The sequence below is a fragment of the Burkholderia cepacia complex sp. TUM26381 genome (genome assembly GCF_057439935.1).
On record NZ_CM172006.1, the window covers coordinates 1,637,349 to 2,093,973 of the forward strand.

Consider the following 456,625-nt stretch of genomic DNA (forward strand, 5'->3'; position numbering starts at 1 on the left):
GCCTGAAGCCGATCGTCGTCGTCAACAAGATCGACCGCCCGGGCGCGCGTATCGACTGGGTGATCAACCAGACGTTCGACCTGTTCGACAAGCTCGGTGCGACCGAAGAGCAGCTCGACTTCCCGATCGTCTACGCGTCGGGCCTGAACGGCTATGCGTCGCTCGACCCGGCTGCGCGCGATGGCGACATGCGCCCGCTGTTCGAGGCGATCCTCGAGCACGTGCCGGTTCGCCCGGCCGATCCGGAAGCGCCGCTGCAGCTCCAGATCACGTCGCTCGACTATTCGACGTACGTCGGCCGGATCGGCGTCGGCCGTATCACGCGCGGCCGCATCAAGCCGGGCCAGCCGGTCGTGATGCGCTTCGGCCCGGAAGGCGACGTGCTGAACCGCAAGATCAACCAGGTGCTGTCGTTCAAGGGCCTCGAGCGCGTGCAGGTCGAGTCGGCCGAAGCGGGCGACATCGTGCTGATCAACGGTATTGAAGACGTCGGCATCGGCGCGACGATCTGCGCGATCGACACGCCGGAAGCGCTGCCGATGATCACCGTCGACGAACCGACGCTGACGATGAACTTCCTCGTCAACTCGTCGCCGCTCGCGGGCCGCGAAGGCAAGTTCGTGACGAGCCGCCAGATCCGCGACCGCCTGATGAAGGAGCTGAACCACAACGTCGCGCTGCGCGTGAAGGATACGGGCGACGAAACGGTGTTCGAAGTGTCGGGTCGCGGCGAGCTGCACCTGACGATTCTCGTCGAGAACATGCGTCGCGAAGGCTACGAGCTGGCCGTGTCGCGTCCGCGCGTCGTGATGCAGGAAATCGACGGCGTGCGTCACGAGCCGTTCGAGCTGCTGACCGTCGACCTCGAAGACGAACACCAGGGCGGCGTGATGGAAGAGCTGGGTCGCCGCAAGGGCGAAATGCTCGACATGGCGTCGGACGGCCGTGGTCGTACGCGTCTGGAATATAAGATCTCGGCACGTGGCCTGATCGGCTTCCAGAGCGAATTCCTGACGCTCACGCGCGGCACGGGCCTGATGAGCCACATCTTCGATTCGTACGCACCGGTCAAGGACGGTTCGGTCTTCGAGCGCCGCAACGGCGTGCTGATCTCGCAGGACGACGGCGCAGCGGTGGCCTACGCCCTGTGGAAGCTGCAGGATCGCGGCCGCATGTTCGTGAAGCCGGGCGATGCGCTGTACGAGGGCATGATCATCGGCATCCACAGCCGCGACAACGACCTCGTCGTGAACCCGATCAAGGGCAAGCAGCTGACCAACGTGCGTGCTTCGGGTACCGACGAAGCCGTGCGTCTCGTGCCGCCGGTCCAGATGTCGCTGGAATACGCGGTCGAATTCATCGACGACGACGAGCTCGTCGAAGTGACGCCGCAGTCGATCCGCCTGCGCAAGCGCTTCCTGAAGGAGCACGAGCGTCGCCGCGCGAGCCGCGAAGGCGCGGTCGACTAAGCATTTCGACCGTTCGCTGCATCACGGAAAAGGCTGCCTTCGGGCAGCCTTTTTTGCACCTGCGCGATGTGCAACCGGATGACCTGCAAAACACTGTTCCCGCAGGTCGTGGCAATCCGGCAAAACCCCGTCGCGCGGTGCTTTCAGGCACATTTCGCCGTGAACTCCGGTATCGGTTCTGTGATATGCTGCGCGCACGCAAGTTTTAGGTCCTTCCAAGCAAGACTTGATTCGCAATCCGCTAAACGGTCAGGCCGTGTCGCGGAAGGTTGAGTAACCCGCTATTTCTCGAGAAGCTCGAAGAAAGGTGAGCGTAAAATGTCAGATGTAATGAAGCAGTTTCAGCTGAACTCCTATCTGTTCGGCGGCAATGCTTCGTACGTTGAAGAACTGTACGATGCATACCTCAACAATCCGGCGTCGGTGCCGGAGAATTGGCGAGAGTATTTCGACGCGCTGCAGAATGTGCCTGCAACGGACGGCTCGAGTGCCAATGACGTCGCTCATTTCCCGATCGTCGAATCGTTCGCCGAGCGTGCGAAGGCCAATGCCTTCATCCCGCGTGAAAGCACGAGCAACCTCGCGACCGCGCGCAAGCAGGTCCATGTTCAGTCGCTCATCAGCGCCTATCGCTTCCTCGGCTCGCAATGGGCCAATCTCGACCCCCTGAAGCGTCGCGAACGTCCCGCCATTCCCGAACTCGAACCCGCGTTCTACGACTTCTCCGAAGGCGACCTCGACCAGACGTACAGCGCAAGCAACCTGTACTTCGGTTTCGACCAGGCTTCGCTGCGTGACATCGTCAAGGGTCTGCGCGACACGTATTGCGGCACGATCGGCGCCGAGTACATGTACATCAGCGATCCGGAGCAGAAGCGCTGGTGGCAGGAGCGCCTGGAGTCGACCCGTGCGACGCCGGCATTCTCGTCCGACAAGAAGAAGCACATCCTGAATCGCCTGACGGCGTCGGAAGGTCTCGAACGCTACCTGCACACCAAGTACGTCGGCCAGAAGCGCTTCTCGCTCGAAGGCGGCGAAAGCTTCATCGCGGCGATGGACGAAGTCGTCCAGCACGCGGGCAAGAGCGGCGTGCAGGAAATCATCATCGGCATGGCCCACCGCGGCCGTCTGAACGTGCTGGTCAACACGCTGGGCAAGATGCCGGCCGACCTGTTCGCCGAATTCGAAGGCAAGCACGTCGACGACCTGCCGGCCGGTGACGTGAAGTACCACAAGGGCTTCTCGTCGGACGTGTCGACGGAAGGCGGCCCGGTCCACCTGTCGCTCGCGTTCAACCCGTCGCACCTCGAAATCGTGAACCCGGTGGTCGAAGGTTCGGCGAAGGCGCGGATGGACCGTCGCGGCGACGAAGACGGCCTGCAGGTGCTGCCGGTGCAGATCCACGGCGACGCGGCCTTCGCTGGCCAGGGCGTCGTGATGGAAACGCTGAACCTCGCGCAGACGCGCGGTTACGGCACGCACGGCACGCTGCACATCGTCATCAACAACCAGATCGGCTTCACGACGTCGGACCCGCGCGATGCGCGCTCGACGCTGTACTGTACCGACGTGGTCAAGATGATCGAAGCGCCGGTGCTGCACGTGAACGGTGACGATCCGGAAGCTGTCGTGCTCGCGATCCAGATCGCGATCGACTACCGGATGCAGTTCCACAAGGATGTCGTGATCGACATCGTCTGCTTCCGCAAGCTGGGTCACAACGAGCAGGACACGCCGGCTGTCACGCAGCCGCTGATGTACAAGAAGATCGCACAGCACCCGGGCACCCGTGCGCTGTACGCCGAGAAGCTCGTGCAGCAGGGCGTGATCACCGCGGAAGACGCCGACAACTACGTGAAGGCGTACCGCAAGGCAATGGACGACGGTCACCACACGGTCGACCCGGTCCTGTCGAACTACAAGAGCAAGTACGCAGTCGACTGGGTTCCGTTCCTGAACCGCAAGTGGACGGATGCAGCCGATACGGCCGTGCCGCTCGCCGAACTGAAGCGCCTCGGCGAACGCATCACGACGGTCCCGGAAAACTTCAAGGTTCACCCGCTCGTCGAGCGCGTGATCAACGACCGCCGCAACATGGCGCGCGGCGACCAGCCGCTCGACTGGGGCATGGGCGAACACCTCGCATTCGCGTCGCTCGTCGCATCGGGCTACTCGGTGCGCCTGACGGGCCAGGACTCGGGCCGCGGCACGTTCACGCACCGTCACGCGGTGCTGCACGACCAGAACCGCGAGCGCTGGAACGACGGTACGTACGTGCCGCTGCAGAACATCGCTGAAGGCCAGGCGAAGTTCACGGTGATCGACTCGGTGCTGTCGGAAGAGGCGGTGCTGGGCTTCGAATACGGTTACTCGACCGCCGAGCCGAACACGCTCGTGCTGTGGGAAGCGCAGTTCGGCGACTTCGTCAACGGCGCGCAGGTCGTGATCGACCAGTTCATCTCGTCGGGCGAAGTGAAGTGGGGCCGCGTGTCGGGTCTCACGATGCTGCTGCCGCACGGCTATGAAGGGCAAGGTCCGGAACACTCGTCGACGCGTATCGAGCGTTTCCTGCAGCTGTGTGCAGATCACAACATGCAGGTCGTTCAGCCGACGACGCCGGCGCAGATTTTCCACCTGCTGCGCCGCCAGATGATCCGCCTGTTCCGCAAGCCGCTGATCGTCGCAACGCCGAAGTCGTTGCTGCGTCACAAGGAAGCGGTGTCGGACCTGTCGGAACTGGCGAAGGGTTCGTTCCAGCCGGTGCTGGGCGAAACCGACGGCGGCATCGACGCGAAGAAGGTCAAGCGCGTGCTGGCGTGCTCGGGCCGCGTGTATTACGACCTCGTCGCGCATCGCCGCGAAGCGAAGGCGAACGACGTCGCGATCATTCGTATCGAGCAGCTGTATCCGTTCGCGCACAAGCAGTTCGAAGCCGAAATGAAGAAGTACGAGAACGCGACTGAAGTGGTCTGGGTGCAGGACGAGCCGCAGAACCAGGGCCCCTGGTTCTACGTCGAGCACCATCTGAAGGAAGGCATGAAGGAAGGGCAGAAGCTGGCATACAGCGGCCGTCCGGCTTCGGCCTCGCCGGCGGTTGGCTACTACGCGAAGCACTACGAGCAGCAGAAGGCCCTGATCGAAGGTGCTTTCGGCCGCCTGAAGAGCGGATCGATCGCGAAATAACCGACGGAAGCGAAACGGGAAGGCGCGCGGCGCTTTCCCGTCTCTTTTGGCCTGCCGGGCGCGTGGCGCGCCGCACCGGCCGAAGGAATCGCACGAACCTCGTCATTACCCAGATTAAGCATCCAGGAAAATCACATGGCTATCGTAGAAGTCAAAGTCCCCCAGCTTTCGGAGTCGGTTTCGGAAGCGACCATGCTGCAGTGGAAGAAGAAGCCGGGCGAAGCAGTCGCGCAGGACGAAATCCTGATCGAACTCGAGACCGACAAGGTCGTGCTCGAAGTGCCGGCACCGGCAGCGGGCGTGCTCGCGCAAGTGCTGCAGAACGACGGTGACACCGTGGTTGCCGATCAGCTGATCGCGACGATCGACACCGAAGCGAAGGCAGGTGCTGCCGAAGCAGCGGCTGGCGCCGCCGAAGTCAAGCCGGCCGCAGCGCCTGCTGCCGCCGCACCGGCCGCACAGCCGGCCGCCGCAACGGCATCGTCGGCAACCGCATCGCCGGCTGCCTCGAAGCTGCTGGCCGAGAAGGGCCTGTCGGCGGGCGACGTCGCAGGTTCGGGCCGCGACGGCCGCGTCACGAAGGGCGACGCACTGTCCGCCGGCAGCGCACCGAAGGCCGCTCCGGCCGCCGCACCGGCCAAGGCCGCTGCCGCGAAGCCGTCGCTGCCGGAAGTGAAGGTGCCCGCGTCGGCAACGACCTGGCTGAACGACCGTCCGGAACAGCGCGTGCCGATGTCGCGTCTGCGTGCGCGTATCGCCGAGCGTCTGCTCGAATCGCAGCAGACCAACGCGATCCTGACGACGTTCAACGAAGTCAACATGCAGCCGGTCATGGACCTGCGCTCGAAGTACAAGGACAAGTTCGAGAAGGAACACGGCGTGAAGCTCGGCTTCATGTCGTTCTTCGTGAAGGCGGCCGTGCACGCGCTGAAGAAGTTCCCGCTCGTGAACGCGTCGATCGACGGTAACGACATCGTCTACCACGGCTACTTCGACATCGGTATCGCTGTCGGCTCGCCGCGTGGCCTCGTCGTGCCGATCCTGCGCAACGCGGATCAGCTGAGCCTCGCCGAGATCGAAAAGAAGATCGCCGAATTCGGCCAGAAGGCGAAGGACGGGAAGCTGTCGATCGAGGAAATGACGGGCGGTACGTTCTCGATCTCGAACGGCGGCGTGTTCGGCTCGATGCTGTCGACCCCGATCATCAACCCGCCGCAGTCGGCCATCCTCGGCGTGCACGCGACGAAGGAGCGCCCGGTTGTCGAGAACGGCCAGATCGTGATCCGCCCGATCAACTACCTCGCGCTGTCGTACGACCACCGCATCATCGACGGCCGCGAAGCCGTGCTGTCGCTCGTCGCGATGAAGGATGCGCTGGAAGATCCGGCACGTCTGCTGCTCGACCTGTAAGCCGAGTCTCACTGCATTGACCCGTTCCGCAGGTTCGCGCACGCGCGCGAACCTGCGGACGTACAAGTAGAAAGGATTGTCATGTCCAAGGAATTTGACGTCGTCGTGATCGGTGCCGGCCCCGGCGGCTACATCGCCGCGATCCGCGCCGCGCAGCTCGGCAAGACCGTTGCCTGTATCGAGAAGTGGAAGAACCCGGCCGGCGCGCTGAAGCTCGGCGGCACGTGCCTGAACGTCGGCTGCATTCCGTCGAAGGCGCTGCTCGCATCGTCGGAAGAGTTCGAGAACACGTCGCATCACCTGGCCGACCACGGCATCACGGTCGACGGCGTGAAGATCGACGTCGCGAAGATGCTCGGCCGCAAGGATGCGATCGTCGAGAAGATGACGAGCGGGATCGAGTTCCTGTTCAAGAAGAACAAGATCACCTGGCTGAAGGGCCATGGCAAGTTCACCGGCAAGACCGATGCCGGCGTGCAGATCGAAGTGAGCGGCGAAGGTGAAACCGAAGTCGTCACCGCGAAGAACGTGATCATCGCGACGGGTTCGAAGGCGCGTCACCTGCCGGGCGTCCCGGTCGACAACAAGATCGTGTCGGACAACGAAGGTGCGCTGACGTTCGACTCGGTGCCGAAGAAGCTCGCCGTGATCGGCGCAGGCGTGATCGGCCTCGAGCTCGGCTCGGTGTGGCGCCGTCTCGGTGCCGAAGTGACGGTGCTCGAGGCGCTGCCGGCATTCCTCGGCGCAGCGGACGAAGCGCTCGCGAAGGAAGCGGCCAAGCTGTTCAAGAAGCAGGGCCTCGACATCAATCTCGGCGTGAAGATCGGCGAAGTGAAGGCGACCGCGAACGGTGTGTCGATCGCCTACACGGACAAGGACGGCAACGCGCAGACGCTCGACGCCGACCGCCTGATCGTGTCGGTCGGCCGCGTGCCGAACACCGACAACCTCGGTCTCGAGGCAATCGGCCTGAAGGCGAACGAGCGCGGCTTCATCGACGTCGACGACCACTGCCGTACGGCGGTGCCGAACGTGTACGCGATCGGCGACGTGGTGCGTGGCCCGATGCTCGCGCACAAGGCGGAAGACGAAGGCGTGCTGGTCGCGGAAGTGATCGACGGCCAGAAGCCGCACATCGACTACAACTGCATTCCGTGGGTGATCTACACGTACCCGGAAATCGCATGGGTCGGCAAGACGGAGCAGCAGCTGAAGGCGGAAGGCCGCGAGATCAAGACGGGCAAGTTCCCGTTCTCGATCAACGGCCGCGCGCTCGGCATGAACGCACCGGACGGCTTCGTGAAGATGATCGCCGATGCGAAGACCGACGAACTGCTCGGCGTGCACGTGATCGCCGCGAACGCGTCGGACCTGATCGCGGAAGCCGTGGTGGCGATGGAATTCAAGGCGGCGTCGGAAGACATCGCCCGCATCTGCCATCCGCACCCGTCGATGTCGGAAGTGATGCGCGAAGCGGCGCTCGCCGTCGACAAGCGCTCGCTGAACAGCTGAGCACGGACTAGCGCCTGCCGGCCATCGGCCGGCGCAGCCGTCTCATGACGAAGGCGGGCGGGGTTTCCCGCTCGCCTTCGTTCTTTCTGGTTTGCCCGATGAACGTCACCGAATACTACGCGCGCGAACTGACCACGCGCGGCTATCAATCCGATCCCGCTCAGCGTGCGGCCGTCGATCGCCTGCAGCGCTGTTTCGACGAATGGGTCGAATACAAGGCGCGCCGCTCGAACGCGTTCAAGAAGCTCATCAATCATCCGGATCTCCCGCGCGGCGTGTACATGTGGGGCGGGGTCGGCCGCGGCAAGAGCTTCCTGATGGACAGCTTCTACGCGGTGGTGCCCGTGCAGCGCAAGACGCGCCTGCATTTCCACGAGTTCATGCGTGAAGTGCACCGCGAACTCGAGGAACTGAAAGGGCAGGCCGATCCGCTCGACGAACTCGCGCGGCGCATCGCGAAGCGCTACCGCCTGATCTGCTTCGACGAATTCCACGTGTCGGACATTGCGGACGCGATGATCCTGTACCGTCTGCTCGACCGCCTGTTCAACAACGGCGTGCAGTTCGTGATGACGTCCAACTACGATCCCGACGACCTGTACCCGGACGGCCTGCATCGCGACCGCATGCTGCCGGCGATCGCGCTGATCAAGGACCGGCTCGACGTGCTGAACGTCGACGCGGGCGTCGATTATCGCCAGCGCACGCTCGCGCAGGTGAAGATGTATCACACGCCGCTCGGCGCGGATGCGGATCGCGAACTGCGTCACGCGTTCGGCAAGCTCGCCGCGGTGCCGGACGAAAGCCCGATCCTGCATATCGAGAAGCGCGAGCTGAAGGCGCTGCGCAAGGCGGACGGCGTGGTCTGGTTCGACTTCGCAACGCTGTGCGGCGGCCCGCGTTCGCAGAACGACTATCTCGAACTGGCGAGCCGTTTCCACGCGATCGTGTTGTCCGAGGTGCCGCAGATGTCGCCGCGGATGGCGTCCGAGGCGCGCCGCTTCACGTGGCTCATCGACGTGCTGTACGACCACAAGGTCAAGCTGCTGATGTCCGCGGCGGTGCCGGCGGAGCAGTTGTACATCGAGGGTCCGATGGCCAACGAATTCGCGCGCACGGTGTCGCGCATCGTCGAGATGCAGTCGAAGGAATATATCGAAACGCCGCGTCGCATCGTCGATACGTCGCTGACCTGATTGCGCTTTCTGGCAATTGACGGGATTCAAACGTCAATTCCGGTCAAATTCACGCAATCTCGGGGTATTTTCGGATTTGTCTTATATTCATCGTTGAGGTGAGCCGATATCGTTGTGTCATGGTTACTAAGGCTGGAGATGTCCATGACACCGTATCGCGATCTGACCGACCACGAGTGGCGCTGCGTTGCGCCGCTTCTGCCCGAAATGCAGCCGCGCACCGAGTTGCGCGGCCGTCCGTTAGCCAATACGCGGGGCGTGCTGAACGGCGTGCTCTGGGTGATCTACAGCGGCGCAACATGGTCGGCCATACCGCGCCGTTACCCGTCGTATCAGACATGCCATCGCCGCTTCAAGGTCTGGCACGAGACGGGCACGCTGATGAATGTGATGCGTGCGCTTTATGGCGATGCCGGCATGAATCTGTGCAACGAATTGTCCGCGCGGATGCGCAAGCACGCGCAATCGAAGGCGGCAGAGGCGCGTAGCAACGCGGCACCCGCGTATCGGTCCACCGGCGACTATCCGCCCGATTCGCTGAAGCATGCTGCGTGATGCTGATCGGTTTCCGTTGCGTCCGCACCCAAAGAAAATCGGCCTGACGACTTCGTCGCAGGCCGATTTTTTCATTGAGCCGCGCGAGTCGGCGCGTGCTGCGTTATTGCTGGCGAACCCAGGTCTGCGAGCGGCCGAGCAGCGATACGCCGATATAACCGCGCACCACGAGCTTCTGGCCGCCGTCTTCAAGCGTCATCTTGCACTTGTAGACCTTGCCGTTTTCCGGGTCGAGAATGTTGCCGCCGTCCCAGTGGTCGCCTTCCTTCTTCATCGCCTTGATGATCGTCATGCCCTTGATGAGCTGATCCTTGCGCTCGTCCGTGCAGGCGGTGCAGCGGCGATCGGGCGTATCGTTCGCGCCGAGGCCCTTGACGACCTTGCCCGTCAGCGCGCCGTCGCCGTCTTCCGCGATCTGCACGAGTGCCTTCGGCTGGTGGGTGTTGTCGTCGATCGTCTGCCACATGCCGATGGGATTGTCGGCTTGTGCGAACGTGGGGGCTGCGCACGCGAGCAGGGCGCCGGCGATGGCGATTGCACGCAACGGGCGGGTCAGTTGAATCATTGTCATCCTCCTTGTTTTGCATGTCGTGTTCGATTCGCCCGCACGACCGTCTGCATGGGGCGGGCATGTTGCGAGCTTCGCCAGAATACGTGAAACCGCGCGCCACGTTTGATAGAGGGGACTCTAATCGAAACAGCCCGCGTGGCGCGGGCTGTCGGGTGACCGATCAGTTGAGCTGATACGAGAATGCGGCGTTGATGCGTGGGCTGCGCGATGCGCTTTCGACCGGCGCATCGCCGATCGGCTTCGCGACGTTCAGGTCGAGACTGTAGAAGCGGCTGTCGGAAAACCGCACACCGATGCCGACCGACGACATGCGGTTCGGTGACGGCGTACCCGAGTGCAGGTATACGCGCGCCATGTCGTACGCGACGTACGGCGTGATCGATTTCAGATACGTCCAGCCCGGCGTGAAGCCGCGGTTGACCTCCAGCGACATCCCCCAGCCAGAGTCACCCGACGCTTCGCCAGGCTGATAGCCGAGCGCGTAGCGCGTCGAGCCGAACGAGATCTGTTCGGACGTCGGCAGCGAGTCGGGGCTGTATTGGCCGGTCAGCGAAACCGACGTGCCGATCCGGAACGGCCATTCGTTGGTTTGCGTGACAGTCGCGCCGGTGCGGACGAAGGTCAGCGAAGTCGGATCGGCATACGTGACCCCCACGCCGTTAACCAGGCCGGTCTGTGATTTCGAGGCACCGAGGATGTCGAACGCCTTGGCCACGTTGACGCTCAGTTTTCGCACCTGCTTCGGTTCGACACTGGTGTAGTCGAGTTGCAGTTGCAGCACGCGGACTTGAGACCGGTTGTCGAGCGTATTGCCGTTGATCTGGCTTTGATAGCGGTCTTCGTTATGCGCTGCGTAGCCCGATACCGTGCCGAGCAAGCTGCGTTGGTTGTTCAGCAGTATTGGGTAGGATGCCGAAAGACCGAGCTTCTCGTTCTTCACGGTACGCTCGACAGATGACGGCAACCCCGGGTTGTTGGTCGGCTTGCCGCGATACGTACTTGCATCGAGGCGCGTGATCAGGCCGTTGCTGCCGACGGGCACCGCGCCGCTGAACGCGAAGTAGGTCTGCTTGTCGCGTCCCGGCGGCGCGAGCGCGGAGATGCTCAACTGCTCGCCGAACGACGTGAGGCCGTTTTCGGTCGCGGTGATGAGGCCCTGGACGCCCGGGTGGTTGAAGTCGATCCCGGTGCTGACGTTGAACGGCTTGCGGTCGACCGCAAGATCGAGCGTCGTGGCGCCGTCGGTGGTTTGCGGCGGCGGGACATTCGCCTTCACCGTGAGGCCGGGCAGCAGGCCGAACGTGTTCACGTAGCGCTCGAACGTCGCGCGGCGCAGCGGGCGGTCGGCCGTGATATGCGCGGCAATCGCACGAATCTTCGATTCCATCGCGCCGGGCTTGCCGGTGACCTTCACATCCGACACGTAGCCTTCGACAACCGTGATGCGCACGACGCCGTTCTCGAACGTCTGCGCGGGAACGAACGCGAACGACAGCGCGAAGCCGCGCTCCTGGTACAGCTTCGTCACGTCGTTGGCGGTTTCGATCAGTTCGCCGATCGTGATGTCCTTGCCGACGAGGGGCGTGAAGCGGCGCGTGATTTCCTCGAACGGAATCGACTTCACGCCTTCGACCTGGAACGTCTTCGGCGTCAGGTGACGCGACAGCAGCTCCTGCAACTGCGGCGCTTGCGGTGCGACCTGTACGGTGACGTTCGGGCCTGTCTTCGGTGCGTTGATCTGGGGAAGGGAGTCGAGCGGGTTACCGCCGACGCGCGTTTGTGCCTGTGCCGTGCCTGCCGCCGCGATGACGAGCAGCATCATCCATCTGTCGAGTCTGGATTTCATTGTTCTTCCTCGTAGGCCTTGCTTTTGTGTCTTCTTTGTAATGCCGGCGCGCGACACCCAGGTGTCGCGCGCCGCGTGCCGCCATGCCGGTTGTGTGTGTACGGCCGCGCCATCCGCTCCGGCTGCGATAGTGCGACCGTCCTCCTTACTTGCCAACGCTACCCAGCGTACCCAGCAACCCCGTTACCGGTGCCAGCAGGCCCGTCGAACCGCCGCCCGACGATGCGGTACCCGTGACGCTGCCGACCAGCGACGTGACCGGCGCGAGCGGGCTCGAGCCCCCGGATGCACCGCCCACTGCTCCGGTGACAGTATTCAGCAATCCGGTGACCGGCGCGAGAGGGTTTGCACTGCCTGCGCCACCCGTTGCGCCACCCAGCGTGCCCGTGACCGTCGACACGAGATTCGTGACGGGGGCGAGCGGGCCGCCGTTGCCGCCTGCCGCGCCGCTCAGTGCGCCCGTGACCGTCGAGACGAGGCCCGTGACGGGTGCGAGCGGGCCGCTGCCCGAGCCGCCCGTTGCACCGCCGAGGGCGCCCGTGAGCGAGCCGAGCGGCGTGGAACCGAGACCCGACAGCAGGCCGCCGAGCGGGTTCGTCGAGCCGGAACCCGACGACGTGCCGTTCTGGACGGTCGCCGTCGAGCCGCCGACGAGGCTCGTGATCAGGCCGGGGATCGGCGCGGCACCGTTCGGGCCGTTCGGGTTGACGAGGCCACCCGCGTTGGTCACGGTGTTGCCGACCGCGGTCACGAGCTGACCGACGTCGCCGACGAGCGGCTGGCTCGACGTGCCGCCGACCTGCTTGCCGGCCGAGCTGATCGCGCCACCGATCTGGCCGAGCAGGCCCGAGACGGGTTGGCCGAGGCCGGTCGTCGTGCCGACCTGCTGGGTGACCTGGCCGGCGGTGATCACGAGCGGCGTGATCGCCGAGCTGATCGGTTGCGTGACCTGCTGCACGGCACCGGACGACAGCGTCGAACCGATCGTCGTACCGGCGGCCGTCAGGCCGTTGGCAACCGTATCGAGCACGGTGCCGACCGGGGTCGTGACCGGTGCGAGCGGTGCGAGCGGGCCCGTACCCAGCGCCTTGACCGTCGAGCTCAGGCCGGACACCGTGTTGCTCGTCGCGCCGACCACGTTGCCGAGACCGGCAACCGTCGTGCCGACCGGATCCTTCGTCGAGCCGATCTGTCCCAGCCCGTTGCTGACGGCATCGGCCGCCGCGCCGACGATCGTGCCGGTGCTGGAGAGCGTGCTGCCGACGCCCTTCGTCACGCCGTCGCCGAGGCCGGGCAGGCTGATGTTGCCGACCGTGCTGCCGAGGTCGGTGGCCGTCTGGCCGACCGTGCTGACGACACCCTTGGTGCCGGTCGGCGAGCCGCTGGTGCCGCTCGTGCTGGGCGTACCGCTCGTGCTCGGATTGTTGTTGTTGCTGCTGGCCGGCGGCGAGCTCACGCCGCCACCGCCGCAGGCGGCCAGCAGGCAGGCTGCGGCGAAGGCGGTGAGGGGCACGCGCCACTGGCGCAGGGCGACCGTCGTGATCGAACGTTGCTGGGACATGATGGACTCCTCGCTGTCTTGTCGATGAATGGATACCGGATTACTTGCCGTGCGTGCCGCCGAGCAGGCCGCCGATCAGCGACGTGACAGGCGCGAGCGGATTCGACGACGAGCCCGCGTTCGTGACGGCGCCCGTGCCGCCGCTCAGTGCGGGTGCGCCGACCGCGCTCGTGACCGTGGATACCGCGTTCGTCACCGGGGCGAGCGGGCTGCCGCCGCCTGCGCCACCGAGTGCGCCCGTGACTGCGCCGAGGAGGCCCGTGACCGGTGCGAGCGGACCGCCGCTCGTGCCGCCCGTTGCGCCGCCGAGTGCGCCGGTGACCGTCGAGACGAGGCCCGTGACCGGAGCGAGCGGGCCGCCGCTGCCGCCTGCCGCGCCGCCGAGTGCACCGGTGACCGTCGAGACGAGGCCCGTGACCGGGGCGAGCGGGCTGCCGCTGCCGCCTGCTGCGCCGCCGAGTGCGCCGGTGACCGTCGAGACGAGTCCCGTGACAGGGGCGAGCGGGCCGCCGCTGCCGCCTGCTGCACCGCCGAGTGCGCCGGTAACCGTCGAGACGAGGCCCGTGACCGGGGCAAGCGGGCCGCCGCTGCCGCCTGCCGCGCCGCCGAGTGCGCCGGTCACGGTCGAGACGAGGCCGGTGACCGGTGCGAGCGGGCCGCTGCCGCCACCCGTTGCGCCGCCGAGTGCGCCCGTGACCGTGGAGACGAGGCCCGTGAGCGGGGCGAGCGGGTTGGTCACGCCGCCGGTGCCACCGGTGAGCAGGCCGCCGACGGCCTTCACGGTGTTGCCCGTCGACGAGACGGTGTTGCCGAGGCCCGTGGTGACCGGGTTGCCGCCCGTCGATGCGAGCAGCGCGCCGGCCTGGTTCAGACCGTTGCCGATCGTGCCGAGCAGCGTGTTGACCGGCGCGCCGAGGCCGGTCGCCGAGCCGATCGTCTGGGTCGTCTGGCCGACCATCGTCGTGATCGGCGTGATGGCCGAGCTGACGGTTTGCGTGACTTGCTGGATCGGGCCGGTCGACAGTGCGTTGGTGAGCGTGTTGCCGCCGTTCGCGACGGCGCCGCCGAGCGTCGACACGAGGCCGCCGACGGCACCCGTGACCGGGGCGAGCGGCGACAGCGGGCCGCTGCCGAGGCTCGTGACCAGGTTGCCCGTTTGCGTAACTGCGCCGCCCAGCTGATTGACCACGCCGCCCGTGCTGGCGAGCGTGGTGCCGAGCGGATCCTTCGTTGCGCCAAGCTGGCCGAGACCGTTGCCGAGACCGTTGCCCAGCGCGGTGACGGCGCCGCCCACGTTCTGCACGATGCCGCCGGCGGCTTGCGTGGTGGCCGGGTTGACGCCCGGCAGGCTCTGGCTGCCGATGACGGAGCCGAGACCCGAGACGGTGCTGCCGACACCCGTGACGATATTGCTGCTGTTTGCGAGGACATTTCCCACTGGGTTCGACGACACACCCGAGGTGCCGGACGTACCGCTCGTGCCCGAGGTACCGCTGGTGCCGGAGGTACCGCTCGTGCCTGAGGTGCCGCTGGTGCCGGAGGTACCGCTCGTACCCGACGTGCCGCTGGTGCCCGACGTGCCGCTCGTCCCCGAGGTACCGCTCGTGCCGGACGAGTTGCCGCCCGACGTGGAGATCGAATCGCCGCCGCCCGAGCTCGAGCCGCCGCCGAGACCTTGGCTGATGGAGCCGGAACCGCCGCACGCGGAGAGGGAAAGCATGGCTGCAACGGTGGCCGCGATCAGAGTCGTCCGGAACACGCCATGAGGGATAACCTTAATGTCCATTTTGTCCTCGCATTAAAGATGTGTTGTGAACTGCGTTGTGTTGAGTGGTGCGAGGACTACTCTGCAACAGTCGTGCCATTCCGATGCCCGACGGTTCGACAACAGGTTTTAAACGAGGCAATTCCTTGTCGGAAAAGGAAGTTATGGAAATTGAAAGATTGTTGAATCTGTTTAAGTGCAGACGAATGAGAACGGTTTCGGCCGTTTCGTAACGTAACGTCACAACATTGGCGTTACGCGTGCGGCGTAACGTGGGGCCCATGCAGGCTTGGTGGACGAGGCAATTGTTTTACTGGTGGATTAGGCGTGCACATCTAACCTATCGTAAATCCTATGTGTAAGTCGTACCGAAACGCCGTACAAATACGTTGTGCTCCTGAAGATTTTTTTTCCGACAGAGTCGCTAAAGAGGTTGGAACTTAAATAGGATCGGATATAGAATCCGGAGCAGATGTAAGGAAATGTACGGTTCGGTACACAACGTTCGAGGAGGGTCACTATCGCGAATGTTAACTTGCATCAAATTGTGAGCCATGCCCTTCGGGGCGACCTATAAAGAAAGCGCACCCGACTGTCGTTACAGCAGATGTAGCGAACGGCTCGGGGCAAGGGCCGGATATGCGGGGACGTATACGTATAAAAGGCCAAAAAACGTAAATACAGGCACGAGGAATAAAATGAAAGCAATCATCAAGCGTTTCCTTAAAGAAGAAAACGGGGTTACCGCAGTCGAGTACGGACTCATCGCCGGGCTGGTCGCCGTTGCCCTCGTCACTGCCGTTGGCACGTTGACGGGCGGTATCTCGGGGGCGTTTACCTACATCGCGAACCAGCTGCCGAAGGCATAACGAACGGGCTTTTGCTCACTCCCTGTTGTTAGGGGCGCGGATTGCTTCGGCAATCCGCGCGGTAAGTTTTGCCGCTCGGGGCGTAAATGATCCTGCTAACTGGCGTCGGGGTTTTCCTCGCGTGGGCGGTGCTTGTCGCGCTCGAGGACATCCGTCATAGGCGTATACCGAATTCACTGGTGATCGGTGGATTCGTATCTGCATTTCTGCTCTCCGGACATAATCCATTCGGCGTTTCCGTGAATCAGGCGCTCATTGGCGTACTGATCGGCTTTGTCAGCCTTTTTCCGTTTTTCGTGCTGCGCGTCATGGGCGCCGCAGATGTCAAGGTATTCGCGGTATTGGGCGCGTGGTGCGGCCCGCATGCGCTGCTGTGGCTCTGGATCGTGGCGAGCCTGCTTGCATTCGCGCATGCCGGTACGCTGGTCTTCGCTACCCGTACGCCGGTATCCGCGTTGTGGCAGCGGCATGCTCCGACGATGGAGATCGCCGGTTTCCGGGCATCGCCGTATGCCGCGTTTCTCGTGATTCCGGCAGCACTGTGGTGCCTGTACCGGATCGCCACCGGGGGGATGCAATGACGGCCGTTCGTCCCGTGTCGGGCTGGCGGCGTCGCGAGCGTGGCGCGACGGCCATCGAATTTGCACTGATGCTGCCGGTGTTCTTCCTGATCCTGTACGCGATCGTCACGTACGGGATGATCTTCGCCGCGCAGCAAAACCTGACGCTGGCGGCAACGGAGGGCGCGCGCCGCGCTGAACTATCAGCAGGTCGGAGCGGCCGCATCGGTGCAGGCGGCACAGCAGGCCGCGCTTGCGGCGCGGGCCCAGGCCGCCTGCACGGCCGCAACGAACCTGACCACGTGGCTGAAAGGATCGACGTGCACGCCGACGCAGCAAGGCAGCTGTTCGTACGACGCGACGATGCTGTGCGTGCAGATCACGCTGACCTACCCATATTCGCAGAACCCGCTGATCCCGTCGTTCCCGCTGCTCGGTGCGCTGTTGCCGGTGCCGTCGACACTCACCGGAACCGCGATGGTGCAGATCAGCCCGGTCAACATCATATAAACGGCAGCGATCGCGTCGTGCCGGGTGGAGGGCGCCCGGCCGGCAAGGTTGCGCGGAGAATTCAATCGTGAGTAGCGGGGAAACATAACAACACCATGGCCAACAACCTGACCAAGATCATTGCCGGCTTGCTGATCGCGATCGCGGTCCTGCTCGGCGTCTATGCATGGATGCTCGGCCGCAAGCCGGCCGACGTCGCGCCGGTTGGGGCGACGGTCGCGACGCAAAGCGTGCCGGTCGTCGTGGCGACACGGCCGTTGCAGGCCGGCCAGCCGATCCCGGCCGATGCGCTGAAGGTGCAGCAGTCGGCCGCCGCGCCGCAAGGGGCGTTTGCCGATCCGCTGCAACTGGTCGGCCGCATTCCGGCAGCCGACATTCCCGCGCAGGCGGCCGTCGTCGCCAGCGCATTGTCGTCCGGGCTTGCCGAGCAGATCGCCCCGGGAGAGCGCGCCGTCGCGATCAAGGTCGACGAGACCAACGCGGTCGGCAACCGCGTACGGCCCGGCAACTATGTCGACGTGTTCCTGAACCTGAAGCGCGACGGGACCGGCGTGGCGATCGGCGGAACGTCGACGGCCGAGATCGCGAATACGCAGGCACGGCTGCTGATGTCGAAGGTTCGCGTGCTGTCGTTCGGCGATGCCACGACCGAGCGGGACAGCTCGAACGGCTCGGTGGTCGGGATGCGGACCGCGGTGCTGGCCGTGCCGACCGCGCAGGTTGACGCGCTGACGCTCGCCGAGCAGAGCGGCCGGCTCGTGCTCGCGCTGCGTAACCCGCGCGACGACGATATCGCGGCGCAGACCGTCGCGGTTCGTGCCGGCGACGACAAGACCCCGTCGGCGCTTGCAGCCGCCGGCGTGATGCTGGGCGATCTGTCGAAGAGCGCGACGAGCCCGGCACCGCGTGCGGCGCCGCGGGTGGTCACGCGGCATCCGGGCGGCGGCGGCATCGAAGTGATTCGGGGTGGGCGGGCCGAAACGGTCGCCTATTGAGCGGGACGAAGACGACAACCAGAGAAGGGGGGCGGACCGATGCCTCCAAAACAATGAAAAAGAAACTGATTGGATTGGCTATTGCATTGAGCGCGCTGGCGATGCCGCCGCTGTCGGACGCGGCCGACACGAGCGGGACGATCAGCCTGGCGATCGGCGCACAACGGCAGCTTGCGACGGGGCGTACGCTGCAACGGGTTGCGGTCGGCGATCCGTCGGTCGCCGACGTGCTCGTCGTGAAGGGCGGGCGCGGCGGCGTGCTGCTGATCGCGAAGAACGCCGGCGCGACGAACGTGATGATCTGGGAGCGCGGCCGCGACGAACCGACCGTCTACAACGTGAACGTCACGAGCGGCGCGGCGCGGGCGCTGCTCGACAGCGGATCGCCGAGCGTGAATACGTACGGGGGCACGACGGTGATCGGCGGCGCGTCCGGGACGCTCGAAGGGCACCAGCGGGCGGTTCATGCGGCGAAGTCGGTCGGCGGCAAGGACGCGACGACCGTCGATGCGTCGACGATCTCCGGCAAGAACGTCGTGCAGGTCGACGTGCGCGTCGTCGAATTCAGCCGTTCGGTGCTGAAGCAGGCGGGCCTCAACTTCTTCAAGCAGAGCAACGGCTTCTCGTTCGGCGCATTCGCGCCGACGGGGCTGACATCGATTACCGGTACGCCGGGCGGTTCGCTCACCTACAACACGAGCGTGCCGATTTCGTCGGCGTTCAACCTCGTCGTCAATTCGGTGTCGCACGGGTTGTTCGCAGACCTGTCGATTCTCGAGGCGAACAATCTGGCCCGCGTGCTCGCGCAGCCCACGCTTGTCGCGTTGTCCGGCCAGAGCGCGAACTTCCTCGCGGGCGGGGAAATTCCGGTGCCGGTGCCGCAATCGCTCGGCACGATCTCGATCGAGTGGAAACCCTACGGCGTCGGGCTCACGGTCACGCCGACCGTGCTGAGCCCGCGGCGGATCGCGCTGAAGGTCGCGCCCGAGTCGAGCCAGCTCGACTTCGTGCATTCGATCACGATCAACAGCGTCCAGGTGCCTGCGCTGACGACGCGGCGCGCGGACACGACGGTCGAGCTCGGCGACGGCGAAAGCTTCGTGATCGGCGGCCTGATCGACCGTGAAACCACGTCCAACGTCAACAAGGTGCCGTTCCTGGGCGATCTGCCCATCATCGGCGCGTTCTTCAAGAATCTGAGCTACCAGCAAAACGACAAGGAACTCGTGATCATCGTGACGCCGCATCTCGTCGCACCGATCGCGCAGGGCGCGCCGCTGCCGGCAACGCCGGGCGAGCTGTCCGAGCAACGCGACGGTCCGGTGTGGCGTTCGTACCTGGGCGGCATGGCATCGCCGGATGCAGGACCGGGGTTCTCGAAATGAGCGCGCCGAATCGTTACGGGACAGCGCAGGCCGTCGCGCACAACGCGATGCCTTGCTTCATTGGGAGTATCCAAGATGAATGCGAGAACCTATTCTTTGGCTGAGCCCGCCGTCACCGACCACTTCGTATGCGCATCCTCGCTTGCGGAGCACGTGCATTGGCTGTCGCAGTCGCTGCTTTCCGCCGGCGCGGTCGAGGGTGCGCCGCTCGACGGCGCGGCGCTGTCGCAGCGTATCGGCGTGTTGAACCCGGCACTGGTATTCATCGATTTTTCGAGTGACTGCACGGCCGCGAGCACGGTGGTCGCGGCGGTGCGCGTGTCGCATCCGGGCGTGCCGGTGGTCGCGCTGGGCTCGCTCGCGCAACCGGAAGGCGCGCTTGCCGCGCTGCGCGCGGGGGTGCGCGATTTCGTCGATTTTTCCGCCCCGGCCGACGAGGCGCTGCGGATCACGCGCGTGTTGCTCGACAACGTCGACGAGCCGGTGAACCGTCACGGCAAGGTCACCGCGTTGCTCGGCGCGCGCGCCGGGATGGGCGTGAGCACGCTCGCCGCGAACCTGTCGGTGCTGATGCAGCGGCGGCCCGCCGATCCCGCGCACACGGCGGCGCTCCTCGATCTCGGGTTGCCGGCCGGCGACGGCGCGTTGTTCCTGAATACGCGCTGCGAATTCCATTTCGTCGAAGCCGTGCGCAACCTGCGCCGGATCGACCGCACGTTCGTGACGACCGCGCTCGCGCGCCATTCGAGCGGCGTCGCACTGACGACGCTGCCGCCGAACCTCGCCGAGCTGCGCGAGGTGGCGACGGCGTCGTGCGCGGCGTTGCTGAACCGGCTGCGCGCGTTCTTCGATCACCAGATCGTCGACCTCGGCGGCTTCCCGAATCGCGAATTCATCGCGCAGGTCGTGAACCTGGCGGACGAAGCGTGGCTCGTGTGCGACCAGGGGGTGGCATCGATCATATCGGCGGTCGAGATGCTGGACGGGCTGCGCGAGGCAGGCGCCGCGACCGAACGGATCCGGCTCGTGGTCAACCAGTTCGACGCCGAGCTCGGGCTGTTGCCCGCGCAGATCGCCGAACGGCTGGAACTGTCGCTGGTCGCGACGCTGCCGTCGCGGCGCGTGTCGATCGGGCATGCGGCGAACCAGGGCAAGCTGATTGCCGAGGTCGCGGAACGCGATCCGTACGTCCGCGCGCTCGGGCCGCTGGTCGAGCGCCTCGCGGGCGCGCCGGCGCCGGGAGCGGCGCAGCGTGCGGCCGGCGGCCTCTCGGCGCTCAGGCGAATCATTCAATCCTCTACGAAGCGGTCGTAAGCGATGGCACACGACATTCAATTTGCCGACGGCGCAGCGCCGTTCTCGCAAACGCAACAGTTCCACGACATCAAGAATGCCGCACACGAGCATCTGCTCACGCGGATCGAGGAGCTGGGTGCCGAATTCGGCCGCTGGTCGCGGCAGGCGATCAACCAGTTCGTCGATCTCGAGATCGACAGCTTCGTGCGGCTGCGGCGGATCCCGCTCAACGAGAGCGAGGTGCGTGCGGTTGCCGAGGCGCTGACGAAGGAGTTGGCCGGCTTCGGGCCGATCGAGGACCTGCTGGCGGACCCGCACGTCGAGGACATCCTGATCAACGGCTACAACGACATCTACGTGTCGCGGCACGGGATCCTGTCGAAGCTGCCGATCCGCTTTACCGACAACGCGCACCTGCTGCGGATCGTGCGACGGATTCTCGCGCCGGTCGGCCGGCGGCTCGACGAATCGAATCCGATGGTCGACGCACGGCTGCCCGACGGCGGGCGTGTCAACGTCGTGATCGAGCCGCTGTCGATCGACGGCCCCGTCGTGTCGATCCGGAAGTTCCGCAAGGATCCGCTGAAGCCCGAGGACCTGCTGGGCAACGGTACCTACAACGAGGAAATCGGCCGGCTGCTCGAGGCCGCGGTCGAGGCGCGCTGCAACGTACTCGTGTCGGGCGGCACCAGCTCGGGCAAGACGTCGCTGCTGAACGCGCTCGCGTTCCACATCCCGATGGCCGAACGCGTCGTGACGATCGAGGATACGGCCGAACTGTCGCTGAATCACCCGCACGTCGTGCGGCTCGAGAGCCGTCCCGGCGGGTTTGACGGCAGCGGCGTCGTGTCGATTCGCGACCTGCTGCGCAACACGTTGCGGATGCGGCCGGACCGGATCATCGTCGGCGAAGTGCGCGGCGGCGAAGTGCTCGAAATGCTGCAGGCGATGAATACCGGTCACGACGGATCGATGGGCACCGTGCACGCGAGTTCGCCGCGCGAGTGCCTGTACCGGCTCGAGATGCTGGCCGGCTTCGCCGGTTTTCAGGGTACCGAAGCAAGTCTGCGCCGGCAGATCGCCAATGCGATCGATTTCATCGTCCAGATCGGCCGGCTGTCCAACGGTCGCCGGCGGATCCTGTCGATCACCGAAGTCACCGGCATGTCGGACAACATCGTGTCGACGCAGGAACTGTATCGCTACGAGGCGCGCGTCACGCCGGAGGGCGACGAGATCGATCACTGGGAATCGCTCGGCATTCATCCGCATTCGCCGAAGCTCGCACGTTTCCGCAACACGCTGGTGTCGAGCGGCGGCGGGTTCGGCGGCAACTTCGGGCGAGGCGGGGGCTTCAATGTCTAGCGCCACCTTGCTCGCGCTGATGTTCGCGCTGATCTGCGCGGCGGCCGGGCTGCTGCTGTGGCGCGGAAGCCAGGTGCGGGAAGGGCGCGCGCATACGCAACGGTTCTTCGACAGCCAGGTGGGACAGGGTGCGCGCACCGCCGCCCCGGCGGGCGACACGCGTACCGTGCGTGCCACGGCGGCCGGTGCGGCGAATGCGCAGGAACCGGCACAAGGGTTTGCGCGCTGGCGTGCGTCGGTGTTCGAAGCGTGGAGCGTGTTGTCCGACCGCGCGGGCCTCGACGAAGTGCGCGCGGGCCTCGTGCTGGCGGTCGCGATCGTTGCGCTGCTCGCGCTGTGGGCCGGCGTGGCCGGCGGGGTGCTCGCCGCGGTTGCTGCGATCGTTGCGGGCGGGGTGCTCGTCGTGCTGTGGATCACGTCGCGCATCGGCCGGCGCCGCCTGAAGATCGTCCGGCAGTTGCCGTCGTTTCTCGACGGGATCGTGCGGCTCGTGACCCTCGGGAACAGCGTGCCCGCGGCGTTCCAGTCGGCGCTGCAGACGGCCGAGATGCCGCTGCGCCGCTGCCTCGACGACGTGTCGCAGATGCTGCGCTCCGGCGTCGAGATCGATCGCGCGATGCTGCACATCGCGCACACGTACCGGATCCGCGAATTCGAACTGGTCGGTGCGGTGCTGCGTCTGTCGGTCCGCTACGGCGGGCGGGCGGACGTGATGCTCGACCGGATGTCGACGTTCATGCGCGATCTCGAGCAGGCGGAGCGCGAATTGTCCGCGATGTCGGCCGAGACCCGGCTGTCAGCCTGGGTGCTGGCGCTGTTGCCGATCGCGGTCGGCAGCTTCGTCATCGCCACGAGCCCGCGCTATTTCACGGTGATGTGGAACGACGATGCCGGGCGTCAGCTGATCTATCTGGCGTTCGCGCTGCAGGCGATGGGCGGTTTCTGGCTGTACCGGCTCGCGCGGCTGAGGTGAATCGATGGATGCAAACCGTTTAGGCGCACTGGCGCTGGTGCTCGGATCGGTCGGCGTGCTGCTGCTGGCCGCGCTCGCGATCGTGCGCGTCGTGCTCGTGCAGCGTGCCGAGCGCGCGCTGGTGAACGCGCTCGAACGTCGGACCGCGGCCATCGAAGCGGCCGCCGCGCGCGCCGGCGCCGCAGAGCCGGTGCGCGAGGCGCCGCCGCCAGTGTCGCGCCCCCGTTTCGCGGGGTTGCGCGCACGCTTCGAAGACGCCGGGATGCGGTGGCTCGAGACCGGCTTCAGCCGCTACCTGATCGCCGACGAGGATCGCCAGTTGCTCGAACAGTGCGGCTTCGTCGACGTTCGTGCGCGCGCGCTGTTCGTCAGTGCGCGCATCGTCTGCGCGATCCTGCTGCCGGCGCTCACCTTGCTGATACTGGTCGGCCGCGGACACGGGACGCGCTGGCCGCTCTGGCTCACCGTCTCGCTCGTGACCGGCTACATGCTGCCGAAAATCTACGTGCGCCGTCGCGCCACCGCGCGCCGGCAGAGCATCGCGGCCGAGTTGCCGCTGCTGGTCGACATGTTGCGGCTGCTGCAGGGCGTCGGCCTGTCGCTCGACCAGAGCATCCAGGTCGTCACGCACGATTTTCAGACCATGCTGCCGGTGCTGTCGTGGGAGCTCGGCGTCGCGCAGCGGCAGTTCGCGGCTGGACGCACGCGCGAGCAATCGCTGCAACGCCTGACGAACAGTTTCGACAACGAGGATCTGCGGGCGATCGTGCGATTGCTGATTCAGGTGGACAAGCATGGCGGCGCGGTACAGGAGCCGCTGAAGCAGTTCGGCGACCGTCTGCGCGAAGGGCGTCGTGCGACGCTGCGCGAGCAGATCGGCCGCCTGACGGTGAAGATGACCGGCGTGATGATCATTACGCTGTTGCCGGCATTGCTGATCGTGACCGCGGGGCCCGGCATCATGACCGTGCTGTCCGCGCTCGCTGCGATTCAGCGCTGATGCGGCATGAAGGGAAGGAGCGACACAAGATGAATCGATTGAGTTGGATCGGCACGATCGCAGGCGCGACGGCGTTCGCGTTGCTTGCCAGCGGGTGCTCGCTGTTCAAGGAGTCCGGATACGGAATCGGTGCGCAGGCCGAACGCGGTGCGCTGATGCAGGCCGCCGCCGACAAGAATGCGAAGCCGGATACGCCGGGCATGTATCTGGGCCTGATCGATCGCATGCAGGCGCAGGGGCTGTATTTCGCGTCGCTCGCGCACATCGATCAGTACGAGAAGCAATATGGCGCCTCGCCGGACACGATCCTGCTGCGCGCCGACGCATTGCGCGCGACCGGCCAGTACGACGCGGGCGTGGCCGCCTATACGAAGCTGCTGACGACGCCGCTTGCCGCGCGCGGCTATCGCGGGCTGGGTCTGACCGCCGGCGCCCGCGGCGATTTTGCGCTTGCCGCGCAGCAACTCGAACAGGCGACGGCGCTTGCGCCGACCGATGCGGCAACGCTGTCCGATCTCGCGTATTCGCGGATGCGCGAAGGCGACCTGGCGGGCGCACGCGTGCCGCTGCTGAAGGCGGCCGAACTCGAGCAGAAGAACCCGAAAATCCTCAGCAACTTCGTGCTGTACCTGCTCGCGACCGGTCACGCGAAGGACGCGCGGCGGCTGATGGATCAGCAGAAGCTTTCGCCTGCGGTACGCAGCCAGATTCACGACGACGAGACGAAGGTCGCGGCCGCGGTGCGCGCGCAGCAGCGCGCGATTGCCCGTGCGCCGGCCACGACGTCCGCGCCGGCGGTGGCGAGCAGCGACAACTTCGATCTCGCCGTGCCGCTGCTGCAGCGTTTCGCGCGATAACGACGATATTCACGGAGGCCATCATGTTTCACCTTTCCTCAATCCGCGTGCGGGCCGTGTGCGTCGCGTTCGCATGCGCGCTGGGTGCGGGCATCGCGCACGCGCAAAGCGACACGCCGGCGTCCGAGATCGGTCATGCGACGAACGCGCTGCTCGACCTGCAGCGTTCGAATCGTGCGGCCGCCACGCCTCAGCCGATCGACGGCGCGGCCGGCACGTATGCCTATCAGCGCTACATCGACACGTTCAAGACGCCGATTCCGCAGTGGTTCGGCACGATGTCGACGGCGGGCGGCGGCGGCAGTGGCGGCAGTGGCGGCGGCAGCGGCGGATCGTCCGGTGGCGACCTCGCGCGCTGACGGAGCAAAACGGTGAATACCCGGCACAGTGGCGGCGCAATCCGCCGCGCGTCACGACAGCGCGGCGCGTTCTCGGTGATGGCGATCATCGCGACGCTGATCGCCATCACGACGCTTGGCGCGATCGGCGTCGGTAACCTCTTTTACCAGCGCCGGGACGTGCAGCGGATTGCCGACATGGCCGCGCTCGCGGCCGTGCAGCGGATGGACGATGCCTGTTCGCAACCGACCGCCACGGCGACCAGCAACGCGCAGTCGAACGGGCTCAATGCGTCGAACGGCGACACGATCAGCATCGAATGCGGCCGCTGGGACACGTCGGTCAATCCGAAACCCAGCTACTACGCGACTGCGACTCCGGGGACCACGCAGTTGAACGCGGCGAAGGTGATCGTCACGCGTCAGGTGCCGTTCTTCTTCGTCGGACCGCCGCAGACGGTGTCGGCGGTATCGACCGCGCGTTCGACGAACATCGATACGTTCTCGGTCGGGGCGACCCTCGCGGCGCTCGGCGGCGTCGGTTGCGCGGGCGGATCCGCGCCCGTGTCCGGCAATCCGGGGCTCGTCAACGGACTGATCGGCGGGTTGCTCGGCGCCAACCTGAACCTGAACATCGGGTCGTATCAATCGCTGGCCTGCACGAACGTGACGGTCGGCGATCTCGTCGTGGCGGCGGGCGTCGGCACGGTCGATCAACTGCTCGCGCTGAAGCTCACGTTGCCGCAACTGGTCCAGTTGATGGTGAACGCCGCCACGCAGACGGCCGTCGCGAACGCCAACCTGCAGGCGAGCCTCGCCACGCTGCAGGCGATCCTGAGCGCCAACATTCCGGGGACGACGATCGGCCTCGGCGGCGCCGGCGGCTTGCTGAACGTCGCGCTCGCAGATACGCAGGCGGCGCTCAACGCGCAGGTGGATCTGCTCGACCTGCTGCTCGTCGGCGCGGAGATCGCGGCAACGGGCAAGCCGGCGGTCACGGTCAATGTGCCGTCGCTGAATCTCGGCGGGCTGACGGGGACGCAGTTGCAGGTGCAGATCATCAGCCCGCCGTCGATCGGCATCGGCGAGGGCGGGATCGATCCGTCGACGGGAACGTGGCGCACGAAGGCGTCGACCGCGGCGGTGGGCGTGTATCTCAATGTCGATCTCGGCACGGCGCAGCTGCCGCTGCTTGGCGCTTTGCTGACTTTGCTGAGCGTGAATGTCGACGTCAATCTGCCGATTTATCTGCAGGCAGGTACCGGCACTGCGACGTTGAACTCGACCCAATGCGCCTCCACGCAGGCGGCAAGCACGGTCGTCATTACCGCACAACCGGGCGTGGCCAATCTGTGCATCGGCAAGCCTCCGCTCAATGCGTCCGGCCAGATCAGCCTGTCGTCGAGTTACAGCTGTACATCGCCGGCTCAGATCATCAACGCCAATGTTCTCGGGATTGCCCAGTTGACGGCTTCCATGTCCAACATCTCGGTTCAGGTGCAAGGCGCGTCCCAATCGCATACGTTCAATGGCGTACCGGGAATCGATGCGAATTACTGGACCGTGAACTCGAATGCGCTCGGCTCGGCGCTCAGTTCGGCATTGACGCAACTCGCGGCCGCAAATATCACCGTCAACGTCGGCCTGTTCGGCGCCAGCATCCTGACGGTTCCGGGGAACTTCGTCTCCACGTTGCTCAGCTTTTTGAGCGGTCTGCTCGGGCCGCTCCTGTCGAGCCTTGACGCAGTCCTCGTTCCGCTGCTGAATCTCCTCGGCGTCCAGGTTGGCGCGGCGACGGTCCATCAGATCTCGCTCAATTGCGGGGTCGCCCAAACGGTTTACTGAAGAAGCAGATCAGATGAGAAATACGCCCGCAATCGAAGAGCTCGACCTGTATGTCTGGGAAGGCAAGGCGGACATCGTCGACCGCGTCGCCCGGTGCATGGCGAGCTTCGACGTCGAAGTGATCCGCGCCGACAACGCGGTGGTCTCGCCCGAGCGCGCCGCGATGCGGCGGTCGCTGGCGATCATCAGCGTGACGATGATCGAAGGCGGCGCAGCATTCCTGCGCGACTGGCAGGCCAACATCGGCATGCCGGTCGTCTGGGTCGGCGCGGCGCGCGATCACGACGCGTCGCAGTATCCGCCCGAGTATTCGCACGTCCTGCCGCTCGACTTCACGTGTGCCGAACTGCGCGGCATGATCGGCAAGCTCGTCACGCAACTGCGCGCGCACGCGGCCGAAACGTTGCAGCCGTCCGAACTCGTCGCGCATTCGGAATCGATGCAGGCGCTGTTGCACGAAGTCGATACGTTCGCCGACTGCGACACCAACGTGCTGCTGCATGGAGAAACCGGCGTCGGCAAGGAGCGCATCGCGCAACTGCTGCACGAAAAGCACTCGCGCTACCGGCACGGCGAATTCGTGCCGGTGAACTGCGGCGCGATTCCCGACGGCCTGTTCGAATCGCTGTTCTTCGGGCATGCGAAAGGATCGTTCACCGGCGCGGTTGTTGCGCATAAAGGCTATTTCGAGCAGGCTGGCGGCGGCACGCTGTTCCTCGACGAAGTCGGCGATCTGCCGCTGTATCAGCAGGTCAAGCTGCTGCGCGTGCTCGAGGATGGCGCGGTGTTGCGGGTCGGTGCGACGGCGCCGGTCAAGGTCGATTTCCGCCTGGTCGCGGCGAGCAACAAGAAGTTGCCGCAGCTCGTGAAGGAAGGGCTGTTTCGCGCCGATCTCTACTACCGGCTCGCGGTGATCGAGCTGAGCATTCCGTCGCTGGAAGAGCGCGGCGCGGTCGACAAGATCGCGTTGTTCAAGTCGTTCGTCGCCGAGGTGGTCGGCGAAGAGCGGCTCGCCGAGTTGTCCGATCTGCCGTACTGGTTGACGGATTCGGTCGCGGACAGCTATTTCCCCGGCAACGTGCGCGAACTGCGCAACCTCGCGGAGCGCGTCGGCGTGACGGTGCGGCAGACGGGCGGGTGGGATGCCGCGCGGCTGCAGCGGCTGATCGCACACGCACGCAACTCGGCCCAGCCGGTGCCGGCCGAAAGTGCGGCCGAGGTCTTCGTCGATCGCAGCAAGTGGGACATGAACGAGCGCAGCCGCGTCATCGCGGCGCTCGACGCAAACGGTTGGCGGCGTCAGGACACGGCGCAGCAGCTCGGCATCAGCCGCAAGGTACTGTGGGAAAAAATGCGCAAATATCAGATCTTCGACGAAGAGCCCGAGACACGCGAAAGCGAGTAATTAATGAGATAAAATCGCGCTGAATTACAACGACTCGGGCGGGAATAAAACTTCATGAGCCATATGACGGGGTTGGGGCGGGTGGGCGTGTTGCTCGCCATGGTGGGAGGCATGCAGGGCGCGTTCGCACAGGGGCTGGCAGGCAGCGATCCGTCGGCAGTGCAGCAGGCGTCTGCGCCGGTGGCTGCGATTCCGGTGATCGATTCGCAGGTCCAGGCGTCGGTGCAGCCGCAGGCGGGCGAGACGACGGGGCAAAGCACGGTCGACGACCTGCAGCGCCAGATCCAGGCGCACTCGCTGACGGAAATGCGAACGAGCTACAACGGCAGCTATGGCGCAAGCCTGCTGTTCAACGTAAAGGACGGCGCGTACTTCGTTGCGCTGTTCCAGCAGAAGGCGTTCTGGCGCGTGATCAAGACGTACGACGAAACGCGCGCGGAAGCGATCTATCGCGATTTCTCGCGCCAGGCCGAGCGGCTGGCGGTCAACGAGCTGCGCGCGGCAAAGCTGGAATCGCAGAAGGCGCAGACGGACAAGCAGATCGAGGTCACGCAGGACCGTGCGCGGCGTCTGCAGGCCGACATCTCGATCGCTCGCCAGCAGCAGGCGGCCGTTTCGGACCGCCAGAAGAGCGTACGCAGCGAGACGGTTGCGCTGCAGGCGCAGCAGGCCGAACTGCAGTCGCAACTGCGCGCCTTGCAGCAGCAGGTGCGCTCGCTGCAGCGCGAGGCCAACGCGGGCCTGCCGGCGACGGCGCGCTGAGTGTCGGCGGCGGTGCGGCGACATGCCGCGCCGGCCGTACAAGTAAAAAGGGCAAGCCGTTTGGCTTGCCCTTTGGTTTTACTGGCCGTCCGGCACGATTCGCCGGCGGCGCGTCACGATCACCGGCCCGTTGCCGCCGCGGGAATCCGGCGACGACGTGTTGCCGGATGCATCGCCGGTGTCGCGCGGCGCGCCGTAGCTTTCGCGCGGCTCACGGGGTTCGCGCGGTGCGCCGTAGCCTTCGCGCGGCTCGCGCGAGCCGTAACCCTCGCGCGGTTCACGCGAACCATAGCCTTCACGCGGTTCGCGGGAGCCGTAGCCGCCGTCGCCGCGCGATTCGCGCGAGCCGCCGTGCGAGCCGTACGGGCTGTGACCGCCGCCTTCACGGCCGCCGGGGCGACCGCCGGTGCGCGGCCCGCGGGGGCCGCTGCCGCCCGGGCGCGAGCCGCCGGTGTCGAGCTGGATCGTGGAAATCGCACGCTTGTAGATGCCTTGCAGACCCACGGGGGTGCGCAGCATCACCAGATACTGGTCGAACGACTCGATACACCCCGTCAGACGAATGCCGTTGACGAGATAGATTTCAACGCGCTTACGTTCCTTGCGCGCCGAATTGATGAAGTCGTTTTGCGGATGGGATTCTGCGGGATTGGCCATTGAGGTGCGGCAGGAGCCTGCGTCAGAGAATATGTTGTGCGTGTGTGTGGCGTGTTCGTCCACAAGGCGTTTGGCGGGATTCTACCCTGTTCGATAGGCAAGCGCGCAGTCGTGATTGTGTCGAACCGTAACCCACTATAGACGTTCCGGCGCATTTTCGCGATTCGGCCGAACGGCCAAAGCCGTTTCGTTACGTTGCGTTACGACTCTCGCAGCGCGGTATCACCTCGGCACGGGCGCCATCCTTATATTGCTTGCGTGAGCCGGGCGGGCCGGCTTGTCAGGGATCCGCAGCATGAACAAGAGACAAGTGGCAGGGGTGATCGGGAGCATGGCATGGCTTGTTTCCGGCAGTGCAATGGCGCATGTCGACCTGTCGGTCGGCATCGGCGTACCGGTCGCACCGGTCTATGTCGAGCCGGCACCGGTCTATGTGGCGCCGCAGCCGGCCGTCGTCGCCTATCCGGGCTACGGATACGGCTACTACGGCGATGACGACGACGATCGTTACCGGAAGTGGCGCAAGCACTACTACAAGCATTGGCGCAAGCACCACGGCGACGACGATGACGATTGAACCCGAGGCCCGCACCGGCGGCGCGAATCAGAACGCGTAGTCGGGGTTTTTCGGGTCGAATGCGGTGTCGTCGAGGGTCGCCGGCGCGATTTTCTCGATGACGATCCGCTCGAAGATCTTGCCGTCGTTGTCATAGGACTCGACGGTCCGGAAATACGGGGCGTGCAGGTCGAGCCCGAGGATTTCCTTTTTCGCATAGAACTGCGGCCGGCCGGTCGGCGTTTCGTAGGTGAGCGTGACAACACGTACGCCGCTGATCGTTCGGACTTCCACATTGGTTGGCCGCTGCACGCCGGCTTCCAGGTATTTCTTCCCTTCGGTCAGGTACAGGTTCGTGATGAACTCGGTGCCGAGATCCTTCACCTGGTGATTCGACTGGGCGCGCGCCAGTGCGCCGTCGATCGCCGTCCACAGCGGAATCTTGCCGAGCAGGCCGCCGAGATGGCCGTACATCTCGTCCTTGCGCTGGGTCGTGTCGTAGATGGTCTCCTGTCCGGCATGGGCGCCGCCCGGCAGCCATTTCGCATACACGCGCAGCGGCTCGCGGGTCGTCTTCACGAGCATGCGGTCGGGCGTGTCGGACCATTTTCCGCTGATGCGCTCCTGGCGCACCATCGTGAACTGGTACGACGGATAGCCGTTGGGACCGTTACGGATGTAGAGCGGCACGGCGAGCGGATCGAGCGCCTTGAAGAGCGCCGTCAGCGTCGCGTCGTCGAGCTGCGCGAGCGTGCCGTGCTGGGCTGCCGTGCGCAACCAGCGCGCCTGTTGCACGAGCGGCTCGTGCGTGACCTTCGCGAGGTCCGCCGGCAGCGCGACTTCCTGTGCCGCGCTCGCGGCGCCGGCCGTTTCCTGAGCATGCAGGCCCGCGTGTGCGAGCGACAGCACGCAAGCGGCTGCCGTGGCGGCATGCCGCGTACGGCGCTTCATTCCTTCGTTCATCGACAGCATCTCCCGGAGCGATGGATCGTTCAGCCTTGCTTCGCGGCCTTGATCCTGGCGAGTTCCTCGTCGCGCAGCGCGCGGCGCAGGATCTTGCCGACGTTGGTCTGCGGCAGCGCGTCGCGGAACTCGACGAATTTCGGCATCTTGTAGCCGGTCAGGTTCTTGCGGCAGTGCGCGAGCACGTCGTCGACCGTCAGCGACGGGTCGCGGCGCACGACGAACACCTTGATCCGTTCGCCCTGTACCTCGTCGGGAATGCCGATTGCCGCGGCTTCGCTGATGCCGGGATGCATCACGAGCACTTCCTCGATCTCGTTCGGATACACGTTGAAGCCCGACACGAGGATCATGTCCTTCTTGCGGTCGATAAGGCGGATGAAGCCGCGCTCGTCCATCACGCCGATGTCGCCGGTGCCGAGCCAGCCGTCGGCGTCGATCACCTTGGCCGTCTCGTCGGGGCGCTGCCAGTAGCCGCGCATCACCTGCGGGCCATGCACGCACAGCTCCCCCGGCTCGCCGATGGCGGCCCAGGTGCCGTCCTCGCGGCGAAAGCGCACGACGGTGGACGGCGCGGGCAGGCCGATCGACCCGCTGAATGCGGCCATGTCGTTCAGGTCCACGGGATTCATCGTGACGATCGGCGAGCATTCGGTGAGGCCGTAGCCTTCGACGACCGGCCGCCCCGTCACCTGCTGGAAACGCTCCGCGACCGCGCGCTGCATCGCCATCCCGCCCGCCATCGCGAGCTTGAGCTTCGAGAAATCGCGCTTGCGGAATTCCTCGTTGTCGAGGAACGCGTTGTACAGCGTGTTGATGCCCGTGATCCCCGTGAACGTTTCGTTGCGGATGATCTTCATCACCATCTTCATGTCGCGCGGGTTCGCGATCAGGATGTTGCGCCCGCCGAGTCCCATGAAGATGAACGCGTTCACCGTCAGCGAATAGATGTGATAAAGCGGCAACGGCGTGAGCACGGTTTCGACGTCGCCCGACACCTGGTCGGCGATCCAGGCCTTTGCCTGCAGCAGGTTCGCGATCAGGTTGCCGTGCGTGAGCATCGCGCCTTTCGCGACGCCGGTCGTGCCGCCCGTGTACTGCAGGAACGCGAGGTCGTCGCGCGTCGTCTGCACGCGCTGCGGCTTGCCGCGTGCGCCGAGCGCGAGGGCGGAGCGCAGCCGGATGGCCTGCGGCAGGTGATAGGCGGGCACGAGCTTCTTCACGTACTTCAGGACGAAATTGATCAGGCGTCCTTTCGCATTGAAGCCGTCGGCGAGCAGGTCGCCGAGCGCGGTGACGACAATGTTCTTCACCTGCGTTTCCGGCAGCGCATCCTGCAGCGTGCGCGCGAAGTTCTCGAACACGACGATCGTCTGCGCGCCGCTGTCCTTCAGCTGGTGCGCGAGTTCGCGCACGGTGTAGAGCGGGTTCACGTTGACGACGATCGCGCCGGCCTTCAGCGTGCCGAACAGCGCGACCGGATACTGGAACGTGTTCGGCAGCATGATCGCGACGCGGTCGCCCGGCTTCACGCCGAGGCTTTGCAGGTACGACGCGAACGCGTCGACCTTCCGGGCGAGCGTGCGATAGGTCATCGACGCGCCGGCGCTCACGTACGCGACGCGGTCGGCGAAGCGGGTCGTGCATTCGTCGAAGAACTGCACGAGCGACGCGTATTGCGCGACGTCGATTTCGTGCGGGACGCCGGGCGGGTACGACGCGTACCAGATGCCGTCGGTGTTCGGCGGAACCTGGGCCGCGGTGGTTGCTGCGGAAGATGACATGACGTGTCTCCGGTCTTGGCTCTCGGCGAGGGCAGGCGGGCGCTTCGGCGCCTGCCCATGCCCCGTGCTTCGCGGCCGGTCGGTGCGGGCGCCTCGACGCCCTGCATGACCGCGCGTATCAATCAAATCGTGAACAGGAAGCCGCGCGTGGCTTCGCGCGCTCAGTTCGTGGAATGCAGCGTCGCCGTATCGGCGGTCGTCGCGCCCGACTGCGGCAACCCGAACGCTTCGCTCGCACCCGCGTCGTCGAGTACCGCCGCGAAGATCGACAGTTGCGCGCTGTCGGGCATCGGCGCCTTCAGCGCGGCGACGATCAGCGACGACAGCCGCGCGATCATCTGCACGTCGTTCATCGTGCGTCCTTGCGAGAACTCGTCGATCAGGCTTTCCGTTTCGGCGCCCGCGAGCGCGCCGGACAGTGCGCCGATCGCGAAGTGCAGCCGCCAGCCGAGCTCGGTGCGCGGCAGATGCGGCAACGCGCGCTGGAACGCGTCGAAGAAGCGGCCCGCGACGCTCGCGTAGTGCGCGGTCAGGAAGTTGCGCACGAACGGCGACGGATCGGTGTACGCGCGGCCGATCAGCCGGAGAAACCCGGGCCCGCCGCGCTCGGGATTGCGCGACGCCTTCAGCGCGGGAATGAACATCGCGCCGAGCACGTGCTCGCAGGTGATGTGCGTGCCGAGCTGCGCATCGAAGCGGTCGAGGATGCCGAGGCGTTCCTGGTTGAGCTGGTCGAGCCGGCGCGACAGCATCGCGTGGATCAGCGCTTCCTTGCTGCCGAAGTGGTAGTTGACCGCCGCGAGGTTGACCGCCGCGCGCGACGTGATCTGCCGCATCGACATCGCTTCGAAGCCGTGCTCGATGAAGAGATCCTCGGCCGCATCGAGGATGCGCGCCTTCGTCCCGCCGGTCTGCCGAGTGCCGGATGACCGTGCCCCGGACGGCCGTCCCGCGGATGGCCGCCCCTCCTGACTTACTGCCATGTTCCGCCTCCCATGCCGGTTTCCCGGCCGCGAACAGGTGATTTGATTATCTGATTCAAACAGTCGTTTTTATTAAGATAAAAAATCGCGGGCGGAGCGGGCAAGCGGGGAATCTGGACAAATTCCTCTAGTTCGATGTGCGAATGCGGAAAGTGCGGTGCGCGACCCCGGCGGGACGGGGCGCGCGCGATGATGCGGTGCCGCAAGGTGCGGGTTCAGCCGACCGTGCTACGCGTATTGACCGATTGCGTCATGTCGATACCGCGCCGTTCGCGGCTGAACAGGATCAGCACGGCGATCGCAACGGCGACGATGCCGGCCACGAGCGCGAGCGCGAAGCCGTAGTTGTTGCCGTTCGAAACGGCGAGCGACGCCTGCATCGTCGCGTTGCCGGACGCGAGCAGGTTGCCGAGCTGATAGACGACGCCGGGGAAGGTGGCCCGGATTTCGTCGGGCGAGATCTCGTTCAGGTGAACCGGAATCACGCCCCACGCGCCCTGTACCGAGATCTGCATCAGGAACGCGCCTGCTGCGAGCGCAACCGGGCCGCTCGAGAACGCCCACAGCGGCAGCACGGGCAATGCGATCAACGCGGCGATGAAGACCGCGCGGCGCCGGCCGATCCGCTCCGAGATCGCACCGAACGACAGGCCGCCGACGATCGCGCCGATGTTGAGCACGATCGTGATCCACGACACGGTATGCGGATCGAAGTGATGCTGTTCGCGCAGGAAGGTCGGATAGAGATCCTGCGTACCGTGCGAGAAGAAGTTGAACGCGGTCATCAGCACGATCGCGTAGATCGTGAGCTTCCAGTTCTGCTTCAGCGTGGCGCCGAGGCTCGGGCGCGGGCGCTTCTCCATCTGCTTCCACGCCGGCGATTCGGGCACGTGCGCCCGGACGTACAGCACGAGCAGCGCGGGCAGCACGCCGACCATGAACATGCCGCGCCAGCCGATGGTTTGGTAGAACAGGCCGAACACGACGGACGCGAGCAGGTAGCCGCTCGGGTAGCCGGCCTGCAGCAGTCCCGACACGAAGCCGCGCGCATGGGTCGGCACGGTCTCCATCGTCAGCGCGGAGCCGACGCCCCATTCGCCGCCCATCGCGATGCCGAACAGCGCGCGCAGTACGAGCAGCGCGGTGAGGCTCGGCGCGAAACCCGACGCAAGTTCGAGCAGCGAGTAGCACGCGATATTGACCATCAGTGTCGGGCGGCGCCCGAAGCGGTCGGCAAGCCGGCCGAAGATCAGCGCGCCGAGCGGGCGCATCGCGAGCGTCAGTGTGAGTGCGAACGCGACCGCGGGGATCGTCGACGCGAATTCCGCGGCGATATCCTTCAGCACGAAAACCATCAGGAAAAAATCGAACGCATCGAGCGTCCAGCCCAGGTAGGCGGCGATCGTGACGTTGCGTTGTTCGCGGGTCCAGCTCATGTCCGAGGTCTCCACGTTGGCTTGTGCGCGCACGATGTGCATGCGGATTGTGCATGCGGATGCCGGCCCGGCCGGCGCGCGGCGCGGGGGCATGGATCGAGTGTAGGCGTCCGCGCTGCGCGATGCGGGGCGCGATACCCCCGAATCGGGAATAATCCCTACGAAATGAACTGTTTCGGAAACGGAAACGGGGCCGCGCGAGACCCGCGACAGGTGTCTGTATCATTCCGGAAGGCTTTTTGTATCAATTCTGTAATGCGTTCGATGCGCATCGTCACCGAATCAGGAGTCCGGATGAATGAACGTTCCGCCGCCGAATTGCCCGTGCTCGAAACAGCCAGGCTGTGGCTGCGTCCGCGCGTGCTGGCCGATCTCGATGCGTGCCTCGCGATGGATCGCGATCCAGAGGTCACGCGGCACATCGCGGGCCCGTGGCACGACCCCGTCGAGCATCGCCGCTTCGTCATGCACCGGATCACGCGCGACTATCCGCCGGGCCTCGGCTACTGGTCGATCTTCGAGAAGACGGCGCCCGATGCATTCGTCGGCTGGATCCTGCTGATTCCCGACTATGTGGACGGGGCGCACGACGTCGAGATCGGCTGGCGGCTCGTGCGCGCGACCTGGGGGCGCGGCATCGCGAGCGAGGCCGCGCAGGCCGTCGTGCGGCACGCGTTCGACACCGTGCGCCTGCCGCGCGTGATCGCCGACATCGCGGAAGCCAACAGCGGCTCGCTGAACGTTGCGCACAAGCTCGGGATGCGCCGCGTGAGCGTCGTGAACGACGGCATTCCTTACATTCGCCATCGTCTCGAACGCAACGATCTGCGCACGTAGCGCCGCGTCGTGCGCGCGGCGGGTGTCAGAGATCGTCAACCGCACGCGTATCGAGGTCATGACGTATTAACGGCTCGCGCGATCAGGAGTATCGTTGCCGGAATTTCGCAACATGGGGTACGACCATGGCACTCGGCAACGACGTTCATCTCATTCCCGTCCGGCTCGACGCGTTGCGTCCGACGCAGATGACGGTCGGCTATCGCGAAGTCAAGGCGAAGCGCAAGCACTGGAAGGCGCTCGACAAGCGTGCGCGCAAGGCCGCGATCGAATCGCACTGGTTCCCGGCGATCCTCGGCCCGGACGGGATGCACTACATCACCGATCATCACCACCTCGGCCTCGCGCTGATCGAGGAGGGCGAGTCGCGCGTGAACGCGATGCTGCTGAAGGATCTGTCGTGGCTCGACGACACGATCTTCTGGCGGATGATGGAACACAACCAGTGGGTGCATCCGTTCGGCGCGGACGGCTCGCGGCGCGACTATGCGCACTTGCCGAAGGCGCTGACCGGGCTCGAGGACGATCCGTACCGCAGCCTCGCCGGCGAGCTGCGCACGGCGGGCGGCTATGCGAAGGACGCAACGCCGTTCAGCGAATTCCTGTGGGCCGATTACCTGCGCCAGCACGTGTCGCTCGACCAGATCCGCAAGAATTTCGCGAAGGCGCTCGACGTCGCGCTGCATCGCGCACACGAGCAGGATGCGCGCTATCTGCCCGGCTGGTCGGGCGTCATCGCCGTCAAACCCTGACCGGCGCACGGCGCCGACCGCTCATGACGACTGCCCCGATCCGCCCCGACGCCGGCCCGCAGCATGCGGACCATTTCGCCGCGCTCGATGCGGCTTCGCCGCCGCCCAGGCGGCGCATCGGCCTCGATGCGCTGGCCGGCCTGTCGATCGCCGGGCTGCTGATTCCCGAAGCGGTCGCGTATGCGGGGCTCGCCAACCTGCCGCCGCAGGCCGGCCTGATCGCGCTGCTGTCGGGGCTCGTCGTCTATGCGCTGACGGGCAGCAGCCGCTTCGCGATCGTGTCGTCGACGTCGTCGTCGGCTGCGGTGCTCGCGGCAACCGTGCTCGCCGAATCGGGGATGGCGCTGGCCGCGCAGCTCGCGCTCGCGGCGGCGCTCGTTGCGATGACGGGCGTGCTGTTCATCCTCGCGGGCGCCGCGCGGCTCGGCGGCATGTCGGATTTCGTCGCACGGCCGGTGCTGCGCGGCTTCACGTTCGGTCTCGCGCTGACGATCGTCATCAAGCAGTTGCCGAAGATCCTCGCGATTTCCGTGCAGCACAGCGATGCGCCGCGCGTCGCGCTCGACCTGATCACCGGCGCGCCGCATGCGAACCTCGCGAGCGTCGTGCTCGGTGCGCTCGCGCTGGCGTTGCTGTTCGCGCTCGGGCGCCGCTCGCGCGTGCCCGCGACGCTCGTCGTGATCGTGCTGTCGATCGCGGCCGGCTATGCGATCGACTGGCAGCGATACGGGATCGCGATCGTCGGCCATATCGACTTCCGGCACCTCGAATTCGGCCTGCCGCGTCTCGACCGCAACGCGTGGATGCAGACGGTCGAACTCGCGTTCGCGCTGATGCTGATCCTGTACGCGGAGTCGTACGGTTCGATCCGCAACTTTGCGCTCAAGCATGGCGATACCGTGTCGCCGAACCGCGACCTCGTGGCGCTCGGCTGCGCGAACCTCGTGTCGGGGCTGCTGCACGGGATGCCGGTGGGCGCCGGCTATTCGGCGACGTCGGCGAACGAGGCGGCCGGCGCGCAGTCGCGCTTTGCCGGCCTGTGGGCGGCCGGCGTGGTCGCGCTGATCGTCTGGCTGCTGCTGCCGCAACTCGCGCGCACGCCGGAGCCCGTGCTTGCCGCCATCGTGATCTTCGCGGTCAGCCACTCGCTGCATCCGTCCGTGTTCCGGCCGTACTGGGCGTGGCATCGCGACCGGCTCGTCGTAATCGCGGCGCTGCTCGCGGTACTCGTGCTCGGCGTGCTGCACGGCTTGCTCGCGGCCATCGGCGTGAGCCTGCTGCTGACGCTGCGCAAGCTGTCCGAACCGAACGTCAGCGTGCTCGGCCGGCTGCGCGACAGCCACGACTTCGTCGACGTCGCGAGCCATGCCGACGCGAAGCCGGTGCCGGGCGTGCTGATCGTGCGGCCCGAGGCGCAACTGTTCTTCGCGAATGCGGACCGGATGCTGAATCGCGTGCGTGCGCTGATGAAGGCCGCGCCGGACACGCATACCGTGATGCTGAGTCTCGAGGAAACGCCGGATGTCGACGGTACGACGATCGAATCGTTGCGTACCTTTGCGGCCGAATGCGCGGCGCGCGGATTGCGGCTCGCGATCGTCCGGCTCAAGGTGCATGCGCTGCATGCGCTGCGCCGCGCGGCGGACGATACGCTGCACGACGACGCGATGTCGGAACTGAGCGTCGACGAGAGCCTGCAACTGCTGACGGCAGGCATGCCGTCGGACGGCAGCGGCGGAACGACCGCCGCCTGACACTGTGGCGCGACGGCGCCGTCTATTGCGAAAGCGCGGCGGCGCTGGCCGTGCGATCGATCATGCCGGCCACTTCCCCGGCCGTCGGCGCATAGGCGCCTGCATGCGCGCAGGCCACCGACGCGCAGGCGGCCGCGTAGCGCAGATGTTCGACGGCCGTCGCATCGGGGCGCGTAAGCTGGCTCGCGAGCCAGCCGCCGACGCTCGCGTCGCCGCAACCGACCGTGTCGGCGACTTCGGTCGGGAATGCGGGCTGGAACAGCACGGTGTCGCGATGCAGGAGTTGCATGCCCGATGCGCCGCGCGTGACGAGCATCGTCGCGTCGGGCGCCCATTCGCGCAGTTGCGCGAGCGCGGCCGCCTCGTCGAGTTCGGGAAACAGCCCGCGCAGATCTTCGTCGGATACCTTGATCCAGTCGGCGAGCGCGGCCAGCCGGCGCAGCGTGTCGCGATACGACGGCGCAGCCATCGGCGCCCGGAAGTTCGGGTCGAACGAAATCCGCTTGCCGGCCGCACGCGCGGCCTGTGCGAGCTCGATCAGGCGTGACGCGAGCGGCTCGCGCACGACGCCGAGCGAGCCGACGTGCACGATCTCTGCCGCGTCGAAGGATCCGGCGGGCAGGTCGGCCGGATCGAATGCGAGATCGGCGCTGTTCTCGCCGATGAAGAAATAGTGGGGCGGCTGCTTCGACACGACCATCGCGAGCAGCGGCGCGCGGTCGACCTGCCGGATGAAGCGCATGTCGAGCCCGGCGTCGGCGCTCTTGCGCATCAGCTCGTCGCCGAAGGTGTCGCGGCTGACCGTGCCGGCGAAGGCCGTCGGCACGGCGAGCCGCGCGCCGACGCGTGCGACGTTCCAGCATGAGCCGCCAGCGACGCTGTGCCAGTGCTGTGCGTCGTCGCGGATGAAATCGGTCAGCGCTTCGCCGAATACGATCAGGCGGGGGAACGTCGTCGTCATGTCGAAACCTTGTGCCGTGGCGTTGCGCACGGCCGTACGGCGGTTGATCCAAGAAAGCGGGCAGTGCGGGCCGTCGCGCATGGCGCGCGGCCCCGCACCGCCCGGGTTCGGCGGGCAGCGGGGCGGCGCGATCAGCGCGGCGTGCTCCAGCCCTTGTAGGTCTTCACGTTGTCGCGCGTGATGAGCGTCGGCTCGATCAGGATCATCGGATTGGCCGGCTTCTGGCCGTTCATGATCCCGTAGCCGACGTTCACGGCCTGCTGCGCCATCGCCCACGGATCCTGGCTCGACGACGCCTGCACGAGCGTGTTGGACTTGAGCGCGACTTCGATGTCGGGTGCGCCGTCGACCGACGTGATCACGATGCCCGGACGGTTCAGTTGCTTCGCGGCGAGGTCGCTGCCGATCGCCTGCGGGTCGTTGATCGTGAACACCGCGTCGAGCTTCGGAAAGCGCGTCAGGTAGCCTTGCATCGCGTTCATCCCGCCTTCGCGCGAGCCCTTGCCGTCCTGATCGCTCGACAGCAGCTTGATGCCGGCGTTTTTCGCGAGCACGGTCTTGCAGCCGTTGACGCGATCGATCACGGCCGATACCTGCGGGCCGTTCTCGATGATCACGTTGCCCTTGCCGTTGAGCTTCTTCGCGATGTAGTCGCACGCGAGTTCGCCGGCCTTCACGTTGTTGGTCTGTACGGTCGCATTCGCGCCGGCCGCGGCGACGTCGATCGCGACGACCGTGATGCCGGCCGCCTGCGCCTTCTTCACCGCCGGTTCGATCGCCTTCGGATCGGTTGCGTTGAGCAGGATCATGTCGACGTGTGCGGAGATGAAGTTGTCGATCTGCGTGAACTGCTTGTTCAGGTCGTAGTCGGCCGAGACGGCCGTGACCTTCGCATTCGGATTGAGCTGCTTCGCGCGTGCTTCGGCGCCCTTGACGATCGTGACGAAGTACGGGTTGCCGAGCGACCCGACCGTGACGCCGATCGATTTGAGCGGCTTGTCGGCCGCATGGGCGGCGGCAGCGCCGAAGGCGAGCGCGCAGGCGACGGCGGTCAGGGCGGCGGTGTGCTTGAACATGTCGTGGTGTCTCCGTGAGGTTTGTTGGCGAACGGGCGCAGGCGGTCCGGCCTGCGCCGCAAGGTGGAATCGACGGGAAGGGGTCAGGTGCGTGCGGAATCGCGCTGGCGATAGCGATCGAGCGCAACGGCGCCGATGATCACGAGCCCCTTGATGATGTACTGCCAGATGTCGGACACGCCGAGCAGCACGAGGCCGTTCGTCAGGACGGCGATGATCAGCGCGCCGATCAGCGTGCCGACGATCGAGCCGACGCCGCCGACGAAGCTCGTGCCGCCGAGGATCACCGCGGCGATCACGTCGAGTTCGTAGGACTGGCCGAGCTGCAGGCCGTTGGCCGCATAGAGCCGCGCGGCCGACATCACCGCGCCGAGGCCGGCCAGCAGCCCCGACGCCGCATAGACGAACATCTGGATCGCCCGCACGTTGATGCCCGACAGGCGTGCGGCTTCCGGATTGCCGCCGACCGAATAGATCCGCATCCCGAGCACCGTGCGGCGCAGGATGAACCACGAGATCGCGATCACCGCGCATGCGATCACGACGAGCCACGGCACGCCGAGGATCGAGCCGTTGCCGATGAACGCGAACGGCAGTTGCGGATTGAACACGGTCGTGTCGTTGCCGATCAGGCGCGCGACGCCGCGCACGGCCGTCATCGCGCCGAGCGTGACGATGAACGGCGGCAGGCGCAGGAACGAGATCAGCCCGCCGTTGATTGCGCCGAACACGAGGCCGACGACGAGTGCGAACGGCACGCCGAGCCAGCCCCAGCCGGGAATCGTCGACGCGAGCAGCGCGGCGACGGCCGCAGCGGCGAGCACCGAGCCGACCGACAGGTCGATGCCGCCCGTCAGGATCACGAAGGTCATGCCGGCCGCGAGCACGATGTTGATCGATGCCTGCTGCGTGACGATCGACAGGTTCTGCAGCGTGAAGAAGCCGTCGGTCAGGAAGCCGAAGCCGACGCACAGGATCAGCAGCACCGGCAGCATGCCGGCCGTGCGGATCAGCGATTGCATGCGGGCGCGATGATCGGCGCCGCGCATCAGGGGCGTACGGTTGGCCACCGGATGGGCCGTCGCGGAAGCGAGGTTCCGCTGCTTGGTCGGGTTGATCATTTCGGTAACCTGAATGTAAGAGTGAAATGAAGGGGCGGGCTCAGTGCGCGTCCGCGAGTTCGGCCTGCGAGCCGGTGGCGAGCGCGATGATCGCTTCCTGCGTGATGGGCGTGTGCGTGTGGCCGCCGAGTTCGCCTGCGATCTCGCCTTCGCGCATCACGAGCACGCGATCCGCGACGCCGATGATTTCCGGAAGCTCGCTCGAGATCACGATCACACCCACGCCGGCACGGGCCAGTTCGTTGATGATCCGGTAGATCTCGGATTTCGCGCCGATGTCGACGCCGCGCGTCGGTTCGTCGAGGATCAGCACGCGCGGCTTCGTCTCGAGCAGCCGCGACAGCAGCACTTTCTGCTGGTTGCCGCCGGACAGCGCGCCGACGTTGACGTTCGCGTGGGGGACGCGGATCGACAACGACGCGATCGCGTCGCGCGCACGTTCGGCGCCGCGTGCGAGGTCGAGTGCGCCGAGCCGGGCGTCACGGTTGCATACCGAGATGTTGATGTTGTCGCGCACGCTCATGTCGAGGAACAGGCCCTGGCGCTTGCGGTCCTCGGTCAGGTAGACGAGCCCCGCGTCGATCGCGTCGCGCGGCGAGTGTGCGCCGAACGTGCGGTCGCCCAGCTTCACGTCGCCGCGCACGCGCGGTTCGGCGCCGAAGATCAGCCGCGCGAGTTCCGTGCGGCCCGCGCCGACGAGCCCCGCGACGCCGAGTACTTCGCCGGCGTGCAGGTCGAGGCTGCAGCCGCGCACGCGTGCGCCGTCGGCGATGTCGCGGACCGACAGCAGCAGGTGGCCGGGGTCGTACTGCGCGTGCTCCTTCTTGTAGAAGCCGGAAATGTCGCGGCCGACCATCATCGCGACGAGCCGATCGGCCGACAGCGAGGCGCGTTCGAGCGTACCGACGTACGCGCCGTCGCGCAGTACCGACACGCGGTCGGACAGTTCGTAGATCTCCGCCATCCGGTGACTGATGTAGATGATCGCGAGGCCTTCCTCGCGCAACTGGCGGATCAGGTTGAACAGGTGTTCCGTTTCGCGCGACGACAGCGGAGTGGTCGGTTCGTCCATCACGAGGATGCGGGCGCGGGTGTGCACGGCGCGCGCGATTTCGACGAGCTGCTGTTCGGCGATCGACAGCGTATCGACGAGCGTGTCGGGCCCGAACGGCGCACCCAGGCGCGCGAGCACGTCCTGGCAGCCGCGCGCCATCGCCGCGCGGTCGATCGTGCCCCAGCGCCGGTTGCCGCGCCGCAGTTCGCGGCCGATGTAGATGTTTTCCGCGACGGTCAGGTTCGGCGACAGGCACAGCTCCTGGTAGATCACCGCGACGCCGGCATCGCGCGCGGCGAGCGGGCTGTCGATGTCGATGCGTTCGCCGTCGATCAGGATCTCGCCGCCGGAATCGGCGCGATACGCGCCCGACAGGATCTTCATCAACGTCGATTTGCCCGCGCCGTTCTCGCCCATCAGCGAATGGATCTCGCCGGGATAGACGGTCAGGCTGACGTTGTCGAGCGCGCGTACGGCCGGGAACGTCTTGCTGATCCCGCGCATCTCGAGCAAAGGACGGGGCGACTCAGATCGCGACATGGTTGACCTCCTGCGAGTCGGTGCGGGCGCCCTTGAGGATGCCGGCCCGCGGGGAGAAGTTGAAGAACATCGGCAGCGTGGCCGCGCCGATCGCGCCGGCGTCGGCACCGAACGTACCGCGTACGAGCGTCGGCGTACCGCGCGCTTCGGGCGCGGTGGCGACCAGCGCCGAGCGCAGGCGCGTCGTGACCGCGTCGAGCAGGCCCGCATCGGTGTCGGCGTCGAGCACGACCACCGGCGCATCGACCACGCACAGCACCGCGCGCAACGCGGGCGCAAGCGCGTCGACGCAATCGTCGATCCATTCGTCGACGGCCGGCAGGCCGCGGGCGATGCATGCTTCGAGATCGGCGCGGTTGTCGACCGTCTCGCCGTGATGGCGCAGATGGCGCACGAGTGCATGCAGCGACGCGCGCGCGAGCAGGATGTCCCACGGGCCGCGCGGCGGCGGCGCGGAGGCGAGCCGGCTCGGCGGTACCGGAATCACGGCGATGTCGCCCGCATTGCCGGTCACGCCGCGCAGGCAGTCGCCATCGATCGCGATGCCGCCGCCGATCGCCGGCCCGATGAACAGGTAGACGAAATCGTCGCACTGCCGGCCGTATCCGTAGAACAGTTCGGCGATCGCGGCCGCGTTGCCGTCGTTTTCGCCGAAGACGGGCAGCGACAGCGTGCGGCCGAGGTCGGCCGCGAAATCGACGTCTTCCCATGTACGGAACGTGTCGGGCGCGAGGCCCAGCTCGCGCATCCACGCGCCGAGGTTGTAGGGCTGCGCGACGCCGATGCCGGTCAGGCGCGCGCGTTCATGGTCGGGGAGCAGGGCCTGCATCGCGCCGATGTCGTGACGCACGATTTCGAGCACGTCGGCGGGGGGCGGCAGCAGCGTGTCGTGCGAGCGGCGGCCGAGCACGTCGCCTGCAAAGTTGACGAGCGCGGTCTCGATGCGCATCCGGTCGAGATGGACGCCGATGCCGAACGCGCCGCGCGGGTCGAGGCGGATCAATGAGGCGGGCTGGCCGCGCTGGCCTTCGGTGCGGCCAGCGAATTCGATCAGCTTCGCGTCGGCGAGCGATTCGATGATGCTGCCGACCGCCGTGCCCGTCATGTTCGCGAGACGGGCGAGGTCGGCCTTCGACGCGCTGCCCACGCGGCGCAGCGTCTTCAGCAGCAGGCGCTCGTTGTAACGGCGCACGTTGGCCGAATTGCTTCCCTGGCCGAAGTGCGGGCTTCTCATGGCGTCTCCTTCCATGTCGCACCGCTTGGCGGCGCATTAAATAAATCACGTTGATTTATTTAACCGCGTGAGCGCCGGCATGTCAGCCTAGGGAAATCCCGGTTTTGTCTTGTGACGGGGAGGGTACGTGCCGGCATGGGGAACCGGGGATCGATCGCGAGTGCCTGGAAATCGGGAAATGTGGCATTCGTCTGATGAGCCGGGATGGACCAGCACGCCACGATTTCCCGCGGGATTGCACGTATCGCCGTAACCCGCACGAGGCGAAGCCCGGCGGTGCCGGATCGTACGGTTCGGAATCGCTCTTGAACATCCGGTATGGTGCGATCGGGATCGCGCCGTGTCTTCTTCCGCGAGAAACCCATGCAACGCACGACACGACCTTCAGTGTCGTTGCCTGATCGCTTGCCGGCAGCGAGCCGCTGCTGCTTTACGCGACGACGGTCGTCGTCACCGGTGGCGAATCGGCGCACGGCCGATCGTCCGGGCGCGCGCGTGGCATCGAGCGAACGCGACCTGTCGTTGCGTTTGCCGATGGAATTGGGTGGTGCGCGCGGCGGCACGAACCCGGAGCAGGTGTTTGCCGCCGGGTTTGCGGCATGTTTTCACGGTGCGCTGACGCTGGTCGCGATGAAGCGCAGGATTCGCTTGCCGACGGATCTGGCGATCTCGGCGAGCGCAACGTTTCAGCGCGATCCGTCGGATGGCCTGTTCGAGATCGAACTGGATGTCGAGGTCGGCATGCCGGGCGTCGATCTTGATGACGCGCGTGCGCTGGTCGCGGAAACCGAAGCGGTATGTCCGTACGCGAAGATGGCGAGAGGCGGCATCCGGCACGCGGTGCGCGTGATCGGGGTGAGGTGCGATTCTGGCGCCGGAAATGAAAAAAGGCCGGCTAAAAGCCGGCCTTTTTTCTCAATCGAGTGGTGCCCAGGAGAGGACTCGAACCTCCACGATGTTGCCACCGCTAGGACCTGAACCTAGTGCGTCTACCAATTCCGCCACCTGGGCACGTTTTGCAGTGAGCTGCTTGCTGCAAAGAAGCGAAATTATAGCGCGTCTATCGAGGCTGTCAACACTATTTGAGGTCGCGAACGAAAATAATTGGTCGGGCGTGTTCGGGCGGGGCGGGCAGTGCGTGCAAGCGCGTGGCGGCGAACGTAAGTCATCGATGTCGGTGCGCGCATGCACATCGATTCCGGTGCCGGAAATGAAAAAAGGCCGGCTAGAAGCCGACCTTTTTTCTCAATCGAGTGGTGCCCAGGAGAGGACTCGAACCTCCACGATGTTGCCACCGCTAGGACCTGAACCTAGTGCGTCTACCAATTCCGCCACCTGGGCACGTTTCGCTTGCTGCAGTGCGAAGACCGCTATTCTAGCGTGTCGGCGGAGTCTGTCAACACAATTTCATCCGAATCGATAAAAATATGGCGCCCGTGCGTGGCGGGCCTTCATGCGCGGACCGGCTCCGCACGTTTCGCCGTGAAATTCCAGCGCTGCGCCTGGCCGGTATCGACGCGGGCGGGCAGCAGTCCGGCCGCGAGGAACGTGTCGGCGATCTTCTGCTGTTCGCCGAAGTTTTGCGCGGCCACGGCGCGGACGAGGTAGCTGCGTCGCGCGTTCGCGCGTGCGATTGTCGCAGCGTCGAGCCCCCAGATCGGCGCGAGCGTTTCCGCGGCCTCCTGCGGATGGTCGCGCAGCCACGTGCCGGCCTGCGACAACTGGTCGAACAGGATCTGGACGACGTCGGGCCGCGCAGCAGCGAAACTGCTCGATGCAAGGTAGTAGCGCTGGTACGACGCGAGTCCGTCGCCGTCGGTCAGAATCCGAACGTCGGGATTCCTGTCGACCGATGCGACATAAGGATCCCAGGTGATCCATGCGTCCACGCTGCCGCGCTCGAATGCGGCGCGGCCGTCTGCGGGTGTCAGGTAGTGGATCGCGGCATCGGCGGGCGCGAGTTTCGCGCGTGCGAGTGCGGCAAGCAGCAGGTAATGGCTGCCGGCCGCCTTCGTGACCGCGATGCGCTTGCCCTTGAGGTCGGCGAGAGTGCGCAGCGTGCTGTCCTGCTTGACGACGATCGCCTGCGCCTTCGGCGAAGGTGCTTCCTGCGCGACGTACACGAAGCGCGCATGTGCGGCTTGCGCAAAGACGGGAACCGTATCGGCCACGTCGGCGCTGAAGTCGACGGCGCCGACGTTGAGTGCTTCGGTCAGCGGCAATCCGCTCGCGAATTCATGCCATGACACACGCAGGCCGAGCGGTGTCAGCGCCTGTTCGAGCGTGCCGCGTGTCTTCAGCAGCGTGATGAGCGTCGACGACTTCTGATAGCCGATGCGCAGGGCGGCAGGCGCATTTTCGGCGTGCACCCGGACGCCTGCGGCGGTGAGGCCTGCGGCCAGCATCGCGCGCGCGAACGCGCGGCGGTTCATCGACGTCATGAAGCGTGCTCCTCGTTGGATACGTTGCAAGCAAGGCGGCTAACGTAACAACGGGAAGGGCGATTGATAACCGATTAATTCTGCTATCGATCGGAACGGCGGACATAAGGCCGATGACGGCCGCATCGCGATGCGGGCGCGGAAATGAAAAAAGGCCGGCTAGAAGCCGACCTTTTCAAAATACAGATGGTGCCCAGGAGAGGACTCGAACCTCCACGATGTTGCCACCGCTAGGACCTGAACCTAGTGCGTCTACCAATTCCGCCACCTGGGCACGTTTTGCAGTGAGCTGCTTGCTGCAAAGAAGCGAAATTATAGCGCCCCAATTATTCGTGTCAACACTTTTTTGCGATGCATCGTAAACCGGCTGCCATCGCGCCTGCCGGCGGCATTCCCGTCATTTGGCGACACAGGCGGGTGATAGAATGGGCCGCCGCCGTCAATATAGAACTGTCTGACGGACACCTCTATGTTGATGCCGTGCACCATCAATCAACGCAACGAGAACAACCATCGACAAACCCTTGAGCAAATATCCGTACCCCATTCCGAGCCGTGAAGAAATTCTCGGCGTGCTGCGTACGAGCGACGCGCCGCTGGCCGCCAACGACATCGCCGAAGCACTGTCGATCAAGCGTCAGGAGCGCGAGGGGTTCTTCCGGCGTGTCGCCGCGATGGAACGCGACGGCCAGATCCGCCTCGACAAGCGCGGCCATTACCAGTTGACTCATCCGTCGAACTTCGTCGCCGGGCGCGTGCAGGGGCATCGCGACGGCTACGGGTTCGTGATCCGCGACGACGGTCAGGACGACCTGTTTTTGCCGAACGGCGAAATGCAGAAGGTGATGCACAACGATCGCGTGCTCGCGCGGATCGTCGGCTACGATCGCCGCGGTCGTCCGGAAGGGCATGTCGTCGAAGTCACCGAGCGCGCGAACAAGCGCGTGATCGGCCGTCTGCTCAACGAGAACGGCGCGCTGATCGTCGCGCCGGAAGACAAGCGCATCGGCCACGACATCCTGATCACGCAGAACGTGAAGAAGGCGAAGGTCGGTCAAGTCGTCGTCGTCGAGCTGACCGATTTCCCGAGCCGTCATTCGCAGCCGCTCGGCCGTGTCGTCGAAGTGCTCGGCGACATCGACGATCCGGGCATGGAAATCGAGATCGCGGTGCGCAAGTACGGCGTGCCGCACGAATTCAGCCAGCCGGCGCTCGACGAAGCCGCTGCGCTGCCCGACAAGGTGCGGCCGACCGACCTGCGTTTCCGCGTCGACCTGCGCGACGTGCCGCTCGTGACGATCGACGGCGAGGACGCCCGCGACTTCGACGACGCCGTTTACTGCGAGCCGGTCAAGGTCGGCCGCGGCGACGGCTTCCGGCTGATCGTCGCGATCGCCGATGTGTCGCACTACGTACAGCCGGGCACCGGGCTCGATGCCGATGCGCTCGAGCGCAGCACGTCGGTGTATTTCCCGCGCCGCGTGATCCCGATGCTGCCGGAAAAACTGTCGAACGGCCTGTGCTCGCTGAATCCGCACGTCGACCGCTGCGTGCTCGCGTGCGACATGGTGATCACCGCGCGCGGCGAGATCAAGGCGTACCAGTTCTATCCGGCCGTGATCCATTCGGCGGCGCGCCTGACGTACACCGAAGTCGCCGCCGTGCTGTCGAACACGAAGGGGCCGGAGGCCGCGCGTCGCGCCGATCTGCTGCCGCACCTGCAGGACCTGTACGGCGTCTACAAGTCGCTGTTCGCTGCACGCCAGAAGCGCGGTGCGATCGATTTCGACACGACCGAGACCTACATCGTCTGCAACTCGCAGGGCAAGATCGAACAGATCGTGCCGCGCCAGCGCAACGATGCGCACAAGCTGATCGAGGAATGCATGCTGGCCGCGAACGTCTGCGCGGCCGATTTCCTGAAGCGCAACAAGCATCCGGGCCTGTACCGCGTGCACGCGGGGCCGACGCCGGAGAAGCTCGAGAACCTGCGCGCCTTCCTGCGCGGCATGGGCCTGTCGCTCGGCGGCGGCGACAAGCCGCATGCGAGCGACTACGCGGCGCTGATGGCGCAGATCCGCGACCGGCCCGATGCGCAGATGCTACAGCCGATGCTGCTGCGTTCGATGCAGCAGGCCGTCTACAGCCCGGACAATATCGGCCACTTCGGTCTCGCCTACGAGGCGTACGCGCACTTCACGAGCCCGATCCGCCGCTATCCCGACCTGCTCACGCACCGTGCGATCTACGCGATCCTGTCCGGCAAGAAGTACGTGCCGAAGGCGCCGGAAGGCTTCGAGTTGAACACGGCGCTGTCGCCGCGCGCGCGCGCAATGCAGCAGGCCGACGACGAATCGCGCGGCCGCTCGCGTTCGAACACGGCGATCTGGGAAGAGCTCGGCCTGCACTGCTCGGCGAACGAGCGTCGTGCGGACGAAGCGTCGCGTGACGTCGAAGCGTGGCTCAAGTGCTACTTCATGCGCGACAAGCTCGGCGAGGAGTACGGCGGGATGGTGAACGGCGTGACGTCGTTCGGCATCTTCGTGCAGCTCGACACGCTGTTCATCGAAGGGCTCGTGCATGTGACGGAACTCGGCTCGGACTACTTCCAGTACGACGAGATCAAGAACGAGCTGCGCGGCGAACGAACGGGGATCCGCTATCGCCTGTCGGATCGCGTGCGCGTGCAGGTGAGCCGCGTCGATCTCGATGCGCGCAAGATCGATTTCCGTCTCGTGCGCGATACGCCGGTGAAGGCGCCGCGTCCGTCGCCTGCGCCGGCTGCCGCCGGCGCCGAGCGTAACGGCAGCGGTAACGGCAACGGTCCGCGCGTGCGCGCGCTGCCGCAGGCGGAGGAGTCCGCTCCGCGTCGCAAGAAGGCCGCGAGCGCGCCGAGCGTCGCGGTGAAGGACGCGCGCGCCGCGCGTTCCGCCGCGAAGAAGAAGGGCGGCGGCGGCGGCGGCGGTGGCGGTGCGCCGGCGAAGCCGACTGCGAAGAAGACGCACGCCCGCAAGAAGTATTGAGCGTTCGGGGCGGCGCACGCGCATGCCCTGCAGTATCGAGAGACGCCGCGTCACCGGTCATCGGCCGGCCACGCGGCGCTTTCCTTTTCCATGGATCGCGGCTGCGCACGTCGTGCGGCCGCACGTTTGATCGAAGGTTGTTCCAGTCATGTCACGTCTGAAGGTTCTTTACGGTTTTCATGCGGTGACCGCACGTTTGCGGCACGATGCATCGACGGTTGCGGAGGTGCTGTACGACCAGACGCGCCGCGACCGCCGCATGCAGGACTTCCTGCACACCGCGAAGGAAGCGGGCGTGCGGCTGATCGCGGCCGACGAAACGCGCCTGTGGGGCCTGGCGCACACCGAGCGCCATCAGGGCGTCGTCGCACGCGTCGAGGACGTGCCGCTCGCGCAGAACCTGTCGGAACTGCTCGACGGCATCCAGGGTCCCGCGCTGCTGCTCGTGCTCGACGGCGTCACCGATCCCCACAACCTCGGCGCATGCCTGCGTGTCGCCGATTCGGCCGGCGCGCATGCAGTGATCGCGCCGCGCGACCGTGCGGTCGGCCTGAACGCGACCGCGGCCAAGGTCGCGAGCGGCGCAGCCGATACGGTGCCGTACATCACGGTGACGAACCTCGCCCGCGCGCTGCGCGAGCTGAAGGAAGCCGGTGTGTGGGTCATCGGCACGTCGGACGAGGCGTCGGCGACGCTCTACGAAACGAAGCTCGACGGCCCCGTCGCGCTCGTGATGGGTGCGGAAGGCGAAGGCATGCGCCGGCTGACGCGCGATACCTGCGACGAAGTGATGAGCATCCCGATGGCCGGCAGCGTGGAGAGCCTGAACGTGTCGGTCGCCAGCGGCGTGTGCCTGTACGAAGCCGTGCGCCAGCGGCGCGTGAAGGGCTGACGCAACCTGTCCCGCGCGACACGCGCGGGCCTCGATGATCCGAACGACGCGTGCGGCGATGCGATGCCGCACGCGGCTCCCCGGAGCCCGCGACCGATGACCTTGTTCCGAATTGGCGCGTCGTGCGCCGTGCTGTGCCTGCTGGCGGCCTGTACGTCGCCGTCGCTCGTCGAACGCGGCACCTACTACGCTGACACCGGCCTGCACGCGCGCGGTGCCGATTCGCGGATCCGCTTTCTCGTGATGCATTACACCGAAAGCGACGAGGCGAAATCGCTGCGCACGCTGACGGGCGATTCGGTCAGCGTGCATTACGTCATCCCGCCGCAGCCGCGCACCGAGCGCGGCATGCCCGTTGTCTACCAGCTCGTTCCGGAAGCGCAACGCGCATGGCACGCGGGCGTCAGCGCGTGGCAGGGCGCGACCGAGCTGAACGCGGTGTCGATCGGCATCGAGAACGTGAACCGCGGCCCGCTCGATCCGCAGAATCGCACGTGGCAGCCCTACCCACCCGGGCAGGTCGACGCATTGACCCGCCTGTCGAAGGACATCGTCGCGCGCTACCGGATTCCGCCGACGCGAGTGGTCGGGCACAGCGACATCGCGCCGCAACGCAAGATCGATCCGGGGCCGCTGTTTCCGTGGCATGCGCTCGCGCAGGCCGGTGTCGGTGCGTGGCCGGACGATGCGACCGTGGCTGCGCGGCTCGGTGGTCGCGATCCGCACGCGCCCGTCGACGTGCGGGAGCTACAGCTCAAGCTCGCGCGCTACGGCTACGACGTGCCGACCGACGGCGTGCTCGACGCACGCACACGCCACGTGTTCGCGGCGTTCCAGATGCATTTCCGGCCGTCCGACTATGCGGGCAATCCGGACGCGGAAAGCGACGCGATTGCGCAGGCGCTGCTCGACAAGTACTTTCCCGGCACGCAACCGATGGACAGCGCACCGGCGGCCGGCGCGCCCTGAGCGCGCGGCACGTCGCACGCCGAAAAACGCGGGCCGTCCGCCGACTCCGGTAAACTGGCGGTTTCCCGCAATCCCGCAGCATCATCACTCCATGACTCAAGACGAACTCAAACGCCTCGTCGGCCAGGCCGCCGCCGATTACGTGATCCAGAACGTGCCGGAAGGCGCCGTGATCGGTGTCGGCACCGGCTCGACCGCCAACTGCTTCATCGACGCGCTCGCCGTCGTCAAGACGCGCTATCGCGGCGCCGTGTCGAGCTCGGTGGCCACCACCGAACGTCTGAAATCGCACGGCATCAAGGTGTTCGACCTGAACGAGGTCGACTCGCTGCAGGTGTACGTCGACGGCGCCGACGAGATCGACGCGAGCGGCGCGATGATCAAGGGCGGCGGTGGCGCGCTGACGCGCGAGAAGATCGTCGCGTCGGTGGCCGACACGTTCGTCTGCATCGCCGATGCCAGCAAGCGCGTGCCGGTGCTCGGCGCGTTCCCGCTGCCGATCGAAGTCGTGCCGATGGCGCGCACGGCGATCGGCCGGCGCGTGACCGCGCTCGGCGGCGTGCCCGTGCTGCGCGTGACCCAGGACGGCGCACCGTACATCACCGACAACGGCAACGAGATCCTCGACGTGAAGGGGCTGCAGATCGCCGATCCGCGCGGCTTCGAAGCGCAGGTGAACGCATGGCCGGGCGTCGTGACGGTCGGCCTGTTCGCCGAACGTGGTGCGAATCTGTGCTTGCTCGGCACGGAAAACGGCGTTGAAACGATCGTCTATCCGGCTGGCTGAATCTGAATGAGAAGCAGTCCGTAATGGCGCGAAATCGCTTGTAATGGACTGAATGTTTAAATCTTGTGGAAATCGGGGCCCGGCAGGCGCAGCGCGCTTCCCGGGCCTTTTTTTTAGCCGTATAAATCACCCCGTCAAAAAGAGGGATAACCCTGTCAGGTGTTTACCAGATAGCGAAATATCGTCGAACTCATCAACTTATAGATCATAAGAACAGTAGTAACCAGGGCCGGCGGAACTGCGGAGCAGGTGTTCGCAAATCGACGCACGGGGAGGTGTCATGGAGCAGGGCAAAGACCGGTCACTGGTCGCCAAAGTGATGGATGGGCTTGTCTCGGGTATCGTCGAAGACAAGTACGGCGGCATCTTGCCGCCACAGGACGTGCTGTCGAAAGAGTTCGATGTGAGTCGTACGGTGATGCGGGAAGCATTGTCGATGTTGCTTGCGCGCGACATGCTCGACGTGCGTCCGAAGGTCGGCACGCGTGTGCGGCCGATGCGTGACTGGCGCATGATCGACGAAGATGTCGTGAGCTGGCGATTTCGGGCAAAACCCGACCCGCAGTTCATGCGCGACGTCATCGAATTCCGGATGCTGATCGAACCGCGTGCAACCGCGCAGGCGGCGGTGCGTGCGACGGCGACCGACATCGCGGGCATTCGCGAAGCGTTCGATGCGTTCAAGGTGCTGCAGCCGGGCGACCCCGGCTACGACACCGCGGACGAGTTGCTGCATACCCGGATCGTCCAGGCGAGCGGCAACCAGTTCTTCCAGCAGATGGCGGCGATCGTGCGCGGTGCAGTGCGCCTCGTGAATCCGCGCGTCGTGCAGAAGGAAGGCGCGCACGACATCGCGGTGAAGGCGCATGCGCGTGTCGTCGACGCGATCGAGCGGCGCGACCCGCGTGAAGCCGAAGCGGCATCGCTCGCGCTGATCGATTTCAGCGCCGACGAGATTTCGCGCGATTTCTCGGTCGACGTGCCGATGCGAGCCTGACGCGGCACGTGTCGCTCATCCGTGTGCCGCCAGGCCGTTTATCATGACGGCCGGCCGGCAGCGTGCCGGCCATCGCCATACGACCGACACGGAAGATCAGGATGAACGACAACGACCATCGCCCGGTGCGCTTCGGCATCGTCGGCGCAGGCAGCATTGCGCGCCGCTTCGCGCAAAGCCTCGCGCACGTGCCGGGCGCCACGCTCGCCGGTGCATGGGCCCGCCGCGCCGACGCCGCGGCCGCCTTTTGCGGGACTTGCGGCGGCACGCCTGCCGCGAGCCTCGAAGCGCTCCTCGCGAGCGATATCGATGCGGTATACATCGCGACGCTCCATGACAGTCACGCGCAGTACACGCTGGCCGCACTGGCCGCCGGCAAGGCCGTGCTGTGCGAAAAGCCGGCGACGCTGAACGCGGCGCAACTCGACACCGTGCTGCAGGCGGCGCGCGATGCCGGGCTGCTCTTCATGGAAGCGATGAAGCCGCCGTTCTTCCCGCTGTACCGTCAGTTGCGTGCGCATCTGCATGACGATCCGATCGGCGAGATCCGGCTCGTACGGGCGGGGTGCGCGTCGTCGTCGGTACCGGAGGATCATGCCGTCTATCGTCTCGATCGCGCGGGCGGCGCGCTGCTCGACATCGGGATCTACGAGACGTTTCTTGCCGTCGACTGGCTCGGCGCGGCGCTCGACGTGCAGACGCTCGGCCGCGTCGGTACGACGGGTGTCGACCTGTTCGCGAGCCTGAACAGCGTGCATGCGAACGGCGGGATCGCGCAGCTCTTTTGCGGGCTCGACGTGATGGGGCGCGGCGACGCGCTGATCGCCGCGGCCGGCGGCCACGTGACGATTCACGAGAAGTGGTGGAACCCCGCGCGTGCGACGATCCGCTACGCGGACGGACGCACCGTCGAACTCGACGCACCGGTCGACGGCGGCGGGCTGAACTACGAAACCGCGCATTTCTGCGACCTGCTGCGCGCGGGCAAGACCGAAAGCCCGATCATGACGCACGACCATTCGCGCCAGATGATCGCGATGACCGACGCGGCGCGAGCCGTGCTCGGCGTGCGCTATTCGGGCGAGTAAGCGGGAAGGAGGAAGCCGGGCGCGCGAGCGCGGCCCGGCGGCACCACGCGGTTCAGTGACGCGACGGCAGCGACAGGCGCTTTTCGTACCAGCGCTGCACCCACTCGAGGATCTGGCACAGGATCCAGTACACGGCCGCGGCGGCGAGATAGAGCGGCAGCGGCTGATAGGTCGCCGCGATCACTTCCTGCGCGCTGCGCAGCAGTTCGGTCACGGTGATCACGGACACGAGCGACGTGTCCTTGATCAGGCTGATCAGGCTGTTCGACAGGCTCGGCACGGCGATGCGCAGCGCCTGCGGGCCGATCACGTAACGCAGCGTCTGCCCCCACGACAGCCCGAGGCTGTAGGCGGCGAGCCATTGGCCGCGCGCGATCCCGTTGATCGCGCCGCGCATGCTTTCCGACATGTAAGCCGCGACGTTCGCGGACAGCGCGATGACGCCGGCCGGCGTCGGGTCGAGCGAGATGCCGAGGCTCGGCAGCCCGTAATAGATGACGAAGATCTGCACGAGCAGCGGCGTGCCGCGCATCAGGCTCACGTATGCGCGCGCGAGCCACGCAAGCGCGTTGACCCAGATGCGCTCGAAGCCGTCGAGGGCTTCGCTCTGCCGGATGCCCATCATCGCGAGCACGACGGCGCCAAGCAGGCCGAACACCATCGACAGCACGGCAAACTTGACGGTCAGCACGGCACCCTGAGCGAGTACCGGCAGCGATTGAACGAGCAGGGACGTTGTCGACATGGAATACGAATCGAATGCGTGCGCGAAAGCGCAATCATAAACCGGACCAATAAAACAAAGGGCGGCATCGTTGAGGATGCCGCCCTTTCCGGCCCGCCGTCAGGCGGGAAATGCAGGCGTGCTTACTTGATCGGTTTCGTCACGTCGATGCCGAACCACTTGTCCGAGATCTTCGTGAACGTGCCGTCGGCTTCGAGTTGCGCCATCGCGTCGTCGATCGCCTTCTGGAACTTCGGGTTGCCCTTCTTGAACGGGATGCCCGACGGGTTTGCCGAGCCGACGTTCGCGCCCGGGCGCAGCGGCAGTTGAGAGTTCTTCGTCAGGTACGCGAGCATCAGGCGGTCGTTGAGCGCTGCGTCGAGGCGGCCGGCCGCGAGATCGCGCAGGTACTCGGGCGCACCCGGGTACGTCTTCACGTCGATGCCGGGCACCGACTTCGCCATGTCCATGTAGTTCGTGCCGAGCGCGACGCCGAGCTTCTTGCCCTTCAGGTCGTCCAGCGACTTGAACTCACGCGTGTCGTCCTTGCGCTGGATCAGCTGCGCGGACGAGTACGTGTATGCCGGCGAGAAGTCGAGCGTCTCCTTGCGCTTGTCGGTGATGCCGACCTGGTTGGCGATCACGTCGAACTTGCCGGCCTGCAGGCCCGCGATGATGCCGCTCCATTCGGTCGTCACGAATTCCGCCTTCACGCCGAGCTTTGCCGCGACAGCCTTCGCGATGTCGACGTCGAAGCCGACGAGTTCGCCTTGCGGGTTCTTCGAGTTGAACGGGGGGAACGTGCCTTCGAGGCCGATGCGCAGCGTGCCGCGCTGTTTGACCTGGTCGAGGAGGTCGGCCGCATGCGCGGTCGCGGCGGCGAACGACGTGCCGATCAGGCCGGCGACCAGCAGCTTCTTCAGCAGCGAAAATTTCATCGTGTGTGTCCTTGCCCTGTCCGGGTCAATGATTCTGGTAGTAAGGTCGATGATAGCAAAAACGCTATCGACCATTAAATACAGTTTGTTTATGTCTATATTACGCGGTGCGTTCGCGGGCGATCGCCTTCACGCATTCCGACACGAGCGCCGGGCCGCGGTAGATGAAGCCGGTGTAAAGCTGGACGAGCGCCGCGCCGGCCGCGAGCTTCGCGCGGGCGTCTTCGCCCGAGAAAATCCCGCCGACGCCGATGATCGGCACGTCGTTGCCGACTTCGGCGTGCAGCTTGCGGATCACTTCATTCGACGCGTCGAACACGGGGCGGCCCGACAGGCCGCCGGCTTCGTCCGCATGCGGCAGGCCCTGGACGGCCGCGCGCGACAGCGTCGTGTTGGTGGCGATGACCGCTTCGATCTTGTGGCGCAGCAGCGTGTCGCCGATTTCCTTGACCTGTTCGTCGTCGAGATCGGGCGCGATCTTCAGCGCGAGCGGCACGAGCTTGCCGTGCAGGTCGGCGAGGCGCTGCTGCTTGTCCTTCAGCGCGGCGAGCAGGGCGTCGAGTTCGCCGGCGCCCTGCAACTGGCGCAGGTTCTTCGTGTTCGGCGACGAAATGTTGATCGTCACGTAGCTCGCGAACGGGTACACGCGCTCGAGGCAGTACAGGTAGTCCTCGGCGGCGCGCTCGATCGGCGTGTCGGCGTTCTTGCCGATGTTCAGGCCGAGGATGCCGCGATAGCGGGCCGCCTGGACGTTCTTCACGAACTGGTCGACGCCGTGGTTGTTGAAGCCCATCCGGTTGATCAGCGCTTCGGCCTGCGGCAGGCGGAACATCCGCGGGCGCGGGTTGCCGGGCTGTGCGCGCGGCGTGACCGTGCCGACCTCGATGAAGCCGAAACCGAGCGCCGCCAGGCCGTCGATGGCCGCGCCGTCCTTGTCGAGGCCGGCCGCGAGGCCGACCGGGTTGCGGAACGTGAGCCCCATCACGGTGCGCGGCGCGTCCGGCACGCGGGCCGACAGCGCGCAGGCGAGGCCCGTGCGGCCGGCCGCGCCGAGCGCGCGCAGCGTAAGGTGGTGAGCGTCTTCCGCATCCATTTTGAACAGGGATGCGCGGGCCAGCGGATAGAGGGAACTGAACACGGGAATTGGGCGGACGGCCGGAATGAATGACAACCCGCTATTTTACCGGGAGTTGGGCGGCAGGGGCGTGCTTCGCTTCGTAGCCGCCGCGGCGTGCATCAACCCGAGCCGGAATGCCCGCCGGGCAGCGGCGCGCGGGCCAGCGCCGCGTCGACCGGCGGCAGGTCGATGCGGTCCGGATCGAGCGTCTTCCAGCGGCCGTCGATCAGCCCCTCGAGCGGATGGAAGTTCGCCTTGTAGGCCATCTTCGGGCTCTCGCGGATCCAGTAGCCGAGGTACACGTACGGCAGGCCGAGGCTTCTCGCCTGTTCGATCTGCCACAGGATGTTGTAGGTGCCGTAACTCGTGTGCTGGTCGTCGGGCTCGAAGAACGTGTAGACCGACGACAGCCCGTCGCCGAGGATGTCGATCATGCTGACCATGCGCAGCTTGCCGGGCTCGCCGCCCGGCGCGTCGAGGTCGCGGAATTCGACGAGACGCGAGTTGATCCGGCTCTGCAGCAGGAACTGCTCGTACTGGTCGCGGCTGTCGCGATCCATGCCGCCGCCCGCGTGGCGCGCGGACTGGTAGCGCATGTAGAGCGCATAGTGCTCTTCGTCGTAGTGCAGCGGCGAAACCGTCGCAATCAGCGCGCGGTGCCGTTTCCACATCCTGCGCTGGGTGCGTGACGGCACGAACTCGCCGACGGGCACGCGCACCGGCACGCATGCGCGGCAGCCGTCGCAGTACGGACGGTACGTGAAGACCCCCGAGCGGCGGAAGCCGGCCTTCACGAGTTCGGTGTAGATGTCGGAATTGATCAGGTGGCTCGGCGTCGCGACTTGCGAGCGCGCGATGCGGCCGTCCAGATAGCTGCACGGATAGGGCGCCGTTGCATAGAATTGCAGCGCCGAAAGCGGTGAAAGCGGCAGCTCAGTCGGGTGAGTCATGGGCAGCTCTCGATGCAGGGAAGGAGTGCCGCGCTAGCGCTCGGTCCCGGAGGGCGCCGCCGTTTCGGCGGGGCCCGTCAGCGCGGTGAGCACGCGCTTGTCGAACTGCCACGGAATCGGCGGTTCGGCTACCGCGCTGCGCACGTGAGCGACAAAGGCCTTGCGTGCGATCTCGCGGCCGCCGAGCGACGCTAGATGCGACGTATTCTGCTGGCAGTCTATCATCTCCAGCCCCTGCCCGCGAAGGTGCGCGATGAGCGTGGCCAGCGCGATTTTCGAGGCGTCGGTCGCGTCCGCATACATCGACTCGCCGAAAAACATCCGCCCGAACGACACGCCGTACAGGCCGCCGACGCGACGCCCGTCATGCCACGTCTCGATGCTGTGCGCGTTGCCGGAGCGGTAGAGCGACGTATAGGCGTCGATGATCTCGGCGGTGATCCATGTGCCGCGCTGCCCGCGCCGCGGCGCCTGCGCACAGGCGCGCATCACGCCGGCAAAGTCGTAATCGACGCGTACTTCCCATTCGGGCTGGCGCAGCACGCGCTTCAGCGTCTTGCGCAGCGAAGGCGACACCTTGAATTCGGCCGGCACGAGGATCATGCGCGGGTCGGGGCTCCACCACAGCACCGGCTGGCCGTCCGAGTACCACGGGAAAATGCCGCGCAGGTATGCGTCGATGAGGCGCGACGGCAGCAGGTCGGCGCTCGCGGCGAGCAGCCCGGGCGCGCCGGTCGCGGGACCGAGCGCGCGTTCGATGGACGGAAACGGATCGTCCGGGCCGAGCCAGGGGACCATGGGGCGGGGGCTCAGCCGTTGCGCAGCGAGCGGAAGATATCGCCGGTGTGCACGCCGTAGTCGCCCGCGGCGCGATCGGCGAAGAAGAATCGCAGGGTCTGGCTGACGGTCGGGAACGCAATCTCGTCCCACGGGATGTCGGCTTCGTCGAACAGCTTCACCTCGAGGCTTTCCTCGCCGGCTTCGAACGCCGGATCGGTGAGCCGTGCGAGGTAGAACAGGTGGACCTGGTGCACGTGCGGCACGTTGAGCAGCGTGAACAGGTTCTGCACTTCGACGCGCGCGCCGGCTTCCTCGAGCGTTTCGCGTGCGGCGGCTTCCGCCGTCGTCTCGCCCATTTCCATGAAACCTGCCGGCAGGGTCCAGAACCCGTAGCGCGGTTCGATCGCGCGGCGGCACAGCAGGATCTGGTCGCCCCAGACCGGGACCGTGCCGACCACGTTGCGCGGATTCTGATAGTGGATCGTGCCGCAGTGATCGCAGACGAAGCGCTCGCGGTTGTCGCCCGGAGGAATGCGCGCGATGACTTCGTGACCGCAGACGGAGCAGAATTTCATGTCGAGTGGAAGGGACGAGGTGATGCGAGTGTATCACCGGGGCGCGGCATTCTTGAACGCCAGCGCATGCAGGCGGCACGACGTGCGAAGCGGAGGTGCGCATGCGCGAAGAGGGCGCGGCGCTCGGGCGCGGAAAAACAAAAAGCCCGGCGCTGGGCCGGGCTTTTTGCGTAATTCTGGACGGTTGGTTGCGGGGGTAGGATTTGAACCTACGACCTTCGGGTTATGAGCCCGACGAGCTGCCAGACTGCTCCACCCCGCGTCCGTCGAAGAAATGAATTATATGGGTTATCCCGAATGCGTGCAAGCGCTTTCTGACAATTTCTTGTCGCTGCTTGTGGGGCCGGTACGGCGGGTACGTGCGCTAGAATCAAGCGGTTTGTTTCGTCTCCTATTCAGCGGGGCCATGCGCGATCGCGTCGGCCCCGTTGCGACTCTCATCACTGCATCGACGGATTCATGGACATCGCTCACGATCTGCAATCGATCGGCGCGCAGGAACAGGCGCTCGTGTTTCCCCATTTCGACCCGGCCCGCGCGTGGGCGCTCGGCAACCGGATGCATGCGCTCGCGACGTCGCGCGGCCATGCGGTCGCGATCGACATCGTCACGTTCGGCCAGCCGCTGTTCTACGCGGCGCTCGCTGGAGCCACGCCCGACAATGCCGACTGGGTGCGCCGCAAGCGCAACGTCGTCGCGCATTTCCGCCGCAGCTCGTATGCGATCGGCCTGCGTATGCAGCAGGCCGGCACTACGCTCGCCGACAAGCACGGGTTGCCGATCGCCGAATATGCGCCGCATGGCGGCTCGTTTCCGCTGACCGTCGCCGGCGCCGGCGTGATCGGCTCGATCACCGCGTCGGGGCTGCCGCAGCGCGCGGATCACGAATTCGTCGTCGAGGCGTTGTGTGCGGAACTCGGCCACGACTATGCCGTACTGTCTCTCGCCAGGAGCTGAGCGATGCAACTGCCCGGTTACGCATGGCTCGCGATCGCGATCGTCGCGGAAGTGGTCGGCACGTCCGCGCTGCGCGCGGCGGACGGCTTCACGCGCTTCTGGCCGTCGACGCTCGTCGTCGCCGGTTACGGCATCGCGTTCTACTGCCTGTCGCTCACGTTGCGCACGATGCCCGTCGGCATCATCTATGCAGTCTGGTCAGGCGCCGGCATCGTGCTGATCACGCTCGTCGCGATGCTGCTCTATCGTCAGGTGCCGGACCTGCCGGCGGTGATCGGCCTGGGGCTGATCATCTCGGGCGTCGTGGTGCTGAACCTGTTCTCGAAGATGCAGGCGCACTGAGCGTGCGACTGCCGTTTGCCGGATGACTCTCATGACCGATTCCACTTCCGCTGCCGTCTCCGCCGAATTCGCCCAGCCCGATGTGCGTGCTTATGTCGCGAACCGCATCGGCTTTCTCGAACTGAACCGGCCGAAGGCGCTGAACGCGCTGTCGGTCGGCATGATCCGGCTGATGCAGCAGGCGCTCGATGCGTGGCGCGACGATCCCGATGTCGTCGCGGTCGTCGTGCACAGCCCGCACCCGCGCGCGTTCTGCGCGGGCGGCGACGTGCGCTTCTTCCACGATGCATGGCAGCGCGGCGACCGCGACGCGGTCGACACGTTCTTCATCGAGGAATACACGCTGAACCATGCGATCTTTACCTTTCCGAAGCCGTATATCGCGCTGATGCACGGCGTCGTGATGGGGGGCGGCATGGGCATTTCTCAGGCGGCCCGGCATACGGGCGGCCTGCGCGTCGTGACCGACTCGACGAAGATGGCGATGCCCGAAACGCGCATTGGCCTGTTCCCGGACGTCGGGATGAGCTGGTTTCTCGCGCGCACGCCCGGTGCGCTTGGCCGCTATCTCGCGGTGACCGGTGCGGCGCTCGGCGCGGCCGACGCACTGTACGCGCAACTCGCCGACGTCTATCTCCCCGATGCCGCGCTGCCGGCGTTGCTCGACACGCTGCGCAGCGCGCCGATCGACAGCGGCGCGCAGGCCGTCGCCTGCGTCGCCGATGCAGCGGCCGCGCACAAGGTCGTGCCGACGCCCGACACGTCGGCGCTGGCCGATGCGCGCGCCGGGATCGACCGGCATTTTGCGCAGCCCGACCTCAACGCGATCCTCGCGTCGCTCGACGCGGAGCAGGATTGCGCGGCCGTCGACGGGTGGGTCGAGAAGGCGACGCACGCGATGCGTGAGCAACTGTCGCCGTTGTCGATGGCCGTGTCGCTCGAAGTCGTCGAACGCGCGCGCGGCGCGACGATGGCCGATTGCCTGCGACGCGATCTCGATCTCACGCGCTCGACGTTCGCGCGCGGCGACGTGATCGAAGGCGTGCGCGCGCTGATCGTCGACAAGGATCACCAGCCCGTGTGGCGCTTCAAGTCGGCGGCCGACGTTCAGCGCGCAGACGTGGCGGCGATGTTCGACAGCCCGTGGACGCCCGATACGCATCCGCTGCGGAAGCTGAAGGACTGACGTCGGCCGGGCTGACCGGCACGCGAGACGGAAACGAAAAGGCCGCCTGCAGATGCAGGCGGCCTTTTTTTGCGGAGGTCGACCGGTCCGCGGCCGAAGGGCTTGGTGCCCGTGCGAGCGTTATTCGTCGCCCGCGTCGTCGGACATGAACGCACGCATGAACACGAGCGCGCCGAAGCCCCATACCGCATTCGCGGCGAAGCCGGCCGCGAGCACGGGCATCATGTTGCCCGACGGCCAGATGCCGCGCAGCGGATCGATCGCGAACACGCGGGCGGCCGTCAGCACGATGCCGCCGAACACGAGTGCGCCGATCCACGAGGCCTCGCGCTCAGGCGAAACGCGCAGCAGCCACGCCATCGGGATGGCACAGCACGCGCTGATCAGCGCATTCGCGACAAATTCAGGAATGCCGAGCGGCGCGAACGGCTGCGTCGAGAAGCCGGTTGCGGCGATCAGATCGGCCGTGTGAAGGAGGGCGAGCGTCGCCTCGCGGAAGAACAGGGCGGCCAGGAAGCCGGACAGGAATGGCAGGATGACTTTCTGCATCGATGAGTGCACCGCAGGCGCGCACGGCCGGGGCCGTACACGCGGAGTTATTCGGATAGGTGCGTCATTATAGGGCCCGGCCGCGGCGATATTCGCTCCAGCGTCGTGCTAATCAGGAAAGCGGAAAACCTAAGCTCAAAAAAATCGTTCCAAAGCCCTGCACCGATCCCTAGACTGATTTCCCAGAAACAGCCGTGCAATCGCGTCCTCGCCCGCTGCACGGCCTGACCGGCGAGCCATCCCGATTCGAACGCACACCATGCATGCGCCGCGCATCCGCGACGCGAGCAGGGCGATGTTTTTTCAAAATTTCGGCAGTGACAGTCAAGCAGGAGCAGCAGATGAACGTGTTCTGGTTTATTCCCACGCATGGCGACAGCCGCTATCTCGGCACGGCCGAAGGCGCGCGCGCCGCGGATTACGACTACTTCAAGCAGGTCGCGGTAGCGGCCGACACGCTTGGCTACGACGGCGTGCTGCTGCCGACCGGCCGCTCCTGCGAGGATGCGTGGGTCGTCGCGTCGAGCCTTATCCCGGCGACGCAACGCCTGAAATTCCTGGTCGCCGTGCGCCCCGGCATCGCGTCGCCGGGCCTCGCGGCGCGGATGGCCGCGACGTTCGACCGCCTGTCGGGCGGCCGCCTGCTGATCAACGTCGTGACGGGGGGCGATGCGGCCGAGCTCGAAGGCGACGGCCTGTTTGCCGATCACGACACCCGCTACGAGATCACCGACGATTTTCTGAACATCTGGCGCGGGCTGCTGGCCGCATCGCACGACAACGGCGGCTTCGACTACATCGGCAAGCACCTGCAGTCGAAAGGCGGCAAGGCGCTTTATCCGCCCGTGCAGCGTCCGCATCCGCCGCTGTGGTTCGGCGGTTCGTCGCCGGCCGCCCACGCGATTGCCGCCGATCACATCGATACCTATCTGACCTGGGGCGAGCCGCCCGAGGCCGTCGCGAAGAAGATCGCCGACATCCGGGCCCGCGCCGAAGCGCGCGGTCGCAAGATCAAGTTCGGCATCCGCCTGCACGTGATCGTGCGCGAGACCGAGGACGAAGCATGGCGTGACGCCGAACGCCTGATCAGCCGTCTCGACGACGACACGATCGCGCGGGCACAGCAGGCGTTCGCGAACATGGATTCGGAAGGCCAGCGCCGGATGGCGGCGCTGCACGGCGGCAAGCGCGGCGGTCGCGATGCGCTCGAGGTGTATCCGAACCTGTGGGCCGGCGTCGGCCTCGTGCGCGGCGGTGCCGGCACGGCGCTCGTCGGCAATCCCGAGCAGGTCGCGGAACGCATGCGCGAATATGCGGATCTGGGCATCGAGACGTTTATCCTGTCCGGCTATCCGCACCTCGAGGAGTCGTATCGCTTCGCCGAGCTCGTGTTCCCGCTGATCAAGGGCAAGGGCGCAGAGAAGGCGACCGGCCCGCTGTCGGGGCCGTTCGGCGAGATCGTCGGCAACAGCTATCTGCCGAAGGCGAGCCAGAGCTGAGCGTGAGGAGGCCTGCGATGACAACGAAAACGTCGACGACGGGCGCCGTCGTGGCGGCCCGCGCGTGGCGCGGCGTCGCGCCGTGGCTCGTGCCGCTCGCGCTGCTGGTGGTATGGGAGGTCGGTGCGCGCACCGGCTGGCTGTCGACGCGCGTGCTGCCCGAGCCGGTTGCGGTCGTGCGCGCTGCCTGGTCGCTCGTGACGTCGGGCGAAATGTGGGCGAACGTGAAGGTCAGCACGTGGCGCGCGTTGTTCGGTTTCGCGCTCGGCGGCGGCGTCGGCCTCGCACTGGGGCTCGCGACCGGCCTGTCGAAAGCGGCCGAAGTGGCGCTCGATTCGACGATCCAGATGATCCGCAACATCCCGGCGCTCGCGATGATTCCGCTCGTGATCCTGTGGTTCGGCATCGACGAGAAGGCGAAGCTGTTCCTCGTTGCGCTCGGCGTGTTCTTCCCGGTCTACATCAATACGTATCACGGGATCCGCTCGGTCGACTCGAACCTGATCGAGATGGCGAAGAGCTACGGCGTGCGCGGTTTCGCGTTGTACCGCGACGTGATCCTGCCCGGCGCGTTGCCGTCGATCCTCGTTGGCGTGCGCTTCGCGCTCGGGCTGATGTGGGTGATGCTGATCGTCGCGGAAACGATCTCCGCGCAGTCGGGCATCGGCTACATGACGATGAACGCGCGTGAATTCCTGCAAACCGACGTGGTGGTGGTCGGCATCCTGCTGTACGCGGTGCTCGGCAAGCTGGCCGATGTGCTGGCGAAATGGCTCGAGCGCGTGACGCTGCGCTGGCACCCCGCGTATCAATCTGGAGCAAAGGCATGAATGCGACGACTTCGGCGGCCGCCTACGGCCCGCTCGCCGGCGCAGACCTCGAGGTCGAGCTGGCGCAGGCGCGCGTCACGGACGGCGACGCGCGTGACGCGGCGATCCTCGAACGTGACGGCGGCGCATCGGTCGTGCCGCTTGCGCGGCGGCGCGCGGGCAGCCCGGCGCCCGACGACGCGGTGACGCTGTCGGGCGTCAGCAAGCGGTTCGGCGCCCGCACGGTGCTTGACGACGTCGAGCTCGGCATCGCACGCGGCAGCTTTGTCGCGATCGTCGGCCGCAGCGGCTGCGGGAAATCGACGCTGTTGTGTCTCGTCGCGGGACTCGAGCAGCCGAGCAGCGGCGCGCTCGTGACGCGCGGCGAGGGCGGCGGCGTGCTCGATACGCGGATCATGTACCAGGATGCGCGCCTGCTGCCGTGGAAAACGGTGCTGCAGAACGTGATGCTGGGCCTCGGGCGCGGTGCACGCGACCAGGCGCGTGCGGTGCTCGATGAAGTCGGCCTGCTGGAGCGCGCGAACGACTGGCCCGCGCAACTGTCGGGCGGCCAGCGGCAGCGCGTCGCGCTGGCCCGGGCGCTCGTGCACAGGCCGCAACTGCTGTTGCTCGACGAGCCGCTCGGCGCGCTCGACGCGCTGACCCGCATCGAGATGCATGCGCTGATCGAGCGGTTGTGGCGCGAGCACCGGTTCACAGCGCTGCTCGTCACGCACGACGTGCAGGAGGCCGTCGCGCTCGGCGACCGCATCCTGCTGATCGAGCAGGGGCGTGTGGCTCTCGACCAGCCGGTGCCGCTCGACCGGCCGCGTGCCCGCGCGTCGGCCGCATTTGCGGCGCTGGAGGATCGCGTGCTGAAGCGCGTGCTCGCCGGCGGCCCTGGCGCGGCCGATCAGTACTCGGAGCATGAAGCAGACAACGTTCGACCGGTCGGGCAGATCCGCTGGGCCGTTTAATTCCGGGCGGCTCCGGCCGCCCGTTCTGAGACTTTTTTCTTCGGAGCGATCATCCCGATGAGCATCACTGCAATCAACGTACGTAATCAGTTCAAGGGCAAGGTGAAGGAGATCATTCGCGGCTCCGTGGTGTCCGAGGTCGACGTCGAGACGCCGTTCGGCATCGTCACGTCGGTAATCACGACCCGTTCGGTCGACGAACTCGAACTGAAGGTCGGCGCGGAAGTCGTCGCGCTCGTGAAGTCGACGGAAGTTTCGATCGCGCGTCTCTGAGCGCGCATGTCCTGCGCCGGTGCGGTGTCGGCGGGCGGTGTGCCCGTTGACGCCGCACCGGCATTTCATCGGCGCGTTTGCCTCGGTATTCGACCTCCGGACGAAGTGCTAGGATGGAGCGACACCGACGCCGGAGGCCAACGCATGACCCCCATCCTTTCCCCCGAAGCCATCGAGGCGCTGAAGTGGATCGACCAGTTCGGCGAAAGCCGGCCGGTTCCCGCCGCGTTCGACGACGTCGTCTATGCGTTGCTGAACGAGGGGCTGATCTATCAGGCGACGGCCGACCGGGTCGACCTGACGGCCGATGGCAAATCCTTTTTGTCCAACGAATACGATTGAGCGCACGGCGCCGGCTGCACGGGCGGCCTGGCGCCGCGTCGCCACGGAGCGTGCGATGGAACCGAGAGGCAGCGACCTCGGCGATTTCAGCGAGCCGTACCGCGGTTTCGAGATCGAGGTGAAGACCGAGCAGGTCTGGGATGGCGAGCATGCGCACTACCGCGTGCTGCAGGGCGATGCCGTGCGGATCGACTGGCGGCTCGTCAAGGTCGACGGGATGTTGCTGACCGAGCGGCGCGTGCTCGAGCGCGTGTTCGACGAGGCGCGCCGGGCGGTCGATGCGGAGCTGGGCGACGCGTAGCGCGCTCGCCGGGCAGGCACGGCCCGTATTGCGGTAAAATATCCGGTTGTTTCCGTGCCGCCTGGCCTGTTGCCCGATTTCCATGTCCGTTCCGTCCTCGCTTCCTCCCCGCCGCGTCTCCGTCGCGCCCATGCTCGACTGGACCGACCGTCATTGCCGGTCGTTCCACCGTACGCTGACGCGCAACACGTGGCTGTATACGGAGATGATCACGACGGGCGCGCTGCTGTTCGGCGATGCCCAGCGGCATCTCGCGTTCACGCCGAGCGAATCGCCGATCGCGCTGCAACTGGGCGGCAGCGAGCGTGACGATCTCGCGCGCGCCGCGAAACTCGGCGAGCAGTGGGGCTACGACGAAATCAACCTGAATTGCGGATGCCCGTCCGAGCGCGTGCAGCGCGGCGCGTTCGGCGCGTGCCTGATGAACGAACCGCAACTCGTCGCCGACGGCGTGAAGGCGATGCGCGACGCGGTGTCGGTGCCGGTGACGGTCAAGCACCGGATCGGCGTCGACGCGGTCGAGGATTACGCGTTCGTGCGAGATTTCGTCGGCACGGTGGCCGAAGCCGGTTGCGAAACGTTCGTCGTGCATGCGCGCAACGCGATCCTGAAGGGGCTGTCGCCGAAGGAGAATCGCGAGATTCCGCCGCTCAAGTACGACTATGCGTATCGGTTGAAGCGCGATTTTCCGTCTCTGGAGATCGTGATCAACGGTGGCATCACGACGCTCGACGAAGTCGCGCAGCATCTCGAGCACGTCGATGGCGTGATGCTGGGCCGCGAGGCGTATCACAACCCGTTTGTGCTGGCCGAAGTCGATACGCGCTTCTACGGATCGACCGCCGCGGTGCCGACGCGCGAAGAGGCCGAAGCGCAACTGATCGAATACTGCGCGGCGGAACTGAAGCGCGGGACTTACCTCGGTGCGATCGTGCGTCACGCGCTCGGGCTGTATCGCGGCATGCCGGGCGCGCGTGGCTGGCGTCGCGTGCTGTCCGACAACAAGAAGCTCGCACGCGGCGATCTGGCCGTGTTCGACGAGGCGCGCGCGCATCTGATCGAAGCCGAAGAAATTTTTGAAAAAAAGGCTTTGCAAGATTCAAAAGACTTCGTATAATCTTGTTCTTCGCTGCTGAAACAAAACAGCGAAGAGAAGCAAGCAGTATCAGTGGTGGCTGTAGCTCAGTTGGTAGAGTCCAGGATTGTGATTCCTGTCGTCGTGGGTTCGAGTCCCATCAGCCACCCCAACAAATTCAAGCAAAAAGCCCGGTTCATCGAACCGGGCTTTTTGCTTTCTGGCGCTCGGACGCAGGCACGGCGTAGTGGTTTTTCGTCAGGGCGTCTTTGACGAAGTTGTATGTGCGCATTCAACTCATCGAGCGCAGCGTAGTTTCGGCGTTGATCTTCAAAAGAGCGGCTTCGTAAAGCCGCTTGTCCGACAGCAACATCGGGCGAATGTGCGGGGACACCATATGCACGAAAGAATCGAATGCCATTTCGACGAATTCGATGGTTGCGAAATCATCGTCGAGTCCGTGCAGCCGGCACCCGGCAGCACGTGGATGGCGAACGTTCGGGTTCGCAAAGACGGAGTCGAATCGCCCAGACGATATGACTTCGACACCGAGTACGAGACCTCGGAAGAGGCGAAGCGGGCAGGCTTCGAAATTGGGCGCGCGATCGTGCGCGACATCAATCGATAGCCCCACTTCCTTGAACTCTGCAATGTGGATGGCGCGGAGGCAAAAGAAGGCCCGAGCCCGATTCGCGCCGCGTTTCCTTTTCGTTGCGCCAGCAACGTTCACACCCATTCGCCTGCGGCACTTCTTCTCCTGCCTAAGGTTTGCCCGCGCCGTGCCGTTATCTTCCCTGGACAGCCCTCGTGCCTCGAATGCTGATCCGTTTTCTTGCCTGCTCGCGTTTCGCGCGAGCAGGCTTTTTTCGTTTAGCGCGGCCCGTTGTTGCGTGATTGGCGGAATCGAGCAGGGACTTGGCACGAACCGACAAAGCGCAACATGCTTACGTTGGTGTAATGTATTGCCTTCCTCGTGCCCTCATGCTTTGCAGGGCCGTTCGATCCCGATGACCGGAGAAGGTGTCGGGATTTTTTTTGCCTGTGCCTCCTGCGCGTCGATGTCCCGGCAGCGAGCCACTGCGAAAGGTATGCCGCAAAGCACGGTATATTGTGCGACGAGACATACCGAGCACCAGCACCAGCAGAAGGAGTTGCCACCGATGCCGGACACCCGGACCACACTGCGCACCGCGACGCCTCGCGACGCGAGCCACATCGCTCGCCTGCACACGCTGAGCTGGCAAACCGCCTACAGCCATATCCTGCCGGCTGCCTATCTGTCCGACGAGGTGCCGACGGAACACGCGGTCCGGTGGCGCAAGTATCTCGATCGCAATGAGGACGAGTGGGGCCTCGTGCTGATCGCCGAATCGAATGGCGAACCCGTTGGCTTCGTCAGCGCGGAGCGTCCCGTCGATCCGGCGCTCGGTGTGCTGCTCGACTGCCTGCACGTCCATCCTTCGCATCATGGCAGCGGCACGGGCAAGCGCATGATCGAAGCCGTGCGCGCGTGGGCACGGTCGATCGGCGTGGACAAGGTCCACCTGCAAGTGCTTGACGGCAATGTCCGTGCGATCGGCTTCTACGAACACAACGGCTGGCAACTGGTCACCGTCGAAACGAGCCGCATCGGCCAGACGGAAGTCACCGACCGGATTTACGCGATACAGGCTTGAAGGGCTGCCGGCATCGGCGCGAGCGGCGGCGGCGAATGCACCCGCGCCCAGCCGCCATGCAGGGCGAAAGCCGAGCGCATTTGGCCGTTACTCGCCGCAATACCGCATCAGCAAATCGGCCTCGGTTTCGTGGATTTCGACGGGCAAGGTCGTCGCGCCGGCATAGGCGAGATAGCGCGCGCGATGCTGGCCGTTACGGAACGACGCAACGCCGATTTTCGACAGGCCGGGGATGCCGAGCAGCGTGCGCGCTCTCGTCTCGCGAAACGTGATGAATGGCATGTCCGGAATCCGATCCTGGTCCGGATCGAGGAATTCGCGAATGCCCGCGGCTTTTCCAGGGGCCCAGTATTGAACCGATGGCAGCACATAGTCCGTGGTATCGCGGTCGGCGCACGCCAGCAGCTTCTTCAGGTCGATCGTCACGACCCGGTGTCGCGAGTCGTCGGACGAGAATACCCGCTTGAGGTGCGTATAGGCATAGGGGGTATGGCCGGGAAGCTGGATGATCCAGACATCTACGCCGCTCTGTTGTGCGTGGGCGAGTGTCATTATTTCCTCTGGTGGCGCAAGCGGTCTCGGTGGTCCGAGTTTAGCAGTGCGATTAACGCTGCGGAGCAGGTCGATACCGGAAATAGGAAAGCGGAGCGACCTGCAGCGGAACCGGAAGCGCGGAACGGACGGATGCGGCCATGCGGTTGCAATCCATATCGACAGGCCACGCGGATATCGTGATACTGCCAGCGGGAATGACGCGTTGCGTGACATTCATGCAAGATTCACACTGTGCCGCGAAGTGCGGCAAGCGCCGGGCTTCATTAGAACCGAGAGGGCAGATTGAGCGGGGAAAGCGATGTCATCGAAATTTGAGATCGAATATCTCGATTACTGTTTCACCGCGGCGCTCGAAATCAGGGCGTCCGGCCGTACCGCCGTTGTCGACTGGCAGCTCGCATCCGATGCGCGAAGCAAGACGCTCGCGTGGCTCGTGTTCGACCGCTTTCTCGAACGAAATGATTTCGCCGACGAAGAGGATGCGCGTGCCAATATCGTCGACTGGCTGGAGCGGCTTGCCGATCCGAGGTCTGGTGCATCGGCCGAAATCGGGAAGGCGAGTGCGGTTGCTTCGGGGGCGCTGGCAACGGACTCGTCGACTGCCGATATCGTCGGCGAGACCGTCATTGAAATCGTTAGCGATCTCGACTGGATCGATATGGTTGCCGACTGGTTTTCCAGTGGTTTGTCTTAATGAAAAAGCGGGTTTTCATGACGAAAGTCATTGTATTCGCGAAATTCGGCACGAATGAATGAAGCTGGAATTGCATCGCTCAAAAAATAGAATAATCCTGCTTTGACAGTGCCGGTGACTTATCCGACACTGCGCGCGGGGCTGAAAAATCCACTCGAATTAAAACAACGCGTACTGCCGGAAATGAAATGAAAAGAAGGGCGCTGCCGACAGGCTGCACTGCGATGCCGGTCGTCGTCAGCGAAAGCGGCAAGACATGCGTCGCGCCCGAGCCATGACGTTCCCTGGCGGCACGCGAGCGGGCCGGTTGCCGTCACCTTGTCACCAAAGGGTGAGTTGCCGCACAGACCGTCGCGCGACCCGCGATCACAATCCGAACGGTTGACCGTTCTTCCCCGGCCCGGTCAACCGTTTCCCCGCTCGCTCGCGCAGGAGCGGGGGCTTTTTGCCCGCCCGACGCCGGAAGGCTGCGTCGGGGGAACCGGGCAGGCGTTCGGCAGGCTGCACAACGGTATTGATTGCGCGCCCGGGCATCCGATCGCCTGACCCGCACGAATCGCTTTCCTCGTGCCTGAGCGAACCCTCAGGCCCGTCGCCGGTTTCGGCCGGCGATGCCTTGATCCCGGCGGCGCGTAGCAACGCTGCCGGGATGTTTTTTGCGCCGCATGCATGGGATCGTGCCGTGCGCAGCGGTCATGCCGATTCGTTCAACCAGTCTGTTCGACGCTGGTTTCCCATCCGTCGTAGTCCCCTCCGAGCGCGCGCACTTCGCGATTGATCGCGAGCGTATGGCGCGTGATGTCTGCCAGCGTCGTCGCGCCTTCGTGCGAAAACCGCACGGCCGACTTGCCGTCTTCGGTCGGCGCGACCGATTCGACCGGATAGCCTTTCGCTTCGGCCCAGTCCGCGAACTGGTGCGCGTCGCTCGGGTCCGGGAAGTACGCCCAGTGCATTACGCGCCGGCTCACGTCGCCGGCATCGCCTTGCTGGCGCAGCGCATCCAGCACGCGCATGTCGCGCATGATCTGCCAGTCGTCGTCGGTCGGGTAAAGGGTCTGCCAGTAGGTTGCCTTGTCCGGATCGTCCTGATGGGCGTACTGAAGCGCATAGGTCGTCTGGTCGGCCAGCGCGTCGACGATCTCCGCCGCGGCCTCTTCGTCGAACGGCACGTAGAAAAGAAAATCCCGGTTGCCGTCGACGGTGATGCGGCCGACCTGCACGCCGCCTTTCGCGGTGATCGCGGCATCGAGCAGATCCTCGATCTTCGCGAGATCGGCGAATTCGTCGCCGGTCGGCAGGCCTTCGGGCGACGGATGCGCGAAGGGCACGCGGACGCTGAGCAGCGACGTGCGCGGATCGCCTTCGGCGATTTCCGCAAAGCCGTGATTGAAGCTGATGAAGGCCTGATGGTCGCCCATTCTGGCAGGGAAGGTTCCCCAGGCGTCGCTCATGTGTTTCTCCCGTACACGATTGTCTGTTGACGGTTGCAAAGCGTCCCAATGTATCATCGAAAATCGCGTTGGCCGGAGCAGCGCGCATGATCGCGGGCCGTGCGGGTAAGGTCTGCGCGTTCCGGGCTGTCCGCGATTCGCCGCCGGTGTGCGGCGGACCGCGAAAAATTCAAGGGAGATGCCGATGTCGACGTTTGCAGTGAATGGTGTCCGAATCGATCCGCTCAGCGCGCGTGTGACGCACGTGCGCTGGGCGGCCGTGAATCCGGCCGATCGCTCGTGGGCGGTGGCGCCGAGCGAAGCGCCGGTGGCAGACGTGGCGCGCGCACTCGCGTCCGGCAACGATGTTCGCGCGATCTTCTCGGCATCGGACGCCACCGCGATCGGGCCCAGACTGAAACGCGTGCTGTATCGCGATGCGTCGGAAGGCATCGAGCTCGACATCGATGCAACGAGCGAGTCGCGCACGTTGCGCGATTTGCCGCAGATCTGACGGCGAGCCGGTACCCGACGCACATCGCGCCAACGCGCACGCAACCGTGCTCCGATCCGTCATCGGCCCATCAGCATTCGCGCTGTGTCTGGCGCTACCGCCTGCCAGGCCGCGTCCGAGCGGGCGCCCGTTCAACCGTCGCCCGAAACCGCGTCGGCGACCGTTCCTGCGTCGTCGCCGGCCGCGACGATTCGCGGCATCGGCCTGGCCCCTTCTCTGGCAGGGCAGAGTCACTGGGCCGTCGGTCAATGCACGAGCAACGGCACCGTCAAGGTATGTAATTGACCGGCGTCGGCGGAGCGGAGCCTGATCCGTGCAAGCGAGCGCGGTACTCTGCTATGGCGCCGCGTCGATGGGCCGGTTGCCGTCAGTTCGGAAGGCAGGACGACGAGACTGACAGAACGGGCCGATGAGGCCCGCACTGCGCGCCGCGCACCGCGGCACTCAAGAAAACAAAAAAAATCCAGGGTGCCATGTCGATTTCCGTCGGGGTCGTCCGTCGTAGCATCGGAGGCGTGCGCATCGCGCGTCCGTCCCGATTTTCGATACGACAACCGACTGAAGGAGCGACACCATGTCCACGTCCGTCAAGCCGATCCCGGAAGGGATGCGCACGCTGACACCGCATCTGATCTGTGCGGGCGCGGCCGCAGCCATCGATTTCTACAAGCGCGCATTCAATGCGAGCGAACTGTTTCGCCTCGCGATGCCCGACGGCAGGCTCGCCCACGCGTGCCTCGCGATTGGCGATTCGACACTGATGCTGGTGGATGAAATGCCCGAGCACGGCGCGCTCGGGCCGAAGGCGCTGAAGGGCACGTCGGTCTGCCTGCACCTGTACGTGCCGGACACCGATGCGGCGATCGCGAAGGCGGTCGCGGCCGGCGCGACGGTCACGATGCCGGCCGCCGACATGTTCTGGGGCGATCGGTACGGACAGGTCGAGGATCCGTTCGGGCATCGCTGGTCGCTCGCGACGCACCAGCGCGACCTGACACCCGAACAGATCGCGGTGGCAATGGCCAGCGCGCCGCCGTGCGGGAGCTGAACTGACGCGGTCACACAGTCGCGTAGCCGCGGTCGAGCGACTGCGCGGCGGCCCGGGCCGCCGCGCGCGCCCGGACCGATCACGGTCATGCGCCGGCTGTCTTGCCGCGCTGCTTGTCTTCGTACATCAGGCGATCGGCCGATGCCAGCAGTTCGGCGACGGTGTGATGGCGTGCAGGATCGTAGGCAACGTGCCCGACGCTGAACCGGATCGCATAGCCGCGTGCGTCGGCAGCGTTGCGCAACGCGAGCGCCTGCGTCACGCGTTCGACCGGCTCGGCGACGTCGGCCGGATCGGCGGCGCTCAACAGCACGACGAACTCGTCGCCGCCGAGCCGTGCGATGACGTCGCTGTCGCGCAGCGCGCCCGTCAGCGTGTCGGCGAACGCCTTGAGCGCGCGGTCGCCTTCGGCATGGCCGAAGCGGTCGTTGATCGCCTTGAAATCGTTCAGGTCGAAGAACAGCAACACGGCGTGACGACCGAGGCGATCGCACAGGCTCAGCACGTGGCGGGCGAGGATCTCGAAGCCGCGCCGGTTCGTCAGTTGCGTGAGTTCGTCGGTGGTCGCGAAATGCAGCGCGGCGATTTCGCGCTCGGTCATGTGGGCGAGATCGCCGAGCAGCGCGAGCTCTTCGGGTTCGAGCGAGCGCGGCCGCGTGTCGATCAGGCACAGCGTGCCGATGGGCGCGCCGTTCGGCGCGGCGAGCGGCCGGCCGGCGTAGAAGCGGATGCCGGGCGTGCCGGTGACGAGCGGGTTATCGTGGAAGCGGTTGTCGTTCAGTGCGTCCTGAATCACCATCGTGTCGCCCGAGAGCAGGGCGTGAGCGCAGAACGACACGTCGCGCGACGTCTGCGCGGCGTCGAGACCTGCATGGCTCTTGAACCACTGGCGATTCTCGTCGACGAGGCTGACGAGGGCGATCGGTACGTCGAACAGCCTGCGTGCGAGACGCGTCAGGCGGTCGAAACGCTCTTCGGGCGGCGTGTCGAGGATCGACAGCGAATGAAGCGTATCGAGCCGGGCCGCCTCGTTGGCCGGTTTCGGTGCGATTTGCATGGGCCTGGCCTTGTCCCGGCTGCATCGCCGGTCACGGGATCGTATGTCGGACAAGTATCGCGCATTTGTCGATGCCTCGCCACGTCGCGCGTCTCGCCGCGGTGTGGATCGGCTCCGTCGGGATCGGTGAAGATGCGGTGAGAAGCGGTGGTCATCGGTCCACGTTTCGTTCCGATGCGGAATCGGATGCGCGATACCTCAAGGTGGTCGTCGCCGTGCCGTAAATAGGGCGAGTCCAATCGTTCATCGCATCCCATCGCACCATGGTTCGAATTCTGTACGCGGGCTATCTCGCGTTTGCGCTGTATCTCATTTACCCGATGGTCCAGAGCGCGCTGGCATTCAGCACCGATTGCGTGAGCAACGTGCTGCCGGGAGGCGCTCACGGCCTGTCTGCGAACTCGGCAAGCGGCGCGGACGGGCACGCGAACCGCTGCGCGCCGTCGGCACATGCCGGCGCCGCGACCGGGCGGGCGCCTGACATCCATTGAATGCAGCGACGTCGTGCGCGACGGGCAATCCGCGGTGCGGTGCGCTGGCCATTCGGCCGAATTGAACGCCGCGCCACGCTCGCCGATCATTTGCGACAGGGCGGATCGAATGCGGCCGGTCGGGCGCCGGTTGAGCGCGCGTGTCGTGCGTCAGTAGCTGGAGCGGTACGGCGTGCCCTGGTCGAAGCGGCTTTGCCAGTGCGTGAGATAGCGCGACGCGAGTTGCGGATTGTTCCAGACCACGACGACGTTCTCGGAGTTGCGGCTCGCGGCCGACGCGCTGTAGTTGAACGAACCCGTTTCGACGTGTTCGGCGTCGATCACGAGGTACTTGTCATGATGGATCGCATACGCGTCGATCGTGCGCGTCGGGATCCCCGCATTGACGAGCAGGTTCAGCGCCTGCTTGCTGCTCTTCGCGCGATTGCCCTTGTCGTCGACCACCACCGCGACATTGACGCCGCGTCGTTTGGCGTCAAGCAGCGCGCGCGTGACGGGTGGCGACGTGAACGAATAGGCGGCGACGCGGATCGAGCTGCGCGCAGCCCCGATCGCTTTCAGCACGAGCGCCTCGGCACCGCCGTCGGGCGAGAACGCCGATTCGACGACCTGGGTTGCGGGGGCTTCGTGAGTGGGGGCCGGCAGCCATCGCGACACGAGGTCGATCGCCTGCTGGAGCAGCGATTCACTTTGCGTCTTGCCGAAGGCGGCGAAGGGTGTGGCGAGCAGGGAAGCGGCGAGACAGGCAGCGGCGAGGCGATTGCGCGACAACATCGTGGACAGCGAACAATTTCGAGACAGCGGGCCGTGAGTGTAACGCACACGCAGTGGCCCGGTCACGCGCGGATGCGAAGCGATTGCTCGCGCGAGGATTGGCCGCAGTGGCGGGGGTGACGCAAAGTTGCGTTGTGCGGTCCGCGGGTGCGATCGGGGCGATCAACGGAGCATGTAGGCGAAGGTGAAGGCGGTGCGATTGCGTTTGCCGTTGCAGGGCATCGGCGTGCGATCAGTACGCGCGCAGTCGGGCGGACTCGACTCGAAACGGTCCGCAGTCGAAGCGCGCGCAACAGGCGATTCGGAGGCGTCGGCCGATCATCCGCATGTTGCACATCAATCCGTGACTGCGGGTGCCCCGGTTTCGCCGGTGGCGACCCACCCGGGGCCCGGCTCGGGTTGCACGTCGCGGGCGTCGAGCGGTTCGCCGCAGGCCGAGCATACGGTGACGGCGTGCATCAGCTGGCCGCAAGTCCGATGGCGCAATTGCACCGGCGGCCCCTGGCCGTCGTCCTTCCAGCGGTCGCCCCACGCCATCAGCGCGAGCAGGGCCGGGTAGAGGTCGAGGCCTTTTTCCGTCAGCCGGTATTCGAAGCGAGGCGGGCGGTCCTGATAGGCACGCTTGACCAGCACGCCTTCTTCGACGAGCCGTGCGAGCCGTTCGGCCAGCACGTGACGCGTCAGGCCGAGCTGGGTCTGGAACGCATCGAAGCGGCGGCAGCCGAGGAATGCGTTGCGGAGGATCAGCATGGTCCAGCGGTCGCCGAGCACGGCGAGCGTGCGCGCGACCGAACAGTTCAGCGTGCCGATGTCATCCCATTTCATCGTCGAGTCTCTTGCCTGTTGCGGCGGTCTTGCGGCGGTTCAGCGAAATAGCGGGTTCGATTATAGAACCCGCCTTCGGTCGCAACCGGCCAATCCGCGTTGACAACCACCGGTATCGTTGACAATAATGAGTTCCAATTTAGAACTTACTCGCGCGGCGACGCGCTTTCAACCCGGAGACAACCCGATGAATCCGCTTTCCCTGTCTGGCCTCGATCTGCTGCGCGCCGCCGTGTCGGGCGATGCGCCGCTGGCGTCGATTTCCGAGACGATTCCGATGCGTCCGCTCGACGTCGAGCTCGGTTATGTGAAGTTTTCGGCGCGGGCGGACGGCAGGCACTTGAATCCGCTGGGTGGCGTGCACGGCGGGTTCGCTGCGACGGTGCTCGATTCAGTCACGGGGTGCGCGGTGCATTCGATGCTCGACGCAGGCATCGGCTACGGCACCGTCGATCTGCACGTGAAGATGCTGCGGCCCGTGCCGCGCGACGTCGACCTGGTCGCGGAAGGGCGCGTGATTCACCTGTCGCGTTCGCTGGGCGTCGCGGAGGGCACGTTGAAGACGCCGGACGACAAGATCGTCGCGCACGCATCGGCGACCTGCTTCATCCAGCGGCCGCAGTAACGGCGGCAACGTCGCCGCGTGGGCTGGAGCGTGGCCGTCCGGGGCGGGGCCGAAGGCCGCCTGTAAGCGTTCGCGGCGCCTGTCTGAAGCGACCGCTTCAATGTGATAGCGTCTCTGCTTTCCACCGACGCGACAGGAACAGCATGGAATACCGCACACTCGGCGATTCGGGCATCGAGGTCAGTCTGATCGGTCTCGGTACGATGACGTGGGGCGAGCAGAATTCGGAGCGCGACGCGCACGAGCAGATCGACTACGCGATTGCGCAGGGCGTGACGCTGATCGATGCCGCGGAGATGTATCCGGTGCCGCCGAAGCCCGACACGCAGGGGCGAACCGAGCAATACATCGGGACCTGGCTCGCGCAGCATCGTGCACAGCGCGACCGCATCGTGCTCGCGACGAAGATCGCCGGGCCGGCGCGGCAGCCGCACAATCCGCGTCATATTCGCGGCGAAGGCAACCAGTTCGACCGCAAGAACCTGACCGAAGCGCTCGACGGCAGCCTCAAGCGCCTGCAGACCGACTACGTCGACCTCTACCAGCTGCATTGGCCCGATCGCAGCACGACCACGTTCGGCCGTCCCGCCTATCCGTGGGTCGACGACGCGTACACGGTGCCGATCGAGGAAACGCTCGGCGTGCTCGCGGAATTCGTGAAGGCCGGCAAGGTACGCGCGATCGGCGTGTCGAACGAAACGCCGTGGGGCGTCGCGCAGTTCCTGCGCGCGGCCGAGACGCTCGGGCTGCCGCGCATCGCGAGCATCCAGAATCCGTACAGCCTGCTGAACCGTACGTTCGAGAATGGATTGTCGGAGTTCACGCATCGTGACGGCGTCGGCCTGCTCGCGTATTCGCCGCTCGCGTTCGGCTGGCTGTCCGGCAAGTACGAGAGCGGTGCGCGTCCGGCCGGTGCGCGCATCACGCTGTTCGAGCGTTTCCAGCGCTACAGCAAGCCGCAGGCCGTGGACGCGACGTCGCGTTACGTCGCACTCGCGCAGCGTCACGGGCTGTCGCCTGCGCAACTCGCGCTCGCGTTCGTCAACAGCCGGCCGTTCGTGCGCAGCAACCTGATCGGCGCAACGTCGCTCGAGCAGTTGAAGGAAAACATCGGCAGCATCGACGTGAAGCTGTCCGACGAGATCCTCGCGGAGATCGACGTGCTGCACGAACGTCAGCCGAACCCGGCGCCGTAAGCGGCGCACGGCCCGCGCGGCAGCGATGCCGCGACGGGCCGCACCGGCGGCGCATCGCTGCGCCGTCGCTTCAGGTGTTATCGCATCTTGAGCCGCGTGCGCGCGACCAGCAGCGCGACGAGGCTCAGCACCGCACACCCCATCAGATAGAGCGCCGGCGACAGCCGGTTGCCGGTCGTGCTGATCAGCCAGGTGATGACGAACGGCGCAAAGCCGCCGAACAGCGTGACGCCCGTGTTGTAGCTGACCGCGAGCCCCGTTGCGCGCGTCTGCGACGGGAACAGCTCGGCCATCAGCGCCGGCAGCGCACCGCAGTACATCGCCTTCAGCACGCCGATCCAGACCAGTGCGGCGAGCATCGTCGCGAACGACGCGTGGCGTGTCAGCCACGCGAACGTCGGCCACACGGTGACGAGCATCAGCAGTGCCGCGACCGCCATCATGCGGATGCGTCCGGTGCTGTCGGACAGGTGGCCGACGATCGGCGTGACGAGCGTCAGCACGAAGCCGGTCGCAAGCGTCGCGGCGAAGCCCGTCGACGCAGGCAGTCCGAGCTGCTTGATCGCGTAAGTCGGCATGTACAGGATCATGTAGTTGATCGCGGTCGAGATCACGAGCGCGCCGATCGACAGCAGCACCCGCACCTTCTGTTCCGCGAACAGCTCGCGCACCGGTGCTTCGGAGCGCGCCTGCGTCTTGAACTCGACGCCTTCGTCGACGTAGCGGCGGATATACAGCCCGACCGGACCGATCGCGAGACCGAACAGGAACGGCACGCGCCAGCCCCAGCTTTCGAGTTGCGCGGGTGTCAGCGTGGCCGTCAGCAGCGCGCCGAAGCCCGATGCGAGCAGCGTCGCGAGGCCCTGGCTCGCGAACTGCCAGCTCGACATGAAGCCGCGTCGCTGCGGTGCGTGTTCGACGAGGAACGCAGTCGAGCTCGCGAATTCGCCGCCGGCGGAAAAGCCCTGCATCAGCCGCGACAGCATGATCCCGAGCGGCGCGAGAATGCCGATCGATGCGTAGGTTGGCATCAGCGCGATCAGCAGCGTGCCGACCATCATCATCGCGATCGACAGCAGCAGCGATGCCTTGCGGCCCGCGCGGTCCGCGTACGCGCCGAGCACGAAGCCGCCGATCGGCCGGATCAGGTAGGACAGCCCGAACGTGCCGAGCGTCAGCATCAGCGACGTCGCTTCGCTCGTCGCGGGGAAGAACAGCTTGGCGATCGTCACCGCGAAGAAGCCGTAGACGATCAGGTCGAACCATTCGAGCGCATTGCCGATCGACGCCGCGAAGATGAGGCGCCGGATCTTCGCGGCGCTGGGACGCGCGGCGTCCTGCGAGGTCAGGGTGGTCGTGTTCATCGTATGTGCAGGTCCCGTAAAAGGGGCGAAGCGCGTTACAGGGCGGCGCCGGCCGCGGCGGGTGCCGCGCGGCGAACGGGCGGCGCGTCGTCGCCGAGATCCCAGAAGAGGCCGGCCATCATCTGCAGCCCCTCGCTGACGACGCTCGCGAGCAGGTGCTCGTCGGGCGCGTGCTGCGAGCACGCCGGGTACGAGTGCGGCACCCACAGCGTCGGCAACCCGAGCGTGTCGGCGAACACCTCGTTCGGCAGCGTGCCGCCGAGATTCGGCAGGATCGCGGGCTTCTTGCCGGTGGTGCGCGCCAACGACGCAACGGCCCAGCGGACCCACGGATCGTCCGGCGGCACGCGCGTTGCCGGGGCGCCGCGTTCGACGTCGATCTCGATGTCGGAGAAACCGTGCGCATCGAGGTGCGCGCGCAGGTGTGCGGGCAGCGCTTCCCAGTCGGTGCCGACAACGAAGCGCAACTGGCAGTGCGCATACGCGACGGGCGGGATCGCATTGACGGGGTGCTCGGGATTGCCGGCCTTGAACGCGAGGATTTCGAACGTGTTCCAGCCGAACACGCGCTCGGCCGCGGACAGGCCGGGCTCTCCCCAATCGGCGTCGAGCGCCGGATCGCCGGGACCGCCGCCGACGACAAGATCGGCGAGCGCGTCGCGCACGGCGGCCGGGATCGGCGGCGGGCGCAGCCCCTCGACGCGAATGGCGCCGCGCGCATCGACGAGGCTCGCAAGCGCATGCGCGAGCACGATCGCCGGATTGCGCAGCAGTCCGCCCCAGTTGCCGGAGTGATGCGCGCCGTCGCGGGCGCGCAGGCTCAGCTTGAAATTGACCGACCCGCGCGAGCCGAGGAACACGGTCGGGCGTGCGGCGGCGATGCGTGGGCCGTCGGACGCGATCAGCACGTCGGCCGCGAGCGCGTCGCGTTCCTGGCGGCACAACGCGTCCAGGCCCGGCGACCCGGTTTCCTCGCCCATCTCGATCAGCAGCTTCGCGTTGAAGCCGAGCCGGCCGGCGCGCGCGCCGAGCACGCTGGCGAGCGCGGCCAGGTTGATCGTGTGCTGGCCCTTGTTGTCGGCGCTGCCGCGGCCGTACCAGCGGTCGCCGTCGGCCGTCAGCGTCCACGGCGACAGCGGTGCGCGCCACTGCGCATCGTAGCCGCGCACGACGTCGCCGTGGCCGTAGATCAGCACGGTCGGCAGTGCGTCGTCTTCATGGCGCGACGCGAGCAGGAACGGGCCGCCGCCGTCGACGGGGTTGTCGACGATTCGCGACGTGAAGCCGAGGCGGGCCGCCTCGGGCGCGATCTCGTCGGTCAGATAGGCGCGCAGCGCGGCTTCGTTGCCGCTGTCCTGGCTTTCGGTGCGCAGGCCGACGCGGCGGCTCAGGGTCGTGAAGAACGCACCGGATTCGAACTGGTTCAGCGCGTGCTGGATGGCGGCGGTACGGCTCAAGTCGTGTCTCCTCTGACGGGGGGCGCTCCGCGCGCGGATCGCGCACGCAACGTGAAGTGCGATCGATTCTAGAAAGCCGTTTTTTTTGTCACAATGATCGAATTTCGAACCTTTCTTTGCCGAAAAGGCAAAGCAGAGCGGCCAGATGTGGCCCGGGGACAGAACGATGGCGGCTTTCCTGCATGGTCTGGCGTTGCGGTATTTCGTCGAAGTGGCGCGCACCGGCTCGATCAGCGACGCGTCCGCGCGGCTGCACGTGGCCGTGTCGGCGATCAGCCGGCAGATCGCGAAGCTGGAAAGCGAACTCGGTGCGCCGCTGTTCGAGCGCCGGCCGCGCGGCATGGCGCTGTCGGAGGCCGGCGAGCGGCTGCTGGCGTTCGCGCAGCGCAGCCTGCTGGAAGCCGAGCACGTGATGAAGGACATCGGCGGGCTCGACGCGCTGCACGGCAGCCTGCTGAAAATCGCCTGCTCCGAAGGGTTCGCGATCGATTTTCTGCCCGGGGCGCTCGCGCGCTTCAAGGCGCGCCATCCGGGCGTCGATTTCACCGTGTGGGTGGTGTCGCCGGCGGAAGCGACGCGGCGCGTGCGCGACGGCGATGCGGACATCGCGTTGACCTTCAGTCTCGCGCCGGAGAAGGGGGTGCGCGTCGAGCACACCGAGCGTGCGCCGGTCTTCGCGCTGGTGCGGCACGATCATCCGCTCGCGGCGTGCGACGCGGTTTCGCTCGCCGATGTCGCACGGCACGCGCATGTGCTGCCCGAGGCCGGCACGACGGTGCGCCAGCTGATCGACATTGCATGCGCACTCGACGGGCTGCTGCTCGAGCCCGAACTGACGAGCAACAACACCGCGGCGATGTACGGCTACGCACGGCGCACGGGCGCGGTGATGTTCACGGGGCTGCTGTCGGTGCGCGACCGTTTCGATGCGGACGGCTTCGTCGTCGTGCCCGTGACGAACCCGCAACTGCGCGAGCGCAGCATCCAGGTGCAGACGATGGCGGGGCGCGATCTGCCCGCGTCGGTACGCGCGTTCCGCGATCACCTGATCGACGCGATGCAGGTCGCATCGGTGCCGCCGACTGCCGTGCGCGGCCCGAGACGCCCGCCCGTGAGATAATCGTCAATCCGCCTTCCGTGTCCATGCGGCTCATCGAGCCGCATCGCCCCTGTTCGACGCCAAATTGAAGAACCTGATTGTCACCCTCGATCGCGCCGGCGAGTTCGACGAGATCATCGACGTGCGCACGCCGCTCGAGTTCGCCGAGGACCATATTCCCGGCGCGCTGAACGCGCCCGTGCTCAGCAACGAAGAGCGCGTGCTCGTCGGCACGATGTACCGCCAGGTGTCGCCGTACGAGGCGACGCGCGTCGGCGCGGCGATCGTCGCGCGCAACATCGCCCGCCACCTCGACACGACGTTCGCCGACCGGCCACGCAACTGGCGGCCGCTGATCTACTGCTGGCGCGGCGGCAAACGCTCGGGCTCGATGACGACCTGGTTCAACCTGATCGGCTGGAAGGCGCGCCAGCTCGACGGCGGCTACAAGGCGTACCGCCAGTCGGTGTGCGCGACGCTCGATTCGCTGCCGACGCGCTTTCGCTACGTCGCGCTGGTCGGCCATACGGGCTGCGGCAAGACGCGCCTGCTGAACGCGCTGCACGACGTGGGTGCGCAGACGCTCGATCTCGAGGCGCTCGCATGCCATCGCGGCTCGCTGCTCGGTGCGCTGCCGGGCAAGCCGCAGCCGGCGCAGAAGGGGTTCGATTCCGGGCTCGTCGAAACGCTTGGACGTTTCGACCCTGAATGGCCGGTGTTCGTCGAATCGGAAAGCCGCAGGATCGGGCTCGTGCAGTTGCCGATCGCGCTGATCGAAGCGTTTCACGCGGGGCCGTGGGTGCATGTCGACGCGGCGCACGACGAGCGGATCGCGTTTCTTCTCGATGATTACGCGCACCTGTTCGACGAACCGGACGCGTTCAAGGCGCAGCTCCATCGGCTGATCGGCCTGCATAGCCGCGAACAGGTGACACACTGGAAGGCGCTGATCGATGCGAACGCGCGCGCCGAACTGTTCTCCGAGCTGATCGACAAGCATTACGATCCCGCCTACGCGCGGACCTATCGCACGGCCTATAACAAGCCGAACCGGGCGCTGACGTTCACGTTCCGGCCCAACGCGGCCGACGTGCGCGACCAGGCGCGCGCACTGCTGGCCGAACTCGCGCAAACCGGATTGCCCGCATCGGCCGCGCTTGCCGCAGGCGCGAAATCCGCAACCGACACAGACCAATCGACGACCACACGATGACGACCACACGCACCCAACCCAGTCCGGCCCTCGGCTGGATGACCTTCCTGTTGATCGCGGTCGCGGGACTGTTCTATGTGAAATGGTTTCCGTACTACAACAAGGCGTTCGTCGCCGCCGAGCACCATTCGATCGGCCAGTCGATCCTGATGGGCACGTCGGCGACCGCCCCCGAGCCGTCGCTGAAGGCTGCGCTCGATTACGCATGGGCGTACGGCAAGGCGATCTGGCAGGCGATGGTGCTCGGCCTGCTGCTCGGCTCGGCCGTGCAGGCGCTGTTGCCCGCACACTGGGTCGCGCGTGCGCTCGGCCGTACCGGGTTCGGCAGCGTCGCCGCGGGCGGCCTGCTGTCGCTGCCCGGAATGATGTGCACGTGCTGCGCGGCGCCGGTCGTCGCGGGCCTGCGTGCGCGCCATGCGTCGCCGGGCGGTGCGGTCGCGTTTTGGCTCGGCAACACGGTGCTGAATCCGGCCGCGCTGGTGTTCATGGGCTTCGTGCTCGGCTGGCACTGGAGTGCGTTGCGCCTCGTGCTCGGCATCGCGATGGTGTTCGGGATCGGCTATCTGCTGAACCGCATTGCGCGTCCTGAAGACCGCCGCATCGACGACGCGCAGCTCGCCGCGCTGGCGGCCGAGCAGGCCGCGGCCGGCAATCCGTTCGTCCGCTGGGTGAAGCTGCTCGCGCGCATGGCCGTGCGGCTCGTGCCCGAATACATCGTGCTGGTGCTGCTGCTCGGCGCGGCGCGTGCATGGCTGTTCCCGCATATCGGTCCGGACATCGGCAATCATCTCGGCTGGATCGTCGCATTCGCGGTCGCGGGCATGCTGTTCGTGATTCCGACGGCCGGCGAGGTGCCGATCATCCAGGCGATGCTGTCGCTCGGCATGGGCGTTGGCCCGGCCGCCGCGCTGCTGATGACGCTGCCGCCGATCAGCGTGCCGTCGCTCGCGATGCTCGCGCGTTCGTTCAAGCCTTACATGCTGGCGATCGTTGCGACGCTCGTCGTCGTGTTCGGGATCGTGAGCGGCCTGCTCGCGATCGCGTTCGGGTTCTGACGCGCGCCGGCCCGGTTCGATAGCCGTATCCATATTCATCCGGCGCCGCCGCTTTACGCGTGCGGCGCCCTTTACAAGTAGCAAACAGGAAAACGCATGACCCAACCGAAGATTCATCCTCGACTCGAAAAGGCGCTGACGCGCGGCGATCTCGCGATCCGCCAGGCCAATTCCGCGCGGGCGACTGCCGTGCTGAACGCACTCGGCACGATGATCATCGAGGCCTCCGCAACGATCGGTGTCGATGCCAGCATCGAAATCCCGCAGGGCGACCGCATTTACGATCCCGTCAACGGCCTGTGGCCGCAGAAGATGCTGGTGTCGTTCGACGGCCCGGTGGACGAGGCCGAAAAGGAAGAGCTGCGCTCGGTCTATCTGGTGGCCGACGATCCGGGTACGCAGTTCCGCGTCGAATGGCATCGCGCGGACGGCAAGCTCGGTCGCCAGGAAGGCGGCCCGCTCGCGACCGTCGCGTTCCTGACCGACGTCGAGATCCCGTGGAGCGACGACGACGAGTAACGTCGTCGCAGGAGCCGGCGCCCGGTGCGCCGGCCGTCAGCGCATCATCCGCCGCCGGAACAGCCACGCGGACAGCAGGAATCCGCCGACCGCGTAGCCGGCGAGCACCGCGACGTGCAGCGCGATGTCGGTCGCCGGCCGGCCGAGCATCGCGGGCCGGATCAGCTCGACCGCGTTCGCGAGCGGCAGCGCTTGCGCCGCGTGCTGCGCGACCGGCGGCAGCTGCGTGATCGGGAAGAACACGCCCGACAACAGCAGCATCGGCGTCAGCACGAGCGTCTGATAAAACATGAAGAAATCGTAGGACGGCGCAAGCGCCGTGACGATCATCGCGATGCTGGCGAACGCGAGGCCCGCGAGCGCGATCACGGGCAGCGCCACGAGCATCGACGGAAACTGCGCATAGCCGAGCGCACCCGCGACCAGCATGATCGCGACCCCCGACAGCATCGCCTTGCTGGCACCCCAGACGATCTCGCCGAGCACGATGTCGCCGAGCGCGAGCGGCGTATGCATGATCGCTTCCCATGTGCGCTGCACGTGCATCCGCGAGAAACCCGAATACATCGACTCGAAGCTCGCGGACATCATCACGCTCGACCCGACCGTGCCGGCCGCGAGGAACGCGATATACGACACGCCGTCGACATGGCCGAGCATCAGCCCGAGCCCGAAGCCCAGCCCGAACAGATAGATCATCGGATCGGCAAGATTGCCGAACATCGACGCAAGCGCGAGCTTGCGCCAGACGAGATAGTTGCGCCGCCAGACGGCGATCCAGTTGATTGCGTTCGCGGGCATCGCGATCGCGAAGCGTGACGCGCGCGGCGGCGCGGACGGTGTGGCGGCGGAATAGTTGCGCACGTCCATGATCGATCAGTCCTGCATTTCGCGGCCCGTGAGCCGCAGGAACACATCCTCCAGATTGGCCGGGCGATGCAGATAGCGCAACCCAGTACGACCCTTGAGTCGCGCGCTGAGCGGTTCGGGGTCCGTCACATAGCAGAACAGCGTCTCGCCGCTGATCTCGGTGTGCTTCGCGAATGCCGACAACTCGTCGCGCAGCGTGGCCGGATCGGGCCCGTAGATCTCGATCACGTCGCAGCCGATCTCCGATTCGATCAGCGCGTGCGGCGCACCTTCGGCGATCTTGCGGCCTTCCTCGATCACGCACAGGCGATCGCACAGGCGTTCGGCTTCTTCCATGAAGTGCGTGGTGATCAGGATCGTCTTGCCGCGCGCGAGCAGCGAACGCAGCCGCTCCCACATCAGATGCCGCGCCTGCGGATCGAGGCCCGTCGTCGGCTCGTCCAGCACCAGCACGTCGGGATCGTTGACGAGCGCGCGGGCGAGCGTGAGGCGGCGTTTCATGCCGCCCGACAACTCGCCGACCTTCGCATCGGCCTTGTTTTCGAGCTTCGCGAATTCGAGCAGCGGCTGCACGAGTGCGCGTGCGGCCTGCGCCGACATCCCGAAGTAGCGGCTGAACACGAGCAGGTTCTCGCGCACGGTGAAGTCGGGATCGAGATTGTCGAACTGCGGGACGACGCCGACGCGCTGGCGTGCATGCCGCGCGCGCGATGGAACCGGTTCGCCGCATAGGGAGATGGTGCCGGCATCGGGGTGCGTGAGGCCGAGCAGCATTTTCAGGGTGGTGGTCTTGCCGGCGCCGTTCGGTCCGAGCAGGCCGTAGCATTCGCCGGCCTGGACGTTGAAGGACAGACCGTTGACGACGAGCTTGTCGCCATAGCGCTTTTCGACGTTGCGGAAATCGATCGGTGCGACGGACATGGGCATGTTGTCGTTGTGAGCGGGCGCGTTCCGCTGCCCGCCGGCTGGCCGGTTGGCGAACGGATCGGACGAATGCGTGTCACATGGGCATGACCGAAGCGAACGCCGCCGGCGCGATATGACCCGCTGGAGTACGGACGAGCCATTCTAGTGCATCGGCTGCGTCTCTTCAGGGCATGCCTGCACGGTGCGATGTATGCGCGCACCGATCGTGCACTGCATCATCGCGCACGCGCTGCGCGGGGCGAATCAGCGTTTTCCATCCCTTGCGTCCTGAATTGCGGCGCACCATGATGAATGCGTAGGCTCGTTGTCGCGATAGGGAGGTTTCATGGCTAGCTACAACAAGATTTTGCTGTGTTACGACGGCACGCTCGAAGGGCGCAAGGCACTGCGCTGCGGCGCTAATCTCGCAATGGACCTGAAGGCCGAAACGCACTTGCTGTCGGTCGTCGACATGCGTTCGAGCATTGCGCAAAGTGCAGGTTTGCTGACCGACGTCGCATGCGGCCGCTTCGAGGAAACCGCGCGCGAAATCCTCGAGGAAGGGGTGAACTGGCTGCGCGAGCGTGGCGTGCAGGCCGAAGGCCATTTCGCGTTCGGTTATCCGATCGACGAAATCGCGAATCTTGCGTCGGAACTGAAGGTCGACCTCGTCGTTGTCGGCCACCGGTGCCGCAGCGGACTGTCGCGATGGTGGATGGGCTCGGGCAATACGCAACTGCTCGACCGCGTGAACTGCAGCATTCTGGTGGCGTGCTCGTCGGCGGAAGAGCAGAAAGCCGAAATCGCGCGCGAGCGTGAAGCGGCCACGGCGAACGGCAAATGATCTAAAGACGCGATGGTTGCCTGGTCGGCAATGCGTGCCGGTCAGGCGCCGCACCGCTTCAGCGGTGCGGGCGTCGAGCGCGGCCTGTTATGCGTGCAGGTCGATCGCGGACAATTTCCACGAAAACAGCCCGAAGCGGTGGAATACCGCCGCATAGCGCGTGCCGTCGGCGCTGCGCTGATACGTCACGACGAATTCTTCGATATTCCGGTAGCCCGCGCTGGTTTGCTGCGGATGCGTCGCCTCGCTCGGGCTCGCCGGCGTGGCAGGCGCGGGCGCCGCTGACGACGCGGTCGCAGCGGATGCGTTACTGCTCGCAGCGGCGGCACTTGCCGGCGCCGGATTGGCCGGCGTGGCGGCTGGTGCGCCGCCCGGCGTATTGCCTTGCGGCAGATTCGACAAATCAGGCGGGCGCTCGCCCGGATTGCCGCGCGGCGGCAATCCGCTCATCAGCGCGGCCACGCCCTCCGGGGTCGCGTACGCATCGACCAGCGGGCCGATCAACGCGGACCCGATCAGCGCGCCGATCACCGCAAACGGGTTGTTCTTCTTCACAGCGTCGATCCGGCGCATCAACTCTTCCGTGACCTGCTGTTTGAGGCTGATGCGTAGCGACGGAAAATCGACATACTCGCTAATCGCCTGCGCATCTCGCGCATCGATCGCCGATTTCAGGCGACCGAGCGCGACGTACGGCGACGCGTACGCATAGCCGATCGCCGCAATGACGACGACGATCAGCGCGACGATCAGCAGGGGCTTGAGTCGCCATGCGCGGCTCGGCGATCCAGTCACGTTGCCTCCGGTGCGGGGATGTTCCGCAATCAGAGACCGCCCGGCGTAGCCGATCGTTCCTCCGCGATGCAGCGATCGATCATCCGGCACACGGCATCGATCGTGCCGACCATGATCAGGCGCGACCGGCCGTGATAGACGCGCACCGGTGCGCGACGCGCGGGTTCCGCGTGATTCAGGCCGGCGTTCAGCGATACCCGGGCGAACGCGGGGAGCGCTGACGGCAGCAGGGACGCCTGCCGTTCGACTGCGACTTCTTCTTGCACGGGCGCGGCCGCGGACAGCGGTGCGCAGGGCGTGCGGCCGCGCAGATGACGCAGGCGGCCGAATTGACGGAAAGGCAGCAGACGGGCAAGGCGTTCCATGATGTTCTCCTCAGCGAGACGGAATGTCAGAGTTCGCCCGAGCGGATCAGCCCGACGGCGATGCCTTCCAGCGCGAATTCGGCGCTGCCGGCCTTGACGAAGATGTTTTCGTAATCCGGGTTCTCCGCGATCAGCTCGAGACCGCCCGGCCGGCGCATCAGGCGCTTGACCGTGACGTCGTCGCCGAGACGCGCGACGATGATCTGGCCATCCTTCGCTTCCGTGCGCTTCTGCACGGCGAGGAGATCGCCATCGAGGATGCCGGCGTCGCGCATCGACAGGCCGCGCACCTTCAGCAGGTAGTCGGGCTTGCTCGTGAACAACGCGGGATCGCATGCGTAGTGCTGCGAGATGTGCTCCTGCGCGAGGATCGGGCTACCGGCTGCGACGCGGCCGACGAGCGGCAGCGACAACTGCATCAGGCCGGCGTGCGGCAACGTGAACTGGTGCGGGGCATCTTCGATGCCGAGCAGGCGGATGCCGCGCGACGCGCCGGCCGCCAGCTCGATCACGCCTTTGCGCGCCAGCGCGCGCAGGTGCTCCTCGGCCGCATTTGGCGAGCTGAAACCCAGTTCGGCCGCGATCTCGGCGCGGGTGGGCGGGAATCCGGAGCGCTCGATCGCGCGACGGATCAAGTCGAACACTTGCTGCTGACGGGCGGTGAGTTTGGTCATGGCTCAACTGTATGGATAGACAGTGAGCTGTATTTTTATACAGTACTTCGCGAATTTCAAGTGTTACGTGAGGTTCGACGCGATCACGCCGGTTCCGGCGTGATTTCGCGACGTCCGGACGGCGGTTTATCTGCCGCAACCGTCCATCCCGTCTGCGTTAGCACTTTTGAGTATTAAAAAATGAAGAACGATTATTTTTAATCATGTAACCCGTTCGTTAGACTGGCCCGACATCGCAACACCGACAACACTGGAGAACCAAGGATGGCGAAGCGCAATACGGGGCTGGTGGGCGGAGTGGGCCGCCTGATCGCAACACTCGCGCTGGGCGCGGCGGCGGCGCTGGGCGTCGCGACGCATGCCCAGGCCGATACGACGTTCCTGAACGTGTCGTACGACCCGACGCGCGAGCTGTATCAGGACTTCAACCAGGCGTTTGGCAAGGAGTGGAAGGCGAAGACGGGCGAGACCGTGAACTTCAAGCAGTCGCACGGCGGGTCGGGCGCGCAGGCGCGTTCGGTGCTCGACGGCCTGCAGGCAGACGTCGTCACGCTGGCGCTCGCGTATGACATCGACGCGCTCGCGAACAAGGGGCTCGTCAACAAGGACTGGCAGAAGCGCCTGCCCGACAACGCGTCGCCGTACACGTCGACGATCGTGTTCCTGGTGCGCAAGGGCAACCCGAAAGGGATCAAGGACTGGGACGACCTGACCAAGCCGGGCATCTCGATCGTCACGCCGAACCCGAAGACGTCGGGCGGCGCGCGCTGGAACTACCTGGCCGCATGGGCGTACGCGGTGCACAAGCCGGGCGGCAACGAGCAGACGGCCAAGGAATTCGTCACGAAGCTCTACAAGAACGCAGGCGTGCTCGATTCGGGCGCGCGAGGCGCGACGACGAGCTTCGTGCAGCGCGGGATCGGCGACGTGCTGATCGCATGGGAGAACGAGGCATTCCTGTCGGTGAAGGAATTCGGTACCGACAAGTTCGAGATCGTCGTGCCGTCGGTGAGCATCCTGGCCGAGCCGCCCGTCGCGGTGGTCGACAAGGTGGTCGACAAGAAGGGCACGCGCAAGCTGGCCGACGCGTACCTGAACTTCCTGTACAGCCCGCAGGGCCAGGAAATCGCGGCGCGCAACTACTACCGGCCGCGTTCGAAGAACGTGCCGGCGGAACTGACGAAGCAGTTCCCGAAGCTGAAGCTGTACACGGTCGACGACACGTTCGGCGGCTGGACGAGTGCGCAGAAGACGCATTTCGCGGACGGCGGCGTGTTCGACTCGATCTACAAGCCGCAGTAACGCCATAACGACAGCGGCGCGCCACGACAGCGCGCCGCATCCCCGATTGGCCGCCGGCGCGATTCACTGCGCCGGCGTTTGCGTCGGACCCATGAGCAGCATCGACCCAGCAAGAGCATCCGATGACGACGTACACCTTTCGCAAGCCGAGCGCGCTGCCCGGTTTCGGCGTGACGCTCGGCATCACGGTGGCCTATTTGAGCCTCGTGGTGCTGATCCCGCTCGCCGCCACGTTCCTGAAGACCGCGACGCTGTCGTGGGACCAGTTCGTCACCGCCGTCACGTCGCCGCGCGTGCTCGCGTCGTACCGGCTGACGTTCACGTCCGCACTTGGCGGCGCGCTGATCAACGCCGTGTTCGGCTTCCTCGTCGCGTGGGTGCTCGTGCGCTACACGTTCCCGTTCAAGCGCCTCGTCGATGCGATCGTCGACCTGCCGTTCGCGCTGCCGACGTCGGTCGCCGGCATTTCGCTCGCGGCCGTCTACGCGACCAATGGCTGGGTCGGCCAGTATCTCGCGCCGCTCGGCATCAAGATCGCGTTCACGCCGGCCGGCGTGCTGGTCGCGCTGACCTTCATCGGGCTGCCGTTCGTCGTGCGTACCGTGCAGCCGGTGCTCGAGGATTTCGAGCGCGAGCAGGAAGAAGCGGCCGCGTGCCTCGGCGCGTCGCGCTGGCTGACGTTCCGCCGCGTCGTGCTGCCGGCCGTGCTGCCGGCGCTCCTCACCGGTTTCGCGCTCGCGTTCGCGCGTGCGCTCGGCGAATATGGCTCGGTGATCTTCATTGCCGGCAACGTGCCGATGAAATCCGAGATCACGTCGCTGCTGATCATCACGAAGCTCGAGCAGTACGACTACGCGGGCGCGACCGCGCTGGCGGTCGTGATGCTGGTCGTGTCGTTCCTGATGCTGCTGCTGATCAATACGCTGCAGTGGTATCTGCAGCGCCGCACGAGCAAGGGCGCCAGCGGCCCCGCGCCCGCCACCGTCACCGCCGTCGCGGCAGGAGGCCAGCAATGAGCCAGGAGGCCACCGTCGTGCTGAAAACCCCGTCGCCGGCCGCGCGGGCCGCGAAACGGCTCGACCCCGTCAGCGAGTCGCGCGTCGTGCGCTGGCTGCTCACCGGCATCGCGCTGGCGTTCCTCGCGTTCTTCCTCGTCGTGCCGCTCGCCGCGGTGTTCGTCGAGGCGCTGCGCAAGGGCGTCGGCTTCTATCTCGAATCGCTGGCCGATCCCGATGCGTGGTCGGCGATCAAGCTGACGCTGACCGTCGCCGTGATCGCGGTGCCGCTGAATCTCGTGTTCGGCGTGTGCGCGTCGTGGGCGATCGCGAAGTTCGAATTCCGCGGCAAGGCGCTGCTGACGACGCTGATCGACCTGCCGTTCTCGGTGTCGCCGGTGATCTCGGGCCTCGTGTACGTGCTGCTGTTCGGCGCGCAGGGCTGGCTCGGGCCGTGGCTGCAGGATCACGACGTGCAGATCATCTTTGCGGTGCCGGGCATCGTGCTCGCGACGATCTTCGTCACGTTCCCGTTCGTCGCGCGCGAACTGATTCCGCTGATGCAGGCGCAAGGCACCGACGAGGAAGAAGCCGCGCGCGTGCTCGGCGCGTCGGGCTGGCAGATCTTCCGCCGCGTGACGCTGCCGAACGTGAAGTGGGGCCTGCTGTACGGCGTGATCCTGTGCAATGCGCGCGCGATGGGTGAATTCGGCGCGGTGTCGGTCGTGTCGGGCCATATCCGCGGCCAGACCGACACGATGCCGCTGCACGTCGAGATCCTGTACAACGAATACAACTTCGCGGCCGCATTCGCGGTGGCGTCGGTGCTGGCGCTGCTCGCGCTCGTCACGCTCGCGCTGAAGCTGATCGCCGAGCGTCACCTCGCCGCCGAACTGGCCGGCGCGCGTGACGCCGTTCCCGCACATGCCGGCCCCGTCGCCGCCGTTTCGTCGAAATCGTAAAGAGGCAACCAGAATGGGTATCACCGTCCGTAACCTTCAGAAGCGCTTCGGCGATTTCACCGCGCTCGACAACGTGTCGCTCGATTTTCCGCCGGGAGAGCTGGTCGCGCTGCTCGGGCCGTCCGGCTGCGGCAAGACCACGCTGCTGCGCGTGATCGCGGGCCTCGAGCACGCGGACGCCGGCCAGGTCGTGTTGCAAGGGCTCGACGTCGCGTCGGTCGGCGCGCGCGACCGCCAGGTCGGCTTCGTGTTCCAGCACTACGCGCTGTTCCGTCACATGACCGTATTCGAGAACGTCGCGTTCGGGCTGCGCGTGAAGCCGCGCCGCGAGCGGCCGTCGGAAGCCGTGATTCGCGACAAGGTGCACGAATTGCTGAAGCTCGTGCAGCTCGACTGGCTCGCGCAGCGCTATCCGTCCGAGCTGTCGGGCGGCCAGCGCCAGCGCATCGCGCTGGCCCGCGCGCTCGCGGTCGAGCCGAAGGTGCTGCTGCTCGACGAGCCGTTCGGCGCGCTCGACGCAAAGGTGCGCAAGGAGCTGCGCGGCTGGTTGCGCCGGCTGCACGACGACCTGCACATCTCGACGATCTTCGTCACGCACGACCAGGAGGAGGCGCTGGAAGTCGCGGATCGCATCGTCGTGCTGAACCGCGGCCACGTCGAGCAGGTCGGCAGCCCGCAGGACGTCTACGATCATCCGCAGAGCGCGTTCGTGTACGAGTTTCTCGGCGCGGCCAACCGGCTGCCGGGCACGGTGGCCGGGCGTGGCTTCGTTGCCGAGGGCGCGGCTGCGCCGATCGCGGTCGACGCCGATTTCGCGGGCCCCGCGAATGCCTATGTGCGGCCGCACGATCTGCAGCTGTGGCCGGCGGGCGAAGGGCATCGCGACGGCATCGCGGTGGACGTGCGCCGCGTGATCCCGCTCGGCGGGTCGGTGCGCGTGGAGCTCGAGGCGCGCGCGGGCGGTGCGCTCGAGGCGGAGCTCGATCGCGACGCATGGCGTGCGCTGTCGCTGCAGGTCGGTGACGGTGCGACGGCCGTGCCGCGCGCGGTGCGTGTGTTTCCCGCGCATTGACGAGAAAATGCAGGGCAGGGGGCGGAACAGGCTCCAGATCGACAATCAAACAACGACAGCCTAAGAGGCATACCCATGAATTTTCAGCAATTGCGGTTCGTGCGCGAAGCGGTGCGCCAGAACATGAACCTGACGGAAGTCGCGAACGTGCTGTACACGTCGCAGTCGGGCGTGTCGAAGCAGATCAAGGATCTCGAGGATGAACTGGGCGTCGACATCTTCATCCGGCGCGGCAAGCGGCTGACGGGGCTCACGGAGCCCGGCAAGGCCGTGCACCAGTTGATCGAGCGGATGCTGCTCGACGCGGAGAACCTGCGCCGCGTCGCGCGCCAGTTCGCCGACCAGGACAGTGGCCACCTCGTCGTCGCGACGACGCACACGCAGGCGCGCTATGCGCTGCCGAAGGTGATCCGGCAGTTCACCGACGTGTTCCCGAAGGTGCATCTGGCGCTGCGCCAGGGCAGCCCGCAGCAGATCGCGCAGATGATCCTGAATGGCGAGGCCGATCTCGGCATCTCGACCGAGGCGCTCGACCGCTATCCGGACATCGTTACGTTCCCGTGCTATTCGTGGCATCACACGGTCGTCGTGCCGAAGGGCCATCCGCTCGTCGGCCGCGAGAGCCTGACGCTCGAGGAAATCGCCGAGTATCCGATCATCACGTACGACCAGGACTTCACGGGGCGCTCGCACATCGACCAGGCGTTCACGCAGGCGGGCGCCGTGCCGGACGTCGTGCTGACCGCGATCGACGCGGACGTGATCAAGACCTACGTCGAGCTCGGAATGGGGATCGGCGTCGTTGCGGCGATGGCCTACGATCCGCAGCGCGACACCGGGCTCGTCGCGCTCGATACACAGCACCTGTTCGAGGCGAGCACGACGCGCGTCGGGCTGCGCAAGGGCGCATTCCTGCGTGCGTATGCGTACCGGCTGATCGAGATGTTCGCGCCGCACCTGAACGAAGCGGAAATCGCGGGGCTGTTGCGCGAAGCCGTTTGACGGCAGTGCGCATCGGGCGCCGTCCGGGCCGTTACCCCGGATGGCGCGATGCGCGCGCACGAAGCCATGCGCCGGGCGGCGGCCGCGCAATGGCCGCCGTCACGGTTGCCTGATTCAGCGAGCCATGGGGTGCGGCCGCCGCTCCTGGCCCGGTTCTTCCCCGCGTGGGGCGATCGACACACGTTCTCGTGCCAACAGAAAAACAAGACGGCACATGCTGACGTTTCGATCCGGTGTCGGCCATCCCCGCCGGGCCATTTCTCGGAAGATATGATTCAATGCGCGCATTGTCCGATGGCGGCCATTCGCGCCGCACGACGAAGAGGCGAACAATGAATCTGAAATGGTTTCTCTTTTCCTTCAAAGGCCGGACCGGGCGCCTGCCGTGGTGGATCTACTCGCTGGTTTCGGGGTTGATCGGCGCGTTCTTCGATGCGGGTTCGCGCGGTTCGTCGAACGACGACCTGCCGCTGCTGGTGCTGCTCGTCGCGGTTGCGATCGCCGTCGTCGCGATGTGGTCGTGGATTGCGGTCACCGTGAAGCGGCTGCACGACATCGACAAGTCGGGATGGTGGATGCTGCTGATCTGCGTGCCGGTCGTCGGTGCGATCGCGTTGTTCGTGATGAACGGGTTCATCGCCGGTACGTCGCATGCGAACCGCTTCGGCGAGCCGCCGACGGTCGATGAAGACGAACCCGCGCCGCAGAATCCGGCCTGATGCGCGGCGCCCATGCGAGTGTCGTATTTGCGCGTCGTGCAGCACGATCGCGCGCTCCGAATAAACCCTTAAATATTGATCAGACAGGTTGCGCGCCGAAGCGAATCGGTACAGCATAGCCCTCACTCTGCCGGCGTCACGCCGGCGGCGGCGCGTCAACGACAGCACGCGCCAGGCAGTCGGCCGTCTGCCTTGCTTCCATTCCGTGGTACCGACAGCAGCATCGATGGCCATTGCCCGGGTAGTGTGGCGCAAACGTTTGCTCACATTAAAACAACAGTCAAACAACAGTCCGGCCTACGGGCCAGTCGCCAGGAGATGTGTATGAATGTCCGCTTTCGCCGTCGCTTCCTGACCGCCGCGCTTGCCGCCGTCGCGGTCGCTGCTGCACCGGTCGTCCACGCGCAATCTGCGGCCAAGCCGAAGGTCGCGCTCGTGATGAAGTCGCTCGCCAACGAGTTCTTCCTGACCATGGAAACGGGCGCGAAGGAATACCAGAAGCACAACGCGAATCAGTTCGACCTGATCACCAACGGCATCAAGGACGAGACCGATACCGCGAACCAGATCCGCATCGTCGAGCAGATGATCGTGTCGAAGGTCGACGCGATCGTGCTCGCGCCGGCCGATTCGAAGGCGCTCGTGCCGGTCGTGAAGAAGGCCGTCGACGCGGGCATCATCGTCGTGAACATCGACAACCGGCTCGATCCCGACGTGCTGAAGTCGAAGAACCTGAACGTGCCGTTCGTCGGCCCCGACAACCGCAAGGGCGCGCGCAAGATCGGCGACTACCTCGCGAAGCGGCTGAAGGCGGGCGACCAGGTCGGCATCGTCGAAGGCGTGTCGACGACGACCAATGCGCAGCAGCGCACGGCGGGCTTCCAGGACGCGATGAAGGCGGGCGGGATGAAGGTCGTGTCGGTGCAGTCGGGCGAATGGGAAATCGACAAGGGCAATGCGGTCGCTGCCGCGATGCTCAACGAATACCCGAACCTGAAGGCGCTGCTGTGCGGCAACGACAACATGGCGATCGGCGCCGTGTCGGCCGTACGTGCGGCTGGCAAGCAGGGCAAGGTGCTCGTGGTCGGCTATGACAACATCAACGCGATCAAGCCGATGCTGAAGGATGGCCGCGTGATCGCGACTGCCGACCAGTACGCGGCGAAGCAGGCCGTGTTCGGCATCGACACGGCGCTCAAGGCGATCGCCGAGCATCGCAAGCAGGCCGACATGTCCGGCGTGGTCGAGACGCCGGTGGATCTCGTGACGAAGTAACGCCGCGCCGATCCGGTCGCCACCCTCAAGAATCCGTCGTGGCGGCCGTTATCCGGAGTGAGCGCGATCACGGCCACTGCATGCACATGCACTTGTGAGCGTCACACCCGCGCGCCGCGTGCGCGCGGCCGCAACCAGGATCGCGATGGAACCGACCTTCCAACCCTCCCGTTCAGCCCACCCCGTGCTGTCCGTATCCGGCATCGGCAAGACCTATGCCGAACCCGTGCTCGCCGACGTCACGCTGACGCTCGAGGCGGGCCAGGCGCTCGCGCTGACGGGCGAGAACGGCGCCGGCAAGAGCACGCTGTCGAAGATCATCGGCGGGCTCGTCGATCCGACGACCGGCACGATGCAGCTCGGCGGCCAGGCGTATGCGCCGACGAGCCGCACGCAGGCCGAGGCGTTCGGCGTGCGCATGGTGATGCAGGAACTGAACCTGCTGCCGACGTTGACGGTTGCCGAAAACCTGTTCCTGAATCGCCTGCCGCGGCGTTTCGGGATCATCGACCGCGCGCGGTTGCGCGAGGACGCGCGCGCCGCGATGGCGCAGGTCGGGCTCGACGCGGTCGATCCCGATACGCCGGTCGGCGCGCTCGGCATCGGCCACCAGCAGATGGTCGAGATCGCGCGCAACCTGATCGGCGACTGCCGCGTGCTGATTCTCGACGAACCGACCGCGATGCTGACTGCGCGCGAAGTCGAGCTGCTGTTCGAGCAGATCGATCATCTGAAGAAACGCGGTGTCGCGATCGTCTACATCTCGCACCGGCTCGAGGAACTCGCGCGGGTCGCCGAGCGCGTCGCAGTGCTGCGCGACGGCCGGCTCGTGCACGCGGGCGAGATGGCGGCGACGACGTCCGACGGGCTCGTCACGCTGATGGTCGGGCGCGAGATCGGCGAGCACATCGATCTCGGCGAGCGCCATTTCGGCGCGCCGCGGCTCGTCGTGTCGGGCCTCACGCGCGGGACGGCCGTGCGCGACGTGTCGCTCGAGGTGCGTGCGGGCGAGATCTTCGGCATCTCGGGGCTGATCGGGGCGGGGCGAACCGAACTGCTGCGCCTGATCTACGGCGCCGATACGCCGGATGCCGGGATGATCGCGGTCGGCCAGCCGCTGAAGCCGGCGCAGATCGCGTCGCCCGTCGATGCCGTGAAGCTGGGCATCGCGCTGATCACCGAGGATCGCAAGGGTGAAGGGCTGCTGCTGTCGCAGTCGATCACCGCGAACGTGTCGCTCGGCCAGCTCGATCGGCTGGCGCGTGGTGGCGTCGTCGATTCCGCACGCGAAACGGCGCTCGCCGAGCAGCAGATCGACGCGCTGCGGATCCGCACGCACGGCGCGGCGCAGGCGGTCGGCGAACTGTCGGGCGGCAACCAGCAGAAGGTCGTGATCGGCCGCTGGCTCGCGCGCGACATGGGCGTGCTGCTGTTCGACGAACCGACGCGCGGGATCGACGTCGGCGCCAAATTCGAGATCTACACTTTGATGGGCGCGCTCGCACGTGAAGGCCGCGCACTCGTGGTCGTGTCGAGCGACCTGCGCGAGCTGATGCTGATCTGCGACCGGATCGGCGTGATGTCGGCCGGCCGCATGACCGCCGTGTTCGAGCGCGGCAACTGGACCCAGGATGGGCTGCTGGCCGCGGCGTTCGCCGGCTTCGGCCGCGAGACGCCGGCGGACGGCGCGCCGCATCCGGCCGCGGGGCAGGCGCCAGGCGCCGCTCCGGGCAATTCGACGACAGGACGACAGCAATGACCCAGCCTCCCGTATCCCCGACCGGCGCCGGCGCCCAGCAGGACGTGACGGGGCGCCGCGCGCGCACGCTGTCCGGCACGCGGCTCGGCCTGTCGAACTATCTCGGGCTCGCCGGCGCACTCGCCGCGATGATCGCGCTGTTTTCCGTGCTGAGCTCGCATTTCCTGACTTACGACACGTTCAGCACGATCGCAAACCAGATTCCCGATCTCGTCGTGATGTCGGTCGGGATGACCTTCGTGCTGATCATCGCCGGGATCGACCTGTCGGTCGGCTCGGTGCTCGCGCTCGCCGCGTCGATGGTCAGCGTCGCCGCGCTGAAATGGCAGTGGGGGCCGCTGCCCGCCGCGCTGATCGGGATCGCGGTCGCAACCGCGACCGGCGCGCTGACCGGCGCGGTCACGGTCGGCTGGCGGATTCCGTCGTTCATCGTGTCGCTCGGCGTGCTGGAGGCCGCGCGCGGCCTCGCGTACCAGCTGACGAATTCGCGCACGGCCTACATCGGCGACGCGTTCGATTTCCTGTCGAACCCGATCGCGCTCGGCATCTCGCCGGCGTTCCTGATCGCGGTCGCGGTGATGATCGCGGCCCAGTTCGTGCTGACGCGCACCGTGTTCGGGCGCTATCTGGTCGGGATCGGCACGAACGAGGAAGCCGTCCGACTTGCAGGGGTTAACCCGCGGCCGTATAAAATTCTCGTATTCGCATTGATGGGCGCGCTCGCGGGGCTTGCGTCGCTGTTCCAGATTTCACGGCTCGAGGCGGCCGACCCGAACGCGGGCTCGGGCCTCGAACTGCAGGTCATCGCCGCCGTCGTGATTGGCGGCACGAGCCTGATGGGCGGGCGCGGCTCGGTGATCAGCACGTTCTTCGGCGTGTTGATCATCTCCGTGCTGGCCGCGGGGCTGGCGCAAATCGGTGCGAACGAGCCGACGAAACGGATCATCACCGGCGCGGTGATCGTGGTGGCGGTCGTGCTCGATACGTATCGTAGCCGGCGCTCGCGCGCGCGGTAGAAAGACAGACAGAACAGACCAGAGAGAAACGGGAAATGGCGACGATCAAGGATGTGGCGGCCATGGCGGGCGTGTCGTTTACGACCGTCTCGCACGTGGTGAACAATTCGCGGCCGGTGTCAGCGGATGTGCGTGCGAAGGTCGAAGGCGCAATCCGCGAGCTGAATTACGTGCCGTCGGCCGTCGCGCGCTCGCTGAAGGCGCGTGCGACGGCGACCATCGGCCTCGTCGTGCCGAACAGCACGAATCCGTACTTCGCCGAGCTTGCGCGCGGCATCGAGGATCAGTGCGCGGCCAACGGCTATTGCGTGTTCTTCTGCAACTCGGACGACGATCCCGTGAAGCAGCGCAATTACCTGCGCGTGCTGCAGGAAAAGCGCATCGACGGGCTGATCGTCGCGTCGGCCGGCGAGGACGCGGTGCTCGCGCAGACGCTCGCGGATATCCACGCGCCGCTCGTCGTCGTCGACCGCAACATCGAGGGGCTCGCGGCCGACCTCGTGCAGATCGACCACGAGCGCGGCGCTTACCTGGCGACGCGTCACCTGCTCGAACTCGGGCACGCGAAGATCGGCTGCATCACGGGGCCGACCGACACGGCCGTCAGCGCGATGCGCGTGCACGGCTTCATCCGCGCGATGGCCGAGCGCGGGGTCGACATCGTGCCGGGCGCGATCGCGGAAAGCGACTTCTCGTGCCTCGGCGGCTATCACGCGGCGTCGCGGCTGTTCGAATCGGTGCGGCCGAGCGCGATCTTCGCGGGCAACGACCTGATGGGCGTCGGCGCGCTGCGCGCAGCGGCCGAGCGCGGGCTGCGCGTGCCGGACGACTGCTCGATCATCGGTTTCGACGACATCGAGTTTTCCCGCTACACGTATCCGGCGCTGTCGACGGTCGGGCAATCGGTACGCGCGCTCGGCGAAATGGCCGCGCAGACGCTGATCGAACGGATCGGCGGCGGCTCGACGGCCGTGCCGAGCCGCCGTCGCGTCGTCTCGCCGCGCCTCGTGTTGCGCGAATCGACGGCGATCTACCGCGAGCCCGCCGCATCGGGCGGTCGCGCATGACGGCGGGCGCAGCGGGCGCCGGCCGCGTGACAGTGGTCGGCAGTCTCAACATGGATCTCGTGGTGCGGGCGCCGCGGCTGCCGCTGCCGGGCGAAACGCTCGCCGGGCACGCGTTCGCGCAGGCGGCGGGCGGAAAGGGCGGCAACCAGGCCGTCGCCGCCGCGCGGCTCGGTGCGCAGGTCGCGATGATCGGCTGCGTTGGCGCGGATGCGCACGGTGCAGCGCTGCGCGCGGGCCTCGAGGCCGAAGGGATCGACTGCACGGGGCTCGCGACGAGCGCATCGGCGTCGACCGGCGTCGCGCTGATCGTCGTCGACGATGTGAGCCAGAACGCGATCGTGATCGTCGCGGGCGGCAACGGCGAAGTCACGACCGGCACGGTCGCGGGCCACGAGGCCGCGCTGGCGTCGGCCGACGTGCTGATCTGCCAGCTCGAGACGCCGCCGGATGCGGTGTTCGCCGCATTGTCGGCCGGGCGCCGGCTCGGCCGCACCGTGGTGCTCAATCCGGCCCCGGCCGTCGCACCGCTGCCGGACGGCTGGCTGCCGCTCGTCGATTACCTGATCCCGAACGAGGTCGAGGCGGCCGCGCTGACCGCGCTGCCGGTGCGCGACCCGGCCGAGGCCGAAGCCGCTGCACGCGTGCTCCAGGCCGGCGGCGCGCGCAACGTGCTCGTCACGCTCGGCGCGCGCGGCGTGCTCGCGCTGACAGCCGACGGCACCGCGCGGCACTATCCGGCGCCGGCCGTGCAGGCCGTCGATACGACGGCGGCCGGCGATACCTTCATCGGCGGCTTTTCCGCGCGGATTGCCGCCGGCGCGGACGTCGATACGGCCATCCGCTTCGCGCAACGTGCGGCCGCGCTATCGGTCACGCGCGCGGGCGCACAGCCGTCGATTCCGACGCTCGCCGAACTGGCCGGCTAGGCCCGGATCACCGGCTTCCGGCCGCATCTCGCGGCCGGCCCTCCGCCGAAGACGGCCGGCCGACCTTTCGGCAATGTGCCGGCGCATTGCCGGACTATTCTCCCGTCTCTCGAACTGGCCCGAATTCGCATCGATTGTTCAGGTATTTGTAATATACAGACGAATAATTCGAAAAAATGCGCTGAAATCCATCAAGTTGTGCGTTGCACGGTCGTAAATGAGTCAGGTGAAGCAATGCTTCGAGCCAACGGGCCGGGCCCGTTCATGACGACGCAACACAGGATGGATGATGGTGTTCAGGAACCTGACGATTCGTGCGCGCATCGGTTTGACGATGGCGTTTCTGGCGGTGCTGCTGGGCGTAACCGGCGTGCTCGGGGTGTATGGGATGACGCGTTCGAACGACTCGACGCGCGAGATTTTCACGAACCAGATGCCGAGCGCGGTCGACGTGGCAGTCGCGGAAATGTTCGCTGCGCGCGAACGCCTCGCGCTCGACCGTGCGGCGCTGCTGTCCGGTACGCCTGACTCGGCGGCCGCCGTGGAGCGCAGCCGCGGGATGCGCACGCAGTCCGACGCATGGTGGCAGAAGTACCTCGCGTTGCCCCGCGGCCCGGAAGAAGACCGGCTCGCGCAGGACGTCGCCGCGAAGCGTCAGGCGCTGCAACGCGCCTGTGACGCATTCTCGAGCCTCCTCGCGGCGGACCAGCGCGATCGCATCGGCGACGGCGCCAAGCAGCTTCAGGCGCTCTACAACGACCTCGCGGTGTCCAGCGAAGCGTTGCGCAATTTCCAGTTCACCGATGCGCAGGCGAGCTTCGACCAGGCGGAATCGGTATTCGACACGCTGCGCGTGCTGTCGATCGTCGCGCTGCTGGCCGGTATCGGCGCCGCGCTGCTGTCGTGGCTGACGCTGAGCCGCGCGATCGGCCGCCCGATTGCCGACGCGCTGTCGCACTTCGACGCGATCGCCGCCGGCGACCTGCGCCGTCCGATCGTCGTGGACCGGCGCGACGAGATGGGCCAGCTCCTCGAAGGCCTCGCGAAGATGCAGCGCGGGCTGGTCGACACGGTGCGCACCGTGCGCGGCGGCAGCGAGTCGATCGCGACCGCGGCCCGCCAGATCGCGGCCGGCAACATCGATTTGTCGTCGCGCACCGAGGAACAGGCCGCGGCGCTGCAGGAAACCGCGTCGAGCATGGAGCAGCTGACCGGCACCGTGAAACAGAACGCGGACAATGCACGCCAGGCAAGTTCGCTGGCCGCGAATGCGTCGGAGATTGCAAACAAGGGCAATACGGTGGTCGGCCAGGTGGTCGGCACGATGGGCGAGATCAACGACAGCTCGGCGAAGATCGCGGACATCATTGCGATCATCGAGGGAATCGCGTTCCAGACCAACATTCTTGCGCTGAATGCAGCCGTCGAAGCCGCGCGTGCGGGCGAGGAGGGGCGCGGCTTCGCGGTCGTGGCCGGCGAGGTGCGCAGCCTTGCGCAGCGTTCGTCGAGCGCGGCGAAGGAAATCAAGGCGCTGATCGACGCGTCGGTGGAGCGTATCCGGACGGGCTCGACGCTGGTCGACGAAGCGGGGCGCACGATGAGCGACGTGATCGGTGCTGTGCAGCGCGTGACCGACATCATGGGCGAGATCGCGGCGGCGTCCGAGGAACAGAGCGGCGGGATCGACCAGGTGGCACGCGCGGTCGCGCAGATGGATGAAGTCACCCAGCAGAATGCGGCGCTCGTCGAGGAAGCGGCGGCGGCCGCGCAGTCGCTCGACGAACAGGCCGGGCGCCTGCGTGAAACGGCGGCGGTATTCCAGCTCGATGACGAGGCAGCACGCGCTGTCGCTCCGGTGGCGGCGCGTCACGCGTCGCGCGCGCCTTCCGCGGCGGTTGCCGCGCCCGTACCGGCCGCTGCGCGCGACGAGCGCGATGCGCCGCCGAAGCGCGCAGCCGCAGCGATGCCGGCACGCAAGCCCGCCGCGGCCGCTGCGGCGCCGGCTGCCGCTACCGCCGGCGGCGACGACTGGGAGACTTTCTGATTCGCGCGCGCCGCGTATCTATCCCCATTTGGTGACGAACGACGCCCGCGACCTGCGGGCGTTGTCGTTTCTGCGACAGACGAAATGTGACGGTGCGAACGATCCGATTGCACATCGTCACGTGCGTCGCGCGTCGCGCATCGACGGACGGGCGCACGCGCGTTGCATCACGTTCCCGCGTTCGTCGTACGGGTATCTCCGTAAGGGCGCTGCGAAAAAAATTTGTAACGGTGCGCGCGGCGTGTCATCGCACGCGGCTGCTCGAACGTATAGGGATGAGGGGAGGCAGTGACGACGTCGGAAGTGTCCAACGCACAAGACGTTCCGTTGTTCGACGAGACGCGGCGGATGCAGTTTCTGCGGCTCGGGAGATCAATTGTAAAACGACGAAATGCGTTGTCCAAGCGGTGTTGTCGAGAATAACGAACTTCATACGAAGAGTTCGTGAAAAAAAAACAGAAAGGGTTTAGGATGAATTCGAACGCGCTTGCTTCTGCGCAGTCGTACGAAGGCAGGCACGTCTTCAGACTCAGGCGAGGGAGGTAGCATGGATATTTACAGCAGCTTCGCGAACCGCTTCGAAAAAACGCGAGAGGAAGAGCTCTCGCTGGAGGAGTATCTCGCGCTCTGCAAGAACGATCCATCCGCGTACGCGACGGCTGGTGAACGCATGCTGGCAGCAATCGGGGAACCTGAACACATCGATACCCGCAACGATCCGCGCCTGTCGCGCATCTTTGCGAACAAGGTCATCAAGGTCTATCCGGCATTCCGTGAGTTCTACGGAATGGAGGAAGTGATCGAGCAGGTGGTCGCGTACTTCCGCCACGCTGCGCAAGGGCTCGAAGAGAAGAAGCAGATCCTCTATCTGCTGGGCCCGGTGGGCGGCGGCAAGTCGTCGATCGCCGAGCGTCTGAAGCAACTGATGGAGCGCGTGCCGTTCTATTCGCTGAAGGGCTCGCCCGTCAACGAATCGCCGCTCGGGCTGTTCGACTACGACGAGGATGGCCCGATCCTCGAGGAACAGTACGGCATCCCGCGCCGCTACCTGAAAAGCATCCTGAGTCCGTGGGCCGTCAAGCGCCTGCACGAATACAACGGCGACATCCGCCAGTTCCGCGTGGTGCGTCGTTACCCGTCGATCCTGCGGCAGGTCGGCATCGCGAAGACCGAGCCGGGTGACGAGAACAACCAGGACATCTCGTCGCTGGTCGGCAAGGTCGATATCCGCAAGCTCGAACAGTACGCGCAGGACGACGCCGACGCATACAGCTACTCGGGCGGCCTGTGTCTCGCGAACCAGGGCCTGCTCGAATTCGTCGAAATGTTCAAGGCGCCGATCAAGGTGCTGCACCCGCTGCTCACTGCGACGCAGGAAGGCAACTTCAAGGGTACTGAAGGTTTCGGCGCGATCCCGTTCGACGGCGTGATCCTCGCGCACTCGAACGAGTCGGAGTGGAAGGCCTTCCGCAACAACCGCAACAACGAAGCACTGCTCGACCGGATCTTCGTCGTGAAGGTGCCGTACTGCCTGCGCGTGTCGGAAGAGACCAAGATCTACGAGAAGCTGATCCGCAACTCGTCGCTGGCCGAGGCCGTGTGCGCGCCGGGCACGCTGAAGATGATGTCGCAGTTCTCGGTGCTGTCGCGCCTGCACGAGCCGGAGAATTCGAGCCTGTTCTCGAAGATGCAGGTGTACGACGGCGAAAACCTGAAGGACACCGATCCGAAGGCGAAGTCGTATCAGGAGTATCGCGACTACGCGGGCGTGGACGAAGGGATGACGGGCGTGTCGACACGCTTCGCGTTCAAGATCCTGTCGCGCGTGTTCAACTTCGATTCGAGCGAGGTCGCGGCCAACCCCGTGCACCTGATGTACGTGCTCGAACAGCAGATCGAACGCGAGCAGTTCCCGCCGGAAACCGAGCAGAAGTACCTGTCCTTCGTGAAGGACGTGCTCGCGTCGCGCTACGCGGAGTTCATCGGCAAGGAGATCCAGACGGCTTACCTCGAATCGTATTCGGAATATGGCCAGAACATCTTCGACCGCTACGTCACGTATGCGGACTTCTGGATCCAGGACCAGGAATTCCGCGATCACGATACGGGCGAGAGCTTCGACCGCGCCGCGCTGAACGCGGAGCTGGAGAAGATCGAGAAGCCGGCGGGCATCAGCAATCCGAAGGATTACCGCAACGAGATCGTGAACTTCGTGTTGCGGGCACGGGCGGCGAACGCCGGCAAGAACCCCGTGTGGACGAGCTACGAGAAGTTGCGCGTCGTGATCGAGAAGAAGATGTTCTCGAACACCGAGGAACTGTTGCCGGTGATTTCGTTCAACGCCAAGGGTTCGGCGGAGGAGCAGCGCAAGCATGAGGACTTTGTGAACCGGATGGTCGCGAAGGGCTATACGCCGAAGCAGGTGAGGCTGCTTTGCGACTGGTACCTGCGCGTGCGCAAGTCGTCATGACGCGCGCGGTACCGCGCCCGTACGGCGAGTCCGTACGGGCGCTTTCAGAGACGCCGCCCGCATGACGGGAGACGGCATGTGCGGCGAGCGTCCCGGCGTATCGACTTTCGAGCGGGAGACCGGGAGTGCTTCATCAAATCATCGACCGCAGGCTGGCCGGCAAGAACAAGAGCATCGCCAATCGCGAACGCTTTCTGCGTCGCGTCAAGAACTACATTCGTCGTGCCGTGTCCGACGCGGTACGCGACCGTAGCATCAAGGATATCCAAAGCACGCAGAGCATCACGATCCCGCGCAAGGACATCGCGGAGCCGAATTTTCGGCACGCGCCTGGCGGGCGTCGTGAGTACGTGCACCCCGGCAACGAGGACTACGTGCGCGGCGACAAGATTCCGCGCCCGCAGGGCGGCTCGGGTGGCGGGGGCAGTCAGGCGAGCAACGAGGGCGAAGGGCAGGACGACTTCGTGTTCGAGTTGTCGCGCGACGAGTTCATGCAGTACTTCTTCGACGATCTCGAACTGCCGCGCCTCGTGAAGACGCACCTGCTGACGGTGCCGAGCTGGAAGAACGTGCGCGCGGGCTGGTCGGCGGAAGGCACGCCGAACAACATCGACGTCGTGCGTTCGCTGCGCAGCGCGCTCGGCCGGCGCATCGCGCTCGGCTCGCCGCTCGTCAACGAATTGCGCGAGCTCGAGGCGCAGCTCGAAGCGATGAAGAACGACCCCGAGGATCGCCGCGCGGAAATCGCGGTGCTCGAGGCCGAGATCCATCACCTGAAAGGGCGCATCTGGCGGATTCCGTTCATCGATCCGTTCGACCTGCGCTACATCAACCGCGTGAAGCAGCCGCAGCCGTCGAGCCAGGCCGTGATGTTCTGCCTGATGGACGTGTCGGGCTCGATGGACGAGCAGCGCAAGGATCTCGCGAAGCGCTTCTTCATCCTGCTGTACCTGTTCCTCAAGCGCAACTACGAGCGTATCGAGGTCGTGTTCATCCGTCACCACACGCGCGCCGAGGAAGTCGACGAGGACACCTTCTTCCATTCGACCGAAAGCGGCGGCACGGTCGTGTCGAGCGCGCTCGAACTGATGCGCAAGGTGATGAACGAGCGCTACTCGCCGACCGAGTGGAACATCTACGGCGCGCAGGCGTCCGACGGCGACAACTGGACCGACGATTCGCCCAAGTGTCGCAAAATCCTGGAAGAGGATATCCTCACGAAGACGCGTTACTTCGCGTATATCCAGGTCGCGCCGGAAGAGCAGAACCTGTGGCTGGAATACGCACAGCTGGCGTTGTCGCAGCAGCATCTCGCGATGAAAAAAGTGGAATCGGCTGCCGACATTTACCCGGTGTTTCGCGAATTGTTCGAAAAGCAGGTGGAAACGTCATGACGACCCGCCATCTGCACAACGAGTCGCGCGGCTACGCGCCGCGCCCTTCCGGCGACGACACGGCCAGTCCTGCCGCAGCGCAGCAACGCGCGCAGGCCGAACCGCCGCCGCCGGCCGCCGACTTGCCCGGTTCCGGGCAGAAGGAAGCGCGTATGAACGTTGCCGAACGCAAGCCGCTGCCGTGCCCGTCCGACTGGACGTTCGAGCTGCTCGAGGAATACGACACGCACATCTCGCAGGTTGCCGAACAGTACGAGCTCGACATCTATCCGATCCAGCTCGAACTGATCAGCGCCGAGCAGATGATGGACGCGTATGCGTCGGTCGGGATGCCCGTCAACTATCGTCACTGGTCGTTCGGCAAGCACTTCCTCGCGACCGAGAAAAGCTACCGCCGCGGCCAGATGGGCCTCGCGTACGAAATCGTCATCAATTCGAATCCGTGCATCGCGTACCTGATGGAAGAGAACACGATGACGATGCAGGCGCTCGTCATCGCGCACGCGGCGTACGGGCACAACTCGTTCTTCAAGGGCAACTACCTGTTCCGGCTGTGGACCGACGCGCACGCGATCATCGACTATCTCGTGTACGCGAAGAACTACGTCGCGGAATGCGAGGAGCGCTACGGCCTCGATCGCGTCGAGGAGTTGCTCGATTCGTGCCACGCGCTGATGAATTACGGCGTCGACCGTTACAAGCGCCCGCAAAAGCCGTCGCTGTCGAAGGAGTCGGCGTTGCGGCGCGAGCGCGAGGCGTACCTGCAGTCGCAGGTGAACGAACTGTGGCGCACGCTGCCGGGCAAGAAGCCCGAGCTGATGGAAGAGCAGGAAGACCGCTATCCGCCCGAGCCGCAGGAGAACCTGCTGTATTTCGCGGAGAAGAATGCGCCGCTGCTCGAGCCGTGGGAGCGGGAAGTGATCCGCATCGTGCGCAAGATCGGCCAGTATTTCTATCCGCAGCGGCAGACGCAGGTGATGAACGAAGGCTGGGCGACGTTCTGGCACTACACGCTGCTGAACACGCTGTACAACCAGGGGAAGCTGGAAGACGGCTTCATGATGGAGTTCCTGCATTCGCACAGCAACGTGGTCTACCAGCCGCCCGTCACGAAGCCGTACTACAGCGGGATCAACCCGTATGCGCTCGGTTTCTCGATGATGAGCGACATTCGAAGGATCTGCGAGGCGCCGACGGAGGAAGACTACAAGTGGTTTCCGGAGATCGCGGGCACCCCGTGGCTGCCGGCGATGCACTACGCGATGCGCAACTTCAAGGACGAGAGCTTCATCGCACAGTACCTGTCGCCGAACCTGATCCGCGAGATGCGGCTCTTCTCGGTGCTCGACGACGACATGCGCGATTCGCTCGAAGTCTCGGCGATCCACGACGATTCCGGCTACCAGTACGTGCGGCAGGCGCTGTCGCGGCAGTACGACATCCATCACCGCGAGCCGAACATCCAGGTGTGGGCCGTCAACACGCGCGGCGACCGCAGCCTCACGCTGCGCCACTTCATGACCGACAACCGCCACCTGTCGAACGACAGCGACGAAGTGCTCAAGCACATGGCGCGGCTCTGGCAGTTCGACGTGTACCTGGAAAGCGTCGACGAGGCCGGTACCGTGCGCAAGCGCTACGAGTGCCGCTACGTGCCGCCGGAGATCCGCGTTTGACCGGTGTCTTCGAAAATGCTTGCATCGGACGCCAGCCTGAAGGCTGGCGTTTTCATATGACGAACGCGTGGCAGGAGAAAAATTTTCTACATCCGGACGAACCCGGAGTGCTTGTTACTTTACATTTCGCTAAAATCCCGTAGCGCCGTGCGCCGGAACCGGTGCCACGTGCGACCGCATGCGGCGGCCCCAGCCGTCTCGCCCAGAAAGTACTAAAAGGAACAGACCAACCCATGGACGTCCAGACCGACCAAGCTGCGCTGTCCGCGCATGACACCCGGCGGCGCGTGTTCGCCATCGTCGGCGCCTCATCGGGCAACCTCGTCGAGTGGTTCGACTTCTATATTTACTCGTTCTGCGCGCTGTACTTCGCGCCGGCGTTCTTCCCGAGCGGCAACACGACGACGCAGTTGCTGAACACGGCAGGCGTGTTCGCGGCCGGCTTCCTGATGCGCCCGATCGGCGGCTGGCTGTTCGGCCGCATCGCCGACCGTCACGGCCGTCGCGCGGCGATGATGATCTCGGTGCTGATGATGTGCGGCGGATCGCTCGTGATCGCGGTGCTGCCGACCTACGCGCAGATCGGCGCGCTCGCGCCGGCGCTGCTGCTGGTCGCGCGCCTGTTCCAGGGCCTGTCGGTGGGCGGCGAATACGGCACGAGCGCGACCTACATGAGTGAAGTCGCGCTGAAGGGCCGTCGCGGCTTCTTCGCGTCGTTCCAGTACGTGACGCTGATCGGCGGCCAGCTGTGCGCGCTGCTGGTGCTCGTGATCCTGCAGCAAACGCTGTCGGCCGGCGAACTGAAGGCGTGGGGCTGGCGCATTCCGTTCGTGGTCGGCGCGGCGGCCGCGCTGATCTCGCTGTACCTGCGGAAATCGCTCGACGAGACGTCGACCAGTGCATCGCGCGACAAGAAGGACGCCGGTACGATCCGCGGCGTGTGGCAGCACAAGGGGGCGTTCTTCACGGTGGTCGGCTTCACGGCCGGCGGCTCGCTGATCTTCTACACGTTCACGACGTACATGCAGAAGTACCTCGTGAACACGGCCGGCATGCATGCGAAGACGGCCAGCAACGTGATGACCGTCGCGCTGCTCGTCTACATGCTGATGCAGCCGGTGTTCGGCGCGCTGTCCGACCGGATCGGCCGCCGCACGTCGATGATCCTGTTCGGCTCGTTCGCGGTGATCGGCACGGTGCCGCTGATGCACGCGCTGAAGGACGTGACGAGCCCGGTGGCCGCGTTCGTGCTGATCACGGTTGCGCTGGCGATCGTCAGCTTCTACACGTCGATCAGCGGCCTCATCAAGGCCGAGATGTTCCCGCCCGAAGTGCGCGCGATGGGCGTCGGCCTGTCGTACGCGGTGGCGAACGCAATCTTCGGCGGCTCGGCCGAATACGTCGCGCTGTGGTTCAAGTCGATCGGCAGCGAGGAAACCTTCTACTGGTACGTGACCGTGCTGTGCGCGATCTCGCTGATCGTGTCGTGGCGGATGCGCGACCCGAGCAAGGAAGGGTACCTGCGTCACGAGCCGTGATCGGCTGCGCATCGTGCGCATGGGCAACATGACGAACGTCCCGCCAACCGGCGGGACGTTTTTTTTGTGCGCGCGATTACGCGGACGGCGGCGTTGCGTGGTCGGGTGCCGGGCTGGCAGCGCTCGACAGGATGCCTTGCTCGACCAGCCAGTCGAACATCTGCTCGACGATCGGCGAGCGCGACGGGCCTTCCATCCGTGACAGCCACCATGTGGTGCCGGGCAGGCGCGGGTAGTCGGCGAGCACGGTCAGCGCATGCTGGTCGAGGCCGGCCTGCGCGACGAGGCGCGGCAGGCACGCAATGCCGCGGCCGCGCTGCACGGCGTCCAGTACGAGCCGCTGATCGTCGTAGATCGCCTGCATCCGGAAGCCCGACAGCTGCTCGCGAAAGACGGTCGCCATACGCTCGTCGGTCAGGCTCGCTTCGAGGCAGACGAGCCCCGCATGCCGGGCGTGTTCGGCGCGCGGCACGCGGGCGAGCGTCTCGGCCAGCGGCGTCGCGCATACCGTCACCCATTCGTCGCGCATGAACGGGATATCGACCAGGCCGGGCTGCAGCATCGGCCGCGTGCCGATCGTCATGTCGACGTCGATCTCGTCGACATAGCGCGCGGTTTCGTCGGTCGACAGCAGCGGGCACAGGTCCGGCAGCACCTGCTGCAACTGCTCGAGGCGCGGCTGCAGCCAGCCGTGCAGCAACGGCGCGGGGCACACCAGGACGACGAGACCCGGGTTCAGGTAGGTCGCGATGCGGTCGAGCCCGCCGCGCAACGTGTCCATCGCGCGCTGCACGCTGCGCTGCAGGACCTCACCGGCGATGGTCAGCTCGACGCCGCGGCCGCGCCGGCGGAACAACGGCTGCCCGAGTTGCGCTTCGAGCTGCTGGATCTGATGGCTGATCGCCGACTGCGACAGGTGCAGCTCGTCGGCCGCGCGCGAGAAATTGCCCAGCCGGGCTGCGGCTTCGAAGCCGGTCAACAATTTAAGGGATGGAACGCGTTGCATCGAGGTATGAGGTGAATTGATTGATTTGGCCAAAAAATATCAATATTCATCAAGTTTAACCTGGCGGACAATCGCTCATCAATCACAACGGAGTCGGATCGATGGGTCGCTTTGATGCTCGCCAGCGCGGTTACCGGATGCCCGCCGAATGGGAAGCCATGCATGCCACGTGGCTCGGATGGCCGGTTCTCGAAGACCGCGAGGATCTGTGGGGAACGCATTACGCGCAGGTCTGCCGCGAGTTCGCGCTGGTCGCGCGGACGATCGCGCGCTACCAGCGCTGCGTGGTCGCGGTGCACCACAGCCAGGCCGACGCCGCCCGTGAACTGCTGGGCGCGAGCGTCGAGGTGCTGCCGGTCGCAGCCGAGGACAACTGGCTGCGCGACTGCGGGCCGATCTTCCTCGTCAGCGAGCAGCACGGGCTCGGCGCGGCCGTGTTCCGCTTCAACTGCTGGGGCGAGAAGTACCAGCCGTACGACGGCTGCCAGCAGGCCGGGCAGGACATCGCGCGCGCGGCCGGAGCCGAGATCTTCAATTCGCACATGGTGCTGGAGGGCGGCTCGTTCTACGTCGACGGGCAGGGCACGCTGGTCACGACCGAAAGCTGCCTGCTGCATCCCAACCGCAATCCGCACCTGAGCCGTGCGGAGATCGAGGCAGAGCTGCGCCGCATGCTGGGCGTCGAGAAGATCGTGTGGCTGCCGGGCAACCCCGACGAAGTGGAAACGAACGGGCACGTGGACGGCATCGCGTCGTTCATCGCGCCGGGCCGGATGCTGTGCCAGACCGCGCTGCCGGAGCAGGGCGACTATTTCCGCGTGATGCGCGAGAACCGCCGCGCGCTGGAACTCGCGACCGATGCGGCGGGGCGCCGTTTCGAGCTGCTCGACCTGCCGTCGCCGATCGTCAGCGAACGCTTCGGCTCCGAGCGTTACTGCGATTGCTATGCGAACTACATTCTGGTGAATGGCGCGGTGATCGTGACCGCGTTCGGCGTCGAGCAGGACGACGCCGCCCGTGACGCTTTCAGTCGCGCGTTCCCGGGGCGCAAGGTGGAGATGCTGCCGATCCCGACGCTGTCGATCGGCGGCGGCAGCATCCACTGTTCGACGCAGCAGCAACCTTCCGTCGCACGCTGAGCGACGTTTCATCAGCGGTTTCCGGTCTCACCGAGGAGCAACGCAATGCCGTCCAAACACATTACCGTCGCCGCCGTGCAGATGGCGTCGGGCAGCTGGAATCTCGAAGACAACATGGCCACCGCGGAGCGCCTGATCCGGGCGGCCGCGGCCCAGGGCGCGAATCTCGTGCTGTGCCCGGAACTGTTCGCGATGCCGTACTTCTGCCTCGACCAGAACGTGCGCCATCTCGAACTCGCGCAGCCATTCGAAGGCAATGCGCAGATCGCCCGGTTCGCGGCGCTGGCCGGCGAGCTCGGCATCGTGCTGCCGATCGGCTTCTTCGAGCGCGCGGGCAATGCCGCGTACAACTCGATCGCCGTGGCGGACGCGGACGGGCGCGTGCTCGGCGTCTACCGCAAGACGCATATTCCGGACGGGCCGGGCTATACGGAGAAGTTCTATTTCACACCGGGCGACACCGGCTTCAAGGTGTGGGACACGCGTTTCGGGCGGATCGGCATCGGCATCTGCTGGGACCAGTGGTATCCGGAGACGGCGCGCAGTCTCGCGCTGATGGGCGCCGAGATCCTGTGCTTTCCGACCATCATCGGTTCGGAGCCGTTCAGCAGCGAGTTCGATTCGGCCGGCCACTGGCAGCGCACGATGCAGGGCCACGCGGCGGCCAACATGGTGCCGGTCGTGGCGGCCAACCGGATCGGCCGCGAAACGGGTTTCGGCAACGGCAATCCGCACCAGCAGGGGCTCACGGGCGTGTTCTACGGGTCGAGCTTCATCGCGGATCACACCGGCGAGAAGCTGGCCGAGGCGAGCCGTACCGATGAAGCGGTGCTGGTGCAGACGTTCGACCTCGACGCGATCCGCGCCGACCGGCAGTCGTGGGGCTTTTTCCGCGATCGCCGCCCGGAGATGTATCGCACGTTGCTGACCAGCGACGGCGTGTCGTCCTGTTATCGATAAGGGATTCGCAATGAAACGGAAAGGATGGCTGCGCGTCGCGGCGCCGGGCCTCGCGCTGTGCGTGCTGGCCGGTGCGGCCCGCGCCGACGAAGAGAAGGTGCTGAACCTGTACAACTGGAGCAACTACTTTGCGCCGGATACGATTTCCGCGTTCGAGAAGGAAACCGGCATCAAGGTGCGCTACGACGCGTACGACAGCGACGAGACGCTGCAGTCGAAGCTGCTGACCGGCAACAGCGGCTACGACCTCGTGTGGCCGACCAACGACTTCATGGCCAAGCAGATCCAGGCCGGCGTGTACCGCAAGCTCGACAAGGGCCGGCTGCCGAACCTGAAGTATCTCGATCCGTCGCTGCTGAAGCAGATGGCGCAATCCGATCCCGGCAACCAGTACGGCGTGCCGTACATGTGGGGCACCGTGGGCGTCGGCTACGACCGCGCGAAGGTGCGCGCGATCCTCGGCAAGGACATGCCGGCCGACAGCCTCGACCTGCTGTTCAACCCGGCGATCGCGGCGCGCGTCGCCGCGAAATGCGGGCTCGGCCTGCAGGACTCGGCGAGCACGGTGCTGCCGCTCGCGCTGCGCTACATCGGCCGCGATCCGATGCGTCCGTCCGCGCAGGATTACGCGGCCGCGCAGGCGATGCTGATGAAGGTCCGGCCGTTCATCCGCCAGTTCGTCGGCTCGTCCGATGCCAACGAGCTGATCGAGGGCGAGCTGTGCGTGACGGTCGGCTTCTCCGGCGCGATCAACCTGGCCGCGCAGAAGGCCAGGGCGCGCGATCCGAAGCGCGACATCGTGTACGACATCCCGCGCATCGGCAGCCTGATGTGGTTCGACGCGATGGTGATTCCGGCATCGTCGAAGCATCCGGACAACGCGCATGCGTTCATCAACTACATCCTGCGTCCGGACGTGATCGCGAAGATCTCGAACTCGACGCGCTACGCAAATGCGAACCAGGGCGCGCTGAAGCTGATGGACCCTGCGCTGGTGCGCGATCCGGGCATCTATCCGGACGACGCGACTCGGCGCACACTGTTCACGCCGATCGCCGAGTCGCCGGCCGCGATGCGCCTGGAAGGCCGGACCTGGCTCGGCTTCAAGACCGCGCGGCCGTGACGGCCCGCCCTGCAACACTCGAAGTAACCGGCAAGCAAAGGAGGAATGCCATGACCACACGACGTCAACTGTTGAAACGCGGCCTGTCCGTATCGGGTGCGGCGCTGGCCGCCAGCGCGATGGGCGGGTTGTTCGGCCGCGCCGCGCACGCGCAGCAGGGCGCCGCCTGGCACATGCCGGACGAAGGCGCGCCGCACACGGCGACCTGGATGGCGTTCGGCCCGAGCGAGGATATCTGGGGCGCACGGCTGTTGCCCGTGGTGCGGGAGAATCTCGCCGCGGTCGCGAAGGCGATCGCCGCGCACGAACCGCTCAAGATGCTGGTGCGGGAGCAGGACTATGCGATCGCCTCGCGGCTGTGCGGTTCGTCGGTCGAGCTCGTCCAGCATCCGGTCGACGATCTGTGGATGCGCGATACGGGGCCCGTGTTCGTGAAGAGCGCGTCGGGCCAGCTCGGCGGCGTGAGCTTCAATTTCAACGGCTGGGGCAACAAGCAGGAACACGACCAGGACGCGGAAGTCGCACCGTTCGTGGCCGAACGCGCCGGCGCGCGGCTGATCGACACCAAGCTCGTGCTGGAAGGCGGCGGCATCGAAGTGGACGGCGAGGGCACGGCGATCATCACGCGCAGCTGCGTGCTCAATTCGAACCGCAATCCGGGCGTCAGCCAGGCCCAGTGCGAGGCGGAACTGAGCCGTCTGCTCGGGCTGAAGAAGATCATCTGGCTGCCCGGCATCGCGGGCAAGGACATCACCGACGGGCATACCGATTTCTACGCGCGTTTCACGAGCCCGGGCGTCGTGGTGGCCGGGCTCGATACGGATCCGTCGTCGTACGATCACGCGGTGACGCGGCAGCATCTGGAAATCCTGCGGAAATCCACCGATGCGAAGGGGCGAGCGCTGAAGGTCGTCGTGCTGCCGGGGCCGAAGACCGTCCGGCACACCTACGAGAACGCGGAATTCGCGGCCGGCTACATCAACTTCTACGTGTGCAATCGCGCGGTGATCGCGCCGCAATTCGGCGACAGCCGCGCCGACCGCAATACGCGCGACACGCTCGTCGACCTGTTTCCCGGCCGCGAAGTCATCCAGCTGAACATCGACGGCATCGCCGCGGGCGGCGGCGGCATCCACTGCACGACGCAACAGCAGCCGGCCTGAGCACGGCCCCGGGCCGGTCCACGCGACCGGTCCGCATGCGGCTTCAATTTTCCAGTCTTTCCGGACTACTGAAAACAATGCGGAATCCGTCCCACGGGACGGAAGCCGGCGCGCACGCCTGCGCGCCGTCCGCGCAATGGAGTTGAAATACATGACGAAGAAAGGAAACAACGCGAGCACGAACCCGCACGCGTCGCCCATGCCGGATGCCGGCCGACGCGGATTCATCCGCTGTTCGGCTGCGTGGCTCGGCATGCCGCTGCTGGGCAGCCTGGCCGCGTGCGGTGGCGGCGACGGCGGCAGCGGCGGCGTATCCGGCCCGGGGGGCACGCCGGGCCTGACGCCATCGGCACGGCAGGCCGCATACCGGCTGCCGGCCGAAGATGCGCCGCACGCGTTGACCTACATGACCTTCGCGTCCGGCGTGGACGGCATCTGGGCGCCCGTCACGTCACAGAGCACGGACGCCGGCATCGACCGCGTGCGGGCCGACCTGATGGACGTCGCGAAGGCGATCGGCGCAACCGAACCGGTCAACATGCTGGTGCTGCCGGTCGATCTGGACGCGGCCCGCGCGCTGCTCGCGACTGCAAGCGCCGCGAATCCCGACCTGCATGCGCGCTATGCGGCGCGCGCCGCAGGCACGGGCGGGATCACCCTCGTGCCGCTCGCCGACGGCTTCAACGATTTCTGGGTGCGCGACACGGGTTGCGTGTTCGTCAGGGATACGACGAACGGCAATGCGCTGAACGCGATCGGCTTCAATTTCAACGGCTGGGGCAACGCGAACACCGACGGCGCCGGCCAGAGTGCGGGGACGATTCCGCCGGCGCTCCTGGCCGCGAGCAACCGGTCGAAAGCGGGCAAGTTCTTCCAGGCGTTCAGCCAGGACAGCCGGGTGGCGGGCTGGATGGCGCAAACCAAAGGCGCAAACCTGATCCGCAGCACGTTGACGCTCGAAGGCGGCGCGATCGAATTCGATGGCGACGGGACGGCGATCCTCACCGAATCGTCCGTGCTGCACGTGAACCGCAATCCGCAACTGTTCGACATCCCGAACGGCGCGATCGCCAACGCAACGCTGCGGCCGACGGCCCGCGATACCGTGCTGGCCGAACTGCAGCGCACGCTCGGGGTGCGGAAGATCATCTGGTTGCCGGGTACGGCGACGTTTCCGCGCGGCAGCGGCGTCGGTGGCGCGGGCGGCGCGTCGACACCGGCCGGCGAAAGCGACATCACGAACGGCCACGTCGATTTCTACGCACGCTTTCTCGCCCCCGGCGTGGTCGCGTGCTGCTACGACGCGTCGAATTCGACCGGCGAACGCGCATTGACGGACGCCAACCGGCAACGCCTGGCCGGCCAGACCGATGCAAACGGCCGGCCGCTGAAGCTCGTCGAGCTCGTGCCGCCGGTCAGCTACGGCACGTCGGCGGGCACGACGCTGAACGAGCGGCAGATGTCGCATTTCGCGGCCGGCTACATCAACTTCTATACGTGCAACGGCGCGATCGTCGTGCCGAAGTTCAACGACGCGGCGGCCGACGCGGCCGCGGTCGCCGCGATCCGGCCGTACGCGGGGAATCGTGCGATCGTGCAGGTCGACATTCTCGGCATCGCGTCGGGCGGCGGCGGCATTCACTGTTCGACCCGCGAGGTGCCGGCGTGAGCGTGTCCCGTCATATCGATATGGAAATCGATTCGTTGTCCGTTTCAGGCGATTTCCTTAATCTGGGCCTGTAGTTCGTGTGACACCTCCTTGACTGGGATTCGCGCCCGCTGCGTGCAGCGGGCGTCTTTTTTTGTGCGCTGCATCTCACGCCGGCCCCGGCAGGGTTGGTGGCGCGCGTCGGCTCGCCTATGCTGGTTGCTGCGTGTCCGCGCGACGGTCCGGATCGGCCGGGCCGGTGACGGTTCGATGACATGCCACGTCAAGGAGATACACGATGAGCAAACCCGCGATCGTGCTCGTGCACGGCTTCTGGGGCGGCGCCGCGCACTGGGCAAAAGTAATCGTCGAACTCGCACGAAAAGGCCATACATCGCTGCACGCGGTCGAGGTACCGCTGACGTCGCTCGCCGACGATGCCGAACGCACGCGCAAGATGGTCGCTCAACTGACCGGCCCCGTGCTGCTGGTCGGCCATTCTTACGGCGGCGCGGTGATCAGCGAGGCCGGCAACCTGCCGAATGTCGCGGGCCTCGTGTTCATCGCCGCGTTCGCGCCTGACGCGGGCGAAAGCCCCGGCGGGATCACGCAGGAACACCTGCCGGTGGCGGCGCCGAATCTCGCGCCCGACAGCGACGGCTATCTGTGGCTCAAGCCCGACAAGTTCCACGAGAGCTTCTGCCAGGATCTATCGTCAGACGAAGCGCTCGTGATGGCCGTCACGCAGAAGGCACCGCTGGCGAGCACGTTCGCGGACACCATCGGCACGCCCGCATGGCGCTCGAAACCGTCGTGGTACCAGATCTCCAGCGAGGACCGGATGATCGCGCCGGAGAACCAGCAACGGATGTCGGCGCGGATGGACGCGCGCAAGATCATCACGCTCGACGCGAGCCATGCGTCGCTTGCATCGAAACCGGTGGCGGTCGCCGCGCTGATCGACGAGGCCGCGACGGCGCTTGGCGGGTAAAGGTCAGGAAGCGGGGCATGGCGGGAAGGGCACGGCGCGATGCCGCGCCCGTGCCCGCCGCGGCTCATCACGAAACCCGCAGAGCAAAGCACCATTTGTTGGTTCGGATTCGCTGCACGCGCTGATACGTTAGCGGCTTCGCGACGACACACTCCGTCGCGATGTTCTTCGAACCGGGCCGCCGCGCGATCCGCGGCGGCCTTCATAACAAATCAGGTCGTGCTCATGAAATTCCACACTCTCGCTACGTGGCTCGTCGGGGCTGCGCTCATTACCGCCGGCACCGTCGCGCATGCGGACCGGCTCGACGACATCAAGAAGGCCGGCGTGCTGCGCGTCGCGACGTTCGACAGCAACCCGCCGTTCGGCTATGTCGATGCGAAGAACAACCACGTCGTCGGCCTCGACGTCGATTATGCGAAGGCGCTCGCCGACAAGCTCGGCGTGAAGCTGCAACTGCAGCCGACCAATCCCGCGAACCGCATCCCGTTCCTGACGTCCGGCAAGGTCGATCTCGTGCTCGCGAACTTCACGATCACCGACGAGCGTGCGAAGCAGGTCGACTTCAGCATTCCGTACTTCTCGTCGGGCCAGCAGTTCCTCGCGAAGAAGGGCGTGCTGAAATCGGCCGAGCAGCTGAACGGCCTGCGCGTCGGCGCGGACAAGGGCACAACGAACGAGATCACGCTGCGCGAGAAATTCCCGAAGGCGACGATCGTCGCGTATGACGACACGCCGTTCGCGTTCGCCGCGCTGCGCGCCGGCAACGTGCAGGCGATCACGCAGGACGGCCCGAAGCTGATCGGCCTGCTGGCGAACGTGCCCGACAAGCAGAACTACGAGATCCCGGCATTCACGATCTCGAACGACTACATGGGGGTCGGCGTGCCGAAGGGCGAGACGCGCCTGCTCGGCTTCGTCAACGACACGCTGAAGGGGCTCGAGGCGAACGGCCGCGCCACGCAGATCTACGACGCCTGGTTCGGGCCGACGACCAAGACGCCGCTCACGCGCATCTTCCGGATCGGCGACAAGACCTGATCTTCGCTGCACGCGCGCCGCGACGGGCCGGCACACCGGCTGCGCGGCGCTTTCCGTTTTCTTCCGATCGCGTGCTTCTCACGCGCACCCCAGCATGCTCGGGTTGGCTCCCAAATATCTGTCCTGGCTCTGGCAGGGCTTCCTGCTGACGCTCGGCCTCGCGGCCGCGTCGGCCGTTGCCGCAACGGCCGGCGGGCTGTTGCTCGCGGTCATGCGCCACGCCCGCGGCACCGTCCCGCGCGCGACCGCCGCCGCGTACGTCGTCGCATTTCGCAACACGCCGTTGCTCGTGCAACTGCTGTTCTGGTATTTCGGCGTCGCGTCGTTGCTGCCCGACACGTGGATCGCGTGGCTCAATGCGCGCCATGCCGTGAGCGCGGGCCCGTTCACGCTCGCGTGGCCGTCGTTCGAATTCGTCGCGGGCTGGGTCGGCTTGAGTGCCTATACGGCCGCGTTCGTCGCCGAGGAATGCGAAGCCGGCCTGCGCGGCGTGCGTCGGGCACAACATGACGCGGCAGCCGCACTCGGCCTCACGCCGATGCAGTCGCTGCGTTACGTCGTGCTGCCGCAGGCCGTGCGTATCGCGTTGCCGCCGCTGTTCGGTCAATACATGAATCTCGTGAAGAACTCGTCGCTCGCGATGGCGATCGGCGTGGCCGAGCTGTCGTATGCATCGCGGCAGGTCGAGACGGAGACGTTCAAGACATTCGCCGCGTTCGGCGTCGCGACCTTGCTGTACATCGCGGCGGTGGCCGCGATCGAGGCCGGTGCGTACGCCGCCACGCAATGGCGTGACCGGCTCGGAGCGGGGCGCTGACGATGGATCTTTCGCTGCTCTTCTCCAATCTGCCGTACCTGCTCGTCGGCGCGTTCCCGGAAGGCCCGCTCGGCGGCGCCGCGCTGTCGCTGGTGCTGGCGATCGCGTCAGCCATCGCGTCGGCCGTGCTCGGCGTGGCGCTTGGCGTTGCGATGGCGCTCGCGCGCGGGCCGGTGCGCGTGCTGCTGCTCGCGTTCATCGGCTTCTTCCGTGCGATTCCGGTGCTGATGCTGATCTTCTGGACGTATTTCCTGATGCCGGTGCTGCTGCACATGGATGTGCCGGGACTCGCAACGGTCGTGTGTGCACTTGCGCTGATCGGCGGTGCGTATCTCGCGCATGCGGTGCATGCGGGCATCGTCGCGGCAGGCGACGGTCAATGGCAGGCGGGGCTGTCGCTCGGGCTCACGCGCTGGCAGACGGTGCGCTACGTGCTGTTGCCGCAGGCGATCCGGATCATGACGCCGTCGTTCGTCAACCAGTGGGTCGCGCTCGTGAAGGACACGTCGCTCGCGTATATCGTCGGCGTGCCGGAACTGTCGTTCGTCGCGACGCAGGTGAACAACCGGCTGATGGTGTATCCGGCGCCGATCTTCCTGTTCGTCGCCGTGATCTATCTGGTGCTGTGCACGTCACTCGACGGCGCCGCGCGCTGGCTGCTGTCGCGCCGCCCGCGCGCGGAGCGCGCCGCGCAGGCGGCCGCCGAGTACACCGAACCCGCGCGGTAACGGCGCACCGTGGCCGCGGCGGGCGACGCGGGCATCACGACGCCGAGTAGTGCGTGTTGAAGACTGCGCGCAGCGTCGATTTGTCGGTGGCGAAGTCGCCCCACAGCGGTCCGTCGTTCTGCGCGAACGCAAACGGCGCCGTACTGATCGACGCGAGGCGGAAGCGCCATTGCGCGGCTTCCTGGCGGAACGCGGTGAGTTGCATGTCGGACAGCGCCGTCTGCGCGCTGGCGAGCGTGACGAGCGGATCGACCGGATCGTTCGCGACGCGCACCTCGAAATGCAGGTGCGGGCCCGTCGCGGCGCCCGTCATCCCGACCGAGCCGATCCGCTGGCCCTGCTTCACGGTTTCGCCGGTCTTGAGGCCGCGAGCGAACGCGGACAGGTGCGCGTAGTAGGTCGAATATCCGTCCGCGTGATCGACGATCACGTAGCGGCCGTAGCCGCCCGGATCGGTGCCGACGAACGACACGACGCCGTCGGCCGCCGCATCGACGGGCGTGCCGCTCGGCGCGGCGAGATCGACGCCCGTGTGGAACGCCATCGCCTGCGACAACGGATGGATGCGCTCGCCGAAGAACGAGCTGATGCGCGTCCACTTGACCGGCATCGTGAACGCGGCGGCTTCGAGCGGCGAGCCGTCGAGCGCGTAGTACGCGCCGTGCTCGGCGCCCGGCGCGCGGAACCAGATCGCGCCGAAGGTGCGGCCGGCAACGCGCAGTTCGAGCGCGGTGAGGCGCGGCGTGCCGCCGTTCGTGTCGAACGCGACGCGGTAATAGTCGCCGCGTTGCGCACTCGCGCGCATGGCGACCTTGCCGGTCACCAGATCGCCGAGCTGGATGCGTACTTCAGGCGGCACGTCGAGACGGTTCAGCGTATCGGACAGCGTGAGTTCGATGTCGCCCGCACGCATCCCTTGCTGGTTCTCGGGCGCCGCGAACTGGAACAGGCTCGCATAGCCGAGCATGTCGTTGCGGTGCGCGCTGAGCGGCGCGAACAGGCCCGGTTGCAGGCTGCGGTCGTTGCGCTCGACGTGTTCGTTGCGCTCGCCGATCGTGCGCGCGAGTTCGCTCGTCACGAAATGCTGCGCGGTGGGAAACGGCGTGTCGGACAGCACGCGCTGCGGCAGCGCGGCCGTGCCCGAGTCGACAGCGCCTGGCAGTTGCGATACGGCCGGCAGGGCGGCGGCGAGGCCGAACGCGGCGAGGGCGCCGAGCACGGCGGCCGGCACGAGCGCGCGCACGACGCGCTGCGCGCGGCCGGGCGCGAAAGCAGGGGTAGCGGCAGAGTTGACCAAGGTGTCCACATCCAGGAAAGCGGTTCAAAGGGGTGTGGGCAGGGGCCGCCGGCGGCTCATCCGTCGAACGGCGACGGGGCGGGTGGCGGGCGTGCAACAAAACAGGCCCCGCCAGGGGCCTGTGTCGTTTCCGTTCGACCCAACACACGGGGCGGGCCCGCTTCGAACGGCGGCGTGCATACCGGGTCGAACCCGGTTATCACGAAGACGCTAAAGAAAGATGACAGCGTCAGTCTACCGATGTTCCGCGAAACGTTAAAAATTTTAAAAGGGGTCGGCTCACTCGTTTCGCAGTGCGGTAAATCGGGTTAAATCAGCATTTGTTACGACGTTTTTCGTCAGTCTGGCAATTTTTGCGCGCGAACACGCAGCGCGGTGGAGGTGCGGACGGTATCGAAGCCGGCGTCGAGCATCGCTTCGGCGTCGTTCCACAGGTTGCCGCGCAGCCGGTTGGTCCAGATCATCGACGCGAACACGCCTTCGAGCAGCGACACGAGATAGACGGCGGCCAGGTGCACGTCGAGATTGGCGGCGATCTCGCCGGCCGCGATCGCGCGGCGCAAGAGCGCCTTCGTGATCCGCAGCATCTGCAGTTCGAGCAGCATGCGGCGCCGCTGCAGCGCGCCGTTCTCCTCGCTCTGCTCGCACTTCGTATAGAGAATCACGAGCACGCGCTGCATCGGGCCCGGCTCGCCGCATTCCTGCAGATAATGCGATGCGGCGCGTCGCAGCGTGGCGAGCGGCGGCAACCCGTCGCCCGCGTCGAAACCCTCCGACGTGCGCGCGAACGCGCGGTCGCAGATCGCAAGACACACCTCCATCTTGTTGCGGTAGTGGCCGTAGACGGCGCCCCGCGACATTCCGGCCGCCTCGGCGAGGTCCGCCATCGCGGTTTGCGCGACGCCTTTTTCGAGCAACACGAGCTCGGCGGCGTCGAGGATCCGGTGCTTGATGGCGAGTGATTCTTCCCGGGTCTTGCGGGCCATGTCGTGAATTTCCTTACAGTTCGCTGTCGTTTTATGGAGACAGTGTCGCGGTCAGATTGAAACCGCATGTATTTAATCAGTCGTGACTGATTATAATCGGCCACCCTGAGCCGCCGCATTTTATCGGCGGCGAACGATCCGAGGTCTATATGAATAACAATCGCTCCCTGTCGCGCCACGGTCTGGCGCCGTTCGCGTTGGCGGCCGTGCTGGCCCTGGCCGGATGTGGAAAGGGCGACAAGGACGCCGCGCCGGAGACCGCGAAGCAGGCCACCGTCGTGACGGTGCACCCGACAGCCGTGCCGATGACCGTCGAGCTGCCGGGCCGGCTCGATGCGTACCGGCAGGCGGAGGTGCGCGCGCGGGTCGCGGGCATCGTCACCGCGCGGACTTACGAGGAAGGCCAGGAAGTGAAGCAGGGCGCGGTGCTGTTCCGCATCGATCCCGCGCCGCTGAAGGCCGCACGCGATGCCGCGCAGGGCGCGCTCGCGAAGGCGCAGGCCGCCGCGCTCGCGGCGAGCGACAAGCGCCGCCGTTACGACGATCTCGTGCGCGATCGCGCGGTGAGCGAACGCGACCACACCGAGGCCGTCGCGGCCGACACGCAGGCGAAGGCCGAAGTCTCGTCCGCGAAGGCCGAGCTCGCGCGTGCGCAGCTGCAACTCGACTACGCGACCGTTACCGCGCCGATCGCGGGCCGCGCACGGCGCGCGCTCGTGACCGAAGGCGCACTCGTCGGCCAGGACCAGGCGACGCCGCTCACGACCGTCGAACAGCTCGATCCGATTTACGTGAACTTCTCGCAGCCGGCCGCCGATGTCGATGCGCTGCGCCGCGCAGTGAAGAGCGGACGTGCGACGGGCATCGCGCAGCACGACGTCGCGGTGACGCTGCTGCGCGCCGACGGCACCGCGTATCCGCTGAAGGGCAAGCTGCTGTTCAGCGATCTCGCGGTCGATCCGACCACCGACACCGTCGCGATGCGCGCGCTGTTCCCGAATCCGGAGCGCGAGTTGCTGCCGGGCGCGTACGTGCGGATCGCGCTCGACACGGCGGTCGACCAGCGGGCGATCCTCGTGCCGCGCGACGCGCTGCTGCGCACGACCGACCGCACGTCGGTGCGCGTGGTCGGCACGAACGGCAAGGTCAAGGACGTCGAGGTCACGGCCGACCAGATGAGCGGCCATGACTGGCGCATCACGCGCGGCCTCGCGGGCGGCGAGCGCGTGATCGTCGACAACGCCGCACAGTTCGCGCCCGATTCGGCCGTCAAGCCCGTCGAGAAGGCGTCGCCGTCGCAGGCGGCGCCGGCAGCAGCCGCTTCGCAGGCGGCCGCCCGTCAAACCTGACCGGTTAAACCAACATGGCACGTTTCTTTATCGATCGCCCCGTCTTCGCGTGGGTGATCGCCATCTTCATCATGCTGGGCGGCATGTTCGCGATCCGCGCGCTGCCCGTGGCGCAGTACCCGGACATCGCACCGCCTGTCGTCAGCATCTATGCGACGTACCCGGGCGCGTCCGCGCAGGTCGTCGAGGAATCGGTGACCGCGCTGATCGAGCGCGAGATGAACGGCGCGCCGGGGCTGATGTACACGTCCGCGACGAGCAGCGCCGGGATGGCGTCGCTGTACCTGACGTTCAAGCAGGGCGTCAACGCCGATCTCGCGGCCGTCGAAGTGCAGAACCGGCTGAAGACGGTCGATGCGCGCCTGCCCGAGCCGGTGCGCCGCGACGGCATCCAGGTCGAGAAGGCCGCCGACAACATTCAGCTGGTCGTGTCGCTGACGTCCGAGGACGGCCGGATGACCGCCGTGCAGCTCGGCGAGTATGCGTCGGCGAACGTCGTGCAGGCGCTGCGCCGCGTCGAGGGGGTCGGCAAGGTGCAGTTCTGGGGCGCCGAGTATGCGATGCGGATCTGGCCCGACCCGGTGAAGATGGCCGGGCACGGCCTCACCGCATCGGACATCGCATCGGCCGTGCGTGCGCACAACGCGCGCGTGACGATCGGCGATATCGGCCGCAGCGCGGTGCCGGACAGCGCGCCGATTGCGGCGACCGTGTTCGCCGATGCGCCGCTGAAGACGCCGGCCGATTTCGGCGCGATCGCGCTGCGCGCGCAGGCCGACGGCTCCGCGCTGTTCCTGCGTGACGTCGCACGGATCGAATTCGGCGGCAACGACTACAACTATCCGTCGTACGTGAACGGCAAGGTCGCGACCGGCATGGGCATCAAGCTCGCACCGGGCTCGAACGCGGTGTCCACCGAGAAGCGCGTGCGCGCGACGATGGACGAGCTGTCCGCGTACTTCCCGCCGGGCGTGAAATACCAGATCCCGTACGAGACGTCGTCGTTCGTGCGCGTATCGATGAACAAGGTCGTCACGACGCTGATCGAGGCCGGCGTGCTGGTGTTCCTCGTGATGTTCCTGTTCATGCAGAACCTGCGCGCGACGCTGATTCCGACGCTCGTCGTGCCGGTCGCGCTCGCGGGCACCTTCGGCGTGATGTATGCGGCGGGCTTCTCGATCAACGTGCTGACGATGTTCGGGATGGTGCTCGCGATCGGCATCCTCGTCGACGATGCGATCGTCGTCGTCGAGAACGTCGAGCGGCTGATGGTCGAAGAGGGGCTGGGGCCCTACGACGCGACCGTCAAGGCGATGAAGCAGATCAGCGGCGCGATCATCGGGATCACCGTGGTGCTGACGTCGGTGTTCGTGCCGATGGCGTTCTTCGGCGGGGCCGTGGGCAACATCTACCGGCAGTTCGCGCTGTCGCTCGCGGTGTCGATCGGCTTCTCGGCGTTCCTCGCGCTGTCGCTGACGCCCGCGCTGTGCGCGACGCTGCTCAAGCCCGTGAACGGCGACCATCACGAGAAGCGCGGCTTCTTCGGCTGGTTCAACCGCTTCGTTGCACGTGCGACGCAGCGCTATGCGACGCGCGTCGGCGCGATGCTGAAGAAGCCGGTGCGCTGGCTGGTCGTGTACGGCGCGCTGACCGCGGCCGCGGCATTGATGCTCACGCAGCTGCCGACCGCGTTCCTGCCGGACGAGGACCAGGGCAACTTCATGGTGATGGTGATCCGCCCGCAAGGCACGCCGCTCGCGGAAACGATGCAGAGCGTGCGCGAGGTCGAGTCGTATATCCGCAAGGACGAACCGGCCGCGTATACGTTCGCGCTCGGCGGCTTCAACCTGTATGGCGAAGGGCCGAACGGCGGGATGATCTTCGTCACGCTGAAGAACTGGAAGGAGCGCAAGGCCGAGCGCGATCACGTGCAGTCGATCGTCGCGCGCATCAACGAGCGCTTCGCGGGCACGCCGAACACGACGGTGTTCGCGATGAACTCGCCGGCGCTGCCCGATCTCGGCTCGTCGAGCGGCTTCGACTTCCGGCTGCAGAACCGCGGCGGGCTCGACTACGCGACGTTCAGCGCCGCGCGGGAGCAACTGCTCGCGGCAGGCGGCAAGGACCGCGCGCTCACCGACCTGATGTTCGCAGGCACGCAGGACGCGCCGCAGCTGAAGCTCGACATCGATCGCGCGAAGGCGTCCGCGCTCGGCGTATCGATGGACGAGATCAACACGACGCTCGCGGTGATGTTCGGCTCCGACTATATCGGCGACTTCATGCACGGCACGCAGGTGCGGCGCGTGATGGTGCAGGCCGACGGGCTGCACCGGCTCGATCCGGACGACGTGAAGAAGCTGCGCGTGCGCAACGCGCGCGGCGAGATGGTGCCGCTCGCGGCGTTCACGACACTGCACTGGACGCTCGGGCCGCCGCAGCTCACGCGCTACAACGGCTATCCGTCGTTCACGATCAACGGCTCGGCGGCGGCAGGCCACAGCAGCGGCGAGGCGATGACCGCGATGGAGCGGATCGCCGCGAAGCTGCCGGCCGGCATCGGCTTCGCGTGGTCGGGGCAATCGTTCGAGGAGCGGCTGTCGGGCGCGCAGGCGCCGATGCTGTTCGCGCTGTCGGTGCTCGTCGTGTTCCTCGCGCTCGCGGCGCTCTACGAGAGCTGGTCGATTCCGTTCGCGGTGATGCTGGTCGTCCCGCTCGGCGTGATCGGCGCGGTGCTCGGCGTCACGCTGCGGATGATGCCGAACGACATTTATTTCAAGGTGGGGCTGATCGCGACGATCGGGCTGTCCGCGAAGAACGCGATCCTGATCGTCGAAGTCGCGAAGGATCTCGTTGCGCAGCGCATGTCGCTCGTCGACGCGGCGCTCGAGGCCGCGCGCCTGCGGCTGCGGCCGATCGTGATGACGTCGCTCGCGTTCGGTGTCGGCGTGCTGCCGCTCGCGTTTGCGTCGGGTGCGGCGTCGGGCGCGCAGATGGCGATCGGCACCGGCGTGCTCGGCGGCGTGATCACGGCGACCGTACTCGCGGTGTTCCTCGTCCCGCTGTTTTTCGTGATCGTCGGCCGCCTGTTCGACGTCGGCCCGCGCCGGCGTGGCGGGGCGCAGCCGGCGACGATGGAGGGTTCGCAATGATGTTCGCGCTGAATGCACGCGCCGCGCTGCGGGTTCAGCTCGCGCTGGCCGCCGCGCTCGCGCTCGCCGGATGCTCGCTCGCGCCGCGTTACGAGCGGCCGGCGGCGCCGGTGCCGGCGACTTATGCGCCGGTTGAAGGCAGCACGGCGCCAGCCGCCGAACCGGTTGCCGCGCAGCTCGACGACTGGCATGCGTATTTCACCGATCCGGCGCTGCAGGCGTGGATCGACGCAGCGCTCGCGAACAACCGCGACCTGCGGATCGCAGCCGGCCGCCTCGAGGAGGCACGTGCGCTGTATGGCGTGCAGCGCGCGGACCTGATGCCGTCGGTCGACGCGAATCTCGGCTATGAACGCGTGCGGCAGTACGATCCCGTCGTGCGCGAAAGCGCGATCAGCGGACTGTATCGCGCGGGCGTCGGCATCAGTGCATACGAGCTCGATTTGTTCGGCCGCGTGCGTAACCTGTCCGATGCCGCGCTGGCCGAATATTTCGCGACGGCCGATGCGCAGCGCGCGGTTCGCATCGGCGTGATCTCGGAAGTGGCGGGCGCCTACGTATCGGAGCGTTCGCTGCACGAGCAGCTTGCGCTGGCGCAGCGTACGCTCGACGCGCGCGAGCGCATGGCCGCGCTCACGCAGCGCCGCTACGCGGCCGGCACGAGCGACGCGATCGAGCTGCGTTCGGCCGAGATGCTGGTGGCGTCCGCGCGCGCATCGCAGGCCGCGCTGCAGCGCGAGCATGCGCAGGCGGTACGGGCGCTGCAGCTGCTGGCGGGCGACTTCGCGCGCAACGTGCCCGACGACGCAACCGCGCTCGACGCGCTGTCGATCGCACCGGTGGCGCCGGGCGCGCCGAGCGAATTGCTCGAACGGCGGCCGGACATCCGGCAGGCCGAAGCGCGGCTCAAGGCCGCGAACGCGCAGATCGGCGCCGCGCGCGCGGCGTTCTTTCCGCGTATCGCGCTGACGACCGATTACGGTTCGGTGAGCGACGCGTTCTCGAGCCTGTTCGCGGCCGGCACGAGCGTGTGGACGTTCGCGCCGCGCATCACGCTGCCCATTTTCGCGGGCGGACGCAATCGCGCGAACCTCGATGTCGCGAACGCGCGCAAGCACATCGCGGTGGCCGAGTACGAAAAGACCGTGCAGACGGCGTTCCGCGAAGTGGCCGACGCATTCGCCGCGCGCGACTGGATCGATCGCCAGCTTGCCGCGCAGCAGGACGTGTATGCGGCGGACGGCGCGCGGCTGAAGCTCGCGGAGCGCCGTTATGCCGGCGGCGTCGCGACCTATCTCGAACTGCTCGATGCGCAGCGCAGTACGTACGAGTCGGGGCAGGAGCTGATCCGGCTCAAGCAGCTCAGGCTCGCGAACGCGATCGCGTTGTACCGTGCGCTCGGCGGCGGCTGGTCGCCGGCATCGGCGGAGGCCGCAGCTTCCGCGTGATGCGCGCCGCGTTGCCTGGCGCCGCAGTGCATCGGGTGACGTAACGGCGGCCGCACGATTCGACGTGCGGCCGCCGGTTCACCAGTCGTGCTGCCCGCCGTATCGCCGATCATGTTCGGCGCTTCCTTTCGCTGTCCAGCGAACCATCCAGACGTTTTTTTTCTCGCGGCGGTGCGCGCTAAGCGGCATCCCGCATCCCTCGACCGGCGACCGGCGACCGGTCGTGTTGCTCTCCGGCGCAAACGTGTGCGCACATCTTCGTGGTTTCCTCTCGGCCATTCAGGCTCGCAAATTTCGTATCGGCGACTGCGCACGCGTGAGATTCACGATCGGGAATTGAAGATCGGATTAATCAATGAATTGGAATTAATGAGGGCGGCAAAGTGTCGCGGTAAAACGTTTGTATTCGTTTCGCAATCGTTTGCGTGGCAAATCGAGATTGGCGAAACGCCTCATTTAATTTCCTGTCAGTTGAAAATGATTTGATATGGGCGTTGTCGCCGGGCAACGATGGCGGCGTTGGACAATATTTTGTCTTTTGCGTAACGGATCTTTGCCGGGCCAGTGCTGGCAAGGCAGGGCGAGGTGTCGATGGTTATCGGCAAGAAATTCCATTAATCTTCAATTGGTTCCGGAAAATAAAAAAGGACTGCGGACAAAATATCCGCGATTGAAAATCATGAAGAAAGAATGCGGTTTTAGAGGGGTAAATCGAACATTGTCAGAAGCGTTTGACAATGATTTACAGAAATCTTTCACGATTATCTCGATAATGCCGCCTCGTGTCGGACGGGAGCCAGCACACGCTGCCGTTTGTGTCCGCCACGTCGTCCACTCCATTTGCAGTCCTTAACGGGAAACGTCATGAAAAAAACCATCCTGACCGCTGTCGCACTCGCGGCCCTGTCCACCTCGGCCTTCGCAGCGGGCACCGGCACGATCAACTTCACGGGCGAGATCGTCGCGGGCGCATGCGGCATCGATTCGGGCTCGGTCAACCAGACCGTGAACCTCGGCAAGGTGCCGACCAACGTGTTCAAGCAGGCTGGCGACAAGTCCACGCCGACCAACTTCGACATCAAGCTGACCGACTGCGACACGAGCATCGCGAAGAACGCGTACTTCACGTTCACGGGCACGTCGAGCGCAGGCCAGCCGAAGCTGCTCGCCACGATCGGTTCGGCAACCAACGTCGGCATCCGCCTGCAGGCAGCGTCGGGCGAATACCTCGACAACGGCGCCGAGCAGAAGGCACCGACCGTGCTGCAAAACGGCACGAACATCGCACGCTTCGCAGCCATGTACGAAGCGACGGCAGCCGGCGTGACGCCGGGTACCGCCGACAGCGTCGCGAACTTCACGGTCCGCTACCAGTAAGCGCCCGTACCGGAGGAGGGATGCGTGCTGCCCTTCCTCCTTCTTCCGTCCTCCCGTTTTCCCTTCTCCTCGGACTTCCGGTAGCGCCGCGTGCGAATCAGACATTCCTTCCTTTGCGTCTCCGTGCTGGTCGTCGGCAGCCAGAGCCATGCGACGGAATTCAATTCGTCGTTCCTGAACATCGACGGCACGAACAATGTCGATCTGTCGCAGTTCTCGGAGGCGGACTTCACGCTGCCGGGCGAGTACATGCTCGACGTGCAGGTCAACGACCTGTTCTACGGGCTGCAATCGATCGAGTTCATCGCGATCGATGCGTCGGGCGCGGGCAAGCCGTGCCTGCGGCCGGAACTCGTCGCGCAGTTCGGGCTGAAGCCGGCGCTTGCGAAGGACCTGCCGCGCTTCCAGGGCGGACGTTGCGTCGACCTCGGCGCGATCGAGGGCGCAACCGTGCGTTACCTGAAAAGCGACGGACGGCTCAAGATCACGATTCCGCAGGCCGCGCTCGAGTTCACCGATTCGACCTACCTGCCGCCGGAGCGCTGGTCCGAAGGGATTCCGGGGGCGATGCTCGACTATCGCGTGATCGCGAACACGAACCGCAACTTCGGCGCGGGCGGTAGCCAGACGAATTCGATCCAGGCCTACGGGACGGTCGGTGCGAACTGGGATGCGTGGCGCTTTCGCGGCGACTACCAGGCGCAATCGAACGTGGGCAACACGGCGTACGCGGATCGCACGTTCCGCTTCAGCCGGCTGTATGCATTTCGCGCGTTGCCGTCGATCCAGTCGACGGTAACGTTCGGCGACGACTACCTGACCTCCGACATTTTCGACACGTTCGCGCTGACGGGCGCGTCGATCCGCAGCGACGACCGCATGCTGCCGCCTTCGTTGCGCGGCTATGCGCCGCTGATCGCGGGCGTCGCGCGCACCAACGCAACCGTGACCGTGTCGCAGGCGGGCCGCGTGCTGTACGTGACACGCGTGTCGCCGGGCGCCTTCGCTTTGCAGAACATCAACACGAGCGTGCAGGGCACGCTCGACGTCGCGGTCGAGGAAGAGGACGGCAGCGTGCAGCGCTTCCAGGTGACGACGGCCGCCGTGCCGTTCCTCGCGCGCACCGGGCAATTGCGCTACAAGGCCGCGGTCGGCAAGCCGCGCCTGTTCGGCGGCGCCGGCATCACGCCGTTCTTCGGTTTCGGTGAAATCGCATACGGCCTGCCGTTCGACATCACCGCGTACGGCGGCTTCATCGCCGCGTCGGGCTATACGTCGGTCGCGCTCGGCGTCGGCCGCGATTTCGGTGCATTGGGCGCGGTGTCGGCCGACGTCACGCATGCGCGTGCACGGCTGTGGTGGAACGGCGCGACGCGCAACGGCAACTCGTATCGGATCAACTATTCGAAGCACTTCGACGGACTCGACGCCGACGTGCGCTTCTTCGGCTATCGCTTTTCCGAACGCGACTACACGAACTTCGCGCAATTCTCGGGCGACCCGACCGCGTACGGGCTCGCCAACAGCAAGCAGCGCTATTCGGCGACGATGTCGAAGCGCTTCGGCGACACGTCGACCTATTTTTCGTACGACCAGACGACCTACTGGGCGCGTTCGTCCGAGCAGCGCGTCGGCCTCACGCTGACGCGAGCATTCTCGATCGGCACGCTGCGCAACGTGAACGTCAGCGTGTCGGCATTCCGCACGCAGAGCGCCGGCGCGAGCGGCAACCAGTTCTCGGTTACCGCGACGTTGCCGATCGGCGGCCGCCACACCGTCACGTCGAACCTGACGACGGGCAGCGGCAGCACGAGCGTGAACGCGGGCTACATCTACGACGATCCGGCCGGCCGCACCTACCAGGTCAACGCGGGCGAAACCGACGGCCGCGCGTCGGCGAACGCGAGCTTCCGCCAGCGCACGACGGCGTACCAGCTCACCGCGCAGGCGTCGACCCTCGCGAACGCCTACGCGGCCGCCTCGCTCGAAGTCGACGGCTCGTTCGTCGCGACGCAGTACGGCGTGTCCGCGCATGCGAACGGCAATGCGGGCGATACGCGCCTGCTGGTGTCGACCGACGGCGTGCCCGACGTGCCGCTGTCCGGCTCGCTCACGCACACCGATTCGCGCGGCTATGCGGTGCTCGACGGCATCTCGCCGTACAACGTGTACGACGCGACCGTCAACGTCGAGAAGCTGCCGCTCGAAGTGCAGGTCACGAACCCGATCCAGCGCATGGTGCTGACCGACGGCGCGATCGGCTTCGTGAAGTTTTCCGCCGCGCGCGGCAGCAACCTGTACCTGACGCTGACCGACGCGGCCGGCAAGCCGCTGCCGTTCGGTGCATCGGTGCAGGACGCGGCGAACGGCAAGGAACTCGGCATCGTCGGCGAGGGCGGCGCGGCGTTCCTGACCCAGGTTCAGCCGAAGTCGACGCTGGCGGTGCGGGCGGGCGAACGTACGCTCTGCACGGTCGACACACTGCCGAACCGGCTCCAACTCGAAGGCACGCCGATTCCGGTGACGTGCCAGACGCCCGGCGAGTCGCATGCAGCGGCCGCGCGGGCCGAACGATGATTTCACGGATCCAGCGATGAAAAACACTTTCTCCGTTTCTTTTCGGCGACGCGCGTGGTGCGTGCTCGCAACCGCCGGCGCGCTGCTCGCGGGCGCCGCGCACGCGGCGATCGTGCCCGATCGCACGCGCGTGATTTTCAACGAAGGCGAACAGGCCGCGATCGTCACGATCACGAACAAGAGCACGACGTATCCGTATCTCGTGCAGTCGTGGCTCGAGGACGCGAAAGGCAACAAGATCACGTCGCCGCTGATGGTCGTGCCGCCGCTGCAGCGCGTCGAGGCGAACGAGCGCAACGTGCTGCGGATCGCGAAGCTGCCGGGCACCGAGCTGCCGGCCGATCGCGAATCGGTGTTCTACCTGAACATCCGCGAAGTGCCGCCGAAAACCGATACGCCGAACACGCTGCAGATCGCACTGCACACGCAGATGAAGCTGTTCTACCGGCCGAAGGCCGTGCAGCCCACGCGCGACGAGGACTGGACGTTGCCGATGACGCTGCGGGTGGATGCGGCCGCGCACAAGCTGGTGTTCGACAATCCGACGCCGTACCACGTGACGGTGGTCGACGTGAGCGCGGGCGCGCAGAAGACGCCGGTGCCGATCGAGCCGGTGATGGTGAGCCCGATGAGCACGGCCGACGTGCCGTTCAAGGCCGCGACGCCGGCGACGCTGTTCGTCACGCATATCGACGATTACGGCGGCCAGGTGGCGGTCGAGTATGCGTGCGAGGCCGGTGCTTGCAAGAGCGTGAAGAAATGAGCGGCGGTATGCGCCACCAGGGATCGCCGGCCGCTTGGCTGCGCTGGATCGTGCTTGTGTTGCTGGTCGCGGCAGTGCAGCCGGCATGGGCACTGCGCTGTCTGACCAACAGCGGCGCGACTTCGTTGACCGAGCCGATCGGCGGCGTTGCGTCGTATCCGACCGACGCGCCCGACGGCTATGTGATCTGGGTGTCGCCGGTGCGAACGACGTCGGGGTATTGCTACAAGGATCTGGGTGACGACAGCAGCCTGAAAGTCGTCGACAACATCTATTTCTACGCGAATCCGAATCGCACGAATCCTGCCGCCTGGGGGCTCGAGATCGGCATCCGTTACAAGGGTATCGATTATTTCGACAAGACCAGCAACCGAGGCGGCGGGGTGTTCACCGGGTATTCCGTGCCACCGTGCAGCAAGTACGACTTCGATCGAGGGCGTTGCGAGCAGACGCGAATCAGCATCGACTACCAGGTCGTGGTGCGCAAGCGGGGCAACTGGGTCCAGCCGCCGAGCGACATCTACACGGTATTTCAGTTCGACGGCGAGTTCGGGCTGAACGCATACAACCCGAGCTTCCAGTACCGCCTGAGCGGCCTGCGTAATCTCAAGCCGACGCCGTGCTTCGTCGACGTGCTTGTGACGCCCGAGCCGGGCATCGTCAATTTCGGACAGGTGCAGGCGGTGGGCAACGGCTTCATGCCCGCGGTACCGCGCAAGCGGTTTTCGCTGTCGCTGACGAAGAAATGCAACGTCGCGGTACGTGTTGACGGGTACTTCGAAACCAGCTTCCCGGTGCAGAACGGCTTGCTGGTGCCCGCGAAGGACAGCAATTTCGGGATCGGCATCGAGGACAGCCAGGGCAAGGCGATTCCGTTCAACGAACAGTTCAACCTCGCGCAATTCCCGTCCAACGTCATGAACCAGAGCGTATTGATGGACGCGGTGCTGAAGTCGTTCGGACCGCCGAAGATCGGGCGGTTCGACGCGACGGCGACGATCCGGTTGTTCATCTATTGATATCGACGGCGACACCGTCGTCGGCTCGCGCAACGGATGTACGGCTTGCGTCGTAACCCGACGATGGTGGATGACCATTCGGGTTTCAGTCCAGGGAGGAGACGCACATGCAAACGCGGTATCGGGTGGTGGCAACATCGATCGCGATCGCGCTGATGCTCGCCGGCGGCCACGCGCAAGCACAAGTGCCCGGTGCAATATCGCTGACCCGGCTCGGCGATCTCGGCGGGATGCGGGATCGTACGAACCAGGTCAGCGGCGTCAGTGCGGACGGCAAGACCTTCGTCGGTTCTTGCTCCAGTTACACGAATCCGGCCGAACCGGGGCGTGCATTCTCATGGTCGGCGCAGACTGGCTGGCAACGGCTGGCTTCACCGTCCGATGAACGCTCGTCAAGAGCCAATGCCGTGTCGTCTGACGGGCGCGTTGTCGTAGGGTCGCTCGCCCAGCCCGGTCCGTATGGCAACGATGCGGTATCGGCTGTCCGTTGGCCCGGGGACGGCAGCGTGCAACCCATTGCACCGTCAACGGCAACGCGGTATTTCAGCGACGCCAGCGTGATGAATCGCGACGGCTCGCGCATCGCGGGTAGCTACACGACGACCGACGGGCACAATGCGCTGTTTCTGTGGGACAGTCGCAGCGGTTTCAACCGTATCACCACCGATGAGGACTTCGCTGCGAGCGCGGTTCACATGAATCAACCCGGCGACGCAGTGGCAGGAAGCGTCGGGAATGTGGGCGGTGTCTATGGCTCGCGCGCTTTCGTCTGGACGGTGCGCTCGGGCGTTCGGCTGCTGCCGGCCATTTCCTCGGCTCCTGCGCTCATGGACCGGGCTATCAGTGTAAGCGACGACGGTCAAACTGTCGTGGGGAATGCCGGGACCGGGCGATCGTTGCCGTCGCCGTGGGGCGAGAGGGAGGGCACCGTCGCGGTCCGCTGGCTGAATGGCGGGAACACGATCGAACAACTCGGCATGCTCGACGGCGACAACTACAGCTATGCCGAACACGCCAATGCGGACGGCAGCGTCGTGGTGGGCCAGTCGGGGAACACCGAACGCGACACTGTCAGGACGTTCATCTGGACGCAGGGCGTCGGCATGCGAAGTCTGCCGGCGCTGCTGGACGCCGCGGGCGTATCGCGCGGCGGGCTGCGGCTGGATACGACGCTGGCGATCAGCCCGGACGGCAGCCTGATCACCGGGCAGGAGTATCTGGACGACAACTATCGTCCGTTGTTCTGGCAGATACGCATCGCGCTGTCCTCGCTGCGGCCGGCGCCACGCCAGTAGCGTCGACGCGGGCCGCGGAAAAGGCGTCGGGGAACCGGCGCCTCGTTTCGCTGTTCGCCGGAAAGAAGCAGGAAAGTCATGGCGGGCGGAATCGCAACCGACCTCCGATCACATTCAGGATGGCGAACTTCTACCTGTTGCCGGCCCGGTATGGCACGGTCCGGGTGCGGAGATACGGGACGATCGGCTTGCGTCGATACCGTGCAAGGCAGGGGCGTCGGCAACGGCTTCGCGAAGCGGCCGTGCGTTGTGCCGATGACAGCCGTCCGCCTCGCTGCATCGTTCGAACCGATACACGACGGCCGGCGGAAAATTCATCCACGCGACACCGACCCGCACGGCGCGAATGCGCAGGGCTTCCAGATAGCGTGCCGGAATCGGGCAGCGCGGCACATAGGTGAATTGATAGAACGCGCCACCGGCGGCCAGGTGGCGCGCGAATGCGCAGTGCACGATCGCGACGGCCTGCTCGACCGGCATCGCGACGAGCGGCAACCCGCTCACGATTGCATCTGCGCGTTCCCCGCCGAAGAAGTCACCCGTCATCCCGAGCTGGGCCGCATCCATCTGCATGATCCGCAACGCGGGGAACTGATGCCGCAGCGCGTTGGCAAACGCGGGATCGGCTTCCACCAGCACGAGCCGGTCGCTCGCGACGCCGCGCGCGAGCAGCGCACGTGTGAACACGCCGGTGCCGGCGCCGAGCTCGATCACGGACGCGCGTTCGCGCGGGACATGCGCGGTGATCAGCGCGGCGAGCGCCGGGCCGGACGGCGCAAGTGCGCCGACCCGGCGCGGATTGCGCAACCACGTACGCAGAAACAGCATCCATTCGGGGATACGCATCGACAGGCTCCTGGCGGGATCGATCGGGGGCAATGACAGGCGCGGTTAGCCGGCCGCTTGCGCGGCGAGATAGCCGGCGGTGATGAACAACGTGTTCCAGAGCGCGATGCCGGCCGCCGCCCCCGACGCGAAGCGCGCGAAGCTCGTTTGCAGCAATCCGGCGAGCGCCGGCGCGACGAGCCGGACGAACGGCACCAGTTGCGACCAGAGTGCGAGCCGCGTGGGCCGCGCGCGGATGCCTTCGATCAGCGCGTCCATTCTGGCGGGCTGCAGCCTGCCCAGCGGCGCGACGCGGCGCAGCAGGGCCAGCACGCTGTCTTCAGGCCACAGATTGCCGAGCGCGTAATGAAGGAGGCAGCCGGCGAAACTGCCGAGCGCCGTGACGACGATCGCTTCCGGCAGTGTCCATGCGCCTTGCGCACCGGCGACACCGATCATCGCGAGCAGCACGTGGGAGGGCAGCACGGGGATCAACCGTTCGATCAGCGACAGGCCGGCGAGGCAGGCGATGCTGTTGGCGCCGGCCAGGCTGAGCGCGAGGCCGAACGGGACGAGCGCGGCGACTTGGTTCATCGCGCCGCTCCCGCGCGGCGCGCGCGCAACGCACGCAATGCGGGCGGCCTTTCATGCCAGAATGCCCGGCACCGGGACGGCGCGAAGCGGGCGCGCCGTGCCGTCTTGCATCGCAGCAACGGAATCGAAGGACAGAACACGGTCATGGCGGGCCTCTCGGGAAAGCGCCAACTGCATTGCACCGGCAATGCGGCGATCGACACGCATCGTGGCCCCCCGGCTTTAAGAAGTTTTTAATCGCGGTCCGTCAGGCTGGCGACCTCGCCATTCGAGGAGCGAAACCGATGCAGATCCTGCTGGTGGAAGACGACGCGATGCTGGCCGACGCCGTGCGGGCCGGCCTGGCCCAGAACGGCTGGCGCGCGGACTGGGTGGCCGACGTGCCGGCGGCTCGGCTCGCGCTCGTCGGTCGCGACTACGACGCGGTGCTGCTCGACCTGCAGTTGCCGGGCGCATCCGGTTTCACGCTGCTCGCCGCGATGCGCGCGAACTACGACGCGACGCCGGTATTGATCGTGACCGCCCGCGATCAGCTGAGCGACCGTATCCGCGGGCTCGACGCCGGCGCCGACGACTATCTCGTGAAGCCGTTCCAGCTGGACGAGCTCTATGCGCGGCTGCGCGCGCTGACGCGCCGCAGCCAGGGCCGCGTGTCGGAGCGGCTGGTCTACCGCGATATCCACGTCGATCCGTCACGCAAGGAAGTCACGCGCGCCGGCGAACCCGTCGCGCTCAGCATTCACGAGTACCGGACGCTGGTCGCGCTGATGGAACGGCAAGGACGCGTCGTCACGCGGACGCAGCTTGAAGCGCGCGTGTATGGCAACGACGGCGCCATCGAAAGCAACACGATCGCGGTGTACATCCATCAGCTTCGGCGCAAGCTCGGCGACGAACTGATCGTGACGGTGCACGGTTTCGGCTATCGCGTCGGGGAGGGCACGGCATGAGGTCGCTGCGTATGCGCTTGCTCGCCACCGTGATGGCGACGGTGGTCGTGTTCTGGGCGAGCTGGGGCGCGGTCCTCGGCGTCGGCCTGTGGCGCGAGCAGCGCGGCTGGCGCGACGGCTTGCTCGAGGGCGCCGCGCAACTGCTGCTGCTGTCGCTGCCCGATGCAATCGACCGCCTGCCCGAAGCCCGCGCCCAGGCGGTGTTGCCGAAAGGCGCGTACGGCAAATACGACGTCGCGTTCCAGATCTGGATCGACGGCCGCAACGTCATGCACAGCGCGGATGCGCCGGGGCCGGCGCTCAAGGCCGACATGCGGGACGGATACGGGGTGAGCAGCGGGCGCGGCGTTGCGCACGACGAGACCTGGCGGGTCTATTCGCTGTCGGATCCGGCGGGCCGGATCCGCGTGCAGACGGGCGGGCCGGCCACGACCTGGCAGGAGAAGGCGAACAATGCGCTGCAACTCGGCCTGTTCAATACGGCGGTGCTGCTCGGCATGCTGGGCGTGGCGATCTGGTGGGGGATCCGCTGGTCGTTCGGGCCGGTGCGCGACGTTCAGCGGGCGATCCAGCACAAGGCCGCATTCGATTTCTCGCCGTTGCCGCTGATGACGCTGCCACGCGAGCTCCGGCCGCTCGTCGAGTCGTTCAATCGCCTGCTCGCGCGGCTGAGCCAGGCCGTCGATACCGAGCGCCGTTTCATCGGCGATGCGGCGCACGAGTTGCGCATTCCGCTGGCGGCGTTGTCGGCGCAGGCGGAAGTCGCGTTGCGGGCGGACAGCCCCGCGGACAAGGACGCCGCGCTGCGCCGTCTGGCAACGGGCGTCGAACGCAGCGCGCGGCTGTCAGGACAATTGCTCGAGCTGGCGCGGCTCGATGCAGGATCGCGCGCCGAGCAGCACGGGCCGGTGGACCTGTCGCGGCTCGTTGCGCTGATCGCGAGCGACTTCGACGCGGCCGCGCATGCGCGCCGGCAGACGGTGCGGGTGGCGGTCGAGCCGGTGTGCGTGTGGGGCGATCTGGATGAAATCGCGATCGCGGTGCGCAACCTGATCGACAACGCGCTGCGTTACGGCCATGAAGGCGGGCGGGTCGAGATCGCGTGCGACGGCCTGGCCGGCACGGACGGGGCGCGCGTCAGGTTGCGTATCGCGGACGACGGGCCGGGCGTGCCGGTCGACGAGCATGCGCGGATCTTCGAACGCTTTTACCGGGTCCCGGGTACGGCGCAGCCGGGTAGCGGCATCGGCCTGTCGCTGGTCGCGCGCATTGCCGAGTCTCACGGCGGGGCGGTCGACGTGGCGGCCGGTATCGATGGGCGTGGACTGGCGGTGATCCTGTCGTTTCCGATCTGGCTGGCGCCCGAGCGCTGGCAGCGTTAGCGCGAGCGCCTGCGCTGCCCGAGTCGCAAGAACAAAAAAAGCGCCGGCGAGCCGGCGCTTTTTCACCTCTACCGCGCAACGCTCAGCGCACCCAGCGGCACACCTTGTGATGGTGATGCTCGAAGTGGCACACGCGGTGCGGATGCGCTTCGGCAATCGCCGGCACGAGTACGGCGGCGGCAACGGCGGCGGCGGTCAGGGTTTTCAGTAGCGTCTTCATGTTGAGGTCCTGTCGTTGAATGGCGGATTGCGGGAGCGACGGCATTACCACTGCGGCCGCTGATCGTCGTGCCGGTCGTCCCGGCGCTCGTCACGCGGGCCGGGATGCTGGGCTTCCCAGTCACGGCGTTCCCAGTAGCGATTCCCGTCCCAGTAACGATCGCCATGCCAGCCGATCGTGACTTCGGCAGGGCCAGGGTAGGCCACGCACCCGCCGAGCATCACGCTCGACAGCACGCCAACCATGACTGCGGATAACACGATGGATTTCATGTTGTTCTCCCTTGGAAACAGCAAGTCGATCGTACGAGCCCCCAAAATTTCACGTGGTAAGAAGTTGCTACCGCCCGTGACAGGTGCAGGCGTTTCGTCAGATGCGTGAAAGCATGCGTGGACGCGGCACAAGCGGTGCGCAACGGCCGGTACGCGACGCATCCGCCCCGACAACGATTTCGTCAATTGTTCAGACAAATCCTGACAACTGAAAGGGTCATCCGGTAATCGGATTGAGAATGATTTGCGTTTACGTTAAATTGCGCTATCTCGGAATTTGACGGAGCAGATCGATGGCCATGGCGGAAGTGCTTGACCGACCGGCGGCGGCAGCGGCAAACCCGTTCCTCGGCAGTTATCCGGACCTGCCGCCGCGTGCGCGCCGGGCCGCGGAGCCCCGTGCGCAGGGTGCGCTGCTCGACGTGCTGATCTCTCATCGCTCGATGCTCGTCAATGTCGCGCGCGGCTTCGTCGGCTGCGCGAGCCGTGCGGAGGACGTCGTGCACGACGTGTTCGTGAAGCTCGTCGAATTCCCGAACCAGGATGCGGTGCGCCAGCCGGTCGCATACGTGACGCGGATGGTGCGCAATGCGTCGATCGACGCATGCCGCCGGCAAAGCCTCGAGAACGTCTATCACACGGAAGAGGACGACGGTTTCGACGTGCCGTCGCCCGAGCCGACGCCGGAAGCCGCGCTGATGACGCGCGATACGCTGCGGCGCGTGTGGGCCGCGCTCGACGACCTGCCGGCCCGCAGTCGCGCGGCCTTCGAGATGGTGCGGCTGCGCGAGGAAACGCTGCAGACCGCGGCGCGCGCGCTGAACGTGTCGCAGACACTCGTGCATTTCATGGTGCGCGACGCGGAGCGCCATTGCGCGGAATGCCTCGACGCATGCCAGCGCGGCGTCGCGTGCCCGGTGTTCCTGGGCGGCCGCGCGCGGCGGCGGTAAAAAAACGCGCCGGCCAACCGTCTATCAGACAGGAGCGGCCGAAACCGCCGCTTCGCCTCCTTCAACCGTCTCAGCGATTTCCGATCATGACGCAAGCCCCGACGCCTTCCGCCGACACCGACGATCTCGTCTACACGGTCGTCATCAACGACGAAGAACAGTATTCGATCTGGCCGACGTTCCGGCCCGTGCCGGCCGGCTGGCGCGAGGTCGGCGTGAGCGGCCCGAAGGCCGACTGTCTCGCCCATATCGAGGCCGTCTGGACCGACATGCGCCCCGCGAGCCTGCGCCGCGCGATGGACGGCGAGCGCGCGTCGCGCGCATCGTGACCTGCTGCGCCGCGATCCGGCGCGCCACCTGAAGAGGACGTTGCATGACCCTGCTTTCGTTGCCGACGCTCGACGATCTGCGTATCGAGCCGGGGCTGCCCACCGTCGTGTCGCCGCGCGGCAGCGACGGGATGTCGATCGACGACGTCGCGCCGCTGGCGCGCGAGATCGCGGCCGACACGCTCGAACGGGCGGGCGGCGTACTGTTCACGGGCTTTCACGTGCCGTCGATCGACGCGTTTCAGCAGTTCGCGGCATCGTTCGGCGATCCGTTGATCGGCTATGAATATGCGTCGACGCCGCGCAGCCAGGTCGAAGGCGCCGTCTACACGTCGACCGAATACCCGCCGCACCGCGCGATTCCGCTGCACAACGAGCAGTCGTACACGCGCGAATGGCCGCTGCGGATCTGGTTCCACTGCGCGCTCGCCGCGCCGAAGGGCGGGGCGACGCCGATCGCGGACAGCCGCGCGGTGTATCGCGCGCTCGATCCGGCGCTCGTCGCGCGCTTCGAAAAACGCGAGCTGCTGTACGTGCGCAATTTCGGGCAGGGGCTCGATCTGCCGTGGCAGCAGTCGTTCGGCACCGACGAGCCGGCCGAGGTCGAACGGATGTGTGCGGCGCGCGGCATCGAATGCACGTGGCGCACCGACGATGACGGCGAATTGCTGCTGCGCACGCGCGAACGCTGCCAGGCCGTTGCACGCCATCCGCGCACCGGCGATCGCGTGTGGTTCAACCAGGCAAACCTGTTTCACCTGTCGGCGCTCGACGACGACATGCAGGAAGCACTCGTCGACGCGGTCGGTCTCGAGAACGTGCCGCGCAACGTGTACTACGGCGACGGCGAACCGCTCGAGGCCGGCGCGCTCGCGGAGATCCGCGGCGTGCTCGACCAGCAGCGCATCGTGTTCCCGTGGCGCACGGGCGACGTGCTGATGCTCGACAACATGCTGACCGCGCATGCGCGCGACCCGTTCGAGGGGCCGCGCAAGGTCGTCGTCGCGATGGCGCAGAGTTATACGGTCCCGCGCGACCGAACGGAGGCTTGATGACGCGTAGTACCGCCGCGCTTGCCGCGCGCGGGCTGTCGGTAGGATATCGCGACCATGTCGTGATCGACGGGCTGGACCTGTCGATCGCGGCCGGCCGCGTAACCGCGCTGTGCGGACCGAACGGCTGCGGCAAGAGCACGCTGCTGCGCACGCTCGCGGGCCTGCAGCCCGCGCGTGCCGGCCATGTCGACGTGAACGGCCAGCCGCTCGCATCGTTTCGCCGTCGCGCGCTCGCACGCGAGCTGACGATGCTCGCGCAGTTCAACCAGATTCCGTCGGGCCTGACCGTGCGCGAACTCGTCGCCTACGGGCGCTATGCGTACGGCGGCTTCCTGCGCGGCCTGTCGCGGGCCGACCATGCGGCGATCGACGAGGCGCTCGACACGAGCGGCCTCGCCGGCGACGCGGAGCGCGACGTCGGCGCGCTGTCGGGCGGCGAACGCCAGCGCGCGTGGATCGCGATGGCGCTCGCGCAGCAGGCGCCGATCGTGTTGCTCGACGAACCGACGACCTATCTCGACATCCATCACCAGCTCGACATCCTCGACGCACTGCGCACGCTGAATCGCACGCGCGGGCTGACGATCGTGTGGGTGCTGCACGACCTGAACCAGGCGGCCGCGTACAGCGACGAGATCGTGTTGATGCGTGCGGGCCGTCTCGTCGCGCAGGGCACGCCCGACGCGATGCTCGATCCGGCGCGGCTGCGTGCGGCGTTCGGCGTCGAGATGCTGAAGCTCGCGCATCCGCAGACGGGCGCACCGATGTGCGTGCCGGCCTACGGTCCGGCAACCGACGGCGCGCCGCAGGCGGCCGGCGTCTTCGACCGGGATCTCGCCGTATGACGACGTTCGCGATGCGCAAGCGCCTCGCGGCGACCGGGAAGGGGGCAGCCACCGGACGGGCCGGCGCGATCGCGTTCGGCCTCGTCGCGTTGATCGCGATCTTCGCGGCGCTGCGCGTCGCGCCCGACCTGCGCGTGTGGTGGGACGCGGTGCCCGGCAGCGATGCCGCGTCGCTCGCACACGTGTTCCTGTTCGACCTCAACCTGCCGCGTGTCGCAGCGGCGCTCGTCGCAGGCGGCTGCCTCGGCATGGCGGGCGCGCTGTTCCAGTCGCTCACGCGCAATCCGCTCGCGTCGCCCGACCTGCTCGGCGTGACGGGCGGCGCGCAGCTCGGCCTGCTCGCGGCGATGCTCGTGCCGGCATTGGCGGGCGTCGCGACGGTGCCGCTGCTGTTCGTCTGCGGGCTCGCTGCCGCCGCATGCGCGATCGTTGCGGCGGGCGGTTGGCGCGCGACGCCGTTGCGGCTCGTGCTCGCGGGCAGCGTGTGCATGCTGCTGTTCGCCGCGCTGTCGACGCTCGTGCTCGCGTTCTTCGAGCAGAACATCGCGGGGGCCGCGCTGTGGACCAACGGCAGCCTGTACCAGCCTGGCGCGACGGGCCTCGCGCTCGCCGCGCGCTGGCTCGTCGTGCCGCTGATCGCGCTGCCGTTCGTGATCCGGCCGCTGAATCCGCTCACCCTCGGCGATGACGCAGCGGCCGCGGCCGGCGTGCGCGTCGATGCGACGCGGCTGGCCGCGACGATCGTCGCGGTTGCGTTCACCAGTGTGGCCGTCAGCATCGCGGGCCCGCTGTCGTATGTCGGCCTCGTCGCGCCGAACCTGCTGCGCCAGGTGCGCGGCGCGCGCGCGGCTCGGCTCGGCGTGCTGGTGCCGTTGTCGGCGCTCACCGGCGGCGCGCTCGTGCTCGTCACCGACAGCGCGGTGCTCGCGTCGGGTCTCGACGCGACGCTGTCGACCGGCGTCGCGATCGCACTGGTCGGTACGCCGCTGATGCTCGCGATGATCCGGCGCGGCGCTGCCTGGTCGGGCGTGCTCCATGCGGATGCCGAACGTGCGGCGGGCGGCGGGTCGACGCGGCTCGTCGGCTGGCTCGAACGGCTCGGCTGGCCGTTGCGCACGGCGCTGTTCGTCGCTGTCGGCGCGCTCGTGGTGTGGGGCGGCGTGTCGGCCGGCCCCGAATGGCTGTCGCCCGTGCGCTGGTCCGCCGCGCTGTCCGGTCACGATGCGCTCGCGCGGATGCTGATCGACCTGCGCATGCCGCGTCTGCTGTGCGCGTTGCTCGCCGGCGCATTGCTTGCCGTCAGCGGCGTCGCGATGCAAAGCGTCGTGCGCAATCCGCTCGCGGGTCCCGAAGTGCTCGGCGTCACGCAGGGCGCAGGGCTCGTCACGCTGTTCGCATTGTCGACGTGGCCGCTGATGGGGCACGTGACGCTCGCGGCCGCCGCGTTGATCGGCGGTGGCCTGTCGCTCGCGATCACGCTCGCGCTGAATCACCGGCATCGCTACGCGCCGCTCGCGGTCGCGCTGACCGGTATCGTGATCGGCGCGCTGTGGACGACACTCGCACAATGGCTGATCACGCAGGAAAGCGTGCAGCCCGCGCGCTTCGTCGTGTGGCTCGTCGGCGGCACCTATGGCCGCAGCTGGGGCGAAGTGTCGATGCTGCTGCCGTGGTGTGTACTCGCTGTGCCCGTGTTCGCATGGCTCGCGAAGCCGCTCGACATGCTCGCGCTCGGCGACGACCAGGCGGCCGCGCTCGGCCTGCCGGTGGCCGCGCTGCGGCCGCTCGCGTTGACGATCGCGACGCTCGCCGCGTGTGCGGCCGTCGCGGCGGTGGGGCCGGTCGGCTTCATCGGACTGATGGCGCCGCACGTCGCGACGATGCTCGGCGCACGCCGGCATCGCACGCGGCTGTGGCTCGCGGCTGCGTGCGGCGCGCTGATCCTCGGTGTCGCGGATCTCGCGGCGCGCACGGTCGTCGCACCGCGCGAAGTGCCGGCCGGCGTGCTGACCGCGCTGATCGGCGCGCCTTACCTGCTCGGGCTGCTGATTCTCGAGGGGCGCCGCGCCCGGCGCGCAGGGCGATGACGCCGGCGCTCGACGATACGCGCGCCACGCGCTTTTCGGCGTTCGCGCCGGAACCGTTCGCCGAACATCTCGACGTTGTCTGGCTCGGCATGCCCGAAGACGTACGTGCGCCGGGCCGCATCGTCATACCCGTCAGCGCATTGCCAGCCCATCGCGACGCAGTGCTCGACGCGATGGTCGGCCACTACGGCGGCGATCCCGCGCAGCATGCACGCGCGCTGATGTCGCAATGGAGCAAATACTATTTCGGCCGCGCGGTGCCGGCCGGCGTCGTCGCCGCGCTGACGCTCGGCCGGCCGCTCGACATGAACCCGGAGCGCACGTTCGTCGCGCTCGACGACGGGATGCCGGCCGCGCTGTATTTCGCGGCGGACGCGCTCGGCGCGCCGTGCGACGATCCCGTGCCCCGCTATGCGGGACTCGTCGCGCATCTCGGCGCGGTGATCGACCTGCTGGCGGCAATGGGCCGCGTCACGCCGCGCGTGCTGTGGAGCAATGCGGGCAACCTGCTCGACTATCTGCTCGACACGTATCGTTCGCTGCCGTGCGCGGCCGATCCCGTCCGCGATGCGGACTGGCTGTTCGGGTCGACCTGTATCCAGGGCGAATCGAATCCGCTGCGCCAGCCCGTGCGCGATGCCGTGCCGCGCTCGGCGCTGCTGCCGACGCCGTTTCGCGCGCGCCGCGTGTGCTGCCTGCGCTATGAAATTCCTGGAGAAACGCAACTGTGTGGAAGCTGCCCCCTGCTACTGACGATGGACGACGCGGCGCTGGCCGAGCAGGACGCGATCCGGTGACGCACGCCGGCCGCCGGCATGCGCTCGGCGTACTCGCGGCGGCACTCGGCGCCGCGTGTTGCGGCACGTTCCCGGCATCGGTCGCCGCTGCGTCCGTTGCCAACGATGCACGCGGCGCGCAGGGCGCCGTGTCGCTGGCCGGCAACCCCGTCGTGTCGCAGGCGAGCGCGACGATGCCCGTGCGGCCGCAGCGCGTGGTCGCGCTCGACTTCATGTTCGCGGAAAGCGTGATCGCGCTCGACATCGTGCCGGCCGGGATGGCGGACACGGCGTTCTATCCGGGCTGGCTCGGTTACCAGAGCGAGCGGCTCGCGAACGTGACCGACATCGGCTCGCGGCAGGAGCCGGGGCTCGAGGCGATCGCGGCGGTCAAGCCCGATCTGATCATCGGCGTCGGCTTCCGCCATGCGCCGATCTTCGACGCGCTCGACCGGATCGCGCCGACGATCCTGTTCCAGTTCAGCCCGAACGTGTCCGACGGCGGCGTGCCCGTCACGCAGCTCGACTGGATGCGGCAGATCTTCCGGACCATTGGCGCAGTGACGGGGCGCGACGCCCGCGCACAGGCGGTCGACGCGCAGCTCGACGCCGGGATCGCGCGCAATGCGGCGCGGCTCGCCGCCGCGGGGCGCAAGGGTGAGCGGATCGCGCTGCTGCAGGATCTCGGCTTGCCCGATCGTTACTGGGCCTATACGGGCAACAGTACGTCGGCGGGCCTCGCGCGTGCGCTCGGGCTCGATCCGTGGCCGAAGAAACCGACGCGGGAAGGCACGCTGTACGTGACGTCGGCCGATCTGCTCCGGCAGCGCGACCTGGCCGTGATGTTCGTGACGGCATCGGGGATGGACGTGCCGCTGTCCGCGAAACTCGATTCGCCGGTGTGGCGCTTCGTGCCCGCGATGAAGGAACGGCGGATCGCGCTGATCGAACGCAATATCTGGGGGTTCGGCGGACCGATGTCGGCGCTGAAACTGGCCGACGTGATGACCGACACGATGCTGAAGCTGCCGGCCGTACGCAAGACGTGACGTGCAGGGCGTCGTGACCGGCGCGCCGCGCATCGGCAATAATCCCTTCCGAAATGCAAATCGCCGACGCGCTGCCATCGCAGCGCGTCGGCGATTTTTTGTCGACCGTCTCTCAAGCGCTCAGCGCATCGACGTCATCCTGCGCACGCAGGCGCGCCGGTTGCGTGTCACTGACGATGCGCCCGTTGTCGAGCTTCAACAGCCGGTCGGCGAGATCGAAGTAGCGATCGTCGTGCGTGATCACGATCACGGCCTTGCCGCGCGCGCGCAGCTCGGGCAGCAGTTGTTCGTAGAACACGGCCTTGAACGAAGGGTCCTGGTCGGCGGCCCATTCGTCGAACAGATAGAAGGGGCGATCCTCCAGGTACGCGACGACGAGCGCGAGCCGCTTGCGTTGCCCGGTCGACAGCGCGCGCGTCGAGAACGCGCCGTCGACCACTTTCACCTTGTGGTCGAGCGCGAGTTTCGCGACGAGCGCGTTCGCCCGTGCATCGGCCTGCGCGCGCGACGGATCGTCGGGATCGACGATGCCGAGCAGCGCATCGAACAGGTGGAAATCGTTGAATACCGCGCTGAAACGTTGCCGGTACGCGGCCCGTTCGCGCCAGCCGATCGTGTGGCTGTCCACCTCGATCGTGCCTTCCTCCGGCTCGTAGAGCCCCGTCAGCACCTTCGCGAGCGTCGTCTTGCCGCTGCCGTTGCCGCCGACGATGAACACGAGCTCGCCTGGTTTGATCGTCAGGTCGATCGGCCCGATGCTGAACATCCGTTCGTCGCGTTCGTGGAAGTACGCGTGCGTGACGCCGCGCAGCGTGACGGCGCCGGCCGGCGGCACGTCGGGGGCGTCGGCCGCGGGCGGCACCGTGCGCAGTGCGCCGAACTCGGCCATCACGCCTTCGATCCGCGTGAGCGAGACGCGTGCCGCATTCACGGTCGGCAGGTTGTTCAGCAAGCCGTCGAGCGGCACGAGCATGAACAGGAACACGACGACGTAGCCGGCCGCGGTGGCCGGGTCGGCATGCACGCCGAGTTGCGGCCAGAACGACGCAACGCCGAGGAACACGTAGAACAGGAAGATGATCCAGCCGACCCCGACCGCATACGCGCTGAACGCGCGGCGGCGGTGGTCGCGCACTTCGCCGATCGCGGCGCCGAGCTGGCCGTCGACGAACTGGCGGGCGCGCGCATCGTGCAGCTTCAGCTCCTTCGCGCCGGAGAACAGCGAGCCGAGATAGCCGAACAGGCGGTCCTGCGCGTGGCCGGCCGCTTCGAGCGACGCAATCGCGCGGCGGTCGCCGGTGTGATAGCCGAGCGAGCCGGCGATGATCGCGGCCAGCGCCAGCAGGCACACGGGCCACGACAGCCACGCAAGGTAGCCGAGGCAGCCGAACACGATCGAGCCGTGCATGACCAGGTTCGGCAGCGCGAAGAACAGCATCGACACGTTGGTCGCGTCGTCGGTCAGAACCGACTGCACGGGCGCCGCGCCGATCCGCTCGATGTCGCGCAATTCGGCGGCGCCAACGCGTCGCGCAAGGTGCACGCGCAACCGCGCCATCGTGTCCTGCGACAGGCGGGCGAACAGCGTGCCCGACACGATCCGCGTGATGAGCGCGATCACCGCGCACAGCGCGAAGCGCCACGCGAGCGACGCATCGGCCGCGCCCGGTTGAGAGAGCGCGCGGTTCAGCGTCGCGACGAGCAGCACGCTCGCGATACCGTTCAGTACGCACGCGGTGAGGGCCAGCGTGAACGACACGCGGCTTTCGCGCAACAGCGCAAGGATCAGGCGCGCGGCGGGGCGGCCGGGGGAGGCGTCGAGGGACGGCGGGGAGGAAGGCTCGTGGGCGGCTGTCATCGGCAACGTCGGTAAAGGGAAGGCAGGCAAAAACGCGGAAACGGCAAATCTGACGCGAAAGCGGCGGGCGAGGCGGCGCCCCGTTCCGGCTTTCCTCCCTGATAGACGAACGGGCCGCGCAAATATTTAGCAACGCCGTCAAAAAAAGCGGCCGCAAGCACTTTGAGCGCAAAACGGTAAAAAATCGGCCGCGTCGTTCGTCACACCAGTGAAGCCGCCCCAAGCGGCCCCGAGACTTGGCCGAAGCGGCCGGACCGAAGGACTTCACGCACATGACGAGTTTCCCGACTGCGCTGCATCACCGAATCCGCGAACTGGCGCGCATCGCGCCCGACGCACCCGCCATCGCGGTCCCTTTCCAGCATGACCTGCGCCTGTCGCGCGGCGCGCTCGACGCACGGGCGTCGCACCTGGCCCGGCAACTGCGCGCGGCCGGCGTCGGCGCGGAAGTGCGGGTCGGCGTGTGTGTCGAGCGTTCGTGCGAACTGTTCGTCGCACTGCTGGCCGTGTTGAAGGCAGGCGGCGTGTTCGTGCCGCTCGATCCGCGCCATCCGGCCGCGCGCCTCGACTGGATCGTGCAGGACGCGCAACTGCGGCACGGCATCGTCGACGCGGCCGGCCGTGCAGCGCTCGGCACGCCGTTCGAACAGGCGTTTGATCCGGCCGCGGAAGCAACCGGCGAGCCGGGTCTCGTCGCCGACGACGAAGAAGTGCCGGTTCACCCGCGTTCGGCCGCCTACATGATCTATACATCGGGCTCGACCGGCACGCCGAAGGCGGTGGTCGTCGAGCACGGGCCGCTCGCCGCGCATTGCGACGCGCTTGCGGCCGCGCTGCCGATCGAGGCCGGCGACCGTCTGCTGCATTTCGCGTCGGTCAACTTCGACGCCGCGCACGAATGCTGGCTCGCACCGCTCGCGATCGGCGCAAGCATCGTCGTGGCGCCGCCGCAACCGTTCGCGCCGGACGCCGCGCATGCGCTGCTGGTGCGCGAGTCGGTCAACGTCGCCGCGTTCCCGCCTGCCTACCTGCGCGAATTCGCAGCCGTCGCCGCGCGCGAAGGCGTGCCGCCGGCGCTGCGCGTGCTCGCGTTCGGCGGTGAAGCGCTGCCGCAGCAGGCATTCGAATTCGTGCGCGGCACGTTCCCGTCGGTACGGCTGATCAACGGTTACGGGCCGACCGAGGCCGTGATCTCGCCGATGCTGTGGCCGGTCGAGCCGGGCGAGACGCCCGTGCTGGCCGCCGACGATGCGTATGCGTCGCTGCCGATCGGCCGCGTGATCGGCCCGCGCGTCGCGCGTATCGACGGCGCCCGGCACGACGGCGTGGGCGAGCTGCTGCTCGGCGGCGTCTGTGTTGCACGCGGTTATCACGGCCGCCCGGCCTTGACGGCCGAACGCTTCATTCCCGATGCGGACGGTGAGCCGGGCGCGCGCGTCTACTGCACCGGCGATCTCGCACGACTGCGCGACGACGGCGCATTCGACTATCTCGGCCGCCTCGACGATCAGGTCCAGGTGCGCGGCGTGCGCGTGGAACCGGCGGAAATCGCCGCGTGCCTGCGCTCGCATCCCGCCGTGGCCGACGCGGCCGTGGTCGCCGAAACTGGCAGCGGGCCGACGCGGCTGATCGCGTGCGTCGTGCTGCGCGCGGCGGCTGACGACGAGGCGTTGAAAGCGCACGTGGCCGCGCAATTGCCGGCCGCGTGGCAGCCGCACCGGTTCGTGCGTGGCGACGCGCTGCCGTATACGTTGAACGGCAAAATCGACCGTGCAGCACTGCGCGAGCGGATTGCCGCGGCGCGCGACACGACGCAAGGTACCGGCGATGCGCCGCGCTCGCCGACCGAACAGCAGATCGCCGGCCTCTGGCAGACGCTGCTGGGCCTCGATGTCGTGCCGTCGCGCGACGACCGCTTCTTCGCGCTGGGTGCCGACTCGCTCGCCGCGATGCAACTGCAGGCCGCGATCCGTGCGGCCGTGCGCGTGAATCTGCGACTCGACACGCTGTTTGCCGATCCGGCACTCGCCGAACTGGCTGAGCAGGTCGATCGTGCGGAGCGCGAGACCGGCGAACCGCTGGCCGCCATCGGCGCGCGCCGCACGCCGGCCGACGCCGCTGCATCGGGCGCACCGCACGTCGATCGCGCGGCCTCGCTCGCACAACAACGCTTCTGGGTACTCGCGCAAACGCGTGATGCGAGTGCCGCGTATCACATCGCCGCGCACTGGACGATCGATGGCGCGCTCGACCGCGACGCGCTGCAGCGCGCGCTCGATCACGTGATCGGGCGTCATGAGGCATGGCGCACGACGCTCGTCGACAACGACGACGGCGTCGTGATGCAGCGGATTCATGCGCACCTGCCGGTGTCGATCGCCGATGTCGACCTGCGCGACCAGCCGCCGGCCGCGCGCGATGCGCAAGCCGCGCGTCTCGCCGAGCGCGACGCGGCCGAACCGTTCGACCTCGCACGCGGCCCGCTGCTGCGCGCGACGCTCGTCGCGTTCGCCGGCGATCGCCACCGCCTGCTGCTGACCGCGCATCACGCGATCACCGACGGCTGGAGCTCGCGCTGCGCGTTCGACGAACTGTCGGGGGCGTACCGCGCATATGCCGAAGGGCACAAACCGTCGCTGCCCGAACTGCCGATCCAGTACGCCGACTATGCGGACTGGCAGCGCGACATGCTGGCCGGCGGCGAGGGCGAGCGCCAGCTCGACTACTGGCGTGGCGCATTGCGCGACGTGCCGGGCCCGCTCGCGCTGCCGGTCGACCGTCAGCCGGGCGCCGTGCGCACGCTGCAAGGCGCGCGCGTGTCGGTGCGCCTGCCCGATGCGGTCGCGGCCGACGTGCGGCAACTCGCGCGCGATGCGCAGGCCACCGTCTTCACGGTGCTGCTGGCCGCGCTAGACGCGTGGCTGTCGCGCCTGACCGGCGCAACGGATGTCGTCGTCGCGGTGCCGGTCGCGCATCGCCAGCGCCCCGAAACGCGCGCGCTGCTGGGCCTCTTCCTGAATACCGTCGCGCTGCGCGTGCACGTGGCGCCGACGCAGCCGTTCCGCGCGCTCGTCGATGCGGCGCGCACGGCGGCGCTCGACGCGGTCGCACACCAGGACGTGCCGTTCGAGCGCGTCGTCGATGCGGTGAAGCCGCCGGTCAAGCGTGGCGACGAATGGCTGCGCGTGAAGTTCGCGCAGCAGTTCGACGCACGGCACGACAGCGTGCTGCCGGGTGCCACGGCGGTCGCGACGCCGGGGCCGGATCTCGCCGCGCGCTTCGACTTCGCGCTGGATTTCACCGACGACGCGAACGGCATCGAACTGGTCGCAGCCTATGCGACCGACTGCATCGACGCCGAGACGGCGCGCGCGTGGCTCGACAGCTATGCGACCCTCGTCGGCGCGGCTGCGCACGATCCGCAGCGCACGACGGCCGCGCTGCCGTGCGATGCATCGGCTGCTTCGCGCCAGCCGCGCGACGGTCGTGCGCTGCGCGTCGAGCACGCCGACATCGTTGCCGCGTTCGCGCGGCAGGCGGCCGCCTATCCGCATCGTGTGGCGCTTGCCGACGCATCGGCATCGCTGACGTTCGCCGAACTCGACGACGCATCGAACCGCATCGCCCGCGCACTGACGCAGCGTGGCGTGGCCGCGGAAGCGTCCGTGATCGTCTGCATCGAACGATCGGCGCGTTTCGTCGTCGGCCTGCTCGGCGCGCTGAAGGCCGGCGCGCTCGCCGTGCTGCTCGATCCGGCGCAACCGGCCGCACGGCTTGCCGCGGCGGCAACCGATTGCGGCGCACGCTGGGCGCTCGTCGCGGACACGGACGCGTGGCCGGCCGGCATCGACACGCAGCCGCTCGACGTCGACACGCTCGCGCAGGATGCGACGCTCGCCCATGCGGGCGGTGTGCGCGTCGCGCCGCACCCGGAACAGGGCGCGTACCTGATCTATACGTCGGGCTCGACCGGCACGCCGAAGGGCGTCGTCGTGTCGCACGGCGCACTGGCCGACTACGTGCAGGGGATGCTCGACGAACTCGCGTTCGCCCCCGACGCATCGTTCGCGATGGTGTCGACCGTCGCGGCCGACCTCGGCCATACGACGCTGTTCGGCGCGCTGTGCGCGGGCCGCACGCTGCACCTGTTGCCGGCTGCCTGCGCGTTCGATCCGGACCTGTTCGCCGGCGAAATGCGCCGCCGTGAAGTTGGCGTGCTGAAGATCGTGCCGAGTCACCTGCAGGCGCTGCTCGACGCGTGCGTGCCGGCCGACGTGCTGCCGCGCCATGCGCTGGTGACGGGCGGCGAAACGCTCACGTGGGCGCTCGTCGCGCGCCTGGCCGCGCTCGCGCCGGCTTGCCGCGTGATCAACCACTACGGGCCGACCGAAGCGACGGTCGGCGCGATCGCCTGCGACACGGCATCGATTGCCGCCGATGCACGCGATCCCGCGAGCGGCGTGCCGCTCGGCCAGCCGTTGCCCAATGCGCGCGCGCTCGTGCTCGACGCGTTCGGCGCCTGCGTGCCGGCCGGCGCGACGGGCGAGCTGTATCTGGGCGGGCCGGGTGTCGCGCGCGGCTACCTCGGCCGCCCGGCGCAAACCGCCGAGCGCTTCGTGCCCGATCCGTTCACGCCAGGTGCGCGGCTGTATCGCACGGGCGACCGCGTGCGGTTGCGCGCCGATGGCCGCCTCGCATTCCTTGGCCGCATCGACGACCAGGTGAAGATCCGCGGCTACCGTGTCGAACCCGGCGAGGTGAGTGCGGCGGTGCGCGCGGCCGGCCCGATCGCGCAGGCCGAGACGCTTGCAATCGAACACGACGGCCGCTTGCGGCTCGCGACGTTCGTCGTGATGCGCGATGGCGCGGCGTTCGACGAAGCCGCCGTGCGTACGGCGCTGGCCGCGAAGCTGCCCGATTACATGGTGCCCGCGCAGTTCGTCGCACTCGCGCGCCTGCCGGTGACGGCGAATGGCAAGATCGATCGCGCGGCGTTGCGTGAAGTCGCGGCCGCGCCGGTTGCGGTCGCGTCCGGCGATGCACCGCAAGGCGCGGTCGAAACGGTGCTCGCCGAAGTCTGGCAGGCCGTGCTGAAGGCGCCGCACGTCGGCCGTGGCGACAACTTCTTCGAACTTGGCGGCGATTCGATCCTCGTGTTGCAGGTGATCGCCCGTGCGCGCAAGCGCGGCGTGCGCTTCACGCCGAAGCAACTGTTCGACGGCCCGACGGTCGCGGAACTGGCCCGCATCGCGAAGACGGACGACACGGCCGCTGCCGCTCAGCCTGCGAACGCGGTCGCACCCGCAGCGGCAACGCCGGCTGCCGCGTCGATCCTGACGCCCGCACAGCAACGCTTCTTCGCGCTCGATGTTCCGCACCCGGGCCACTGGAACCAGTCGGTTGCGTTCGACGTGCGCGGTTCGTTCGACGCCGACGCATTCGCGCGCGCATTCGACGCGCTGCTGACGCATCACGACGCATTCCGCCAGCGTTTCGCGCGCCGCGCGGACGGCACGTGGCACGCGAGCGATGCCGCGAACGCGTACGATGCGCTGCCGTTCGTCGAAGTCGCCGCACGCGATGAAGCCGACGCGCTCGCACGCTTCGACGCGCTGCAGCGCCGTCTCGACCTCGGCCGCGGGCCGCTCGCCTGCGCGTGTGCGGCACGGCTGCCGGACGGCTCGACGCAGCTGTATCTCGCGATTCATCATGCGATCGTCGACGGCGTGTCGTGGCGCATCCTGCTCGACGACCTGGACTCGGCCTACCGCGCCGCATGCGAACGCACGCCGGTCCGCCTGTCGCAACCGGGCCTGCGCGCGGACGCCTGGGCCGCGCGGCTCGCGCGCGCCGCGACGGAACCGGCATCGCCGTTCGCGGGCGAAGCCGCGTACTGGGCCGGCATGGCGCAGGGCGACGATCTCGTACCCGATCATCCCGACGCAGCGGCGACGAACGCCGATGCAGCCGTCGTCGTGCAGACGCTCGATGCGGCATTGACCCGCGCCGCGCTGACCGACGCGCATGCCGCCTACCGCACGCAGACGATCGAATTGCTGGGCGCGGCGCTTGCGCTGGCAATCGCCGGCGCTCGTGGCGCCGCATCGTGCCGCGTCGAGCTGGAGGGACATGGCCGCGAAGCACTGTTCGACGACGCAGATGCGAGCCGGACGATCGGCTGGCTGACGAGCCATTACCCGGTGCTGCTGCCGGTCGCCGCGACCGCACGCGACACGCTGTGCGCCGTCAAGGACACGCTGCGCGCGGTGCCGCACAAGGGGCTCGGTTTCGGCGTGCTCGCACACTACGGCGATGCGACGACGCGTGCGGCGCTGGCCGCCGTGCCGCGCCCGCGCGTCACGTTCAACTACCTCGGCCAGTTCGACGCGCCGCGCGATGCAACGCTCGTGCCGCGTTTCGGCGGCACCGGCGTCGAGCGCGATCCGCAAGGCCCGCTCGGCAATGCGCTCGCGATCCACGCGTACCTCGATACGGATCGCGACGGCGCACGTACGCTGAAGGTGCACTGGGTCTACGGCGCGCCGCAATTCGAGCGCGCGACGATCGACGCGTTCGCCGAACGCTTCGCGTCGGCGCTGCGCGAACTCGTCGAAGCGTGCGCGTCGCGCATTGCACATCGCGGTGCCGGTGCGACGCCGGGCGATTTCCCGCTCGCGCAGGCCGCCGGCCTCACGCAGGCCGCGATCGAACGCACGCCGCTCGACTGGCGCGCGATCGACGACGTGTATCCGCTGTCGCCGATGCAGCAGGGCATCCTGTTCCACGCGCTGTTCGCGCCCGGCCACGCAAGCTACGTGAACCAGCTCGTCGCGACCGCGACTGCGCTCGACGCCGACCGTCTCGCCGCCGCGTTCGACGCGTCGGTCGCGCGTCACGACATCCTGCGCACGAGCGTGATGCCGGACGAAGCCGCGCCGCTGCAGTGCGTGCATCGTCATGCCCGGATGCCGGTCGAGCAGCTCGACTGGCGCGAGCGCGGCGCCACGTTCGACACCGATTTCGACGCATGGCTCGCGGCCGACCGCACGCGCGGCTTCGACTGGCGCGAGCCGCCGCTGATGCGGCTGACGCTGATCCGCGTGACGGACGACGCATGGCGCGTCGTGTGGACGCGTCACCACGTGCTGCTCGACGGCTGGAGCACCGCGCGCCTGCTCGCCGACGTGCTGCGCGACTATCGCGATCCGGACGCCGTGTCGCCGTTCGCGACCCGCCCGGCGCTGCGCTATCGCGACTTCATCGCGTGGCTCGGCACGCGCGACCGCGGCGCCAACGAGCGCTTCTGGACCGAGCGCCTCGCGCGCCTGGATGCGCCGACGCTGATTGCCGAGCGCACGGCCGATCGCGCCGATGCCGAGATGGCCACGTGGCGCGCGACGCTCGATGCGGACACGATGGCGCGTGTCGTGCAGACGGCGCGCGCGCTGAAGCTGACCGTCAACACGCTGGTGCAGGGCGCATGGGCGCTCGCGCTGCAGCGGATGACGCACCAGCCGGCCGTTGCATTCGGCGCGACCGTCGCGGGACGTCCCGATGCGCTCGCGGATGTCGACGCGGTGCTCGGTCTTTTCATCAACACGCTGCCGGTCATCACCGCACCGGCGCCGCAGCATCGCGCGGCCGACTGGCTGCAAACGCTGCAGCGCGAGAATGCGGCCGCCGCCGAGCATGCGCACACGCCGCTCGCCGACATCCAGCGCTGGGCGCGCGGAGCGGGCGGCGCACTGTTCGATACGCTGGTCGTGTTCGAGAACTACCCGGTCGACGAGTCGGTGCGCGATGCCGATCCGCGTGCGCTGGCATTGAGCGGTGTACGCAGCATCGAATCGACCGATTTTGCGCTGACGCTCGTGATCGAGAGCGGCACCGAACTGACGATCGACTACGGCTACGACACCGCACGCGTCGATGCGCGTCAGGTCGAGACCTGGCACCGCGCATTTGCGTGCGCGCTCGATGCGCTGGCCCGTACGCCGGACGCGCTGCTCGGCACGCTGTCGATCGCCGACGACGCCACTCGCGACGCACTGGCGCTCGCCCAGAACACCGCGCATGAATGGCCGGCGTCGCAGCGCCAGCCGCTGCACCGGCAATTCGCCGATGCGGCGCAGGCAGCGCCCGATGCGATCGCGCTCGAATACGCGGACGTTCACGGCGGCGTGCATCGCGCGACCTATCGCGAACTCGATGCCGGCACGTCGCGCATTGCAGCCGCTTTGCGCCGGCGCGGCGTGCAGCCCGACACGCCGGTCGCGCTGTGCGTCGAGCGTTCGTTCGACATGGTGATGGCGCTCGTCGGCGTGCTGAAGGCAGGCGCCGCGTACCTGCCGGTCGATCCCGACTATCCGGCCGAGCGTATTGCCTACCTGCTGCGCGACGCGCGGCCGGCCGTCGCGATCACGCAGGCTCACCTGCGCGAGCAGGTCGAGGCCGCGCTGGGCGAAGGCTCCGGCACGCAGCTGCTGACGGTCGCGGACCTGCTTGCCGATGAAGCCGGCGAAGCCGACGGCACGCCCACGGACGCAGCCGCCGCGATCGACGACGCGCAGCTCGCGTACCTGATCTACACGTCCGGTTCGACCGGCAAGCCGAAGGGCGCCGGCAACTCGCACGGCGCGCTCGCGAACCGCATCGCATGGATGCAGCACGCATACCGGCTGACGCGCGACGACGTCGTGCTGCACAAGACGCCGTTCGGCTTCGACGTGTCGGTCTGGGAATTCGTGTGGCCGCTGGCGATCGGCGCAAAGCTCGCGATCGCCGCGCCCGGCGACCATCGCGATCCGGCGCGTCTCGCGGCCGCGATCCACGCGCACGGCGTGACGGTGCTGCATTTCGTGCCGTCGATGCTGGCCGCGTTCGCCGCGCATCTCGACGATTTTTCGGCCGCTGCGCAATGCGACAGCGTGCGTCTGATCGTTGCGAGCGGCGAGGCGCTCGCGCCCGAACTCGTCGCGAAGATGGCGCGGCTGCTGCCGCACGCGACGCTCGTGAACCTGTACGGACCGACCGAAGCCGCGATCGACGTGTCGCACTGGACCTGCGGCCCCGACGACGCGCAGGCGGTCGCGGTGCCGATCGGCCATCCGATCGCGAACCTGCAACTTCACGTGCTCGATGCCGCGTGGCAGCCGGTGCCGGCCGGTGCGACCGGCGAACTGTATCTCGCGGGCGCGGGTCTTGCGCGCGGCTATCTCGGCCGTCCGGCGCTGACCGCCGAGCGCTTCGTGCCCGATCCGTTCGTGCCGGGCGCGCGCATGTACCGCACGGGCGATCTCGCGCGGCGCCGCGCCGACGGCGCGCTCGACTACCTCGGCCGCGTCGACACGCAGGTGAAGCTGCGCGGCCAGCGGATCGAGCCGGGCGAGATCGAGGCGCTGCTGCGTGCGGCGCCCGGCGTGAACGATGCGGTCGTGATCGTGCGCGACGAGCAACTGATCGGCTATGTCGCCCGCGGCGACGCGGGCCCGCTCGACCGTGCGGCGCTGCTCGACGCACTGCGCGCACAACTGCCGGTGTACATGGTGCCGTCGCAGCTGATCGAGCTGGACGCGTTGCCCGTCACGCCGAACGGCAAGTGCGACCGCCATGCGCTTCCGGCACCGGTGCGCGAAACGGCCGAAGCCGTCGAGCTCGCGACCGACACCGAGCGCGCGCTCGCGGAAATCTGGCAGCGCGTGCTGCATGTGGACACGATCGGCCGCGACGGCGATTTCTTCCTGCTCGGCGGCCATTCGCTGCTCGCGACGCAGGCCCACGCGCAGGCGAACCTGCACTGGGGGCTCGCGCTGCCGCTGCGCACGCTGTTCGACACCCGCACGCTGGCGCGCTGCGCGCAAGCGATCGACGCGGCCTGCGCGGCGCGCGGCGAGACCGATGCGGCGAGCGCGATCGACGCGTTGCTCGGCGAACTGGAAACCCAATAAGGACGACGGATGACGAAGGTTCAACCCGACTGGCTTGCGCTCGCGACGCGTTTCGCGCAACTGCCCGACGCGCAGCGCGCGGTCTTCATCGACAAGCTCGGCGCGGCCGGCATCGACTTCCGTGTGCTGCCGATTCCGCCGCGCACGCCGCGCAGCGACCGCGTGCCGGCGTCGTTCGCGCAGACGCGGCTGTGGCTGCATGCACGGCTGATCGACGCACCCGACGCGTATCACATCACCGAGCGCCTGGCGCTGACGGGCGCGCTGGACGTGCATGCGCTGAGGCTCGCGTGCGATGCGCTGATCGCGCGCCACGAAGCGCTGCGCACCACCTTCGACGAAGCGCAGGATGGCGTGGCGCAAACGATCCACGCACCGCTGCGCTGCCCGTGGCGCGAGACCGATCTGGAAGCGTTGCCGGACGCGCAGCGCGCCGCGCGTGCGGAGGCCGTCGCGACGGCCGATGAGGCCGAGCCGTTCGATCTCGGGGCGGCGCCGCTCGTGCGTGCACACCTGGTGCGCTTCGACGCGACGCATCACTGGCTCGCGCTGACCGTGCATCACATCGTATCGGACGGCTGGTCGTCGGGCGTGATGCTGGAAGAGCTCGCGGCGTTCTATCGCGCGTATGCGTCCGACCGGCCGGTGCCGCTCGGGCCGCTGCCGATCCAGTATGCCGACTACGCGCTGTGGCAGCGCCGCTGGCTCGATGCCGGCGAGCGCGACCGCCAGCTCGCGTTCTGGCGCGACCGGCTCGATCCGCAGCGCGGCGTGCTGGCGCTGCCGGGCGCAACGGCCAGGCCGGCGCGCCGCAGTGCGCGCGGCGCGCGCCATGTGTTTTCGCTCGACGCACGCGTCGGCGCGCAGCTGCGCGCATTTGCTGCTGCATCGGGCGCCACGCCGTTCGCCGTGCTGCTGGCCGCGCTCGATGCGTTGCTGGCGCGTGCGACCGGCGATGCGCGGATCTGCGTCGGCGTGCCGGCCGCGAACCGCGAGCGCGCGGAAGTCGCCGGCCTGATCGGCTTCTTCGTCAATACGCTGGCGATCGACGTCGACGTACCCGCACACGGCGATTTCTCGTCGCTGGTCGCCCGCACGCAGCGCGCGCTCGTCGACGCGCAGATGCACCAGGACGTACCGTTCGAACAGGTGATCGACGCGCTCGGCGTGCCGCGCAGCGCGAGCCACCATCCGCTGTTCCAGGTGATGGCCGCGTACGGCGAACGCCGCGCGTTGCCGGCGCTCGGCGCGGCGGCGGCGGCGTTGCTGCCGTCCGGCACGCCGTCCGCGAAGTTCGACCTGACGCTGTCCGTCGAAGCGACGCCGGACGGCACGTTCGCCGCCGCGTTCATTTACGCGCTCGACCTGTTCGACGCGGACGCAATTTCACGGCTGGCCGTACGCTTCGTCACGCTGCTGACCGATGCGCTTGCACGCCCCGACATGCCGGTCGGCGATCTCGACTGGCTGCCCGCGGACGAGCGTGCACAGCTCTTTGCATGGAACGCGCCGGCCGGCGCGACCGGCGCCGAGCCGTTCGTTCCCGTGCATGCCCGCATCGCCGCGCATGCGCAGGCGCGGCCCGATGCACGCGGCGTCGCCGATATCGATCGTGCGTTGACGCGCGGCGAAGTCGATGCACGTGCGGCGCGCCTCGCGCGCCATCTGGTGGCGGCCGGCGTACGGCCCGAGATGCGCGTCGGCGTTGCGCTGCAGCGCTCGGTCGACCTGCTGGTCGCGCTGATCGCGGTGCTGAAGTCGGGCGCCGCGTTCGTGCCGCTCGATCCCGCGCATCCGCGCGAACGGCTCGCGCAGATCGTCGGCGACGCGAACATCGCGCACGTGCTGACCGACGGTGCGAGCGCGGCATCGCTGCCCGAATTGCCGGCGCTGCGCGTGTGGCGTGCCGATGCGGTCGACGCGCTCGACGAAGCCGCGCACGTCGCGCTGCCGGACGTGCTGCCGGGCCACGCGGCCTACGCGATCTACACGTCGGGCTCGACCGGCAAGCCGAAGGGCGTGATCGTCGACCATGCGTCGTTCGCGCTGCATTGCGCAGCGATCGCCGAGCGCTACGGCGCGGGCGAGAACGACGTGTTCCTGCTGTTCCAGTCGGTCAATTTCGACGGCGCACACGAAGGCTGGTTCTCGCAATACATGTCGGGCGCCGCCGTGTCGGTGACGGCCGATGTGCTGTGGCCGCCCGCGCAGACCTGCGCAATGATGGTCCGCGACGGCGTGACGATGACCTACGTGCCGCCCGGCTGCGCCGCCCAGCTTGCCGAATGGGCGCTCGCGCACGGTGCGCCGCCGACGCTGCGTTCGTTGACCGTTGGCGGCGAGGCGACGTCGCGCGAAGCATTTGCGATGCTGCGCCGCGCGTTGCCGAACGTGCGGGTGGTCAACGGCTACGGCCCGACCGAGACGGTCATCACGCCGACGCTGTGGATGTTCCGCCCCGGCGACGATTTGGCGAAGCTCGGCGACGCCGCCTATCTGCCGATCGGCACGCTGGTCGGCGCGCGTACCGCGCACGTGCTCGACGAGCGGCTGCACCCGTTGCCGGTCGGCGTGATCGGCGAGCTGTACCTGGGCGGCGAGGGAATCGGCGTCGCGCGCGGCTATCTCGACCGTCCGGCGCTGACGGCCGAGCGCTTCGTGCCCGATCCGTACGGCGCGCCGGGCGCGCGCCTGTACCGCACCGGCGATCTCGTACGACGCCGTGCGGACGGCGTATTCGACTTCATCGGCCGCGTCGATCACCAGGTGAAGCTGCGCGGGCTGCGCATCGAACTCGGTGAAATCGAGGCGCAGCTGGCCGCGCACGATGCGGTGCGCGAGGCCTGTGCGGTCGTGCACGGGCAGGGCGCGCTCGCGCAGCTCGTCGCGTATGTCGAGTTGACCGCCGATGCGCAGGCAGCGGTGCAGCCGGTCGAAGCGGCGATGCTCGACGCGCACCTGCGCCGCACGCTGCCCGACTACATGGTGCCCGCGCAACTGATCGTGCTCGACGCGCTGCCGCGCAACGCGAACAGCAAGGTCGACCGTGCGCGGCTGCCGGCGCCGGTGCGCGTCGAACGCGCATACGAGGCGCCGCATGACGGCGACGAAGCCGCGCTCGCGGCGATCTGGTGCGACGTGCTGAATCTCGGGCGTGTCGGCCGTGGCGATCACTTCTTCGATCTCGGCGGCCATTCGCTCGCGGCCGTACGCGTCGCGACGCGCGTGGCGGAACGGTTGGGCCGTGACGTGCCGGTGCGCGCGCTGTTCGAAGCGCCCGTGCTCGCACAGTACGCGCTGAAGGTGGCCGATGCGCCGCGCGCCGCGCAGGCCGGCGCCGCAGCGCCGGGTGTCGCGGTGGCCAAGCCCGACGCACACGGCGTGTGGCCGCTGTCGCCCGCGCAGCTCGGCCTGTGGTTCCTGTGGCGCGCGCAGCCGGACAGCGCCGCGTACAACATTCCGGTCGCGCTGCGCGTGCGCGGCCCGCTCGATGTCGATGCGCTGCGCGCCGCGTTCTCGGCGACGGCAGCCGTGCATCCGGCGCTGCGTGCGCGGCTCGTTGCCCGCGACGGCGCGCTGCCGGGCCAGCGGATCGACGCGAACATTGCCGTCGAACTGCCGGTGATCGACCTGTCGGCCCAAGCCGATGCGCTTGCCCGCGCGGCCGCGCTGACCGACGAGGATGCACTCGCGCCGTTCGACCTCGCGGCCGACGCGCCGCTGTGGCGCGCCCGCGTGCTGCGGCTCGGCGCGGACGACCACGTGCTGTCGGTGACGATCCATCACATCGTGTCCGATGGCGAATCGATCGAGCTGTGGCTCGACGCCGTGCGCGCACGCTATGTCGCCCGCATGCAGGGCAGCGCCGTGCCGGCCGACGAATCCGTTCAACTGGCCGTGCCGCTCGTGCTGCCCGCACCGTGCCATCCGGCACGTGTCGCGTACTGGCGCGATGCGCTCGCCGATCTGCCGTCGCGTGTCTTGCCGCAGCGCGACGATGCGCCGTCCGTGCCGCAATGGCGCGCGGCACGTATCGCGTTCGATTTCGACGCATCGCTGATTCGCGCCGCGCGCGACGCCGCATCGGCGTCGCACGCCACGCTGCCGATGCTGCTGCACGCGGCGCTCAACACCGCGCTGTTCCGCGCGACGGGCGCGGCCGACCAGCCGGTCGGCGTGCTCGCATCGACGCGCGAACTCACGGGGGATGCGGCCCGCGATGCGCTCGGCCTCTTCATCAACTCGGTCGTCGTGCGTACGCGGATCGAACCGGCCGCGCGCCGCGCGGACGTGCTCGCGCAAGTACGCGATACGGCGCTCGCCGCGTATGCGCACGCCGACGTGCCGTTCGCCGACGTCGTTGCCGCGTTGCGTACGCCGCGGGCCGCACAGGCCAATCCGCTGTTCCAGGTGATGTTCAACTACCTGCGTCCGACCGGTGCCGCCGCGCGCGACTGGGCCGGCCTGTCGCTGGCCGGATTCGACGACGTGCGTCATCGCGTCGTGTTCACGCTCGAACTGGACGTCGTCGAACATCCGGACGGCCGCGTGAGCGCCGCGTTCTCGTATGCGGACGAATTGCTCGAGCGCGGTTTCGTCGACGCGCTTGTCGATGTCTATCACGACGAAGTCGCGCGTTTCGCCGGCGCGTCCGAAGCGGCGCTCGGCGCGCCCGATGCGCATGCGTCCATGCACACTGCGTCCGGCGCACTCGCAAGCGGCGACGCACGGGCGCACGCCCGACCGTCGCACGCCGCGGCCGCACTCGCGGCGCTGTGGTCGGATACGTTTGCGACGGCCGCCCCCGAGCCGGACGCGGACCTGTTCGACGCCGGCGCGACGTCGTTCGACGTCGTGCGCTTCATCGACGCGGCGGTCCGCGCCGGCCACGCGCTGACGATTGCCGACGTGTTCGCATCGCCGACGCTCGCGGCACTCGGCGCGCGGTGCGATGCGCCAGCGGAAACGGGACAGGAGGCGCGCCATGCTGGCTGAAGTGCGTCCGGACGGATTCACGATGCTCGATATGTACCGCCTCGCGTTCGCGGACGGCCTGTTCGCCGTGCGCGACGGCGCCGAGATCCGCGTCGCGCAGGGCGATGGCATCAGCGCGCAGTTGCTGCGCGCACAACTCGGCGACGATGGCGCACTGCGTCTCGTCGCCTACAACCATCGTGCGGCGCCGGCCGACCAGCGGCGTGCGCTGCTGGCCGCGCTGGCCGCGGCGTTTTCGGACAGCGCGCGCCACGCGGCGATCCGGCTCGACCCGGCCGCGTGGCCCGCGGTCGCGCTCGATGCGCTGCGCGCAAGCGGCGTGCTCGCCGACGGCGGGCGCTGCCTGCGCGACGGCTGGGCGCAACAGGCCGACCTGTGGCTTGTCGGCCCGCATCTGCCGTGCGCGACGCTGCACACGTTCACCGGCGGCCGGCGTCATCCGCGCCGGCCGCCCGCGCCGCGCGGCGACGTCTACGCGCGCGACCTGCCGGCGCTCGGCGTGCGCTTCACGCTGCGCGGCTGGCAGCCGGCCGAGGACGCCGAACGGCTCGCGCGCTGGTTCGACGAACCACGCGTGCGCGACGGCTGGCCGGGTGCGCAGCCCGCGCAATGCGGCACGGCAGGCGCACCGGAAGCCGATCCGCACGTCACGCCGCTCGTCGGCTGCTTCGACGGCGAACCGTTCGCGTATTTCGAGGCCGTCTGGCTGAAGGAAGACGCGCTCGCGCCGCACGTCGCGGCGCGCGACTACGACCGCGGGCTGCGGATGCTGGTCGGCGAATCGCGCTGGCGCGGCCCGCACTGCGTGGCCGGCTGGCTGCCGTCCGTCGTGCATTACCTGTTTCTCGACGACCCGCGTACCGAAGCGGTCGGCTGTGCCGTTCCGGCCGGCCACGCGCGGATTGCCGACCATCTCGCGCGGCATGGCTTCGCGCGGCAGCGCCGTCTGGCGCTGGCCGACGCGCAGCCGCTGTGGATGCGCACGCTGCGCGAGACGTTCTTCTCCGGCCGTCACGTCTGACGGGCCGGATTCACCGACAAGGGAGCTGAGACATGCAGAGAGAAACCGTATTCGACCTGATCGGCGTCGGCTTCGGGCCGTCGAATCTGGCGCTGGCCGTGCGCCTCGCGGAGCGCAGCGGCGCGCGCACGTTCGCCCATTGCTTCGTCGAGCGCCAGCCGGAATTCGGCTGGCATCGCGGGATGCTGCTCGACGATTGCCGGATGCAGATTTCGTTTCTGAAGGATCTCGTCACGATGCGCGATCCGAAAAGCCGCTACACGTTCATCAACTACCTGTTCGAACGTGGCCGGCTGAACGAATTCGTCAACCTGAAGAACTTCTATCCGACCCGTGTCGAATTCCACGATTACCTGAGCTGGGTTGCCGAAGCGTTCGACGAGCGCGTCCATTACAGCGAAACCGTGCTGGCGATCGAGCCCGTGCGCGGCGACGGCGCGAAGATCGATGCGCTGCGCGTGCTGTCGCGCGACGCGGCCGGCCACGAGCGCCAGCGCGTCACGCGCGCGCTGTCGGTCGGCGTCGGCGGCACGCCCGCGATTCCGGACGCGTTCGCCGCGCTCGGCCGCGACCGCGTGATCCATTCGTCGTCGTATCTGACCGACATCGACCGGCTCGTCGCATCGCCCGACGGCGAGCGCCGCCGCGTCGCGGTGATCGGCGCGGGGCAGAGCGCGGCCGAGGTGTTCATCGATCTCGCACGCCGCTTTCCGCACGTCGACGCGAGCCTCGTGATGCGCGCCGGCGCATTGAAGCCGGCCGACGACAGTCCGTTCGTCAACGAAATCTTCAGTCCCGAGTTCACCGACGTCGTCTACGCGCAGCCGCACGACGCGCGCCGCGCGCTGCTCGAGCGCTATCGCGACACCAACTACGCGGTGGTCGACCGGCCATTGATCGAGCAGATCTACGAAATGCTGTACCTGCAGCGCATCGACGGCACGCCGCGTCATGCGCTGCTCGCGAACAGCGCGATCGAGGCCGCCGTGCGCACGGTCGACGGCCGTATCGAACTGACGCTGCGCGACCGGATGAGCGGCGCCACGCGCGTCGAGCGTTTCGATGCGCTCGTGCTCGCGACCGGCTACCGCCGCGACACGCATTCGGCGCTGCTCGAAGGGCTCGCGCCGCACCTGGGCGATGCGCTCACGCGCGGCGACGTCACGCGCGACTACCTGCTCGCGACGCCCGAGCACTTCGCGCCGCGCATCTACCTGCAAGGCTGCTGCGAAGACAGCCACGGATTGTCCGACACGCTGCTGTCGGTACTGGCGCGCCGCGCGGACGAAATCTGCGCGTCGCTCGAAGACGGGATCGCGCCCGCCCATGACGAAGGCGCAACCCGGGCATCGCACGAAAAACGACAGGAAAACGGGGTGAGCGCGGGCCGGATGGCTTTCGCTCTTTGACAAAGGCGCGGTCGGAGACCGCATGAAAAAAGTGGAGCAGAGAAAGATGGAGTGGGCAACAGGCACGCGTTTGCGTGCGATCGCGGCCGCGGCAAGCGTGGCGTTCGGTACGGCGGCGGCAGGGCACGCATACGCCCAGACGGCGCCGGCCGTGAACGCAGGCGCCGCGGCGTCGGCCAGCAGTGCACCGAACGGCGCGGCGGCCAGTGCGTCGACCAGCGCGCAGAGCGGCACGCTGCCGGCGATCACCGTCAACGCGGCCTCGGCAAGCGACGGCACGGTCGGGCTCGTCGCGAAGCGCAGCAGGAGCGGCACCAAGACCGACACGCCGCTCAACGAGATCCCGCAGACGATCAACGTCGTCACCGCGCAGCAGATCGAGATGACCGGCGCCACCGACGTGAACGCGGCGCTGCGCTACGTGCCGGGCTTCTCGTCGTATGGCTCGGACAACCGCTCGGACTGGTACGCGGCGCTGCGCGGCTTCACGCCGACCGCCTACGTGAACGGGCTGCAGGTGCCGAACACGATCAACCTCGCGAGCTGGCGCGTCGATCCGTACATGATCGACAGCATCAGCGTGCTGCGCGGGCCGACCTCGGTGCTGTACGGCGCGGGCGATCCGGGCGCGATCATCGACGTGCAGACCAAGCTCGCCGACGGCGAGCGCGTGCGTGAAGCCGGGGTGCAGATCGGCAACTACGCGCGCAAGCAGTTCATGATCGACGTCGGCGACAAGCTCGACCCGGACGGCAAGTACGCGTACCGGTTCGTCGGTGTCGCACGCGACGGCAATGCGCTGACCGGCCCGAACAACGACCAGCGCGTCGCGCTCGCGCCGTCGTTCCGCTGGCGCCCGAACGCGGATACGTCGCTGACGCTGTCCGCGACGTACCTGCAGGACTGGGGCGACATTTCGTCGAACTTCCTGCCCGCGCAGGGCACGGTGCTGCCGAACCCGAACGGCCAGATCAACAAGGACGTGTACGAGGGCGACGGCAACTTCAACTACTACCGCAAGAAACAGTGGTCGGTCGGCTATCAGTTCGAGCGGAACCTGACACCGGCGTGGACGTTCCGCCAGAACACGCGCCTGATGCACCTGTCGCTCGACAACGGCTCGGTATTCGGCAACGGCTTCGTCGAAGGCAGCACGACCGACGTGTCGCGCTGGGCCGGCGTGTTCCAGATGAACTACAGCCGCTTCGACATCGACAACAACCTCGAAGGCCGCTTCGCGACGGGGCCGCTCCAGCACACGCTGCTGCTCGGGTTCCAGTACAACCGCCAGACCGCGACCGACAGCGAATGGCTCGCTGCCGCGCCGCCGCTGAACATCTACAACCCGGTCTACCTGCCCGTCACGACGGCGGTGTTCACGCCTGACTCGACGTTCCGCACCAATACGTACACGACGATGAACACGTTCGGCCTGTACGCGCAGGACCAGATCAAGTGGAACCGCTGGACGCTGACGCTCGGCGGCCGCGAGGACTGGGTCAACATGCGCCAGGACGATCGTGCGGCGGGCACGTCGACGAAGGCGGACGTCACGGCATTCACCGGCCGCGTCGGCCTCACGTACCAGGGCGACTACGGACTGTCGCCGTACGTCAGCTACGCGACGTCGTTTAACCCGCTGATCGGCGTGAACTTGCTCGGCGGCGGGCTGCCGCAGCCGACGCGCGGCAAGCAGATCGAGGCCGGTCTGCGCTGGCAGCCGCCCGGCAAGAACCTGATGCTGAACGCGGCGATCTACCAGATCAACCAGACCAACGTGCTCACGTCGGCGCTGCCGAGCCAGGACACCACCGGCACGAAGTCGGTGCAGACGGGCGAGGTGCGTTCGCGCGGGATCGAGCTGAGCGCGACCGGCAAGGTCACGCGGAACCTGTCGGTGATCGCGTCGTACGTCTATCAGGACGTGAAGAACGTGCAGGCCAACGACGTATCGCTGAACAACTGGCCGGTCGACATTCCGCGTCCGCGCCAGATGGCGTCGCTGTGGACCGACTGGACGTGGTACACGGGGCCGCTCGCGGGCTTCGGCCTCGGCGGTGGCATTCGCTACCAGAGCGCGTCGGCCGGTGCGGCCGACAACTCGCTGACGGTATCGAGCGTCACGCTGTTCGACGCGGGCGTGCACTACGACACGCGTAACTGGCGCTTCGCCGTGAACGGGACGAACCTGTTCAACCGCCACTACATCAGCGGTTGCCAGTCGTCGAACGTCTGCGTGTTCGGCACCGACCGTACCGTGATCGCGACCGCGAAATACAACTGGTGACGACGCGCGCCGCGGCTCGCCGGCCGGCCTTCGTGGCCGGCGCGGGCCGGCCGCGGCGCCTTCGTCCGCTTTTCCACGACGCCTCCATGCCGAAGAAAAATCTCGTCTACATCCAGTCGCTGCGCAACGGCGCGGCCGATCGCGCCGGCCAGCCGGTCGCCTATCAGGGCAGCACGCGCTACATGAAGGCGCCGCTCGAATTCCTCGTCGAACGCCTGAACGATTCTCCGCTCGGCGAGCGCTATACGCTCCAGGGCGTGATCGTCGACGACGACGACGGGTCGCCGGCCGACCGCGCGAAAGTGGCCGACTACGGCTTCGCGCGCACGCCGGGCCGCCCGTGGATCCTGCCGGAAGGGCTGACGGTGCAGGGCCGGCCGGTCGACGAACTGTTCTGCTCGATTCCGTCGACGTACCGGCGGCTGCCGCGCGACGCGCGCGAGCGCGTGGCCGGCAAGCAGGCGTTCGAGCGGCGCCTGCTCGAGCGTTTGCTCGAACTCGACGCCGACATCGTCGTGCTCGACGGGCTGCTCGTGATTCTCGACGAGCTCGTGCGGCCCGGCGCGCGCTTTCACCGGCGCATCGCGAACATCCACCCGGGCATCACGGCCGACGATTCGCCGTACCAGCGGCGCGGCGCGTGGGCGACGCTCGACGCGCTGCACGGCGCGCGCGGCGAACGGGTCGACTGGGCGAACGGCACGACGTCGTCCGTCGAGCCCGTGACGATGACGGGCGCGTCGTTTCACTACGTCGACAACGGCATCGATTCCGGCGAGGTGATCAGCGACGTGCTCGACACGCCGATCGCGCCGGACGACACGATTCTCGAGCTGCGCTGGAACAACTTCCAGCGCAGCCTGTTTCCGGCGCTCGAGCGCGGGCTGCACGTCCTCGCCGACCGCCATGACGCGGGAGCACTGTGATGGAAGACACGCTGACGAAACCGGCTGGCGTCGCGGACGCCGTCGAAGGGGAAGTGGCCGCCGCGCTGGACGGCGCCGCGCACGGGCAGGCTGCGGCCTTCGTCGAGCATACGCTCGACACATGGCGGCCCGACGCTTCGCCGGACGCGCTGCTCGCGACGTTCGTCGCGCTGTTCAACACCGATACGCGCCATGACGCGGCGACGATCTCGGTGCCGCTCGGCGGCGCCGATGCGGCGGCCGTCGCGTCGTACGTCGCACGCGCGGTGCGCGAAGGCGTGATCGACGGCGCGCAGGTGGCCGGCGACACGCTGCGGCTCACCGTATCGCGCACCACGTTCTGGCAGAACCCGCGGCCGTGGCTGAAGGCCCCCGCGTCGGGCGGGATGCCGCTGCGCCACGTGATCACGAACGGCCACCGGCACCCGGTGCGCCCGCCGTCGCCGGCCGGCGAAATCTATGCGCGCTACATGCCGCAGGTCGGGATGACGTTCAGCCTGCGCACCGTCGACATCGACGCGCACGCAGACCTGTTCAGCGGCTGGATGAACCTCGATCGCGTCGCGCATTTCTGGGACCAGCGCGGCACGCGCGACGAGCATGCGGCGTATCTCGCCGAACGGCTTGCCGATCCGCACATGCACCCGATGATCGGCTATTTCGACGACACGCCGTTCGGCTATTTCGAGTTCTACTGGGCGAAGGAGGACCGCCTCGCGCCGTTCTACGACGCGCACGACTACGATCGCGGGCTGCACCTGCTCATCGGCGACTCGCGTTTCCAGAGCGCGGGCAAGCTGCATGCGTGGTGGAGCGGGGTGCTGCACTACATGTTCGTCGACGAACCGCGTACCCAACGGCTCGTCGGCGAGCCGCGCGTCGATCACGTGCGGCACATCGCGTACATGCACCGGCTCGGGTTCTACACGCTGAAGGAATTCGACTTCCCGCACAAGCGCGCGGCACTCACCGTGATCGAGCGCGACACGTTCTTTGACACTTTCCGGCTGCCGTGACGGCGCGGGTGCGCAGCGTCGGTGCGACGTTGCGCGCGGTCTGGTGCCGCACCGGCATCGGCCGTTCGGGATATGGACCGCGAGGCCTGCGTCGTGAAGAGTCGATCTCACTCTTCATCGACGACAGGCCGGCAACATGACCCGAACCTCCGCGACAGCGTGGGGCGCGACGTCCGATTCGCACCCCGTCAAATTGACATATGCCGACATATGCCTAGAATGGACGCATCGTACTCCGCTGGAGTGGCTCATGCGCACCGTTTCCATTTTCAAGAACGCCCGTAATCAGGCAATCCGCATCCCGAAGGACATGGAGTTCGAGGGGGTGACGGAACTCGAGATCCGCCGCGAGGGCGACACGTTGCTGCTGAGGCCGGTACGGCCAACGTGGCTGTCGTTCGCGAACGAACCGCTGGCCGATGCCGATTTCCTTGCCGAACGCCCGGCCGTCATCGAGTCCGGCCGCTTCGACCTGTCCGACGCCGACGCGCCGACGGAGTCCAACCGGTGACCATGCTCTACATGCTCGATACGAACATCTGTTCGTTCATCATGCGCGAGCGGCCCCCCGTGATGCTGGCGCGGTTGCAGTCGTGCGTGAATGCGCAACACCGGATCGTCGTGTCGGCCATGACCTACGCCGAGATGCGGTTCGGCGCGGTTGGCAAGAAGGCGTCGCCGAAGCACGCGGAACTCGTGACGGCGTTTGTTTCGCGGCTCGATGGCGTGCTGCCGTGGGATACGGCGGCCGTCGATGCCACGGCCGCGATTCGTGCCGATCTCGCCGCGCGCGGCACGCCGATCGGCACGAACGATGCGTCGATCGCGGGGCATGCGATTGCGGCCGGCGCGGTGCTCGTCACCCATAATGGCCGCGCATTCGGCCGTGTCGCGGGGTTGTCGCTCGAGGATTGGGCGGCCTGAGCACGGCGGGGCCAACCTGTAAGCGTGTCGTGCCCGGTTCACTTTTCAGCGTGCGCACCAGGCATCGCACCAGCGGCAACTGCAGGTTGCTACCGTGACGACTTTCCGTCTGCCCGGTTGCCGGCGAACCGACTATCCTTGCCTGCACATTCCCCGCAGAAACAGGAGACGAAACCGTGACGCACAGCGTGATCCCCGCAGGCCTCGCCGACGAAATGATCGAGATCCGGCACCGCATCCATGCCCATCCCGAACTCGGCTTCGAAGAATTCGCAACGAGCGACCTCGTCGCCGAGCAACTGCAGTCGTGGGGCTACACGGTGCATCGCGGGCTCGGCGGAACGGGCGTCGTCGCGCAGTTGAAGGTCGGCACCGGCACGCAGCGCCTCGGCCTGCGCGCCGACATGGATGCGCTGCCGATCCACGAGGCCACGGGCCTGCCGTACGAGAGCAAGATCGCCGGCAAGATGCACGCGTGCGGCCACGACGGCCACACGGCGATGTTGCTCGCGGCCGCGAAGCATCTCGCACGCGAGCGCCGCTTCTCGGGCACGCTGAACCTGATTTTCCAGCCGGCGGAAGAAGGGCTCGGCGGCGCGAAGAAGATGCTCGACGAAGGGCTGTTCGAGCTGTTCCCGTGCGACGCAATCTTCGCGATGCACAACATGCCGGGCTTCCCGACCGGCAAGTTCGGCTTCCTGCCGGGGTCGTTCATGGCGTCGTCGGATACCGTCGTCATCGACGTGCAGGGCCGCGGCGGCCACGGCGCGGTGCCGCACAAGGCGATCGATCCGGTCGTCGTGTGCGCGCAGATCGTGCTGGCGCTGCAGACGATCGTGTCGCGCAACGTGTCGCCGCTCGACATGGCGATCGTCACGGTCGGCGCGATCCACGCGGGCGAGGCGCCGAACGTGATTCCCGATCGCGCGCAGATGCGCCTGTCGGTGCGCGCGCTGAAACCCGACGTGCGCGGCCTGCTGGAGACGCGCATCAAGGAAGTCGTGCATGCGCAAGCTGCCGTGTACGGCGCGACCGCGACGATCGACTACCAGCGCCGCTACCCGGTGCTCGTCAACGATGCGGAAATGACCGAGTTTGCGTGCAGTGTTGCGCGCGAATGGGTGGGCGAAGCGAACCTGATCGACGGGATGGTGCCGCTCACCGGCAGCGAGGATTTCGCGTTCCTGCTCGAGAAGCGGCCGGGCTGCTACCTGATCATCGGCAACGGTGACGGGGAGGGCGGCTGCATGGTGCACAACCCGGGTTACGACTTCAACGACGCGGCGCTGCCTGCCGGCGCGTCGTATTGGGTCAAGCTGGCCGAGGCGTTCCTGGTTTGAAGAAGAAGCGCGGCGGCGTCGCCGCCGCCGTTCGACGTGTGCGTCCGTGAAACGGGGCGCGACAGGACGCGCGTGAATTTGACGCTCCTTGACATCGACGGAACCGGTCGCGTGCTACGCTGCGCGCGACGCCGGATCGGCTCGATGAAAACAGGTGTGGATGACATGCGAAAACAGCTTCTGACCGTGCTGACGGCTTGTGCGGTCGGCGTTCTGGCGGCCGGGTGCGACGACCGGAAAGTGGCCGACGCGGTGAATGCGATCAAGCCCGATCCGATGGCGTTCGGTCATCTGCAGCAGGGCGTCTCGACGACCGAAGACGTGCTCCGCCAGGCAGGCAAGCCCGAGATGGTCAGGCAGGGCGACGACGGCTCGCAGCGGTTCGAGTATCCGCGCGGCCCATACGGCACGAGCACCTACATGCTCGATTTCGGGCCCGACGGCCGGCTCGTGTCGATCACGCAGGCACTGACGGCGGCGAACATCGCGAAGGTCGTGCCCGGGATGTCGAAGGACGACGTGCGGCAACTGCTCGGCAAGCCGACCGAGATCGCGCAATACGCGCTGAGCCATGAAGAGGTGTGGAGCTGGCACTGGGCCGAGGGGGGCGTATCGGGCGACGCGATGTTCAACGCGCATTTCTCGCCCGACGGCACCGTGATCCGCACGTCGCGTTCGGAAGCGCCGGGCCGCGAAAAGCCCTGACATCGCGGCACCTCGCCGGTTTTCGGTCAGAACGCCGTGCCGCCGAACAGCGCCGCCGCCGCCGCCGGATTCGACGGCCAATACATGTGCATGTACGTCGCGACGATTGCGCCGTGGCGATAGACAGCCTCGCCGCTACCCCGCACGCCGTCGGGGCGTGCCGCATGCGCGACCGGATCGAGCGGCGTCGCGAGCCGCGAGTAGTGGAACGTGTGACCACGCATCGGTCCGGTGCGCGTATCGAGCTGCTGCATGCCGAGCGCGGCGAACCGGCGCTGCATCGTCGCCTGCCCCGGCAGCAGGCCGAGCATCGACGTCGTCGCACCGTCCGCATCGGTCAGCGATTCACTGAGATACACCATCCCCCCGCATTCCGCGACGATCGGCCGGCCGGCCGCCGCATGCGCGCGAATCGTCCGTGCCGTTTCGTCATTCGCCGCAAGCGTCGCCGCATGCAGTTCCGGATAGCCGCCCGGCAGGAACAGCGCGTCGCAATCATCCGGCACGGGTTCGTCGGCGAGCGGCGAGAAGAATCGCAACTGCGCACCGAACGCGTCGAGCAGCGCGAGATTCGCCGGATAGATGAACGAGAACGCCGCATCGCGCGCAATCGCGATCCGCTTGCCGGCGAGCGCGCGCGGCAGCGGCGCCGCGGCGTCCGGTTCCGCGAACGCGACGGCCGGCGGCAACTCAGCCAGCGCCGTCTGCGCGAGCACGTCGGCCGCGCGATCGAGCCGTGCCTCGAGATCGTCGATGTCGGCCGGCTGGTGCAGGCCGAGATGCCGCTCCGGCAGCGCGATGCCCGCATCGGCCGGTACGTGCCCGAGCCAGCGGAGGTCGCTGGGCAGCGCCTGTTGCAATAATTCCGCATGCCGTGCCGAGCCGACGCGGTTCGCGAGCACCCCGTGAAACGGCAGCCCCGGCCTGAACCGTGCGAGCCCGAACGCGATCGCCGCGAACGTCTGCGCCATCGCCTTCGCGGAAATCACCGCGACGACCGGCACGCCGAACGCGGCTGCGAGATCGGCACTGCTTGGCGTGCCGTCGAACAGCCCCATCACGCCTTCGATCAGGATCAGGTCCGCGTCGCGCGTGGCATCGGCAAGCAGCGCGCGGCAGCCGGCCTCGCCGACCATCCCGAGGTCGAGCGCATGCACGGGGGCGCCGCTCGCGCGCTCGAGCAGCATCGGATCGAGAAAGTCGGGCCCGGTCTTGAACACGCGCACACGGCGGCCGAGCCGGCGGTGCAGCCGCGCGAGGCCGGCCGTCACCGACGTCTTGCCCTGGCCCGACGCGGGCGCACTGACGAACAGCGCGGGGCAGGCGGGCATGCTCAGAACTCCACGCCGCGCTGCGCCTTCACGCCTTGCTCCTTGTACGGATGCTTGACGAGCCGCATTTCGGTGACGAGGTCGGCCGCGTCGATCAGCGCATCGGGCGCATGCCGCCCGGTCACGACGACGTGGACCGAATCGGGGCGCGCGGCAAGCGCCGCGAGCACTTCGTCGAGCGGCAGGTATTCGTACTTCAGCACGGTGTTCAACTCGTCGAGGATCACCATGCGGTAGTCGCCGCTTTCGATCATCCGGCGCGCCTCGTCCCAGCCCTTGCGCGCGGTCGCGATATCGGCGTCGCGGTTCTGCGTGTTCCACGTATAGCCGTCGCCCATCGTCACGAAATCGCATTCGGCAACCGCGCCGAGGAAGTCGCGCTCGGACGTGTGCAGCGCGCCCTTGATGAACTGCACGACGCCGAGCCGCATGCCATGGCCGAGCACGCGCACGGCCATGCCGAACGCAGCCGTGCTCTTGCCCTTGCCGTTGCCGGTATTGACGATCAGCAGCCCCTTTTCGTGGGTGGCGGCGGCCTGTTTCTTCTCGTGGCCGGCGCGGCGGCGTTCGGTCATCCGCTGATGGGATTCGGCATCGGTCTTCATCGGAAATCGTCCTGTCGAAAGCGAAACAAAGGGTTCAGAGCGGGCCGGCGAGCGCGACCGTCACGCCGTCCCGGATGGACTTGGGGCCCAGCAGGCGGCCACGCGGCGCTGCAAGCTGCGCACAGGGCTCGGCCACGCCCGCAACACCGAAGCGTGCAAGCGCGGCGTCCGACGGACCGCTCGCGGCCAGTTCGGGACGGCTCGCCAGCTGCATCGCGTCGAATGCGACGAGCGGCCAGCCGCGTCGCGCGCACAGCGTGCGCAGCGCACGGGCACGCGCCTTGTCGGCGAGCGTCGCGACGAGCGCCGGTTCGGCGGCCGGGTAACGCGCCAACGCTGCGCGGATCGCGGCATCGAGTTGCGCGGCCGTGACGTCCGCGCGAAAGCCGATGCCGAGCGCGACACGCATCATGCGCGGCCGCCGAGCGCCGCACGCACCGCCGGATCGTCCGCGAGCGCCGCGACGCGGCCGATCACGACGATCGCCGGCGAACCGAGTCCGGTCGCGCCGACGCGTTCGACGAGGCTGTCGAGCGTCGCAAGCACGTGCCGCTGTTCGGGGCGCGTCGCGTTCTCGATCGCCGCGCACGGCGTATCGCCGGGCAGGCCGCCTTCGCGCAGCGCCGCTGCAATCGTGTCGAGCCGGCGGATGCCCATGTAGATCACGATCGTCATGCGCGTGGCCGCGAGCGCGCGCCAGTCGGGCTCGTCGGCGCCAGCGCCATGGCCCGTGACGAAGATCACGCCCTGCGCGTCGCCGCGCTGAGTGACCGGAATGCCGAGTGCGGCCGGCGCGGCGATGCCGGCGGTGATGCCGTTCACGACCTCGACCGGAAAACCCGCCGCGCCAAGCGCGGCCAGTTCCTCGCCGCCGCGGCCGAACACGAACGGATCGCCGCCCTTGAGCCGCGCGACGCTACGGCCCGCGCGCAGATGCGCGAGCATCGCGGCGACGATCGCGTCCTGCGGCGTCGACGCATGGCCGCCGCGCTTGCCGACGTGCTCGATCTGCGCGTCGGCGCGCGCATGGCGCAGCACGTCGGGGTTCACGAGATCGTCGACGAGCAGTACGTCGGCCATGCCGATCGCGCGCGCGGCCCTGAGCGTCAGCAGGTCGGCGTCGCCGGGGCCGGCACCGATGAGCCAGGCGCGGCTCATCGCACGCGGCACGGTACGCACCGTGTCGAAACAGTGGAAAAGAAAAGGCGGGCGGCACATCGGCGGCCGGCGGACAGGCAATGCATGACGGATCGGGCGAAGCCCGCGCGAACGCGGGCGGAATGCGCACCCCATCCGTCCCCCGCGGATCGGGCGTTCGGCGAGCATCGGGCTCGCCCCTTGCGTCGGCCGGTATCCGGGCTGGCCGCTTGCCAGGCCGCAGCCTTCCCGCCCGGTGAAGGGCAGTGGCATCGCGGGCGGCCTGGGCGCGTGCGCGGGGAGCGCGTCGCGCAGGCGGCGTACCGTTGCGGGGACAGCACAGGCCGGGCGGTCATCCGCCTCCTGTTTCCCGTTTAACTGCATGCGCGGAATGCGCATGCGAGCACCGAACGCGGCGCATACGATAGCACACGGTTCGCCCGCGCGAACCGGCCACGGAAGGTCTCCGGCGCGGCGCGAGGGCGGTGCGGAACGCAGTCCCGCGGCCCGTGCCGCCTTGACGCTCCTGCCCCCGCCGCCTACACTCGCACGCGTTTTGGTGCTCGCGCGCGCCTTCCGGCGTGCGCAGTTAAACGGGAAACAGGGAGCCTGCCTGCGTCGCAGTCGAGCCAACCTGTGCTGCCCCCGCAACGGTAAGCGAACGCATCGTGCCCGCCGCGATGCAGCGCCGCTTCGCCGCATGCCGCCCGCATGCGGACGACCGCCACTGGATGCCCTGCGCATCCGGGAAGGCGAAGCGGCGTGTTCGTCAGTCCGGATACCGGCCTAAACATTGGGGTTCAGCGCCGCGGGGAGGCGGCGCATCGTCCACGACCGTAGCGTGCCCGACACCCGAGCGTTTCCCGATTCCCGACGTCCGGCCGCCTGCGCGAGTGCGCATGTTCCGGTGCGATGAAGGGCCGGACCGCGCGGGGCCGCGTAGCGACGGCCGTGTTGGCATTCTTCATGTCGACCGTTCGCCAAGGAGCGTCATGCCCGATTCGTTGTTTCGCCTGTTCAACGACAGTCCGTCCGGGTTGCGCGGCAAGATCGTCGCGATCTATGCGCTGCTGATCGCCTTCAACGCAGGCGCGTGGATCTGGGCATTCGCCGCTTTCCACGTCCAGCCCGTGCTGCTCGGCACCGCGCTGCTCGCGTACGTGTTCGGGCTGCGTCATGCGGTCGACGCCGACCACATCGCGGCCATCGACAACGTCACGCGCAAGCTGATGCAGGAGGGGCGCAGCCCGCTCGGCGCGGGCCTGTTCTTCTCGCTCGGCCATTCGACGGTCGTGATCGTGATGTCGGTCGTGGTGACGCTCACGGCCGCGTCGCTCGCGCGCTTCGAGAGCATGAAAGCGTGGGGCGGCGTGATCAGCACGAGCGTGTCGGCGTTCTTCCTGCTGGTGCTCGCGATCGCGAACCTGCTGATCCTGATTTCCGTCTACCGGACCTTTCGCGCCGCGCGGCGCGGCGAGCCGATCGTCGACGCCGATCTCGACATGCTGCTGAACCAGCGCGGCGTGCTCGCGCGCCTGTTCCGCCCGCTGTTCCGGCTCGTGTCGCGCAGCTGGCACCTGTATCCGGTCGGCTTCCTGTTCGGTTTCGGCTTCGACACGGCGACCGAGATCGCGCTGTTCGGTATCTCGGCGGCGCAGGTGCAGGGCGGGCTGTCGTTCTGGTCCGTGATGGCGCTGCCGATGCTGTTCACCGCCGGCATGACGCTCGTCGACACGACCGACGGCATCCTGATGATGGGCGCGTATCGCTGGGCGTACGTGCGGCCGATCCGCAAGATCTACTACAACATGACGATCACTTTCGTGTCGGTGCTGGTCGCCGCGCTGATCGGCGGCATCGAGGTGCTCGCGCTGCTCGCGGACAAGCTGTCGCTGCAGGGCCCGGTGTGGGACTTCGCGTCGATGGTGGCGTCGCACTTCGGCATGCTCGGCTATGTCGTGATCGGCCTGTTCCTCGCATGCTGGCTCGTGTCGGCCCTGATCTACCGGTTAAAGCGCTACGACGAGATCGACGTGACGATCTCGGCCTGACTCTCCCTTACGACCCTGGATATTCCATGACCCTACGCAAGCTTCCCGTCACGATCGTCACGGGCTTTCTCGGCAGCGGCAAGACGACGCTGATGCGCCACATCCTGCAACACGCCGAAGGCCGCCGCATCGCGGTGATCGTCAACGAATTCGGCGAACTCGGCATCGACGGCGAGATCCTCAAGGGCTGCGGCATCGGCTGCGAGGACGCCGACGGCGCGCCGGGCGAAGCGTCCGGCCAGCTGTACGAACTCGCGAACGGCTGCCTGTGCTGCACCGTGCAGGAAGAGTTCTATCCGGTGATGGAAGCGCTCGTCGAGCGCCGCGCGGACATCGACCACGTGCTGATCGAGACGTCGGGCCTCGCGCTGCCGAAGCCGCTCGTGCAGGCGTTCAACTGGCCGACGATCCGCAACAGCTTCACGGTCGACGCGGTCGTGACCGTCGTCGACGGGCCGGCCGCCGCGAGCGGCCAGTTCGCGGAAAACCCGCAGGCCGTCGACGCGCAGCGCCGCGCCGATCCGAACCTCGACCACGAATCGCCGTTGCACGAACTGTTCGCCGATCAGCTGTCGTCGGCCGATCTGGTGATCGTGAACAAGGCCGATCTCGTCGGCGACGCGGAGTTTGCGCAGATCGAAACCGCGATCCGTGACGAGATCCCGCCGCAGGTGAAGATCGTGCGCGCGACGCGCGGCGAGCTCGACCTCGCGATGCTGCTCGGCCTCGAATCGGCGTCGGAAGAAACGATCCACCTGCGTCACGACCATCACGGCTCGGCTGACGACGGCGATCACGATCACCATCACGACGATTTCGACTCGGTGGTCGTGTCCGGCGACGCCGGCACGCGCGAAGCGACGATCGCCGCGCTGCAGCGCGTCGTCGAAGCGCACACGATCTACCGCGCGAAAGGCTTTGCCGCGCTGCCCGGCGCGCCGATGCGGCTCGTGATCCAGGGGGTCGGGCGCCGTTTCGACAGCTATTTCGACCGTCGCTGGCAGGACGGCGAAACGCGCGCGAGCCGCTTCGTGCTGATCGGCGAGGATCTCGACGCGGCCGCACTGCAACGCGCGTTCGACGCCGCGTGCGCGGCCGAGCTGCAACAGGCGTAACGCACGATGCATCTGCTGCGCACCACGCCGGGCGGCTTCGTCGACGATACGCAGGGTGTCGTCCGGATCGACCAGCAGCCGGCCGACATCGTGATCCTGAGTTCGGCCGACACGACGCTGTCGCTGCTCGCGAGCGTCGTGCCGCACTTGGCCGAAGGTTTCCCGAGCGTGCGGCTCGCGAACGTCACGTTCCTGCGCCAGCCGGCGTCGGTCGATTTCTATGTCGACGACGTGCTGCGCCACGCGAAGACGGTCGTGATCGATCATCTCGGCGGCGAGGCGTACTGGCCGTACGGGATCGAGCAGGCCGTGTCGCTCGCGTCGAAGCGCGGGCAGCAGCTCGCGATGTTCTCGGGCGATCTGCAGGAAGATCCGAACCTCGTCGCGAAGAGTACCGTCACGCCGGATCTGTGCCGGCTGTGGTGGCGCTATCTGCGCGAGGGCGGCGTACACAACGCCGACGCGCTGCTGCGCAGCATTGCATTCCACACGCTCGGGTTCGGCGACGCCCCCGAGCTGCCGCGCCCGCTGCCGGCCGCCGCGCTGTATCACCCGGCGCGCGACCGCGCGAGCGTCGACGACTGGCAGCCGCGCTGGACGCCCGGCGCGCCCGTCGTCGCGATCCTGTTCTATCGCGCGCACTGGCAGGCCGCGAACACGGCCGTGTTCGACGCGCTGGCCGATGCGCTCGTCGAGGAAGGGCTGAATCCGCTGCCGATCGCGGTGACGTCGCTGAAGGATGCGGTGAGCCGCGAGGTCATCACGCAGCTCTGCGACACGCACGGCGTCGCGCTCGTGTTGAACACGACCGCGTTCGCGGCCGGCGCGATCGACAGCCCCGAACACGACGTGCTTGCCGGCGACGCGCCGGTGCTGCAGGTGATCCTGTCCGGCGGCAATCGCGACGCGTGGGTGGCCGACAACCAGGGCCTGCATGCGCGTGACATCGCGATGCACATCGCGCTGCCCGAAGTCGACGGGCGCATCGTCACGCGCGCGGTGAGTTTCAAGGGGCTCGCATACCGTTGCCCGCACACCGAGGTCGACGTCGTGCGCTACCAGCCGGACGCCGAGCGGATCGCGTTCGTCGCGGCGCTCGCGCGCGGCTGGTGCCGGCTGCGCACGCTCGACAACGCCGACAAGCGTGTCGCGCTGATTCTCGCTAACTATCCGCAAAGCGAAGGGCGGATCGGCAACGGCGTCGGGCTCGACACGCCGGCGTCCGCGCTGCGCGTGCTCGCGACGCTGCGCGATGCGGGCTACGCGGTGGCCGACCTGCCGCCCGACGGCGACGCGCTGATCGCGCGGCTCACCGAAGGCGTGACCAACGACGCGGCCGTGCACGCATTGCGCCCGGCATTCCAGAGCTTCCCGCTGGCCGACTACGTCGCGCGGTTCGCGCGGCTCCCGGTGGCCGTGCGCGACGCGCTGAACGAACGCTGGGGACCGCCCGAAGCCGACCCGACGCTGCGGCACGGGCGTTTCACGATCGCCGGCTGGCGCGCGGGCAACGTGTTCGTCGGCATCCAGCCGTCGCGCTCGCGCGGCGAGAACGACTATGCGAGCTACCACGACGCGGATCTCGTACCGCCGCATGCGTATCTCGCGTTCTATTTCTGGCTGCGCGACGCGTATCGCATCGACGCGGTCATCCACCTCGGCAAGCACGGCAACCTCGAGTGGCTGCCGGGCAAGAGCGTCGCGCTGTCCGACGCGTGCTGGCCCGACCTGACGCTCGGGCCGCTGCCGCACCTGTATCCGTTCATCGTCAACGATCCGGGCGAGGGCAGCCAGGCGAAGCGCCGCGCGCAGGCGGTGATCATCGATCACCTGATGCCGCCGCTCACGCGCGCGGAAAACTACGGCCCGCTGCAGGATCTCGAGCGGCAGGTCGACGAATACTACGAAGCGCTGATGGTCGATGCGCGGCGCGCGAAGCTGCTGCGCAAGACGATCCTCGCAACGATCGCCGAGCATCGTCTGCATGACGAACTGAGCGTGTCGCCGCCGCGCGATGCGGGCGACGAGGATGCGCTGCTCACGCGCGTCGACGCGTGGCTGTGCGAACTGAAGGAAGCGCAGATCCGCGACGGGCTGCACGTGTTCGGCCTGTCGCCGGCCGATCGCCAGCGCCGCGATACGCTGCTCGCGCTCGCACGCTTTCCGGTCGGCGACGGCAAGGGCGCGCGCGCGGGGCTGATCGGCGCGCTGGCGCGCGATCTGATGCCCGGCGACGACTTCGATCCGCTCGCGGCCGACTGGGCCGCGCCGTGGGCCGGCCCGCGCCCGGCGATCCTGCAGGCGCTCGACGCGTCGCCGTGGCGCCATGCGGGCGATACGCGCGAGCGGCTCGAACGGCTCGCGCAGCAATGGCTGGACGGGCTGTGCGCAGCCAACGGCGCCGCCCCTGCCACCGACTCGACACCGCCCGGCGAATGGCCGCATACGCTCGCGGTGATCGAGCGCGTCCGCGCGACGCTGCTGCCCGCGCTCGACGCATGCGGCGGCGAGGAAATGCGTCAGCTGCTGCGCGGGCTCGACGGCCGCTTCGTGCCGCCGGGGCCGAGCGGCTCGCCGTCGCGCGGCCGTCCAGACGTGCTGCCGACCGGCCGCAACTTCTACTCGGTCGACACGCGCGCGGTGCCGACACAGGCCGCGTGGTCGCTCGGTCTGAAATCCGCGCAGCAGCTGATCGAGCGCCATCTGCAGGATCACGGCGACTATCCGCGCGCGATCGGCCTGTCGGTATGGGGCACGGCGACGATGCGCACCGGCGGCGACGACATCGCGCAGGCGTTCGCGCTGCTCGGCGTGCGGCCGAAATGGGCGCACGGCAGCCATCGCGTGACCGACTTCGAGATCCTCCCGATCGAGATCTTCGACCGGCCGCGCATCGACGTGACGCTACGCGTATCGGGCTTCTTCCGCGACGCGTTCCCGAACCTGATGCACCTGTTCGATGCGGCCGTGCAGGCTGTCGCCGCGCTCGACGAGCCCGAGGAACTGAACCCGGTTCGTGCGCGCATCGAGCGCGAACGTGCGAAATGGGTCGCGCAGGGCGTGGCGCCCGACGAAGCGCGGCGCCGCGCCGGCTGGCGCGTGTTCGGCGCGCGGCCGGGCAGCTACGGCGCGGGCCTGCAGGACCTGATCGACCAGCGCCGCTGGCAGAGCGACGCCGATCTTGCCGATGCGTATCGCCAGTGGGGCGGCCATGCGTATGCGCAGAACAGCGCGGGCGACGCGGCCGCCGACGTATTCGGCGAGCGGCTCGCGACGATCGACGTCGTCGTGCAGAACCAGGACAGCCGCGAGCACGACATCCTCGATTCGAACGATTACTACCAGTTCCAGGGCGGGATGACGGCGGCCGTGCGGCACTTGTCCGGGCAGCAGCCGAGCATCTACCACGGCGACCATGCGAACCCGGTCGCGCCAAAGATGCGCACGCTGCGCGAGGAAATCGCGCGCGTGATCCGCTCGCGCGTCGTCAACCCGAAATGGCTCGACGGCGTGAAGCGGCACGGCTACAAGGGCGCGGCCGAGATGGCTGCGACCGTCGACTACCTGTACGGCTATGACGCGACCGCGCGCGTGCTGTCGGACCACCAGTACGCGCTCGTCGCCGACGCGTACCTGTTCGACGATGCCACCCGCGCGTTCTTGGAACGACACAACCCGAAGGCGCTGCACGGCATCTGCGAACGTTTCGTGGAAGCGATGCAGCGCGGCCTGTGGCAACAGCCGGGCGACTATCGCGAGCGGATCGAAGCGGTCTGGCTCGCGAGCGAACAACTCCAGGAAGGGGGACGGCGATGACCGATCCGACGACGCACCGCGCGCGCGCGGTTTTTCCGTTTGCGGCGCTCGTCGCGCAGGACGCGCTGCAGCAGGCATTGCTGCTCGCCGCGATCGACCCGTCGCTCGGCGGCGTGCTCGTGAGCGGGCCGCGCGGCACCGCGAAATCGACCGCCGCGCGCGGCCTCGCGGAGCTACTGCCGGAAGGGCAGTTCGTCACGCTGCCGCTGTCGGCGAGCGACGAGCAGGTGACGGGCACGCTCGATCTCGCGCATGCGCTCGCTGAAAACGGCGTGCGCTTCCGGCCGGGCCTGCTCGCGCGTGCGCACCTCGGTGTGCTGTATGTCGACGAAGTGAACCTGCTCGCCGACGGGCTCGTCGATACGCTGCTGGACGTCGCCGCGAGCGGCGTGAACATCGTCGAGCGCGATGGCGTGTCGCACGCGCACGACGCACGCTTCGTGCTGGTCGGCACGATGAATCCCGAGGAGGGCGAGCTGCGTCCGCAGTTGCTCGACCGCTTCGGGTTGATGGTCGAACTGGAGAACTGTTTCGACGCCGCGCAGCGCGAGCGGATCGTGAAGGCGCGACTTGCGTTCGATCTCGATCCGGATGCCTTCCGCACGCGCCATGCCTCCGCGCAGCGCGAACTCGGCGACCGGATTCATGCGGCGCGTGCGCGGCTGGCCGCGCTGAATTTCGACGATGCGGTGCATGCGCGCGTCAGCGCGCTGTGCATCGACGCGGCCGTCGACGGGTTGCGTGCCGATCTGGTGATGCTGCGCGCCGCGCGCGCACTGGCCGCGCTGGAACAGGCCGACGCGGTGACGGTATCGCAGGTGGAACGCGTGGCCGAAGCGGTGTTGCGGCACCGGCGCCATGCGGGTACGCCGCCGTCGCACGGATCGTCGCAGCACGGTGGCGAGCACGACGATCGTTCGCCGCCGGATGCACGCCAGCGGCCCGACAACCGGCCGGGCGAGACACGCGGCGATGCGTCGGCATCGCAGGGCGACTGGGGTTATCTGCCGCCTGAACCGGCCGGGCTGCGCGACGTGAAAAGCGTGGTGCCGCTGCCGCTAAAAAAACGCTGAGCCATCGAGCCGGCGCCGCCGCGAACGCCGTTCGCGGTCCTCGATGGCAGTCAGGCGCAGCCGCACGCGTACCGGGCACGGCACGCGCCGGCACGGCCGTTGCATGGCCGGCGACGCTCGCCGCGAAACGCGACGGCCGGCTGCATCGCGATCAGCTGCGCTTCCGGAAACGCGCGGGCACGCCGCATGCGCTGCATTGCTTCGTGCTCGACTGCTCGGCGTCGATGCTGTCGCACGAGCGGCTCGCGCTCGCGAAGGGGCTGATCGTCGCGTATTTCGATCAGGCCGCGCGCGACCGTGTCGAAACCGCGCTGATCTGCTTCGGCGGCCACGGCGCCGCGCGGCGCTTCGGCCCGGCCGTGCCGCGCTGGTGGAATGCGCGCTGGCTCGAACCGGTCGACGGCGGCGGCGGCACGCCGCTCGCGGACGGCATCGCCGCCGCCGCGCAGCTGCTCGCGCGCGATGCGCGGCGCGAGCCTGGCAAGCAGCGCTGGCTGTGGGTGCTGTCGGACGGGCGCACGCGCGAGACGCCGGCCAGGCCCGCGGCGGCCGATCATGTCGTGTTCGTCGACTTCGACGATGCGGCCGTGCGGATCGGGCAGGGTGCACGGCTCGCCGCCGCATGGGGCGCGCAGTGGATGACGGCCGACGCGCTGCGCACGGATCTCGCCGGCTGATGGCCGGCCGGCGGTGCGATATGATCGCCGCTTCTGCTTCTGCCCACTGGAAAAACCCGCCATGCAAGTACTGGTCGATGCCGACGCGTGTCCCGCCGTCATCAAGGACATGCTGTTTCGCGCCGCGCGTCGTGCCGAAATCTGCGTGACGCTGGTCGCGAACCAGTTTCTGCGTACGCCGCCGTCGCCGTTCATCAAGGCCGTCCAGGTGCCGGCCGGCTTCGACGTGGCCGATGCACGCATCGTCGAGCTGGTCGAGGCCGGTGATCTCGTGATCACCGCCGACATCCCGCTGGCCGCCGCCGTCCTCGACAAGGGCGCACATGCGCTCGACCCGCGCGGCAACTGGTTCAGCCGCGAGAACATCGAGGAACGCCTGTCGACCCGCGCGATGATGGACCAGTTGCGCAGCGCGGGCATCGACACCGGTGGGCCGGCGCCGTTCAGCGCGCGCGACGGCAAGGCGTTTGCATCGCAGCTCGACCGGTTCCTGGCGCGACACGGCAAGCCTTGAGGCCGGGGCGCGACGGCCGCGCGTCGTGATCGTCCCGCGTGTGGGGCGACCCGCACGCGCCACAACGCCACAACGCCGGATCGCCGGACCGCCGGACCGCCGGATCCGCATCGAATCGCGCTCGTCGCCCGGGCCGGGGTGCGTGTTTGCGTCGACGCTGCTATCGTGGCGCAAACGACAATCCAACCCAGGAGCGTACGCGTGACACCGACTCAACTTCTCATCCCGACCTTCACCCACATGCTGCGCGCACAGACCGCGTGGCTCGACAAGGCTGTCGCGCACCGGCAGGCTGCGGGCGACGCGCCCGACGCGCCCGACGCGGCGATGACGCTGAAGCTGGCGCCCGACATGTATCCGCTCGCGGCACAGGTGCGCTTCTCGTGCTTCCAGGCGATGGAGCCCGTCTACCGGCTGCGCGGCGAACCGTTGCCGGCTGCGCTGCTGGCCTTGCGTGAGGCGGGATGGAATGCGGATGCGCAGCCCGGCACGCTCGCCGACGCGCAGGCGATCATCGCGGGCACGCTGGCCTTTCTCGGCGAACTCGCGCCGGATGCGCTCGATGGCGGCACGGCGCTGCCGATCGCACTCGAGCTGCCGAACGGGATCGCGTTCGACATGACCGGCGAGCAGTACGCACGCGACTGGGCGCTGCCGCAGTTCTACTTCCACGCGATCGCCGCGTACGCGATCCTGCGCCATCACGGCGTCGAGCTCGGCAAGGCCGATTACGTGCCGCACATGCTCGCGTACGTGCGGCCGGGCACGATTCCGCAAGGGTAAGCGGGCCGCCAACGGGCGCTCGCGAAGCGACATGACACGGGCACTGTTCATCTGCAGCCGCAACCGGCTGCGCAGCCCGACGGCCGAAGCTGTGTTCGCCGCGTGGGCCGGCATCGAAACCGACTCCGCGGGCCTCGCGCCCGACGCGGACGCGCGCCTGTCCGCCGAGCAGCTCGACTGGGCCGAAATCGTGTTCGTGATGGAGCGGGCGCACAAGGCGAGGCTGTCGACGCTGTTCGGCGCGCATCTGAACGGCAAGAAGATCGTCTGCCTCGACATTCCCGACCGCTACGCGTTCATGCAGCCCGAACTCGTCGCGCTGCTCGAACGCAAGGCCGGCCCGTTCCTGCGCGCGTGACCGGCGCGGGCAGCACCGCCGTCAACGCAGCGGGCCGTTGACGATCGCCGAAAAACAGTCGAGACGCAGCAGTTCGATGATCTTGCGCGTCGGCACGCTCGCATGGAGCGTGTCGAGCCGGTCGACGGTGAACCACTTGCAGCGGGCGATCTCGTTGTTCGCGCGCGGCGTCAGGTATGCCGGCACCTCGGCCACGAACACGTGATGGAGCTTCGTCAGCCCGCCGAACTGCACCGCGTAGTCGAGCACAAGCCCCTCCAGCCGCGTTTCCTCGGCAAGCTCCCGCTGCGCGGCTTCGAGCGGCGTCTCGCCGCGCCGGATCGTGCCACCCGGCAGCGACCAGCGCGACGCCGTGCGGGCGACCAGCAGCACGCTGCTGCGCTGGCGGCACACGATGGTGGCGCGTTCCTTGGTGACGGCGAGGGTATCCGGCCCGATGCTCATGTTCGGCAAAACAGGTGCTGAATCGTGGAGAAAATGCGCGCCGGCTGCGGGTTGTGCGGCACCAGGCCGCGACGGCATACAGGCAGCCGCATCGATGATACCGGCCGTTCGTGACAGTTCCGTGCACAGCGCAGCGCGCCGGACACGGTGTCACGCATGCGTATAGATCCCGCTGCGCACGGGCTTCGCGCGGTGCGAACGGCGCTTGTGAACGGCGTGCCGCTGATGCGGCGATCGCGCCGTCGCGTGCCGGCGCGCAGGCGCGGGCCGGGCAGCGGATGCACCGGCCCGCGGCGCCGCGGCGGGCATTTGCGTCTGTCCTTCGCCGAAATGGAAAGTCTGGGTTTGCGCGTGTCCGACGCCCAGCATCGACGCCAGCACGAAGGCCGCCAGCCACAACCGTTTCATGAATACTCCGCCTTGTTTTTTCAGGATGAACGTCGTCCGCCAGCTTAGCGAAGGGCGGGGCGCCACCGCAACCGGCCCGCGTTCGGTGTCGTCCCCACTTGCGCACCGGGACGTTATCCGCGCGGCAGCCGGGTGCATCCGGGCTTGACAACATAATTCCTGAATGTGAATATAAATTCACACACAAGAAATATTCGTCGAATCCGGACCGACTGCGCGCCAGGGGCGCCAGGCCGCCGGAGCCGGCAGTCCGATCAACCGGAACCAGGAGCGGGACGCATGGCGGAACACGAGCAGCAGGGCGCGCTGGCGGGATTGCGCATCATCGATCTGTCGCGGGTGCTGGGCGGCCCGTACGCGACGCAGATCCTCGCCGACCACGGCGCGGAGGTGATCAAGGTCGAACCGCCGTCCGGCGACGAGACGCGCACCTGGGGGCCGCCGTTCGACGGCGACACGGCGTCGTATTTCCTCGGCGTGAATCGCAACAAGCTCGGCGTCGCGCTCGACCTGACGCAACCGGCCGACCGCGAGCGGCTGCTCGGCCTGCTCGAGCACGCGGACGCCGTCGTCGAGAACTTCAAGATCGGCACGATGGAGCGCTGGGGCCTCGGTTTCGACGCGCTGCATGCGCGCTTTCCACGCCTCGTCTATTGCCGCGTGTCGGGCTTCGGCGCGGACGGCCCGCTCGGCGGGCTGCCCGGCTACGACGCGGCCGTGCAGGCGCTCGCGGGGCTGATGAGCGTCAATGGCGAAGCGGGCGGCGCACCGCTGCGCGTGGGCGTGCCGATCGTCGATCTCGTCACGGGGCTGAACGCGGCGCTCGGCGTGCTGATGGCGCTGCGCGAGCGCGATGCGAGCGGCCACGGCCAGTTCGTCGAGTCGACGCTGTTCGACTGCGCGCTGTCGATCCTGCATCCGCATACGCCGAACTACTTCCATTCGGGCAACGCGCCCGTGCGCACCGGCAACGCACATCCGAACATCACGCCGTACGACAGCTTTCCGACGGCGGGCGTAGACATCTTCCTGGCGGTCGGCAACAACGGGCAGTTCGCGGCGCTGTGCGACGTGCTCGGCACGCGCGGCTGGCTCGACGATCCGCGTTTTGCCGACAACCGTGCGCGCAGCGCGAACCGCGCCGCGCTGCGCACGTTGCTCGAAACAGCGCTGGCGGCCCACGACGGTGCGGCGCTCGCCGAGCAGCTGATGCGTCGCGGCGTGCCGTGCGCGCCGGTGCTCGGGCTCGACGCGGCGCTCGACCATCCGCATGTCGCACATCGGGCGATGAAGGTCGAGCTGGGCCGGCATCGCGGCATCGCGTCGCCGATCAAGCTCGGCCGCACGCCGGCGACGTACCGGCGGCCGCCGCCCGCGCTGAACGAACACGCGGCACAGGTGTTTACCGACGGCGGCGACAACGACGGTCGCCGGAACTGACCGGCAGCGTGGCCGCCGGCACGTGCCGCGCTGCGGCGCACGGCCGGCGGGCCGGAACACCATCATTCGGACATCACGCCGGCTTGCGCGCGAAAGACGCACTACCGGCAGAAGAGGAGACGCATCATGCTCGCATGGATCGGCGCGATCGCCATCGTCGCGCTGTTCGGCCTGATCATCACGAAGCGGCTGTCGCCGCTCGTCGCGCTGATCGTCGTGCCGGTGGCCGCGTCGCTCGCGGCCGGTTTCGGGCTGCAGACCGGCAAGTTCATTGTGCACGGCGTGCAGAACATCGGCCCGATCGCCGGCATGTTTGTTTTTGCGATTCTATTTTTCGGAATCCTCACCGACGCGGGGATGCTCGACCCGATCATCGCAGGCGTACTGCGCGTGATCGGCTGCCATCCGCCGCGTATCGTGATGGGCTCGGCACTGCTCGCGCTGCTGATCCACCTGGACGGCTCGGGCGCGGTCACGTTTCTCGTCACGCTGCCGGCGATGATGCCGCTCTATACCCGGCTCGGGATGGATCGGCGGATTCTCGCGTGCGTCGCGTCGATGGCGGCCGGCGTCAACTTCCTGCCGTGGGTCGGGCCGATGCTGCGCGCGTCTGCGGCGCTGCACATTCCCGGCTCGGCGATCTTCACGCCGATGATTCCGGTACAGATCGTCGGGCTCGTGTTCGTGTTCGGCACTGCGTACGTGCTCGGCGTGCGCGAGGCGAAGCGGCTCGGGCTCGACCGTGCCGGCGCGGCGTCGCTGGCGATCGCGCCGCGCGAGCTGACCGACGCCGAACGCGCGTTGCGCCGGCCGGGCCGTTTCGGGATCAACGTCGCGCTGACGCTCGTCGTGCTCGTCACGCTGGTGTCGGGCATCGTCGATCAGATGGTGATGTTCATGCTCGGCACGGTCGCCGCGCTCGTCATCAACTACCCGGACGTGCAAGCGCAGCGCGAGCGGATCGATGCGCATGCGAAGGCCGCGCTGATGATGGCGAGCGTGCTGCTCGCGGCGGGGGCGTTCACCGGCATCATGTCCGGCACCGGGATGCTGAAGGCGATGGCGGAAGTCGTTGTCGCGCACGTGCCGGTCGAGCATGCGCGCCACATGCCGTTCGTGCTCGGGCTGCTGTCGATGCCGCTCAGCCTGCTGTTCGATCCCGATTCGTTCTACTTCGGCGTGCTGCCGGTGCTCGCGGAGAGCGGCAAGCTGCTCGGCGTGCCGCCGATCCAGATGGCGCAGGCCGCGCTGCTCGGCCAGATGACGACGGGCTTTCCCGTGAGCCCGCTGACGCCCGCGACGTTCCTGATCGTCGGCCTGACCGGCGTCGAGCTTGCCGAGCATCAGAAATTCACGATTCCGTTCCTGTTCGCCGCCACCGTGCTGATGGTGTTCGCCGCGGTGATCGCTGGCGTGTTTCCGTTGTGAGCGCGCCAGACGTGCCGCTTCGTGGCCGTGCCCCGAGGGGGCAGTCCTGCGAGGGGACGTTCCGCGGCGCGGCAACCCTGGCGCCGCCTGGCGCTTTCTTGAGAGCGGCGCGGCCGCTCGGCTTTTTCCTGGAGTGCAATCCATGCAGTTCGACCTGACCGACGACCAGCGCGCGATCGAAAGCGCGATCGAGAAAATCTGCGAGCGCTTCGGCGACGACTACTGGCTCGAGCGCGATCGCGCAGGCGGGTTTCCGGCCGATTTCCACGCGGCGCTCGCCGAAGCCGGCTGGCTCGGCATCGCGATGGATCCGGCCTATGGCGGCGCCGGGCTCGGGATGACCGAGGCCGCGCTGATGATGCGCACGATCAGCGCATCGGGCGCCGGCCTGTCCGGTGCGTCGGCCGTGCACATGAACATCTTCGGGCTGAATCCCGTGCAGGTGTTCGGCAACGAAGCGCAAAAGGCGCGCTTCCTGCCGCCGCTGATCGCCGGGCGCGACAAGGCCTGCTTCGCGGTGACGGAACCCGACGCGGGCCTCGACACCACGCACCTGACCACGCAGGCGCGTCGCGACGGCGACGACTACGTGCTGAGCGGGCGCAAGATCTGGATCTCGACCGCGCAGGTCGCGAACAAGATGCTGATCATCGCGCGCACGACGCCGCTCGACCAGGTCGCGAAGCCGACCGACGGGCTGAGCCTGTTCTATACCGACCTCGACCGTTCGCACGTCGAGGTGCGCGAAATCGAGAAGATGGGCCGCAAGGCGGTCGATTCGAACATGCTGTTCATCGACAACCTGCGCGTGTCGCGCGACGACCTGATCGGCAACGAAGGCGACGGCTTCCGCTATCTGCTGCATGGCCTGAACCCCGAGCGAATCCTGATCGCGGCGGAGGCGATCGGGCTCGGGCAGGCCGCGCTGCGCCGCGCGACGCAATACGCATGCGAGCGTGTCGTGTTCGGCCGGCCGATCGGGCAGAACCAGTCGATCCAGCATCCGCTCGCGCAGGCGTGGATGCAACTCGAGGCTGCGTGGCTGATGGTGATGAAGGCCGCGACGCGCTACGACGCGGGGCAGACGTGCGGCGCGGAGGCGAACGCGGCGAAATACCTCGGTGCGGAAGCCGCGTTCCAGGCGTGCCAGACGGCCGTCGCGACGCTCGGCGGGATGGGTTACGCGAAGGAATACCATGTCGAGCGCTACCTGCGCGAGTGTATGATTCCGAGGCTCGCGCCCGTGAGCCCGCAACTGATCCTGTGCTACATCGCGGAGAAGGTGCTCGGGCTGCCGAAGTCGTATTGACCGTATCGACCCGGCGGCCGGCCCGGCGCGCGGTTTCCCGTTTCCGATTCAAGCGCTCGTCATGGACGTCAAACTCGTTGCCCGCACGCTCGACCTGTTCGAGCTGTTCGCCGCCGAACGGCGGCCGCTGCCGCTCACCGAACTCGCGCGCCTGCTCGATGTGCCGCCGTCGAGCTGCCTCGCGATGGCGCGCACGCTCGTGAGCCGCGGCTATCTGTACGAAGTGCGCAAACGCGGCGGCTACTACCCGACGCGGCGCCTGCAGACGATCGCCGCCGCGATCGATGCGACCGATCCCGTCGTCGACATCGTCCATCCGCACCTCGTCGCGCTGCGCGACGCGAGCCGCGAGACGGCCGTGCTCGGCAAGATCCAGGGCGGGTCGGTCACGTATCTCGACGTCGTCGAGTCGGAGCAGGCGATCCGCTACACGCGCCAGCCGGGCGAGCTGCGTCCGCTGCACGCGAACTCGATCGGCAAGGCGATCTTCGCGGAACTCGCCGACGCTGCGCAGCAAGCGCTCGGCGCGCAGCTGCCGTTCGAACGCTTCACCGACGCGACGGTGGCCGACCTGCCGGCGCTCGTCGCGCAAACCGCGCGGTTTCGCGAACTCGGCTGGGCCGAGAACTTCGGCGAGAGCGCGCCCGAACTGTCGGCGATCGCGGTCGCGCTGACGCTCGACGGCGACTGGTACGGACTGTCGGTCGTCGGGCCGACCGAGCGGATCCGGCAGCATCGCGATACGCATGCGGCGCTGCTCGTCGACGCGAAGGCCAAGCTGCTGGCCGAGCACGCGCGCGGCTGACGGAAGGCAAGGCGCGCCGGCAAACGGCCCTGCAAGCGGGCCAGCAAGCAGGCCGTCCGCCGGCGATCGGGCAGCGATCGCCGCGAACGGCCATGGATCCGCGAGCCTAACGACGGCCGATACGCGGCATCACGACTTCACCCACACACCGCCCGCACTCGGGTTGTCGCCTTGCGTCCACCATTTCGCGCAATACTTCGCGCCCTGGTACATCACACAGGTGCCGCCTGAATACGCGGTCGTCGCCGACCACGTGGCCGTGCCGCCGCCGACCGGTTTCCATACGGCCGCCTGGCCGGGCACGTCGCCCTGTGTCCACCATTGCGCCTGGTACGTCGTGCCCTGGTAGGTGACCGTCGCGCCGGCCGTGTAGACCTGGCCGGCCGCCCAGGGCGCGCCCGGCTGCGGCGTGCCGCCGTCCGAGCCGCCGCCGTAGTTCGGGTCCTGCGTGACGCCCGCGCCCCATTTGCCGTCCAGCTGCTTGAAGATTGCCGCGAACGCATACGGCTGCTGTGCGACGCCCGAGCAGGTCGGCGACGCATACGTGCCGCCGGACGGGCACGCCTGATCGCGGCCGACCGACCAGTTGCCGAAGAAACCGTAGCCGTTGCCGACCGCTGCATTCAGCACGCTTTGCGCATTCGCGAGCGTGAAGGTTTCGCCCTGTACGTCGTTCACGCCGATCATCGGCGTGACGCCGACCATCTGCCAGAGCTGCGCATTGTTCTTCGGCCGGCCAGCCGACTTGAACGCCGTGTCGAGCTGCGAGTACAGCGCCTGCGCGGCGCTGATCGCGGCGGCGCCCATGTCGATGTTCGCGGGGCCGTAATCCATCGCCATCACGTTCACCGCATCGAACGCGGCCTGGTTCGAGATCGCCGCGTTGACGACGTTCAGGCCGTCCTGCGTGAGCCCGGTCGGCATTGCCGGCAGCGTCAGCGTGACGTGCAGCGGCTTGCCCTTCGCCGCATAGTCGGACTGCAGTTGCGCGACGGCCTGGAAGTTGCGCGCAACCGAGGCCGTGTCCTGCTGCGACGCGCCCTCGATGTCGAAGTCGATATGCGTGAGGCCGTACGTGTCGATCACGGTCTGGTACGCAGTCTTCAGCGCGGGAACCGTCGAGCATGCCTGCATCAGCGGCGTGCCGTTCGCGCCGCCGAACGACACGGCGATTTCGCCGCCTTTCGCGCGGTAGCTCGCGATCGACGTCGACAGCGCAGTGAGCAGCCCGCCGCTCGCGCCGTTGCCGATCGGCTGCACGCCACCCCACGACGGCACGCAACCGTTGCCCGCGACCACGAACGCGAGCGTGAATTGCTGGATGCCTTGCCGGACGCCGATCTGGTCGACGAGCGGTGTCGGATAGAGCGTCACGTCGACATAGGGCGCATAGACGCCTGCACCGTGGGATACGCTCGCGGCGGCGAGCAGACAACCCGCGGCAAGTGCTCGCGGAATGAAACGCGGCAACACATTGTTGTTCATTGTGTTCTCCAAGTGGAAGAGGGATACGCTGGCCTGCGTATCGCCGCCGGACGGGCGACCGGGCCTGCCCGGCCGGCGGCGTGCCCATCTTGGAGGATTCGCGCCGAATAGTGAATGGTTAGGTGTTCTTTTTGTTATTTGATTCCCGATACGTAACGATCTTGCCGATTCGACACCGTTGCGCAACACATCGGGCGGGTGATTTTCCCGACCGATTGCATGCCGGTGCGCGAGCGTTGCCGGCGTCGCGTCATGCCGATGCCGGCTGCGCCAGCGAACGCGCGAGTGCGACGAAACGCTCGACGCACGCCGACGAAAACGGCTCGTTCCACGACACGATCTGCTCGACTGCACGCGTGCCGGCGAGCGGCACGTAGACGACGCCCGGGCGCTGCAGCGTCGCCGTGAAGCCGGGCACGATCGCGATCCCGCGTTCGGCGGCGACCAGCGACACGAGCGTCGTGATCTGCGCGGCGGTTGCGCCGATCCGCGGCGCGAATCCGGCCTGCGCGCACAGGTCGTCGAGCGCCGCCGTCAACGCCGAACCGTAACCGGGCGGAAAGGTCACGAAGGTTTCGTCTGCCAGTTCCGCGACGTCGAGGCTCGCACGGTCTGCGTGCGGATTGCCGGCCGGTACGGCCGCGACGAGCGGTTCGCGCGACACGACGAGCGACGCGACTGACACGCCGGGCGCACCGTCCCACGCCCAGCCGAAACCGATGTCCATCGCGCCGTCGGCGATCTGCTGGCGCTGGCTCGCGGTCGCCGCTTCGCGAAACGCGAGTTCGACGTCGGGCATCGTGCGGCTCGCGGCACGAATCACGTCCGGGAACGTGCCGGACATCGGGATCGAGCTCGCGTAGCCGATCACGATGCGTCCGGCGATACCCTGCGCGATCTTGCGCGCGCTCGCCTCGGCTTCGTCGGCCGCGCGGACGACGTTGCGTGCATGTTCAAGGAACAGTTCGCCTTCCGGCGTGAGCCGCACCGCGCGCGTCGAGCGCTCGAACAGCCGGACGCCGAGCTCGCTTTCCAGCGCGGCGATATGGCGGGTCAGCGGCGGTTGCGCGACGCGCAAGCGCAATGCGGCGCGGCCGAAGTGCAGTTCGTCGGCGACGACCACGAAATAGCGAAGGCGGCGCAAGTCGAGCATTGTTGTCGTTCCGGTATCAATCGCGGTGAAAACGGTATTGGCGTGCGCGCGGCACGCTCGTCAGACTGTCGGCATCGATGACAAGGCATTTCCGATGAACGACAGGACCACGCGCATCGCGTTCTTTCTCTGCGGTTTTGCCGCGTTCCTCAATCTCTATGCGACGCAGGGCATCCTGCACGAACTCGCGGCCGCCTTCGGCGTCAGCGCGGAGCGCGCGGGGCAGGGCGTGAGCGCAACCACGACGGCCGTCGCCATTATCGCGCCGTTCGTCGGCGTGCTGGCCGCACGCATCGAGCGGCGCGTCGCGATCTCGCTCGCGGCGGTGGCCGTCGCGCTGCCGGTCGTGTGGTCCGCGCATGCGGCCGGATTCGCGTCGTTCCTCGGCGCGCGCTTTGCGGCCGGGCTGGTCATGCCGTTCGTCTTTGCGCTGTCGATCGCGTATATCGGCGAACGCTTCGATCGCGGCACGTCGGCCGAGATCAGCGCGCTGTTCGTCGCCGGCACGACGCTCGGCGGGTTCGCCGGCCGCTTCGTGACCAACCTGCTGACGTCGATGTGGGGCTGGCGGCATGCGCTCGATGTCGTCGCGGCGCTGTGTCTTGTCACCGGCGTCGCGATTTACGCGAGCCTGCCGGCGTCCGGTGCGATCGCGCGGCGGGCGTCCGGCAATGACACGCGGGCGGGTTCGTCGTGGCGCATCGTCACGCGCGGCCCGCTGCTCGCGTCGTTCGCGATCGGCGCCTGCGTGCTCGCGTCGCAGGTCGCGACGTTCACGTTCGTCGGGCTGCGGCTCGCGCGTGCGCCGTTCGGCTTCGGCACGGTCGAAATCGGCGCGATCTATGCGGTGTTTCTGGTCGCGGTGGTCGTGACGCCGCTGGCAGGCCGCCTCGCGCGGCATCGCGGCCCGCGCGCACCGGCGCTCGCCGCGGCCGCGCTCGCGATCGGCGGAGCGTTGCTGACGTTGTCGGACAGCGTGCCGGTGATCCTGGCCGGTCTCGCGCTCAGCTCGACCGCCGTGTTCGTCGAACAGGCGTCGGCCAATACGTTCATCTCGCAGGCGGCGTCGAGCGCACGTTCGACGGCGATCGGCATTTACCTGTCGTGCTATTACTTCGGCGGCAGTCTCGGCTCGATCCTGCCGGTGCCCGGCTGGCATCGCTGGGGATGGGCCGGCTGCGTCGCGTTCGTGGTCGCGGCGCAGGCCATCGTCGGCGTGCTCGTGTACCGGTTCTGGCGAACCGTCGGCGCGTCCGGCATCGCGCCTGCCGGCACGCGCGACGGCACGCTCACGCGCTAGTCGCGATCAGCGATACCAGCGCGGCGTATAGACCCACTCGCGCGCGTTGCCGATCGCAAAGCGCCGCGTCGTCGACGAGCCGACGATCACCATCGTCCGCATGTCGACCTGGTCGCTGCGCAGCGCGCCGAGCGTCGTTGTCGTCAGCGTCGCGCCTGGCCGGCCGATGTCGCGGCCGAGCACGACGACCGTTTCGGCCGCCCGGTGCGCACGCACGATGTCGAGCGCCCGGTCGAGCTGCCATGGCCGGGCGCGCGAGATCGGGTTGTAGAACGCCATCACGAGATCGGCTTGCGCTGCATGCTGCAGGCGCGTCTCGATCACGCCCCATGGCTTCAGGTTGTCCGACAGCGAAATCGCGCAGAAGTCGTGACCGAGCGGTGCGCCGGCCTGCGCGGCCGTCGCGAGCGACGCGGAGATGCCGGGCTCCACGCGCAGGTCGACCGCGGCCCACTGCGGGTCGCGCGCTTCGTCGAGCGCTTCGAGCACGGCCGCGGCCATCGCGAACACGCCGGGGTCGCCCGACGACACGACTGCGACGCGCCGGCCTTCGGCCGCGAGTTCGAACGCATGGCGCGCGCGCTGCATTTCCTCGCGATTGTCGGTGCCGTGCACGCGCTGGTCGTCGCGGAACGGGCCGGCCATGGTTACGTAGGTCGTGTAGCCGAGGATGTCGGTCGCTTCCGCGAGCGCGGCGCGCGCGGCCGGCGTGAGCCATGCAGCACCGCCCGGGCCGAGACCGAGCACCGTCAGGCGGCCGCGTGCGCGGCCGAGCGTGGCGGGATCGACCGGATGCGACGCGACCGCGCATGCGAGGCCGTTCGATGCCGGACGCAGCGCGTGTGCGACACGCAACGTGCGGCCAAGCAGCGTGGCCGCATCGGCAGGCGCGCTGCTGTCGGCAGCGTCGAAACGCAGCGGCACGTCGAGCGCTTGCGCCGCTTCTTCCAGCGCAGGTTCGCCGATCGCCGATACCGGGGCGACGATGGCCGCGAGTGCCAGCCGCGCGAGACCTTGCGCGGCGAGCAGGGCTTCGATGCGCGCGGCAAGGGCTTCCCCGGCGTTCACGGCATCGATGGCGACACCGATCACCACGCTGCGAGGATGGATCACGAGTTCGTCGCGCGCGCCGTGCCACGCAGCGGGCGTCACGCGAATGGCATGCCCGGCCGCGTCGTCGCGCGGCAGCGCGACTTCGTCGAGCCACGGGGCCGCGCCGTCGACACGCGTCGATGCACCCGCGAGCAGGTCGGATACGAAGCGCTTGCCTTGCGCGAGATCGGCGAGCGCATAGCCTTCGGGCGGATTGAGCACGCAGGCGCCGAAGCGCAATTCGCCGCTGGTCGTGATCGCCGGCGCGACGCCGACGCATGTGGCGATTTCGCGCGCGATCGCATTGACGCCCGTCAGCCCGCCGAGCAGCGGCACGACGGCCGAGCCGTCTTCCGCGACCGCGAGCACGGGCGGCTCGACGCCCTTGTCGGCGAGCGCGGGCGCGAGGCAGCGGATCACGATGCCGGCCGCGCACAGCGCGACGATCGGCAAGCCGCGCGCATAGAGTTCGCGCAGGTGCGCGCCGAGTTCGTCGAACGGCACGTCGGCGTCGACGCGCGACGCGAGGCCGTGCACGCTTGCGCCCGGGTAGCGCGCCTGGATGCGTCGCGCGGTGTCAAGCGCGCCCGCCCCGAGAATCACGATCGCGGGCGCAGTCGTCATCCTTGCCATTTTTCCCCCGGCACGACGAGCAGCGAGAAATACGGCGACGCCATCGGGTCGACCTGGTCGAGCGGCACGATGCGCTGGTTCGCCATCGTCGCGCGCTCGACGTACAGCGCGCGTTTCGCGAGCCCGAGCTCGTCGAGCACGCGCCGCACCTTGTCGAAATTGCGGCCGAGTTTCATCACGACGGCGGCGTCGGCGCGCGCAAGCCGTTCGCGCAGCTCGTGCTCGGGCAGCACGCCGGACAGCACCGACAGGCTCTGGTTGCGATAGACGAGCGGCTGGCCGAGCACGGCCGTGCCGCCGAGCATCGCGCACACGCCCGGGATGACCTCGGTGTCGTAGCGCGGCGCGAGGCGGTCGTGCAGGTACATGTACGAGCCGTAGAAGAACGGATCGCCTTCGCAGATCACCGCGACGTCGCGGCCTGCATCGAGGTGTGCGGCAACGATCTCGGCAGCCGTATCGTAGAAGTCGGCGATCACGGTCTCGTAGCAGAGCGGCGGCGGCAGCGCTTCGGTCGTCACCGGATAGACGAGCGGCAACTGCGTCTGCCCGTCGAGCAGGTGCGCTTCGACGATGCCGTACGCATTGCCTTTCTTGCCCTTCGCGACGAAATACGCGACCACGGGCGCCGCCTGCAGCACGCGCAGCGCCTTGATCGTCATCAGTTCAGGATCGCCAGGGCCGACGCCGACGCCGAACAGTTGTCCACGCGCGGTCGTCATTCGGCCTCCGTCGCGAGCGCGTTGACCGCGGCGGCGGCCATCGCACTGCCGCCGCGCCGGCCGAGCAGCGCGATGTACGGCACGCCGCGGCTGTCGGCGTCGAGCATCGCCTTCGATTCGGCCGCGCCGATGAAGCCGACCGGAAAGCCGAGGATCAGTGCAGGGCGCGGGGCGCCGGCGTCGATCATGTCGAGCAGGTGGAACAGCGCGGTCGGCGCATTGCCGATCACGACGACGCTGCCCGCGAGATGCGGGCGCCACAGTTCGAGCGCGGCGGCCGAACGCGTGTTGCCGAGGTGCCGTGCGAGGTCGGGCACCTCCGGCTCGCCGAGCGTGCAGATCACGCGGTTGCCGGCCGGCAGCCGCGCGCGCGTGATGCCTTCGGCGACCATCCGCGCGTCGCACAGGATCGGCGCGCCGGCCGCGAGCGCCGTGCGGCCCGCCGTACCGGCGCCGGCCGAAAAACGCAGGTCGTACACGACGTCGACCATCCCGCACGCATGGATCACGCGCACCGCGAGTTTCTCGAGGTCGGGCGGAACCTGCGACAGGTCGGCCTCGGCACGGATCGTCGCGAACGACTGCCGGTAGATTTCCTGCCCGTCGCGAATGTAGTCAAGCATCGGTGGTGTCCTGGCTGTGGCGCGCGCCCGCCAAACGGGCTGCGGCCTGGTCAATCGTCAGATGGCGCGCGAGCGGGGCGCCGAGGCCCTCGGCCGCGTCGCGCCGATAAAGGTCGTAATGCGCGGGCGCCACCGCGACGAGCGTATGCGTCGCGGGACGCGGCAGCGCGCAATGGCGTTCGCAACCGGTCAGGTGCACATCGACCGGATGGCCGATGTGCGCGGCGAGCGCGAGCGCGTCGCGTTTCGTATCGGCGCGCGCTTTCGCGCAGCCCGCGCTGCCGGTGCAGGCGACGAACGTCGCAAGCGGGTCGGATGACTGGCAAACGAGGCCGATCGTCGCGAGTGCGTCGCGCGTGGCCGGTGCGCGTTCGTTCGGCACGCCGTGCAGAAACAGGCCTTGCCACGGCGTCATCGACAGCGTGCCGTCGCCGTCGGCTTCGGCCAATGCGGCGAGCTGTTCCAGTTGCGCCGCGTCGAGCCGCCCGAGTACGCATTGCACGCCGACGCTGCAGCGCGCCGCATCGAGCGACGGGTGCGCGCCGAACCGCAGCGCCGGGTGAGCGGGCATGCGCCGCCAGCCGGCGAGCGCGGGATCGGCCGCGAGCGGGAAGGGCAGGTAGTGCTGTGCGCGCTCGAATAACGCACGTTCGCCGGCTGTCGCGAGCACGGCACGCATCCGCGTGACATCGGCCGGCGCGAGATCGAGGAACGCGAGCAGCAGTGCGCGGACCAGCGCGACAGCCTGGTCGGGCGACACGTCGACCGACGCAGGACGGTCGCCATCCGCGACCGGCGGGCAGCCGGACAGCCCGGCCGCGATGCGTACCGCACCGTCTGCGCGGCGCCATGCGGCCAGCCAGATGTCATGCGGATGATCGAGTGCCGCGACCGATTCGCCGCCGTCGAGCTGGATCGAGAACTTCGGCGACAGCTCGCCACGGCGCGGCTCATGCGCGAGCATGTCGAGCAGCGGAAGGGCGAGTGCGTGACTGTCGACGAGCGCGGCGGGATCGTGCCCGGCGAGCGGGCTGAGCAGGATGTTGCGGACGTCGTCGCTTGCAGCAAGTGCGGCTGTGTCGGCGGCCGGGTCCGCGGCCGCATCGACGCGCGGGCCAAGCCCCGCGTCGAGCAAGGTGCGCGTCAGCGCATCGGCAGCGCCGTCGCGAATGCCGCGTAGCTGGAGATTCGCGCGATTGGTCGCGTCGATCGCGCCGGAGCCGTATTGACGCGCGGCGGCGGCGATCGCACGCGCCTGGCGCGCGTCGAGCCGGCCGCCCGGCAGCTTGATCCGGCACAGCCCGCCGTCGGCGGCCGCGACCACGCGCACGAGCCCCGGGCAAGCCGACGGGCGCACGGCGGGCGACGCAGGAATCGAATCGGGGGCGGAACTCAACGGGATACCGGGACAGTGTCGCGCCGCGGCCAACGCATCGGTACACCCCGCCCGACGCCGACTGGCACGCACGCACTTTCAGGCCGGCAGGTCTCCTGGCTGACAGGTCGGCACCGGCTCCCGGCCTTCCCGGTGAAACCAGTGGCATGAGGGGGAGATCGGCTCGCTGTCTACAGTTGCGGGGGCAGCCACAGCGGCGCGCAACGCGCCCTGTGTTCCCTCTTCGGCCCCGAAGGGCACCGGCGAACGAACGGCCGTAGGATACCCGATTTCGGCACCGGCCCGACATCGGCGATTGGCGCCGGGACCGTGTCGCAGCATGGCTGTGGCGGACTGCGAGCGGTCGCGTGGATGGTACGATTGGCGGCTCGGCATTCGACCGGCGACGCGCCGGGATCCGCAATGATGAAACTCGGCAGGACGGAGCTGTTCGGCATGGGGATTGCGCTGGCCTTGCTGGCCATTCCCGCATGGATGCTGCTCGCATTCGTGCTGATTCCATTTGCGCCGTCCGCGGAGTGGCCCAAGAATGTCGGGCTCGCCGGCCTCGTCGTGCCGATCGTGGCAGGTGGAACCTGGCTGTTCCGGCGAGGCGGCGTACGGCCGCTCGTGTGGCTGCTGCTCGGCTGGCTGCTGGTCGCATCGATCGCCGGCATGTATCTGACCTTGCTGAACTATCTCGGCGGCATGCCGCGCGGCTGAAATCGCTGCCGCATCCGCGCCCGGGCAGGCGGTGGCGGCGGCCGTCAACGGAACAACGCGCAGCGGCACGGCGGCTGCGCATCGCAACACATGGCAGGAAATCGAACGATGGGGAAGGGTGCATGACGGCGTGGCTGACGGTAGTGGGCATCGGCGACGACGGTTACGCGGGGCTCGGGCGCAGCGCACGACGCGCGCTGCTCGACGCGATGCGCGTGGTCGGTGCGAAACGGCATCTCGACATGCTGCCGGCACGGCTGCGTGCCGAACGCGAAGCGTGGCCGTCGCCGTTCGATCTCGCGGGCGTGCTCGCGCGGCGCGGCTCGCCCGTATGTGTGCTCGCGAGCGGCGACCCGATGCTGTTCGGCGTCGGCGCGACGCTCGCGCGCCAGCTTTCCCCCGACGAATGGCGCGTGCTGCCCGCGCCGTCGTCGCTGTCGCTCGCGGCCGCGCGCCTGGGCTGGGCGCTGCAGGACGTCGGCGCGGTCTCGCTTGTCGGGCGTCCGCTCGCGACGCTCGCGCAGCACCTGCTGCCGGGGCGGCGCCTGTTCGTACTGAGCGCCGACGGCCGCACGCCGGCCGCCGTCGCGGCCGAGCTCGCCGCACGCGGCTTCGGGCCGACGCGCATCAGCGTGTTCGAACATCTGGGCGGCCCGCTCGAACGGCGTCTCGACGGCCTCGCGCAGGACTGGACCGTCGCCGAAACGGCCGCGCTCAACCTCGTCGCGCTCGACTGCCAGGCCGGCCCCGACGCGCCGCGCCGCGCGCTCACGCCCGGCCTGCCCGACGATGCATACCGCCACGACGGCCAGCTCACCAAGCGCGACCTGCGCGCGATGACGCTCGGCCGCCTCGCGCCCGCGCCCGGCGAGCTGCTGTGGGACGTCGGCGCGGGCAGCGGCTCGATCGGCATCGAATGGATGCGCGCGCATCCATCCTGCCAGGCAATCGCGATCGAGGCGCATGCGGAACGGCAGCGTTTCATCGAACACAACCGTGATGCGCTCGGCGTGCCGGGCCTGCAACTCGTCGCGGGCCGCGCACCCGATGCGCTTGCGGGGCTTGCCACGCCCGACGCGATCTTCATCGGCGGCGGTGCGACGGCGCCCGGCGTGCTCGACGCGTGCTGGTCGTCGCTGAAACCCGGCGGCCGGCTGGTCGCGAACGCGGTCACGCTGCAGGGCGAGATGGCGCTCGCCGCGTGGCGCGACGCGCACGGCGGCACGCTCACGCGCGTGTCGCTCGCGCATGCGGAGCCGCTCGGCCGCTTCGACACGTGGCGTCAGCCGCTGCCGGTCACGCTATATGACGTGCGCAAGCCCGACGCGGACGACAGGGCCGATGCGATCGCCACGGCCGGCGCGTCGAATCCGGCGAACGCAACGGACGCGTGATGCGCGACGAAACCCCCGAACAGCCCGCGCCGCTGCGCTTCGGCTATACGACCGGCAGCTGCGCGACCGCGACGTCGCTCGCCGCCGCGCGGCTGCTGCTCGCGGGCCAGGCGGACGACGCGGTCGAGATCGTGCTGCCGAAGGGGCAACGCGTGATGATGCGGCTCGAGTTCTGCCGCACCACGGCCGACGGCGCCGAAGCCGGCACGATCAAGGATGCCGGCGACGATCCGGACGTCACGCACGGCGCGCTGATCTTCGCGCGCGTCGCGCTCGCGGCGGCGCCCGGCGTGCGCTTTCATGCGGGGCCGGGCGTCGGCACGGTCACCCGCGCGGGGCTGACGCTGCCCGTCGGCGAACCGGCGATCAACCCGGTGCCGCGTCAGATGATGACGACCCACCTGGAAGCGCTCGCGGCAGAACAGGGCTACGCGGGCGGCTTCGACGTGACGATCGGCGTCGAAGGCGGCGAGGCACTGGCACTGAAGACGATGAATCCGCGTTTGGGCATCGTCGGCGGGCTGTCGATCCTCGGCACGACCGGCATCGTGCGGCCGTTCTCGTGTTCCGCCTATATCGCGTCGATTCACCAGGGCATCGATGTCGCACGCGCAAACGGCATCGCGCATATCGCCGCGTGCACGGGCAACGCGAGCGAGGACGCGATGCGTGCGCACTACCACCTGCCCGACATGGCGCTGATCGAGATGGGCGATTTCGCGGGCGCGGTGCTCAAGCACCTGCGGCGCGCGCCGGTCGCGCGCCTGTCGATGTGCGGCGGGTTCGGCAAGCTCAGCAAGCTCGCGGCCGGTCACCTCGACCTGCACAGCCGCCATTCGAGCATCGACCTGCCGCTGCTCGCACAATGGGCGGCCGACGCCGGCGCGAGCGATGCGCTGCAGGCCGCGATGCGCGCCGCGAACACGAGCCAGGAAGCGCTGAAGCTTGCACAGGCCGACGGCGTGCCGCTCGGCGATCTCGTCTGCGCACAGGCGTTGCGCGTCGCACGCGATATCGTGCCGCCGTCGGTCGCCGTCGAGATGTTCGCGATCGACCGTCAGGGGCGCTTCGTCGGGGAGGCGCGATGAGCGCGCGGATCCTGCTGCTCGGCGGCACCGGCGACGCGCTGAAAATCGCGCGCGCGCTCGGCCCGCATCACGTCTATAGCCTGGCCGGTCTCGGCAAGACCCCCGACGACCTGCGCTGCGACGTGCGCGTCGGCGGTTTCGGCGGGGCCGCCGGCTTGGCCGCGTATCTTCGCGACGCCGGCATCGGCCTCGTGATCGATGCAACGCATCCGTATGCCGCGCAGATCAGCGCGAACGCCGCTGCCGCGACCCGCGACGCCGGTGTGCCGCTCTGGGCGTTGCGGCGCGCGCCCTGGATGCCGCAACCGGGTGACGACTGGCGGATGGTCGACGACTGGGCCGGCATCGAAGCTGCGCTCGCACCGTTCAGGCGGCCGCTGTTCACGCTCGGCCGCGAACCGCTCGCGCATCTCGATGCGATCCCGCCGCATCAGTTCTGGCTCGTGCGCTGCCTCGACGCGCATCCCGGCAACGCGCATGCGCAGATCATCGCCGCGCGCGGGCCGTTCACGCCCGACGGCGAACGGGCGCTGTTCGCGCTGGCGGGCATCGACGTCGTCGTCAGCAAGAACAGCGGCGGTGCGGCCACCGAGGCCAAGCTCGACGTCGCGCGCGAGCGCAGGCTGCCGGTCGTGATGCTGCGCCGGCCGCCGCTGCCCGACGCCGACCGCGCATTCGACTCGGCCGCGGCATTGCTCGACGCACTCGATCCGGCCGCGCGCGCATGACGCGGCGCAGCGGATCATCCAACGAATTGACGGAGAATTTTCGATGACGGTGTATTTCATCGGCGCGGGGCCCGGCGACCCGGAGCTGATCACGGTGAAGGGCCAGCGCCTCGTGCGCACGTGCCCGGTGATCCTGTATGCGGGCTCGCTGGTGCCGGCGGCCGTGCTCGACGGTCATTGCGCGGAGCAGGTCGTCAACACGGCCGAACTCGACCTCGACGCAATCGTCGCGCTGCTCGCGGCCGCACATGCGAAAGGGCAGGACGTGGCGCGCGTGCATTCGGGCGACCCATCGCTGTACGGCGCGATCGGCGAGCAGATCCGCCGGCTGAAGGCGCTCGGGATTCCGTATGAAATCGTGCCGGGCGTGACGGCCACGGCCGCCTGCGCGGCGACGCTCGGCGTCGAGCTGACGCTGCCCGGGGTCGCGCAGACGGTGATCCTCACGCGCTTCGCGGGCAAGACGACGATGCCGGAAGGCGAGGCGCTCGGCTCGCTCGCCGCACACCGCGCGACGCTCGCCATCCATCTCGGCGTGCGCCATCTCGCGCGCATCGTCGACGAAGTGCTGCCGCATTACGGCGCGGATTGCCCGGTCGCGGTGATCTATCGCGCGAGCTGGCCCGACGAGGCGCGCGTGACCGGCACGCTGGCGGACATCGTCGCCAGGGTGCAGGGCACGCAGATCGAGCGTACCGCGCTGATCCTGATCGGACGCGTGCTCGATGCCGAAGGGTTCGCGGATTCGACGCTGTACGCGAGCGCCGGCTGATTACGCGCGCGCCGTGACCGGCGCGGCGCGGCGTGCCGGTCACGCAGACGTGTGTCGAGCGCGGCGCCGATCGTGATCGCGCCGCCGACGAAACGGACCGGCGATGCCGTCTCGCCGAGGATCGGGATCGACGCGGCAATGCGGACGACGGGGAACCTGCAACAGGCGATCCGCGGGTGCCGGCGGTGCGACGAAGGTGCGTGAGACTTGCGGCGGCGTCCGTCCGGGCGGGCCTGCCGACGGTTCGTCGCGGAGCGGGAAGCGGGCGGCTGACGGCTAACGCGAGGACAGTCGCCTAGGCGCGCGCAACCTGCCGCGCCAACCGCGGCGCAAACCCGGCCGCCAGCGCGAACAGCACGACACACAGGCACGCCATCGCGATCCACGCAGGCGTCAAATCCGCGAGATGCTGGCGCACGATACCGGCCGCGAACGGGAACGATCCGGCGATCAAATAGCCGACACCCTGCACGAACCCCGTCAACGATGCGGCATCGGCCGGCGTCGCCGCATGGTCGACCGTGACGATCAGCGACAGCGGGAACAGCGCGCCGATTCCCGCGCCGAGCAGCAGCGCGGCCGGCAGCGCGAGCGCTTCGGGCGCGGCCAGCATCACCAGCAACCCGGCCAACAGCGACACGATCGCCGCATGCAGCGCAGGCCGGCGATCGGGCAGGCGGTCGATCGTCGCCGAGATCGTCAACCCCGCGACGACTTCCGCGAGCGTCACGCCGCCGAGCAGGCTGCCGGCCGCCGTCGGCGACCAGCCGAGCCGCATGTAGTACGGCGGCAGCCAGGCGAGCACGAGTGTGTAGGCGCCCGTCGCGATCCCGAAGAACAGCGCGAGCCGCCATGCGCGCGGCGAGCGCGACGGCTGCGCATTCGACGTCGAGGCCGGCGCGGCGGCAAAGCCGTCGCCGCCGCGGCTGGCAAGCGGCCACGCGAGCGCGGCCACCACGGCCGGCAGCGCCCAGCCCGCGAGTGCGGCGAGCCAGCCCCAGCGCGCTGCAGCGAACGGCGCGACGACGCTTGCGAGCACTGCACCGCCCATGATCGACGTCGAATAGACGCCCATCGCGCCACCGATGCGCGTCGCGAAATGCGCCTTCACGAAGCCGGGCAGCAGCGCCTGCACCATCGCGATCCCGACGCCCGCGCAGCAGGCGCTCGCGAGCAGCAGCCACGCGTGCTGCGCGCCGATCCGCGACACGCAGGCCAGCCCGATCAGCGCGACACCCAGCCAGACGCCGCCCGCGATGCCGGTCACGCGCTGCAGGCGCCGTGCGCCCAGTGCGCCGAGCCCCATCAGCAGGATCGGGATCGTCGTCAGCAGGCTGGCCGTGCCGTCGCCGATACCGGTCGCGCGCTGGATCATGTCGAGCAGCGGGCCAACCGCGGCCAGCGCGGGCCGCAGGTTCAGCCCGACGAGCACGATGGCGGCAAGCCGCCATGCGGGGGAAGTGAAGCGATTCATCGGCGAGGCCCTCGATATCGGTGACGGCTGCCAACGAGGCGCCGTGCGTTTTCAGGTAAAGTATCTCGACATCAAGATAAATGCTGATTTATCTCGACGTCAAGATAACTGGTGAGCCGAGGAGGGTTAATGGATCGAGCCGCGCATGCGCTCGCGCAATGGCGCGCCGAGCGTCCGGATCTGGACGCGTCGTCGATGGTGGTGATGGGGCGGCTGCAGGAAGCCGCGCTCGTGATCGCGCGCGACCGTCTCAATCCGCTGTTTGCGCGCTACGGGATGCAGCCGGGCGAATTCGACGTGCTCGCGACGCTGCGGCGCGGCGGGGCGCCGTTCGCGCTGACGCCGACGGCGTTGTACGACGCGCTGATGATGTCGTCGGGCGGGATGACCGCGCGCATCGACCGGCTGCAGAAGGCCGGCTGGGTCGAGCGGCGGCCGAACCCGGCCGACGGGCGCGGCACGCTCGTCGCGCTGACGGACACCGGCCGCGCGCTGATCGACGACGCGGTCGTCGCGCACATCGACAACCAGCGCGCGCTGCTGGCCGCGCTGTCGGACGCGGAACAGGCCCAGTTGTCGCAATTGCTGGGCAAGCTGCTGACGGGGCTGGAAAGTCCTGCGCCGGAAGCGCCGGGCGGCAAGTAGCGCCGCCGCAGGCGTGACGCGGGCGCGTCGCGCGGGCAAAAAAACGCCCGCCGCGCAATGCGGCGGGCTCGCGCAGCGCGCGGGCCGCACACGGCGCGCCCGCGCGGCTGCCCGGTCGCTTAACCGCGTGCCGGAATGTTGAGCCCGCGTGCGACGGCCGGGCGCGCGACGAACGCGTCGAGCGCGCGTGCGACGTGCCGGAATTCGCTGAAGCCGACCAGGTCGCCCGCTTCGTAGAAGCCGACGAGGTTGCGCACCCACGGGAAGATCGCAATGTCGGCGATCGTGTAGGTATCGCCCATCACCCACTGGCGGTTCGCGAGATGCGCGTCGAGCACGGCGAGCAGGCGCTTCGACTCGTCGACGTAGCGGTCGCGCGGACGCTTGTCTTCGAAGTCGCGGCCGGCGAACTTGTGGAAGAAGCCGAGCTGGCCGAACATCGGCCCGATGCCGCCCATCTGGAACATCACCCACTGGATCGTCTCGTAGCGGCCGGCGAGATCCTTCGGGATCAGCTGGCCCGTCTTGTCCGCGAGATAGATCAGGATCGCGCCCGATTCGAACAGCGGCAGCGGCTTGCCGTCGGGGCCGTTCGGGTCGATGATCGCCGGGATCTTGTTGTTCGGGTTCAGCGACAGGAATTCGGGCGACAGCTGGTCGTTCGTGTCGAAGCGCACGAGGTGCGGCTCGTAAGGCAGGCCGGTTTCCTCGAGCATGATCGACACCTTGACGCCGTTCGGCGTCGGCAGCGAGTACAGCTGGAGACGGTCGGGATGCTGGGCCGGCCACTTGTGCGTAATCGGGAAGGCGGACAGATCGGGCATGAAGGTTCGCTCGTCGAAGTGAAGGATCCGCGCGCCGTCCGTGCCACCGCGCTCGCGCACGATCCGCGGCGCGGCGGCGGGCCGGCGCGCGCCAAAGACGCCCACTGTAGCCGATCCCCGGAATCGATGCAGGCGCCGGCCTCGGCCGGCCGCCGCCACCCCGCCCGAAGCCGTCAGAAGTTGTGCCGCAGCCCGATCATCGCGGCCGTCGTGCCGACGCCGGGCGCGACCGGCTGCCCGTACACGAGCATCTGGTCCATCGTGCCGCGGTTGTTCACGCGGCCGACCTGCGCATAGACCATCGTCCGCTTCGACAGGCTGTAGTCGGCCGCGAGCACAACCGCCGTCGAACGGTTCTCCGAGCGGTTGCGATCCTTCAGGTAGTACACGGCGGACGTGACCTGCAACGCGGGCGTGAAGCGGTATCCGACGCCGGCCGACAGCATGTCGAGGTTCACCTTGTCCGCATGCGACGGATTCCTGCCGTTGCCGTACGACGCCGACACCGAAAAGTCGTGGATCGTGTATTTCGCGCCGACGTAAAAAAAGCGATTGTTGTCGACGCCGGTCGGCGCGACGCCCGGCGCCGGATTCGTATCGTGCCCGTTGTAGTAGACGGCCGACGCGTTCAGCCCGTAGTTCGCATACCTGAGCACGACGGACTCGCGCGTGCCGCCCTGGAACTGCCCGGCGACGCCGCCCGGCGCGTATTCGAGTGCGATCGTCGCGCCCGCGAACGCCGGCGACTGATAGACGAGCGCATTGCTGTCGTACAGCGCGCCGATCGCGCCGTTGGTGCTCGTGCCCGGCCAGCCGGCGGCGGTGTTCAGGCCGAGCCATGCGGTCAGCACGCTGCCGAAGAACTGCGCGTTGCGCACGTCGGTGTCGGCCATCGCATAGATCATCGGCACGATCTGGCGGCCGGCCGTAAACGAGCCGAACGGGCCCGACACGCCGAGCGACGCGACCTGGTTGAAGATCGCGACGGCGCCCGGCGTATCGCTCAGCTGCAGCTTGCCGGTCCCGCTGTCGAACGAACCCTGCAGCTTGAAGTTGACCTTGTAGCCGCCGCCGATGTCCTCGCTGCCGCGGATGCCCCAGAAGCTCGAATAGATGCCGCCGTCCTTCATGCGGAACACCTTGCCCGTATTCGGCGCGGTCGGGCTGAACGACGCAGCCGACGTGCTCTGGTACAGCAGGCCCGAGTCGATCACGCCGTAGAGCGTGACGGAGGATTGCGCGTGCGCGAGGGCCGAACAGCCGGCAAGCGCCGCGAGCGCGGCCAGTTTCGTCTTCATGAAGTCTCCGGGTTGTCATGGGCCGGACGGGATCGAGCCCGTCCGGGTAAAGCGGGGCAACATCGAGGCAGGCGGGAGGGCGCGACAAGCGGCGCCGGTGCGAGCCGTGCGGAAAGACTACGCAACGGCGGGCAGCCGCTCCCCCCCACGCACGGGGGGCAGGGTTGCGGAGAATCGAACGGGGAGGGACGGGCGGCTATGCGGCCAGGGGCAAGGGATTCAGGCCGATCTCAGGGCGCGCTTTCGAGCAGCCCGAGCACCAGCGCGCGGCGCACCGCATGCTTGCGCGAGCTCGCGTCGAGCTTGCCGAACAGGTTCTTCAGGTGCCATTTCACGGTTTCCTCGCCGACGGCGAGCGCGACCGCGATCTCCTTGTTCGACAGGTTGCGTGCGAGCAGCTCGAGGATCGCGCGCTCCTTCGGCGTCAGCACGACGCTCGGCACCGCGCGCGGGCTCGCCGCACCGCGCGGGGCCGGCGGCACGATCCGCGGCTGCGGCAGCGCGTGCCGGGCGGGGCCGTCGCCGGCGAGCGCCTCGTCGCCGACGCGGCGCGCCCAGTCGGCGACGGCCGGATGCGCGTCGGCAAGCGTGCGCGTGAGTCCGAACATGTCGGCGAGATTCATCGCCTCGTCGAGCAGCGTGCGGCCGCCATGCCCCGACTGTTCGAGCGCGAACGCGCTGAGCGCCATGATCTCGATGCGCTCGCGCCCCATGCTCATTTCGCGGGCCAGCACGGCCGCTTCGTCGAGCGCCGCGCTCGCATCGTCCCAGCGGCGCGCGGCGAGCGCCGCGCCCGCATGCGCGGTCGCCTGCAGCAGCACGACGGGGCGCCGCCACAACGGCCCGTGCGCCGGAAATTGCGCCGCGGCGATCGCGTCGATCCGCTCGACGAGCGCATGGCAGGTGGCCTCGCGATAGCGCGCCGCGTGAATGCGCACCTGCTCGGCAAGGCTCGCGACCGACAGGCGCGGCAGCCGGCGCGCGACACCCATCGCGTCGAGCGCTTCGAGCAGGTCGATCGCGCGATGCTCGACGCCGCGCAGCAGCGCGATGCGCGCGGCCGTGCGATAGCCGAGCAGCACGGTATCGGGCGTGCCCGCGTGTTCGAGCACGTCGAGCCGGTTCGCGAGCAACGCGGCCGCCTGGTCGACGCGATCGGCCTCGTACGCGATGGCCGCGCACATCGCCGCGAACATGCAGGTCAGCGGATGGCGGCGCCCGAGATCGGCCTCCGCACGCGCCAGCGCCGGCGACAGCACGTCGTCCGCGAGCCGGATCTGGCCTTCGCGCAGGTAGCTCAGGCCCGCGATCAGCTCGCCCCAGCGAGCGACATAGCCGAACCCGGCCGCCGTTTCGCCGCGCGGTGCGGCCTGCTGGAAACGGCGCGCCTGCGCGGGTTCGCCGACGATGATCGCGCGCGCCGACAGCCGGTTCGCGTGCATCTGCGCGAGCCATGTCGCCGCCGGCGGCGTGAAGTCGGCCCACGGCTCGAACAGCTCGACGAAGCGGTCGATTTCGTCGGCGTAATACGCGGCCGCGCTGAGGATCAGCGCGCATTCGTAGCGCATCGCGGCCGGCGTGCCGCCATCCGCGAGGATCCCCGCGATCTGGCGCTGCGCCTCGACATGACGCTCGCCGAGCGCCAGCGCCCATGCGACCGCGATCCGTAGCGTCGGGCGCTTGTCGAGTTCCGCGTCGGGCAGCAGCGCGAGCCAGTCGAGCACATCGTTGATACGGCCCTGCTTGATCGCATCCTCGAGGCAGCGCTGCGCGAGCGCGTACGCGGTCTCGAACTGGCCGGCCGCGTACGCGTGGCGCGCGGCTTCCTCGCTCATCCCGTGCGCATCGAGCCATGCGGCCGCGCGCGCATGCAGCGTGCTGCGCTCGGCGTCGGAACGTGTGGCCAGGCGGTCGCGCAGCGTGTCGCGCACGAGCGGATGCAGCCGGCACCAGTCCGAATCGTCCGATGCAATGAACAGCGGCGTGTCGCGCGCGAGCCGTGCGAGCCGGTCGGGTGCGTTCGCATCGTCGAGCAGCGCCGCGCACAACGACGGATGCAGGCGATCGGCGACGCTCGTGCGTGTCAGGAACGCGGTGTCGTCAGCCGACTGGTTCGCGAGCAGCAGTTCGACGAGCCGGTCGCGCGTGCCGTCCATGCGTGCGGCGAGCGCGTCGACCGCCTGGCGCGGATCGGCCGAGCGCGCCATCGCGGCCATCGCGAGCTGCAGCCCGAGCGGCCAGCCGTCGACACGTTCGAACAGCCGCGCGCACCCGTCGGCGTCCACCCGTTGCGCGAAGCGCGCACCGACCAGCGCGATCGTCTCGTCGAGCGTGAAGCGCAGCCAGTCGGGGCCCGCGAGCGTGCATTGCCCGCCGGCGAGCAGATCGCCGGCCGCGTGATCGAGCCCGCGCCGCGCGGCGACGACGACATGCAGGTTCTGCGGCGCGTTGTGCAGCACGTAGATCAGCGCGTCGAGGCCGGCGCCCGGCAGCCGCTCGGCATCGTCGACGATCAGCAGCGCGTCCATCGACAGTTGCGCGACTTCGGCGAGCCACGCGGTCAGGCCGTCCAGCGCGCGCGCCGCACCGCCCGGGATCAGCCGCCCGAAGCCGGGCCGCGCGCAGCCGGTGCGCACGGCCTGCACGAGCCCCTGCAGCAGCCGCGGTGCGTCGTCGCGCTCGTCGGCCGACAGCCACACGACCGCGCGGCCGAGCGCGAGGGTTTCGCGGCGCCATTGCGCGAGCAGCGACGTCTTGCCGTACCCGGCCGGCGCCTGTACCAGCGTGACCGGCCGGCCGTCGAACGCCGGCGCGGCGAGGCTCAGCCGCGCGCGGGCGAGCAACTGCGCCGGCACGCGCGGCGCGGTCGTCTTCAGGACCAGTTCGGTGGGGGGCGCGTCGGCGCGATCGGGTGGGTGGGCCATCTGGGCAGCAGTCGGAATCCGGCGGGGCCGTGCGGGCCAGCGTCCGGGGTGGGCGTGGGGGGAAGGATCGGCCGAACCGTATTCGCCCGTCAATCCCCCCCGCGACGAGTGGGGCCGCACCGGCGCCGCGTCGATAGCATGGGTTCCGATACATGACGAACGCCGCGAGGAGGGCACCCATGAAGATCGTATCGACCGGCACACGGCGCAGCGCGCCGACCGCCGGATAAGCGGAGCGGCGCGATGTACCGCCATCTGCTCGTGACGGTCGACGGCGTGCCCGGCGGCATCGACGCGATCGGCCATGCACTGGAACTGGCGCGGGCGGTCGGCGCGCGGGTCACGTTCGTCCTGCCCGCCGCCGCGCCGGACTCGTGTTTATCCGGAGCGCGGCTGCCGGAACACGGTGCGAAAGTGGAAGCCGCCGCGCGGGCGCAGGGCCTGTCCCATGCGATCGCGGGGGCCGGCCACCCGGCCAGCGGCGACGCATCGCCCGGCGCGCTTGCCGGCGAGCTCGGTTGCGACCTGATTGGCGTCGCGGCACTGCCGCCGGATGCCGATGCGGCGCAATGCACGCAACGGCAGCATCTGCTCGCGACGAGCGCCGTGCCGGTACTGGTATGCACGTCGCACCGGACGCCCGCCGAGGCGCGCGTGATGGCGCGTTGTCTCGATGCGCATCGCATGGCCGGCGTGCTGCTGCAGGCGCTGATGGGGTCCGGGCCAACGGCGAACGAACTGCAGCGGCAAGCGGTCGACGCACCGGGTGCACTGGCCTCGCTCGCCGCGCTGCAGGACGCGCGTTTCCGCACGGCCACCGAAGCGCGGCTCTTCGCGGCATTGCGCGTCCGCGCGGAGTGCGTCGCGGCCGAACTGGACGAACTCGACCGCCAGCGGCAGCGCGACGCGCAAGCGCTCGGCGCGCTCGCCCGGATCGCCGCAGACGGGCTGCCGTCGGCCGCGTTCGACGCAGCGCTGGCTCGCTATGCGCACGGCGCGTTCGAGCAGATGGGGCGGATGGAAGGCGTGATTTTCCCGGCCGCGCGGCGCTACCTGGGCGACGCGGACTGGAACGAACTGGACGAACCGCCGGCGGACCGCGCAACCGCGACGCCGCCGGGCATGACTGGACCTGACGATGCGCGACGCGCATCGGACTGACAACATACGGAGAACAAAATGGCACATGCAGTGCGATTCCACGAAACCGGCGGCCCCGACGTGCTGCGCTGGGAGGCAGTCGACGTCGGCGATCCGGGCGCCGGCCAGGTGCGCCTGCGGCACGAAGCGGTCGGCCTGAATTTCGCCGACACGTATTTCCGCAGCGGCCTGTATCCGGTGCCGCTGCCCGCCGGCATCGGCGTCGAGGCGGCCGGCGTGGTCGAGGCCGTCGGCCCCGGCGTGACGAACGTCGCCGTCGGCGATCGGGTGACTTACACGGGCTTCCTGAACACGCTTGGCGCGTACAGCACCGAGCGGTTGATCCCGGCCGCGCCGCTCGTCCGGCTGCCGGCCGGCATTTCGTGCGAGACCGCCGCCGCGATGACGATGCGCGGGCTCACGTCGGCCTATCTGCTGCGCCGCATCCACGCGTTCGCGCCGGGCGACACGATCCTGCTGCATGCGGCGGCCGGCGGCGTCGGGCTGATCGTGTCGCAATGGGCGAAGCTGCTCGGGCTCACGGTCATCGGCACCGTGTCGAGCGAGCACAAGGCCGCGATCGCCCGCGCCCACGGCTGCGACCATGCGATCGACTACAGCCGCGAGGACGTCGCGAAGCGCGTGCGCGAACTGACGAACGGCGCAGGCGTCGACGTCGTGTTCGACAGCGTCGGCAAGGACACCTTCGAAGGCTCGCTCGATTCGCTGAAGCGGCGCGGGCTGATGGTGTGCGTCGGCACCGCGTCGGGCCCGATCCCGCCATTCGATCCGCAGCGTCTCGCGATGAAGGGCTCGCTGTACCTGACGCGCCCGGCGCTGGCCGACTACATCGCCGATCCGGCCGAAAAGAACGACCTGGCCGGCGAACTGTTCGCGCACGTCGCGGCCGGCCGTATCAAGATCGGGATCAACCAGCGCTACGCGCTGCAGGACGCCGCGCAGGCACACCGCGATCTCGAATCGCGCAAGACGACCGGTTCGTCGGTGTTCATCGTCTGAGGAGACGCGCATGCGAGTCGAACCCCTGACCTGCGCGCTCGGCGCGGAACTGCTGGATGTGAGCCTCGCCGACGCCGTGCACGACGACGGCCTGTTCGCCGAAATCCGCGCGCAGTTGCTGCGGCATCGCGTGCTGTTCCTGCGTGACCAGGACATCACGCGCGCCGAACACGTTGCGTTCGCACGGCGCTTCGGCGAGCTCGAGGATCATCCGGTCGCCGGCAGCGATCCCGAGCACCCGGGGCTCGTGCGGATCTACAAGTCGCCCGACCAGCCGAACGACCGCTACGAGAATGCGTGGCACAGCGATGCGAGCTGGCGCGTGGCGCCGCCGTTCGGCTGTGTGCTGCGCTGCATCGAGGGTCCGCCGGTTGGCGGCGACACGATGTGGGCGAACATGGTGCTCGCCTACGAGAACCTGCCGGACCACGTGAAGCAGCAGATCGCCGACTTGCGCGCGCGCCACAGCATCGAGGCGAGCTTCGGCGCGGCGATGCCGATCGACAAGCGGCTCGCGTTGACGGCGCAGTATCCGGATGCCGAGCATCCGGTCGTGCGCACGCATCCGGAAACCGGCGAGAAGGTGCTGTACGTGAACGCGTTCGCGACGCATTTCACGAACTTCCACACGCCCGGCCGCGTGCGCTTCGGCCAGGACGCGAACCCCGGCGCCGGCCAGTTGCTGCAATACCTGATCAGCCAGGCCACGATCCCCGAATACCAGGTGCGCTGGCGCTGGAAGAAGAACAGCGTCGCGATCTGGGACAACCGCAGCACGCAGCATTACGCGGTGATGGACTACCCGCCGTGCGTACGCCGGATGGAGCGCGCGGGCATCGTCGGCGACGTGCCGTTCTGAGCGCGCCCGCACCTTAACCGATCCGCAATCCCACATACGACGCGCCGGGCTCGCCGCCCGGCACGGCGGGATACGCACGCCCGTACGCCCGAAATACAACGATTTCCACTGGAGGACGACATGCAATTTCTCGACGATTCGCTGCACCCGGAAAACCAGGACAAGGTGGTCATCACGGTCGCGCCGTACGGCCCCGAATGGATGCCGGCCGATTTTCCGGAAGACATTCCGGTGACGATGGACGAGCACGTGCAGAAGGCCGTCGACTGCTACAACGCAGGCGCGACCGTGCTGCACCTGCATGTGCGCGAACTCGACGGCAAGGGCAGCAAGCGGCTGTCGAAATTCAACGAGCTGCTCGGCCGGCTGCGCGAAGCGGTGCCCGACATGATCCTGCAGGTCGGCGGCTCGATCTCGTTCGCGCCGGAAGGCGACGGCGCCGAAGCGAAATGGCTGTCCGACGACACGCGCCACATGCTCGCCGAGCTGACGCCGAAGCCCGACCAGGTGACGGTCGCGATCAACACCGTGCAGATGAACATCACCGAGCTGATGAACCGCAAGGACATCGCCGGCACGTCGCTGAACGAAGCCGCGCTGTGGGACGCGTACCGCGAGATGACGGTGCCGGCCGGCCCGGGCTGGGTCGACGAGCATCTGCGCCGGCTGCAGGCGGCCGGCATCCAGCCGCATTTCCAGCTGACCGGCATGCATGCGCTCGAAACGCTCGAACGGATCATCCGGCGCGGCGTCTACCGCGGCCCGCTGAACGTCACGTGGGTCGGCATCGGCGGCGGTTTCGACGGCCCCAATCCGTACAACTTCATGGAGTTCGTGCGGCGCTGCCCGGACGGCGCGTGCATCACGCTCGAATCGCTGATGAAGAACGTGCTGCCGATCAACACGGTCGCGATGGCGCTGGGCCTGCATCCGCGCTGCGGGATCGAGGACACGATCATCGACCAGAAGGGCAACCGGATGACGTCGGTGCAGCAGGTCGAGCAGTGCGCGCGGATTGCGCGCGAACTCGGCCGCGACATCGCGACCGGCAAGGAAGCGAAGGCGATCTACCGGATCGGCGTGCAGTACGACGGCGTCGACGAAACGCTCGCGCAGCTCGGCATGGCACCGAACCGCCGGCCGGGCCAGCTGAGCGTGCCGCTGCGCGCGGCCTGACGCGCAGCGCATCCGGGCGGCCCGCAAGCGCCGCCCGCCGATCGATGTGGCGCGGCACCCATCTTCGCGCGGCGCGCGAGGCAAGCTCCGCCGGACGGAGCGGGGCCGCGCAAGCCGCGCCGGCGCATTGCCGCCCCGGTGCCGGAGGAGACACGCATGTTGATTCATCACGTCGAGCCGTCGCTGCAGGACCTGGCGGCCACCGAGCGGCGCGCGCCCGCGTATGCGTGGCTCGTGTTCGGACTGACCGTCGGGCTGCTGCTGTCGGACTACATGTCGCGGCAGGTGCTCAACGCGGTGTTTCCGCTGCTCAAGCACGCGTGGGCGCTGTCGGACACGCAGCTCGGCTCGCTGTCCGGCGTCGTTGCGCTGCTGGTCGGCCTGCTGACGTTTCCGCTGTCGGTGCTCGCCGACCGCTTCGGGCGCGTGCGCAGCATCGTGCTGATGGCCGCGTTGTGGAGCGTCGCGACGCTCGGCTGCGCGCTGTCGACCAACTACGCGGAAATGCTGGTCGCGCGCGGCCTCGTCGGGCTCGGCGAAGCCGCGTACGGCAGCGTCGGCGTCGCGCTGATCCTCAGCATCTTTCCGGCCCGGCTGCGCGCGACGCTGACCGGCGCGTTCATGGCCGGCGGCGCGTTCGGCTCGGTGTTCGGGATGGCGCTCGGCGGGCTGGTCGGCGCGCATCTCGGCTGGCGCTGGTCGTTCGGCGTGATGGCCGCGCTCGGCATCGTGCTGCTCGTCGCGTATCGCTGCGTGGTGACCGAGCGGCGGCTCGCCGCGTGCCGCGTCGAACCGTGCCGGCGCGACGCCGACGCGCCGCGCGGCCTGCGCGGCAGCGTGCGCGCGCTGATGGCGGGGCTGTTCGCGTCGCGCTCGGTGATCTGCGCGTATCTCGGCAGCGGGCTGCACCTGTTCGTGCCCGGCGCGCTGTTCGCGTGGCTGCCGAGCTACCTGAACCGCTACTACGCGATGGCGCCCGACCGTGCGGCCGTGCTCGCGGCCGGCTTCGTGCTGATCGCGGGCGTCGGGATGGTCGGCTGCGGCGTCGTTACCGACCGCGTCGGGCGTGCCGACGGCTCGCGCAAATGGCTGACCGCGATCGCCTATTGCGTGCTCACCGGTGTTTGCCTCGCGATCGCGTTCCGGTTGCCGCCGGGGCCGCTGCAGCTCGCGTTGATCTGCGCGGGCATGCTGGTCGGCGCGGGCGCGTCCGGCGCATCGGGCGCGATGGTCGCGAACCTGACGCCGGCCGCGATCCATGCGTCGGCGTTCGCGACGCTCACGCTCGCGAACAACCTGCTCGGCATGGCGCCGGGCCCGCTGCTGACGGGGTGGGCCGCCGATCGCGCCGGCCTCGTCGGCGCACTGCAATGGATTCCCGTCGTGCCGCTCGCGGCCGCCGTGCTGTTCGCGATCGGACGCACGAGCTACGCGGCCGATCTCGCGCGCGTCGAACGCGAACGGCGCGCGTCTCAACTTTCCTGAACCCTCCCGGAGGCTGCATGACCCTGGCGACCGCGCCCACCATCCTGATCGTGCCCGGCTTGCGCGATCACGTCGAAGACCACTGGCAGACGCATCTCGAACGGCGCTTGCCGAATGCGCGCTCCGTCGCACCGCTCGAAGCCGACAAGCTGAGCCGCGCCGCACGCGTTGCGGCACTCGATGCGGCGCTGGCCGCGATCGACGGCCCCGTGATTCTCGTCGCGCACAGCGCGGGCGTGATGATTACCGTCCATTGGGCGCTGCAGGCCACGCGCGCGATCCACGGCGCGCTGCTCGCGGCGCCGGCCGATCTCGAGACGCCGATGCCCGCCGGCTATCCGTCGCCGGAAGCAATCGACGCACACGGCTGGACGCCCGTGCCGACGCAACGGCTGCCGTTCCCGAGCATCGTCGCCGCGAGCCGCAACGATCCGCTCGCGCGCTTCGAGCGCGCCGAGGCGTTCGCGGCCGGGTGGGGCAGCAAGCTCGTCGATCTCGGCGAGGTCGGACACCTGAACCCGGCGTCCGGGTATGGCGAGTGGCATGACGCCGAACGGCTGATCGGTGAAGTGGCGGCGCTCCGCGCGGCCTGACTGAAGATCTCTCCACCACGCGCCGGCCCGGCCGGGTTCCGGCGCGACTCCCGTCACCCTCAGCCGTGATAAGGCCCCGAACCGATCGCATCTCGCCTTTCACCGAGATATGACGTCCTAACACGCCGCCCATTCGGTGCCGCGCCGCTCCACAATGTCGGTCAGCACGCCAATCGTTGACAAACGGAAGGTTTTTGTCAGGGAAAGTCCCGTCCCGCGCGTCGTGGTTTTTTGTTGACCGACATCGTATAACGCCGTCATGATTTCCTGAAAAGAAAGGTCCCATCCACCGACCGAAGTGAGGAGACATGAACACCACCACGATCGCTCGCCGTGTCCGCCGGATCGCACTCGCACTGGGTTTCACGCTGACGGCCGCGGCGGCCGTTGCAGCGCCCGTGTCACTGAACATCGTCGACGTCGCAGGCAACCTGCAGCTCACGCAGAAGGCCATCGAGGCGTTCCGGGACAAGAACCCGACCCTCGTGTCGAACGTCACGTTCACGAATGCGCCGGCGCCGCAGCTGCCGGGCAAGATCAAGGCGATGCAGGCGGCGGGGCGCTCCGACATCGACCTCGTGCTGACGGGCACCGACGCGCTGGCCGCGGGCATCGAACAGAATCTGTGGTTGAAACTCCTGCCCGACGACGCGGCCGCGTTCCCCGGCGTGCTCGACAAGTACGCGCCCGGCCCGCGCAAGATGCAGGATCTCGCGCAGGGCTTCGGCCTCGAAGTCACCTACATGCCGGCCGGCCCGCTGCTCGAATACAACCCGGCGAAGGTGAGCACCCCGCCGAAGACGCCCGACCAGCTGCTCGCCTGGTGCAAGGCGCACCCGAACAAGCTGATCTATGCGCGCCCGGCGAATTCGGGCCCCGGCCGCACGTTCCTGATGGGGCTGCCGTACGTGCTCGGCGACAAGAATCCGCAGGATCCGGTCAACGGCTGGGACAAGACCTGGGCGTTCCTGAAGGCGCTGAACGACTGCGTGCCGTACTACCCGGGCGGCACGTCGGCGGTGATGAAGGAACTCGGCGAAGGCACGCGCGACATGACCGTGACCGTCACGGGCTGGGACCTCAACCCGCGCGCGCTCGGCATCGTGCCGGCCGAGTTCAAAATCCAGGCATTCGACAACATGACGTGGGTCAACGACGCCCACTACATGGTGATCCCGAAGGGCGTGCCGAAGGAAAAGCTCGACGTGCTGTTCAAGCTGATGAACTTCCTGCTCGAACCGGCGCAGCAGGCGATGACCTACGACGACGGCTATTTCTATCCGGGCCCCGCGGTGAAGGGCGTGACGCTCGAGATGGCGCCCGCGCACAGCCAGGAGGTGGTCCGCAAGTTCGGCCGCCCCGAGTACGCGAAGCTGCTCGCCGATCGCCCGCACGTGCAGCCGCTCAGCGCGCAGGCGATGGTCGCCGCGTTCCAGAAGTGGGACCGCGAGATCGGTTCGCAGAAGTCGAAGTGACGCCTGAACCGGCGGGCGCCGCGGCGCCCGCGTCGATGGAGTTCGCGGAATGAAGCACAGTTTCGAACGGTTACGGCTCGACGGCGTGTGCCGCAGTTTCACCAACTCGGAAGGCGCGCAGGTCGCCGCGCTGAACGGGCTCGACCTCGAGATCCGGCGCGGCGAATTCATCGCGCTGCTGGGCCCGTCGGGCTGCGGCAAGTCGACCGCGCTGAACTGCATCGCGGGGCTGCAGCCGCTGTCGAGCGGCGGCATCTGGCTCGACGACGCGCGCATCGACGTGCTGCCGCCCGAGCGCCGCGGCTTCGGGATGGTGTTCCAGAACTACGCGCTGTTTCCGCACATGTCGGTGCTCGACAACGTCGGCTTCGGCCTCAAGATGCGCGGCGTGCCGAAACAGGAAACGCGGCGGCGCGCGCAGCAGGCGCTCGAACTCGTGCAGCTCGTCGGCCACGAGGGCAAGCTGCCGGGACAACTGTCCGGTGGGCAGCAGCAGCGCGTCGCGATTGCGCGCGCGATCGTGATCGAGCCGCCGCTCGTGCTGATGGACGAGCCGCTGTCGAACCTCGACACGAAGCTGCGCATCGAGATGCGTGCCGAGATCCGCCGCATCCACACGCAGCTCGAACGCGCGACGATCTACGTGACGCACGACCAGGATGAAGCGTTGTCGATGGCCGACCGCATCGTCGTGATGAAGGAGGGCGTCGTGCAGCAGGTCGCGTCGCCCAAGGACGTCTATACGCGCCCGCACAACCTGCATGTCGCGCGCTTCATGGGCTATCGCAACGTGCTGCCGTTCACGCTCGAAGGGATGGCCGGCGATGGCGTTCAAATCACAGCCGGCGGGGTACGGCTCACGGGGATACCGATGGCCGGCTTCGACGCGAAGGACGTCGTGGTCGCACTGCGTCCCGACGACATCGAGCGCGCGGACGCGGGCGGCGACAACGCATTCGATGCGACCGTCGAAACGGTCGAATACGGCGGCCGCGATTCGCTGATCCGTGCGGTCACGCCGTTCGGCGCGATCTGGGCGCGTGTCGCCGGCGAATTCGCGGAAGGCGAGCGCTTGAGGCTGCGCGTCGCGCCGTCGCGTACGCTCGTCTACGCCGCGGAGCCCGCATGAGCACGCTCGCGTCCGGCGCGCCGCGCGACCCGAAGGCGTGGCTCGTCACGCCCGCGCTTGCGTTCATCGTCGCGCTGTTCATCTATCCGTTCGCGTACGGCCTCGTGCTGTCGTTCCAGCCGATGAACGGCGGCGGCGCGCTCGCGAACTACGTGCAGTTCTTCACCGATACCGCGATGTGGCCGACCGTGCTCGTCACGCTGAAGCTCGCGGTGCCGGCGACGCTGCTCAACGTCGGCATCGCGGTGCCCGTCGCGTTCGCGCTGCGCCGCAATTCGCCGTACCAGAAATTCGTCACGACGCTGCTCGTGATTCCCGTCACGCTCGGCACGGTGCTCGTCGCCGACGGGATGCTCACGTATTTCGGGCCGAACGGCTGGTTTCCGCAGGCGCTGCAGGGGCTGCACCTGTACACCGACGAAGTGCGCCTCACGCACAACTACTGGGGCGTGCTGCTGTCGCTGATCGTGTCGGGCTTTCCGTTCGCGTTCCTGCTGATGCTGTCGTACATCAGCGGCATCGACCCGACGCTCGCGCGTGCGGCCGCGACACTCGGCGCGAACCCGTGGCAACAGTTCCGGCAGATCTACCTGCCGCTGCTCGTGCCGGGGCTCACGATGGCCGCGTGCCTGTCGTTCGTGCAGGCGTTCTCGGTGTTCCCGTCGGCCGTGCTGCTCGGTGCGCCGGCCGGGCCGACACGCGTGATCTCGATCGCGGCGGCCGAAGCCGCATTCGAGAGCTACGACTATTCGCTCGCGTCGGCGATCGCGATCGTGATGGGCTTCGTGCAGTTGCTGGTGGTCGCGTCGATGCTCGGCGCGCGCCGCTTCTTCTATACGGGCGCGGTCACGGGAGGCAAGGGCTGATGGCGACCGACAATCATGCCGCGCGCACCTGGCCGCCGAAGCATGACGCGCCCGACGCGCGGCCCGTCGACGCAAGGAAACCGCACCGGATGAAAAGCAACCTCGCCGGCCGTGCCTGGAAGGCGCTCGTCTGGGGGCTGATGGCGTTCTTCCTGCTGAACGTGATGCTGCTGATCGCGACCGTCGCGGTGAATTCGGTCGCGACGCGCTGGTTCGGCACGCCGCTGCCGCAAGGCTTCACGCTGCACTGGTACGCGAAGGCGTGGGAGGACTTCCAGCTCGCGAGCGTGTTGTGGGTGACCGTCGAAGTCGTCGGCGCGGTCGTGCTGCTGTCGATCGCGCTCGGCGTGCCGGCCGCGTATGCGCTCGCGCGCGTGCAGTTTCGCGGCAAGCGCCTTGCGCTGCTGGTGTTCCTGCTGCCGCTGATGGTGCCGCCCGTCACGTACGGGATCCCGATGGCGACCGTGATGTACAAGATCGGGCTCGCGGGCACGCTGCCCGGCGTGATCCTCGCGAACCTCGTGCCGGCGCTGCCGTTCGTGATCCTCGTGATGACGCCGTTCATCGAGCAGATCGATCCGAACCTCGAAGCCGCCGCGCGCATCTTCGGCGCGAACACGTGGCGCTATTTCCGCTACGTGCTGCTGCCGCTGCTGGTGCCCGGCATGCTCGCGGCCGGGCTGCTGGTGCTGGTGCGCACGATCGGGATGTTCGAGCTGACGTTCTTCACCGCGGGGCCGAGCACGCAGACGCTCGTCGTCGCGCTGTATTACGCGGTGTTCTCGACCGGCGTGCGCGCGCCACAGTCGATCGACGCGATGGCGATGATCTACATGGCGATCACGCTCGTGTGGGTCGTGATCGCGTTGCAGTTCGTGAGCCCGACGCAGCTGGTCAGCCGCGTGAAGCAGGAGCGTCAATAGGCGAGGGCGTCACGCGGTCGTGCCGGCCATCCGTGCAATTGGTTACAAATGGATACCGCGCCCGGCACGCGGACGTTGCAGACTACGCGGCGTTCACCCGATCGACGGATATCCATGAAGTTTCAAACGCTGCTGACACTCGCCGGCGCCTCGACGCTGCTGGCCGCCTGCAACCTGCTCCACGACGGTCCCGGATCGAGCGACGTCGACGCGGCCGTGCGCCGCGCGCTCGAAGCGGAAAATCACGGCGGCCTGAACGCGCTGTTCGGCCAGCCGCTGCCCGTATCGGCCGATGTCGTGTCGGCCAAGCCCGACGGCGACTGCAAGAAGCTCGGCGATCGCACGTATTCGTGTGACGTCGTCGTCACGTGGCGCAACGCCGATTACTCGCCGTCGCGCGCGAACCTGACCTTCGTGAAGGCCGCCGACGGCTCGTGGCAGACCTCGGGCGTCGATGCGGCGCTCGTGACGGGCACCGCGAAATCGCTGATCGACCATATCGGCAAGGCCTGGCCGGGCAATGCGGCCAGCGGCGCGTCGGCGCCGCAGTGACGCGCCGGCTGCCAGCCTTCTTCTCCTTCTCCCGGCACGCGGCCCCGGCCTGGCAGGCCGCCCCGTCTCGCGGCTTGGTCGGAAAAGGGGCGCGAGCACCTGGCCCGATCTCGATTGAATGCATCCTCGGTATGCGGGCTGACGTATAGGGAAAACCCTTATCTCAGGGTATAATCACGGCCTAAGAGAAAGGTCGAACCATGCCTGAACGTTTCCAAACCCTTGAAAAATTTGTGTTTTCCCTCGTCGTGATGTCCGCCGTCATGTGCTCGGCATTCCTCGCGTACGAGCGTCACCCCGAGATCAAGATCGCGCTGCACGAAGGCGAAGCGCTGATGCGCGAGAGCGCCAAGTACTCGGTGATCTGCTCGCCGTCCAAGGTCGATCCTTGCGTCGAGATGTCCGCGTACTGAGCGGCTTTCCGGATTAGCCCTACCGCGTCGTCGGCCTGAATTCCCCAAAGTAGCGCTCAACAGGCATTCAGAAACCAGCCTCACGACCGGGCTGATGCACGAACCCGTTACGCGCCGAGTCGCCGGCGTAAGCCGCCCCCGAATTCAGTCGGCCCCGCTTCGAGCAATCGAGCGGGGCCGTTCCGTTTGTGCTTGCAGCGCTACACGACATGCCGCGGTTCGCCACCGGCGAACGCGGCAACGTTGTCGACGAGCTGATCGGCGAGCGCCTGCATCGCCTCGTCGCTCGCCCACGCAACATGCGGCGTCAGGATGAAGGCTGGATGCGACAGGATCGCGTGGAACGGATGCGCGGCCGGCAGCGGCTCCTGCGTGACCACGTCGAACCCCGCGCCGGCGATCTGCCCCGACTGCAACGCGTCGACGAGCGCGCTTTCGTCCACGAGCCCGCCGCGCGCGGTGTTGATCAGCAGCGGCCGGCGCGCCATCCGCGCGAACGCGTCCGCATCGACCAGGTGTCGCGTCGCGGGCGTGAGCGGGCAGTGCAGCGTGATCACGTCGCTGACGCGCAGCAGCGTGTCGAGCGGCGCGTGGTCGTCACCTGCGGCATCGCCGTGCGCCGCGAACAGCACGCGCATGTCGAGCGCACGGGCGATGCCGGCCACCGCGCGGCCGAGCACGCCGTCGCCGACGATGCCCAGCGTCGAACCGGCCAGGTCGCGGATCGGATGATCGAAAAAGCAGAACTGTCCGCTGTCGAGCCAGCGCCCCGCGCGCACCGCGTCGCGATAGGCGAGGAGACTACGGCGCAGCGCAAAAATCAGCGCGAACGTGTGCTCGGGCACCGTGCGAACCGCATAGCCGCGGATGTTGCTCACGACGATCTCGCGCGCCGCGCACGCATCGAGATCGACGATGTCCGTGCCGGTCGCGGCGATCGCGACCATCCGCAGTTGCCGCGCGTCGGCTAAGGCGGCCGCATCGAGCCGCACCTTGTTGGTCACGACGATGTCCGCGTCGCCGATGCGCGCGGCGACCTCGTGCGCGGCCGTGCGGTCGAACGTCTGCATCACGTGCGGAAACGGGAACGGCTTCAGCACGGTTTGCGGCGACAGCGTCGCGCGGTCGAGAAACACGATCTTCGCGGGAGAGGAAACGGAAAACATGGCAGGTCTCGCTGACAGGCGCCCGGTGGCGCGGAACGGCTTCGATTCTGCCGGCGGCGCGCGCCGTCGTCGTTTGACCGTTGCGCGAGTGCGCTTTCCCGGATGGAAAGGCTGGCGCACCGCACGACAGCCGACGCGACACTCGCCCGGCGCGTGCCTTTCCGTTTCGGAAAGGCTGGTTGAGCATCGATCGATTTTCGCGGTGCGCGAACGCCGTCATGATCGCCGTCATCGACTACACGATTTGATCGGAGACAGCCATGACACGACCCCTCGACGGCATTCGCGTGCTGGAACTCGGCCAACTGATCGCCGGGCCGTTCGCGGGCCGGATGCTCGCCGAATTCGGCGCGGACGTGATCAAGGTGGAGCCGCCCGGCGTCGGCGACCCGCTGCGCAAATGGCGGCTGCTGCACGACGGCACGTCGGTCTGGTGGGCTGCGCAGTCGCGCAACAAGACCTCGCTCACGCTCGACCTGCGCACGCCCGAAGGCCAGGACGTCGTGCGCCGCCTCGTCGCCGAGACCGACGTGCTGATCGAGAATTTCCGGCCCGGCACGCTCGAAGGCTGGGGGCTCGGCTGGGACGCGCTGTCCGCGATCAATCCGGGGCTCGTGATGCTGCGCGTGTCGGGCTTCGGGCAGACGGGCCCGTACCGCGACCGACCCGGCTTCGGCGTGATCGCCGAGGCGATGGGCGGCCTGCGGCACCTGACGGGCGAGCCCGGCCGCACGCCGGTGCGTGTCGGCATCTCGCTTGGCGATTCGCTGTCGGCGCTGCACGGCGTGATCGGCGTGCTGCTCGCGCTGCGGCATCGCGAGCAGCAGGGCGGCAAGGGGCAGGTCGTCGACGTCGCGCTGTACGAATCGGTGTTCAACCTGATGGAAAGCCTGCTGCCCGAATACTCGGCGTTCGGCGCGGTGCGCGCGCCGGCCGGCAGCAGCCTGCCCGGCATCGCGCCGACCAACGCGTACCGCTGCCGCGACGGCAAGTACGCGCTGATCGCCGGCAACGGCGACAGCATCTTCCGGCGTCTGATGGAACTGATCGGCCGGCCCGATCTCGGCAACGATCCCGCGCTCGCGCACAACGACGGGCGCGTCGCACAGGTCGAGCGTATCGACGCGGCGATCGGCGAGTGGAGCGCGCGCCACGATCTCGACGCGGTGCTCGCGGCACTGAACGAAGCACGCATTCCGTCCGGGCGCATCTACGACGTGGCCGACATCGCGGCCGACCCGCACTACCGCGCACGCGACATGATCGTCGACGCCGCGCTGCCCGACGGCACGCCCGTGCTCGTGCCGGGCATCGTGCCGAAACTCGAGGCCACGCCCGGGCGCATCGAGCGTCCGGCGCCCGCGCTCGGCGCGGATACCGACGCGGTACTCGAATCGCTCGGCATCGGTGCCGCGACACGCGACGACTGGCGCACGCGCGGCGTGATCTGAACCGGACTCGGGAGAAGACGACATGAGCACAGCACACAAACGGCTCTACATCCACGAAGTCGCGACGCGCGACGGTTTCCAGAACGAAGCTGCATTCGTCGACACCGACGACAAGATTGCGCTCGTCGACGCGCTGAGCGCGTGCGGCTACGCGAAGATCGAGGTCACGTCGTTCACGTCGCCGAAGGCGATTCCCGCCCTGCGCGACGCGGAGGCCGTGATGCACGGCATCGTGCGCGCACCGGGCGTCGTCTATACGGTGCTCGTGCCGAACGTGCGGGGCGCCGAGCGCGCGCTGTCGTGCGGCGTCGACGAAGTGAACCTCGTGATGTCGATGAGCGAAAGCCACAACCGCGCGAACCTGCGGATGACGCGCGAGCAATCGTTCGCGCAGCTGCGCGACGTGATCGACGCCGTGCGCGGCTCGCGGGTCGCGATCAACGTATCGCTGTCGACCGCGCTGGGGTGTCCGATGGAAGGCGACGTGCCGGCCGAAACGGTGCTGGCATGGATGCAGCGCTTCGCGGATCTCGGCGTGCACGGCTTCACGCTGTGCGACACCACGGGCATGGCATTTCCGTCGCAGGTGCGCGATATGTCCGAACGCGCGCGCGCGCGCTTCCGCGCGCTGCAGCTCACGCTGCATTTCCACAATACGCGCGGGATGGCGCTGGCCAACACGCTCGCGGCGCTCGACGCCGGCATCGACCGCTTCGACGCGTCGCTCGGCGGTCTCGGCGGCTGCCCGTATGCGCCGGGCGCGACCGGCAACGCATGCACCGAGGAACTCGTCCACATGCTCGAACTCGACGGCTACGATACGGGCATCGACCTCGCGGCCGTGCTGGCCGCATCGGCACGCCTGCCCGCGCTGATCGGGCACGACGTGCCGAGCCAGATCCTGAAGGCCGGGCGCCGCTCGGACCTGCACCCGCCGCCGCGCGCCGACGCCGGCGACATGCCCGCGCAACGCGCTTTTTCGTGAACGACAAAAAGGAGCCCATCCCATGGCGCTGATTGACCACCTCGACCATCTCGTACTGACCTGCGTCGATCCGGACAAGACGAAGCATTTCTACACCGAGGTGCTGCAGATGCAGCTCGAAGCCTTCGGCGCCGGCCGCCTCGCGTTCCGCTTCGGTAACCAGAAGATCAACCTGCACGTGCGCGGCGCGGAGTTCGAGCCGAAAGCGCATGTGCCGGTGCCCGGCGCGCTCGACCTGTGCTTCATCGCATCGGTGCCGCTCGACGACGTGATCGCGCACCTGCGGCGCGTCGAATGGCCGATCGTCGAAGGGCCCGTCGAACGCACCGGCGCGACGCAGAAGATCCGCTCGGTCTACGTACGCGATCCCGACCTGAACCTGATCGAGATCTCCGAGCCGATCTGACCGGCAGCGGGCGGCGTGCCCATGCGCGCACGGCATTCACAGTCCTTCGCCGAAAGCGGACAGCTGCGCGCCGCGCCCGCCGATTTCGGATAGCCGGCCGCGGCCGTGCTGCGGATAATGGTGCAACGGCGCCGGCTCAGTCGCCGCCTTCGCAACACGCATGGCGAAGCTGCCCTGCGCATCCGCAACCCGACCCAGGCGCTCCCGGAATGACGATCCTCTATCGCGGCATGGACCGCGCGGCGCTCGACGCCGCGTACCTGAACACGAAGGTTGTTCCCGATTTCCCGGCGCTGCTCGCGTCATGCCAGGCGCGCAGCGCGGCGCTGTACGATGCGACGCCCGGCCGCCGCGACCTGCGTTACGGCGCACACCCTGCGCAACGTTTCGACTGGTTGTCATGCGGGCAACCCGGCGCGCCGCTGTTCGTGTTCATTCACGGCGGCTACTGGCAGCACTGCACGAAAGAGGATTTCGCGTATGCGGCGAGCGGGCCGCTCGCGCACGGCTTCGATGTCATCCTGGCCGAATACACGCTCGCACCGGTCGCGACGATGACCGACATCGTCGCCGAGATCGGCGCGCTGCTCGACCATCTCGCTGCCGACCCCGATGGCCTCGGCACTACGCACCGGCCGATCCACCTGAGCGGCCATTCGGCGGGCGGGCACCTGACGGCCCTGCATCGCGCGCATCCGGCCGTCGTGTCGGCGCTCGCGATCAGTCCGCTCGTCGATCTCGAACCGATCTCGCTGTGCTGCCTGAACGACAAGCTGCAGCTCACCGCGCGCGAAGTCGACGCATGCAGCCCGTTGCGTCATGTCGGGCCCGGTGCGCCGACCGTCGTTGCGGTCGGCGACGCCGAACTGCCCGAACTCATCCGCCAGGCGGACGAGTACGCGGCGGCGTGCGAAGCGGCCGGCGAACGGATCGCACGCACGTGGCTGCCCGGCATGCAGCACTTCGCGGTGCTCGACGATCTCGCGCGGCCGGATGGCGCGATGCTTGCCGCGCTGCAGGCCATCGCGCCGCGCCAGCCGCGCTCCATCGCGACTACGCGGCCGGGCGGCGTATGATCGGCGTCAGGCCCGCGCGATGATGGCGCACGACCCGCATGGCCCTCCCAGGACCCCGACATGGTGAACCCGCTTCATTTCGATCTTCAGTCGCTGCGCGTGTTCGCGCTCGTCGCCGAGCACGGCAGCCTGACGAAGGCGGCCGAACACGGCCAGCTCACGCTGTCTGCGGTCAGCAAGCGCATCGCCGAGCTCGAAAGCGTGACCGGCAGCGCACTGTTCGTCCGGCATGCGCGCGGCGTCGAGCTGACGCCCGCCGGCCGCGCGCTGCTCGACCATGCGGCGAAGGTGATCGAGCAGGTCAACCGGATGGCGCACGAGATGAGCGACTACGTCGCCGGCGTGCGCGGCCACATTCATGTGTGGACCAACACGTCCGCGATCGTCCAGTTCCTGCCCGCCGATCTGGCTGCATTCCTCACCGACAATCCGGGCATCAAGGTGAGCCTGGAGGAGCGACTGAGTCACGAGATCGTCGACGCGCTCGCGTCCGGCAAGGCCGATCTCGGCGTGTTCGCGGACAACGTGCCGGCGCCCGGCATCGAACGGCGGCTGTACCGGCGCGACGAGCTGGTGCTGCTGGTGCCGCGCACGCACCGGTTCGCCGCGCGCGACAGCATCCGCTTCGCGGATACGCTCGACGAGGATTACGTGGGCCTGAGCGACGGCAGTTCGCTGCTCGCGCGCATGACCGACGCCGCGTTCGCGGCCGAGCGCTCGCTGAAACTGCGCATCCAGGTATCGAATTTCGACGGTGTAAGCCGGATGATCGAGGCGGGGCTCGGCATCGGCGTGCTGCCGCGCGATGCGGTGACGGGCGAGCGCGCGGCGCGGCTCGGTGTCGTGAAGCTCGACGATGCGTGGGCCACGCGCACGCTGTGGGTCGGCGTGAAGGCGGGAACCGCGCTGACGACCGACGTCGCGAAACTGTTCGATTTCATGTCGGCGCGCTGAATGCGATGAATCCGCTGAATGCGATGAAACGACGACGCATGGGGCACGGGGCACGCTTGCGCGCCCCCCGTGCCGCTCGCCGCATTACACCGGATTGATCTCATCCTGACTCCGCCGCGTGGTCAGCGGCCCGAGCATGCGCAGCGTCACCGCGACGATGCCAAGCGCGCCCGAGATCACGCCGAACATCGCGCCCGCCCCGTAGCTGCCGAGCACCGGCAACAACACGAACGGCAGTGCGCCGCTGACGATCCGCGACAGCGCATAGGTACTGCCGATCGCCGTCGAGCGCACGCGGGCCGGAAAAATCTCGGCCTGGTACACGTGATAGGCGTTGCTGAACACGTTCGATGCGCAGGTCGTCAGGAACCCGAAGCCGACGATCAGCACGGTATTGCCCGAGTACGCGAAGCACATCCCGAATACCGCGATCGACAGGATCGACACGATCACGAGCGTGCGGCGTTCGATCCAGTTCAACAGCGGAATCGACAGCAGCGAGCCGATCGGGTAGCCGATGAACGACAGCGCGATGAACAGCGTGCTGTCCGTCACGTCGAAGCCGCGGCTCTTCACGACCGTGCCGGCCAGCGTACCGAACCCGTAGTAACCGAAGCCCTGGAACAGGTGAAAGACCGCAAGCATCAGGTAGCGCGCGCCATATGGCTGGCGGCGCAGCAGCGCGATGCGCGCACCGAGCCCGAGCGGCCGCTGCGGCTCGACCGGTTCCGCGAACTGGTCGGGCACGCGCACGCCCGCGCTCTCCGCGAAACGGCGCAGCGCCGCGTGCGCGTCGGCGGTGCGGCCTTGCGCGAGCAGCCAGCGCGGGCTCTCCGGCAGGCGGTGCTGGACGAGCAGCACGTACACGGCGCCGAGGCTGCCGATCGCGAGAATGATGCGCCAGCCGGCCACGCCGGCCACATGCAGCGGGTTCAGCCACAGCGCGAGGAAGCCGACGAGCGGCACCGCGACATACGAGGTCGTGTAGGCCCACGCGGCGAGCCGCCCGCGCTTGTCTTTCGGCAGGATTTCGGACAGGAAGCTGTCGGCGACCGGGTAGATCGCGCCGACGCCGATGCCCGTCAGGAACCGGCATGCGACGAGCATGTCGGCGTTCACCGAAAACGCGCCGACCAGCGAGAACGCGCTGTACCACAAGAGCGTCAGCAGGAACGCCTTGCGCCGGCCGATGCGGTCGGCGAGGCTGCCGAGGCACATCGCGCCGACGAACATGCCGATGAAAGCAGAGGCCAGCAGCAGCTTGAAATCGGCGCTTTGCCGGCTCAGCCCGTATTCGTTCTGCAACGCGGAGCCGATCGTGCTGACGAGGAAGATCTCGAACATGTCGAAGAACAGCCCGATGCCGATCACCCAGACGACGAACCGGTGCAATGCGCCGACCGGCAGGTCGTCCATGAAATCGCCGAGCGTGACGCGACGTGCGGGCAGGGCCGCCGCATCGGCACCGACGCCGGAAGAGGCGGCCGGCAGTCGGGCGGACGCGGGTCCGCCCGCGTTGCCGCCGAGATCGAGGGATTGGCTGTTCATCGTGTCTCCTGATTTTCGATATGCCGTGGCGCGCAGCCCGGCCGTTCGCGGCCGGCGTGGTGCGTCCGGCTGCACGACGCGGCGACAGACATGGCAAGGCCCGTGAAAGGGCCGGCCTTGAGGGGTGCGCCGATCGTCCGACACATGGTGGGCAAATCGGCGGCGCGTGATAATTGCGGATGTTTCAAGCGTCCTTTCCCGGGCAGAAAGGGTAGGGAACGCGCGGCAGCCCGGATTCGCGCGGCAGGCCGTTGCAGCCTGCGTGACACGCGGTGGCGTACCGGAAGCGGTACGTCGCCGCGCACCCTGACTGGCCGGGAAAACCATGAGGCCCGTCGCGTGGCCGCCGGTGCAACCGCCGCCGACAGCCACACCGCCGTGCTCAATCGGCCGGCACGAACGCCGGCCCATGAAACACGCGCACGGGGTTCCCGCGCTCCAGCGCAAAGTGCTGCATCCGCCGCTGACGGCGCGCGTCCGACGCGTGACAGTCGGCTTCCTGCTGCAAGCGCACCTGCAGCAACTGCAGCGCCAGACGCTTGTTCGCGTGCTGGCTGCGCTCGCTTTCCACGCGCACCGACAGGCCGGTCGCGACATGCGTCGCGCGGATGGCCGAGCTCGTCTTGTTCACGTGCTGGCCGCCCGGCCCGCGTGCGCGCATCGCTTCGAACCGCACGTCGCCGTCCGGCAGCGGCTGCGCATCCGCACAGCGCGTGACGCCGATGAACCAGTTCTTGCGCGGATGGCGCAACCGGTACGGGCTCGCGCAAATCCACTGCAGCGTGCCCGTCCACCGGTCCGCGAGCGCCTGCGCCGCCTTGCCATCGAGATCGAACAGCGCCGAGCGCAGCGTGCCGGGCCGTTCGCCCGGCTGTGCATCGAGCACCGTCACGACCACACGCCGCGCATCGGCTTCCGCCTGCAGGCGCCGCAACGCGTGAGCCGCGGCGAGCTGGCATTCGAGCGGGCCGTGCGCCGAGGAAATCTGCATCAGCATCGGCAGCCCTCCCCGGACGTCTTGTAGGTCAGCACCGGCGCGAGCCGGGCCAGCCGGCGCAGCAGCCCGGCCGCCTCGAGCGCGTCCACGACGCTGTCGATCGGCTTGTACGCCTGCGGCGCTTCCTCGTACAGCAGTTCGCGGTCTTCGCAGACGACGTGGCTGCCGAGCGGCGTGCGCGTGAGCTGCGACGGCGTGAAGCGCCGCTCGAGGCGGCCCTTGCAGTCGCCGCGCGCCCACTTGCGGCCCGCACCATGCGCGAGCGACGCGAGGCTCGCCGCATCGTCGGGCCGCACCGGCGCGACGAGGTAGCTGTAGTCGCCGCGCGACCCGGGAATCACGACGGGCCCCGAGTCGGCCGGCGTCGCGCCTTTGCGATGCAGCCAGCCCGGTTCGCCGTCGACGCTCGCCCGGCTCACTAGGTTGTGGTTCACGTCGAGCACGCACCGGCCGTCGCTGCGCCAGCGCGCCAGCATGCGCCGCGCGATCAGATCGCGATTCGCGATCGCATAGCGCAACGCCGCATCGTGACGCGCGAGGTACGCCGTGCACGCAGCATCCGTCTCGTCGAGGCCGTTGTAGCCGTGCTCACGCATGTGCTGCTCGAGAATCGACTGGCCGAAGCCGCGCGACCCGCTGTGCACGAGCAGCAACAGGCGGTCGCGATCGAGACCGAGCGCCGCGACCGCCTCGGCGTCGTACACCGTGTCGATCCGCTGCGCCTCCGCGAAATGATTGCCGCTGCCGATCGTGCCGAGCGACGCCGCGAACGGATGATCCGCGAATCCGGCGGCCGCGATCAGCGGCTGCCAGCCGGCATCGGGCGCGGCGTCGATCGAGCCGAGCCGGCTCGCGAGCTTCGACGCGCCGACGCGCCGCGTATCGAGCGCGGTTTGCCATAGCGCCATCCCGCAGCCGATGTCGCCGCCGATCAGCGCCGGATACAGCCGGCCCGTCGAAAAGAACGCCGCGCCGACCGGGTAGCCGCGTCCGGGGTGAAGATCGGGCATGCCGGCGACGCGCCGCATGCCGGGGAGGGTGGCAGCCAGTTCGAGCTGCCGGATGGCCTCACCTTCGATCCAGGTGGTCGGACAAGCGCACAACGTGATGCGCTCGCCCAGGTATTGCATGGAATTGCCCATGGAGGTTTCCGTTCGATGAAAAGGAAGAACGGCGGGCCATGGCGCGGGCAGCGCACGCATGCGCTGCCCGACATCGGAAGTCGGGAGGAGGGCGGCACGGCCGGATCGGGACGATCCGGCGCATCGCCGTGACGGCGATGCGCGGTGCTGCGTAGCGTGAACGATGAAACGAACGGACGCGAAAAACCCGAACTACGACCCGCGACGGGAGAAGCGTTGGCGTGTCGTCATGATTTTCTTCTCCTTGCGAGTGAGGGGTTGATCGGAATGGCGGCGACTCTAGCATGCACACAACGGGCGCAGCAAGCGGGCGACGCGATGCGTCCGATCGATTCGATGCTCGTTGTGGCGAAAAACACACACATAGGAATCCGGATCATTCGCGCATCGATCGTACGTGTGACGTACCGCTGCAGGCATTCAACGGCTGCGGGCCACCGCAACGCGAGCGTCCGGTCGCGCTTGACAGCACATAAGCCGTTTCGTAGCATCCGCCTGCTTCATCCCAGAACCCTCATCGAACCGGTGATCCAAGTGCCCGCAAACATTCGTCCCTTCGCCTGATACGCCGACGACTGCCGTCCCGGCCGCGTGTCGTCCTGCCCGTTTCCGTCTGCCTCGCAGCGCCGGAACCGTCATCGCAGGGCCGCGCCCGGACTCGCACTGACACCGTAACGCACACCCATCCGTTCGTTCACGTCGTCGGCTTTTTCCCTGTTTCCGGAGAAAGACCATGACGCTGGATTTTCGCGCCTACGCGCAATCGCTCGACCTCGCCCGTTACCCGCGCACGCCGCATCTTGAAGGATCGCGCCTGCAGAACGGCGACGAAGGTCACGACCACATTCCGTATCGCACCCTCGCGGGCGCGCACATCGTCGTCGAGGAAAAGCTCGACGGCGCGAACACGGGCATCAGCTTCAGTCCGGCCGGCGAACTGCTGCTGCAGTCGCGCGGCCACTATCTGGCCGGCGGCGGCCGCGAGCGGCAATTCGGGTTCTTGAAGACCTGGGCGGCCGCCCATGCCGGCTGGCTGCTCGAGCGCCTCGGCGATCGCTACGTGATGTACGGCGAAACGATGAGCAAGAAGCACGCGGTGTTCTACGACGCGCTGCCGCATCACTTCTTCGAATTCGACGTGTTCGACCGTGCGACGGATCGCTTCCTGTCGACGCCTGCGCGGCGCACGCTGCTCGCCGACGGGCCCGTGCTGTCGGTACCCGTGCTGTACGAAGGCATTGCACCGGCGCGGCTCGCCGACCTGAAAGCGCTGCTCGGCCCGTCGCTCGCGAAGACGCCGGACTGGCGCCGCGCATTCGAGGAAACCGTGCGGCGGCAGGGGCTCGACCTCGCGCGCGCCTGGCAGCAGTGCGACAAGTCGGAGCGCTCCGAAGGGCTCTACGTGAAAGTCGAGACCGACGACGCGACGACCGCGCGCCTGAAGTGGGTGCGCCACGATTTCGTGCAGGCGATTCTCGAGTCCGCGCGCCATCACTCGGAACAGCCGTTCATCCCGAACCTGCTCGCACCCGATGTCGACCTGTATGCGCCGCATCCGACGGTGACGTGGCCATCGGCCCCGGCCGCGCGGCCGAACAAATGAATACGGGACGGCCTCGCGCCGTTTCGGAAGGAGTCTTGATCATGAAGTACGAACAGCTGCAGGCACTCGTGCCTGCGCCCGGCCGGCAGCCGGACTATCGCGCGTGTCTCGCGGCGTTTCCCGCGCTCGAACACGCGAAAACGACACCGCAAGAGCCCGCGCATCACGGTGAAGGCGACGTGTGGACGCATACGATGATGGTGATCGATGCGCTGCTCGCGTTGCCCGGCTATCAGGCCGCGTCGCGCGCCGACCGGGAAATCGTGTTCCTGGCCGCGCTGCTGCACGACATCGCGAAAGCGGGCACGACGGTCATCGATCCCGTCACCGGTGCGATCGGCCATCCCGGCCACTCGCGCAAAGGGGCGATCGATGCGCGCATCGCGCTGTGGGACGCCGGCATGCCGTTCGCGGCGCGCGAGGCGGTTTGCCGAATGATCGCCGTGCATCAGGTGCCGTTTTTCGCGATGAGCGGGTCGCGCCGCGGCACACCCGAGTTCATCGCGCGCGAGCTGTCGTGGCAGGTCGGCATTCCGCTCCTGTGCCTGCTCGCGGAAGCCGACATCCGCGGGCGCATCTGCGACGACACGCAACGCGTACTCGACAACATCGAACTGTTGCGCGAGCTGGCGCGGGAGGACGGTTGTTACGGCCAGCCGCGTACGTTCACCGACGCGCATACGGCGCTCAGCTACTTCCGAGGTGCGGACGTGCATCCCGACTATCCGCTGTTCCGCACGCCGGGCTCGCAGGTCGTCGTGATGTCGGGCCTGCCGGCATCGGGCAAGAACACGTGGGTTGCGCGGCATCATCCGGATCTGCCGGTCGTGTCGTTCGACGATGCGCGCGATGCGTTGGGGCTGCGTCACGGCCAGAACGAGGGGGCGGTCGCGCACCATGCGGTCGACGCTGCGAAGGCGCTGTTGCGCGAGCAGCGGCCATTCGTATGGAATGCGACGAACCTGTCGCCGCTGATGCGCAAGAAGACGCTCGACCTGCTGTATGCGTACGGCGCCGACGTGACGCTCGTCTACCTCGAACAGCCGCGCGCGGAACTGTTGCGCCGCAATGCGCGGCGCGACACGTCGCTGACGAACCGTGCACTCGAGGCGATGCTGCTGCGCTGGGATCTGCCGCTGCCGACAGAAGCGCACGCGGTGCGGTACGAAGTCTGACGCGGCACTGTCGCGGTGCGCGCCGGTACGCCGCAAGTCACTGCGGCGTACCGGCGACGCGCATCATTTCAGGTCCGGATTCTGCTGTGTCGCGCACGCGCGCAGCGCGGTGACCCGATCGTTCTTGCCCAGCTTCTCGAACAGATCGGCCATCTCCATCTGCGCCACGGGATCGCCTTCGCGTGCCGCGCGCCAGCGCAGCGACGCGATCATCCCGCGCATGCGCTCGCCGGGCGTTTCGCCGTCGTAACCCGACATCGCCTGCAGCACGTCCGCAAGCTTGTTGTAGCCGGCCGGCACGTGATGCGCGAGCAACCATGCAATCGCCGGCTGCGCGCCTTCCCAGTCTTCGTCCTCGAGCGAACTGTTCACCAGACGCGCGGCCGCACGCCATGAGCCGAGCGACGCGGCCTTTGCGTAGGCCTTGTCCGCGTCGCGGCCGCGTGATGACGGCGCCGCATCGAACGCAGCCTGTGCAGCGTCCGACGGCGGCGGCAGCGCGAGCTTCGTGCATTGGAACGCGCCCGCATCGGGCGTGTTGCCCGGCAGGCCGGCCCAGTGCACCTGATCCTTCAACGTGCGATCGAGCGTCGGCCGCACGTCGCTTTCCTTCATCGACGCGAACACCCAGTCGGTACGCACATGGCGTGCGGCGTCCCAGTCGCTTTCGGCTGCGGCGGGTTGCGCGAATGCGAGGCAAGCGGCCACGCAGCCCATCCGGAACAGGTTTCGGCCAAGCGATTCCATCATCGATGCCGGCCTCAATGCGCGACGATGATGAATGCCGTGAGCGCGATCGGGAACAACGCCAGGCCAAGCAGGCCCACTGCGCCGTCGGCCGCAATCGTGACCGGCGACATCGCGAGCTTCGCGCCCTGGCCGAGCAGCGACGGCCGCTCGATGACCTTGACGTTGTAAGAATGATTGAACGCCTGCGGAATCGACGACGGCGTAACGTCGTTCGGCTGGTAACGCTTGCCGCTGATCGTGCCGCGCTCGGTCAGCTTGTAGCGCTCGTCCTTGAAACCGTCGGCGAGCGCCCGCGCGCGCAGTTCGGAGCCGGGGGGGGCGTCCTCGCTCGAAAGCTGCAGGATGTAACGCCCGGAGATCTTGTCGCCGTGCGTCTCGAAATCGTCGAAATCGGTATCCAGCTTGGGGCGATAGGGCGCCGTGAGGTTGACGGCGAGGGCCGGCGGCACATCGAAGATGTAGTGGTACTGCTTGCCGATCACGACAAGTTTCTTCCCGTCGGCGCTGATCAGAAACGCCGACAGCGTTTCCCGGTATTCCGGATCCTTCATCATGCGATTGGTGATCGGGCCGATATTGACGTCGGAGCAGGCGGCAAGCATGCCGGACGCCGCCACGGCGGGCAGCGCGAGGAATGTTCTTCTTTTCATGAATGCTGTGATGGTGTTGTTGGTTTTTGACAGCGGAGCCGCATGAATGTCGGGCGAAGCGTTCGGTGAACGCTGCGCGCTGACGGCCTTGGATGCGGTTTCTCCGTCCGCTATTCTAGGGGTGAAACCGGAAATGCGATACGTGCGGCCCATGCGACCCGCCAAGCTCGCGCGTCGGCCATCAACAGGAGGCAGGCAACATGAATCAACCGACCAACAACCGGACACTGTTGCGCACGCTCGGCATCCGCGCACCGATCGTCCAGGCGCCGATGGCCGGCGTCAGCACGCCGGCACTGGCCGCCGCCGTGTCGAACGCGGGCGGGCTCGGCTCGCTCGGTGTCGGCGCGACCGACGCCGACGGCGCACGCAAGATGATCCGCGACACGCGTGCGCTCACCGACCGGCCGTTCAACATCAACGTGTTCTGCCACAGTCCGGCCCATGCCGATGCCGCCGTCGAACGCGCGTGGCTCGACTGGCTCGCGCCGGTGTTCCGCGAATACGGCGCAACGCCGCCCGCGTCGCTGTCGGAGATCTACACGAGCTTCGTCGCGGACGACGCGATGCAGGCGATGCTCGTCGAAGAAAAGCCGGCCGTCGTCAGCTTCCATTTCGGGCTGCCGTCCGCGGACGTGATCGCTGCGCTGAAGCGCGCGGGCATCACGCTGTTCGCCGCCGCGACGAATCTCGACGAGGCACGCGAGATCGCCGCCGCCGGCATCGACGCGATCGTCGCACAGGGCATCGAAGCGGGCGGGCATCGCGGCGTGTTCGATTCGAGCGCGCACGACGATCGCCTCGGCACGTTCGCGCTGACGCGCCTGATCGTGCGCGAATGCGCACTGCCCGTGATCGCCGCCGGCGGCATCATGGACGGCGAAGGCATTGCCGCTGCGCTCGCGCTCGGCGCGCAGGCCGCGCAACTCGGCACCGCGTTCGTCGCGTGCCCGGAGACGTCGATCGACGACGGCTATCGCCGCGCGATCCTTGGCGACGCAGCGCGCCGCACGACGTTCACGCGCGCGATCTCGGGCCGGGTCGCCCGCGGCATCGCGAACCGGCTGACCGCGCTCGGCGACGACCCGCACGCACCGGCCACGCCCGCGTATCCGATCGCGTACGACGCGGGCAAGGCGCTGCATGCTGCCGCGAAGGCAAAGGGCGAATTCGGTTACGGCGCGCAATGGGCCGGGCAGGCGGCACCGCTCGTTCGCGCGCTGCCGGCCGCCGAGCTGTTCGCCGCACTCGAACGCGAAACGCGCGCGGCGATCGAACGGCTGCAACACGCGCTGGACTGATCGCGCCGGCCGCAGATTTGCAATGTTCTGTATCTGCGCTGGCGGCGGATACAGCGCGATACAACGCCCGCGCGCGGGTTCGCTATAAAGCAGGCATGACCTTTTCCGGAGCGTGTCATGTCTGCCACCTGGTTCAAGGGGTCCTGCCATTGCGGGGCCGTCAAGTTCGAAGTCAGAGCGGCCATTGCGCCAGCCGTGCGCTGCAACTGCAGCCTGTGCCGCCGGCGCGGCGCGCTGATGAGCCCGATGTTCGCCGCCGCCGGCCTGACGATCGTCGAAGGCGAGGTCGCGCTGACGTGCTATCGCTTCAACACGCACACGGCCCGCCATTATTTCTGCAGCCGATGCGGCGTCTATCCGTTCCATCAGACCCGCAAGGACCCGGCATGCTGGCGCGTCAATCTCGGCTGCCTCGACGGCATCGATCCGTATGCGCTCGACGCGACGGTCGCCGACGGCGCGAGCCTCTCGGTCGTGGAGGACGCATGAAACGCTGGTTGATGATCCTGCTGTTTGCCGCGGGCGGGCTCGCGACCGAAATCGCGCATCCGGTGCAATGCTCGTTGCTGTCGGTCAGCCGTCAGCAAGCCGGCAAGCGCCGCACGCAGCGCTGAGCACGCGTCGGGCCGGTGCATCGCGGCCGATTAACATGCTTCCGATAAAATCGCATGCGATATATAATGCGGTTGTCTGCGACCGTTCGCGTCGCTGGAGGAAGTTCATGAAACCGACCGAAACCCCGCCGCCCGCCGCGCCGAAGCTGTCCGAGTTCCTGTGCTTTGCGATCTACTCGGCGAATCTTGCGTTCGGCAAGGCCTACAAACCGATCCTCGACGAACTCGGCCTCACGTACACGCAGTACATCACGATCATTGCGCTGTGGGAGCAGGACAACCAGACCGTCGGCCAGCTCGGCGAGAAGCTGTTTCTCGAATCCAACACGCTGACGCCGATCCTGAAGAAGCTCGAGGCAATGGGCTACCTGGAGCGGCATCGCGATCCGTCCGACGAACGCCAGGTGCTCGTCAGCCTGACGAAGAGCGGCCGCCGCGTGCGCGAGAAGGGGCTCGACATGAATCTGGTCGAAGCCACCGGGTTGAAGCCAGACGAATTCGCGAAGGTGCGGAAGGCGATCGTCACGCTGCGCGGCAACCTGATCCGTTCGACCGAAGCATAAGCCGATGAACCATCGGCGGCCGGCGCATACGTCGCGTCGGCCGCGTCGTCATGCGTGCGCGTCGCCCAGCACCAGCAGGCGCATCTCGCGGCGCACGTCGAAACCGAGCGCGACGTAGCGCTCAATCGCAACCTGGTTCGTCGTGAGGACATGCAGGAAAGGCGTTTCCGACCGTGCGGCAATCGACGCAATCAACGACCGGATCAAGCGCGCCGCAAGACCTTGCCGCCGAAACGCGGCGTCCACGCACACGGCGCTGATCTCCGTGTAGCCATCGAGCTGCATCCGCTCGCCGGCCATCGCGGCCAGCCGGCCTCCGCTGCGCACGCCGATGTAGCGGCCGAGCTCGAATGTACGCGGGCCGAACGGGCCCGGCTGCGCGGCGGCGGTCAGTGCGAGCATGTCCGGTACATCGGCTTCGCCGAGCGTGACATGCTCCGATTCATACGCCGGATCGGGCGTTCCTTGCCAGACCATTTGCAACAGCGTCGCGCGCCGGATCACCGGCAATCCCGCCGGCGGCTCGATCTCGTCCGGCGTGACGAGGGCCGTTGGCCCGTGCGCGGCAACCAGTTCGGACAGCGCGCCGAACGACGCTGCACTCGTGTCGGCGATCGCGGCAAATGGCGCAATGGCCGCCGGAAACCGCCACGCGCGGTCATTGCCGAGCGCAAAGCGGCGCTGCTTGCCCGTGAGTGCGTTCCAGGCAACGCGGTCGAGCACGTGCGTTTCGCCTGTCGCGTTTCCGGTCGTGGCATCCGGCATCGGCTGCTCCTCGAATGAAGATGGGGTGGCGCACAGCATAGACCGGGATTGGCCGGGCAGGGAGCGCTGTCGATTCAAATTCCGCCGCCTCCAACAACAAAAAGCGCATGCGATTACATCGCATGCGCTTTATTTGACGGCGGTTGGCGACCGGTTTCGTCGCGCCACGCTCAATGGCCGAAATAAACCGAGCGCTCGACCGTGCGAGCCACGTTGCTGCTGCCGGACTGCGTCGCGCCGCTGGCGTCGCTGCCGTAACCGGCTGCCTGCGTGTCGGCCGCGACGGCACCGCTGTCGTGAATCCGGTTCAGCGCCGCCTGGATATTGTCCGGGTAGTTCGGATCGTTGGGACGGTTCGGCAGGTAGCCGGCCTTCTGCAGCGCGGCCAGTTCCGCACGCAGTTGCGCACGGGTGACGGTGCTTTCGCCGGCGAACGCCGGTGCGGCGACGGAGGCCGATACGGCAACGAGGAGGGCGGCAATCAGTTGGGGCTTCATCATTTACCTCGACAGGGAAACAGGCATTCGGGGGTCGCGCACCGCACGCCGGCCATCGGCGCCGTTCGCGGTTTCATTCAATGACCGAAGTAGATCGAACGTTCGGCGATGCGCGTCGCAGGCCGGCTGCCCGACTGCGTCGTGGCGGCAGCGTCGCGGCCGTAACCGGACGATGCGGAAGGTTCGGCCGCCACGGCGTCGTTTGCGTGAATGCGTGTCAATGCGGCCTGCAGGTCGTCCGGGTAATGCGGATCATTCGCGCGGCCCGGACGGTAGCCGGCCTGTTCGAGCTGGACGAGCTCGGCACGCACCTGCGCGCGGGACACGACGGCCTGGCCGGCGAACGCCGGTGCGGCAGCGGAAGCGGAAACAGCGACGAGCAGGGCAGCGATCAAGCGGGTTTTCATCATTCACCTCGACAAAATGGAAACTGGAAAGGAATCAGGGGGCACGTACCGGCGCGACGCTCAATGACCGAAGTACACCGAGCGCTCGGCCACGCTGACTGCAGGCCGGCGGCCCGATTGCGTCGCGGCGGCGCCGTTGCTGCCGTAGCCGGACACCGGCACGTTGGCCGCGACGGCATCGTCGGCATGGATCTGCGTCAACGCGGCCTGCAGATCGTTCGGGTAGGTCGCGTCGGTGGCACGGTTCAGCGGATAGCCGGCCTGTTGAAGCTGCGCGAGTTCGGCACGCACCTGCGCACGCGTCACGGTCGTTTCGTTGGCAAACGCCGGTGCGGCAACAGCGGCTGATACCGCGACGAGCAGGGCAGCGATCAATTGGACTTTCATCATTCACCTCGATAGAAAAGGAATCGGAGCTTCGGCAGGGCAGCGCTCGGCCGCCCGACATAAGTTCAGGCGATACGGATGTCGACGTCGATGTTGCCGCGCGTCGCTTTCGAGTACGGGCAGGTCTGGTGCGCGGCGTCGACGATCTGTTGCGCGACCTCGCGATCGAGCCCCGGCACGCTCACGTTCAGCCGGGCCTGCAGGAAGTACGCGTTGCCGCCGGTGCCGAGATCCACTTCGGCGTCGACCGCGAGACCGGCCGGCAGCGTCACCTTCGCGGCACGCGCCGCAAGCTGCATCGCGCCGATGAAGCAAGCCGACCAGCCGGCCGCGAACAGCTGTTCCGGGTTGGTGCCGGTGCCGGCGCTGCCCGGCGACGACAACTGGATGTCGAGGCGGCCGTCGGAACTGCGGGCCGCACCGTCGCGGCCACCGGAAGTCGTATGCGTCTTGCCCGTGTACAGCACTTTTTCGATCTTGCTCATCATTTGCTCCGTCAGTTGAGGTTTGTATCAGATGCGATTCGATCGCATGCGACGCAGTTTGGTCCCGGCGGCCGATCGCGTCAAGCGCATTCGATTAAATCGCATGCGATATTTTGTATTTCAATGTATCTGGAGTGTGTAGCGCCTTGCCGGACAAGGCGTTCAGGCGAACAAAACCTGATCGCCCGGCATCAAGAAAAGAGGCGCGATTCGGGGAAGGTGGCGGGGGAGCGGGGAATCGTCCAACCGGGGGGTTTCCATAAAGCGAACAGGTTCCTTGTCATTATTTCGCTTTCTACAACGCAACGTCTCTTCTAACCTTGCCGCACCCGATCGCAAGCGGCCCGCCCGCGGCCAGCGCTTGCGTGGACAACGAGCACAATCGAAACGGAGACATTACGTGTCGCGCGTCAGCCCTCTTGCAACGGCCACGGAATCCCGGCCGACCGGAACCCTCGCGAACCTCCGATCCATCTTCAGCGGATCGGTCGGCAACCTCATCGAGTATTACGACTGGTATGTCTATTCGGCGTTTTCGCTGTACTTCGCGAAAGCGTTCTTTCCCAACGGCAACCTGACCGTGCAGTTGCTGAACACCGCGGCCATCTTTGCCGTCGGCTTCATCATGCGCCCGATTGGCGGCTGGCTCGTCGGCATGTACGCGGATCGCCGGGGGCGCAAGGCCGCGCTGCTCGTCTCGGTGCTCGCCATGTGCGTCGGCTCGCTGATCATCGGGCTCACACCCGGCTACGACACCATCGGTATTGCCGCGCCCGTGCTGCTGGTCCTCGCGCGGCTGCTGCAAGGGCTGAGCCTCGGCGGCGAATACGCGAGTTCGGCGACGTACCTGAGCGAGATGGCCGATCCGTCCAGCCGCGGCTTCTATTCGAGCTTCCTGTTCGCGACCCTGTCGCTCGGCCAATTGCTCGCGATGGGCGTCCTGGTCGTGCTGCAGCAGTTTTTCCTGACGACCGCGCAGCTCGAAAGCTGGGGATGGCGCATCCCGTTCCTGCTCGGATCGCTGCTGGCCTGCAGCGCGATCTTCCTGCGCAGCAACATGAAGGAAACGGCATCGTTCGAACAGCATCGCCAGAGCAAGCGTCGCCACGCATCGATCGCCGACCTGTTTCACCACAAGCGCGAATGCCTGATCGTCGCCGGGCTGACGCTCGGCGGGACGGTCGCGTTTTATGCGTACACGACGTACATGCAGAAATTCCTCGTCAACAGCGCGGGGATGAGCAAGGCCGACGCATCGATGGTCTCGGTGATCAGCCTGCTTGCATTCGTCGCGATGCAGCCGGTCTTCGGCAGCCTGTCCGATCGCGTCGGCCGTCGTCCGCTGCTGATCGCGTTCGGCGTGCTCGGCACGCTCTGCACCGTGCCGATTTTCCAGGCGCTCCGCGGGGTCCAGACGACCGGCAGCGCGCTGGCGCTGATCGTCGTCGCGCTGCTGATCGTCAGCCTGTATTCGTCGGTCAGCGCGGTGGCCAAGGCCGAACTGTTTCCGGTCGGCGTGCGGGCGCTGGGTGTCGGGTTGCCTTACGCGATCACGGTATCGCTGTTCGGCGGAACGGCCGAGTATGTCGCGCTGTGGATGAAGAGCATCGGACACGAAGCGTGGTTCTTCTACTACGTGTCGGCATGCGTGCTGGTGTCGCTGCTGTGCTACCTGTGGATGCCCGATCCCAAGCGGGTCTCGCGCATCGACGAAGCGTGACGACGGCACGCTTCATCCGGGCCGCCCGCGCCTGACGCCGGGCGGCCGTCACGCATCAGCGGAAATCCGCATACTGCCGCACCAGCGACAGCATCGACGGAATCAACCCGCGCACGTCGCCGCGGCGCCACTGGAACGCATACTGGAGCGGCGCCAGCGGCGGCTCGCTCGTCAGCTCCACGAGGTTGCCGCCCAGCCGCGCACGCGCCCAGTCGACGGGCAGGAAGCCGATGCCGACGCCTTCGCCCAGCATGCCGGCGACCGCACTCCAGTTGTTGCATGCGATCCGGCGCGCATGATTGATGCCGCACGCCAGCAGCCAGTCGTCGAGAATGCGCGTCACGCCCGAGCCGGACGGCAGCAGCACCAGCGCATGGCTGGCGATCAGCGCCGGCGTCAGCACGCGCGTGCTGCCGACCAGCGCCTCGGCCGCCATCCACGCGAACCGTGCTTCCGCCACCGGCTGCGACAGCACGCTGCCGCGCGACGACCGGCCGGCGATGACCGCGAAGTCCAGTTCGCCGGCATCGACTTTCTCCTCCAGCGCCGCGCCCACGTCGACATACGGCTCGAGCGCCAGCTTCGGATGCAGCTTCTGCACCGCCGCGACGAAGCGCGGCAGCCACGTCAGCGCCGACAGCTCGCCGACCCCGAAGCGCAGCCGGCCGCTCAACCCTTCGTCCCGTGCGACCGATTCCTGCAGCGCAGCGACCGACTCGAGCACCCGCACCACGGCCGGCAACAGCGCCTCGCCGGCGTCGGTCAGCACGGCCCGATGGCCGCTCCGGTCGAACAGCGTGCGCTCGACGACCTGTTCCAGTTCGTTGATGCGCTTGGACAGCGACGACACCGACAGATGCAGCCGTTGCGCGGCGGTCGAGAAGTTTGCACAGGTCGCCGCCCAGTAGAACGCGTCGAGTTGCTTGAGAGTCGGGGTGGCCATTGTCTTTCGCTTTTATCGAACAAATTCATTGGAAGATTATCGCTTTTTAAGCGCCTCGCGCGTACCTAAAATTCCGGCACCGATTCGAAAACAGGCCGCAGAAATGACCTCGTCCGCCTCATCCCTTCCCGGAGCAAGCCGCCCCCTGGCAAACACGCGACCGCCTCGCGCGCTGCGCAACATGCTGAGCCTTCACGACTTCGAGGCGGCGGCGCGGCGCGTGCTGCCGCGCCCGATCTTCGGCTATGTCAGCGGCGCGGCGGAAGACAACCGCACACGCGACGACAACCGCGCCGTGTTCGACGAGTACGGGTTTGCCACGCGCGTGCTGCGCAACGTTTCGCAGCGGCAACAGACGGTCGAACTGTTCGGACGGCGCTATGCGTCGCCGTTCGGCATCGCGCCGATGGGGATCCATGCGCTGTCGGCCTATCGCGGCGACATCGTGCTGGCGCGTGCCGCGCAGCGCGCGGGCATTGCATCGATCATGAGCGGCTCGTCGCTCATCCCGCTGGAGGAGGTCGCCGCCGCTGCGCCGGGCACCTGGTTCCAGGCGTACCTGCCAGGCGATCCGAGCCGCATCACCGCATTGCTCGAACGCGTCGCGCGTGCCGGCTACCGGACGCTGGTAATCACGGTGGACATCCCCGTGTCCGCCAATCGCGAAAACAACGTGCGTACCGGCTTCACCACGCCGCTGCGTCCCGGGGCGCGCCTGTTCTGGGACGGCCTCACGCGCCCGCGCTGGCTGGCCGGCACCTTCGCCCGGACGCTGCTCGCGCACGGCATGCCGCATTTCGAGAACTCCTTCGCAACACGCGGCGCACCGATCCTGTCGTCCTCGGTACTGCGGGATTTCTCCGCGCGCGACCATCTCGACTGGACGCATCTGAAGCGGATCCGGCAGGAATGGAAGGGCGAACTGGTGATCAAGGGCATTCTCGGCGTGGACGATGCCGTGATCGCCCGCGACGCGGGTGCCGACGGCATCATCCTGTCGAACCACGGTGGCCGCCAGCTGGACGGCGCGGTCTCGCCGATGCGGATCCTGCCCGACGTGATTCGCGCGCTCGGGGCGGATTATCCGGTGATGATCGACAGCGGCTTTCGTCGCGGGTCGGACGTGCTGAAAGCCATCGCGATGGGCGCCCGCATGGTATTCGTCGGGCGGCCGTTCAATTACGCGGCGGCCGTGGCCGGCGAAGCAGGCGTGCTGCACGCGATCGGCCTGTTGCACGATGAAGTGGACCGGAACATGGCGATGCTCGGCGTCGAGCGGTGCAGCCATTTGACGCCCGACGTGCTGATCCGGAAAAACGGATGGCCGGCCTCGCGGACGGCTGTCCAGCGGCCGGGCGAGTGAGCGACGGAGGAACGCTCAAACGCCGGGCATCGCCGCCGTGTTGTCCGGCGGCACGTGCTCGGCCTCGTCACTGGGCGTCCGGCCGAAATGCCGCCGATATTCGCGGCTGAACTGCGATGCGCTGTCGTAGCCGACGTCGATCCCGATCTCCCCCACGCGCGCACCGCCCGACAGGATGCGCCGTCGGGCTTCTTCCAGTCTGATCTCGCGCCGGTAGTCGAGTGGCGTCATCGCCGTGATCGCCTTGAAATGGCGATGCAGCGAGGTCACGCTCATCCCGACGAGCGCCGCCAGTTCGTCGATCCGGAACGGCTGACGATAGTGCTCGCGCAGCCAGCAGGTCGCGCGGCTGATCCGCGTGAGGTTCGGGTCGTTGACGATCCCGGCAACCACCGGGCCGAACGCGCCTTGCAACAGCCGGTAAATGATCTCGCGCTCGATCATCGGCGCGAGCACCGCGGCGTCTTCCGGCCGGTCGAGAATGGTCAGCAAGCGGGTCAGCGGATCGATCAGGTCCGGCTCCAGTGCGCCCGTGACCAGCCCGCCCACGCGGTCTTTCGATCCGGGCCGCGCCGGCATCGTCGACCAGACCTCGGCAACGCGCAGGCGGTCGAGCGCCAAGGTCACGGCAAGGTGCGGGTGGTCGGGATGCGCATCGGTCACGCAGGCCGTCACCGGCACGTCGGCCGTGGCGATCAGGCACTGCGACGCCCCAGCGTCGTACACCGACTGCCCGAGCAACACGCGCTTGCGGCCCTGAAGCACCACGCACAGGCGCGGATCGTAGAAGCTGCGCACCGGCTTCGTCGGATGAGGGCAGTTGAACAACGTGACGTTCGGCAACGACGTCGCCTGACGTGGCTGCCTGCAATGTCGCCGTACGATCCGGCGAAGCGCCGACTGCTGGTTTGCGGACATGGAGGGCCGGCCCCGAAGTAAGGATGCACGCGACACGCACTTTGGCAGGATCGTGCAAGACCTTGATCTTAACGGACTAACGCGCGAGATCGCCGCGGCGCCACCATTGCACCTGCATTTCGTCGAAAGAGGAGGGTGCAACGATGACAGCATGTCCTGAAGATTCGGTCTGGTTCGTGACCGGCAGTTCCTCCGGCCTGGGCCGCGAGCTGGCGGAACAGGCGTTGGCACGCGGCTGGCGTGTCGTGCTGGCGGTCCGGCAGCCCGACGCCGTGGCGAGCCTCGCCGGCCGATATCCCGATATCGCGATGGGCGGCCTCGTCGCATTCGCCGCGACCGGCTACTACCACGCAACGAAGTTCGCGGTCGAAGCGTTGTCCGAATCGCTGTCGCATGAAGTCGCGCCGCTCGGCATCGCGGTCACGATCGTCGAGCCTGGCGCGTTTCGGACGGAATGGGCCGGTCGTTCGATGGTTGCCTCCGGTACGGTGATCGACGATTACGCGCCCACGGCCGGCAAGCGCCGCGCGGCGACGAGAGCGGTATCGGGGCATCAGCCGGGCGACCCGGTCAAGGCGGCCGCCGCGGTGATCGCCGCGCTGGAATCGAATGCGCCGCCGTTGCGCCTGCTGCTCGGCAAGGCGGCGCTCGACGTTGCGCTCGAGCGCCTCGATGCGCTGCGCACGAATTTCGAAGCATGGCGCGATCTCACCGAGGGGACCGATTTTCCGGCCGCATGACGCACCGGATAGTCTGTCGCGGAACACGCAGTTGGATAAAACGATGCATCTATCCGGATAACTTTTCTTATCACAACATCATGATTTCATTTCCAAACTGACCAATCGGAAATCGCGTCGATCCCGGTCGCCGCGACATGCCGCAACCTTCATCGCTCGCCGGAGATGGGCGGGCCGTCTTTGCGACGAGGCAGGCGAGCGGTTCGAATGTCCGCGCTCGATCGGACAGGGCGTCAAGACAAACGCCCCAAAGGCCGGATCGATATCCAGCTTTTGGGGCGCAGTTCATTACACCGGCTGTTTGATGGGCGGGATCGGACAAGCCGGCGACCTCCGCCGGCCGTGCCGCCGTACCGCCGCGATGGCTGCGAACGGCACCCGGCCAGTCTGCCCGGCGCCTCGCGACGCATCGCGAGGCGGCTTGCTTCACGACGTTTGCGCGGTGGACGTCAGGAAAATCTCCCGCATGCAAACGTGCTGCGGCTGCGCATAGGCGAAGCACACCGTGCGTGCGACGTCGTCGGGATGCAGGACCGATTCCAGCGAACTCATCCACTCACGGAACATGGTCTTGGCGGACTCCGACGTCGTTGCGTCGAGCAGGGGCGTGTCGACCACGCCGGGCGCGATGGTCGACACGCGGATATTGTGCTGACCGAGATCGGCACCGAGCCCGGCAGACATCCCGTGCACGGCGAACTTCGACGCACAATAGGCCGAATGAAACGGAAAGGCCTGGCGTCCGGTGATCGAGCTGACGTTGAAAATGCTGCCTCGCCGCCGCTCGACCATGCCCGGCAGCACGCTGTGAATCGCATTCATCGTGCCGACGACGTTCACGTCCAGCATGGTCCGGAGTTCGTCGGCCGATTGCTCGAGCGGCTCGCCGAGCAACATCGTTCCCGCGCTGTTCACGAGACAATCTACACCGCCGAACTGCGCTTGCGCGGCCTGGACCGCGGATCGCACCGCACGCTCGTCGGTCACGTCCGCCGCGACGCATACGGCGTTGGGCAAATCGAGCGACTGCAGCCCGGCCAGCCGCCGCGACACCAGCAGCAGCGGATGCCCCAGTGCCGAGAACGCACGCGCGACCGCCGCGCCGATACCGGAGCTCGCGCCCGTCACCATCACCAGCGGCAAAGTCGTCACGACGCGCCTCCCACGCGGGCCGCGCGGTCTCGCTTGCGCTGCGCGCGTTGCTGCACGTCGGCGTACATCGCCTTGACGGCATTCGCCGTGAAGAACGCCATGTGCTCGTCGAAACGTCCCGGATGGACGATCGAGAACGGGGCAGGCGGGCGTTTGCCGAGCGTGGCCTCGTAAAGCGGACCGATCGGGTCGTTCAGGTGCGTGCTGCGGAAGTTGTGCGCTGTCTGGGCCGCGTTTTCGGCGCCCGAAATCGACGCGGTCGGCGTATTGTCTTCCGGACTCACGCCGATCTGCGTCTTGACGAACTGAATGTGCTCGTCACGCCATGTCCGCACGTACTGGTACACGTAGACCGTCTGGCGAATCATCGCGGCGAGTTCCGGTTGCGTGTTCAGGCGCAGCACCTGCTGCGCTTGCTCGAGCACGGCGTCGTCGTCGCGCGCGGCCGTTTCGTTGAATTGCACCAGCCGCAGACGGAGCGAGCGTACCAGCAGCGGGTAGATCGTCAGGAACAGCCCCTTGCGGAGATTGTGCGAATGCGAGCCGCTCGTGATGCCAAGCGCCGGCCGGATCGCGAAGTAAGCCTTCGGACTGAGCGTTCGCACGATCGGCTTGATGTTGTCGGTGACGATCTGCAGCAATTTGTTGCACATCGCCAGCGACGTCGCTTCATGTTCGAACGATTCGTTCGCTTCGTCGACGAGTGCCAGAATCGAATCCGCGATGACGTCGTTGACGAGGCCCACCAGGACTTCGCTGATCTGGTGGTACGCACGAAACTGCATCAGGTACGTCGGATCCTTGAGATCGACGCAGTTGACCGCATCGCGCACCTCGTCGTTCTGCACGACCCGCTGATAGAACGCCTCGGCGCTTTCGCCTTCGTGGCGAAACACGCCCGGCACGCGAACATGGCGCAGCACGGCCAGCCAGATCGTTTCGTAATTGGTATTGACGAAGGTGTGAAAGAACGTGAAGCGTTGCGGATCGTCGAGATCCTTCTCGGAAAGGTCGAGGACCGATTCCGGCGCCGTTTTGAGCGCTTCGTACATCGCTTCGGTCTTTTTCGCGGCAGCCTGATAGGTGGACGAATCCTCGATCGACAGAAAGTCCCCGCCATTGCGGCCGAGATCCGTTTGCACCAGCAACTGCGAAAAGCGGTGCAGCGAATCGTTGAAATGATTCATCCACGTAATCTTGATCGAAACGTCGCCAAAGCGTGAATGACTGACGTCGTCGATGATCCGGTCGGCGAGGACTGAAATGTTATTCAGGCAGATTTCCGCCCCTCTGAGGATCGCGACAATACATTTTGCATCGACCTGCTGCTTTTCGCAGTTTATGAGTCGATCCAGATATTTCACGCCATGCAGAAGTTCGTAGTTCGCAAGCACCGCGGTGCCGTCGATCTCCGCGTGAGTCGCGAAGGCCTCGCGACGGCGCGTGATTTCGTCCAGGTCCAGCGATTTGGCGAGAAGCTTCTCCGTCGCGTGTTCCGCGGTGACGGGGAGATTGCTTTTGCTGCGCAGGAACGAGGCGATTTCTTGACGAATCGTACGAGCCGATTCGCTCTCAGGTGCTTTGACTTCCATTTAAAACCTCTCGATGGTCCGATGTTGATTTAATTGATTTTCATGACGTATCAGGTGGCGCGGAGGGGGATTGTATCGAGTATTTTCTCGAAATGATTGCTGTCAAAACAGACAGTTTTATTTACCTCCTCGACACCTGATGTTTATGTCAGGGATGTCTGTCAGATATTGCAGGTTCACGTCAGAAGATTTTGATTGTCTAATCACACACCGCAACAGTTATTGAAAAATTAATATATTTTCAGCATGTTCAAAGAAACACGCGGTTTGCAAATCGGATAAATACAGAATGATGCGGACGGACGATATTGCCCCGCGCCTGCGGGCCAGCCTGGCCCAGGTTCTCGGAGCGCCGCTCCATTACGGTTTTCTCGCGGCGTTGTGCCGTGCCGGGGTGCGCGGCGTCGATTGCGGCAACGACGCGACCATCACGATCCGCAGACGTTCGGCTGTCGTTGGCGCGGACCCGACGATCACGCTCGGATCGCTCGAGCTTGCCGGGCCTCTGCGCACGCTGGTTCGACGGGTCGCCGACCGCCTCGACGCAGCGGGGGGCGCCGAAGCCGGCGCCGCCATCGATCAATGGGCGCTCGAGGTCCACGGCGCGGCGGACGGCCCCGTCGTGCTCCGGCCGCACGACCCGATGCAGGCGAACGCGTGGCAGGTCAACGTTGCCGGCGCTCCGGCGCTCGCGGCCGCCACCGGCGACCTGTGGCGCCGCGCGGCATCCGAACTCGCCGATCAGTTGAGCGTCGATCCGATCGTCGACGTCACACGGGTGCTCGCCGGGCGCGCGATGCGCGACGCAGGCGATGCCGTGCTGACCCTGATCCACGGTGCCGACGGCAGCGTCGTGCCGTTCGCGCCGCTGGCCGCGCGGCTGCCGTTCCGCGTCCGCGCGTTTCGCGGTGTGCCGGCGCAACTCGCGCAGGCCGGCGACCTGAAGGATCTCGCGCGCCGATATGCCGATGCCCTGTGCGAGATCGACGACCGGCCGTTCCACTGGATCGGCGGTCACTCCTTCGGTGCGGTGGTGGCGCGCGAAATGGCCGCCTTGCTGGAGAAGCGCGGCAAGCGCCTCGGCGTCGTGGTCAGCCTCGATCCGTCGCTGGCCCTCGCGGCACGCGAACGCGCGAGCAACGACCGCACGGAGCGCATCACGCTGCTCAAGGCGATGTTTCCGCCGGCGGAAGCCGATCGCTTCCTCGCCGAATCACCCAGCGACGGCGACATCGACGCCCGCCTGCATCGGCGCATGCCCGCCGCCCGCCTGCGCGAGGTACTCGACATGCGCCAGACGTGCCTGGCCTTGCTGAAGTCCCATCGCACCGTCGCGGCGCCCGCCACGCGCGTGGCATGCCTGCACGCGCGCGAGCCTCTGCTGCCCGACTGGCATGCGCTCGCGCTCCAGCATCGCGTGCAGGGCATCGAAGTACCCGGCAATCACTTTTCAATGCTCTCGGAGCCGCACGTCGCATGTGTCGCTTCGATCGTTCAATCCCTTCGTCCTGAATCCTGCGATGACTGAATCCATCTATTCACCCCACATCCCGCATCGGGTCTTCGAACAGTGCGCGGCCGCGAGGCCCGAACGCATCGCGGCGGTCTCGGATCGCGAAAGCGTGACCTACGGTGAACTGAATGCACGCGCGAACCGGCTCGCGCGTTTCCTGCGCGATGAAGTCGGCATCCGCGCCGGCGAGGCCGTCGGCGTGTGCACGGATCACGATCCCGTCAGGCTGGTCGCGTTGCTCGCCATCGTGAAGTGCGGGGCCGTCTACGTGCCGGTCGATGCGGCGTGCCCCGAGGACCGCATGCGTCACATGGTCCAGCGCGCGCGAATCGCGTTCGTGCTGACCGCCCTGGAAGGCCGCGCGATGACGCAGCTCGGCGGCGTGCCGCAAAGCGACGTCTACGTGGCGCTGAAGCGGGCGAGCGAGTTGTCGTCCGACAATCTCGGGCTCGATGCCGAACTGCACGATCCGCTCTACGTCATTTTCACGTCGGGTTCCACCGGGCTGCCGAAGGGCGTTGCCGTCTCGCATGCGGCTGCGTGGAATCACTTCAGCTGGATCATCGGCTACCTGGGATTCCGCGAGGACGATCGCTGGCTGCAAAGTATCAACCCGTGCTTCGATCCGTCCATGCACGAGCTGCTCGCGCCGCTGACGATCGGCGCGACGGTGTGCTTTCTCGGCGGCACGCACCGGATCGACAGCGTCGAGATCGTGGCCGCCATCCGGCGGCATGCGGCGACGCACATCACGACCGTGCCGACGATGTTCAACCTCATCACGCAAACGCCGGGCTTCGATCAATGCACGAGCCTGAAGGCGATCTGCGTCGGCGGCGAGGTCTTCCGTCCGTCGCTCGCGGAACGCGCACGGCGCCTGCTGCCGGACACGGTCGTCCATAACGTGTACGGGCCGACGGAGGCGACGATCATGGCGAGCGCATGGCCTTACGACGACGCGCCGCGGGATTCGCTGCCGATCGGCGCGCCGGTTTCGCACACGCGCTTCTACCTGCGTCGAACCGCGGCGGACGGCGTGACCGATACGGTCGTGCCCCCGGCGCCGGGGGAAGAGGGCGAGCTGTGCATCAGCGGCGCGGCGCTGGCCAACGGCTATGTGAACGACGCCGCGGAAACGGTGCTGCGCTTCATCGCGAATCCGCTGTTCGAGGTCGGCGACCTGGCGGTGTACTCGCGCATCTACCTGACCGGCGACGTCTGCCGGGTCGATGCCGATGGCCTGGTCCACTGCGTGGGGCGCGTGGACGACCAGGTGAAGATCAACGGCCAGCGCGTGGAATTGGCGGAGATCGAATCCGCGGTGCTGCGCTCGCCGATGGTGCGCGATGCCACGGCGCTCGTGGTCGGCGACCGGCTGACCGCGATCGTGGTCCTGGCCGACGGCCACGACACCGCGTGGATGCGGGCACTGAGCGAAACCGCGGCTCACACGCTGCCGGCCGCCTGGCTGCCGAAGGACTGGGTCGCGGTCGCGGAGATTCCCCGTCAGGCGATGAGCGGCAAGGCCGACCGGCGGGCGCTCGTCGACCTCTGCCGCCAGGCCACCGAGCGCGCCCGCGCGGAGGACGCGCCGGCCAGCGACGTCGAGTCCGAAATCGGCCGCGTGCTGGCCGAGCTGATCGGCCTGGGCAGCGATGCGCCGATCGACCGGGACGAGCCGTTCGCGGACATCGGGCTCGATTCGCTGGGCGTGCAGGCGCTGTCGCTACGGCTCAGCGCCGCCTTCGGGGTGTCCCTCCGGGCTGAAGACATGTTCGAGTACTACACGATCGACCTGCTTGCGCGCGAAATCCACTCACGGCTTGCAACGGCATGAGCACGACACCGGCCGCCGCACGCGGCGCCGGGTCTTCCAGACGGAGAATTCTTTTGGATACCGATGTACTGATCGCCGGTGGCGGCCTGGCCGGCCTGTATGCCGCTTATGAACTGAAGAAGCGTCGCCCCGAACTGCGCGTCCGGTTGTACGAGATGCTGTCGCGCGTCGGCGGCCGGGTGCAGACCGACGAGATGCTGTCCGGTGCATTTCGCGCCGAATATGGCGCCGTGCGAATCGAACCCGATCTTCAACCGCTCGTCGATGCGTTCGTGCAGGCGCTGGGCGTACCCGTGCAACCCATTTCGTCGCATGAGGCGGGTTCGTCGATCCGTCCGTGTGCGGAGCGGCTGACCGAGGACGAGCGCGCGCTGCTGGCAGATCCGCGTGCGCACGATCCGCCGTGGGCGCTGCTGATGCATGCGGTGCGCGTGATCGTCGCGGACCAGTGGGACCTCGACGGCGACCGTTTCGACCGGCCGGGCCGGTCCGAGGCGCTGGCACGATTCCGTACGGACGCGCAGTTCGACGGCATGCCGCTTTACCAGCAGGGCATCTGGAACGTGCTCTCGAACGTGCTGAGCCATGAAGCGGTCGAGTTCACGCGCGAAAAGGGGGCGTTCTACAACTTCAAGAACGCGAATCCGAATGCCGCGGAATGGATCGCGACCCTGCTCGATTTGCGCCTGCTCGCGCGTCCGTCGTACCTGCCGGTCGGCGGCATGCAAGCGCTGATCGACCACGCCAGCCGCGCGGTGCGCGCGCTGGGCGTCGACGTGGTCCTGAATCGCGCGCTCGTCGACTTGTCGGAGCAGCCCGACGGCACCCTCGCCGCGACGATCGAAGACGTGTCGGCTGCGGAGCGGCGCCGCGTCGTCGTCGAGTGCGGGCGCGTCGTGCTCGCGCTGCCGCAGCGCCCGCTCCGGGATCTGGCCCGCTGCCTGCCGCCGGCCGTGACCGCCAGCCTCGATGCCGTCGTCCCGTTCCCGATCACGTGGGCATGCTGCGTCGTCGAGGACCCGTGGTGGACCGCCGACACCCCGCCGGGCAGCGGCGAAGGCGCGATGGTCCGGGCCGCGCATTTCGAAGTCCACCCGCGACAGCCCGAACGGTACGGCATGGCGATGTTCTACAGCGATGAACCGTGGCATCAGTACTGGGCCAACCTGATCGACACGGACGAAGGCCGCCGCGGCTGGCAGTCGGCCCCGTATCGCAACCGGGGCGAACGCCTGAAGGCGGCGCTCGTCCGGACCCTGCAGCAGACGTTCTCCCGCGACGACACGCCGCGCATCCTCGAATGGGGCATCCGCGACTGGAGCATGGCGCCGTTCGGCGCAGGCGTGCATTTCTGGCGCCCCGGCTACCGGTCGGCGGACGTGATCCGGCAACTGGCCGCGTTCAGTATCGGCAGCGATCCGGACAACCGGCGCGTGCACATCTGCGGCGAAGCGTATTCGGACCTGCAGGGCTTTTTCGAAGGCGCCTGCCGTTCGGTGCAATGCGCGCTGCAACAGATCGACGCGCAGAGCGGAACGGAACAGAACAACGAAACGACGGAGTCGAGCAATGAAGCAGCGTGAACGGGTACCGGGGGAGATCTCCATTGTCGGCATGGCATGCGAGTTGCCCGGAGCCGCCCATTCTCTCGACGCGTTCCGCGCAGTCGTGCTGGAAGGACGGGAAACCACCGGGCCGATGCCGGCCGGCCGCTTCGGCGCGGACGGCGCCGCGACGCCGCCGCACGCGCTGCACGGCGGCTTCCTGGCACGCTCGCCGTGGGCATTCGATCCGACCGTGTTCTCGATCGCGCCGAAAGAGGCGATCTACATGGATCCGCAGCATCGGCTGCTGCTGGAAACGAGCTATCACGCCATCGAGGACGCGGGGCTCGACCCGTCGTCACTGAGGAAGCAGCGCTGGGGCGTGTTCGTCGGTCTCAGCACGCTCGACTATGCGCGCCGCATGGCAAGCAGCGGCGACTACAACGGATTCCTGAGCCGCGGCGCGCTGGGCAGCATGGCCGCGGGGCGGATCGCCTATCACCTCGGGCTCGAAGGACCCGCGCTGGTCGTCGATACCGCTTGCTCGTCGTCGCTGGTGGCGGTTCACCAGGCGCTCGGCGCGCTGGCCGCGGGCGAATGCGACGCGGCGATCGTGGCCGGCGCGTCGCTCATGCTGACGCATGACTACAGCGTGGATCTGGCGCAGGCCGGCATGCTGGCCGCCGACGGCCGCTGCAAGACCTTTACGCGACACGCCGACGGCTTTGCGCGCGGCGAAGGCGTCGGCGCCGTCGTGTTGATGCGCGAATCGCACGCCGTGCGCACCGGCAAGCGAATTTACGCGAACCTGCTCGGCAGCGCCGTGAACAGCGACGGCCGCAGCAACGGGATCACCGCGCCGTCGCAGGCCGCCCAGCGGCGCGTGATCGAAGACGCGCTGGCGAGCGCTGCGGTGACGCCGGCCGACGTCTCCTATGTCGAAACACACGGAACCGGCACCGATCTCGGCGACCGAATCGAGTTGTCCGCGATCGCGGACGTGTTCGGCACACGCACGCATGCGCTGTATCTCGGGGCACTCAAGGCCAATATCGGCCATTGCGAGGGGAGCGCCGGGATCGCGAGCCTGATCAAGGCGGCCCTGTGCCTGTCCGCGCGGCAAATCGCACCGCACTGCATGGCGGACGATATCGACGAGGATCTTCCGCTCGCGCGCTTTCAGGGGGTGATCCCTGCGACGCCCACGCGCTGGCAGCCGGGCGACCCGGACGGGCGACTGATCGCGGGGGTCAGTTCGTTCGGCATGAGCGGCACCAACGCGCACGTCGTGCTGGGCGACCCGCGCGCGCAACGCTCGGCCACGCCGGCGGCAGCGCGCCGGACCGGCGCGAGCCTGCTGTTCCTGTCGGCCCGCACACCGGCGTCGGTTCAGGCGTTGGCCGACGCTTATGCCAATGCCATCGACGCATCGCCCGGTATCGACATGCAGGCCATGTGCGACGCGGCGCTGGCCAATCGCCAGGTCTGGCCGCACGCATCGATCGCGGTCACGGCCAGCAGCCCGGCCGAACTGGTCGAGCGGTTGCGCGAACGTTGCGCCGCACCGGGCCCGACGACGCGGCTGCAGCGCGTGGCGATGGTCTTCACCGGGCAGGGCAGCCAGTACGCGGGCATGGCTCACGGGCTGTTCAACGCCAACCGGCGATTCCGCGAGCTGCTCACGGAATTCGCCGGTCGCGTCGACGGCATCGCCGGCTGGGACACGCCGTTGCTGCCGCGCATGCTGGCCACCGAGCCGGCTGCCGGCGCCTCGCTGCCGCTCGTGCGCGAACAGCGGGCGTCGCAACTCTCGCTGCTCGTCCTGCAATGCGCGCTCGCGCAGTTCTGGCAGGAACTCGGTTGCCGACCCTACGCGGTGCTCGGACATAGCGTCGGCGAATATGCCGCGGCGTGGTTCGCCGGCGCATTCGACTTCGACACGGCGGCGCGCCTCGTGCTCGCGCGCGCCGACGCCATGGAGCGAGCGTGTTCGGCTGCCCCCGGCAAGATGCTGTCGATCGCCGCACCGCGACCGATCGTCGAAGCCCTGATCGACGAGGTCAATCGTGGCCTGCCGTCGGCCGGGCTCTGGCTGTCGGCGCTGAATGCGCCGCAATCGACCGTGGTCGCCGGCTCCGATACGGCCGTGCTGGCCGCTGCGGAGCATGCGCAGCGGCAAGGCCTGACGGTCACGCCGCTCGACACGCAGGGCGCCTTTCATACGCCCCTGATGCAATCCGCGGCAGACGAATTCGCCGCTCACGCATCGCGTCTCCTGGCCGGCGATATCGCGGTGAAACGCCCATCCGTCCGGTTCGTGAGCTCCGTCGAAGGGCGGGTCGGTTCCGCGCACATGGAAGCGGCGCTGGGTTCGCCGGCATACTGGGCCGAACAGATCGTGCGGCCCGTCGATTTCGCGGCCGCCGCCGCCGGGATCGTCGGCGACGACGTCGACGCGGTGCTCGAAATCGGGCCGCGCCCGGTGCTCTGCGGCCTCGTCGCAGCCACCGCGCGCGCGGCGCAACGCGTGTTGACGTGCCTGCCCAGCATCGACCGGCGCGGCGCCGACGACGAAACGTTCCTGCGTGCTGCCGGACGCCTCGCCGAGGGCGGCGCACTGGACATCCGGAAGGCCATGCAGGCATTCGGCGATGCGCAGGTCGGTGAGCCGTTCATCGAGCTGCCGAAATATCCGTTCGACCACACGCTGCTGCAGCCGGCTTCGTGGCCGCACGCCGTCGCCCGCGCGAGCAGCGGCGGCACGCAAGCGCTGGCATTGCGCGATACGCCGGCGTGGTCGGCCATCGATTTTCGCGCGACCTTGCAGGTCGACCCCGGCACGCCCGCGCTGGACTGGATCAATCAGCACCGGATTCACGGCCGCGCGATCGTACCCGGCGCGTTCTACCTGTCGACGGGTGTATCGCTCGCGATGCAGGCCATTTCGCGGGCGTCCCGGCAGGATCCGGCCGGCGCCCTGATTCGGCTCGACGATCTGACGGTCAGCCGGCCGCTCGTATTCGACGATGCGGTCGCGACGCACGAGGTGGCCTGCCAGATCACCGGCCCCGCACACGATGGCCGCTACGCGATCGTGTACCGGCTGCCGGCCGAGGGCGATGCCGAACTGGCACGCGTGCACGTTGCGCCGGAACATGCGCCGCTGCCACCTTCGAGCGGTCCGTTCGCCGAGCAGCCGGATGAATGGATGCGCCCGGACGCGTTCTTCGACGAATATGCGCGCCGGGGCGTCGAGTACGGCCCGCTATTCCAGCGGATCGTTGCATACCAGCGCGTCAGCGACATCGAAGTACGCTGCCGCATTGCACCGCCCGACACGCAGCCCGAGCTGCCGCTCAGTCACAGTGCCTTCATCGACACGTGCTTCCAGTCGCTCGGCGTGTGCCGCGGCCGTCCGGACAGCGCCTACGCTCCCGTTGCGCTCGAGTCGATCCAGATCGATCCGGATGCGCGCTGGTCTTCGGCGCTGACTTGCCGGGCCGTGCTTCGGGAGTCGAGCGACACGATGCTGGTCGGCGACGTGCACGTCCAGGACGAATCCGGCCGGGACGTTGCAACACTTCATGGCGTGACCTGCGTGAGCCTGCCGGAACCGGCCGCCGAGCACGATGACGTGCATTTCCGGGTCGAATGGGTGCGGGACGGCGTCCCGGAACTGTCGGCCGGCGCGCCGCTAACCGGCGAAACGTGGCTGCTGCTCGCACCGGCCGATGCGCCGGCGCCCGGTCACTGGCACGACGCTCTTGCCGGGCGCGGCGCAGCGAGCTGCTCGCTCGCGTTGCCGGGCGAATCGCACCGCGCCGGCGCGCCGATCGACCGCCCGCTGGCCGATGACGCGCGCGTGCGCACGATCGTCGTGTGGGCGCCCCACGGGTGGTTGTCCGGGGCAACGTCTTACGGCGCGGTAGCCGCGTTCGTTCGCGACGTGCGGCGCAGCGTCGAGACGGTGTCGGACCGGCAACCGGGCCAACCGCCGCAGGTGTGTCTCGTGACGGAGACGGGTCATGCCGCGCCGGACGTGCTGGGGGCCGCGACGATGCAGGCGCTCGCGGTTCATTTGCAGGCCGAGCTGCCCGCGCTGGACGCGGCACAGCTCGAGGTAGCCGTCGTGGGCGAACGCGTCGTCGACGCGATCGTGGCGGTACGGGGCGCGAAGCCGGGCATGACGCCGCGGCGGATCACGACACCGCTGTGGCGTATCGACGACGCGGGGCTGGCGCGCCGCGAAACCGTGGCCGGTTTGCCGGCAGTCGACGGCAACCCGGCGCTTCAGCCGCGCAGCGACGGCCGTTACCTCGTGACCGGTGCGTTCGGCGGTGCGGGCAGACATCTCGTCGAACATCTGGTCGACGCGTGCGGATGCCGGAACCTCGTCCTGATGCGTCGCCGCGCGTTGACGCCGGACGACGAGGATCACCGGTGGGTTGCGGGCCTGCGGGAGCGGTCCGGCGCGACGATTCAGCTGCTCGTCGCGGATCTGGCCGCCGCCGATGTCGACGGGGCGTGGCTGACCGCCCATGCGGGCGCGCTGGACGGCATTTTCCACCTGGCCGGCGCGACCGCCGACAGGAATATCCTGGACACCGACTCGGCGCAGCTCGACGCTGTCCTCGGCGCCAAGTTGCGCGGTGCGTCGGTGCTGCACGACTACGCGCACGGGCAGCCCTCGATCGAGTTCGTCGTGCATTTCTCGTCGCTGGCGTCGTTCGTCGAGTCGCCGGGTCAGATTTCGTATGCGATCGCGAACGCGGGACTGCAACGACTGGCCGCGCACGGCGTGTCGCTCGGCCTGCCGGCCATCGTGGTCGACTGGGGGCCGTGGGCGGACACCGGCATGTTGAAGCGGGTGGGGGGACGCGCGCCGTCGCGCTCGCTGCGACGGCTGCAACCGCTCGACCCGAAAGCCGCCAGCGCGGCATTGATCGCGGCGATGGCGCGCCTCGCGCACGGGGCGCATCTGGCGATTTATCGCGTCGTCCGGGATGCGCCCGCGCGATCCGGCGACACGGCCGCGACACGCGACGCCGCCGCGCCGGCGATCGGGCGGGACGCGGCCACGACGACGGCCGACGGCGCGTTCGCGCTGCTGACCGGGCTGATCGCAGCGGAGACGGGGCATGCGTCGCACCAGATTTCAAGGACCTCGACGCTGGACGAACTCGGGCTCGATTCGGTCGGCACGATCCGGATTCGCAGCGAACTGCAGGGGCGACTCGGGCTGAGCCTGCCCGCGAGCCTGTTCTTCGACAGCGCGACCGTCGCGGACATCCACGAACGGCTGGTCGCATCGATGGGCAAGGCCGCGGCACCTGCTCACGTCGAGGCAACGCCCGTGAAGGAGGGCGGGACGCCGGCCCGCGTGCCGCTCTCGTACAACCAGTTTGCGATCTGGTACGAGCAGATCCGCCACCGCGACAGCCGCGCCTACAACTGCGCAGTCGGCTGGCGCGTGGTTGGCGACGGGCTCGACCTGGATCGGCTGGCGGCCCGGTGGCGGGATCTGCTTGGCGAACACGAATTGCTGCGCGCGACGTTCGACGAGGTCGAGCACGAGCCGGGATACGTGATTCACCCGCTCGACGAAACGCTCTCGCGTTGCGCCATCGCGATCGACGACGCCGCATCGGGTGCCGAGGTCGACGCGCGGATCCAGGCATTGCTGGCCGCCTCACCGGACCTGGCGACCGAATTCGCGACCCGCGTGAACGTGTTGCGCGTGTCGCCGCGCGAATGGTATCTGGTCGTGACGTCGAATCACCTCGTGATGGATGCCGCGACCATTTTCATCGTGGGCGTCCAGCTCCTTCAGGCGATGTGCGGCGCCACGGCGCCGCTGGTCGGCTCCGACGCACCGTATCGCGACTTCGTAGGCGCGCAGCGGGCGCTCGATGCGACGACCTTGACGGCGGCGCGCGCCTTCTTCGTCGAGCGGATCATCGACGGCGACGGCGTGCCCGTCAGCATTGACCTGCCGGTGGATCGGGTGCGGACGGAGCAGGGCGCGAAGACCGGCGGCACGGTGCGCGTGCCGGTGTCCGGGCGTCTGGTCGAACAGCTCAACGCGATGCCGGGCGGACGGCGCGCGGCCGTGCACCTTGCCGCATGGCTGCTGCTGCTTGCGCGATACTCGAACCAGAATCGCGTGATCACGGGTGTCGCGTTCAATGGCCGCTCGGCGCAACGCTGGCGCAACACGGTCGGCCATTTCGTCAACGTGCTGCCGCTCGTCAGCGAAGTCGACGAAAGCCAGACCGTCACGGCGGCAGTCGACCGCGTCAGGCGTGCGCTGTTCGAGCTGGTCGACCACCAGGACGTACCGCTCGCATTGCTGATGCGCGACGAACGCCTGCGTTCGGCCAGCCGGTCGGCCGGGTTGTTTCAGACCTACTTCAACTACTTCGATGCCTCCGAGATGGTGGTCGACGTCGGCGCGCAGCACGACGCGACGCCGCTCGACATCACGCAGCAGGAAGCGCAATTCGATCTGAGCGCGTGGGTGACACAGCGTCAGCACGACTGGGCGATCGACCTCAAGTACGCCGATGCCGTGTTCGACCGCGCGACGGTCGAACAGATTGCGGAGCATTTCGCCACGCTGCTGGTCGCGTTGTCCGACCCCGGGCATGCCGAACGCGAAGTGGGTTCGATCACGATGCTGCCGGCCGAACAATTGCAGTTGCTGGCATCCGGGTGCGGCCCGGTTCCGCGCGACATGCGGGAGGTCGATCCGCGCGACACGGCATGCGTGCACGAGCAGTTCGCACGGCGCGCGGAAGAGACGCCGGACGCGGTCGCCATCGAATGGGGCGAACGCCGGCTGACCTACCGGGAATTGAATGCGCTCGCCGATACGGTGGCCGATACGCTGCGCAGCCAGGGCGTCGGCCGCGAGACGACCGTCGGGATCCTGTTGCCGCGCTTCGGGTGCCCGGAATCCATCGTCGCGATCCTCGCGATCTGGAAATGCGATGCCGCCTACGTCGCACTCGACCTGAAGCATCCGGCGGCGCGCACCGGCTACATGATCGACACGGCCCGATGCGCGATGGTGTTGACGCAACGGCACCGGCTGTCCGACAGCGTGCAACAGGCGCTCGCCGAGCGCGATGCGCTGGGGCTGTGCGACGTCGTGCTGCGCACGGACGACGCTGCGATCGACTGCGACGTCGTGCGCGCCGGGCGCGTGCAGCAGCACGCACGACTGGAGCCGAACGGCGCCTATGCCGATCGGGGCGGCAGGCTTGCTTACGTGCTGTTCACCTCCGGCAGCACCGGCAATCCGAAGGGCGTGCTGGTCGAGCATCTGGGGCTGACCCAGCGCCTGCGCTGGATGGAGCGGCATTTCGGCTTCTCGGCGCGCGACCGGTTCCTGCAAGGGACGGTTCTGACGTTCGATATCTCGGTGCCCGAATTCTGCCTGCCGCTGATGACGGGCGGGGTCGTCGTGCTGATGAACGAGACCGACGGGCCGGCCGGCCACGCCGCTGTGTGCGTACGCCACCGCGTGACCATGATGAGTACCGTGCCGTCGCTGCTGAACCTGCTGCTCGAGCCGCTCACCCGCTGCCCGACGCTGCGGCACGTGATTTCGGTCGGCGAAGCGTTGATGCAGCCCGTGGTGCGCGCATGGCTCGCGTCGGGCACGACCACGACGCTCAACAACCTGTACGGACCGACCGAAGTGACGATCTATGCGACCCATCATGCGTGCACCCGGGTACCCGACGGGCCGGGCGCATCGATCGGCGTCGCCTGCGACGGCGTGCGCTACTGGGTGCTGGACGCGCGCGGCCGCCCGGTGCCGCCGGGCGTGCCCGGCGAGCTCACCCTCGGCGGCAGCGGGGTGGCGCGCGGCTACATCGGCACGCTCAAGGCGCCCGACGCGTTCGCCGCCAATCCGTACCAGGACGACGCGACGCGCATGTACCGCACCGGCGATATCGTCAAATGGCGGCGCGACGGCGAACTCGACTACATCGGGCGCAACGATTTCCGCGTGAAGCTGCGGGGGCTGCTGGTCGAGCTGGGCGAGATCGAGCATGTGCTGATGTCGCATCCGGGCGTCCGTCATGCGACCGCGCTCGTGGTCGATGTCGGTGCCGCATCGTCAGCCGGGCGGCAGATCGTCGGTTGCGTCATTGCGGACACGTTCGACGAGCCTGCGGTGTTGGCCGCCGCGAAAACACGGTTGCCGGATTACATGGTGCCGTGGCGCCTGATGCGATTCGAGGACTTTCCGTCGAACAGCAGCGGCAAGGTCGACCGGAAGGCGCTCACGGAACGCGTGCTGGCCCGGATCGAGCAGGACGCCGACGCGCGGCGGCAGCCGGATGCGGCGGACGCATTGTCACCGGAACAAGCGGCCCTGTGTGCGCTGTGGAAGGCGCAGCTCGACCTGGCCTCGATCGGAACCCGCGAGAACTTCTTCCAGCTCGGCGGCGATTCGCTGTCGTTGACGCGCATGGTGCTCGCCGCCGAACGCGAACTCGCGCTGAAGGTCGACTTCAGCCTGTTCCTGACCAACCCGACGATCGACGGGTTCCTGGCCGCCTGTGCGAGCCGGCCCGATGGTTCGACGACGGCGGACGCCGCCGCCGGCCGGCAGGACGATGCACCGTATGCGTCGGATCTGGCAGCTGCCGCGACGTTGCCGGCATTCACGGGTACGGCGGCGAGGGCGACGGACGCCTATCTGTTGACCGGCGCAACCGGGCACCTCGGCGTCTGGCTCCTGCGGATGCTGCTCGAGGAAACGCATGCGGACGTCTATGTGCTGGTGCGCGGCAGTCACGACGATGACGCGCGCGCGCGTCTCGACGCACGCTACCGCGCCATGTTCGGCGACGCGCTGCCCGCCGCGCGTGTTCGCATCTGCCGGGGCGACGCAACCTTGCCGCAGTTCGGCCTGGACAACGACCGCCATGCGCAGTTGCTGACCCGCGTCACGCAGGTCATGCATTGCGCCGCACACGTCAACCATGCGGCCGACTACACATTCATGCGCGAAGGCAACGTCGGCGCGAGCCGGCACGTCCTGGCGTTTGCGGCTGCCGCGAAAGTCGCGCACGTGCACTACATTTCGACGCAGTACACGGAGCTCGGGTCCCTGCCGGAGCAATGGCTCGAACACGCAGCAATCCGCGAGCTGTCGTCGGGCTACGAACGCTCGAAATTCGTGGCGGAGGCCTGCGTTGCGCAAGCGGCACTGCACGGCTATCCCGCGTCGATCTACCGGCTGCCGCTGCTGATCGACGGCCGCGATCCGAACCTGAAACGGCAAAACCATTTCGTCGCGTTCAGCAACAAGTGCGTGGCGATGGGCGCTTATCCGGATCTTGCGATTCCGGTGCCGGTCATGCCGACGGAACACGTGGCGCGCTACATCGTCCGTCGCAGCAAGGTCACCATGATGTCGGCCGTGCGCAATGTCCATATCGACGATCTGGATTTTCGCGCGATCGTGTCGCGGCTGCGCCACGGGGCGGCACTGCGCGGCATGCCGGCGGCCGACTGGGTCGCCCGCGCCCGCGACGAGACGCCCGAATCCGATCCGTTCTTCAGGATGTTGCCGCTTTACAGCGCGCTCGGCGACGGCGGTAGCGGGCGGCCTGTCGAGCATGCCGCGTATCTCGACGAACTCGGCCGGCTGGAAATGCCGGCCGCCGACGACCCAAGCCGCTGGCTGCTCGACACGACGGCAGACTGCCTCGACCGGCTCGCCGCGCTTTGATCCCTTTCCCTGAACCCGGATGGACGGCTCCTCGTCCGTCCGCACTCTGACCATGAAGACATCCAAACTTGCCATTGCTTCGCTCTTTCTGACCATCTTTGTCGATGCGGCCGGCATCGGCATCGTGTTCCCCGCGCTGACGCCGATGCTGCTCAACAACGAAACCGGCCTGTTTGCCGCGTCGGTCAGCGAGGCCACGCGCTATCAGATCTACGGCATCGTGCTGGCGCTCTATCCGCTGGCCATGTTCGCCGCGTCGCCGTTGCTCGGCGACATGTCCGATCGGTACGGCCGCAAACGCGTGTTGCTGCTGTGCCTGGGCGGCAACGCGCTCGGCATGCTCGGCACCGCAGCCGGCGTGTACGCCGGCAGTCTGTGGTGGGTGCTGATCGGCCGCGCCATCTGCGGCCTGACCGCCGCAAGCTTGCCGGTCGCGCAGGCGGCCGTCATCGACATCAGCGCGCCCGACAGGAAGGCGGGCAACCTGAGCATGATCACGGCGGCGAACGGCGTGGGATTTGCGATCGGGCCGGTCATCGGCGGTGCGTTTTCCGGCGCGGGCGGCGGCGCGTTCGGCCTCGCGTTGCCGTTCGTCATCGGCGCGGCCCTGGCAGCGCTCACGCTCGCCTTCGTGACCGCCTTCTTCTCCGATCGTCGCGTACGCGACGGCGTCGCGCGCGCGCGACGCACCGGTGCATGGCGGCGCATCCTCGCGAATGCGGCATCGCCGGCGCTCCGTCCGCCGCTCATCATCCTGGCGGTGTTTCTGACCGGTTACTACATCTTCTTCAACTACATGTCCGCCTTTTCCCTGTTGCGGTATGGATTCGACGCGTTCTGGGAAGCCATGTTGCTGTCGTTCTACTCGGCATGCTTCGCCGTGTCGCTGATGTTCATCATTCCCGCACTGGCGAAGGCGTTTTCCCTGAAACAGAACCTGATGGGCAGCCTGATGGCGCAACCGGTCCTGATCGCACTGGTGGTGATGGTCGACGCCCCCGCCAGCCTCTGGGCGGCCGTGCCGCTGCTCGCGCTCGCCGTATCCAATTCCTATGTCACGCTGCTCAGCATCGCATCGAACCGCGCTGCCGCCGACGATCAGGGGCAGGTGCTGGGCGTCGTGTCGTCGATCAATGCGCTCGCCTGGGGCGTCGCCCCGATCGTGACCTCGCTGCTGCAGCCGCATTCGATCGTCCTCCCGGTCGCGGCGTCCGCGCTGGTGCTCGTGGCGGCGTGCGCGCTGGGCGGGCGCTTCTGCAACCAGGCGGTCGAACTCGAGGTCAGTCGATGAACCCCCATCAAGGTCATTCACCGCGAACCCACTGGAGAATTCAATGAATGCCAACACTCCCCAACTGCCTCATCCGCTCGGATTGCGGCGCGTCGTCGTGACGGGGCTCGGCCTCGTGACTCCGCTCGGCGTCGGTGTCGAACACACGTGGCGGAACCTGCTCGACGGTCGCAGCGGCATCACGACCATCGATCGCTTCGACACGTCGCATCTGCCTTGCAAGATCGCCGGGGTAGTTCCCGCGGGCAGCGCGCGCGACGGCGGCTTCGACGCGACCGAATGGGTCGAGGCGAAGGAGGTCAAGAAAATGGATCCGTTCATCGTCTATGCCATCGCGGCCGCCACGGAAGCGATCGACGACGCGCAATGGCATCCGGCCGACCGGGAATTGCAGAATCGCACCGGCGTCATGGTCGGCGCGGGTATCGGCGGCCTGCCGGGGATCGAGGCGGGATCGCGACAACTCGAACGCGCGCCCGGCAAGCGGCTGTCGCCGTTCTTCATTCCGTCGAACCTGATCAATCTGGCCGCCGGCCAGATTTCGATCAAGTACGGTTTTCGCGGCCCGACGCACGCGACGGTCACCGCATGCGCGTCCGGCGCCCACGCGATCGGCGATGCGGCGCGCCTGATCGCGCTCGACGACGCGGACGTGATGATCGCGGGGGGCGCGGAGGCCGCCGTATGTGAGGTCGGGATCGCCGGTTTTGCCGCTGCGAAAGCGCTGTCCACGGGGTTCAACGACACGCCGGAGCGTGCGTCGCGGCCGTGGGATGCCGACCGCGACGGCTTCGTGATGGGTGAGGGCAGCGGCATGGTCGTCCTCGAGGAATACGGGCATGCGCTCGCGCGCGGCGCGCGAATCTACGCGGAAGTGATCGGCTACGGCATGTCGGGCGACGCTTATCACATCGTCGCTCCGCCGGATGACGGCGACGGCGCGGCCCGCGCGATGCTTGCCGCCCTCAAGCGCGCACGCATCGAGCCGGACGCCATCGACTACATCAATGCGCATTCGACCTCGACGCCCGCCGGCGACCTGGCCGAGATCGCCGCGTTGAAACGCGTGTTCGGCGAGCATCTGTTCGGTGGTGCGTCGGTGTCCGCCACCAAGGCGTCGACCGGGCACCTGCTCGGCGCCGCCGGCAGCGTCGAAGCGGTGTTCGCGCTGCTGGCGCTCCGCGACCAGGTCGCACCGCCGACGATCAACCTCGATCGCGTGGCGCCCGAATGCGACGGCCTCGATCTCGTGCCGAACCGCAGCAAGCCGCGGCCGGTGCGTTACGCACTGTCGAATTCCTTCGGGTTCGGCGGAACGAACGCCGCGCTGATATTCGGGCCGCCGCCGGCGGACGCCTGATCCCGAGGCGTGCCGGATACGCCCATCCGGCACGCCCTTGACATCACAGGGCGTCCGTCCAGATAGTCACTTGCATATTAGAAGTCTCAATGATAGCCTTCACGCCATGAGAACGACCAGCTTTAAATCGATGGAGTGCCCGACCGCGCGCGCACTCGACTGCATCGGCGAATCGTGGACGCTCCTGATCCTGCGGGATGCGTTACAGGGGTGTACACGCTTCGACGAATTCCAGCGCAGTGTCGGGATTGCCACCAATACGCTGACGCGCAGATTGAAACGCCTGGTCGATCAAGGCCTGCTGGAGCGCCGGCGCTACATGACGCGACCTACGCGTTACGAGTACGTGCTGACGCAGATGGGCATCGACCTGTTTCCGCTGCTGGTCGTGCTGTTCGACTGGGGAAGCAAATACCTCGTCAACGACGGTGTCGCGGTTCAGCAGATCGACCGCGAGAGCGGCCGGGTGCTTGAATCCGTGGTCGTCGACAGGAATGACCTGCAGCCGATTACCGTGGATCGCGTCTTGCTCAGGGCAGGGCCGGTCGCATCGGCCGCCGTGCATGAACGTGTCGAGCAGGTGCGTGAGCTGCGCGAAAGTGCCTCGGGCAGCTGACCGCTCTCGTACCGTTGGAACAAGCCGGACTCGTCCCGAGTACCGGCCAGGAAATACCGGATCGACCCGGGCGGTCGCCGTTTGTCGGCGGGCGAGCGTGGCGTTTCCGATGGTGTCGTGTACTTCGGCAGGTCCGACTTGATGCGTGCTTACGTTCGATATCAGTGAAGAGTCAATACGGAGTTTGAATTGGTAGACGAATTCATGCCTATCCTTCAATCGCAGACGATGGAGGAGCTCGGGGCCCACGTGGGAAGTTTCTGCCGCGAGGCCGGATACCAAACTTATATCTATGCGGTTGTCTCGTCCGCGTCCGCCGGCGAGACGGGCGTCAATCACATCATCTCGAACTGTCCGGCCTGGCAGGATGTCTACGCCGAGCGTCGCTACGCGAACATCGACCCGATCCTCGCTCACGCACGCATGTCCTCGCTGCCGCTGCGATGGGAGCGCGCGATGTACAGTTCCGGAGAGCAGCGGTGCCTCGAAGCGGAGGCCCGTCGCTTCGGTCTCGTTCATGGCCTGAGCCTGCCGGTGCGCGGCCACCGGGGTGACATCGGCGTGCTGAGCGTCGCCTCCGACGGCTCCGAGGGCATCCCTGCGCACGACCTCGGGCAGACCGCGAAACTCAGTCTGCTTTGCGCGTATATCGAGGAAAAGGTCACCATGATCGCGCGCGAGACCAAAGGGCAGGGCGCGACGCGGATGTCCGGCATGAGTTCGCGCGAACGCCAATGCCTGCAGTGGTGTTCCGCAGGCAAGACGAGCTGGGAGATCGGCGAGATTCTCGGCATCACGGAACGAACCGTGAATTTTCACATCGGCAATGTCGTTCGGAAGCTCAATGCCAAGGGCCGTCGTCACGCGGTGACGAAGGCCATTTCCCTCGGGCTGTTGTGCGTGTGACAAGCACGCCAGCCGTTGCGTTGGGTCTGATCGCTCCGTCAACCTGGCTTCCGGAAACGGAACCGTGATCGGTCGACGGCCCCTTGATTCAGATAGCGGTTACCGGGCTTCGCCCGGTGTCCCCACGTCAATCCCGCCTGGCCGTGCGCATACAACTGGCCGACCAGCCGGCGAATCTGCAGGGCCGTCAACGCAAGCCAGCAGCGTACAGGCCGCTCCTCGAACCACCGATGGTCGCTGCCATCGATCTGCACCAGTTCGCCCAGGCAGGCCCGGCGTGCTCGTGGCTGATAGACCTTGGGCGGTCGTTGCCGGCGCGGAATCCAGAGCCCAGCGTCCGTCATCAGCTTCCTGACCGTTTCCTTCGACAACTGCAGCCCGTGGCATTCCCAGAGCTTCTCGCAGGCCAGCGTCGGGCCAAAATCGGCGTAGCGCTCACGAATCAGACTCAGGGCGCGATGAGCCAGATCCTCAGGCAGTTGATGGTTGCTCGGGCGACCACGCTTGCCTGACACCAATCCGGCCACGTCGGCTGCACGATAGCGCAACATGAGGCGCTCAACTTGCCGCACGCTCAAACTCAGCCGGTCGGCTGCCTGACCGGGCTTGAGCCGGCGCTCGGCCACTGCCTCAATGACCTTCAGCCGATCCACTTCACGCATCGTCATGGTGATCGTCCCAGTCGCGTTCATCGCCGGCGCTCCCTGAGGGGTGTTGGCGATCAACCTACAAGCCAAAACACGGCATTTTTATTTAGCGGAAACGCGACATCTGAACTTGGGACCTACACCAATGTCATACCCGGATTCAGATGTCCACCTTCCAGCTAATTAAAAATGTCCGGTTTTAAGGTTGGTTTTGCTGCGTTTCTTTCTTCGCTTTAACCGTTACGCAGAGTCGAAGGTCGGCGCCTGAACGGGCAGGGCGCTTGCGTTTGCTTCCTCAGTTTTTGCTGACCGACGGCCAGGTTTGTCTGCTGGCTTTGCGGTTTGCCGACGTTGCGCCAGATCGACGATCACATGCTCGACGTCGGCCTGCGTGATCTTGCGTTGCTTCTTCTTACCCGGCTCGGCCTCGTTTCTGTTGGTCCGCGTCGAGTCGCCTCGATGCGTTCGAGATGGGGCCTTGCCGATTCGACTGTTATCGCGTTGCGCCTGAAGCGCTTGCGCGATCTGCAGCACGTGACTCAAGCGCTTGTGTTCGACGACGGCACCTTGATCGATTTCAGACAGTCGGTCGTACTGTCTGCAGTCCAACACACGGTCGTCAGCCCGGAGTTCGATCCGTCCATCCGGGTACTCCAACACCTCGATCTGCCGGTCGATCAGCTTCCGGTTGGCCGGCGTGTCCTCCAGCAAGTACATCACTCGGTCGTACTGCACCGTCAGCGACTTCGTTACCTTCCGCGGCTCGCGCCACGTCAGCACCAGGTCCAGGCTTTCGTCAGGCCGCAGTGGTCGGTGCGCATTGAAGTCGCTCTTCGGCGGCTTCGCGAAGCGTGCGTTGTAGGCGGCCATGAAGGAGGGCGCGTAAGCGTTGGCGTCGGCTACCGTGTTGATGCCGCGCAATCGCATCTCCTTGACCAATCGGTCCTGCAACGTCAGGTGTGCTCGCTCGACTCGCCCCTTGGCTGAACTGCTGTTCGCGCAGAACGTGTCAATGTTCAACTCGTACATCGCCCGGCCGAACGGCGTCACGCGATTGCCAGTCTTGCCTGGCTTCACGTTGCGGAACACGCTGGCCTTGTCGCTGTAGAACGCCCCAGGTTTGCCGTGCCGTTCGATGTACGCGCGTGTCGCTTCGAAGTAGCTGAAGGTCGATTCCGTCTGCGTGAAGTGCAGCATCATCAGCCGGCTCGTCGCGTCGTCCACATACACCAGCAGCGTGCAGGCTGGCGCCCGTTCCTCGAACCACCGATGGTCGCTGCCGTCGATCTGGATCAGTTCGCCCAGGCACGCCCGGCGCGCTCGAGGCTGATAAATCTTCGGCGGTCGCTGCCGGCGCGGCACCCATAAACCTGCCTCCGTCATCAGCTTCCTAACCGTCTCCTTGGCCAGCCGAATGCCGTGACATTCCCAGAGCTTCTCGCAGGCCAGCGTCGGCCCAAAATCGGCGTAGCGATCGCGGATGATCGACAGCGCCCGGTCGGCGGCTCCTGGGTCCAGCCGACGATTGCCGGGCTTCGATCGGTGTCCCGATACCAAACCCGCCGCGCCGTATTCCCGAAGCCGGGCGACCAGCCGGCGAATCTGCCGCGTCGTCAATTCCAGCCGTTCCGCTGCACGCCAAGGCTTGAGCTTGCCGTCCGCGACGTCCTGAATGACCTTGAACCTGTCCAGCTCGCGCATCGTCATCGTGATCCGCTCCGTTGCAGCCATCGCAGCCTCCGGCGCCGGACACCCGGCGGCCGAACAGCTTACGCGGCACGAAAGCGGACATTTCAATCTAGCCACTACACCAAAAACTATCGATAATTATGATTATGTCAAATATGAAATTTACCCGGTGACCGCCCTGAAATCACCGCCGGACAACGCCCGAATCGCACCTCACCGGCCGTCCGCAGCCATCCCTTTCACGGACACGAACCACCCCCGACGATCCCCCTGATCGCCGCAATCTCCAACCGGTCACCACGAACCGCCCGCATCAGGACAACATCATCCCTTGCATCTTGTGCGAGAAATGCGCGCGCTCGGCCGTCTCCATCAGCATCAGGAATTCGTCCTGCATCATGTGGATCAGCGCTTCGTGGTCGCCGGCCTCGAAATAGACTTCCGGCTGTTGCGCGAGGCGTTCCTCGAGGAACGTCTTCATCCCGTACGCCATGCAGACCGGCGGCAGCGCACCCATGTCGCAATCCTTGAACAACTCGCGCAACTCGACCTCCCGGGCGAGCACGAGATGGCGTCCCGTCTTCACCCAGAGATCCGACAGGCGCACGGCGTGCGTCGTCGGCAAAACGGCGGCGACGTAGCCCTCGTCGTCTTCAAGGAGCACGGTTTTCGCGAGGCGATCGCCGGGAATGTGCGCCGCGGCGGCCGTCTCCATGCTCGTATGGCTATAGGGGTGGTACACGACTTCGTACCGCGATGACTTCTGGCGCAGGCAATCCTGCAGGGTGGCTGATACTGGCATGGCACACCTCGTCTGGGCGAATCGGGCGAACGGAGTTCGCTCCGGATTCGTTCAGCATAGGTCGCATTCCGGCCAATGGAAACGCCCTCGCGTAACGTCCGTCCGGGCGGCCCGGCAGCCGGTTCCGGTCTTCACCCTGTCCGGCCGCCCTCGCCCTTCGGCATGTGAAATCCGGGCCCGGAATACGCCTGGCAGACCCTCTTTTCCTGTAGACGAATGGACGCTTCGCAGGCTCGCGCGCGTATGCGCCCATCAATAGGCGGATGCCGAAGCACTAGACCGTTAGTTGCACTTTAAGGAAACCAGCAGGACGATACCAGCCTGGCATCCGCAAAAAAGGCCGACGTGCAGACGTCGGCCGGCGTGTCGCCAAACCGCGCCGCCAAGGGCTTGCCCGGTGACCTATACTGAGCCGGCCGCCCGTCATCCCGCGGCGGCACCCGACTTCCGGAGCCACCATGCATTACCAGTTGATCTACGAACTCGTCGACGACTACCTGTCGCGGCGCGAACCGTTCCGTGCGCAGCATCTCGCGCTCGCGCAAGCCGCGACCGAGCGCGGCGAACTCGTGCTCGCCGGCGCGCTGACGGATCCGGCCGATCAGGCCGTGCTCGTGTTCGAAGGCGATTCGCCTGAAGCGGCCGAGTCGTTCGCGCGCGCCGATCCATACGTGCAGAACGGCCTCGTGAAATCGTGGCGCGTACGGCCGTGGCGCGTCGTGATCGGCAAGCACGCGCCGCGCTAGGCGCGCAGCACGCCTACAGCCACCCTGCCCGCTTGAAACGCCACCACAGCGCGAAGTCGGCGACGACCATCACCGCGATGCAGCCGTAGAAGCCGTATTTCAGGTGCAGTTCGGGCATGTTCGCGAAGTTCATCCCGTAGATGCCGGCGATCATCGTCGGTATCGCGAATAACGCGGCGAACGAACCGAGCCGCTTCGTCACTTCGCTCTCGGCCAGCGAAATCATCCCGAGGTTGACCTGGATCGCCGTGACGACCATCTCGCGGCGCCCTTCGATCGTCTTCACGATCCGCTGCAGATGGTCGTACACGTCGCGGAAGTAAGCGGCCATTCCGCTGCAGACCTGCGGCACGCGCCCGCCCGTGAGCTTCGCGAGCGGCTCCATCAGCGGCGCCGTGTGCTGGTACAGCAGCACGAGCCGGCGTTTCAGCGAATAGAGATCCTCGATGACCGCGCGCGACGACGCGGGCGTCGCCTTCGCGAAGATGCGGTCCTCGAGTTCTTCCAGCTCGGTGCCGAGCGTTTCGAGGATCGGAAAATAGCGGTCGACGACCTGGTCCATCAGCGCATAGAACACGAACGCCGCCCCCTCCTGCAGCAGATGCGGCTCGCGCTCGCAACGCTTGCGCACCTCGCGGAAATCCTGCTCGGTATGGTTGCGGATCGACAGCACGTAATTCGGGCCGACGAACACGTTCAGTTCGCCGACCTTGAATTCGCCTTCCTCGTCGAGTTCGACCGTATGCAGTACCGCGAACAGCGAATCGCCGTATTCCTCGATCTTCGGCCGCTGATGCCCCTTGCGGGCATCCTCGAGCGCGAGCTCGTGCAGCCCGAACTCCTCGCCCATCAGGTCGATTTCGTCGGGCGTCGGATCCTTCAGCGCGACCCACACGAAGCACTCGGGCTTCGACACGTAATCGCTGATGGCGTCGATATCGATGTCGGCCAGCTTGCGGCCGTCCTGGTAAGCAGCACAGTTGATCAGCATGTTGTCCGTGATGTTGCGGTTTGCGCATCAGTTTACCGGTTTGCTGCGCGGACGGCCCGGCTTGCACGGCACGCCGATATTGGTCATGATCGGGCTGCGTGCGCCGCAGCACGCACACCGGGGTACTTCGACAGGCCCGCCGGACCCGCGTAGTGCGACGCGCAACGGCCATGCGGCCCAACCGTCAAGGAGACAGACCTATGTGGTATTTCTCGTGGATACTCGGCATCGGCGTGGCACTCGGCTTCGGCATCATCAACGCGATGTGGCTCGAAGCGGAAGTGTTCTCGCGCGGCGACAAGCGCAATGGCGCGTCCAGCCAGGGGTCGGGGAGCACGCATTCGTGACGCATCTGGTGTTCTTCTGCGGTCACGCCGGCACCGGCAAGACCACGCTCGCGAAGCGGCTCATCGGGCCGCTCATGCGTGCAACGGGCGAAGCGCTCTGCCTGCTCGACAAGGACACGCTATACGGCCGCTACAGTTCGGCCGCGATGGGCGCGCTCACGGAAGACCCGAACGATCGCGACAGCCCGCTCTACCTGAAACACCTGCGCGATCCTGAATACCACGGCCTGCTCGACACGGCCCGTGAAAATCTCGCGCTCGGCATCGGCGCGATCGTCGTCGGCCCGCTGTCGCGCGAAGTGCGCGACCGGCGCATCCTCGATCGCACGTGGCTCGGCATCGCGCCCGATGTCACGCTGACGGTCGTCTGGGTCCACACGTCGGAAGACGTCGCGCACCAGCGGATCGTCGCGCGCGGCAATCCGAACGATGCGTACAAGCTCGCGCACTGGGACGAATACCGGCAGCGCCGCTTCGTGCCGACCGGCCACGAATGCGACGGCATCGTGATGTTCGACAACACGGCACCATCCGACGCGGACATCGATGCGCTGCTGTGCCGCATCGCGCCGCCTGCGCAACCCGCGACGATGGTCCCGCCGCTACCGGCCTGAGCGCGCCGCCCGGCGCCCTTCCCGCTTCCCCCAAAAAACAACGCCGGAAGCGCTGCTGCGCTCCCGGCGTCGTACGGCCCTCGTGCCCGAGGCTGGCGAATGGTCAGGCGACCGCGTGCACGCGCTCCATCGTGCCGCCTTCGTACAGCTTGCCGAAGCGGTTCGACAGGAACGCCTTCAGCGACACCTTTTCCTGCGGGATGAAACCGCTCTGCGGCAGCTTCTTCTCGCGGAACAGATCCAGCACCGCGCACATCGCGCCGGCCGTCGTGATCTGGATCGCGCTCATGTGCATCCCGCACACGTCCTTCGCGAAGATCTTGCGCGTGAACACGTCCTGCACCAGCTGGCCGTCCTTCACGCCCGTCACCGTGATGAACACGAGCACGACGTCCTGCTTGGTCGACGGCACCGCGCGGCGCATGATCGACTTCAGCGTGTCGCGGTCGGTCGACAGACGCAGGTCTTCCAGCAGGAACTGGACGAGGTCGCGGTGGCCCGGGTAGCGCACCGACTTGTAGTCGAGCGTCTCGACTTTGCCCGACAGCGTCTCGCACAGGGTGCCGAGGCCGCCCGACGTGTTGAACGCTTCGTATTCGGTGCCGTCGAGCGAGAAGTGCTCGAGGCCTTCGAGCGGCTGCACCCACTGCTTGCGGCCGTCGCGGATCGCTTCGCACGGCTGGCAGTATTCGTTGATCAGGCCGTCGACGCTCCACGTCAGGTTGTACTTCAGCGCGTTGGTCGGGTACTCGGGCAGCGCGCCGACGCGCATCTTCACGTCACGCACTTCAGTGAAGCCGTTCACGAGTTCGTGCGCGGCGAGGCCGATGAAGCCCGGCGCGAGGCCGCACTGCGGCATGAACGCGCGATCCGAGCCGTCGGCCAGTTCGCGGATCGCGTGCGTCGCACGCACGTCTTCGGTCAGGTCGAAGTAGTGCACGCCGGCAGCCTTCGCAGCGGCGGCGACATTAACCGCGAGGTAGTAAGGCAGCGCGTTGACGAGCGCATCGAAGCCCTTCACTGCTTCGCGAATCGCATTCGCGTCGGCCGAATCGACTCGTTGCGTCGCAATGCCTTCGCGCGACAGCTTCGCGAGCGCATCCGCATCGCGGTCGAACGCGACGACTTCGTAGTCGCCCGTTTCACGCAGCATGTGAGCAATGGTGTGGCCGATCAGACCTGCGCCGACGATGGCGATTTTCATGCGCTTATCTCCTGATGATGGGTTGGTGTTGTGAACGGCGTTGAGCCATGAACACAGTTTAGAGACGCGCAAAATCAGTTCCAAGACGAAGAATGATGCGAAACGACCGATAATTTCGACGTAACGACGACATATTTCGTCGAAACGTCGAAACGACGTGTTTTCACCCGCGGCCGGCCCGCTATGGCTGGCCTAAGTTTCGCGATTCAGACTGCATGCCGATCACCCGATTTCCAAGGAGGCATCGCATGCAATCCCTGCCCGTCCATCGCGCGTCGCACTGGCTGAACAAGGTGCCCGACGTCGCGCTGTCGTTCTGGATCATCAAGATCATGTCGACCACGGTCGGCGAAACCGGCGCGGACTTTCTCGCGGTCAACGCGGGCCTCGGCCAGACCGTCACGCGCGTCGCGATGGCGTCGCTGCTCGCGATCGCGCTGTGGCTGCAGTTGCGCACGCGCCGCTACGTGCCGTGGATCTACTGGCTCACGGTGGTGCTGGTCAGCATCGTCGGCACGCAGATCACCGACCTGCTCACCGACGGCCTGAACGTCAGCCTGTATGCGAGCACCGCCGCGTTTGCCGTCGCGCTCGCCGCGATCTTCTTCGTATGGCATCGCGTCGAAGGCACGCTGTCGATCGACACGATCGTCACGCCGCGGCGCGAGCTGTTCTACTGGGCTGCGATCCTCTGCACGTTCGCGCTGGGCACCGCCGCCGGCGATCTCGCGACCGAGGCGCTCGGGCTCGGCTTCACGCTCGGCGCACTGGCCTTCGGCGCGTCGATCGCGGCCGTGTTCGCGATGTGGCGGTTCGGCTTCAACGCGGTGCTGGCGTTCTGGATCGCGTACATCCTGACGCGCCCGTTCGGCGCGTCGCTCGGCGATTTGCTCACGCAGGCCCGCGCCTATGGCGGGCTCGGCTTCGGCGCCGCGTGGACGAGCCTGTTGTTCCTGACCGTGATCGTGCTGCTCGTCGCCGTCGCGCAATTCGGCAGCAGCGCGCAGACGCGCGCCGGCGCCGCCGAATGACGCCCTTTTCCTTCCGTTCATCGCATCGAGGACATCCCATGCCCATTCCGAATTCCGTTTCCCGTCTCGTCATGGCCGCGGCAGCGATTGCCGTGCTCGGCGCCGCCGCCGGCTGCTCGAAACAGCAGGATGCGAACGCATCGACCTCGGCGCCTTCGACGGCCGCCTCGTCGTCCGCGGCGCCCCGCGCATCGAAACTCGGCGACCTGTCGCAGTTCCGCACGATCGCCGCCGACGTGAACACGCTCGTCGGCAAGGACGACCTGCCCGGCGCGAAAACGCGCATCAAGGATCTGGAGATCGCGTGGGATTCGGCCGAGGCCGGCCTCAAGCCGCGCGCGGCCGCCGACTGGCACATGGTCGACCAGGAGATCGACCGGGCGCTCGCCGCGCTGCGCGCCGACCATCCGACCCAGGCCGATTCGGCCGCCGCGATGAAGAACCTGCTCGCGGCATTCGACCGATTCGGCAGCCAGTAAGCGCAGACCGGCGATGCGCCGGGCGCGCCGCACGTGACGCGCGCCCGGGAATCGCATACGCTGGCGGCGATCCCGCGGCACGGAGAACACGCATGCGAATACTGCTGGTCGAGGACGACCCGATGATCGGCGAGGCAGTCCATGCCGCGCTGAAGGACGCGTCGTACGCCACCGACTGGGTCACCGACGGCGGGCGCGCGCTGACCGCGTTCGCCGCGCAGCCCTACGACCTGGTCCTGCTCGACCTCGGCCTGCCCGGCCGCGACGGGCTCGACGTGCTGGCCGGCATCCGCGCGAAGGACGCCGGCACGCCACTGCTGATCGTCACCGCGCGCGACGGGCTCGACGATCGTCTGCGCGGCCTCGACGGCGGCGCCGACGATTACATCGTGAAACCGTTCGACATGGCCGAGCTGCTCGCGCGGATTCGCGTCGCGATCCGGCGCCGGGCCGGCTCGGCCGCGCCGCTGCTGAGCAACGGAATCGTGTCGCTCGACCCCGCGACGCGCGAAGCGACCGTCGACGGGCATGCGCCGGTTGCACTGTCGAACCGCGAGTTCTCGCTGTTGCGTGCGCTGCTGGTACGCCCCGGCGCGATCCTGTCGCGGCGCGAGCTCGAGGATCGCCTGTACGGCTGGGGAGAGGAAGTCGAAAGCAACGCGGTCGAATTCCTGATCCATTCGCTGCGCCGCAAGCTCGGCAGCACCGTGATCAAGAACGTCAGGGGGGCGGGATGGATGGTTTCAAGAAACGCCTGAACGAATCGATCGGGTTTCGCCTGTCGGTCGCGCTGTCGGCCGCGATCCTCGTCGTCGCCACGGTCGCGGCCGCGTTCGCGTTTTCATCGGCATTCGACGAAGCGCACGAATTGCAGGACGACGTGCTGCGCGAAGTCGCGACGCTGCTCGATCGCCAGCGTGCGCCTGCGCCGCGGGCAGCAGACACCGGCCCCGCGCGAGAAAGCGACGAGCTGTCGCGCGTGATCGTGCAGCCGCTCGGCGGCGATCCGCAACCGCGCACCGACGGCGGGCCGACGCTCGCGCTGCCGCCGACGCTCGCCGACGGGCTGCACACGGTCGATGCCGGCGGCAGCGCCTATCGCGTGATGGTCCGTACGTTCGCGAACGGCGAGCGCATCGCAGTCGCGCAGGAAGCCGGCATGCGCGACGACGTCGCGCGCGAGAGCGCGTGGCGCACCGCGCTGCCGCTGCTGATCCTCGTGCCGATCCTGCTGCTGCTCGTCGCCGATCTCGTGCGCAAGCTGTTCCGTCCGGTCGCCATGCTGTCGGCCGGGATCGACGCGCGCGACGAACACGACCTGCGCCCGGTGCCGGCCGAGCACGTGCCGGTCGAGGTGCGGCCTTTCGTCGTCGCGATCAACCGGATGCTTGCGCGCGTCGCACAATCGGTCGACGCACAGCGCCGCTTCGTCGCCGATGCCGCACACGAGCTACGCTCGCCGCTCACCGCGATGTCGCTGCAGGCTGAGCGCCTGGCCGGCACCGACCTGCCGGACGATGCGCGTGCACGGCTCGCCGCCCTGCGCGGCGGGCTCGACCGCAGCCGCCACCTGATCGGGCAGCTCCTCGCGCTCGCACGTGCGCAAAGCGCGCCGGCCGCCGCGCCTGGCGCCGTGTCGGTACATGCGGTCTATCGCCGTGTGCTGGAAGACCTGATGCCGCTCGCCGAGGCGAAAGCGATCGACATCGGCGTCGAGGACGGTCCAGATACCTGCGTGCCCGTCGACGAGCTCGAACTCGCGTCGCTGGTCATGAATCTGGTCGACAACGCGATCCGCTACACACCGGCCGGCGGTCGCGTGGACCTGTGGACGCAAGCCACGGACACGCATGCCTGCGTGTCGGTCGTCGATAGCGGGCCGGGCATCGCCCCGCAGGAACGCGAGCGCGTGTTCGATCCGTTCTATCGCGTGCCCGGCAACGTGCAGATCGGTTCGGGGCTCGGCCTGTCGATCGTGAAGATCCTCGCGGACCGGATGGGCGCCGACGTCACGCTCGCGTATGCGGACGAGCGGGCCTCGCTCGGCTTGCGCGTGTCGGTGCGGATTCCGCTCGTGCGCCCGTCAAACGCAGCGCAGCGCAGCCCCGCGACCGGGCCGACAACCGATTGACCCGCTACGCGCGCACCAGGCGTCAGCCGCCGATCGTCCCGCGATCGATCTTGCGCGACAGGATGATCGACGTCGTCGTGCGCTCGACGCCTTCGAGCGTGCCGATCTGGTCGAGCAGGTCGTTGAGCCTTTCGGGCGAATCGGCGCGCAGCCACGCGACGTAGTCGTACTCGCCGCTCACCGCGCACAGCAGCTGCACTTCCGGCATCCGGTCCAGCTTGCGCAATACGTCCTTGCCGAACTTCGGCGTGAGGATGATGCCGACGTACGCGTAAATGCTCGCGTCGAGCACGTCCTGCCCGAGCCGGACGCTGTACCCCGCGATCACGTTGGTGCGTTCGAGCCGCGCGATGCGCGCAACGACCGTCGTGCGCGCGACGTCGAGCTGGCGCGCGAGATCCGCGACGCTGGCGCGCGCATCGGCTTGCAGCAGCGCGACGAGTTGCCGGTCGAGATCGTCGAGTTGGTCGAGGCGGGGTGGACGCATGAGGCTGTGCCGACGCGCGATGCGCCGGCCGAGTGGAAGGTGACGCGATGATAGCGCCGAACACCGGCACGCCCAAACGGCATCGCCGGAATCCGGTCCGAACCTTTCAATTTCGATTCGTATCGGATGTAAGCAAGTGTCGCATTCACTGCTGCGCTGCACGCAACGTGCTACTAATAGCGTGCGACGCGAGATGCGTGCTTGCGGCAATGGCCGCCGCGCCCGCTCGCACGACACCACCCCGGAGAGCCAACCATGAAGAAAATCTCGCTCACCCTCGCTACGCTCGCCGTTGCAGCCAGCGCGTTCGCGCAAACCCCGGCCCAGCCGCAAGCGCCCGCCCAGGCCCCGGCCACGACGGCCGCGGCGTCGGCCCCGAGCGCCGAGCAGCGCGCGGCACGCCACGAAGCGCGTATCGAGCAGCGCATCAAGTACCTGCACGACCAGTTGAAGATCACGTCGGCGCAGGAACCGCAATGGAAGACGTTCGCCGATACGATGCGCGACAACGGCGAAACGATGGGCCGCCTCTACAGCCAACGGATGGCCAAGCACGACGTCTCCGCGCTCGACGACATGAAGCAGTATGCGGAACTGTCGCAGGCGAACGCCGACGGTGCGAAGAAGCTCGCCGACGCCTTCGCACCGCTCTACGAGAGCTTCCCGGCCGAGCAGAAGGCGCTGGCCGACACGACGTTCCGCAGCTGGCTGCACCACGGCGGCGAGCACCGCGGCAAGGGCAAGGCGAAGGGCAAGGAAGGCAAGGCGGCCGCCGCGCCGGCCGCGAGCGCACCCGCGCAACCCTGACGGCCCTCTCCGCCGGCGCCGTGGCCCGCCCGGGCCTGACGGCGCCGCGCCTCTGCCGGCGATCGGCGCGCCACACGGCGCGCCGAATTCGGGATAAGCTCCCGGCTTTCCCGCTTTCCCGCCCTTCCCCGCCATGCTCGAACTCAAGCAACTCGATCTGCGCATCGATCCGCAGGCCCGTCGCGTCGTCAAGGACGAAACCGTCGCTGTTTCCTTCGCGGAGGCCGACGGCGAACTGATGAGCCTCGAAGGCCCGAACCGCTATGTGGCGGGCGACGCCTTGATCACCGGCTCGACCGGCGACCGTTGGGTCGTGTCGCGCGCGCGCTTCGACGCCAAATACCTGCCCGCCGATCCGGCGCTCGCCCACGGCGCGCCGGGCGCCTACCGGAACCGGCCGGCCGTCGTGCTGGCCCGCCGGATGGACGAACCGTTTACGATCGCCCGCTCGGAAAACGGCGACACGCTGCGCGGCGTCGCCGGCGACTGGGTCATGCAGTACGCGCCTGGCGACTACGGCGTCGTGCAGGCGCAGCGCTTCGCGCAGGTCTACCGCGACGCGTAATCGGCCGCGCCGGCACGCTGCCGGCGCCCGTCCTCACGCAAAGTCTTCGTCGAGTTCGAGTTCCGCGTCACGTTCGACGGCCTCGCCGGCCGCGTGCCGCTCCTCGAGCGACCCGAGCATCGCTTCCGTATACGCATGCAGCACCGCGTGACTGCGCGCGCGCTGCATCGGCTTGAGCGCCAGATAGCGCGCGAATGCCGCCGGCACGATGCGGATCGCGAGCGTCATCCGCTTCGGCGTCGCGCCGAAACGCATCGCGAGCCAGTGTACGGACAGGCAGCGCCCGCGCGCATCGCTGATTTCGGCGAAGCGTGTCTGCTCCGGAAAGAGATCGCAGATCACGCGCGCGAGCGCGTCGAATTCCGCGCTCTGGCATTCGATCAGATAGTCGTCCATTCCGCTCCCCCGTCAGGCCGCCGCACGCGACGGCCGGCACGTCTTCACCAGCACGACGGCCAGGACCGCGGCCAGCACGAAATACGCGGCCTCGACCCACGCGGCCGGCAGCACGCGCACCTGGTACAGCAGCGTCGGCGTCGCCGCGAGCGCATGCAGCACGATCGCAAGCGGCAACACGGCCATCCGGCCGGCGCGCACGCCGCGCCAGACCAGCACCGACAGCGCGAGCTGCACCGCGAACGCCGCGCAGCGTTCGAGCAGCAACAGCAGGATCGACTGTGCCGACAGCGTCGCGAGCATCATGTGCAGCCGCACCACGGTGTCGACCGGCAGGTCGGACAGCTGCGTCTCGAGCTGGCCACGGCTCGCGAGCCATGCGAGATACGACCACTGCCCCCACACGAGCACGCCGACGAACCACGCCTCGGCCCCGGCGTGACCGATCCCGTAGCCGACCCCGCGACCGTCGCCGGCCGATTCGCCATAGCGGCGGTTCAGGAAGCGCATCCCGAGATAGCGGCCGATTTCCTCGAACACGGCGGTGGCGAGCGCGCCGTACGCGACGAACGCGAGCGGCTGCGTCAGCCAGCCGTCCTCCGGCGTGTGACTCAGCACGAGCCCGTGGAACGCGCGCTCGGCGATCATCGCGAACAGCGTGAAGACGGCGACGCCGACGATCGTGTCGCGGCGGTTGAGCGCAAGCGGCTTGCGCAGGATGCGGTAGAGGACGAGCGGCAGCAGCGCGATGATCAGCGTGGCGGCAATCAGCAGCGCCAGCGTGACGGGAGCGACAGTCATGTATTTCCTTGTTCGGGGCAGCGCACCTGACGCGCTGCGTGCCCCGAATGATACTCAGCTTGCGGTCGACGCGCGCGCACACAGTTCGCCGGGCAGCATCGCGACGCGCACGTCGCCCGCCGCGCCGTCGATCCGCTCGTGCACGAATTCGACGGCCTTGTAGCCGATTTCGTAGGTCGGCTGACGGATCGTCGTGATACCGATCAGCTCGGCCCACTCCGGATCGTCGATCGACAGCAGCGCTGCCTTCTGCTGCCAGGCGGCGCCGAAACGCGCGCGCAAGTGGCGTGCGATCGAGAGCGCGACCGGCGCATTCGCGGCGAACAGCGCCGCACGTACGCCACGTCGCGCCGCATCGTCGATGCGGGTGTCGATGTCGGCAAGCGCGGCGGCGGCCGCATCGGGTTCGTTCAGGTCGAGCACGACCGTCGGCGGCACCGGCAGCCCGCGCGCATCCAGCGCCGCGCGGAACGCGGCCTCGCGTACGCGCCGCGAGCTGATGCGCTCGAACGGCTGCACGACGAAATGGATCGCGTCGAACCCGTGTTCGATCAGGTGCTCGAGCGCCATCTCGATCGCGTCGGCGTTGTCGAGCCCGATCAGGTCGGCCTCGAAGCCCTCGACCGTCCGGTCGACGAGCACGGCCGGGATCCCCGCACCGCGCAGCGGGCGCAGCACGTCTTCCTCGGCGCCGAGCGCGTTGACGATCAGCCCTTCGACACGGTAGGTCGTGAGCAGCTGCAGGAAGCGGCGCTCCATCTCGACCTCGTTCGCCGCGTGGCAGATGAGCGGCATGTAGCCGAGCGCATGGCACGCGGCCTCGACGCCCTGCAGCACTTCGACGGTGTAAGGATTGGTCAGGTCGGCTGCGAGCATGCCGAGCAGCCGGTTGCGGCCGCGCTTGAGCCCGCGCGCCATCTGGTTCGGCCGGTAGTTGAGCCGTGCGATCGCCGCCTCGATGCGCTGGCGCAGATCGATGGACAGCACATGCGTCTCGCCGTTCAGGTAGCGCGAAACACTGGTCTTGCCCGTGCCGGCCTCGCGCGCGACGTCGCTGATCGTCGCCGGACGCGTCGTGGAAGGTTGCGAATCGGTCACTGTCGTGCCTCGCGACGTACGATCCGCGCCGCTTCGTGAGCAGACGGACCTTTGTTGTTGGAAACGTAAGCCATCCGGCGGCCTCCCCTGTCTGAGCGCTTCTGCGCCTGCGCTGGTCCCGTGCTTCGCGGTCGATCAGCGCCCGCCAGTCGCGTGCATCGGCAGTCGGCCGCCCGGACCTGGCGCGGATCCCCGCCGCCCGACGCCACCGGCAGTGTAGCCGGGCCGTCGATGCGACGAGAGCGGGCGATCATAACGCAGCCAGCCCTCCCGCACCAAGATCATCGACTCTAACCGCGCCGGCCGGATGCCGGGGGCCGCTCAGGCGTGCGCCAGCGCGTCCGGATTGACGAGATTCGTGCGCAACCTGCCGGCCAGCGCGCCGACCAGGTTTTCCGCGGCGCAGCGCGCCATCGCGTGGCGCGTCTCGTGCGTCGCCGAGCCGATATGCGGCAGTGCGACGACGTTCTTCATCTGCAGCAGCGGCGAATCCGCCGGCAGCGGTTCCTTCTCGAACACGTCGAGTCCCGCGCCGCGGATCGTGCCCGCACGCAGCGCGTCGACCAGCGCGGCTTCGTCGACGACCGGCCCGCGCGATGCATTGATCAGGATCGCGTTGCGCTTCATCTTCGCGAATTCGGGCGCGCCGATCAGGTGGTGCGTCTGCGGCGACAGCGGCACCTGCAGGCACACGAAATCGGATTGCGCGAGCAGTTCGTCGAGCGTCACGCGCCGTGCGCCGTACTGCGTCTCGGCTTCCGCATGCGCGGAGCGGTTCGCGTACAGCACCTGCATCCGGAAGCCGAGCGCGGCACGGCGCGCGACCGCGCCGCCGATCCGCCCGAGCCCGACGATGCCGAGCGTCTTGCCCTGCACGTCGGTGCCGTACAGGTCGGGGCCGATGCTGCGATGCCAGTTCCCGGCCTTCACCCACTCGGCCAGTTCGACCACGCGCCGCGCGGACGCCAGGATCAGCGAAAACACCGTATCGGCGGTCGACTCGGTCAGCACGTCCGGTGTATGCGCGAGCACGATGCCGCGCCGCGTGAGATCGGCGACGTCGAAGTTGTCGTAGCCGACCGAGATCGTCGACCACGCCTTCAGCCGCGGTGCGCGGTCGAGCATCTGCGGCGTGACCTTCAGGCTCGCGCCGATCGCGCCGTCCGCGTCGCCGAGTGCAGCGGCAAGTGCGTCGGCGCCATCGGCCTGCACGACGTCCGCATGCTCGCGCAGATACGCGAGAACGTCATCGGGCAGCGGCTTGTACGCGACGATACGGGGCTTCATCGTTTCATTTTCCTTGCAGCGGCGCAGCGAGCGGATGCGCATCGCGCGCCTGGGGTTTGACGGACAGCGTGAGGATCACCGCGGCGACGAGCGCGGCGCTCATGAACGCATACGATGCGACGGGCGACCCGGTCGCACCGTTCAGGTAGCCGACGAAGTACGAACCGACGAACGAGCCGAGCGCGCCCATGCTGTTGATCAGCGCCATTGCGCCGCCGGCGACGTTCTTCGGCAGCAGTTCCGGCACGATCGCGAAGAACGGGCCGTACGGCGCATACATCGCGGCGCCCGCGACGACCAGCAGCGCATACGAGATCCAGAAATGCGACGAGCCGAGCGCGTACGATGCGGCGAACGCGCCCGCGCCGATCAGCAGGAACGGCCACACGAAACCGCGGCGCGAGCCGACCTTGTCGGACGCCCACGATGCGGCGAGCATCGCGATCGTCGCCGCGAGATACGGCAACGCGGACAGCCAGCCGGTCGCGACCATCCCGAGGTCGGAACCGTTCTTGACGATCGACGGCAGCCACAGCACGAAGCCGTACACGCCGATGCTCCAGCAGAAATACTGCGCGCACAGCTTGATCACGGCCGGCGAGCGGAACGCTTCGCCATAGTTGCGCACCGGCTTGATCGCTGCCTGCTCGGCCGCGAGCGCGGCGTCGAGGTCGCGCTTTTCCTGCGCGGTGAGCCACGGCGAGTCGGCCGGCTTGTCCTGCACGAGGAACCACCAGCACACGGCCCAGATGACGGCCGGCACGCCTTCGGCGATGAACATGTGGCGCCAGCCGAATTCATGCACGAGATAGCCCGACACGATCGACATCCACAGCACGGTGACCGGGTTGCCGAGGATCAGGAACGTGTTCGCGCGCGAGCGCTCGTTCTTCGTGAACCAGTTGCTGATGTAGATCAGCATCGCCGGCATCACGGCCGCCTCGACGATGCCGAGCACGAAGCGGATTGCCATCAGCGACGGGATGTTGCTGACCACGCCCGTGAGCGCCGCGCAGCCGCCCCACAGGATCAGGCTGACGAACACGAGCTTCTTCACGCTGCGGCGTTCCGCGTAGATCGCGCCGGGGATCTGGAAGAAGAAGTAACCGAGGAAGAACAGCGCGCCGATCAGCGACGACAGGCCCTTGCTGATGCCGAGGTCCTGGTTGATGCCGGCCGCCGCCGCGAACCCGTAGTTCGCGCGGTCGAGGTAAGCGAGGCTGTACGTGATGAAAACGATCGGCATGATCGTCCACCAGCGTCGGGCTGCGAGATTGGCTGCCATGAGCGTGTCTCCGTATGTCGACCGGCATCGGCGCGCTGGCGCCCGCTCCGGTCCCATCCTTTAGGGGTGTCGACCGGAGATGACGCTTTGGCGCCGGCCCGGCCTCGAACAAAACCATTGTGCGTCGTGCACAAAATGAATCCGCGGATTGTGCCGTGTTCGGCCTCTCATTGCGCGGTGACGATTTCCTCTAAGCGATCGATGCGATTGCTGACATTTTCGAGTCGGTCGAGGGCTTCGCGCGTCGGCAATCCTTCCGAATCGCCGATCACCTGGATCGCGAGCGCCCCGATCCGGTTCCCGCGCGCGACGGCTTGCTCGATGCTCCGCCCTTCCAGCAGCGCGCTGACCACGCCGACCGCGAAGCCGTCGCCGGCGCCGACCGTGTCGACGACACGCCCGACACGCTCGCCCGCAACCGTGCCTTCGCGGCCGTCGGCCGTGCGGTAATAGGCGCCCTCCGCGCCGAGCTTGATCACGACGCCGCGTGCGCCCTGCGCGAGATAGAAGCCCGCGATGTCGGCCGGCGTGTCGTGTCCGGTCAGCTGCCGCCCTTCGGCGAGGCCCGGCAGCACCCAGTCGGCGAGCGTCGCGAGCGCGTTCAACGTCTTCGCCATCACGTCGGCGGACGGCCACAGCGTCGGGCGCAGGTTCGGGTCGAACGAGATCGTCTTGCCGGCCGCGCGCATCTCGCGCGCCAGCTGGAACGCCAGCTCGCACGAGGTCGCGGAGATCGCCGGTGCGACGCCCGTCAAGTGCAGATGGCGCGCGCCGAGCACGTAGTCGGCCACGTAGTCGTCGCACGACAGGTGGCTCGCGGCCGAGCCCTTGCGGAAATATTCGACGGTCGGATCGCTGCCGTCGTCGTTGCGCGACTTCAGCTGGAAACCGGTCGGGTAACGCGGATCGACGGTCACGCACGACGCGTCGATCCCTTCGCGCGCCAGCGTGTCGAGCACGTAGCCGCCGAACGAATCGCGGCCCACGCGGCTCATCCAGCCGACCCGGAAGCCGAGCCGCGACAGGCCGATCGCGACGTTCAGGTCGGCGCCCGCGATCCGCTTCGTGAATTGCCCCGCGTGCGCGAGATGGCCCGGCTCGGTCGCGACGAACATCGCCATCGCTTCACCGTAGGTCACGACATCGAGTGCTGCTTTCATGAATGAACTCCTTCGGATCCTGCCGCCGTCACGCGGTCGCGAGCCACGCGACACGCCGGCAGGCATCGCCTGCCAGGTCGGCCGCGTCGAACGGAAATTCGATGCCGCGCGGCGCATGCTGCGGCAGCGCCGCGAGCACGCCGGTCACGAGCGCATCATCCGGCGCCGGCGCGGCGGCGAAACGACGCGCGCCCTCGCCCTCGACGGCCTTGCAATGAATGTATTCCACATGCGGCGCGAGCACCTGCGCGCAATCAAGCGGTGCTTCACCGGGCCACTGCCAGTTGCCGATGTCGAACGTCATGCCGAGCGCGTCGGGCATGCCCGCTTCCGCCAGTGCAGCGAACAGCCCGCGGAACTGCGCGAACGCGCCGCCAACCTGCAACTGGCCGTTCTCGACCACCACGCGGGCCTTCGCACCGCGCGACAGCGCGACGATGTCGGCTGCGTGCGCATCGCCGGCGAAGCCGCCGAGCTGGAATTTCACGAAGCGCGCGCCGAGCGCGTCGGCTTCCGCGAGCGCGTCGCGCAATGCGCCGGCATCCAGCGCACCCGTTTCCGTATATAGCGTGGCCGGTGTCGAATAGACCGACCACAGCTTGTGGCCGTCGATCTGCGCGCCGAGCGCGGCCAGCGCGCCGGGCGCCGCGTCGTCGTCCGACGCGAACAGTTCGCGCCGCACCTCGAAACCGGCCGCGCCGGATGCCGCCACGGTCGCGACGAATGCGCTGTGGCCCTCCTGACGCACGCGGTCCATCCCGAATGCGCTCGCCACGATCACGATGTCTGCCATTTTGCCCTTTTTTACCGGAATGGAACCGGTTCCATTTGCTTGAGACGGATGGTGCGCTTCGCGTCTGGGCCACGCCATAGAGGAAATCCCTAAGACCGGACCTCACGCGAACGCGCGCACGACGGCGCGCAACTCGCGTTCCCGGGCCGGTTTTCGGCCGCCTACGCGAGGTCCTGCGCGAGACTCATGTCGAGGAACTGCGCGGCGACCCGCGACGGTGCGCCGCCGTGCGGCACAAGTATGGAGAAATGCCGCGTGAGCGGCGCCGGCGCGAGCGAGCGCAGCACGAGCGCCGCATCCTGGTGACGCAGCGACATCGCGGACACGAACCCGACGCCCATCCCGGCGCGCACGGCCTCCTTCACGGCCTCGACGCCGGCAATCTCGAACGCGACTCGCATCGGCGCGCCGCCATGCGCGAACGCGCGCTCGACGAGCTGCCGCACGGCGGAGCCCGCCTCGCGCAGCACGAGCGGGTGCGCGGCGAGCGCGTCGAGCGTCACGCCCGCGTCGTAGCCGGACGCGGCCAGCGGATGGCCGGCCGGCACGATCGCGACGATCTCGTCCTCGTGCCACGCATGGACGGCCGTGCCGGGCGGCAGCGCCTCGCCGGGCGGCCCCTCGATCAGCGCGATGTCGAGCGACGGCAGCGCGGCCACCACGTCGGCCGTATTGCCGCTCATCGTCTGGATCGTCACGCGCGGCGCAAGCGGCTGGAATGCCGCGATCAGGTACGGCAGCAGGTAGCTCGCAGGCGTCGTGCTCGCGCCGATGCGCAGCGTGCCGGCCTCGAGGCCCCGCACCGCGTCGCGAAACGCACGCGCCTGCGCGAACGTGTCGCGCTGCGCCTTCGCGTACTGCGCGAGCTGCTCGCCGACCGGCGTCAGGCGGATGCCGCGGCCGTCGCGCTGGTACAGCGGCTCGCCGAATTCGTCCTGCAGCAGCCGCAACTGGCCCGACACGGCCGGCTGCGACAGATGCAGCGCCACGGCGGCGTGGCTGATGTTCAGGTGTTCGGCGACGGCGGCGAACGTTATCAGTTGATCCGGGGTCATGGGGATAAATTATCGGCTTTCCGGATAGTTTACGTCACAAATCACAATTTTTCATATCGATATAACGAAATTAGGATTACACCATCGCCACACGCTCCATCACGGTGCTTCCATGTCCACTGCTCCGACTCCCCATCTCAGCCATGCCGCGCCGTCGGTGCGCGGCCAGTTGAACGGCGTGCTGTTCGTCGCGCTGTTCGCCGCCGCCGTCACGAGCTTGTCCCAGCTTCCCGCGATCGCGGGGCTCGGCCTGTCGCCGCTGATCGTCGGCATCGTCGCCGGCGCGCTGTACGGCAACGCGCTGCGCGACGGCATGCCGGCCAGCTGGGCGGCCGGCGTCAACTTCTCCGCGCGCAAGCTGCTGCGCATCGCGGTCGCGTTCTTCGGGTTGCGCGTGAGCCTGCAGGAAATCGCGCAGGTCGGGCTGCCGGGCCTCACGGTGTCGGTGCTGGTCGTCGTCAGCACGCTCGTGATCGGCACCTGGGCCGGCATGAAGCTGATGAAGCTCGACCGCGACGCCGCATTGCTGACCGCCGCCGGCAGCGCGATCTGCGGCGCGGCCGCCGTGCTCGCGTTCGAATCGACGCTGCAGTCGAAGCCGCACCAGAGCGCGATGGCCGTGGGCAGCGTCGTGCTGTTCGGCACGCTGTCGATGTTCCTGTACCCGATCGCATATCACGCCGGGCTGCTGAACCTCGATCCGGCCGGTCTCGGCCTGTTCTTCGGCGGCACGATCCACGAGGTCGCGCAGGTGGTCGGCGCGGCGAGCGACATCAGCCCGCAGGTCGCGCACGTCGCGACGATCGTGAAAATGACCCGCGTGATGCTGCTGGTCCCGGTGCTGCTGGTGCTCGGCTGGTGGCTCGCCCGCTCGGCGCGGGCAACGGCCGGCGGCGCGCAAGGCAAGCGCAAGGTGGCGGTACCCTGGTTCGCGCTCGGTTTCCTCGGCTTCGTGATCGTCAATTCGCTGAACGTGCTGCCGGCGGACGTCACGCATACGCTGAACGTGCTCGACACCTTCGCGCTGACGATGGCCATGACCGCGCTCGGCATCGAGACGCGCGTCGCGCAGATCCGCGCCGCCGGCCCGCGTGCGCTGATGACCGGCCTGATCCTGTACGTGTGGCTGATCGCCGGCGGCTACGGGATCACCTGGGCCGTGCAGCACTGGCTTGGCTGAGTTGCCCGCCCGTGACACTTCGCGCGCCGCGCCCGACGGGATGGTCCCGCGGGCGCGGCGCAGTGCTATGCTTCGCGTCGTTTTCCATCGCCCTCTTTCAGCCGTGCTCTCGTTCCTGCTGACGCTGCGCACACGCGCCCAAAAGCTGTTCCGCCTGTCGGACGCCCATACGATGCTGATCTGGTCGGCCATCGTCGGCGTCGGCGGCGCCTTTGCCACGATGGCGTTCCGCGAAGGCATCGACCTGATGCAGCACCTGATCTCGGGGCACAGCGGCAGCTTCGTGCAGATGGCCAAGAGCCTGCCGTGGTACGTGCGGTTCTGGATGCCGGCGGCAGGCGGCTTCCTCGCCGGCTGCGTGCTGCTGCTGGCGACCCGCGGCGACAAGCAGGCCGCCAAGACCGACTACATGGAATCGGTCGCGCTCGGCAACGGCGTCGTGCCCGTGCGGCAGAGCCTGTGGCGCAGCGTGTCGTCGCTGCTGACGATCGGCAGCGGCGGCTCGATCGGCCGCGAAGGCCCGATGGTGCAGCTCGCGGCGCTCGCCGCGTCGCTCGTCGGCCGCTTCGTGCACTTCGACCCGCCGCGCCTGCGCCTGCTGGTCGCCTGCGGCGCCGCTGCCGGCATCACGTCCGCTTACAACGCGCCGATCGCCGGCGCGTTCTTCGTGTCGGAAATCGTGCTCGGCACGATCGCGATGGAAAGCTTCGGGCCGATGGTCGTCGCGTCGGTCGTCGCGAACATCGTGATGCGCGAATTCGCCGGCTACCGGCCGCCGTACGAGATGCCGGTGTTTCCGGCCGTCACGGGCCCCGAAGTCCTGCTGTTCGTCGTGCTCGGCGCGCTGTGCGGCGTGCTCGCGCCGCAGTTCCTGCACCTGCTCGATGCGTCGAAGAACCAGTTCAAGCGGCTGCCGGTGCCGTTGCCCGTGCGGCTCGCGCTCGGCGGCCTCGTCGTCGGCGTGATCTCGGTGTGGACCCCGGACGTATGGGGCAACGGCTACAGCGTCGTGAACCAGATCCTGCATTCGCCGTGGACCTGGCAGGCGCTGGTCGCAGTGCTCGTGTTCAAGGTGATCGCAACCTCCGCCACGGTCGGCTCGGGTGCGATCGGCGGCGTGTTCACGCCGACGCTGTTCGTCGGCGCGGTGTTCGGCTCGCTGTTCGGGCTCGCGATGGAAGCCGTGTGGCCCGGCCATACGTCCGCGTATTTCGCATATGCGATCGTCGGGATGGGCGCGTTCATGGCGGGCGCCACGCAGGCGCCGCTGATGGCGATCCTGATGATCTTCGAGATGACGCTGAGCTACCAGGTCGTGCTGCCGCTGCTGGTGTCGTGCGTGTTCGCGTACTTCGTCGCGCGTGCAACGGGCACGACGTCGATGTACGAGATCACGCAGCATCACTACCAGGACGCGCAGGAGCGGCTGCGGCTGCGCACCACGCAGATGCGCGCGCTGATCCAGCCCGCGCAGACGGTCGTCCCGCTCACGGCGAGCGTTGCCGACATGACGCGCGTGTTTCTCGAATATCCGGTGAAGTACCTGTACGTGACCGACGAAGCCGGGCGCTTCCGCGGTGCGGTCGCGCTGAAGGACATCACGTCGGACCTGCTCGACAAGCGTGACACGACCGACAAGACGGCCGCGCACTACGCGCATACGCCGTTTCCGCTCCTCACGCCCGACATGCCGCTCGCCACCGCGCTCGAACGCTTCATGGCGTTCCAGGGCGAACGGCTGCCGGTCATCGAAAGCGAAACCGAGCCGACGCTTGCGGGTGTCGTCTACAAGACGTCGCTGCTCGACGCGTACCGGCGGATGACCGGCGAGCGCTGACGCGCGCCGCAACCCCCGCTGCGCCGGTCAGTCCGGCGCACGCCCCAGCACGACCCGTGCGAAGAACCCCGCGAGTACCGATTCGGCCACGTCGGCCGAGACGTGCTGCGGATCGGCCGTGTAGTACGACTGCACGCCATCGCACAGGCACATCAGCCCGAACGCGAGCGTGTCGGCCGGCAGCAGCAGCGGCGTGCCGGCGCGCTCGGCGAAGCGCTGGATGAACTCGGCCATCTGCACGCGCTTGCCGTGCAGGAACTGGTTGAAACGCACGCGGAACTTCGCGTCGCGCGCCGCCTGCAGCTTCGCCTCCCCCCACAACAGCGAGTATTCGTCGTCGCGAAACAGCGTGCGGTAATACGCGAGCGACATCGATTCCATCTGCTCGCGCGACCCGCCGCCTTCGAAAATCGCCTCGAAGTCGGCCTGCACCTCCGAGTGATCGCGCTCCAGCAATTCCAGCAGCAGGTCGGACTTGCTGCGGAAGTTCGAGTAGAACGCACCGCGCGTATAGCCGGCCGCTGCCGCGATGTCCTCGACGCTCGCGGCCACATAGCCTTTCTTCAGAAAAATTCGATGCGCGGCTTTCAGCAGACGTTCGCGCGTCTGGTCCCTGCTCTGCTCGCGAGTTAAGCGCTGTGGTTTCATGGCGCGCAGTCTAGCACCCTTTCCCTTTCGGATTCATCTTTGCATTCAGATACAGGTGTGTATTAGAATTCGCCACAGTTTCTGAATGTGTTGTCCGCGCGCCCGTGCCGGCGCTGCTTGGGGCAAGCGCCCGACGCGCTTGCCGGCTTCGTTCCGCTCCACCTCATCTGGGGGTTTCGTGAATCGCTCCGGTTCCCGCGCCGCGCTGCTGATCGGCGCCGCGCTCGTCCTTGCCGCCTGTCATCCGAAAGAATCCGCGCCACCCGCCCCGCGCCCCGTCGTCGCGCTGCCCGCACAGGCCGATACCGCCGCGGCCGCGCGCACGCTGCCCGGCGACATCCAGCCGCGCTACGCCACCCCGCTGTCGTTCCGCATCGCCGGCAAGATCATCGAGCGCAAGGTGCGCCTCGGCGATACGGTCAAGGTCGGCCAGGTCGTCGCGCTGCTCGACCCGTCCGATGTCGAGAAAAACGCCGTGAGCGCGCAGGCACAGCTCGACGCCGCGACGCACAGCCTCGCGTTCGCGAAGCAGCAGCTCGACCGCGATCGCGCGCAAGCCCGCGAAAACCTGATCGCGGCCGCGCAGCTCGAACAGACCCAGAACAGCTACACGTCGGCGCTCGCGCAGCGCGACCAGGCGCAACAGCAGCTCGCACTCGCGAAGAACCAGCTCCGCTACGCGACGCTCGTCGCCGATCACGCGGGCTACATCACGGCCGAACAGGCCGACACCGGCCAGAACGTGTCGGCCGGCCAGCCGGTCTACCAGCTCGCGTGGTCGGGCGACGTCGACGTCGTCAGCGACGTGCCCGAGGCCGCCCTTGCATCGCTTGCGCCCGGCCATGCGGCGACCATCACGCTGCCGTCGCTGCCGGGCCGCCAGTTCGCCGCGAAGGTGCGCGAAATCGCGCCGGCCGCCGATCCGCAAAGCCGCACCTATCGCGTGAAGCTCACGCTTGCCACGCCCGATCCGGCAATCCGGCTCGGGATGACCGCGAACGTCGCGCTCGACGGCGCGCCGGCCGCCGGCGACGCAGCGCCGATCACGCTGCCCGCGACCGCGCTGTTCCACGACGGCGCGCAACCGGCCGTGTGGGTCGTGCGCACGAAGGACGACACGCTCGAATTGCGCCGCGTCGACGTCGCGCGCTTCAACGAGCGCACGGTCACCGTGTCGCACGGGCTGCAGCCGGGCGAGCGCGTCGTGCTGCAGGGCGTGCATACGGTCAGCGCGGGCGAGAAGGTGCGACCGATCGCGCCGCTGCATCCGGAGGACTTCGCATCGTGAGTACGCCCCACGAAGAAGGCCGCTTCAACCTGTCGGCGTGGGCGTTGCGCCACCAGGCGCTCGTCGTCTACCTGATCGCGCTCGCGACGCTCGCGGGCATCCTCGCGTACACGCGGCTCGCCCAATCCGAAGATCCGCCGTTCACGTTCCGCGTGATGGTGATCCGCACGTTCTGGCCCGGCGCGACCGCGCGGCAGGTGCAGGAACAGGTGACCGACCGGATCGGCCGCAAGCTGCAGGAAACGCCCGCCATCGACTTCCTGCGCAGTTATTCGCGCCCCGGCGAATCGCTGATCTTCTTCACGATGAAAGATTCGGCGCCGGTGAAGGACGTGCCCGAAACCTGGTACCAGATCCGCAAGAAAGTCGGCGACATCGGCTATACGCTGCCGCCCGGCGTGCAGGGCCCGTTCTTCAACGACGAATTCGGCGACGTCTACACCAACATCTGGACGCTCGAAGGCGACGGCTTCACGCCCGCGCAACTGCACGACTATGCGGACCAGTTGCGCACCGTGCTGCTGCGCGTGCCGGGCGTCGGCAAGGTCGACTACTTCGGCGACCCCGACCAGCGGATCTTCATCGAGGTGAACAACGCGCAGCTCACGCGCCTCGGCATTTCGCCGCAGCAGCTCGGGCAGGCGATCAACGCGCAGAACGACATCTCGTCGACCGGCGTGCTGACGACCGCCGACGACCGCGTGTTCGTGCGGCCGAGCGGCCAGTTCGACAACGTCGACGCGATCGCCGACACGACGATCCGCATCAACGGCCGCACGTTCCGCCTCGGCGATCTCGCGACCGTGAAGCGCGGCTACGACGATCCGGCCGTCACGCAGATGCGCGCGAACGGCAAAGCCGTGCTCGGCATCGGCGTCACGATGCAACCGGGCGGCGACGTGATCCGGCTCGGCAAGGCGCTCGACGCCGAATCGAATGATCTGCAGGCGCAACTGCCGGCCGGCCTCAAGCTGACGCTGGTGTCGAGCATGCCGCACGCGGTCGCGCATTCGGTCGACGACTTCCTCGAAGCCGTCGCCGAAGCCGTCGCGATCGTGCTGGTCGTGAGCCTCGTGTCGCTCGGCCTGCGCACCGGGATGGTCGTCGTGATCTCGATTCCGGTCGTGCTCGCGGTCACCGCCCTCTTCATGTACCTGTTCGACATCGGGCTGCACAAGGTCTCGCTCGGCACGCTGGTGCTCGCGCTCGGGCTGCTCGTCGACGACGCGATCATCGCGGTCGAGATGATGGCCGTGAAGCTCGAACAGGGTTACAGCCGCGCGCGCGCCGCCGCGTTCGCATACACGAGTACCGCGTTCCCGATGCTGACCGGTACGCTCGTCACCGTGTCGGGCTTCCTGCCGATCGCGCTCGCGAAATCGAGCACCGGCGAATACACGCGCTCGATCTTCGAGGTGTCGGCGATCGCGCTGATCGCGTCGTGGTTCGCGGCCGTCGTGTTGATCCCTCTGCTCGGCTATCACATGCTGCCGGAGCGCAAGCGGCACGCGCATGAGGCGCACCTGCCCGACGACCACGAACACGACATCTACGACACACGGTTCTACCGGCGGCTGCGCGGCTGGATCGACTGGTGCATCGAGCGGCGCGTCGTCGTGCTGCTGATCACCGGCGCGCTGTTCGTCGTGTCGCTGATGGGCTTCTCGCTGGTGCCGCAGCAGTTCTTCCCGAGTTCCGACCGGCCCGAGCTGCTGGTCGACCTGCGGTTGCCCGAAGGCGCGTCGTTCGCGGCGACGCTGCGCGAAACCGAACGCCTCGAGAAGGTGATCGACAAGCGCCCCGAGATCGACCATTCGGTGAACTTCGTCGGCAGCGGCGCGCCGCGCTTCTACCTGCCGCTCGACCAGCAGCTGCAACTGCCGAACTTCGCGCAGTTCGTGATCACCGCGAAATCGGTCGAGGATCGCGAGAAACTCGCGAGCTGGCTCGAAACCACGCTGCGCGACAAGTTTCCGGCCGTGCGCTGGCGCCTGTCGCGGCTCGAAAACGGCCCGCCGGTCGGCTATCCGGTGCAGTTCCGCGTGAGCGGCGACAGCATCGCGACGGTCCGCTCGATCGCCGAGAAAGTCGCGGCGACGATGCGCGGCGACGCGCGCACGGTCAACGTGCAGTTCGACTGGGACGAGCCGGCCGAGCGTTCGGTGCGCTTCGAGATCGACCAGAAAAAGGCGCGCGAGCTGAACGTCACGTCGCAGGACGTGTCGAGCTTCCTCGCGATGACGCTGTCCGGCACGACCGTCACGCAGTACCGCGAGCGCGACAAGCTGATCGCGGTCGACCTGCGCGCGCCGCGCGCCGATCGCGTCGATCCGGCGAAGCTCGCGGGCCTCGCGCTGCCGACGCCGAACGGCCCCGTGCCGCTCGGCTCGCTCGGCCGCTTCAAGCCGACGCTCGAATACGGCGTCGTGTGGGAACGCGACCGCCAGCCGACCATCACCGTGCAGTCGGACGTGCGCGCCGGCGCACAGGGCATCGACGTCACCCATGCGGTCGACGCGAAGCTGAATGCGCTGCGTGCGCAGTTGCCAGTCGGGTATCAGATCAACATCGGCGGCTCGGTCGAGGAAAGCGCGAAGGCGCAGAAGTCGATCAACGCGCAGATGCCGCTGATGGCGATCGCCGTGTTCACGCTGCTGATGATCCAGCTGCAGAGCTTCTCGCGTGTGCTGATGGTCGTGCTGACCGCGCCGCTCGGGCTGATCGGCGTGGTCGCGACGCTGCTGCTGTTCGGCCAGCCGTTCGGCTTCGTCGCGATGCTCGGCGTCATCGCGATGTTCGGGATCATCATGCGCAACTCGGTGATCCTCGTCGACCAGATCGAGCAGGACATTGCGGTCGGCCACGGCCGCATCGACGCGATCATCGGCGCGACCGTGCGGCGCTTCCGCCCGATCACGCTGACGGCCGCGGCTGCCGTGCTCGCGCTGATTCCGCTGCTGCGCTCGAACTTCTTCGGGCCGATGGCGACCGCGCTGATGGGCGGCATCACGAGTGCGACCGTGCTGACGCTGTTTTACCTGCCTGCGCTGTACGCGACGTGGTTCCGCGTGAAGCGCGACGAACGCGACCCGCAGGACGGCCCGCCGCCAGGCGGCAGCACGCCGGCCGCGCCGTCGGGAGCCTGACCATGAATCGATCGATGAACCTGAAAACGAAAGCCGTGCGGGCGCTTGCGGCGGCAAGCCTCGCCGGCCCGCTCGCGGGCTGCGCGTGGTTCGCGCCGAGCGGCGAGCCGCCCGCGATGCCGTCGCCCGCGCACTACGGCACCGTGCCGCAAGTCCAGCAGACCGTATCCGCGCAAGGTGTCGCGCAACAGTTCGAAGTCGGTGCGCAGCCGGTGCCCGACTGGTGGAAACGGTACCGCTCCGATGCGCTGAATGCGCTCGTCGACGAAGGGCTGCGCAACAGCCCGACGCTCGGTGCGGCATCGCATTCGCTGGATGCCGCGCGCGAACAGCTGCGCGGACAGATCGGCAGCTCGATGCTGCCGTCGATCGACGCGGTCGGCCAGGCCACGCGCCAGCGTGCGCTCGGCGTGCCGATTCCCGCGCTCGGCGCGCCGACGCTGCTGTACGACACGTTCGTCGGGCAACTGCAGGCGAGCTACACGATCGACCTGTTCGGCGTGTCGCGCTTCGCGAACCGCGCGCTCGCGAAACGCGTCGACGTCAGTGCGTTCCAGCTCGAATCCGCGCGGCGCGCGCTGGCCGCGAACATCGTCACCGCGTCGATCACCGTGTCGGTGCTCGGCGCGCAGATCGACACGACCGAGCGGCTCGTCGCGCTCGCGAACGACCAGGCGCACGATGCCGAACGCCGCTACGCGCTCGGCTCGGCGTCCCGCAGCGACGCGCTGAACGCGCGGCAAAGCGCCGACACGTTCGCGGCGAGCCTGCCCGCACTGCGCCAGCAGCGCGACTCGGCGCGCCATGCGCTCGCGGTGCTGGTCGGCCGCACGCCCGACCGGCCGCCGGCCGATCTCACGCTCGCCGATCTGCACCTGCCCGAACAGGTGCCCGTCGTCGTGCCGTCCGACCTGCTGAAGAGCCGGCCCGACATCCAGGCGGCCGATGCAGGGCTGAAGGCAGCCGCGGCCGAAGTGGGCCTCGCGACCGCGCAGATGTTCCCGCAGCTGTCGCTGTCGGCGGCGATGGGCCAAGGCGGCTTCAGTTGGCCGACGATGCTGTCGGGCGCCGGCGCGATCTGGAACGTCGGCGCCTCGCTGAGCCAGCCGATCTTCCACGGTGGCGCACTGCTCGCGCAGCGCCGCGCGGCGAAGGCAACCTACGAGGCCGCGGTTGACCAGTACAAGCAGGCCGTGCTCGGCGCATTCCAGAACGTCGCCGATTCGCTTGCGGCGCTCGAGCACGATGCGGAAGCGCTCGACGCGTCGTCGCGCGCCGCGCTTTCCGCGCGCGGCGCGTACGACGACGCGGCCGCCCGCGTGCGGCTCGGCGCGCTGCCGCCGTCGGCGGCACGGGCGAGCGAGCTGCAGTACCGCAATGCGCGGCTCGACGAGATCCGCGCGACCGGTGCGCGGTTCGCGGATACCGCGCGGCTTTACCAGGCGATGGGCACGCCGCCGGCCGGCAAGGACGACCAGGCCGGCCAAACCGGCAACTCCGCCGGCAACAGCACAACCGGCCAGCAGGCACAGGCCGCCACGCCCGACGCCGCGCCTTCGGCGCCATGACCCGCCCCTCGACCGGCCGCGCGTGCAGCCCCCCCGCGCGGCCGGTCGCAGATTGCCGATCTTCCGCTTGACCCTCACGTAGCGTAACGTTCGAGACTCCAGTGTGCGTACCGAACGGAGGAACGAATGCGACTGAAAGTGGGAGAACTGGCGAAACGCAGCGGGCTGACCGTCCGCACGCTTCATCACTATCACGCAATCGGTCTGCTGACGCCTTCGGCGCGCGCCGACAACGGCTACCGGCTGTACGACCGCCACGACATCGCCCGGCTCCACCAGATCCAGGCGTTGCGTCGCTTCGGCCTGTCGCTCACCGAAATCGGCGACCACCTGAACCAGCCCGGCACCCCGCTCGTCGAGCTCGTCGCGAAGCAGATCGCGCTGCTCGACCGTCAGCTTGCGCAGACCGCGCGGCTGCGCGAGCGGCTCGTGAACCTGCATGCGCAGCTCGCGGCGGGCACGGAGCCGGAACTGGCCGATTGGCTCACCACACTGGAGTTGATGACCGTGTACGACAAATATTTCTCCGAGGAAGAACTCGCGCGCATGCCGATGTACCGGAAAAGCCAGGCAGGCGACGCGGAATGGATCGCGCTCGTCGGCGAGGTCCATGCGTTGCACGAAGCCGGCGTGCCCGCCGAGGACGAGCGCGCGCGTACGCTCGCCGCGCGCTGGATGGCGCTGCTCGTGCGCGACACGAACAACGATCCGCGGCTGCTGGCGAAGCTGAACCTGATGCACGAGCACGAACCGGCGATGCAGTCGAAGATCGGCATTTCGACCGCGCTGCGCGACTATGTGCTGCGCGCGTCGTCGGAAACGAAGATGCGGATCTTCGAGAAATACCTCGCGCCGGACGAGATCCGCTTCATGCGCGCGCACTACGGTGAACGTGCGATGGAGTGGCCGCAGCTGATGGGCGACGTGCGCGACGCGATCGAGACGGGCGCGAAGCCCGATTCGCCGCAGGGCCGCGCGCTCGCGCAGCGCTGGCTCGAGCTGTTCTGCAGCTATGCGGGCCACGATCCGGCCACGCATGCGAAGTTCCGCCAGGCACTGGTGAACGAGCCGGCACTGACGAAGGATTCGTGGACCGACGAGACGCTGATCGGTTTCGTGCGCGAAGCGATGGCGCAGCTGGCGCCCGCGCGCTGAACGGGTGACAGTGACAGTGCGGGCGGCAGGCGGGATTCCCGCTTGCCGCCCGCTTCACCATTTGCAGCCGGTATCCCGCACCGCATCCAGTGCGAGCATCGGCAATGCGAGGAGGCCCGCACTCGCGTGGGCGTTCCGGCAATCGGCGCGACGGGCGTCCGACATGCCGCCGGCCAGGAGCTCGTCGACGGTGCGACTGCGCGGCGCCAGATCACCCGACGACGCACCCAGCGCACCGACCGCCGCCTGCGCAGGGCTGCGCGCCGTGGCATGCCGCGCACCGATCGCACCCAGATCGCGGCGCCAGTCGATTTCGGGTCCTGCAGTGACCGCCTGATGGTGGTCGCTCCGGTTCGCGCTTGCGCCGACGCCCATCCCCCTTTGCACGGACAAAACGCCCGGCTCACCCCGGGGCGAACGCGCCGCGCTGCGCGCCGTTGCGGCCGAAGCCGAAGGCCTCGTCGGCAACACGGCGTCGCGCACGATCGCCTCGGGTGCCAGCCGTGCGGGAATCAGCTCGACGCGCAGCGCGACCCGGGGCCGCGCCGCGGCTTTCCGGCCGGTTGCCGTCGCCCCCCGTTGCAGCACGAACCATCCGAGCAGGTGGATCGACACGGACACCGCAACGGCCAGCGCGACGATGCGCGGCCGACCGCGCTCCGCAGCGCCGACGCCGCGCGGCCGCGATGCGTCAGTCGGGCGCGCCGCCACCGTCATCGCTGAACGCGAGCAGGTCGCCGGGCTGGCAGTCGAGATGGCGGCAGATCGCCTCGAGCGTCGCGAAGCGGATGCCCTTCACCTTCCCCTGCTTGAGCAGCGACAGATTCTGTTCGGTGATGCCGACGGCCGCGGCCAGATCCTTCGAGCGGACCTTGCGGGTCGCGAGCATCACGTCGAGCTTGACTACGATCGTCATCGCGCGCCTCAGACGAATTGCCGATGCTCGGCGTCGAGCTCGCTCGCCTGCCGCAGAATGTGCGCGATGACCGCAATGCAGGCGGCCGTGAACAGCGCGACCACGTACGGCATGGTGAAGCCGATGCTGATCACGCGATGGCCGACCGGTTCGCGCAGCGTCGCCCACACGCTCAGAAGCGGCTCGCACACCAGGCTCAGCACCACCCACAGACCGATCGCCCGCCCCGTCTTGCCGAGATGGCCGGCGGCCCGTGCGGAGAAGTAGTCGCGCCGCGCATACGTGCGGAACAGCGCGCGCAGATGCCGGAGCCCGTTTGCCAGCGCGACGAGCGGGACGCTCGACAACACGATGCCGACTGCCTTTTGCCACCACGGGAACGCGGCAACGTCCACACGCAGGTTCGTCAGCACCGAATCCGTGAGACCGAACACGAAACCGGGCCCCGAGGCCGCGCTCAGCGACGGAAACAGCCAGCAAGCGGCGTTCAGCACCATCATGCCGACGATGAAACCCAGCGTGACGGTGGCCATCTGCTGGCTGATACGGGCGATACGATCGGAATGCATGGCATGACCTCGACGACGAATGAACGAGCGTCGATTGTACGTCGATAATTATCGTAAAACGATAATTAATTGTTGTCTTGCCGTGATTTTTTATTGTGCTGCATGCTCATGCCCGCGCCACCCCGGCCGTATCGCGCGCAACGGCCGTGCGGCCGCCTAGTCGTAATTCCGCACGCTGATCCCGCGCCAGCGCTTCGTCATGTAGCGCAGAAACACAGGCTGTGCCTTCAGGTCCGCATTCGGCACGGGCGCCGCGCCGCCGTCCATGAGCTTGCCCTTGACCGTCACGGTTTCCTCGCCGCGCAGCACGTATTTCGTGCCGGCGTCGATCAGGAAGTATTTCATCTGATCGGCGCTGATATCGCCGCGGCAGCCGATCTTGTACGCGAACAGGAACTGCTTGTGCCCGTTGCCGAGCAGGTCGCGCATTTCGATCGACTTCGGCACGACGTCGAGGATCACGTCGACCGGGCATTCCTTCACGTAATCGCGCACGGTCCAGTCCGGCCGGCCGTCGAGCGTCGCGGACACCTTGAGCTCGACGTCGTCGCCGGACGCGGTTCTGGCGAGCGTCACCGCGTGCGCGCCGGCCGCATCGGTCCACGTGTAGTCGGCGGCCTGAGCCGGGTTGCAAAGCGTGGCGGCGGCGAGCAACAGGCAACGCGGAAGGAAGCGTTTTTTCATCGGTAAAGGCGTTGAAATCGAACGCGCATTATCGGCAAAGCCGCGTGCCGTAGCCAGCCGCGCGCGACATGCCCGTTCACCGATCGCGCGTGCCGAGCCCGAGCGCCTTCATCCGCCGGTACAGCGTCCGCTCGCTCAACCCGAGCTGCCCGGCGAGCGCCTTGCGCGTGCCGTCGAACGTACGCGCGATACGCACGAGCTCCGCGTCGGACACGCTTCGCGCGTCCGCCGTACGATCCTGCGGCGCCGCCGCGGCCGCGACGAGCTCGGCCGGCAGATGCTCGACGCGGATCGTCCCGTCGTCCGCGAACAGGCACGCGCGCTCGAGCACGTTGCGCAGCTCGCGGATGTTGCCGGGCCATGCGTATGCATCGAGACACGCACGCGCGCGCTCGGTCAGCACGAACGGCCGCGCACTCGCGTCGCCCGCCTTGCCGCGCGCGTTCGCGATGCGCCGCAGGATCGATTCGGCCAGCAGCGCGACATCGCCCTGCCGTTCGCGCAGCGCCGGCAGCGGAATCGGAAATGCGTTGATCCGGTAGTAGAGATCCTGCCGGAACCGGCCGTCGTCGATCATCTCGCGCAGCGGCTTGTGCGTGGCCGCGACGAGCCGGAAATCCGCGCGCAGCGCCTCGACGCCGCCGACTCGCCGGAACGTGCCCGATTCGATCAGCCGCAGCAGCTTCACCTGCATCGGCAGCGGCACGTCGCCGATCTCGTCGAGAAACAGCGTGCCGCCCTGCGCGGTTTCGACGAGGCCCGGCTTGCGCTGGTTCGCGCCCGTGAACGCGCCCTTCTCGTAGCCGAACAGTTCGCTCTCGAACAGCGACTCGGCGATCCCCGAGCAATCGACGACGACGAACGGCCCCATCGCGCGATCGCTCGCCTCGTGCAGCGCGCGGGCGAACAGTTCCTTGCCGGTGCCCGATTCGCCGAGCAGCAGCACCGGCAGCGTCGACGGCGCGACGCGCTGCAACGCGCCGAGCGCCGCATTGAACGCATCGGCGCCGCCGACGAGCCCTTCCGCGCTCGGCTGCGCGGACGCACTGCGCACCGTGGTCAGCCGCTCGACATACGCGATCACGTTGCCGTCCGCGTCGAAGATCGGCCGCAGCTCGACGTCAACGTGCTCGGGGCCACGCGGCGTGTGATGGATGTGCAGCACGCGGTTCAGCCCGCGCGATTCGAGCGCCTGCTTCATCGGGCAATGCTCGCCGGCCTGGTCGCACGGCACGTCGTAGTGATGCGAAACCTGGAAGCAGTGCCGACCCACATGCTCGACGCCTGCTACACCGAACTGGCGCCGGTACGCATCGTTTGCCGCGAGGATGCGGTAGTCGGGATCGACGACGATCATCGGTTGCGGGTCCTGCTCGAGATACGCGACGAGCGCGCGCACGTCGGGCATCGCGTCGCGATGCGGCACGGGAACGATCGGGATGGTGTCGTGCGGATTCATGCGGCGGCTCGCTCGGTAAAGAGGCGCCTGGACGGACTGCCAGGCAGACTGCCAATTCTGCCACGACACTGCCAGTTGTGGCAGACATCGCCTGCAACCCGATACCGCCAACAACGTCACGGCGCCGTCCGCGCCCCGAAAACCCGCGCTGAATCAAGTCCCTGGCACATCGGCCGGGGCTGCGCCGCAGGCTGGCACGCTTCTTGAGTCAAAGATCCCGATTGCCGATGCAGAACCCGATCGAGGACACCCCCGTGAGCAATGCCCCCGCCCTGTCGGTCGAAGGCTTTTTCGACCCTGCGACCCACACCGTCAGCTATCTCCTGCTCGATACGGCGAGCCGCGCGTGCGCGCTGATCGACAGCGTGCTCGACTACGACCCGAGATCCGGCCGCACGCGCACCGCCAGCGCCGACCGGCTGATCGCCCGCGTCGCCGAACTGGGCGCGACCGTGCACTGGCTGCTGGAAACGCACGTGCATGCCGACCACCTGTCGGCCGCGCCGTACCTGAAGGTACGGGTCGGCGGCCGGATTGCAATCGGTTCGCACGTGCGCCGCGTGCAGCGCGTGTTCGGCACGCTGTTCAACGCGGGCTCCGGCTTCGTGGAAGACGGCCGCCAGTTCGACCGGCTCGTCGACGACGGCGACACGCTCGCGCTCGGCGCGCTGACGATCCGCGCGCTGCATACGCCGGGCCACACACCCGCGTGCATGACCTACTGCGTCGACGACGCGACGCAGCGCGCGGCGTTCGTCGGCGACACGCTGTTCATGCCCGACTACGGCACGGCCCGCTGCGACTTCCCCGGCGGCGATGCGCGCACGCTGTACCGCTCGATCGCGCGCGTGCTCGCGCTGCCGCCCGACACGCGCCTGTACCTGTGCCACGACTATCAGCCGGGCGGCCGCGACGTGCAGTTCGTGACGACCGTCGCCGAGCAGCGCCGCGCGAACGTGCACGTGAAGGACGGCGTGACCGAGGACGATTTCGTCGCGATGCGTACCGCGCGCGACGCGACGCTCGACATGCCCGTGCTGATGCTGCCGTCCGTGCAGGTCAACATGCGCGCCGGCCACCTGCCCGAACCCGAGAACAACGGCGTGCGCTACCTGAAGATCCCGCTCGACGCGATCTGAGCCGCACGCCCCGCCCCATCCGGAGAACCCCGACATGACCATCCGCAAGCTGACCGACGCGCTGTCGGTCTCGCCGCAGATCGCGGCGGCCGACCTGCCCGCGCTTCACGCGGCCGGTATCCGCGCGATCATCTGCAACCGGCCCGACGGCGAAGGCGCCGACCAGCCGACCGTCACCGAGATCCGCGCGGCCGCCGCGCCGCTAGGCATCGACGTGCATTACCTGCCGGTCGATACCGGCAAGGTGACCGACGACCAGGCCGCGCAGTTCGGCGCGCTCGTCGCATCGCTCGACGGGCCCGTGCTCGCTTACTGCCGAAGCGGCACGCGCTCGGCCACGCTGTGGGCGTTGTCGCAAGCGGGGCTGCATCCGCTGAACGACATCGTCGCGACGGCCGGCGCGGCCGGCTACGACCTGAGCCCGATCGCGTCGCGTGTCGCGCAGGGCGGCCACCAGGGCGCGCCGGCCGTGGATGCTCGGCACGACATCGTGATCGTCGGCGCGGGCGCGGCCGGCATCGCGGTCGCATCGAGCCTGCTCGCACGCGACGCGTCGCTCGACATCGCGGTGATCGATCCGGCCGACGTCCATTACTACCAGCCGGGCTGGACGATGGTCGGGGCGGGCGTGTTCCAGCCCGAGACCACCGCACGCCGGATGACCGACGTGCTGCCGCGCGGCGTGCACCGGATCCAGGCCGCCGTCGCGGGCTTCGAACCCGACGCGCACGCGATCGTGCTCGACGGCTGCCGCCGCATCGGCTATCGCAAGCTGGTCGTGTGCCCGGGGCTCAAGCTCGACTGGCAGGCGATCGACGGCCTCGCCGACACGCTCGGCCGCAACGGCGTCACGTCGAACTACCGCTACGATCTCGCGCCGTACACGTGGGAGCTCGTGCGCGCGTTCCGCGGCGGCAATGCGCTCTTCACGCAGCCGCCGATGCCGATCAAGTGCGCGGGCGCGCCGCAAAAGGCGATGTACCTGTCGTGCGACCACTGGCGGCGCGCGGGCCGTCTCGAAGCCGCGAACGTCGAGTTCCTGAATGCGGGCGGCGCGCTGTTCGGCGTGGCCGACTACGTGCCTGCGCTGATGGAGTACGTGAAAAGCTACGACATCGCGCTGTCGTTCGGCCACCACCTCGTTGCGATCGACGGCCCCGCGCGCCAGGCGACGTTCGTGCGCGCGCTGCCGGACGGCGGCAAGGAAACCGTCGTGCGTGCGTTCGACATGATCCACGTGGTGCCGCCGCAGAAGGCACCCGATTTCGTGCGGTCGAGCCCGCTCGCCGACGCGGCCGGCTGGATCGACGTCGATCCGGCAACACTGCGGCACAAGCACTTTCCGGACATCTACGCGCTCGGCGACGTCACCAACACGACCAATGCGAAAACGGCCGCGGCCGCCCGCAAGCAGGCGCCCGTCGTCGCGCACAACCTGCTCGCGTCGCTCGGCCGCGCCCAGGGCGATGCCGCATACGACGGCTACGGCTCATGCCCGCTCACCGTCGAGCGCGGCAAGATCGTGCTCGCCGAATTCCTGTACGGCGGCAAGGTCGCGCCGACCTTCCCCGCGTGGCTGATCGACGGCAAGCGCCCGTCGCGGCTCGCGTGGCTGCTCAAGGAACGCGTGCTGCCGCCGCTCTACTGGAAGGCGATGCTCAAGGGCCGCGAGTGGCTCGCGAAGCCCGCCGTCGCACGTTGACCGGAGCCCGATGACGTCATGCTGATTTCCCTCGTACTCGGCGGCTTCGTCGGCGCCGTGCTCGGCCTGACCGGCGCCGGCGGCGGCATTCTCGCGGTGCCCGCGCTCGTCGTCGGGATGAGCTGGCCGATGCAGCAGGCCACGCCCGTCGCCCTCGTCGCGGTCGCGGGCAGCGCCGCGCTCGGCGCGCTCGAAGGCTTCCGCCGCGGGCTCGTGCGCTATCGTGCGGCACTGCTGATGGCCGTGGCCGGCGTGCCGTTGACCACGCTCGGCGTGCGGCTCGCACACCTCCTGCCGCAGCGCCTGCTGCTCACGCTGTTCGCGCTGACGATGCTGGTCGTCGCCGGCCGCCTGCTGCGGCAGGCGCTGCGGCACGGGCCCGTCGACGCGGAAGCATCGCCGCTGTGCGTCGGCCGCGTGAACCCCGATACGGGCCGGCTCGTGTGGTCCTGGCCGGTCGGTGTCGCGCTGGCGTCGACCGGCGCGATGACGGGCCTGATGACGGGGTTGCTCGGCGTCGGCGGCGGCTTCGTGATCGTGCCGATGCTGCGCAAGTTCACGAACGTGTCGATGCACGGTGTGGTCGCGACGTCGCTGATGGTGATCGCGCTGGTCGGTACCGGCGGCGTGCTCGCGACGCTCGTGTCCGGCACGCGCGCGCCGCTCGACGTGACGCTGTGGTTCACCGTCGCGACCGCGCTCGGCATGGCCGCCGGTCGCGGCGCGTCGCGCCACCTCGCCGCGCGGCACGTGCAGGCCGGTTTCGCGGCCGTGCTCGTGTGTGTTGCGCTCGGGCTGCTGGCGAAAGCGGCGTTCGGCGCGTAAGCCATCGGCCGCCGCCGATCCGCGCCGCCAGACAAAACGCCCGGCCCGACTCGTCGTCGGCACCGGGCATTTTTCATTGTGGCTGCAACAACCTGAGCGTCAGGCCGCGAGCCCCGCCATCCGCTTGCGCTCCTGACGCAACATCACGAAGTTCGCGATCACGACGCCGGCCGTCACCGCAACGATGAACAGCGTCGCGAGCGCGTTCATCTCCGGGTTCAGGCCGAGACGCACGCGCGAGAACACGACGAGCGGCAGCGTTGTCGAGCCGGGGCCCGACAGGAACGCCGACAGCACGAGGTCGTCGATCGACAGCGTGAACGACAGCAGCCAGCCCGCGATCAGCGCCTGCGAGATCAGCGGCAGCGTGATCGTGAAGAACACCTTCAGCGGCGTCGCGCCGAGATCGAGCGCGGCTTCTTCCAGCGACGGGTTCAGCTCGCGCACGCGCGACTGCACGATGATCGCGACGTACGAGATGCACAGCATCACGTGGCCGAGCCAGATCGTGAACACGCCGCGCTCGGCCGGCCAGCCGATCCATTTCGCCAGCTCGATGAACAGCAGCAGCAGCGAGATCCCCTGGATCACCTCGGGGATCACGAGCGGCGCGTTGATCATCCCGCTGAACAGCGCGAAGCCGCGAAAGCGCCCCATCCGGGCGAGCACGAAACCGGCCCACGTGCCGATGAACACCGACGCGAACGCGGTCAGCACGCCGATCTTCAGCGACAGCCAGGCGGCCGTCAGCAGCTCGTCGTCCTGCACGAGCGCGGCGTACCAGCGGAACGAGAAACCCGACCACACGGTGACGAGCTTCGACTCGTTGAACGAATAGACGATCAGGCTGAGGATCGGGATGTACAGGAACGCGAAGCCGGCAAACAGCGCCGCGAACTGCAGATAGCGATTCGGCTTCATCGACGGCCTCCCTGTTCCTTCGCCTGGAAGTGCTGGAACATCGCCATCGGCACGAGCAGCAGCAACACCATCGCGCAGGTCACCGCCGACGCCATCGGCCAGTCTGCGTTGTTGAAGAACTCGTTCCACATCACGCGGCCGATCATCAGCGTATTCGCGCCGCCGAGCAGCTCCGGAATCACATACTCGCCGACCGCCGGGATGAACACCAGCAGGCAGCCCGCGATGATCCCGTTCTTCGACAGCGGCAGCGTGATCTGCACGAACGCCTTCCACGGCTTCGCGCCGAGGTCGTACGCGGCTTCGAGCAGGCGCAGGTCCATTTTCACGAGGTGTGCGTACAGCGGCATCACGAGGAACGGCAGGTACGAATACACCATCCCGATGTACACCGCGTAGTTCGTGCGGTACAGCTCGATCGGCGTGTGCGTCAGGCCGATCCACATCAGGAAGTTGTTCAGCAGCCCGTTGTTCTTCAGGATGCCGATCCACGCGTACACACGGATCAGGAACGACGTCCAGAACGGCAGCATCACGCCCATCATCAGCAGGTTGCGGGTCGCCGGATTCGAGCGCGCGATGTAGTACGCCATCGGATAGCCGACCAGCAGACACAGCAGCGTCGTGATCGCGGCCACCCACACCGAGTTCACGTAGGTCGCGAAATACAGGCTGTCCGTGAACAGGAACGCGTAGTGCGACAGGTTCAGCGCGACGTGCACGACGCCGTCGGTGTACGACGCGAGTTCCGTGTACGGCGGGATACCGAGCTGCAGCTCCGCGAAGCTGATCTTGACGACCAGCACGAACGGCACGAGGAAGAACAGCACGAGCCACGTGAACGGCCCGGCGACGACCGCCGACGCGCCTGTCAGGTTGAAGCGCCGCACCGGCCACTCGAGCAGGGACTTGAACGCGGTCATGACGTCAGCACCACGCCGGCCGTCGCGCTCCAGCGCACGTAGATCTCGTCGCCGAGCGCCGGCGTGTCGAGCTCGGAAATCGCGAGGCTCGACACGTTCGCGATCACCGTCTTGCCCGCGTCGAGCTTCACGTGATACAGCGAATAGCCGCCCATGTACGCGACGTTGCTGATCCTGCCGCGCGCCCAGTTGAACGCGCCTTCGGGCGGCTTGCGCGTGAGCGCGATCCGCTCGGGACGCACCGACACCGTCACCGGCATGCCGAGCGGGCCCGAGATCCCGTGGCTCACGTACAGCCGGCTCGGCAGCTCCGGCGATTCGATGTACACGTGGTCGGGTTCATCCTCGACGGTCACGCCGTCGAACAGGTTCGTCGAGCCGATGAATTCGGCCGAGAAGCGGCTGTTCGGGTATTCGTACACCTCGTTCGGCGAGCCGATCTGCACGATCTGGCCTTCGCTCATCACCGCGAGGCGGTTGGCCATCGTCATCGCTTCTTCCTGGTCGTGCGTGACCATGATGCAGGTGACGCCGACCTTGTTCAGGATGTTGACGAGCTCGATCTGCGTGCGCTGGCGGATCTGCTTGTCGAGCGCGGACATCGGCTCGTCGAGCAGCAGCAGCTTCGGGCGCTTGACCAGCGAACGCGCGAGCGCGACGCGCTGCTGCTGGCCGCCGGACAGTTGATGCGGCTTGCGCTTCGCGTACTTGCTCATCTGCACGAGTTCGAGCGCCGACGCGACGCGCTCCTTCAGCTCGGCCTTCGGCGTGCCTTCCTGCTTCAGCCCGAACGCGACGTTCGACTCGACCGACATGTGCGGGAACAGCGCGTACGACTGGAACATCATGTTCACGGGCCGCTTGTACGGCGGCATCTGCGCGAGGTCCTCGCCGTCGATCAGGATCTTGCCCGACGTGACCGTCTCGAGGCCCGCGAGCATCCGCAGCAACGTCGACTTGCCGCAGCCCGAGCTGCCGAGCAGCGCGAACAGCTCGCCCTGGCGCACGGTCAGGTTGACGCTGCGCACGGCTTCGGTGTCGCCGAATTTCTTGACGACGTCGACGATCTGGACAAAGTTCTCGGCGCGCGCATCGGCGCCGGAGGAGGAAACGGAGAACGGCGCGCCCGCAACCGGCGCACCCGACTGGCTATTCATGATGTGCTGCTTCTCTCCTGCGTTAGACGAACAAAGCCCCCGGGGGCACCAGGGGCTTCATGACTGCTGGTTCACTTCGGCTCGCGTCAGCGGCCCGACTTCAGCTCGGTCCACAGACGCGTCTGCAGACGCTGGATTTCAGGCGGCAGCGGCTTGAGCAGGAACAGCGTCTTCACGACGTCGGCCGGCGGGTAGACGGCCGGGTCGTTCGCGACGTCGGGCCGCACGTACTTGCGGGCCTCGGCGTTGGCGCTCGGGTAGTACACCGCGTTCGTGATCGCCGCGTGCACCTTCGGATCCTCGATGTAGTTGATCCACTGCAGCGCGGCATCCTTGTTCTTCGCGTCCTTCGGGATCGCCATCACGTCGAACCACACCGGTGCGCCGCCCTTCGGAATGTAGTACTCGACCTTGTACGGCTTCTTCGCTTCGATCGCGCGATGCTTCGCGATCACGACGTCGCCCGACCAGCCGAACGCGAAGCAGATGTCGCCGCCGACCAGGTCGTTGATGTAGCCCGACGAGTTGAATTGCGTAATGTACGGGCGGATCTTCTTCAGCACTTCCATCGCGGCCTTGTAGTCGGCCGGGTTCGTGCTCATCGGATCCTTGCCGATGTAGTGCAGCGTCGCCGCGAACATCTGGTCGGGCGCGTCGAGCACCGACACGCCGCAGGTCTTCAGCTTCGAGATGTTTTCCGGCTTGAACAGGATGTCCCAGTTGTCGAGCGGCACCTTGCCGAGCGCCTGCTGCGCCTTCGTCAGGTTGTATGCGAGACCGGTCGTGCCGTACGCCCAGGGCACCGAGAACTTGTTGCCCGGATCGGCGCCGGCGACGAGCGCCATCAGTTGCGGATCGAGGTACTTGAGGTTCGGCAGCTTCGACTTGTCGAGCGGCGCGAAGATGCCGGCGGCGATCTGCTTGCCCGCGTAGTTGCTGGTCGGCACGACGATGTCGTAGCCCGAGCTGCCCGTCAGCAGCTTCGCCTGCAGCGTGTCGTCGCTGTCGTAGTTGTCGTAGCGGACCTTGACGCCCGTCTGTTTCTCGAAGTTCGGGATCGTGTCCTTCGCAATGTAGTCCGACCAGTTATAGACATTGAGCTGCGTATCCTTCGCCGCTGCCGCCGACGCACCCACGCACAGCGCGAGCGCTGCGAACCGGCCCACTACCTTTGCTTTCATCCCGATCTCCCTCCGGCCGGACGCGTTGCCCGGCTGCCGTCTGCCTCGTCACGGCGGCGCATTCTGGCGCGCCGCCCCTCGAAAACCCCGAAAACTACCATCATTCGCGCCCCGTCACAAAAAAATCATGCCGGTGTCGCGCAAACGGAACAGATTCCCGCCACTGGCCCGTCGGGCCGCCCGTGCGGCGGGGTGTTCCGGGGGAATTTTATCGGGTAATCGGCCGCTGTCCACCGGGAAAAACGGGCAGCGGCGAAACTGCGTGCGCGGGCCGTCCGGCACCTGCGCCGGACGGCCCGCCGTACTGTCACGCTCCCGCACCGGGACAGCATGCCGGCGCCACCGCCCGAGCCGGCCGCCGCGATGGATTAAAATGGCGGCTGACGATTCAACTGCGCGAACCCTTCCAATGGCCTCCAATCTCCACGACCTGCCCGACAGCCCCTGCATCGGCGTGTGCTCGACCCTCTTCGACGAAGTCTGCAAGGGCTGCGGCCGCACGGCCGCCGAAGTGTCGAACTGGGTGTTCCTGAGCGACGACGAAAAACATGCGGTGTGGGAACGCATCACACGCGAAGGCACCGCGATGCGCTTCCAGTACGACAAGCTGTAAACCGGCCGCGCAAAAAAAAGCGGCATGCCGACCGCCATGCCGCCAACCCCAACTCTGTTCTATTCCCGTCGCGTCAGAACTTCATCCCGACGCCCACGCCGACGATCAACGGATCGATGTGCAGCGTGCCGATGCCCTTGTCGCCCAGCGTCGCATCGGTGCTCATCCAGATCTTCTTCACGTCGACGTTCATGAACACCTTCTTCGTCACCTGCACGTCCACGCCGAACTGCAATGCGGGGCCGAAGCTGCTCTTGTTGATCGACACGCCCTGCCCGCCGACGTTGAGCCCGTTGTTGTAGAAGTACGTGTAGTTCAACCCGGCGCCGACGTACGGGCGCACCTTGCCCGCATGGTTGAAGTGATACTGCAGCAGCAGCGTCGGCGGCAGCACGCCCACGCCGCCGAGATTGCCGAGGCTCGACGTCATCTGGTGCCGCGACGTGCCGAGGATCAGCTCGACGCCAAGGTAATCGCGGATCATGTACGTGAAGTCGAGTTCCGGCACGATCGCGTTGTTCACGCCCGTGTTGATTGCGCCGAGCGTGTCGCTCGCGCGCTCGTTCGGCTGGATGCTGATCGCGCGAAGCCGAACCAGTACGTCACCCTGGTTGATGCCGTCGCCCGGCGATGCCGCGTGCGACAGCGAAGGCATCGCAACGAGGCTTGCCGCGACGGCGGCAGCGGTGACACAAGTTCGAATCGTTTTATGCATGGTACGGACCCCCAAAGAATGGTTTCCATTCTCCCTGTAGGGTCTTTTCGCCATCTTGATATTGGTCAAGCCAGCGTAAACGTGGGGCGGTTTGCCGCAGGCTCGGCCGGACAGCCTGTCAGCAGCAGGTCGAGCAGATCGCGCACGCTGCGGATCGCACGGCCGAACGGCAACGCTTCGCGGCCACGGAAGAACAGCCCGTTCGCGACGTCGCCGCGCAGCGCGGCCGCGAGCCGCGTGTCGATGCAGAAGTGGCCGAACTTCTCGATGCCGTCGCGCAAACCGCATACGCTCAGGCATTCGAGCGCGGTCGGGCAGCGCTGCTTCAGTGCGCCGAGCTTGGTCCGGATGCGCGTCTCGTTGCGCAGGTAACGATCGAGCCACGGCGTCTTCACAGCCCGCGCGGGCAGCCCCGTCACGCTGACGAATTCGACGATGTCGTCGGGCGTCGCATCGGCGAGCACGCGCTTGAAATGCGGATGCGCATCGCCCTCTTCGGTCACCGCGAACGGCGTTCCGACCTGCACGCCGTTTGCACCGGCCGCGAACGCTGCACGCACCGTGTCGTGACTGTTGATCCCGCCCGCAACGATCAGCGGAATCGTTTCGCGTGCGAGACCGAGCGACGCCATCACCTGTGCGGTCTCGTCCAGCACGCGAGCGAAATCGAAGCGGCCGTCGTGCATGTCGTCGATCTGCGTGACGCCGAGGTGGCCGCCCGCATGCGCCGGATGCTCGATCACGATCGCATCGGGCAGGCGCCCTTTCTTCATCCACTTCTTCAGCACCAGTGCGATCCCGCGGCTGTCCGACAGGATCGGGATCAGCGCGATGTCGCGTCCTTGCGTGAGGTCGGGCAGATCGAGCGGCAGGCCCGCGCCCATCACGATCGCGTCAGCGCCCTCGTCGCACGCGACACGCACGTAATCCGCGTGCGCGCTCACGGCCTTCATCACGTTGACCGCGATCATCCCGCGCCCTTCGCTGTAAGTCTTCGCGAGACGGATCTCGCGGGCGAGCGCGTCGAGGTTCGCGGCTTCGAGCGTCGCGCGATCGGGTTGCGCGCGGCAGCGTGCCAGCAGGTCCGCGTGATGGTGGCGCAGGTCGATGCTCGCGATCGTGCCGACCGCGCCTTCGCGCGCGACGCTGCCGGCCAGCCGGTGTGCGGAGATGCCGACGCCCATGCCGCCCTGCACGACAGGCAGCAAGGTGCGGCCGCGAATCGTCAGCGGCGGAAAGGAATTGCGTACGGTCATCTGAAACCTCGTCGGAACATCGGAACCGCGATGATCGACGATCCACCGACGCGCACCTTGACGGCCGTCAATAAAAAAACGGCACGCGAGCGTGCCGTTTCCGGTTCATGCCGTCGGAAGCGTTCAGGCAGGCTTCGCCGGCTTCAGTTGCATCGACTTGTACTCGAGATACTCTTCGAGCCCGTACACGCCGTTCTCGCGGCCATGCCCCGACTGCTTGTAGCCGCCGAACGGCGCCGCGCCGTTCCACGTGCCGCCATTGATGTCGACCTGCCCCGTGCGGATGCGGCGCGCGACGCCCATGGCGCGTTCGTCGCTGCCGGCCCACACCGCGCCGCCGAGCCCGTACGGCGAATCGTTCGCGATGCGCACGGCCTCGTCTTCATCGCGATACGTGATGATCGACAGCACCGGCCCGATGATTTCTTCCTGCGCGATCGTCGATTTCGGATCGACGCGGCCGAACACCGTCGGCTTCACGAAGAAGCCCTTCGCGAGTCCGTCCGGCAAACCGGTGCCGCCCGTCACGAGCTCCGCGCCTTCGTCGATCCCGCGCTGGATGTACGCCTGCACGCGTTGCTGCTGGACGGCCGACGCGAGTGCGCCGAGACGGGTTGCGTCCTGCCGCGGATCGCCCGCGACGTACGTTTCGGCCGCCGCTTTCGCGATCTCGCGCGCTTCGTCGTAGCGTGCTTCCGGCACCAGCATGCGCGTGTGCGCGGAGCAGGTCTGCCCCGCGTTCAGGTAGCACGCGTTGACCGTGCCCTTCACCGCCGTCGCGAAATCGGCGTCGTCGAGGATCACCGACGCCGACTTGCCGCCCAGCTCCAGCGCGACGCGCTTGACGCCCGCGGCCGCCAGTTCGGCCACGCGCTTGCCCGCGCGCGTCGAGCCCGTGAACGACACCATGTCGACGTCCGGATCGGTGGCCAGCACTTCGCCGACGACAGGCCCGTACCCGCACACGAGGTTGAACACGCCGGCCGGCAACCCGGCTTCGTGTATCGCTTCGGCGAGCATGAACGCGTTGAGCGGTGCGACTTCGGACGGCTTCAGGACGACCGTGCAGCCGGCCGCGAGCGCCGGCGCGACCTTCAGCGTGACCTGGTTCAGCGGGTAGTTCCACGGCGTGATCGCCGCGACGACACCGACCGGCTCGCGCACCACGAGCGAGTTGCCGACCTGTGCCTCGAATTCGAACGATTCGGCGAGTTTCGCGTACGCCTTCCAGTTGTAGATCGGGCCGCCGACCTGGATCGCGCGCGACAGCTTGATCGGCATCCCGACTTCGCCGGTGATCGATTGCGCAAGCTCCTCGCTGCGCGCCTGCAGATGCTCGACGATCTTGCGCAGGTAGCCCGCGCGCGTCGCGGCCGGCGTGGCGGCCCATGCGTCGAAGGCTGCGCGCGCCGCACGGATCGCGTCCTGCGCGTCGGATGCGACGCCCTCGGGAATTCGCCCGATCACGGCCTCGGTGCCCGAGTCGATCACGTCGATCGTGCCGGTGCCGGCCGGTTTGCGCCATGCGCCGTCGATGTAGAACTGGTCGTAGATTTTCATCGCTTTCCGCCTCCAGGGAAGCCGACATTCTAGCGAGCGTTTCGGTTTCCCGGTATGACGATTGACAGCCTTTCGAAAGGATCCGGACGCCGTCGGGCCGCCGCTTCGCCGCCGGTCGCGCGCGCCGGCACGGCATTCGCGTCCCGCCGCCGCGTCAGCATCTGCCCGGGTGCGCGGCCGGGCCCGCATCGTGCTATGTTTTTATTATCGGCACCGGGCCATTGCGGCCGGCGCCGCCCGGAATCGACGCATCTCGTGAGCGCTGCCATGTCCGACGCACCCCATACCCTCGGCTCGCAAGACCGCCTGGAGCTGCTTTGCTGGCTCACCTGCGGCAATCTCGGCGCGTTTTACCTCAACGAATCGTGGCCGGACGCCACGTTCCAGGTTCAGGCCGCGCACCGCTGGCTCGACCGCCATCACCGTCAGGCCGACTGGCTCGCGGTCGCGAAGCTCGCAGCGCTCGCGCAGGACATCGCGAAGCGGCATGCGGGGTTCGTCGACGCGTCGTGGGCGCGCGACGCAGTCGAGGAAATCGTCGATACCGACGATCTCGACTATCGCGCGAAACTCGTGCAATGGGTGTACGAAGACTGCTGCAAGGCGCTCGCGGACAAGCGGCTGGCCGATTGAGGCTCGAGCCGTCCACGGCCCCGCGTGCGCGCGGGTCGCGGCATCGCTTGGCACGATGCCGCTTCGGCTGATACCGATGTAACGGCCTGAATGGCCGACGGGGGCAGTCCACGCGCGCCGCCCCCGGTGTGCCGGCACGCGCGATGCGTGCCGCGGTGCTTACAGCAGCGACTTCGCCTGTGTCAGCACCTTGTCGCAGATCTGCTTGGTCACCTGCTGCTTCAGGCCACCGCCGCTCAGGTCGAGCTTGCCGCCGTTGCCCGCGTCGAGGATCCCGCTCGCACCGCTCGTATAGCCGCTGTCCGACGACGCATTGCCGCCGAGCTTGCCCATCAGCGCGTCCTTCACCGACGCTGCGCCACCGCCGGACGCGCCGCCGAGATAGTTGTTCTGGATGCAGAACTGCAGCAGGCCCGCGACGTTGCCGGTACTGCCCGGCGTCAGCGACGCGCCGCCGCCGCCCGTCAGCGCACCGCCGAGGCCACCGAGGTTGCCGAGCGCCCCGCCCGCGCTGCCGCCCGAATCGCCGCCGCCGACCTGCTTCAGGACATCGCCAAGCTGCGCATGGGCCACCGAAAACGGTGCGAGCAATCCGATCAGCGCGCCGGCAACGGTCGCGCGGTATAGACGTGCATTCATGTGAAGCCTCCCGGTTGTGACTGCGTGAGTACCGCGAATTACCGCGAATCGAATCCAAGGATACTCAATCAACCGGGGCATGACAGCCTTCGCAGGCGGCCTGAAACGTCAGGCATCGTGATATCGCGGCGATTTGACAATGCTTGACGGCGTGCCGGCCGGCAACGCGGGCTCGAAATGCGATCGAATGCGCGCGCTTGCTCGCCATTCCGTGTCGCCGGCACGCACGAAGCGTCATAGAATCGTCGTCGCCGGCCGTTCGGCCGCTCCGGCCCCGTCTAACCTCGAACATGAAGGATGCTCGCGTGGCGCTCGCCCATCGATTTCTGCTGATCGCCGGTGCATCGGCCGCACTGATCGCCGGCTCCGGTGCCGCCGGTGCGGCGCCCCCGGCAGCGGCGACCGCATGCGCGTCGCCTGCGTTCGACCGCTATCCGGCACCCGCCGCCAGCCCGCCGCGCAAGCCGGCGGCGGCGCCCCGGCTCGCCGACAAGGAAGCACGCCTGTACCACACCGTCATTCGCGACGCATTCACGCAACCGGCCAATTTTGCCGGTCACTATCGCGTGGCGATCTGGGGTTGCGGAACGGATTGCCGGAATTTCGCGATCGTCGACAAATACACGGGCGCGACGTACACGATGCCCGGCGTGACCGCCATCTCGGGGGTGATGGGCAACGACGACGAGCGCGTCGACTTCCGTCCAGGCAGCACGCTGCTGATCGTCGCCGGCTGCTTCAACGACGCTTGCGACGACAGCAACGCGAAGGCGGCCCGGTTCTTCTACGAATGGACCGGCACCCGGCTGCGTCCGGCCGGCACCTGCCCGCTGGCGATCGCCCCCGTCGAATAGGCGGCCGGTTCGCAACGCGCATGCGACGACGATTCCCCCAGCGGTGCGCGACACCGACGACGTTCGAGCGGATCCACGCTCGAACGCAAGCGGTTTCGCGTAACCAAGACCGTGTCATGCCCGGCACGGCCGCGTTCGTATTTCGGCGCCTTCGTTCGCATGCCCCCGTTTCCGCGCGCTGACGCATCCTATCCTGCACGCATGTCCTTTGTTTTTGACGGAGCTCACGATGCGGACGACACGGGCAGCAGGCAGCGGATCGGTCGCGAACGCAAGTTCGAGTTCGAGCGAATCCGACGTCGATTCAAACCTGTCGACACAGGCCCAGCTGGGTGGCCGTGCGACGTTTGCCGATCAGCGCTTCGAAGCGCTGAACCGCCCGCAGAGCACGCGACAGGCCATCGAACAGCGCGGCTATACGCGCACCCTCGCCGGACTCGATGCGCTGCGTGCCGACGCCGACGGCACGAAGCTCGCGGACAAGGCGTTCGTGGCCAAGTTCGCGATGGATCAACTCTACTCCGCGGGCCTGAAACCCAAGCTCGGCGGCAGCCTCGCCAGCCACCTTCACGGCGCGCCGAAGGAGCCGAAGGACGTCGACATCGAAATGCAATCGGCCGCAGAACTCGACGCCGCGATCAAGCACCTGTCCGGCCGCTTCCACTACGAGGGCGAATCGATCAAGGTACGTGCGCACCAGGACGATATCGAAGAAGGCGTCGGCGCCCTGCTCGACGTCAAGCTGGAGCGATCGGACAACCGCACGTCGTCGACGCACGTCGGCATCGATCTCGTCAACGAGAACATACCGGCATTCAACCGCGAGGTGGTCGCCCCCGAACGGACCGGCAGCCCCGCCGTCGGCACGGCCGACACCTTCCGCCTGGTCGTCAACGCCATCGATCGCCACCTGAACAAGCCGAATACCTCGGAAGCCAAACGCGACGCATCCACCGTCCATCATCTGCTGAAGAGCAAGGGCTACCGCGTGACCGACGCATCGCACTGGCAGGCGATCCACGACGGGGTCGCGTCAAGGATACGGGATCCTCGCGATGTGGCGGTTTATATGGGCGAATTGCGCGCGATGCTGACGGAATACGCCGACGAGCGCGGCAACCGTTCGAAGCATCACAAGACGCGCAAGAAAGCCGACGGCTGCACGACGATGTAACGCGCGTCGAGCCGGCGCGGAACAACACCGCATCGTGTGTGAATGCAGGCCGCCGGCTCGTCCGAATGCCTTGCTCGCGGTGACGGGCGCATGCGCGAGTGCCATGCCGATGGTCGTGGCCTGGAGAGCCCGTCGCCGGATTGCGCTATCGTTCGGGTTTCACTCACACGGCGCGCCCCACACGCGATGTCCATCCGCCTCAGTTTCGACGACGGCCCGGGCCCGTCGACGCCGGCCTTGCTCGACGTGCTGCACGCTGCCTCGTGCACCGCAACCTTCTTCCTGCTCGGCAAGCACCTGGCGGTGGCGCTCGACGTCGCAGCGAGAATGGCGCGCGAAGGTCATCTGCTTGGCAATCACACGCATTCGCACGCGAGGCCGGGCGTACTCGCGGATCGCGCACTGATCGAAGAAATCGAAGCAACCGACGCGCTGATTCGCGACGCGTATCGCCGGGCCGGCAGGCCCGCGCCGGACGACATCCCGCTGCGCCTGCCTTACGGGCTGCAGCCGGACGACCATCGCGCCGGCGTCCTTGCGCGCCTGCAACGCGAACACACCGGCTGGACCGCGATCCTGGATGACTGGCAGCGGCCGGCGCCGTCGCCGCAGGCGCTGTGCGACGCGATGTGCGCGCATGTCGATGCCAGCTTGGCGCAGCATCGCGACGTGCTGTTCTGCATGCACGACGGATCGCGGCATGGCGCAGCGCGGCCGAACACGGTCGAAGCCGTGCGCCTGTTCCTGAACCGGCAGCGCTGACGCGGCAACCGGCTAGCTTGCGGGCACCGCTGCGTCCAGCAACTGGCGCCAGCCGCCGAGGAATCCGATGCCGGGCCCCGGCATCCACAGGCCGCGCTGCGCTGCTTCGAGATGAATCAGCGTCTGATCCGCGCAGAACAGCAGCATCAGCGCGTCGTGGTTGTCGCGCATCCAGTCCGGCGCAGCGTCGGGCCGCGTCGCCGCATAGGCGTGAAGGCCGGCGTCCCATCGCCGCCGGTCGAATACGAAACGATCGTCGCGGCCCGCATCGCGCGACAGCGCGAACAACGCAAAGGCCGCCTCGAGCCATTGCGCACCCTGCCCCACATCGTCGAAATCCAGCACGCCGTTCACCGCGTTGCCGACATACAGCAAGTTGCCCGCGTGATAGTCGCCGTGCAGCCAATGCACCGGCCCCGTCAGCCACGGCGACGCCGCGTCGAGATGCATGCCGATTCGACGGATCACCGTGTCGTAGTCGCGGCGCGGATCGCCCGGCAACGACGGCATCGCCCGCGCCGCGACGCGCGCATGACGCGCCGACAACCACGCCAGCGGCACCGATTCGCTGGCGGGTACGGCCGCCAGCGCCGCATGCAGATGCGCCAGCGTGCGCATCGCATCGATCGCCCCCGCGTGCGCGTCGTGCGGCAGGCCGGGATTGCCGTCGATATGCTCGAACAGATGCAGCCAGCTTCCGTCGGGAAGCTGCACGCCGGATTGCGCATCGACGGTCGGCCGCAGACGCGGCAACACCGGCAATATCTGCGCGTTGCACGAACGGCCGAGATCGCCGAGTATCGACGCCTCGCGCTCCACCTGCCTGGCCGGCTTGCCGGACCACGACACGCGCAGCACCGTGCGCCCCGCATCGCACTCGACGAGGTACGTTTTGTTAGTATGGCCCGACGCCAGCGCCTGCATGCGCGCCGGCCCGATGTTCCAGTACCGGTGAAGCCACGGTTCCAGCGTTTTCACGTCACTCCTACTCGTTGCATTGACCATGTCAGAGCGTCCTTCGGCCCGCATGCGGGACATCAATATCGATTGGCTGACCCGCGCGGCCGAATTCGATCATCTGTTCCAGACCCGCTGGCTCGGCGAGCGCTTCTTTCACCTGCCGGGCGACATGCTCGCGCTCCAGGAACTGATCTGGCGCGAGCGCCCCGACTGCATCGTGCAGACCGGCATCGCGGCGGGCGGCGGTGTCGTGTTCTCCGCGTCGATGCTGGAACTCGCGGGCGGCAATGGCCGCGTCGTCGCGATCGAGCCGCGCCTGCGCGACGAAGTCAGGCAGCGCCTGCAAGCGCACCGGCTCGCCCATCGCATGACGCTGATCGAAGGCGAATCGTGCGCGGCCGACACGCTCGCATCGGTGCGCGCGCAGATCGGCGACGGCGCGCGCGTGATGGCGATCCTCGACCTCACGCATACGCATGCGCACGTGCTGCGCGAACTCGAATGCTATGCACCGCTCGTGACGCCCGGCAGCTACGCGATCGTGATGGATACCATCATGGAGTACCTGCCCGAGTCGATGTTCGACGGCAAGCCGTATGGCCGCGGCAACAACCCGGCCACGGCCGCACACGAGTTTCTCTCCCGCGACGACCGGTTCGAAATCGACCACGACATCGAGGACCGCGTGCTCATGACGCTGTCGCCAGGCGGCTTCCTGAAGCGAGTGCGCTGATCAGCCGGGCAGCCTGCGCCGAGCCGTCTTGCGCGTAGCTGTCGCGGATCCGCGCCGCGTGCTCGCGCAGCGAACCGGGACGCAACAGGCGCTCGAGCGCCTCGGCGATCTCCGCGACGCCCGCCTGCTGCAGGTCGAGCACGCACCCCGCGCCGGCCCGCTCGACGAAGTGCGCCGAATGAAACTGGTCGTTGCAGAACGGCGACAGCAGCATCGGCACGCCGCACGCGAGCGACTCCATCACCGAATTCGCGCCGCCGTGGCTGACGAATGCATGCGTGCGCCGCAGCAGCGCCAGTTGCGGCGCATAGCGCACCGCGATCACGTGCGCGTCGCCGGCCGGCAGCCGATCCGAATCGACCAGTTCGCCCACCGACAGCACCAGTTGCGCCGACGTCGCGCGCGTCGCGTCGATCACCTTCGCGAACAGATCCGGGTGGTAATAAAGCTGGCTGCCGAGCGACATGTAGACGAGCGGGCGATCTGCGTCGATACGTTCCCACGGAAACGCCGTCTCGTCGCCGCGCGGGCCCGACGGCATCGCGGGGCCGACCAGTTCGACACCGGGCGGCGGCGTACCCACCAGCGCATCGGTCGTGAACGCGAGCGTCAGGTGCGGCGACAGCACGTCACAGCCGCGAAAGCGCGCATCGAGCCCGTAGCGCGCGAACAGGCTTGCGCGTTCCGGCGCGAGCCATCGCACCGTGCGCAGCAGTTCCGAATCGAGATCGTCCGGCAGCACCGGATTCAGCGAATTCGACATCGATACCCACGGCAGCCCTTCCAGCTCGGCGGCAATCGCGGCCGCATACAGCAACGGATCGATCACGACCACGTCGGGCCGCCAGTCGCGCAGCACCGCGCGGATGCCGTCCACCTGCGACGGGGCAAGATCGATCAGCAGCGTGCGGATCCAGTGCCGCAGCCAGTCCGCATCGCGAATGTTCGCGGCGAAGCTCGCGCCGCGCGACAGGTCGTGGCGTTCGGGCGTTTCGCGCGGCCCGACGAACGCGAAATCGCCGGCGCCGTCGAGCTGGGCGCTGATGTCGGCCGGCGCGTAGAACGCGACGTCGCAGCCGGCCGCGCGCAGATGCTGGGCCGGGCCGATGCATGGATTGACGTGGCCCTTCTCGGGCACCACGCAGAACAGGATGCGTTTCATGAGCAGTTCAGGTCGGTCGATGCGCGGCATCGAGGTGAAGGTGCGCGAGATGATCGAGGATCAGTGTCAGCGTCGTCCACAGCACGCGTTCGGTATCGGCCTGCAGCGTGGGGACGGCAAGGCCCAGCGTGTCGGCCAGCGCCTGCGTGCGGTCGCGATCGAGCAGCGACGCGAGGTCCATCGCCGGTGCGAGCCGCCCGCGCTTGGGGCCGTGTACGAGACGGTCCGGCAGGTTCAGGCGCGCGCCGAGATCGCGCAGGCATTGCTTGTTCGGGTCGGGCGCGATGCTCGTCAGATGCGCGACGACCGCCGTATCGACGAACGGCGGATGCAGGTCGACCGACGCTGCGTCGAACAGCGCATGACACAACGGCAGATAGTTGGCCGACCGGTCGCGGCGCAACACCTGATCCGCACCGTCGCCGGTAATCGCGACCTCGATGCCGTCCGCCGCCATCGCCTCGGCCAGCAACAGCTTCGCGACCGGATGGAGGTTGAACATCGGCTCCTCGACCGCGTGGGTCGTTCTCGGCAGCGCCGCGACGAAATCGGCCTCGTTCGCACGCACGATCTTCACGTTCGCCTGCATCTGCGTGGCGAGTTCGAGCGCTGCGTCGAGTTCGCAGTAATCGGGCATGTCGGTCGCAAGGATGTAGGCCGTCACGTGCGGCAGTGCGCCGAGTTCGCGCAGCAACGCAAGCAACAGCGCCGAATCGAGCCCGCCGCTCAGCGCCAGCGCGACGCGCTTGCCGCTGTCGAGCGCGCGTTGCAGCGATGCGTGCAGCACGGTGTCCAGCCCGGCGTGCCGAGGCCGTTCAGGTGCCGGCTGCACCGTCAGGCCTTGCGGCGAACGGATCAGCGCGTGACCGGGCGGCACCGCGAACACGTCGCGCAGCACGGTGCGGCCAACGAGGCGCTCGCCGCTCAGGTAGCCCGCGATGGCGGCCGTGTCCGGCGCACTGGCCGGTTGCCCCGACGCACGCAGCACGGCACGGATGCCGGACGCCGACGCGCCGCTGCGCGGATGGTAGTGCAGACGATCGAAACCGAACGGGTCGCGGGTGCCGACGATCATGGATAACGAGCCTTCAAGGTGTCCACTTCAATGCGTTTCAGGATGCGATGCGGCGCGACGGGTGCGCTGCCGCCCTGGCAATGCAGGCACGCTTCGAGCGGCGTCTCGCGTTGCAGATACGCGAGCATCGCGTCGAGCAGGCCCGCGTCGTCGCTCAGCGGCAGGCCGTCGGCCTGGAAATCCTTCTCGCCCTTGTAGAGCGTATGGAAATGCGCAGGACGCGTGCACGTGTAGAACATGCCGTCGCGAATCATATGGCAGCGCTCGCGGATCCAGCAATCGTGATAAAGGCGCTGCGCTTCATTGCGGTCCGTGCCGGGCTGCGCCCGATTCATCGTCGTGAATACGTCCTGCACCTTCCAGTTCAGGCGCACGTCGAAACGCGCGGCCTGGCGCTCGACATACGCGATCAGGTCGGGCGAAAGCGCCGGCTTCGGATAGCGCGAGATCGTCAGCGCATCCACCGCCTGCCAGAACGCGTCCGGCATCTCGCCGAGCTTCAGCCCGTTCGTCGTGACGGAGATCACCGGCGCGATGCCCGTCGCGCGCACGCGTTCGATCAGTTCGACGAGAGCCGGATGCAGCAACGGTTCGCCACCGACCAGCTTGAACATGCGCGGGCTCAATACCTTCGCGGCCATGCGCAGATCGGCCTCGATCGATTCGGGGCTCGCGTGCCACTCGGGCAGCAACGGCGACAGCGAGCAGCATTCCGCGCAGGTCAGGTTGCAGTGATCGACAATATGCGCTTCCAGCGAGCGTGTCCGGATGCGGCCATTTTCGACGCGGTAGTCGCGATCGAGCGGCGGCGGAAAGACATGCTGCCGCTCGCCGGACGGCGGCGGATTCGGGATCGTGTTCGGATTCGCACTCACTTCAGGTCTCACTTCAGGTTCCTGCTTCGACGCAACGGGAAAAGAAATCGACCAGACGGTCGCGCGCGTCCGCCATCGCGGAAGCCATCGTCACCGCGCCATTCAGGTGCGACGCGAAGCGCGACGGATCGTCGAGCCAGCCTTGCACGATCCAGAGCTTGAGCGCGTGCTGCAGGCACGCGGCATCGACCGCCCATGCGATGCGGGCGGGATTCACCGAACGCACTCCCTGGTATCCGCGCACGAACGCTTCCGCCAGCTGCGGCGCTTCCAGCGGCAGATGATTCAGGCACCGCACCAGTTCGTATTCGCGCGGTGCGCCGATCGACGCTTCCCAATCGAGGATCAGCGGCGGCAGCGTGCCCGTGAACAGATAGTTGAACTGGTTGTAGTCGTTGTGGATCGGGTGCTGCGGATCGTCGGCGGGAAACCTTTCGATGCTGCCGGGGTAGTAGCGGTCGAGCATGCGCAGCGCGAGGTCGACGTAGTGGTACAGGTTCGCGGCGCTGTCGTTCGAGCGTGCGCGATTCAGTACGTCGAGCAGGCTGCGGCGTACTTCATCTGCGTCGATCGCAGTCAACCGCGCACGGATCGTGTCGAGCGACGGCAGATGCAGCTGTTCGAGGCTCAGGTGCAACGCGGCCAGACTGGCGCCGAGCGCATCCCATTCAGCCGGCGAAAACGTGTCGTACGTTCTGAACTGCCCGGCTTCCCAGCGCGTCAGCATCGCGTGCGAACCCTGCCCCGTCCAAAGCGGTTCGCCGGATGTCGTGCGCTTCAGCGTCTGCACGTGGAACCGTGCGTCGACGTGCGTTTCAAGGTGCGCCAGGACGGCGGCCTCCTTGATCGCGCGTGCATGGTGTTCGGACGCGTAGAGCTTGACCGCCACACCACCGCCTCCGTCATTCGGCAGATGCCACACGCGTTCGCTGACCCGGCGCGGCGCGGCGCGGCGGCCAAGCGCATAGGCATCGCGAATCTCGTCGAAGGTGACGGCGAGCGAGCCCATTCAGATATGCTCCGCCGGCCCGTGCCGATACGGATGACCGGTCAGGAAGGTGTTGTGCCCGACATAGCGCAGCTTGTACATCGCAGGCCGGAACAGCACCGAAGGATCGTTGTTCGCGATGCCGAGCAGCGGATACAGGTCCTGTCGCACGAAGAACGCGTTGTTGCCCATGTCGTCGCAGCAGACGAGTTCGTAACCCTTCTGCCGGGCGAGACGAACGAGCGATTCGAGGCTCGCGCCGTAATAGGTCGAGCCGTCCCATTCGTGGTCCGGATTGAAGCACATGACCCAGCGCTCGGGCGGCGTGTAGTACGGGTTGTACTCGATCACGACGATGCGCGGCTTGAACGCCTGCAGGCCGCGCCAGACCCAGTAGTCGTTGCCGTCGATATCGATCGACAGCAGGTCGAAGTCGAGCGGCGTATTCGCATCGGCGAGCAGTTGATCGACCGTGTCGGGCTGGATGCGGCCGTGGTGCAGGCGCACGCGCTCCGCGCCTGCGTAGTGCGCGGCAAGCTTGCCGAACCGGTATGCGCTGCCTTCCACCAGCACGCCGGCCCAATCCTGCTCGCGCAGCAGCCGCGCGGTGTTGCTGTTGCGCAGCCCGTCACTCGCGCCGATATCGACGCAGAAGCGGTTGGTCGGCACGATCCGCTCCATCAGGCGCGACAGGATGCTTTCCTCGGTGCCCTGCGCATACAGGCTTTGCGCAAGGCCGGACAGGTCGAGCGGGAGAGGATGGTCCGGCATTGAGGAGCGGCTCCGGGTCGAAATGGGGAATGATGATTGGCGTTCGGTGGGTAATTTACCCGAAGTCGATTGAGCAGAGGAAACGGGAATGCGCGATGCGGGCGGGCATCGCTGCAAGCGGAAATGAAGAAGCCCGCCAAGTACAACTTGGCGGGCTCCCGGATACATCGGCTCAGGTACGACTCAGGACACTTATTCCTGCCCCTGACTCGTCAGGAACTCCTCGTAATTCCCGCCGAAGTCGAACAGGTTGCCGTCCGTCTTCACTTCGATGATCCGGTTCGCCAGCCCGCTCACGAACTCGCGGTCGTGCGACACGAAGATCAGCGTGCCTTCGAACTGCTCGAGCGCGATCTGCAGCGACTCGATCGACTCCATGTCCATGTGGTTGGTCGGCTCGTCCATCAGCAGCACGTTGTGGCGGCCGAGCATCAGCTTGCCCCAGATCATGCGGCCCTTCTCGCCGCCCGACAGTACCTTCACCGACTTCCTGATGTCGTCCGACGAGAACAGCAGGCGGCCCAGCGTGCCGCGCACCATCGTTTCGTCGTCGCCGTCCTTGCGGTACTGGTCGATCCAGTCCATCAGCGTGATGTCGTTCGGGAACTCCTCGTACGTGTCCTGCGGCATGTAGCCGACATTCGCGTTCTCGGACCACTTCACCGTGCCGTGCTCCAGCGCGAGCGCGCCGAGCAGCGAACGCAGCAGCGTCGTCTTGCCCGCACCGTTCTCGCCGATGATCGCGATGCGCTCGCCCGGCTGAACCGACAGGTTGAAGTTCTGGAAGATCGTGCGCTCGTACTTCTTCGTGATGTCTTCAGCGACCACCGCGACGTTGTGCAGCTTCTTCTCGAACTCGAAACGGATGAACGGATTCTGGCGCGACGACGGCTTGAATTCCTCGATCTTGATCTTGTCGATCTGCTTCGCGCGGCTCGTTGCCTGGCGGGCCTTCGACTTGTTCGCCGAGAAGCGGCGCACGAAGTCCTGCAGTTCGGCGACCCGCTCCTTCGCACGCGTATTCGCCGCGGCCTGGCGCTCGCGCGCCTGCGCCGATGCGAGCATGTAGTCGTCGTAGTTACCCGGCCAAACCTTCAGCGTGCCGAAGTCCATGTCGGCCATGTGCGTGCACACCGAGTTCAGGAAGTGACGATCGTGCGAGATGATGATCATCGTCGAGTTGTACTCGTTGAGCGTTTGCTCGAGCCAACGAATCGAGTTGATGTCGAGGTTGTTGGTCGGCTCGTCGAGCAGCAGCACGTCCGGCTTCGAGAACAGCGCCTGCGCGAGCAGCACGCGCAGCTTCCAGCCCGGCGCGACGTCGCTCATCGTGCCGCTGTGGAACTTCTCCTCGATGCCGATGCCGAGCAGCAGCGCGCCCGCGCGTGCCTCGGCGTCGTAACCGCCGTATTCGGCGAACTTGCCTTCGAGTTCGGCGGCGTGCATGTAGTCGTCGTCGGTGGCTTCCGGGTTCGCATAGATCGCGTCGCGCTCGGTCATGGCGGCCCACATTTCGGTGTGGCCCATCATCACGACGTCCAGCACGCGCACGTCTTCGTACGCGAACTGGTCCTGGCGCAGCTTGCCCAGGCGGACGTTCGGCTCCAGCGCGACGTTGCCGGCGCTCGGCTCGAGGTCGCTGCCGAGGATCTTCATGAACGTCGACTTGCCACAGCCGTTTGCGCCGATCAGACCGTAGCGGTTGCCCTCGCCGAATTTGACCGAGATATTCTCGAACAGGGGCTTTGGCCCGAATTGCATCGTGATGTTGGCAGTAGAAAGCACGGCAGGTCCCGTTAAGAGAGAAATCGACGGAAAACCGTGTATTTTAGCAGGTGTCGGAGAAACTGCCGACCGCACCGCCCGGGCAACGTATTCCAGGCCATCTGGCCCTCCGCCCGGCGGCCCGCCAACACGACGACACGCGCCCCATCGCCGCCTACCGGAATCCCGCATGCCAGCCAGCCCGCTTCGCGAACAACTCGTCGGCGCATGGCGCCTCGTATCCTACGAAGTCCGCCCGCGCGACGGCAGCCCGGCCGTCTATCCGCTCGGCCGCGATGCGCGTGGCTGGATTCTCTATACGTCGGACGGCTATATGTCCGCCCAGCTGATGGCCGCCGGCCGGCCGCCCTACGCGAACGGCGACCCGCACCACGGTAGCGACGAAGCGTGCGCGGCGGCCGCCCGCGGCTACATCGCCTATTCCGGCCCCTTTCAGGTAGCCGACGACGGCACGCTGACCCACGAAATGGACGTCAGCCTGTTCCCGAACTGGGTCGGCAACGTCCAGCAGCGGGTCGCCGTGCTCGACGGCGATCGCCTGCAGCTCGGCCCCGCCGCACCGGTCCGGCTCGACGGCCGGGAGGTCGACGTCCTGCTGCTGTGGGTGCGCGCGGGCCGCTGACGCCCGTCACTTGCCGGCCTTCGCGGCCGCCTTTTGTGCTGCCTTCGCGTTGATCTGCCCGAACAGCTCCGAGCACGGCACGTCGCGGTTGTTGCTCGGCGCGATCAGCGGAATCAGCGCCGCGAACGGGTTGATCAGCCCGAGCCCGACCATCGCGCCTGCGCGCAGCGCGAGCGCGCCCGCGTCGACGCCGACCTTCGGGTTCTTGAACGTGCCCTTCGCATACAGCGGCGAGCGCAGCGAGAAGATCCGGAAACCCTTCGTATGCGGATGGATCTTCAGGTCGAGCGATTCGTCGCGCAGGTTGATCGGCCCGTCGACGTTGATCAGCGCGTCGTCGGTGTCGAGCGCGAACACCTTCGGATTGAGCATGCCGTTGGTCGCGACGAAGTCGATCGCCGCGCAGTTGATCTTCACGTCGTTGTTGCCGAACAGCTTCTCGTAGACGACGTTGGCGACGTTCAGCCCCGCCGCTTCCATCAGCAGGCGGCTGATGCGGCCGTCCGTCACGAGCGCCTTCACTTCGCCGGTCGAGGTCGCGGCGAGCGCGGCCGGCGAGTTGCCGGTGGCCGACAGCGACGCGTCGCCGTTGATTTCGCCGAGCGCCGACTGCATGACCTTCTGCGTCGGGAACAGTTGCTTGAGCTTCAGGTGCCGCGCGGCCACCGTGAAGCGGCCCTTCAGCGGCGTGCCGCTGCCGTCGAGATGCGCGGTCGTCGCGAGCGTGCCGCCCGCGACGCCGAACTGCAGCGGTTCGAGCGACAGCACGCCGTCCTGCATCACGATGTGCGTGTACAGGTTCGTGATCGGCAGGTTCGAACTCTTGACCAGCTTGCGGCCCGTGAACTTGACGTCCGCGTCGAGCGCGCGCCAGCGGTCGGTACGGAACGTCTCGACCGGCAGCACGCGGTCCGGCGGCTGGCGCGTCGTGTCGCCGCGCTTGGCCTTGCTTGCGGCCGTATCGGCGCCGATCACCGGGGCAAGATCGGAGAACTGCAGCAGGTTCGACACGAGTTCGCCCGACAGCTTCGGCCGCGGTTCGCGCTGCGCATACGTGAGCGTGCCGCCGAGATCGCTGCCGCCGACGCGGCCGTTGAAGTTCTCGTAGCGGAACGTGCTCGCGTGCGGCTTGAAGTTGCCGATCAACCGCCCTTCGGTCGCATAAGGCGGCGTATCGGGCAGCGTAATGCCGGTGAGCTGGTAAAGGTGCGACATCGACGTGCCCTGCAGCCACAGCCGCAGGTCGAGCGCCGCGAGATGCGTCGGATCGGTCAGCGTACCGACGATCGCGAGCCGCGTGTCGCCGGCCTTCACGTCGGCCTGCAGCGGGAACGGCCGCGACGTATCCTGGATCGCGAGCACGCCGCCGAGCTTGCCGGTCCCGTTGATCGGCACGTTCTTGTAGCGGCCGTCGACCTTCAGCCCGAACGCATAGGTCGGGCCGGACGGCTTCGCAGGCGCGGCAGCGCCGCTTGCGCCGGCAGCCGTCGATGCGGAAGCAACCGAAGAAGCGGACGAGCCAGGCGAACCGGGAGCCGCCGACGCAACCGAGGTTGCAGCCGATGCGCCCGACGACGCTGCCGCGCTCGCCGCCTGCGCCGCGGAAGCACTCGACGCGGCTTCCGCATTGGCCTTCGCGCTCAACTGCGCGGCGCCGCGCTTGCCGACACGCTGCGCCGATGCCTCGCGCGACGTCTGCTCCTGTTCCTTCAGCACGTCGCCGAGCGGAATCGGCTGGCCGAGCGTATCGATCGCGACGGTCAGGTCGGCCTTCGCGATCGCATCGCGATACGTGACGGTGCCCTTCGCGAAGCCGAAGCTGTCGAGCCGCACCTTCCACGGCGACGGCTGCGACGATTGCTTGAACTGGAAGGTCCACGTGTTGCGTCCGTCGGCGAGCCGCTCGAGGTCGACGGCCGGATTCACGACGTCGATCGACGGGATGACGATTTCATGCGCGAGCAACGGCAGGATCGCGAGATCGAAGTGCGCGGCATCGAGCGTGACGAACTTGGGCGTCTTCGCCCAGTCGGGGTTGCCGATCTCGAGCTGGGTGGCCGAAAAGCTCGGCCAGGGCACCCATGCGCGCCAGCCGGTCTCGCCGTCGGGGCGGCGCCAGCCGACCTTGAGATCGCCGTTGATCGCGAACGGGCGGCCGAGTGCGGCACTCACCTGTTCGTTGACCCACGGCTTCGCGCGGTTCCAGTCGAACGTGAAGAGAAAGACGCCGGCCGCCGCGATGAGCACCGCGACGATACCGACAATCCATGCAGCCGATTTGCCGATGGCTCGGGTTAGCGTCATGGCGGTTCCGTTGTTGTTCTGAAATGTTGCCGCACCATGTCGGGCCGCTTGCGTGGACGAACGGCACACGACACCCGCGGCTTTTCAATCGGTATTATGACGCACGCCATGGCGACCTCTCGGCGCTATTAACGCTTTTTTTCATTTGTGACATGACAGCCCCCACCGGCCTCATCGATGCGCAGCGCATTACCCGCCGCGACGCCAGCAGTGGCAAGACCCTGCTCGCTCCGACCGATTTCAGCCTCGCAGCGGGATCGCGAATTGCTATCACCGGACCGTCAGGGTCAGGCAAGAGCGTGCTGCTGCGCGCGCTCGCGCTGCTCGACCCGCTCGACGGCGGTCGCATCCTGTGGCGCGGCCGCGGGATCCGGCGCAGCGCGATCCCGCGCTACCGGCGCAGCGTCGCGTACGTGCGCCAGCGCCCCGCGCAGATGGACGGCACCGTCGAATCGCAGTTGCGCTATCCGTATTCGCTCGCGATCTATCGCGACGTGTCGTTCGATCGCGCGCGCGCCGAAGCGCTCGCCGCGCAAGCGGGCCGCGGTTCCGACTTTCTCGACAAACGCGCGAGCGACCTGTCGGGCGGCGAAGCGCAGATCGCCGCGCTACTGCGCGTGCTGCAGCTCGATCCCGACGTACTGCTGCTCGACGAGCCGACCTCCGCGCTCGATCCCGAATCGGCGCGTGCGATCGAGGCGCTCGTCGGCGCGTGGTTCGACGCGGCGCCCGACGCCCGAGCGTACATGTGGATCTCGCACGATCCAGCCCAGGCCGCGCGGATCGGCACGATGCGACTCGTGATGCAGGCCAGCGTCATGCATGTTGCGAACCCGACGGAGGCTGCGCAATGAGCCCGGCACTGCAGGACCTGAGCCTCGTCGACGTCGGCATCGCCGCCGCGCTCGTCGCCGTCAACGGTGCGATCTCGGCGGCGCTGTCGCTCGGCCTCGGCCGCAAGCTCGCGCTCGCGGCGGTACGTACCGTCGTGCAACTGCTCGCGATCGGCTACGTGCTCGGCTGGGTGTTCGGCCATCCGCACTGGTACGTCGTGCTGCCGCTCACCGCGCTGATGACGCTGATCGCCGGTTTCGCCGGTGCGGGCCGCGGCAAGCGCACGTATCGCGGCCAGCGCATCGACAGCATCGCGTCGATCTGGTTCAGCAGCTGGTTCGTCGCGGCGGTCGGGCTGTTCGTCGTGATCCGCATCCATCCGTGGTTCGCGCCGCAATACGCGATTCCGATCCTCGGGATGATTCTCGGTAATACGCTGACGGGCGTGTCGCTCGGCGTCGAGCGGATGATGGAAGAACTCACGGCGCGCCGCGACCGCGTCGAAACGGCGCTCGCACTCGGCGCGACGCGCTGGGAAGCCGCACAGGACGCCGCGCGGCAGGCCGTGCGCGCGGGCATGCTGCCGACGCTGAACCAGATGGCCGTCGTCGGCGTCGTGAGCCTGCCGGGGATGATGACGGGCCAGGTACTGGCCGGCCAGTCACCGTTGCAGGCCGTGCGCTACCAGATCGTGATCATGTTCCTGATCGCCGCGGCGTCCGCGCTCGGCACCGTCGGCGCGGTGCTGATGACCTATCGCCGGCTGTTCTCGGCGGATCACCGCTTTCTCGCATCGCGGCTCGAAGAGCGCGCGCACTGACACGCGGCGGCGGTGCGCGGCGGTGCGCGGCGTACGCTCAGTGCGCGCTGCGTCGCTTGCCGATCGCCTGCCGTAACGCGGCCGCGATGTCGGCGCCGGGTGCGAGCCCGTCGACCGACGCGACGAGCCGCACCGCGCGCGGTGTCGTCACATAGGCCTGTGCACCGACATAGCCGCCGCTGCCTGCCGAACGCGTCGTCACGACGAGCGCCTGCGGCGCACGTGCGCCGAGGTCCGCCGTATACGCATCGGCGATCGTGCCGTCGCGCGCATGCAGCACGCCCGTCACGTAATCGTCGGTATCGAAGCCGGGCGCGGCATGCGCGGTCGAGTACACGCGCACCGCGTAGCTGCCGGTCGAGCACGGTTCGAGTGCGCCGCTCGATACGACCGCCACCTGCTGCCGCGTCGGCAGCTCGACCTTCTTCACGAAACCGCAATCGTCAGCCGCGTGCGCGTGCACGGCGACGAATGCAATCGCAGACAGCAGCGCGCGCATTCGGAATTTCATCGGGATGGGGTGACGGAAAGGAAAGAATGCGGACGAGCATAACGTGACGTCTGCACGACGTCACGCACCGCTGCCGCACGGCAGCGGCACCGTCCCGCGAAGAAGGCGGCGGGAAAATCTCGCGATGGCGGCGCGCATCGCTCACGTGCCGCCCTGCTCGCCCCGCCTGCCGAATCCGTTGCGCGCGCACCGGACCCAACGCCGGCCCGCGCGCGCCGCTCAGCGCTTGATCGACACCGTCACCTTGGTGCCGTCGCTCATCGTCACGGACTTCGACCCGCCATTGGTCGGAATCGACACCCACTTGACCTGGCTCACCGACACGACGTCCGGGCATTGCAGCGACTTGCCGCCGGCCGTCACGCTGCGCGTGCCCTTCGGCGCGGCCGCCTGGAAGCTCATCTGCACGTTGGCGACGCCCTTCGCATCGACCGACGGCGCGAGCCGCACCTGGGTCTGGCGCACCATCGCGCCGTTCGCGTCGCGCGGCAGGTTGTCCGCGTTGGGACAGCCGTCCGGCATCGCGACCGCGCCGCTCGGCGGCACCGATTTCCAGTTGAAATCGTCCGTCTCGCCCGAGCGGATCTTGCGGGTCTCCTGCGTATTGCCGTAGGTCTTCGAGTCGACCTTGACGGTGTATTCGAGCTGTCCCGTACCGCCGCCCTTCAGGCTGCCCTTGACCGGCGGCGCCGCGAATACGCTCGCGCTGACGCACGCCGCCGCGAACACGACCGACCACGATGCGGCGACCGACAAGCTGCGTTGGCTCATGCTGACCTCCTTGTAATGCGGCGGCACGCGCGTGCCGCGCGGTTTTCGATGCATGATGCGCTGCCAGTCTACCGCCAAGCGGGATGCAATGCGCCGCAAACGCATCGGGTGTTACCCCGCTTGCGTTCGCGGCGTCGCAACCTTACGCGAGTGACGGCGTCAGAAACCGCTCAGCACGAGCTTGCCGATCGAGCGTCCGGCCTCGAGCAACTGGTGCGCGCGCCGTACGTTCGCCGCATTGATCGTGCCGAGCTGTTCGCCAAGCGTCGTGCGCAGCGTGCCGCCGTCGACGAGCCGTGCGACTTCGCCGAGGATCCGGTGCTGCTCGATCATGTCCGGCGTCTCGAACATGGCTCGCGTGAACATGAATTCCCAGTGAAACGCGGCGCTCTTCGCCTTCAGCAATTCGACCGGCACCGGTTTCCCGTTCTCGACGATCGTGCAAATGCCGCCCTGCGGCCGGATTACTTCCGCCGCGGCAGGAAAATGACGGTCCGTGTCGTTGAAGATCAACACATAGTCGACGTTCGGATGGCCGGCCTCGCGCAGTTGCGCCGGCAGGTCGCCGAAATGGTCGACCACCGCATCCGCACCGAGCGAACGCACCCAGTCGGCCGACGCCGGCCGCGACGCGGTCGCGATCACGTACAGCTTGCCGAGCGTCTTCGCGAGCTGGATCGCGATCGACCCCACGCCGCCCGCACCACCGATGATCAACACCGACTTGCCGGCGTCCGCGCCCTGCGGCGACACGTGCAGCCGGTCGAACAGTGCTTCCCACGCGGTCAGCGCCGTCAGCGGCAGCGCGGCCGACGCCGCGAAATCGAGCGTGCGCGGCTTCAACGCGGCGATCCGTTCGTCGACCGTGTGGAATTCGCTGTTGGCGCCGGGCCGCGTGATGCTGCCCGCATAGAACACTTCGTCGCCGGGCCGGAACAGCGTCACGTCGGCGCCGACCGCGACCACCGTGCCGGCCGCATCCCAGCCAAGCACGCGCGGCGTCTCCTCGACCTGCGGCTTCGGCGCGCGCACCTTGGTGTCCACCGGGTTCACGGAAATCGCCTCGACCTTCACGAGCAGATCGCGCGGGCCCGGCACGGGCTGCGGCAGTTCCACGTCGAGCAAGGCTTGCGGGTCATCGATCGGCAGATAGCGGGTCAGTCCAACGGCTTTCATCTCGATACTCCTTTCAGGGAATCCGGGCGGGCCGCGGCGCAGCCCCATGAACGTCATCGTAGGCAACCCGATCCTTCGAGAAAACCGCTATATTTCCTGAAACATTTTCAGGAATCTCAGAACAATGGTGTCCGATCCGATTCCGGTTCCCGACAAGCCGCTCGATCTGCTCGACGTCGCGCTGTTCGTGCGCGCGGCGCTGCTCGCGAATGTCACCGCGGCCGGGCGCGAGTTCGGCGTGTCGGCCGCGGTTGCCAGCGCGCGCATCGCGCAACTCGAACGCCAGCTCGGCGCACGGTTGCTGCACCGCACCACACGCCGCATCAGCCTCACGCAGGACGGCGAAGTCTTCATGGCACGCGCCGACGCGCTGCTGTCGGCCGCCGACGCCGCGCGCGCGTCGGTCGGGCACGGCCGCAGCGAGCCGTACGGGCGGCTGAAGGTGTCGATGTCGTCGTCGTTCGGCCGCCAGCACGTCGCGCCGGTGATTCCCGCATTCCTGCGCCGCTACCCGTCGGTGTCGCTCGACCTGCGGCTGTCCGACGAGATCGTCGATCTCGTCGACGACGGCTACGACGTCGCGATCCGCCTCGGCGCGCTGAAGGACTCGACGCTCGTCGCGCGCAAGCTCGCTGCAAACCGCCGTGTGCTGTGCTGCTCGCCCGCCTATCTCGCCGAACGCGGCACGCCGCGCCATCCGGCCGACCTGACCCAGCACGAGTGCGTGATCCTCGGCGACCAGCGCGACTGGTCGTTCACGACGCCGCAAGGCCCGCTGACCGTGCGGGTCGGCGGCCGGCTCGTCGCGAGCAACGGCGAGGCGATCCGCGAAGCGCTCGTCGACGGCTTCGGGATCGCGATCAAGTCGACCTGGGACGTCGGACCGCTGCTCGCGAGCGGCGCGCTCGTCACCGTGCTCGACGATTACCCGTTCGCGGAAGCGGTCGCGATCTGGGGCGTCTATCCGAGCCGCGCGCATGTACCGCTGAAAACGCTCGCGTTCATTTCATTCCTTGCCGAGCATTTCGGCGATCCGCCGTACTGGGATCGCGCGAACGGATGACAACCGCCGCACCGCGCACGGTTTCGATCCGGCCCGGTCGCCATGCGCGGCCAACCGGCTACAATGGCGCGTTCGCGACGCAATGGCCCGCAGCCGGACGGGGCCCGCGTTCGCAGGCGGCCGCCCGTTGGCCGCGCATGCCATTCATTCGCCTCCCAACCATCCCGTCATGACCCACAATCTCGTCATCCAGAGTCTTGCGCCGCTGTCGGACGCCCATCACAAACCGCTGCTCGCGCTGTCGCGCGGCACCCGCATCGTGCAGACCGACGATCACGCGCTGCGCATCGAAAACGCGAATCCGGCACAGCGCCTCGACATCGACGCGTACTGCGGCACGCATGCGCTCGATTTCGCGTTCGTCGAAGCCGGCCGCACGCTCGGCGATTTCGGGCTCGCCGTGATGGACATGGATTCGACGCTGATCACGATCGAGTGCATCGACGAAATCGCCGATTTCTGCGGGCTGAAAACGCAGGTCGCGGAGATCACCGAAGCATCGATGCGCGGCGAGATCCGCGATTTCAACGAAAGCCTCACGCGCCGCGTCGCGCTGCTGGCCGGGCTCGACGCGCAGGCGCTCGAACGCGTGTACGAGGAACGGCTGCAGCTGTCGCCGGGCGCCGAGACGATGCTGGCCGGCGTGAAGGCGGCCGGCATGAAGACGCTGCTCGTGTCGGGCGGCTTCACGTTCTTCACCGAGCGGCTGAAGGCGCGCCTCGGCCTCGACTACGCGCATGCGAACACGCTCGAGATCGTCGACGGCAAGCTCACCGGCAAGGTGCTCGGCGAGATCGTCAACGCGGACGTGAAGGCGCGCCTGCTACGCGAGACGTGCGCGTCGCTCGGCCTCGAGCCGAATCGCGCGATCGCGATGGGAGACGGGTCGAACGACCTGAAGATGATGGCCGAAGCCGGGCTGTCCGTTGCGTTCCACGCGAAGCCGGTCGTGCGCGACGCGGCGACGGTCGCGTTCGATCATGTCGGCCTCGACGGGCTGCTGCGGCTGTTCTGATTCCGCTGCACCGCTCATGAAAAACGCCGGCGCGATTCAACATCGCGCCGGCGTTTTGTTTTTACGCGAGGCCTTCGCGGCCTGCGATCAACCGAGTACGTCCTGCATCGCGCGTTCGATGTCCGCGCGCAGGTCGGCTTCGTCTTCCAGGCCAACGTAGAAACGCACCAGCGTGCCGCGATGCGGCCAGTCCGGACGCATCGACGCGACGTCGTAAGGCATCGCGAGACTGCACGCGCCGCCCCAGCTCCAGCCGATCGCGAACAGTTCGAGCGACTCGACGAAGCGGTCGATCTGCTCCGCGCTGTAGCGTTCGTCGAACACCACTGAGAACAGCCCGCCCGCGCCGGTGAAATCGCGCATGAACGACGCGTGCCCCGGGCAATCGGCGATCTGCGGATGCAGCACTGCCGCGATCTCCGGCCGTGCCTTCAGCCATTGCGCGAGCGCAAGCGCGCTCTTGCTGTGCGCATCGAAGCGCACCTGCATGCTCGGCAGGCTGCGCAGCACGAGCGAGCAATCATCGACCGAAACGCCGATCCCGCAGCGCATCCGCGCGAGCTTCAGCTGCGCGTGAAGTTCCGCGTTCGCGGTGATCGTCGCGCCCATCAGCACGTCGCTGCCGCCCGACTGGTACTTGGTCAGCGCCTGCACCGAGATGTCGACGCCGTGCTCGAACGGCTTGAACGCGAGCCCGGCCGAGAACGTATTGTCGATCGCGGTGACGATGCCGCGTGCCTTCGCGGCCGCCGCGATCGCCTGCACGTCGGGCACTTCCATCGTCACCGAGCCCGGCGACTCGATCCAGATCAGCCGCGTGTTCGGCTGGATCAGGTCGGCGATGCCGGCGCCGATCAGCGGATCGTAGAAGCGCGCAGTGATGCCGAAATCCTTCGCGAGCCAGTTGCCGAAATCCGCGTTCGGGCCGTACACGTTGTGCGGAATCAGCACGTCGTCGCCCGCTTTCACGATCCCGAAGTAGACGTTCATGATCGCCGCGAGGCCCGACGGCTGCAGCAGCGCGTGCGTGCCGCCCTCGATCTCGGCGAGCCGCTGCGCGAGCGCGAGCGACGTCGGCGTCGCGTGCAGCCCGTAACGCCACTGGTTGTCGTTGTGCCAGACGAGCGCGCGCATCGTCGCGAGATCGGGGAACACGACCGTCGACGCACGCGCGACCGGCGGCACGAACGACCGGAAGCCTTCCGGAATGACGTCGTCGGGTTGAACGATACGGGTTTGAAGTGCGCGCTTGGGAGTGGATGCAGTCATGACAGGAAGCCGGGCACGAGGCCGTTCGGTTGCGGAATATGTCGCTAGATTAGCCAAAATCGGCGCGGTTGGCCCGGTACAATGCGCGCCGCGCGCGCCGAGCCAGCGCGCGCTCAGTCGCCGGTGCGCAGGTTGACGACGCCACCCACCGTCTCGATTTCCTGCACGCGGCCGTCGCGCACCTGCAGCGCCGCGCGCTTGCCTGGCGCCAGGCGCAGCACGACCGGCTGCGGATCCGACTCATCCGAATTCATCCGGTCGGCCTTCAGTTCGCCCGTCGTGTCGAAGCGGCCGATCCACACGCCCGTGATGTTCGTGCCGTCGTTCGATTCCTCGATCTCGAGCGTATCGCCGTCGCGATCGCCCGCGAGCAGCACGACCTCGCCCGTATCGGCGAACTGGTACTCGCCGTGCACGCCTTCCTCGTCCGTCTTCGGGCCGAGATGCACGACGATCGGCCGGTCGCCAAGCGTGCCTTCGTAGCGCGGCAGGCGGGCGAACTCGGGATTCGGCTTCAGCGGCCGCGCCGCTGCCGGTTCATCCTGCTGCACGCCCGGCGCGACGGCCTGCGCCGCGACCACGCGCGGCATCGCGAGGCCCGCTGCCAGCGCGCCTGCGACGACGAGCGCCCGTTGCCATTCCGAATATCGACCCACCTTGTATTGCTCCTTGCTTCAGATTCGCTCGAAAATCGCGGCGATGCCCTGCCCGTCGTGCGGGGCCGTGGCCGGCGTACGCGTGGCGCGTCAGCCTTGCATCAGGCGCTCCACCGCGTCGCGGTGCGGAATCGGTGCGACCGCGCCGTAGCCTGTCGTCGACAGCGCCGCCGCTGCATTCGCATAACGCGCGGCCGCGAACGGATCGTCGCCCGCGACGATCCGCGCGACGAACGCGCCGCCGAAGCAGTCGCCCGCGCCCGTCGCATCGACAGCCTCGACCGTGAAGCCCGGCACGACGCGCCGCTCGTCCGGCGTCGCGACATACGCGCCTTCCTTGCCGAGTTTCAGTGCGACGACCTGCGGCCCGTGCTCGAGCATTGCATCGACGATCGCATCGCGATCGTTCGCGCCCGTCAGTGCCGTGACGTCGTCCCAGCTCGGCAGGCAGATGTCCGTCTGGCGCAGCGCTTCGCGCATCACCGCGCGGGCGCGCGGCAACGGCCACAGCTTCAGGCGCAGGTTCGTGTCGAAGCTGACCTTCGCGCCGTGGCTGCGCGCATGGTCGATCGCCGCGAACGCCGCGTCGCACGCGATCGTGCTGATCGCGAGGCTGATGCCCGACAGATGCACGGCCTTCGCGGTCGCGAGCGCATCGAGCGGCAGGTCGCCTGTGGCATAGCGGCTCGCTGCGGAGCCCGCGCGCAGATAGTCGAACTGGTGACCGTCGGCGCCATGCGTGACGAAATACACGCCGGTCGGCGCCGTGCGATCGATCCGCACGTACGTCGTGTCGACGTGTTCCGCCTGCCACATGTCGGCCAGCAAGCGGCCGAACGGATCGTCGCCGATCGCCGACACGAAGCCCGTCGACGCACCCTGGCGCGCCGCCGCGATGCAGAAGTTCGACGTGTCGCCGCCGAAGCCCTGCAGGAATTCGGGATGGCCCGGCTGCGACTGGTTGAATTCGATCATCGCCTCGCCGAGCGCGAGGATCTCCGGAAATGCGGCGGTCATCGCTTACACCTCGCCCCACAGATCGTGACCGTCGGCGCCCGTGATCTTCACGGATACGAAATCGCCGACCTTGTAGCGCTTCGATGCCTTCGTCGCCGGTTCGACATAGACGACCCCGTCGATTTCCGGCGCATCGGCTGCCGTGCGGCCGATACCGCCTTCCTCGCTGACTTCGTCGATCAACACCTTGAGCGTCTTGCCGACCTTGCGCTGGATGCGGTTCGCCGACACTTCCTCGGCGACTTCCATGAAGCGCGCGCGGCGTTCCTCGCGAACGTCATCCGGGAGCGCGCCGTCGAGTTCGTTTGCCGTCGCGCCTTCGACCGGCGAATACGCGAAGCAGCCGACGCGATCGAGTTCCGCCTCGCGGATGAAGTCGAGCAGCGTTTCGAACTGCTCTTCCGTCTCGCCGGGGAAGCCCGCGATGAACGTGCTGCGGATCGTCAGGTCGGGGCAGATCTCGCGCCACTTCTGCACGCGCTCGAGCACCTTCTCGGCGTTCGCCGGACGCTTCATGCGCTTCAGCACTTCCGGATGTGCGTGCTGGAACGGCACGTCGAGATACGGCAGCACGTGCCCCTTGAACGGGCCTTCGGCCATCAGCGGAATCACTTCATCGACGCTCGGATACGGGTACACGTAGTGCAGGCGCACCCATGCGCCGTACTGTGCCGCGAGTTCGCCGAGCGCGGCGACCAGGTCGGTCATGCGCGTCTTGATCGGCTTGCCGTTCCAGAAGCCCGTGCGGTACTTCACGTCGACGCCGTAAGCGCTCGTGTCCTGCGAGATCACGAGCAGTTCCTTCACGCCCGACTTGAACAGGTTCTCGGCTTCCAGCATCACTTCGGCGACCGGGCGCGACACGAGGTCGCCGCGCATCGACGGGATGATGCAGAACGTGCAACGGTGGTTGCAGCCTTCGGAGATCTTCAGGTACGCGTAGTGGCGCGGCGTGAGCTTGATGCCGGCCGCCGGCACGAGGTCGGTGAACGGGTCGTGCGGCTTCGGCAGGTGCGAATGCACAGCCTGCATCACTTCGCCCACCGCGTGCGGGCCGGTGACGGCGAGCACCTTCGGATGGACTTCCTCGATCAGGTTCGAGCCGCTGGCGCTCGACTTCGCGCCAAGGCAGCCAGTGACGATCACCTTGCCGTTCTCGGTCAGCGCTTCGCCGATCGCGTCGAGACTTTCCTGCACGGCTTCGTCGATGAAGCCGCAGGTGTTCACGACGACGAGGTCGGCGCCGTCGTAGGTGCCGGAGATTTCATAACCTTCGGCGCGCAGCTGCGTGATGATTTGTTCGGAGTCGACGAGCGCCTTGGGGCAGCCGAGGGATACGAACCCTACTTTGGGGGATTGGGACATCTGGATGTGTGGGGGCGTGGCAGCAAAAGCGTGAGTTTACAGCGATTTAGGGTCCAGCAGCCTAAAACGAGTGGCTGCGGCGGCACAGGCTTTCGGCTCGGATGTGCCGTGTGGCGGACTGCCGTGCGCGAGGTCGAGTTTGATACGACCCTTTCACTACGTGACGAAGGGTATTCCGCCGACCATAAGCGACGTCTGGAAAGGCCCATTCAACGTGGTCGTGCAGGTAGATCGGGGACGGTCAGGTGCAAGACGGCCTGCGCTGATTTGTCTGGGGTCTGGGCGGCCGGAGTCGGGCCGACACTTGTTCCGCCATTGGCGCAACCCACGTAGATCGCGAATACCACGATTAGGGGCGACGCGGCGGGCGACAGCCTCGCGGCGAAGGAACGCAACACGGTTCTGCCGGTGCGCGCTCCGTACATCAGGCATCAGTGTGCAGAAGAGAAACTCGGAGGCGACCAGTTGAACGCTTTGCTGTTCGTTGCCGAGCCAAGCACGAGAATGACACCGTCGTGACAGATGCGAAATTGTCAACCGCTGATTGTCGTCGTTCATCAATACAATTTGCCTACGCTATCGCAGCGGTAAGCCATCTTCGACAGTCATCACCGACGGCGCCCCCGCCGCGTAGCGACCGCTTGCTGTCACTCCACAAGCCACCCAGGCTCGCCCTCGACCAAGGTGCCGCCATGGCTGGTGGTGTCACCCTGACGCGCCGCCGGCCGGCCTTCGATCTCCGTGCCGGGCGAGCCGGTTTGAATCTCCGCTCCGCAACTGATGCGGTCGCCCACGCGCGCGATCGCTCGGCCGTTAATGGCAGCGGACTCGGCGCCGCTGACGACGGTTCCGTCACCGTGGACGGGACAGCTGTGTCGGTGACCGACGAGTACGATAGGTCGCATATCAAGCTCCTTATGGTTTGTACTACTTCTGAATATCCTGGCGCTTACTAGCGCGCAGGCGGAGACCACCGAAGATGCCGATCTCCAAGGCGGGTAACGAGGCCAGGGCGAGTTTCATAGGCACGACGGCGATGGCGAGGCCCAGACAACTGACCACGATCAGTGCGCAGAGCACCTTGGCCAGCCACGTACCGTGGAAATGGCTCTGCATGATCGGCACCATTGGATGATGTGACCGCCACGTCACCATGGCGGGTCCAAGCGCCGCCGCGAAGGCCTTGTAGCCGGGCGTCTTGCGGTTACCGAGAAACGCCATCGTTGGCTGCTGCCGGCGCGTGAGCCGGATCAGTCCGTCCAAGGTAGATGCGGTGATACTGTCAAAGGTGACGGTTCCATAGCGCTTGAAGACCAAGGCGTCGGGTGTAATGTGCACCACGTCTTTGGCAGGTGGGTACACCACGTGGGCCAAGATCAACGGGGTGGCGATGCAGATGACTATCAGCACCGCGATGGCAAGAAGAGGTCCGTCGGTGCGCAATGGGAATGGCACGAACATCGACACGACTAGCAGTGGAGAAAATAGCGCCATCACCGGGGCGGCCTGGTGCCACCGGGTGTAAATAACCACGTTAGGTCGGTCATTGCCCCCTTTGATCGCCGTTTCGAGGCTGGGATTGGTCATGCGAGTGCACTCCAGAAAATAATTGATCGGCCGCTTCGAGACCGATGGGCCTCCGCTCAGGCGCTTTGCGCACGTGGGCATGACGCCAGAAGCCGTGCTGCTACCGCAATGCCTCGGTCAGTTCGAGGGCTGGGTAACTGCCCTATCGGCCTTCTCGGCTGAAACCACTGCACGAGGCAAATCACGCCGCCGTGCCCATGCCCCACGCGCGGTGCGCGCCGTAGCAGGCCATGGTGACGACGCTGATCTCCAGCGCGTTTCCGGTCATTCGACGTGCGGATGGCCAGTGCCACGCCGGGTCGCTTCTTTCTGGAAAATCGCAACGCCATCTTCATCGATTCAACGCGCCAAGGCTTCCGCCGGCGGCGGTGTGCTCGGCGCACCTCCTTTGGGATCGCTGTTGATGTCCACGCAGAACTGACCCACCTGAGGCAGTAATTTTCATCGAATTTTGACCCACGTGATTGAATGCCCTGCTCAATCTTTGAGCAGGGGATACAGAGGTGATCACGGTGGGCATATTGGCCAAGATCAGGCGGATGTATTTCCGCGAGAAGGTCCCGCTGCGCGAGATTGCTAGGCGCACGGGCCTGTCCCGGAACACGGTGCGCAGCTGGCTTCGGCAAACGGATGCCGTTGAGCCGAAGTACCCGAAGCGCGTCAGCCCGAGCGTCGTCGACGAGTGGGCCGCGCAGCTGACGGGCTGGCTGCGGGCGGACAGCCATCGCCCGAAGCGTGACCGGCGCACGGCGCGGTTCATGTTCGAGGCCATCCGCGGCGAGGGCTACGCCGGCAGCTACGGCCGCGTCAGCGCCTTCGTGAGACGCTGGCACGAGGAGCAGGCTGAAGCCCCGCGCAGGAAGGCCTATGTACCGTTGGCCTTCGAACCCGGCGAAGCATTCCAGTTTGACTGGAGCTGCGAATACGCCTTCATCGGCGGGTTGCGGCGACGCCTGGAGGTCGCCCACGTCAAGCTCAATGCCAGCCGGGCGTTCTGGCTGGTCGCCTATCCGACCCAGAGTCACGAGATGCTGTTCGATGCGCACGCCCGCGCATTCGCCGCGTTTGGCGGCGTTCCGCGCCGCGGCATCTACGACAACATGAAGACCGCCGTGGACAAGGTCGGCCGCGGCAAGGAGCGCGCGGTCAACGCCCGCTTCGAGGCAATGTGCGGCCATTACCTGTTCGAGCCGGAATTCTGCAACCGTGCCGCCGGCTGGGAGAAGGGCATCGTTGAGAAGAACGTGCAGGACCGGCGCCGCCAGATCTGGCACGAGGCCGCGCTACGACGCTGGGAAACGCTGGAGCTTCTGAACGAATGGGTCGCGGGCCAGTGTCGTCAGGCCTGGCAGATGCGGCACCCGCAGTGGCCCGAGCTGACGGTCGAGGACGTGCTGCAGGACGAGCGCACCAGGCTGATGCCCAATCCACGCCCGTTCGACGGCTATGTCGAGCAGACGCTGCGGGTGTCGTCGACCAGCCTCATCCACTTCCAGCGCAACCGCTACAGCGTGCCCACCGAGTACACGAACCAGCTGGTGAGCGTGCGCTGCTATCCGGCATATCTCAGCGTCGTCGCCGACGCCCAGGAGATCGCACGCCACGAACGCAGCTTCGAGCGGCACATGACCTTCTACGACTGGCGCCATTACATCACGCTGGTCGAACGCAAACCCGGCGCGTTGCGCAACGGTGCTCCGTTCGTCACGATGCCACAGCCGCTGCAGCAGTTGCAGCGGCACCTACTGAAGCACCCGGGAGGTGATCGCATCATGACGCAGGTGCTCGCCGCGGTGCGCGAACACGGACTCGATGCCGTGCTGCTTGCTGTGCAGGCAGCGCTGGACTCGGGACGCCCTAGTGGGGAGCACGTTCTGAACGTGCTGAGCCGGTTGAAGGCACCCACCACGAGCACCAACCTCGCGACGACGAAACTCCAGCTTACCGAAGAGCCGGCCGCCGACGTGAGCCGCTACGAAACCCTGCGTGCCAACCCACCGGAGGACCGTCATGTCTAACGACATCGCCGCCCAGCTCAAGGGGCTCAAACTGCATGGCATGGCGAGCACCTGGCCAGAGTTGCTGGCGCAGTCGCGTCACACGGAGTTCGACCCGGAGCGCTTCATGAAGCAGTTGCTGATGGCTGAGACGGCGGAGCGACAGGTGCGCTCGATCGCCTATCAGATGACCGCCGCTCGCTTCCCAGCTCACCGCGACCTGAAGGGCTTCGACTTCGCGCAGGCGCACGTCGACGAAGCGCTGGTTCGAGAACTCAGTGACCTGTCGTTCCTCGCAAGCGCACACAACGTCGTGTTCATCGGTGGCCCCGGCACTGGCAAAACGCACCTCGCCTCAGCGATCGGAATTGAGGCCGTGCAGCGCCATGGCAAGCGCGTGCGCTACTTCTCGACCGTCGAGCTGACCAACGCACTGGAGCAGGAGAAGTCCATCGGCAAACAAGGCCAGATCGCCCATAAGCTAATGTACGTCGACCTGGTGATCCTCGACGAACTGGGCTACCTGCCGTTCAGCCAGACCGGTGGCGCATTGCTGTTCCACTTGCTCTCGAAGCTGTATGAACACACGAGTGTCGCGATCACCACCAACCTCAGCTTCGGTGAGTGGGCGACCGTGTTCGGGGACGCAAAGATGACGACGGCGCTGCTGGACCGCGTCACCCATCACTGCCACATCGTCGAAACGGGCAATGAATCCTGGCGCTTCAAGTCCAGTTCTGCCAAGGCGAAGGCAACCAGAAAAAGAGCAGCAAAAGCAGCAGGCAGTGAGGAGTTATCCACACCGGAATAGATGTACTACGCTGTCTCGGGGTGGGTCAGATTTAGATGAAAACGGTGGGTCAAGATTCGGTGGAAATCAACAGGTGAACGGCTTGTGCACACGCTGGCCCGACGGCTGGCCGCTCTGCGGGTCGGTCGGGGTGGCAATCAGGTGTTCGACTTCCTGGACGAGGATCTGGTCTTCGTGACCCTCCTGATAGACGTTGCCTACGGGGTCGGCGGTGAAGGCGCCTTGCGTGATGTTGCCCTGGGTCTTGCCATGGATACTGATATAAGCGGGAGTCGGCATGAATGCAGTCCTTGTTGTTGGAATCGACACGGCCCTCTGACCGTGTTGCCATCGGTGATGACGGACTAGGTAAGGCAATGCCCGTGCCAACCATCTCAAGTCGCGATTTAATCCCTTGATATCAGCACATTAGCGGCGATGCCCGGCATTTCGGACAAGCGCCGAGGAAAGCCAAACCGCGAAAATCGATTTTTTCAAGGGAAAATCGGCCCATTCGTGGCCCGCTCAAAATCAACCAATTGAAAATAAAAGAGATTTGCCGGGCCATTTTTGGCCCGACCGAGCCACGAATGGCCCGATCGCTCGCTGGGCCTATTCGTTCGGATAACAAACTCCTTGGCTGATGTTGCTGGAGCACATCCGGCAACGCGCGTTGTTGTCCAGCACACAGTTCACCGTGCCGTATCGGCAGCCGCTGGAACGCTCTGCGGTGCTGATGCAAGAGCGCCCCGCGTCGGAGCGACACCACCATGCCAAGCACAGGGCGGAATGCTGGACTACGCGGCCTGGAGATCGTCGCCTACGCGCTCAAGCTGACCCAGCCGCGCCTGCTGCCGGTCGGCACCGCACCAGAAGAGGATCAGGCGGCGCAGGCAGAATCTGGACGGCCGCGACGGCCTACGCCGCGCTGCTGCACGACCCGGGAAAAATTGCGGCGGATTTCGTTGTTGAATTGGCCTGGCGCCCATGGCATGACCCACCGAACCATCCGTATCGGTTTCGCTATCGTGACGGGCGCGCAATTCGCCTGCACTGCGCAGCCACGGGGCTGCTCTCCATGCAGCCCCCATCCTCGACTGGCCGCATCGCGCAACACCAGCACGAATGCTGCCAGCCGCTATGCGAAAATTGAGGCTTCCAGTCTCTTCAATCAGCCATATCGGGGCCCGTATGACTACCCACATCACGATCGAATTCACCGAACACGCAGCGGAAGCCATCGGCGAGCAAACCAGCACCAGTTTCTCCTACGACCAGGGTGCGCACGTACCGCAACCGGGCGACTTCGTCGAACTCGAGAATTCGCGGCAGACGTTCCTCGTGATCGGCCGCGTGTTTTCGCTCAAGGCGAACTACAGCGCCGTCAAGCTCGTGCTCGACCTGCCACCGTCAGACGACGACCAGGACTTCAGTCCCGCGCACTGAACGACAACGAAACGCATGGCCTCGGTCTGAGCCGCTGGTCATGCGACGCACGCGTGGGTGACATCGCAGCCGATGATCGATCGACATCGGCTGCGCATGCCCCCCGCCGACGAACAATAAAAAAGCCCGCCATGGCGGGCCTTGCTGGAACACGGAGCGTCACACGTTACCGCGCATCCGGAAACACCGACGCAGTCAGACACCGCTCGAACCACACCGCATCGTCGCCATCGCCGATCGGCCACATTTCCGCATCGAGTTGCGGCAAACCGGTTGCCGGTGCGGGCGTACGTTTATCGTCACCGGACACCCCCGCACGCATCCACCCCGATTGTGCGCCCCCGTTATCGCACGCATGCCCATGCGCCTGCGTCTCGCAGAACGCCACCGGGCGCACCTTCCCGCCGTCGGCCGCGCTCACCGAGCGGTACTGAAAAACCGCGCCGGTCGCCCAGTCCTCGCTCTGGCTGCAGACGCGCGCACGATGCTGCACATGAACCGCGCCGAAACACGCATATGAAACGTGTGCGCCGCTCGCATCGTCGGGAATGAAATCGCAGTTGCCATCGAAGCCGGTCAACGGGCCGCCCGTGTATTTCGCAAGCCACTGGCGCTCGGCCAACGCTCGCGCGACCAGTCCTTTACCGGACTGATCGTCCAGCTCGGCGCTGCGTCGGTCGATTGCCTTGCGCACTTCATTGACGGCCAGCGGATGGCCATCGTAATCGGCATCGAGACGGTTGTTGCGCGCGGCGATCCAGCGGCGCTGGCTGCGCACGAGCATGTCGCGAATAGCGGCATCCGGCGCGGCCTTCAGCGTGCCCGCATAGGCCGAATTCATTCGCGCATCGGCTGCCCGCAGCACGGGGCTCGCGCAGATGCGCTTCTCGACTGGTTGCGCGGCCTTCGCGCAATCCATCGCCAGGGCCGGCAAGGCCAAACCCACGCCACACATGAACACCGAGGCAAGACCGGCCAGCCTGACGGTCGATGCCATTCGAATCCTTCGCATGCGCTCTCTCAGTTAGTTTGTTGTTCTCGGCCGCGCCGGATCGACGCAGCATCGCCTCTCTCGCTTGCCCGGAACCGGTACCGCGCGTTGCCGTGCAGCACCGCTCCGGGTGCGACAGGCACACACCCGCACCGGGTCGAACACACGCCCTCAGGCGCGGCGTGCCCCGGCTTTCATTCACAGGTGACTGGATCTCGATCGACTGGACAACGGTCATGCCCGCCCCATACGCGGCGCGAGCATGTCGTGCCGACGATCACGAACGATCGTCGGCGATATCTTTCGGCAGGCGGCAGCCGCGCATCGTCGTGCCCGGGCACGCGATCGGCCGACCCGCGCCACCTTGCTTCGCGGCACCGACGCCCGACGGCTCGCGCCGCCGCGGCCGGCCTGCCGCGACATCGCTACTTCTTCTCCGGCTCCGACGCACCCGGCTGCTTGAACGGGAACGTGCTGAACATCGACTTCGCCTGATTCTGCATCTGCTCCTGCATCTGCACGAACATGTTCTTCGACTGCTCGATGTAGCTCGTCATCATCCCTTGCATCATCGGCGCCTGCATGTTCATGAACTGCGACCAGACTTCCGGATTCATCGCATTCGTGTCGTACATGTTCTTCGACTGATCCGCGAGCTTGTTCTGGATGTCGATGAACGCCTGGATGTTCTTTTCCAGGTACGTGCCCATCATGCCCTGCATCGCATGGCCGTAGAAACGGATGATCTGCGACAGCATCGACGACGAGAACATCGGCACGCCGCCGCTTTCCTCTTCGAGGATGATCTGCAGGAGAATGCTGCGCGTCAGGTCTTCGTTGGACTTCGCATCGACGACCTTGAAATCCTCCTGCTCCAGCACGAGCTGCTTCACGTCGGTGAGCGTAATGTACGTGCTTGTCTCGGTATCGTAGAGCCGGCGGTTCGGGTACTTCTTGATGAGCCGTTCGGCCGTCTTCTTTGTAGTAGTCATGTAACGCCTTTCAGTGCAGCGTAGCGCAAGTGACGAATCCCCGCCGCCCGAATCCGGGAGGCGGGGGCCTTCGGAACACACCCGGCTGCGCGGCCACCCGGCCCGCGCAGCCCGGGCGTCAGCCCATGTGCAGGCCGCCGTTCAGCGAGAAGTCGGCGCCCGTCGCGAAGCCGGAATCGTTCGACGCGAGCCACGCGACGATCGAACCGATTTCCTCCGGCCCGCCGAGACGTCGCACCGGGATCGTCGCGACGATCTTCTCGAGCACGTCGGGGCGGATCGCCTTCACCATGTCGGTGCCGATGTAGCCCGGCGACACGGTGTTGACCGTCACGCCCTTCGTCGCGACTTCCTGTGCGAGCGACATCGTGAAGCCGTGGATGCCGGCCTTCGCGGTCGAGTAGTTGGTCTGGCCGAATTGACCCTTCTGGCCGTTCACCGACGAAATGTTGATGATGCGGCCCCAGCCACGCTCGACCATCCCGTCGATCACCTGCTTCGTCACGTTGAACAGGCTCGTCAGGTTGGTGTCGATCACGGCCGTCCAGTCTTCATGCGTCATCTTGCGGAACACGACGTCGCGCGTAATGCCCGCGTTATTGACCAGCACGTCGATCTCGCCGACTTCGGCCTTGACCTTGTCGAATGCTTCCTTGGTCGAGTCCCAGTCGCCGACGTTGCCTTCCGACGCGATGAAATCGTACCCGAGCGCCTTCTGGTCCTCGATCCATTTCACGCGGCGCGGCGAGTTCGGGCCGCAACCCGCGACGACCTTGAAGCCGTCTTTCGACAGACGCTGGCAGATGCTGGTGCCGATGCCGCCCATCCCGCCCGTTACGTACGCAATTCGCTGAGACATGAATCTCACTCCATTTTTTGGTTTCGAGAGCTGCCGAGGCCCCCTCTGACTTCACGTAGCGCCGGCCGAAGCCGCAATCGGCCGGCGCCCGGATTCGATACGCCGGTGATGAATGACCGGTTACGGACGCTCGACCGCGAGCGCGACCCCCATCCCGCCGCCGATGCAAAGCGACGCCAGCCCGCGCTTCGCATCGCGCTTGGCCATCTCGTGCAGCAGCGTCACCAGGATCCGGCAGCCCGACGCGCCGATCGGGTGACCGATCGCGATCGCGCCGCCGTTCACGTTCACCTTCGACGTGTCCCAGCCCATCTGCTTGTGCACCGCCAGCGCCTGCGCAGCAAACGCTTCGTTGATCTCCATCAGGTCCAGGTCGCCCGGCGTCCAGCCCGCGCGCTCCAGGCACCGGCGCGATGCCGGCACCGGGCCCATGCCCATCACGCTCGGATCGACGCCCGCGTTCGCGTACGCCTTGATCCGTGCGAGCGGCGTCAGGCCGAGCGCCGCCGCCTTCTGCGCCGACATCACCAGCACCGCCGCCGCGCCGTCGTTCAGCCCCGACGCGTTCGCCGCCGTCACCGAGCCGTCCTTCGAGAACGCCGGCTTCAGCCCGGACAGCGATTCCGCCGTCACGCCGTGGCGCACGAATTCGTCGGTGGCGAACTGCAGCGGCTCGCCCTTGCGTTGCGGGATCGACACCGGCACGATCTCGTCGTCGAAGCGGCCGGCCTTCTGCGCGGCTTCCGCCTTGTTCTGCGACAGCGCCGCGAATGCGTCCTGCTCTTCGCGCGTGATCCCGTATTCCTTCGCGACGTTCTCCGCCGTGATGCCCATGTGGTACTGGTTGTACACGTCCCACAGGCCGTCGACGATCATCGTGTCGACCAGCTTCGCGTCGCCCATCCGGAACCCGTCGCGCGAGCCCGGCAGCACGTGCGGCGACGCGCTCATGTTCTCCTGGCCGCCCGCGATCACGATGTCCGCGTCGCCCGCGACGATCGCGTTCGCCGCCAGCATCACGGCCTTCAGGCCCGAGCCGCACACCTTGTTGATCGTCATCCCCGGCACTGCCGTCGGCAGCCCGGCCTTGATCAGCGACTGCCGCGCCGGGTTCTGCCCCGATCCGGCCGTCAGCACCTGGCCCATGATCACTTCGCTAACCTGATCGGGCTTCACGCCCGCACGCTCCAGCACCGCGCGGATCACCGTCGCGCCCAGCTCGGGCGCCGCAATCTTCGCAAGCGAGCCGCCGAATTTGCCGACCGCGGTCCGCGCGGCCGATACGATCACTACGTCCGTCATTTCCCTTTCCTCCAGGCCCGCACGACACGGCGCATCGTTACCGGCCCTGTTAAAAAAACTGCGGTGCACCGGACAGCGTGCGCCGCTGTCCGGATTTCGTCAATCGCGCTGCAACACGTAGCGTCCCGGCGCCGGCTCGATCACCGGGAACTGCGCGGAACCGGCCCCGGCGGGCGGCGCCACCTTGCGGCCGCCGTACTGGTCGAGCCATTCGACCCACGTCGTCCACCAGCTTCCCGGCTGCTCCGCCGCACCGGCGAACCAGTCGTCCGCGGATTCGGGCAGGTCGCCGTCGTTGATCCAGTAGCTGCGCTTCTTCTTCGCCGGCGGATTGATCACGCCTGCGATGTGACCCGACGCGCCGAGCACGAATTTCAGCGGGCCCGACAGGATCGACGTCGATGCGTAGGCCGTCTGCCACGGCACGATGTGATCCTCGCGCGAACCGTAGATGAAGGTCGGCACGTCGATCAGCGACAGGTCGACGGTGTCGCCGCACACGGTCAGCGCGCCCGGCTCGCGCAGCTTGTTCTCGAGATAGGTATTGCGCAGGTACCACGCGTACATCGGGCCCGGCAGGCTCGTCGAATCGCTGTTCCAGTACAGCAGGTCGAACGGCGCGGGCGTGCGGCCCTTCAGGTAGTTGTCGACGACGTAGTTCCACACGAGGTCGTTCGGACGCAGGAACGAAAACGTGTTCGCGAACTCGACACCGCGCATCAGCCCCGGTTGCGTACCGTTCTTGCCGCCGATCGTCTGCTCGCGCATCTGCACGTGCGCCTCGTCGACGAACACGTCGAGGATGCCGGTATCGCTGAAGTCGAGCATCGCGGTGAGCAGCGTCATCGACGCGGCCGGATGTTCGCCGCGTGCGGCGAGCACCGCGAGCGCGGTCGCGAGCATCGTGCCGCCGACGCAGAAGCCGAGCGTGTTGATCTGCTCGCGGCCGCTGACCTGCTGCACGGCGTCGATCGCCGCGAGCAGCCCCTCGTTCATGTAGTCGTCCCACGTCTTGTGCGCGACCGATGCATCCGCATTGCGCCACGACACGAGGAACACCTGATGACCGTTCGACAGCGCGTGCGCGACGAGCGAATTCTCGGGCTGCAGGTCGAGGATGTAGAACTTGTTGATGCACGGCGGGACGATCAGCAGCGGCCGCTCGAACACCTTGTCCGTCTTCGGCGTGTACTGGATCAGCTGGATCAGGTCGTTCTCGTAGACGACCGCGCCTTCAGTACACCCGAGGTTCTTGCCGACCACGAACTGCGATTCGTCGGTCTGCGAAATCTTGCCGCGCTGCAGGTCGCCGAGCAGGTTCATCATCCCCTGCCGCAGGCTTTCGCCCTGCGTTTCGAGAATCGATTTCTGTGCGTCGGGATTGAGTGCGAGGTAGTTGCTCGGTGCGGCGGCGGCCGTCCATTGCTGGACCGTGAACCGGATGCGCTCGCGCGTCTTCGGATCGGTCTGAAGCGCGTCGGCCAGCTCCTGCAGATAGCGCGCGTTGAGCAGATACCACGCAGCCGCGAACGCATGCGCAGGCGACGACTTCCACGCGTCGCCGCTGAAGCGGCGGTCCTTCAATTCGGGAGATTCGAGCTTCGTGGCCGCGGCCTGCTGCATCAGCGTCATGCAATCGCGCGCGTAGTCGGCCTGCAGCGCCTGGAGCCGTTCGGGCGGAATCGCGGCAACCGGCAGCTTCAGCCCCGCGAACGGCGACGCCATGCCGCCAAGGCCCGCGAGGCCACCGAGATCGGGCATCGACGGCATCTGGAACGGAAACGACGCAGGGAACTGGAATGTCGCGAACGGATTGACGGTAGCCGACGCAGTCGCGGCACGCGCCGGATCTGCAAAACCGCGCCACGCGTTCAACCACGACTCAAACATCTGCTGCATCGGCTGGGCGGCCGGATCGAAACCGGTGCTGCCCGCGGAAGTGCCCGCCTGAGCGGACGTCGACGAATTTTTCGATGCTGTCATTACCTGCCTTACCGGTGATTCGTGAGCGTCAATCGTGAAATCCTGCTCGCGCGCGGCGTGCCGGTTGCGAGCCGGGCCGTCATGCTCTGGAGAGGCGTCTCCAGATTCTGCCGCAGTGCGGTATTTTTATCATTATCGTTTTCCCCATGTGAAGCGCCAAGTCAAACCACTGAACATTTCTGCACGGAGATAATCCGCGTGCAACAGGCGGGACAAGGGTTCCGGCGAAACATAAAAAATTTTGTTTGGCTTGACTTCGGGATTTTTCATTCAGATGCGCATGCCGCGCCGCATTGCCGTCTAAATATCGAGATAACCCGATTTCGCGACGCAACAAACCGCGCGCGCATGCGCATGCCGTCAATCGGCCAGCCAGATCGCTGCCGCCATGCGGCCCGTCACGCGATCGCGGCGGTACGAATAGAAGCGTGCGTGTTCGGTGACCGTGCAGGCCGTCCCGCCGCTCACGTGCGCCACGCCCGCACGCGCGAGACGCAGGCGCGCGAGCGCGTAGAGATCGGCGAGAAACTTGCCGGGCGCGCCGTCGATCGCGACGAACGCAAGCCGGGTTTTATCATGCTCCGACTGCGGAGCCGTGTCGAGAAACGCGTCGCGCACGTCCGCACCGACCTCGAACGCCTGCGGGCCGATCGCCGGCCCGAGGTACGCATGCAGCGTGTCCGCCGCGCCGCCGGCCAGTGCCGCAACGCGTGCCGCGGTCTGCTCGACGATGCCGGCCGCGAGCCCGCGCCAACCCGCATGCGCGGCACCGACCGCCCGGCCCTGCGCGTCGCACAGCAGCACGGGCAGGCAATCGGCGACCATCACGACGCAGACGGCCCCTGCCCGGTCCGTGACGCTCGCGTCGGCCTGCACCGGCGCCGCGGCGGCGGGCGCCATCGCGATCACCTCGTCCGCGCGCGCGATCTGCGCACCGTGAACCTGTTCGAGCCATGCGGCGCTCGACTGGCCGGCAAGACCGAGCAAACGCGCGCGATTCGCGGCGACGTGGGCCGGGTCGTCACCGGTATGCAGACCGAGATTCATCCCGCCCGGCAACGCGTCTCCATCCTGCCAGCGCCCGTACGGGCCTTTGCTCACGCCGCCGTCGCGCGTCGTGATCAGCGCACGCACGCGCGGCGACACCTGCCAGTCGGGCTGAACGCAGTCCTGCCACGTCAAGGGCGCCAGGTTCGTCATCGGCACTCATGCCTCCTCATCGTCGTCCAGGTATGGCTCGTCATCGTGATACTCGCCGCCGAAATCGTCATCGTCATAGACACCGTCGTCGTCGTCGAATTCCTCGTCGCCCTGCCCGAAGCCGAGCGCCGCGACGAGCGTATTCATGTCGTCCGGCAACGGGCAGCGCCATTGCATCGCCTTGCCGGTGACCGGATGCACGAGGCCGAGCCGCCATGCATGCAGCGCCTGTCGTGCGAACCCGTCCGGCAGCGGCGTGACCGAGCGCTTGCCGCGCGCCCGCCCGTAGACGGGATCGCCGAGCAGCGGATGCCCGGCGTGCGCGCAATGTACGCGGATCTGGTGCGTGCGGCCGGTTTCGAGATCGCACTGAATCGCCGAAACCGGCTGACGTTGCCACAGGCATGTGTCAACCGTGCGGAAATGCGTGCGGGCGGGCTTGCCCGACGCGCCCGTGACGACGGCCATGCGCGTGCGCTCGCGCGGGTCGCGGCCGATCGGCGCGTCGATCGTGCCTTCCTCCGGCATCGTGCCCCACACGAGCGCGAAGTAGCGGCGCTTCACCGTGCGGGCCTGCAGCTGGCGCACGAGGTCCGTCTGTGCAGCCAGCGTGCGGGCCACCACCATCAGGCCGGACGTTTCCTTGTCGAGCCGGTGGACGATCCCCGCGCGCGGCAGGCCGGCCGCCGCGTCGCCATAGCGATGCAGCAAACCGTTGAGAATCGTGCCGCTCCAGTTGCCGGCGGCCGGATGCACGACGAGACCGGCCGGCTTGTTGATCACGACGAGCGCGTCGTCCTCGTAGATCACGTCGAGCGGCACGGGCTCCGGCGTGAACGCGAGCTGCTCGGGCAGCAGGTCGGGCACGAGCTCGATCTTCGCACCGAGCGGCACCGGCTGGCGGATCTTCGCCGGCGCGCCGTCGACGAGCACGCGCTGCGCCTCGATCCAGCTCTGCAGGCGGCTGCGGGAGAATTCGGGGAACAGCTGGGCAAGCGCCTTGTCGAGGCGTTCACCCGCGAGCGACAGCGGCACTTCGACGACGCGCGGCGCCTCGTCGACCGCCGCGGACGGCACGACGGGCGGCTGCATCGCGTCGCCGGCCAGATCGTCATCGAGGGAATCCCCCGACGCGGCGTCGGCGGGCCGATCGCTTGGGCTATAATCTTCGCGATTTGGTGTGCCCGGCTGGGCATTCTGCGAACTTGAACGGGTCATTTAGACTGGGTCACCGAGACTTGAAGCTAGGACATGCGAGCATGATGAATTCGACCAAACGTACGGCCAGAACCGTCGCCGCCCGGGCTGCGGCGGTAGCGGCCGCGGCCCTCATCGCCGGCTGCCACGGCTTGCCGCAGAAGCAGGACGAGACGGCTACCTGGTCGAATAACAAATTATACTCAGAGGCCCAGGACGCACTGTCCGGCGGCGACTGGGGCAAGTGCGCGAAATATTTCGAATCGCTGCAAGGCCGCGATCCGTTCGGCCATTTCGCGCAACAGGCGCAGATCAACGTTGCATACTGCAACTGGAAGGACAACGAAGCGGCAGCCGCCGACCAGGCCGTCGACCGCTTCATCCAGCTCCACCCGGATCATCCGGATATCCCGTACGCGTACTATCTGAAGGGGATGATCCACTTCAACGACGATCTCGGCCTGTTCGGGCGCTTCTCCGGCCAGGACATGAGCGAACGCGATCCGCAGGCGCTGCGCGAATCGTACGATGCGTTCAAGGTCGTCGTCGACCGCTTCCCGAAGAGCAAGTACGCGCCCGACGCAGCTGCACGGATGCGCTACATCGTCAACGCGCTCGCGTCGCACGAAGTGCACGCGGCCGACTACTACTACCGTCGTGGCGCCTATGTGGCGGCGATCAATCGCGCACAGCTCGCGATCAAGGATTACAAGGGTGCGCCGGCGATCGAAGACGCACTCCACATCATGATCCTGTCGTACAACAAGCTGAACCAGCCGCAACTCGCCGAGGACACGAAGCGCGTACTCGCGGGCACGTTCCCCGACAGCCCGTACGTCACCGGCCATTCGCGCCCGGGCGCGACGAAGTCGTGGTGGCAGTTCTGACGAACGCACGACGCAACGCCCGCTGCACGAACAAAAACCCCGGCCATCGCGCCGGGTTTTTTATTGGCGCCGCATTCGAGCGGCGCCGGGGCGTTCACGCGGCAAGCGCCGCGCGTGCCGTCATGCGCGCTTGTCCGAACGGTGCTCGTCGAAGAAATCCTGCACGACCGCGATCTCGCGCGTGCGCTTGAACGGCGGCAGGCTCTGCCAGATCCGGCGCCCATAGGGCTTGTCGACGAGCCGCGTGTCGCAGATCATCAGCACGCCGCGATCCGTCTCCGCACGAATCAACCGGCCCGCGCCCTGCTTCAGCGTGATCACGGCCTGCGGCAACTGGTGCACGGCGAACGGGCTCAAGCCCTTCTTCGTCAGCGCATCGAGGCGTGCGGCCAGCACCGGATCGTCGGGCGGCGCGAACGGCAGCTTGTCGATCACGACGAGCGACAGCGCGTCGCCGCGCACGTCGACGCCTTCCCAGAAACTCTGGCTGCCGACCAGGATCGCGTTGCCGTACGCGCGGAAACGGTCAAGCAGTTCGGTACGGCTCGCATCGCCCTGCACGAGCAGCGGCGTGTTCCAGCCGCGCGATTCGATGACATCGCGCAGCTTCGAAGCGATCCGGTCGACCGCCCGCAGCGTCGTGCACAGCATGAATACGCCGCCGCCGGACGCCTCGATCGCCGGCAGAGCGGCATCGAAGACGGCGTCGGTAAACGCCGGCGAAGACGGTTGCGGCAGGTTGCGCGGCACGTACAGCAGCCCCTGCGACTGGTAATCGAACGGGCTGGCGAGCGTCATCGAACGGCGCGAGCTGAGGCCCATCTGCGCGGCGTAGTGCGTAAAATCGCCGCGCACCGACAACGTCGCCGACGTGAACACCCATGCGCGCGGCACGCCTGCGCGCTGCTTCGCAAAGATCGGCGCGACCGACAGCGGCGTTTCATGCAGCTGGACGGTGTGCGCAAACACCTCGACCCAGCGCACTTTCTCGTTCGGGTCGCCGTCGGATGCCGCCTTGTCGCCGGCCGCCGCCGCGTCGGCTTTCGCGGCCGCCTCCGTCGCGCCGGGCGCGACCCAGCCGGCCAGCAGGTCCTGCAGCTCGCGGGCGCGCCGCAGGCAGGCGCCGAGCGATTCCGCGCGCTCGGCCTGGCTCGCGAGCGCCGACGCGAGCGCGTCGAGCGCCGCCTCGAGCGCGTCGAGCGCGCCGAACATCGGGTGATCGTCACCGAGCTGCGCGAGCGACATGCGCACGATCTGGTCGTTCGCAAACGCGAGACGCAAGTCGCGCGCCGCGCGCTCGAGATCGCCGCCGAGCTTCACCCACTCGACCGCGTCGCGTGCATGGCTCAGGCCTTCGGCCACCGTGTCGCGTGCCAGCTCGAGGATCTGCGTGGTCGACAGTGTCTCGCCGAAGAACAGCGTCGCGGTCTCCGGCAACTGGTGCGCTTCGTCGAAGATGACCGTGTTCGCGTTCGGCAGCAGTTCGGCCATCCCGGTATCGCGCAGCATGATGTCCGCGAAGAACAGGTGATGGTTGACGACGACGACGTCCGCCTGCTGCGCCTCGCGCCGCGCCTGCATCACGAAGCATTCCTTGTAATGCGGGCATTCCTGGCCGAGACAGTTGTCGCGCGTCGACGTGACCATCGACCACACGGGCGCCGTTTCCGGCACGCTCGCAAGCTCGGCCTTGTCGCCGCTCTTCGTGATCTTCGCGAAGCGGACGATTTCCTGCAGATAGGCGGTATCCTGCCGCGACGGCAGGCGACCGTTGTCCGCCGTGCGTTGCAGGTAGTAGTGGCACAGATAGTTGGAGCGCCCCTTGAGCATCGCGACCGACACCGGCACCGCGAGCGCATTGCGCACGGTCGGGATATCGCGCAGGAACAGCTGATCCTGCAGGTGTTTCGTGCCGGTCGACACGATCACCTTGCCGCCCCACAGCATCGCGGGCACCAGGTACGCATAGGTTTTGCCGGTACCCGTGCCGGCCTCGACGATCAGCGTGTTGTCGCCTGTGTCGCTGTCGGATTCGCCCGACGTGGCGCCGTCCGCGCCCGGCTCGACCGTCTTGTCGCCGTCGCCGAGGCGGCGCGCCGGCCGCTTGCGGGTCTCGAAGATCTCGGGTTCGGGCATCCGGCGCGCGGACGCCTCCATCGCGGACGCGACTGCACGCGCCATTTCGATCTGCGACGTACGCGGCCGGTAGCCGTCGAGCGCGCGCGCCAGCAACCCGCCATCGCCGAAGATGGTGTCGAGTTCGTCGACGCGCTTGCGGCTCAGCTCGAAGGTGCCTTCGGGCGCACGAACGCGCCCGGCAGACGTCGTGTCACGCCGGGCATCGGGGGTGGCTTCAAGCGGTGAATTCAAGGCAAGCGTTCCTGTGTCCAGCGCCCGGGCGGCGCCGGCGCTTGCCAGGCCGCGCTCAGGCGCGCTTATCCGGTTCGAGCTGCGATTGCAGCAGAATGATTTTGTCCTTGGCGGCCAGCTTTTCCTTCTTCAGCCGGTGCAGCGTGATGTCGTCGATGTCGGAGTGTCCTTCCTTCAGCTCGATCTCCCGAGCGAGCTGCTGGTGCTGCTCCTGCAATGCAGCCAAACGGTTGTGCAATTCCTGCTGCTGTTCCGTGTGACGGTTTTGCATACTTGCCTCCTCATCGAAGCAGCGCGACGGCTGGCATGCCGGCGCGCCCGAGACTGATCCCGATCAATCCAACACGTTACTGCCCCTGCTGTTGCTGCTGCTTGGCCTTGTCGGCCGCTTCCTGCTGACGCCGCTCGACATCGGCCTTGTGCTGCGCGGCTTCCTTCTGCTTCTGCTCGTAGCGCGTGGCGTTGTCCGCCCGCTCCTGCGCCTTCTGCCCAGCCTGCTGGTGCGCCTGGTCGAGCTTGTGCTGGAAATCCGCCTGCTTCTGGTCGTATGCCTGCTTGCTCGCCGCGTGTTGCGGCCCTTCCGCGCCGCGTTGCGCCTGCTTCAGTGCATTCTGCTCCTGCTTGTCGCGGAATGCAGCCGCGTTTGCCGCCTCGTTCGCCGCGCGCTGCGGCGCTTCCGCCGCATTCTGTGCCTGCTTCAGCGCCTGCTGCTGGTCGCGCTGCTGCGCGCGCACCGCACGCTGCTCGTCGTTGAGCGCGAGCTGCTCCTGGCGAATGCCTGCCCGCTCGTCGCGCATCTGGTCGCGCGCCTTGCCGAGACAGTAATTGACGAAGAACTTGCTGTAGCAATCGTGCTCGGCCACCGCATAACGATAATCGTTTTCGGCGGAGCGTTGATTGAGCACTTTTTGACGGGCGTCGAAATCCGGCGCGGCGGAGGCTGCAACGGGTGCGGCCGCGACGGCGTCCGGCGCGGGTGCGCCCGAGGCCTGCGCGAACGCGCCGGAAGGCCCGGCGGACAAAGCCGCGGCGAGCGCTGCGCCGAGCGCGACGAGAGAAAATCGGGAAGTTGGCAACGTCGTAGGAAAGCTGCGGGACATGTGTCAAATTCTATCACCCCCGGCTGGACGCTCCGCCATTTATGGCAAAATGCCCCGCTTCACTCACCCGCGGCATCTGGCCCGCCGGGCCCGCCATGCAGCCCGCCGCTCCGGGCCTGCCGGCCCTCGCCGCGATTTCAGCAGGCAGATAGACCATCTACGACATGACGGAAACCGTAGCACTCAAGATCGTACAGCGCATCGCCACCGAACTGTCCGTCCAGCCGCGCCAGGTCGCGGCGGCCGTGCAACTCCTCGACGAAGGCTCGACCGTTCCGTTCATTGCCCGGTACCGCAAGGAAGTGACCGGCAACCTGGACGACACGCAGTTGCGCCAGCTCGAGGAACGCCTCCTGTATCTGCGCGAGCTCGAGGATCGCCGCGCGGCAATCCTGTCGAGCATCGACGAACAGGGCAAGCTGACCGGCGAGCTGCGTGCCGCGATCGACGCAGCCGACAGCAAGCAGGTGCTCGAAGACCTTTATCTGCCGTACAAACCGAAGCGCCGCACGCGTGCACAGATCGCCCGCGAGGCCGGTCTCGAGCCGCTCGCGCAGGCGCTGCTCGCGAACCCGCTGCTCGACCCGCAGGCCGAGGCGGCCGCGTACGTCGACGCCGACAAGGGCGTGGCCGACGTGAAGGCCGCGCTCGACGGCGCGCGCGACATCCTGTCCGAACAGTTCGGCGAAACGGCCGAGCTGCTCGGCAAGCTGCGCGACTACCTGCACAACCAGGGGGTCGTGTCGTCGGCTGTCGTCGAAGGCAAGGAAAACGAGGAAGGCGAGAAATTCCGCGACTATTACGACTACGCGGAAACGATCAAGACCGTGCCGTCGCACCGCGCACTCGCGTTGTTCCGCGGCCGTAACGCAGGCGTGCTGACGGTCAAGCTCGGCCTCGGTGAAGAGCTCGACGCGCAGGTGCCGCACCCCGGCGAGGCGATGATCGCGCGCCATTTCGGCATCGCGAACCAGAACCGGCCGGCCGACAAATGGCTGTCCGACGTCTGCCGCTGGTGCTGGCGCGTGAAGGTCCAGCCGCATATCGAGAACGAACTGCTCACGCAGTTGCGTGAAACGGCCGAAGCCGAAGCGATCCGCGTGTTCGCGCGCAACCTGAACGACCTGCTGCTGGCCGCGCCGGCCGGCCCGAAGGCCGTGATCGGTCTCGACCCCGGCCTGCGCACGGGCGTGAAGGTCGCGGTCGTCGACCGCACCGGCAAGGTACTCGCCACCGACACGATCTACCCGCACGAGCCGCGCCGCGACTGGGACGGCTCGATCGCGAAACTCGCGCGCATCGCCGCGCAGACGCAGGCCGAACTGATCAGCATCGGCAACGGCACCGCATCGCGCGAAACCGACAAGCTTGCGAGCGAACTGATCGCGAAGCACCCGGAGCTGCGCCTGCAGAAGATCGTCGTGTCGGAAGCCGGCGCATCGGTCTACTCGGCTTCCGAGCTCGCTGCGAAGGAATTCCCGGAGCTCGACGTGTCGCTGCGCGGCGCCGTGTCGATCGCACGCCGCCTGCAGGATCCGCTCGCCGAGCTCGTGAAGATCGAGCCGAAGGCAATCGGCGTCGGCCAGTACCAGCACGACGTGAACCAGCGCGAACTCGCGCGCTCGCTCGACGCGGTCGTCGAGGATTGCGTGAACGCGGTCGGGGTCGACGCGAACACGGCGTCGGCGCCGCTTCTCGCGCGCGTGTCGGGGCTGAACGCAACGCTCGCACGCAACATCGTCGACTACCGCGATGCGAACGGCCCGTTCCCGTCGCGCGAGCACCTGCGCAAGGTGCCGCGCCTCGGCGACAAGACCTTCGAACAGGCCGCCGGCTTCCTGCGCATCAACGGCGGCGAGAATCCGCTCGACCGCTCGTCGGTGCACCCGGAAGCGTATCCGGTCGTCGAACGGATGCTCGCGAAGATCAGCAAGCGTATCGACGACGTGCTCGGCAACCGCGAAGCACTGTCGGGCCTGTCCCCGACGGAATTTGTTGACGAGCGTTTCGGCCTGCCGACCGTGCGCGACATCCTGTCCGAACTCGAGAAACCGGGCCGCGATCCGCGTCCGGAATTCAAGACGGCGACGTTCCGCGAAGGCGTCGAGAAGGTGTCGGATCTCGTGCCGGGCATGACGCTCGAGGGCGTCGTGACGAACGTCGCCGCGTTCGGTGCGTTCGTGGATATCGGCGTTCACCAGGACGGCCTCGTCCACGTATCCGCGATGTCGACGAAGTTCATCAAGGACCCGCACGAAGTCGTGAAGGCCGGCCAGGTCGTCAAGGTGAAGGTGATCGACGTCGACGTGAAGCGCCAGCGCATTGCGCTGACGATGCGCCTCGACGACGACGCGGCAGCGCCCGGCATGTCGTCGCGCAGCGACCAGGATCGCGGCAACGCGGGACGCGGCGCGGCTCGCCCGCAGCGTTCGCGCGAGCCGGAACCGGCCGGCGCGATGGCCGCGGCATTCGCGAAGCTGAAGCGCTGAGCACGCGAAAGCCGTCGACGCACAAAAAAGCCCGCCTTACGGCGGGCTTTTTTTATTGCATCGCCGCACGGATTCAGGATTCGCGATGAAAAACGAATATATGCAATTTCGTCACCACTTCCCTGTTTCCAATCAGCGAGTTAAACAATTCGCACTGCAGCATGCATTTTCTTGACGCGTCGGATACCGTACATAAAATTAATTCGCAAACGGCATTTCAATGTCCTGGAAAGGCGAAATGATCTTTCCGCTCGGCAACAGGATTCCCAGCGGCGCTCAGACGCGCCGCGCGCGTCAAGCCTCCCGTCTCTCATTACCACGTTCTGAAGTCGATTCACGACACATGACATCCGGAATGGGCGCCGGCCAGCAAGCCGGCCCCTATTCGCCAAAATGGATCGGGGAATCATGAAAGCAGATGATCTGGAAACCGAACTGGCCGCCTTGCGCATTCCCGTTTTCGATGTGCCGTGGGCCGGTGCCTGTTCACCGCACGTCGAGCTGATCGAATCGCGCATGCTCGAATGGGCCGGCGCATACGGCCTGCTCGCCTCCGACGACCATCGGGAGCGCGTCGCCCGCACCCGATACGGCTGGCTCGCCGCGCGCTGTTACCCGAACGCCGATCCTCCGCTGCTGCAGGCGCTTGCCGATTATTTCGTGTGGTTCTTTCTCGCCGACGACGCGTTCGTCAATCGCGCGGTGCCGATCGGCCCCGATACGCTGCGCAACCTGACCGCGATGATCGACGTACTCGACTACGAATGTACGGGCCCCGAGCCGGTCTACGGCGAGCGAGCGTGGTTCGACGTATGTCAACGGCTGCGTGCGCGCCTGTCCGCCGAGCATTTCGCGCGCTTCGCGCAAGGGATGCGCCTGTGGGCCACCACGGCCGGATTGCAGATTCTCGGTCACCTGAAAGTCGAGCCGGTCGCCGTGCCGCAGTACGAAACGATCCGGCGCCACACGAGCGGCATGAATCCTTGCCTGGCGCTGGCGGACGTGGCCAATTCCGGCGCCGTCCCGCCCGACACGTTTCACCGGCCTGAGATCCAGGCGCTGGGCCGGCACGCGAACCATATCGTCTGCTGGTGCAACGACATCCAGAGTATCGGTATCGAAGCACGCCAGCCGGGCCAGTTCCGGAACATGGTGATGATCCACGCGGCGCGCGGTCATTCGCTGCAGGCCGGCGTCGATTACACGGCCTACCGCGTACGCGCCGAGATCGCCGAGTTCGTGCAGTGCGCCGATGCGCTTGTCCAGCACGCCGACACGCGCGTGCGCGGCCTCGTCGACGGCTACCGGTACTGGATACGCGGCTATCTGGATTGGGTGACGCGGGACACGCAGCGCTATGCGGCTGCGTTCGCGGCGGGCGATGCGGACGATCGCGGCGCGATGGCGCTGTCGGCGAACGCGGCGCGCGGCTGAACCGCCTGCGCGCCGCGCCCGGTCAGATCTCGATCTTCGTACCGAGCTCGACGACGCGGTTCGCCGGAATCGAGAAGAAGTCGGTCGGCTTCGCGGCGTTCTGGTGCATCCACGCGAACACGCGCTCGCGCCAGATCGACATCCCGGGCAGATGCGTCGGCACGACCGTTTCGCGCGCGAGGAAGAACGACGTGTCCATCAGCTCGAACGTCATGTCGTGCGTGCGGCCGAACTCCTCGAGCACGGCCTTCACGTCCGGCGTCTCGTTGAAGCCGTACTCGGCCTTGACGATGTACAGCCCGCCGCCCGCATCGCGCGAAGTCTGGCGCTTGTCGCCGCGGACGTAAGGAAAGTCGCGCGTGACGAACGTCAGGAAAATGGTCCGCTCGTGCAGCACCTTGTTGTGCTTCAGGTTGTGCAGCAGGCTGACGGGTACGAGCTTGTCGTTGCCGGTCAGGTAGATCGCGGTGCCCGACACCCGATGCGGCGGATGCGCAAGCAGCCCCTGCAGGAACGGCTCGAGCGGAATACCGTCGGCCGCCGTGCGTTCCTTGACGATGTGACGCCCCTTGTACCAGGTCATCAGCAGGAAGAACAGCAGCGCGCCGATGCCGAGCGGCAGCCAGCCGCCTTGCGCGACCTTCAGCAGGTTCGCGCCGAAAAAGCCGAGGTCGATCGCGAGAAACACCGCGATGATCGCGCCGACCAGCAACCGGTTCCAGTTCCACACCTTCACCATCACGACGCACGCGAGCACGGTCGTGATCACCATCGTCGCCGTCACCGCAATGCCGTACGCAGCCGCGAGGTTATCGGAGCTCTTGAAGCCGACCACGATACAGAGGATCACGAACAGCAGCAGCCAGTTCACGACCGGCACGTAGATCTGGCCGATCGCGAGTTCCGACGTGTGCAGCACCTTCATGCGCGGCACGTAGCCGAGCTGGATCGCCTGCGACGTCAGCGAATATGCGCCCGAGATCACAGCCTGCGACGCGATAACGGTCGCGACCGTCGACAGCACGACGAGCGGCAGCAGCCCCCATTCGGGCGCCAGCAGGAAGAACGGGTTTTCGATCGCTTTCGGGTTCTGGATCAGCAGCGCGCCCTGGCCGAAGTAGTTCAGCACGAGCGACGGCATCACGAGCCCGTATGCGGCGATCCGGATCGGCTTTGCACCGAAGTGGCCCATGTCCGCATAGAGCGCTTCCGCCCCGGTCAGCACCAGCACGACCGAGCCGAGCACGACGTAGGCCTGCAGCAGGTGGTCGGCCATGAACGATGCCGCGTAGTACGGGTTGACGGCCGCGATGATGCCCGGCACGCGAACGATGTGGTACACGCCGAGCGCTGCGATCACGACGAACCACAGAACCATGATCGGCCCGAACAGCTTGCCGACCAGCGCGGTGCCGTGGCGCTGGATCCAGAACAGCGCGATCAGGATCACGATCGTGATCGGCAGCACGAGATGGGACAGGTGCGGCGTCGCGATTTCGAGACCCTCGACCGCCGACATCACGGAGATTGCCGGCGTGATCACCGCGTCGCCGTAGAACATGCACGCACCGAAGATCCCGAGCGCCATCAGCGCACCCGCGACCCGCGTTTTCGAGTCGAGCGGCCGCAGCGACAGCGCCATCAGCGCGAGCACGCCGCCTTCCCCGTTGTTGTCGGCCCGCATCACGAACAGCAGGTACTTGACGCCGACCACCAGGATGATTGCCCAGAACAGCAGCGAGATCACGCCGAGAATCGACCCCTCGGTGAGCGGAATGCCGTGGGCGGGGCTGAACGCCTCCTTCAGCGAGTACAGCGGGCTGGTGCCGATGTCGCCGAACACGACGCCGATGGCTGCTATCGCTAGCGCCCGCATCGAGTGTTGTTGCGTCGAATGCGGCGCGTGTGCGGCGTCGGTCGCGTGGATCGTGTCGTTCATATGAAACGTAATAATCGGGTCCGGGTCGGACAAAACGAGCGCTATTCTACTCGCGCCCCCGTGAAACGCCGCCCTGCTCTGTTGCCGTGGAACCACGTGAGCCACACTGCGCATGCAATCCGGCGCGAGCTGTGGCAGGGGCTGCCATCATAGCCGGGGCCGCGCCGTCTGCCTACCGGATCCGCGGCGCGCACCGCCCGGCGCACCCGGCGCGCCAATGAAAAACGGCGCCGCAAGCGGCGCCGTACAAGGCTTTCCTTCGATCGGGCAGGCGCTTACGCGCCCGACCCGTCGCGCTGCGCGCGACCGCGCTTGATCCACGCCTCGAGGTTGTGCGGACGAACCGTGTCCCACTCCTCGAACGGCTGGTGAATCCACGGATTCGTCGGCAGAAACTGCGTGTGATAGTCGGGCTTGACCTTCGAGCAACCCTTGTACCAGAGCACGGCCGAGCGCACGGCCGTCACGGACGGATAGCGCTCCTTCAGGTGCTCCTGCACGCGCGCGAGCGTGACGCCCGAATCGACGAGATCGTCGACCAGCAGCACGTTGCCTGCCAGATTGCCGCGCGTCATCGTGATGTACTGCGCGATGTCGAGCTCACCCTGCTCGGTGCCCGCCGCTTCCCGGTACGAGCTCGTCGCGAGAATCGCGAGCGGCACGTCGTAGATGCGCGACAGCTGATCACCGACACGCAGGCCGCCGCGCGCGAGGCACAGGATCTGGTCGAACTTCCAGCCCGAGGCGTGCACCTGGAGCGCGAGCAGCTCGATCAGACGATGATATTCGTCCCAGCCCACCCAGAGGTTCTTGTCGTCGTTGCGCGGATCGGTCATCAAATCTGCCGCCGTCATCGAAATTTGCTGCGTCATCTGTGAATTACACCTTGAACGGATGGCGGAGCAGGATCGTTTCGTCGCGGTCCGGGCCGGTCGACACCATGTCGACCGGCACGCCAGCCACGTCCTGAACGCGGGACAGGTACGCCTGCGCGTTCGCCGGCAGCGCATCCCACGTCTTGATGCCGACCGTGCTTTCCTTCCAGCCGGGGAACGTTTCGTACACGGGTTCGCAACGCGCGACATCGGCTGCGCCGCGCGGCAGGATGTCCACATCCTTGCCGTCGATCTTGTAGCCGACGCACAGCTTGACTTCGTCGAGGCCGTCGAGCACGTCGAGCTTCGTCATGCACAGGCCCGACACGCCGTTGATCTGAATCGAACGGCGCAGCGCAGCGGCGTCGAGCCAGCCCGTGCGGCGCGGACGGCCGGTGACCGAGCCGAATTCCTTGCCGACGTTCGCGAGCGTGACGCCAACCTGGTCCTGACGCTGCGGATTGTCCGCATCGTACAGTTCGCTCGGGAACGGGCCCGAACCGACGCGCGTGCAATACGCCTTCGTGATGCCGAGGATGTAGTTGAGCTTCTGCGGACCGACGCCCGCGCCAGCCGACGCCGCACCCGCGACGCAGTTGCTCGACGTGACGAACGGATAGGTGCCGTGATCGATGTCGAGCAGCGTGCCTTGCGCGCCTTCGAACAGCAGGTTCTGACCCGCGTTGTTCGCGTCGTACAGGCGACGCGATACGTCTGCCACCATCGGCTTCAGGCGGTCGGCATAGCCGAGCATCGTGTCGAGCGTGGCCTGGAAATCGACGGCCGCGCCGCCCAGGTACTGGGTCAGGACGAAGTTGTGGAAATCGAGGTTTTCGCGCAGGCGGTCGGCGAAGGTCTTCGCGTCGAACAGGTCCTGCACGCGCAGCGCGCGGCGGCCGACCTTGTCTTCGTACGCAGGGCCGATGCCGCGGCCCGTCGTGCCGATCTTGCCCGCGCCCTTGCGCGCTTCGCGCGCCTGGTCGATCGCGATGTGGTACGGCAGGATCAGCGTCGTGGCTTCGGAGATGAACAGACGGTCGCGCACGTTCACGCCGGCTTCTTCGAGCTCGCCGATTTCCTTGAACAGTGCTTCGGGGGACAGGACGACGCCGTTGCCGATGTAGCAGGCGACGCCTTCACGCATGATGCCCGACGGAATGAGGCGCAAGATCGTTTTCTTGCCGCCGATGATGAGGGTGTGGCCGGCGTTGTGACCGCCCTGGAAACGCACGACGCCCTGAGCGTGGTCCGTCAGCCAGTCGACGATCTTGCCCTTGCCTTCATCACCCCATTGCGTTCCCACGACGACGACATTGCGCCCGGGAGTCACGTTCACTGCGCTGGCAGACATGTTGATTCGTTAGCTGGTTAAAAACGTATTCTACCTATGTTCGCGGGCGATTCCGAATTTTTCCGTTTCGCTTCAACGATATGCACGCCGAAGCACGGCCCGCGAACGCCTGTTTATCGGGGTTCGACCACCCATGCACCGTTGCGCTCGACGAGCGAACGGTCGCACGCGAACTCGTCGAGCACGTGATCGTGACCCGGCAGTGCCTGGATCACGACCTCGCCCGCATCGCGCAGCGCGGCCACGGCCGCGCCCAGCGCATCGTCCTGCGCCCACGGCGCGAGGATCGCGGTGCCGCGCGCCTCGACCGGCGAAATCCGCGCGAGCTCGCGCAGGTCGAGCGAGAAGCCCGTTGCCGGGCGGGCACGGCCGTACGCCTGCCCCACGTGGTCGTAACGGCCGCCGCGTGCGATCGCGTTCGGCACGCCGTCGATGTACGCGCTGAACATCGCACCGCTGTGGTACGCGTAGCCGCGCAGGTCGGCGAGATCGATCGCGACTTCGGCGCCCTTCGCTTGCGCCGCGAGCTGCGCCAGATCGTCGAGCGCCCGCGTGATTTCGGGCAGGACCGGCAAGCGTGCGCGCGCCTCGGCGAGCACGCTCGCGTCGCCGTAGAGGTTCGGCAGTGCGCGCAGCGCGGCACGCGTATCGGCGCCGAGATCGTCGGTGAGTTCGTTCAGGAGCGGCACGTCCTTGCCCGACAGCGCGTCGTACAGCGACTCGCCACGCTCGGCGGCCTGCGCGTCGCGCGCCAGCAGCGCCGCGAGCACGCCCGCGTGGCCGAGGTCGAGGCGGATGCGCGACAGGCCCGCGAGATGCAGCGCGTCGAGCATCAGCTGCTGGATCTCGAGGTCGGCTTCCAGCCCGGCATGCCCGTAGATTTCGGCGCCGATCTGGATCTGCTCGCGCGTCGCGTGCAGGCCGCGCGGACGCGTATGCATCACGTGGCCCGCATAGCAGAGACGCGTCACGCCCTGACGGTTCAACAGGTGCGCGTCGATCCGTGCCACCTGCGGCGTCATGTCCGCGCGCAGGCCGAGCGTGCGGCCCGACAACTGGTCAACCAGCTTGAAGGTGCGCAGACGAAGGTCCGCGCCACCGCTCGTCAGCAGCGACTCGAGATACTCGAGCAGCGGCGGCATCACCATTTCGTAGCCGTACGAACGGAAGCGGTCGAGCAGCCTGCGACGCAGCTCCTCGATCTTGCGCGCTTCCGACGGCAGTACGTCGGCGATATTCTCGGGAAGTAACCAGGTCGACATCGGTACGGTCCTACGACGGGGAACGGCGCGTGACACGCGCGCCGCGAGTTGAAATCGGAACTTCGGAATCGGGCGGAACGGAACGGCGGATGCGCCTTCCGGATCAGGTGGCGAGCAGCAGCAGCACGAGCCCGAGCGCCATCACGATCAGCCCGCCGATCCGGATATGATGCGGCGGCCGCTCAGCTATTCTACGAAACGTGTCGCGCCAGGCGACGGGAAACACGAAGGGGAACGCCCCCTCGATGATCAGCATCAGCGCTACTGCGAGCAACAACGAGCCAGCCAGGTCCATGCGAGCGACGGCGCCGCTCGACGCGGCGCCCCAAGGTCAATGTTTGCGGGGAGCAGGTGCCGCCGGTGCGGCACCGCCCGTCGGGCTGCGCATGAAGCGGAAGAACTCGCTGTCAGGATCGACGACGATGATGTCGTTGCGCTTGAACGTGTTCCGGTAGGCCTGCAGGCTCGCGTAGAACTGATAGAACTGCGGATCGCGGCCAAACGCATCGGCGGCAATCGTCGCGGCCTTCGCGTCGCCCTCGCCCTTGATCGTCTGGGCGGACTTGTACGCGTTCGCGAGCACGGCCTGCTGTTCGCGTTCGGCGTCGGCCTTGATCTGCTCGACGTCGGACGCACCTTGCGCGCGCACCTGTGCAGCCTGATCGCGCAACGCGCCGATCATCCGTTGGTAGACGGCATCCGTCTGCGCGGCCGGCAGGTCGACGCGCGTCAGCTGGACGTCGACCACATCGACGCCGAAACCGGACGCTTTCGCCTTCGCCGCATCGCGGGCCGCATCGGCGATCGCGCGCTGGCCACCGAGCGCATCGTCGAGCGCGCGCGTACCGAACGCGTCGCCGAGCGCACTCTTCAGCGCGCCGGACAGCCGTTCGGTCGCCGCCGCCGGGTCGCCGCCCGTCGCGGTGAAATACTTCATCGGATCGCTGATCCGGTACTTCGCCGCATACGCGACGAGCAGGTCGTGCTTGTCTTCGGTTGCCAGTTGCAGCGGATCGGACGACTCGAGCGACTGCAGGCGCGTGTCGATCAGCGTGGCCGTCTGCAGCGGCGGCGGCAGCTTGAAATGGATGCCGGGGCCTGCGAGCTCGGGCTGCGCGCCGTCGCGGCCCGACAGCACGGCCGTATGGCGCGGATCGACGGTCAGGACCGTCGACGACGCCGCGAAGGCAACGATCACGATTGCGACGACGAGCGCAATGATTCGGTTCATGTTCTGCGCTCCCCGTTACTTCGTATCGTCTTCGCGCGACCGGCTGCGAAACGCTTCACGCGATCGCAGCACATCGACGCCCGATGCCGCGGCGGCCGGTGCGGCGCTCGCGGGCACGGCTGCGGCTGCGGCTGCCGCCGGCGCCACGGCCGCCGGTGCCGACGCCGCGTCGGGCGCGGACGCGCCGGTCGACGCTGCGGCGTTTTGCCGCCCCTGCTCGACGAGCTTGTCGAGCGGCAGGTACACGACGCTGTTGCCGCCCTTGTTGCCGACGAACACCTTCGTCGCGTTCGAATAGATTTCCTGCATCGTCTCGAGGTACATCCGCTCGCGGATCACCGCGGGCGCCTTCGAGTACTGCGCGTAGACCTGCTTGAAGCGGTCGGCGTCGCCTTCGGCCTGCGTGACCACGCGATCGGCGTAGGCCTTCGCTTCGTCGACGAGCTTCGCGGCATCGCCCTGCGCCTTCGGCAACAGATCGCTTGCATACGCCTGCGCGGCACGCTTGGCGGCCTCGCGCTCGTCGCGCGCCTTCGCGACTTCGGCGTAGGCGGCCTGCGTCTGCTCCGGCGCCGCGACGCTCTGCATCGTGACGGCCGTCACTTCGAGGCCCGACTGGTAGCGGTCGAGATCGCGCTGGATCGCGGTGGAAAGCTGCTCGCGCAGCGCGTCGCGGTCCTGGTTCAGCATGTCGGCCGCGCTGCGCGTGCCGACGATCGCGCGCACCGCGGCCTGCGCGGCCTGCGACACGCTGCGTTCGGGATCGATGCTGCGGAACAGGTAGTCGGTGGCCGAACGGATCCGGTACTGGACGATGAAGCGCACGTCGACGATGTCGGCGTCGCGCGTCAGCATCGCGGCTTCCTTCACGTTCGCGAGACGCACGACATTGTTGCGGCCGATCTCGATCGAGCGGACCTGCGACGTGTCGACGATCTCGTGCGACGCGAACGGATACGGCGCGCGCCAGTGCACGCCCTGGCCGACCGTGCCCGACAGCTTGCCGAGCTGCAGCACGACGCCTGTCTGGCCCTCCTGCACGACGAACAGCCCGCTGCCTGCATAGACTGCGACCAGCACGCCGATCACAATGCCGACGCCGACGCGTGCAGCCCGCCCGTTGTCAGGACGGAAGCCGTTGCCGCCCTTGCCGCCGAAAAGGCCGCTCAGGCGCCGGTTGAAGTTGCGCCACATCTCGTCGAGATCGGGCGGACCATCGCCGTCGCCGCCTTGCGGACGCTTCGATTCGTTCGGACGCGGACGGGATCCGTCCTTGCCATTGCCTTCGCCGCGTCCCCAGCGGGGATCGTTGATCGACAGCAAGGCGCGCATCCGCCGCCAGGTACTCCGCTCGTTGTATTCGTTCACCAGAGTTTGTTCACCAGATAAGACGCCGGCGAACCGGCCGGGACCGGTTAGCGCCCGTGTTCGGAAATCGTGTGGTCTTCGTGTGGTTCTGCGGGTGCGCCGTCGAGCGCGCCGCTGGGTAACGTCGCACTGGAGAGGTGTTCCGCGGAGGCGATTTCGGCGATGGCGGCACGCAACGTATCAAGACCCTGACCGGTGCGCGCGCTCAAAAAGACGCGCGAAATATTACCATATTCGTCCCGCTCGACCGCGTCGCCGCGGGCCGCCAGCTCGGGCACGGCGTCGATCTTGTTGAACACCAGCACCTGCCGGATCGTGTCCGCGCCGATCTCGTGCAGCACGCCGTTGACCTGCTCGATCTGCTCGAGCCTGACCGCGCTCGACGCATCGACCACATGCAGCAGCAGATCCGCGTGGATCGTTTCCTCGAGGGTCGCGCGGAAGGCCGCGACGAGCTGGTGAGGCAGCTCGCGGATGAACCCGACCGTATCGGACACGACGATCTGGCCGACCTCGTCGCCGAGGTACACGCGCCGCGACGTCGTATCGAGCGTGGCGAACAGCTGGTCGGCCGCGTAAGCCTGTGCTTTCGTCAGCGCATTGAACAGCGTCGACTTGCCTGCGTTCGTATAGCCGACGAGCGACACCGACATCGTGCCGCTGCGCGCGCGCTGCCGACGCTGCGTGCTGTGCTGCCGGCGCAGCCGGTCGAGCCGCGACTTCAGCATCTTGATGCGCTCGCCGATCAGCCGGCGGTCGGTTTCGAGCTGCGTTTCGCCGGGGCCGCGCAGGCCGATACCGCCCTTCTGCCGTTCAAGGTGGGTCCATGCACGAATGAGCCGCGTCGACAGGTATTGCAGCTGCGCGAGTTCGACCTGCAGCTTGCCTTCGTGGCTGCGGGCGCGCTGCGCGAAGATATCGAGGATGAGGCTCGTGCGATCGACCACACGCCTGTTAAGTGCCTGCTCCAGATTGCGTTGCTGGGCCGGCGCCAGGGCGTGGTTGAAGATGACGATTTCGACGTTGTGCGCGTCGCACGCAAGCCGTAGTTCTTCGGCTTTGCCGCTGCCGATGAACATCTTGGCATCGGGACTGGCGCGACGACCCGTGAGGGTGACGGCGGGACGGGCCCCCGCGCTGGAGGCGAGAAGACTGAGTTCTTCGAGACTGGCTTCGAAATCGGTCTTGCCGAAATCGATGCCGACGAGCGCTGCGTTGATCAAATTATCGGGTGTCAAGATAAGGCGGCTGGCATCGGTCGCTCGCGGCGACCGGATGCCGGCCGCTGCGATAGGTTAGGACGTGGTGGCTTCCGCGTCCGGGTGGAAATTCACCGGACGCGCCGGCACGACCGTCGAGATGGCGTGCTTGTAGACCATCTGGGTCACCGTATTACGGAGCAACACGACGTACTGGTCGAACGATTCAATGTTCCCTTGAAGCTTGATGCCGTTGACGAGGTAGATCGAAACGGGAACGTGCTCTTTGCGCAGTGCGTTCAAAAACGGGTCTTGTAACAATTGCCCTTTGTTGCTCATGGCGTACTCCATCTTTTTTTGCAGGTTGATCTGGATTGGCGGCGAAGAAAAAGAGATCCGGCGCCAATCGCTACACTATAGCCGATTTTGCCTGCCCCGCCCGGGGCGTAGGCCTTGCGGCCTACCCTTGCGGGGCGTGCTTCAGCCCTTGTCCGCGTACGGGTTGTTCGACGAACGGAACTCTATGCGCAATGGAGTCCCGGTCAGCGAGAAAGTTTCGCGGAACCGGTTTTCGAGGTAGCGTTTGTAGGTTTCCGTGACCGCGTCGAGCGCGTTGCCGTGGATGACGATCAGCGGCGGATTCTGGCCGCCCTGGTGCGCATAGCGCAGCTTCGGACGCACCGGGCCGCGACGGCGCGGCTGCTGGAATTCGACGGCCTCGATCAGCGCGCGCGTGAGCTTCGGCGTCGGCAGCTTCGCCATCGCCGCTGCGTACGCGTCATCAACCGAGCGCATCAGCGCGCCAATGCCCGTCTTCTTCGCAGCCGAAATGAAGTGCGACTTCGCGAAGTCGAGGAATTTCAGCTTGCGGGTCAAATCCGCTTTCGCGCGGTCGCGCGCGTGTTCGTCGAGACCGTCCCACTTGTTGACGCCGATCACGAGCGCACGGCCCTGCTCGACGACGAAGCCGGCGATGTGCGCGTCCTGGTCCGAAATATCCTGCTGCGCATCCAGCAGAAGAATGACGACGTTCGCATCGGAGATCGACTGCAGCGTCTTCACCACCGAGAACTTCTCGATCGCCTCGAACACCTTGCCGCGACGCCGCAGGCCGGCCGTGTCGATCAGCGTGTATTTCTTGCCGTTACGTTCGAAGTCGACGTAGATCGAATCGCGCGTCGTACCCGGCATGTCGAACGCGATCACGCGATCCTCGCCGATCAGCGCGTTCACGAGCGTCGACTTGCCGACGTTCGGACGGCCGACGATCGCGATCTTGATGCCGCGCGACGGGTCGTTCTCGTCCTCTTCCTCCGGGCGGTCGGCGTAAGCAACCTCCAGCGCCTCGTTGATCATGTCGGTCACGCCGTCGCCGTGCGCGGCCGAAATCGCGCGCGGGTCGCCGAGCCCGAGCTCGTAGAAGTCGGCCGCGACCGACGTGTACTTCATCCCCTCGGCCTTGTTGACGACGAGGAAGATCGGCCGGCCGGTCTTGCGCAGGTAGTCGGCGATCGACTTGTCCTGCGGCGCGAGCCCGTTGCGGCCGTCGACGATGAAGACGACGATGTCGGCTTCCTCGACGGCCTGCCGCGTCTGGCGCGCCATTTCGTGCAGGATGCCGTCCTTCGCGACGGGTTCGAAGCCGCCCGTATCGACGACCAGGTACGGGCGTTCGCCGACGCGCCCTTCGCCGTAATGGCGATCGCGCGTCAGGCCCGGCAAGTCGGCGACCAGCGCATCGCGCGAACGCGTGAGCCGGTTGAACAGCGTGGATTTCCCCACATTGGGGCGCCCAACGAGGGCAATGACCGGTTTCATCTGTGTTTTCTACGGTGAAGCGCAGCAGCGGGAGGCCCGCTGCTGCGGGCGGCTGCGCTGAATGAAAATATCACGAATTCGCGCCGCCTCGGATGCGCGCGCCCGGCGCGCGTTGCGCGCCGTCGTCTTTCGTCTCGAACTGCCTTTCAAATACCGAGCGGCCGGGAACACCGGCCGCCCTCATGCTGCACGGCCGGGGCGCGCGGGACAAGCCCGCCGCGCCCCGGCCGCACCTGTTTTTCCTGCGCGTCAGCGCGGACGGAACCCGTACAGGCCGCCGTCCTTCGTCTGCACCACGAGCGTATTGCCCGCGAGGACCGGCGCCGCTGCAATCGCGCTGCCGTCGGTCTTCATCCGGGCGATGAAGCTGCCGTCTTCGCGCGACAGGAAGTGCACGAAGCCCTTGTAATCGCCCATCACGACCGCGTGCCCGAGCAGGTACGGCACGCCGACGTCACGGCTCTTCAGCTTGTCGTTGCGCCACAGCTGGTTGCCCGAGGCCGCGTCGTACGCGGTCACGACCGACCAGTCGTCGCCGCCGGCGACCACCGAATCGTCCTGGGCGAGACCGCTGCGGCTCGAGAACGGCTTTTCCCACAGCGCACGGCCCGAGTTCGCATCGAAGCAGCCGAGCTGACCCTGGAACGTCACCGCGCAGGCTTCCGCACCCACGAGCGTCGGCGGGCCGCTGACATCATTGATGCGCTCGACCTCGGTCACGCCCTTCGGGAACGACACCGGGGTCTGCCAGAACGGCTCGCCCGTCTGCAGGTTGATCGCAACGAGACCGCCGCCCGGGAAGCCTGCCAGCACGGCCGCATCCCCCGCGAACGTCATGCCGGCCGACACGCGCAGATTCAGCGGCACCGCACGGTTGCGGTAGTTCCACTTCTGTTCGCCCGTCTGCGCGTTGAACGCGATCACCTGGCCGTCGATCGTGCGGACGACCACGAGGCCGTTGCCGACGAGCGGCGGCGAGAAGATCTCGCCCTGCACTGCCGTCTTCCACAGTTGCTTGCCGTCCGGGCCCAGCACGAACACACCGCCCTTCAGTGCGCCGACCGCGGTCAGGTTGCCGTCGCTGCCGACACCGGCCGACAGGTCCGAACCGACCTTCGAGCGCCAGATGGTCTGGCCCGTCTTCGCATCGATCTTCTCGACCGAACCGTTTTCGCCCGCAGCAAAGACGGCGTCGCCCACGGCCACCGGCGAGAACAGGTAGCGCCCACCCTTGCCGACGCTCGCCTTCCAGACCTGTTGCACGTCCATGACGGGCTTGAACTCGGTGAGCGGCGTCGGCACGCGGCGCGCGTCCTTCGACGACGAGCAGGCCGCCAAAGCGAGGACAGCCGCCGCGCAGGCAACGGGCACAGCGTAACGTTTCAGCAAATTCATCGGTTAGCGAAGCAGAGTTAAGAGGTTGAGGGGACCGGGGGTCAGCCGCCGAGCGCGTCCAGCTTGAACTGCACGAGCTGGCGCGCAGACTGGTCGTCCTTCGACAGGCCGTCGAGTGCGAGCTTGTAAGCGGCGCGCGCATCGTCGGTCTTGCCTTGCGCAGCCAGCAGATCGCCACGACGATCGGCCACGAGGCCCTTGAATGCATCGACCGTCGCACCCGACAGCAGCGCGAGGCCCGCGTCGTACGCCTTTTCGTCGAGCAGCAGCGACGCGAGACGCAGCTTCGCGATCTGCTTGTACTCGTCGTCCTTGGCGTGATCGACGGCCCATTGCAGCTGCGCCTTCGCGCCTGCGGTGTCGCCGGCCGCATACAGCGTCTTCGCGGCCGCGAGCGCCGTCATCTGCGCATACGGCGTGCTGCCGAACTTGTCTTCCATGTCGCCGGCCGCGCGGGCCATCGTCGCCTTGTCGTTCGCGGCGGCGGCCTTCTGAACCTGCTCGTACAGCCCGGACGCCTCGGCGGCCTGACGGCGCTGCCAGTAGTTCCAGCCGTTGAAACCGGCCGCGACGACGAGCGCCGCGAGCACGATCCACGTGGTGAGGTCGCCCCAGCGGGCCCACCACGCCTTGAGACTTTCAATCGATTCTTGTTCGTCGTGATAACTCATCGGCGAGCGATTCCTTCCTGTTCAGGCTTTTCTTGTCGAGCGGATGCCAGCGCGATCAGTCGTCGCCGTCTTCGGCGGATGCAACCATCGCATTGATTAGGAATTCGGTCAAGCTTTCGACCGGTACGGTCTGCTGAACGTTCTTTTCCCCTTCCGCACCCGCACCGCGCAACGCTTTCACGCCCACCGTGCCGTTCGCGACCTCTTCTTCGCCGAAGATCACCGCGAACGCGGCGCCGCTTGCGTCGGCCCGCTTCATCTGCGACTTGAAGCTCGCCGTCGCGCCGTCGGCGCTGCAGTGGAAGATCACGTCGAGGCCCGTGTCGCGCAGGCGCTCGGCCGCGATGAACGCCTGTTCGCGCGCCGTGTCGCCCTGGTGCACGACGTACACGTCGACGCCTTCCTGCTCGGGTGCGAGATCCTCTTCCTTCAGCAGCTCGAGGATGCGCTCGATGCCCATCGCCCAGCCGCACGCGGCGGTCGGCTTGCCGCCGAGCTGCTCGATCAGCGGATCGTAGCGGCCGCCGGCCGCAACCGTGCCCTGCGCGCCGAGCTTGTCGGTCACCCACTCGAACACGGTCAGGTTGTAGTAATCGAGGCCGCGCACGAGACGCGGGTTGATCTTGAACGGAATGTTGTTCGCGAGCAGCAGGCGCTGCAGCCCTTCGAAGTGCGCGCGCGATTCTTCACCGAGGAAGTCGATCAGCTTCGGCGCGTTCTGCGCGATTTCCTGCAGCGCGGGATTCTTCGTGTCGAGCACGCGCAGCGGATTCGTATACAGACGGCGCTTGGCGTCCTCGTCGAGCACGTCGGCGAACTGCTCGAGGTACTTGATCAGCTCGACGCGGTGTGCGGCGCGCTCTTCGGCGAGGCCGAGCGAGTTGATCTCGAGCTTGATGCCGGTCAGGCCGAGGTCGTCCCACAGGCGCTGGCACATCATGATGATCTCGGCATCCGCATCGGGGCCCGCGAAGCCGAGCGCCTCGACGCCGACCTGGTGGAACTGGCGATAGCGGCCGCGCTGCGGACGCTCGTGACGGAACATCGGGCCGATGTACCACAGGCGCTTCGGGCCGTCGTACAGCATGTTGTGCTCGATCGACGCGCGCACGACGGCCGCGGTGTTTTCCGGGCGCATCGTCAGGTTCTCGCCGTTCAGCGCGTCGGTGAAGCTGTACATCTCCTTCTCGACGATGTCGGTGACTTCGCCGATGCCGCGCGTGAAGAGCTGCGTGTGTTCGACGATCGGCGTGCGGATGTTCTGGTAGCCGTACGCGCGCAGCAGCGATTTCACGGTAGCTTCGAAGAATTCCCACAGGCCGGCATCCTGCGGAAGGATGTCGTTCATGCCTTTGACGCCGGTGAGCTTCTCGATCTTGCGTTTCTGTTCAGTCATCGTTCGTGTGTGTGGACGAATTAGTTCAGGGCCTCGGTGCGGCCGTAATTGCGTGCGACGTAGTCGCTGACGATCTGCTGGAATTCCTCGGCGATCCGCTCGCCGCGCAGCGTCTTGACCTTCTCGCCGTCGATGAAGACGGGGGCGGCCGGGTTCTCGCCCGAACCCGGCAGGCTGATGCCGATGTTCGCGTGCTTCGATTCGCCCGGGCCGTTGACGATACAGCCCATCACCGCGACGTTCATCTTCTCGACGCCCGGATATTCCTTGCGCCAGACCGGCATCTGCTCGCGCAGGTAGGTCTGGATCTGCATCGCGAGTTCCTGGAACAGCGTGCTCGTCGTGCGGCCGCAGCCCGGGCACGCGATCACCATCGGCGCGAACGAGCGCAGGCCCATCGTTTGCAGGATTTCCTGGCCGACGATCACTTCACCCGTGCGCGATGCGCCCGGCTCCGGCGTCAGCGAGATGCGGATCGTGTCGCCGATCCCTTCCTGCAGCAGCACGCCGAGCGCGGCCGTCGATGCGACGATGCCCTTCGAGCCCATGCCGGCCTCGGTCAGCCCGAGGTGCAGCGCAAAGCCGCAGCGGCGGCCGAGCTCGCGGTACACGGCGATCAGGTCCTGCACGCCGCTGACCTTGCACGACAGCACGATGCGGTCGCGGCCGAGGCCGAGTTCGACCGCACGTTCGGCCGAGCCGATCGCCGACTGGATCAGCGCTTCATACATCACGCTTTGCGCGCCCCACGGCTGCGCACGCGCACCGTTCTCGTCCATCATGCGCGCGAGCAGGTCCTGGTCGAGGCTGCCCCAGTTCACGCCGATTCGCACGACCTTGTCGTATTTGGCCGCGGCCTCGATCATCAGCGCGAACTGCGTATCGCGTTTCGCGCCCTGGCCGACGTTACCCGGGTTGATCCGGTACTTCGACAGCGCTTCCGCGCAGCCCGGGTAATCGCGCAGCAGCAGGTGGCCGTTGTAGTGGAAATCGCCGACCAGCGGCACGGTCACGCCCATCCGGTCGAGCTGCTCGCGGATCGCCGGCACGGCGGCCGCGGCCTCGGGCGTGTTGACCGTGATGCGCACCAGTTCGGAGCCTGCGTTCGCGAGCTCCTTGATCTGGATCGCCGTGCCGATCGCGTCGGCCGTGTCGGTATTCGTCATCGACTGCACGCGCACCGGCGCGTCGCCGCCGATCGTCACGAGCTGCCCGCCCCAGCGGACATCCACCGCATGCGATACGCGGCGCGGCTGATGCCCGCCGAACACCGGCTCGGTTGAACAAATCTGACTGCTGCGTGGGGATTGAGCTTCGGATTGCATCGATAGATCCATTTACGCGGAATGCGCCGCGACGCGGCGCATGAATTGAAAAAGCGCCGTGCCCGCACGGCCTGCCGATATCGACGACAGGCCTTCGCCACGGCGCTTGACGTCAGGGCAACGTGAACCGTGCCACATTACCCCGCGCTGCCGAATATTTTGCCGGATCGACAGGTTTTCCGTCGAACGCGACTGCGTCGAGGCCTGCCTTGTTGCCGATCGTGACCTTGAACGGCCCGTCGCCGGCGACCTGCTTCGTTTCGCCGGCCCGCACCATCGCCGAGAACAGCTCCTTGCCGTTCTTGTCGCGCACGCTGAACCAGCAATCCTGCTTGACCTTCAGTTCGACCATCGACTGGCCTGCCGCGGCCACGACGCTCGCCGGCTGGGCCGGCGCGGCAGCGCTTGCCGCCGTCGTTGCCACGACGGGCTGCGACGCAGCAGCAGCCGCAACCGGCGCCACGGGCGCCGGGACAGCGGATGCAATCGCCTGCACCGCCGGGGCTGCCGAAGCGGCCGCCGGGGCCGGAACCTCATTGGCGGTGACAGCCGATGCGCCGCTCGAGGCAGCCTCTTCGACCGACGACGAGGATGCCGCCGACGCACTCGCGGCCGACGCGTGCTCCGTGTCGCCGCCCTTGAAGCGCGCGAGCAAGCTCGACGAATCGCCGCCAGTGTGCCACATCAGTACGGCGACCACCGCGACGACGACGATCGCCGTTCCCCACAGCCACGGATGGTGGCGCGACGAACCGCCCAGCGGAATCGACACGCGGCCGCGCGGCAGATCCGTCCCCGACGACGCGGGCATCGACAGATCGACTTCCGGCACCCCGCGCTCACGGCGCAGCGCCTGCGCGAACGGCTCCGGATCGACGCCGAGCATCTTCGCGTAACTGCGCACGACACCGAGCGCGAACGTCACACCGGGCAAATGGCTGATGTCGCCGGCCTCGAGTGCCCGGAGCTTCTGCGGTGCGACCTTGAGTCGCGCCGATACGTCGTCGACCGACCAGCCCTTCGTCTCCCGAAGCTGCGCCAGCCGGCTGCCGACCGCCGCCAGCGATTCCAGTCCCGCCGGTGCCGGCTTCGCGGCATTCGTCTCTGCGCCGTTAGTCGGCTGCGGCTCACTCATCCTTGTCCTCGCGTCGATTCTTCTTCACTGGCGGCCGCCGCCGGCTCCCGCCGGCCCGCGTCCGCAACTGTTCATACCATGCGCGGCGCCGAGGCGCCGCGACCGATCGCTATTCGCGTGCTGTACCGCCAAAAGGTTCGGGCATCCCCGTCAAACCGCCCGAACTTCGATGATTTTTCCTGCTGCGCCCGTTCGTTCCGCGAGGCGCGTGCGGTCCTTCACGGCGCCGGCCAACTGGCCGCACGCAGCGTCGATGTCGTCGCCGCGCGTCTTGCGCACGGTCGTGACGACACCCGCGTCGATGAGGACCTGTGCAAAACGCTTGATCTGCTCCGGCTTCGAGCGGATGAGGCCCGATTCCGGAAACGGATTGAACGGGATCAGGTTGAACTTGCACGGCACGTCGCGCGTGACGGCCAGCAGTTCGCGCGCATGCGCTTCGGTGTCGTTGACGCCGTCGAGCATGCAGTATTCGAAAGTGATGAAGTCGCGCGGCGCGACTTTCAGATAACGCTGGCACGCAGCCATCAGTTCGCGCAGCGGATACTTCTTGTTGAGCGGCACCAGCTCGTCGCGCAGCGCGTCGTTCGGCGCGTGCAGCGAAACGGCCAGCGCGACCGGCAGCTCGGCGCCGAGGCGGTCCATCATCGGCACCACGCCCGACGTGGACAGCGTGACGCGGCGGCGCGACAGGCCGTACGCGTTGTCGTCGAGCATCAGCCGCATCGCGGGCACGACCGCGCTGTAGTTCAGGAGCGGCTCGCCCATGCCCATCATCACCACGTTGGTGACGACCCGTTCGGCCTTGCCGTTCGGACCGGGCGCGCGGCCCAGCGACGCTCGCAATGCAAATTCGGCCATGCGGAGCTGGCCGATGATTTCGGCTGTCGACAGGTTGCGGGAAAAGCCCTGCTTGCCCGTCGAACAGAAGCGGCAGTTGACCGCGCACCCGGCCTGCGACGACACGCACAGCGTGCCGCGCGTTTCTTCCGGGATGAACACGGTTTCGACCGCATTGCCGTTTCCGACGTCGATCAGCCACTTGCGCGTGCCGTCGGTGGAAACGTGATCGCTGGCGATATCGGGCATCACGATCGATGCGCGGCCCTTGAGCTTTTCTCTCAGGGACTTCGCAAGATCGGTCATGCCGTCGAAATCGCCGGCGTTGTACTGGTGGATCCAGCGCTGCAACTGCTTGGCGCGGAACGGCTTCTCGCCAAGGCTGCCGCAGTACGCGACAAGACCCTCGGCATCGAAGTCGAGAAGATTGACGGAAGTTTCGCTCGTCATGATGTGCTGCCTTGCCGCGTGCGCTGAATCCGGCCTACTTGCTGTCAGCCAGGGCTTAACGCGAGTAAACGTTCATTTCCGGGAAGAAGAAAGCGACTTCGACCGCTGCCGTTTCAGCCGCGTCCGAGCCGTGCACCGCGTTCGCGTCGATGCTGTCGGCGAAATCGGCGCGGATCGTGCCCTTTTCTGCCTTCTTCGGATCCGTTGCGCCCATCAGGTCGCGGTTCTTCAGGATCGCGCCTTCACCTTCCAGGACCTGGATCATCACCGGGCCCGAGATCATGAAATCGACGAGGTCCTTGAAGAACGGACGTGCTGCGTGAACCGCGTAGAACTTCTCTGCGTCAGCGCGCGACAGGTGCGCCATGCGCGATGCGATGATCTTCAGGCCGGCGCCTTCGAAACGGCTGTAGATCTGGCCGATCACGTTCTTTGCCACCGCATCCGGCTTGATGATCGACAGGGTGCGCTCGATTGCCATAAAAACTCCAAAAAATTAAGAAGTTACAGGTTCAAATGAATCCGCTATTGTAGCACGATCCCGTGTATCATTGCGATTGAACCCTTACACGAATGAAAGGTTCAGAATCCATATGTTTTGTGCCGCACGGCCATTGAAACCTCCCGGCACGGAACGTATCTTAGCCATAGCTGCTCCGGTTTGCTGCGCCGCACACCGCGTGTGCCGAACCGGCCCCGGACGCCCACGCGTTCAATGTTAGGAGAAACCATGAACGACTATCCGTACAATTTCGGCCGCGGCGGTTCCGTCAGCACCGCCGAGGTTCGCAACCGCGTGCTGCGGAACACGTACTGGCTGCTCGCGCTATCGATGGTCCCGACCGTGCTGGGCGCCTGGGTCGGCGTCGCGACGGGCTTCTCGCTGTTCGCGGCCACGAGCCCGATGATGAGCCTGCTCGCATTCTTCGCGATCGCATTCGGCTTCATGTTCGCGATCGAGCGGACGAAAAACAGCGCGGCCGGCGTGTTCGTGCTGCTCGGCTTCACGTTCTTCATGGGCCTGATGCTGTCGCGGCTGCTGAGCTTCATCCTCGGCTTCTCGAACGGCCCGTCGCTGATCATGCTCGCGTTCGGCGGCACCGGCATCATCTTCGCCGCGATGGCAACGATCGCCACCGTCAGCAAGCGCGATTTCTCGGGTCTCGGCAAGTGGCTGTTCATGGGCGTGATCGTGATCCTGCTCGCCTCGGTCGCGAACATCTTCCTGCAGCTGCCGGCGCTGATGCTCACCGTGTCGGTGCTCGCAATCGCGATCTTCTCGGCCTACATGCTGTTCGACGTCCAGCGCGTCGTGAACGGCGGCGAGACGAACTACATCTCGGCCACGCTCGCGATCTACCTCGACCTGTACAACGTGTTCACGAACCTGCTTGCCCTGCTCGGCATCTTCGGCGGCAACCGCAACTGACGCTCGTCACGCCTCAAGAAAAAACCGGCCCTCGGGCCGGTTTTTTTACGTCCGCCGCCCGGCTCAGTCGCGCTCGAACAGCGCGATCGATTCGACGTGCGACGTATTCGGGAACATGTTGACGACACCGGCACCCTTGAGCCGGTAACCGGCCTCGTGCACGAGCAGGCCCGCGTCGCGCGCGAGCGTCGACGGGTTGCACGACACGTAGACGATCCGCTTCGGCAGCGGGCCTTCGCCGCTCTGCGCGATCTCGGCCAGCGCCTTCGACACCGCGAGCGCGCCTTCGCGCGGCGGGTCGATCAGGAACTTGTCGAAGGCGCCGAGCGCGCGCAGGTCGTCGCCCGTCACTTCGAACAGGTTCCGGCAGGCGAACGTCGTGTGGCCGTCGACACCGTTCTCGCGCGCATTCGCCAGCGCGCGCGTCGTCAGCGTGTCGCTGCCCTCGATGCCCATCACTTCCCGCGACAGCCGCGCGAGCGGCAGCGTGAAGTTGCCGATCCCGCAGAACAGGTCGAGCACGCGGTCGTCGCGCGACGGCGCGAGCAGGCGTAGCGCGCGGCCCACCAGCACGCGGTTGATCTGGTGATTGACCTGCGTGAAGTCGGTCGGCTTGAACGGCATGCGGATGCCGAATTCCGGCAGCGTGTAGTCGAGCGATACGTCGAGCGGGTAGAACGGCGTCACCGTGTCCGGGCCCTTCGGCTGCAGCCAGAACTGCACCTTGTGCTCGTCGGCGAACGCACGCAGCAGCGCTTCGTCGTCCGCGTTGATCGGCTCCAGCACGCGCAGCACGAGCGCCGTGACTTCCGAGCCGACCGCGAGTTCGATCTGCGGCATGCGATCGCGGATCGACAGCCCTTCGACGAGCCGGCGCAGCGGCACCAGCATCGCCGACACGTGCGGCGGCAACACTTCGCAGCTCGTCATGTCGGCAACATAGCTGCTCTTCTTCTCGTGGAAGCCGACCAGCACGCCGCCCTTCTTCGCCACGTTGCGCACGGTCAGGCGCGCACGATAGCGATAACCCCACGACGGGCCGTGGATCGGCGCGAACATCGTTTCCGCGCGCAGCTTCGCCAGGTGCCACAGGTTGTCCTCGAGCACACGCTGCTTGACCGCCACCTGCGCGCGCATGTCGAGATGCTGCATCGAGCAGCCGCCGCAGGTGCCGAAGAACTTGCATTTCGGCTGCGTGCGCATCACGCTCGGGCGCAGAATGTCGACAACCGTCGCCTGCTCGTAGCTGGGCTTGCGGCGGTAGCTCGAATAGGTCACGCGCTCACCCGGCAACGCGCCTTCGACGAAGATGACCTTGCCCGGCTCGCCGTCCTCGGTGATCGTGCGGCCGACACCGCGCGCTTCCATGTCGAGCGATTCGATCTCGAGAACCGGGGCGGGCCCGGGCGCGACGGGCGCATTTTTCGATTTGCGCGCAGAAGTGGGGACGGCTTCGGACACCAGCTTTTCCTGACAAACGTTGAAGAAGGCGAGATTGTAGACGACGCAGGCCCGTATCGCGCGCTTTGGATCGGGCAAGCGGCGACACTTGCGCATGGACGGCCCTGCGTGGCGCTCGCACGGCCGTTCACGCGACTTCGGGAGGCGCCCGCCCCGGCATGCCGCGGAACCGGCCGGGGCAAGCCCTCGGGCCCGCATCCGCCCGACAGGAGATTCGACCATGCGACTGATCGACTGGAACATCCAATGGGGTCGGGACGCGGACGGCATCGTCGACCTTTCCCGAACCGTCTCGACGATCCAGCGCCTCGGCGATTTCGACGTGCTGTGCCTGCAGGAGGTCACGCGCGGCTTCGGCGCGCTGCCCGGCGGCCCCGGCCCCGACCAGTTCGCCGAACTCGCGGCGCGGCTGCCCGGCTACACGATCATCGAAGCGATCGGCGCCGACTTGCCGGCGATCGAACCGGGCGCTCCGCGCCGCCAGTTCGGCAACGCGATCGCGACGCGGCTGCCGGCCGGACGCGTGCTGCGCCAGTTGCTGCCGTGGCCGGCCGACGCCGGCGCGCCGTCGATGCCGCGCGTCGCGCTCGACGTCGAGGTGCAGGCGCCGTTCGGGCCGTTGCGCGTGGTCACCACGCATCTGGAGTATTACTCGGCGCGCCAGCGGCTTGCGCAGGTCGGCGCGCTGCGCGACCGGCATCGCGAGGCCTGCGCGCACGCGGCATGCCCGGCGCCCGCCGAGACCGCCGAGGGGCCGTTCAGCGCGACCGGCCAGCCGCGCGATGCGATCGTCTGCGGCGATTTCAACAGCGCATTCGACAGCGATGCGTACCGGCGCTTCCTGGCGCCGATCGCCGACGCGCCGCGCTTCGTCGACGCCTGGGTCGCACGACACCCGGGCCGCACGCCGCCGCCGACGGCCGGCGTCTACGATACGGTGCAATGGTCGGAAGGGCCGCTCGCGTGCGACTTCGTGTTCGTGACCGACACGCTGCTGCCGCGCGTCATCCGCTGCGAGATCGACGGCGACGTGCGCGCGTCGGATCACCAGCCGGTGCTGCTCGAACTGGCCTGATCGCGCCGGTTGCGGCGCGGGCCGCCCGCGCTACGCGTCGAAGCCGGCCAGGTACTCGGCCCAGTGCGGCGCCGGTTCCAGCGCGAGCGCGTTCTTCACGATCAGGATCTCGTCCGCGTACTCGCTCGGCGTCAGGCCGCCGCGCATCAACTGGAACCGGCAGTACAGCAGGTAGGTGTTGACGACGTCGGTTTCGCAATAGTTGCGGATTTCGTCGATCCGGCCATCCCGGAACGCCGGCCACACCTGGCTGCCATCCATCCCGAGCTTGCCCGGGAAGCCGCACAGCTTCGCCAGCGCATCGAGCGGCGCATTTGCGCGCGCCTGATACATCGCGAGCACGTCCATCAGGTCGGTATGCCGCGAGTGATAGCGCGAGATGTAGTTGTTCCACTTGAATTCGCGGTCGTCCTCGCCGAGATCCCAGTAGCGGGTCGCGGGAATGCCGTGCACGAGCGCGCGGTAATGCAGCACCGGCAGATCGAAGCCGCCGCCGTTCCACGACACGAGCTGCGGTGTGTATTTCTCGATCACGCGGTAAAACGACTGGATCAGCGTCGCTTCGTTGTCCTGCGGCGTCCCGAGCGAGCGCACGCGAAAGCCGTTGTTGTCGCGGAACACGCACGAGATCGCCGCGATCCGCTGCAGGTGGTGCGGCAGGAAATCGCCGCCGGTCTTCTCGCGGCGCGCGGCGAACGCGTGTTCGGCCACCGCGGCATCGTCGAGCGTCGCAGGCAGGTCTTCCAGACGGCGAATGCCGTCGACATCGGGAATCGTCTCGATGTCAAAAACGAGAATCGGAGTCATCAGTTACAGAACGGCGTCCTTGCGCACGCCGTTGGAGGCAAAGAACCGCTTGAGGCGCACCAGCGCTTCCTGCTGGATCTGCCGCACGCGCTCGCGCGTGAGCCCCATCTCGTCGGCCAGTTCCTCGAGCGTCGCCGGTTCGATGTGGTTCAGGCCGAAGCGGCGCTCGATCACATGCCGGTGCTTGTCGGACAGCCGCGACAGCCACGCGCGCGTCAGCGTTTCGAGCTCGCGGTGCTGCACCTCGGCGTCGGGCGACTGGCTCTGGTCGTCGGGCAACAGGTCGAGCAGGCTGCTCGCGGGATCGAGATCGAGCGGCGCGTCGAGCGACGCCGTGTGTTCGTTGAGCGCGAGGATGTCGGTGACTTCCTCGGCGGTCTTGCCGGTGAGATAGGCGATATCGTCGATACTGGCTTCGCGGCGCTCGGCCGCCTCGCCCGTCGACATCGAATTCTTTTCGAGGTGGCGCTTCGCGCGCAGCACCTGGTTCAGTTCGCGGATCACGTGCACGGGCAGGCGCACCGTGCGGGCCTGGTTCATGATCGCCCGCTCGATGCTCTGCCGGATCCACCATGTCGCGTAGGTCGAGAAACGGAAACCGCGCGTCGGGTCGAATTTCTCGATCGCGTGCATCAGGCCGAGGTTACCCTCCTCGATCAGGTCGAGCAGCGGCACGCCGCGGTTCAGGTAACCCTTCGCGATGCTGACGACGAGACGCAGGTTGCGCTCGATCATCACCTGCCGGGCCTCGAATTCGCCGGCCTTCGCGAGGCGGGAATAGCGCTGCTCTTCCTCAACGGTCAGCAGCGGCTTCACGCTGATCCGGTTCAGGTAATGCTGAATCGTGTCGGCCGTGAGCTCGGCCTGCAGGATCGTGCGGAAATCGTCGACGTCGGGCGCTGCTTCCGAACGGCCTTCGCGCTCGTCGTCGCCACCGTCCGCGTCCGACTCGGCGTCACGTGCCTCGAGATCACGTTCGTTTTCCGCGACGTCGTCTTCGTCGTCCGTCGAAGCACCCGATCGCCCCACCGATGCTTGCGTGGCACGACTGATCTTCTCAGACTCGGCTTGCGGCTCGTGGCGCTTCGATTTCGGCATGGTCGTCTCGGTTATTGAGGCGGCAAATACTTCAGCGGATCGACAGGTTTACCCTGCCGGCGAACCTCGAAATGCAGCATCACGCGGTCGGCATCGCTGTTACCCATCTCGGCGATCTTCTGCCCCTTCGTTACCGCGTCCCCCTCTTTTACCATCAAAGCGCGATTGTGTGCATACGCCGTGAGGTAAGTTGCATCGTGTTTGATGATAATGAGGTTGCCGTAACCACGCAGGCCATTGCCGGAGTAAACGACACGGCCGTCCGCTGCCGCCTTCACGGTCTCGCCGGCCGTGCCGCCGATATTGACGCCCTTGTTCTTCGCGTCGTCGAACCCGTTCAGCACGGGCCCGCGCGCGGGCCACGCGAACGTCACGGGGCCGCTCGGGGCAGCCGCCGTATCGCTCGACCCGGTTGCCGCAGCCGGCGGCGTGGCGGCAAGTGCCGACGACGTGCCGGCGGCCGGCGTTGCCGGACCGCTGCTCAGCGGCGCGGTCGCCACCGCGGCACCCGCGATCGGCGCGGTAGCCGGTGCGCCCGCAACCGCAGCGCCGCCCGGCGGCGCCACGCGCAGCAACTGGTCGACTTCGATCTGGTTCGGGTTCGCCAGATTGTTCCACGTCGCGATGTCGCGATAGTTCTGCCCGTTCTCGAGCGCAATCCGGTACAGCGTGTCGCCCGGCTTCACACGGTAGAAGCCGGGGGGCGGCGGGCCGAGCGGCACCGCGGGCTGCGCGGCGGCGGTCGTGCCGAGCGAGCCGGAGCGATCGACGACGGGCGCGTTGTCGAGCCGCGTCGCACAGGCGGCCAGTAGCGTGGAGAACGCAGCCACACAGATCGCGCGCTGGGCGAGCGTGAGCGGTTCCCTGGATCGGTTGTTTTGCATCGCGCGCAACATACTCATCGGTTTCAAATCACTCCGGATTTTAAAGGGACAAAGAAAACGCGATCAAGCCGGGACTCTCGCCATTGCGCGTGCGCGACGCGCTCGACGAGCGTGAGCACCTGATGCTGCCCACTTTGCGCGCCGACCGGCGCGACGAGCCGCCCGCCGATCGCGAGCTGCTCGAGCAGCGCCTGTGGCACGTCGAGCCCAGCCGCCGCGATCACGATCGCGTCGAACGGGGCTGCGGACGGCAGACCGACACGCCCGTCGCCGTAGTGCAGACGGATGTTCGGCACGCGCAGCGGCCGCAGGTTCAGCTTCGCGCGCTCATAAAGCGGCTTGATGCGTTCAATCGAATACACGTCGCGTGCCACGTGGCTCAGCACGGCGGCCTGATAGCCGCAGCCCGTGCCGATCTCGAGCACGCGCTCGAGTGTGCGGCCGGCCATCGCGAGCTCGATCATGCGCGCGACAACCGACGGCTTGGAAATGGTTTGCTGGTGGCCGATCGGCAACGCCGAATCCTCGTAGGCCTGCGTCGCGAGCCCCGGATCCACGAACAGGTGGCGCGGCACCGCGGCCATCGCGTCCAGCACGCGCGCGTCGGTCACGCCGTTCGCGCGCAGGCGTTCGACCATCCGCTCGCGCACGCGTTCCGACGTGAGCGCGAACGCGCCGGCCGGCGCGACGCTCGGCGCAGCCGGTTTCGGCATCGCGGGCTTCAGCGCAGTCGGCTTCGGTGCCGTCGCGGGCTTCGCCGTGGCGGGACCGGGCAACGGCGAGCGCGCGGCAACGGGCTTCACCGCAACCGGTTTCAGCACGGCAGCCGGCTTGTCGGCAGCCTTCGACACCGCGACCGCCGCATGGCGTTCACCGGCCCGACCTTCCGATTTGCGTGGCGCTCGCTTGAGATCTTCGAGCGCGAGCGGGAACCGCTTCGCGCGCTCGCCGCTCATGAAGCCCGCCCTCCGGCGCGCGCCCATTCGCGCGTCGCGGGCAGCATCTGCGTATGCGTGAGGTCGAGCTGCAGCGGCGTGATCGACACGAAACCGTTTGCGACGGCGTGGAAATCGGTGCCGTCGCTCGCGTCCAGCGCCGCGCCCGCTGCGCCGATCCAGTAGATCGGTTCGCCGCGCGGGTCGGTCTGGCGAATCACCGGCTGCGACGGATGACGCTTGCCGAGACGCGTGACCTTCCAGCCCTTCAGCTCGTCGTACGGCAGGTTCGGAATATTGACGTTCAGCAGCGGGTTGCCCGCCAGCGGATGCGCGAGGTAGTGCTCGACGATCTCCGCGGCGACGCGCGCGGCGTCCGCCAGATGGGCCCAGCCCTTGTCGGCCAGCGAGAATGCAATGGCCGGCACGCCGAACATGATGCCTTCGGTGGCGGCTGCAACTGTCCCTGAATAGAGCGTGTCTTCGCCCATGTTCTGGCCGTTGTTGATCCCGGAAACGACGAGATCCGGCCGCGCATCGGCCATCCCCGTCAGCGCGACGTGCACCGAATCGGTCGGCGTGCCGTTCACGTAGAAGAAACCCGTACTCGCGGCGCGCTGCACCGACAGCGGCCGCGACAACGTGAGGGAATTCGACGCGCCGCTGCAGTTCTGCTCGGGCGCGATCACAGTGAGTTCGGCCACCGGCCGCAGCGCTTCGCTGAGCGCGGCGAGACCGGGGGCGAGATAGCCGTCGTCGTTGCTGAGTAGGATTCGCATCCGGCGATTGTAACCGAGGAAAGATGGCGCGAGAGCGACAGTCCGGCGGCCGCGAAAGGACGGGTGCGCGCATGCGCGCACGGTGCGCCGCCGCATGGCGCAGCGGCTTTCCGCCTGCTCGGGAAAACGCGGGGCCGCCCCGGGTTTTCCGCCTCGAAGGAAGTCCCGCCGGGGACCTGGCGCGAAGCAACAGCGCCCCGGGCTTCCCCTAGATCGCGCCCGCTTCTCGCAGTGCGGCAATCGCCTGCGCGTCGTAACCGAGGCCGCGCAGCACTTCGTCCGTGTGCTCGCCGAGTTCGGGCCCGAGCCAGCGCGTTTCGCCCGGCGTGTCCGACAGCTTCGGCGTGATGTTCGGCAGCGGGATGTCGGTGCCGTCGGCCAGCTTGAAACGCTGGATCATCTGGCGCGCGACGAACTGCGGATCGGTGAACATGTCGGCGGCGCTGTAGATGCGCCCGGCCGGCACGTCGGCCGCGTTGAGCACGACGAGCGCCTCGTCGATCGTGCGCGGCGCGAGCCATGCGGCGATCGCGTCGTCGATCTCCTGCGTGCGCGGCACGCGCCCGTCGTTTTGCGCGAGCGCGGGATCGTCGGCGAGGTCGTCGCGCTCGATCGCCTTCATCAGCCGCTTGAAGATCGGATCGCTGTTGCCGCCGATCACGATGCTGCCGTCGCGGCACGCGTAGGTATTCGACGGCACGATGCCCGGCAGCGACGCGCCGGTGCGCTCGCGCACCATCCCGTACACGCCGTATTCGGGCACCACGCTTTCCATCATGTTGAAGACGGCTTCATACAGCGCAACGTCGACCACCTGCCCCGCGCCGCCGTTGACCTTGCGGTGATGGAGCGCCATCAGCGCGCCGATCACGCCGTGCAGCGCGGCGATCGAATCGCCGATCGAGATGCCGATGCGCGGCGGCGGCAGATCGGGGTAGCCGGTGATGTGACGCAGCCCGCCCATCGATTCGGCAATCGCGCCGAAGCCGGGCCGGTCGCGATACGGGCCCGTCTGTCCGTAGCCGGACAGACGCACCATCACGAGGCCCGGATTGTCGGCGGACAGCACGTCGTAGCCGAGCCCGAGTTTTTCGAGCAGCCCCGGACGGAAGTTCTCGATCACGATGTCGGCCTCGCTCGCGAGCTGCCGCGCGATCGCCTTGCCGGCATCGGCTTTCAGGTTGAGCGTGACCGATTTCTTGTTGCGCGCCTGGACGGACCACCACAGCGACGTGCCGCCCTGCTCCGGGTGGAGCTTGCGCCACTTGCGCAGCGGGTCGCCGCCGTTCGGATCCTCGATCTTGATCACTTCCGCGCCGAATTCGGCGAACAGCCGCGACGCGAACGGCCCCGCGATCAGCGTTCCGAATTCGAGCACTTTGACGCCCGCGAGCGGGCCCTGGCTGGTGCTCATGTGTCTCCCTGGCATGAGGAACGGCGCCGCCGGCAGGCGGCGCCCGGCTTACATCGTGCGGCGATCGAGCATTGCACGGGCGATGGTGCCCGCGTCGACGTACTCGAGCTCGCCGCCCACCGGCACGCCGCGCGCGAGGCGCGTGACCGCAAGGCCGCGTGCCTTCAGCGTCTGGCCGAGGTAATGCGCGGTGGCTTCGCCTTCGTTCGTGAAGTTGGTCGCGAGCACGACCTCCTTGACGATGCCGTCGGACGCACGCCGCACGAGGCGGTCGAAATGGATTTCCTTCGGGCCGATTCCGTCGAGCGGGCTCAGCCGCCCCATCAGCACGAAATACAGCCCGCGGTACGTCATCGTCTGCTCGAGCATGATCTGGTCGGCAGGCGTTTCGACGACGCACAGCAGCGTCGGATCACGCTCCTCGTCGCTGCAGACCTCGCAGATTTGCGCTTCGGTGAACGTGTTGCACTTCTCGCAGTGCTGCAGGTGCTCGGTCGCGAACAACAGCGACCGGCCGAGCCGTTCCGCGCCTTCGCGGTCGTGCTGCATCAGGTGGACCGCCATGCGCTGTGCGGATTTCGGCCCGACGCCGGGCAGCACACGCAACGCTTCGACGAGAGCAGACAGGGCGGACGGCTGTTTCATACGGCAGCAGACAGTGGCAAGGACGTTACGCTCAGAACGGCAGCTTGAAGCCCGGGGGCAGCGGCAGGCCCGACGTCATGCCGCTCATCTTTTCCTGCGACGTCGCTTCGGCCTTGCGCACCGCGTCGTTGAACGCAGCGGCGACGAGATCCTCGAGCATGTCCTTGTCGTCCGCGAGCAGGCTCGGGTCGATCGCGACGCGGCGCACTTCGTTGCGGCACGTCATCGTCACCTTGACGAGGCCGGCACCCGACTGCCCTTCGACTTCGATCAGCGCAAGCTGCTCCTGCATCTTCTTCATGTTTTCCTGCATTTGCTGCGCTTGCTTCATCAGTCCGGCGAGGTTGCCTTTCAACATGGGAATACTCCTTCTTGATCGTGTGAAAACCGGCACGCGGCGCGTGCCGGTCAATGTGTGCGGGCGTGATTGTGCCTGTCCCGGGGCGGTCAGTTCAATGCAGCGTCGGCGGCACGCCGTCCGGCGCCGAATCGGCGAGCGGACGCACCGAGCCCTCGACGATGCGCGCACCGAAGTCGCGCACGAGCTGCTGGACGAACGGATCGCCGTGAATCTCCTGCTCGGCTTCGCGCTGGCGAGCCGCGCGCGCCGCCGCATCGAGCGCCGCCGCGGTACGCCGTGCGGGCCCGACCTCGACGGTCACCTCGACCGGCTTGCCGAGGGCATCGGCCAGTGCAGCCTTCAGCTTCGTCACCTGCGCGGCGTCCGCATACTGCGGCACCGGCACGGACAGTTTCAACGCGGTCGCGTCGACAGCCGTCAGTTCGCTGTTGAACGCGAGCTGGTACGCGACACCCTTCAGCGGCAACTGCGCGGCCAGCGCCGGCCATTCACCGTCGAAGCCGATCGGGTCGAGCGCGATCGCGGGCGGCAACGGGCGCGCGTCGACCGGCGCAGCCGGACGCGCTTCCGCAGGCTTCGGCGTCACGCGGACATCGTCGGGCCCGCTGTCGAATACCGGCACGAAGCCGTCGTCCGGCGCGCCGAACATCTCGTCGGCGCTGAGCGGCACGTAGTCGTCGGGCGGGATGTCTTCCCACGGCGGCGACGCCTGGCGCGAATCGGCTGCTTGCGGCGCACGGGCGGCAGCACGCGGCGTCGGCACCGGCACGGCGGGGCGCGGCGCAGCCGGTTTCTCGGCGGCCGGCGCGGCGGCCGGTTTCGGCGCGGCGCTCGCGCGCCCGCGGTCGGACGACACGCGCATCCCCGCATTGCGCAACACGTCGAGCGCGGCGGCGGCGCCGCCTGCACGCGACGCCGGGCGGGCTGCGGGTTCGGGCGGTGCAGCGCGCTGCACCGGCTCGGCTGATACGGCCGGTTCGTCGTTTCGCTGCGCGACGACAGCAGCGGCAGTCGCAGGCGGCTCGGGTTCCTTGCGGACGGGCGGCGGCAAGTCGCCTGCCGGTGCCGCTTGCGGCGCCTGAGGCGCCGCATCCGTTTCCGGTTGCGGCGTTTCGATAACGGGTGCATCGACCGGGGCCGGCGCGACTGCCTGGACAGCTGCCGGCTTCGCGACCGGCAGGCCTGCGTCATCGCCGGACTGCGCCGGTGCAGAACGCGCAACCGGCACAACCGGCACTGCAGCCTGCGGACGCGCTGCCTCGACCGGCGCAGCCGATACCGGCTTCGCCGCGGCAGCCGACGCCACGGCCGTGCGCGGGGCCGGCACGGCACGCGGCACGGACGGCTGCCCGCCCGGCGCACTGCCGGCAGCGACGGCCGGCTCGAACGCGAGCATCCGCAGCAGCGTCATCGTGAACCCGGCGTACTCGTCCGGCGCCAGGCCGAGCTCGGCGCGCCCGACCGTCGCGATCTGATAGAACAACTGAACCTGTTCGGGGCTCAAAGTCTCCGCGAAGCGGCGCAGGTCGGCCGCTTCCGGCCACTCGTCGAGCACCGAACCCGGCGCGAACTGGGCCCATGCGATCCGGTGCAGCAGGCTCGCGAGATCCTGCAGCGCGGTCGAGAACGACAGGCTGCGCAGCGACATTTCGTCGGCGATCGCGAGGATTTCGGGGCCGCCGCCGGCCGCGAGCGCGTCGAGCAGGCGCACCATGTAAGTCTGGTCGAGCGCGCCGAGCATGCCCGACACGGCCGATTCGGTCACTTCGTTCGCCGAATAGGCGATCGCCTGGTCGGTGAGCGACAGCGCATCGCGCATGCTGCCCTGCGCGGCACGCGCGAGCAGGCGCAACGCCTGCGGCTCGAACGTGATCTGCTCTTCGCCGAGGATCCGCTCCAGATGCGACACGATGTGCCCGGCCGGCATCTGCTTCAGGTTGAACTGCAGGCAGCGCGACAGCACGGTGACGGGAATTTTCTGCGGATCGGTCGTCGCGAGGATGAACTTGACGTGCGGCGGCGGCTCCTCGAGCGTCTTCAGCATCGCGTTGAACGCGTGGTTCGTCAGCATGTGCACTTCGTCGATCATGTAGACCTTGAAGCGCGCATCGACGGGCGCGTACACCGCGCGCTCGAGCAGCGCGGCCATCTCGTCGACACCGCGGTTGCTCGCGGCATCCATTTCGACGTAATCGACGAAACGGCCCTCGTCGATCTCGCGGCAGGCGCGGCACACGCCGCACGGCTGCGACGTGACGCCGGTTTCACAGTTGAGCGCCTTGGCGAAGATCCGCGACAGCGTCGTCTTGCCGACACCGCGGGTTCCGGTAAACAGATAGGCGTGATGGAGACGCCCGCCGTCGAGCGCGTGCGTGAGCGCCCTGACGACGTGCTCCTGGCCGACGAGCGAAGCGAAATCCTTCGGACGCCACTTGCGTGCGAGAACTTGATAGGTCATCGGGAAATTGTATCAGTAACGCTGCGTCGCGCCGACACGTGAAACGGTGCGGAACACGGGCAAAGTGCGGGGTCGAACGGAGTGCGATGCAGAAATAAAAAACGCCCTGCGAACGGGGCGAGAAGGAAGGTGACGAGCCCAACCCTCGGCACTGGCGGAAAACGATTGTGGCTGCTTCGTTCCCGACCTGACCAGGTTCACCGCCCCACCATGCGAGGAGGCCCGTCACGGCATATTCTATCACCGCTTCCGGACGAATGCGACCGTTTGTTCGCATCAATGCGAATATCGCCGGGCAAACCGGCATGCCATCCGTTCGCACGACGCGCATGCGTGCCCGCCCCTTGTAATTTGCAGGCCAGCCTCCACTTGCATGGCACAACGGTCGAACGTCGCGTCGTACCCCTACTCGCGTAGCGGCTACTATCGCCGCCCGCAGCAGATAGCAATTTAGGCTAATATGACGCCCGAACGACCCGCGAGCCGCGGCATGCAGCGCCTACGCCCCTCCTTTCCGGAGCGCGGCGTGACCTGCCGCAGCGGCCGGCAGCCTACGGCGGCCGGTACGCCGCAACGCGCAAGCAGGCAGTCCCCGAACCGTAAGAGGTATTGACCCAATGAGCGAACAGATCAAACACATCAGCGACGCATCGTTCGAACAGGACGTCGTCAAGTCCGACAAGCCCGTGCTCGTCGATTTCTGGGCCGAATGGTGCGGCCCGTGCAAGATGATCGCCCCGATCCTCGACGAAGTCGCGAAAGACTACGGCGACAAGCTGCAGATCGCGAAGATCAACGTCGACGACAACCAGGCTACGCCTGCGAAGTTCGGCGTGCGCGGCATCCCGACGCTGATCCTGTTCAAGAACGGCGCGGCCGCCGCGCAGAAGGTCGGCGCGCTGTCGAAGTCGCAGCTCACCGCATTCCTGGACAGCCACCTGTAATACCGGCAGTTCCACGGACGTGTTGTCAGCCGGCAACACGTCCGTCGTCCAGCCGCCGATCGCTCGCTCAAGCGCGAATCGGCCTATGCTAGAATTAAAAAACGTCGACAAGACGCATTTAAGTCTCTGAGCGCTTCCGCTCGCCCTCCTCCCTTATTTTCTTTCGTCGCATCTCCTCCCTGGCGGGTTCTCCGTATGCATTTATCCGAGCTCAAGTCTCTGCACGTCTCCGAACTGATCGAAATGGCCAATGGCCTGGAGATCGAAAACGCGAACCGCCTGCGCAAGCAGGAGTTGATGTTTGCCATTCTTAAAAAGCGCGCCAAGACGGGAGAGACGATCTTCGGCGACGGTACGCTCGAAGTGCTTCCGGACGGTTTCGGTTTCCTGCGTTCGCCGGAAATGTCGTACCTCGCGAGCACCGACGACATCTATATCAGCCCGTCGCAGATCCGCCGCTTCAACCTGCACACCGGCGACACCATCGAAGGTGAAGTCCGCACGCCGAAGGACGGCGAGCGCTACTTCGCGCTGGTGAAGGTCGACAAAGTCAACGGGCAGCCGCCCGAGGCCTCGAAACACAAGATCATGTTCGAGAACCTCACGCCGCTGCACCCGAACAAGCCGCTGTCGCTCGAACGCGAAATGCGCGGCGAAGAGAACGTCACGGGCCGCATCATCGACATGATCGCGCCGATCGGCAAGGGCCAGCGCGGCCTGCTCGTCGCATCGCCGAAGTCGGGCAAGACCGTGATGCTCCAGCACATCGCGCACGCGATCAAGCAGAACCACCCGGACGTGATCCTGTTCGTGCTGCTGATCGACGAACGCCCTGAAGAAGTGACCGAAATGCAGCGCTCGGTCGCCGGCGAAGTGATCGCCTCGACGTTCGACGAACCGGCCACGCGCCACGTCCAGGTCGCCGAAATGGTGATCGAGAAGGCCAAGCGCCTCGTCGAAATGAAGCACGACGTCGTGATTCTGCTCGACTCGATCACGCGTCTCGCGCGTGCGTACAACACCGTGATCCCGGCATCGGGCAAGGTGCTGACGGGTGGTGTCGACGCGAACGCACTGCAGCGTCCGAAGCGCTTCTTCGGCGCAGCGCGCAACATCGAGGAAGGCGGTTCGCTGACGATCATCGGCACCGCGCTGATCGAAACCGGCAGCCGCATGGACGACGTGATCTACGAAGAGTTCAAGGGCACCGGCAACATGGAAGTGCACCTCGAGCGCCGTCTCGCTGAAAAGCGCGTCTATCCGTCGATCAACCTGAACAAGTCGGGCACGCGCCGCGAAGAAATGCTGATCAAGCCCGAGATCCTCCAGAAGATCTGGGTGCTGCGCAAGTTCATCCACGACATGGACGAAGTCGAGGCCATGGAATTCCTGCTCGACAAGATCCGCCAGACGAAGAGCAACTCCGAGTTCTTCGACCTGATGCGCCGCGGCGGCTGATCGCCCCCGCCCCGCAAAACGGCCGCCCGCGCAGCTTGCCCGGCGGCCGTTTTTCCATCCCAACCTGAACGTGAACGTACAGGTTGATCTATAATCGTGCCATCACCCCAACCCAACCCACGCCTCCCGATGCCGAACGACGCCACCACCCCGCTGCTGACCGTGAGCGACGCCGCGTCGCGGCTCGGCGTCACGCCGCGCACGCTGAAGTATTACGAAGAGCGCGGGCTCGTCACGCCGTCGCGCAGCGAGGGCCGCTACCGCCTCTACGACGAAGCCGACCTCGAGCGCTTCGCGCGCGTCCTGCGGCTACGCGCGCTCGGCTTCTCGCTGCATGGCATCGCCGAAATGCTGAAGCGCCCGCTGGAAGAAACGGGCGACGGCCGGCGCCGCTATTCGGACGCGTCGTTGCGCGACATCCGCACCAGCCTCGCCGAGCAGATCGACACGCTCGACCGGCGAATCGCGGCCGTCCAGCGCGAACTGAAGGAAGCCGTCGCGCTGCGCAAGGAACTGCAGCACGACGTCGACTACGTCGAGCGGCGCCTCGCCGGCGAAAACCCCGATGCGCTGATCGCTCAGCGGCAGGCCGAAGCCGGCGCGCGGCGCGCGCGCAAGGATCGCGAATGAACACGGTGCCCGGTCGCCCGCCGCTGTGGAGCCGCGCGAACCTGCGCGCGGACCTGTTCCCGTGGGCGCTCGCACTCGTCACCGGCATCGACTACTTCGACAACGCGGTCTTCTCGTTCTTCGCAAGCTACATCGCGGGCGGCATCAACGCGTCGCCCGACGAACTCGTGTGGTCGTCGAGCGCGTATGCGGTCACGGCCGTGCTGGGCATCCTGCAGCAGCAATGGTGGGTCGACCGGCTCGGCCATCGCCGCTACGTCGCCGGCTGCATGCTGATGTTCTCGTTCGGCGCGATCGCGGCCGCGCTCGCCGATACATCGCTGCAACTCGCGTTCGCGCGCGGTTTCCAGGGGTATTTCATCGGCCCGATGATGGGCGCGTGCCGAATCCTGATCCAGATCAGCTTCAAGCCGCAGGCGCGGCCGCCCGCGACGCGCGCGTTCCTGATCATGATCCTGCTCGGCAGCGCGCTCGCGCCGCTCGTCGGCGGGCTGCTCGTCGCGCATTCGACGTGGCGTGCACTGTTCGCGTGCACAGCGCCGGCCGGCATTGCGTTCGCGGTCCTCGCGCTGCTCACGCTGCCCGATTCGGGCCGGACGCCCGACGACGCACGCGGCTCCGGGCACTTCTGGCCGTACGTCGTGTTCGCGCTCGCGCAAGGCGCGCTGCAGATCGTGATGCAGCAGGTGCATTACCAGCTCTACAGCGGCTCGCCGATGCTGATCGCGCTGACGATCGCGGGAATCGGCGCGCTCGCATGGTTCGCGTATCACCAGTGGAACCACCCGACGCCGCTCGTGCGGCTGCATGCGTTTCGCGAGCGGACCTTCCGGGTCGGGCTGCTGCTTTACATGTTCTATTACTACGAGACGACGGGTTTCAGTTACCTGACGTCGCGCTTTCTCGAAGGCGGGCTCGGCTATCCGGTCGAGAACGCCGGGCGCCTGGTGGGCACGATGTCGCTGATCTCGGCCACCGCGCTGTTCGCGTACCTGCGTTATGCGAAGCTCGTCACGCACAAGAAGTGGTTCGTCGTGCCCGGGTTCGCGATCGCCGTCACGGCGGCGCTGTGGATGACGCGCATGACGCCGCAGGTCGGCGAAGCCGCACTGATCGTCCCGCTGCTGCTGCGCGGGCTGCTGCTGCTCTTCATCGTGCTGCCGGTCGCCAACCTCACGTTCCGGATCTTCGCGATCGACGAATACACGCATGGCTACCGGCTGAAGAACATCGTGCGGCAACTGACGATCTCGTTCGCGACGTCGTCGGTGATCATCGTCGAGCAGCACCGCGTGGCCGTGCACCAGACGCGGCTCGTCGAGCGCGCGAACGTGTTCGACCCGCTGTTCCAGCAGACCGTCGACGCGCTGACGCGCAGCTACGCCGCGGCCGGCCACGCGCTGAACGAGGCGCACGCCCTCGCGATCGCCTCGATTGCGCGGATGGTCGCGCAACAGGCGTCGTTCCTCGCGTCGCTCGACGGCTTTTACTTCCTGGCGGGCGTCGCGCTCGTCGGCGGCGTCTTCGCAGCATGGCAAAAAGAGATCGATTGAGTTAAAAGACAGGCTTTGGATCATCGTCCGCCGCTTCCATGCTCTCGAAACTCACCCGCTGGCTCGACGACCGCCGCCGCGACCGCGCGCTGCGCAGCCACCCGATCTCCGACACGCTGTGGCACGACACGGTCGAGCGCCTGCCGTTCCTCGCGGCACTGCCGCCCGACGCGCTCGGCCGGCTGCGTGAGCTGACGAGCCTGTTTCTCGCGAAGAAGTCGTTCTCGACCGCGCACGGGCTCGAACTGACCGACGAAATGATCGTCGCGATCGGCGCGCAGGCCTGCCTGCCCGTGCTGAATCTCGACCTGTCGCTGTACGACGGCTGGGTCGGCGTCGTCGTGTATCCGGGCGAATTCGTGATCCGCAAGACCGTGCAGGACGAGGACGGCGTCGTCCACGAAGTCGAGCAGGACGCGAGCGGCGAGGCCTGGGAAGGCGGCCCGGTGATCCTGTCGTGGGAAGACGCGCAGATGACGGACGGCCGGGACGCGTACAACGTCGTGATCCACGAATTCGCGCACAAGATCGACATGGTCAACGGCGCGGCCGATGGCTATCCGCCCCTGTTTCGCCGCTGGCACGCGCCGCACCTCGATGCGCAGGCGTGGGCCGACGTGTTCGAACATGCGTACGACCAGTTCTGCGCACGCGTCGACGCGGTGCCGGACCGTGCGTGGGCGCGCTTCGAGCGGGACTCGCTGATCGATCCCTATGCGGCCGACCACCCGTCGGAATTCTTCGCGGTGTGCAGCGAAGCGCTGTTCGTGCGGCCGAAAGCGTTCGAGTCCGAATTTCCGGAGCTGTACCGGCTGCTCGCGCGTTACTACCGGCAGGATCCGGCCGGCACCGGCGCGCTCGACGCCCCCTGAAAATTATTCGTCAACCATCTGATTTTCTGGCATAATCGCCGTTTTTCGACCTTAGGCAAGTGGCTCGCGCCGGGCTTGGCGTCGTCTGGTATTGCGCAATGTGCGCAGGCCGGCACGGCAAGCGGCGGGTTGGCTACCGCTCTCACCAAGGAAAGACCATGAAAGAAGGCATCCACCCGAATTACCGCGAAGTCGTCTTCCAAGACATGTCGAACGGCTTCAAGTTCATCACGCGCTCGACGATCCAGACGCGCGAAAACATCGAACTCGACGGCAAGACCTACCCGCTCGCCAAGATCGAAGTGTCGTCGGAATCGCACTCGTTCTACACGGGTCAGCAAAAGATCATGGACACGGCAGGCCGTGTCGAGAAGTTCAAGAACAAGTTCGGCGTCCGCGCCAACGGCAAGGCGAAGTAAGCTTCGCATCGTATCCGGTGGCTGTAACGCACCGGTACCGCACAAAAAGGGCAGCCCAGGCTGCCCTTTTTTGTCTCTGCTCGCCCGGAAACGGCCGGCCGGCGTCCGGGCATCGATCTGACGCGTCATCGCCGGCGCGTCTACAATGCCGGATGCTCGAAACCGGCCCGTCCGCGCACGACCGCGCCGGACGCCCGCCCATAACAAAACGCTCATCTGCATGAAGCCTGTCGTCCGTCTCACCGCCTCCGCCACGCGCGCGCTACCGCGCTGGCTGCTGCTCACGCTCTGCCTCGTCTACGCGGCGTTCGGCCTGTTCGGCCGCGACCCGTGGAAAAACGAGGACGCGGCGGGCTTCGGCGTGATGTGGACGATGGCCAAGGGCGGCTGGCACGACTGGCTGTTGCCGAACCTGGTCGGCAAGTTCATCACGACCGACGGGCCGCTCGGCTACTGGCTCGGCGCGCTGTCGATCCGCGGCCTCGGCCCGTGGGTCGATGCGAGCAACGCGTCGCGCGTCGATACGGGCGTGCTGTTCTGCGTCGCGTGCGCATTTGTCTGGTACGCGGCCTACCTGCTCGGCCGGCGTGCCGAGGTCCAGCCGTTCAAATACGCATTCGGCGGCGAACCCGAACCGCGCGACTACGGCCGCACGCTCGCCGACGGCGCGCTGCTGGTGCTGGTCGCATGCTTCGGCCTCGCGGAACGCGGCCATGAAACGACGCCGCAGCTCGCACAGTTCGCGTGGATCGCGATGCTCGTCTACGGGATCGTGCGCGGCATCGACAAGCCGCTGCAGGGCGCGCTGTGGTGGGGCGTCGCGATCGGCCTCGTCGGGCTGTCCGGCAACCCCGTGCTGGTCGTCGCGCTGCTCGCCGGCACGGCCGCGCTGTGGCTCGTCACGCCCGAGATGCGTAACCTGCGCCTGCCGCTGATCGGCGTGCCGCTCGCGGCCGCGATCTTCGCGCTGTGGCCGCTCGCCGCGTTCGTCGCGGCGCCCGACGACGCCGCGTGGTTCTTCAACCAGTGGATCCACGGCAGCCTGATGCGCTTTTCGGGCCCGCCGACGGCCGTGCTCGGCTACGCGGCGAAGAACCTGCCGCTGTTCACGTGGCCCGCTTGGCCGCTCGCGATCTGGGCCTGGTGGAGCTGGGCCGGCATGCGTCGCCGCGCGCACATCGCGATTCCGCTGTCGGTTGCCGTGCCGCTGGTCGCTCTCGTGATCCTGCAGAGCCAGCAGTCGAACCGCATGTACATGCTGCTGATGCCGCCGCTCGCGGTGCTCGCGACGTTCGCGCTGCCGACCCTCAAGCGCGGCGCGATCAACGCGATCGACTGGTTCGCGGTGCTGAGCTTCACGATCCTCGGCACCTTCGTGTGGCTCGTGTGGCTCGCCTCGCTCACCGGCTTCCCGCATCCGCTCGCACGCAACCTCGCGCGCCTCGTGCCCGGCTACGAGCCGCATTTCAAGATCCTGTCGTTCATCTGCGCGGTGATCGTCACGGTGTGCTGGTGCTTTCTCGTGCGCTGGCGCATCTCGCGACAACCGAAGGTACTGTGGCGCAGCGTCGTGCTGTCCGGCGCCGGTACCACGCTGATGTGGGTGCTGCTGATGACGCTGTGGCTGCCGATCGTCAACTACGGCCGGACCTATCGCGATGTCGCGCAACAGATCGCCGTCCACCTGCCGTCCGACTACGAGTGCATCTCGCCCGTGCGGCTCGGCGATGCACAGATTGCGACCTTCGCGTATTTCGGCAACATGCACTTCGATTTCTCCGGCGACTGCGACGTGATCCTGCGCCAGGACCGCGCCGACTTCGGCGAGCCGAGCGCGATGTCGCAATACGTGTGGCGTCTCGTGTGGGAAGGCCGCCGCGTCGCCGACCGCGACGAGCGCTTCCGCCTGTACGAACGCATCGAACGGCCGAAGACGCCCGTCAAGAAGCGCCCGCCGCGCCGCCAGGCGGCCGATTGACGATGTTCGGCGACATCCGCCGGATCGTCGGTCTCGCGTGGCCGGTGCTCGTCGGCCAGCTCGCGATCATCGCGTTCGGCGTGATCGACACCGCAATGGTCGGCCGCTATTCGGCCGTCGACCTCGCCGCGCTGGGGCTCGGCTCGTCGATCTACGTCTCGATCTATATCGGCCTGACGGGCATCCTGTCCGCGCTGCAGCCGATCACCGGGCAGCTGTACGGCGCGCGGCGCTACGCCGAAATCGGCGAGGAAGTACGCCAGGCACTGTGGCTCGCGCTGCTGCTCGCGATTCCCGGCTTCCTGCTGCTGCATTTTCCGGAGCCGCTGCTGCGCGTCGCGCACGCGCCTGCCGCCCTGCACGACCGCACCGTCGACTACCTGCGCATCCTGTCGTACGGGCTGCCCGCCAGCCTCGTCTTCCGCATCTACAACGCGCTGACCAACGCCGCCGGCAAGCCGCGGCTCGCGATGATCCTGCAGATCGGCGCACTGCTGCTCAAGTTTCCGCTCAACGTCTGGTTCATCTTCGGCGGGCTCGGCGTACCGGCCCTCGGCGGCCCCGGCTGCGGGCTCGCGAGCACACTGATCAACTGGGGGCTCGCGCTGATCGGCTATACGCTGCTCGCGAAGCTCGACGTGTTCGCGCCGCTCGCGATCTTCTCGCGCTTCTGCTGGCCCGTCTGGGAGCGCCAGAAGGCGATCCTGAAACTCGGGTTGCCGATGGGCCTGTCGTACCTGATCGAGGTCACGTCCTATACGTGCATGGCGCTGTTCATCGCGCAGTTCGGCACGACGACGCTCGCCGGCCACCAGATCGCCGGCAACATCGGCGCGGTGCTGTACATGACGCCGCTGTCGATCGGCGTGGCGGCGTCGACGCTGGTCGCGCGCGCGCTCGGCGCCGGACGTCCCGAAGAAGCCCGGCTGCTCGGCCGGCACAGCGTGATGTTCGCGTGCGGCGTGGCCGCCGCCTACGGCGTGCTCGTCTTCACGTTGCGCCCGCTGATCATCGGCGGCTATACGCCGAACCCGGCCGTCGCCGCGGCCGCGATGCCGCTCGTCGCGATCGTCGCGTGCTACCACGTCTTCGATGCGCTGCAGGTCACGTCGGCGTTCGTGCTGCGCGCGTACAAGGTGGCGGTCGTGCCGACCGTGATCTATGCGGTCGCGCTGTGGGGCGTCGGCCTCAGCGGCGGCTACGTGCTCGGCTTCGACGTCGGCGGCATCGCACCCGCGTGGCTGACGGGCGCACGCGGCTTCTGGTTCGCGAACACGGTCAGCCTGATGCTCGCGGGTGCAGGGCTCGTGCTGTACCTGCGCCACATCAGCCGCGCGCACGTCACCGCCCCTGCCTGACACGCCACCCGCTACGCGTTCTCCAGCACGTCGGCCGCGTGATATGACGACCGCACGAGCGGGCCGGCAACGACTTCCCTGAAACCCAGCGCAAGCGCTTCGTCGCGCCACGCAGCGAACGCGTCCGGGCTCACGTAGCGCCGCACCGGCAGATGGTGTTCCGACGGCGCGAGATACTGGCCGAGCGTCAGCACGTCGACGTCGTGCACGCGCAGGTCGCGCAGCGTGTCGCGCACTTCGTCGTCACGCTCGCCGAGCCCGAGCATCAGCCCCGATTTCGTCACCAGTGCCGGCCGCGCAGCCTTCGCCTGCGCGAGCAATTCAAGCGAGCCGCGATAGTCGGCACCCGGTCGCGCCGCGCGATACAGCGACGGCACCGTCTCGATGTTGTGGTTGAACACGTCCGGCCAGGCTGTCGACAGCGCATCGAGCGCACGCGTCACGCGGCCGCGGAAGTCCGGCGTCAGCACTTCGACGCCGATGCCCGGCACGCTCGCGCGCACCGCCGCGATGCATGCGGCGAAATGCGCGGCGCCGCCGTCGCGCAGGTCGTCGCGGTCGACCGACGTGATCACGACGTAGCGCAACCCGAGCGCCGCCGCCGCGTCGGCCAGCCGCGCGGGTTCATCGGGATCGAGCGGATCGGGGCGGCCGTGCGCAACATCGCAGAACGGGCAGCGCCGCGTGCACAGCCCGCCCATGATCATGAAGGTCGCGGTGCGCTGCGCGAAGCATTCGCCGATGTTCGGGCACATCGCCTCCTCGCAGACGGAATGCAGCCGATGGTCGCGCAGCACGGCGGCCATGTCGGCCACCGCCGCGCTCATCATCGGCCGTGCGCGCAGCCACGGCGGCTTCGGCAGCGCCGTGCCGGCCGCGGGCTCGACGCGCACCGGGATGCGCGCAAGCTTGTCGCGGCTTCGCGCGCCCGGCTGGCCGAGCGCCGTGAGGCTGGGTCGTTCGAGCGCGGCGGTCATCGTCAGTCTCCGAGAAACGCGACGATCAGGCGGTTCACATCGGCAGCCGCCTCCATCTGCACCATGTGGCCGCTGCCGGCGATCACTTCGGCGCGCACGCCGTCCGGCAAGCCCTGCGCATGCTGCGCGGGAATCACCTGGTCGCGCTCCCCCCAGATCACGAGCGTGCGCGGCGCAAGTGTCGCGAGCCCGTCGCGGAACACGCGCCGCTGTGCGGCGCCGTCGAACGCGGCGTTCGCGATCTTCTCCAGCGCGGCCTGCACGCCTTCGAGCCGCTTGTACTTGACGAGATCCTCGACGAGCTGCCGCGTCACCAGCGCGTTGTCGGCGAACAGCGCGCCGAGGTGCGGCTTCAGCGTGTTGCGGCTGTTGCCGGCGACGAAACCGTCGATGTAAGCACGGTTGATGTCGGTGCCGAGCCCCGCGCTTGCGATCAGCGTCAGCGACGCGACGCGTTGCGGTGCGCGCTCGGCCGCCGCCATCGCGACCGCGCCGCCCATCGAATGGCCGATCAGGTGCGCGCGCTCGATGTGCTGCGCGTCGAGCAACGCGAGCACCGCGTCGGCGAGTTCGTCGAGGCTGCCGGTGTCGACGGCCTTGCCCGACTCGCCATGCCCGGGCAGGTCGAGCGCCCACACCTGCCGGTGCGCGGCGAGATCCGCGTGATTGAACAGCCAGTTGTTCAGGTCGCCGCCGAAGCCGTGGATCAGCACGGCCGGCGTGCCCGTCCCGTCGCCGAGCTTCAGGAAGCGCACGGTGCGGCCGCCGATCTGCGCCTTCTCGGGCTGCGGGCCGGCTGCTTCGTCGGCAGCCGCGCTCGGTACGAAATCGCGCTGGAAATCGGCGATCGCCGCATCGATGTCGGCATCGCTCGCCTCGGCCGCCGCGACGACCCCGAGCAGCGCGCCGACCGGCAGCGTCTCGCCCTCCTGCGCGACCTGCCGGCGCAGCGTGCCGTCGAATGCGCATTCGACGCCCGACGAGATCTTGTCGGTCTCGACGTCGAGCACCTCATCGCCCTTCGTCACGCGTTCGCCGAGCGCCTTCAGCCAGCCGTTGACCTGCCCCTGCTCCATCGACAGCCCCCACTTGGGCATCGTGATCATGTGAATCGACATCGTGTCAGCTCCTCGTCTTCAGGACCGCCTGCGCAATCGCATCGGCGGTCGGGATGTACAGGTCTTCCAGCACGCTCGCGAACGGCGCGGGCGTATGCGGCGCGGTGACGAGCTCGATCGGCGCCTTCAGCGAATGGAACGCGCGCTGCGCGACGAGCGCGGCGATGTCGGTCGCGATCGAGCAGCGCGGGTTCGCCTCGTCGACGACCACCACGCGCCCGGTGCGCTCCGCGCTTTCGAGGATCGTTTCCTCGTCGAGCGGCGACGTCGTGCGCAGGTCGATCACGTCGCACTGGACGCCGTCCTTCGCGAGCTTCGCGGCCGCATCCGTCGCGAGATGCACCATCCGGCCGTACGTGACGATCGTCACGTCGTCGCCTTCACGCACCACGTTCGCCTCGCCGAACGGAATCGCATAGGACTCCTCCGGCACGTCGCCTTCGCGCGTATAGAGCAGCTTGTGTTCGAGAAAGATCACGGGATCGTTGTCGCGGATCGCCTGGATCAGCAGCCCCTTCGCGTCGTACGGCGTCGACGGGCACACGACCTTCAGCCCCGGAATGTGCGTGAACAGCGACGTCAGCATCTGCGAGTGCTGCGCGGCCGCGCGCAAACCCGCGCCGTACATCGCGCGGATCACGACCGGCGTCACGGCCTTGCCGCCGAACATGTAGCGGAATTTCGCGGCCTGGTTGAAGATCTGGTCGAAGCACACGCCCATGAAATCGATGAACATCAGCTCCGCGACGGGCCGCATCCCGCACGCGGCCGCGCCGACCGCCGCGCCGATGTAGCCGCCCTCCGACAGCGGCGTATCGAGCACGCGGCCCGGAAACTTGTGGAACAGCCCCTTCGTCACGCCGAGCACGCCGCCCCATGCGTCGTCCTCGCCCGGCGCGCCCGCGCCGCCCGCGTTGTCCTCGCCCATCACGATCACGCTGTCGTCGCGCGCCATTTCCTGCGCGAGCGCTTCGTTGATCGCCTGCGAATAAGTGATCTTCCTTGCCACGTCTGTCTCCTGGAATGTTCGGTTCGCCGTGCCGGCTGCGGTGTCAGGCCGCGCTCACGGATACGACACGTAGACGTCGGTCAGCAGGTCGGCGGCATCCGGCACCGGCGCGGCCTTCGCCTGCGCGACCGCGTCGTCGATCAGCGCCTTCACCTGTGCATCGACCGCGCGCAGGTCGGCCGTCGTCAGCGCTTCGGCGCGCACGACGCGCATCTCGAAATGCTTCAGGCAGTCCTTCTCGTCGCGCAGCTTCTGCACCTCGCCCGGCGCGCGGTAGGTTTGCGCATCGCCTTCGAAGTGGCCGAAGTAGCGCGTGAACTTCACCTCGACGAGCGTCGGGCCGCCGCCGTTGCGCGCGCGCTCGACGGCTTCGCCGAGCGCTTCGTGCACCGCGAAGAAATCGAAGCCGTCGACGATCACGCCCGGCATCCCGAACCCGTTCGCGCGATCGGCGATGTTGTCGGTCGCGACCGACCAGCTCGACGACGTCGCTTCCGCATAGCCGTTGTTTTCGGCGACGAAGATCGCGGGGAGCCGCCACACCGACGCCAGGTTCATCGATTCGAAGATCACGCCCTGGTTCGACGCGCCGTCGCCGAAGAAGCACACGCCGACGCCACCCGTCTTCTTGTGTTTCGCCGCGAGCGCCGCGCCGCACACGAGCGGGCCGCCCGCGCCGACGATCCCGTTCGCGCCGAGCATCCCCATCGACAGGTCGGCGATGTGCATCGAGCCGCCCTTGCCGTGGCAAACGCCCGTCTTCTTGCCGTAGATCTCGGCCATCATCCCGTGCACGTCGACGCCCTTTGCAATGCAATGGCCGTGGCCGCGGTGCGTGGTGGCCACGTAGTCGTCGAGGCCGAGGTGCAGGATCGTGCCGACTGCGGACGCCTCCTCGCCGGCATACAGGTGAACGAAGCCGGGAATCTCGCCGGTCGCGAATTCGACGTGCAGGCGTTCCTCGAATTCGCGGATCGTGCGCATCAGCCGGTAGGCGTCCAGCAGCTTGTCCCTGCTGAGCTGTGTCGAAGCGGTCATGTATGTCTCCTGGGTAGGTCTGACTGCGAATGCCGCCGAGGCGGTGCCACGGCGACGGATTACACGGCCGGCGGCCGTCAGTGGAACGTGAAGCCGCCGTCGACGTTCACGGCCTGGCCCGTCACGTTGTCCATCGTCGCGAAGAACAGCGCGAGCCGGCCCATGTCCTCGGGCGTCTGCGCGCGACCCTGCGGGATCAACGCCAACTGGTGCCGCTGCCACGACGCTTCGACCGTTTCGCCGTCGGTCTTCCATTCGTCGGACAGCCGGTCCCACATGTAGGTACGGACGATGCCGGGGCAGATCGCGTTGACGGTCACGCCATCGCGCGCGAGCTCCTTCGCGAGCGCGTTCGTGAAACCGACGACCGCGAATTTCGATGCGCTGTAGTGCGCGAGATCCGGAAAGCCTTCCTTGCCGGCGATCGACGCGACGTTGATGATCCGGCCACGCCCCTGCGCCTTCAGATGCGCGAGCGCCGCACGGCAGCCGAGGAACGTGCCCTTCGCATTCACGTCCATCACGAAATCCCAGTCACGCTCGGTCAGTTCGGCAACCGGATGAATGCTGATCACGCCCGCGCAGTTCACGAGGATGTCGAGCCCGCCGAGTTCGGCGAGTGCCTGTGCAACCATTGCCTCGACCTGGGCGGCCTGCGTGACGTCGACCTTCGCCACCGCCGCCCGGCGGCCCAGTGTGCGCACCTCGCGCGCGGTGGCGTCGAGCGCGTCGTCGAGCAGGTCGGCCAGCAGGATGTTGGCGCCTGCGCCGGCAAGCGTCAGCGCAATGCCGCGGCCGATGCCGCGTGCGCCGCCGGTGACGATGGCGACCTGTCCTTCGAGTGGGGCTGTCATGGCAATGTCTCCTTGACGATCGTTATGGATGACGAAATGCTGTGCGCAAACCGGATGTTCAGTCGTGCCACGCGCCGGCGTCGCGCAGCAATTGCCGCGAAGACGCGTAGCGCAACGTGCGGCCGACATCGACCGTCAGCGGCCCGCGCCAGTCGAGCGAAATCTCGTAACGGTCGCCGCGCGCCACCTCGATCTCGCGCTCGCCGTCGAACGCGAGCGTGCCGCGTTCGAACGGAATCGCCTGCCACGTGCCCGGTTCGAGCCGCTCGCAACTGCGCATCACGACGCGATCGACACGCCCCGGCGCGATCGGCGCGACGAGCGGCGTGCCGGCCGTCTTGCCGGCTTGCGCGAAGCGCATCGCGAGCCCGTGCGGCGCGCTGCGCTCGAGCGGCGCCCACGCGCCGCCGAGGGCGGACAGGCCGATACCGTCCGGCTCCGCGAACGTCAGGTAGAGCGAATCGATGTCGTCGGATCCGGAGATCGCGCGCGCGCCGATGAAGCGCTGCCGCGCGGCGCACACGTCGACGAGCGCGATTTCCTCGCGCCCCGGCTGCGCGCCCGCCACGCAGCGCACGACGAGCCGCTTGTTGCGGACGAATGCAACTTCGGCCGGCACGGCGCCGGTCGCGGCAAGCCCTGCCGCGACGCCGGCGACGGTCGCCTCGCGATGTTCGGGAAACGCGTTGTTGGTGCCGGTGGACAGCGCGACGAGCGGCGTCGCGCCGCAATGCGCGGCCACCGCGCGATGGGTGCCGTCGCCGCCGAGCACGACGATCAGCGCGACTTCCATCCGGTGCAGGTACGCGGCACCGGCTTGCGTGTCGGCGACGGAATCGGTAATCGGCAGGTCGACGAATTCGACCTCGGGCCAGCGTTCGTGCGGCGCGACCGCGCGATGCGTATCGATCGCGCGCAGCAGCAGCGTCGCGATGCCCGTACGGTCGCGCAGCGTCAGCACGCGCTCGACGCCCATCGCGCCGAGGCCGGCCAGCAGGCGCACGATCATGTTCGCCTTCTCGGCCGTCGGAAACACGGAGGCATGCGTCGTGAGGCGGCGGATGTCGCGCCCCGATGCGGGGTTCGCGATCACGCCGACGGTAACGGGCGTCGTCACGGGTTCGTCTCCATCCAGTTGGCCGGGCCGGCATCGGCGCATCGGCGCTTCGTCCAGCCCTGCCGGTTTCGTCCGCTGCCATCGACGGGCAGCGGATCGTCGTCGCCAACGCGACCGCATCGGCTTGCCCGTGATCTCTGCAAGCGGCGTGCCATCGTCACTGCGGTGACCGTGAAACCCGCGCACACGCTGGCGCGGCGGGCTGACGCGTGTTCAGGATGCGCGGCTGCGACGATGCGGCACCTCGCGAAACCATCCCTGCGTCTCACGCTGTCGATGCGACGACGCGATGGCCGCGGCACCTGTGCTTGCGCGCCGCGCCGCCCGCAAAACCGGCGTTCACGCGGCGCGGCGCGCGTCACGGCAGGCCCGACGACCGCCGCGCGCCACGCATGCGGACGTCTCAACCGCGCGAGACACGGCGAGATGCCGGTGAGACGAACGTCTCACGCGCGCCGCGTGCTGCGATGCAATGTGATCCGCGCAACCGGATGTGCTACAAGGACATCGATATCCCCGCCGTACGGAACCGGAGCCGACCATGCCCTACGCCGTCCCCCAGGCCCAGCACGCCGACCGTGTACTCGGCGCGCTCGCCGGACGCCTGCCCGCGCCGGCCGATTCCGAGCGGCTGGTGTCGTCGTGGCAACGCTCGCTGGAGCGTTATTGTCTCGACCCCGCTTCGTCGATCGGCCCGCGCGTGCTGACCGCGGCCGAGCTGCGCGAAGTACGCGACAAGGAAGAGGCCTTCCTGCGCGCGTCGGGCCAGTGCCTGACGCGGCTGCACGACATGATTCGCGTCGCCGACTACTGCGTGATGCTGACCGACGCGCACGGCGTGACGATCGATTACCGGATCGACCGCGAGCGCCGCAACGACTTCCGTCACGCGGGCCTGCACATCGGCTCGTGCTGGTCGGAAAGCGAGGAAGGGACCTGCGGCGTCGCGAGCGTGCTGACCGATCTCGCGCCGATCACCGTGCACAAGACCGATCACTTTCGCGCGGCATTCACGACGCTCACCTGCAGCGCGGCGCCGATCTTCTCGCCGGGCGGCGAACTGATCGGCGTGCTCGACGCGTCGGCCGTGCATTCGCCCGACGGCCGCGACAGCCAGCGCCTCGTCTACCAGCTCGTGCGGCAGAGCGCGGCGCTGATCGAGGACGGCTACTTCGTGCACAGCACCGCGCAGCACTGGATCTTGTTCGGGCATCCGAATCGTCACTACGTCGAAACGCAGCCGGAGTGGCTGATCGCGTTCGACGACTGCGGCAACATCGTCGCCGCGAACCGTCAGGCGCGCGACGCACTGCCCGCACTGCGCGAGCCGCGCCATATCGACGAGATCTTCGATGCGACCGAAATGCCGCTACGTGACGCCGCGCGGCTCGATGCGATCGTCGCGCTACGGCTGCGCGCGACGGGCGCCCCGCTCTATGCGCGCTTGCGGGCGCCGCTACGGCGTGCCGGCCGCGAGCCCGGCACGGTATCGCGCCGCGCGGGCGCCGCGCCACGTCACGTCGGCGCGCTGACGCCGTTCCTGCACAGCAGCGACTCGCATATCGCACAACAGGCGGAACTCGCGCTGCGCGTCGCGAGCAAGCGGCTGCCGATTCTCGTGCTCGGCGAAACCGGGGCGGGCAAGGAAGTGTTCGCGCGCGCGATCCATGACGCCGGTGCGCGGCGCGCGCGGCCGTTCGTCGCCGTCAACTGCGGCGCGCTGCCGGAAGCGCTGATCGAGAGCGAACTGTTCGGCTATGCGGCCGGCGCGTTCACCGGCGCGCGCAAGCACGGCGCACGCGGCAAGATCGCGCTCGCCGATGGCGGCACGCTGTTTCTCGATGAAATCGGCGACATGCCGCTCGCGTTGCAGACGCGCCTGCTGCGCGTACTCGCCGACGGTGAAGTCGTGCCGCTCGGCAGCGATGCGCCCGTGCGCGTCGATCTCGACGTGATCTGCGCGACGCACCGCGATCTCGCGCGGATGGTCGCCGACGGGACGTTCCGCGAAGATCTGTATTACCGGCTGAGCGGCGCGACGTTCGAACTGCCGCCGCTGCGCGCACGCGCGGACGTGCGCGACGTGATTGCCACCGTGTTCGCCGAGGAAGCGCAGGCGACCGGCCACGTGCTCACGCTCGATCCGACGCTCGCCGAACAGCTCGCGGCGTACGCGTGGCCCGGCAACGTGCGGCAACTGCGCAACGTGCTGCGCTATGCGTGCGCGGTGTGCGACGCCGCGCGCGTGACGCGGCGCGACCTGCCCGCCGACATCGCCGCGCAACTCGGCGCCGCCCCGTCGGGTGCGCTGCCCGACGACGAACGCGGCCGCATCGTCGCGGCGCTCACCGCGCACCGCTGGCGGCCCGACGCGGCCGCCAAGGCGCTCGGCATGTCGCGCGCGACGCTGTACCGGCGCATCGCGAAGCACCGGATCGTCGCGCCGCATCGCGCGTGATGCGCGAGCGCGACCGCGGTCATGCAGCCTGCCCGGCCGCTTGGTTCGCCTGTCCGGCCTCGCCGGCCGCTTCGTCGCGCCGCGTGAACACCTCGTGCGCGGCGAACAGCGCGTTGAGCGCGGCCGGGAAACCCGCGTAGACGGCCATCTGCATGAACACCTCGACGATCTCTTCGCGCGTGCAGCCGACGTTCAGCGCGGCCTCGATATGCACCTTCAACTGCGGCTGCGCGTTGCCGAGCGCGGCCAGCGCCGCGATTGTCGCGATTTCGCGCGCTTTCAGATCGAGCTGCGGCCGGCTGTAGATGTCGCCGAAGCTGAACTCGACCAGCAGCCGCCCGAAATCCGGCGCGATCGGCGCCAGCGCCGCGATCACGCGTTCGCCCACTTCGCCGTCGATTTCCTTCAGTTTGTTCCAGCCGCGCGTGTAGCGGTCTTCAGCGAGTCGTTCCATGGTGTCCGTCCTGTTCGGATACAGCGTGAGAAGGGTTTGCCCGTCGTTCCGCTTCGCGCTCCTGCGCCTCGTAGTACGCGATCTTGTCGCTGATCGCGTCGAGGCTCGCCTGCAGCTCCGCGAGATGCGCGCGCACCGCGTCGCGATGCGTGACCAGCAGGCTGCGGCGCGCACCGAAGGTCGGCTCGCCTTGCGCACGCAGCGCCGCGAATTCCTGCATCTGCGCGATCGGCATGCCGGTCGCCTTCAGGCGCATCACGAAGGCCAGCCAGTCAAGGTCGGCCGGCGCATAAAGCCGGTGCCCGGCCGCCGTGCGCGAAATCGCGCGCAGCAGCCCGGCCTGCTCGTAGTACCGCAGCGTATGCGTCGACAAGCCGGTAATTTCGGCGACTTGTCCGATCGTCAGCGGACCGGCGGCGGAAGGTTTGGATACGGTTTTCGACATGGCAGAAACAAGGTTAAGAGTTAGAGCCAACTCTAAGTCAAGCGCTTTCGAACGGCCAGTGCAACGACACCCGGCGCGCCCCCTGCGACACCGTAAAGAATGGTCAAAATCGGCGCCCGGCACGGGTTTCGGCCTTTACAGCACCGCAAGCCTTCAGCAAGATTCAGTCAGCCTGTCTTAAAAAGGGCACGCATTTGTCCTATGCTTAACGGCGACGTCCGGCCGGATCTCGCCCCGCCGTCCGTTGCAACAGCCATTCATCCGTCAGAACCAGGGAGCCTTTGCCATGCTGAAGAAGCTGCTGATGCTGTTCGTCGCGCTATCGCTGTCGCTCGCCGCCGGCCTTGCCGCGGCCGTCGAAGTCAACTCGGCTGACCAGGCCGCGCTCGAATCCGTGAAGGGTCTCGGGCCCGTGAAATCGAAGGCGATCATCGACGAACGCACCAAGAACGGCCCGTTCAAGGACGCCGACGATCTCGCGAACCGCGTGAAGGGCCTCGGCACGAAATCGGTCGGGCATCTGGAGGAAAACGGCCTGACGATCGGCGGCTCGTCGACGCCGCCGAAGGGCGTGAAGCTGTCGAAGCCGGCCGCGACCGCACCGGCCACCACGCCGGCCACGACGACGGCAGGCACCGCGTCGACGTCCACGACCGCGACGGCCGGCACGACGACTGCAGCGCCGGCCCCGGCGGCCAGCGCACCGGATGCGGCGGCGAAGCCGGCCAAGGCCAAGCGCGCATCGAAGAAGGAAAAAGCAGCGGCCGCAGCGGCGGCATCCGCCGACGCGGGCGCGAGCGCGCCGGCCGCGGCGTCGTCCGCGAAGGCGGCGAAGGGTTCGAAGAAGAAGAGCAAGAAGGACAAGGCAGCCTCCGCCGCCGCGGCGTCGGGCGCCTGATGTGCGCCGCGCGCGCGACGGCGTGCGCGCGGCATTCGTTCAACGGGCGCCGTCGTCACGGCGCCCTTTTCAGTGAAGGTGAAGAACCATGGGTCTCCTCGACATCGTTGGCGGTCTGATCGGCGGCCAGGCAGGCGGCAACTCGCAAAGCGCGCTGATCACGACCGCGCTCGAATTCATCAACAACCAGCCGGGCGGCCTGAACGGCCTGATCGAGAAGTTCAAGGCAGGCGGCGCCGGCGACATCATCGGTTCGTGGGTCGGCAACGGCCAGAACCAGCCGATCTCGCCGGATGCGCTGCAGAACGTGCTCGGCTCGGACGCGATCGGCGCGCTGGCAAGCAAGTTCGGCGTCGACCCGTCGATGGCGTCGACCGTCCTCGCGCAGGTGCTGCCGCACGTCGTCAACCACGCGACGCCGGACGGCGCGGTGCCGGCCGACGGCCAGGCACAGGTCGACACGTCGAACGTGCTCGGCTCGCTGTCGCAGCTCGCCGGCCTGTTCGGCGGCAACAAGCAGGGCTAAGCATGCCACGCTACCGGGCGGCCCGTTCGGCCGCTCCATAAGCAAACACCCCGCCAAGGCGGGGTGTTTGTTTTTGCGCGCCCGGCGCGAACCGGGCACGCAGCCGCTGGCAGGCGATCAGTGCACGACGCGGTCGAACACGAACTTGCCGTCGTGGACGTCGACCGGAATCACGTCCTTCGGACCGAAGCGGCCCGCGAGGATCAGCTTCGCGACCGGGTTCTCGATCTCCTGCTGGATCGCGCGCTTCAGCGGCCGCGCACCGAACAGCGGATCGTAGCCGACCTTCCCGATCTGTTCGAGCGCCGCTTCCGACACGTCGAGCGCCATGTCGAGCTTCGCGAGCCGATCGTGCAGCCGCGCCAGCTGGATCTTCGCGATCGACTGGATGTTGCTGCGGTCGAGCGCATGGAACACGACGACGTCGTCGATCCGGTTCAGGAACTCGGGGCGGAAATGCTGCTTCACCTCGAGCCACACCGCGTCCTTGATCTCTTCCTGCGGCGCACCCGTCATCGCCTGGATCACCTGCGAGCCGAGGTTCGACGTCATCACGATGACCGTGTTCTTGAAGTCGACCGTGCGCCCCTGCCCGTCCGTCATGCGGCCGTCGTCGAGCACCTGCAGCAGCACGTTGAACACGTCCGGATGCGCCTTTTCGATCTCGTCGAGCAGGATCACGCTGTACGGCTTGCGGCGCACGGCTTCCGTCAGGTAGCCGCCTTCCTCGTAGCCGACATAGCCCGGCGGCGCGCCGATCAGCCGCGCGACGCTGTGCTTCTCCATGAACTCGCTCATGTCGATGCGGATCAGGTGCTCTTCCGAGTCGAACAGGAACGACGCCAGCGCCTTGCACAGCTCGGTCTTGCCGACCCCCGTCGGACCGAGGAACAGGAACGAACCGTACGGACGGTTCGGATCCGCGAGACCCGCGCGCGAACGGCGGATCGCATCGGCCACCGCGCTGATCGCCTCATGCTGGCCGACCACGCGCTCGTGCAGCTTTTCCTCGATGTGCAACAGCTTCTCGCGCTCGCCCTGCATCATCCGCGACACGGGAATCCCCGTCGAACGCGACACGACTTCCGCGATTTCCTCGGCGCCGACCTGCGTGCGCAACAGGCGCGGACGCGTCGGGTTGTGCTGCTCCTGCTCTTCGGCCTGCGTGACCTGCTTCAGCTGCGCCTCGAGCTGCGGCAGCTTGCCGTACTGCAGCTCGGCAACCTTCTCCAGCTTGCCGTCACGCTGCAGCCGCGCGATGTCCGCACGCACCTTCTCGATCTCTTCCTTGAGCTGGGCGCTGCCCTGCACCGCGGCCTTCTCGGCGGTCCAGATCTCTTCCAGGTCCGCATACTCGCGGCCAAGGCGATCGATCTCTTCCTCGATCAGCTGCAGGCGCTTCTGCGACGCTTCGTCCTGCTCCTTCTTCACGGCTTCGCGCTCGATCTTCAGCTGGATCAGACGACGGTCGAGCTTGTCCATCTCTTCGGGCTTCGAATCGATTTCCATCTTGATCTTCGAAGCGGCTTCGTCGATCAGGTCGATGGCCTTGTCGGGCAGGAAGCGGTCGGTGATGTAGCGGTGCGACAGCTCGGCCGCGGCGACGATCGCCGGATCGGTGATGTCGACGCCGTGGTGCAGTTCGTACTTCTCCTGCAGCCCGCGCAGGATCGCGATCGTCGCCTCGACGCTCGGCTCGTCGACGAGCACCTTCTGGAAGCGGCGCTCGAGCGCGGCGTCCTTCTCGATGTACTTGCGATATTCGTCGAGCGTGGTCGCGCCGATACAGTGCAGCTCGCCGCGCGACAGCGCCGGCTTCAGCATGTTGCCCGCATCCATCGCGCCTTCGGCCTTGCCCGCGCCGACCATCGTGTGGATTTCGTCGATGAAGACGATCGTCTGGCCTTCGTCCTTCGCGATGTCGCTGAGCACCGCCTTCAGGCGCTCCTCGAATTCGCCGCGGTACTTCGCACCGGCGAGCAGCGCGGCCATGTCGAGCGACAGCACGCGCTTGCCCTTCAGCGTCTCCGGCACCTCGCCGTTGACGATCCGTTGCGCGAGCCCTTCGACGATCGCGGTCTTGCCGACGCCCGGCTCGCCGATCAGCACCGGGTTGTTCTTCGTGCGGCGCTGCAGGATCTGGATCGAGCGGCGGATTTCGTCGTCGCGGCCGATCACCGGGTCGAGCTTGCCCGCACGGGCGCGCTCGGTCAGGTCGACCGTGTATTTCTTCAGCGCTTCGCGCTGGCTTTCCGCGTCCTGGCTGTGCACCTGCGAGCCGCCGCGCACCGCGGCGATCGCGGCTTCGAGCGCCTTGCGCGTGAGGCCGTGCTGACGCGCGAGCTTGCCGGCCTCGCCCTTGTCGTCGGACGCGGCGAGCAGGAACATTTCGCTCGCGATGAACGTGTCGTTGAGCTTCTGCGCTTCCTTGTCGGCCTGATTCAGCAGCCCGGCCAGTTCACGGCCGATCTGGATGTCGCCGCCCGTGCCCGTCACTTGCGGCAGGCGCGAAATGGCTTCGTTCAGCGCGCCTTGCAGCGCCTGCACGTGAACACCCGCGCGCGACATCAGCGAGCGGGCGGAACCGTCGTGCTGCGCGACCAGCGCCGCGAGGACGTGAACGGGTTCGATGTATTGATTGTCGCGGCCTGCCGCGAGGCTTTGCGCGTCCGCGAGTGCTTCCTGGAACTTGGTGGTGAGCTTGTCGATTCTCATTTAGTCGAGACCTCCAATTTTCGATTAACACCAAGATGAGGATGGTTATGCGGCTTTCAAGCGAAATTCGGGTTGATTCAGCGCAAAAATTGCTGGATAGACTGGAAGTGGCCCGGGGACGGGCCGCGGTCGGCGCGCGGGGCGCGGCTCCCGCGTGTCAGTGCGTCTTGGACGGCGGTTCGGCGACTGCCGGCGCTTCGTCCGGCGACGTTGCGGCACGCACGAGCGCGACCGGACGGATGCCGAGCAGCGCCACGAGCGGCGACGCGGGCTCGGCCAGTTCGCCTAGCGTGTGACGATCGAGTTCGGCGAAAAAGGCATCGCGCGCGGCCGCCAGCACGCCCTTCAGTCGGCACTGCGGCTCGATCACGCAGCCGCGCGAGTCGCTGCCGTCAGCCGAAAAGCAGCCGACCAGCGCAAAGTCGTTCTCGGTCGCACGCACGACCTCGCCGACCGTCAGTTGCAGCGATTCGGGGAACAGCCGCAGCCCGCCATTGCGGCCGCGCACGGTGTCGACCCATCCCAGCTCGCCGAGCTGCTGCACGACTTTCATCAGATGGTTCTTCGAGATACCGTAGGCATCCGAGATCTCCTGGATCGTCGCGAGCCCCTCGCCGCGCACGGCAAGGTACAGCATCACGCGCAGCGAATAGTCGGTGTAGTCAGTGAGTCTCATGGGCGAATACGGAAATGATCGATCGTGCCCCGATAACGTGAACCGGGCCGACCGCGATGCACGCGGGGCCGGCTGACGGCCCCGTTCCGCCACCCCGGGTTGCCGGGATCGCGTGCGCGCAATAAGATGCGTGACAGTTACACGTTTTTCAGGGGGTATTGGACGCTATTCTGCGTCAAAATCCGACCGGCGTCCTCCCCGATCACCACGCTACCGCCCGTCGCCGCCCCGATCTACCCGCCCTTTTTGCCATGACTGCCCTGCCTGCCTCGCCCGAAACCGCACCGGCGCGCCCTCGCGACGCCGAGCCGACCGAAGACAACATCCGCGAACTCGTCTACGCGTTCTACGATCGCGCGCGCGCCGATCCGCTACTGGGGCCCGTGTTCGACGCGAAGCTGGCCGGCCGCTGGGACGACCACCTGCCGAAGATGGTGACGTTCTGGTCGAGCCTCGTGCTCGGCACCAAGGGGTATCGCGGCAACGTGCAGCAGGCGCATCAGCCGCTCGACGGGATCGAGCCGGCCCATTTCAGCCGCTGGCTGGCGCTGTTCCTGAAGACCGTCGAGACGCGCTACGCGCCGCCCGCGGCGATCCGCTTCATGGAGCCCGCACTGCGGATCGCGCAGAGCCTGCAGTTGAGCCGGTTCGGCTGGGACTATCAGATTCCGCCCGAGCAGCAGGCGCTGCTCGACGCGATCGCGCCGCGCCGCCGCGACGCGGGGGACGATCCGCACGCGCCGCCGTCGCGCGCCCGCGGCGAACCGTTTCCGACGAAGATCATCGGGCGCAGCATCGATCCGGACGCGTAACCGACGGCGATACGCGACGCCCGGCGGCAACGCCACCTGCGGCACATGGCCGCACCGCCTGCCCGGATGCCGCGCTCAGCGCGGCGTGTTGCCCGACTCGACGCCCCAGCGCGCGAGCGCAGCGTCGTCGGTACTGCGCGCATCGACCCAGCGCTCGCCGTCCGGCGTCGTTTCCTTCTTCCAGAACGGCGCTTCGGTCTTCAGATAGTCCATCACGAACTCGCACGACGCGAACGCATCGCCGCGGTGCGACGCGACCGTCGCGACCATCACGATCTGGTCGAGCGGCAGCAGCTTGCCGACGCGATGCACGATCGCGACGTCGATGCCCGGCCAGCGCCGGCCGGCCTCGGCCGCAATCTTCTCGAGCGCCTTCTCGGTCATCCCCGGATAGTGCTCGAGCTCCATCGCGGCGACCGAATCGCCTTCGTTCAGGTCGCGCACCGTGCCGACGAAGCACGCCACCGCGCCGATCTTCGGGTTGCGCGCGCGCAATGCCGCGACTTCGGCGTTCAGATCGAAATCGCCGGCCTGGACTCGTACTGTTGCCATCATCTGCCCCTGTCGACCAGAGTGAGCGCTTGAGCGCTTGCTCGGATCCCATGCAAAGCTCAACCGCCCGTCACCGGCGGAAAGAACGCGACCTCGCAGCCTTCGGTGAGCCGCGTGTCGGGATCGGTCATCTCGTGGTTGCACGCCATGCGCAGCGCGCGCCCTTCGGCGAGCGTCTCGGCCCACGCGCCGCCGCGCACGCGCAGCCATGCGCGCACGTCGCCGACGGTCGTCACGCTGTCCGGCACGTTTGCCTCTTCGTCGGCGACGCCCAGTGCCTCGCGCACGCTTGCAAAAAATTTCAGCTGAATCTTCATGGTTCGGGAAGCCGTCGCGTTACGACAGCAGTTCGGAAAACGGAATGAAACGCACGGTCTCGCCCGCGCTGATCGCGTGCTGTGGCGGATTGTCGATCAGGCCGTCGCCCCAGACCGTCGACGTCAGCACCGCCGAGCTCTGGTTCGGGAACAGGTCGAGGCCGCCCGCCGCGTTGACCCGCGCACGCAGGAATTCGTTGCGCCGGTCGCCCTTGCTCTGCGAGAAGTCCGCCCGCAGCGACAGCGCGCGCGGCGCGACGTCGCGCACGCCGGACAGGCGCAGCAGGAACGGCCGCACGAACAGCAGGAACGTGACGAAGCTCGAAACGGGGTTGCCGGGCAGCCCGATGAAGTGCGCATCGGCGCGCGCGTCGCCGCGGCGCACCGCGCCGTACGCGAGCGGCTTGCCGGGCTTCATCGCGATCTGCCACAGCGCGAGCCGCCCTTCGGACTCGACGGCCGGCTTCACGTGATCCTCTTCTCCGACCGATACACCGCCGCTCGTCAGGATCACGTCGTGATCGCGCGCGGCCTCGCGCAGCGTGTCGCGTGTCGCGGCAAGCGAATCGGGCACGATCCCGTAGTCGGTCACGTGGCAGCCGAGTCGCTCCAGCAGCCCGCGCAGCGTGAAACGGTTCGAGTTGTAGATCGCGCCGGGCTTCAGCGGCTCGCCGGGCATCGTCAGTTCGTCGCCGGTGAAGAACACCGCGACGCGAATCCGCCGCGCAACCGACAGCTGCGCGCAGCCGACCGATGCGGCCAGGCCGAGCGCCTGCGGCGTGAGCCGCGTGCCGGCCGGCAGGATCACCGACCCTTGCCGGATGTCGGCGCCCTGCGCGGTGATCCACTCGCCGGCCTTCGGCGTGTGCAGGATCTCGACCGCGTCGCCGTCGGCCGACGCCTGCTCCTGCATCACCACCGCGTCCGCGCCGGGCGGCACCGTCGCACCGGTGAAGATCCGCGCGGCCGTGCCGGCCGCGAGCGCTTGAGCCGGATGACCGGCCGGAATGCGCTGCGACACCGGCAACCGCCGATCGCCGTGCAGCAGGTCGGCGACGCGCACCGCATAGCCGTCCATCGCGCTGGTATGCATCGGCGGCACGTCGAGCGGCGAGCTCACGTCGGCTGCCAGCACGCGGCCGAGCGCATCGAGCGTGGCGACGGTTTCCGCGCCGGGCAGCGGCTTCGCGGCATCGAGCAGCGCGGCGAGCGCCTCGGCGGTCGACAGCATCGGCGCGCGCGGCGCCGCGGGATTCGGGTTCGACATCGATGGAATCGGGGATCGTTGGAGTCAATACGTCATTGTAGCGACGCCGCCGCACGGGCGCGCGATATGGCGGACATGCGAAAACTGTGATCGGTGCGAACGTGCGGGTCTGGCACTTGTTTCGCGCGACAGGCAATGCCCGGGCGCCAAACGAAACGGCCGGAACCCCGATCCGTTCGACGAATCGGCATTCCGGCCGTCCTGCGCCGCCGGGCCCGCGGGCCCGGCCGTGCGTCATGCGCCCGTGTGCGCGACGATGAAGTCCTTCACCTGCTGCGCGTCGGCCTTCACGACCTCGAAGCGCTGCGGCAGCGCCTCGAGCCCGTCGAATGCGGCCGGCCGCTCGGCCTCGCGATCGAGCGCTTCACGGATCGTCTCGCCGAACTTGATCGGCTGAGCCGTCTCGAGCACGACCATCGGCACGCCTGCGTCCAGATGTTCGCGTGCGACCTTCACGCCGTCGGCCGTGTGCGTATCGATCATCGTGTCGTAGCGCGAGAACACGTCGCGGATCGTCGCGATCCGGTCGGTGTGGCCGCTGCGGCCCGACACGAAGCCAAACTCGGCGACGCGCGCGAAATCGCCGCTCGCCGCGAGATCGAAACCGCCCTTCTCCTCGACATCGCGGAACAGCTGCATCACGCGCGCCGGATCGCGGCCGAGCAGGTCGAACACGAAGCGCTCGAAGTTCGACGCCTTCGAGATGTCCATGCTCGGGCTGCTGGTGTGATACGTGTTCTCGGCGCTGCGCACGCGATACGCGCCCGTACGGAAGAACTCGTCGAGCACGTCGTTCTCGTTGGTCGCGACCACGAGCTTCGCGATCGGCAGCCCCATCATCCGCGCGATGTGGCCCGCGCAGACGTTGCCGAAGTTGCCCGACGGCACCGTGAACGACACGCGCTCGTCGTTGGACTGCGTCGCTGCGAAGTAGCCCTTGAAGTAGTACACGACCTGTGCGACGACGCGTGCCCAGTTGATCGAGTTGACCGTGCCGATCTTCTGCTGCGCCTTGAACGCGTGATCGTTCGAGACGGCCTTCACGATGTCCTGGCAATCGTCGAACACGCCTTCGACCGCGAGGTTGAAGATGTTCGGATCCTGCAGGCTGAACATCTGTGCCGTCTGGAACGCGCTCATCTTCTTGTGCGGCGACAGCATGAACACGCGCACGCCGGCCTTGCCGCGCATCGCGTACTCGGCCGCGCTACCCGTGTCGCCCGACGTCGCCCCGAGGATGTTCAGCGCTTCACCGTGCTTCGCGAGCGTGTACTCGAACAGGTTGCCGAGCAGCTGCATCGCCATGTCCTTGAACGCGAGCGTCGGGCCGTTCGACAGTTCGAGCAGCGACAGCGCTGCACCGTTCTCGGTGCCGAGCGTCTTCAGCGGCGTGATGTCGGACGCGTTCTCGCCGTGGCGGGTGTTGCTGTACACGTCGGCCGTATACGTGCGGCGCGTGATCGCGCGCAGGTCGTCGGCCGGCACGTCGTCGCAGAACTTCGACAGGATCTCGAACGCGAGATCCGCGTACGACAGCGCGCGCCAGCGGGCGAGCTCGTCGGCGGACACCTTCGGGTATTCGGCCGGCAGGTAGAGCCCGCCGTCCTTCGCGAGGCCGCCGAGCAGGATGTCGGAGAACGTATGGCGCTCGCCGATGCCGGCGCCGCGCGTGGAGATGTAGTTCATGTCGCCTTCCGTCCTCAGTTCAGCGCTTCCATGCGCAGCTTCGTCACCTTCGACACGACCGTCGCGAGGCTCTCGATTTGCGCGATCGCCGCATTGACGTTCTTCTCGACCGTTTCGTGCGTGATCAGGATGATGTCGGTTTCGCCGTTCGCGTCGTCGACCTGCTCCGACTCCTTCTGCAGCAGCGCGTCGATCGAGATGCCCGATGCGGCGAGGATGCGCGTGATGTCGGCCAGCACGCCGGTCTGGTCGGCGACGCGCAGGCGCAGGTAATAGCCGCTCGTCACTTCCTCGATCGGCAAGATCGGCGTGTTCGACAGGCTGTCCGGCTGGAACGCGAGATGCGGCACGCGATGCTCCGGGTCGGCCGTATGCAGGCGCGTGACGTCGACGAGATCCGCGACCACGGCCGATGCGGTCGGCTCAGCGCCCGCGCCCTTGCCGTAGTACAGCGTCGTGCCGACCGCATCGCCGTGCACGACGACGGCGTTCATCGCGCCTTCGACGTTCGCGAGCAGGCGTTTTTCCGGGATCAGCGTCGGGTGCACGCGCAGCTCGATGCCGTTTTCGGCGCGGCGCGTGATGCCGAGCAGCTTGATCCGGTAGCCGAGCTCTTCCGCGTAGCGGATGTCGGTCGCATCGAGCTTGCTGATGCCTTCGACGTACGCACGGTCGAACTGCACCGGCACGCCGAACGCGATCGCGCTCATGATCGTCGCCTTGTGCGCGGCGTCGACGCCTTCGATGTCGAAGGTCGGGTCGGCTTCCGCGTACCCAAGCTCCTGCGCGGCCTTCAGCGCGGTCGCGAAGTCGAGCCCGCGATCGCGCATTTCCGACAGGATGTAGTTGGTCGTGCCGTTGATGATGCCCGCGATGTACTGGATGCGGTTCGCGGTCAGGCCTTCGCGCAGCGCCTTGATGATCGGGATGCCGCCGGCGACGGCCGCTTCGAACGCAACCATCACGCCCTTTTCGCGCGCGGCCTCGAAAATCTCGGTGCCGTGCACCGCGAGCAGCGCCTTGTTTGCCGTCACGACGTGCTTGCCGTTCGCGATCGCGCGCAGCACGAGCTCGCGCGCGATGCCCGTGCCGCCGATCATCTCGGCGACGATCGCGATCGACGGATCGTCGACGACGGCGTTGAAGTCGTCGGTGATCTGCGCGACGGCGGCGTCACCGCCGAGCGCAGCCTGCGCCTTGGCCGGGTTGCGCACGGCAATGCGCGCCACCTCGATGCCGCGCCCCGCGCGTCGCTTGATTTCTTCCTGGTTGCGGCGCAGCACCGTGAAGGTGCCGCTGCCCACAGTGCCGAAGCCCAACAGGCCAACTTTGATCGGTTCCATGCTGCGTGTGATCGATGAGTAAGAAGTAGTGAATTCCGTGTGGCCTTGACCGCTCACACCGAATGGCGCTTGCGGTAGCCGTCGAGGAAGCGTGCAATCCGGTTGATCGAATCGGTCAGGTCGTCGAGGTTCGGCAGGAAGACCACGCGGAAGTGGTCCGGCGTCGCCCAGTTGAATCCCGTGCCCTGCACCAGCAGCACGCGCTCCTCGAGCAACAGGTCGAGAATGAACTGCTGGTCGTTCTGGATCGGGTAAAGCTTCGGGTCGAGGCGCGGGAACATGTACAGCGCGGCCTGCGGCTTCACGCAGGTCACGCCCGGGATCGACGTCAGCATGTCGTACGCAAGCTCGCGCTGCTTGTACAGGCGCCCGCTCGGCACGATCAGCTCGTTGATGCTCTGGTAGCCGCCGAGCGCCGTCTGGATCGCGAACTGCCCGGGCACGTTCGCGCACAGGCGCATCGACGACAGGATGCCGAGCCCCTCGAGGTAATCCTTCGCGCGCCGGCGGTTGTCGCCGCCGAGGCCCGATACGGCCATCCAGCCCGCGCGGTAGCCGCACGAGCGATAGCTCTTCGACAGGCTGTTGAACGTGACGGTGATCACATCCTCCGACAGCGCCCCCATCGCCGTGTGCTCGAGGCCGTCGTAGACGATCTTGTCGTAGACCTCGTCGGCAAACACGATCAGCCCGTGCTGGCGCGCGATCTCGAGCAGCTCGAGCAGCAATTCGTCGGAATAAAGCGCGCCCGTCGGGTTGTTCGGGTTGATCACGACGATCGCCTTCGTGTTCGGCGTGATCTTGCTGCGGATGTCGTCGAGATCCGGCATCCACGCGTTCTGCTCGTCGCACACGTAGTGCACGGGCGTGCCGCCCGACAGGCTCACCGCCGCCGTCCACAGCGGGTAGTCGGGCGCGGGCAGCAGCACTTCGTCGCCGTCGTTCAGCAGCGCCTGGGTCGCCATCACGATGAGCTCGGACGCGCCGTTGCCGATGTAGATGTCGTCGAGGCCGACGCCCACGACGCCCTTTTCCTGCGTGTAGTGCATCACGGCCTTGCGCGCCGAGAACACGCCCTTCGAATCCGAATAGCCGGACGACGCCGGCAGGTTGCGGATCATGTCCTGGATGATCTCGTCCGGCGCGTCGAAACCGAACGGCGCGAGGTTGCCGATGTTCAGCTTGATGATGCGGTGGCCTTCTTCCTCGAGGCGCTTCGCGTGCTCGAGCACCGGGCCACGGATGTCGTAGCAGACGTTGAGCAGCTTGTTCGACTTCTGAATCGGTTTCACGACGACACGGTTCCTGGGTTGGCCTTGCGGCCGGGGGGACGGGATCAAAACTGGAAAGCGGCCGGTCTGTGCGCGCTGTCTAGACTGGAAAAAGCGGGCGGTCGGACGCGGCTTGTGGCGACGCACGACGCAAGTGGCGCCCGGGGGCGACCAAAAAGTTATAATTTAGCGGATTTTGGCCGACTTTCGCAATGCACCATAGCCGCGCCGGGCCCGCGCCGTCAGGCGTCCCCGTGTGGCCAGGCGCGTGAAACCGGCCCCCCGGGCCGCTGCGGCCCTGCGAACCATTCCCCTACGGAACCGCGGAATACCGATTTGAAACTGCACCAGGACACGAGCGGCGCGCTCAACACCGTCACCGGCTACGGCCCCGATTACGTCGACGTCAATCTCGAACGCCATAAAACGAGCGTCATCGTGCTGCCCGGCGCGCCGGTCCAGGCATGGCCCGTGTCGTCGTTCGACGCGCTCGCGCCCGAGCATTTCGCGATGCTGCTCGACCCGACGCCCGAACTCGTGATCTTCGGCAGCGGCGCGCGGCTACGCTTCCCGCACCCGCGGCTCGTCGCGGCGCTCACGGCGAAGCGGATCGGCGTCGAGACGATGGATTTCCAGGCGGCCTGCCGCACCTACAACATTCTGATGGCCGAGGGCCGCAAAGTTGCCGCCGCGCTCTTAATTGAACGTTAATCCCCGATGCGGTAAAACTCGGGCCGGCGCAGCGGGTCGATCCCTCCGATCGGCCCGGCGAGGCCGCCCGCCTCCGGCGCCACCCGCCGGCGGCCCGTCACAACAACCAACAGGCTGAAAATCCATGAACGATACGCCGTCGAGGCTACCGCTCAATCGCATCACGCTCGTCCTCCTGCTCGTCGCGCTCGCGATCGTCTGGTTCGCGCCGCTCGGGCTGCGCCACCTGATCCCGAGCGACGAAGGCCGCTACGCGGAAATGGCGCGCGAGATGTTCGTCACCGGCGACTGGATCACGCCGCGCTACAACGGCTACAAGTACTTCGAGAAGCCGCCGCTGCAGACCTGGCTGAATGCGCTCACGTTCGCGTGGTTCGGCATCGGCGAATGGCAGGCGCGCCTCTACACGGCCGTCGCGAGCTTCGCCGGCGTGCTGCTCGTTGGCTACACCGGCGCGCGCCTGTTCAATCCGCTGTCGGGCTTCCTCGCGGCCGTCGTGCTCGCGAGCTCGCCGTACTGGAACCTGATGGGGCACTTCAACGCGCTCGACATGGGGCTCGCGTTCTGGATGGCGCTGTCGCTCTGCTCGCTGCTGCTCGCGCAGCGGCCCGGGCTGCGCCCGGCCGCGACGCGCGGCTGGATGTGGGCGTGCTGGGCCGCGATGGCGTTCGCGGTGCTGTCCAAGGGCCTCGTCGGCCTGATCCTGCCCGGCGCCGTGCTCGTGCTCTATACGCTGATCGCGCGCGACTGGGCGCTGTGGAAGCGCCTGTACCTGGTGAGCGGCCTCGTGATCTTCTTCGCGATCGTCACGCCGTGGTTCGTGCTCGTCCAGCAGCGCAACCCCGAATTCTTCAACTTCTTCTTCATCGTCCAGCAGTTCCGCCGGTACCTGACCCCGGAACAGAACCGCCCGGGCCCGCTGTACTACTTCGTGCCGGTGCTGCTGGTCGGCTTCCTGCCGTGGCTGTCGGTCGCGTGGCAGAGCATCCGCCACGCGCTGCGGATGCCGCGCCAGCCGAACGGCTTCTCGCCGATGCTCGTGCTGCTGATCTGGAGCGCGTTCATCTTCCTGTTCTTCAGCACGTCGCATTCGAAGCTGATCTCGTACGTGCTGCCGGTCGCGCCGGCGCTCGCGCTGATCATCGGCGCGTACCTGCCGCTGATGTCGGCCGACCGGTTCCGCCGCCACCTGCTCGGCTACCTCGTGTTCTTCGTCGCCGCGGCGTTCGGGATCATCTTCCTCGCGTACCTGGGCGATGCCCGCACGCCGAACGCGCTGTACCGCGCGTTCCAGATGTGGCTGTACGCGGGCCTCGCGGTCTCGGCCGCGCTGACGCTCGCAGCCGCGTGGCTGAACCGCCGCACCGGCGTGGCCGCCGCGATCGCCGCGTTCGGCGCCGCGTGGCTCGCGTTCGGCACGATCGGCGGCACCGGGCACGACGAGTTCGGCCGCTACAGCTCGGGCGCGCTGCTCGCGCCTGCCGTGCGCGCCGAACTGGCGAAACTGCCGTCCGACACGCCGTTCTACTCGATCGAGATGCTCGACCACACGTTCCCGTTCTATATGGGCCACACGACGATCATGGTCCAGCGCCAGGACGAGCTCGCGTTCGGGATCTCGATGGAGCCGAACAAGTGGATTCCGACCGTCGGCGAATGGATCACGCGCTGGAAGCAGGAAACCCATGCGCTCGCGATCATGCCGCCCGGCCAGTACGACGCGCTGGTCAAGGAAGGCGTGCCGATGCGCGTGATCGCGCGCGACAACCGCCGCGTGATCGTCGAGAAACCGCAATCGTAAGGACGCCCATCGCATGAATCCCGTTTCACTCGTCTGCATCGTCACCGGCGTGATGCTCAACGCCGTTGCGCAACTTCTGCTGAAAGCCGGCGTCAACGCCGTTGGGCACTTCGAATTCAGCCGTGCGAACATCCTCCCGGTCGGCCTGAAGATCGCGACCCAGCTGCCGATCATCGGCGGCCTCGGCTGCTACGTGCTGAGCGTCGTCGTCTGGATTCTCGGGTTGTCGCGGGTCGACGTGTCGATCGCGTACCCGATGCTGTCGCTCGGCTACGTCGTCAACGCGTTCGCGGCCTGGTACCTGTTCGGCGAGGTGCTGTCGGTCCAGCGGCTCATCGGCATCGGCATCATCCTGATCGGCGTGCTCGTGCTCGCGCGCAGCTGAGCACGCCCCGCGGCGTTAAGCGTCCGCCTACAAAAAATCACGGTACGAATCCGCCAACCGGTGTTTAATGCCGGTTTCGGGCGGGATCGCCCGACCCTTTTATTACACGCCATTACAGGCCAACGCGTTCATGAGCCAGACAACCGCTCCGTTTCTGCCGTTCACCCGACCGGAAATCGACGAGGAAACCATCCAGGGCGTCGTCGACGTGCTGCGCTCGGGCTGGATCACCACCGGCCCGCAGAGCCAGAAGTTTGAAGCAGCGCTGTCCGAGTACTGCGGCGGCCGTCCGGTCCGCGTGTTCAATTCGGGCACCTGCACGCTCGAGATCGGCCTGCGCATCGCGGGCGTCGGCGCCGGCGACGAGGTGATCACGACGCCGGCGTCGTGGGTCTCGACCAGCAACGTGATCATCGAAACGGGCGCGACGCCCGTGTTCGCCGACATCGATCCCGTCACGCGCAACATCGATCTCGACAAGCTCGAGCAGGCGATCACGCCGCGCACGAAGGCGATCATCCCGGTGTTCCTGTCCGGCCTGCCGGTCGACATGGACCGCCTGTACGCGATCGCGCGCGCGCACAAGCTGCGCGTGATCGAAGACGCCGCGCAAGCGTTCGGCTCGACATGGAACGGCAAGCGCATCGGCACGATCGGCGACATCGTGTCGTTCAGCTTCCACGCGAACAAGAACCTGACGACGATCGAAGGCGGCGCGCTCGTGCTGAACAACGAGGACGAGGCAACGCTCGCGCAGAAGTACCGGCTGCAAGGCATCACGCGCACCGGCTTCGACGGGATGGACTGCGACGTGCTCGGCGGCAAGTACAACCTGACCGACGTCGCCGCCCGCGTCGGCCTCGGCCAGTTGCCGCACATCGACCGCTTCACCGCACAGCGCCGCGTGCTCGCCCGCGCGTATTTCGACGCGTTCGACGGCAGCGCGGCCGTGAAGCTCGGCGTCGGCCTGCCGGTTGCCGATTTCGAGAACAGTAACTGGCACATGTTCCTGATCACGCTGCCGCTCGAGCGGCTGACGATCACGCGCGCCGAATTCATGGCGCAGCTCAAGGAACGCGGCATCGGCACGGGCATCCACTACCCGGCGATCCATCTTTTCACGCTGTACCGTGCGCGCGGCTTCAAGGAGGGCATGTTCCCCCACGCCGAACGGTACGGCGCGTCGACCGTCACGCTGCCGCTGTTCACGCAGATGACGGAAGACGACGTGCGTCGCGTGGTCGACGCCATCAATCAGATTTGCGAACAATACGGAAAATAAGCGTACATGAGTCACCTTGAAGCACGCGCCGGGCATCCGGGCGCCGGGCACCTGGACGCCGGCCGGCCCGAAGTATCGGTCATCATCCCCGTGTACAACGAGGAAGACGGCCTCGCCGCGCTGTTCGCGCGGCTGTATCCGGCGCTCGACGCACTCGACACGTCATACGAAGTGATCCTGATCAACGACGGCAGCCGCGACCGCTCGGCCGCCATGCTCGCCGATCAGTTCCACGTACGGCCCGACACGACGCGCATCGTGCTGCTCAACGGCAACTACGGCCAGCACATGGCCATCCTCGCGGGCTTCGCGCAGTCGCGCGGCGAGATCGTCATCACGCTCGACGCCGACCTGCAGAACCCGCCCGAGGAAATCGGCAAACTGATCACGAAGATGCGCGAGGGCTACGACTACGTCGGCTCGATCCGCAAGCAGCGCCAGGACAGCCTGTGGCGGCGCAAGGCGTCGCAGATGATGAACCGGCTGCGCGAGCGCATCACGCGCATCAAGATGACCGACCAGGGCTGCATGCTGCGCGCATACAGCCGCCGCATCATCGACACGATCAACGTGTGCGGCGAAGTCAACACGTTCATCCCCGCACTCGCGTACACGTTCGCGCAGAAGCCGACCGAAATCGAGGTCGCGCACGAGGAACGCTTCGCGGGCGAATCGAAGTATTCGCTGTACAGCCTGATCCGGCTGAACTTCGACCTCGTGACCGGCTTCTCGGTCGTGCCGCTGCAGTGGCTGTCGTTCATCGGCGTGATCCTGTCGCTCGGCTCCGCCGCGCTGTTCGTGCTGCTGCTGGTGCGCCGCTTCATCGTCGGCGCGGAAGTGCAAGGCGTGTTCACGCTGTTCGCGATCACGTTCTTCCTGCTCGGCGTGATCATCTTCGCGCTCGGCCTGCTCGGCGAGTACGTCGGCCGCATCTACCAGCAGGTGCGCGCCCGTCCGCGCTACCTGATCCAGGCCGTGCTCGAACAGCACGACGGCGTGCCGGCGGTTCCGGCCGCCGCGAAGCACCCGGGAGCCGCGCAATGAAGCCGCGCGCGGTCGTCTTCGCGTATCACAACGTCGGCGTGCGGTGCCTGCAGGTGCTGCTCGCACGCGGCGTCGACGTCGCGCTCGTCGTCACGCACGAGGACAACCCGAACGAGAACATCTGGTTCGGCAGCGTCGCGTCCGTCGCGGCCGAGCACGGCATTCCGGTGCTCACGCCGGCCGATCCCGCTGATCCGGCACTGCGCCGCGCGGTGTCGGATGCGCAGCCCGATTTCATCTTCTCGTTCTACTACCGTCACATGCTGCCGGTGGACCTGCTCGCGATCGCGCCGCGCGGCGCGTACAACATGCACGGTTCGCTGCTGCCGAAATACCGGGGTCGGGTACCGACCAACTGGGCCGTGCTGAACGGCGAGACCGAAACCGGCGCGACGCTGCACGAGATGGCCGCAAAGCCCGACGCGGGCGCGATCGTCGGCCAGACCGCGGTGCCGATCCTGCCGGACGACACGGCCACGCAGGTGTTCGACAAGGTCACGGTAGCCGCTGAGCAGACGCTCTGGCGCGCGCTGCCCGCGTTGCTCGCGGGCGAGGCGCCGCATCTGCCGAACGATCTGTCGACCGGCAGCTACTACGGCGGGCGCAAGCCCGAAGACGGCCGCGTCGACTGGTCGAAGCCGGCCGCGCAGGTCTACAACCTGGTGCGCGCGGTCGCGCCCCCGTATCCGGGCGCGTTCACCGACGTCGACGGCGCGCGCTTCGTGATCGCGCGCGCGCGCCTCGCGGCGCCCGGCAGCGCGGCGGCGGCCGCCGCGGCAGATTTGCCGCCCGGCCTGCACGTAAGCGATAATGCGCTATTCGGCGTCTGCGGCGACAGCCGCGCCCTATCCATTCTCGAGCTGTGGCAGCAGCGCGACGGCAGCGAAACCGTCGTGACGCCCGCGGAATTCGCGCAGTTCATTCATTCTTCCCGTCATTCATGAAAGCAAAAAAAGTCCTGATCCTGGGTGTGAACGGCTTCATCGGCCATCACCTGTCGAAGCGCATTCTTGAAACCACCGATTGGGAAGTGTTCGGCATGGACATGCAGACCGATCGGCTTGGCGACCTCGTCAACCACGAGCGGATGCATTTCTTCGAAGGCGACATCACGATCAACAAGGAGTGGGTCGAGTATCACGTGAAGAAGTGCGACGTGATCCTGCCGCTCGTCGCGATCGCGACGCCCGCCACCTACGTCCAGCAGCCGCTGCGCGTGTTCGAACTCGACTTCGAGGCGAACCTGCCGATCGTGCGTTCGGCCGTCAAGTACGGCAAGCACCTCGTGTTCCCGTCGACCTCCGAGGTCTACGGCATGTGCTCGGACGAGCAGTTCGATCCGGACGCATCGGCCCTCACCTACGGCCCGATCAACAAGCCGCGCTGGATCTACGCGTGCTCGAAGCAGCTGATGGACCGCGTGATCTGGGGTTACGGGATGGAAGGCCTGAACTTCACGCTGTTCCGTCCGTTCAACTGGATCGGCCCGGGCCTCGACTCGATCTACACGCCGAAGGAAGGCAGCTCGCGCGTGGTCACGCAGTTCCTCGGCCACATCGTGCGCGGCGAGAACATCAGCCTCGTCGACGGCGGCTCGCAGAAGCGCGCGTTCACCGACATCGGCGACGGCATCAGCGCGCTGATGAAGATCATCGAGAACAAGGACGGCGTCGCGTCGGGCAAGATCTACAACATCGGGAATCCGAAGAACAACTTCTCGGTTCGCGAACTCGCGCACAAGATGCTCGAACTGGCCGCGGAATACCCCGAGTACGCCGATTCGGCCAAGCAGGTGAAGCTCGTCGAAACGACGTCCGGCGCCTACTACGGCAACGGCTACCAGGACGTGCAGAACCGCGTGCCGAAGATCGACAACACGATGCAGGAGCTTGGCTGGGCGCCGCAGGCGACGTTCGACGACGCGCTGCGCAACATCTTCGAAGCGTACCGCGGCCACGTCGCCGACGCGCGCGCGCTCGTCGAACAGCAAGGCTGACCGGGACGTTCGCTTGGCTCGTATCGTCCTCAAGATCGACGTCGACACGCTGCGCGGCACGCGCGAAGGCGTGCCGAACCTCGCGCGCATCTTCGACCGCTTCAGTGCGCGCGCGACCTTCCTCTTCAGCCTCGGGCCCGATCACACGGGCTGGGCGCTGCGGCGCGTGTTCCGCCCGGGCTTCCTGAAGAAGGTGTCGCGCACGTCGGTGGTCGAGCACTACGGCCTGAAGCAGCTGATGTACGGCGTGCTGCTGCCGGGCCCCGACATCGGCCGCCGTGCGATCGCCGACATGCGCGCGATTCACGAAGCCGGCTTCGAATGCGGGATCCACACGTGGGATCACGTGTACTGGCAGGACAACGTCCGCGGGCGCGATCGCGACTGGACCGCGCGTGAAATGCAGAAGAGTCACGCGCGCTTCATCGAGATCTTCGGCGCGCCGCCCGTCACGCACGGCGCGGCCGGCTGGCAGATGAACGATGCCGCGTTCGAGCAGATCGACGCATGGGGGATGCGCTATGCATCCGACGGGCGCGGCCATTCGCCGTACCTGCCCGTCGTCGGCGGCCGCACGCTGTCGCACGTGCAGATGCCGACCACGCTGCCGACGCTCGACGAAGTGCTCGGCATCGACGGCGTCGACACGCACAACGTCGCCGCACATATCCTCAAGTTCACCGAAACCAATCCGCACGACCAGGTGTTCACGCTGCATGCGGAACTGGAAGGCCAGAAGCTCGCGCCCGTGTTCGAGCAGCTGCTCGCCGGCTGGCGTGCGCAAGGCCACACGTTTGCGACGATGGGTGACTACCACGCGACGCTGGACCGCGACTCGCTGCCATCGTACCCTGTCACGTGGGGCGAAATCCCCGGCCGCTCCGGCGAACTGATCGTCCAGCCCGACTGAGTTCGCGCGAGCCGGCGTCGCCCGCAGCGCCGTTGCCACGCGCTGCCGCGACGCCCTGCCGCACCGCGCCGCCGTAGCGGCGCCTTTCCATAACAACAGGAGAAACACGTGTCTGTCGAAGTTGACCGTCAAGTTCCCGATTTCACCGCACCGGCCACGGGCGGCGACATTTCGCTGTCCGACCTGAAAGGCAAGAAGCTCGTCCTGTACTTCTATCCGAAGGACAACACGCCGGGCTGCACGACCGAAGGGCTGCAGTTCCGCGATCTCTATCCGAAGTTCAAGAAAGCCGGTGCGGAAGTCATCGGCGTATCGCGCGACAGCCTGCGCTCGCATGACAATTTCAAGGCAAAGCTCGAACTGCCGTTCCCGCTGATTTCCGATGCCGACGAAGCGCTGTGCGCGCTGTTCGATGTCATCAAGATGAAGAAAATGTATGGCAAGGAAGTGCGCGGAATCGAGCGCTCGACGTTCCTGATCGACGCCGACGGCGTGCTCCGTCAAGCATGGCGCGGCATCAAGGTGCCGGGTCACGTGGACGACGTGCTAAAGGCTGTACAAGCGCTTTGAGGCGCGTTATATTGGGCCGCAATGAATGCCAGTTCGCCCCATATTTCTCGTAGCTGCGCCGGTGCCCGTTGCGATGCTTCCCGGCACCTGACGCGCATCACGACGGTACCAGCCGAGCCGCATGTCCCTGTCGACGGGGCAGCGGCTTTTTTTATGGATTGCGCGCCGGCCCTCCCGGTCCGGCCCTAACCGCATCGAGGAGCTGATCGACACTTAGGCGAACCGGCTAGACGAACTTCCTGTGCGCCACCGCGCGCAAACTGCATGCGTCTACGTCACGCAGGATGCGATCAGCGGCGCACGCCATGCGACACGATTCCTCCCGAGGGACACCATGCCTTTGCCTACCCCCCCCAGCAAGCTCGGCAGCCTGCTGCCGCCCGACGAATACAAGGCGAAAGCGCGGCCCGCGAAAGCCGCGAAGAAATCCGCCGAAGGGGACGCATCCACAGCCGGTGACTATGGTCCGGCCAGCGTGGCCCAACCGATGATCGAAGCCGCGAACACGGCCGCGCCGCTGCGTGCCGTCGCGTCTTCGGCGCCTGACGCCGCACCCGCACGCGGCCGCAAGACCAGGCAGACAGCCGCCCTGTTGCAGCCGATGCCCGCGCCCGTCGAACCCGCGGCGCCGGTCGTCGCACGCAACGACAAGCCGGCCGCCGGCAAACCGGCCGCCGCGCCCGCGCGCGACGCCGGCGCCGCGACGAAGTCGCGCAGCCGCAAGCCCGCCGAAGCCGAACTGCAGAAACTGTTCGTGCTCGACACCAACGTGCTGATGCACGACCCGAGCAGCCTCTTCCGCTTCGAGGAACACGACGTCTATCTGCCGATGATGACGCTCGAGGAACTCGACAACCACAAGAAGGGGATGTCGGAAGTCGCGCGCAACGCACGCCAGGTCAGCCGCACGCTCGACGCGCTCGTCGCCGACGGCGGCCCGATCTCGGACGGCATTCCGCTGTCGCGCCTCGGCAGCCGCGAGGCGCTCGGCCGCCTGTACTTCCAGACGAAGCTCGCCGACATCGCGCCGGTCGAGGGTCTGCCCGAAGGCAAGGCCGACAACCAGATCCTCGGTGTCGTGCGCGCGCTGCAGCGCGACCGGCCCGACCGTCAGGTCGTGCTGGTGTCGAAAGACATCAACATGCGGATCAAGGCGCATGCGCTCGGCCTGCCCGCGGAAGACTACTTCAACGACCAGGTGCTCGAGGATTCGGATCTCCTCTACACCGGCGTGCGCGAACTGCCGCAGGACTTCTGGACCAAGCATGCGAAGGGCATGGAGAGCTGGCAGGACACGAAGACGGGCACCACGTATTACCGCGTGACGGGCCCGCTCGTCGCGTCGATGCTCGTCAACGAGTTCGTCTATCTCGAGCCGCAGAACGGCGAGCCGACGTTCCATGCGATCGTCCGCGAGCTGAACGGCAAGACGGCGTTGCTGCAGACGCTGCGCGACTACAGCCACCACAAGAACAACGTGTGGGGCATCACGGCGCGCAACCGCGAGCAGAACTTCGCGCTGAACCTGCTGATGAACCCCGAGATCGACTTCGTCACGCTGCTCGGCCAGGCCGGCACCGGCAAGACGCTCGTCGCGCTCGCGGCCGGCCTCGCGCAGGTGCTCGACGACAAGCGCTACAACGAGATCATCGTGACGCGCGCGACCGTGCCCGTCGGCGAGGACATCGGTTTCCTGCCCGGTACCGAGGAAGAGAAGATGCAGCCGTGGATGGGTGCATTCGACGACAACCTCGAAGTGCTGCAGAAGACCGACGACGCTGCCGGTGAATGGGGCCGGGCTGCAACGCAGGAGCTGATCCGTTCGCGCCTGAAGGTGAAGAGCATGAACTTCATGCGCGGCCGCACGTTCGTCGACAAGTACCTGATCATCGACGAAGCGCAGAACCTGACGCCGAAGCAGATGAAGACGCTCGTCACGCGCGCGGGCCCCGGCACGAAGATCGTGTGCCTCGGCAACATCGCGCAGATCGACACGCCTTACCTGACCGAAGGCAGCTCGGGCCTGACCTACGTCGTCGACCGCTTCAAGGGCTGGGGCCACAGCGGCCACGTGACGCTCGCGCGCGGCGAACGTTCGCGGCTCGCCGACTACGCGTCGGACATCCTGTAACACCGCAAGCCGGCCCGTCGGCCGGCTGTCGACGCCACACGGCGCTCCGTTTCCGGAGCGCCGTTTTTATTTGGGGTCGAAGACAAAAGTAACGCTTCGTCACGCAACAACGCAGTTTACGCGCGAAACTTCAAGTAAATTCTCAAGAATGGTTGCTTAAGCCCCGCCGGAGCGTCTACCATCGGGTCTGTCTGTTGTCATACGATTCGCGAGCGCGCCGCGCTCGCCCGCCTTGCCATGCTTCGAATCTGGGTTCCCGTTGCCGTCGTCTCCCTGCTTGCGGCCTGCTCCAGCGTGCCGCCGCAGTCGGCATCGCGTCCCGCGTCGGGCATGAAGATCACGACGCCGCGCGCGTTCCCCGCGCCCGCCAATTTCCCGAAATTCGTCGATCACAGCGTCGGCCAGGAAGAAATCTCGATCCAGGCGATGAGCCTCGTCGGTGTCCCGTATCGCTGGGGCGGCAACACGCCGACGAGCGGCTTCGACTGCAGCGGGCTCGTGCGCTACGTGATCGGCCGCGCGGCCGACGTGAACCTGCCGCGCACGACCGCCGACATGAGCGGCCGCGGCGTGTCGGTCGAACCCGACGAGATCGCCCCCGGCGACCTGATTTTCTTCAATACGACCGGGCGGCCGCATTCGCACGTCGGCATCTATGTCGGCAAGCTGCGCTTCGTCAACGCGCCGTCGACGGGCGGCACCGTGCGGCTCGACTACCTGACGAACCCGTACTGGGCCAAGCGTTTCGACGGCATTCGCCGTGTCGCGCCGCCGCGCACGGCACCGACGCCGTTCGATGCGCCGACCTACGAGGCGAAACGCGACGAGCCCCGCAACCCGCCGGCGGCTGCGCCGGCTCCGGTGGTCGTGACGGCCGCTGCGTCGCGGCCGCCCGCCTATGCTTCGCCGCAAGCGCGAGTGACGCAGGCGCCCGCGCCTGCTCCGGTGGCCCCGGCCGCGCCGATTGTGACGACCGCTGCGGTTGCACCTGCGGCCCCGGCCGCCGATCCGTACGAACCGCCGCCGACGCGCATGCAGGCCGCCCGGCAACAGGCGACGTCGGTGAATGACGGCATGAGCGCGATGACGGCCAATTCAGCACCGACCGCGTCGGCGGAGTCCGGCACGCAGATTCCGACGACGGCGCTGACGGCCGCCCAGGCCGCCGCATTCGATGCCGAACCGCCGCCCGCCACTGCGTCCGCATCTCCGCGCAGTATCGAGCCGGCCCCCGTGCAGGTATTGCGTGCGTCAACGCAATCGGCGCCCGTCACCCCGCGTACCAGCACCGCAGACGATCCGATTGCGCGATTCGCGAACGGAAGTTACTGACCGGTTGCCCGCCCCCCGACGGTAATTCACGTTGGCGGCATCTGCCGCCGCCCCGCCCGTTCCGTCGCCCATCCCCGCTCCAAAAGAAAATGCGCCGCAGCCTTTCGGCTTGCGGCGCATTTCAGGTCGATCTGGCTGCGGACGATCAGAAGATCTGGTGACCGAGCCACCATCCGCCGGCCGCGAACAGCGCGGCTGCGGGCAGCGTCAGCACCCACGCCCACACGATGTTGCCGGCCACGCCCCAGCGCACGGCCGACAGCTTCTGCGTCGCGCCGACACCGACGATTGCGCCGGTGATCGTATGCGTGGTCGACACCGGAATGCCGAGGAACGACGCGATGAACAGCGTGATCGCCCCGCCGCTTTCCGCGCAGAACCCGCCGACCGGCTTGAGCTTCGTGATCTTCTGGCCCATCGTGCGCACGATGCGCCAGCCGCCGAACAGCGTGCCGAGCCCCATCGACAGATAGCACGCGCCGATCACCCACGCAGGCGGCGCATCGGCGGTGGCCGATGCGTAGCCGCTCGCGATCAGCAGCATCCAGATGATGCCGATCGTCTTTTGCGCGTCGTTGCCGCCGTGGCCCAGACTGTACAGGCCGGCCGACAGCAGCTGCAGCCGGCGGAAACGCCGGTCGACCTTGCTGGGCGCGGTACGGAAGTACAGCCACGACACCCCGAGCATGAACAGCGAACCGAGGATGAAGCCGAGCAGCGGCGAGATGAAGATGAACGCGACCGTCTTCAGCAGCCCGTCGATGTTCAGCGAGCTCCAGCCCGACTTCGCGAGCGCCGCGCCGACGAGGCCGCCGATCAGCGCGTGCGACGAGCTCGACGGAATCCCGTAGTACCAGGTGATCACGTTCCAGCCGATCGCACCGACCAGCGCGCCGAAGATGACGTAGTGGTCGACGATCTCGGGATCGATCGTGCCTTTACCGACGGTCTGCGCGACTTTCAGGTGGAAGATGAAGTACGCGATCACGTTGAACGCGGCCGCGAACACGACGGCCTGCTGGGGTTTCAGCACCCCGGTCGACACGACGGTGGCGATCGAGTTCGCCGCGTCGTGAAAGCCGTTCATGAAGTCGAATACGAGCGCGACGAGCACCAGCGTCGCGACCATCCATAGGGCGAGTTGTATCGAATGCATCGTGGTCCGCTCAGGCGTTTTCCAGCACGATGCCTTCGATGATGTTCGCGACGTCCTCGCACTTGTCGGTGATCTCTTCGAGCAACTCGTAGATCGCCTTCAGCTTGATGAGCGTCTTCACGTCGTCTTCCTCGCGGAACAGCTTCGACATCGCTGCGCGCAGCACGCGATCGGCCTCCGACTCCCAGCGGTCGATCTCCTCGCACTGCTTGAGGATCTGTGCCGACTGCTTCATGTCGGACAGCAACCCGACCGCCTGCTGCACATGCTGGGCCGACTGCGTGACGATATGCGCGAGCTGGCTCGCCTCGGACGTGACGGAGCGCACGTCGTACAGCGACACGGCCGTTGCGACGTCTTCCATCAGGTCGAGGATGTCGTCCATCGTCGTGATCAGCTTGTGGATCTCGTCGCGATCGAGCGGCGTGATGAAAGTCTTGTGCAGCAGATCGATCGCCTCGTGCGTGAGCTTGTCGGCGGCCTTCTCGGCGGTCTGCACGTTTTGCTTGTGAATCTCGGCGTCGGCGAGATTGTCGATCAGCAGTTCGAGCTCGCGGCCACCGGAAACGATGTGCTTCGCGTGCGCGTTGAAGAGTTCAAAGAACTTGCCCTCGGTGGGCATGAATCGACCGAACATGGGATTCCTGAGAGATTGTCAAACTACTGTCACGAAAACGGGCGACATTGTACCGGTTTCGGTCGTGACGCGACGCGCGCACATGCGCGCGCCGGGATTGGATACAACGTTTGGCGATTTAGGACTTTACAATCGGCCTTACTCGCCGTAGAACGTCTGCGCCCCTGCAAAATTATCGAACTTCGTGTATTGCCCCAGGAACGTGAGCCGAACGGGGCCGATCGGACCGTTACGCTGCTTGCCGATGATGATTTCGGCCGTGCCCTTGTCGGGGCTGTCCGGATTGTAAACTTCGTCGCGGTAAATGAACAGGATCACGTCAGCATCCTGTTCGATTGCGCCTGATTCGCGCAAATCGGACATCACCGGGCGCTTGTTCGGGCGCTGTTCGAGGCCGCGGTTCAGCTGCGACAGCGCGATCACCGGCACGTCGAGCTCCTTCGCGAGGCTCTTCAGCGATCGCGAGATTTCCGAAATTTCGGTCGCGCGGTTCTCGCCCTGCGACGAACCCGACATCAGCTGCAGGTAGTCGACGATGATCAGGCCGAGCTTGCCGCATTGCCGCGCAAGACGCCGAGCGCGCGAGCGCAGTTCCATCGGGTTCAAACCGCCCGTCTCGTCGATGAAGAGCTGCGCCTCGCTCATCTTCTGCACCGCGTGCGTCAGTTTCGGCCAGTCCTCGTCCGTCAGGCGACCCGTCCGCATCCGGTGCTGGTCGAGCCGGCCGATCGAGCCGAGCATACGCATCACAAGCTGGGTGCCCGGCATTTCCATCGAGAACACGGCGACCGGCAACCCATACTCGACCGCGACGTATTCGCCGATGTTCATCGAGAACGCAGTGTTGTGGGTCACGACGTAATCGTCGGTCACGTACAGCCGCGACGGATGCGAGACCGAAATGCATTGCGTCGCTGTCCGGCGCGTCGGCTCGATGCCGGTGATAACCGGCATCTTCCGGCGCGTACGCCCGCCCGTGAGCCGCTCGCGCTTGCCCTCGAACAGGAACAGGCTCTGCGGATCCGGATGACTGATCGTGCAAATGTAGGCCGTCGCGCCGGCCGTGCGTTCGCCGTCGACCGTAAAGCTGGTCGCCTTTTCGGTTATCTGGCACCACGCGCCGATCGAACGTGCCAGTTCGCACACATCGTTCGCCAACTGCGCACTGGCGGTCGAATAGCGCACCGTGCCCCACGACTCGACCCAGCCGTCGGCATCGAGCAGTCCACGCAGCAGGTCGAGTCGGGCATCCTTGTCCGCATCGAGGTAAATGCGCGGGATGAATTTGTCGTAGCTCGTCTTCCCCCACACACCGAGCTGCTCGAGCGCAGCTTTGAGCGGGTTGACGGAAGGTCGGGCCTCTGCCGTCGATGGCCGACGCTTAATGCGCCAGTCGTACTGACCCGCATATTCGAGTTCGAGCGACGCGTCGACGCGCGTACGCATCCGGTTCAATGTTTCCTCGGCCTTCACGCTGAAACGCACGGCGGTACCGCCGAGCGCACCGTCACCCAGTAGCGCGCCGAGTACCCACGGATCGACCGGCAGCGCGTCGCGATGACCGAACTCACCGCTCGGCATGTCGACCCACAACCGGTTCCGGTACCGCTCGCGCGTCAGCAACGTGCGGATCTCCGCCGTCGACAGCACGCGCGGCTTCTCCCACTCGCGGAAATGGACGCACCAAAGGTGCTCGTCGCAGCATTCGGCCGAGCGACCATCGGAAAAGCGAACCCGATACACCTGGCGCTCGCCTTGCGGGAAGATGCCCGTCACGACCGACGAGCCGCCGTCGACAGAAGCAAGCGCATCGCCGACCGCCAGCTCGCCCATCCGCTTCCATCCCGCCAGTGTCCTGACGCGTGCATCGAGCGGCTGCGCCTTACCCATCGACGGACGCCCTGCGACGATGATCAGTTCGCCGCCATGCATCCCGGACGTCATCCGGTCGAGGTCGACGAAGCCCGTCGGCGTGCCCGTGACGTCGCTCGGGTTCGCGGTGTGGTACAGCGTGTCGATACGCTCGACGACCTGCGTGAGCAGCGGACCGATCTCGAGGAAGCCCTGGTTGCCGCGCGCGCCGTCTTCCGCGATCGAGAACACCTTCGATTCGGCTTCGTCGAGCAGCTGGCGGACTTCCTTGCCCTGCGGGTTGAATGCGTCGGCCGAGATTTCGTCGGCGACCGACACGAGCCGGCGCAGCACCGCACGGTCGCGCACGATTTCCGCATAGCGGCGGATGTTCGCGGCGCTCGGCGTGTTCTGCGCGAGGGCGTTCAGGTACGCGAGCCCGCCGACGTCGTCGGCCTTGCCGGACGTGGTCAGCGCTTCGTACACGGTCACGACGTCGGCCGGGCGCGTCGACGCGATCAGGCGGCCGATGTGCTCGTAGATGATCCGGTGGTCGTAGCGGTAGAAATCGCCCTGCGACAGGAAGTCGGCAATCCGGTCCCAGGCCGCGTTGTCGAGCAACAGCCCGCCGAGCACCGATTGCTCGGCTTCGACCGAATGCGGCGGGACTTTCAGCGATTCGATTTGAGGATCTTGCGGCGCGTTCATGGGTTGGGATTATCGCGAATTACACAGGACGACGCCATACCGGCCGCCAGCGATCGGACAATAAAAAAGGCAGGCCCCGGTTGCCCGGGCGCCTGCCCTTGTCCGGACGACGGAAGCCGCCCGGAAAGCTTGCGTACGCTTACGCGTGGTCGCCGATCACGTTGATCGTGACGTCGACGACGACGTCCGTGTGCAGCGCGACCTGGACGTTGTGCTCGCCGATCATCTTCAGCGGGCCTTCCGGCATGCGAACTTGCAGCTTCTCGACTTCGTAGCCTGCCTTCTTCAGCAGTTCTGCGACGTCGCCGTTCGTGACCGAGCCGAACAGACGGCCGTCAACGCCCGACTTCTGCGTGACTTCGAACGACTGGCCGTTCAGCTTCTCGCCGACTGCCTGCGATGCCGCCAGCTTTTCAGCGGCGATCTTTTCGAGTTCAGCGCGGCGCACTTCGAATTCGGCGATCGCTTCCTTCGTTGCACGGCGAGCCTTGCGGTTCGGGATCAGGAAGTTGCGAGCGTAACCGTCCTTGACCTTGACGATATCGCCGAGGTTGCCCAGATTGGCGACTTTTTCCAACAGAATGATTTGCATTCGAATTCTCCTTATTGCGTCGCCTGATTACGCCTTGTGCTGATCGGTGTACGGCAGCAGCGCGAGGAAACGCGCACGCTTGATGGCCGTATCCAGCTGACGCTGATAGTGCGCCTTCGTACCCGTCAGACGAGCCGGCGTGATCTTGCCGTTTTCGCCGATGAAGTCCTTCAGCGTTTCCGTGTCCTTGTAGTCGATCTGCTCGACGCCTGCAGCCGTGAAACGGCAGAACTTCTTGCGCTTGAAGAGCGGGTTTTGTTGCTGACGACGCTTGTCGAATTTCTTACCAGTCGGGCGGGGCATGATTTCAGTCCTTTCCAATGTCCTGCAATGCTGTGATGTGAAACACCAAGGTTCTCGCGTTACGGCTTTTCTTGGCCAGGAAGCCCGTGAACAGCGTTTCGACGCCCATTTCACGACTTTCCAGCCTGCCGCTCGCCTCACCGGCCGCCACTGCCTCAATCGTCATTTCGACCTGGCGGGGGATGCCTGCTTCGACGACTTCCGTGCGGTGCTGCAATGTGGCGCTAGCAATCGGAACACCTGCCGGCGTATATCGCACCGGTGCGCGTTCGACGACGCTCGCCGTCAATTGCAACCTGTTCACGAGAGTGACGCGCTCCTTGATGGCTTAATGAATGACGAACTTAAGCCTGCGCTTCGGTCGGCTGAGCTGCAGCCGCCTTCTTGGCTTCTTCGCGCTGAACTTCCTTCATCATCGGCGACGGGCCGGTTTCGGCCTTCTTCATCTTGACGATGAGGTGACGCAGCACGGCGTCGTTGAACTTGAACGCGTGTTCGAGTTCGTCGAGCGTCGTCTGGTCGCACTCGATGTTCATGCAGACGTAGTGAGCCTTCGCGAGTTTCTCGATCATGTAGGCCAGCTGGCGACGGCCCCAGTCTTCGACACGGTGGATCTGGCCGCCGTGCGACGTGATCGTGGACTTGTAGCGCTCGATCATCGCGGGCACTTGCTCGCTTTGATCCGGGTGCACGATGAAGACGATTTCGTAATGACGCATTACACACTCCTTGTGGATTAAAGCCACCCGGGCGTCTGAACCGGTGTGGCAAGTGAGAAGCCGAAGATTCTAACCCGGTTACGGGGCGCATGCAAGGCCAATCAACGATTGCCGCGCGGATTCGGCCATGTTTTCAACGACTTGAACGGGCGAGCCGGTGCACGCGGCCGCCCGTCGGTTCGTTTTATCGGGGTCTGAAGGTAGTCGGCCGGACACGCACCGGGCGCAACAGGTGTCGCGCCGTCACTCGCTGCGCGTGCCGGAGAGCCGCGTGTCGAGCGCAGCCTTGAACGCCGTGAGCGCCGACGGCTCGGCGTCCGTCACGGCCCACCACGTCATCCCGGCCGCGTCCCAGCGGTCGAGCGAATAACCCTGCGACACGGTCGTGTACGGTGCCGCGGGCCCTTCCCCGGCCGGCCGCACGTACACGTCGATCACGTGCTGCCGGTAGCGGTAGACGAGCACCGCGACACGGCGCCGCCCGACGTAGTCGAGCCGGCCGCCGACCAGCGCGAAGCCGTTCGCCGCGAGATCCTCGACCGGCGGCGCATAGTCGAGCCGGCCGTTGAACCAGGGCTTGACCGTGTGCCGGTCGGTCGAGATCACGTCGATGTCGCGCGCCGACAGGTCGGCCCGCACGTGGCTCGAGACGAGTTCGTCGACCGTGCGGTCGGTGTCCGCGTGGCGCGCGGACAACGTCATCCCGCCCGCCGCCGCGAGCGCCACCAGCAGCGCGACGCCCCAGCCGAGCCCGGGCAATGCCGCGGCGCGCGGCCCGCCGCCGGCCACGGCCGGCCGTGTCGACCCGCCCCGCCCCGCCAGCCAGGGAAACCAGCCGCGGCTGCGCGGCCGCGGCTTCGGCTGCGCTTGACGCTCGGGCGGCGGCTCTGCCCGCGCCGGCTCGCGAACGGGCGCGTCGGCCGCTGCCGGCAGGCTCGCCAGGATGCTCGCCCGCAGCGCATCCGGCGCACGGTGATAATCGGCCTGCCGCACGGCCTGCACCAGCGTGACGATCCGCGCGCGTTCGCGGCGGCACGCGTCGCACCCTTCGACATGCTGCTGGACCCGCAACGCATCGGGCGCCGACAGCTCGCGGTCGACGTCCGCGTCCAGCAACGCTCGCGCTTCGTTACAGTCCATCGATAGCCTCCGATGCGGTTCCGCCGGCCGGCGTACGGCCCGGCCTGCCTTCGGGCGCCGGTGCCGGCGCGCCGCCCAGCAGCGCGGCGAGCTTGCGCCGGCCGCGCGCGAGCCGCGACATCACCGTGCCGACCGGCACGTCCGCGATCGCCGCGATCTCGCGGTAACTCAGGTCCTCCATCTCGCGCAGCACGAGCACCTCGCGGTATTCGGGCGGCAGCTTCGCGAGCGCCGCGTTCACGAGCCGCACGTTCTCGCCGCGCAGCAAGTGCGCCAGCGGATCCTCCGTCGCCGGCTGCCAGTCGTCGGGCACGTCGGTGTCGTCGAGCGTATCGGGCAGCGCGACCTCGTGCGCATGCGTGCGACGCCGCCACTCCGTGTACCAGGTATGGCGCACGATCGTCAGCAGCCACGGCCGCGCGTTGTCGCCGCGACACGAATCGACGAAGCGCAGCGCGCGCATGCACGCGTCCTGAACGACGTCGTCCGCGTCGCCGGCGTTGCCGCTCAGCCAGCGCGCGAGGTTATACGCGGCGTCGAGATGCGGCAGCACGAGCGCGCGAAACCGCTCGCCGCGCGCAACCGCATCGTCTGCCGCCCGTTCATCGACCGCCTGTCCGGCTTGCCCCACATGGCCTCCCTGGTCCCGGCGGCCGATGCCGCGCCCGTTCCGCGCACGGCGCCCGGACAGACCGGCAACGTGCACGCTCGATGACCATACCGTTGCTGCGTCGAGTTTATTCCCGCGCCGGGCGCAAGAAGCGTAAAAAAATGGCCGGGCGCCCGCCCCCGTTACGGCGTGGTGCTCCAGTAGCCGGGGCGCGCATACGCGGCGCGCAGGTAGTCGATGAAATAGCGCACGCGCGCCGGCACGTAGCGCTGCTGCGGGTAGACCGCGAGGATGTCGTAGTCGGGCAGCGCGTATTCGTCGAGCACGGTCTCGAGCTCGCCCGTCTCGAGCTGCGCGGCGATTTCCCACGTCGAGCGCCAGCCGAGCCCGAGCCCCTCGGCCACCCAGCGGTGCAGCAGCTCGCCGTCGTTGCAGTCGAGGTTGCCGGCCACGCGCATCGTCGCGATCTTGCCGTGGCGCTGGAAATACCAGCCGCGGTTCTGCCCGCCCTGCAGGTTGAACGCGAGGCAGTTGTGCTTCAGCAGGTCGTCGAGCGACTTCGGCCGGCCGTGCCGGCGGAAATAGTCGGGCGTGCCGCACACGACGCGCCGGTTCGACGCGAGCTTCACCGCGACGAAGTTCGGATCGACGGCGCCGCCGATCCGGATCGACAGGTCGTAGCCCTCGCGCACGAGATCGACGACGCGGTCGGTCAGGTTGAACGACAGCTGCATCTCGGGCTTGTCGACCAGAAAGCCGGGCGCGTGCGGCGCGACGTGCTTGCGCCCGAACGCGGCCGGCGCCGACACGATCAGGTGCCCGCTGACCGCGCGCCGCCCGGCGGCCAGCTCGTTCTCGGCCTGGTCCCATTCGGACAGCAACCCGCGGCAGCGCTCGAGGAACGCGGCGCCCTCCTCGCTGACCACCAGCCGCCGCGTCGAGCGGTACATCAGCTTCACGCCGAGGCGCTTCTCGAGCGCGTCGATGCGCCGCCCGAGCACCACCGGCGACACGCCCTCCTCGAGCGCCGCCGCCGCGAGGCTGCCGGCATCGGCCACCCGCACGAACGTCTCGATCTGCTTGAAGCGATCCATCTCCTGTCTCCGTCTCTGTTCCGGCCCCGGCGGGAGGCCCGTCCGGCCGTCATTCCATACTTTTAGTTTCGAAATAAGCGACTCGGGCTGATCTTATCAAACCTTTCCTGCAACCCTAAAGTGTCCCCAACAGACCCATTCGCAAGATCCGCCACATTCAAGGAGACATTCATGGCCAAGATGAGAGCCGTCGACGCAGCAGTGCTCGTGCTCGAGAAAGAAGGCATCCAGACCGCGTTCGGCGTGCCGGGCGCAGCAATCAACCCGTTCTACTCCGCCATGCGCAAGTCGGGTGGCATCAGCCACGTGCTGGCCCGCCACGTCGAAGGCGCGTCGCACATGGCCGAAGGCTTCACGCGTGCGGCACCGGGCAACATCGGCGTGTGCATCGGCACGTCGGGCCCCGCCGGCACCGACATGATCACCGGTCTCTACTCCGCTTCCGCCGACTCGATTCCCATCCTCGCGATCACGGGCCAGGCGCCGCGTGCACGCCTGTACAAGGAAGACTTCCAGGCCGTCGACATCGAGTCGATCGCGAAGCCGGTCACGAAGTGGGCCGTCACCGTGCGCGAACCGGCGCTCGTGCCGCGCGTGTTCCAGCAGGCATTCCACCTGATGCGCTCGGGCCGTCCGGGCCCGGTGCTGGTCGACCTGCCGATCGACGTGCAGCTCGCCGAAATCGAATTCGACATCGACACGTATGAACCGCTGCCGGTCTACAAGCCCGCGGCCACCCGCGCGCAGATCGAGAAAGCGATCACGATGCTCAACGATGCGGACAAGCCGCTGATCGTGTCGGGCGGCGGCGTGCTCAACGCGGCAGCCGAAGACCTGCTCGTCCAGTTCGCCGAAACGATCGGCGTGCCGGTGATCCCGACGCTGATGTCGTGGGGCGCGATTCCGGACGATCACCCGCTGATGGCCGGCATGGTCGGCCTGCAGACGTCGCACCGCTACGGCAATGCCACGATGCTCGCGTCCGACTTCGTGCTCGGCATCGGCAACCGCTGGGCGAACCGCCACACGGGCAGCGTCGAGGTCTACACGAAGGGCCGCAAGTTCGTGCACGTCGACATCGAGCCGACGCAGATCGGCCGCGTGTTCGGTCCGGACCTCGGCATCGTGTCCGACGCGAAGGCCGCACTCGAGCTGTTCGTTGCGGTCGCACAGGAATGGAAGGCCGCCGGCAAGCTGAAGGACCGCAGCGCATGGGTCTCGGAATGCCAGGAACGCAAGCGCACGCTGCAGCGCAAGACGCACTTCGACAACGTGCCGGTCAAGCCGCAGCGCGTGTACGAAGAGATGAACAAGGTGTTCGGCCGCGATACGTGCTACGTCAGCACGATCGGGCTGTCGCAGATCGCCGCCGCGCAGTTCCTGCACGTGTTCAAGGCACGCAACTGGATCAACTGCGGCCAGGCCGGCCCGCTCGGCTGGACGATCCCCGCCGCGCTCGGCGTGCGTGCTGCCGACCCGAGCCGCCCGATCGTCGCGCTGTCCGGCGACTACGACTTCCAGTTCATGATCGAGGAACTGGCAGCCGGCGCGCAATTCAAGCTGCCGTACGTGCACGTCGTCGTGAACAACTCGTACCTCGGGCTGATCCGTCAGGCGCAGCGCGCGTTCGATATGGACTACTGCGTGCAGCTCGCGTTCGACAACGTGAACGCACCGGAACTGAACGGGTACGGCGTCGATCACGTGGCCGTCGCGGAAGGTCTCGGCTGCAAGGCGCTGCGCGTGTTCAAGCCGGAAGAGATCGAGCCGGCACTGCGCCAGGCACAAACGCTCGCGGAAGAGTTCAGCGTGCCGGTGGTCGTCGAAGTGATCCTCGAACGCGTGACGAACATCTCGATGGGCACCGAAATCGACGCGATCAACGAATTCGAAGACCTCGCCGAAAAGGCCGAACACGCACCGACCGCGATCTCGATGCTCGACTGAACCGCACGACATTTTTGACTGACCGACCGAAGAGGCTTAGCTCATGCCGAAGTTTGCTGCAAACCTGACCATGCTGTTCAACGAAGTGCCGTTCCTCGACCGCTTCAAGGCGGCCGCCGACGCGGGCTTCGACGCCGTCGAGTTCCTGTTCCCGTATCCGTACGCGAAAGAGGAACTCGCCGAGCGGCTCGAGACGCATCGCCTGCGCCTCGTGCTGCACAACCTGCCCGCCGGCAACTGGGATCAGGGCGAACGCGGCATCGCGTGCCTGCCCGATCGCGTCGGCGAATTCCAGGAAGGTGTCGGCCGTGCGATCGAGTACGCGAAGGCACTGAAGGTGCCGCAGCTGAACTGCCTCGTCGGTATTCCGTCGGCCAGCACGGCGCGCGACAAGACGTTCGTCACGATCGTCGACAACCTGCGCTTTGCGGCCGACGCGCTGAAGCGCGAAGGCATCCGCCTGCTCGTCGAGCCGTGCAACAGCTTCGACATCCCGGGCTTCGCGCTGAACCGCTCGTCGGAAGGGCTCGACGTGATCCGCGCGGTCGGCTCGGACAACCTGTTCCTGCAGTACGACATCTATCACATGCAACGCATGGAAGGCGAACTGGCCGCGACGATCGAACGCAACCTCGCATCGATCGGCCACGTCCAGCTCGCGGACAACCCGGGCCGTAACGAGCCGGGCACGGGCGAGATCAACTACGCGTTCCTGTTCGCGCTGCTCGACCGGCTCGGCTATGCCGGCTACGTCGGCTGCGAGTACAAGCCCCGTACCACCACGACGGAAGGCCTCGGCTGGCTGCAAAGCGTCGCCGGCTGCGCACCGGGCTCCGCGCGTCGCGCCGCCTGAGAAGCGCCCTTCCCGTTATCAGCCCTATAGGAGACTTTCACATGGCAACCATCGGTTTCATCGGCCTCGGCATCATGGGCGCGCACATGGCGCGCAACCTGCTCAAGGGCGACCACCAGCTCGTCGTGAACGGCGCGTTCCCGATTCCGGACGACCTGCGCACGAGCGCGAAGGTCGTCGCCAACTCGACCGAAGTCGCGAAGAACGCCGACGTCATCGTCGTGATGGTGCCGGACACGCCGGACGTGCGTAACGTGCTGTTCGCCGACGACGGCGTCGCGAAGGGCCTGACAGCCGGCAAGCTCGTGATCGACATGAGCTCGATCTCGCCGCTCGACACGCAGGAATTCGCAAAGCAGATCAACGCACTCGGCTGCGACTACCTCGACGCGCCGGTGTCCGGCGGCGAAGTCGGCGCACGCGAAGCGTCGCTGACGATCATGGTCGGCGGCCCGGAGCAGGCCTTCGAGCGTGCGAAGCCGCTGTTCGAGAAGATGGGCAAGAACATCACGCTCGTCGGCGACAACGGCGCGGGCCAGACCTGCAAGGTCGCGAACCAGATCATCGTCGCGCTGAACATCGAAGCGGTCGGCGAAGCACTGCTGTTCGCCGCACGCTCGGGCGCCGATCCGGAACGCGTTCGCCAGGCGCTGATGGGCGGCTTCGCCGCGTCGCGCATCCTCGAAGTGCACGGCGCGCGGATGACGAAGCGCACGTTCGACCCGGGCTTCCGGATCGAGCTGCACCAGAAGGACCTGAACCTCGCGCTCGACGGCGCACGCAAGCTCGGCCTCGCCCTGCCGCACACGGCAAGCGCGCAGCAGCTGTTCAGCGTGTGCGCATCGCACGGCGGCAAGGCATGGGATCACTCGGCACTCGTGCGCGCGCTCGAGATCATGTCGAACTTCGAAATCGGCCAGACGCCGGCCGCGTAACGCGACTGCCGCAACGCGCGTTTCCGCTGCAATGGCGGAGGCGCGCGACAGACACGCGCGACCCGGCCGCGGCCGGGCGCATCGATGCGCGAATAGGCGCGCATCACGGTGGGGCGCCCCGCCCTGCATCGCCAACGGCATGCGGGACGGGGCGAAAAACGCCGCTCTGGGCTGAGAGCGGCGTGGTGGGGTCCGCAGCGGCACCCGGCGGCGCCGGGGAAGCCTTGGTCGGTCAGACGTCGTCGTCGGGTGTCCGCCTGTCGGATTTCGCGTATTACATTTCTTTACGTTCAAGCGTGCGATTTTTCATGCAATCGTCGCGCTGAACGCCTACACTTTCGCCACGCCTTTCGAGAAAACCGCCGCGCTTGCGTGCACCTCCGGTGACCGCGCCCAGCGCGGTGTTTTTTTCGCCACTTCACGGCGCGTTTTCTTTTCAACCACCTAGGGAGTGCAGCGATGGGTCTTCTTTCGTTTATCAAAGAGGCGGGTGAAAAACTGCTGGGTCATGCCGACGCGCAAGCGGCGGAAGATCCGAATGCCGCGAATCAAACCGCGGCCGACGCGATCAAGAATTACATCAGCACGCAAGGGCTCGACACGTCGAACCTGACCGTCGCGTTCGACGGCGCATCGCGCACCGTCACGCTGTCGGGCAGCGTCGCCGATCTCGACACGAAGGCGAAGGTCAAGGTCGCGGCCGGCAACGTGCAGGGGGTCGCGGGCGTCAACGACGACGATCTGCAGCCGGACGATCCGGAAGTGCAGTATCACGACGTGAAGTCCGGGGATACGCTGTCGGCGATCGCCAAGGAAGTGTATGGCGACGCGAACAAGTACCCGGTGATCTTCGAAGCGAACAAGCCGATGCTGTCGAGCCCGGACCGGATCTACCCGGGCCAGAAGCTCGTGATTCCGCCGCAGTCCTGAGCATTCCGCCGGACTGACGCAAAAAAGGCAGGCCGCAGGCCTGCCTTTTTTCATGGGCGACGCGCCGCCCGCCCGGTGCGCCCCGGTTACAGCGTATCGAACGCGCGCTGCAGCGCGTCGCGATCGTGAATGCCGTTCGCGAGCGCGAGCATCAGCAGCACGCGCGCCTTGAACGGATTCAGCGAGCCCGCGCTGACGAAACCGAGCGCGTCGTCGTTCGCGGCGCCGTTGCGCATCACATGCCCCGATCCGACGCGCGACGCGCGGACCACGGCCACACCCGCATTCGCTGCATCGGCGAGCGCCGCCTGCAGCGTCGCATGGATCGACCCGTTTCCAGTGCCGGCGACGACGAGGCCGCGCACGCCGGCAGCAACCAGCGCATCGACGGCCGTGCGCGTCACGCCCGCATAGCTTGCGACGACTTCGACCGGCGGCCAGGCCGCGGCGATCGCCAGCTGCGTGTCGCGCGTACGCGTCGCGCGGCGCGCGAATTCGACCCGGCCGTCCTGCACCCAGCCGAGCGCGCCGAGTTCCGGCGACTGGAAGG

General features: G+C 67.2%; 406 protein-coding genes, 5 tRNA genes, 1 other RNA gene, 4 pseudogenes and 3 riboswitches (2 of these 419 only partly in view). Of the genes and pseudogenes, 227 read left to right on the forward strand and 189 right to left on the reverse strand.

All coding sequences use genetic code 11. The features are described 5' to 3' along the window. The 6 genes from typA to ACWMMN_RS07735 all read left to right on the forward strand — a co-directional run. A protein-coding gene (typA, locus tag ACWMMN_RS07710; RefSeq protein ID WP_059234670.1) for a translational GTPase TypA crosses the window boundary here: on the forward strand, window positions 1–1,469 show its 3' portion. 358 nt of this gene lie to the left of the window's left edge; only the last 1,469 of its 1,827 coding nucleotides appear in the window; its start codon lies beyond the left edge, outside the window; it ends in the stop codon at window positions 1,467–1,469. Between the two features lie 318 nt (window positions 1,470–1,787). Beyond that, a complete protein-coding gene (locus tag ACWMMN_RS07715) occupies window positions 1,788–4,652 on the forward strand; it encodes a 2-oxoglutarate dehydrogenase E1 component (RefSeq protein ID WP_059234668.1) in 2,865 nt (954 codons plus the stop codon). 135 nt (window positions 4,653–4,787) lie between these two features. Beyond that, window positions 4,788–6,062 (forward strand): 2-oxoglutarate dehydrogenase complex dihydrolipoyllysine-residue succinyltransferase, encoded by a 1,275-nt coding sequence (odhB, locus tag ACWMMN_RS07720; RefSeq protein ID WP_059234666.1) that lies wholly within the window; start codon window positions 4,788–4,790, stop codon window positions 6,060–6,062. Window positions 6,063–6,143: 81 nt separating this feature from the next. Further along, window positions 6,144–7,574, forward strand: coding sequence for a dihydrolipoyl dehydrogenase (gene lpdA / locus ACWMMN_RS07725; RefSeq protein WP_059234664.1), 1,431 nt, complete (start codon window positions 6,144–6,146; stop codon window positions 7,572–7,574). A gap of 98 nt (window positions 7,575–7,672) precedes the next feature. After that, window positions 7,673–8,770 (forward strand): cell division protein ZapE, encoded by a 1,098-nt coding sequence (gene zapE, locus ACWMMN_RS07730; protein ID WP_059234662.1) that lies wholly within the window; start codon window positions 7,673–7,675, stop codon window positions 8,768–8,770. Window positions 8,771–8,977: 207 nt separating this feature from the next. Beyond that, window positions 8,978–9,325 (forward strand): transposase, encoded by a 348-nt coding sequence (locus ACWMMN_RS07735; protein ID WP_486423180.1) that lies wholly within the window; start codon window positions 8,978–8,980, stop codon window positions 9,323–9,325. 103 nt (window positions 9,326–9,428) lie between these two features. Here ACWMMN_RS07735 and ACWMMN_RS07740 read toward each other — a convergent pair whose 3' ends face one another. From ACWMMN_RS07740 to ACWMMN_RS07755, 4 genes are all read right to left on the reverse strand, one after another. Next, complete coding sequence (locus tag ACWMMN_RS07740) at window positions 9,429–9,890, reverse strand: DUF2147 domain-containing protein (protein ID WP_059234658.1); 462 nt, start codon at window positions 9,888–9,890, stop codon at window positions 9,429–9,431. Between the two features lie 166 nt (window positions 9,891–10,056). Next, window positions 10,057–11,742, reverse strand: coding sequence for a ShlB/FhaC/HecB family hemolysin secretion/activation protein (locus ACWMMN_RS07745; protein WP_486423181.1), 1,686 nt, complete (start codon window positions 11,740–11,742; stop codon window positions 10,057–10,059). 145 nt (window positions 11,743–11,887) lie between these two features. After that, complete coding sequence (locus ACWMMN_RS07750; protein WP_059234653.1) at window positions 11,888–13,303, reverse strand: collagen-like triple helix repeat-containing protein; 1,416 nt, start codon at window positions 13,301–13,303, stop codon at window positions 11,888–11,890. Between the two features lie 40 nt (window positions 13,304–13,343). Then, window positions 13,344–15,089 (reverse strand): collagen-like triple helix repeat-containing protein, encoded by a 1,746-nt coding sequence (locus tag ACWMMN_RS07755; protein ID WP_486423182.1) that lies wholly within the window; start codon window positions 15,087–15,089, stop codon window positions 13,344–13,346. Between the two features lie 677 nt (window positions 15,090–15,766). On the opposite strand from ACWMMN_RS07755, the gene ACWMMN_RS07760 reads away from it, so the two are divergent. The 14 genes and pseudogenes from ACWMMN_RS07760 to ACWMMN_RS07825 all read left to right on the forward strand — a co-directional run bounded on the left by ACWMMN_RS07760 (window position 15,767) and on the right by ACWMMN_RS07825 (window position 29,228). Then, window positions 15,767–15,937: a Flp family type IVb pilin gene (locus tag ACWMMN_RS07760; RefSeq protein WP_486423183.1), complete on the forward strand. Its 171-nt coding sequence runs from the start codon at window positions 15,767–15,769 to the stop codon at window positions 15,935–15,937. Between the two features lie 86 nt (window positions 15,938–16,023). Further along, window positions 16,024–16,518, forward strand: a complete 495-nt coding sequence (locus ACWMMN_RS07765) for an A24 family peptidase (protein ID WP_486423184.1) — start codon at window positions 16,024–16,026, stop codon at window positions 16,516–16,518. Further along, window positions 16,515–17,007 (forward strand): annotated as a pseudogene (locus tag ACWMMN_RS07770) (TadE/TadG family type IV pilus assembly protein). The gene ACWMMN_RS07765 and the pseudogene ACWMMN_RS07770 overlap by 4 nt, the downstream one beginning before the upstream one ends. 95 nt (window positions 17,008–17,102) lie before the next feature. Further along, the gene (gene cpaB / locus ACWMMN_RS07775; protein WP_486423185.1) at window positions 17,103–18,002 is read left to right on the forward strand and encodes a Flp pilus assembly protein CpaB; all 900 of its coding nucleotides are present in this window, start codon (window positions 17,103–17,105) and stop codon (window positions 18,000–18,002) included. Window positions 18,003–18,055: 53 nt separating this feature from the next. Next, entirely contained in the window at window positions 18,056–19,387 is a 1,332-nt protein-coding gene (locus ACWMMN_RS07780; protein WP_059234640.1) for a type II and III secretion system protein family protein, read from the forward strand. A gap of 75 nt (window positions 19,388–19,462) precedes the next feature. Then, window positions 19,463–20,701 carry a fimbrial protein gene (locus tag ACWMMN_RS07785; RefSeq protein ID WP_486423186.1) on the forward strand — a complete coding sequence of 413 codons (1,239 nt, stop codon included), beginning with the start codon at window positions 19,463–19,465 and terminating at the stop codon, window positions 20,699–20,701. Window positions 20,702–20,704: 3 nt separating this feature from the next. Continuing rightward, window positions 20,705–22,048, forward strand: a complete 1,344-nt coding sequence (locus tag ACWMMN_RS07790; RefSeq protein ID WP_059234636.1) for a TadA family conjugal transfer-associated ATPase — start codon at window positions 20,705–20,707, stop codon at window positions 22,046–22,048. Then, window positions 22,041–23,021, forward strand: coding sequence for a type II secretion system F family protein (locus ACWMMN_RS07795; RefSeq protein WP_342704185.1), 981 nt, complete (start codon window positions 22,041–22,043; stop codon window positions 23,019–23,021). The genes ACWMMN_RS07790 and ACWMMN_RS07795 overlap by 8 nt, the downstream gene beginning before the upstream one ends. 4 nt (window positions 23,022–23,025) lie before the next feature. Next, entirely contained in the window at window positions 23,026–24,021 is a 996-nt protein-coding gene (locus tag ACWMMN_RS07800; RefSeq protein WP_059234633.1) for a type II secretion system F family protein, read from the forward strand. A 29-nt stretch (window positions 24,022–24,050) separates the two neighbouring features. Continuing rightward, window positions 24,051–24,878 carry a tetratricopeptide repeat protein gene (locus tag ACWMMN_RS07805; protein WP_059236803.1) on the forward strand — a complete coding sequence of 276 codons (828 nt, stop codon included), beginning with the start codon at window positions 24,051–24,053 and terminating at the stop codon, window positions 24,876–24,878. A 23-nt stretch (window positions 24,879–24,901) separates the two neighbouring features. Then, on the forward strand, window positions 24,902–25,237 hold the full coding sequence (locus ACWMMN_RS07810; protein WP_342704187.1) for a DUF3613 domain-containing protein: 336 nt from the start codon (window positions 24,902–24,904) through the stop codon (window positions 25,235–25,237). A 12-nt stretch (window positions 25,238–25,249) separates the two neighbouring features. Then, a complete protein-coding gene (locus ACWMMN_RS07815; RefSeq protein ID WP_059234628.1) occupies window positions 25,250–27,061 on the forward strand; it encodes a TadG family pilus assembly protein in 1,812 nt (603 codons plus the stop codon). Window positions 27,062–27,074: 13 nt separating this feature from the next. Further along, the gene (locus ACWMMN_RS07820; RefSeq protein ID WP_059234627.1) at window positions 27,075–28,466 is read left to right on the forward strand and encodes a sigma 54-interacting transcriptional regulator; all 1,392 of its coding nucleotides are present in this window, start codon (window positions 27,075–27,077) and stop codon (window positions 28,464–28,466) included. 54 nt (window positions 28,467–28,520) lie between these two features. Then, complete coding sequence (locus ACWMMN_RS07825) at window positions 28,521–29,228, forward strand: DUF2968 domain-containing protein (protein ID WP_059234625.1); 708 nt, start codon at window positions 28,521–28,523, stop codon at window positions 29,226–29,228. 78 nt (window positions 29,229–29,306) lie between these two features. Here ACWMMN_RS07825 and hfq (ACWMMN_RS07830) read toward each other — a convergent pair whose 3' ends face one another. Continuing rightward, on the reverse strand, window positions 29,307–29,885 hold the full coding sequence (gene hfq, locus ACWMMN_RS07830) for an RNA chaperone Hfq (RefSeq protein WP_059234622.1): 579 nt from the start codon (window positions 29,883–29,885) through the stop codon (window positions 29,307–29,309). A gap of 295 nt (window positions 29,886–30,180) precedes the next feature. Between hfq (ACWMMN_RS07830) and ACWMMN_RS07835 the strand changes: the two genes are divergently transcribed. Beyond that, window positions 30,181–30,462: a PXPV repeat protein gene (locus ACWMMN_RS07835; RefSeq protein ID WP_174991427.1), complete on the forward strand. Its 282-nt coding sequence runs from the start codon at window positions 30,181–30,183 to the stop codon at window positions 30,460–30,462. A gap of 27 nt (window positions 30,463–30,489) precedes the next feature. Here ACWMMN_RS07835 and ACWMMN_RS07840 read toward each other — a convergent pair whose 3' ends face one another. The 4 genes from ACWMMN_RS07840 to ACWMMN_RS07855 form a co-directional block, all read right to left on the reverse strand. Beyond that, window positions 30,490–31,404, reverse strand: coding sequence for a DUF1571 domain-containing protein (locus tag ACWMMN_RS07840; RefSeq protein WP_174991428.1), 915 nt, complete (start codon window positions 31,402–31,404; stop codon window positions 30,490–30,492). A gap of 29 nt (window positions 31,405–31,433) precedes the next feature. Next, window positions 31,434–33,188, reverse strand: a complete 1,755-nt coding sequence (locus ACWMMN_RS07845; RefSeq protein WP_340624071.1) for an AMP-binding protein — start codon at window positions 33,186–33,188, stop codon at window positions 31,434–31,436. Window positions 33,189–33,349: 161 nt separating this feature from the next. Further along, window positions 33,350–34,171: a TetR/AcrR family transcriptional regulator gene (locus ACWMMN_RS07850; RefSeq protein WP_043182625.1), complete on the reverse strand. Its 822-nt coding sequence runs from the start codon at window positions 34,169–34,171 to the stop codon at window positions 33,350–33,352. Between the two features lie 215 nt (window positions 34,172–34,386). Then, window positions 34,387–35,607, reverse strand: a complete 1,221-nt coding sequence (locus ACWMMN_RS07855) for an MFS transporter (RefSeq protein ID WP_059236799.1) — start codon at window positions 35,605–35,607, stop codon at window positions 34,387–34,389. A gap of 294 nt (window positions 35,608–35,901) precedes the next feature. On the opposite strand from ACWMMN_RS07855, the gene ACWMMN_RS07860 reads away from it, so the two are divergent. The 3 genes from ACWMMN_RS07860 (at window position 35,902) to ACWMMN_RS07870 (ending at window position 38,950) form a co-directional block, all read left to right on the forward strand. Then, window positions 35,902–36,444: a GNAT family N-acetyltransferase gene (locus tag ACWMMN_RS07860; protein ID WP_340624072.1), complete on the forward strand. Its 543-nt coding sequence runs from the start codon at window positions 35,902–35,904 to the stop codon at window positions 36,442–36,444. A gap of 125 nt (window positions 36,445–36,569) precedes the next feature. Next, the gene (locus tag ACWMMN_RS07865) at window positions 36,570–37,196 is read left to right on the forward strand and encodes a ParB-like protein (protein ID WP_059234614.1); all 627 of its coding nucleotides are present in this window, start codon (window positions 36,570–36,572) and stop codon (window positions 37,194–37,196) included. Between the two features lie 23 nt (window positions 37,197–37,219). After that, the gene (locus ACWMMN_RS07870; protein ID WP_340624073.1) at window positions 37,220–38,950 is read left to right on the forward strand and encodes a SulP family inorganic anion transporter; all 1,731 of its coding nucleotides are present in this window, start codon (window positions 37,220–37,222) and stop codon (window positions 38,948–38,950) included. Between the two features lie 22 nt (window positions 38,951–38,972). Here the strand turns inward: ACWMMN_RS07870 and ACWMMN_RS07875 are convergent, their stop codons facing one another. The 5 genes from ACWMMN_RS07875 to ACWMMN_RS07895 form a co-directional block, all read right to left on the reverse strand. Further along, window positions 38,973–39,911, reverse strand: coding sequence for a carbohydrate kinase family protein (locus ACWMMN_RS07875; protein WP_486423187.1), 939 nt, complete (start codon window positions 39,909–39,911; stop codon window positions 38,973–38,975). A 131-nt stretch (window positions 39,912–40,042) separates the two neighbouring features. Further along, a complete protein-coding gene (locus ACWMMN_RS07880; protein ID WP_059234610.1) occupies window positions 40,043–40,987 on the reverse strand; it encodes an ABC transporter substrate-binding protein in 945 nt (314 codons plus the stop codon). 83 nt (window positions 40,988–41,070) lie between these two features. Continuing rightward, complete coding sequence (locus ACWMMN_RS07885) at window positions 41,071–42,108, reverse strand: ABC transporter permease subunit (protein ID WP_486423188.1); 1,038 nt, start codon at window positions 42,106–42,108, stop codon at window positions 41,071–41,073. A 40-nt stretch (window positions 42,109–42,148) separates the two neighbouring features. Then, on the reverse strand, window positions 42,149–43,702 hold the full coding sequence (locus tag ACWMMN_RS07890; RefSeq protein WP_486423189.1) for a sugar ABC transporter ATP-binding protein: 1,554 nt from the start codon (window positions 43,700–43,702) through the stop codon (window positions 42,149–42,151). Then, window positions 43,689–44,936 (reverse strand): ROK family protein, encoded by a 1,248-nt coding sequence (locus ACWMMN_RS07895; protein WP_059236793.1) that lies wholly within the window; start codon window positions 44,934–44,936, stop codon window positions 43,689–43,691. The genes ACWMMN_RS07890 and ACWMMN_RS07895 overlap by 14 nt, the downstream gene beginning before the upstream one ends. A gap of 534 nt (window positions 44,937–45,470) precedes the next feature. On the opposite strand from ACWMMN_RS07895, the pseudogene ACWMMN_RS07900 reads away from it, so the two are divergent. Next, window positions 45,471–45,719, forward strand: a pseudogene (locus ACWMMN_RS07900) (OsmC family protein); the annotation flags it as partial. A gap of 141 nt (window positions 45,720–45,860) precedes the next feature. On the opposite strand, the gene ACWMMN_RS07905 reads toward ACWMMN_RS07900, so the two are convergent. The 4 genes from ACWMMN_RS07905 to ACWMMN_RS07920 all read right to left on the reverse strand — a co-directional run bounded on the left by ACWMMN_RS07905 (window position 45,861) and on the right by ACWMMN_RS07920 (window position 47,651). Further along, window positions 45,861–45,947 (reverse strand) — tRNA-Leu (locus tag ACWMMN_RS07905). A 243-nt stretch (window positions 45,948–46,190) separates the two neighbouring features. After that, a tRNA-Leu gene (locus ACWMMN_RS07910) sits at window positions 46,191–46,277 on the reverse strand. 110 nt (window positions 46,278–46,387) lie between these two features. Further along, the gene (locus ACWMMN_RS07915; RefSeq protein WP_486423190.1) at window positions 46,388–47,377 is read right to left on the reverse strand and encodes an aliphatic sulfonate ABC transporter substrate-binding protein; all 990 of its coding nucleotides are present in this window, start codon (window positions 47,375–47,377) and stop codon (window positions 46,388–46,390) included. A 187-nt stretch (window positions 47,378–47,564) separates the two neighbouring features. After that, window positions 47,565–47,651: transfer RNA gene (locus ACWMMN_RS07920), tRNA-Leu, on the reverse strand. 250 nt (window positions 47,652–47,901) lie between these two features. Here ACWMMN_RS07920 and rnr point away from each other — a divergent pair. The 6 genes from rnr (at window position 47,902) to ACWMMN_RS07950 (ending at window position 55,133) form a co-directional block, all read left to right on the forward strand. After that, window positions 47,902–50,400 carry a ribonuclease R gene (gene rnr, locus ACWMMN_RS07925; RefSeq protein WP_174991437.1) on the forward strand — a complete coding sequence of 833 codons (2,499 nt, stop codon included), beginning with the start codon at window positions 47,902–47,904 and terminating at the stop codon, window positions 50,398–50,400. A gap of 148 nt (window positions 50,401–50,548) precedes the next feature. Continuing rightward, the gene (gene rlmB / locus ACWMMN_RS07930; protein ID WP_174991438.1) at window positions 50,549–51,292 is read left to right on the forward strand and encodes a 23S rRNA (guanosine(2251)-2'-O)-methyltransferase RlmB; all 744 of its coding nucleotides are present in this window, start codon (window positions 50,549–50,551) and stop codon (window positions 51,290–51,292) included. Between the two features lie 96 nt (window positions 51,293–51,388). Beyond that, window positions 51,389–52,261, forward strand: coding sequence for an N-acetylmuramoyl-L-alanine amidase (locus ACWMMN_RS07935; protein WP_059234597.1), 873 nt, complete (start codon window positions 51,389–51,391; stop codon window positions 52,259–52,261). 91 nt (window positions 52,262–52,352) lie between these two features. Beyond that, complete coding sequence (gene rpiA, locus ACWMMN_RS07940; RefSeq protein ID WP_340624077.1) at window positions 52,353–53,048, forward strand: ribose-5-phosphate isomerase RpiA; 696 nt, start codon at window positions 52,353–52,355, stop codon at window positions 53,046–53,048. A gap of 280 nt (window positions 53,049–53,328) precedes the next feature. After that, on the forward strand, window positions 53,329–54,045 hold the full coding sequence (locus ACWMMN_RS07945; protein ID WP_059234593.1) for a FadR/GntR family transcriptional regulator: 717 nt from the start codon (window positions 53,329–53,331) through the stop codon (window positions 54,043–54,045). 101 nt (window positions 54,046–54,146) lie between these two features. Next, window positions 54,147–55,133 carry a Gfo/Idh/MocA family protein gene (locus ACWMMN_RS07950; RefSeq protein WP_059234592.1) on the forward strand — a complete coding sequence of 329 codons (987 nt, stop codon included), beginning with the start codon at window positions 54,147–54,149 and terminating at the stop codon, window positions 55,131–55,133. A gap of 52 nt (window positions 55,134–55,185) precedes the next feature. Here ACWMMN_RS07950 and ACWMMN_RS07955 read toward each other — a convergent pair whose 3' ends face one another. From ACWMMN_RS07955 to ACWMMN_RS07985, 7 genes are all read right to left on the reverse strand, one after another. Then, the gene (locus ACWMMN_RS07955; RefSeq protein ID WP_006484207.1) at window positions 55,186–55,878 is read right to left on the reverse strand and encodes an amino acid ABC transporter permease; all 693 of its coding nucleotides are present in this window, start codon (window positions 55,876–55,878) and stop codon (window positions 55,186–55,188) included. Between the two features lie 122 nt (window positions 55,879–56,000). Next, entirely contained in the window at window positions 56,001–56,795 is a 795-nt protein-coding gene (locus ACWMMN_RS07960) for a cystine ABC transporter substrate-binding protein (protein WP_059234590.1), read from the reverse strand. A 100-nt stretch (window positions 56,796–56,895) separates the two neighbouring features. Further along, window positions 56,896–57,933 carry a quinone-dependent dihydroorotate dehydrogenase gene (locus ACWMMN_RS07965; RefSeq protein ID WP_059234588.1) on the reverse strand — a complete coding sequence of 346 codons (1,038 nt, stop codon included), beginning with the start codon at window positions 57,931–57,933 and terminating at the stop codon, window positions 56,896–56,898. A gap of 98 nt (window positions 57,934–58,031) precedes the next feature. Continuing rightward, window positions 58,032–58,862, reverse strand: coding sequence for an arginyltransferase (locus ACWMMN_RS07970; RefSeq protein WP_059234587.1), 831 nt, complete (start codon window positions 58,860–58,862; stop codon window positions 58,032–58,034). A gap of 33 nt (window positions 58,863–58,895) precedes the next feature. Next, a complete protein-coding gene (aat, locus tag ACWMMN_RS07975) occupies window positions 58,896–59,660 on the reverse strand; it encodes a leucyl/phenylalanyl-tRNA--protein transferase (RefSeq protein WP_059234585.1) in 765 nt (254 codons plus the stop codon). 11 nt (window positions 59,661–59,671) lie between these two features. Then, window positions 59,672–60,217 carry an NUDIX hydrolase gene (locus ACWMMN_RS07980; RefSeq protein ID WP_011351855.1) on the reverse strand — a complete coding sequence of 182 codons (546 nt, stop codon included), beginning with the start codon at window positions 60,215–60,217 and terminating at the stop codon, window positions 59,672–59,674. Window positions 60,218–60,402: 185 nt separating this feature from the next. Next, window positions 60,403–60,479 (reverse strand) — tRNA-Met (locus ACWMMN_RS07985). Between the two features lie 197 nt (window positions 60,480–60,676). Here ACWMMN_RS07985 and ACWMMN_RS07990 point away from each other — a divergent pair. The 3 genes from ACWMMN_RS07990 to ACWMMN_RS08000 are packed head-to-tail and all read left to right on the forward strand — an operon-like array spanning window position 60,677 to window position 62,702. Beyond that, entirely contained in the window at window positions 60,677–61,174 is a 498-nt protein-coding gene (locus ACWMMN_RS07990) for a heme-degrading domain-containing protein (RefSeq protein WP_486423191.1), read from the forward strand. Window positions 61,175–61,183: 9 nt separating this feature from the next. After that, a complete protein-coding gene (locus tag ACWMMN_RS07995) occupies window positions 61,184–61,516 on the forward strand; it encodes a DMT family transporter (RefSeq protein WP_404823581.1) in 333 nt (110 codons plus the stop codon). A gap of 31 nt (window positions 61,517–61,547) precedes the next feature. Next, a complete protein-coding gene (locus ACWMMN_RS08000) occupies window positions 61,548–62,702 on the forward strand; it encodes an enoyl-CoA hydratase/isomerase family protein (RefSeq protein ID WP_486423192.1) in 1,155 nt (384 codons plus the stop codon). Window positions 62,703–62,822: 120 nt separating this feature from the next. Here ACWMMN_RS08000 and ACWMMN_RS08005 read toward each other — a convergent pair whose 3' ends face one another. Further along, entirely contained in the window at window positions 62,823–63,251 is a 429-nt protein-coding gene (locus ACWMMN_RS08005; RefSeq protein WP_006484223.1) for a hypothetical protein, read from the reverse strand. A 341-nt stretch (window positions 63,252–63,592) separates the two neighbouring features. Between ACWMMN_RS08005 and ssuD the strand changes: the two genes are divergently transcribed. From ssuD to ACWMMN_RS08055, 10 genes are all read left to right on the forward strand, one after another. After that, a complete protein-coding gene (gene ssuD / locus ACWMMN_RS08010) occupies window positions 63,593–64,750 on the forward strand; it encodes an FMNH2-dependent alkanesulfonate monooxygenase (protein WP_059234577.1) in 1,158 nt (385 codons plus the stop codon). Between the two features lie 17 nt (window positions 64,751–64,767). Next, window positions 64,768–65,580 (forward strand): aliphatic sulfonate ABC transporter permease SsuC, encoded by an 813-nt coding sequence (gene ssuC, locus ACWMMN_RS08015; protein ID WP_486423193.1) that lies wholly within the window; start codon window positions 64,768–64,770, stop codon window positions 65,578–65,580. Further along, window positions 65,577–66,536, forward strand: a complete 960-nt coding sequence (locus ACWMMN_RS08020) for an ATP-binding cassette domain-containing protein (RefSeq protein ID WP_486423194.1) — start codon at window positions 65,577–65,579, stop codon at window positions 66,534–66,536. The genes ssuC and ACWMMN_RS08020 overlap by 4 nt, the downstream gene beginning before the upstream one ends. Window positions 66,537–66,593: 57 nt before the next feature. Beyond that, entirely contained in the window at window positions 66,594–66,809 is a 216-nt protein-coding gene (locus ACWMMN_RS08025) for a TOBE domain-containing protein (RefSeq protein ID WP_006476104.1), read from the forward strand. Between the two features lie 144 nt (window positions 66,810–66,953). Then, window positions 66,954–67,151 carry a hypothetical protein gene (locus ACWMMN_RS08030; RefSeq protein WP_059234572.1) on the forward strand — a complete coding sequence of 66 codons (198 nt, stop codon included), beginning with the start codon at window positions 66,954–66,956 and terminating at the stop codon, window positions 67,149–67,151. Window positions 67,152–67,206: 55 nt separating this feature from the next. Then, on the forward strand, window positions 67,207–67,452 hold the full coding sequence (locus ACWMMN_RS08035; protein WP_174991443.1) for a hypothetical protein: 246 nt from the start codon (window positions 67,207–67,209) through the stop codon (window positions 67,450–67,452). A 130-nt stretch (window positions 67,453–67,582) separates the two neighbouring features. Then, complete coding sequence (gene dusA, locus ACWMMN_RS08040) at window positions 67,583–68,569, forward strand: tRNA dihydrouridine(20/20a) synthase DusA (protein WP_059234568.1); 987 nt, start codon at window positions 67,583–67,585, stop codon at window positions 68,567–68,569. Between the two features lie 54 nt (window positions 68,570–68,623). Next, window positions 68,624–68,699, forward strand: a tRNA-His gene (locus ACWMMN_RS08045). 225 nt (window positions 68,700–68,924) lie between these two features. Beyond that, window positions 68,925–69,155, forward strand: a complete 231-nt coding sequence (locus tag ACWMMN_RS08050; protein WP_059234434.1) for a DUF6566 family protein — start codon at window positions 68,925–68,927, stop codon at window positions 69,153–69,155. Between the two features lie 532 nt (window positions 69,156–69,687). Beyond that, window positions 69,688–70,203: a GNAT family N-acetyltransferase gene (locus tag ACWMMN_RS08055; protein ID WP_059234432.1), complete on the forward strand. Its 516-nt coding sequence runs from the start codon at window positions 69,688–69,690 to the stop codon at window positions 70,201–70,203. An 87-nt stretch (window positions 70,204–70,290) separates the two neighbouring features. Here ACWMMN_RS08055 and ACWMMN_RS08060 read toward each other — a convergent pair whose 3' ends face one another. Then, a complete protein-coding gene (locus ACWMMN_RS08060; protein WP_059234430.1) occupies window positions 70,291–70,755 on the reverse strand; it encodes a plasmid fertility inhibition factor family protein in 465 nt (154 codons plus the stop codon). A 301-nt stretch (window positions 70,756–71,056) separates the two neighbouring features. Between ACWMMN_RS08060 and ACWMMN_RS08065 the strand changes: the two genes are divergently transcribed. Continuing rightward, window positions 71,057–71,452, forward strand: coding sequence for a hypothetical protein (locus tag ACWMMN_RS08065; RefSeq protein WP_059234429.1), 396 nt, complete (start codon window positions 71,057–71,059; stop codon window positions 71,450–71,452). 707 nt (window positions 71,453–72,159) lie between these two features. Here the strand turns inward: ACWMMN_RS08065 and ACWMMN_RS08070 are convergent. Then, window positions 72,160–72,903, reverse strand: a complete 744-nt coding sequence (locus ACWMMN_RS08070; RefSeq protein ID WP_256086013.1) for a DUF695 domain-containing protein — start codon at window positions 72,901–72,903, stop codon at window positions 72,160–72,162. 184 nt (window positions 72,904–73,087) lie between these two features. On the opposite strand from ACWMMN_RS08070, the gene ACWMMN_RS08075 reads away from it, so the two are divergent. Then, entirely contained in the window at window positions 73,088–73,396 is a 309-nt protein-coding gene (locus ACWMMN_RS08075) for a phosphatidylserine/phosphatidylglycerophosphate/cardiolipin synthase (protein WP_174991446.1), read from the forward strand. A gap of 574 nt (window positions 73,397–73,970) precedes the next feature. After that, window positions 73,971–74,444, forward strand: coding sequence for a VOC family protein (locus ACWMMN_RS08080; protein WP_486423195.1), 474 nt, complete (start codon window positions 73,971–73,973; stop codon window positions 74,442–74,444). Window positions 74,445–74,529: 85 nt separating this feature from the next. Here ACWMMN_RS08080 and ACWMMN_RS08085 read toward each other — a convergent pair whose 3' ends face one another. Then, on the reverse strand, window positions 74,530–75,501 hold the full coding sequence (locus ACWMMN_RS08085) for a sensor domain-containing diguanylate cyclase (protein WP_486423196.1): 972 nt from the start codon (window positions 75,499–75,501) through the stop codon (window positions 74,530–74,532). A gap of 263 nt (window positions 75,502–75,764) precedes the next feature. On the opposite strand from ACWMMN_RS08085, the gene ACWMMN_RS08090 reads away from it, so the two are divergent. Then, entirely contained in the window at window positions 75,765–75,992 is a 228-nt protein-coding gene (locus ACWMMN_RS08090) for a hypothetical protein (RefSeq protein ID WP_059234419.1), read from the forward strand. Window positions 75,993–76,142: 150 nt separating this feature from the next. Here the strand turns inward: ACWMMN_RS08090 and ACWMMN_RS08095 are convergent, their stop codons facing one another. Together ACWMMN_RS08095 and ACWMMN_RS08100 are read right to left on the reverse strand one after the other, a co-directional pair. Then, window positions 76,143–76,766, reverse strand: a complete 624-nt coding sequence (locus ACWMMN_RS08095; protein WP_174991448.1) for a phospholipase D family nuclease — start codon at window positions 76,764–76,766, stop codon at window positions 76,143–76,145. A 336-nt stretch (window positions 76,767–77,102) separates the two neighbouring features. Then, window positions 77,103–77,591 (reverse strand): winged helix-turn-helix transcriptional regulator, encoded by a 489-nt coding sequence (locus ACWMMN_RS08100; RefSeq protein ID WP_059234416.1) that lies wholly within the window; start codon window positions 77,589–77,591, stop codon window positions 77,103–77,105. Between the two features lie 187 nt (window positions 77,592–77,778). Here ACWMMN_RS08100 and ACWMMN_RS08105 point away from each other — a divergent pair, with 187 nt between their 5' ends. Next, window positions 77,779–78,216 carry a PaaI family thioesterase gene (locus ACWMMN_RS08105; RefSeq protein ID WP_059234414.1) on the forward strand — a complete coding sequence of 146 codons (438 nt, stop codon included), beginning with the start codon at window positions 77,779–77,781 and terminating at the stop codon, window positions 78,214–78,216. A 143-nt stretch (window positions 78,217–78,359) separates the two neighbouring features. After that, window positions 78,360–79,412: an NADP(H)-dependent aldo-keto reductase gene (locus ACWMMN_RS08110; RefSeq protein WP_256086018.1), complete on the forward strand. Its 1,053-nt coding sequence runs from the start codon at window positions 78,360–78,362 to the stop codon at window positions 79,410–79,412. Between the two features lie 77 nt (window positions 79,413–79,489). Here the strand turns inward: ACWMMN_RS08110 and ACWMMN_RS08115 are convergent, their stop codons facing one another. Both ACWMMN_RS08115 and ACWMMN_RS08120 read right to left on the reverse strand, forming a co-directional pair. Next, window positions 79,490–80,776: an MFS transporter gene (locus ACWMMN_RS08115; RefSeq protein WP_059234410.1), complete on the reverse strand. Its 1,287-nt coding sequence runs from the start codon at window positions 80,774–80,776 to the stop codon at window positions 79,490–79,492. A 35-nt stretch (window positions 80,777–80,811) separates the two neighbouring features. Continuing rightward, the gene (locus tag ACWMMN_RS08120; protein ID WP_486423197.1) at window positions 80,812–82,233 is read right to left on the reverse strand and encodes a M20 family metallopeptidase; all 1,422 of its coding nucleotides are present in this window, start codon (window positions 82,231–82,233) and stop codon (window positions 80,812–80,814) included. A gap of 166 nt (window positions 82,234–82,399) precedes the next feature. Here ACWMMN_RS08120 and ACWMMN_RS08125 point away from each other — a divergent pair, with 166 nt between their 5' ends. The 4 genes from ACWMMN_RS08125 to ACWMMN_RS08140 all read left to right on the forward strand — a co-directional run bounded on the left by ACWMMN_RS08125 (window position 82,400) and on the right by ACWMMN_RS08140 (window position 86,119). Continuing rightward, on the forward strand, window positions 82,400–83,353 hold the full coding sequence (locus ACWMMN_RS08125; RefSeq protein ID WP_174991452.1) for a LysR family transcriptional regulator: 954 nt from the start codon (window positions 82,400–82,402) through the stop codon (window positions 83,351–83,353). A 64-nt stretch (window positions 83,354–83,417) separates the two neighbouring features. Beyond that, a complete protein-coding gene (mnmH, locus tag ACWMMN_RS08130; RefSeq protein WP_059234405.1) occupies window positions 83,418–84,545 on the forward strand; it encodes a tRNA 2-selenouridine(34) synthase MnmH in 1,128 nt (375 codons plus the stop codon). Continuing rightward, window positions 84,542–85,600 carry a permease gene (locus ACWMMN_RS08135; protein ID WP_059234403.1) on the forward strand — a complete coding sequence of 353 codons (1,059 nt, stop codon included), beginning with the start codon at window positions 84,542–84,544 and terminating at the stop codon, window positions 85,598–85,600. The genes mnmH and ACWMMN_RS08135 overlap by 4 nt, the downstream gene beginning before the upstream one ends. A gap of 96 nt (window positions 85,601–85,696) precedes the next feature. Next, a complete protein-coding gene (locus tag ACWMMN_RS08140; RefSeq protein ID WP_059234401.1) occupies window positions 85,697–86,119 on the forward strand; it encodes a hypothetical protein in 423 nt (140 codons plus the stop codon). A 36-nt stretch (window positions 86,120–86,155) separates the two neighbouring features. Here ACWMMN_RS08140 and ACWMMN_RS08145 read toward each other — a convergent pair whose 3' ends face one another. Together ACWMMN_RS08145 and nodI are read right to left on the reverse strand one after the other, a co-directional pair. Next, window positions 86,156–86,989 carry an ABC transporter permease gene (locus tag ACWMMN_RS08145; protein ID WP_059234399.1) on the reverse strand — a complete coding sequence of 278 codons (834 nt, stop codon included), beginning with the start codon at window positions 86,987–86,989 and terminating at the stop codon, window positions 86,156–86,158. 6 nt (window positions 86,990–86,995) lie between these two features. Then, window positions 86,996–87,910: a nodulation factor ABC transporter ATP-binding protein NodI gene (nodI, locus tag ACWMMN_RS08150; protein WP_059234397.1), complete on the reverse strand. Its 915-nt coding sequence runs from the start codon at window positions 87,908–87,910 to the stop codon at window positions 86,996–86,998. A 331-nt stretch (window positions 87,911–88,241) separates the two neighbouring features. Here nodI and ACWMMN_RS08155 point away from each other — a divergent pair, with 331 nt between their 5' ends. Next, on the forward strand, window positions 88,242–88,739 hold the full coding sequence (locus ACWMMN_RS08155; protein WP_059234395.1) for a universal stress protein: 498 nt from the start codon (window positions 88,242–88,244) through the stop codon (window positions 88,737–88,739). An 87-nt stretch (window positions 88,740–88,826) separates the two neighbouring features. Here ACWMMN_RS08155 and ACWMMN_RS08160 read toward each other — a convergent pair whose 3' ends face one another. Genes ACWMMN_RS08160 through lexA form a run of 3 tightly spaced genes read right to left on the reverse strand, consistent with a single transcriptional unit; the run spans window position 88,827 to window position 90,573 of the window. Beyond that, on the reverse strand, window positions 88,827–89,534 hold the full coding sequence (locus tag ACWMMN_RS08160; RefSeq protein ID WP_486423198.1) for a DUF2939 domain-containing protein: 708 nt from the start codon (window positions 89,532–89,534) through the stop codon (window positions 88,827–88,829). 29 nt (window positions 89,535–89,563) lie between these two features. Further along, window positions 89,564–89,899, reverse strand: a complete 336-nt coding sequence (locus ACWMMN_RS08165) for a hypothetical protein (protein WP_006476078.1) — start codon at window positions 89,897–89,899, stop codon at window positions 89,564–89,566. Window positions 89,900–89,925: 26 nt separating this feature from the next. Continuing rightward, window positions 89,926–90,573, reverse strand: coding sequence for a transcriptional repressor LexA (gene lexA / locus ACWMMN_RS08170; RefSeq protein WP_006759459.1), 648 nt, complete (start codon window positions 90,571–90,573; stop codon window positions 89,926–89,928). 264 nt (window positions 90,574–90,837) lie between these two features. On the opposite strand from lexA, the gene ACWMMN_RS08175 reads away from it, so the two are divergent. The 16 genes from ACWMMN_RS08175 to ACWMMN_RS08250 all read left to right on the forward strand — a co-directional run bounded on the left by ACWMMN_RS08175 (window position 90,838) and on the right by ACWMMN_RS08250 (window position 111,790). Beyond that, window positions 90,838–91,875 (forward strand): sulfate ABC transporter substrate-binding protein, encoded by a 1,038-nt coding sequence (locus ACWMMN_RS08175; RefSeq protein ID WP_342704316.1) that lies wholly within the window; start codon window positions 90,838–90,840, stop codon window positions 91,873–91,875. A gap of 122 nt (window positions 91,876–91,997) precedes the next feature. After that, the gene (gene cysT, locus ACWMMN_RS08180) at window positions 91,998–92,891 is read left to right on the forward strand and encodes a sulfate ABC transporter permease subunit CysT (RefSeq protein ID WP_059234389.1); all 894 of its coding nucleotides are present in this window, start codon (window positions 91,998–92,000) and stop codon (window positions 92,889–92,891) included. Then, window positions 92,888–93,832, forward strand: a complete 945-nt coding sequence (gene cysW / locus ACWMMN_RS08185; protein ID WP_256086026.1) for a sulfate ABC transporter permease subunit CysW — start codon at window positions 92,888–92,890, stop codon at window positions 93,830–93,832. The genes cysT and cysW overlap by 4 nt, the downstream gene beginning before the upstream one ends. Window positions 93,833–93,845: 13 nt before the next feature. Beyond that, window positions 93,846–94,904 carry a sulfate/molybdate ABC transporter ATP-binding protein gene (locus ACWMMN_RS08190; protein WP_059234385.1) on the forward strand — a complete coding sequence of 353 codons (1,059 nt, stop codon included), beginning with the start codon at window positions 93,846–93,848 and terminating at the stop codon, window positions 94,902–94,904. A 75-nt stretch (window positions 94,905–94,979) separates the two neighbouring features. Next, window positions 94,980–95,906 (forward strand): CysB family HTH-type transcriptional regulator, encoded by a 927-nt coding sequence (locus tag ACWMMN_RS08195; RefSeq protein WP_059234383.1) that lies wholly within the window; start codon window positions 94,980–94,982, stop codon window positions 95,904–95,906. A gap of 332 nt (window positions 95,907–96,238) precedes the next feature. Beyond that, window positions 96,239–96,625, forward strand: coding sequence for a DUF805 domain-containing protein (locus tag ACWMMN_RS08200; RefSeq protein ID WP_059234381.1), 387 nt, complete (start codon window positions 96,239–96,241; stop codon window positions 96,623–96,625). 324 nt (window positions 96,626–96,949) lie between these two features. After that, window positions 96,950–97,900 carry a sugar ABC transporter substrate-binding protein gene (locus ACWMMN_RS08205; RefSeq protein ID WP_059234379.1) on the forward strand — a complete coding sequence of 317 codons (951 nt, stop codon included), beginning with the start codon at window positions 96,950–96,952 and terminating at the stop codon, window positions 97,898–97,900. A 145-nt stretch (window positions 97,901–98,045) separates the two neighbouring features. Then, window positions 98,046–99,659, forward strand: coding sequence for a sugar ABC transporter ATP-binding protein (locus ACWMMN_RS08210; protein WP_486423199.1), 1,614 nt, complete (start codon window positions 98,046–98,048; stop codon window positions 99,657–99,659). After that, on the forward strand, window positions 99,656–100,675 hold the full coding sequence (locus tag ACWMMN_RS08215; protein ID WP_059234375.1) for an ABC transporter permease: 1,020 nt from the start codon (window positions 99,656–99,658) through the stop codon (window positions 100,673–100,675). The genes ACWMMN_RS08210 and ACWMMN_RS08215 overlap by 4 nt, the downstream gene beginning before the upstream one ends. 35 nt (window positions 100,676–100,710) lie before the next feature. Further along, on the forward strand, window positions 100,711–101,742 hold the full coding sequence (locus tag ACWMMN_RS08220; RefSeq protein ID WP_059234373.1) for a LacI family DNA-binding transcriptional regulator: 1,032 nt from the start codon (window positions 100,711–100,713) through the stop codon (window positions 101,740–101,742). Next, a complete protein-coding gene (rbsK, locus tag ACWMMN_RS08225) occupies window positions 101,739–102,668 on the forward strand; it encodes a ribokinase (protein WP_486423200.1) in 930 nt (309 codons plus the stop codon). Before ACWMMN_RS08220 ends, rbsK begins: the two co-directional genes overlap by 4 nt. A gap of 289 nt (window positions 102,669–102,957) precedes the next feature. Further along, window positions 102,958–104,712 carry a methyl-accepting chemotaxis protein gene (locus tag ACWMMN_RS08230; RefSeq protein ID WP_486423201.1) on the forward strand — a complete coding sequence of 585 codons (1,755 nt, stop codon included), beginning with the start codon at window positions 102,958–102,960 and terminating at the stop codon, window positions 104,710–104,712. A gap of 547 nt (window positions 104,713–105,259) precedes the next feature. Continuing rightward, window positions 105,260–107,182 (forward strand): PrkA family serine protein kinase, encoded by a 1,923-nt coding sequence (locus ACWMMN_RS08235; protein ID WP_059234367.1) that lies wholly within the window; start codon window positions 105,260–105,262, stop codon window positions 107,180–107,182. Between the two features lie 125 nt (window positions 107,183–107,307). Next, window positions 107,308–108,576, forward strand: a complete 1,269-nt coding sequence (locus ACWMMN_RS08240) for a YeaH/YhbH family protein (protein ID WP_059234365.1) — start codon at window positions 107,308–107,310, stop codon at window positions 108,574–108,576. After that, window positions 108,573–110,252 carry a SpoVR family protein gene (locus ACWMMN_RS08245; RefSeq protein ID WP_059234363.1) on the forward strand — a complete coding sequence of 560 codons (1,680 nt, stop codon included), beginning with the start codon at window positions 108,573–108,575 and terminating at the stop codon, window positions 110,250–110,252. Before ACWMMN_RS08240 ends, ACWMMN_RS08245 begins: the two co-directional genes overlap by 4 nt. Window positions 110,253–110,485: 233 nt before the next feature. Next, on the forward strand, window positions 110,486–111,790 hold the full coding sequence (locus ACWMMN_RS08250; RefSeq protein WP_059234361.1) for an MFS family transporter: 1,305 nt from the start codon (window positions 110,486–110,488) through the stop codon (window positions 111,788–111,790). A gap of 76 nt (window positions 111,791–111,866) precedes the next feature. Here ACWMMN_RS08250 and ACWMMN_RS08255 read toward each other — a convergent pair whose 3' ends face one another. Further along, window positions 111,867–112,796 (reverse strand): LysR family transcriptional regulator, encoded by a 930-nt coding sequence (locus ACWMMN_RS08255; protein ID WP_059234359.1) that lies wholly within the window; start codon window positions 112,794–112,796, stop codon window positions 111,867–111,869. Window positions 112,797–112,897: 101 nt separating this feature from the next. Here ACWMMN_RS08255 and ACWMMN_RS08260 point away from each other — a divergent pair, with 101 nt between their 5' ends. The 9 genes from ACWMMN_RS08260 (at window position 112,898) to ACWMMN_RS08300 (ending at window position 122,406) form a co-directional block, all read left to right on the forward strand. After that, window positions 112,898–113,935, forward strand: coding sequence for an agmatine deiminase family protein (locus tag ACWMMN_RS08260; protein ID WP_059234357.1), 1,038 nt, complete (start codon window positions 112,898–112,900; stop codon window positions 113,933–113,935). Between the two features lie 45 nt (window positions 113,936–113,980). Then, window positions 113,981–114,895, forward strand: coding sequence for an N-carbamoylputrescine amidase (gene aguB, locus ACWMMN_RS08265; RefSeq protein ID WP_256084823.1), 915 nt, complete (start codon window positions 113,981–113,983; stop codon window positions 114,893–114,895). Window positions 114,896–114,905: 10 nt separating this feature from the next. Continuing rightward, complete coding sequence (locus ACWMMN_RS08270) at window positions 114,906–116,018, forward strand: polyamine ABC transporter substrate-binding protein (protein ID WP_233464112.1); 1,113 nt, start codon at window positions 114,906–114,908, stop codon at window positions 116,016–116,018. Window positions 116,019–116,068: 50 nt separating this feature from the next. After that, a complete protein-coding gene (locus ACWMMN_RS08275) occupies window positions 116,069–117,181 on the forward strand; it encodes an agmatine deiminase family protein (protein ID WP_059234351.1) in 1,113 nt (370 codons plus the stop codon). 151 nt (window positions 117,182–117,332) lie between these two features. Next, window positions 117,333–118,850: an agmatine deiminase family protein gene (locus ACWMMN_RS08280; protein WP_059236774.1), complete on the forward strand. Its 1,518-nt coding sequence runs from the start codon at window positions 117,333–117,335 to the stop codon at window positions 118,848–118,850. Window positions 118,851–119,127: 277 nt separating this feature from the next. Continuing rightward, window positions 119,128–119,820 (forward strand): alpha/beta hydrolase, encoded by a 693-nt coding sequence (locus ACWMMN_RS08285; RefSeq protein WP_059234349.1) that lies wholly within the window; start codon window positions 119,128–119,130, stop codon window positions 119,818–119,820. A 225-nt stretch (window positions 119,821–120,045) separates the two neighbouring features. Beyond that, complete coding sequence (locus ACWMMN_RS08290) at window positions 120,046–120,861, forward strand: ABC transporter substrate-binding protein (RefSeq protein WP_059234347.1); 816 nt, start codon at window positions 120,046–120,048, stop codon at window positions 120,859–120,861. 94 nt (window positions 120,862–120,955) lie between these two features. Further along, on the forward strand, window positions 120,956–121,678 hold the full coding sequence (locus tag ACWMMN_RS08295) for an amino acid ABC transporter permease (protein WP_059234345.1): 723 nt from the start codon (window positions 120,956–120,958) through the stop codon (window positions 121,676–121,678). Window positions 121,679–121,680: 2 nt separating this feature from the next. Further along, window positions 121,681–122,406, forward strand: coding sequence for an amino acid ABC transporter permease (locus tag ACWMMN_RS08300; protein ID WP_174991458.1), 726 nt, complete (start codon window positions 121,681–121,683; stop codon window positions 122,404–122,406). Between the two features lie 34 nt (window positions 122,407–122,440). Here ACWMMN_RS08300 and ACWMMN_RS08305 read toward each other — a convergent pair whose 3' ends face one another. Together ACWMMN_RS08305 and ACWMMN_RS08310 are read right to left on the reverse strand one after the other, a co-directional pair. Beyond that, on the reverse strand, window positions 122,441–123,703 hold the full coding sequence (locus tag ACWMMN_RS08305) for a M23 family metallopeptidase (RefSeq protein WP_486423202.1): 1,263 nt from the start codon (window positions 123,701–123,703) through the stop codon (window positions 122,441–122,443). 338 nt (window positions 123,704–124,041) lie between these two features. Further along, on the reverse strand, window positions 124,042–124,689 hold the full coding sequence (locus ACWMMN_RS08310) for a TetR family transcriptional regulator (RefSeq protein WP_486423203.1): 648 nt from the start codon (window positions 124,687–124,689) through the stop codon (window positions 124,042–124,044). 149 nt (window positions 124,690–124,838) lie between these two features. Between ACWMMN_RS08310 and ACWMMN_RS08315 the strand changes: the two genes are divergently transcribed. From ACWMMN_RS08315 to ACWMMN_RS08355, 9 genes are all read left to right on the forward strand, one after another. Next, window positions 124,839–126,038 (forward strand): MexX/AxyX family multidrug efflux RND transporter periplasmic adaptor subunit, encoded by a 1,200-nt coding sequence (locus ACWMMN_RS08315; RefSeq protein ID WP_486423204.1) that lies wholly within the window; start codon window positions 124,839–124,841, stop codon window positions 126,036–126,038. Between the two features lie 14 nt (window positions 126,039–126,052). Next, a complete protein-coding gene (locus ACWMMN_RS08320; protein ID WP_340624092.1) occupies window positions 126,053–129,190 on the forward strand; it encodes a multidrug efflux RND transporter permease subunit in 3,138 nt (1,045 codons plus the stop codon). Continuing rightward, entirely contained in the window at window positions 129,190–130,638 is a 1,449-nt protein-coding gene (locus ACWMMN_RS08325; RefSeq protein WP_256086044.1) for an efflux transporter outer membrane subunit, read from the forward strand. The genes ACWMMN_RS08320 and ACWMMN_RS08325 overlap by 1 nt, the downstream gene beginning before the upstream one ends. Before the next feature lie 425 nt (window positions 130,639–131,063). After that, on the forward strand, window positions 131,064–131,312 hold the full coding sequence (locus tag ACWMMN_RS08330; protein ID WP_486423205.1) for a hypothetical protein: 249 nt from the start codon (window positions 131,064–131,066) through the stop codon (window positions 131,310–131,312). 190 nt (window positions 131,313–131,502) lie between these two features. Then, the gene (locus ACWMMN_RS08335; protein WP_059234292.1) at window positions 131,503–132,015 is read left to right on the forward strand and encodes a fimbrial protein; all 513 of its coding nucleotides are present in this window, start codon (window positions 131,503–131,505) and stop codon (window positions 132,013–132,015) included. Window positions 132,016–132,105: 90 nt separating this feature from the next. Beyond that, complete coding sequence (locus ACWMMN_RS08340) at window positions 132,106–134,592, forward strand: fimbria/pilus outer membrane usher protein (protein WP_455550526.1); 2,487 nt, start codon at window positions 132,106–132,108, stop codon at window positions 134,590–134,592. A gap of 16 nt (window positions 134,593–134,608) precedes the next feature. Then, complete coding sequence (locus ACWMMN_RS08345; protein WP_342704334.1) at window positions 134,609–135,355, forward strand: fimbrial biogenesis chaperone; 747 nt, start codon at window positions 134,609–134,611, stop codon at window positions 135,353–135,355. Further along, window positions 135,352–136,374: a fimbrial protein gene (locus ACWMMN_RS08350; RefSeq protein WP_059234287.1), complete on the forward strand. Its 1,023-nt coding sequence runs from the start codon at window positions 135,352–135,354 to the stop codon at window positions 136,372–136,374. The genes ACWMMN_RS08345 and ACWMMN_RS08350 overlap by 4 nt, the downstream gene beginning before the upstream one ends. A 107-nt stretch (window positions 136,375–136,481) precedes the next feature. Further along, a complete protein-coding gene (locus ACWMMN_RS08355; protein WP_174991462.1) occupies window positions 136,482–137,669 on the forward strand; it encodes a calcium-binding protein in 1,188 nt (395 codons plus the stop codon). A 114-nt stretch (window positions 137,670–137,783) separates the two neighbouring features. Here the strand turns inward: ACWMMN_RS08355 and ACWMMN_RS08360 are convergent, their stop codons facing one another. Together ACWMMN_RS08360 and ACWMMN_RS08365 are read right to left on the reverse strand one after the other, a co-directional pair. Continuing rightward, window positions 137,784–138,515, reverse strand: a complete 732-nt coding sequence (locus ACWMMN_RS08360; protein ID WP_256084830.1) for a class I SAM-dependent methyltransferase — start codon at window positions 138,513–138,515, stop codon at window positions 137,784–137,786. A gap of 45 nt (window positions 138,516–138,560) precedes the next feature. Beyond that, window positions 138,561–139,088, reverse strand: a complete 528-nt coding sequence (locus ACWMMN_RS08365) for a DedA family protein (RefSeq protein ID WP_059234281.1) — start codon at window positions 139,086–139,088, stop codon at window positions 138,561–138,563. A 284-nt stretch (window positions 139,089–139,372) separates the two neighbouring features. On the opposite strand from ACWMMN_RS08365, the gene ACWMMN_RS08370 reads away from it, so the two are divergent. Both ACWMMN_RS08370 and ACWMMN_RS08375 read left to right on the forward strand, forming a co-directional pair. Next, a complete protein-coding gene (locus tag ACWMMN_RS08370; RefSeq protein WP_340624096.1) occupies window positions 139,373–140,038 on the forward strand; it encodes a response regulator transcription factor in 666 nt (221 codons plus the stop codon). Further along, window positions 140,035–141,420, forward strand: coding sequence for an ATP-binding protein (locus ACWMMN_RS08375; protein ID WP_486423206.1), 1,386 nt, complete (start codon window positions 140,035–140,037; stop codon window positions 141,418–141,420). The genes ACWMMN_RS08370 and ACWMMN_RS08375 overlap by 4 nt, the downstream gene beginning before the upstream one ends. Window positions 141,421–141,502: 82 nt before the next feature. Here ACWMMN_RS08375 and ACWMMN_RS08380 read toward each other — a convergent pair whose 3' ends face one another. Together ACWMMN_RS08380 and ACWMMN_RS08385 are read right to left on the reverse strand one after the other, a co-directional pair. Next, window positions 141,503–141,640 (reverse strand): HHHH-motif protein, encoded by a 138-nt coding sequence (locus ACWMMN_RS08380; RefSeq protein ID WP_014897078.1) that lies wholly within the window; start codon window positions 141,638–141,640, stop codon window positions 141,503–141,505. 44 nt (window positions 141,641–141,684) lie between these two features. After that, on the reverse strand, window positions 141,685–141,912 hold the full coding sequence (locus tag ACWMMN_RS08385) for a hypothetical protein (RefSeq protein ID WP_486423207.1): 228 nt from the start codon (window positions 141,910–141,912) through the stop codon (window positions 141,685–141,687). A 293-nt stretch (window positions 141,913–142,205) separates the two neighbouring features. Here ACWMMN_RS08385 and ACWMMN_RS08390 point away from each other — a divergent pair, with 293 nt between their 5' ends. From ACWMMN_RS08390 to ACWMMN_RS08420, 7 genes are all read left to right on the forward strand, one after another. Then, complete coding sequence (locus ACWMMN_RS08390) at window positions 142,206–142,862, forward strand: RNA polymerase factor sigma-70 (RefSeq protein WP_059234274.1); 657 nt, start codon at window positions 142,206–142,208, stop codon at window positions 142,860–142,862. Window positions 142,863–142,948: 86 nt separating this feature from the next. After that, complete coding sequence (locus ACWMMN_RS08395; RefSeq protein ID WP_059234271.1) at window positions 142,949–143,191, forward strand: MbtH family protein; 243 nt, start codon at window positions 142,949–142,951, stop codon at window positions 143,189–143,191. 44 nt (window positions 143,192–143,235) lie between these two features. Beyond that, window positions 143,236–144,243: a TauD/TfdA family dioxygenase gene (locus ACWMMN_RS08400; RefSeq protein WP_059234269.1), complete on the forward strand. Its 1,008-nt coding sequence runs from the start codon at window positions 143,236–143,238 to the stop codon at window positions 144,241–144,243. Beyond that, the gene (locus ACWMMN_RS08405) at window positions 144,243–145,091 is read left to right on the forward strand and encodes an ABC transporter ATP-binding protein (protein WP_059234266.1); all 849 of its coding nucleotides are present in this window, start codon (window positions 144,243–144,245) and stop codon (window positions 145,089–145,091) included. The genes ACWMMN_RS08400 and ACWMMN_RS08405 overlap by 1 nt, the downstream gene beginning before the upstream one ends. After that, window positions 145,088–147,178: a Fe(3+)-hydroxamate ABC transporter permease FhuB gene (gene fhuB, locus ACWMMN_RS08410; RefSeq protein ID WP_486423208.1), complete on the forward strand. Its 2,091-nt coding sequence runs from the start codon at window positions 145,088–145,090 to the stop codon at window positions 147,176–147,178. Before ACWMMN_RS08405 ends, fhuB begins: the two co-directional genes overlap by 4 nt. Then, a complete protein-coding gene (gene fhuF / locus ACWMMN_RS08415) occupies window positions 147,175–147,975 on the forward strand; it encodes a siderophore-iron reductase FhuF (protein WP_486423209.1) in 801 nt (266 codons plus the stop codon). Before fhuB ends, fhuF begins: the two co-directional genes overlap by 4 nt. After that, window positions 147,972–149,003 (forward strand): ABC transporter substrate-binding protein, encoded by a 1,032-nt coding sequence (locus tag ACWMMN_RS08420; RefSeq protein WP_059234260.1) that lies wholly within the window; start codon window positions 147,972–147,974, stop codon window positions 149,001–149,003. The genes fhuF and ACWMMN_RS08420 overlap by 4 nt, the downstream gene beginning before the upstream one ends. Window positions 149,004–149,115: 112 nt before the next feature. On the opposite strand, the gene ACWMMN_RS08425 is transcribed toward ACWMMN_RS08420, so the two are convergent. Next, window positions 149,116–150,861: a cyclic peptide export ABC transporter gene (locus ACWMMN_RS08425; RefSeq protein ID WP_059234258.1), complete on the reverse strand. Its 1,746-nt coding sequence runs from the start codon at window positions 150,859–150,861 to the stop codon at window positions 149,116–149,118. A gap of 272 nt (window positions 150,862–151,133) precedes the next feature. Here ACWMMN_RS08425 and ACWMMN_RS08430 point away from each other — a divergent pair, with 272 nt between their 5' ends. The 11 genes from ACWMMN_RS08430 (at window position 151,134) to bamE (ending at window position 175,431) form a co-directional block, all read left to right on the forward strand. Continuing rightward, on the forward strand, window positions 151,134–160,808 hold the full coding sequence (locus ACWMMN_RS08430; RefSeq protein ID WP_486423210.1) for an amino acid adenylation domain-containing protein: 9,675 nt from the start codon (window positions 151,134–151,136) through the stop codon (window positions 160,806–160,808). 9 nt (window positions 160,809–160,817) lie between these two features. After that, complete coding sequence (locus ACWMMN_RS08435) at window positions 160,818–165,803, forward strand: amino acid adenylation domain-containing protein (RefSeq protein WP_486422549.1); 4,986 nt, start codon at window positions 160,818–160,820, stop codon at window positions 165,801–165,803. Beyond that, window positions 165,793–166,824 (forward strand): GNAT family N-acetyltransferase, encoded by a 1,032-nt coding sequence (locus tag ACWMMN_RS08440; protein WP_486422550.1) that lies wholly within the window; start codon window positions 165,793–165,795, stop codon window positions 166,822–166,824. Before ACWMMN_RS08435 ends, ACWMMN_RS08440 begins: the two co-directional genes overlap by 11 nt. Before the next feature lie 32 nt (window positions 166,825–166,856). Then, window positions 166,857–168,233, forward strand: coding sequence for a lysine N(6)-hydroxylase/L-ornithine N(5)-oxygenase family protein (locus ACWMMN_RS08445; protein ID WP_486422551.1), 1,377 nt, complete (start codon window positions 166,857–166,859; stop codon window positions 168,231–168,233). Between the two features lie 46 nt (window positions 168,234–168,279). Beyond that, complete coding sequence (locus tag ACWMMN_RS08450; RefSeq protein WP_455578877.1) at window positions 168,280–170,520, forward strand: TonB-dependent siderophore receptor; 2,241 nt, start codon at window positions 168,280–168,282, stop codon at window positions 170,518–170,520. A gap of 86 nt (window positions 170,521–170,606) precedes the next feature. Beyond that, window positions 170,607–171,446: a formyl transferase gene (locus ACWMMN_RS08455; RefSeq protein ID WP_059234249.1), complete on the forward strand. Its 840-nt coding sequence runs from the start codon at window positions 170,607–170,609 to the stop codon at window positions 171,444–171,446. After that, window positions 171,446–172,462, forward strand: coding sequence for a GNAT family N-acetyltransferase (locus ACWMMN_RS08460; RefSeq protein WP_340624103.1), 1,017 nt, complete (start codon window positions 171,446–171,448; stop codon window positions 172,460–172,462). The genes ACWMMN_RS08455 and ACWMMN_RS08460 overlap by 1 nt, the downstream gene beginning before the upstream one ends. 250 nt (window positions 172,463–172,712) lie before the next feature. Continuing rightward, window positions 172,713–172,973: a type II toxin-antitoxin system VapB family antitoxin gene (gene vapB / locus ACWMMN_RS08465; RefSeq protein ID WP_059234245.1), complete on the forward strand. Its 261-nt coding sequence runs from the start codon at window positions 172,713–172,715 to the stop codon at window positions 172,971–172,973. After that, entirely contained in the window at window positions 172,970–173,386 is a 417-nt protein-coding gene (locus ACWMMN_RS08470; protein WP_486422552.1) for a type II toxin-antitoxin system VapC family toxin, read from the forward strand. Before vapB ends, ACWMMN_RS08470 begins: the two co-directional genes overlap by 4 nt. 176 nt (window positions 173,387–173,562) lie before the next feature. Then, complete coding sequence (locus ACWMMN_RS08475; protein WP_486422553.1) at window positions 173,563–174,726, forward strand: M20 aminoacylase family protein; 1,164 nt, start codon at window positions 173,563–173,565, stop codon at window positions 174,724–174,726. A 165-nt stretch (window positions 174,727–174,891) separates the two neighbouring features. Further along, window positions 174,892–175,431, forward strand: a complete 540-nt coding sequence (gene bamE, locus ACWMMN_RS08480) for an outer membrane protein assembly factor BamE domain-containing protein (protein WP_486422554.1) — start codon at window positions 174,892–174,894, stop codon at window positions 175,429–175,431. A 26-nt stretch (window positions 175,432–175,457) separates the two neighbouring features. Here bamE and ACWMMN_RS08485 read toward each other — a convergent pair whose 3' ends face one another. Genes ACWMMN_RS08485 through cobA form a run of 4 tightly spaced genes read right to left on the reverse strand, consistent with a single transcriptional unit; the run spans window position 175,458 to window position 178,585 of the window. Next, window positions 175,458–176,762 carry a cobyrinic acid a,c-diamide synthase CobB gene (locus tag ACWMMN_RS08485; protein ID WP_486422555.1) on the reverse strand — a complete coding sequence of 435 codons (1,305 nt, stop codon included), beginning with the start codon at window positions 176,760–176,762 and terminating at the stop codon, window positions 175,458–175,460. Between the two features lie 2 nt (window positions 176,763–176,764). Beyond that, on the reverse strand, window positions 176,765–177,367 hold the full coding sequence (gene cobO / locus ACWMMN_RS08490) for a cob(I)yrinic acid a,c-diamide adenosyltransferase (protein WP_486422556.1): 603 nt from the start codon (window positions 177,365–177,367) through the stop codon (window positions 176,765–176,767). Between the two features lie 34 nt (window positions 177,368–177,401). Next, on the reverse strand, window positions 177,402–177,779 hold the full coding sequence (locus ACWMMN_RS08495) for a cobalamin biosynthesis protein (RefSeq protein WP_059234232.1): 378 nt from the start codon (window positions 177,777–177,779) through the stop codon (window positions 177,402–177,404). Further along, window positions 177,776–178,585, reverse strand: a complete 810-nt coding sequence (gene cobA / locus ACWMMN_RS08500) for a uroporphyrinogen-III C-methyltransferase (RefSeq protein WP_407045084.1) — start codon at window positions 178,583–178,585, stop codon at window positions 177,776–177,778. Before cobA ends, ACWMMN_RS08495 begins: the two co-directional genes overlap by 4 nt. Before the next feature lie 110 nt (window positions 178,586–178,695). Next, window positions 178,696–178,931: riboswitch (cobalamin riboswitch) on the reverse strand. Window positions 178,932–179,044: 113 nt separating this feature from the next. Next, a riboswitch (cobalamin riboswitch) is annotated at window positions 179,045–179,308 on the forward strand. A gap of 188 nt (window positions 179,309–179,496) precedes the next feature. Here cobA and ACWMMN_RS08505 point away from each other — a divergent pair. The 8 genes from ACWMMN_RS08505 (at window position 179,497) to ACWMMN_RS08540 (ending at window position 188,891) form a co-directional block, all read left to right on the forward strand. Then, window positions 179,497–180,555, forward strand: a complete 1,059-nt coding sequence (locus tag ACWMMN_RS08505) for a HoxN/HupN/NixA family nickel/cobalt transporter (protein WP_174991482.1) — start codon at window positions 179,497–179,499, stop codon at window positions 180,553–180,555. A 26-nt stretch (window positions 180,556–180,581) separates the two neighbouring features. After that, window positions 180,582–181,670, forward strand: a complete 1,089-nt coding sequence (gene cobW / locus ACWMMN_RS08510; protein ID WP_174991483.1) for a cobalamin biosynthesis protein CobW — start codon at window positions 180,582–180,584, stop codon at window positions 181,668–181,670. Between the two features lie 6 nt (window positions 181,671–181,676). Then, on the forward strand, window positions 181,677–185,486 hold the full coding sequence (gene cobN / locus ACWMMN_RS08515; protein ID WP_256084847.1) for a cobaltochelatase subunit CobN: 3,810 nt from the start codon (window positions 181,677–181,679) through the stop codon (window positions 185,484–185,486). Next, window positions 185,483–186,559, forward strand: a complete 1,077-nt coding sequence (locus ACWMMN_RS08520; RefSeq protein WP_486422557.1) for a magnesium chelatase ATPase subunit I — start codon at window positions 185,483–185,485, stop codon at window positions 186,557–186,559. Before cobN ends, ACWMMN_RS08520 begins: the two co-directional genes overlap by 4 nt. Window positions 186,560–186,699: 140 nt before the next feature. Continuing rightward, complete coding sequence (locus ACWMMN_RS08525; RefSeq protein WP_233464120.1) at window positions 186,700–187,236, forward strand: vWA domain-containing protein; 537 nt, start codon at window positions 186,700–186,702, stop codon at window positions 187,234–187,236. A 61-nt stretch (window positions 187,237–187,297) separates the two neighbouring features. Continuing rightward, a complete protein-coding gene (locus tag ACWMMN_RS08530) occupies window positions 187,298–187,750 on the forward strand; it encodes a YaiI/YqxD family protein (RefSeq protein WP_011351963.1) in 453 nt (150 codons plus the stop codon). Between the two features lie 201 nt (window positions 187,751–187,951). Continuing rightward, window positions 187,952–188,533, forward strand: a complete 582-nt coding sequence (locus tag ACWMMN_RS08535; protein ID WP_486422558.1) for a DUF1993 domain-containing protein — start codon at window positions 187,952–187,954, stop codon at window positions 188,531–188,533. Window positions 188,534–188,564: 31 nt separating this feature from the next. Further along, a complete protein-coding gene (locus ACWMMN_RS08540) occupies window positions 188,565–188,891 on the forward strand; it encodes a low molecular weight protein tyrosine phosphatase family protein (RefSeq protein WP_486422559.1) in 327 nt (108 codons plus the stop codon). A 21-nt stretch (window positions 188,892–188,912) separates the two neighbouring features. Here ACWMMN_RS08540 and ACWMMN_RS08545 read toward each other — a convergent pair whose 3' ends face one another. Both ACWMMN_RS08545 and ACWMMN_RS08550 read right to left on the reverse strand, forming a co-directional pair. Next, window positions 188,913–189,335 carry an NUDIX hydrolase gene (locus ACWMMN_RS08545; RefSeq protein WP_059234218.1) on the reverse strand — a complete coding sequence of 141 codons (423 nt, stop codon included), beginning with the start codon at window positions 189,333–189,335 and terminating at the stop codon, window positions 188,913–188,915. A 150-nt stretch (window positions 189,336–189,485) separates the two neighbouring features. Further along, window positions 189,486–189,743: a hypothetical protein gene (locus tag ACWMMN_RS08550; RefSeq protein WP_059234217.1), complete on the reverse strand. Its 258-nt coding sequence runs from the start codon at window positions 189,741–189,743 to the stop codon at window positions 189,486–189,488. Between the two features lie 279 nt (window positions 189,744–190,022). On the opposite strand from ACWMMN_RS08550, the gene ACWMMN_RS08555 reads away from it, so the two are divergent. From ACWMMN_RS08555 to ACWMMN_RS08570, 4 genes are all read left to right on the forward strand, one after another. Then, window positions 190,023–191,183 carry a CaiB/BaiF CoA transferase family protein gene (locus tag ACWMMN_RS08555; RefSeq protein WP_486422560.1) on the forward strand — a complete coding sequence of 387 codons (1,161 nt, stop codon included), beginning with the start codon at window positions 190,023–190,025 and terminating at the stop codon, window positions 191,181–191,183. A 126-nt stretch (window positions 191,184–191,309) separates the two neighbouring features. After that, window positions 191,310–192,611, forward strand: a complete 1,302-nt coding sequence (locus ACWMMN_RS08560) for a CitMHS family transporter (RefSeq protein ID WP_486422561.1) — start codon at window positions 191,310–191,312, stop codon at window positions 192,609–192,611. Window positions 192,612–192,753: 142 nt separating this feature from the next. Further along, window positions 192,754–193,920: an acyl-CoA dehydrogenase family protein gene (locus tag ACWMMN_RS08565; RefSeq protein ID WP_174991489.1), complete on the forward strand. Its 1,167-nt coding sequence runs from the start codon at window positions 192,754–192,756 to the stop codon at window positions 193,918–193,920. 61 nt (window positions 193,921–193,981) lie between these two features. Then, entirely contained in the window at window positions 193,982–194,725 is a 744-nt protein-coding gene (locus ACWMMN_RS08570; protein WP_486422562.1) for an IclR family transcriptional regulator, read from the forward strand. Between the two features lie 129 nt (window positions 194,726–194,854). Here the strand turns inward: ACWMMN_RS08570 and ACWMMN_RS08575 are convergent, their stop codons facing one another. Both ACWMMN_RS08575 and ACWMMN_RS08580 read right to left on the reverse strand, forming a co-directional pair. Then, the gene (locus tag ACWMMN_RS08575) at window positions 194,855–196,210 is read right to left on the reverse strand and encodes a chitinase (protein ID WP_486422563.1); all 1,356 of its coding nucleotides are present in this window, start codon (window positions 196,208–196,210) and stop codon (window positions 194,855–194,857) included. A 250-nt stretch (window positions 196,211–196,460) separates the two neighbouring features. Then, window positions 196,461–197,363, reverse strand: a complete 903-nt coding sequence (locus tag ACWMMN_RS08580) for a LysR substrate-binding domain-containing protein (RefSeq protein ID WP_486422564.1) — start codon at window positions 197,361–197,363, stop codon at window positions 196,461–196,463. A gap of 94 nt (window positions 197,364–197,457) precedes the next feature. On the opposite strand from ACWMMN_RS08580, the gene ACWMMN_RS08585 reads away from it, so the two are divergent. Next, a complete protein-coding gene (locus ACWMMN_RS08585; protein ID WP_256084853.1) occupies window positions 197,458–198,663 on the forward strand; it encodes an MFS transporter in 1,206 nt (401 codons plus the stop codon). Window positions 198,664–198,669: 6 nt separating this feature from the next. Here the strand turns inward: ACWMMN_RS08585 and cobJ are convergent, their stop codons facing one another. From cobJ to cobG, 4 genes are read right to left on the reverse strand one after another with little or no spacing between them, the layout of a single operon-like run. After that, a complete protein-coding gene (gene cobJ, locus ACWMMN_RS08590; protein ID WP_486422565.1) occupies window positions 198,670–200,379 on the reverse strand; it encodes a precorrin-3B C(17)-methyltransferase in 1,710 nt (569 codons plus the stop codon). After that, window positions 200,376–201,110, reverse strand: coding sequence for a precorrin-2 C(20)-methyltransferase (locus ACWMMN_RS08595; RefSeq protein WP_059234199.1), 735 nt, complete (start codon window positions 201,108–201,110; stop codon window positions 200,376–200,378). The genes cobJ and ACWMMN_RS08595 overlap by 4 nt, the downstream gene beginning before the upstream one ends. Continuing rightward, window positions 201,107–201,733: a precorrin-8X methylmutase gene (locus ACWMMN_RS08600; RefSeq protein WP_174991495.1), complete on the reverse strand. Its 627-nt coding sequence runs from the start codon at window positions 201,731–201,733 to the stop codon at window positions 201,107–201,109. The genes ACWMMN_RS08595 and ACWMMN_RS08600 overlap by 4 nt, the downstream gene beginning before the upstream one ends. Further along, on the reverse strand, window positions 201,726–203,090 hold the full coding sequence (cobG, locus tag ACWMMN_RS08605) for a precorrin-3B synthase (RefSeq protein WP_486423220.1): 1,365 nt from the start codon (window positions 203,088–203,090) through the stop codon (window positions 201,726–201,728). The genes ACWMMN_RS08600 and cobG overlap by 8 nt, the downstream gene beginning before the upstream one ends. Before the next feature lie 107 nt (window positions 203,091–203,197). Then, window positions 203,198–203,388, reverse strand: a riboswitch (cobalamin riboswitch). A gap of 146 nt (window positions 203,389–203,534) precedes the next feature. Between cobG and ACWMMN_RS08610 the strand changes: the two genes are divergently transcribed. The 5 genes from ACWMMN_RS08610 to cobM all read left to right on the forward strand — a co-directional run bounded on the left by ACWMMN_RS08610 (window position 203,535) and on the right by cobM (window position 207,813). Then, window positions 203,535–203,831 (forward strand): hypothetical protein, encoded by a 297-nt coding sequence (locus ACWMMN_RS08610; protein WP_155627138.1) that lies wholly within the window; start codon window positions 203,535–203,537, stop codon window positions 203,829–203,831. Window positions 203,832–203,953: 122 nt separating this feature from the next. Further along, complete coding sequence (cbiE, locus tag ACWMMN_RS08615) at window positions 203,954–205,225, forward strand: precorrin-6y C5,15-methyltransferase (decarboxylating) subunit CbiE (RefSeq protein WP_486422566.1); 1,272 nt, start codon at window positions 203,954–203,956, stop codon at window positions 205,223–205,225. Then, window positions 205,225–206,313, forward strand: coding sequence for a cobalt-precorrin-5B (C(1))-methyltransferase (locus ACWMMN_RS08620; protein WP_342702105.1), 1,089 nt, complete (start codon window positions 205,225–205,227; stop codon window positions 206,311–206,313). Before cbiE ends, ACWMMN_RS08620 begins: the two co-directional genes overlap by 1 nt. Beyond that, the gene (locus tag ACWMMN_RS08625) at window positions 206,310–207,041 is read left to right on the forward strand and encodes a cobalt-precorrin-6A reductase (RefSeq protein WP_486422567.1); all 732 of its coding nucleotides are present in this window, start codon (window positions 206,310–206,312) and stop codon (window positions 207,039–207,041) included. Before ACWMMN_RS08620 ends, ACWMMN_RS08625 begins: the two co-directional genes overlap by 4 nt. 43 nt (window positions 207,042–207,084) lie before the next feature. Next, entirely contained in the window at window positions 207,085–207,813 is a 729-nt protein-coding gene (gene cobM, locus ACWMMN_RS08630) for a precorrin-4 C(11)-methyltransferase (protein WP_174991500.1), read from the forward strand. 295 nt (window positions 207,814–208,108) lie between these two features. On the opposite strand, the gene ACWMMN_RS08635 is transcribed toward cobM, so the two are convergent. Further along, window positions 208,109–209,287, reverse strand: a complete 1,179-nt coding sequence (locus ACWMMN_RS08635) for an MFS transporter (protein ID WP_486422568.1) — start codon at window positions 209,285–209,287, stop codon at window positions 208,109–208,111. A gap of 129 nt (window positions 209,288–209,416) precedes the next feature. On the opposite strand from ACWMMN_RS08635, the gene ACWMMN_RS08640 reads away from it, so the two are divergent. Continuing rightward, entirely contained in the window at window positions 209,417–209,932 is a 516-nt protein-coding gene (locus tag ACWMMN_RS08640; protein ID WP_256084861.1) for a MarR family winged helix-turn-helix transcriptional regulator, read from the forward strand. A 119-nt stretch (window positions 209,933–210,051) separates the two neighbouring features. On the opposite strand, the gene ACWMMN_RS08645 is transcribed toward ACWMMN_RS08640, so the two are convergent. The 3 genes from ACWMMN_RS08645 to ACWMMN_RS08655 all read right to left on the reverse strand — a co-directional run bounded on the left by ACWMMN_RS08645 (window position 210,052) and on the right by ACWMMN_RS08655 (window position 214,978). Beyond that, a complete protein-coding gene (locus ACWMMN_RS08645; protein ID WP_059236757.1) occupies window positions 210,052–210,756 on the reverse strand; it encodes a glutathione S-transferase N-terminal domain-containing protein in 705 nt (234 codons plus the stop codon). A gap of 173 nt (window positions 210,757–210,929) precedes the next feature. Beyond that, on the reverse strand, window positions 210,930–212,054 hold the full coding sequence (locus ACWMMN_RS08650; RefSeq protein WP_342702113.1) for a porin: 1,125 nt from the start codon (window positions 212,052–212,054) through the stop codon (window positions 210,930–210,932). A 230-nt stretch (window positions 212,055–212,284) separates the two neighbouring features. Beyond that, complete coding sequence (locus ACWMMN_RS08655) at window positions 212,285–214,978, reverse strand: winged helix-turn-helix domain-containing protein (protein WP_059234179.1); 2,694 nt, start codon at window positions 214,976–214,978, stop codon at window positions 212,285–212,287. A 243-nt stretch (window positions 214,979–215,221) separates the two neighbouring features. On the opposite strand from ACWMMN_RS08655, the gene ACWMMN_RS08660 reads away from it, so the two are divergent. The 12 genes from ACWMMN_RS08660 (at window position 215,222) to ACWMMN_RS08715 (ending at window position 226,609) form a co-directional block, all read left to right on the forward strand. Next, window positions 215,222–216,139 (forward strand): universal stress protein, encoded by a 918-nt coding sequence (locus tag ACWMMN_RS08660; protein ID WP_486422569.1) that lies wholly within the window; start codon window positions 215,222–215,224, stop codon window positions 216,137–216,139. Between the two features lie 18 nt (window positions 216,140–216,157). Next, window positions 216,158–217,138, forward strand: a complete 981-nt coding sequence (locus ACWMMN_RS08665) for a quinone oxidoreductase family protein (RefSeq protein WP_342702118.1) — start codon at window positions 216,158–216,160, stop codon at window positions 217,136–217,138. Between the two features lie 10 nt (window positions 217,139–217,148). Then, a complete protein-coding gene (locus ACWMMN_RS08670) occupies window positions 217,149–217,997 on the forward strand; it encodes a TauD/TfdA dioxygenase family protein (protein WP_486422570.1) in 849 nt (282 codons plus the stop codon). Between the two features lie 120 nt (window positions 217,998–218,117). Then, on the forward strand, window positions 218,118–219,173 hold the full coding sequence (locus ACWMMN_RS08675; protein ID WP_059234172.1) for a beta-keto acid cleavage family enzyme: 1,056 nt from the start codon (window positions 218,118–218,120) through the stop codon (window positions 219,171–219,173). Between the two features lie 156 nt (window positions 219,174–219,329). Next, on the forward strand, window positions 219,330–220,658 hold the full coding sequence (locus tag ACWMMN_RS08680; protein WP_059234171.1) for an MFS transporter: 1,329 nt from the start codon (window positions 219,330–219,332) through the stop codon (window positions 220,656–220,658). A gap of 17 nt (window positions 220,659–220,675) precedes the next feature. After that, the gene (locus ACWMMN_RS08685; protein ID WP_059234170.1) at window positions 220,676–221,251 is read left to right on the forward strand and encodes an RBBP9/YdeN family alpha/beta hydrolase; all 576 of its coding nucleotides are present in this window, start codon (window positions 220,676–220,678) and stop codon (window positions 221,249–221,251) included. A 308-nt stretch (window positions 221,252–221,559) separates the two neighbouring features. Next, a complete protein-coding gene (locus tag ACWMMN_RS08690) occupies window positions 221,560–222,726 on the forward strand; it encodes an ABC transporter substrate-binding protein (RefSeq protein ID WP_059234169.1) in 1,167 nt (388 codons plus the stop codon). Between the two features lie 49 nt (window positions 222,727–222,775). Then, window positions 222,776–223,855, forward strand: coding sequence for an ABC transporter ATP-binding protein (locus tag ACWMMN_RS08695; protein WP_174991506.1), 1,080 nt, complete (start codon window positions 222,776–222,778; stop codon window positions 223,853–223,855). Then, on the forward strand, window positions 223,852–224,721 hold the full coding sequence (locus ACWMMN_RS08700; RefSeq protein ID WP_059234167.1) for an ABC transporter permease: 870 nt from the start codon (window positions 223,852–223,854) through the stop codon (window positions 224,719–224,721). The genes ACWMMN_RS08695 and ACWMMN_RS08700 overlap by 4 nt, the downstream gene beginning before the upstream one ends. Next, window positions 224,721–225,644 (forward strand): ABC transporter permease, encoded by a 924-nt coding sequence (locus ACWMMN_RS08705; protein WP_059234166.1) that lies wholly within the window; start codon window positions 224,721–224,723, stop codon window positions 225,642–225,644. The genes ACWMMN_RS08700 and ACWMMN_RS08705 overlap by 1 nt, the downstream gene beginning before the upstream one ends. 114 nt (window positions 225,645–225,758) lie before the next feature. Beyond that, on the forward strand, window positions 225,759–226,196 hold the full coding sequence (locus ACWMMN_RS08710; protein ID WP_059234165.1) for a hypothetical protein: 438 nt from the start codon (window positions 225,759–225,761) through the stop codon (window positions 226,194–226,196). A 200-nt stretch (window positions 226,197–226,396) separates the two neighbouring features. Further along, entirely contained in the window at window positions 226,397–226,609 is a 213-nt protein-coding gene (locus ACWMMN_RS08715; RefSeq protein WP_047900698.1) for a hypothetical protein, read from the forward strand. 200 nt (window positions 226,610–226,809) lie between these two features. Here ACWMMN_RS08715 and ACWMMN_RS08720 read toward each other — a convergent pair whose 3' ends face one another. Then, the gene (locus ACWMMN_RS08720) at window positions 226,810–227,775 is read right to left on the reverse strand and encodes a D-2-hydroxyacid dehydrogenase (RefSeq protein ID WP_486422571.1); all 966 of its coding nucleotides are present in this window, start codon (window positions 227,773–227,775) and stop codon (window positions 226,810–226,812) included. A 260-nt stretch (window positions 227,776–228,035) separates the two neighbouring features. On the opposite strand from ACWMMN_RS08720, the gene ACWMMN_RS08725 reads away from it, so the two are divergent. The 5 genes from ACWMMN_RS08725 (at window position 228,036) to ACWMMN_RS08745 (ending at window position 232,647) form a co-directional block, all read left to right on the forward strand. Beyond that, complete coding sequence (locus ACWMMN_RS08725) at window positions 228,036–229,226, forward strand: CaiB/BaiF CoA transferase family protein (RefSeq protein WP_174991509.1); 1,191 nt, start codon at window positions 228,036–228,038, stop codon at window positions 229,224–229,226. A gap of 22 nt (window positions 229,227–229,248) precedes the next feature. Next, window positions 229,249–230,211 (forward strand): hydroxymethylglutaryl-CoA lyase, encoded by a 963-nt coding sequence (locus ACWMMN_RS08730; RefSeq protein WP_059234162.1) that lies wholly within the window; start codon window positions 229,249–229,251, stop codon window positions 230,209–230,211. A gap of 22 nt (window positions 230,212–230,233) precedes the next feature. Continuing rightward, on the forward strand, window positions 230,234–230,617 hold the full coding sequence (locus tag ACWMMN_RS08735) for a VOC family protein (RefSeq protein ID WP_059234161.1): 384 nt from the start codon (window positions 230,234–230,236) through the stop codon (window positions 230,615–230,617). A 209-nt stretch (window positions 230,618–230,826) separates the two neighbouring features. Then, window positions 230,827–231,693 (forward strand): alpha/beta hydrolase, encoded by an 867-nt coding sequence (locus tag ACWMMN_RS08740; protein ID WP_340624126.1) that lies wholly within the window; start codon window positions 230,827–230,829, stop codon window positions 231,691–231,693. A 60-nt stretch (window positions 231,694–231,753) separates the two neighbouring features. Then, window positions 231,754–232,647, forward strand: a complete 894-nt coding sequence (locus ACWMMN_RS08745) for a LysR family transcriptional regulator (RefSeq protein WP_059234159.1) — start codon at window positions 231,754–231,756, stop codon at window positions 232,645–232,647. Between the two features lie 84 nt (window positions 232,648–232,731). On the opposite strand, the gene ACWMMN_RS08750 is transcribed toward ACWMMN_RS08745, so the two are convergent. The 3 genes from ACWMMN_RS08750 to ACWMMN_RS08760 all read right to left on the reverse strand — a co-directional run bounded on the left by ACWMMN_RS08750 (window position 232,732) and on the right by ACWMMN_RS08760 (window position 236,334). Next, complete coding sequence (locus ACWMMN_RS08750) at window positions 232,732–234,195, reverse strand: MFS transporter (protein ID WP_340624127.1); 1,464 nt, start codon at window positions 234,193–234,195, stop codon at window positions 232,732–232,734. 382 nt (window positions 234,196–234,577) lie between these two features. Next, window positions 234,578–235,186, reverse strand: a complete 609-nt coding sequence (gene prfH, locus ACWMMN_RS08755; protein ID WP_486422572.1) for a peptide chain release factor H — start codon at window positions 235,184–235,186, stop codon at window positions 234,578–234,580. Then, window positions 235,186–236,334, reverse strand: coding sequence for an RNA ligase RtcB family protein (locus ACWMMN_RS08760; protein ID WP_059234156.1), 1,149 nt, complete (start codon window positions 236,332–236,334; stop codon window positions 235,186–235,188). Before ACWMMN_RS08760 ends, prfH begins: the two co-directional genes overlap by 1 nt. A gap of 733 nt (window positions 236,335–237,067) precedes the next feature. Between ACWMMN_RS08760 and ACWMMN_RS08765 the strand changes: the two genes are divergently transcribed. After that, entirely contained in the window at window positions 237,068–237,937 is an 870-nt protein-coding gene (locus ACWMMN_RS08765) for an RNA ligase family protein (RefSeq protein WP_486422573.1), read from the forward strand. 41 nt (window positions 237,938–237,978) lie between these two features. After that, window positions 237,979–239,112, forward strand: coding sequence for an AAA family ATPase (locus tag ACWMMN_RS08770; protein ID WP_174991514.1), 1,134 nt, complete (start codon window positions 237,979–237,981; stop codon window positions 239,110–239,112). A 63-nt stretch (window positions 239,113–239,175) separates the two neighbouring features. On the opposite strand, the gene ACWMMN_RS08775 is transcribed toward ACWMMN_RS08770, so the two are convergent. Next, window positions 239,176–239,862, reverse strand: coding sequence for a hypothetical protein (locus ACWMMN_RS08775; protein ID WP_486422574.1), 687 nt, complete (start codon window positions 239,860–239,862; stop codon window positions 239,176–239,178). A gap of 11 nt (window positions 239,863–239,873) precedes the next feature. Then, window positions 239,874–240,665, reverse strand: coding sequence for a 5-formyltetrahydrofolate cyclo-ligase (locus ACWMMN_RS08780; protein ID WP_226196451.1), 792 nt, complete (start codon window positions 240,663–240,665; stop codon window positions 239,874–239,876). Window positions 240,666–240,712: 47 nt separating this feature from the next. Between ACWMMN_RS08780 and ACWMMN_RS08785 the strand changes: the two genes are divergently transcribed. From ACWMMN_RS08785 to ACWMMN_RS08800, 4 genes are all read left to right on the forward strand, one after another. After that, complete coding sequence (locus ACWMMN_RS08785) at window positions 240,713–241,813, forward strand: NAD(P)H-dependent flavin oxidoreductase (protein ID WP_486422575.1); 1,101 nt, start codon at window positions 240,713–240,715, stop codon at window positions 241,811–241,813. A 117-nt stretch (window positions 241,814–241,930) separates the two neighbouring features. Next, the gene (locus ACWMMN_RS08790) at window positions 241,931–242,302 is read left to right on the forward strand and encodes a GFA family protein (RefSeq protein WP_486422576.1); all 372 of its coding nucleotides are present in this window, start codon (window positions 241,931–241,933) and stop codon (window positions 242,300–242,302) included. Beyond that, window positions 242,299–242,427, forward strand: a complete 129-nt coding sequence (locus ACWMMN_RS08795) for a hypothetical protein (protein WP_256084876.1) — start codon at window positions 242,299–242,301, stop codon at window positions 242,425–242,427. The genes ACWMMN_RS08790 and ACWMMN_RS08795 overlap by 4 nt, the downstream gene beginning before the upstream one ends. Window positions 242,428–242,534: 107 nt before the next feature. Continuing rightward, window positions 242,535–242,990 carry a MarR family winged helix-turn-helix transcriptional regulator gene (locus ACWMMN_RS08800; RefSeq protein ID WP_486422577.1) on the forward strand — a complete coding sequence of 152 codons (456 nt, stop codon included), beginning with the start codon at window positions 242,535–242,537 and terminating at the stop codon, window positions 242,988–242,990. Between the two features lie 48 nt (window positions 242,991–243,038). Here ACWMMN_RS08800 and ACWMMN_RS08805 read toward each other — a convergent pair whose 3' ends face one another. The 5 genes from ACWMMN_RS08805 to ACWMMN_RS08825 all read right to left on the reverse strand — a co-directional run bounded on the left by ACWMMN_RS08805 (window position 243,039) and on the right by ACWMMN_RS08825 (window position 245,531). Beyond that, the gene (locus ACWMMN_RS08805; protein WP_256084877.1) at window positions 243,039–243,755 is read right to left on the reverse strand and encodes a GNAT family N-acetyltransferase; all 717 of its coding nucleotides are present in this window, start codon (window positions 243,753–243,755) and stop codon (window positions 243,039–243,041) included. 170 nt (window positions 243,756–243,925) lie between these two features. Next, on the reverse strand, window positions 243,926–244,255 hold the full coding sequence (locus ACWMMN_RS08810; protein WP_486422578.1) for a DUF4148 domain-containing protein: 330 nt from the start codon (window positions 244,253–244,255) through the stop codon (window positions 243,926–243,928). 74 nt (window positions 244,256–244,329) lie between these two features. After that, window positions 244,330–244,659: a DUF4148 domain-containing protein gene (locus ACWMMN_RS08815; protein WP_059236755.1), complete on the reverse strand. Its 330-nt coding sequence runs from the start codon at window positions 244,657–244,659 to the stop codon at window positions 244,330–244,332. A gap of 60 nt (window positions 244,660–244,719) precedes the next feature. Further along, the gene (locus tag ACWMMN_RS08820) at window positions 244,720–245,049 is read right to left on the reverse strand and encodes a DUF4148 domain-containing protein (protein WP_486422579.1); all 330 of its coding nucleotides are present in this window, start codon (window positions 245,047–245,049) and stop codon (window positions 244,720–244,722) included. Window positions 245,050–245,111: 62 nt separating this feature from the next. Continuing rightward, entirely contained in the window at window positions 245,112–245,531 is a 420-nt protein-coding gene (locus tag ACWMMN_RS08825) for an organic hydroperoxide resistance protein (protein WP_059236751.1), read from the reverse strand. Window positions 245,532–245,931: 400 nt separating this feature from the next. On the opposite strand from ACWMMN_RS08825, the gene ACWMMN_RS08830 reads away from it, so the two are divergent. Further along, a complete protein-coding gene (locus ACWMMN_RS08830) occupies window positions 245,932–247,251 on the forward strand; it encodes an MFS transporter (RefSeq protein WP_059234146.1) in 1,320 nt (439 codons plus the stop codon). A 55-nt stretch (window positions 247,252–247,306) separates the two neighbouring features. Here the strand turns inward: ACWMMN_RS08830 and ACWMMN_RS08835 are convergent, their stop codons facing one another. After that, window positions 247,307–248,194, reverse strand: a complete 888-nt coding sequence (locus ACWMMN_RS08835) for a LysR family transcriptional regulator (RefSeq protein ID WP_059234145.1) — start codon at window positions 248,192–248,194, stop codon at window positions 247,307–247,309. Window positions 248,195–248,297: 103 nt separating this feature from the next. Between ACWMMN_RS08835 and ACWMMN_RS08840 the strand changes: the two genes are divergently transcribed. Beyond that, window positions 248,298–249,557: an alpha-hydroxy acid oxidase gene (locus tag ACWMMN_RS08840; protein WP_425394778.1), complete on the forward strand. Its 1,260-nt coding sequence runs from the start codon at window positions 248,298–248,300 to the stop codon at window positions 249,555–249,557. A 15-nt stretch (window positions 249,558–249,572) separates the two neighbouring features. Here ACWMMN_RS08840 and ACWMMN_RS08845 read toward each other — a convergent pair whose 3' ends face one another. Then, complete coding sequence (locus ACWMMN_RS08845; protein WP_486422580.1) at window positions 249,573–250,628, reverse strand: AraC family transcriptional regulator; 1,056 nt, start codon at window positions 250,626–250,628, stop codon at window positions 249,573–249,575. On the opposite strand from ACWMMN_RS08845, the gene ACWMMN_RS08850 reads away from it, so the two are divergent. Then, window positions 250,619–251,215 carry an SDR family NAD(P)-dependent oxidoreductase gene (locus ACWMMN_RS08850; RefSeq protein WP_486422581.1) on the forward strand — a complete coding sequence of 199 codons (597 nt, stop codon included), beginning with the start codon at window positions 250,619–250,621 and terminating at the stop codon, window positions 251,213–251,215. The genes ACWMMN_RS08845 and ACWMMN_RS08850 overlap by 10 nt on opposite strands. A gap of 426 nt (window positions 251,216–251,641) precedes the next feature. On the opposite strand, the gene ACWMMN_RS08855 is transcribed toward ACWMMN_RS08850, so the two are convergent. Together ACWMMN_RS08855 and ACWMMN_RS08860 are read right to left on the reverse strand one after the other, a co-directional pair. Next, on the reverse strand, window positions 251,642–252,367 hold the full coding sequence (locus ACWMMN_RS08855) for an SDR family oxidoreductase (RefSeq protein WP_486422582.1): 726 nt from the start codon (window positions 252,365–252,367) through the stop codon (window positions 251,642–251,644). Continuing rightward, window positions 252,364–253,554: a hypothetical protein gene (locus ACWMMN_RS08860; protein ID WP_155627137.1), complete on the reverse strand. Its 1,191-nt coding sequence runs from the start codon at window positions 253,552–253,554 to the stop codon at window positions 252,364–252,366. Before ACWMMN_RS08860 ends, ACWMMN_RS08855 begins: the two co-directional genes overlap by 4 nt. A gap of 694 nt (window positions 253,555–254,248) precedes the next feature. Between ACWMMN_RS08860 and ACWMMN_RS08865 the strand changes: the two genes are divergently transcribed. The 8 genes from ACWMMN_RS08865 to ACWMMN_RS08900 all read left to right on the forward strand — a co-directional run bounded on the left by ACWMMN_RS08865 (window position 254,249) and on the right by ACWMMN_RS08900 (window position 272,777). After that, the gene (locus tag ACWMMN_RS08865) at window positions 254,249–255,487 is read left to right on the forward strand and encodes a thioesterase domain-containing protein (protein WP_059234141.1); all 1,239 of its coding nucleotides are present in this window, start codon (window positions 254,249–254,251) and stop codon (window positions 255,485–255,487) included. Continuing rightward, window positions 255,480–257,309, forward strand: coding sequence for an amino acid adenylation domain-containing protein (locus tag ACWMMN_RS08870; protein WP_486422583.1), 1,830 nt, complete (start codon window positions 255,480–255,482; stop codon window positions 257,307–257,309). The genes ACWMMN_RS08865 and ACWMMN_RS08870 overlap by 8 nt, the downstream gene beginning before the upstream one ends. A gap of 53 nt (window positions 257,310–257,362) precedes the next feature. After that, on the forward strand, window positions 257,363–258,892 hold the full coding sequence (locus tag ACWMMN_RS08875; protein WP_342702149.1) for a flavin monoamine oxidase family protein: 1,530 nt from the start codon (window positions 257,363–257,365) through the stop codon (window positions 258,890–258,892). Beyond that, the gene (locus tag ACWMMN_RS08880) at window positions 258,879–268,604 is read left to right on the forward strand and encodes an amino acid adenylation domain-containing protein (RefSeq protein WP_486422584.1); all 9,726 of its coding nucleotides are present in this window, start codon (window positions 258,879–258,881) and stop codon (window positions 268,602–268,604) included. Before ACWMMN_RS08875 ends, ACWMMN_RS08880 begins: the two co-directional genes overlap by 14 nt. A gap of 19 nt (window positions 268,605–268,623) precedes the next feature. Continuing rightward, a complete protein-coding gene (locus ACWMMN_RS08885) occupies window positions 268,624–269,895 on the forward strand; it encodes an MFS transporter (RefSeq protein WP_486422585.1) in 1,272 nt (423 codons plus the stop codon). Window positions 269,896–269,938: 43 nt separating this feature from the next. After that, window positions 269,939–271,255: a beta-ketoacyl-ACP synthase II gene (gene fabF, locus ACWMMN_RS08890; RefSeq protein WP_217468142.1), complete on the forward strand. Its 1,317-nt coding sequence runs from the start codon at window positions 269,939–269,941 to the stop codon at window positions 271,253–271,255. 106 nt (window positions 271,256–271,361) lie between these two features. Beyond that, window positions 271,362–271,871: a winged helix-turn-helix transcriptional regulator gene (locus ACWMMN_RS08895; RefSeq protein ID WP_059234135.1), complete on the forward strand. Its 510-nt coding sequence runs from the start codon at window positions 271,362–271,364 to the stop codon at window positions 271,869–271,871. 189 nt (window positions 271,872–272,060) lie between these two features. Next, window positions 272,061–272,777, forward strand: a complete 717-nt coding sequence (locus ACWMMN_RS08900; protein WP_155627136.1) for a helix-turn-helix transcriptional regulator — start codon at window positions 272,061–272,063, stop codon at window positions 272,775–272,777. 194 nt (window positions 272,778–272,971) lie between these two features. Here ACWMMN_RS08900 and ACWMMN_RS08905 read toward each other — a convergent pair. From ACWMMN_RS08905 to ACWMMN_RS08915, 3 genes and pseudogenes are all read right to left on the reverse strand, one after another. After that, a pseudogene (locus tag ACWMMN_RS08905) lies at window positions 272,972–273,469 on the reverse strand (helix-turn-helix domain-containing protein); the annotation flags it as partial. Window positions 273,470–273,664: 195 nt separating this feature from the next. Beyond that, on the reverse strand, window positions 273,665–275,155 hold the full coding sequence (locus tag ACWMMN_RS08910) for an ISNCY family transposase (RefSeq protein ID WP_334069054.1): 1,491 nt from the start codon (window positions 275,153–275,155) through the stop codon (window positions 273,665–273,667). Window positions 275,156–275,426: 271 nt separating this feature from the next. Further along, window positions 275,427–275,915, reverse strand: a complete 489-nt coding sequence (locus tag ACWMMN_RS08915; RefSeq protein WP_059234117.1) for an aminoacyl-tRNA deacylase — start codon at window positions 275,913–275,915, stop codon at window positions 275,427–275,429. Between the two features lie 458 nt (window positions 275,916–276,373). Between ACWMMN_RS08915 and ACWMMN_RS08920 the strand changes: the two genes are divergently transcribed. Next, window positions 276,374–276,661 carry a YciI-like protein gene (locus ACWMMN_RS08920; RefSeq protein ID WP_174991524.1) on the forward strand — a complete coding sequence of 96 codons (288 nt, stop codon included), beginning with the start codon at window positions 276,374–276,376 and terminating at the stop codon, window positions 276,659–276,661. Between the two features lie 13 nt (window positions 276,662–276,674). On the opposite strand, the gene corA is transcribed toward ACWMMN_RS08920, so the two are convergent. Further along, window positions 276,675–277,652: a magnesium/cobalt transporter CorA gene (corA, locus tag ACWMMN_RS08925; protein ID WP_059234115.1), complete on the reverse strand. Its 978-nt coding sequence runs from the start codon at window positions 277,650–277,652 to the stop codon at window positions 276,675–276,677. A 200-nt stretch (window positions 277,653–277,852) separates the two neighbouring features. On the opposite strand from corA, the gene cydX reads away from it, so the two are divergent. Next, on the forward strand, window positions 277,853–277,999 hold the full coding sequence (cydX, locus tag ACWMMN_RS08930; protein WP_174991526.1) for a cytochrome bd-I oxidase subunit CydX: 147 nt from the start codon (window positions 277,853–277,855) through the stop codon (window positions 277,997–277,999). Beyond that, on the forward strand, window positions 277,996–278,613 hold the full coding sequence (locus ACWMMN_RS08935) for a P-loop nucleotide/nucleoside kinase family protein (RefSeq protein ID WP_174991527.1): 618 nt from the start codon (window positions 277,996–277,998) through the stop codon (window positions 278,611–278,613). Before cydX ends, ACWMMN_RS08935 begins: the two co-directional genes overlap by 4 nt. 103 nt (window positions 278,614–278,716) lie before the next feature. On the opposite strand, the gene ACWMMN_RS08940 is transcribed toward ACWMMN_RS08935, so the two are convergent. After that, complete coding sequence (locus ACWMMN_RS08940; protein ID WP_059234113.1) at window positions 278,717–279,817, reverse strand: saccharopine dehydrogenase family protein; 1,101 nt, start codon at window positions 279,815–279,817, stop codon at window positions 278,717–278,719. Between the two features lie 248 nt (window positions 279,818–280,065). Here ACWMMN_RS08940 and ACWMMN_RS08945 point away from each other — a divergent pair, with 248 nt between their 5' ends. The 4 genes from ACWMMN_RS08945 to ACWMMN_RS08960 all read left to right on the forward strand — a co-directional run bounded on the left by ACWMMN_RS08945 (window position 280,066) and on the right by ACWMMN_RS08960 (window position 283,458). Then, window positions 280,066–280,848: a COG4705 family protein gene (locus tag ACWMMN_RS08945; protein ID WP_059234112.1), complete on the forward strand. Its 783-nt coding sequence runs from the start codon at window positions 280,066–280,068 to the stop codon at window positions 280,846–280,848. A 38-nt stretch (window positions 280,849–280,886) separates the two neighbouring features. After that, window positions 280,887–281,327, forward strand: a complete 441-nt coding sequence (locus ACWMMN_RS08950) for a hypothetical protein (protein ID WP_340624140.1) — start codon at window positions 280,887–280,889, stop codon at window positions 281,325–281,327. Between the two features lie 92 nt (window positions 281,328–281,419). Continuing rightward, window positions 281,420–282,085, forward strand: coding sequence for a response regulator transcription factor (locus ACWMMN_RS08955; RefSeq protein ID WP_059234110.1), 666 nt, complete (start codon window positions 281,420–281,422; stop codon window positions 282,083–282,085). Next, window positions 282,061–283,458, forward strand: coding sequence for a sensor histidine kinase (locus ACWMMN_RS08960; RefSeq protein WP_342702156.1), 1,398 nt, complete (start codon window positions 282,061–282,063; stop codon window positions 283,456–283,458). The genes ACWMMN_RS08955 and ACWMMN_RS08960 overlap by 25 nt, the downstream gene beginning before the upstream one ends. 22 nt (window positions 283,459–283,480) lie before the next feature. Here ACWMMN_RS08960 and ACWMMN_RS08965 read toward each other — a convergent pair whose 3' ends face one another. Next, on the reverse strand, window positions 283,481–283,945 hold the full coding sequence (locus tag ACWMMN_RS08965; RefSeq protein ID WP_006481526.1) for an Lrp/AsnC family transcriptional regulator: 465 nt from the start codon (window positions 283,943–283,945) through the stop codon (window positions 283,481–283,483). Window positions 283,946–284,200: 255 nt separating this feature from the next. Between ACWMMN_RS08965 and ACWMMN_RS08970 the strand changes: the two genes are divergently transcribed. Further along, window positions 284,201–284,752, forward strand: a complete 552-nt coding sequence (locus ACWMMN_RS08970) for a Spy/CpxP family protein refolding chaperone (protein WP_486422586.1) — start codon at window positions 284,201–284,203, stop codon at window positions 284,750–284,752. A 133-nt stretch (window positions 284,753–284,885) separates the two neighbouring features. Then, entirely contained in the window at window positions 284,886–285,317 is a 432-nt protein-coding gene (locus ACWMMN_RS08975) for a PGDYG domain-containing protein (protein ID WP_486422587.1), read from the forward strand. Window positions 285,318–285,350: 33 nt separating this feature from the next. On the opposite strand, the gene ACWMMN_RS08980 is transcribed toward ACWMMN_RS08975, so the two are convergent. The 8 genes from ACWMMN_RS08980 to ACWMMN_RS09015 all read right to left on the reverse strand — a co-directional run bounded on the left by ACWMMN_RS08980 (window position 285,351) and on the right by ACWMMN_RS09015 (window position 293,192). Further along, window positions 285,351–285,713, reverse strand: a complete 363-nt coding sequence (locus tag ACWMMN_RS08980; RefSeq protein ID WP_059234106.1) for a DUF3022 domain-containing protein — start codon at window positions 285,711–285,713, stop codon at window positions 285,351–285,353. A gap of 12 nt (window positions 285,714–285,725) precedes the next feature. Then, a complete protein-coding gene (locus tag ACWMMN_RS08985) occupies window positions 285,726–286,514 on the reverse strand; it encodes a YhfC family intramembrane metalloprotease (protein ID WP_486422588.1) in 789 nt (262 codons plus the stop codon). A 54-nt stretch (window positions 286,515–286,568) separates the two neighbouring features. Then, window positions 286,569–287,612: a LacI family DNA-binding transcriptional regulator gene (locus ACWMMN_RS08990; RefSeq protein ID WP_059234104.1), complete on the reverse strand. Its 1,044-nt coding sequence runs from the start codon at window positions 287,610–287,612 to the stop codon at window positions 286,569–286,571. Window positions 287,613–287,933: 321 nt separating this feature from the next. After that, window positions 287,934–288,899, reverse strand: coding sequence for an NAD(P)-dependent oxidoreductase (locus ACWMMN_RS08995; protein ID WP_486422589.1), 966 nt, complete (start codon window positions 288,897–288,899; stop codon window positions 287,934–287,936). 4 nt (window positions 288,900–288,903) lie between these two features. Beyond that, on the reverse strand, window positions 288,904–290,184 hold the full coding sequence (locus ACWMMN_RS09000) for an MFS transporter (RefSeq protein WP_059234103.1): 1,281 nt from the start codon (window positions 290,182–290,184) through the stop codon (window positions 288,904–288,906). A gap of 167 nt (window positions 290,185–290,351) precedes the next feature. Then, window positions 290,352–291,344, reverse strand: a complete 993-nt coding sequence (locus ACWMMN_RS09005) for a sugar kinase (protein WP_059234102.1) — start codon at window positions 291,342–291,344, stop codon at window positions 290,352–290,354. A gap of 28 nt (window positions 291,345–291,372) precedes the next feature. Then, on the reverse strand, window positions 291,373–292,137 hold the full coding sequence (locus tag ACWMMN_RS09010; protein WP_059234101.1) for a xylose isomerase: 765 nt from the start codon (window positions 292,135–292,137) through the stop codon (window positions 291,373–291,375). 161 nt (window positions 292,138–292,298) lie between these two features. Then, window positions 292,299–293,192, reverse strand: a complete 894-nt coding sequence (locus ACWMMN_RS09015) for a LysR family transcriptional regulator (RefSeq protein ID WP_174991532.1) — start codon at window positions 293,190–293,192, stop codon at window positions 292,299–292,301. A 112-nt stretch (window positions 293,193–293,304) separates the two neighbouring features. Between ACWMMN_RS09015 and ACWMMN_RS09020 the strand changes: the two genes are divergently transcribed. Continuing rightward, complete coding sequence (locus ACWMMN_RS09020) at window positions 293,305–294,372, forward strand: YeiH family protein (protein ID WP_059234099.1); 1,068 nt, start codon at window positions 293,305–293,307, stop codon at window positions 294,370–294,372. Window positions 294,373–294,475: 103 nt separating this feature from the next. Then, on the forward strand, window positions 294,476–296,209 hold the full coding sequence (locus ACWMMN_RS09025) for a ClcB-like voltage-gated chloride channel protein (protein WP_486423221.1): 1,734 nt from the start codon (window positions 294,476–294,478) through the stop codon (window positions 296,207–296,209). Between the two features lie 27 nt (window positions 296,210–296,236). On the opposite strand, the gene ACWMMN_RS09030 is transcribed toward ACWMMN_RS09025, so the two are convergent. Then, entirely contained in the window at window positions 296,237–296,857 is a 621-nt protein-coding gene (locus ACWMMN_RS09030; RefSeq protein ID WP_059234097.1) for a TetR/AcrR family transcriptional regulator, read from the reverse strand. A 178-nt stretch (window positions 296,858–297,035) separates the two neighbouring features. Between ACWMMN_RS09030 and ACWMMN_RS09035 the strand changes: the two genes are divergently transcribed. The 4 genes from ACWMMN_RS09035 (at window position 297,036) to ACWMMN_RS09050 (ending at window position 304,014) form a co-directional block, all read left to right on the forward strand. Further along, the gene (locus ACWMMN_RS09035) at window positions 297,036–298,145 is read left to right on the forward strand and encodes an efflux RND transporter periplasmic adaptor subunit (protein ID WP_059234096.1); all 1,110 of its coding nucleotides are present in this window, start codon (window positions 297,036–297,038) and stop codon (window positions 298,143–298,145) included. Further along, window positions 298,142–301,291: an efflux RND transporter permease subunit gene (locus ACWMMN_RS09040; protein WP_059234095.1), complete on the forward strand. Its 3,150-nt coding sequence runs from the start codon at window positions 298,142–298,144 to the stop codon at window positions 301,289–301,291. Before ACWMMN_RS09035 ends, ACWMMN_RS09040 begins: the two co-directional genes overlap by 4 nt. Window positions 301,292–301,293: 2 nt before the next feature. Further along, complete coding sequence (locus ACWMMN_RS09045; RefSeq protein WP_486422590.1) at window positions 301,294–302,859, forward strand: efflux transporter outer membrane subunit; 1,566 nt, start codon at window positions 301,294–301,296, stop codon at window positions 302,857–302,859. 126 nt (window positions 302,860–302,985) lie between these two features. After that, window positions 302,986–304,014, forward strand: coding sequence for a MerR family transcriptional regulator (locus tag ACWMMN_RS09050; RefSeq protein WP_059234093.1), 1,029 nt, complete (start codon window positions 302,986–302,988; stop codon window positions 304,012–304,014). A 54-nt stretch (window positions 304,015–304,068) separates the two neighbouring features. Here ACWMMN_RS09050 and ACWMMN_RS09055 read toward each other — a convergent pair whose 3' ends face one another. From ACWMMN_RS09055 to ACWMMN_RS09075, 5 genes are all read right to left on the reverse strand, one after another. Continuing rightward, window positions 304,069–304,731, reverse strand: coding sequence for a hypothetical protein (locus ACWMMN_RS09055; RefSeq protein WP_486422591.1), 663 nt, complete (start codon window positions 304,729–304,731; stop codon window positions 304,069–304,071). After that, window positions 304,706–304,930, reverse strand: coding sequence for a helix-turn-helix domain-containing protein (locus ACWMMN_RS09060; protein WP_256084919.1), 225 nt, complete (start codon window positions 304,928–304,930; stop codon window positions 304,706–304,708). The genes ACWMMN_RS09055 and ACWMMN_RS09060 overlap by 26 nt, the downstream gene beginning before the upstream one ends. Before the next feature lie 8 nt (window positions 304,931–304,938). Next, on the reverse strand, window positions 304,939–305,499 hold the full coding sequence (locus ACWMMN_RS09065; RefSeq protein ID WP_059234090.1) for a DUF2975 domain-containing protein: 561 nt from the start codon (window positions 305,497–305,499) through the stop codon (window positions 304,939–304,941). Between the two features lie 156 nt (window positions 305,500–305,655). Next, on the reverse strand, window positions 305,656–306,183 hold the full coding sequence (locus ACWMMN_RS09070; protein WP_486422592.1) for a M949_RS01915 family surface polysaccharide biosynthesis protein: 528 nt from the start codon (window positions 306,181–306,183) through the stop codon (window positions 305,656–305,658). 76 nt (window positions 306,184–306,259) lie between these two features. Then, window positions 306,260–307,642, reverse strand: a complete 1,383-nt coding sequence (locus ACWMMN_RS09075) for a sigma-54 interaction domain-containing protein (RefSeq protein WP_256084920.1) — start codon at window positions 307,640–307,642, stop codon at window positions 306,260–306,262. A gap of 227 nt (window positions 307,643–307,869) precedes the next feature. Here ACWMMN_RS09075 and ACWMMN_RS09080 point away from each other — a divergent pair, with 227 nt between their 5' ends. From ACWMMN_RS09080 to ACWMMN_RS09090, 3 genes are read left to right on the forward strand one after another with little or no spacing between them, the layout of a single operon-like run. Further along, window positions 307,870–308,781: an MBL fold metallo-hydrolase gene (locus ACWMMN_RS09080; protein ID WP_407045085.1), complete on the forward strand. Its 912-nt coding sequence runs from the start codon at window positions 307,870–307,872 to the stop codon at window positions 308,779–308,781. Between the two features lie 34 nt (window positions 308,782–308,815). Next, complete coding sequence (locus ACWMMN_RS09085; protein ID WP_486422593.1) at window positions 308,816–310,483, forward strand: bifunctional protein tyrosine phosphatase family protein/NAD(P)/FAD-dependent oxidoreductase; 1,668 nt, start codon at window positions 308,816–308,818, stop codon at window positions 310,481–310,483. Window positions 310,484–310,501: 18 nt separating this feature from the next. Then, window positions 310,502–311,308: a sulfite exporter TauE/SafE family protein gene (locus tag ACWMMN_RS09090; RefSeq protein ID WP_059234086.1), complete on the forward strand. Its 807-nt coding sequence runs from the start codon at window positions 310,502–310,504 to the stop codon at window positions 311,306–311,308. A gap of 99 nt (window positions 311,309–311,407) precedes the next feature. On the opposite strand, the gene ACWMMN_RS09095 is transcribed toward ACWMMN_RS09090, so the two are convergent. The 4 genes from ACWMMN_RS09095 to ACWMMN_RS09110 all read right to left on the reverse strand — a co-directional run bounded on the left by ACWMMN_RS09095 (window position 311,408) and on the right by ACWMMN_RS09110 (window position 315,490). Next, window positions 311,408–312,229, reverse strand: a complete 822-nt coding sequence (locus ACWMMN_RS09095; RefSeq protein WP_059234085.1) for an ABC transporter permease subunit — start codon at window positions 312,227–312,229, stop codon at window positions 311,408–311,410. Next, window positions 312,226–313,152 (reverse strand): ABC transporter permease subunit, encoded by a 927-nt coding sequence (locus ACWMMN_RS09100; RefSeq protein ID WP_059234084.1) that lies wholly within the window; start codon window positions 313,150–313,152, stop codon window positions 312,226–312,228. Before ACWMMN_RS09100 ends, ACWMMN_RS09095 begins: the two co-directional genes overlap by 4 nt. Beyond that, a complete protein-coding gene (locus tag ACWMMN_RS09105; RefSeq protein ID WP_034186810.1) occupies window positions 313,149–314,309 on the reverse strand; it encodes an ABC transporter ATP-binding protein in 1,161 nt (386 codons plus the stop codon). Before ACWMMN_RS09105 ends, ACWMMN_RS09100 begins: the two co-directional genes overlap by 4 nt. 86 nt (window positions 314,310–314,395) lie before the next feature. Beyond that, a complete protein-coding gene (locus tag ACWMMN_RS09110) occupies window positions 314,396–315,490 on the reverse strand; it encodes a polyamine ABC transporter substrate-binding protein (protein ID WP_174991540.1) in 1,095 nt (364 codons plus the stop codon). A 409-nt stretch (window positions 315,491–315,899) separates the two neighbouring features. Between ACWMMN_RS09110 and ACWMMN_RS09115 the strand changes: the two genes are divergently transcribed. Further along, complete coding sequence (locus tag ACWMMN_RS09115; protein ID WP_059234082.1) at window positions 315,900–316,103, forward strand: DUF1289 domain-containing protein; 204 nt, start codon at window positions 315,900–315,902, stop codon at window positions 316,101–316,103. A gap of 73 nt (window positions 316,104–316,176) precedes the next feature. Here the strand turns inward: ACWMMN_RS09115 and ACWMMN_RS09120 are convergent, their stop codons facing one another. The 3 genes from ACWMMN_RS09120 to ACWMMN_RS09130 form a co-directional block, all read right to left on the reverse strand. After that, window positions 316,177–316,818, reverse strand: a complete 642-nt coding sequence (locus ACWMMN_RS09120; RefSeq protein ID WP_059234081.1) for an OmpW/AlkL family protein — start codon at window positions 316,816–316,818, stop codon at window positions 316,177–316,179. 65 nt (window positions 316,819–316,883) lie between these two features. Continuing rightward, window positions 316,884–318,074 (reverse strand): NAD(P)H-dependent flavin oxidoreductase, encoded by a 1,191-nt coding sequence (locus ACWMMN_RS09125; protein ID WP_486422594.1) that lies wholly within the window; start codon window positions 318,072–318,074, stop codon window positions 316,884–316,886. 123 nt (window positions 318,075–318,197) lie between these two features. After that, window positions 318,198–319,634 carry an aldehyde dehydrogenase family protein gene (locus ACWMMN_RS09130; RefSeq protein WP_486422595.1) on the reverse strand — a complete coding sequence of 479 codons (1,437 nt, stop codon included), beginning with the start codon at window positions 319,632–319,634 and terminating at the stop codon, window positions 318,198–318,200. Between the two features lie 267 nt (window positions 319,635–319,901). Between ACWMMN_RS09130 and ACWMMN_RS09135 the strand changes: the two genes are divergently transcribed. Next, the gene (locus tag ACWMMN_RS09135; RefSeq protein ID WP_059234078.1) at window positions 319,902–320,267 is read left to right on the forward strand and encodes a hypothetical protein; all 366 of its coding nucleotides are present in this window, start codon (window positions 319,902–319,904) and stop codon (window positions 320,265–320,267) included. Window positions 320,268–320,426: 159 nt separating this feature from the next. Here ACWMMN_RS09135 and ACWMMN_RS09140 read toward each other — a convergent pair whose 3' ends face one another. After that, entirely contained in the window at window positions 320,427–320,906 is a 480-nt protein-coding gene (locus ACWMMN_RS09140; protein ID WP_059234077.1) for a YjjA family protein, read from the reverse strand. Window positions 320,907–321,211: 305 nt separating this feature from the next. Between ACWMMN_RS09140 and ACWMMN_RS09145 the strand changes: the two genes are divergently transcribed. From ACWMMN_RS09145 to ACWMMN_RS09155, 3 genes are all read left to right on the forward strand, one after another. Further along, window positions 321,212–321,760, forward strand: coding sequence for a hypothetical protein (locus tag ACWMMN_RS09145; RefSeq protein ID WP_486422596.1), 549 nt, complete (start codon window positions 321,212–321,214; stop codon window positions 321,758–321,760). 229 nt (window positions 321,761–321,989) lie between these two features. Continuing rightward, on the forward strand, window positions 321,990–322,934 hold the full coding sequence (locus tag ACWMMN_RS09150; RefSeq protein ID WP_486422597.1) for a hypothetical protein: 945 nt from the start codon (window positions 321,990–321,992) through the stop codon (window positions 322,932–322,934). Between the two features lie 186 nt (window positions 322,935–323,120). Next, the gene (locus ACWMMN_RS09155; RefSeq protein WP_486423222.1) at window positions 323,121–323,696 is read left to right on the forward strand and encodes a polysaccharide deacetylase family protein; all 576 of its coding nucleotides are present in this window, start codon (window positions 323,121–323,123) and stop codon (window positions 323,694–323,696) included. A 12-nt stretch (window positions 323,697–323,708) separates the two neighbouring features. On the opposite strand, the gene ACWMMN_RS09160 is transcribed toward ACWMMN_RS09155, so the two are convergent. Continuing rightward, window positions 323,709–324,701, reverse strand: coding sequence for a phosphotransferase (locus ACWMMN_RS09160; protein WP_196486570.1), 993 nt, complete (start codon window positions 324,699–324,701; stop codon window positions 323,709–323,711). Between ACWMMN_RS09160 and ACWMMN_RS09165 the strand changes: the two genes are divergently transcribed. Further along, window positions 324,700–325,389, forward strand: a complete 690-nt coding sequence (locus tag ACWMMN_RS09165) for a cephalosporin hydroxylase family protein (protein ID WP_174991547.1) — start codon at window positions 324,700–324,702, stop codon at window positions 325,387–325,389. The two genes, ACWMMN_RS09160 and ACWMMN_RS09165, sit on opposite strands and share 2 nt — an antisense overlap. Here the strand turns inward: ACWMMN_RS09165 and ACWMMN_RS09170 are convergent. From ACWMMN_RS09170 to ACWMMN_RS09195, 6 genes are all read right to left on the reverse strand, one after another. After that, entirely contained in the window at window positions 325,346–326,551 is a 1,206-nt protein-coding gene (locus ACWMMN_RS09170) for a glycosyltransferase (protein WP_174991548.1), read from the reverse strand. The two genes, ACWMMN_RS09165 and ACWMMN_RS09170, sit on opposite strands and share 44 nt — an antisense overlap. Before the next feature lie 7 nt (window positions 326,552–326,558). Further along, window positions 326,559–327,626, reverse strand: a complete 1,068-nt coding sequence (locus ACWMMN_RS09175; protein WP_486422598.1) for an asparagine synthase-related protein — start codon at window positions 327,624–327,626, stop codon at window positions 326,559–326,561. After that, window positions 327,623–328,501 carry a radical SAM protein gene (locus tag ACWMMN_RS09180; RefSeq protein WP_338083548.1) on the reverse strand — a complete coding sequence of 293 codons (879 nt, stop codon included), beginning with the start codon at window positions 328,499–328,501 and terminating at the stop codon, window positions 327,623–327,625. Before ACWMMN_RS09180 ends, ACWMMN_RS09175 begins: the two co-directional genes overlap by 4 nt. A gap of 13 nt (window positions 328,502–328,514) precedes the next feature. Further along, entirely contained in the window at window positions 328,515–329,510 is a 996-nt protein-coding gene (locus ACWMMN_RS09185; protein ID WP_174991550.1) for a phosphotransferase enzyme family protein, read from the reverse strand. Continuing rightward, complete coding sequence (locus ACWMMN_RS09190; protein ID WP_174991551.1) at window positions 329,511–330,260, reverse strand: class I SAM-dependent methyltransferase; 750 nt, start codon at window positions 330,258–330,260, stop codon at window positions 329,511–329,513. A 192-nt stretch (window positions 330,261–330,452) separates the two neighbouring features. Then, the gene (locus ACWMMN_RS09195; RefSeq protein ID WP_059234068.1) at window positions 330,453–332,045 is read right to left on the reverse strand and encodes an ABC-F family ATPase; all 1,593 of its coding nucleotides are present in this window, start codon (window positions 332,043–332,045) and stop codon (window positions 330,453–330,455) included. Between the two features lie 169 nt (window positions 332,046–332,214). On the opposite strand from ACWMMN_RS09195, the gene ACWMMN_RS09200 reads away from it, so the two are divergent. Continuing rightward, window positions 332,215–332,667 (forward strand): lipocalin-like domain-containing protein, encoded by a 453-nt coding sequence (locus ACWMMN_RS09200; RefSeq protein WP_174991553.1) that lies wholly within the window; start codon window positions 332,215–332,217, stop codon window positions 332,665–332,667. Window positions 332,668–332,673: 6 nt separating this feature from the next. Here ACWMMN_RS09200 and ACWMMN_RS09205 read toward each other — a convergent pair whose 3' ends face one another. Beyond that, complete coding sequence (locus tag ACWMMN_RS09205; protein WP_059234066.1) at window positions 332,674–334,971, reverse strand: AsmA family protein; 2,298 nt, start codon at window positions 334,969–334,971, stop codon at window positions 332,674–332,676. A 152-nt stretch (window positions 334,972–335,123) separates the two neighbouring features. Between ACWMMN_RS09205 and ACWMMN_RS09210 the strand changes: the two genes are divergently transcribed. Beyond that, window positions 335,124–335,825 (forward strand): ABC transporter ATP-binding protein, encoded by a 702-nt coding sequence (locus tag ACWMMN_RS09210; protein WP_486422599.1) that lies wholly within the window; start codon window positions 335,124–335,126, stop codon window positions 335,823–335,825. Further along, window positions 335,822–336,625 carry an ABC transporter permease gene (locus ACWMMN_RS09215; RefSeq protein WP_089467547.1) on the forward strand — a complete coding sequence of 268 codons (804 nt, stop codon included), beginning with the start codon at window positions 335,822–335,824 and terminating at the stop codon, window positions 336,623–336,625. Before ACWMMN_RS09210 ends, ACWMMN_RS09215 begins: the two co-directional genes overlap by 4 nt. 37 nt (window positions 336,626–336,662) lie before the next feature. Here the strand turns inward: ACWMMN_RS09215 and ACWMMN_RS09220 are convergent, their stop codons facing one another. The 3 genes from ACWMMN_RS09220 to ACWMMN_RS09230 form a co-directional block, all read right to left on the reverse strand. Next, window positions 336,663–337,136, reverse strand: coding sequence for a PliI family lysozyme inhibitor of I-type lysozyme (locus tag ACWMMN_RS09220; RefSeq protein ID WP_486422600.1), 474 nt, complete (start codon window positions 337,134–337,136; stop codon window positions 336,663–336,665). Window positions 337,137–337,355: 219 nt separating this feature from the next. Then, window positions 337,356–337,907 (reverse strand): DUF6013 family protein, encoded by a 552-nt coding sequence (locus tag ACWMMN_RS09225; protein ID WP_059236731.1) that lies wholly within the window; start codon window positions 337,905–337,907, stop codon window positions 337,356–337,358. Window positions 337,908–338,066: 159 nt separating this feature from the next. Continuing rightward, window positions 338,067–339,083: a zinc-binding alcohol dehydrogenase family protein gene (locus tag ACWMMN_RS09230; protein ID WP_486422601.1), complete on the reverse strand. Its 1,017-nt coding sequence runs from the start codon at window positions 339,081–339,083 to the stop codon at window positions 338,067–338,069. Window positions 339,084–339,207: 124 nt separating this feature from the next. Between ACWMMN_RS09230 and ACWMMN_RS09235 the strand changes: the two genes are divergently transcribed. Then, the gene (locus ACWMMN_RS09235; RefSeq protein ID WP_174991557.1) at window positions 339,208–340,146 is read left to right on the forward strand and encodes a LysR family transcriptional regulator; all 939 of its coding nucleotides are present in this window, start codon (window positions 339,208–339,210) and stop codon (window positions 340,144–340,146) included. Window positions 340,147–340,315: 169 nt separating this feature from the next. Further along, window positions 340,316–341,161, forward strand: coding sequence for a phosphoserine phosphatase SerB (serB, locus tag ACWMMN_RS09240; protein WP_059234060.1), 846 nt, complete (start codon window positions 340,316–340,318; stop codon window positions 341,159–341,161). Between the two features lie 87 nt (window positions 341,162–341,248). On the opposite strand, the gene ACWMMN_RS09245 is transcribed toward serB, so the two are convergent. The 6 genes from ACWMMN_RS09245 to ACWMMN_RS09270 all read right to left on the reverse strand — a co-directional run bounded on the left by ACWMMN_RS09245 (window position 341,249) and on the right by ACWMMN_RS09270 (window position 347,055). Continuing rightward, a complete protein-coding gene (locus ACWMMN_RS09245) occupies window positions 341,249–342,430 on the reverse strand; it encodes a cystathionine beta-lyase (protein WP_174991558.1) in 1,182 nt (393 codons plus the stop codon). Window positions 342,431–342,543: 113 nt separating this feature from the next. Continuing rightward, window positions 342,544–343,086 (reverse strand): hypothetical protein, encoded by a 543-nt coding sequence (locus ACWMMN_RS09250; RefSeq protein ID WP_174991559.1) that lies wholly within the window; start codon window positions 343,084–343,086, stop codon window positions 342,544–342,546. A 90-nt stretch (window positions 343,087–343,176) separates the two neighbouring features. After that, a complete protein-coding gene (locus ACWMMN_RS09255) occupies window positions 343,177–344,103 on the reverse strand; it encodes a sugar kinase (RefSeq protein WP_486422602.1) in 927 nt (308 codons plus the stop codon). A gap of 3 nt (window positions 344,104–344,106) precedes the next feature. Continuing rightward, the gene (gene rimO / locus ACWMMN_RS09260) at window positions 344,107–345,468 is read right to left on the reverse strand and encodes a 30S ribosomal protein S12 methylthiotransferase RimO (RefSeq protein ID WP_059234056.1); all 1,362 of its coding nucleotides are present in this window, start codon (window positions 345,466–345,468) and stop codon (window positions 344,107–344,109) included. A gap of 647 nt (window positions 345,469–346,115) precedes the next feature. Beyond that, a complete protein-coding gene (locus ACWMMN_RS09265) occupies window positions 346,116–346,373 on the reverse strand; it encodes a PAAR domain-containing protein (RefSeq protein ID WP_081051822.1) in 258 nt (85 codons plus the stop codon). A 22-nt stretch (window positions 346,374–346,395) separates the two neighbouring features. Beyond that, window positions 346,396–347,055 carry a hypothetical protein gene (locus tag ACWMMN_RS09270; protein ID WP_486422603.1) on the reverse strand — a complete coding sequence of 220 codons (660 nt, stop codon included), beginning with the start codon at window positions 347,053–347,055 and terminating at the stop codon, window positions 346,396–346,398. Window positions 347,056–347,594: 539 nt separating this feature from the next. On the opposite strand from ACWMMN_RS09270, the gene istA reads away from it, so the two are divergent. Together istA and istB are read left to right on the forward strand one after the other, a co-directional pair. Beyond that, entirely contained in the window at window positions 347,595–349,073 is a 1,479-nt protein-coding gene (istA, locus tag ACWMMN_RS09275; RefSeq protein WP_233621336.1) for an IS21 family transposase, read from the forward strand. Next, entirely contained in the window at window positions 349,066–349,863 is a 798-nt protein-coding gene (gene istB / locus ACWMMN_RS09280; protein ID WP_175223704.1) for an IS21-like element helper ATPase IstB, read from the forward strand. The genes istA and istB overlap by 8 nt, the downstream gene beginning before the upstream one ends. Window positions 349,864–349,929: 66 nt before the next feature. Here istB and tssD read toward each other — a convergent pair whose 3' ends face one another. Then, window positions 349,930–350,142, reverse strand: coding sequence for a type VI secretion system tube protein TssD (gene tssD, locus ACWMMN_RS09285; RefSeq protein WP_486422604.1), 213 nt, complete (start codon window positions 350,140–350,142; stop codon window positions 349,930–349,932). A gap of 343 nt (window positions 350,143–350,485) precedes the next feature. Here tssD and ACWMMN_RS09290 point away from each other — a divergent pair, with 343 nt between their 5' ends. Both ACWMMN_RS09290 and ACWMMN_RS09295 read left to right on the forward strand, forming a co-directional pair. After that, the gene (locus ACWMMN_RS09290) at window positions 350,486–350,995 is read left to right on the forward strand and encodes a TraI domain-containing protein (protein ID WP_425394770.1); all 510 of its coding nucleotides are present in this window, start codon (window positions 350,486–350,488) and stop codon (window positions 350,993–350,995) included. A gap of 38 nt (window positions 350,996–351,033) precedes the next feature. Further along, window positions 351,034–351,288 (forward strand): hypothetical protein, encoded by a 255-nt coding sequence (locus tag ACWMMN_RS09295; RefSeq protein ID WP_176047872.1) that lies wholly within the window; start codon window positions 351,034–351,036, stop codon window positions 351,286–351,288. A gap of 166 nt (window positions 351,289–351,454) precedes the next feature. On the opposite strand, the gene ACWMMN_RS09300 is transcribed toward ACWMMN_RS09295, so the two are convergent. The 7 genes from ACWMMN_RS09300 to ACWMMN_RS09330 all read right to left on the reverse strand — a co-directional run bounded on the left by ACWMMN_RS09300 (window position 351,455) and on the right by ACWMMN_RS09330 (window position 359,833). Continuing rightward, a complete protein-coding gene (locus ACWMMN_RS09300; protein ID WP_486422605.1) occupies window positions 351,455–352,300 on the reverse strand; it encodes a lysozyme inhibitor LprI family protein in 846 nt (281 codons plus the stop codon). A gap of 404 nt (window positions 352,301–352,704) precedes the next feature. After that, window positions 352,705–353,271, reverse strand: a complete 567-nt coding sequence (phaR, locus tag ACWMMN_RS09305; RefSeq protein WP_059234033.1) for a polyhydroxyalkanoate synthesis repressor PhaR — start codon at window positions 353,269–353,271, stop codon at window positions 352,705–352,707. Window positions 353,272–353,389: 118 nt separating this feature from the next. After that, window positions 353,390–354,130 (reverse strand): 3-ketoacyl-ACP reductase, encoded by a 741-nt coding sequence (locus tag ACWMMN_RS09310; RefSeq protein WP_059234032.1) that lies wholly within the window; start codon window positions 354,128–354,130, stop codon window positions 353,390–353,392. A 120-nt stretch (window positions 354,131–354,250) separates the two neighbouring features. Next, a complete protein-coding gene (locus ACWMMN_RS09315) occupies window positions 354,251–355,432 on the reverse strand; it encodes an acetyl-CoA C-acetyltransferase (protein WP_340624171.1) in 1,182 nt (393 codons plus the stop codon). A gap of 99 nt (window positions 355,433–355,531) precedes the next feature. Further along, window positions 355,532–357,415, reverse strand: coding sequence for a class I poly(R)-hydroxyalkanoic acid synthase (gene phaC, locus ACWMMN_RS09320; protein WP_059234030.1), 1,884 nt, complete (start codon window positions 357,413–357,415; stop codon window positions 355,532–355,534). A 360-nt stretch (window positions 357,416–357,775) separates the two neighbouring features. Continuing rightward, window positions 357,776–358,615, reverse strand: a complete 840-nt coding sequence (pgeF, locus tag ACWMMN_RS09325; protein ID WP_486422606.1) for a peptidoglycan editing factor PgeF — start codon at window positions 358,613–358,615, stop codon at window positions 357,776–357,778. Between the two features lie 6 nt (window positions 358,616–358,621). Then, entirely contained in the window at window positions 358,622–359,833 is a 1,212-nt protein-coding gene (locus ACWMMN_RS09330; protein WP_174994111.1) for an RluA family pseudouridine synthase, read from the reverse strand. 41 nt (window positions 359,834–359,874) lie between these two features. Here ACWMMN_RS09330 and ACWMMN_RS09335 point away from each other — a divergent pair, with 41 nt between their 5' ends. Then, window positions 359,875–360,699, forward strand: coding sequence for an outer membrane protein assembly factor BamD (locus tag ACWMMN_RS09335; protein ID WP_059234028.1), 825 nt, complete (start codon window positions 359,875–359,877; stop codon window positions 360,697–360,699). Between the two features lie 120 nt (window positions 360,700–360,819). Here ACWMMN_RS09335 and yoaA read toward each other — a convergent pair whose 3' ends face one another. From yoaA to ACWMMN_RS09350, 3 genes are all read right to left on the reverse strand, one after another. Further along, complete coding sequence (yoaA, locus tag ACWMMN_RS09340; RefSeq protein WP_174994112.1) at window positions 360,820–363,069, reverse strand: DNA repair helicase YoaA; 2,250 nt, start codon at window positions 363,067–363,069, stop codon at window positions 360,820–360,822. A gap of 55 nt (window positions 363,070–363,124) precedes the next feature. Next, the gene (locus ACWMMN_RS09345) at window positions 363,125–363,340 is read right to left on the reverse strand and encodes an HP1242/YdcH family protein (protein ID WP_006478692.1); all 216 of its coding nucleotides are present in this window, start codon (window positions 363,338–363,340) and stop codon (window positions 363,125–363,127) included. A 76-nt stretch (window positions 363,341–363,416) separates the two neighbouring features. Continuing rightward, window positions 363,417–364,169, reverse strand: a complete 753-nt coding sequence (locus ACWMMN_RS09350; RefSeq protein ID WP_486422607.1) for a hypothetical protein — start codon at window positions 364,167–364,169, stop codon at window positions 363,417–363,419. A gap of 164 nt (window positions 364,170–364,333) precedes the next feature. Here ACWMMN_RS09350 and ACWMMN_RS09355 point away from each other — a divergent pair, with 164 nt between their 5' ends. Both ACWMMN_RS09355 and ACWMMN_RS09360 read left to right on the forward strand, forming a co-directional pair. Continuing rightward, the gene (locus tag ACWMMN_RS09355; RefSeq protein WP_486422608.1) at window positions 364,334–366,658 is read left to right on the forward strand and encodes a Tex family protein; all 2,325 of its coding nucleotides are present in this window, start codon (window positions 364,334–364,336) and stop codon (window positions 366,656–366,658) included. A gap of 408 nt (window positions 366,659–367,066) precedes the next feature. Continuing rightward, window positions 367,067–368,092 (forward strand): terpene synthase family protein, encoded by a 1,026-nt coding sequence (locus ACWMMN_RS09360; protein ID WP_486422609.1) that lies wholly within the window; start codon window positions 367,067–367,069, stop codon window positions 368,090–368,092. Window positions 368,093–368,114: 22 nt separating this feature from the next. Here ACWMMN_RS09360 and ACWMMN_RS09365 read toward each other — a convergent pair whose 3' ends face one another. The 17 genes from ACWMMN_RS09365 to ndk all read right to left on the reverse strand — a co-directional run bounded on the left by ACWMMN_RS09365 (window position 368,115) and on the right by ndk (window position 386,828). Next, window positions 368,115–370,031 carry a potassium transporter Kup gene (locus ACWMMN_RS09365; protein WP_059234023.1) on the reverse strand — a complete coding sequence of 639 codons (1,917 nt, stop codon included), beginning with the start codon at window positions 370,029–370,031 and terminating at the stop codon, window positions 368,115–368,117. A 275-nt stretch (window positions 370,032–370,306) separates the two neighbouring features. Beyond that, window positions 370,307–370,903 (reverse strand): phosphoribosyltransferase, encoded by a 597-nt coding sequence (locus ACWMMN_RS09370; protein ID WP_059234022.1) that lies wholly within the window; start codon window positions 370,901–370,903, stop codon window positions 370,307–370,309. Window positions 370,904–370,910: 7 nt separating this feature from the next. Next, window positions 370,911–372,257: an adenylosuccinate synthase gene (locus ACWMMN_RS09375; RefSeq protein ID WP_124450234.1), complete on the reverse strand. Its 1,347-nt coding sequence runs from the start codon at window positions 372,255–372,257 to the stop codon at window positions 370,911–370,913. Window positions 372,258–372,370: 113 nt separating this feature from the next. Continuing rightward, window positions 372,371–373,519, reverse strand: coding sequence for an ATP phosphoribosyltransferase regulatory subunit (locus tag ACWMMN_RS09380; protein WP_059234020.1), 1,149 nt, complete (start codon window positions 373,517–373,519; stop codon window positions 372,371–372,373). Window positions 373,520–373,622: 103 nt separating this feature from the next. Then, on the reverse strand, window positions 373,623–373,814 hold the full coding sequence (locus ACWMMN_RS09385) for a DUF2065 domain-containing protein (protein ID WP_009687995.1): 192 nt from the start codon (window positions 373,812–373,814) through the stop codon (window positions 373,623–373,625). Between the two features lie 36 nt (window positions 373,815–373,850). Next, complete coding sequence (hflC, locus tag ACWMMN_RS09390) at window positions 373,851–374,750, reverse strand: protease modulator HflC (RefSeq protein WP_174994117.1); 900 nt, start codon at window positions 374,748–374,750, stop codon at window positions 373,851–373,853. Between the two features lie 15 nt (window positions 374,751–374,765). Continuing rightward, a complete protein-coding gene (gene hflK, locus ACWMMN_RS09395) occupies window positions 374,766–376,118 on the reverse strand; it encodes an FtsH protease activity modulator HflK (RefSeq protein ID WP_486422610.1) in 1,353 nt (450 codons plus the stop codon). 47 nt (window positions 376,119–376,165) lie between these two features. Further along, on the reverse strand, window positions 376,166–377,341 hold the full coding sequence (gene hflX, locus ACWMMN_RS09400; RefSeq protein WP_174994142.1) for a GTPase HflX: 1,176 nt from the start codon (window positions 377,339–377,341) through the stop codon (window positions 376,166–376,168). Window positions 377,342–377,413: 72 nt separating this feature from the next. After that, entirely contained in the window at window positions 377,414–377,656 is a 243-nt protein-coding gene (gene hfq, locus ACWMMN_RS09405) for an RNA chaperone Hfq (RefSeq protein ID WP_006754897.1), read from the reverse strand. 141 nt (window positions 377,657–377,797) lie between these two features. After that, on the reverse strand, window positions 377,798–379,135 hold the full coding sequence (gene der / locus ACWMMN_RS09410) for a ribosome biogenesis GTPase Der (protein WP_059234015.1): 1,338 nt from the start codon (window positions 379,133–379,135) through the stop codon (window positions 377,798–377,800). Between the two features lie 249 nt (window positions 379,136–379,384). Further along, the gene (gene bamB, locus ACWMMN_RS09415; RefSeq protein WP_059234014.1) at window positions 379,385–380,530 is read right to left on the reverse strand and encodes an outer membrane protein assembly factor BamB; all 1,146 of its coding nucleotides are present in this window, start codon (window positions 380,528–380,530) and stop codon (window positions 379,385–379,387) included. A gap of 41 nt (window positions 380,531–380,571) precedes the next feature. Continuing rightward, window positions 380,572–381,201 carry a tetratricopeptide repeat protein gene (locus tag ACWMMN_RS09420; RefSeq protein WP_486422611.1) on the reverse strand — a complete coding sequence of 210 codons (630 nt, stop codon included), beginning with the start codon at window positions 381,199–381,201 and terminating at the stop codon, window positions 380,572–380,574. A 55-nt stretch (window positions 381,202–381,256) separates the two neighbouring features. Next, window positions 381,257–382,597 carry a histidine--tRNA ligase gene (gene hisS / locus ACWMMN_RS09425; protein ID WP_059234012.1) on the reverse strand — a complete coding sequence of 447 codons (1,341 nt, stop codon included), beginning with the start codon at window positions 382,595–382,597 and terminating at the stop codon, window positions 381,257–381,259. Window positions 382,598–382,617: 20 nt separating this feature from the next. Continuing rightward, window positions 382,618–383,922 carry a flavodoxin-dependent (E)-4-hydroxy-3-methylbut-2-enyl-diphosphate synthase gene (gene ispG, locus ACWMMN_RS09430; RefSeq protein WP_059236726.1) on the reverse strand — a complete coding sequence of 435 codons (1,305 nt, stop codon included), beginning with the start codon at window positions 383,920–383,922 and terminating at the stop codon, window positions 382,618–382,620. A 112-nt stretch (window positions 383,923–384,034) separates the two neighbouring features. Then, the gene (locus tag ACWMMN_RS09435; RefSeq protein WP_174994119.1) at window positions 384,035–385,057 is read right to left on the reverse strand and encodes a helix-turn-helix domain-containing protein; all 1,023 of its coding nucleotides are present in this window, start codon (window positions 385,055–385,057) and stop codon (window positions 384,035–384,037) included. Window positions 385,058–385,207: 150 nt separating this feature from the next. Then, window positions 385,208–386,347, reverse strand: coding sequence for a dual-specificity RNA methyltransferase RlmN (gene rlmN / locus ACWMMN_RS09440; protein WP_011549686.1), 1,140 nt, complete (start codon window positions 386,345–386,347; stop codon window positions 385,208–385,210). Window positions 386,348–386,402: 55 nt separating this feature from the next. Beyond that, on the reverse strand, window positions 386,403–386,828 hold the full coding sequence (gene ndk / locus ACWMMN_RS09445; RefSeq protein ID WP_017332230.1) for a nucleoside-diphosphate kinase: 426 nt from the start codon (window positions 386,826–386,828) through the stop codon (window positions 386,403–386,405). A 249-nt stretch (window positions 386,829–387,077) separates the two neighbouring features. Here ndk and ACWMMN_RS09450 point away from each other — a divergent pair, with 249 nt between their 5' ends. Next, window positions 387,078–387,776 carry a Bax inhibitor-1/YccA family protein gene (locus ACWMMN_RS09450; protein WP_006761414.1) on the forward strand — a complete coding sequence of 233 codons (699 nt, stop codon included), beginning with the start codon at window positions 387,078–387,080 and terminating at the stop codon, window positions 387,774–387,776. Window positions 387,777–387,839: 63 nt separating this feature from the next. On the opposite strand, the gene rlmD is transcribed toward ACWMMN_RS09450, so the two are convergent. Further along, window positions 387,840–389,237, reverse strand: coding sequence for a 23S rRNA (uracil(1939)-C(5))-methyltransferase RlmD (gene rlmD, locus ACWMMN_RS09455; protein WP_256084957.1), 1,398 nt, complete (start codon window positions 389,235–389,237; stop codon window positions 387,840–387,842). A 220-nt stretch (window positions 389,238–389,457) separates the two neighbouring features. On the opposite strand from rlmD, the gene ACWMMN_RS09460 reads away from it, so the two are divergent. Then, window positions 389,458–390,312, forward strand: a complete 855-nt coding sequence (locus ACWMMN_RS09460; protein WP_059234008.1) for an endonuclease/exonuclease/phosphatase family protein — start codon at window positions 389,458–389,460, stop codon at window positions 390,310–390,312. A 30-nt stretch (window positions 390,313–390,342) separates the two neighbouring features. Here ACWMMN_RS09460 and ACWMMN_RS09465 read toward each other — a convergent pair whose 3' ends face one another. The 10 genes from ACWMMN_RS09465 to ffs all read right to left on the reverse strand — a co-directional run bounded on the left by ACWMMN_RS09465 (window position 390,343) and on the right by ffs (window position 399,920). Beyond that, window positions 390,343–391,119 (reverse strand): 3'-5' exonuclease, encoded by a 777-nt coding sequence (locus ACWMMN_RS09465; protein WP_059234007.1) that lies wholly within the window; start codon window positions 391,117–391,119, stop codon window positions 390,343–390,345. A gap of 3 nt (window positions 391,120–391,122) precedes the next feature. Next, on the reverse strand, window positions 391,123–392,217 hold the full coding sequence (gene rpoS / locus ACWMMN_RS09470) for an RNA polymerase sigma factor RpoS (protein WP_059234006.1): 1,095 nt from the start codon (window positions 392,215–392,217) through the stop codon (window positions 391,123–391,125). Window positions 392,218–392,228: 11 nt separating this feature from the next. Next, on the reverse strand, window positions 392,229–393,119 hold the full coding sequence (locus ACWMMN_RS09475; protein WP_174994122.1) for a peptidoglycan DD-metalloendopeptidase family protein: 891 nt from the start codon (window positions 393,117–393,119) through the stop codon (window positions 392,229–392,231). A gap of 5 nt (window positions 393,120–393,124) precedes the next feature. Then, entirely contained in the window at window positions 393,125–394,057 is a 933-nt protein-coding gene (locus tag ACWMMN_RS09480; RefSeq protein WP_059236724.1) for a protein-L-isoaspartate(D-aspartate) O-methyltransferase, read from the reverse strand. Further along, on the reverse strand, window positions 394,054–394,815 hold the full coding sequence (gene surE, locus ACWMMN_RS09485) for a 5'/3'-nucleotidase SurE (RefSeq protein ID WP_059234004.1): 762 nt from the start codon (window positions 394,813–394,815) through the stop codon (window positions 394,054–394,056). The genes ACWMMN_RS09480 and surE overlap by 4 nt, the downstream gene beginning before the upstream one ends. 208 nt (window positions 394,816–395,023) lie before the next feature. After that, window positions 395,024–396,229 carry a CaiB/BaiF CoA transferase family protein gene (locus tag ACWMMN_RS09490; RefSeq protein WP_006496407.1) on the reverse strand — a complete coding sequence of 402 codons (1,206 nt, stop codon included), beginning with the start codon at window positions 396,227–396,229 and terminating at the stop codon, window positions 395,024–395,026. Window positions 396,230–396,277: 48 nt separating this feature from the next. Further along, a complete protein-coding gene (recR, locus tag ACWMMN_RS09495; protein ID WP_034181272.1) occupies window positions 396,278–396,874 on the reverse strand; it encodes a recombination mediator RecR in 597 nt (198 codons plus the stop codon). Window positions 396,875–396,905: 31 nt separating this feature from the next. Then, a complete protein-coding gene (locus ACWMMN_RS09500) occupies window positions 396,906–397,232 on the reverse strand; it encodes a YbaB/EbfC family nucleoid-associated protein (protein ID WP_014896896.1) in 327 nt (108 codons plus the stop codon). 94 nt (window positions 397,233–397,326) lie between these two features. Further along, window positions 397,327–399,693 carry a DNA polymerase III subunit gamma/tau gene (locus ACWMMN_RS09505; RefSeq protein ID WP_486422612.1) on the reverse strand — a complete coding sequence of 789 codons (2,367 nt, stop codon included), beginning with the start codon at window positions 399,691–399,693 and terminating at the stop codon, window positions 397,327–397,329. Window positions 399,694–399,821: 128 nt separating this feature from the next. Beyond that, window positions 399,822–399,920, reverse strand: an RNA gene (gene ffs / locus ACWMMN_RS09510) — signal recognition particle sRNA small type. A 390-nt stretch (window positions 399,921–400,310) separates the two neighbouring features. Between ffs and trxA the strand changes: the two genes are divergently transcribed. From trxA to ACWMMN_RS09550, 8 genes are all read left to right on the forward strand, one after another. Continuing rightward, the gene (trxA, locus tag ACWMMN_RS09515; protein ID WP_006402348.1) at window positions 400,311–400,637 is read left to right on the forward strand and encodes a thioredoxin TrxA; all 327 of its coding nucleotides are present in this window, start codon (window positions 400,311–400,313) and stop codon (window positions 400,635–400,637) included. Between the two features lie 195 nt (window positions 400,638–400,832). Further along, window positions 400,833–402,095 (forward strand): transcription termination factor Rho, encoded by a 1,263-nt coding sequence (gene rho, locus ACWMMN_RS09520; RefSeq protein ID WP_006478662.1) that lies wholly within the window; start codon window positions 400,833–400,835, stop codon window positions 402,093–402,095. Window positions 402,096–402,224: 129 nt separating this feature from the next. After that, the gene (locus tag ACWMMN_RS09525; protein ID WP_059234002.1) at window positions 402,225–402,725 is read left to right on the forward strand and encodes a MerR family transcriptional regulator; all 501 of its coding nucleotides are present in this window, start codon (window positions 402,225–402,227) and stop codon (window positions 402,723–402,725) included. Continuing rightward, entirely contained in the window at window positions 402,722–404,278 is a 1,557-nt protein-coding gene (locus tag ACWMMN_RS09530; RefSeq protein WP_340624178.1) for an MFS transporter, read from the forward strand. The genes ACWMMN_RS09525 and ACWMMN_RS09530 overlap by 4 nt, the downstream gene beginning before the upstream one ends. Before the next feature lie 38 nt (window positions 404,279–404,316). Next, complete coding sequence (locus tag ACWMMN_RS09535; protein WP_340624179.1) at window positions 404,317–405,150, forward strand: M90 family metallopeptidase; 834 nt, start codon at window positions 404,317–404,319, stop codon at window positions 405,148–405,150. Window positions 405,151–405,308: 158 nt separating this feature from the next. Next, window positions 405,309–405,569: a type B 50S ribosomal protein L31 gene (locus ACWMMN_RS09540; protein ID WP_059233999.1), complete on the forward strand. Its 261-nt coding sequence runs from the start codon at window positions 405,309–405,311 to the stop codon at window positions 405,567–405,569. A gap of 145 nt (window positions 405,570–405,714) precedes the next feature. After that, window positions 405,715–407,547, forward strand: a complete 1,833-nt coding sequence (locus tag ACWMMN_RS09545; protein ID WP_155627131.1) for an ArnT family glycosyltransferase — start codon at window positions 405,715–405,717, stop codon at window positions 407,545–407,547. Between the two features lie 2 nt (window positions 407,548–407,549). Further along, window positions 407,550–408,905: an MATE family efflux transporter gene (locus tag ACWMMN_RS09550; RefSeq protein ID WP_059233997.1), complete on the forward strand. Its 1,356-nt coding sequence runs from the start codon at window positions 407,550–407,552 to the stop codon at window positions 408,903–408,905. A gap of 11 nt (window positions 408,906–408,916) precedes the next feature. Here ACWMMN_RS09550 and lipA read toward each other — a convergent pair whose 3' ends face one another. From lipA to ACWMMN_RS09580, 6 genes are all read right to left on the reverse strand, one after another. Then, window positions 408,917–409,882: a lipoyl synthase gene (gene lipA, locus ACWMMN_RS09555; RefSeq protein ID WP_256084961.1), complete on the reverse strand. Its 966-nt coding sequence runs from the start codon at window positions 409,880–409,882 to the stop codon at window positions 408,917–408,919. 2 nt (window positions 409,883–409,884) lie between these two features. After that, window positions 409,885–411,000 carry an acetoin dehydrogenase dihydrolipoyllysine-residue acetyltransferase subunit gene (locus tag ACWMMN_RS09560; RefSeq protein WP_342702268.1) on the reverse strand — a complete coding sequence of 372 codons (1,116 nt, stop codon included), beginning with the start codon at window positions 410,998–411,000 and terminating at the stop codon, window positions 409,885–409,887. 4 nt (window positions 411,001–411,004) lie between these two features. Beyond that, window positions 411,005–412,009 (reverse strand): alpha-ketoacid dehydrogenase subunit beta, encoded by a 1,005-nt coding sequence (locus tag ACWMMN_RS09565; RefSeq protein ID WP_256084963.1) that lies wholly within the window; start codon window positions 412,007–412,009, stop codon window positions 411,005–411,007. Between the two features lie 54 nt (window positions 412,010–412,063). Next, complete coding sequence (locus tag ACWMMN_RS09570; protein ID WP_486422613.1) at window positions 412,064–413,047, reverse strand: thiamine pyrophosphate-dependent dehydrogenase E1 component subunit alpha; 984 nt, start codon at window positions 413,045–413,047, stop codon at window positions 412,064–412,066. Between the two features lie 77 nt (window positions 413,048–413,124). Then, entirely contained in the window at window positions 413,125–413,901 is a 777-nt protein-coding gene (locus ACWMMN_RS09575; RefSeq protein ID WP_486422614.1) for an SDR family NAD(P)-dependent oxidoreductase, read from the reverse strand. Window positions 413,902–413,959: 58 nt separating this feature from the next. Further along, entirely contained in the window at window positions 413,960–415,018 is a 1,059-nt protein-coding gene (locus ACWMMN_RS09580; protein WP_342702271.1) for an ATP-NAD kinase family protein, read from the reverse strand. A gap of 541 nt (window positions 415,019–415,559) precedes the next feature. On the opposite strand from ACWMMN_RS09580, the gene ACWMMN_RS09585 reads away from it, so the two are divergent. Further along, window positions 415,560–417,476: a sigma-54-dependent Fis family transcriptional regulator gene (locus tag ACWMMN_RS09585; RefSeq protein WP_486422615.1), complete on the forward strand. Its 1,917-nt coding sequence runs from the start codon at window positions 415,560–415,562 to the stop codon at window positions 417,474–417,476. A 19-nt stretch (window positions 417,477–417,495) separates the two neighbouring features. Here ACWMMN_RS09585 and ACWMMN_RS09590 read toward each other — a convergent pair whose 3' ends face one another. After that, window positions 417,496–417,930 (reverse strand): carboxymuconolactone decarboxylase family protein, encoded by a 435-nt coding sequence (locus tag ACWMMN_RS09590; RefSeq protein ID WP_059233989.1) that lies wholly within the window; start codon window positions 417,928–417,930, stop codon window positions 417,496–417,498. Beyond that, window positions 417,914–418,375 carry a MerR family transcriptional regulator gene (locus ACWMMN_RS09595; protein ID WP_486422616.1) on the reverse strand — a complete coding sequence of 154 codons (462 nt, stop codon included), beginning with the start codon at window positions 418,373–418,375 and terminating at the stop codon, window positions 417,914–417,916. Before ACWMMN_RS09595 ends, ACWMMN_RS09590 begins: the two co-directional genes overlap by 17 nt. A gap of 286 nt (window positions 418,376–418,661) precedes the next feature. Here ACWMMN_RS09595 and ACWMMN_RS09600 point away from each other — a divergent pair, with 286 nt between their 5' ends. Beyond that, window positions 418,662–419,273: a ComEA family DNA-binding protein gene (locus ACWMMN_RS09600; protein ID WP_174994134.1), complete on the forward strand. Its 612-nt coding sequence runs from the start codon at window positions 418,662–418,664 to the stop codon at window positions 419,271–419,273. A gap of 88 nt (window positions 419,274–419,361) precedes the next feature. Then, on the forward strand, window positions 419,362–419,799 hold the full coding sequence (locus tag ACWMMN_RS09605; protein WP_059233986.1) for a YidB family protein: 438 nt from the start codon (window positions 419,362–419,364) through the stop codon (window positions 419,797–419,799). 117 nt (window positions 419,800–419,916) lie between these two features. Here ACWMMN_RS09605 and clpB read toward each other — a convergent pair whose 3' ends face one another. Both clpB and ACWMMN_RS09615 read right to left on the reverse strand, forming a co-directional pair. Beyond that, window positions 419,917–422,514 carry an ATP-dependent chaperone ClpB gene (clpB, locus tag ACWMMN_RS09610; RefSeq protein ID WP_059233985.1) on the reverse strand — a complete coding sequence of 866 codons (2,598 nt, stop codon included), beginning with the start codon at window positions 422,512–422,514 and terminating at the stop codon, window positions 419,917–419,919. A gap of 157 nt (window positions 422,515–422,671) precedes the next feature. Beyond that, the gene (locus ACWMMN_RS09615; RefSeq protein WP_059233984.1) at window positions 422,672–423,190 is read right to left on the reverse strand and encodes an Rrf2 family transcriptional regulator; all 519 of its coding nucleotides are present in this window, start codon (window positions 423,188–423,190) and stop codon (window positions 422,672–422,674) included. A gap of 251 nt (window positions 423,191–423,441) precedes the next feature. Between ACWMMN_RS09615 and ACWMMN_RS09620 the strand changes: the two genes are divergently transcribed. Further along, window positions 423,442–424,002 carry a group III truncated hemoglobin gene (locus tag ACWMMN_RS09620; protein WP_486422617.1) on the forward strand — a complete coding sequence of 187 codons (561 nt, stop codon included), beginning with the start codon at window positions 423,442–423,444 and terminating at the stop codon, window positions 424,000–424,002. A gap of 75 nt (window positions 424,003–424,077) precedes the next feature. Here the strand turns inward: ACWMMN_RS09620 and ACWMMN_RS09625 are convergent, their stop codons facing one another. The 6 genes from ACWMMN_RS09625 to ACWMMN_RS09650 all read right to left on the reverse strand — a co-directional run bounded on the left by ACWMMN_RS09625 (window position 424,078) and on the right by ACWMMN_RS09650 (window position 430,459). After that, a complete protein-coding gene (locus ACWMMN_RS09625) occupies window positions 424,078–424,554 on the reverse strand; it encodes a molybdenum cofactor biosynthesis protein MoaE (RefSeq protein ID WP_174994136.1) in 477 nt (158 codons plus the stop codon). Window positions 424,555–424,613: 59 nt separating this feature from the next. Further along, window positions 424,614–424,871 (reverse strand): molybdopterin converting factor subunit 1, encoded by a 258-nt coding sequence (gene moaD / locus ACWMMN_RS09630; RefSeq protein WP_012328655.1) that lies wholly within the window; start codon window positions 424,869–424,871, stop codon window positions 424,614–424,616. Window positions 424,872–424,890: 19 nt separating this feature from the next. Next, window positions 424,891–426,138 (reverse strand): molybdopterin molybdotransferase MoeA, encoded by a 1,248-nt coding sequence (locus tag ACWMMN_RS09635; RefSeq protein ID WP_256084969.1) that lies wholly within the window; start codon window positions 426,136–426,138, stop codon window positions 424,891–424,893. Between the two features lie 234 nt (window positions 426,139–426,372). Next, the gene (gene thrC, locus ACWMMN_RS09640) at window positions 426,373–427,824 is read right to left on the reverse strand and encodes a threonine synthase (RefSeq protein WP_059233982.1); all 1,452 of its coding nucleotides are present in this window, start codon (window positions 427,822–427,824) and stop codon (window positions 426,373–426,375) included. Between the two features lie 14 nt (window positions 427,825–427,838). After that, a complete protein-coding gene (locus ACWMMN_RS09645; protein WP_059233981.1) occupies window positions 427,839–429,167 on the reverse strand; it encodes a homoserine dehydrogenase in 1,329 nt (442 codons plus the stop codon). 53 nt (window positions 429,168–429,220) lie between these two features. Further along, the gene (locus ACWMMN_RS09650; protein WP_059233980.1) at window positions 429,221–430,459 is read right to left on the reverse strand and encodes a pyridoxal phosphate-dependent aminotransferase; all 1,239 of its coding nucleotides are present in this window, start codon (window positions 430,457–430,459) and stop codon (window positions 429,221–429,223) included. A gap of 315 nt (window positions 430,460–430,774) precedes the next feature. Here ACWMMN_RS09650 and ACWMMN_RS09655 point away from each other — a divergent pair, with 315 nt between their 5' ends. The 9 genes from ACWMMN_RS09655 to ACWMMN_RS09695 all read left to right on the forward strand — a co-directional run bounded on the left by ACWMMN_RS09655 (window position 430,775) and on the right by ACWMMN_RS09695 (window position 439,137). Then, complete coding sequence (locus ACWMMN_RS09655) at window positions 430,775–431,149, forward strand: Mth938-like domain-containing protein (RefSeq protein ID WP_486422618.1); 375 nt, start codon at window positions 430,775–430,777, stop codon at window positions 431,147–431,149. A gap of 124 nt (window positions 431,150–431,273) precedes the next feature. Further along, a complete protein-coding gene (locus ACWMMN_RS09660) occupies window positions 431,274–432,950 on the forward strand; it encodes a glycosyltransferase family 39 protein (protein ID WP_174994138.1) in 1,677 nt (558 codons plus the stop codon). Between the two features lie 13 nt (window positions 432,951–432,963). Further along, on the forward strand, window positions 432,964–433,335 hold the full coding sequence (locus ACWMMN_RS09665; protein WP_059233978.1) for an SMR family transporter: 372 nt from the start codon (window positions 432,964–432,966) through the stop codon (window positions 433,333–433,335). Window positions 433,336–433,465: 130 nt separating this feature from the next. Then, window positions 433,466–434,617, forward strand: a complete 1,152-nt coding sequence (locus tag ACWMMN_RS09670; RefSeq protein WP_486422619.1) for a DegT/DnrJ/EryC1/StrS family aminotransferase — start codon at window positions 433,466–433,468, stop codon at window positions 434,615–434,617. A 6-nt stretch (window positions 434,618–434,623) separates the two neighbouring features. Further along, window positions 434,624–435,661, forward strand: a complete 1,038-nt coding sequence (locus tag ACWMMN_RS09675) for a glycosyltransferase (RefSeq protein ID WP_174994139.1) — start codon at window positions 434,624–434,626, stop codon at window positions 435,659–435,661. Further along, window positions 435,658–436,605, forward strand: a complete 948-nt coding sequence (locus ACWMMN_RS09680; protein ID WP_174994140.1) for a formyltransferase — start codon at window positions 435,658–435,660, stop codon at window positions 436,603–436,605. Before ACWMMN_RS09675 ends, ACWMMN_RS09680 begins: the two co-directional genes overlap by 4 nt. After that, the gene (locus ACWMMN_RS09685; RefSeq protein WP_059233974.1) at window positions 436,602–437,657 is read left to right on the forward strand and encodes a bifunctional UDP-4-keto-pentose/UDP-xylose synthase; all 1,056 of its coding nucleotides are present in this window, start codon (window positions 436,602–436,604) and stop codon (window positions 437,655–437,657) included. Before ACWMMN_RS09680 ends, ACWMMN_RS09685 begins: the two co-directional genes overlap by 4 nt. Window positions 437,658–437,670: 13 nt before the next feature. After that, the gene (locus tag ACWMMN_RS09690) at window positions 437,671–438,567 is read left to right on the forward strand and encodes a polysaccharide deacetylase family protein (RefSeq protein ID WP_256084972.1); all 897 of its coding nucleotides are present in this window, start codon (window positions 437,671–437,673) and stop codon (window positions 438,565–438,567) included. Between the two features lie 108 nt (window positions 438,568–438,675). Then, window positions 438,676–439,137 carry a peroxiredoxin gene (locus ACWMMN_RS09695; protein WP_034207483.1) on the forward strand — a complete coding sequence of 154 codons (462 nt, stop codon included), beginning with the start codon at window positions 438,676–438,678 and terminating at the stop codon, window positions 439,135–439,137. 185 nt (window positions 439,138–439,322) lie between these two features. Here ACWMMN_RS09695 and ACWMMN_RS09700 read toward each other — a convergent pair. Then, window positions 439,323–439,576 (reverse strand): annotated as a pseudogene (locus tag ACWMMN_RS09700) (hypothetical protein); the annotation flags it as partial. Here ACWMMN_RS09700 and ACWMMN_RS09705 point away from each other — a divergent pair. Beyond that, on the forward strand, window positions 439,472–441,268 hold the full coding sequence (locus ACWMMN_RS09705; RefSeq protein ID WP_059233972.1) for a PhoH family protein: 1,797 nt from the start codon (window positions 439,472–439,474) through the stop codon (window positions 441,266–441,268). The pseudogene ACWMMN_RS09700 and the gene ACWMMN_RS09705 sit on opposite strands and share 105 nt — an antisense overlap. Before the next feature lie 237 nt (window positions 441,269–441,505). Further along, window positions 441,506–442,600: a C40 family peptidase gene (locus tag ACWMMN_RS09710; protein ID WP_486422620.1), complete on the forward strand. Its 1,095-nt coding sequence runs from the start codon at window positions 441,506–441,508 to the stop codon at window positions 442,598–442,600. 145 nt (window positions 442,601–442,745) lie between these two features. On the opposite strand, the gene ACWMMN_RS09715 is transcribed toward ACWMMN_RS09710, so the two are convergent. The 10 genes from ACWMMN_RS09715 to ACWMMN_RS09760 form a co-directional block, all read right to left on the reverse strand. Further along, window positions 442,746–443,756 (reverse strand): inorganic phosphate transporter, encoded by a 1,011-nt coding sequence (locus tag ACWMMN_RS09715; protein WP_059233970.1) that lies wholly within the window; start codon window positions 443,754–443,756, stop codon window positions 442,746–442,748. Between the two features lie 10 nt (window positions 443,757–443,766). Beyond that, window positions 443,767–444,393 (reverse strand): DUF47 domain-containing protein, encoded by a 627-nt coding sequence (locus ACWMMN_RS09720; protein WP_034188683.1) that lies wholly within the window; start codon window positions 444,391–444,393, stop codon window positions 443,767–443,769. Window positions 444,394–444,531: 138 nt separating this feature from the next. Continuing rightward, window positions 444,532–446,952 carry a replicative DNA helicase gene (gene dnaB / locus ACWMMN_RS09725; protein WP_059233969.1) on the reverse strand — a complete coding sequence of 807 codons (2,421 nt, stop codon included), beginning with the start codon at window positions 446,950–446,952 and terminating at the stop codon, window positions 444,532–444,534. A 139-nt stretch (window positions 446,953–447,091) separates the two neighbouring features. Beyond that, the gene (gene rplI, locus ACWMMN_RS09730) at window positions 447,092–447,544 is read right to left on the reverse strand and encodes a 50S ribosomal protein L9 (RefSeq protein ID WP_059233968.1); all 453 of its coding nucleotides are present in this window, start codon (window positions 447,542–447,544) and stop codon (window positions 447,092–447,094) included. 27 nt (window positions 447,545–447,571) lie between these two features. Then, window positions 447,572–447,847, reverse strand: coding sequence for a 30S ribosomal protein S18 (rpsR, locus tag ACWMMN_RS09735; RefSeq protein ID WP_006486248.1), 276 nt, complete (start codon window positions 447,845–447,847; stop codon window positions 447,572–447,574). Window positions 447,848–447,851: 4 nt separating this feature from the next. Then, window positions 447,852–448,151: a primosomal replication protein N gene (gene priB / locus ACWMMN_RS09740; protein ID WP_034188684.1), complete on the reverse strand. Its 300-nt coding sequence runs from the start codon at window positions 448,149–448,151 to the stop codon at window positions 447,852–447,854. Between the two features lie 40 nt (window positions 448,152–448,191). Further along, window positions 448,192–448,566: a 30S ribosomal protein S6 gene (gene rpsF, locus ACWMMN_RS09745; protein ID WP_004193673.1), complete on the reverse strand. Its 375-nt coding sequence runs from the start codon at window positions 448,564–448,566 to the stop codon at window positions 448,192–448,194. Window positions 448,567–448,809: 243 nt separating this feature from the next. Further along, complete coding sequence (locus ACWMMN_RS09750; RefSeq protein WP_059233967.1) at window positions 448,810–449,706, reverse strand: anti-sigma factor family protein; 897 nt, start codon at window positions 449,704–449,706, stop codon at window positions 448,810–448,812. Next, window positions 449,696–450,337, reverse strand: a complete 642-nt coding sequence (locus ACWMMN_RS09755; RefSeq protein WP_059233966.1) for an RNA polymerase sigma factor — start codon at window positions 450,335–450,337, stop codon at window positions 449,696–449,698. Before ACWMMN_RS09755 ends, ACWMMN_RS09750 begins: the two co-directional genes overlap by 11 nt. Window positions 450,338–450,498: 161 nt before the next feature. Then, window positions 450,499–451,410, reverse strand: a complete 912-nt coding sequence (locus tag ACWMMN_RS09760; RefSeq protein WP_059233965.1) for a LysR family transcriptional regulator — start codon at window positions 451,408–451,410, stop codon at window positions 450,499–450,501. A gap of 171 nt (window positions 451,411–451,581) precedes the next feature. Here ACWMMN_RS09760 and gcl point away from each other — a divergent pair, with 171 nt between their 5' ends. The 4 genes from gcl (at window position 451,582) to lysM (ending at window position 456,075) form a co-directional block, all read left to right on the forward strand. Further along, window positions 451,582–453,357, forward strand: coding sequence for a glyoxylate carboligase (gene gcl, locus ACWMMN_RS09765; RefSeq protein WP_059233964.1), 1,776 nt, complete (start codon window positions 451,582–451,584; stop codon window positions 453,355–453,357). Between the two features lie 43 nt (window positions 453,358–453,400). Further along, window positions 453,401–454,210 carry a hydroxypyruvate isomerase gene (gene hyi / locus ACWMMN_RS09770; protein WP_011657073.1) on the forward strand — a complete coding sequence of 270 codons (810 nt, stop codon included), beginning with the start codon at window positions 453,401–453,403 and terminating at the stop codon, window positions 454,208–454,210. A gap of 41 nt (window positions 454,211–454,251) precedes the next feature. Beyond that, on the forward strand, window positions 454,252–455,145 hold the full coding sequence (locus ACWMMN_RS09775) for a 2-hydroxy-3-oxopropionate reductase (RefSeq protein WP_059233963.1): 894 nt from the start codon (window positions 454,252–454,254) through the stop codon (window positions 455,143–455,145). Between the two features lie 459 nt (window positions 455,146–455,604). After that, window positions 455,605–456,075, forward strand: coding sequence for a peptidoglycan-binding protein LysM (lysM, locus tag ACWMMN_RS09780; RefSeq protein WP_059233962.1), 471 nt, complete (start codon window positions 455,605–455,607; stop codon window positions 456,073–456,075). Window positions 456,076–456,161: 86 nt separating this feature from the next. Here the strand turns inward: lysM and ACWMMN_RS09785 are convergent, their stop codons facing one another. Further along, window positions 456,162–456,625: the final stretch of an asparaginase gene (locus tag ACWMMN_RS09785; RefSeq protein WP_256084989.1), read on the reverse strand. The gene runs 559 nt beyond the window's last position; 464 of the gene's 1,023 nt are visible here — the last part of the coding sequence; its start codon lies off the right edge, out of view — the gene reads right to left on this strand; it ends in the stop codon at window positions 456,162–456,164.

Bases quoted from the DNA above. Each gene is read 5' to 3' on its own strand.
- ACWMMN_RS07715 (WP_059234668.1), top strand. From the start codon at position 1,788: ATGTCAGATGTAATGAAGCAGTTTCAGCTGAACTCCTATCTGTTCGGC.
- odhB (WP_059234666.1), top strand. From the start codon at position 4,788: ATGGCTATCGTAGAAGTCAAAGTCCCCCAGCTTTCGGAGTCGGTTTCG.
- lpdA (WP_059234664.1), top strand. From the start codon at position 6,144: ATGTCCAAGGAATTTGACGTCGTCGTGATCGGTGCCGGCCCCGGCGGC.
- zapE (WP_059234662.1), top strand. From the start codon at position 7,673: ATGAACGTCACCGAATACTACGCGCGCGAACTGACCACGCGCGGCTAT.
- ACWMMN_RS07735 (WP_486423180.1), top strand. From the start codon at position 8,978: ATGCAGCCGCGCACCGAGTTGCGCGGCCGTCCGTTAGCCAATACGCGG.
- ACWMMN_RS07740 (WP_059234658.1), bottom strand. From the start codon at position 9,890: ATGATTCAACTGACCCGCCCGTTGCGTGCAATCGCCATCGCCGGCGCC.
- ACWMMN_RS07745 (WP_486423181.1), bottom strand. From the start codon at position 11,742: ATGAAATCCAGACTCGACAGATGGATGATGCTGCTCGTCATCGCGGCG.
- ACWMMN_RS07750 (WP_059234653.1), bottom strand. From the start codon at position 13,303: ATGTCCCAGCAACGTTCGATCACGACGGTCGCCCTGCGCCAGTGGCGC.
- ACWMMN_RS07755 (WP_486423182.1), bottom strand. From the start codon at position 15,089: ATGGACATTAAGGTTATCCCTCATGGCGTGTTCCGGACGACTCTGATC.
- ACWMMN_RS07760 (WP_486423183.1), top strand. From the start codon at position 15,767: ATGAAAGCAATCATCAAGCGTTTCCTTAAAGAAGAAAACGGGGTTACC.
- ACWMMN_RS07765 (WP_486423184.1), top strand. From the start codon at position 16,024: ATGATCCTGCTAACTGGCGTCGGGGTTTTCCTCGCGTGGGCGGTGCTT.
- cpaB (WP_486423185.1), top strand. From the start codon at position 17,103: ATGGCCAACAACCTGACCAAGATCATTGCCGGCTTGCTGATCGCGATC.
- ACWMMN_RS07780 (WP_059234640.1), top strand. From the start codon at position 18,056: ATGAAAAAGAAACTGATTGGATTGGCTATTGCATTGAGCGCGCTGGCG.
- ACWMMN_RS07785 (WP_486423186.1), top strand. From the start codon at position 19,463: ATGAATGCGAGAACCTATTCTTTGGCTGAGCCCGCCGTCACCGACCAC.
- ACWMMN_RS07790 (WP_059234636.1), top strand. From the start codon at position 20,705: ATGGCACACGACATTCAATTTGCCGACGGCGCAGCGCCGTTCTCGCAA.
- ACWMMN_RS07795 (WP_342704185.1), top strand. From the start codon at position 22,041: ATGTCTAGCGCCACCTTGCTCGCGCTGATGTTCGCGCTGATCTGCGCG.
- ACWMMN_RS07800 (WP_059234633.1), top strand. From the start codon at position 23,026: ATGGATGCAAACCGTTTAGGCGCACTGGCGCTGGTGCTCGGATCGGTC.
- ACWMMN_RS07805 (WP_059236803.1), top strand. From the start codon at position 24,051: ATGAATCGATTGAGTTGGATCGGCACGATCGCAGGCGCGACGGCGTTC.
- ACWMMN_RS07810 (WP_342704187.1), top strand. From the start codon at position 24,902: ATGTTTCACCTTTCCTCAATCCGCGTGCGGGCCGTGTGCGTCGCGTTC.
- ACWMMN_RS07820 (WP_059234627.1), top strand. From the start codon at position 27,075: ATGAGAAATACGCCCGCAATCGAAGAGCTCGACCTGTATGTCTGGGAA.
- ACWMMN_RS07825 (WP_059234625.1), top strand. From the start codon at position 28,521: ATGAGCCATATGACGGGGTTGGGGCGGGTGGGCGTGTTGCTCGCCATG.
- hfq (WP_059234622.1), bottom strand. From the start codon at position 29,885: ATGGCCAATCCCGCAGAATCCCATCCGCAAAACGACTTCATCAATTCG.
- ACWMMN_RS07835 (WP_174991427.1), top strand. From the start codon at position 30,181: ATGAACAAGAGACAAGTGGCAGGGGTGATCGGGAGCATGGCATGGCTT.
- ACWMMN_RS07840 (WP_174991428.1), bottom strand. From the start codon at position 31,404: ATGAACGAAGGAATGAAGCGCCGTACGCGGCATGCCGCCACGGCAGCC.
- ACWMMN_RS07845 (WP_340624071.1), bottom strand. From the start codon at position 33,188: ATGTCATCTTCCGCAGCAACCACCGCGGCCCAGGTTCCGCCGAACACC.
- ACWMMN_RS07850 (WP_043182625.1), bottom strand. From the start codon at position 34,171: ATGGCAGTAAGTCAGGAGGGGCGGCCATCCGCGGGACGGCCGTCCGGG.
- ACWMMN_RS07855 (WP_059236799.1), bottom strand. From the start codon at position 35,607: ATGAGCTGGACCCGCGAACAACGCAACGTCACGATCGCCGCCTACCTG.
- ACWMMN_RS07860 (WP_340624072.1), top strand. From the start codon at position 35,902: ATGAATGAACGTTCCGCCGCCGAATTGCCCGTGCTCGAAACAGCCAGG.
- ACWMMN_RS07865 (WP_059234614.1), top strand. From the start codon at position 36,570: ATGGCACTCGGCAACGACGTTCATCTCATTCCCGTCCGGCTCGACGCG.
- ACWMMN_RS07870 (WP_340624073.1), top strand. From the start codon at position 37,220: ATGACGACTGCCCCGATCCGCCCCGACGCCGGCCCGCAGCATGCGGAC.
- ACWMMN_RS07875 (WP_486423187.1), bottom strand. From the start codon at position 39,911: ATGACGACGACGTTCCCCCGCCTGATCGTATTCGGCGAAGCGCTGACC.
- ACWMMN_RS07880 (WP_059234610.1), bottom strand. From the start codon at position 40,987: ATGTTCAAGCACACCGCCGCCCTGACCGCCGTCGCCTGCGCGCTCGCC.
- ACWMMN_RS07885 (WP_486423188.1), bottom strand. From the start codon at position 42,108: ATGATCAACCCGACCAAGCAGCGGAACCTCGCTTCCGCGACGGCCCAT.
- ACWMMN_RS07890 (WP_486423189.1), bottom strand. From the start codon at position 43,702: ATGTCGCGATCTGAGTCGCCCCGTCCTTTGCTCGAGATGCGCGGGATC.
- ACWMMN_RS07895 (WP_059236793.1), bottom strand. From the start codon at position 44,936: ATGAGAAGCCCGCACTTCGGCCAGGGAAGCAATTCGGCCAACGTGCGC.
- ACWMMN_RS07915 (WP_486423190.1), bottom strand. From the start codon at position 47,377: ATGACGTCGATGAACCGCCGCGCGTTCGCGCGCGCGATGCTGGCCGCA.
- rlmB (WP_174991438.1), top strand. From the start codon at position 50,549: ATGTCACGTCTGAAGGTTCTTTACGGTTTTCATGCGGTGACCGCACGT.
- ACWMMN_RS07935 (WP_059234597.1), top strand. From the start codon at position 51,389: ATGACCTTGTTCCGAATTGGCGCGTCGTGCGCCGTGCTGTGCCTGCTG.
- rpiA (WP_340624077.1), top strand. From the start codon at position 52,353: ATGACTCAAGACGAACTCAAACGCCTCGTCGGCCAGGCCGCCGCCGAT.
- ACWMMN_RS07945 (WP_059234593.1), top strand. From the start codon at position 53,329: ATGGAGCAGGGCAAAGACCGGTCACTGGTCGCCAAAGTGATGGATGGG.
- ACWMMN_RS07950 (WP_059234592.1), top strand. From the start codon at position 54,147: ATGAACGACAACGACCATCGCCCGGTGCGCTTCGGCATCGTCGGCGCA.
- ACWMMN_RS07955 (WP_006484207.1), bottom strand. From the start codon at position 55,878: ATGTCGACAACGTCCCTGCTCGTTCAATCGCTGCCGGTACTCGCTCAG.
- ACWMMN_RS07960 (WP_059234590.1), bottom strand. From the start codon at position 56,795: ATGAAATTTTCGCTGCTGAAGAAGCTGCTGGTCGCCGGCCTGATCGGC.
- ACWMMN_RS07970 (WP_059234587.1), bottom strand. From the start codon at position 58,862: ATGACTCACCCGACTGAGCTGCCGCTTTCACCGCTTTCGGCGCTGCAA.
- aat (WP_059234585.1), bottom strand. From the start codon at position 59,660: ATGGTCCCCTGGCTCGGCCCGGACGATCCGTTTCCGTCCATCGAACGC.
- ACWMMN_RS07980 (WP_011351855.1), bottom strand. From the start codon at position 60,217: ATGAAATTCTGCTCCGTCTGCGGTCACGAAGTCATCGCGCGCATTCCT.
- ACWMMN_RS07990 (WP_486423191.1), top strand. From the start codon at position 60,677: ATGGACATCGCTCACGATCTGCAATCGATCGGCGCGCAGGAACAGGCG.
- ACWMMN_RS08000 (WP_486423192.1), top strand. From the start codon at position 61,548: ATGACCGATTCCACTTCCGCTGCCGTCTCCGCCGAATTCGCCCAGCCC.
- ACWMMN_RS08005 (WP_006484223.1), bottom strand. From the start codon at position 63,251: ATGCAGAAAGTCATCCTGCCATTCCTGTCCGGCTTCCTGGCCGCCCTG.
- ssuD (WP_059234577.1), top strand. From the start codon at position 63,593: ATGAACGTGTTCTGGTTTATTCCCACGCATGGCGACAGCCGCTATCTC.
- ssuC (WP_486423193.1), top strand. From the start codon at position 64,768: ATGACAACGAAAACGTCGACGACGGGCGCCGTCGTGGCGGCCCGCGCG.
- ACWMMN_RS08020 (WP_486423194.1), top strand. From the start codon at position 65,577: ATGAATGCGACGACTTCGGCGGCCGCCTACGGCCCGCTCGCCGGCGCA.
- ACWMMN_RS08025 (WP_006476104.1), top strand. From the start codon at position 66,594: ATGAGCATCACTGCAATCAACGTACGTAATCAGTTCAAGGGCAAGGTG.
- ACWMMN_RS08030 (WP_059234572.1), top strand. From the start codon at position 66,954: ATGACCCCCATCCTTTCCCCCGAAGCCATCGAGGCGCTGAAGTGGATC.
- ACWMMN_RS08035 (WP_174991443.1), top strand. From the start codon at position 67,207: ATGGAACCGAGAGGCAGCGACCTCGGCGATTTCAGCGAGCCGTACCGC.
- dusA (WP_059234568.1), top strand. From the start codon at position 67,583: ATGCTCGACTGGACCGACCGTCATTGCCGGTCGTTCCACCGTACGCTG.
- ACWMMN_RS08050 (WP_059234434.1), top strand. From the start codon at position 68,925: ATGCACGAAAGAATCGAATGCCATTTCGACGAATTCGATGGTTGCGAA.
- ACWMMN_RS08055 (WP_059234432.1), top strand. From the start codon at position 69,688: ATGCCGGACACCCGGACCACACTGCGCACCGCGACGCCTCGCGACGCG.
- ACWMMN_RS08060 (WP_059234430.1), bottom strand. From the start codon at position 70,755: ATGACACTCGCCCACGCACAACAGAGCGGCGTAGATGTCTGGATCATC.
- ACWMMN_RS08065 (WP_059234429.1), top strand. From the start codon at position 71,057: ATGTCATCGAAATTTGAGATCGAATATCTCGATTACTGTTTCACCGCG.
- ACWMMN_RS08070 (WP_256086013.1), bottom strand. From the start codon at position 72,903: ATGAGCGACGCCTGGGGAACCTTCCCTGCCAGAATGGGCGACCATCAG.
- ACWMMN_RS08075 (WP_174991446.1), top strand. From the start codon at position 73,088: ATGTCGACGTTTGCAGTGAATGGTGTCCGAATCGATCCGCTCAGCGCG.
- ACWMMN_RS08080 (WP_486423195.1), top strand. From the start codon at position 73,971: ATGTCCACGTCCGTCAAGCCGATCCCGGAAGGGATGCGCACGCTGACA.
- ACWMMN_RS08085 (WP_486423196.1), bottom strand. From the start codon at position 75,501: ATGCAAATCGCACCGAAACCGGCCAACGAGGCGGCCCGGCTCGATACG.
- ACWMMN_RS08090 (WP_059234419.1), top strand. From the start codon at position 75,765: ATGGTTCGAATTCTGTACGCGGGCTATCTCGCGTTTGCGCTGTATCTC.
- ACWMMN_RS08095 (WP_174991448.1), bottom strand. From the start codon at position 76,766: ATGTTGTCGCGCAATCGCCTCGCCGCTGCCTGTCTCGCCGCTTCCCTG.
- ACWMMN_RS08100 (WP_059234416.1), bottom strand. From the start codon at position 77,591: ATGAAATGGGATGACATCGGCACGCTGAACTGTTCGGTCGCGCGCACG.
- ACWMMN_RS08105 (WP_059234414.1), top strand. From the start codon at position 77,779: ATGAATCCGCTTTCCCTGTCTGGCCTCGATCTGCTGCGCGCCGCCGTG.
- ACWMMN_RS08110 (WP_256086018.1), top strand. From the start codon at position 78,360: ATGGAATACCGCACACTCGGCGATTCGGGCATCGAGGTCAGTCTGATC.
- ACWMMN_RS08115 (WP_059234410.1), bottom strand. From the start codon at position 80,776: ATGAACACGACCACCCTGACCTCGCAGGACGCCGCGCGTCCCAGCGCC.
- ACWMMN_RS08125 (WP_174991452.1), top strand. From the start codon at position 82,400: ATGGCGGCTTTCCTGCATGGTCTGGCGTTGCGGTATTTCGTCGAAGTG.
- ACWMMN_RS08135 (WP_059234403.1), top strand. From the start codon at position 84,542: ATGACGACCACACGCACCCAACCCAGTCCGGCCCTCGGCTGGATGACC.
- ACWMMN_RS08140 (WP_059234401.1), top strand. From the start codon at position 85,697: ATGACCCAACCGAAGATTCATCCTCGACTCGAAAAGGCGCTGACGCGC.
- ACWMMN_RS08145 (WP_059234399.1), bottom strand. From the start codon at position 86,989: ATGGACGTGCGCAACTATTCCGCCGCCACACCGTCCGCGCCGCCGCGC.
- nodI (WP_059234397.1), bottom strand. From the start codon at position 87,910: ATGTCCGTCGCACCGATCGATTTCCGCAACGTCGAAAAGCGCTATGGC.
- ACWMMN_RS08155 (WP_059234395.1), top strand. From the start codon at position 88,242: ATGGCTAGCTACAACAAGATTTTGCTGTGTTACGACGGCACGCTCGAA.
- ACWMMN_RS08165 (WP_006476078.1), bottom strand. From the start codon at position 89,899: ATGGAACGCCTTGCCCGTCTGCTGCCTTTCCGTCAATTCGGCCGCCTG.
- lexA (WP_006759459.1), bottom strand. From the start codon at position 90,573: ATGACCAAACTCACCGCCCGTCAGCAGCAAGTGTTCGACTTGATCCGT.
- ACWMMN_RS08175 (WP_342704316.1), top strand. From the start codon at position 90,838: ATGGCGAAGCGCAATACGGGGCTGGTGGGCGGAGTGGGCCGCCTGATC.
- cysT (WP_059234389.1), top strand. From the start codon at position 91,998: ATGACGACGTACACCTTTCGCAAGCCGAGCGCGCTGCCCGGTTTCGGC.
- cysW (WP_256086026.1), top strand. From the start codon at position 92,888: ATGAGCCAGGAGGCCACCGTCGTGCTGAAAACCCCGTCGCCGGCCGCG.
- ACWMMN_RS08190 (WP_059234385.1), top strand. From the start codon at position 93,846: ATGGGTATCACCGTCCGTAACCTTCAGAAGCGCTTCGGCGATTTCACC.
- ACWMMN_RS08195 (WP_059234383.1), top strand. From the start codon at position 94,980: ATGAATTTTCAGCAATTGCGGTTCGTGCGCGAAGCGGTGCGCCAGAAC.
- ACWMMN_RS08200 (WP_059234381.1), top strand. From the start codon at position 96,239: ATGAATCTGAAATGGTTTCTCTTTTCCTTCAAAGGCCGGACCGGGCGC.
- ACWMMN_RS08205 (WP_059234379.1), top strand. From the start codon at position 96,950: ATGAATGTCCGCTTTCGCCGTCGCTTCCTGACCGCCGCGCTTGCCGCC.
- ACWMMN_RS08210 (WP_486423199.1), top strand. From the start codon at position 98,046: ATGGAACCGACCTTCCAACCCTCCCGTTCAGCCCACCCCGTGCTGTCC.
- ACWMMN_RS08215 (WP_059234375.1), top strand. From the start codon at position 99,656: ATGACCCAGCCTCCCGTATCCCCGACCGGCGCCGGCGCCCAGCAGGAC.
- ACWMMN_RS08220 (WP_059234373.1), top strand. From the start codon at position 100,711: ATGGCGACGATCAAGGATGTGGCGGCCATGGCGGGCGTGTCGTTTACG.
- rbsK (WP_486423200.1), top strand. From the start codon at position 101,739: ATGACGGCGGGCGCAGCGGGCGCCGGCCGCGTGACAGTGGTCGGCAGT.
- ACWMMN_RS08230 (WP_486423201.1), top strand. From the start codon at position 102,958: ATGGTGTTCAGGAACCTGACGATTCGTGCGCGCATCGGTTTGACGATG.
- ACWMMN_RS08235 (WP_059234367.1), top strand. From the start codon at position 105,260: ATGGATATTTACAGCAGCTTCGCGAACCGCTTCGAAAAAACGCGAGAG.
- ACWMMN_RS08245 (WP_059234363.1), top strand. From the start codon at position 108,573: ATGACGACCCGCCATCTGCACAACGAGTCGCGCGGCTACGCGCCGCGC.
- ACWMMN_RS08250 (WP_059234361.1), top strand. From the start codon at position 110,486: ATGGACGTCCAGACCGACCAAGCTGCGCTGTCCGCGCATGACACCCGG.
- ACWMMN_RS08255 (WP_059234359.1), bottom strand. From the start codon at position 112,796: ATGCAACGCGTTCCATCCCTTAAATTGTTGACCGGCTTCGAAGCCGCA.
- ACWMMN_RS08260 (WP_059234357.1), top strand. From the start codon at position 112,898: ATGGGTCGCTTTGATGCTCGCCAGCGCGGTTACCGGATGCCCGCCGAA.
- aguB (WP_256084823.1), top strand. From the start codon at position 113,981: ATGCCGTCCAAACACATTACCGTCGCCGCCGTGCAGATGGCGTCGGGC.
- ACWMMN_RS08270 (WP_233464112.1), top strand. From the start codon at position 114,906: ATGAAACGGAAAGGATGGCTGCGCGTCGCGGCGCCGGGCCTCGCGCTG.
- ACWMMN_RS08275 (WP_059234351.1), top strand. From the start codon at position 116,069: ATGACCACACGACGTCAACTGTTGAAACGCGGCCTGTCCGTATCGGGT.
- ACWMMN_RS08280 (WP_059236774.1), top strand. From the start codon at position 117,333: ATGACGAAGAAAGGAAACAACGCGAGCACGAACCCGCACGCGTCGCCC.
- ACWMMN_RS08285 (WP_059234349.1), top strand. From the start codon at position 119,128: ATGAGCAAACCCGCGATCGTGCTCGTGCACGGCTTCTGGGGCGGCGCC.
- ACWMMN_RS08290 (WP_059234347.1), top strand. From the start codon at position 120,046: ATGAAATTCCACACTCTCGCTACGTGGCTCGTCGGGGCTGCGCTCATT.
- ACWMMN_RS08295 (WP_059234345.1), top strand. From the start codon at position 120,956: ATGCTCGGGTTGGCTCCCAAATATCTGTCCTGGCTCTGGCAGGGCTTC.
- ACWMMN_RS08300 (WP_174991458.1), top strand. From the start codon at position 121,681: ATGGATCTTTCGCTGCTCTTCTCCAATCTGCCGTACCTGCTCGTCGGC.
- ACWMMN_RS08310 (WP_486423203.1), bottom strand. From the start codon at position 124,689: ATGGCCCGCAAGACCCGGGAAGAATCACTCGCCATCAAGCACCGGATC.
- ACWMMN_RS08315 (WP_486423204.1), top strand. From the start codon at position 124,839: ATGAATAACAATCGCTCCCTGTCGCGCCACGGTCTGGCGCCGTTCGCG.
- ACWMMN_RS08320 (WP_340624092.1), top strand. From the start codon at position 126,053: ATGGCACGTTTCTTTATCGATCGCCCCGTCTTCGCGTGGGTGATCGCC.
- ACWMMN_RS08325 (WP_256086044.1), top strand. From the start codon at position 129,190: ATGTTCGCGCTGAATGCACGCGCCGCGCTGCGGGTTCAGCTCGCGCTG.
- ACWMMN_RS08335 (WP_059234292.1), top strand. From the start codon at position 131,503: ATGAAAAAAACCATCCTGACCGCTGTCGCACTCGCGGCCCTGTCCACC.
- ACWMMN_RS08345 (WP_342704334.1), top strand. From the start codon at position 134,609: ATGAAAAACACTTTCTCCGTTTCTTTTCGGCGACGCGCGTGGTGCGTG.
- ACWMMN_RS08350 (WP_059234287.1), top strand. From the start codon at position 135,352: ATGAGCGGCGGTATGCGCCACCAGGGATCGCCGGCCGCTTGGCTGCGC.
- ACWMMN_RS08355 (WP_174991462.1), top strand. From the start codon at position 136,482: ATGCAAACGCGGTATCGGGTGGTGGCAACATCGATCGCGATCGCGCTG.
- ACWMMN_RS08360 (WP_256084830.1), bottom strand. From the start codon at position 138,515: ATGCGTATCCCCGAATGGATGCTGTTTCTGCGTACGTGGTTGCGCAAT.
- ACWMMN_RS08365 (WP_059234281.1), bottom strand. From the start codon at position 139,088: ATGAACCAAGTCGCCGCGCTCGTCCCGTTCGGCCTCGCGCTCAGCCTG.
- ACWMMN_RS08370 (WP_340624096.1), top strand. From the start codon at position 139,373: ATGCAGATCCTGCTGGTGGAAGACGACGCGATGCTGGCCGACGCCGTG.
- ACWMMN_RS08375 (WP_486423206.1), top strand. From the start codon at position 140,035: ATGAGGTCGCTGCGTATGCGCTTGCTCGCCACCGTGATGGCGACGGTG.
- ACWMMN_RS08380 (WP_014897078.1), bottom strand. From the start codon at position 141,640: ATGAAGACGCTACTGAAAACCCTGACCGCCGCCGCCGTTGCCGCCGCC.
- ACWMMN_RS08385 (WP_486423207.1), bottom strand. From the start codon at position 141,912: ATGAAATCCATCGTGTTATCCGCAGTCATGGTTGGCGTGCTGTCGAGC.
- ACWMMN_RS08390 (WP_059234274.1), top strand. From the start codon at position 142,206: ATGGCCATGGCGGAAGTGCTTGACCGACCGGCGGCGGCAGCGGCAAAC.
- ACWMMN_RS08395 (WP_059234271.1), top strand. From the start codon at position 142,949: ATGACGCAAGCCCCGACGCCTTCCGCCGACACCGACGATCTCGTCTAC.
- ACWMMN_RS08400 (WP_059234269.1), top strand. From the start codon at position 143,236: ATGACCCTGCTTTCGTTGCCGACGCTCGACGATCTGCGTATCGAGCCG.
- ACWMMN_RS08405 (WP_059234266.1), top strand. From the start codon at position 144,243: ATGACGCGTAGTACCGCCGCGCTTGCCGCGCGCGGGCTGTCGGTAGGA.
- fhuB (WP_486423208.1), top strand. From the start codon at position 145,088: ATGACGACGTTCGCGATGCGCAAGCGCCTCGCGGCGACCGGGAAGGGG.
- fhuF (WP_486423209.1), top strand. From the start codon at position 147,175: ATGACGCCGGCGCTCGACGATACGCGCGCCACGCGCTTTTCGGCGTTC.
- ACWMMN_RS08425 (WP_059234258.1), bottom strand. From the start codon at position 150,861: ATGACAGCCGCCCACGAGCCTTCCTCCCCGCCGTCCCTCGACGCCTCC.
- ACWMMN_RS08430 (WP_486423210.1), top strand. From the start codon at position 151,134: ATGACGAGTTTCCCGACTGCGCTGCATCACCGAATCCGCGAACTGGCG.
- ACWMMN_RS08435 (WP_486422549.1), top strand. From the start codon at position 160,818: ATGACGAAGGTTCAACCCGACTGGCTTGCGCTCGCGACGCGTTTCGCG.
- ACWMMN_RS08440 (WP_486422550.1), top strand. From the start codon at position 165,793: ATGCTGGCTGAAGTGCGTCCGGACGGATTCACGATGCTCGATATGTAC.
- ACWMMN_RS08445 (WP_486422551.1), top strand. From the start codon at position 166,857: ATGCAGAGAGAAACCGTATTCGACCTGATCGGCGTCGGCTTCGGGCCG.
- ACWMMN_RS08450 (WP_455578877.1), top strand. From the start codon at position 168,280: ATGGAGTGGGCAACAGGCACGCGTTTGCGTGCGATCGCGGCCGCGGCA.
- ACWMMN_RS08455 (WP_059234249.1), top strand. From the start codon at position 170,607: ATGCCGAAGAAAAATCTCGTCTACATCCAGTCGCTGCGCAACGGCGCG.
- ACWMMN_RS08460 (WP_340624103.1), top strand. From the start codon at position 171,446: ATGGAAGACACGCTGACGAAACCGGCTGGCGTCGCGGACGCCGTCGAA.
- vapB (WP_059234245.1), top strand. From the start codon at position 172,713: ATGCGCACCGTTTCCATTTTCAAGAACGCCCGTAATCAGGCAATCCGC.
- bamE (WP_486422554.1), top strand. From the start codon at position 174,892: ATGCGAAAACAGCTTCTGACCGTGCTGACGGCTTGTGCGGTCGGCGTT.
- ACWMMN_RS08485 (WP_486422555.1), bottom strand. From the start codon at position 176,762: ATGCCCGCCTGCCCCGCGCTGTTCGTCAGTGCGCCCGCGTCGGGCCAG.
- cobO (WP_486422556.1), bottom strand. From the start codon at position 177,367: ATGAAGACCGATGCCGAATCCCATCAGCGGATGACCGAACGCCGCCGC.
- ACWMMN_RS08495 (WP_059234232.1), bottom strand. From the start codon at position 177,779: ATGATGCGTGTCGCGCTCGGCATCGGCTTTCGCGCGGACGTCACGGCC.
- cobA (WP_407045084.1), bottom strand. From the start codon at position 178,585: ATGTGCCGCCCGCCTTTTCTTTTCCACTGTTTCGACACGGTGCGTACC.
- ACWMMN_RS08505 (WP_174991482.1), top strand. From the start codon at position 179,497: ATGCCCGATTCGTTGTTTCGCCTGTTCAACGACAGTCCGTCCGGGTTG.
- cobW (WP_174991483.1), top strand. From the start codon at position 180,582: ATGACCCTACGCAAGCTTCCCGTCACGATCGTCACGGGCTTTCTCGGC.
- cobN (WP_256084847.1), top strand. From the start codon at position 181,677: ATGCATCTGCTGCGCACCACGCCGGGCGGCTTCGTCGACGATACGCAG.
- ACWMMN_RS08520 (WP_486422557.1), top strand. From the start codon at position 185,483: ATGACCGATCCGACGACGCACCGCGCGCGCGCGGTTTTTCCGTTTGCG.
- ACWMMN_RS08530 (WP_011351963.1), top strand. From the start codon at position 187,298: ATGCAAGTACTGGTCGATGCCGACGCGTGTCCCGCCGTCATCAAGGAC.
- ACWMMN_RS08540 (WP_486422559.1), top strand. From the start codon at position 188,565: ATGACACGGGCACTGTTCATCTGCAGCCGCAACCGGCTGCGCAGCCCG.
- ACWMMN_RS08545 (WP_059234218.1), bottom strand. From the start codon at position 189,335: ATGAGCATCGGGCCGGATACCCTCGCCGTCACCAAGGAACGCGCCACC.
- ACWMMN_RS08550 (WP_059234217.1), bottom strand. From the start codon at position 189,743: ATGAAACGGTTGTGGCTGGCGGCCTTCGTGCTGGCGTCGATGCTGGGC.
- ACWMMN_RS08555 (WP_486422560.1), top strand. From the start codon at position 190,023: ATGGCGGAACACGAGCAGCAGGGCGCGCTGGCGGGATTGCGCATCATC.
- ACWMMN_RS08560 (WP_486422561.1), top strand. From the start codon at position 191,310: ATGCTCGCATGGATCGGCGCGATCGCCATCGTCGCGCTGTTCGGCCTG.
- ACWMMN_RS08565 (WP_174991489.1), top strand. From the start codon at position 192,754: ATGCAGTTCGACCTGACCGACGACCAGCGCGCGATCGAAAGCGCGATC.
- ACWMMN_RS08570 (WP_486422562.1), top strand. From the start codon at position 193,982: ATGGACGTCAAACTCGTTGCCCGCACGCTCGACCTGTTCGAGCTGTTC.
- ACWMMN_RS08575 (WP_486422563.1), bottom strand. From the start codon at position 196,210: ATGAACAACAATGTGTTGCCGCGTTTCATTCCGCGAGCACTTGCCGCG.
- ACWMMN_RS08580 (WP_486422564.1), bottom strand. From the start codon at position 197,363: ATGCTCGACTTGCGCCGCCTTCGCTATTTCGTGGTCGTCGCCGACGAA.
- ACWMMN_RS08585 (WP_256084853.1), top strand. From the start codon at position 197,458: ATGAACGACAGGACCACGCGCATCGCGTTCTTTCTCTGCGGTTTTGCC.
- cobJ (WP_486422565.1), bottom strand. From the start codon at position 200,379: ATGACGACTGCGCCCGCGATCGTGATTCTCGGGGCGGGCGCGCTTGAC.
- ACWMMN_RS08595 (WP_059234199.1), bottom strand. From the start codon at position 201,110: ATGACGACCGCGCGTGGACAACTGTTCGGCGTCGGCGTCGGCCCTGGC.
- ACWMMN_RS08600 (WP_174991495.1), bottom strand. From the start codon at position 201,733: ATGCTTGACTACATTCGCGACGGGCAGGAAATCTACCGGCAGTCGTTC.
- ACWMMN_RS08610 (WP_155627138.1), top strand. From the start codon at position 203,535: ATGAAACTCGGCAGGACGGAGCTGTTCGGCATGGGGATTGCGCTGGCC.
- cbiE (WP_486422566.1), top strand. From the start codon at position 203,954: ATGACGGCGTGGCTGACGGTAGTGGGCATCGGCGACGACGGTTACGCG.
- ACWMMN_RS08620 (WP_342702105.1), top strand. From the start codon at position 205,225: ATGCGCGACGAAACCCCCGAACAGCCCGCGCCGCTGCGCTTCGGCTAT.
- ACWMMN_RS08625 (WP_486422567.1), top strand. From the start codon at position 206,310: ATGAGCGCGCGGATCCTGCTGCTCGGCGGCACCGGCGACGCGCTGAAA.
- cobM (WP_174991500.1), top strand. From the start codon at position 207,085: ATGACGGTGTATTTCATCGGCGCGGGGCCCGGCGACCCGGAGCTGATC.
- ACWMMN_RS08635 (WP_486422568.1), bottom strand. From the start codon at position 209,287: ATGAATCGCTTCACTTCCCCCGCATGGCGGCTTGCCGCCATCGTGCTC.
- ACWMMN_RS08640 (WP_256084861.1), top strand. From the start codon at position 209,417: ATGGATCGAGCCGCGCATGCGCTCGCGCAATGGCGCGCCGAGCGTCCG.
- ACWMMN_RS08645 (WP_059236757.1), bottom strand. From the start codon at position 210,756: ATGCCCGATCTGTCCGCCTTCCCGATTACGCACAAGTGGCCGGCCCAG.
- ACWMMN_RS08650 (WP_342702113.1), bottom strand. From the start codon at position 212,054: ATGAAGACGAAACTGGCCGCGCTCGCGGCGCTTGCCGGCTGTTCGGCC.
- ACWMMN_RS08655 (WP_059234179.1), bottom strand. From the start codon at position 214,978: ATGGCCCACCCACCCGATCGCGCCGACGCGCCCCCCACCGAACTGGTC.
- ACWMMN_RS08660 (WP_486422569.1), top strand. From the start codon at position 215,222: ATGTACCGCCATCTGCTCGTGACGGTCGACGGCGTGCCCGGCGGCATC.
- ACWMMN_RS08665 (WP_342702118.1), top strand. From the start codon at position 216,158: ATGGCACATGCAGTGCGATTCCACGAAACCGGCGGCCCCGACGTGCTG.
- ACWMMN_RS08670 (WP_486422570.1), top strand. From the start codon at position 217,149: ATGCGAGTCGAACCCCTGACCTGCGCGCTCGGCGCGGAACTGCTGGAT.
- ACWMMN_RS08675 (WP_059234172.1), top strand. From the start codon at position 218,118: ATGCAATTTCTCGACGATTCGCTGCACCCGGAAAACCAGGACAAGGTG.
- ACWMMN_RS08680 (WP_059234171.1), top strand. From the start codon at position 219,330: ATGTTGATTCATCACGTCGAGCCGTCGCTGCAGGACCTGGCGGCCACC.
- ACWMMN_RS08685 (WP_059234170.1), top strand. From the start codon at position 220,676: ATGACCCTGGCGACCGCGCCCACCATCCTGATCGTGCCCGGCTTGCGC.
- ACWMMN_RS08690 (WP_059234169.1), top strand. From the start codon at position 221,560: ATGAACACCACCACGATCGCTCGCCGTGTCCGCCGGATCGCACTCGCA.
- ACWMMN_RS08695 (WP_174991506.1), top strand. From the start codon at position 222,776: ATGAAGCACAGTTTCGAACGGTTACGGCTCGACGGCGTGTGCCGCAGT.
- ACWMMN_RS08700 (WP_059234167.1), top strand. From the start codon at position 223,852: ATGAGCACGCTCGCGTCCGGCGCGCCGCGCGACCCGAAGGCGTGGCTC.
- ACWMMN_RS08705 (WP_059234166.1), top strand. From the start codon at position 224,721: ATGGCGACCGACAATCATGCCGCGCGCACCTGGCCGCCGAAGCATGAC.
- ACWMMN_RS08710 (WP_059234165.1), top strand. From the start codon at position 225,759: ATGAAGTTTCAAACGCTGCTGACACTCGCCGGCGCCTCGACGCTGCTG.
- ACWMMN_RS08715 (WP_047900698.1), top strand. From the start codon at position 226,397: ATGCCTGAACGTTTCCAAACCCTTGAAAAATTTGTGTTTTCCCTCGTC.
- ACWMMN_RS08720 (WP_486422571.1), bottom strand. From the start codon at position 227,775: ATGTTTTCCGTTTCCTCTCCCGCGAAGATCGTGTTTCTCGACCGCGCG.
- ACWMMN_RS08725 (WP_174991509.1), top strand. From the start codon at position 228,036: ATGACACGACCCCTCGACGGCATTCGCGTGCTGGAACTCGGCCAACTG.
- ACWMMN_RS08730 (WP_059234162.1), top strand. From the start codon at position 229,249: ATGAGCACAGCACACAAACGGCTCTACATCCACGAAGTCGCGACGCGC.
- ACWMMN_RS08735 (WP_059234161.1), top strand. From the start codon at position 230,234: ATGGCGCTGATTGACCACCTCGACCATCTCGTACTGACCTGCGTCGAT.
- ACWMMN_RS08740 (WP_340624126.1), top strand. From the start codon at position 230,827: ATGACGATCCTCTATCGCGGCATGGACCGCGCGGCGCTCGACGCCGCG.
- ACWMMN_RS08745 (WP_059234159.1), top strand. From the start codon at position 231,754: ATGGTGAACCCGCTTCATTTCGATCTTCAGTCGCTGCGCGTGTTCGCG.
- ACWMMN_RS08750 (WP_340624127.1), bottom strand. From the start codon at position 234,195: ATGAACAGCCAATCCCTCGATCTCGGCGGCAACGCGGGCGGACCCGCG.
- prfH (WP_486422572.1), bottom strand. From the start codon at position 235,186: ATGCAGATTTCCTCGGCGCACGGCCCGCTCGAATGCCAGCTCGCCGCG.
- ACWMMN_RS08760 (WP_059234156.1), bottom strand. From the start codon at position 236,334: ATGGGCAATTCCATGCAATACCTGGGCGAGCGCATCACGTTGTGCGCT.
- ACWMMN_RS08765 (WP_486422573.1), top strand. From the start codon at position 237,068: ATGACGCTGGATTTTCGCGCCTACGCGCAATCGCTCGACCTCGCCCGT.
- ACWMMN_RS08770 (WP_174991514.1), top strand. From the start codon at position 237,979: ATGAAGTACGAACAGCTGCAGGCACTCGTGCCTGCGCCCGGCCGGCAG.
- ACWMMN_RS08775 (WP_486422574.1), bottom strand. From the start codon at position 239,862: ATGATGGAATCGCTTGGCCGAAACCTGTTCCGGATGGGCTGCGTGGCC.
- ACWMMN_RS08780 (WP_226196451.1), bottom strand. From the start codon at position 240,665: ATGGGCCGCACGTATCGCATTTCCGGTTTCACCCCTAGAATAGCGGAC.
- ACWMMN_RS08785 (WP_486422575.1), top strand. From the start codon at position 240,713: ATGAATCAACCGACCAACAACCGGACACTGTTGCGCACGCTCGGCATC.
- ACWMMN_RS08790 (WP_486422576.1), top strand. From the start codon at position 241,931: ATGTCTGCCACCTGGTTCAAGGGGTCCTGCCATTGCGGGGCCGTCAAG.
- ACWMMN_RS08795 (WP_256084876.1), top strand. From the start codon at position 242,299: ATGAAACGCTGGTTGATGATCCTGCTGTTTGCCGCGGGCGGGCTCGCG.
- ACWMMN_RS08800 (WP_486422577.1), top strand. From the start codon at position 242,535: ATGAAACCGACCGAAACCCCGCCGCCCGCCGCGCCGAAGCTGTCCGAG.
- ACWMMN_RS08805 (WP_256084877.1), bottom strand. From the start codon at position 243,755: ATGCCGGATGCCACGACCGGAAACGCGACAGGCGAAACGCACGTGCTC.
- ACWMMN_RS08810 (WP_486422578.1), bottom strand. From the start codon at position 244,255: ATGATGAAGCCCCAACTGATTGCCGCCCTCCTCGTTGCCGTATCGGCC.
- ACWMMN_RS08815 (WP_059236755.1), bottom strand. From the start codon at position 244,659: ATGAAAACCCGCTTGATCGCTGCCCTGCTCGTCGCTGTTTCCGCTTCC.
- ACWMMN_RS08820 (WP_486422579.1), bottom strand. From the start codon at position 245,049: ATGATGAAAGTCCAATTGATCGCTGCCCTGCTCGTCGCGGTATCAGCC.
- ACWMMN_RS08825 (WP_059236751.1), bottom strand. From the start codon at position 245,531: ATGAGCAAGATCGAAAAAGTGCTGTACACGGGCAAGACGCATACGACT.
- ACWMMN_RS08835 (WP_059234145.1), bottom strand. From the start codon at position 248,194: ATGGCCACCCCGACTCTCAAGCAACTCGACGCGTTCTACTGGGCGGCG.
- ACWMMN_RS08840 (WP_425394778.1), top strand. From the start codon at position 248,298: ATGACCTCGTCCGCCTCATCCCTTCCCGGAGCAAGCCGCCCCCTGGCA.
- ACWMMN_RS08850 (WP_486422581.1), top strand. From the start codon at position 250,619: ATGACAGCATGTCCTGAAGATTCGGTCTGGTTCGTGACCGGCAGTTCC.
- ACWMMN_RS08845 (WP_486422580.1), bottom strand. From the start codon at position 250,628: ATGCTGTCATCGTTGCACCCTCCTCTTTCGACGAAATGCAGGTGCAAT.
- ACWMMN_RS08860 (WP_155627137.1), bottom strand. From the start codon at position 253,554: ATGAATCATTTCAACGATTCGCTGCACCGCTTTTCGCAGTTGCTGGTG.
- ACWMMN_RS08865 (WP_059234141.1), top strand. From the start codon at position 254,249: ATGATGCGGACGGACGATATTGCCCCGCGCCTGCGGGCCAGCCTGGCC.
- ACWMMN_RS08870 (WP_486422583.1), top strand. From the start codon at position 255,480: ATGACTGAATCCATCTATTCACCCCACATCCCGCATCGGGTCTTCGAA.
- ACWMMN_RS08880 (WP_486422584.1), top strand. From the start codon at position 258,879: ATGAAGCAGCGTGAACGGGTACCGGGGGAGATCTCCATTGTCGGCATG.
- ACWMMN_RS08885 (WP_486422585.1), top strand. From the start codon at position 268,624: ATGGACGGCTCCTCGTCCGTCCGCACTCTGACCATGAAGACATCCAAA.
- fabF (WP_217468142.1), top strand. From the start codon at position 269,939: ATGAATGCCAACACTCCCCAACTGCCTCATCCGCTCGGATTGCGGCGC.
- ACWMMN_RS08895 (WP_059234135.1), top strand. From the start codon at position 271,362: ATGAGAACGACCAGCTTTAAATCGATGGAGTGCCCGACCGCGCGCGCA.
- ACWMMN_RS08910 (WP_334069054.1), bottom strand. From the start codon at position 275,155: ATGGCTGCAACGGAGCGGATCACGATGACGATGCGCGAGCTGGACAGG.
- ACWMMN_RS08915 (WP_059234117.1), bottom strand. From the start codon at position 275,915: ATGCCAGTATCAGCCACCCTGCAGGATTGCCTGCGCCAGAAGTCATCG.
- ACWMMN_RS08920 (WP_174991524.1), top strand. From the start codon at position 276,374: ATGCATTACCAGTTGATCTACGAACTCGTCGACGACTACCTGTCGCGG.
- corA (WP_059234115.1), bottom strand. From the start codon at position 277,652: ATGCTGATCAACTGTGCTGCTTACCAGGACGGCCGCAAGCTGGCCGAC.
- cydX (WP_174991526.1), top strand. From the start codon at position 277,853: ATGTGGTATTTCTCGTGGATACTCGGCATCGGCGTGGCACTCGGCTTC.
- ACWMMN_RS08940 (WP_059234113.1), bottom strand. From the start codon at position 279,817: ATGAAAATCGCCATCGTCGGCGCAGGTCTGATCGGCCACACCATTGCT.
- ACWMMN_RS08945 (WP_059234112.1), top strand. From the start codon at position 280,066: ATGCAATCCCTGCCCGTCCATCGCGCGTCGCACTGGCTGAACAAGGTG.
- ACWMMN_RS08950 (WP_340624140.1), top strand. From the start codon at position 280,887: ATGCCCATTCCGAATTCCGTTTCCCGTCTCGTCATGGCCGCGGCAGCG.
- ACWMMN_RS08955 (WP_059234110.1), top strand. From the start codon at position 281,420: ATGCGAATACTGCTGGTCGAGGACGACCCGATGATCGGCGAGGCAGTC.
- ACWMMN_RS08960 (WP_342702156.1), top strand. From the start codon at position 282,061: ATGGATGGTTTCAAGAAACGCCTGAACGAATCGATCGGGTTTCGCCTG.
- ACWMMN_RS08965 (WP_006481526.1), bottom strand. From the start codon at position 283,945: ATGCGTCCACCCCGCCTCGACCAACTCGACGATCTCGACCGGCAACTC.
- ACWMMN_RS08970 (WP_486422586.1), top strand. From the start codon at position 284,201: ATGAAGAAAATCTCGCTCACCCTCGCTACGCTCGCCGTTGCAGCCAGC.
- ACWMMN_RS08975 (WP_486422587.1), top strand. From the start codon at position 284,886: ATGCTCGAACTCAAGCAACTCGATCTGCGCATCGATCCGCAGGCCCGT.
- ACWMMN_RS08980 (WP_059234106.1), bottom strand. From the start codon at position 285,713: ATGGACGACTATCTGATCGAATGCCAGAGCGCGGAATTCGACGCGCTC.
- ACWMMN_RS08985 (WP_486422588.1), bottom strand. From the start codon at position 286,514: ATGACTGTCGCTCCCGTCACGCTGGCGCTGCTGATTGCCGCCACGCTG.
- ACWMMN_RS08995 (WP_486422589.1), bottom strand. From the start codon at position 288,899: ATGAAGCCCCGTATCGTCGCGTACAAGCCGCTGCCCGATGACGTTCTC.
- ACWMMN_RS09000 (WP_059234103.1), bottom strand. From the start codon at position 290,184: ATGGCAGCCAATCTCGCAGCCCGACGCTGGTGGACGATCATGCCGATC.
- ACWMMN_RS09005 (WP_059234102.1), bottom strand. From the start codon at position 291,344: ATGAAAGCAGCACTCGATGTCGTGACCTACGGTGAAGCGATGGCGATG.
- ACWMMN_RS09010 (WP_059234101.1), bottom strand. From the start codon at position 292,137: ATGGCAGACATCGTGATCGTGGCGAGCGCATTCGGGATGGACCGCGTG.
- ACWMMN_RS09015 (WP_174991532.1), bottom strand. From the start codon at position 293,192: ATGACCCCGGATCAACTGATAACGTTCGCCGCCGTCGCCGAACACCTG.
- ACWMMN_RS09020 (WP_059234099.1), top strand. From the start codon at position 293,305: ATGTCCACTGCTCCGACTCCCCATCTCAGCCATGCCGCGCCGTCGGTG.
- ACWMMN_RS09030 (WP_059234097.1), bottom strand. From the start codon at position 296,857: ATGAAACCACAGCGCTTAACTCGCGAGCAGAGCAGGGACCAGACGCGC.
- ACWMMN_RS09045 (WP_486422590.1), top strand. From the start codon at position 301,294: ATGAATCGATCGATGAACCTGAAAACGAAAGCCGTGCGGGCGCTTGCG.
- ACWMMN_RS09050 (WP_059234093.1), top strand. From the start codon at position 302,986: ATGCGACTGAAAGTGGGAGAACTGGCGAAACGCAGCGGGCTGACCGTC.
- ACWMMN_RS09055 (WP_486422591.1), bottom strand. From the start codon at position 304,731: ATGACGGTGGCGGCGCGCCCGACTGACGCATCGCGGCCGCGCGGCGTC.
- ACWMMN_RS09060 (WP_256084919.1), bottom strand. From the start codon at position 304,930: ATGACGATCGTAGTCAAGCTCGACGTGATGCTCGCGACCCGCAAGGTC.
- ACWMMN_RS09065 (WP_059234090.1), bottom strand. From the start codon at position 305,499: ATGCATTCCGATCGTATCGCCCGTATCAGCCAGCAGATGGCCACCGTC.
- ACWMMN_RS09070 (WP_486422592.1), bottom strand. From the start codon at position 306,183: ATGAAAAAACGCTTCCTTCCGCGTTGCCTGTTGCTCGCCGCCGCCACG.
- ACWMMN_RS09075 (WP_256084920.1), bottom strand. From the start codon at position 307,642: ATGAATCCGCACGACACCATCCCGATCGTTCCCGTGCCGCATCGCGAC.
- ACWMMN_RS09080 (WP_407045085.1), top strand. From the start codon at position 307,870: ATGCAGAACCCGATCGAGGACACCCCCGTGAGCAATGCCCCCGCCCTG.
- ACWMMN_RS09085 (WP_486422593.1), top strand. From the start codon at position 308,816: ATGACCATCCGCAAGCTGACCGACGCGCTGTCGGTCTCGCCGCAGATC.
- ACWMMN_RS09090 (WP_059234086.1), top strand. From the start codon at position 310,502: ATGCTGATTTCCCTCGTACTCGGCGGCTTCGTCGGCGCCGTGCTCGGC.
- ACWMMN_RS09095 (WP_059234085.1), bottom strand. From the start codon at position 312,229: ATGAAGCCGAATCGCTATCTGCAGTTCGCGGCGCTGTTTGCCGGCTTC.
- ACWMMN_RS09100 (WP_059234084.1), bottom strand. From the start codon at position 313,152: ATGACCGCGTTCAAGTCCCTGCTCGAGTGGCCGGTGCGGCGCTTCAAC.
- ACWMMN_RS09105 (WP_034186810.1), bottom strand. From the start codon at position 314,309: ATGAATAGCCAGTCGGGTGCGCCGGTTGCGGGCGCGCCGTTCTCCGTT.
- ACWMMN_RS09110 (WP_174991540.1), bottom strand. From the start codon at position 315,490: ATGAAAGCAAAGGTAGTGGGCCGGTTCGCAGCGCTCGCGCTGTGCGTG.
- ACWMMN_RS09115 (WP_059234082.1), top strand. From the start codon at position 315,900: ATGGCCTCCAATCTCCACGACCTGCCCGACAGCCCCTGCATCGGCGTG.
- ACWMMN_RS09120 (WP_059234081.1), bottom strand. From the start codon at position 316,818: ATGCATAAAACGATTCGAACTTGTGTCACCGCTGCCGCCGTCGCGGCA.
- ACWMMN_RS09125 (WP_486422594.1), bottom strand. From the start codon at position 318,074: ATGACCGTACGCAATTCCTTTCCGCCGCTGACGATTCGCGGCCGCACC.
- ACWMMN_RS09130 (WP_486422595.1), bottom strand. From the start codon at position 319,634: ATGAAAATCTACGACCAGTTCTACATCGACGGCGCATGGCGCAAACCG.
- ACWMMN_RS09135 (WP_059234078.1), top strand. From the start codon at position 319,902: ATGTCCGACGCACCCCATACCCTCGGCTCGCAAGACCGCCTGGAGCTG.
- ACWMMN_RS09140 (WP_059234077.1), bottom strand. From the start codon at position 320,906: ATGAATGCACGTCTATACCGCGCGACCGTTGCCGGCGCGCTGATCGGA.
- ACWMMN_RS09150 (WP_486422597.1), top strand. From the start codon at position 321,990: ATGCGGACGACACGGGCAGCAGGCAGCGGATCGGTCGCGAACGCAAGT.
- ACWMMN_RS09155 (WP_486423222.1), top strand. From the start codon at position 323,121: ATGTCCATCCGCCTCAGTTTCGACGACGGCCCGGGCCCGTCGACGCCG.
- ACWMMN_RS09165 (WP_174991547.1), top strand. From the start codon at position 324,700: ATGTCAGAGCGTCCTTCGGCCCGCATGCGGGACATCAATATCGATTGG.
- ACWMMN_RS09160 (WP_196486570.1), bottom strand. From the start codon at position 324,701: ATGGTCAATGCAACGAGTAGGAGTGACGTGAAAACGCTGGAACCGTGG.
- ACWMMN_RS09170 (WP_174991548.1), bottom strand. From the start codon at position 326,551: ATGAAACGCATCCTGTTCTGCGTGGTGCCCGAGAAGGGCCACGTCAAT.
- ACWMMN_RS09175 (WP_486422598.1), bottom strand. From the start codon at position 327,626: ATGATCGTCGGCACCCGCGACCCGTTCGGTTTCGATCGTCTGCACTAC.
- ACWMMN_RS09185 (WP_174991550.1), bottom strand. From the start codon at position 329,510: ATGGGCTCGCTCGCCGTCACCTTCGACGAGATTCGCGATGCCTATGCG.
- ACWMMN_RS09190 (WP_174991551.1), bottom strand. From the start codon at position 330,260: ATGCCGGACCATCCTCTCCCGCTCGACCTGTCCGGCCTTGCGCAAAGC.
- ACWMMN_RS09200 (WP_174991553.1), top strand. From the start codon at position 332,215: ATGCCAGCCAGCCCGCTTCGCGAACAACTCGTCGGCGCATGGCGCCTC.
- ACWMMN_RS09205 (WP_059234066.1), bottom strand. From the start codon at position 334,971: ATGACGCTAACCCGAGCCATCGGCAAATCGGCTGCATGGATTGTCGGT.
- ACWMMN_RS09210 (WP_486422599.1), top strand. From the start codon at position 335,124: ATGACAGCCCCCACCGGCCTCATCGATGCGCAGCGCATTACCCGCCGC.
- ACWMMN_RS09215 (WP_089467547.1), top strand. From the start codon at position 335,822: ATGAGCCCGGCACTGCAGGACCTGAGCCTCGTCGACGTCGGCATCGCC.
- ACWMMN_RS09220 (WP_486422600.1), bottom strand. From the start codon at position 337,136: ATGAAATTCCGAATGCGCGCGCTGCTGTCTGCGATTGCATTCGTCGCC.
- ACWMMN_RS09225 (WP_059236731.1), bottom strand. From the start codon at position 337,907: ATGAGCCAACGCAGCTTGTCGGTCGCCGCATCGTGGTCGGTCGTGTTC.
- ACWMMN_RS09230 (WP_486422601.1), bottom strand. From the start codon at position 339,083: ATGAAAGCCGTTGGACTGACCCGCTATCTGCCGATCGATGACCCGCAA.
- ACWMMN_RS09235 (WP_174991557.1), top strand. From the start codon at position 339,208: ATGGTGTCCGATCCGATTCCGGTTCCCGACAAGCCGCTCGATCTGCTC.
- serB (WP_059234060.1), top strand. From the start codon at position 340,316: ATGACCCACAATCTCGTCATCCAGAGTCTTGCGCCGCTGTCGGACGCC.
- ACWMMN_RS09245 (WP_174991558.1), bottom strand. From the start codon at position 342,430: ATGACTGCATCCACTCCCAAGCGCGCACTTCAAACCCGTATCGTTCAA.
- ACWMMN_RS09255 (WP_486422602.1), bottom strand. From the start codon at position 344,103: ATGACCGCCGCATTTCCGGAGATCCTCGCGCTCGGCGAGGCGATGATC.
- rimO (WP_059234056.1), bottom strand. From the start codon at position 345,468: ATGTCCCAATCCCCCAAAGTAGGGTTCGTATCCCTCGGCTGCCCCAAG.
- ACWMMN_RS09265 (WP_081051822.1), bottom strand. From the start codon at position 346,373: ATGCGACCTATCGTACTCGTCGGTCACCGACACAGCTGTCCCGTCCAC.
- ACWMMN_RS09270 (WP_486422603.1), bottom strand. From the start codon at position 347,055: ATGACCAATCCCAGCCTCGAAACGGCGATCAAAGGGGGCAATGACCGA.
- istA (WP_233621336.1), top strand. From the start codon at position 347,595: ATGTATTTCCGCGAGAAGGTCCCGCTGCGCGAGATTGCTAGGCGCACG.
- istB (WP_175223704.1), top strand. From the start codon at position 349,066: ATGTCTAACGACATCGCCGCCCAGCTCAAGGGGCTCAAACTGCATGGC.
- tssD (WP_486422604.1), bottom strand. From the start codon at position 350,142: ATGCCGACTCCCGCTTATATCAGTATCCATGGCAAGACCCAGGGCAAC.
- ACWMMN_RS09290 (WP_425394770.1), top strand. From the start codon at position 350,486: ATGTTGCTGGAGCACATCCGGCAACGCGCGTTGTTGTCCAGCACACAG.
- ACWMMN_RS09295 (WP_176047872.1), top strand. From the start codon at position 351,034: ATGACTACCCACATCACGATCGAATTCACCGAACACGCAGCGGAAGCC.
- ACWMMN_RS09300 (WP_486422605.1), bottom strand. From the start codon at position 352,300: ATGCGAAGGATTCGAATGGCATCGACCGTCAGGCTGGCCGGTCTTGCC.
- phaR (WP_059234033.1), bottom strand. From the start codon at position 353,271: ATGACTACTACAAAGAAGACGGCCGAACGGCTCATCAAGAAGTACCCG.
- ACWMMN_RS09310 (WP_059234032.1), bottom strand. From the start codon at position 354,130: ATGTCTCAGCGAATTGCGTACGTAACGGGCGGGATGGGCGGCATCGGC.
- ACWMMN_RS09315 (WP_340624171.1), bottom strand. From the start codon at position 355,432: ATGACGGACGTAGTGATCGTATCGGCCGCGCGGACCGCGGTCGGCAAA.
- phaC (WP_059234030.1), bottom strand. From the start codon at position 357,415: ATGACAGCATCGAAAAATTCGTCGACGTCCGCTCAGGCGGGCACTTCC.
- pgeF (WP_486422606.1), bottom strand. From the start codon at position 358,615: ATGACGAACCTGGCGCCCTTGACGTGGCAGGACTGCGTTCAGCCCGAC.
- ACWMMN_RS09330 (WP_174994111.1), bottom strand. From the start codon at position 359,833: ATGACCCGTTCAAGTTCGCAGAATGCCCAGCCGGGCACACCAAATCGC.
- ACWMMN_RS09335 (WP_059234028.1), top strand. From the start codon at position 359,875: ATGATGAATTCGACCAAACGTACGGCCAGAACCGTCGCCGCCCGGGCT.
- ACWMMN_RS09345 (WP_006478692.1), bottom strand. From the start codon at position 363,340: ATGCAAAACCGTCACACGGAACAGCAGCAGGAATTGCACAACCGTTTG.
- ACWMMN_RS09350 (WP_486422607.1), bottom strand. From the start codon at position 364,169: ATGTCCCGCAGCTTTCCTACGACGTTGCCAACTTCCCGATTTTCTCTC.
- ACWMMN_RS09355 (WP_486422608.1), top strand. From the start codon at position 364,334: ATGACGGAAACCGTAGCACTCAAGATCGTACAGCGCATCGCCACCGAA.
- ACWMMN_RS09360 (WP_486422609.1), top strand. From the start codon at position 367,067: ATGAAAGCAGATGATCTGGAAACCGAACTGGCCGCCTTGCGCATTCCC.
- ACWMMN_RS09365 (WP_059234023.1), bottom strand. From the start codon at position 370,031: ATGAACGACACGATCCACGCGACCGACGCCGCACACGCGCCGCATTCG.
- ACWMMN_RS09370 (WP_059234022.1), bottom strand. From the start codon at position 370,903: ATGACGCAGCAAATTTCGATGACGGCGGCAGATTTGATGACCGATCCG.
- ACWMMN_RS09375 (WP_124450234.1), bottom strand. From the start codon at position 372,257: ATGTCTGCCAGCGCAGTGAACGTGACTCCCGGGCGCAATGTCGTCGTC.
- ACWMMN_RS09380 (WP_059234020.1), bottom strand. From the start codon at position 373,519: ATGTCGACCTGGTTACTTCCCGAGAATATCGCCGACGTACTGCCGTCG.
- ACWMMN_RS09385 (WP_009687995.1), bottom strand. From the start codon at position 373,814: ATGGACCTGGCTGGCTCGTTGTTGCTCGCAGTAGCGCTGATGCTGATC.
- hflC (WP_174994117.1), bottom strand. From the start codon at position 374,750: ATGAACCGAATCATTGCGCTCGTCGTCGCAATCGTGATCGTTGCCTTC.
- hfq (WP_006754897.1), bottom strand. From the start codon at position 377,656: ATGAGCAACAAAGGGCAATTGTTACAAGACCCGTTTTTGAACGCACTG.
- der (WP_059234015.1), bottom strand. From the start codon at position 379,135: ATGAAACCGGTCATTGCCCTCGTTGGGCGCCCCAATGTGGGGAAATCC.
- bamB (WP_059234014.1), bottom strand. From the start codon at position 380,530: ATGAATTTGCTGAAACGTTACGCTGTGCCCGTTGCCTGCGCGGCGGCT.
- ACWMMN_RS09420 (WP_486422611.1), bottom strand. From the start codon at position 381,201: ATGAGTTATCACGACGAACAAGAATCGATTGAAAGTCTCAAGGCGTGG.
- hisS (WP_059234012.1), bottom strand. From the start codon at position 382,597: ATGACTGAACAGAAACGCAAGATCGAGAAGCTCACCGGCGTCAAAGGC.
- ispG (WP_059236726.1), bottom strand. From the start codon at position 383,922: ATGCAATCCGAAGCTCAATCCCCACGCAGCAGTCAGATTTGTTCAACC.
- ACWMMN_RS09435 (WP_174994119.1), bottom strand. From the start codon at position 385,057: ATGAGTGAGCCGCAGCCGACTAACGGCGCAGAGACGAATGCCGCGAAG.
- rlmN (WP_011549686.1), bottom strand. From the start codon at position 386,347: ATGACGAGCGAAACTTCCGTCAATCTTCTCGACTTCGATGCCGAGGGT.
- ndk (WP_017332230.1), bottom strand. From the start codon at position 386,828: ATGGCAATCGAGCGCACCCTGTCGATCATCAAGCCGGATGCGGTGGCA.
- ACWMMN_RS09450 (WP_006761414.1), top strand. From the start codon at position 387,078: ATGAACGACTATCCGTACAATTTCGGCCGCGGCGGTTCCGTCAGCACC.
- ACWMMN_RS09460 (WP_059234008.1), top strand. From the start codon at position 389,458: ATGCGACTGATCGACTGGAACATCCAATGGGGTCGGGACGCGGACGGC.
- ACWMMN_RS09465 (WP_059234007.1), bottom strand. From the start codon at position 391,119: ATGACTCCGATTCTCGTTTTTGACATCGAGACGATTCCCGATGTCGAC.
- rpoS (WP_059234006.1), bottom strand. From the start codon at position 392,217: ATGCCGAAATCGAAGCGCCACGAGCCGCAAGCCGAGTCTGAGAAGATC.
- ACWMMN_RS09475 (WP_174994122.1), bottom strand. From the start codon at position 393,119: ATGAGTATGTTGCGCGCGATGCAAAACAACCGATCCAGGGAACCGCTC.
- ACWMMN_RS09480 (WP_059236724.1), bottom strand. From the start codon at position 394,057: ATGAGCGGCGAGCGCGCGAAGCGGTTCCCGCTCGCGCTCGAAGATCTC.
- surE (WP_059234004.1), bottom strand. From the start codon at position 394,815: ATGCGAATCCTACTCAGCAACGACGACGGCTATCTCGCCCCCGGTCTC.
- ACWMMN_RS09490 (WP_006496407.1), bottom strand. From the start codon at position 396,229: ATGAGCACCAGCCAGGGCCCGCTCGCGGGCGTCAAAGTGCTCGAATTC.
- recR (WP_034181272.1), bottom strand. From the start codon at position 396,874: ATGAAACAGCCGTCCGCCCTGTCTGCTCTCGTCGAAGCGTTGCGTGTG.
- ACWMMN_RS09500 (WP_014896896.1), bottom strand. From the start codon at position 397,232: ATGTTGAAAGGCAACCTCGCCGGACTGATGAAGCAAGCGCAGCAAATG.
- ACWMMN_RS09505 (WP_486422612.1), bottom strand. From the start codon at position 399,693: ATGACCTATCAAGTTCTCGCACGCAAGTGGCGTCCGAAGGATTTCGCT.
- trxA (WP_006402348.1), top strand. From the start codon at position 400,311: ATGAGCGAACAGATCAAACACATCAGCGACGCATCGTTCGAACAGGAC.
- rho (WP_006478662.1), top strand. From the start codon at position 400,833: ATGCATTTATCCGAGCTCAAGTCTCTGCACGTCTCCGAACTGATCGAA.
- ACWMMN_RS09525 (WP_059234002.1), top strand. From the start codon at position 402,225: ATGCCGAACGACGCCACCACCCCGCTGCTGACCGTGAGCGACGCCGCG.
- ACWMMN_RS09530 (WP_340624178.1), top strand. From the start codon at position 402,722: ATGAACACGGTGCCCGGTCGCCCGCCGCTGTGGAGCCGCGCGAACCTG.
- ACWMMN_RS09535 (WP_340624179.1), top strand. From the start codon at position 404,317: ATGCTCTCGAAACTCACCCGCTGGCTCGACGACCGCCGCCGCGACCGC.
- ACWMMN_RS09540 (WP_059233999.1), top strand. From the start codon at position 405,309: ATGAAAGAAGGCATCCACCCGAATTACCGCGAAGTCGTCTTCCAAGAC.
- ACWMMN_RS09545 (WP_155627131.1), top strand. From the start codon at position 405,715: ATGCCGGATGCTCGAAACCGGCCCGTCCGCGCACGACCGCGCCGGACG.
- ACWMMN_RS09550 (WP_059233997.1), top strand. From the start codon at position 407,550: ATGTTCGGCGACATCCGCCGGATCGTCGGTCTCGCGTGGCCGGTGCTC.
- lipA (WP_256084961.1), bottom strand. From the start codon at position 409,882: ATGACCGCCGCGCTCGAACGACCCAGCCTCACGGCGCTCGGCCAGCCG.
- ACWMMN_RS09560 (WP_342702268.1), bottom strand. From the start codon at position 411,000: ATGTCGATTCACATGATCACGATGCCCAAGTGGGGGCTGTCGATGGAG.
- ACWMMN_RS09570 (WP_486422613.1), bottom strand. From the start codon at position 413,047: ATGACCGCTTCGACACAGCTCAGCAGGGACAAGCTGCTGGACGCCTAC.
- ACWMMN_RS09575 (WP_486422614.1), bottom strand. From the start codon at position 413,901: ATGACAGCCCCACTCGAAGGACAGGTCGCCATCGTCACCGGCGGCGCA.
- ACWMMN_RS09585 (WP_486422615.1), top strand. From the start codon at position 415,560: ATGCCCTACGCCGTCCCCCAGGCCCAGCACGCCGACCGTGTACTCGGC.
- ACWMMN_RS09590 (WP_059233989.1), bottom strand. From the start codon at position 417,930: ATGGAACGACTCGCTGAAGACCGCTACACGCGCGGCTGGAACAAACTG.
- ACWMMN_RS09595 (WP_486422616.1), bottom strand. From the start codon at position 418,375: ATGTCGAAAACCGTATCCAAACCTTCCGCCGCCGGTCCGCTGACGATC.
- ACWMMN_RS09600 (WP_174994134.1), top strand. From the start codon at position 418,662: ATGCTGAAGAAGCTGCTGATGCTGTTCGTCGCGCTATCGCTGTCGCTC.
- ACWMMN_RS09605 (WP_059233986.1), top strand. From the start codon at position 419,362: ATGGGTCTCCTCGACATCGTTGGCGGTCTGATCGGCGGCCAGGCAGGC.
- clpB (WP_059233985.1), bottom strand. From the start codon at position 422,514: ATGAGAATCGACAAGCTCACCACCAAGTTCCAGGAAGCACTCGCGGAC.
- ACWMMN_RS09615 (WP_059233984.1), bottom strand. From the start codon at position 423,190: ATGAGACTCACTGACTACACCGACTATTCGCTGCGCGTGATGCTGTAC.
- ACWMMN_RS09620 (WP_486422617.1), top strand. From the start codon at position 423,442: ATGACTGCCCTGCCTGCCTCGCCCGAAACCGCACCGGCGCGCCCTCGC.
- ACWMMN_RS09625 (WP_174994136.1), bottom strand. From the start codon at position 424,554: ATGGCAACAGTACGAGTCCAGGCCGGCGATTTCGATCTGAACGCCGAA.
- moaD (WP_012328655.1), bottom strand. From the start codon at position 424,871: ATGAAGATTCAGCTGAAATTTTTTGCAAGCGTGCGCGAGGCACTGGGC.
- ACWMMN_RS09635 (WP_256084969.1), bottom strand. From the start codon at position 426,138: ATGTCGAACCCGAATCCCGCGGCGCCGCGCGCGCCGATGCTGTCGACC.
- thrC (WP_059233982.1), bottom strand. From the start codon at position 427,824: ATGAACTACATCTCCACGCGCGGCGCCGGCATCGGCGAGCGCCATACG.
- ACWMMN_RS09645 (WP_059233981.1), bottom strand. From the start codon at position 429,167: ATGGAACCGATCAAAGTTGGCCTGTTGGGCTTCGGCACTGTGGGCAGC.
- ACWMMN_RS09660 (WP_174994138.1), top strand. From the start codon at position 431,274: ATGAACGATACGCCGTCGAGGCTACCGCTCAATCGCATCACGCTCGTC.
- ACWMMN_RS09665 (WP_059233978.1), top strand. From the start codon at position 432,964: ATGAATCCCGTTTCACTCGTCTGCATCGTCACCGGCGTGATGCTCAAC.
- ACWMMN_RS09670 (WP_486422619.1), top strand. From the start codon at position 433,466: ATGAGCCAGACAACCGCTCCGTTTCTGCCGTTCACCCGACCGGAAATC.
- ACWMMN_RS09675 (WP_174994139.1), top strand. From the start codon at position 434,624: ATGAGTCACCTTGAAGCACGCGCCGGGCATCCGGGCGCCGGGCACCTG.
- ACWMMN_RS09680 (WP_174994140.1), top strand. From the start codon at position 435,658: ATGAAGCCGCGCGCGGTCGTCTTCGCGTATCACAACGTCGGCGTGCGG.
- ACWMMN_RS09685 (WP_059233974.1), top strand. From the start codon at position 436,602: ATGAAAGCAAAAAAAGTCCTGATCCTGGGTGTGAACGGCTTCATCGGC.
- ACWMMN_RS09705 (WP_059233972.1), top strand. From the start codon at position 439,472: ATGCCTTTGCCTACCCCCCCCAGCAAGCTCGGCAGCCTGCTGCCGCCC.
- ACWMMN_RS09710 (WP_486422620.1), top strand. From the start codon at position 441,506: ATGCTTCGAATCTGGGTTCCCGTTGCCGTCGTCTCCCTGCTTGCGGCC.
- ACWMMN_RS09715 (WP_059233970.1), bottom strand. From the start codon at position 443,756: ATGCATTCGATACAACTCGCCCTATGGATGGTCGCGACGCTGGTGCTC.
- ACWMMN_RS09720 (WP_034188683.1), bottom strand. From the start codon at position 444,393: ATGTTCGGTCGATTCATGCCCACCGAGGGCAAGTTCTTTGAACTCTTC.
- dnaB (WP_059233969.1), bottom strand. From the start codon at position 446,952: ATGAACGCGCCGCAAGATCCTCAAATCGAATCGCTGAAAGTCCCGCCG.
- rplI (WP_059233968.1), bottom strand. From the start codon at position 447,544: ATGCAAATCATTCTGTTGGAAAAAGTCGCCAATCTGGGCAACCTCGGC.
- rpsR (WP_006486248.1), bottom strand. From the start codon at position 447,847: ATGCCCCGCCCGACTGGTAAGAAATTCGACAAGCGTCGTCAGCAACAA.
- rpsF (WP_004193673.1), bottom strand. From the start codon at position 448,566: ATGCGTCATTACGAAATCGTCTTCATCGTGCACCCGGATCAAAGCGAG.
- ACWMMN_RS09750 (WP_059233967.1), bottom strand. From the start codon at position 449,706: ATGGACTGTAACGAAGCGCGAGCGTTGCTGGACGCGGACGTCGACCGC.
- ACWMMN_RS09760 (WP_059233965.1), bottom strand. From the start codon at position 451,410: ATGGATCGCTTCAAGCAGATCGAGACGTTCGTGCGGGTGGCCGATGCC.
- gcl (WP_059233964.1), top strand. From the start codon at position 451,582: ATGGCCAAGATGAGAGCCGTCGACGCAGCAGTGCTCGTGCTCGAGAAA.
- hyi (WP_011657073.1), top strand. From the start codon at position 453,401: ATGCCGAAGTTTGCTGCAAACCTGACCATGCTGTTCAACGAAGTGCCG.
- ACWMMN_RS09775 (WP_059233963.1), top strand. From the start codon at position 454,252: ATGGCAACCATCGGTTTCATCGGCCTCGGCATCATGGGCGCGCACATG.
- lysM (WP_059233962.1), top strand. From the start codon at position 455,605: ATGGGTCTTCTTTCGTTTATCAAAGAGGCGGGTGAAAAACTGCTGGGT.